The sequence below is a fragment of the Pseudomonas sp. C321 genome, assembly GCF_055407105.1.
Map to the genome: position 1 here is coordinate 624,516 of NZ_JBUZRB010000001.1, position 455,989 is coordinate 1,080,504.

Here is a 455,989-nt window from a genome sequence, read left to right on the forward strand (position 1 = left end):
CGGGTCGCCAGTACTACGCTTGGGTCAATCTTCAGCTCGATATTGGCCGAACTGCTGACGATCAGGTTCATGCGAATGACCTGGGTTCGCCCAGAACCCTGACTCAACAGCGGCTTGAAGGTTGGCGCGCTGTTGGCAATGGCGACCAGGTCACCGGCAGCATCGTACAAGCCAATCTCACGAATCCACCAACCGCCAATGTCTTCAGGGATGATCTGTTCCGCGACGATCACGCTGGCATTTTTTGGATCGACCTTGACCTGATTAAGTGGAGCGCGTCGGCGTTCATTGATCAGTCGAGTTTGCAGGCGGTCGGGAATGGGGTCGGTGCCGCTGGCATCCCCGACGCCCATTTGCGCAAAGGTCCAGGGCACGCCTAGGGCGTCTGCGTTGGCCTGTTTGGCTTCACCTATGGCGGTGAGGATGGCAAAAAACTGGCTATTCTGGTCGGTCATGAGTAGATGTCCATTGTATCGATCTGATGTTCGCGTCCGCCCTGGCGCAAGGAGCCACTGACTTCGATATCGCGTTGCATGGGTGGGTAAACACTGAGTTCATCGCCTTCATAAAGAGCAGCGCCGACATAAACGGTGCCTGTGGTTTCCAGGCTGATTGCCAGGCCCGTCAGGTGACGAGTGACCGGTTTGGCGTCGTCGACCAGGCGTTCCAGTTCGAGGTACATTTCTTCGGTGATGCCGGTTTCCAGAACGCCAACCTTCAGGGCAAAGGTGGCCGGCGGCCCCTCAGGCACCGTCTGCCACCACTCCACAACTTCAAGCAGGTAGCCCAGCGGCTCGACCACCCGACGCAGTGCACCGATGGTTCCCTTGCGAGAGTGGATGTAAAAAGACGCCCGGATCGCATTGCGCTTAACCGTTTCTGTCCACCGGTAATCCCAACGGTCAACCGACCATTCCCACGCCAGGTGCGGCAACAAATGCGCCGGGCAGGTCGAAGGGTTGTAGAGGGATCGCAACGGGATAACGGTGTGGTCCGCATTCGCCGCTTCAATGGCGCGCTCTAGCTGGGTGCTGTTCAGCGGTAGCAAGCTGTTCATGTCAGCTCCCCAGCGTGACGCTGTAACCGGTGCAGAACGCCGCCTGTTCCTTGGTCGGGGCCAGGTCATGCCATCCAGGCAGGTCAACCCGGGAAACACCCGCGACATGAACCTGAGCGTCGACGGCAGATCGAGCCACCTCGACGCCCAACCGCTTACGGGGGTTGATCCAAGCCACTAAACGCCGACGAGCTTCGGCAAGAGCCACGTCACTCTCAGGGCCCGGACCATTCATGTGCAGCACCGCGTCAATGCGGTAATGCAGCACCTGGGCGCTTTGGACCGTCAACCGATCCCCCAGCGGCCGGACATCCTCATCATTGAGCCTGTCCTCGACCGTCGCCAGCAGTTCCGGCCCCGCCACACCGTCACCCTCTAGGCTCAACACCGTGACTGTGACGCAGGCCGGTGACGGGCTTTCCGCCGAGGCATCGGCCACCAACGCCGAGGCGTTGCGAGCGTGAAGGATGTAGCTGTTACGCGGCCCAGCCGTGGTCAAGCCTTCATAGGTCATCTGGATGCGCTCGCGGTAAGCATCATCCTGCTCTTTGATTTCCTCGACCGGCGGCACTGCGAGTAGGTCAGCCTTGCGGATCACCAGACGCAGTGTGTTGACGTTGGCCCCAAGCTGATCGAGATCTCCATTAATCGCATGGGCCAGCAACAAGGCTTTGGCTGCGTCGTTGACCCGGGCGCGGTTACCGACTTTGTTATAGGCCCCGACCTCCAGCAGTTTGACCACCGGATCGCTCTCAAGGGGTGCGCTCCAGTTGTCGCCCATGCTCATACGAAACGTGCCCAGCCCCTCTTGATAGGTCGCCTCAAAGTCCAGGGGTTCAAGCACGTCCGGCGCCGGCAACAACGACAGATCAACAATACTCATGCACTTACCTCCAGAATGGCGCTATCACCGTGATACGTCCCCGATAGCTGGATGTTGATCACGCCACCCAACACAGAAAGCACCCTTACCCGCTCAAGCTTGAGACGCGGTTCCCAGCGCCCCAAGGCCCGGCTGACTTCAGCCTGAACCGCCCCTTTCCAACCCTCGTTAACCGGCAGGTCCACGTAGCGTCGCAGCTTGCTGCCGTACTCGGGCCGGTGCCGGCGACTGCCCAACGGGGTGTTCAAAATGTCTTCAATGGATTGCCGTAAATGCTCAAGGCCGGAGATAGGCAGCCCGGTACGGCGATCCATTCCGATCATTGGGGGCTACTCCATGGAGGGTTCGAGGTCAGGGTGGTTGCGCAGGAATTCGTATTGATCGTCACCGCATGCGGCCACCAGGCCTTTGGCGACCGATATGGTTTGTCCGTCCGGCATCACTAGGGTGCGCGAGGTGTAGAGCGTGTCGCGAAAAACACGGGCCGGGCCTATCTCCGTGGGCTTGAGGTCTGTTTTGTCGAGGCCCTGCATCGGGTCAAAACGCGCCACCGGTACAGTCTCAGCCGAGGGGATTTGTTCGAGGTCCTGCCTGGATTTTCTCACAAATGCATACTCCAAAAATGAAGAAACCCGCACGCAGCGGGTTGTGGATAAGGGCTCTGTCAGTGCTTGTGGTTCGGGGTGTTGCCCGTGGTGTCGATGATCGAAGCGCCGCTGCTGATGTTGCCAGTGGCGTGCAACGTGCTGCTGACCGTGGCAGTCCCGTCGATGATCACTTCACCCGTCAAGTAGATCTGGCTCGACACCAAGCGAATGCTGGCCGGCGTCACCTCAAACACGGAGTCACCCACCTTGACCGTTGCAGTGCCGGCGGGCAGGTCGATGGTGTAGCTGTTGGCCTGCCAGTCGTAAACCAGCGAGCCACCGTCCGGGAAGCGCCACACCTCAACATGATCACGGTTGTCCGGCGGTGGGCCAGCGGCGCCATACAGCCCGGGAACGAAAGTCCCCATTCCCGCCTGGCCGCTCGGGTTGAACAACACGCCCTGCTCGCCAATGCTGGGTGCCCGCCAGTGACGGGCCTCACCAGCTGCCAGGCCATGCCAGCGCACCCAGGCGCTGACCCAGTCGCCGGACTGGACCCGAACAGCCGGCGCCGCCAGGTCCACCCCTACCACCACGCACGGCATCAGCATGGCCGCGATCATCCGGTCATGCTCTGCGGACGCATAGCTCATTACAGATTCTCCGGCCGGACTTCACCGACACCCGGCCCCAAGTCAAAGACCAGCGTCCCCGGCGGTTCATCCGGCCACGGCCATTCCTCTGCGCCGAGGTAGATCGTTTGATCCCACTCCACCAGCCAGACGATGTAACCGTCTAGCTCGGGCTTGGTCCAGTCCTGCACCGCCCGAACGAACGCGGCACATTCAACCTCCAGCCCCCAGGTCTGGGCACGCAACAGCACGGCCAGTTGGGTCGCCAGTTGAACCGCCTGCCGCTCAGGATCGGTGAGGATCGAGTCGACGATGATCCGCGCTTCGAACTTGCAGACCAGAGTGGTTTCGCCGGTACCGATGTCGGTACCCGGTTCAAACTCGGACATCTCCAGGAACACCGCTGGCAAGGGGATGTGATCCTTGATGTCCGGCCAGGCGGCCACGGTCTGGACACCCAACAGATGCACTTGCAGGTGCCGCTCAATGGCTCCGTAGAGCTGGTCGAGGGTCATCGGCTCATCAGACACGGGGCGTCCCCTTCAGGTATTTCTGCAATTCAAAGTTGAGTTCCTGCTCGAGGATCTCCAGCAGGCGTTCATCAGCACGTTTGACCCAAGCATCGAAGTGCGGGCGCGCCTGCTCCAGCGAAACCTTGGCTTTAGCCAGGGGGAAACGATTGTCGTTTTCCTCAACAAAGCCAGAGCGCCGCCGACCCTGAGTTGCCTCGGGGTAGTCCTCGGTGTTGAAGTGTTTGCTAGCGGTGCGTATCCAGACATCGGCGCTGTTGCCGTAGACCTTTTTGTAAAACGCGCCCTGGTAACGCCGCCCCGCCACCGAAACACCGGTGCCGGTTTGACGTGCCCGACCGATGCGACTGGCTTCGATGGCGTTGAGGCCAAACCACAACTTGCCGCGCATGGTTCCGCCACTGGTGGGGTACGCCCGCAAACGTTGCCGGACGGCGCCGATGGCGATGCGTTCCTGCTTGCCCACGGCCCGGGCGATATGGGTGCGCAACCAACCCAGTGTTTTGTTGATGGCCCGACGCTGGGCGGCGGCGGCAGCCTTGGGCACCAACTGCGCAAAGCCCTGGAACGCTTTGAGGTCACTCAATGACGGCTGGATGTTAATCATCCCTCCGTCACGTTTTTGGTGCACGTAGCTGCCAACACTCATGGGCGCTTCCTCAGGATCAAGGCCACCAGGCCATCACCACTAGGTTCCAATTGCAGTAAGTCGTAGTTACCACCGCCATCCAAGGCCGGCAGATCAATGACCACTAGCAAGCCCTTGCTCAGTCCATCCGAATCCCTGACGCGGATCTCAAAGCGCGGCTCCCGCAGGCCGGTGTTGAGCTTGCCGAACTTCGGTTGCGTCCAGGGCGCGCTGAACATTCCCAGCACCGGCTCGCTAAGGCCCTCAATCTGGGCGGTGTCGCCCAGGGTTTCGAACACCGTGTCGTCGATGTCATCGACCAGATCGCGGAAAGCCACGGTCAGAGTTCCAGCAGAATCTGCGCCAGAGGTCGCGTGCACAGATGCAACGGGTTGGACTGGGCTTCGCCGGCCATGCCCTTGTTGAACGGCAGCGGCTCGATCTTGCTGTAGTACGGGATGCCCTGGGTGTTGACCGTTTCCATGTAGTCGGCCGGAGCGAACACCGAGATGTACAGGTCGGGCACGCCCTCAGGGATCAGCAGGGCCTTGTCGTCGTGAACGAACGAAACGCCCGCGACCTTGCCGCGATAGCGCTCCCAGACGATGCCACCGAACTCGAAGCTTTCACGGGCGTCACCGCGCAGGGCGGCGGCTTGCTGGCTGTTGAGGTAAGTCTCCTTGACCGACTTGTGGACGATCAGCTTGTTCCAGAAGTTCTTACCGCAGAAGGCGCGGGAGCCGGTACTGGTGATGCTGCCCAGCGCATCCTCTTGCAGGTCGAGGGCTTCGCCTGCGCGAACACGCAATTCGGTATCGGCGTTGCCCAAGCCCATGGACAGCTTTTTGCGAACCACACCAAAGGACTTGTAAAGGTCCAGCAGAACCGTGGTGCCATCCGCATCCAGAATCTGCCCGTTCAGGGCGCCCATACGCTGGAATTCGTGGGTGACATCCAATTGGCGTCGAGCCTTTGCCAGGCGTTTGTTGACCACATCCTGAACGGCCTGCAATTCGGAGCGAGTACCGAAAGCCCGAATACCCTGGATCTCATCAGCCTTGATGGTGAAGCGCTCCGGCAGATGCACGGTGTTGAACGGGATCATCTGGCGTCGGGTTCCCGCGACCACCAGGCCCGAAGTGCCACGCTCACCCGCGGGGACCAGGGCCAGGGTATCGCCGTCCTTCTCGATCTGAACGGTCAGGGTGGTGATGCCCTCTTCACGGAACAAGCCGAGACCGCTGATGCGGCCCGGCAGGTATTCCTGGTCATTGATTGCAGCAGTCAGCGTGGCGACGCTGAATGCGTCATCCTCAAAAATGCCAATATCGGCCATGGGTACTCTCCAGAAACGAAAAATCCCGCACTCGGCGGGATGGATAAACAGGGGTGAACGCCTTAGCGGACGATCAAGAAATGGGCTGCCAAAGCTTTTTCGGCGGCAGGGTCGAGGCCGGTCAGGCTGGCTTCACTGACCTCGGCCAAGCGCACAACAGCACGACCGCGACGCACCACGTCCGACTCGCCCAACGGGCCATAAAGAATGGCGACGGGGTTCTCGCTGCCGTCTTCGGCGGCCGGGTTGTACGGTGCAAACTCGCCGGACAAGGTCACCAGGCCGAGGATCTGCCCAGGCTCCAGGGCGGAGCCAGCAGCCACGTTGATGGCTTCACGGGAGATATTCCCGGCGCCCTCGGACAGGAGGAACTCGCCAGCGTGTCGCTGTTCGTGATGGATCGTCATGTTCTAACTCCTTTTGCGGGTTGGGTTTGCCCACTCTGCGCCACCTGACGAGCAGCCCAGATCGAGGGTGGATCGGGTTGTTTTGCCTGCACCTTCAGGGGCAGGTCATCGTCGAGCGGCAGGCTGTTGTCGATTTCGAAGCCCTTGCCGCTCACCAGTTTGTCAAACAGGCGGGCTCTCACCGCTGGCACGTCCAGACTGGCCGAGACGAAGCCAACCGCCAGTTCGGGGAGCCGAGCCGCCACGCACAGATCATGCACGGCCTTGGCCTGGGTTAAGGCCGCTTGCACAATGGACTCACTTTCCAGTTTGGTGGCACTCAGCAGCGGCTCCACCAGGTTACTGATGCCCGCCGCTGCACAGCCTTGCGTGACCATCAGGGCCAACTTAGCCGCGTCGACGACAGCGGGCTGTGCCGGTGGATCCTTGGGATCTGGCAGATCAACCTCGGGTTCTTCGTCGAGCTGGGCCAGCAGTTCAGCCGGAGCATGTTGGAAACGCTGCAACACGCTGCCCTGCCCCAGGCACGCCTTGACCTTGAGGCCATCACCTATCTCGTCGGCCAGCCCCAGCGCGACCGCTTCACTGGCAGTGAGCCAGGTTTCAGCGTCGACCATGCGCCGCAGCTCAGCCTCGTCGATGTCCGGCGCTTTGGACTTGTAGGCCGCGATGATCGCTTCGAGTGTCTGGTCCAGCACATCGGCGACTCTGCGGAAGTCCTCGGCATCACCACCGGCATAGGTGTAGGGGTTATGGATCATCAGCATGGCGTTGGCTGCGATCACCACCCGGTAAGCACCGCAGACCGCGACACTGGCCGCGCTGGCGGCCAAGGCATCAATGCGACCGGTACAGCGCTCGCCCAAGCGCGACAGCGCGTTGTGGATGGCCAAACCGTCGAACAAATCACCGCCAATGCTGTTGAACGCAACAATTACTGGCGAAACTCCGTCATCCATAGCCCGCAGGTCCTGGACGAATTGGTTGGCCGTGACGCCCCAGGTACCAATTTCGCCGTACACAAACACTTCGATAGTGCCTTGCCCGGCTTCGCCGCTGGCCTGGAAGGTGTACCAGCTTTTGTCTTTGATCTTCACCTGCTTGCCGGCTTTGTCGTAAATGCGCGTTTGCGCTTTTTTGCTCATGGTTGCTCCTTGTCGTCGAGCAGTTCGACGGCATCCAGGGTGGTGTAGTTGAGGCCAAGGGCCGTGGACCGGGCGAGGTCGGCGGCGTTTTCCGCGTCCACCGTTTCAGCGTCGTAGCCGGTGCGCAGGACCATCTCACTGCGTGAAGCAAAGCCCGCCTGCACTTCCATGCGTCGAGCCTGAACGTCTTGCACCGGCTGGATGTAGGCCCAGCCTTGCGGCACCCAGCGCGTGCGCAGGTATTCGCGGCGACGTTGTGCATAGTCTGGCAACACCAGGGCGCCGGACAGCACGGCCATGTCCATCCAGGCGGCCCGCACAGGGCGGCAGAGCTGGTGCACGTAGACGCTGAATTGCAGTTGCTCCAAACGGCGGCGGAACTCGTTGAGCACCACCCGCAGCGCCCGGTCGTTGATCCCGCGCATGTCACCGGTAAGGATCTCGTAAGGCGTGCCCGCCCCCGCTGCCGCTGCCATCAGTTGCTGCCGCATAAAGTCCGGGTAGTTGTTACCGGCGTCGGGTGGTTTGGAAAACTCCACCTCTTCGCCCGGCCCCAGCTCCTGCATGGTGCCGGGCTCCAGCGCGACCATGGGCGTGAACCCGTCACGGTCGGTGGTCAACGGTTGCCCGGTGACCGGATCGCGAGGCGTTTGCCCTGAATCAGGGGCCGGACGACTGATGAAGCCGGCGAACAGGTTGGCGACCTCTTGCCGGAACAACACAGCATCGTCGTAGTTGTCCAAGCTGCGCAGGCGTTTCAGCACAGGCGAGAGACGCGGAACGCCGCGCAACTGACCCGGCTCCACCGGCTCAAAAATGTGCAGCACCTGGCTAGCTGGCACCCGCACCAGTTGGTTGTAGCCACCGTTGAGCGACGATGCATCACCGGGGTGTGAGCGGTACATCCAATAGGCCACGCGCTTGCCGGCCGGGCTGAATTCGATCCCGGCGCGGATGACGTTACCGTTTTTGGCGGTCTCAAATTTGTCGTGTGGGACAAATTCAGGGGCCAGGGTTTGCAGTTGCAGGGGCACCGCCAGGCCTTCGTCCAGGCTGCGAGGACGCAACCGGATAAAGCACTCGCCGGAGACTTCAACGGTACGCGCCACCAACGCCTGCTGGCCGTAGAAGTCGGTCAGTTCATCGGCGTCCGACTCATCAACCCAATCCTCCCACAGGTTCTGAAACAGCCGACGCAGGTCATCGTCTTCGATCTTTGGCCGGGGGTTAATGCCGGTGCCGATCAGGTTGCTGACGCGCTTGTCGATGACGTTGAAGGCATATGGATCATTGCGCACCGCCGCACGGGATCGAGCGCGCAGGTTGCGGAGCGCTGGGGTGTTGATGCTGTTGATGCCGTTGTCGGTCGCTTCCCAACTGGCCGAGCGACGGCCCTCCCCGGCGGCTTCGTAACTGGCCTTGATGTTCGACGGCAGCAAGAATCCGCTACGGGACAGCGTTGGAAAATGACGGGCCATTAGACTCCCTTGCCTCCGTGGTAAAGCCGAACCACGCGAGAGCGCGGCCCGGCGGCATTGATCAACGAAGTGCGGATCTCGTCGCGAGCCTTGAGCAACTCGTCGATGGACCGGAACTCCACCGTGCGGTCGCTGTAGCGCACGGTCTTTTCACCGCGTGCAATGGCGCGCTCGACGGCGTCGAGATGCTTCTGGGTAAAGGACATATCAGCGTCTCTTCAGGTAACCGCTGGTGGAGCTGCGGCGTGGGGGGGGTGCAGCGGGTCGCGATTGGGCGACCGGGGCAACAGGTTGCGACTGCCTCGCTGCAACTGGTTCAGGTGTTTCGTTGTCGTCGAGGCGCTCACCCTGCACAGGCTTGATGCCCAGCGCTTCGTCAAACAAGCCGGACTGAGCCAGCGACTGCCGCACCCGTTCCCAGTCGTGTTCCTGGTAACGGTTGATTCCCAGGTAATGGGCCATTGCCAGGCAGTACACCATCAGGTCGAGCGCTTCGTTGCGCTCGGCCTTACCCTTGACCCACTCAATGCGCTTGTGGCCTCGGACGTAGCGGGCGACCTTGCGCTCTGCCACGCACTGGGCGAAAAACTCGTCCGGCAGGTCGTTGGCAAAGTGCAGCGCGCCCGGTCCGGACTCGAACGGGTAACGGTTGTAGATCCAGTCCTTCGCGGTGTCGGTACCGACAAACCATAGCTCGGCGCCACCGCGCTCGGTCTGGCCCTTCCATGTCACGTCGACCATGGATGGCCGCTGAGCAATCACCGGTTTGCCGGGCTTGCTCGCGCCCTTGATGGCGAAGACGTTGCGCCAGCGACGGACGCGGCAGAACTGGTAGACCTCGTCGGTGTGGTGGCCGCCGGAGTCGACGCCCGTCGCGAGAATCGCCAGCCCAACACCACACGGATGCCGGTAACGAACCTTGAGCTTTTCGTCGAGCACGGCCCATGTGCGCTCATCGGCAGGGTCGCCCCAGATCACCTGGTGGTCGACCACCCAACGTTCCATGCCGACGCCGAAGCCCATGACCATCAGTTCCAGGCGGTTGGCCTGCACGTCGACGGCTCCCGTCAGCATCAGCACAAAGGGCGGCATGGTACCGAGGGTGTACGGTTCCAACCGCGCCCGAGCGATCAGCACCTCGGCCTTGGTTTGCTCTTGCGCGCTGTCCCAGACCTTGGCTAGACGGGTGTTGTAGAACACCTGCATGGGCTCAAGATCGCCTTTAGCCTTGGCTTTTTGGGCCTTCTCAAACTGCTTGGCGAGTGACTTCCAGTCCATCCAACCTAGCGGCGAATACAATGCGTTGAGATGGAAACCAACCGTTTCGCCATCGCCCTCGGCATGGGCGCGCCATTCGCCTTTGGCGAGCATCTCACCCTTGTGGTACTCCTCGATCAGCACATCACAATCCGGGCCAGCGCACTGGTAATGCACGACGCTGTAATCTTTCGAGTAGTGCAGCCGCTCCCATTCCAAGGTTTGCATGTGCCCGCAGCTCGGGCACGGCACGTAGTAATAACGCTGGTCACTGCCCTCGAACAGATCGTCGATCCGTGACGCGCCCTTGATCGTCGGCGAGCTGGAGAAGTAAAACTTGGCGTTGCGGCCAAAGGTACTGCCCCGCGTTTCTGCCAGTTCAATGGGGTCGCCCTCCTCACCGATGTCCACTTCCCAACGGTCAATCTCATCACCATAAACATACCGCGCAGACAGTTCCGAAAGGTTGGCAGCAGAGCCGGCGGTGGTGACGTACAGCGATCCTCCTTCAAACTCTTTGGTGTCCATGGTGTTGCGTGAGTCTCGCGACCGGCTGGAGGCGACACGCTCACGCAACACGGGCGTGGCCTTGATGGTCTTGTTGATTCGAGATGACACCCGTTTAGCCAAGCCGAGGCTGGGTAGCAGCGCGAGGATGTTAGACGGCGCCATATGGATCAGGCCGCCGATCCAGTTCAAACCGATCTGCGTTTTCATCAACTGCGAGGCAACCATCGTGATCACGCGCTTGCAGGGGTGAGCCGGCGACAGGCAGCGCATTGGCTCGCGGGCATACGGCGTGCGCGAGGTACGGTACTGGCCTGGCTCAGCGGCACCAGTATCACGCGGGATCCGCATGTACTCGTCGGCCCACTGGTCAATCCAAACATCCGGATCGGGCCGCAGCCCACGGAAATACGCCTCACGGTACACCTCTGCACCGTCAGGAATTTCCGTAGGCATGGGCTTAACTCGTGGTCAGTGCATGTTCAAGATCAGAGGAAGACATACGTTCAGCGTCCTCCAGCGAGCGCCGGATGGCTGCCGTCAGGTGCCTTTCGATTTGCCAAGGATCGGTCATCGCGGCCAGCTCCGGTGCAAGTTGCGGGGACATCCCCAGCAGTTGGTCCCGCAACAGGCGGCCCGCGTTGTAAGCACCGGTTCCCACGGCCTCGCGATCCACCAGAGAGCCTTGCTGTTTGCGAAAGTTGGCTTGTTCTTGCAGGGCAAGGTAGTGCTCTCGCAGAGCGCGAGACTTCTGAAAATCTGCCGCCTGCCCGACTTGCGGCACCGCAGGTTCTTCGACGGCTGTTTGAGCCTCTCGTTGAAGGCGAAGCCGGTTGTGGCGGTCGGCGACGGCGGCTTTGCTTGGGTCAGCAGACTCGGCCAGCAAAGCTTCGGTGGCTTCCAGCTCGACCTTGCCGTCCTCAGTCAGCACCAGCCGATCCTGATTCGCCAACTTGGAAACATAAGATTTAGCCCAACCACGTCGTGCCGCAAACTCCGTTTTGCTGATTACGGTCATGTTGGAATGTCCTGTTCACCCAATGAATACTGGAGGTTCACCTGTTCACCTCAGTTCACTAAGCTGGTGAACTGTCCGCTAACGCTTTCCCGCGAGTCCCATGCCCCGTGTCCTTCAAATACCGCCAGGGTCCCCGGCAGTTTTCGGCGCACCATTTTGATACTCACCTTTACAGGCCCCGTATTCCGTGACCTCTAGCACATTAAGCTTGGCCGCCGCCCGAGGGCGGCACATCGCACACGCCCAACCGCTTGGCAGCCCAGCGTTCGTACAAGCCAATCGCGACATCAGCACCGGCCATCGCGGTGAGGCAGCCGATGCTGCCCGCCGCCAGGACCGACACCCCCGAAGCGTGGAGCAACATCATCGTGGAGAGTCCGCAGACCACACAGGCACCGGACCGAAGGAGCAACCGGCGAACCAATGACCAACCACTCACCCCCGCCTTGTCGGCCCGCCATGCCTCGCCCGATATGCCGCCGACCAGGGATAGCATGATCACCATCCAGATCGGCATCTCAATAAGCGCTTGCTGCTCGTTCGTCATCGCCCTACCCCATAAACGCGAAAACCCGGCGCAATGGCCGGGTTCAGTGTGGTGGTGCGTGCCGCTCTCTGCGGTCGCACCTATCGAAGATGGGTACTTTTTACAGGTGGATTATCATGGCAGCAAGCTAGTTTTAATGCCATGGAGCAATACGGGTGCAACACAGGTATGACGCAGGTGTGACGGAGGTACAACACATTTAATCGGCTATCGCTTCTAATGCCATGTCCTACCTGTCCCACTGTTCAAAGTCGAAGTAGGACAGCTACAGGCGCCTAAATTCGGGGCTCTGCCCTACTGTCCTACCTTATTTACTTTTCTCTTGTGTATAGAGAGAAAGCTAAAAGCACGCATGCGCGACACGGGCGCGACTACGTGCCCGCTATGCTTACATGTGCATGAGGTGGGTAAAGGCTGGACAGTAGGACAGCCCAGCAACGACGCGGCCTGCACCTGTCCAACCGCACTAAATAGCAGTCGGACAAGGCCGGACAGTAGGACAGTGGCAAGCGGAGTGATGCCAGGGTTCATGCAGCCTTCCCCATCAACATACCCTCGATACTCACATGGGCATCATGCAGCCGACGGTAATAGGTCGGCGCGCTGCAACCGCAGTGCAACATCTTCTGCGAGAGGAAGCTTTCGTAGTTGCAGTAGTGCTCCAACACCACCAGAGCCAGTTCAGGCTCCAAGTGTTTGTTGACGATCAGCTCTATATCCGCCGATTCATCCAGCAGCACCCTACTACCGCGAGTCCCGCGTATCAGCTCGCCCTTGCACTCCATCAGCATGGCGATCATGTTGCCGCCAGTTGATCCGCTGTAGGTTGTTGTCACCGGCGAATGCAGACCCTGCGCCCAGAGTTTGAGCATCTCATCGATTCGCTTAATCAAAGCAAGGCTCCTCTACCAGCTCCGTCTGCAAGGCAGAAGGACGTCCCCAGGCCGTAGGCTTCTGGTAGGCCCACTGCCGTATACCGCTTTTAGCCAGAGCGGGCATTCGCTTCTTCCGCCAGCCGAGACGGTGCATGATTGCGCCCACTCGCATCTGCTCGGGCTTACCCCAATGGCCGAAGTCCAACTTGAGCGCCTGGGTCAAGATCTCGTTGCCGGTGGCGGTTTCTCCAAGCTGCGACTCCTCCAGCCAATTGAGAATCAGCCCTTCCCACTCATCCACCACGAACCGTTCGTCCTGTGCCTCGGCGAACATCCAGGATTCGTCCTTGGTCACCCACCAGATATCGCCGGCCTCAAAACAGAACAATGCCTCGGCCCACAGCTGGTCGCGGATCTCGCGCAGTTTTTCCAGATCGACCTTGTTGCAGAAGACCGGCCAGTAACGCCGGTTGCCGGTGGCGTCCTTGAGGTATTCCTCTTGGTTGGTGGTACCCACGAACACACACTGGCGTGGCACGTCATTCGTTCTGCGGCCGTAGCTCTCCCGATAAGTGTCGGTGGACGCCGAGAAGAACTGCTTTGCCTTGGTGCTCTCGGCCTTGTTGAAGCTATCCAGCTCCCCCAGCTCGACGATCCACTTGCCGCGAATAGCCTGGAAGCTGTCCTTGTCACCGAGGGCAAAGGGTGTGTCCATAAACCACTCGCCACCGAGAATGCCCATGGCCGTGGACTTACCTTCACCCTGCCCTCCTTCGAGGATCATTACCGAGTCGGCCTTGCAGCCTGGGCGCATCACCCGAGCCACCGCCGAGATAGGCCAGCGCTTGCCGACCTTCGCCGAGTATTCACTGGCCTGGACGCCAAGCACATCAGCCAACCAGCTTTCCAACCGAGGCACGCGGTCCCATTCAAGTCTCTCCAGGTACTCGCGCACCGGATGAAACGCATGGTCGTGGGCAACCACGCTCACCGCCTCGATCACATGCGAAGCCTTGACCCGCAGGTTGTACTGCTGCGCGAGCCACTTCATCACCCGCATGTCATCGATATCAGCCCAGTCGCCGGCACCGCCGCCAAAAGGGGCAGATCGCAGCTTGATGATCTTGGAGCTGAATACGCTGTAACCGATCACGCCGGCCCAGCGTTCGTCGTTGCCTAGAATTAGCTCGACGTTTTGCATGTGCGCAATCAGCGAGCCGTTTTCGGTGCGGGCCAGTTGATCCTTCCAACCACCTGCTGCCGGCGGCTTGACCACCGCCAACACCTGGCGGCGAACCGCCTCCAACCCTTCGGCAACATGCAGGTCGTTGAAGTCAGTCCACTTGATCTCGCGCTCACTGGAAAAAACTGGTGCGACCACCTGACCGCCGACAATCAACGCAGCGTTGTCGGCCTTATCTTGACCTGGGTTCCATGGTTCGCCGTTAGGGCGTGTAGTTTTCCAGTCATCGTCGCGACAAATAATCACCGGACAGCCAGGAAACTGCTCGCGCATGGCCTTGGACACCGAGAGCAGGTTGCCCGCATCGAAGGCGATAGCCACCGCCATCGAGGTTGCCATGTGCAGGCTGGCGCCCGTGGCGTAACCCTCACAGATCAACACCGGCTCACCCGGTTCAGGATGTCCGCCGATCAAATGAAAGGCGCCTTCCTTCGACATACCGGCAGGCCAATAGGTCTTGTCACGCCCCGTGTCTTCCTGCTTAGCCGGGAAGATCACCTGTAGACCAACGATCTGATGCCGCACGTTGCTCATCGGCACCAATACCGCGCCAGTGCGCGGTGCGTAACGAACCTTGAACCCAACGATCTGCTTTCGATCCAGATAGGCGCTCTTGCCCTTCTCCGGCATGCGCTTGAACAGGCCGGCTGCACGGTTGGCCGCTCGGCGTGCCGCGTTGGCCGCAACCTCAGCGGCCTTGCGCTTGGCCTCTTCCTGGCGGGCGCGCATGACTTCACGCTCTTCCGGGCTCATGCGCCCGGCCTTCACCTTGATCTTTTGCGACTCACCCGATCGCCAGTCACCGAAACTGCCGAAAATCAGCGTTTCGTTTTTCTCGGTGCGATGTTCGTGGACCACATACCAGCCGTTCTTTTCCTTGCCCTTGTCCTGGGAGGTCTTACAGCGGGTTAGCTTGCCGAACACCAGAGGCTGCTCGGGCTCAAGGCCGTAATCTGCGAACTGATTGATGACTTCATCGAGCATAACGAGCCCTCTTCAAGTCATCCACAGACTGGCACTCAATGCAGAAGGCGCAGCCCGGCTGCGCTAACCGCCGAGCCTCTGGAATCGGTACGTCGCAACTCTCGCAGAACATAAGGGAGTGCAGCACCGTGACTGATTTGAGGGCACTACGAGCAGCAAGTGCTTGGTCCAGGCGCTCTTGCAGCAGGTCATTAGCAAAGTCAGCAATATCAGCCACGGTCATTCCCCCGGGTAGACTGGTTGACGTACGTGGCGCGGTTAAACATCCCCAGCAACCCCCGAATACCGCGAAACACCTGTAGGCGGATCTCGGCCAGCTCCTGATCGCTGACCACTCCATCACCAATGCTCTTGGCCCAGGTGTCAGCTAGATCAGCCACCTGCCGAAAATAAACAGCAATGCCGGTGGTCAAGGTCTCGGGCATGTCGTTGGTGTAGGCCTCTGCCAGCTCCTGCCAGGTCGTGTCGCCAACCAACGCATGCACCGCATCGAGGATGCGACGGTCCTTGGTCAGTTCAAGGATCTCGCCGAACTCCTGAATATTCACGGAGTGGCTGGGATGGGTAGGAGAAAGCTTGTGCTGGAGTGTGGTGGGATTGCGGCCGGTGGTGACGGCGATTGCAGCAGCGCCACCGGGATAGTCCCGAGCAGCGTGGTAGAGCGCCAAATCGAGCGGCAGGACTTCCCGCGTTGCTCGATCAACGCAACTCAAAGCGATTCGGCTCATGGCATTAATCCTTATAAGTTGCCAGTGCCGCGCGACGTGCAGTGGTGATACATTTGCCGCGTGGCTTGAAGAGGCCCAAACGCCGGCTAGATCCTCAAGATCGAAACCGGCACCGTGCCGAGGCGAACAATCCGTTGCTCACCTCTGGCGCAACAGCTGCCTAATCTGTGGTGGAGAAGGCAGCAACCCAAGGCATCCGTGCCTTGGTAGCGCGATTAAGGGAGGTGGTTTGCATGTGGTGTGCCCGCCCCCCTTTATCGCGACCCGACAGCACTGTGGTGGTGTGTGCCGGGAGGAACTGGGCGGCCCTTGGGCCGCCTTTTTTCTATCTACGCTGCAGCTTTCTGCGGGGCCGATGCCGTGAGCAACCAGGTAGCGTCAAACGCGTTGCCCTTCTGCTTTGCAGCGGTAGCCAAAAGCGTGGCGTATTGGGTTTCACCGGTGTAATCGGTGCGTGGAAGGCTGGCAGCCAAGCGCCACTTATTGAGCGCCTGATAGCTCCTTTCACACACCTTGGCGGCGGCACCGATGCCGCCTACTGCTTCAAATGCGAACGCGATGGCGTTCGGAAAATCTGCGGGGTCCAACATGGCAACCTCCAATTATCAACTCGCGGTTGATATTAACATCAACTGACTATTGCGCAACCCCTGTGAGAGTATCAACTCATGGTTGATAAGAACGAATTACGGGCAGCCTTCACGGCGCGCCTACACGAAGCGCTCGACGATGCGGGTGTACGCACCCGAGGTCGTGGTGTGGATATCCATAAGCATCTGAAAAGCGTTGGAGTGGACAAGAGCCCCCAGGCCGTCAGCAAATGGCTGAATGGCGACGCCATCGCTGAAGCTGACAGCATGGTTGCGCTGTGCTCTTGGTTGAAGGTGCGGCGCGAATGGCTGGAGTACGGAGTACTGCCTAAAGAGCAGACCGGTGATAGCAATGTCCAACAACTCGCTTCTGGGCACGAAACTAATGTGAGGGAAGTCACCGGGCGTTTTGGTAAGGTCCCCCTGATCTCTTGGGTACAAGCAGGTGCATGGTGCGAAGCGAACTTTGAGCACCACGATGGTGAGACGTGGCTCTCTTGCCCCGTAGCTATCAGCGGAAGCGGCTACGCCTTGAAGGTAATGGGCGACTCTATGACGAATCCGGGACCAGGACGTAGCTATCCTACCGGCTGCATAATTTTTGTTGATCCAGAAGCAGAAACTAAAACTGGAGACCGTGTAATTGCTCGAGTGCCGCGCACCAATGAAGCAACCTTTAAAATATTGGTAGAGGATGCCGGACGTCAGTTTTTGCGGCCCATTAACCCGCAATACCCAATCATTGATATCACAGAAGAGACACATATTTGTGGAAAGGTTGTTGGATCTTTCATACCAGAATAATCATTTCGCTATGCGCACCAAGCACAAGTTAAATTTCATTTTTCCTAGCTTCTGACACACACCACTCCACTCCATTTTCTTCATACTTAACCAATGCAGATTCGAAGTCATCAGCGCTTAGAGGATTAAAAGCATTCATAATTATTACGTACATCTGTTGCGCACAAAAAATGCAATTTTTTGCTAATTCCTCGGCTTCATTTATCGGCCACTGCTCGTCACCTAGTCGCTGCGATACCGCTCCATGAACGAGCGTAGACCTAACGTCATAAACTCTATTCGCACTCTCCAGTGCGTTGTTAGCTCCGCCGCACTCAAAATCTTTTAATATTTTTGACACCCTGGCCGAAAACCTACTCTTCATACCCTGATATTGAGAGCCGAAATAAAGGCGTTCAATTGAGGTAACATACTTAACTATCGCCGCCGCCGGAGACTTTTCTAGGCAAGCATCTCCAAACCAATTTACTGCATCCAACAGACGACTACTCAACTCAGAGTGGGGCATGAAAACTCGTGAATACTCCAAGACATGTCCGAGAAACATCTTTATATCGTGTCCCTCTCCATGATTTAGATATTCGAACCAGTTCGATGGCCCTGGGGGCGACGTAACTCTAAAAGATAGTGCGCACTGAATGCCTTGCTGATCTACTGACCACATTCTTGCAGTTCGCAGCGCCTCACCTTGGCTGGTGCCAAGTCGAATCCACTTTGTTTGACTTCTGCCAAAAAAAACCCTCACTATATTAAGAGCGGTATCACAATTAAATATCGCATTTTCTAACGATATAGCAAAATCACATTGCTCTACTATTACGCTTGCCACCCATGGAAACTCTTTATAATAAGATACAGACTGCTTAAAATGAGATTCAGCTCTATCCACAAAATCTTTGCCCTCCGTATCATACTTCCGAAGCCTTTCTCTCGACTCATTTAAAAACACGTCCACCTTAGTAAACCTTACTGGCCCTATATTAAAAAAATCCGGACTATCCTCTATAAAAAAAACACAAGGAATGTGATGCTCAAAGCTCTGAAATTTAGACTTTATTCTAGTTACTGCACTTTCCAACATTGCTTTGGCGCTGTGCTTATTCACCTCATCACCCTTCAATACAAACTGCTCACAGAAGGCAGACTTTATACACTCACTGGTAATTGCGTAGCTAACCTTGCCATCTATTTCCGGGGAAAAACTAACAATAATATTACATAATTCGCCAAACCTATCTTCACCCTCTGGGCCATACAGTAGTTCTCTGCCAAATGGCATCTTAAGAGTACAAAAACTCGCCATACGGTGACTTTGGAAATACTTAATTTTTTCCGGCGGAGCCATTCTATGAAATCTAACAATTTGATTTTCTATTTTCTTAATTATTTTCGATGCATGACCAAGCAATTTATCTGTCGCTGTCGATGCGTTCTCATGCTTTTTTCCCGGAAAATTCGAATCTGAATTAGGCATTTTTCCCTCCTGGAGTCTGAATGAGACCAGCAATATCAAAGTACTGGCCGATTGGAAAGCCCAATACCACTCAAAAATCAACCGATGGTTGTTGACTATAAACAACCAATGGTTGATATTCGACTCACTCTTCCACCACAGAGCGAGGCGACACCATGCACACCACAGCTACCCTGCACATCCATCCAACCGCTGATGAGCCGTTCCGCATCCTTGAGGTCCGCCGCATAGCACTTCATTACGGCTGCCGATTCATCGCGTCCAAACCCAAGCTGAAACAACGCCCTGCGTCTGCTCCGTTTGATCCGAATGGCGGAGGGCATGCGGCATGAGCAAGCTCAAACTCGACAACCGCACCCTGATTCTGCTCAAAGCCCAGGTCAACCTGACCGATACCTTCAACCACGTCCTGCGAACCGAACCACAACGCCCGGCCCTGGCCTTTCGCCTGAAAGTTGAGCGCCGCAAAGCCGACACGCACTTCACCGTTGAGCTGGGCGTAGAACGCCACACGCTGACCCTGCCCAACAGCAAGAAGATGCATCTCAGCCTCGCGGACTTCATTGAAGAGATCGTCAACGGACCAGCAGATCCAAGCAGCCAGGTCGAATCAGCGTCCCGGCCACACGCAGACCGCCGCTACGGTGTGTTTGAGATCGAACACAAGCAGCAGGTATTCGAACTGGTACGCACCGGCGGAGCGCTCAGCCTCGACCTGGGTTTCGAGTTGCCAATCAACCTGGTGATTCACCGCAACAAAACCCGCGCAGGCATCACCACCATCATGAGCATCGGCGTCAAAAAACCGCGTACGAAGTGCTTCACGGTGTACGGCAGTGATGCGGAGATCTACTCCATGGTCGCCGAATCCATAAACCACTTGGCTACCGTGGCGACACCCGCCGCGCATGCAGCCTAGGAGGTCAAGATGGAACGTAGCCTGGAAAAAGCCGCGAAATACTTCAGCCTCACCCGCCCCAAGTTGATCGCGCTCATGCGTACGAAAGGTCTGCTCAACGACCGCAACCTGCCGTCTTTCCCCGTGCGAGATCGCGAGTACTTAAGGGTCAAGGAAAGCAACTGGTATCACGAGACCGCCGGCATGCAATACAGCCAGTCGACCAAGGTCCGGCAAGCAGGCATCCGTTGGCTTGCCGAGCAATTGGGGCTCGACCTACTCGCCATCCCGGCACACAACCGTGACGTGGCCTAGGGAGTACGCCCGCCAGATCGTCGCCATGCACACACGCGAGGAGCGCAACGCCGCGCTCCTCGAAGTGCCGGAACATCTGCGCGAGCTGACCAAACGCCATTGCCTGAATGCCTGGAAACATCCTTCACGACTCAAACACAAGGAGGCCGAAGCACATGAGCAACACCAGCCAGACACCGCTACGACTGCTACCAGCGCCGGATAGCTCCACCGTCGAGATGCTGCACCACCTTTTCGGTGATGTGCTTATCCCCTTGGAAAAGCTGCGCGTGCACTACTTCAAAAACCTCAATGAAAAGACCTTCACCGAGGCGATCAATAGTGGCCGGATTCAGCTGCCGGTGACCACCCTGGACCACAGCGTCAAGGCTTTGAGGTATGCACATATCAGGCACGTCGCAGCGCTGATCGACATCCGCGCTTACAGGGCGGATGAAGACATGCCGCGACCACAAACTGATTCAACCAAGCAGGACCAGTAACCCCAACGGCTGCCACCACCAGCCAACGAAACCACTAGGAGCACACCACATGACTGCAATTCAAGTCTGCGCACTAATCAGCATCGTTATCGCGCTCGCGATCCTCTATTGGGTTGGCTACAAAGGCGGCTTGAGTGATGGCCGAGAAGAAGGCATCGATAAAGGAAAGAGCATTCAACAAGCCGACAGTTCAGAAGCGATCCGCAACCTGAACCTCTTGCTCGATCAGTCCAGAGAACACCATCAGTCGCTCTATCGGCGTTACACCCGCGCCGTGGACGCGACGAAGCTCGGCGTGGCTGATCGTCAGCACCTTCTGGCAATAGCCGAAAAACTCAAACTTGCCGCCAATACTTTCTGCGCCGTGAATTCGAAGAACCAGGCTACCCAAGCACTGGCCTTGCGTGATCAAGCCCTGAGCATGGCTGCCCTCCTGGAGCCCGTTGCACAGGATCAAGCCGCATGAACTGGATCCTTACTTACTCCGGCAAACGCTTTGACCTGCTCGAACCCGACGCCGACATGATCGACCCACGGGACATCTCGCACTCACTGGCCCATCTGTGCCGCTTCAACGGCCACACCCGCGAGTTTTACAGCGTGGCTCAGCACAGCTGCATCGTCGCCGAACTGGTACCGGAAGAACACAAACTCGCAGCCTTGCTCCATGACGCACTCGAGGCGTACCTGGGCGACATGACACGACCACTCAAGCAGTGGATTAGCGCCTACCAACACTTCGAGGACTGTATTTGGTGGCGCGTTTGTGAGCGGTTCGACATTGCCCCAGAACTCCCCACCTGCATTCACCAGGCCGACCTGATAGCGCTGGCTACCGAACGCCGCGACCTCATGCCAACCGATCCGGCTATCTGGGATTGCTTGGTCGGCATCGAGCCCATGGTTGAAACCATCCGCCCCTGGTCGGCCACAGAAGCCCGCAACACCTACCACCAGCGACTGATGGACCAACTCGCTATCGAACACCGGAGGAAAGCGGCATGAGGAATAACCAGGACAACACCGGAACCCTATCCGCTTTGCTCCGCACCGCTGATGGTGTCAACACGCTAGAAACAAACAGTCTCTGCTGCGCAGCAGCAGGCATTATTGCCCCTTCCAGCGCCACTGCCGAAGCACTTATACCCCACGAAAAGCTGCGCGGGGCAGCGCTCGCTGATGCAACGCTAAACGCTCAAAAACGCCCGCTCGCGCAGCCTGTTGTGGGATATAAGCACGTTTTTGGACTCATTGAGGCTTATCACCAAGACCAGGCCGAGCGCTCAGGAGGTGACGCATGACCTCCTTCACCCCACACCCCATCATATCTGCCGTCAAAACTCAGTTCGGTCTCGACTTCGCCGGCGAGATCCGCGTGGACCTCTTCGCCGGCGGTGGCGGTGCGACCATGGGCCAGGAGATGGGCACCGGCATGCCCGTTGATATCGCCATCAACCACAATCCCGACGCCATCAGCATGCACAAGCGCAATCACCCTAGCGCCGAGCACTACATCACCGACGCCTACGATGTGTGCCCCCGCCTGGCGACTCGCGGCCGCCCAGTTGCCCACCTGCATGCCAGCCCTGAATGCACCCACCACAGCCTTGCTGCCGGCGGGCAGGCGCGCAGCACAACCAGCCGCTCGCAATCTTGGGTCATCCTGAAATGGGGCGGCCAGGTCAGCCCCCGCATGGTCACAATGGAGAACGTCGTGCAGATCCTCCAGTGGGGCCCGCTGATCGCAAAGCGCTGCAGCAAGACTGGCCGAGTGTTGCGCCGGGACATGACCGTCGCCGCAGCAGGCGAGCGAGTGCCGGTGCAAGAGCAGTACCTGGTGCCCGACCCCAAGCGCAAAGGACAAACCTGGCGCCGCTTCGAGAGTATCTTGCAGTCCATGGGCTACGACCTAATGTACGGCAAACTCAAGGCCTGCGACTTTGGTGCCGCGACGACCCGCGAGCGTTTGTTCCTGATTGCTCGGCGGGACGGCCAGCCACTGCGCTGGCCGGAACCGACGCACTTCAAGAAACCAGCCAAGGGACAGTCAGCCTACCGAACTGCCGCCAACTGCATCGATTGGTCAATCCCATGCCCGAGCATTTTCCTCACCAAGGAAGAAGGCCGTGCTGCAGGCGTCAAACGACCACTGGTGAACAACACTATGGAGCGCCTGCGCAAAGGCGCCAAGCGCTATGTCCTCGAGCACAAGAACCCGTTCATCGTCAGTGTTAACCACAGCGGCAACGACTTGGCTCGATGCCAGTCCGTGGAGGGCCCGGCGAAGACCATCACCGGAGCACAGGGATTCGCCCTTGTCACGTCACAGCTCGCGCCCTTCATCACCGAGCATGCCAATGGCAGCAGCCAGCGCAATATGCCGGGTGATGATCCTCTCCGAACCATCTGCAGCGGTGTTAAGGGCGGGCACTTCGCCCTGGCCGTGGCCTATGTTGCCCAGCACAACGGTGGGTACAACGAAACGCCCGGGCACCACCCAGCGAAACCGCTGACAGCAATCACCACCACGGGCAGCCAGCAGCAGATCGTCACAGCGCACTTGTCGACGCTCCGCAGGAATTGCGTCGGCCGGGGCATGGACGAACTGGTGCCGACCATCACGGCCGGCGCCGAGCATCACGCGCTGGTCGAGTACAAGCTTGCTCAAGAGGTCGAGGCCGGCGCCATGCGTGTCTCTGCCTTCCTGATGGGTTACTACGGCAGCGACAACACCTACGACCTACGCGATCCGGCCGCGACCATCACCACGCGGGACCGCCTGGCACTTGTCACGGTGACGATCAAGGGCACGCCGTATGTCATCGTCGATATCGGCATGCGCATGCTCACCCCTCGCGAGCTTTACCGCGCACAGGGCTTCCCCGATAACTACGTCATTGATCGCGGGCACGACGACCGTAAGTTCAGCAAAAAGACCCAGGTGCTTATGGTGGGCAACTCGGTGTCGCCTTGGCCGATGATGGCACTGGTCAGTGCCAACAAGGACATGGATGAAAGTGAGCTGATGGGAGAAGCAGCATGAGCCTACCTCGCTGGGTAATGATCAGCCGCGCTTCAGAACTCACTGGCTACAGCGAAGATGCTATCCGCCACAAAGTGAAGAACGGCACCTGGGCCCAAGGCCGTGTCTGGCGCAAGACGCCGGACGGCCGCATTGCAATCAACATGACGGAGTATGACAAGTGGGCCGAGAGCGCACCTCAGGAAGCGGCCTAGAAACCGAGCTGGCAAAGCACAAGGGGATTGAGATACACGGCGGTAACTTGCGCGTCGTGTTCATGTGGCGGCGTATACGCTGCCGAGAATCCCTCGGCCTTCCGATCACCAAAGCCAACATCAAACACGCCGCCCTATTAAGGGCGGCAATTCTTCACGAGATTAAAACAGGCCACTTTGACTATGGCCGGCACTTCCCAAACTCGAAGCATGCGACCAACTACACGAGCGCCAAAGACGAAAAGCTCGGGGCGCTGGTGGAGCGATACAAGCCGCTTAAGGCCGTCGACATCACGCCGATGACCGAGGAGAAATACGGTTACGCCCTGGACATCTGCGTTGGTTTGGTCGGTATAGATCGCCTCGCTGGCATTTTGCTGCCTGAAGACATCCAGTTGCTGCGGACTTTGCTGATCGCAGATCGAGCGCCGTCCACCGTCAACCACTACCTGGCGACGTTCGCAGGGTTCCTGGGCTGGTGCGAGACCAACGGATACTGCCGCAAGGGGTTATCGGAGGCCTGCAATCGGTTCGCCATGCAAGGCCAAGAGCCGAATCCGCTCACTCGTGACGAATTCGAATTGCTGATAACTAAAGGCTGCCTCCACCGACAGGACTCGGCGGCGATTACATTGGCAGTCTATACCGGGCTTCGACCAGGTGAACTATGCGCGCTGGCCGTTGAGGACATTGACCTGGATGGCGGGCAAATCAACATCACCCGAGCTATTACCGCCAACGGTACGTTCAAGGTTCCCAAAACTGGGAAACCGCGCTCCGTACTACTGATGCCTCCAGCGCTCGAAGCCTGCCGGGTACTGATGTCGCTGGTTGCCGATCACCCCCAACGACCTATCGAAGTGTTCCAAAATAGGCACGAGAGCCGGCAGGAAAAGGTAACCCCACTGCTGTCTCCGACCACCCAGGCACGCAAGAAGATTATCAACTTCTGGTATGTGCCTACCGCTTGGAATACTAAATGGGCAGCGGTCCAGAAGCGATCAGGCATCCGTCCGCGCCGACCATACCAGACCCGTCATACCTACGCCTGCTGGTGCCTAACAGCTCACGGCAATCTTGCTTTTATTGCCAAACAGATGGGGCACAAAGATTTCACAATGCTAGTAGATGTGTATGCCAAGTGGATGGAGGATGAATCTGAAACTGAGCTGCAGCGCATTTGGTCAGGAATTCAGAAAAAGGAAGGAAGCAACAAAGCGGATCAGAATCTTGAGCCTTGCGAAAAACAAGAAGTAACTTATTGATATTTAATGATTTTTTAAGAAATCAAAAAAAGACGACCTGCTCACCAGGTAAACCGATCGGCTGCGCCGATCGGTTTACCTGGTGAGCATATAGGACGCGAAGGGCCACAATCTTTAAATCTTAGCACCTTGTCAACCAGAACATCAATAAAAACTTAAAAAAAACCCTGCACAAATGCAGGGTTCTTTTCACAAAACCAGTATCACTGGTGAGCTACGATCACAGGTTCGACCCAACCATTGGTGGCGCAAATTTCCTGGATATCTTTAGCTGCACGCTTGTAGGACTCCAAACTCTGTCGAGTCTTAGAGGCGTTAGCTTGGCGTTGCTCATCAGTGATTGGCTTAAGGTCACGTAGCGATTTGATAGTCATCATCCCCACCCTTCGATTTCCTTTCAGATAGTTCTAGACCGGTATCAGGCAGTCTTGGTTCCCATAATAGGCTTCGCGCATTCGATCCATTGAATGGCGGTAGCTTAGCTTTTCATCCTCAACGACCAGGTTGAAAGCCAACGTTTCTTGCGACTCCTGCTGAGCGTAGATAGAGCACATACGCGCAAATAGTTCCTCAAACAGGTCGTCAAAAATCTTCAACTTTTCTTGCATTGGCGCTTTTAGGGGGTGGGCATCTTCCATTTCACTACAGAAGCAAAGATAGCCGCCTCTCTGCCGCCGTGGCCTGTGGTACATCACCACACCCTTCTTTTTCGGGTATAGGGACGTGACATTATGCGATTCGCGCAGAAAAAACCAGAGCCACAAGGTGGCTGCCGCACTCATCACATATCGGCTGAAGGTTATTTCTACTTTAGCAGAGGTTTTGTCGAGCGCCTCAATCAACGCTACCATTCGATCCACATTTCCACCTGCATTGTGGCGCAGATGTATCTCGATCAAGTCACCCTCAGATGCCTTGTTAAGAACGTCGATGATTGGATTGACTGTCTCAGCTGAAATTTGATCTTGAAGCTCAAGCTTCAGCTTCGCGCGAGTATCCTCAGCGCTCTGCAGTTCTACTCCAATATTGGCGTCCAATGCTATCCCTCGCTTGATCGATTTCGGCGCGAGATACTACCAGTCATACAACGCACTATCAATATGACATCAAAATGAACCGACGAACGCGTCACCGCGTTTTCTAGAAAAAACAAAGCCTAAGCTAGAGCGAGTCCTTTCACATGGTACGCTTCCCTGTAGATACGACTATGGCAAACCAAAGCTTTTAGTATTGCGAAATGCCCCAGAACTGCCCCACAACCCGAGCCAAATAGACCGCAAACCACTGATGAATAAAGCAATTTCCGATCTGTCCTCCCACACCCCGATGATGCAGCAGTACTGGCGCCTGAAAAACCAGCACCCTGATCAGTTAATGTTCTATCGCATGGGCGATTTCTACGAGATCTTCTACGAAGACGCGAAGAAGGCCGCCAAGTTGCTGGACATTACCCTGACGGCGCGCGGGCAGTCGGCAGGGCAAGCGATTCCGATGTGTGGGATTCCTTACCATGCCGCGGAAGGCTACCTGGCGAAGTTGGTCAAGCTGGGTGAGTCGGTGGTGATCTGTGAGCAGGTCGGCGACCCGGCGACCAGCAAGGGGCCGGTGGATCGTCAGGTGGTGCGCATCATTACACCGGGGACGGTGAGCGATGAGGCGCTGCTGGATGAGCGTCGGGACAACCTGATCGCAGCGGTGCTGGGGGACGAGCGGCTGTTCGGTCTGGCCGTACTGGATATCACCAGCGGCAACTTCACCGTGCTGGAGATCAAGGGCTGGGAAAACCTGCTGGCGGAGTTGGAGCGCGTCAACCCGGTAGAACTGATGATTCCGGATGACTGGCCCAAAGACCTGCCGGCGGAAAAACGCCGTGGGACCAAACGTCGTGCGCCGTGGGATTTCGAGCGCGACTCAGCGTTGAAAAGTCTGTGCCAGCAGTTCTCCGTGCAAGACCTCAAGGGCTTTGGTTGCGAAAACCTGACCCTGGCCATCGGTGCCGCAGGTTGCCTGCTCAGCTATGCCAAGGAAACCCAGCGTACCGCCTTGCCGCACCTGCGCAGGCTGCGCCATGAACGCCTGGACGAGACCGTTGTGCTCGATGGCGCCAGCCGTCGCAACCTGGAACTGGACACTAACCTGGCCGGTGGTCGTGATAACACGCTGCAATCGGTCGTCGACCGCTGCCAGACCGCCATGGGCAGCCGCCTGCTGACCCGCTGGTTGAACCGTCCGCTGCGGGATTTAACCGTGCTGCAAGCGCGCCAGTCCTCCATTACCTGCCTGCTGGACGGCTATCGCTTTGAAAAGCTGCAACCGCAGCTCAAGGAAATCGGCGATATCGAACGAATCCTGGCGCGGATTGGCTTGCGTAACGCCCGCCCTCGTGACTTGGCACGCCTGCGTGACGCCCTTGGCGCCCTGCCTGAGCTGCAAGTGGCGATGACAGACCTGGACGCGCCGCACCTCAAGCAACTGGCCGTGACCACCAGCACTTATCCGGAGCTGGCTGCACTGCTGGAAACCGCCATCAACGACAACCCGCCCGCAGTGATCCGCGACGGCGGAGTACTGAAAACCGGTTACGACAGCGAGTTGGACGAACTGCAATCGCTGAGCGAAAACGCCGGGCAGTTCCTGATCGACCTGGAAACGCGCGAAAAAGCCCGCACCGGCCTGGCCAATCTGAAGGTCGGCTACAACCGCATCCACGGCTATTTTATCGAGTTGCCCAGCAAGCAGGCCGAGCAGGCCCCGGCTGACTATATCCGGCGCCAGACCCTTAAAGGTGCAGAGCGCTTCATCACCCCGGAACTCAAGGCCTTTGAAGACAAGGCGCTGTCGGCCAAGAGCCGCGCCCTGGCCCGGGAAAAGATGCTCTATGAAGCCCTGCTCGAAGACCTGATTGGCCGGCTGCCACCGCTGCAGGATACCGCCGCCGCCCTGGCGGAACTGGATGTGCTGAGCAACCTGGCCGAGCGTGCGCTGAACCTAGACCTGAACTGCCCGCGTTTTGTCAGCGAGCCGTGCATGCGCATTGTCCAGGGGCGTCACCCGGTGGTTGAGCAAGTACTGACCACGCCGTTCGTCGCCAACGACCTGTCGCTGGACGACGATACCCGCATGCTGGTGATCACAGGTCCGAACATGGGCGGTAAATCCACCTACATGCGCCAGACCGCATTGATCATATTGCTGGCCCATATCGGCAGCTTCGTGCCGGCGGCCAGTTGCGAGTTGTCTCTGGTAGACCGGATCTTCACCCGGATCGGTTCCAGCGATGACCTGGCCGGTGGCCGTTCGACCTTTATGGTGGAAATGAGCGAAACCGCCAACATCCTGCACAACGCCACCGACCGCAGCCTGGTGCTGATGGACGAAGTGGGGCGCGGCACCAGCACCTTCGACGGCTTGTCCCTGGCGTGGGCAGCAGCCGAGCGGCTGGCGCATTTACGGGCCTATACGTTGTTTGCCACCCATTACTTCGAACTGACGGTGCTGCCGGAAAACGAACCACTGGTGGCCAACGTGCACCTCAATGCTACCGAGCACAACGAGCGCATCGTGTTCCTGCACCATGTATTGCCAGGGCCAGCGAGCCAGAGTTACGGCCTGGCGGTAGCTCAACTGGCCGGGGTGCCGAGCGAAGTCATCACCCGTGCCCGCGAGCACTTGAGCCGCCTGGAAGCCGCCGCCCTGCCCCACGAGGTTGCCGTGGCCAGTCCGACAAAGGCGGCGAACAAGCCTGGGATTCCGCAACAGAGCGACATGTTCGCCAGCCTGCCCCATCCGGTGTTGGATGAGCTGGCAAAGCTTGACCTAGACGACTTGAGTCCGCGAAAAGCGCTGGAAATGCTCTATGCACTGAAGACACGGGTCTAACGCAGACGCTTGCAAGCTGATAGAATCTCGCGCGGTTTGGGATGCTGCGGGTTTTTAGCCTGGCCCGCAGACTATCGCTCTCAAACCTCGCGAGCCCTGCTGCAAGGGGTTTCGCTGCCGCCGCCTGAGGAGAAAATTAGAAATGACCTTCGTCGTCACCGACAACTGCATCAAATGCAAGTACACCGACTGCGTAGAAGTCTGTCCGGTGGACTGCTTTTACGAAGGCCCGAACTTCCTGGTAATCCATCCGGATGAGTGCATTGACTGCGCCCTGTGTGAACCAGAATGCCCGGCCGTCGCGATTTTCTCCGAGGACGAAGTCCCGGAAGGCATGCAAGAATTTATTCAGTTGAACGTCGAGTTGGCGGAAATCTGGCCGAACATCACTGAAAAGAAAGAATCCCTGCCCGATGCAGAAGAGTGGGATGGCGTGAAAGGCAAGATCAAAGATCTCGAGCGCTGATAGCGTCGCCGCCCCCCAAAAGGCCCCTTGCGGGCCTTTTTGCATTTCAGGAACAGGCTGTTACTTTTCTGCGGGCAAAAAAAGGGGCGGTTTGACCCGCCCACATTTTTTCCCTAGTCCCTGTGTTCCTTTTCATCATCCTGATGAATCGCATCCTGCGATGTTCCTTGAATCATCATTCCTTGATGACCGTGTCAATCCGTGGACACAGGGCTGATATTAGAGAGTTCCCGATTAAGTTCAACGGTATGCAACCGGCTGGACTACCGGCCCGCCGGTCAAGATCAGAATAAATAGTTGTTATTTTTCAACAAGATAAAAACAAAACAAAATCATTAAAGCCGTCCATCCCTGGTAAAAAAACCAAACACTTACGAAAAAGTAAGCGAATGCTTACACCAGCAACTACGCAAACTCCACCCAGTGCATGACACAGGCAAGAAAAAGCCCCGACACAGTCGAGGCTTTTTTACCTTCAGGTGAATCAGTCGTCGCTGACAGTGATGGTCGGCATCGCTTGGGCGCCCGCTTCCTGCAAAACGATCCGCGCGCCCACGTGCCGGGCCAGTTCCTGATAAACCATGGCGATCGGGCCATCCGGTTCGGCAACCACGGTAGGCTTACCGCCATCCGCCTGCTCACGAATGTCCATGGACAGCGGCAGCGAGGCCAGTAGCTCAACACCATACTGGGTGGCGAGCTTTTCACCGCCGCCTTCACCGAACAGATGTTCGGCATGGCCGCAGTTGGAGCAGATGTGCACCGCCATGTTCTCCACAACGCCGAGCACCGGGATGTTGACCTTGCGGAACATTTCCACGCCTTTCCTGGCATCCAGCAACGCCAGGTCCTGGGGCGTGGTAACAATCACCGAACCGGCAACAGGCACCTTTTGCGCCAGGGTTAGCTGGATATCACCGGTACCCGGCGGCATGTCGACCACCAGGTAGTCCAGGTCGCCCCAGGCGGTCTGCGTGACCAGTTGCAACAGGGCGCCGGAGACCATCGGCCCGCGCCAGACCATCGGCGTGTTGTCGTCGGTCAAGAAAGCCATGGACATCACTTCCACGCCGTGGGACTCGATCGGCACGAACCACTTCTGGTCCTTGATCTTCGGCCGGGTGCCTTCGGCGATGCCGAACATCACGCCCTGGCTGGGCCCATAGATATCGGCGTCGAGAATCCCCACCCGTGCGCCTTCACGGGCCAGGGCCAGGGCCAGGTTGGCGGCCGTGGTGGATTTGCCCACACCCCCCTTGCCGGAAGCCACGGCCACCACGTTCTTGACGTTGGCCAGGCCCGGAATCTGCGCCTGGGCCTTATGCGCGGCGATCACGCACTGGATATCGACCCTGGCCGTGCGGACACCGTCCATGCCTTCAATAGCCATTTGCAGCATCTGCGCCCAGCCACTCTTGAATAGGCCTGCGGCGTAACCCAGCTCAAGCTGGACAGTGACCTGATCGCCCTGGACGTCGATGGCGCGGACACAGCCGGCGCTGACCGGGTCCTGGTTCAGGTAGGGGTCGGTGTACTGGCGAAGGACGGCTTCCACCGCTGCGCGATTGACGGCGCTCATGAGCTACTCCCGAAAAAGACAGACTAAAACAGGCGGTTATCCTAACCGTTCTGCCCCTTGAGCGGGTTGCTTTTGCGGTGATGGAAAACGCTGAAACACCACCACGGGGTGAAATAAATTGCCCGGCGCTTTATAGTGGCTGACCTCCGTTTCATCAAATAGCCGAGCCCCATGTCCGAGCCACGCAAGATCCTCGTCACCAGCGCCCTGCCCTATGCCAATGGTTCTATCCATCTTGGCCATATGCTTGAGTACATCCAGACCGATATGTGGGTGCGCTTCCAGAAGCATCGCGGTAATGAATGCATTTATGTCTGCGCGGACGACGCCCACGGCTCGGCCATCATGTTGCGCGCCGAGAAGGAAGGCATTACCCCGGAACAACTGATCGCCAATGTGCAGGCTGAACACAGCGCCGACTTTGCCGAGTTCCTGGTGGACTTCGATAACTTCCACTCGACCCACGCCGAAGAAAACCGTGAGTTGTCGAGCCAGATCTACCTGCGGTTGCGGGACGCCGGGCACATTGCCACGCGCTCGATCACCCAGTATTTCGACCCGGAAAAGAAAATGTTCCTGGCCGACCGTTTCATCAAGGGCACCTGCCCGAAATGCGGCACCGAAGACCAGTACGGCGACAACTGCGAAAAATGTGGCGCCACCTACGCGCCTACCGACCTGAAAGATCCGAAGTCGGCGATCTCTGGCGCCACTCCGGTGCTCAAGGATTCCCAGCACTTCTTCTTCAAGCTCCCGGATTTCCAGCAAATGCTGCAAACCTGGACCCGCAGCGGCACCTTGCAGGACGCCGTGGCCAACAAGATCGCCGAATGGCTGGATGCTGGTCTGCAACAGTGGGACATCTCCCGCGATGCGCCGTACTTCGGTTTCGAAATTCCCGATGAGCCCGGTAAATACTTCTACGTCTGGCTGGACGCACCCATCGGCTACATGGCTAGCTTCAAGAACCTCTGCGCCCGTCGTCCTGAACTGGATTTCGACGCGTTCTGGGGCAAGGACTCCACCGCCGAGCTGTACCACTTCATCGGCAAGGACATCATCAACTTCCACGCCCTGTTCTGGCCGGCGATGCTCGAAGGCTCGGGCTACCGCAAGCCGACCGCCATCAATGTCCACGGCTACCTGACGGTCAACGGCCAGAAGATGTCCAAGTCCCGTGGCACCTTTATCAAGGCACGGACCTACCTGGACCACCTGTCGCCTGAATACCTGCGCTATTACTACGCCTCCAAGCTGGGCCGTGGCGTCGATGACCTGGACCTGAACCTGGAAGACTTCGTACAGAAGGTCAACTCGGACCTGGTGGGCAAGGTTGTCAACATCGCCAGCCGTTGCGCCGGTTTTATCCACAAGGGCAACGCCGGTGTGCTGGTGGCAGAGAATGCCGCACCAGAACTGACCGATGCGTTCCTGGCCGCTGCACCGAGCATCGCTGAAGCCTATGAAGCCCGTGACTTTGCCCGCGCCATGCGCGAGATCATGGGCCTGGCCGACCGCGCCAACGCCTGGATCGCCGACAAGGCGCCGTGGTCGCTGAACAAACAGGAAGGCAAGCAGGCTGAAGTCCAGGCGATCTGTGCCACAGGCGTCAACCTGTTCCGCCAACTGGTGATCTTCCTCAAGCCGGTGCTGCCGTTGCTGGCTGCCGATGCCGAGGCGTTCCTCAACGTTGCGCCGCTGACCTGGAATGACCACGCCACCCTGCTCAGCGACCATCAGCTAAATGAGTTCAAGCCGCTGATGACCCGCATCGACCCGGTCAAGGTCCAGGCCATGTCCGACGCTTCGAAAGAAGACCTTGCGGCCAGCCAGACCGATACCGGCGAAACCGCCGCAAAAGGCAACGGTGAGCTGGCGAAAGATCCGCTGTCGGCAGAGATCGACTTCGACGCCTTTGCCGCCGTCGACCTGCGCGTCGCGCTGATCCTCAAGGCCGAAGCCGTTGAAGGCGCAGACAAGCTGCTGCGCCTGACCCTGGACATCGGTGACGAGCAGCGCAACGTATTCTCCGGAATCAAGAGCGCCTACCCTGACCCGGCCAAGCTGGAAGGTCGCCTGACCATGATGATCGCCAACCTCAAGCCACGGAAAATGCGCTTCGGCATTTCCGAAGGCATGGTGATGGCGGCCGGTCCTGGCGGTGAAGAGATCTACCTGCTCAGCCCGGACAGTGGCGCCAAGCCTGGCCAACGCATCAAGTAAAACCACCTGTGGCGAGCGGGCAAGCCCGCTCGTCACGGGGCTAGTGCCCCCTCCTCGCTTGCCGGATAATCGGATTCTGCTTGCTTAGCCCGGCATGACCATGACCGATATGCTTCTCACCCTTGTCAGCACGGCCCTGATCAGCAACTTCGTGTTGCAGATGCCGCTGGCTGTCGACCCGGTGCTGGCCTCCAACGCGGGCTCACTCAAGCGAGTGCATGCCCTGGGCGTGGCCACGACCCTGCTGATGCTGCTAAGTGGCATTCTGGGCTATCTGTTTGATCACTATCTTTTGCAGCCACTGGCGCTGACATCCCTGCGACTGTTTATTTTGTTACCGGTCACGGTGTTGTTGATCAAACCGCTGCTGAGCGTGCTATCCCACCAGCTACCCAAGCTGTCGTTCAATGGCCTGTGGCCTTTGCTGCTGGGGAATGCCGGGGTATTGGGCGTGGTGTTGCTGGGTACCGAGGACGATAAAGGCCTGGCGCACATGAGCGCCCTGAGCCTGGGCGCCGGCCTGGGTTTCTGGCTGGTGCTGAGCCTGTTCAATGACCTGCGCCAGCGCATAGCCAGCAACGATATCCCATTGCCCTTTCGGGGCTTGCCGGTCGAGCTGATCAGCGCGGGGCTGATGGCCGTGGCCTTTCTGGGTTTCAACGCAATGATCAAACCATGAGCCTGATTCAACGTATCGACGCTTTACTGCCGCAGACCCAGTGTGGCAAATGCGGACACCCCGGCTGCAAACCCTACGCCGAAGGCATCGCCCAGGGCGAAGCCATCAACAAGTGCCCGCCAGGTGGACAGGAAACCATCGCCGGGCTGGCACAGTTGTTAAACGTGGCTGTGCTGGAACTGGACAGTTCCCGAGGCCAAGCGCCGGCGCAGATCGCCTTTATCCGCGAAGCGGAGTGCATCGGCTGCACCAAGTGCATCCAGGCCTGCCCGATAGATGCCATCGTCGGCGCCGCCAAGCTGATGCATACGGTGATCATCGACGAGTGCACCGGCTGCGACCTGTGTGTCGCGCCCTGCCCGGTTGACTGTATCGAAATGCAGCCGCTGCACCTGGCCACGGTACTGCCGGTTGTCGGCGATCTGGCGACCACCGCCGAGGAGCGCCAGGCCCGCAGCACCAAGCGCGACCACGCCCGGCGCCGCTTCGAACAGCGCAATGCACGCCTGCAGCGCGAAGAAGAGCACAAGCTTGCTGAACGCCTGGCTCGTACCAAACGCCCTGCACCTGTGGATGAAGTGAGCAACAACCCTGTCCAGGCGGCCATTGAGCGGGTTCGCGCACAAAAAGCCGCGGCGATGGACGCGGCGGTGAAAAAGGCCAAGATCAACCTGGCCATGAGTCGGGCCCAGCTCAACAAGTCCCTGAAAGCCTTTGGTCATCCGCCGACATTTGAGCAGCAGTCGCAACTGATCATCCTGCAGCAGCAATTCGAAGTCGCCGAACAGGAATTGTCCTCGCTCGAAGTCAGTATCCCAGTCGTTGCGGCACCAGCAACGCATAAGGACCCAGACCTCAAACGCGCCAAAATCCAGCTGGCAATGCGCCGCTCGGAACTGAAAAAGGCCCAGGACAGCCACGTCGACGCCCAGCAGCTGGCCGCATTGAGTGCCGCGCTGACGGCCGCCGAACAAGCCTTGCACCACGCAGAGGAAGGCAGCGACCAGCCACGACCCGATTTGCAACGGATCGAAAAGCGCCCCATCGACAGCCAGCTTCGCCAGTTGAAAACCGCCCTGGCCTATGCCCGTGCGGACCTGAGCAAACTGGAGCGCCAACCCGCCACCCGCGAAACCGAGCTGGCAGTCGCCCGGCAACACCTCGACGAAGCCCAACGGCTGGTGGACGCCCATGTCAGCACTTGAAACCGTCGACGACCGCCAGCAACAAGCGATGAAACGCGTGCTGCTAGCAACGGTGCCCGGTTTGCTGGTGCTGTTCTGGCTGTACGGCTGGGGGGTGTTGATCAATCTACTGCTGGCCTGCATTTGTGCGTTGACGGTAGAAGCCTGTGTCCATCGCCTGCGCGGTCGCCGCCTCGGCATTCCCGTCAGCGATCTCAGCGGCTTGGTGAGCGCAACCTTGCTGGCCCTGGCGCTACCGCCTTATTGTCCGTGGTGGCTATGTGTAGCGGCTGTGAGCAGTGCATTACTGTTGGGCAAACACGTGTATGGCGCCAGCCAGAACCCTTTCAATCCAGCCATGGTCGGTTATGCGTTGATGCTGGTGGCCTTTCCTCAACCGATGACCCACTGGCCAGCCTCCCACGGCCTGGACCTGCTGGCCGGCCTGCAACAGGTGTTTGGTATGCAGGGGAATGCCCCCGATGCCTGGGCCCAGGCGACGGCGCTGGATGCCCTGCGCATCAATAAAAGCCTGACCATCGACGAACTGTTCGCCAGCAACCCGGCCTTCGGCCATATCGCCGGCAAAGGCAGTGAATGGGTGAACCTGGCATTTCTCATTGGGGGGCTTTTTCTGCTGCAGCGAAGGGTGTTCAGTTGGCACGCGCCAGTGGGAATGCTCGCCAGCCTGTTCGTGATCAGCCTGCTGTTCTGGAACGGCTCCGGGTCCGACTCCCATGGTTCGCCGCTGTTTCATCTGTTCTCTGGCGCAACCATGCTCGGGGCATTTTTTATCGTCACCGAGCCGGTATCGGGCGCCAAAAGCCCGCGATCGCGTTTACTGTTTGGTGCCGGGGTGGGGTTGCTGACGTATCTGATTCGTACGTGGGGCGGTTACCCTGATGGTGTGGCGTTTGCCGTGCTGCTGATGAATCTGGCGGTGCCAGCGCTGGAACGCCTGGCGACACCCAAACCGCAATCGGTGGACGTATGAAGTCCGCCAGAGGACTCATGATCGTGCTGTCGGTCGCCGTGACGGGGGCAGCCCTGACCCTGGCCGTGCAGCAACTGACCTCCGGTCGCATCGCCTCGCAGCAACGCGAGCTGCAAAGCCGAGTCTTTCTGGACGCCTTGCCCATCGCAAGCTACGACAACCAGCCACTGGAGCATCCGCTGGCAGTGAAGCCATTGGCACTGAACAACAGCCAACTGCTCAATGGATACCTCGCCACCTTGTCAGGGCAACCCAGCGCCGTGTTGCTGCGCTCTCAAACCACCGGCTACGGCGGTAGCATCGAACTGTTGATCGCCATCGCCAGCAACGGGAAACTGCTGGGCGTGAAAGTCCTGAAACAGTCGGAAACCCCAAGCCTGGGTGGGCATATCACTGAGGCCGGGAATCCCTGGCTCTCGGCGTTCCAGGGACTTTCGCGCAGCAACCCGCAGGATTCGTCCTGGGCCTTGAAGAAAGACAACGGGCAATTCGATCAAATGGCCGGCGCAACCATTACCTCCCGCGCAGTGATCAACGCGGTCCACGATGCCTTGCGTTACTTTGATGAACATCGTCAGCACCTGCTGGAGGTACCTGCCCGTGACTAAATCTGGCGGTCTGGCCGGCTCATTGATGCTTGCGCCGCTGATAGGTGTCAGCGACACACTGCCCAAGGCTCTGAGCTTCTGGGTGCTGGCGGTGTTGATTGTGACAATGTACGGCTTGAGCAGGGGGTTGGTGCGAAACCGCCTGAATGGCCGACTGCAACTAATCGCCAGTTTATTGCTGGCTGCGACCTGGGCCAGTTGCGTGCAGTTGGCCTTGCAGGCCTTTGCATTGAGCCTGTCTCGGGACCTGGGCATTTACCTGGCACTGATCAGCGTTCAGTGCGTGCTGCTTGAGTCCACCGGCTTTTTCCAGACCGACCAGGTCAAGGCGCGCCTTCAACTGTTCGGCATATTTGGCCTGCTGCTGGCAGCCCTGGGCCTATTACGCCCTTTATTGGGTGGCAGCTCCTTCGCCACACTCGCACCGGGAGGGTTTATCCTGCTCGGATTGCTGCTCGCCGGGTGGCAGGCCTGGGCCCAACACTCAAAACCACATTGACCGTTTGCAAGGAACCGCTCGCCCCATGAATGCCGCAAAACGCCTGGAAATTTTTCGTCGATTTCACGAAGACAATCCAGAACCGAAAACCGAACTGGCCTACTCCTCGCCGTTCGAGTTGCTGATTGCCGTGATTTTGTCGGCGCAGTCAACGGATGTCGGCGTCAATAAGGCCACCGCCAAATTATTTCCAGTGGCTAACACCCCGGCAGCAATCTACGCCCTTGGTGTTGAAGGATTGTCCGAGTACATCAAGACCATCGGTCTGTACAACAGCAAGGCGAAAAACGTCATAGAGACCTGCCGCATGCTGGTGGAGCTTCACGCCAGTGAAGTGCCGCAAACCCGCGAAGCCCTCGAAGCCCTGCCAGGAGTGGGACGCAAGACCGCCAACGTTGTGCTCAACACGGCGTTTCGCCAGCTGACTATGGCGGTGGACACCCATATCTTCCGCGTCAGCAACCGCACCGGGTTGGCACCCGGAAAGAATGTGGTGGAGGTAGAGAAACAGCTGATGAGGTTTATACCCAAGCCTTACTTGCTCGATTCCCACCACTGGCTGATTCTCCATGGGCGCTATGTCTGCCAAGCCCGCAAGCCCCGCTGCGGCAGCTGCCGTATCGAAGATCTGTGCGAATACAAGGAAAAGACTTCCGACGATTGAGTAACTATTGCTTTTATTGATCAGTCGATTGAAAAAATCTTTTTTACCCGGTCGACGTTTATCGTTATAAGGAGCGCCAACGGCAGTCTTAGCCTGGAGTTAACCTTATGAGCACTGGCAAGGAACAACTGGATGCAGAAGACGACTTTGTTGCCGCGGAATCTGATGAGGCAACGGAGGCGCCGGTAGAGGTGGCCAAGACCAATCTGAGCAAACGCCGCACCATCGATAACCTATTGGAAGAGCGACGCTTGCGAAAGCAACTGGCTGATTACGACTTCGATCTCTGATTACGACAGGTCATGAGCAGAAGCCTCCCTTGCGGAGGCTTTTTTCTGCCCATTTCAGGCCCGAGGCTTTGCTTCTGCTAGACCAGACCGTTGCGTTGAGCCAACTCGATCAGGTCAACCAGGGACCGCGCATTGAGCTTCATTAACAAGCGCGTTTTGTAGGTACTCACGGTTTTGTTACTCAGGAACACTCCATCGGCGATCTCCTTGTTGGTCTTGCCCCGGGCCAGTTGCTGCAGCACCATCATTTCCCGCCCGGAAAGACGCTCGACCATCTGCGCCTCACTGGCGTTACCCAACGTGGATCGCACGGAGTTGAGTGCCTGGTTGGGGAAATAGCTGTAGCCAGACAGCACGGCCTTGATAGCGCTCAAGAGCTCGGTCAGATCCTGCTGTTTACACACGTAACCCGCAGCGCCTGCCTGCATGCAACGCATGGAGAAGTGTCCTGGGGCCTGAGATGTCAGCACCAGCACCTTGAAGGGCTGAGTTTGTTTAGTGGAGGACAATCTGCAAATAACTTCCAGACCATCAAGTTTGGGAATACCAATATCAAGTATGACGATGTCAGGCATATGTTCGCGGGCAAGTTGTAAAGCATCGACACCGTTGTCGGTCTCGGCGACGACCTCGTAACCATGACGTTCCATTAGCATACGTACAGCAAGACGAATGACGGGATGATCATCCACGATCAGCACTTTATTCATGGGCAAGTCCAATTTCGCTGTTCGAGTTATTTAGAGCCAGCACAATAGCCTAGTCGTTTCGTCCTTGGCATAGCTCGCCCCCCCAAGCAACAGCAATCAGAGACCCACCCCACAAGGAGATAGGATTTAGCCTACAAAAAAACGTCAGCAAGGGTGTATCGCATGTTACTTGACCTTTCAGAATATTCCGCAGGCAAACATATTTTGAGTGAAACACTCCTACACAAAGGGGCTCAGCGTAAATATACCGCACACGAGCCCCAGGCAATGCCCCTTGCTTGCCTTTAACCTTACGCTGCTGACGCGCAGAGTATTAACGTTGTAAACGCTCTCAAGAGAAGTTAGCCGTTAATACTCCTGTAAATCTGACGTGTAAGCCAATACCACACACCGATTAATCCTTCCGACACCACAAGGAAGATATCTAAACTTCAACGCCTCAACATCCCCTACAGCAAGCCAGGCAAATTAAACGTAGCGACACATAAACAGAGTTGCCAAACCAGCGTTTAAAAAATTAAACCGATGCGACGCGCTGGCTCCCCTCCCTCAATAAAACACTATAAAAAAAGTTCGGGCTCCCCATAATTTCCAGTAAAAAAAAGGCCCCTTAAACAAGGGGCCTTTTCACAACAGCTCAGATATTTCAGAACAACTTACGGCCCTTGTTGGCCGCAATGCGCATGCGCAGTGCATTGAGCTTGATGAAGCCGGCCGCGTCCGCCTGGTTGTAGGCACCGCCATCTTCTTCAAAAGTAGCGATGTTGGCATCGAACAGCGACTCGTCCGACTTGCGCCCGGTGACGATGACGTTGCCCTTGTACAGTTTCAGGCGCACAACACCGCTCACGTGGGCCTGGGAAGCGTCGATCATCTGTTGCAGCATCAGACGCTCAGGGCTCCACCAGTAGCCGGTGTAGATCAGGCTGGCGTACTTGGGCATCAACTCGTCTTTGAGGTGAGCGACTTCACGGTCCAGGGTGATGGACTCAATGGCGCGGTGAGCACGCAGCATGATGGTGCCGCCCGGGGTTTCGTAGCAACCACGGGACTTCATGCCCACGTAACGGTTCTCGACGATGTCCAGACGGCCAATACCGTGCTCGCCACCGATACGGTTCAAGGTCGCCAATACGGTGGCCGGGGTCATTTCGACGCCGTCCAGCGCGACGATGTCGCCGTTGCGGTAGGTCAGCTCCAGGTACTGTGCAGTGTCAGGCGCGTTCTCCGGGGAGACGGTCCATTTCCACATGTCTTCTTCGTGCTCGGTCCAGGTGTCTTCCAGCACGCCGCCTTCATAGGAGATGTGCAGCAAGTTGGCGTCCATCGAGTACGGGGACTTCTTCTTGCCGTGGCGCTCGATCGGAATGTTGTGCTTTTCAGCGTAATCCATCAGCTTTTCACGAGACAGCAGGTCCCATTCGCGCCAAGGGGCAATCACTTTCACACCAGGCTTCAACGCATAGGCGCCCAGTTCGAAACGCACCTGGTCGTTGCCCTTGCCGGTGGCGCCATGGGAAATGGCATCAGCACCGGTTTCGTTGGCGATTTCGATCAGGCGCTTGGCAATCAGCGGACGTGCAATGGAGGTACCCAGCAGGTACTCGCCTTCGTAGACGGTGTTGGCGCGAAACATCGGGAAGACGAAATCGCGGACGAACTCTTCGCGCAGGTCGTCAATGTAGATCTCTTTCACGCCCATGGCTTGCGCCTTGGCACGTGCAGGTTCGACCTCTTCGCCCTGACCCAGGTCAGCGGTGAAGGTCACCACTTCACAGTTATAAGTATCCTGCAGCCACTTGAGGATCACCGAAGTGTCCAGGCCGCCGGAATACGCGAGAACGACCTTGTTTACGTCGGCCATGCCATCACTCCACGGGTTTTACGGAAAGGCGTCGATTCTACCGATCAAAACCGTGAATTTACAGGGGCGCGACAGCAAATGAAGATAAAGCGACAGATTCTGTCGGGCGGGCGACGAATAGCCGCACCTCAGGAGGTGGAGGCGGCGCTACTCGGGGCCTTCGCCTGGGGCGTAGGCTTCTCGGGGGCCGGCACCCGCTCCAGATGAATATTGACACGGCGATTCTTCGCCCGGTTGCCTGGATTGGTGTTCGGTGCCAGCGGGTAACGTTCGCCGTGAAAACGCAAGACAATCTGCGATTCAGGGATGCCGTTGGCCTTGAGAAAGTCCATCACCGCCAGGCCGCGACGCCTTGAAAGGTCACGATTGGCCAGGCGATTGCCGCTGTTGTCCGAGTGGCCGTCCAACTCGATATGATTGACGGTCGGATCGGCCTTGATGAATTCCAGCATCACCAACAGCTTGGCCTTGGCAGCGGCGTCCAGGTCGATGCCACCACCGGGAAAACCTACCTCGGCCTGTTTAACCTGCTCGAAATTCATCGGCAGCAATTTCGCGGTACACAACTGATAGTCGCTGTAGGCCTTGTTGAACTTCGCCGGCAATAGACGTATTTCGGAGTAACCCCCATCGCGGCCGTAGTGGCGCACCGTCGGGCTGCGGCCATCGAGCAAGCCATTGAATAAACGCCCGGCCTGGGCCTGGGAGCTGTTGAACAGCACATCACCGCTACCGGCACGCACTGCTCCCAGATTGATATCACCGCGCCCCGGCTGCCACGGCGCTGCTGCCGCCAATAGTGTCGCGGAACCTGCACCCAGAGAGCCGTTATAGGCTTTCAGGCGAAATGTTGCCTGCTCGCCCGCACGGCGCACGAACTCGCCAGAACCAAAATCGCTGATCGGCTGGCTCAAGCGACACTCGAATTTGTCGCCTTCTACCTTCCACTCAATATTCTCCAGACGGGTCTGGAACGTGAGGGCCATCGCGGGCAAGCTGGCGAACACACTGAGCAGGGCTAGATAATGCTGGCGCACGGGAGGCTCCATTGGTTTCTACAACACATCAAGGCGTCATACATCGTTAAGGCATACCCAGGGATATCGGTCGCATCCTGCAAAACTTGATAGCGAGTGCCTGCAAGAGTCTTTTCCGGTAGCATTCCCACCAGATTGACCCGCCTGGAATCCCCAATGTCCGACCGCCTGACCCTGCTGCGTCCCGACGACTGGCATATTCATCTTCGCGATGGTGCAGCGTTGCCCCAAACCGTGGCCGATGTAGCGCGCACGTTTGGCCGCGCCATCATCATGCCTAACCTGGTACCTCCGGTGCGTAACGCCGCGGAAGCCGACGCCTATCGCCAGCGCATTCTCGCTGCACGACCGGCCGGTAGCCGCTTCGAACCGTTGATGGTGCTGTACCTGACCGACCGTACCCAGCCCGAAGAAATTCGCGAGGCCAAGGCCAGCGGCTTTGTCCACGCCGCCAAGCTGTACCCGGCCGGCGCAACCACCAACTCAGATTCTGGCGTGACCAGCATAGATAAGATCCTGCCGGCTATCGAAGCCATGGCAGAGGTCGGCATGCCGTTGCTGATCCACGGCGAAGTCACCCGTGGCGATGTCGACGTATTCGATCGCGAGAAGATCTTTATCGACGAGCATATGCGTCGCGTGGTCGAGCTGTTCCCGACCCTTAAAGTCGTGTTCGAACACATCACCACTGCTGATGCCGTGCAGTTCGTCACCGAGGCCTCGGCCAACGTCGGCGCGACCATCACTGCGCATCACTTGCTGTACAACCGCAACCACATGCTGGTGGGCGGGATTCGGCCGCACTTCTACTGCCTGCCGATCCTCAAGCGAAACACCCATCAGGTCGCACTGCTCGATGCCGCCACCAGTGGCAGCGAGAAGTTCTTCCTCGGCACAGATTCCGCGCCCCACGCCCAGCACGCCAAGGAAGCTGCGTGTGGTTGTGCCGGCTGCTACACCGCCTATGCCGCAATCGAGCTGTACGCCGAGGCGTTCGAGCAACGCAACGCCCTGGACAAGCTTGAAGGTTTCGCCAGCCTCAATGGCCCGCGCTTCTACGGGCTGCCGGCGAATACCGACCGCATTACCCTGGTTCGTGAAGACTGGACCGCCCCAACCAGCCTGCCATTTGGCGAGCTGACCGTAATCCCGCTGCGCGCCGGTGAAACACTGCGCTGGCGCCTGCTGGAGGAACACCCGTGAGTGAAGACCATTTCGACGACGACCAGGAACACGGTGGTGGCGGTTCCCGTCACCCGATGGCCGAGCGTTTCCGTGGCTACCTGCCAGTGGTCATTGATGTAGAAACCGGCGGCTTCAACTGCGCCACCGACGCCTTGCTGGAAATTGCTGCCGTCACCATCGGCATGGATGAACAGGGTTTCGTGTTTCCGGAACACACCCACTTCTTTCGCGTCGAACCGTTCGAAGGCGCCAACATCGAGGCGGCCGCCCTGGAGTTCACTGGGATCAAGCTCGATCATCCACTGCGCATGGCCGTCAGCGAAGAAACCGCGCTGACCGACATTTTTCGCGGTGTGCGCAAGGCCTTGAAGGCCAATGGCTGCAAACGCGCCATCCTCGTAGGCCACAACAGCAGCTTCGACTTGGGCTTCCTCAACGCCGCCGTGACGCGCCTGGACATGAAACGCAACCCGTTTCATCCGTTCTCCAGTTTCGACACCGCGACGTTGGCAGGTCTGGCCTATGGCCAAACCGTGCTGGCAAAAGCCTGCCAGGCCGCCGGTATCGACTTCGACGGCCGTGAAGCCCACTCGGCCCGCTACGACACCGAGAAGACCGCCGACCTGTTCTGCGGCATCGTCAACCGCTGGAAACAGATGGGTGGCTGGGAAGACTTCAACGACTGAGGTTAAATCCTGCGCATAAAAAAACCGGCCTTCTCAGGCCGGTTTTTTTTGCCGCTAACGTGGCGATTACAGCTTGCTAGCGTTCTCGGTCAGGTAAGCCGCAACGCCTTCTGGCGAAGCGTTCATGCCCTTGTCGCCTTTTTTCCAGTTGGCAGGGCAGACTTCACCGTGCTCTTCGTGAAATTGCAGCGCGTCAACTAGGCGGATCAGCTCTTCCATGTTACGGCCTAGCGGCAGGTCGTTGATGATCTGCGAGCGGACAACGCCCTTGTCGTCGATCAGGAACGCACCACGGAACGCTACGCCGCCTTCGGACTCAACGTCGTAGGCCTTGGCGATGTCGTGCTTCATGTCGGCAGCCATGGTGTATTTGACTTTGCCGATGCCGCCATCATTGATGGCAGTGTTACGCCAGGCGTTGTGGGTGAAATGGGAGTCGATGGAAACGGCTACCACTTCAACATTACGCGCCTTGAAATCGTCCATGCGGTGATCCAGAGCGATCAGCTCCGATGGGCAGACGAAGGTGAAGTCCAGCGGGTAGAAGAACACCAGGCCGTATTTGCCTTTGATGGCTTCAGACAGCTTGTAGCTGTCAACGATTTCGCCATTGCCGAGGACGGCAGGTACATCGAAATCCGGGGCTAGTTTGCCGACGAGTACGCTCATTGGATATCTCCTGATGCAGTGCTGATAAAAGCATGATTGAAGTAAAAAAGGACCCGGCCCAGTCTGCCTTGGGTAAACGACAGGGCTGTGACGCGATCACACTTCGTGAAGACCGACCATCATACACGGCCACTTTGAGCTGTCCTTAGTGGATTTTTCAAATCCCCTGCGCGGGCCGAATGATGGCAAAACGCCCTGCGCACAAACCGTTCATCGGTAAGGGAGCGCTCTAGCCAGGAGCTGACAGAAACTACTTTGACAATCATTCTCGTTAACATTAAGATCCATCGCACTTAAGCCTCAAACCCGCGATGGTTCTCCCTTATGTATGTCTGCCTCTGCACTGGCGTCACCGACGGACAAATCCGCGAAGCAATCTACGAAGGTTGCTGCAGCTACAAAGAAGTGCGTGAAACCACCGGCGTTGCCAGCCAATGCGGCAAATGTGCCTGCCTGGCCAAGCAAGTGGTACGGGAAACCCTGACGAAGCTGCAAAGCGCCCAGGCTGCGATCCCCTACTCTGCAGAATTTACACACGCATAATTGGCGTGTTTTAAAGAACCGGACTTAGTGTCCGGTTTTTTTATGCCCGCAATTCAATCAGTTACCGTCAAGACGCGGAACAAAAACATTCTTATTCCGATTAATTTTCATATATTATTCAATACCTTAGGTTTGACAGTAATCATTGCGCCACTCAAACTCCTGCCTATATACAGCGAATACAGGGCAGAACCCCATCATGAAAGGCGACGTTACAGTCATCCAGCATCTCAACAAAATCCTTGCCAATGAACTGGTCGCGATCAATCAGTACTTCCTGCATGCGCGCATGTATGAAGATTGGGGCCTGGAAAAGCTGGGCAAGCACGAGTACAAAGAATCGATCCAGGCCATGAAGGACGCGGACAAGCTGATCAAGCGCATCCTGTTCCTGGAAGGCCTGCCGAACGTCCAGGACCTGGGCAAGCTGCACATCGGTGAGCACTCCCAGGAAATGATTACCTGTGATCTGAACTTCGAGCGCAAGAGCCACACCAACCTGAAGGCTGCCATCGCTCATTGCGAAACCAAGGGCGACTTCGGCAGCCGCGAGTTGCTGGAAGATATCCTTGAAGACCAGGAAGAGCACATCGACTGGCTGGAAACCCAAGTCGGCCTGATCGACAAAGTAACGATCGAGAATTATCTGCAATCGCAGATGGGTGAATAACCCAAGGAGCGAGCTTGCTCGCGAAGAGCGTTAACGATAACGCAGCGAATCTGGTGTTTCGCGGCGCCTATAAGTTCTTCGCGAGCAAGCTCGCTCCTACAAGTTAGCCACTAAAAAGCCCCGCTCTCTTATCGAGAAGCGGGGCTTTTTATTGCCGGCACCTAAAACAAATCAGGCTTCGGTCTTGTTTGCAGCAGCCGCTTCAACAGCCGCCTTGATAGTGGTCTGCAACGAACCGTCAGCCGCCATCTCGGTCATGATATCGCTACCGCCGACCAGCTCACCGCCGACCCACAGCTGCGGGAAGGTTGGCCAGTTGGCGTACTTCGGCAGGTTGGCGCGGATTTCCGGGTTCTGCAGGATATCCACGTAAGCAAACTTCTCACCGCAAGCCATCACGGACTGGGCGGCCTTCGCGGAAAAGCCACACTGGGGGGCATTCGGCGAGCCTTTCATGTAAAGCAGAACCGTGTTGCTGGCAATCTGCTCTTTAATCGTTTCGATGATATCCATGGAGCACCTCGGCTGGAACTTTGCGACTCACGGGTCGGCACGGTGGCGCATTGTAACGCAAAGCCTGGCGTGGTGCTCGGACTCCCCGACGGACAAGTCACCACCCCCTCCACTGTCACGCCGCAACCACCTGCACCGGCACGCCGTTCAACGCCGCATTGCCCGACAACTCATCCAACTGCCGCTCATCCGTCAGGTCATTAGCGCTCGCCCCTGGCTGCCCGCTGGCGATGGTCATCTGTACGCCGGGGCGACCATGACCCCAACCGTGGGGCAGGCTGACCACACCCGCCATCATGTCCAGGCTGGACACTACTTCCACTTCAATCATGCCAATGCGCGAACTCACGCGAACCCGCTGACCGTCACTCAACTGACGGCTGGCAAGGTCATCGGGATGCATCAGCAACTGATGCCTAGGCTTGCCCTTCACCAAGCGATGGTAGTTATGCATCCACGAATTATTACTGCGCACATGACGACGACCAATCAGCAGTAACTCATCAACCGCAGGCAGTGGCTGCGCGGCAAAGCGCACCAGGTCCGCGAGAATAACCGCTGGCGCCGCCTGCACCCGCAGATTGGCAGTTTTCAGTCGAGCAGCCAGGTTGGCTTTCAGCGGCCCCAGGTCAAGGCCATGGGGATGATCGGCCAACGCCGCTACCGACAACTTGTGGCTGGAAGCATCACCGTAGGCACCGGCCCTCAGGCCGAAGTCAATCATCTGCGCTGGCGCCATGGTCGGCTTGAGTACGTTGCCGGTTTTCGCTGCAAACGCCTGGGCCAAGCCCACAAAGATTTCCCAATCGTGCAGCGCGCCCTCGGGCTTGGGCAAAATCGCGCGATTGAACCGCGTGACATTGCGCACCGCGAACATATTGAAAGTGGTGTCGTAATGATCGTTTTCCAGGGCCGAGGTGGACGGCAGGATCAGGTCGGCATAGCGCGTGGTTTCGTTGATATAAAGGTCGACGCTGACCATGAACTCAAGACCATCCAAGGCCTGCTCCAGTTGCCGCCCGTTGGGTGTGGACAACACCGGATTGCCCGCTACCGTCACCAGTGCGCGGATTTGCCCTTCGCCTTCGGTGAGTATCTCTTCGGCCAGGGCCGACACCGGCAACTCGCCGCTGTACTCCGGACGCCCGGAAACGCGACTCTGCCAACGATTGAAATGCCCGCCAGAGGTCGCCGCCACCAGATCCACCGCAGGCTCGGTGCACAACGCACCACCTACGCGGTCAAGATTGCCGGTAACCAGGTTGATCAACTGCACGAGCCAATGGCACAACGTGCCGAACGCTTGGGTCGAGACGCCCATGCGGCCATAACAGACGGCCTTGTCCGCTGCCGCGAAATCCCGCGCCAACTGACGAATCCGCTCGGCTGGCACCGCGCACTGGCGGCTCATCGCCTCGGCCGTGAAGCCTGAAATGGCGCGGCGCACGTCATCCAGCCCGTCTATCGGCAGGTGGCTGTCACGGGTCAGGTTCTCGGCAAACAGCGTATTGAGCAGCCCAAACAACAACGCCGCATCGCCACCGGGACGAACGAACAGATGCTGGTCAGCCATCGCAGCTGTCTCGCTGCGGCGCGGGTCGACCACCACCACTTTACCGCCATGGGCCTGGATGGCTTTCAGGCGCTTTTCCACATCTGGCACGGTCATGATGCTGCCGTTGGACGCCAACGGGTTACCGCCGAGGATCAGCATGAAATCGGTGTGATCGATGTCTGGAATCGGCAGCAACAGGCCATGGCCGTACATCAGGTGACTGGTGAGATGATGAGGCAACTGGTCCACCGAGGTGGCGGAAAAGCGATTGCGTGTCTTCAACTGGCCAAGAAAATAGTTGCTGTGGGTCATCAAGCCATAGTTATGCACGCTGGGATTACCCTGGTACACCGCGACCGCATTCTGCCCATGACGGGCCTGAATCCCCGCCAGCCGCTCGGCCACCAGGGCAAAGGCCTCATCCCAGGGGATCGGCTGCCATTCGCTACCGACCCGCAGCATCGGTTGATGCAAGCGGTCCGGATCGTTCTGGATATCTTGCAGGGCCACGGCCTTGGGGCAGATATGACCGCGACTGAAACTGTCCAGTGGGTCGCCCTTGATTGAGGTGATGGTCATGCTGCCATCTTCTCCCTGAGTGGTTTCCAGGGTCAGGCCGCAGATGGCTTCGCACAGATGGCAGGCACGGTGATGGAGAGTCTTGGTCATAGCCAGTCTCTTTTATTGGGGGCAGCGTCGTCGAGGTGAGCGCTTTGGCTAAAACTATGGCCCGCCACTGACAACGGCGCCAGCAACGTTCGTCGCGTGAATCGAAGGGCATCAGGCCAGGCCATGGCGAAGCATTGGAAAACGTTTCAAAAACGTCCGACATATCCCTCTTCAGCCACTTAAACCGACGCAGCCTGGCCTGCGCCCGCCTTCGCGCATTGCAAAGTTGCGTGACGCCAGTGTACAAATGACCTGCTACTGTCAGGAAAAAGGCTTCAAAAGCGCTATCCCCGCTCCTTTGAACACCCCTAAAAAACCGTAGCCTATTGGTAAGGCGCGACATTTAGTGTCAATATCGCGCCTCCCCCTATTTCGTCGCCCCGTGCGGCTTTCGCCGCAGGTCTCGCCCGTTTTCAAAATAAACCAGGCTTTGAGCATCTGCGGTCTGTTGCAAAAAGGTAGTTAATGATGAGCGCAAGGCACTTTCTCTCCCTGATGGATTGCACGCCCGAAGAGCTGGTCAGTGTGATCCGTCGAGGCATTGAGCTTAAAGACCTGCGTAATCGCGGTGTACTGTTCGAGCCTTTGAAAAACCGCGTACTCGGGATGATCTTCGAGAAGTCGTCGACCCGCACCCGCTTGTCCTTCGAGGCCGGCATGATCCAGCTCGGCGGTCAGGCTATTTTTCTGTCGCCTCGGGACACCCAGTTGGGCCGTGGCGAGCCGATCAGCGATTGCGCCATTGTCATGTCACGCATGCTCGATGCAGTAATGATCCGCACCTTCGCCCACAGCACCCTCACCGAGTTTGCTGCCAACTCCCGGGTACCGGTGATCAACGGCCTGTCCGATGACTTGCACCCGTGCCAGTTGCTGGCCGACATGCAAACTTTCCTCGAACATCGTGGTTCGATCCAGGGCAAGACCGTGGCCTGGATCGGCGATGGCAACAACATGTGCAACAGCTACATAGAAGCGGCGATCCAGTTCGACTTCCACCTGCGCATCGCTTGCCCTGAAGGCTTTGAACCCGCTGCTGAATTCCTCGCCAAGGCCGACGGCCGTGTGCAGATCGTTCGCGATCCACAGGACGCCGTAGTCGGCGCGCACCTGGTCAGCACCGATGTCTGGACCTCCATGGGCCAGGAAGACGAAACCGCCAAGCGCCTGACTTTGTTCGCGCCGTTCCAGGTTACCCGCGCCCTGCTCGACCTCGCGGCACCGGACGTGCTGTTCATGCATTGCCTGCCCGCCCACCGTGGCGAAGAAATCAGCCTCGACCTGCTGGATGACCCACGCTCGGTGGCCTGGGACCAGGCGGAAAACCGTCTGCATGCCCAAAAGGCCTTGCTGGAACTCCTCGTCCCGCCTGCATACCACCACGCATGAGCCAGCCATTACTGCTGAATCTGCGCAACCTGGCCTGCGGTTATCAGGGCCAACGGGTGGTACAGAACCTCAATCTGCACCTCAACGCCGGCGACATTGGTTGCCTGCTGGGCTCCTCAGGGTGCGGCAAGACCACCACTCTGCGGGCGATTGCCGGCTTTGAGCCGGTGTACGAAGGGGAAATCAGCCTGGCCGGTGAAGTCATTTCCAGCGCCGGCTTTACCCTGGCGCCGGAGAAACGTCGCATCGGCATGGTTTTCCAGGACTACGCATTGTTTCCTCACCTCAGCGTGGCCGACAACATCGCCTTTGGCATTCGCAAGCACCCGCAAAAAACGCGAGTAGTTGAAGAACTGCTGGAGCTGGTCAACCTCAAGAGCCTGGGCAAGCGCTTCCCCCACGAGCTGTCCGGCGGCCAGCAACAGCGCGTAGCTCTGGCCCGGGCACTGGCCCCCGAACCGCAACTGCTGTTACTGGATGAACCGTTCTCCAACCTCGACGGCGAACTGCGGCGCAAGCTCAGCCATGAAGTGCGCGATATCCTCAAGGCTCGAGGCACCAGTGCGATTCTGGTGACCCATGATCAGGAAGAAGCCTTCGCGGTCAGCGACCATGTCGGTGTGTTCAAGGAAGGCCGCCTGGAACAATGGGATACGCCCTACAACCTCTACCATGAGCCGCTGACGCCCTTTGTCGCCAGCTTCATTGGCCAGGGTTACTTCATTCGTGGCCAGTTGAACACGCCGGAATCGGTGACCACCGAGCTGGGTGAACTGCAGGGCAACCGCGCCTATACCTGGCCGATTGGCGGCGCGGTGGATGTGCTGCTGCGCCCGGATGACATCGTCTATGCACCAGACAGCACATTAAAAGCGCTAATCGTCGGCAAGACCTTCCTCGGTGCGTCGACCTTGTATCGCCTGCAACTGCCAACCGGCGCACAGCTGGAGTCGATTTTCCCCAGCCATGCTGACCATCAAGTCGGTGCCGAGGTTGGCATTCGCGTGGCAGCCGAACATCTGGTGCTGTTCCAGGCGTCGGGCAGCACGGCGGCGCACATTCCTCAGGTTGACTCAGGTGTGCGGCGCTACAGCACCGTGTAGAAGCTCGCCCATACAGAAAGCATCAAGCCCGGCCAATTTCCGCGAACTTGGCCTGGGTATGCTCGGCCAACGCTGCCGCTGCCAACTCCACCTCAAGCCCCCTCCTCCCCGCACTGACAAAAATCGTCGCGAACGGCTGCGCCGTCACATCGATAAAAGTGCGCAAGCGCTTCTTCTGCCCCAATGGGCTGATCCCTCCCAGCAAATAACCAGTGGAGCGTTGCGCCGCTGCAGGATCGGCCATCTCGACTTTTTTCACCCCCGCTGCTTGAGCCAGGGCTTTTAAATCCAGACTTCCGACGACTGGCACCACCGCCACCAACAATTCACCTTTTTCGCTGCTGGCAAGCAGGGTCTTGAACACCTGTGCCGGATCAAGTCCCAATTTCTCTGCGGCCTCCAGGCCATAAGAGGCCGCCTTGGGGTCATGTTCGTAATTGTGAATGCGATGTTCGGCACGAACTTTTTTCAACAGGTCCAATGCAGGCGTCATGAGAGCTCCAGGCTTGGGACAAACGTGGAAAAACTGATGGCCAATTCTAGGCCATGCCACCGTAAAAGGCTCTAGTCCGAAGCGCTCTGCGGCTCATCCGCGCAAATCCTGACAGCACATTGGGCGAGCCTGACCACGTATTCGCCACGATCATTCACGAGACCAATAGTTAGAAAATGACTGACAGTTCACTTTCGACCTTTGACAGCCGTGTTTCTTGTCTATATTTTTTCGTTTACGAATGCTGTAGGAATAGCGCCTCAGTATCCAAGCAGTAAGCCGCGAATAGGATGGAGATCCTCGCCACGGTGAAAATCGCGCTTCTTTTGCAAAGAGCCTCCGTGAGGCAAAGCGCCAGACAACAACAAAAACAGAGGTTTTCAATGACAACTGCTCTTCAACAGCCTTCACTCTCAAGCCAATGCATGGCCGAATTCCTGGGGACTGCGCTGCTGATCTTCTTCGGTACCGGTTGTGTTGCCGCGCTCAAGGTCGCGGGTGCCAGTTTTGGCTTGTGGGAAATCAGCATCATCTGGGGGATCGGCGTCAGCATGGCGATCTACCTGAGCGCCGGCATTTCCGGGGCTCACCTCAATCCAGCCGTCAGTATTGCCCTGTGTATTTTTGCCGATTTTGAAAAGCGCAAACTGCCGTTCTACATCATCGCCCAAGTCGCTGGCGCCTTCTGTTCCGCCGCGTTGGTTTACACGCTCTACAGCAATCTGTTTTTCGATTACGAACAAGCCCACCATATGATCCGTGGCTCCCAGGCCAGCCTGGAGTTGGCGTCGGTGTTCTCCACCTACCCTCATCCACTGCTGACTACCGCTCAGGCCTTCCTGGTTGAAGTGGTCATCACCGCAATCCTGATGGGCGTGATCATGGCCCTGACTGATGACAACAACGGCTTGCCGCGCGGCGCTCTGGCCCCGCTGCTGATCGGTTTGCTAATCGCCGTGATTGGCAGCGCCATGGGCCCGCTGACCGGGTTTGCGATGAACCCGGCTCGTGACTTCGGCCCCAAGCTGATGACCTTTTTCGCCGGCTGGGGTGAAATGGCCTTCACCGGCGGGCGCGACATTCCCTATTTCCTGATTCCGATCTTTGCACCGATTGTCGGTGCCTGCCTCGGCGCTGCGGCTTATCGCGGGTTGATTGCCCGGCACCTGCCCAACGCCGCACCTGCTACAACTGATGCAACTGATACCGCCGCCGCTAGCGGTAAAACCCGAACGTCCTGAAAGCGCTAGCCTGAGTCTTACTGCCCTTTGCGTCCCAGGCTACTTACTCACTTCTTTTTTCCGTCCAAGGCAATCGACATGACCGACATTCAGAATAAGAACTACATCATTGCCCTCGATCAGGGCACGACCAGTTCCCGGGCGATCATTTTTGATCGTGACGCCAACGTGGTCTGCACCGCCCAGCGTGTATTCACCCAGCATTACCCCCAACCTGGCTGGGTCGAACATGACCCGATGGAAATCTTCGCCACCCAGAGCGCGGTAATGGTCGAAGCCTTGGCACAAGCCGGCCTGCACCATGACCAGGTTGCCGCCATCGGCATCACCAACCAACGTGAAACCACCGTGGTCTGGGACAAGGTCACCGGCCGCCCGATCTACAACGCCATTGTCTGGCAGTGCCGCCGCAGCACCGAAATTTGCCAACAGCTCAAGCGCGACGGCCATGAGCAATACATCAGCGACATCACCGGCCTGGTCACAGACCCGTACTTCTCCGGCACAAAACTCAAGTGGATCCTCGACAACGTCGAAGGCAGCCGCGAACGCGCGCGCAACGGCGAACTGCTGTTCGGCACCGTCGACAGCTGGCTGATCTGGAAATTTACCGGCGGCAAGACCCACGTCACCGACTACACCAACGCCTCGCGCACCATGCTCTTCAACATCCACACCCTTGAGTGGGATGCGAAGATGCTGGATATCCTCGATATCCCCCGCGAAATGCTGCCTGAAGTGAAATCCTCTTCAGAGATTTATGGTCACACCAAAAGCGGCATCGCTATCGGCGGTATCGCCGGCGACCAGCAAGCAGCACTGTTCGGCCAGATGTGCGTAGAACCAGGCCAGGCGAAAAACACCTACGGCACCGGCTGCTTCCTGCTGATGAACACCGGCGACAAAGCGGTCAAGTCCAAGCACGGCATGCTCACCACTATCGCTTGCGGCCCCCGTGGTGAAGTGGCCTACGCCCTGGAAGGCGCTGTGTTCAACGGCGGTTCCACGGTGCAATGGCTGCGGGACGAGCTGAAGATCATCAACGACGCCCATGACACCGAATACTTTGCCAGCAAAGTCAAAGACAGCAACGGCGTGTACCTGGTCCCGGCCTTCACCGGCCTGGGCGCACCGTACTGGGACCCCTATGCCCGTGGCGCGCTGTTCGGCCTGACCCGTGGCGTACGAGTGGATCACATCATTCGTGCAGCACTGGAGTCGATTGCCTACCAGACCCGCGACGTACTCGACGCCATGCAGCAGGATTCCGGCGAACGCCTCACATCCCTGCGGGTGGACGGCGGCGCAGTAGCGAACAACTTCCTGATGCAGTTCCAGGCCGATATTCTTGGCACTCAGGTGGAACGTCCGCAAATGCGCGAAACCACCGCACTGGGTGCCGCCTACCTGGCCGGCCTGGCTTGTGGCTTCTGGGGCAGCCTGGACGAGTTGCGCGGCAAGGCGGTGATTGAGCGCGAATTCGAACCGCAACTTGAAGACGCAGTGAAGGAAAAACTCTACGCCGGCTGGAAAAAAGCCGTCAGCCGCACCCGCGACTGGGAACCCCACGAAGGCGCTGAATAAGCCAAGCGCTGGACCCATATAGGGTTGTAACTGGCAGGGAGCAGATTCCTGCGTCATCATGGGCCACTTTTGTACGGCAGCCCAAAGGACGCCCCATGAATCTGCCTCCCCGCCAGCAGCAAATCCTCGAACTGGTCCGCGAACGCGGCTATGTGAGTATCGAGGAAATGGCGCAGCTGTTCGTTGTCACCCCGCAAACCATCCGCCGTGATATCAATCAACTGGCGGAAGCAAACCTGTTGCGCCGCTACCACGGCGGCGCGGCCTATGATTCCAGCGTTGAAAACACCGCGTACGCTATGCGTGCCGATCAGATGCGCGACGAGAAACAGCGCATCGGCGAAGCCATTGCCGCGCAAATCCCCGATCACGCCTCGCTGTTTATCAATATCGGCACCACCACCGAATCCATCGCCAAGGCGCTGCTCAACCACAGCCACCTGAAAATCATCACCAATAACCTCAACGTCGCCATGATGCTCAGCGCCAAGGACGACTTCGACGTGCTGCTGACCGGCGGCAACGTGCGCCGTGACGGCGGCGTGGTGGGCCAGGCCAGCGTCGATTTCATCAACCAGTTCAAGGTCGACTTTGCCTTGGTGGGCATCAGCGGCATTGATGAAGACGGCAGCCTGCTCGACTTCGACTACCAGGAAGTACGGGTTTCCCAAGCGATCATCGCCAATGCACGCAAGGTAATCCTCGCGGCTGACTCCAGCAAATTCGGGCGCAATGCCATGATTCGCCTGGGACCGATCAGTTTGATTGATTGTTTGGTCACCGATCAGCAGCCGGTACCGGCGTTGCTGCAATTGCTCAATCAGAACAAGATTCGCCTGGAAGTGGTTTAAGCAACAGCTCATACCTCATCTGTGGCGAGCGGGCTTGCCCGCTCGCCAATGCAGCACTCACACACCCATCGCAGTGTTCACAAATTTTCCTTTCCCCACCCTTCGATCAGTATTTTCAATCGAAGTTGGCTGGCTGTGCCCGCGTTTATGAGCTACCATTTTCGAAAATGAACATTAATGTTCGAATTCCAATATGAAAAAAAGATCGTGAGGCCAGCCGATGACCCCTTCTACCTTGCCTGCTCCACCGCTTGCCGAAGTCTATGACGTTGCCGTTATTGGCGGCGGGATCAATGGCGTCGGCATTGCAGCAGACGCAGCCGGTCGCGGTTTGTCAGTATTCCTTTGCGAAAAGGACGACCTGGCCAGCCACACCTCCTCCGCCAGCAGCAAGCTGATCCACGGTGGCCTGCGCTACCTTGAACATTACGAGTTCCGCCTGGTGCGTGAAGCCCTGGCTGAGCGGGAAGTGCTGCTGGCCAAGGCCCCGCACATCGTCAAGCAAATGCGCTTTGTCTTGCCGCACCGCCCGCACCTGCGTCCGGCGTGGATGATTCGGGCCGGTTTGTTCCTCTATGACCACCTCGGCAAACGGGAAAAACTCGAAGGCTCCAAAAGCCTCAAGTTCGGCCCGGACAGCCCGCTGAAAAGCGAAATCACCAAAGGCTTCGAATACTCCGACTGCTGGGTCGACGACGCACGCCTCGTGGTGCTCAACGCCATGGCCGCGCGGGAAAAAGGTGCCCACGTCCACACGCAAACCCGTTGTGTCAGCGCCCGTCGCAGCAAGGGCCTGTGGCACCTGCACCTGGAACGCGCCGATGGCAGCCTGTTCTCGATCCGCGCCAAGGCGCTGGTGAACGCTGCCGGCCCATGGGTCGCCAAGTTCATCAAGGATGACCTGAAGCTCGAATCGCCCTACGGTATCCGCCTGATCCAGGGCAGCCACCTGATCGTGCCGAAACTGTATGAAGGCGCCCATGCGCACATCCTGCAGAACGAAGACCAGCGCATCGTCTTCACCATTCCGTACCTGAGTCACTTCACCATCATCGGCACTACCGACCGCGAGTACACCGGCGATCCCGCGAAAGTGGCGATTACCGAGGGTGAAACCGACTACATGCTGAAAGTGGTCAACGCCCACTTCAAGAAACAACTGAGCCGCGACGACATCGTCCACACCTATTCCGGCGTGCGCCCGCTGTGCAACGACGAATCCGACAACCCATCGGCCGTGACCCGCGACTACACCTTGGCGCTGTCCGGCGGTGCCGATGAGGCGCCACTGCTGTCGGTGTTCGGCGGCAAGCTGACCACCTACCGCAAACTGGCAGAATCGGCGCTGGCGCAACTGGCCCCGTACTTCAAGGACATCTTGCCAAGCTGGACCGCCAAGGCGACCTTGCCCGGCGGCGAAGACATGACCACCCCAGAGGCCCTCGCCGAGGCTATCCGCAGCAAGTTCGACTGGATTCCCAGCGAGATCGCCCGACGCTGGTCCACCACCTATGGCAGCCGTACCTGGCGCCTGCTGGAAGGCGTGCAATCGCTGGCCGACCTGGGTGACCACCTCGGTGGCGGCCTGTACACCCGGGAAGTCGACTACCTGTGTGCCGAAGAGTGGGCCCTGCACCCACAGGACATCCTCTGGCGCCGCAGCAAGCTGGGCCTGTTCACCACCGCGCAAGAACAGGAAAGCGTGCAGCGCTACCTGACCAAGGTGGAGCAGAACCGCAGCAAGATTGAAGCGGCCTGATTGATCGACCGTCACCAAGCCCCTGCACTGAAAGGTTCAGGGGCTTTTTCATACACTTCCAAATATTCGGTTTCCCGAACGCCATAAGCCGAACCATTCGGTTTGCCGGATCAAGGCACTATAAAAATCCGTTCATATAAAATTAATCTACTTATAAATCAAATAGTTAACCTTTTATGCCAAGCCTGGCACGACTCATGCTCTACACTTCTGGTGCAATTGCCTGAGATACATCAGGAGCCGTCATAGGCATTCGCTGTAGCTGTGTATATAAAAATGGCCGTCTTAACCGGCTTCATAAAAAAAACAAATGTCGAGGAAGTATTGATGCGCATCGTTCCCCATCTTTTGGGCGCAGCTATCGCTGCAGCTCTGATTAGCACTCCAGTTTTCGCCGCCGAACTCACCGGCACACTGAAGAAAATCAAAGAGTCCGGCACCATCACTCTGGGCCACCGCGACGCTTCCATTCCGTTCTCCTACATCGCGGACGCATCCGGCAAGCCAGTGGGCTACTCCCACGACATCCAATTGGCAATCGTTGAGGCCATCAAGAAAGACCTCGACATGCCGGACCTCAAGGTCAAATACAACCTGGTCACCTCGCAAACCCGTATCCCGCTGGTGCAGAACGGCACCGTGGACGTCGAGTGCGGCTCCACCACCAACAACGTAGAGCGTCAGCAACAAGTCGACTTCTCAGTCGGCATCTTCGAAATCGGTACCCGTCTGCTGTCCAAAAAGGACTCGACCTACAAGGATTTCGCTGACCTCAAGGGCAAGAACGTCGTGACCACCGCCGGCACCACGTCCGAGCGCATCCTCAAGTCCATGAACGCCGACAAGCAAATGGGCATGAACGTCATCTCCGCCAAGGACCACGGTGAATCCTTCCAGATGCTGGAAAGTGGCCGTGCCGTTGCCTTCATGATGGACGATGCACTGCTGGCTGGCGAAATGGCCAAGGCCAAGAAGCCAACCGACTGGGAAGTGACCGGTACTGCGCAATCCTACGAAATCTACGGTTGCATGGTCCGCAAGGGCGACGCTCCGTTCAAGAAGGCTGTGGACGACGCAATCGTCGCAACCTACAAGTCGGGCGCGATCAACACTATCTACACCAAGTGGTTCAGCTCGCCGATCCCGCCAAAAGGCCTGAACCTGATGTTCCCGATGAGCGACGAGCTCAAGGCCCTGATCGCCAATCCGACCGACAAAGCGGCTGACGACAAGACGGCCGAAAAAAAGTCCTGATTCCGAACTAACCTTATCTCCTGAGGGGGCCAAACCTCCCTCAGGCGTCTGTTACTACCTGCTGGCTTTTTTTGGAACACTCGACCTGGTGGTTTTCGAGCCGATCGTGTGTGCCTGACGATCAACGTCGGGCGGGAATGGATTTTTCCCAAGCGGGTGCTTGTACATCGATCGAACTTGAGGGGAGACCCTAATGAATTACAACTGGGACTGGAGCGTGTTCTTCAAGTCCACCGGCGTGGGCAGCGAGACTTATCTCGACTGGTACATCTCCGGATTGGGCTGGACCATCGCCATCGCCATCGTCGCGTGGATCATCGCCTTGCTGCTGGGCTCCATACTCGGCGTCATGCGCACCGTGCCTAACCGCATCGTATCGGGCATCGCGACCTGCTACGTGGAACTGTTTCGTAACGTGCCGCTGCTGGTTCAGCTGTTCATCTGGTACTTCCTGGTGCCCGACCTGCTGCCGCAGAACCTGCAAGACTGGTACAAACAAGACCTCAACCCGACCACCTCGGCCTACCTGAGCGTTGTCGTGTGCCTGGGCCTGTTCACCGCCGCCCGTGTGTGCGAACAAGTGCGCACCGGCATCCAGGCGCTGCCACCAGGCCAGGAGTCCGCCGCCCGAGCCATGGGTTTCAAGCTGCCGCAAGTCTACTGGAACGTGCTGCTGCCCCAGGCTTACCGGATCATCATTCCACCGCTTACCTCGGAATTCCTCAACGTCTTCAAGAACTCCTCCGTGGCGTCCCTGATCGGCCTGATGGAACTGCTGGCGCAAACCAAGCAGACCGCCGAGTTCTCGGCCAACCTGTTTGAAGCCTTCACCCTGGCCACGCTGATCTACTTCACCCTGAACATGAGCCTGATGCTGCTGATGCGCGTGATCGAGAAGAAAGTCGCGGTGCCCGGCCTGATTTCCGTGGGGGGTAAATAATGGACTTCGATTTCAGCGGCATCATCCCGGCCATTCCAGGTTTGTGGAACGGCATGGTCATGACCCTGCAACTGATGGTCATGGGCGTGGTCGGCGGGATTATCCTTGGCACGATCCTGGCACTGATGCGCCTGTCCTCCAGCAAGCTGATGTCTCGCGTGGCCGGCGCCTATGTGAACTACTTTCGCTCGATCCCGCTGCTGCTGGTGATCACCTGGTTCTACCTGGCGGTACCGTTCGTGCTGCGCTGGATCACCGGCGAAGACACGCCAATCGGTGCGTTCACTTCCTGCGTCGTGGCTTTCATGATGTTCGAAGCGGCGTACTTCTGCGAAATCGTTCGGGCCGGCGTGCAGTCAATCGCCAAGGGCCAGATGGCCGCCGCGCAAGCCATGGGCATGACCTACAGCCAGACCATGCGCCTGATCATCCTGCCCCAGGCGTTTCGCAAGATGACGCCGCTGTTGCTGCAACAGAGCATCATCCTGTTCCAGGACACCTCGCTGGTGTACACCGTCGGCCTGGTGGACTTCCTCAATGCTTCGCGAGCCAATGGCGACATCATCGGTCGTTCCAATGAATTCCTGATTTTCGCCGGTGTCGTCTACTTCATCATCAGCTTTGCCGCCTCGCTGCTGGTCAAGCGTCTGCAAAAAAGGTTTGCCGTATGATCTCTATCAAGAACGTCAACAAGTGGTATGGCGACTTCCAGGTGCTGACCGATTGCAGCACCGAGGTCAAGAAAGGCGAAGTGATCGTGGTGTGCGGGCCGTCCGGCTCGGGCAAGTCCACCCTGATCAAGTGCGTCAACGCCCTGGAACCGTTCCAGAAGGGTGACGTGATCGTCGATGGCACCTCCATCGCCGATCCGAAGACCAACCTGCCGAAGCTGCGTTCGCGCGTGGGCATGGTGTTCCAGCACTTCGAACTGTTCCCGCACCTGACCATCACCGAAAACCTGACCATCGCGCAGATCAAGGTGCTGGGTCGCAGCAAGGAAGAAGCCACCCAGAAAGGCCTGCAACTGCTGGAGCGCGTCGGCCTGTCGGCCCATGCCCACAAGCACCCTGGCCAGCTCTCCGGCGGCCAGCAACAACGTGTGGCGATTGCCCGCGCCCTGGCCATGGACCCGATCGTCATGCTGTTCGACGAACCGACCTCGGCCCTGGACCCGGAAATGGTCAACGAAGTACTGGACGTGATGGTGCAACTGGCCCAGGAAGGCATGACCATGATGTGCGTGACCCACGAAATGGGCTTCGCCCGCAAGGTGGCCGACCGCGTGATCTTCATGGACCAGGGCAAGATCATCGAAGACTGCCAGAAAGAAGAGTTCTTCGGCGACATCAGCGCCCGCTCCGAACGTGCGCAGCACTTCCTTGAGAAAATCCTGCAGCACTAAAAAGCAAAGCCGCAACTCGCCCCATCCTGTAGGAGCAAGCTTGCTCGCGAAAGACCTCAACGATAACGCGTGCATCCTGGATAAACGCGGTGTCCTTGAGTTCTTCGCGAGCAAGCTCGCTCCTACAGTAGCCAGGCGAACGGTAGCTGACCCAAGGCATCTGTGATGAAATGCGACCCCACTCTTTATCGCGCCGCACCGCCATCCCTTGCCGTGAAGCCTCGTCTGATTCGCCAATTGTTCCTGCCACCGCTGATCATCCTGCTGATGATCGGCCTGGGTTATATCGGCTTCTGGACCAGCGAATACTATGGGATCCGCGCCCTGAGCGAGAACGGCGAGCGCCAGTTGGAACTGCACGCACGAACCGTCGAGAGTGAGATCAGCAAATACACCTACCTACCCAGCCTGCTGGAGCTGGAGTCCAGCGTCTCCAAGCTGCTGGCCGACCCGAATCCGGAACACCGGCAGAAGGTCAACGATTACCTCGAAGGCCTGAACCGGCGCAGTCGCAGTCGGGCCATTTATGTGATGGACACCACCGGCCGCGTGCTGGCCACCAGCAACTGGCGCGATGTCGACAGTTACCTGGGTGAAGACCTGTCCTTCCGCGCCTACTTCCAGAATGCCGTACGCGGCCAGCCCGGCCGCTTCTATGGCATCGGCAGCACCAATGGCGAACCCGGCTACTACCTGGCCCATGGGTTGGAAGAACACGGCAAGATCATCGGCGTGGCGGTGGTCAAGGTTCGCCTGGAAGCGTTGGAAGAACGCTGGCAGCGGGCGCGCCTGGAAGCCTTCGTCAGTGACGAGAACGGCATCATTATCCTGTCCAGCGACCCGGCCCGCCGTCTCAAGGCCCTACACCCTCTGAGCGAAGACACCAAGGAACGCCTGGCCCGCAGCCTGCAATATTACTGGGCGACCCTCAACGAACTGCAACCCCTGGCCCGCGAGCAACTGAATGAAGGTACGGAAAAACTGACCTTCCCGGCCAACAGCGAGGTGGTGGCCGACGACAAGGAAGTCAGCTACCTGGCCCAGACCCGGCCCCTGAGCGACACGCCCTGGAACTTCACCCTGCTCACGCCCCTGAAAGACCTGCGCCAGGCAGCAGTCAATCAAGGCATCCTGGTGGCCGTGGCCTTTGCCTTGGTGGCCTTCCTGTTGATCGCCTGGAATGAACGGCGCAAGGTTATCGCCACCCGCCTCGCCGCCCGGGAAGCCTTGCAGGAAGCCAACAACCAACTGGAGCGACGGATTGCCGAGCGCACCACCGACCTGCGCGCCAGCAACGAGCGTCTCAAGGCGCAGATTCGCGAACGGCGCCAGGCCGAAGAAACCCTGCGCCGAGCCCAGGACGAGCTGGTCCAGGCCGGAAAACTGGCAGCCATCGGCCAGATGTCCACCAGCATCGCCCATGAACTGAACCAGCCGCTGGCGGCCCTGCGAACCTTGTCCGGCAACACCGTGCGCTTTCTGGAGCGCGGAGCCCTGGATACCGCCAGCGCCAACCTCAAGACCATCAACGAACTGATCGACCGCATGGGTCGCATCACCGCCAGCCTGCGCTCCTTTGCTCGGCGCGGTGACGACCAGGGTGAAGCCAGCCTGGGCAAGGCGGTGGATGCCGCCTTCCAGGTGCTGGGCAGTCGCCTGGACAGCCTGCCGATAACCCTGCACCGCGACTTCGCCAGCGTGCAATTGCAGATCGACCAGACCCGTCTGGAACAGATTCTGGTCAACTTGATCGGCAACGCCCTGGACGCGATGCAGGCGCAACCGGCCCCGCAGCTGTGGCTGGAAGGCAAGGCCGTCGACGGTAAATACCGCCTGCAGGTACGCGACAACGGTCACGGTATCGACCCCGAGGCCCGCAAACATTTGTTCGAGCCATTCTTCACCACCAAACCCGGCGAGCTGGGCCTGGGCCTGGGCCTGACCCTTTCGGCCAGCCTCGCAGCGGCCACCGGCGGCAACCTCGCCGTCGAGCACCCGACCGGTGGCGGTACTGCCTTTGTCCTGAGTTTGCCCCTGGCGAGCCCTCATCAAACCGAGTCGAAATGAACACCGACCTAAACACCGACCTGACCGTCCTGATCGTCGAAGACGACCCCCATGTGTTGCTCGGCTGCCAGCAAGCCCTGGCCCTGGAGGACATTCCAAGCGTTGGCGTGGGCAGCGCCGAAGAGGCCCTGACCCGAGTCGGTGAAAATTTCGCTGGCATCGTCATCAGCGATATTCGCCTGCCCGGTATTGATGGGCTGGAGCTGTTGACCCGCCTCAAGGCCCTGGACAAAAGCCTGCCGGTGGTGCTGATTACCGGTCACGGCGATATCTCCATGGCTGTCGGCGCGATGCGCGATGGCGCTTATGACTTCATGGAGAAACCCTTCTCCCCCGAGCGCTTGGTGGACGTCGCCCGACGCGCCCTGGAGCAACGCAGGCTGGCACGGGAGGTCTGGTCGCTGCGTAGGCAACTGGCCGAGCGCGACTCGTTGGAAGGCCGGATCATCGGCCGCTCACCCGCCATGCAGAACCTGCGGGAGTTGATCGCCAACGTCGCCGATACCTCGGCCAACGTGCTGATCGAAGGTGAAACCGGAACCGGCAAGGAACTGGTCGCTCGCTGCCTGCATGATTTCAGCCGTCGCCATTCCCAACAGTTCGTCGCGTTGAACTGCGGTGGCCTGCCGGAGAACCTGTTCGAAAGCGAAATTTTCGGCCACGAAGCCAACGCCTTTACCGGCGCCGGCAAGCGCCGTATCGGCAAGATCGAACATGCCCACAACGGCACGTTGTTCCTCGATGAAGTGGAAAGCATGCCGCTGAACCTGCAGATCAAACTGCTGCGGGTCTTGCAGGAGCGCACCCTGGAACGCCTGGGTTCGAACCAGAGCGTGGCGGTGGATTGCCGAGTGATCGCCGCCACCAAGTCCGACCTCGATGAGCTGAGCCGCGCCAACCAGTTTCGCAGCGACCTGTATTACCGCCTGAATGTGGTGACCCTGGAACTGCCGCCTCTGCGTGAGCGCCGGGAAGACATCCTGCAACTGTTCGAGCATTTCCTGCAGCAGTCGTCCCTGCGTTTCGACCGTACCGTGCCGGACCTGGACAACCAGACCCTGTCCAACCTGATGAGCCACGACTGGCCGGGCAACGTACGCGAACTGCGCAACGTCGCCGAACGCTTCGCCCTGGGGCTGCCGGCCTTCAAGAAAAGCGGCGCCAGCAGCGACAACCACGGCCTGGCCTTTACCGAAGCGGTGGAAGCCTTTGAACGCAACCTGCTCAGCGACGCCTTGCAACGCAGCGGTGGCAACCTGACCCAGGCCAGCCAGGAACTGGGGATGGCCAAGACCACCCTGTTCGACAAGGTCAAGAAATACGGTCTGAGCCACTAGGAGCGCGCTGTGGATTTAGTATTTAAAGCCGCCTTGGGCGCTGGCGTGGTGCTGATCCTCGCAGCGCTGGCCAAGACCAAAAACTATTACATCGCAGGCCTGGTGCCGCTGTTTCCGACCTTTGCACTGATCGCTCATTACATCGTCGGCAAAGGCCGGTCGGTGGATGACTTGAAGACCACCATCGTGTTTGGGATGTGGTCGATCATTCCGTACTTTGTGTACCTGGCGACGTTGTATGTGATGGTGGACCGGATGCGGCTGGAGGCATCGCTGGCTGTCGCGGCGGTAGCGTGGTTGATGGCGGCGACGGTGTTGGTGACGGTGTGGGTCCGCATTCACGCCTGACTTTGAAGATCGTTCCCACGCAAAGCATGGGAACGCTCTTCAGCGGACGATCTTGTCCACCTGAATCCCCAGTTTCTTCAACCGATACCAGAAGCTGCGTTCGGAGATGCCGATCTTCTGGGCCGCCGCTGCCTGCACGCCATTGCTCTCCTGCAATGCCGCCAGAATATAGGCCTTCTCCACTTGCGCCAGCGCCGCATCCAAGTCCTGGGGCACCCCTGGCCCGTCGCTGAGTATTGCGCCGACGCTGTTGTCCGAAGGCCTTGAGGCAAACAGATACGTCGGTAAGTCGATGTCTTCAATCACCGGGCTGGTCGCCACTATGGTCGCCCGTTCCACGCAGTTCTGCAGTTCACGGATATTACCCGGCCAGGCATAGGCGGCCATGGCCTGCAACGCTTCGGGGCTGAAGCCGGTGATGCGTTTGCCAGCAGTGGCGCTCAAGGTCTGGGCGAAATGCCGGGCCAGGGGCGCGATGTCTTCCACCCGCTCGCGCAGGGCTGGCAGGGGGATCGGAAACACATTGAGGCGGTAGTAGAGATCCTCGCGAAACTCCTTGTTGACCACCGCCTCCAGCAGATTTTTGTTGGTAGCGGCAATCACCCGTACATCGACCTTGCGCTCGCGCGGGTCGCCCACCGGTTCGATCACTCGCTCCTGCAAGGCCCGCAGGATCTTCGCCTGCAACGCCAGGGGCATGTCGCCCACTTCGTCGAGAAACAGCGTGCCCTTGTCGGCCTGCATGAAGCGCCCGACCCGATCCGCCACAGCGCCGGTAAAGGCGCCCTTGCGGTGGCCGAACATTTCGCTTTCCAGCAAGCCTTCGGGAATCGCCGCGCAGTTGACCGCCACAAACGGTTTGTCGGCGCGGTTGCCATGTTTGTGGATGGCCCGGGCGACCATTTCCTTGCCAGTGCCGCTTTCGCCAGTCAGTAAAATGGTCGCGTTGCTCTCGCGCACCGAATCCACCGCCTGCAACACACGGCGAAAGGCCGGACTGTCGCCCACCAGACTATCGAATTGTTGATGTTCATCCAGCTCGGCACGCATCCGCGCGTTGTCGCGCATGATGTCGCGAAACTGCAGGGCCTTGGCCACGGTGATGTCCAGCTCGTCGATATCGAAGGGCTTGGCGATGTAGTCGTAGGCACCGTTGCGCATCGATTGCACGGCGTTTTTCACGGTGCTGTAGGCGGTCATGACGATCACCGGCAACTGCGGGTAGCGCACTTTGATCTCAGCCAGCAGCGCCGGCCCGTCCATGCCGGGCATGCGCCAGTCGCTGATCACCAGGTCGATGTCTTCCTGCTCCAGCACCTTGAGGGCGTGCAGGCCGTTGCCGGCAGTGAATACCTGGATGCCGTTCTGGCTCAGGGCCGAGGACAGCAGGTCGCAGAGTTTGGGCTCGTCGTCGACCACTAATACGTTATGCGTCATGACTGTCCTCATCATCGCCTTCGTCTTCACCGTTAGCCGGAATGTACAGACTGAAGGTGGCTCCGGCATCTTTCTCGCTCACGCATTCGATGCTGGCGTCATGACTTTCCATGATCGAGAACACTTTCGCCAGACCCAGTCCGGTGCCCGACGCCTTGGTGGTGACGAATGGAGTAAATATCCGTTCGACCATTTCGGCGGGGATGCCCTGGCCGGTATCGGCGATGCTGATCACCGTATTGTCGCCCACAGAGCTGATGCCCACAGTCAAGCGCCCGCCTTCGGGCATGGCATCGATGGCGTTGAGGATCAGGTTAAGGCAGGCCTGCTTGAGTTGCTTGGCATCAACGTAGATCGTCGCGCCAGGGGCCTGGTCGTCGATGTGGGCGTCGATGGTGTGGGTGGACAACTCTGGGGCACAAAAGCCGAGGATTTCTTCCACCAACGGACGGGCCAACTGCACGCTGCGCAACGGCTCGCTGGGTTTAGCGAAGTCGAGGAAGTCGGTGATCAAGTCGTTGATCCGGCTGACTTCGCTGATCACGTATTCCAGGTGACGCTTGTCGGTGTCTGCCAGATCGGCGCGACGGTGCAGCAACTGCGTGGCGGTCTTGATAATCCCCAATGGGTTACGAATTTCATGGGCCAGACCCATCGCCACTTCACCCAGGGCATGCAGGCGATCACGTCGGCGCAGCTGGGCTTCCAGGTGATGCAGTTCACCGAGGCGTTCAGTCATGTGGTTGAAGGTGCTGCTCAACTGGGCCAATTCGTCACCGCCACTGACGGCGACGCGATGTCGATAATCGCCGCAAATCACCGCGCTGACCCCTTGGGATAAATCCCGTAACGGGCGGGTCAGGCGCTGGGAGACCAGCCAGCCTGTGCCCAGGGACAGCGCCGAGCTAAGCAGGAAGATCAGCACGAACAGGTTGCTCTGGTTGACCAGTCCTACCAGGCTGGTGTGGCGCAGCAGGCCGCTGAAGATCACGCCTTGCAACTCGCCGGTGTCGTTGAAGATCGGCCAGTACAGGCCGCTGTAGTTGCTGGTGAACTGCTCGCTGGGCTGCCTGGTGCTGCGCAGCAGGGCTTCGATGGTTTTCGGGATCTGGGTCGGGTGGTCTTCGAAGCGCTGGGTGGAAAAGATTTCCGAGAAGCCAGCGGTGTTGCCCAGGTACAGCCGCAAGTCCAGGGAATGCACCTCGGCGACGCTGGTGAGAAAACTGCTGTCCAGATAGGTACCGACCAACAGTTTGTAATCAACCCCGTCCTGAGTGGTTTCAAACGTGGAGATCACCGCGCCGATGGGCACACCGCCGACCTGAACCGTCTGCAATACCGCATTCGGCGCCAGGCTGATCTGGCTGATCACATCGTCGGGGGCGGTGCTGTACACCACTTTGTGATCGCTGCTGCGGATCAGCGCCACCACGTCGATGTCGGTGGCGCTGGCGATGTCGGCGGTGAGCTTGTCGTGGCGCTGGTCCTGATGGGTCGACGGCGGGCGGATGTAGCGCAGGAACAACTGCGCAACCCGTGCGTTGTCGTGAAGGATGTCGCCGATCTCATCCTTGACGATACGGGTCGACTCCTGCAGCCAGATGCGCACGTTGCTGTCGAAAATCTGCGACAGGGTGGTGGCGGCCAGCTCGGCGGCAATCATGGTCGGAATAACGCTGACCAGCCAGAACGCCAGGACCAGCTTGCGCTGGACGCTCCAGCGCGAGATGGCAAAGGGGCGGGCTTTTCGGCGGGTCTTGTTGATCATCAGGTTTCGCTTATCGCAGCAGCCATGGCAGGGTCGGAACGGTCCGGACGAATAAACACTTTTACGACGTTGAGCAAGGTGTTGAGCAGCCAGTTGCGATGACGGAAGAACACGCTATTGCCCTGGAACTCACAGCCCAGCCGCAGCTTACTGGCATAACCGGCCTGCCCGCACTCATACACCGCAATATTGTGGGCAATGCAGTAGTCGACGTTGGTCAGCCAACTGCGAAAGTACAGGTTGTGCTCACGGCTACGGGCCAGGTCATGGGCAAAGAACTTGTCGATCAGGCGATGCTGGTCCAGCAGGATCAGGTTGAATGCCACCAGTTGCTCGTCCACCCAGTAAAGTACACAGACCGCCCGCTCTTCAAGCTGTTCGAGGATCGCGGTGAAATAGCCCGCAGGTAAACGCTCGAACTGCAGGTCGGCGCGGGCCAGGGTGGCTTCGTACAGGCGCATGATTTCGGGCAACACATCATCGATATTGCGCCGCCACTCGACCCGTGGCCCAGGTACCCGCAGTTTGCGGCGCAGGTCCTTGCGGGTGGATTTCCCCAAGGAGCCGAGATAGGCATCCACCGAGCCGTAGGGCACCGGCAACGAGGCCGACGGCAAGCTTGGCATCCGTTGAAAGCCTGCCGCCTTGCAGCTGTTGGACCAGTGTTCATCCTTGGTCGGGGCATCCTTGACCGCCAGCAGGCCAATGTCGAAATCATCGGCATCCCGCCGAGCGGTTACCAGCAACTGCTCCAGTAACGCCTGGCGCCGCGACTCAGGGATATGACTGGCAATGCCGGCATTGCACTGCTCGGCCACGGGCGAACCAATGGCGTACAGGCCCAGCCGCAAGACGCCCGGCCACAGTCGCTCCAGGCGCTGGGTAAAGCGCTTGCCGATTCCCGACACGGTGGTGTCGAGGCGGTAATGGGTGATGAACGCTGGGGCGACTGCTACCAGCGTCCCGGTCTCGAACACCGCCAGGTAACGCCACTGAAAATCATCAATGGCGGCGTTTTCCACGGCGACGTAGTAATCCCAATCCTCCAGGCCACCGGGAAAGCAGTCATTCCAGGCACTGCGCTCGATGGCCCGAATAGTCGAAAAGGCTTGGGCGCTAATCACGGGTTTTCCTTGTGTAGCGAGGGGGACGCCTAGTTCTTGCTCGCGATGGACTTGAAGGCACCGCGTCAAACCAGGCAGCCTGCGTTATCGTTAACGACCTTCGCGGGCAAGCTCGCGACTACAGGGGCGGCATGCTGTTGGATAAAGTCAGCACTCAACTCGATCACCCGACGGTATTGCAGGTCGACGGTGATCATGTGGTAGCAGTTGTCCAGCAGGATCTTGGTCACCGGCCCGCCCAGATGGCGCTCCACATAATCGGCGTTCCAGCGGCTGGTGATGTCGTCCTCGACAGAATGCAGCACCAGCGCCGGCGTCTTGATCGATGGCATACGTTTTTTGACCACGGCATTCATCCGGTGCAACTCGCGCACCGTCACCCCTTCCATGGTCAACAAACCAGCCTGGCTGCTCTCCCCCGCCTTCATCTGCCGCTCGACGATGGCCCGCAGGCGTTCGTTCTTGATGCCGTAGGGCGGTTTCTCTTCGAAGCTGCAAAGGTGCACGCCGAATGGAATCTTCATCAGCAACGGCGTGAGGAACGCCAGCTTGTTGATGCTCCAGCCGTCGTACTTCAACGTCGTGGAGTACATCAACAACCCCGTCACCTGGCCCGCAAATTCCGAGGCCAGGTACATCGACATCACCGCGCCCATGGACAGGCCGCCGACGAACATCTGGTCGTGGTGCTGCCGCACACCGACGAAGGTTTTGCGCACGCCTTCGTACCAGTCCAGCCAGCCGGTGGCCTGCAGGTCGCTGTTGTCCCCGCAATGCCCGGCCAGGGTCGGCACGTACACCGTGCACGTCCCGTCCTTGGCCAGGCCCTGGGCCACCCGACGCAGTTCCGTCGGGGTGCCGGTCAGGCCGTGAATCAACAGAACCCCGACCGGACCGTTGCCGAGAACGAAGCCTGAGTCACCTTCGCCCAGATCGATCTCAGCGCGGTTCACCGCTTCATTACCCGATTCAGCAACTGCTCAAGCAACTGCAGGCCCAGGTCGATTTCCGGGTAGCTGATTTCCAGGGACGGCGCCAGGGTAATCACGTTTTTGTAGTAGCCACCCACGTCGAGGATCAAGCCCAAACGCTGACCGTCAACCACCATGTCACCCTTCATGCCTTCGTCGACCATGTAGTCCAGCGCCGCCTTGTCCGGCGTGAAACCGTCCGGGCCGCAGATTTCGCAGCGCAGGGCCAGGCCCAGACCGTCGACATCGCCGATGATCGGGAAGCGCTTCTGCAACTCTTGCAGGCCTTCGAGGAAGTATTTGCCCTTGGCCATGACCATCGCGCCGTAGTCAACTTCGCTGGTCATCTTGAACATTTCCAGGCCCACCGCCGTGCCCAACGGGTTGGAGGCGAACGTGGAATGTGTCGAGCCTGGTGGGAAGATTTTCGGGTTGATCAACGCTTCCTTGGCCCAGATGCCGCCCAGTGGGTTGAGGCCATTGGTCAAGGCCTTACCGAACACAATGACGTCCGGTTTGACGTCGAAGTGCTCGATAGACCACAGCTTGCCGGTGCGCCAGAAACCCATCTGGATTTCGTCGACCACCATCAGAATGCCGTGCTGATCCAGCACATGTTTGAGTTCGCTGTAGAAGTTCATCGGTGGGATCACGTAGCCACCGGTGCCCTGAATCGGTTCGACGTAGAAAGCTGCGTATTCGCACTGGCCGACTTTCGGGTCCCATACACCGTTGTATTCGGTCTCGAACAGACGGGCGAACTGTTGCACGCAGTGGCTGCCGTATTCTTCCTTGGTCATGCCTTTGGGGCCACGGAAGTGGTACGGGAACGGAATGAAATTGGCGCGCTCGCCGAAGTGGCCGTAGCGGCGACGGTAGCGGTAGCTGGAGGTGATCGACGAAGCGCCGAGGGTACGGCCGTGGTAGCCGCCTTCGAAGGCGAACATCAGGCTCTTGCCGTTGGTGGCGTTACGCACCACTTTCAGCGAGTCCTCGATGGACTGCGAGCCGCCGACGTTGAAGTGCACGCGCCCGTCCAGGCCGAATTTTTTCTTGGCATCGACGGCGATCATTTCCGACAGCTCGATCTTGCCCTTGTGCAGGTACTGGCTGGCGATCTGCGGCAGGGTGTCGATCTGCTGTTTCAGCGCGTTGTTCAGGCGTGGGTTGGCGTAACCGAAGTTGACCGCCGAGTACCACATTTGCAGGTCGAGGTAGGCCTGGTCTTCGGTGTCCCAGACATAGGAGCCTTCGCAACGACTAAAAATACGCGGCGGGTCGATGTAGTGAACGGTGTCGCCGTAGGAGCAGTACTTGGCTTCTTTATCCAGAAGCACCTGGTCTTCGGCGGTAGCGATGCGGATATCAGACATGATGGAAGAGTTCCTGATTGTCGGAAGACGAGTTGAAGGAAGTAGCGTTGGCGGCGATGCCCTGGGGCAGCTTGGCCAGCAATGCAGGCAGCTCGGCAAAGGTGTCGAAGCGTGCGTAAGGAATCTGGTTGCGCTGGCAATACTCGGCCAGACGGCCCTTGGCGAAGACGAAGTCGGCAGTGGAAGCCACGCACATGTCGGACTGGCCGTCGCCGATCACCAGCACCCGCTTGTTGCGCGGCGTGGATTTGCACTTGCAGTTGCCGGAGGCGGCGCGACAGGCATCGCTGGAATACGGGAAGTCGATGCGCCAGCTGTTCTGGTCGACCTGGCGCAAGCGGTTGGCGAGGATCGGCAGCAAGGTCACGTAGTTACGCGACAGAATCCGCGCGATGCCTTGTTCGATACCGTCGCTGACTACTTCGAGGGAGGCGCCCAGGCCGATGACGTGGTCGACGAAGTCGGGGAAGTCCGGGTCGATCTCGACGCTGTCGAAGTACGCCAGCAACTCGGCAGGCGTCGCCTTGATCAGCGCCAGTTGGAGGCTCAGGCATTCGCGGGAGCCGATATGACCGTCCAGCCATTGCTGCTCGATGGTTTCCCACGAAGGATCAGCGAAGCGTTGGAGGACGTTGTCGATGACATCGGTGGGCGTGATGGTCCCGTCGAAGTCACACACGATATGCCAGTCAATCATCTGCATTTACCTATGAAGTAGGAGCGCGCTGTTGCGCTTGCAGAGGGATAGAGCAGGGAGTGTGCCAACTGATTAAAGCCCAGCGGGGCTGGGCTCTTGCGGCATTCGAGGCAGAAAATGTATCTACCTGGCTACAATTTTTGTAGGTTGCTACAAACAACATGAGTGCTTGCGCAACCCCTCGCGCCTGCGCGTTCATGCGCGCATGTTCAGAGAAGGGAAAGGCATCATGCTCAGGGTTACTTCAGCTGTACTCGCAAGCGTGCTCAGTCTGTGCGCCTGTTCGGCATTGGCCGACGGGATCACCGGCGAAGCCGGCCTGGGCGTCAGCTATCAACCGCACGAACCCAGCGGCAGCCGCCATGAAACGGTACCCGTTCCCTACTTCGACCTGGACTGGGGGAATGTCAGCCTGGGCACCGACGACGGCCTGACCTGGAGCGCCTTCAACCGCAACGGTTTAAGCGCCGGCCCTTACCTCAATTACCTGCCGGGGCGTACCGCCAATGGTTCGTTGCAGGGCTTGCGGGATGTGTCGGACATGGCCGAAGTGGGAGGATTTATCCAGTACGCGCCGGCCGATTTCTGGCGGGTCTATGCCCAGCTGGGCCGAGCCGTGGGCGGCGCTCGCGAGCAGAGCGGCGTGTTGGGCAAGGTCGGCGGTGAGCTGGGTTATCCGCTGGGCGGCGGGATCATTGGCAGCAGCGGCCTGATGGCGCGCTTTGCCGATGATCGCCAGGCCCAGACGTTTTTCGGCGTTGATAACCATGAAGCGGCGGCGTCGGGAATTAGGCCTTATAACGCCAGCGGCGGTTTCCAGAACCTGACATTGACCCAGAGCTTCGAGTTTCCCCTGGCGCCAAAATGGTCATTGCTGACCAGCGCCAGTTGGGTACATCTGGTGGGCTCGGCGGCGGACAGCAGTATCGTCAGGCAGACCGGCGAGGTGAACCAGGGGCAGGTGCAGACGGCGATCAGCTACACATTTGATTGACCACACCTCTGTGGCGAGCGGGCTTGCCCGCTCGCCACAGGGTTCGCGTCAACCAAAGGATTGCTCAGTTCTCTTTGCCCTCGGCCAACAAGGCTATCCCGCCAATAATCACCACCACGCCCACCCAGTGCAGCACGCTGATGTGCTCGCCCAGGCCCAGCCACGAGCCGAGTAGCACCACCACAAACACCAGCGAACTCAGCGGAAAAGCCAGGGACAGGCTGCTGCGCCGCAGAATCAGCATCCACACGAAAAACGCGCCGATGTAGCAGGCAATCGCCGCGAGGATTCCCGGATTGCCGGCCACGGCCAACAGCCATTGCACGGTGAAATCCATCTGCCCCAGTTGATCACCAGCGACTTTGGTAAACAGCTGCCCGGCGCTTTCGGTGCAAATCAGCAACGCCCACAGCACCACGGTGCCCAAGCGCCCATGCAGCCAGCCGACCGGGCTTATGGAAATATTTTCTGAGTTCATGATTGAGTTCCTGCAATAGCCACCAGCATCACACCGGCTGTAATGACCAACGTGCCCATCCAACGACGGCGGCTGACGGTCTCGCCGAGGATCATTTTCCCGGCGCACACCACCCCGCAATAAGCCAGCGCCGCCGCCGGAAACAACAGGCTCAACGGCGCACGGGACAAGGCCTCAAGCCAGACGAAAAATTCGATGACATAGGCGCCGATCCCGGTCCACAGCAACGGCGCGTTAAACACCTGCCCCCAGAAGGCATTCAGGCGAAAACCACCGTCCAGTTCTGGCAAACGGTCCAGGCCCAGTTTGAAACACAATTGGCCGATCACATCGAGGACGATGGAAAAGGCCACCAGCAACACTACGGTCAGGGTCACGGGAACAGCTCCTCGAACAGGTTAATCAACGCTTCATTGGTGGCCGAGTTGCGCAGCAAATCCTCCTCGCTCCAGCGCTCGGCTGGCGGTTGGTCGGACTTGGCTTCCCAGCGCTTGAAAGCGTTGCTGAAGGCTGGCTGAGCAAACTCGCCGCAGACATCGATGCCACTGATCCGCTTGCTCGCCGCCAACGCCCGTAAGGCTTGCAGCAGGTGAGTCAGGCGCATGCCGCCCTGGTCCCAGTTGGTGGCGGCGTCTTCGCAGGCCAGCACATCCTTGTCGATGGTGATCCAGATCGCCTCGGTGGGCAGGCTGGCGATCATCTGCTCGAGGAACTGCGCCCAATCCAACTCGGCCAGGTTGCGCCAGTGCAGATGATTTTCCTGTTGCTGGTGACCGGCGCCATCGCCCACCCGGCCCCAGACTTTCGAGGGCGCGTGCTGCCAGGGAAACAGCTGCAAATCCCCGCGTTTGAGGGCGCCAAGGTTGCCGCCGCGCAGTTGCGGGTTATGCAGGTCGTCGCTGCACGGGCCGAGGGTGACGATGCGTTTGATCGCCGGCATCTTCAGCGCCCGGTTAACCCAGGAACCGCAGTGCCGACGCGGGGCCAAGCGGACCCAATCGGGATGGTTGTCGAAGTGGATCAGGCTGACGGGCTCTTTCAAGTCGGCGAGCAACGCGGGGGTCAGATGGTGATAATCGCCGGAGCCGACAAAGAAAATTTCCGGCCGCGCATCGATGGGCCGGGGCCGTTTGGCCAGGCGTTCGGCGAAGCGCTTATAGGTTTTTTCGGTGGACCACAGGCGCAGTTTCGGGCCAAGGTCGAGCAGGTCCATGCGTGTCGCCTGGCCGCTGGAAAGACGCCGGGCAATCGGTGCCTGGGCCGTAAGGCTGTGGTCGAGGTCAAGAATGTTCAAGGTAATGTTTCACCCATGGCAGTGCCCATTCAGACACTGGGCTCATCACTCATGAACACCAGCCGAATGGGCTTTGCAGGGTGAATGCAAGTGACGGGCCAGGGGTTAGCCTTTGGCCTCGCTGAGAATCCGCCTAATCGCGCCGACAAAGGCTTCGGCCGGTTGCCCACCGCTGACCGCGTACTGATCGTTGAAGACAATGGTCGGCACCGAACTCACGCCACGGGACACCCACAACTGCTCCTGTTCGCGAACCTCGGCGGCGTATTCATCCGACGCCAGAATCTGTGCCGCACGTTGCAGGTCCAGGCCAACACTTTCGGCAATCAGCGCCAGGGTGGCGTGATCGGAAGGGTTCTGCTGGTCGGTGAAGTAAGCTTTGAAGAGCGCTTCCTTGAGGTTGTACTGCAACCCTTCAAGCCCGGCCCAATGCAGCAGGCGATGGGCGTCGAAGGTGTTGTAGATGCGACTTTGGCCGTCGGTGCGGAAGGCAAAGCCAACCTCTGCTCCACGGTCGCGGATCATCGCCCGATTGGCCTGGGACTGTTCGGCGGTGGAGCCGTATTTCTCGGTGATGTGCTCGGTGATGTTCTGCCCTTCGGCAGGCATGTTCGGGTTCAGCTCGAAGGGCTGGAAGTGGATCTCGGCTTGCACCTCAACGCCCAACTGGTCCAGGGCTTCGGTCAAGCCGCGCAGGCCAATGATGCACCAGGGGCAGGACACGTCGCTGACGAAATCGATTTTCAGGGGAGTACTCATAACGCAACCTCGCTGGCTAAAACGCGCCGCAAAAGTCGCACCATACACCCCGCGCCAGCCTCACAAAAGCTTCGAAGGCGCCACCGGCTCGATCTGGGCCCAATGCGCCGCGTCTTCGCGATGGGCTTGCAAGTACGGCAACACCGCCCCCAGTAACGGCGCCTTGAACGCCTCCTGGAAACGGTGGGCCAAACCGGGAATCAGCCGCAACTGGCTGCCCTGAATGTGCGCCGCCAGGTGCACGCCGTGCATCACTGGCAGTAACGGGTCAGCGGTGCCGTGGACCACCAGGGTCGGCACACGCAGTTGGTTGAGCAGCGGCACCCGGCTCGGCTCCGCGAGGATCGCCATGATCTGACGCTTCACGCCTTCCGGGTTGAACGCCCGGTCGTAGGACAGCGCCGCCTGGTGCAGCAAGGCCTGGCGATCATCCTTCACAGATGGACTGCCCAGCGCCGCCAGTAAATCGGCCTGCTGTTCCAGGGCAGCTTCGCGATTGGGCGCGCCACGTCGCGAAAGCAATTGCACCAGCGCCGCATTGGGCGCCGGCAGGCCTTCGGCGCCGGAGCTGGTCATGATCAGCGTCAGGCTTTCCACCCGCTCAGGCGCCATGGCCGCCAGGTGCTGGGCGATCATCCCGCCCATGCTCGCGCCCAGCACGTGAAATTGCTGGACCTGCAATGCATCCATCAAGCCCAGCGCATCGTCGGCCATGTCTGTCAGGGTGTAGGGCGCCGCCACCGGCAGGCCCAATTTGTAGCGCAGCACTTCAAAGGTCAGGTTGGCACTGGCAGGCGCCTGGCGCCAGGTGGACAGGCCAACGTCGCGGTTGTCGTAGCGAATCACCCGAAAGCCTTGCTGACACAGGGCAACCACCACTTCGTCCGGCCAGTGGATCAATTGCCCGCCCAGGCCCATCACCAGCAACAACGCCGGATCGGAGGCACGACCGATGCTCTGGTAGGCCAGGCTGACCTGTTCCAGATCGACGTGTTCCGTCGGGACATTGACATCACATCGAGAAGCCGCAAAAGACGGCAGGCCGAACAAGAGAGCGGCCAGAAATAGCAACACGCGCATGAAAAACACCGAAACGCAGAACCCCAGTAGAGCGCGAGTCTGATGAAGTTTGTTCAAACGCGCTGCCACAGTTACGTGACAGTTTGATGAAGAGTGCCCAACGGTCGGTGTCGACAGCCAACGCAACATGAGACAAACTCAACCAATCCGAACTTTTCACAAGTTATCTTCATGGAGAGCCCGTGCTCGAAATCCGTCATCTCAAGACCCTGCACGCCTTGCGCGAGGCCGAAAGCCTGGTGGAAGCCGCTGAACGCCTGCACCTGACCCAGTCCGCGCTGTCCCACCAGTTCAAGGAACTGGAGGAGCGCATGGGCATGCAGTTGTTTGTGCGCAAGACCAAGCCGGTGCGCTTCACCAGCGCCGGCCTGCGTCTGCTGCAACTGGCGGACGCCACCCTGCCCTTGCTGCGTGGCGCCGAGCGCGATATCGCGCGCCTGGCCGGCGGCACTGCCGGGCGCTTGCACATGGCCATCGAATGCCACAGCTGCTTCCAATGGCTGATGCCGACCATCGACCAGTTCCGCGATGCCTGGCCGGAAGTCGAGCTGGACCTGGCCTCCGGTTTCGCCTTCGCGCCGCTGCCGGCCCTGGCCCGTGGCGACCTGGACCTGGTGGTGACCTCCGACCCGCTGGAGCTGGCGGGCATTACCTATGTGCCGCTGTTCACCTACGAAGCCATGCTCGCGGTGGCCAACCAGCACCCACTGGCGAACAAGCCTTACATCGTGCCCGAGGACTTGCTTAACGAAACCCTGATCACCTACCCGGTGGAACGGGATCGGCTGGACATCTTCACCCGCTTCCTGGAGCCGGCCGATGTGGAACCGGCCCAGGTCCGTACGTCGGAGCTGACGGTGATGATGATGCAACTGGTGGCCAGCGGTCGCGGCGTGTGCGGCATGCCCCATTGGGCGCTGCATGAATACAGCTCACGGGGTTATGTGAAGGCCAAGCGGCTGGGGGAAAAAGGGTTGTTTGCTACGCTGTACGCGGGTATCCGAGCCGACATGCTGGATGCGCCGTATATGCGCGACTTCTTGCTGACGGCCAAGGACACGTCGTTTTCGACATTGGATGGGGTGAGCGCGGTTCGCTGAAACTCAGTCGCCGTACAGTTCGCGCCACAGGTGAATCTTGTCGAAATACTCGATCCCCACCCGCACCGCCAACGGCTCCAGCCCGTACTGCACGAAACCGCACCGCTGATAAAGCGCAAACGCCGCGTCATTGCCGGCGGTGACGGTCAGTTGGATCAACTTTACCCCGGCATGATGACGCGCCTCAACGAGCGCTGCTTCCACCAATTGCCGGCCCAGCCCACGCCGCTGGAAACCTTCGGCGACATACATGCCAAATAGCGTCACCTTGTGCCGGGCTTTTTCCCTGGGTTCGAACGCCAGGCCAACAATGCCCGCCAACTGATCCCCTGCAAACCCGCCAAGCACCCGATCCAGCGGACTCTCCAAACGCTTCTGCCACCAGCTCAACGGCAATACCGCACGCTCAGCGACGCTGGAGGTAAACGCCTGTGGATAAGTTTCATAGGCCTGGAGCATCAACGCCCGATAGGCCTGCGCGTGGCTGGCATCCAGCGGCTGGATGATCATGCGCCGCGACGCTGCTCAAGCATTAGGCGAATCGCCAGGGCCGCGAGGACAAAGCCCATAAAATAACGCTGCACCGACAGCCAGGTCGGGTTGTTGATAAACCAGCCGGCGATGGTCGCGGCGAACAACGAGATCAGCAGGTTGACCGTGAAACTGACGCTGATCTGGGTGATCCCCAGCACCAGGCTCTGGGTGAACACCGAGCCGTGCTCCGGGGAGATGAACTGCGGGAACACCGACAGGTAGAACACGGCGATTTTCGGGTTCAGTGCACTGGTCAGAAAACCCATCGTCACCAGCTTGCGTGACGAGTCCGGCGGCAGTTGCTGGGCCTCGAACGGTGAGCGAGCGCCCGGCTTGACCGCCTGCCAGGCCAGCCACAGCAGGTACAGGGCGCCGGCCCATTTCAGCGCCTCATAGGCCATTGGCACCGCCAGAAACACTGCCGTCAAACCGACTGCCGCCGCAAACAGATGAACAAAAAATCCGGCCACCACCCCCAGCAGCGAAGTGACCCCGGCCTTGCGGCCCTGGCAGATCGAACGGGAGATCAGATAAATCATGTTCGGGCCGGGCGTCAGCACCAGCAGCAAGGAGGCAGCAGCGAAAATCAGCAATTCGTTGAGGGGAATCACGGTTCAGTCCTTTGAGCCTGGCGCTTCAGGCCGTTGTGGTCAGCGATGAGCGATAAAACGGCAGGATAAGGTCACGTGTCAAGGGGGCCAACAGCAGGTCACCGTCGCCAGCCGGGTCGATCCAGCGTACTTCCTCAATCTCGGCAGCGGGGGTTACGGCCACATCAATGTTGACCTGAAACAGCTCGGCTTCCACGACGAAACCCGGCTCATTGGCCGCCGGTGCCGAGAAGTGGCCAAGGTACACAGCCTCGGCCGGATCGATGCGCAGCCCCAACTCTTCGTGCAGCTCACGAGCCAGGGCCTCGGCCGGCTGCTCCCCGGCGTCGATCTTGCCGCCCGGCTGCATGAAGGCCAGGGTGCCGCGCTTGCGCACCAGCAGGGTTTGCCCGTCGCTGCCGATCAATAGGGCGGCGGCGATGCGGATGGTGGTGGAGGTCATGAGAGGTGAGCCTTGAAAGCAAAGGCGCAAGGATCACATGAGTGTCCGGCGTACTGCAATCCAATGTGGGAGATGGCTTGCCTGCTATACGCAGAGGTATCTACCTATCTTTTGAGGTTGCTGAAGGTTGGGTTCTCGGGGGCTATTGAGTACATATCCGTTGCTGCGGTAACGGATATCCCCCCCAGCCCACACTCGATCCCACTTATCCCAGGATCACTTCCTCTTCGGGTTCCTTGATAAACACACTGTACTTGGCCCCCTCCATCGCCTCGAAGGCAATCAGCTTGTCCACCAGCGGCAGGTTCAGCACCTTGCCTGCGTTGAGCAGCAGCATGCCGTTATCGGCGTTGAGGTTACGCGCCAGGACCATGCCTTCGGCCAGCTCACGGGTAGTGAGCACTTTGACCGTTGGATCGCCCAATGTCACATCACTGAGGAACGCCGCGCAGGCCTGGACGAAATCTTCCACCAGGTCCGGGTCATAGAGTCGACCCGCGTATTTGCGGATGTACAACAGTGCTTCGTCGCTGTTCATCTGCCGTTCGAGGATCAACCCGCGCTGCAACTCGATAAAGTCCACTGCCAGTTTCAGCAGCCGAGAGCCAAATGGAATCGCCTCGCCCTTAAGATGATCGGGGAAGCCGGTGCCGTCCCAGCGCTCCTGGTGATGACGGATCAGCCGCGCTGCATCCTTCATCGGCTCCAGGGTCATCAGCAGCGACTCACTTTGCGTGGGGTAGGCCCGATAACGCTCGCGGTCGGTGCTGTGCAGCAGGTCGGCCGGGGCGATCATCATGCTGTCGCTCCAGCTCAGTTTGCCGATGTTGTACAGCGCTGCCGCCATGGTCAGGTCGCGAACACTGGCCTCGTCCATCGGTTGGGCTTTGCAATAGACCCGGATCAACTCGATCAACTGGCGGTTGGTCTGTTTCTCCTTGGGCAGGCGCAGGTTGGCCAGCAGGGAAAACACCTCGGTGCCGGTGACATAGCTGCGCTTGAGCTCATCGTAGGCCAGGTCAAGCATGTCGGCGGTCTGCTGCAATTCGGACGTACGGGCCACCACGCGTTTTTCCAGGGTGGCGTTGAGGCCCTTCAACTGGTTGTTTTGCTCGCGGGTCAGTTGCTCCAGGCGCAGCCTTTCACGCTCGGAGTGCTGATGATCGAGGGACTGACGCAGGGTCAGGAGCATTTCCTCATCATTCCAGGGTTTGCTGATGTAGCGGTGGATCTGCCCTTCGTTGATCGCCTTGATGATCATCGTCAGGTCGGCATAGCCCGTCAGCAGGATGCGGGTGGTGGTCGGATAGAGCCGGTGGGTTTCGGCCAGCAGCATCGCGCCGTCCATCGCCGGCATGCGGGCGTCGGTCATCACCAGGTCGACAGCCTGGGCGGCCATGATCTCCAGGGCCTGGGCACCGCTGCCGGCCAGCAACACATCGTAGGGTTGGCCGCGCAACAGGCGGCGCAGGCTATTGAGGATCGACTCTTCATCGTCAACCAGCAAAACGGTAGGTCTGTAAGGGGACGTCGTAGCGAGTTGCTCATCCATGGCGACACCTCCTTTCAATAATACCAATTTGAACCATTGTGACCCTGCGTTGATCAACCGCTGTACTTGCGGGCGCAATGGGCGCTAGATGGCTCACAGGGGAAACTGACGTCGATTTGACGCCAACTTGCCGACTTATTCAAGGAGCCTACTACGCTTAGGACAAGAAGCCGATAAGCGCCCGCACACAGCCATGTAGTCATTAAGGTAAGGAAGCCACATGCGCCAGAATATGCAGTCGCGCGCCTCCGGGTACCACCCATGAACCCGCGTTCAGGGCGGGCCAATCGACGAATCCTGATCGTCGATGACACAGCATCGATCCACGAAGACTTTCGCAAGATCCTCTGTGCCGACGCCAACGGCGGACAATCTCTGGACAGCATCGAGGAAACGCTGTTTGGCACCCCACCTGCGTTGCGCCAGACCTACCTGCTGGACTCCGCCTACCAGGGTCAGGAAGCCCTCGGCCTGGTAATCCAAGCCCTGGCCGACGTCTCACCCTACGCCCTGGTGTTCATCGACATGCGCATGCCGCCGGGTTGGGATGGCCTGGAAACCATCGAACAGCTGTGGAACGTCGACCCCAACCTGCAAATCGCCCTGTGTACCGCCTATTCCGACTATTCCTTCGAAGCCATCGAAGCGCGCCTGAAGTTCGACGATCAGTTGCTGATCTTGAAAAAACCCTTCGATAACCTGGAAATCCGCCAGATGGCCAGTGCCCTGACCTGGAAATGGCAGTTGGCGCAGGACGCTGCTCTCAAGCTGTTGAGCCTTGAACGCACCATCGAGGAACGGGTTCAGGAACTGCTCAAGGTCTCGCACTTGCTGCAATACGACAGCCTCACCGGCCTGCCCAACAGCACCCTGCTGGGTGACCGGCTGACCCAGGCCATCGCCCTGTGCCGGCGTCACGATACCCAGTTGGCGGTGATGTTTATCGGCCTGGATCGCTTCAAGCGCATCAATAACGCCCTCGGTCATCCGGTGGGTGATGAGGTGCTGCAGCAGGTCAGCCGGGACCTGGTGGCGACGGTGCGCGAGTCCGACTCGGTGTTCCGCTATGGTTCCGACGAGTTCGTGATGATCCTCAATGACGTTCATCACCCCCAGCAGACCCAGATCATTGCCGAGAAAGTGCTCAAGGCTATCAGCAGCACTCGCCATGTGGCCGGCCATGACTTGAGCATCACGGCCAGCCTGGGCATCAGTGTGTACCCCAATGACAGTTTCAGCGCCGTGGAGTTGATCAAGAAAGCCGAAACCGCCATGCGTAACATCAAGGATCACGGCCCCAACGATTTCAGCTTCTTCATCGACGACATGAACCTGATCGCCCGCCAGCAACAAACCCTGGAAGCCGCGATCCGGCTGGCCCTGGAACGCAACGAGTTTGTCTTGCACTACCAGCCAAAACTGGATTTGAAGACTGGCCGGATCGTCGGCGCCGAAGCCTTGATTCGCTGGCATCAACCCGACCATGGCTGGATCTACCCGTCGGCGTTCATTCCGGTGGCAGAAGACAGCGGCCTGATCGTACCCTTGAGCCAATGGGTGCTGCGCCACGCCTGCGAACAGGCGCAACGCTGGCAAGACCAGGGACTGGCGCCGATCTGTATTTCGGTAAATATCTCGGCCATTGATTTCCGCCAGCGGGATTTTGTCGCCAACCTCGCCGCCATCCTCGAACAGACCGGCCTGGCGCCCGCCCTGCTGGAACTGGAGATTACCGAGAACGTGTTGATGCAAAACGTCGACGACACCGTGAACACCCTGCGGGCGATCAAGACCATCGGCGTGCGCCTGGCTATCGATGATTTCGGCACCGGCTACTCCAGCCTCAGTTACCTGCGTCGTTTCCCCATTGATGTGCTAAAAATCGATCAATCGTTTATTCGCGGTCTGGGGGAAAACAACCAGGACTTGCAGTTGATAAGCGCCATTATCAGCCTGGGCAAGAGCCTGGACCTGACCGTCATCGCCGAAGGGGTGGAGACTGTCGAACAACTGAACGTCCTGCAGGCCAAACACTGCGAAGAAGGCCAGGGCCACCTGTTCAGCAAAGCCGTCGCCGCGGAGGACTTTGCCCGGCTGCTGGAAACCGGTAAACGTTCCCTCATGCCCAATCAATAACCCCCTGCTCACAAGGAATTCACGTTGAGCGAAGCACTACACCCTCATTGTGATCGGCCGTCACACAGGATGAGCCTTGCCTTGGGCCTATGGCTGGGCAGTTGCGGGCCAGCGGTTGCGGCGCCCTTGGACGAGGCTCTGAAACCGCTGCCCGCCATACCCATTCTGGATGCGGCGCGAGTCGAACTGGGGCGACAACTGTTCAACGAAAACCGCTTGTCGGTTAACAACACCCTGTCCTGCGCCAGCTGTCATCACCTGGAAACGGGTGGCGCCGACAACAAGGCGTTCTCCCTGGGTTACGACGGCAAGCCGGTGATGCTCAACACGCCGACCGTGTTTAACGCGAGCCTGAACTTCAAACAGTTCTGGAACGCTCGGGTGGACACCCTGGAGAAGCAGATCGAACAGGTGGTCACCAGCCCCATGGAGATGGGCAGCGACTGGGAGAAGGTGGTCGAAACCCTGGCCGCCCTGCCCACTTACCAGAGCGCATTTACCCATTCCTACCCCGATGGCATCACGGCGGCCAACGTGCAAAATGCCCTGGCCACCTATGAGCGCACCCTGCTCACACCCAATTCGCGCTTCGACCAGTACCTGCTCGGCAACACCGAGATCCTCACCCGCGAGGAAAAATACGGCTACCAGCGCTTCAAGGACTACGGCTGCATCGCCTGCCATCAGGGGATCAACATCGGCGGCAACATGTACCAGAAGTTCGGCGTGATGGGCGACTACTTCAAGGCCCGGGGCACCCCCACCGAAACCGACCTGGGGCGCTACCTGCTGACCAAGGACGACGAGGACCGCAACGTATTCAAGGTGCCGAGCCTGCGCAACGTAGCCATCACCGCCCCGTACTTTCACGATGCCTCGGCCAGGACCCTGGAAGAGGCGGTCGACGTGATGTTCAAGTACCAGTTGGGACGTACGCCTTCGACTGAGGACAAAACCCTTATCATCCAGTTTCTCAAGACACTGACCGGCGAATGGGCGGGTAAACCGTTATGAACAGGCCTTTATGAAAATATCCCGCCGCGCCAGCCAGTTTCTGCTCAGCGCCATCACCCTGGTGCTGGTCTCGGCCCTGGTGTTTTTGTACGTCAAAACCTCGATGGACCAGACCACCAGCTACACCCAGTCCCGGGACCTGATTCGCCATATCAAGCAACTGAACGCGCAATGGGACAGTGAGGTGCTCAAGGCGCGAATTGCCATGACCCACAACTATGACCCGCTGGTGGCGCCCCTCACCGAGATGACCAGCCTGTGGGCCAACCTTGAGGCGAGAGAGTCGCAACACAATCATGCGGACCTCGCCCGCTGGAATGCAATCGAGGATGCCTATCGCCAGGCGATCCAGGAAAAGGCCCGGCTGGTCGACCAGTTCAAGTCCCACAATGCGCTGCTGCGCAACTCACTGGCGTTTCTGCCGACCGCCGAGGACGACATCCAGGAGCAGTTTGCCCGCCTGGATGACAGCGACAAACTGGAACTGCAAAACGTCGCCACCGACACCTATGACCTGCTGCTCAGCAGCCTGGAATTCGCCCAGGTGACCAGCGATGACAAGGCGGCCGATATCCTCGTCGGGCTGAACAAGCTGGTGCTTAACAAGGAGCGACTGCCCGAGGAGTTCCAGGCACCGGTGGAGATACTCAGCAACCACATCTCTCTGATTTTGCGCGAGCAACCGCGGGTTAACGACTTGCTGGAGCGCATCGCCGCGATTCCGCTGTCCGTGCACCTGGACGACCTGACCAACCTGCTCAACCAGGACCAGCAGGCCGCCGACCTGATCGACCAGAAATACCAGCGCTACCTGATGGTATTCTCGACCTTACTGGTGGTGTTGCTGCTCTACCTGGCGGTTCGCCTGTTGCGCAGTTTCGCCGAGATCAACCGGGTCAATCGCGCCTTGCACTCGGTCAACGAAAGCCTCGAACAACGGGTCGAAGAACGTACCCAGGAACTCAAGGACGCCCAAAGCGAACTGCTGGACAGCGCTCGCCAGGCCGGCATGGCGGAAATCGCCACCAACGTGCTGCACAACGTCGGCAATGTGCTCAACAGCGTAAACATCTCCGCCGAACTGGTGGCCCGCAAGCTGCGCACCAGCAAAGCGTTGGGGCTGGGCAAGGCCATGCAACTGATCAACGAGCACCGCCATGACTTGGGCACCTTCATCACCGAGGATGAAAAAGGCAAGCTGTTACCCGGCTACCTGAACCAGTTGGTGGACGCCATCGCCGTCGAACAGCAAGGCATCGCCGACGAACTGGCGCAGTTGAGCAAGAGCGTCGATCACATCAAGGACATCGTTTCCACCCAGCAGTCCTATGCCGGCGCCTCCAGCCTGCTGGAGCCGGTGCACATCAGCGCGTTGATGGAAGACGCCCTGCGCATGAATTCAGGGGCCCTGAGCCGCCACCATGTGACGGTGGTCAAGGACTACCACGAAGTGCCGGAGATCATGGCCGACAAGCATCGTCTGCTGCTGATCCTGGTCAACCTGATCAGCAACGCCAAGTACGCCATGTCCAACCTCGCCGACCGACCACGGCAGATGACCCTGTCGATCCTCCCCCTGGATGACGGCACCTTGCAGATCAGCGTCAAGGACGAAGGCGAAGGTATCCCGGCCGAGAACATGACGCGGATCTTCACCCACGGCTTCACCACCCGCAAGGAAGGCCACGGCTTCGGCCTGCACAGCTGCGCACTGGCCGCCCTGGAAATGAAAGGTCGCCTGAGCGCCCACAGCGATGGGCCCGGCAAAGGCGCGCTGTTCACCTTGCACATCCCCCTTGACCGCGCAGAGACCTGACCATGAATCAACTGCCGAACCGGCGCATTCTGCTGATCGACGACACACCGTCGATTCACGAGGATTTTCGCAAGATTCTCACCCCGCCCGTGGAGCAGAACCTGGAACTGGATGAGATGGAAGCCACACTATTCGGCGGCACCGTCAAACCCCAGGTCCAGGCCTTTGAGCTGGACTCGGCTTACGGCGGGCAGGAGGGCCTGCAACAGCTGTGCGCGGCCATGGAGCAGGATCACCCCTATGCCCTGGCGTTTGTCGACATGCGTATGCCCCAGGGTTGGGACGGTGCACAAACCATCGAAGAACTGTGGAAAGTCGATCCGGACCTGCAAGTAGTGGTGTGTACCGCGTATTCGGATTATTCCTGGGAAGAGCTGCTGTTTCGCCTGCAGGCCCACGACCGCCTGCTGATCCTGAAAAAACCCTTCGACAACATCGAAGTCCAACAAATGGCCAACACCCTGTCCGCCAAATGGGAAATGGCCCGTCGTGCCAGCCTGCAAACCAGTCACCTGGAGCAGTTGGTGGAGCAACGCAGCCATGCACTGCAACTGGAAATCGACGAGCGCAAGCAGCTGGAAAGCCAACTGGTGCAGTCAGAGAAGTTGGCGTCCCTGGGGCAGTTGGCAGCGGGCGTGGCCCATGAAATCAACAACCCGGTGGGGTTTATCTCCTCCAACCTAGGCACCCTGGACGGCTATTTCAAGCAGCTGCAACAAATGTTCGACGCCTATCAACAGGCTGAAGAAGCCCTGGCGCCAGGGGAATGCCTTGAGCACTTGCAAACCCTGCGCAAAGGCATGGACCTGGAATTTCTCAAGGAAGATATCCCGATTCTGATCCGCGAAACCAAGGAAGGTATCGGTCGTGTGGCGCAAATCGTCAAGGACCTGAAGGATTTCTCCCGAGTCGATAACGACGACAAATGGCAATGGGCAAACCTGCAGCAGGGCATCGACTCGACCCTCAACATCGTCGCCAGCGAACTCAAGTACAAGGCGGATGTGGTCAAACACTACCAGTCGTTGCCGGACATCGAATGCCTGGCTTCGCAGATCAATCAGGTGGTGATGAACCTGGTGATCAACGCCGCCCAGGCCATGGGCCCGGAGCGCGGCACCATCACCATCAGCAATGGCATCGAGGGCGATCGGGTCTGGCTGGAAGTCGCGGACAACGGCTGCGGGATTGCGCCAGAAAGTGTGCAGAAAATCTTTGATCCATTCTTCACTACCAAGCCGGTGGGGAAAGGGACAGGGCTGGGGCTGTCGCTGTCCTATGGCATCGTCAAGAAACACCACGGCGATATTTCGGTGACCAGCGAAGTGGGCAAGGGCACGACGTTTCGGGTGACGTTGCCGATCAGGCAGACGGCGGTGGAGCAATACCCCCTCTCTACAAGCTGATGAAGATCTAGCGATGGGCATAGGTATGGATTCCCTGTGGCGAGCGGGCTTGCCACAGGTATCAGCGCTCACAAAAAGAGATGTAGGGTCATGCTTGGCAGTTGCTCGCGCAAGGAAATCACTCGTAAGCTGGAAGTCTGTGTTGAAACCGTGAAAGTCCATAAAAGGCATCTGTACAGCAAGCCTGGGATCAAATCCCGGTCCGAGCTGTTATCGATTTTTCTCCAGGCACAGAACGCCTGAAAAACCGTGCCTGATGAGTCCGAACCAAGGAAAACCGAATGAGCCTGTCGTTGCTAAGCCGTTACGCCTTTTTTGCTGTCTGTGTCATTTTCACCCTCGCCAGCATCCCCTTTATCCAACACGAATGGTTGTGGCCCATCACCCTGATCACCGGCGTGCTCAGCCTGATTGGCATCTTCGATCTGCTGCAAAGCCCCCACGCGGTGCGCCGCAACTATCCGATCCTGGGCAATATCCGTTACCTGGTGGAAGGCATTCGCCCGGAAATTCGCCAATACCTGCTGGAATCCGACAGCGATGCCCTGCCCTTCTCCCGGGCCCAGCGCTCGCTGGTGTATTCGCGGGCCAAGAATGAAAGCGCCGACAAACCCTTCGGCACGCTGATCGACGTGTACCAGTCCGGTTTCGAATTTATCGGCCACTCCATGCGCCCGGCGCCGTTGAGCGACCCCAGTGCCTTTCGCGTGATAGTCGGCGGCCCGCAATGCAAGCAGCCGTATTCGGCATCGGTGTTCAATATTTCGGCCATGAGTTTCGGCTCCCTGAGCGCCAATGCCATTCGCGCGCTGAACCAGGGCGCCAAGCTGGGCAACTTTGCCCATGACACTGGCGAAGGCAGCATCAGCGCCTATCACCGGGAAAACGGCGGCGACCTGACGTGGGAACTGGGCAGCGGTTACTTCGGTTGCCGCACCAGCGACGGCCGCTTCGACCCGGAACGCTTCGCCGTGCAAGCACAGAGCCCGCAAGTGCGGATGATCGAAATCAAGATGAGCCAGGGCGCCAAGCCTGGTCACGGCGGGATTCTGCCCAAGCACAAGGTCACCCGGGAAATCGCCGAAACCCGCGGCATCATGATGGGCGAGGACTGCATATCACCATCGCGCCACAGCGCGTTTTCCACCCCCATCGAGCTGATGCAGTTCATCGCGCAGCTGCGTGAACTGTCCGGCGGCAAACCGGTGGGGTTCAAGTTTTGCCTGGGCCACCCATGGGAATTCATGGGCATAGCCAAGGCCATGCTGGAAACCGGCATCCTGCCGGACTTTATCGTGGTCGACGGCAAGGAAGGCGGCACAGGTGCTGCGCCCGTGGAGTTCACCGACCACATCGGCGTGCCGCTGCGTGAAGGCTTGCTGTTCGTACACAACACCTTGGTGGGCCTGAACCTGCGGGACAAGATCAAGCTCGGCGCCAGCGGCAAGATCGTCAGCGCCTTCGACATCGCCAGCGTCCTGGCCATCGGCGCCGACTGGGCCAACTCGGCGCGGGGCTTCATGTTCGCCATCGGCTGCATCCAGTCGCAAAGCTGCCACACCAACAAATGCCCCACCGGCGTCGCCACCCAGGACCCACTGCGCCAACGGGCGCTGGTGGTGCCGGACAAGGCCCAGCGGGTGTTCAACTTCCACCGCAACACCCTCAAGGCCCTGGCGGAAATGCTTGCCGCCGCGGGGCTGGATCATCCGTCGCAACTGTCAGCCAAGCATTTGGTGCGACGCATGTCGGCCACCGAGATCAAGCTGTTCTCGCAACTGCACGTGTTCCTCAAACCCGGTGAGTTGCTCACCGGGGAAGTGAATGGCGAGTTTTATTCACGGATGTGGCAGATGGCACGTGCCGACAGCTTCGAACCTCATGAAGTGGCTGCCGCTTAAAAATGATCCAGGCGCCGGAAACGGCGCCTCCCAAAGAACTGACCCATGTTGAAAGTGATTGCCGAAGACTTCATCAAACTCGAACACCTCGACACCGTGCGCCCCTGGTACCTGGAGCTAGTGGAAAAAACCCGCCTGGAACCGCTGTGCATTGCCTACGATCTGTTCGTCGACCAGAAAGATCCGGGGCACTTTATCTTTATCGAGCAATGGCCCGACCAGGCCGCGCTGGACGCCCACTGCCAGACTGAGCATTTCACCCGACTGGTGCCGCAGATCAATACCTATCAGGCCAAGCCCTGCCGAGTGCTGCTGATGGACGCTTTCTAACAACACCCACTTCCCGCTGAACCCGGTTATTGCACGTCCCGATTATTCCTAGCGGGCAGCCACAGTACGCGGGTGATCATCGATGTTTAGTCGGAGCAATGAGACATCCCGTAAAACCTAAGCTTTGCAATTGCTTACAAATAGCGCCAACCTGCGCCCGACGTGCGGTGTGAGCGATCGCCGCCGTCCGTTTGTCATTACTAAACCATTTATTCAAGAGCCCGCTGCCATGCTTAACGGACGCGACCCGCGCATCGACTTTTTTCGGGGCCTGGCGTTGATCTTCATTTTCTGGGATCACGTCCCCCACAACCCCCTCGGTCAAATCACCCTGCGTAACTTCGGTTTCAGCGATGCGGCGGAAATCTTCGTGTTCCTCGCCGGCTACGCGGCAGTGCTGGCCTACGGCAAGATCCTGCAGCGCGAAGGCTATTGGATCGCCTGCGTGAAAATTCTTCGGCGCGCCTGGGTGCTGTACGTGGTGCACATCTTCCTGCTGGCGATGCTGATGGGCATCGTGTTCTTTGCCAACAGCCATGTAGAAACCCGCGACCTGGTCCAGGAAATGGGCCTGACCCACTTCATCACCAACCCTCAGCAAGCCCTGACGGATGAGTTGCTGCTGCGTTTCAAACCCAACCTCATGGACCCGTTACCGCTCTATATCGTGCTGCTGGCTGGCCTGCCACTGGTGTTGCCATTGCTGGTGCGCAAGACCTGGGCGGTGGTGGCGGTGTCGCTGGCGGTGTACCTGCTGGCGCCACGGCTTGGCTGGAACCTGGCGGCGATTGCCGACGGCGTGTGGTACTTCAACCCGGTCACCTGGCAGTTGCTGTTTGTGCTCGGCGGCGCTGCGGCGATTCACGGGCAGCGGCCGCGCTTGCCGCAAAGCCGCCCGCTGTCGCGCCAGCCATTGTTTATCACTGCGGCCAGCTACGTAGTGGTGGCCGGGATCATCACTGTCTCCTGGCGCTGGCCGCACATTCACGACGCACTCATGCCAAGCGTGTTGAGCGACGTGTTGTATCCCATCAGCAAGACCGATCTGTCGCCAGTGCGCCTGCTGCACTTCCTGGCCCTGGCCTACGTCACCGCCAAGCTGCTGCCCGGTCGCGAGTGGACGCAAAACTGGCTGGCGCAACAAACCAGCCGGATGGGACGCTACTCTCTGGAAGTGTTTTGCCTGGGTGTGTTGCTGGCGCCTTTGGCAGATATGGTCAACGCCATGACCGGCGATGCCTTCGCCATGCAGATATTCACCGCGCTGGTAGGTGCCGGTTTGATGGCCTTGCTCGGCGCCTGGTTGGACTTGAACAAGCGTTTGACGCAACCGGCACGGGCCACAACGGCCTGATCATCGCCGTAAAAACAAAAGCCCCGATCATCTGACCGGGGCTTTTTTGTGACTCGCGTGTGGGTCAGGACGCTGAACGCACCGCGCCTTGGGTGGCGTTGATCGGTTGCAGCTTGAACGCGTAGAACAACACCGTCAGCAGCACCAGGAACGCCGGGCCCACATACAGCGCAACACGGGTGTCCGGGAAGTACGCCATCAGGCCCACCACCAATACCAGAAACGCCAGCGCCAGCCAGGAGCTGAACGGGTACAGCCACATGCGGTACTTCAAGGCAGCTCGTTCAGCCGGGCTCAGGCCTTGGCGGAACTTGAGCTGGGCCAGGAGGATCATCGCCCAAGTCCAGATCGCGCCAAAAGTAGCGATGGCGGTGACCCAGACGAAAACTTTTTCCGGTACCAGGTAGTTGAGCAGCACGCCCAGCAACAAGGCCGCAATCGACAACAGCAGCGCACGGCGCGGTACGCCATTGCTGGAAGTGGTGCCGAACGTTGCTGGAGCCTGGCCGTTCTGCGCCAGGCTGTAGAGCATGCGCCCGGTGCTGAAGATCCCGCCATTGCAGGACGACAGCGCGGCAGTGATCACCACGAAGTTGATGATGCCTGCGGCGGTCTTGATGCCCAGGCGCTCGAACGTCATCACGAACGGACTGCCCTGGGTGCCGATTTCATTCCACGGGTAGATCGACAGAATCACGAACAACGCACCCACGTAGAACAACAGGATGCGCCAGAACACCGAGCCGATGGCATTGGGAATGGTCTTCTGTGGGTTCTTCGCTTCACCGGCGGTCAGGCCGATCATCTCTACGCCCAGATAGGCAAACATCACCATTTGCAGGGACATCAGCACGCCCTGCACACCATTGGGCATGAAGCCGCCGTGGGCCCACAGGTTGGAAATCCCCAGCGCCACGCCATCGTTGCCGAAGCCGAAGGCGATCACCCCAATGCCGCCGATGACCATGGCAATGATGGTGACGATCTTGATCAGGGCGAACCAGAATTCGAACTCACCAAAGGCCTTGACCGCGATCAGGTTGATGGTGCCCATACTGATCAGAGCCGCCAGGGCCCAGATCCAGCGCGGCACATCGGGGAACCAGACGCCCATGTACACGGCCACCGCAGTGATCTCCGCGACACAGGTCACCAGCCACAGGAACCAGTAGTTCCAGCCGGTGAGAAAGCCCGCCAGCGGGCCGAGGTAATCCTGGGCATAACGACTGAACGAGCCGGCGACCGGGTTATGCACGGCCATCTCGCCGAGAGCGCGCATGATCACCAGGATGGCCAGGCCACCAATGATGTAAGACAGCATGATCGCCGGGCCGGCCATTTCGATGGCCTTGGCCGATCCGAGAAACAGGCCGACACCGATACAGGCGCCGAGCGCCATCAGGCGAATATGCCGTTCGCCCAATTCGCGTTTAAGCGGGCCGCCCGAAGCGGTCTCGCCGTGGGGCAGATGATTGCCAGCGGGCATAGGAGTACAACCTCATTTTGTTATTGGATATGAATCACCGAGCGTTCGACGTCACAGCAGGTCGCCATGACGCCTTCCTGCCAGGCTCACCTTTTGGGCGAACTTGCCTGGCCGAGTAAACCGGCCAGCTCAGCGGGCGTGCAGTATAAAAAGCCATGAGCAGGGCTTTTCACTCTATAAATAGTAAAATTCAGCTAGAACTCTCGGCAAAATCCCCTTATGCGAAGGGTCATCGCCTTAAGGATGCAGGAATCACCCTCAATAAACGGCGGCGAGTATTGCACAGCAATGGTGCACCGTCATGCCCCTACCATCGATGTATTTACCTGAAAGAAGGCTCTAGGACGGACTTTCTGTAGCCAGTCACCGAGTTGTTGTGGCGAGCCGGCTTGCCCGCTCGCCACAAAATCTCACTCACTACACAAATCCTTCCTACATGCCCACCACCGTCTAAGCTTCAGGCAAGTCCGATCAATCTGCGTGAATGGATCAATCGACTATGGGCGCTTTATGGCAAACCGGTTCGACCAAGACTGCGGTGCCAACCGACAGCAAGGATGAACAGCCATTGCCACAAAGCCCCCGCAAGTGGCGGCTTGGGTGGCGACTGGTATGGCTGTTGCTGGTGATCGGGTTGATCGCCCTCGGTTTCGCTGCCTCTCGGGAAATGCGTACGTCCAAGTGGCAAGCCCGTGAGTTCAGTCGTGTCGCGGCGAACTTGACGCACGACCTGCAACCCGGCCCCAGCGATGCCATTATCTACCCCGGTGCCGGCCCCTTCGACCAGCGCCTGGGCTACAGCGCGCTAGGTGATTTTTTGCCGCGCCTGCTCAAGCGCGACTATGTGATACAGAGCCAGGCCCGCTTTTCCGAGGCCCTGATGGACTACACCCGTCACGGCCTGTTTGTGCCCTACCCCGAAAAAATCCAGGCCGGCCTGTCGATCACCGACTGCCGCGCTGAACCGCTGTACCGTTTCAATTATCCCCAACAGTTTTACCCGACCTTCACGGCCATTCCGCAGGTGGTAGTCAACAGCCTGCTGTTTATCGAAAACCGTGACCTGCTAGACCCCGCCCAGCCCCAGGCCAACCCCGCCGTGGATTGGCCTCGCTTTGCCAGGGCGGCCTGGTCACAGGTGGCCAAGCTGCTGCACCTGCCGGGCCAAACGGCGGGCGGCAGTACCCTGGCCACACAATTGGAAAAGTACCGCCACTCCCCTAATGGCCTGACCCTGTCCGGTGGCGAGAAAATTCGCCAGATGATTTCCGCCAGCGTGCGCACCTACCAGGACGGCCCGGACACCTTGCAGGCGCGGCAGAACATCGTGCGCGACTACCTCAATAGCGTGCCGCTGTCCGCTGTTCCGGGCCACGGCGAGGTCCATGGCATGGCCGAAGGGCTACGTGTCTGGTACGGCGCCGACTTCAACCAGAGCAATGCCCTCCTGACCAGCACAGACCCAAAAAACCTGGCGCAAAAAGCCCTGGCCCTGCGTGAAGTGTTATCGCTGATGATCGCCCAGCGCCGGCCCTCCCACTATTTGTCCAAGGGCCGCGCGGAGCTGGCCGACCTCACCGACAGCCATATCCGCCTGTTGACGCAAAACAGCGTGATCGACCCGGCTCTGTCCGCTGCCGCCCTGGCCAGCAAAGTAAGTTACCGCGACTGGCAGCAACAGCCCACGATCCAACCCATCGAAACCAACAAGGGCATCAGCGTCGCCCGCAGCCGCCTGGCCGCGCTGCTCAAGCGGCCTCTGTACGACCTGGACCGCCTTGACCTGTCCGCCACCAGCACCCTGCAAAGTGACCTGCAAACCCAGGCCACCGCCTACCTCAAGCACCTGGCCGACCCGGCCTTCGCTGGCCAACTGGGCCTGCTCGGCCCGCGCCTGCTGACCCCCGCCAGCACCGCCCAGGTACGCTATAGCTTCACCTTGTACGAGATGACAGCCGACGGCGCCCGTGTACGGGTGCAGACCGACAGCACCGACCAGCCCTTTGACATCAACGAAGGCAGCAAGCTGGAGTTGGGCTCCACCGCCAAGCTGCGGGTGCTGACTACCTACCTGCAAATCATCAGCGAACTGCACGACCGCTATGCCGGCCAAACGCCTGCCGAGTTGCAGAAAGTCGAGGTCGGCGACCAGGATCGCCTGTCCCGCTGGGCCCTGGATTACCTGGCGCAAAACACCGATCAAAGCCTGCCGCTAATGCTCGACGCGGCACTCAACCGGCAATATTCAGCCAGCCCCGGCGAAAGCTTTTTCACCGGTGGCGGCTTGCATCGCTTCCATAACTTTCGCAACGAAGACAACGGCCGTAACCCTACCCTGCGTGAAGCACTGCGCGAATCGATCAACCTGCCCTTCATTCGCCTGATGCGCGACCTGGTGCGCTACAGCACCTACCAGGCACCGGGCAGCAGCGCCCAACTGCTCAAGGACGACAGCGACCCGCGCCGTCAGGAATACCTGGCGAAATTTGCCGACCGTGAAGGCACCTCGTTCCTGCTGCGCTTCTGGAAAAAGTACCGCAACAAGGATACCCAGGCCCGGCTCGACACCTTCCTCGACAGCCTGCACCCCACCGCCATCCGCCTGGCCGCCGTGCACCGCTACCTGCTGCCCCAGGCCAGTCAAAAGAGTTTCAACAGTTTTGTCCGTGCCCATTTGACCAGCACCAAGGCCCCGGAAAAACTCACCGATGAGCGCCTGGAAAAACTCTATCAAAACTACGGCCCCGGTGCCTACGACCTGCCGGACCAAGGCTACATCGCCAAGGTCCATCCCCTGGATTTGTGGCTACTCGGCTACTTGTTGAACAACCCCGACGCCACCTTCACCCAGGCCGTCGCCGCCAGCGAGTATGAGCGTCAGGAAGTCTATGGCTGGCTGTTCAAGAGTCGGCACAAAAGCGCCCGGGACAGTCGTATCCGCACCATGCTGGAGATCGAAGCGTTTCTCGATATTCATCAACGCTGGCAGGCCGTCGGCTACCCCTTCGACCACCTGGTGCCGTCCCTCGCCACCGCGATTGGCAGCTCGGGTGATCGCCCGGCCGCCCTGGCGGAACTGGTGGGAGTTATCCTCAACGATGGCGTGCGCGAGCCGACACTGCGCATCGACAGCCTGCATTTTGCTGCAGGCACTCCCTATGAAACGCGCTTGATCAATGACCCCAATCGCAGTAAACGGGTGATGCCCAGCGAAGTCGCCAGCGCCTTGCGCGCAGCGCTATCGCAAGTGGTGGACGCCGGTACCGCGAAACGGGTTTCCGGCAGTTTCAAACTGGCGGATGGCACGCCCCTGACCATGGGCGGTAAAACCGGCACAGGTGACAACCGCATCGAAGCCATCGGTGCCGGTGGACGCATTCTCAGTTCCAAGTCCATCAATCGCACCGCCACCTTCGTGTTCTACATCGGCGAGCAGCACTTCGGCACCCTGACGGCGTTTGTGCCAGGCAGCTCGGCACAAACCTTCACGTTCACCTCGGCACTGCCTGTACAGGTACTCAAGGGCATGGCGCCCCTCCTGATGCCTTACCTGCAACCTGGCGAGCACACCGCGTGTCAGGCGCCTTGAACATAACAAAAGTGAAGGCACTCTCGTCCTGGAACAATAGTTACTCTATTCAATAGTTATTGGCGTTTGCGGACAATCTAATCACCGTACCTGGCTCGACACTGTTGGAAAACCGTTCGTCGGAATGGATCTTGCTCAGCCTATAAGATATATCTTAAGTTATGTCTAACTAATGCGCAGAGAGCATGACCATGAGAGACCCTCATTCCCACCGTGAACCCGGTGACGGCCGCGACGGCTTCGAGAAACGCCCCGGCCGCGAACGCGGTGGCCGTGGCCCACGGGTCTTCGCACCGGGGGATTTGAAACTACTGTTGCTAGCGCTGATCGCCGAGCAGCCGTGCCACGGCTACGACCTGATCCGCCAGATTGAAGGTTTGTTCGACGGCGCCTACAGCCCTAGCCCAGGGGTGATCTACCCAACCCTGACGTTCCTGGAAGAAAGCGAATTGATCACCGGCGACGTCGATGGCGGGAAAAAACGCTACACAATCACCGACGCCGGACGTCTTTCTTTAAGTGAACAAGCCGTTGCACTGGACGGCGTACGCATGCGCATTGATGTCAGCAAGCGTTCGCTACGCGGCCATGACCGGCCGCCGGAAATTCACGAGGCGGTACACAACCTGCGCCATGCCCTGCAACTGCATCACGGGCGCTGGAGCGCGCAAGAAATCACCCGCGTCGCGGGCCTGCTCAACGGCACCGCCCACGCCATCGTCGACGGCCCGGCCGTCCAACCTGTACAGGGGGAAAATACATGAGCACGCCCGTCATTCACCGCGTCACCCACGAGATAAAACGCCGTCGCCTGGACGTGCTGCGGGTGGTCGACATCACCCCGCGCATGCGCAGGATTACCCTCGGCGGTGAGCAACTGGCAGGATTTGTCAGCCTGGGCAGTGATGATCACATCAAGCTGCTGTTCCCGCAGACCGCCGCCGAGTACGCGGCGCTGCAAAGCCCGACCTTCAGTATCAAGGGCGACGGGCCACAACCGGCCATGCGCGACTACACCCCGCGACGGTTCGACCTGGCCATTGGCGAACTGGACATCGACTTCGTCTTGCACGGTGATGGCCCCGCATCGACCTGGGCCGAACAGGCAGCGGTCGGCCAACACCTGTACATCGGCGGGCCCCGAGGCTCGATGATCATGCCGGACATCTTCGACAGCTACCTGCTGATCGGCGATGAAACCGCACTGCCGGCCATTGCCCGGCGCCTGGAGGAATTACCGGCTGGGCGTAACGTGTTGGCGGTAATTGAAGTGGCCAATGCGGCTGAACGACAAACACTGGAGAGTGCTGCGGATGTGGAGGTGATCTGGGTTCTACGCGGTGTGGACAACTTGCTCGCCACCGTCCAGCAATTGCGCGTACCGGACGGATCGTTGTATGCCTGGGTGGCGACCGAAACCAAGCTGTCGCGGCAAGTTCGCCGGGTGCTGCTCGATGAGCACAAGCTCGATGACTCGTTCGTCAAGGCCGTCGGGTACTGGCGTGCCGACAGCAGCCAAGACGGATAAAGCGTAACCCGGACTCAACCACAATGAAGATCAAATAGAGGTGGCAACTGGCAAGCCTGCCACATTAGCCCTGCGGTGATTTGACGACCCTGTCCAGCCCGACTATCGCCAAGGCAATCACCACAAACCCCAGCAATATCGCCCCGGCATTCACAACCACCTGTGGATAACCCAGGGTATCCACATCAATGAACGGGTACTGATACTGCCCCAGCAAATGCCCGCGCAGTAGCGCGTAAGCAAAGTACACCAGGGGGTAGATCACCCACAGGCCAATGTGTTTGAGGCGCAAGGTGCCTTTGGGCACGCCGAACCACCAATAGCCAAGAAACAGTAGGGGCATCACGTCGTGCAGCAACTCGTCGGCGATGAACTGAAAACCCTGCGGGTGCCACAAGTGTCGCAGCAACAGGTTGTAGGCCAAACCCACCACAACGATGCTCACTGCTATCGCGCTGCTCACCACAGGCTGCAGGAAAAACCGTCGACCGGCTGAAGGATGATTCACCCGTGCATAACTCAAGACCACCACCGCCAGGATGTTGGTCAGCACAGTGAAGAAGCTGAAGAAGTTGACCAGGCCGCCCAGCAAGCTGGCGTCTGAAGTCCAACGGGAATAAAAAATCAGGTACTGCTGAATCACCAGGCCCGTCCAGCCGGTGAGTGCCGCCACTGTCACATAGCCAGACAACCTGCCACTCATGCTATCAATCCTGCGGACGTTTGGTGCGCATCAGCTTGACGTACAGCCCTTCGACCTTCTCCCGCGCCCATGGCGTCTTGCGCAAAAACGACAGGCTCGACTTGATGCTCGGGTCGCTGGAAAAACAGCGGATGTTGATACGCTCGGCCAGCCCTTCCCATTGATAGTGAGTCACCAGTGCGGTGAGAACCTGTTCCAGGGTGACGCCGTGCAGGGGGTCGTTATTTTGCGCAGTCATGCCGGGCCTTTGCCAAGAATTCAAGAATGAAGCCGCGCACCTTAGCCGAGGGGCGATGCCGGTGGAAGCGATGCCTTCACTATAGCCCTTGAAAAAAGTTCCCCTTCCCAGAGAAAAAAGTAATGTTATATTGTAACTACAACTATCAAGATTACCGTCTTCAGCCTTCTCTTTTCGACTCAGGGCGTGCGTATGTGCGCCGCTTGCCAAGGAATAACCGATGTCTCGCTCATCTCCCCGTCCATTGCTGTGGCGCCTTACCCCCGTAGCTGCCGCGCTGTTGATCAGCAGCGAAGCCCACGCCTTGGAGCTGCAACCTCAAGTCATCACCGGCAACCCGCTGGGCAGCGAACAACTCGCCTCGCCCACCACCGTGCTGGAAGGCGACGACCTGGCCCTGCAACAAAAAGGCAGCCTCGGTGAAACCCTGAACAAGCAGCCCGGCGTGTCGTCGTCCTACTTCGGCCCGGGCGCCAGCCGTCCGATCATTCGGGGCCAGGACGGTGACCGCATTCGCATCCTGCGCAACGGCGTTGGCGCGCTGGATGCCTCGTCGCTGTCCTATGACCACGCTGTACCGCTGGACCCGGTCAACGTCGAGCGCATCGAAATTGTCCGTGGCCCGGCCGCTCTGCTCTACGGTGGCAGTGCCATCGGTGGCGTGGTCAACACCTTCGACAACCGAATCCCCACCGAAGCCATCGAAGGCATCCACGGCGCCGGTGAATTGCGCTACGGCGGCGCCGACACCACCCGCAGCAGCGCCGGCAAACTGGAAGCCGGCAACGGCAGCTTCGCCTTGCACCTGGACGCCAACTCCCGGCAATTCAACGACCTGAAAATCCCAGGCTACGCCCGCAGCCGCCACGCAGCGCCAAGTGATGATGGTGATGGCAAGCGCGGCCGGCTGGGCAACAGCGACGGGCGTCAGGACGGCGGTGCGCTCGGCGGTTCCTACACGTGGGACGATGGTTACGCTGGGCTTTCCTACAGCAACTACGACAGCAACTACGGCTCGCCCGCCGAACAAGACGTGCGCATCCGCATGAAGCAGGATCACTACGCCTTCGCGTCCGAGATCCGTAACCTGCAAGGCCCCTTCACCTCGGTGAAACTCGATGCCGGTTACACCGACTACGAACATCGGGAAATCGAGGGCGGCGAAACCGGCACCACCTTCAAGAACAAGGGTTATGAGGCGCGGATCGAGGCGCGGCACCTGCCAATCGGACCATTCAACGGGGTGATTGGCGCCCAGGTCACTCGCAATGAGTTTTCCGCGCTGGGCGAAGAAGCCTTCGTACCGCAAACCGACACCAATGCCGGCGCGCTGTTTATCCTCGAAGAAATGCAGGCCACCGAACGTCTGAAACTGAGCCTGGGTGGGCGGCTGGAACACACCACAGTCGACCCGGACGGCAAAGGCAACGAGCGCTTCGCCAATGCCGACAGTTCCAACAGTTTCACCGCCGGCAGCCTGTCGTCCGGCGCGGTGTATACCCTAACGCCAATCTGGTCCCTGGCCGCCACCCTGAGCTACACCGAACGCGCCCCGACCTTCTACGAGCTGTATGCCAACGGTGCCCACGTCGCCACCGGCACGTATGAAGTGGGCGACGCCAACCTGTCGAAAGAAAAAGCCGTCTCCAGCGACCTGGCCCTGCGCTTTGACAACGGCACCCACAAGGGCAGCTTCGGGGTGTTCTATAGCCGCTTCTCCAACTACATCGGCTTGCTGGGCAGTGGGCGGACCTTGAACGACGAAGGCGAGGAAGACGCTGGCGGCATCCCTGAGTACAAATACTCCGGCGTGCGCGCCCGTTTCGCCGGTTTTGAAGCCCAGGATCACTGGAAGCTGGGCGAAGATGCCTACGGCAAGTTCGCCCTGGAACTGTCAGGTGACTACACCCGCGCCACCAACCTCGATACCGGCGAAGCCTTGCCGCGCATTGCGCCATTGCGCTTGAACAGCGGCCTGCTATGGGAACTGGACCGCTGGCAGGCACGGATCGACATCGAACACGCCGCAGGTCAAGGCCGGGTGCCCGACAACGAAAGCGGCACCGACGGCTACACCACCCTGGGTGCCAGCGCCGGCTATCGCTTCAATGTCGGTGGTAGCCAGTGGCTGGCCTTCGTCAACGGCGAAAACCTGACCAACCAGACCGTGCGTTATGCCAGCTCAATCCTGCGCGATATTGCGCCAGCGCCAGGACGTAGTGTCGAGTTCGGTGTGCGGACTACCTTCTAAATCCATTGTGGCGAGCGGGCTTGCCCGCTCGCCACAAAGTCAACCTTTCACCTCACTGTTACCAAATCCGAAACGATCCATCTTGCGAATGCCCCTTTCTCTCCCAGAGCAGGCGCTTTATCCTTGCCGGCAACAAACTGAAACGTTTCATCACCCTTCTCCACCTTTCTGAACGCGGTTTATCCCTTTCGATGTCGCCCCCTGAGCGATGTATCCAGCCCCCTGGACAGCGCTGTCTTTCAAAGACAGAGCGCCATCGAATAACCCGCGAGCAGTGTTTTGCGCGCTTTTTCGAGAAAAAAAGCCGAACAGAGCTTTTAAAGCTGAACCAAGCCCGTGCTGAATCGTCATCTACAGTGAACATGCACGAGACTACAAAACTTGAAACATTTGAATGTCACGGAGAACAAATATATGAGCGCTGATGGTGCTTCGAGTCCAAGCCGCCTGCTACCCAGGCTGCTGGGGATCTTGCTGCTGATAATGGGCTTGGCCATGCTGGCCGGGGGTATCAAGCTGAGTCTGCTCGGCGGGTCGCTGTACTACCTGCTGGCCGGTATCGGCCTCACCCTGACCGGCATCCTGCTGCTGGCCACCCGTCGCGCCGCCCTGGGCCTGTACGCGCTGGTGCTGTTTGCCAGCACCGTCTGGGCGCTATGGGAAGTCGGCCTGGACTGGTGGCAATTGGTACCGCGCCTGGCCCTGTTGTTTGCACTGGGCATCGTCATGCTGCTGCCGTGGTTCCGTCGCCCATTGCTGCGTGGCCAAACGGCCCCGCTGGGCACCGCCGCGCTGAGCGTGGCCGTGGTGTTGGCCGGCGCCACCGCCTTGGCCAGCCAATTCACCAACCCAGGTGAAATCAAAGGCCAACTGGACCGTGATGCGGTACCGGGCATGGCCAACGCCGCGCCGACCCAACCCGATGGCGACTGGAACTCCTACGGCCGCTCGGCCTTCGGTGACCGTTACTCGCCGCTGGCGCAGATCACCCCGCAAAACGCCCACAAGCTGGTACCAGCCTGGACCTATCGCACCGGCGATCTTCCTGGCCCTGGCGATCCCGGTGAAACCACCGCGGAAAACACCCCGCTGAAAGTCAACGGCATGCTCTACGTGTGCACGCCCCACAGCCAAGTGATTGCCCTTGATCCGGACACCGGCAAGGAAATCTGGCGTTTCGATCCGAAGCTCTCGACGCAAAAAGCTGAGAACTTCAAGGGTTGGGCGCACATGACCTGCCGTGGCGTGTCGTATCACGATGACGCCGCCTACGCCGCCACCGAGCAAAGCCCGGCTACCGACGCTGCTGCGCCGACCGCCAACGCTTGCCCGCGCCGCATCTTCCTGCCGACCGCCGACACCCGCCTGATCGCCCTGAACGCCGACACCGGCAAGATGTGCGAAGACTTCGGCGACAAGGGCCAGGTCGACCTGGGCGCCAACATCGGCACCTTCGCACCCGGTGGTTACTACTCCACCTCGCCACCTGCGGTCACCAAAAACCTGGTGGTGATTGGCGGTCACGTCACCGACAACGTTTCCATCGACGAGCCAAGCGGCGTGATCCGCGCGTTTGACGTACACACCGGCAAGCTGGTGTGGAACTGGGACAGCGGCAACCCGGACGACACCACGCCGATTGCCGAAGGCAAAACCTACACCCGCAACTCGCCCAACATGTGGTCGATGTTCGCAGTCGATGAAAAGCTCGGCATGCTCTACCTGCCAATGGGCAACCAGACCCCGGATCAGTTCGGTGGCTATCGCACTCCAGCCTCGGAACTGCATGCCGCGGGCCTCACCGCCCTGGACATCGACACCGGCCACGTGCGCTGGCACTACCAGTTCACGCACCATGACCTGTGGGACATGGACGTGGGTGGCCAGCCAAGCCTGATCGACATCAAGACCGCAGCGGGCGTGAAACAAGCCGTCATGACCTCGACCAAGCAAGGCAGCATCTACGTGCTGGACCGTGCGACCGGCGAGCCAGTGGTGCCGATCAATGAAATCCCTGTGCCACAAGGCGCGGTGGCTGGCGATCACACCTCACCGACCCAACCCAAGTCGGACCTGAACTTCATGCCACCGCCCCTCAAGGAACGTGACATGTGGGGCGTGACCCCGTTCGACCAAATGCTCTGCCGGATCGACTTCAAGTCCCTGCGCTACGATGGCCCGTTTACTCCGCCGTCGCTGCAAGGCTCGATCGTTTATCCAGGCAACTTTGGCGTGTTCGACTGGGGCGGCATCTCGGTTGACCCCGTGCGTCAGATCGCCTTCGTCAACCCAAGCTACATGGCGTTCAAGTCGACCATGATCCCGGCGGAAAAAATCGCCGCCCAGGGTCCACGGGTCAGCGAAACCGAAGGCGTACAGCCAAACAAAGGCACTCCGTATGGTGTAGTTCTGGAAGCGATGCTGTCGCCGATGGGCCTGCCGTGCCAAGCGCCGGCCTGGGGTTATGTGGCGGCGGTCGACCTGACCACTCACAAAACCATCTGGATGCACAAGAACGGCACCGTGCGTGACAGCTCGCCGGTTCCGATCCCGTTGAGCATGGGCGTGCCAAGCCTGGGCGGGCCTTTCACCACTGCCGGTGGCGTAGCCTTCCTCAGCGGTACCCTCGACCAGTACCTGCGTGCCTATGACGTGAAGAACGGCAAGCAGTTGTGGGAAGGTCGCCTGCCAGCAGGCGCCCAAACCACACCGATGACCTACACCGGCAAGGACGGCAAGCAATACGTGCTGGTCATGGCCGGCGGTCACGGCTCCCTGGGCACCAAGCAGGGTGACTATGTGATGGCGTTTAAACTGCCGGATTAAGCGTGACAGGCGGTAAAACAAAGGTGGCTACCTCAGGGTAGCCGCCTTTTTTTGTGCTTGCCCTACCCCCTAGGTCGATTGTGTGCCGTTACACCTGCATGTGCTCGCGGCGCATCCACATCTCAAACGCCATGGCATTCAACGGCCGGCTGATCAAGTAGCCCTGGGCGGTGTCGCACTTCCATTGCCTGAGCAGTTTCAGGCTGGGCTCGAACTCCACCCCTTCGGCCACCACCTTGAGCCCCAGGTTATGGCTCATCTCGATGGTCGAGCGCACGATTACCCCATCACCGCTGGTGCTGTCCAGGTTACGCACGAAGGACTGGTCGATTTTCAGTTCCTGCACCGGCAAGCGTTGCAGTTGAGCCAGGGACGAGTAGCCGGTGCCGAAGTCGTCCACCGACAGGCTGATACCACAACCACGCAGTTGCTCCAGAACCCGCAGCGCCTGCTCCGGGTTGTGCATGATCGCGCTTTCGGTAATTTCGAAAATCAGTTGCTCGGCCAATACCGAGTACTGCCCTAGCAAATCGGTGACGCGCAGCGCCAGGCCGTCATCCGCCAGGTCATCCACCGAGATATTCACCGACAACTGCACCTGCAGGCCCCGATGGTCCCACTCGGCCAGTTGGCGAATGGCCTCTTCGATCACCCAGTGGGTCAGGCTGGACATGCTGCCGGTGCGCTCAGCGAGGGGAATGAACTCAGCGGGCGAGACCAGGCCCAGGGTCGGGTGTTGCCAGCGCAATAACGCTTCGGCCTGGCGCACATGGCCGTGGTTCAAGTCGAGCTTGGGCTGATAACACAGGAACAGTTCGCGCTCGACCACCGCCCGGCGCAGGTCGCGGATCAGGCTGATCTGGCGCTGATGGGCCAAGTCGCGGTCCTGTTGGTAGATCTGCAAGTGGCCAGGCAATGCCGCCGCATCGTGGCGAGCAATGGCCGCGCGGCTGATTAGTTCCTCGACCTGCTGGCCATCAGCAGGATAAGCGGCGATGCCGATACTCACTTCATGACTGAGCTCATCGTCACCAATGCGCTGCGGCTCCGTCAACAGGCCGTACAACCGGTCGGCCCGAGCCACGGCGCGGTCGATCTCGGTGTTTTCCAGCAACAGCAAGAATTCGCTGCTGGTGATCCGCGCCGCCGTATCGCTGGCCGACAGGCTCGACAGCAGGCAGCGGCTGGCTTCGCGCATCATTTCTTCGACACCCTGTGGGCCAAATCCCTCGTTGATCACCCGATAGTTTTCAATGCCCAGGTACAGCAACACCACCGGCCGCCGGGCGCTGATGGCGCTGCCCAGGCGCTCCATGGCCAGCGTGCGGTTGGGCAGGCCGGTCAGCGGGTCGTGCAAGGCGTTGTGGGCCAACTGTCGTTCGCGCACGGAGATGCCACTTTGCATGGCGTTGAAGGCCCGGGCCAGCAGGCCAAACTCATCGTTACTGCGCACTGCCACTGGCGAATGATAGTCGCCAGCGCCGATGCGTTCGGCAGCTTGTACCAGCGCATTGAGCGGGCGCGACACCCGCCGCGCCATGAACAGCGCCCACGCCAGTGACACCAGCAACGCCGCCAGCGCGATGCCGAGAAATTGCCGATCAAGGGGTGCGAAGGATTGCAACGCGTGGTCCAGGGGGCTTTGCAGCAGTACCATCACCTGCCCGCCGTCACCGGTATTGGCCAATGACAAGGTTTGGCTGAGAAAGCGCTGGCCGTGAAACAGGCTCATCTGCGCCATCGGGTTGCTCCGTGAACCTTGCAGCGTGCTGATGATCCTTGCCCGGTCGGCCGCTGGCTGAGTACTGAACAGCCTACCGGGCTGGTCGTTCTGCATGGCCATGAACGACACTTCCAGATTGCTCATGGAGCGCAGTTCACTGGCAAAAATCTCGTCCATGGCAAAGCCCATGACTACGCGGGCGATGGGCAGTGAATCGACGACTTCTTCCTGGACCAGCAGATAAGGTTGATCGGCCAGGGCAACGATCAACATTTGCAGGGAGCTGCGCCGCGCCCGGCGCAACGCATCGGTAAAGGGAAAGGCCTGCCCCTGGGGAACGCCTTGCAGGGTACTGACGATGACTTGCCCATCGAGCCCAAGCACAAACACCTCGCTGGCGTGGATGCCGGGGCCATGGCGCTGCAGTGCAGCAACGATGTCAGCCGTACGGCCCTCGGCGACAGCCTGGCGAAATTGCGCATCTACCGTGAGCCAGTCCAGGCCGTATTGAAGACGGCGCCCGCGCAGGTCCAGCAGGCGTTCGAACACTCGGCTGCCGGTTTCCAGTTGCACCTGAGCCTGGTTTTCCACGGCGCTAGTGGTGGCCGCCATCACCGCGAAATACACCGCACCCACCACCACCAACAGCAGCAAGGCCAACACCGCGGCAAGTCGTGTCTGAAACGAGTGGCGCCACCTCATCCGCTTCTCCTCTGGCAGCGCCCATCCCCTCCAGCCGAAACGTCCCTTCGTCATACGCGTCCCTCGCGAATTCAGACCTGCCGCCAAGTAAATGTCTTTTCATTAAGAACATTGGGTCGGTCCAGATTAGCTATCAGCGAGCAGAAGTAAACCTAATAAACACGGGAGTTTTACTGTCATTAATTTGGCGACAGATCGCTGTCTGCTTACATCCACACCCGCATGAAATCGCCCCAGCACCGCACCAGGTAGTTGTGTTTATCCATCACCGAGTTCCACAACGCGATATGCCCCATGCGCTGTTCGTAGGAACCCCCGTCACGCACATCACCGACGTCGATCAGCGGCAAACCATCGCTGCCCAGTAGCCCCATTCAGCGCTGCTCAATTCATGCAATTTGTTGCTAACAAAGCCCCACCATTGAAACCACTGCTGACCTGCCCCATCTAACCTGCATACTTCCCCATGCAGGTGCCCCATGAGCGACCAGCAAGAATTCCCTGATATCGACCTCAACGACTACGCCGATCCGGAAAACGCCGAACACGCCTCCACCAACACCGGCCTGGCCCTGCCTGGGCAAAACCTGCCGGACAAGGTCTACATCATCCCGATCCACAATCGGCCCTTCTTCCCGGCGCAAGTGCTGCCAGTGATCGTCAATGAAGAGCCATGGGCCGAAACCCTGGAGCTGGTGAGCAAATCCGATCACCATTCCCTTGCCCTGTTTTTCATGGACACGCCCCCTGACGATCCGCGGCACTTCGACACCTCCAGCCTGCCGCTGTACGGCACTCTGGTGAAGGTCCACCACGCCAGCCGCGAAAACGGCAAGCTGCAATTCGTCGCCCAGGGCCTGACCCGCGTGAGGATTCGCACCTGGCTCAAGCACCACCGCCCACCGTACCTGGTGGAAGTCGAATACCCGCACCAGCCGAGCGAGCCGACCGACGAGGTCAAGGCCTATGGCATGGCGCTGATCAACGCGATCAAGGAACTGCTGCCACTCAACCCGCTGTACAGCGAAGAGTTGAAGAACTACCTCAACCGCTTCAGCCCCAACGATCCGTCGCCGCTGACCGATTTCGCCGCCGCGTTGACCTCGGCCACCGGTAACGAATTGCAGGAAGTGCTGGACTGCGTGCCCATGCTCAAACGCATGGAAAAAGTCTTGCCAATGCTGCGCAAGGAAGTCGAAGTCGCGCGCCTGCAAAAAGAAATCTCCGCCGAAGTGAATCGCAAGATCGGCGAGCACCAGCGCGAGTTCTTCCTCAAGGAACAGCTCAAGGTCATCCAGCAGGAGCTTGGTCTTACAAAGGATGATCGCAGTGCCGATGTCGAGCAGTTCCAGCAGCGCCTGGAAGGCAAGGTGTTGCCGGCCCAGGCGCAAAAGCGCATCGATGAAGAACTGAACAAATTGTCGATCCTGGAAACCGGCTCGCCGGAGTACGCGGTCACCCGCAACTACCTGGACTGGGCCACCTCGGTGCCGTGGGGCGTGTATGGCAAGGACAAACTCGACCTCAAGCACGCTCGCAAGGTGTTGGATAAACACCACGCCGGCCTGGGCGACATCAAGAGCCGCATCCTCGAATTTCTTGCCGTCGGCGCCTATAAAGGCGAAGTCGCCGGCTCCATCGTATTGCTGGTTGGGCCGCCGGGCGTGGGCAAGACCAGCGTCGGCAAGTCCATCGCCGAATCACTGGGTCGGCCGTTCTACCGTTTCAGCGTCGGCGGCATGCGTGACGAGGCCGAGATCAAGGGCCATCGCCGCACCTACATCGGCGCCATGCCCGGCAAGCTGGTGCAGGCGCTTAAAGATGTGGAAGTGATGAATCCGGTGATCATGCTCGACGAGATCGACAAGATGGGCCAGAGCTACCAGGGCGACCCGGCCTCGGCCCTGCTGGAAACCCTCGACCCGGAACAGAACGTCGAATTCCTCGACCACTACCTGGACCTGCGCCTGGACCTGTCGAAAGTGCTGTTCGTCTGCACCGCCAACACCCTGGACTCAATCCCTGGCCCGTTGCTGGACCGGATGGAAGTGATTCGCCTGTCGGGGTATATCACCGAAGAAAAAATCGCCATCGCCAAGCGTCACCTGTGGCCCAAGCAGCTGGAAAAAGCCGGTGTGGCGAAGACCAGCCTGTCTATCAGCGACGGCGCCCTGCGTGCAGTAATCGATGGCTATGCCCGGGAAGCCGGAGTGCGCCAGTTGGAAAAACAGCTGGGCAAACTGGTGCGCAAGGCGGTGGTCAAGCTGCTGGATGAACCCACGTTAGTGATCAAGATCGGCAACAAGGATCTGGAAACCTCGCTGGGCATGCCGGTGTTCCGCAACGAGCAAGTGCTGTCAGGCACCGGTGTGATCACCGGCCTGGCCTGGACCAGCATGGGCGGCGCCACCTTGCCGATCGAGGCGACGCGCATTCATACCCTCAATCGCGGTTTCAAACTCACCGGGCAACTGGGTGACGTAATGAAGGAATCCGCCGAGATCGCCTACAGCTACATCAGCGCCAATCTCAAGTCGTTTGGTGGTGATCCGAAGTTCTTTGACGAGGCTTTCGTCCATCTTCACGTACCGGAAGGCGCCACGCCGAAAGACGGCCCGAGCGCCGGAGTGACCATGGCGAGTGCGCTGCTGTCCCTAGCCCGCAACCAGCCGCCGAAAAAAGGCGTTGCCATGACTGGCGAGTTGACGCTCACCGGGCATGTGCTGCCAATTGGTGGGGTTCGGGAGAAGGTGATTGCAGCGCGGCGCCAGAAGATTCATGAGCTGATCTTGCCGGAGCCCAATCGCGGCAGTTTTGAAGAGTTGCCGGAGTACCTGAAGGAAGGCATGACGGTGCACTTTGCCAAGCGGTTTGCGGATGTGGCGAAGGTGTTGTTCTAAGCAACCCGTAGCAGCTGTCGAGCCCCAGCGAGGCTGCGTTGGCAGCACCACCGACTCCGAGCCAGGCACGACAACGCGTCGCGCCTGACGCAGCCTCGCTGGGGCTCGACAGCTGCTACAGGAAAGCGGCCTGTCGGACCTCCCTCTTGTCACACCTTGTCTCATCTTCGGTTATGCTCGCCCTTCGTCGTGAATGAATGGAGCCCCCATGACCGCTGCCCGTCTGCTGCTTCCCCTGAGCCTCGCCTTGCTCGCCGCGTGCGCCAGTGCACCGAAGCAAAACGTCACCCTGGAAAAACAAAGCGCCTGCCCACTCCAACTCAAAACCGGGCAAACCCTGATTCTCACCTTACCCAGCAACCCCTCCACCGGTTACCGCTGGGCCATCCAGGATTCGGCTGGCGGCGTGCTGCGCAGCCTCAGTCCCGAGGTCTACAGCAACTCCGAAAACGCCGGAGTGGTGGGCGCAGCCGGGCAATCCACCTGGCGCTTCCAGGCCGTTGCCGCAGGCGAAGGCCGCTTACGCCTGACCTCCCAGCAACCCTGGGCCCCGGAAGTAAACCCGGTGGACACCTTCGACTGCGCCATTACGGTGAACTGATATGCCTTGGCTGATTCTCGCGCTGATGGGTGCTGCCACTTTCATGTACGGCCTGAGCACCCACGCCACCCTGCTCTGTCTGTTGGTCAAACCCTTGCCGGTGCTGGCGTTGCTGGGCTGGCTGCATGACGCGCCGCCCAGCGACTATCGACGCTGGATCAGCCTGGGCCTGATTTTTTCCCTGGTGGGTGATGTGCTGCTGGCGTGGCCCGGCGACCTGTTCATCTTTGGCCTCGGGGCCTTCCTGTTCGCCCACCTGGCGTATTTGAAAGCCTACTTGAGCGATTGCCGCCGCCCGGCGCTGTTGCCGTTGGTGTTGGCGCTGGTAGTGGGCGCGATCCTGCTGAGTATCCTGATTTCCCATGGCCTGGGACCATTGCTGGTGCCGGTGGTGATTTACGCCTTGGTAATCAGCGCCATGCTCTGGCGGGCGCTGGCACGCTTGGGCAGCGACGTGCCCAAGCGCTCGGCGCAACTGGCGGCGGTGGGCGCGGCGGCGTTTGTGTTTTCTGACACGCTGATCGGGATCAATCGCTTTGTGGTGACGTTTGAAGCCGCGCCGTATTTGCTGATCATCAGCTACTGGCTGGGGCAGTGGGGAATCACAGCCTCAGCCTTTCATCAGAAACAACCCGCCCCCCTGTAGGAGCGAGCTTGCTCGCGAAGAACGCAGCAACACCGCGTTAATCCAGATTCCCGCGTTATCGTTGGCGTTTTTCGCGAGCAAGCTCGCTCCTACAGAGGCAGTGGGGGATTACCGCGTCGGCGTTCCATCAGACAACCCGCGCATCCCAAAGCCAACTTGGCTAAAATGCCAGCTTTTCCCCCTTCGTCGCCGGAACAGCCGTGAGCAAAGAACCCGATCGTCTATTCGCCCAGCCCTTGCCCCAAGTGCCGGACTTCGCCTTCAACGAAGACGTGGTGCGGGTGTTCCCGGACATGATCAAGCGTTCGGTGCCCGGTTACCCGACCATTGTCGAGAACCTTGGCGTGCTGGCAGCGCAGTTCGCCCAGCCGGGTAGCGTGCTCTACGACCTGGGTTCGTCCCTCGGCGCGGTGACCCAGGCGCTGCGCCGTCACGTGCGCACCGACGGTTGCCGGGTGATCGCTGTGGATAACTCAGCGGCGATGGTCGAACGGTGCCGGGAATACCTCAACGGCCAGGACTCGATGTTCCAGGAACTGCTGCCGGTGGAGGTGATCGAGGGCGATATCCTCGCGCTACAATTCCAGCCGGCCTCGGTGGTGGCGCTGAACTTCACCCTGCAATTTATCGCCCCCGAAGAACGCCTGGCATTGCTCGGGCGGATTCGTCAGTCATTGCTGCCTGGTGGTGCGCTGATCCTCTCGGAAAAGCTGCGTTTCAACGACCTTGAAGAGCACGCACTGCTGACCGACCTGCACATCGCCTTCAAACGCGCCAACGGCTACAGCGAACTGGAAATCGCCCAGAAGCGCAGCGCCATCGAAAACATCATGAAGCCCGACAGCCTCGAAGAACACCGCGAACGTCTGCTGGCGGCCGGGTTCTCGAAAGTCGTGCCGTGGTTCCAGTGTCTTAACTTTGCCTCGTTGATTGCCCTGCCATGATTGATCTGTCTCCCCTCGCCCGCCACCTGGTCGGCACTCCCCTGGCTGTATGGGCCCAAGGCCTGCAAGCGCAACTCGATAGCAAGATGGAAAAGGGTCATGGCGACCTGGAGCGCTGGCAAGGTGCGCTGGACGCGTTGCCGAAGATCATGCCCAGCGAAATCGACCTGCTGAACGGCCTGACCCTAGACACTGATTGCGACGACGAAACCCGCGTACAAATGCGTACCGCGTTGATGGGCCTATGCCCTTGGCGCAAAGGGCCTTTCGACCTGTTTGGCGTGCATGTCGACACCGAATGGCGCTCGGACTGGAAGTGGTCGCGAGTGGCCCCGCACCTGGACCTCAAGGGCAAGCGCATCCTCGATGTCGGTTGCGGCAACGGCTATTACATGTGGCGCATGCTGGGTGCCGGCGCCGACAGCGTGATTGGTGTCGACCCGAACTGGCTGTTCTTCTGCCAGTTCCAGGCGGTGCAGCGTTACCTATGCGCGCCGAATGCCTGGCACTTGCCGTTTCCCTTCGAAGACCTGCCGCCGAACATGGAAGGCTTCGACACAGTATTTTCCATGGGCGTGTTTTACCACCGCCGTTCACCCATCGAGCATTTGCTGGCGCTCAAGGATTGCCTGGTCAAGGGCGGCGAGTTGGTGCTGGAAACCCTGGTGATTGAAGGCGATCAGCAGCAAGTGTTGGTGCCGGAAGACCGTTATGCGCAGATGCGCAATGTGTGGTTCCTGCCGTCGGTGCCGGCGCTGATGCTGTGGCTGCGCCGTGCCGGCTTCAGTGATGTGCGCTGTGTGGATGTGAGCGTGACCACAGTCGAGGAACAACGTGGCACTCAGTGGATGAAGTTTCAGTCCCTGAGCGACTTCCTCGACCCCGAAGATCACAGCAAGACCATCGAAGGGCTGCCAGCGCCAATGCGCGCAGTTATCGTCGCCAAAAAATAACACCTGCTGCTGTTGTGCGAGGGTAGGTTGCTCCCTCGTCGCAGGTTCGCGTCAGCTTTTGGCTCTTCGCGCCTTAAAGAACTCACTCAACACCGTCCCGCATTCCTCGGCCAGCACCCCGCCTTCAAACAGCACCCGATGATTGAGAAAACCCAGGGTAAAGAACTGCCCCTGGCTTTGCACAATCCCGGCTTTTGGCTCCAGCGCACCGTAGACCACCCGGGCAATGCGCGAATGGACGATCAAGCCGGCGCACATGCTGCACGGTTCCAGCGTCACGTAGAGGGTGCTGCCCGGCAGACGGTAATTGCTCGCCGCCTGGGCGGCCGCGCGGATGGCGACCATCTCGGCATGCGCACTGGGGTCGTTGCCGCTGATAGGGCAATTGAAGCCTCGGCCAATGATTTCACCGTCCTGTACCAACACCGCGCCCACTGGCACTTCGCCGAGAGCCGCGCCTTGGGCGGCGAGAGTCAGCGCTTCGCGCATGAAGTCCTGGTCGCGGCTACGATCAATAATCGCCATTGGGCGAATCTGGCGCATCACGCCACCTCAATGGCGGCCATCAGGCCGGTTTCCATGTGGTCGATCACATGGCAGTGAAACATCCACACACCAGGGTTATCCGCCACCAGGGCCACGCGGGCGCGTTCGTTCTTGCCCAGCAGGTAGGTGTCGGTGAAGTACGGGATGACCTTGTGCCGGTTCGAGGCGATGACCTTGAAGCTCATGCCGTGCAAGTGGATCGGGTGTTGGTATTGGGTCATATTCTTCAATTCGAAAATGTAGCTCTTGCCCTTTTCAAGCTTGGCAATCGGGCGGTCGGCGCAGGTCTTGTCGGTGATATCCCAGGCCTGCCCGTTGATCTGCCAAAGGCTTGGCGGTTTATTGTCGACATTCACCGACACTGAACCCACCCATTCGAAATTGAAGTTGAGATTCTCGGCATTGGCCAGGTCCGGCTCGGCAATCGGGTTGGCCGGCAGCGCGGGCGGCCACTCGGTGGGCGCTTCAGTGTTGACCACCGAACGGAACGTGCCAAGGCGCACCGGGCCATTACGGATCGACAATTCTTCTCCAGCAGCCGGTGCCTTGATTGCCAGACAAATGCGCATACCCGGCCCCAGCCAGTATTCTTTGCCCAAGGGCCGGGGCTCGATGGGGTTGCCGTCCAGCGCATAGATCTGCGCTTCAACACCGGGGATGTTGAGGCGATAGGTCAGGGTATTGTCGAGGTTGAGCAGCCGCACACGGGTGATCTGCCCGGCCGGGAGGTCGATCACTGCCTGGGATACACCATTGATGGTCGACAAACGCCCGGCGGTGCCACCCCGGGCTGCTTCACGGGGAATGCTGAAGGCGACAAAGGCGCCCTCTTCGTCCACGTGCCAGCTTTTCAGGCTCAGGGTGCATTCGTGCTTGAAACCGGTGGGCTCGCGCTCTTCGATGATCAGCGGGCCCACCAGGCCACGGCCCAGTTCTTCACTGCTGTTCACATGGGGGTGATACCAGTAGCTGCCGGCGTCGGGCACGCGAAATTGATAGTCGAAATACTCGCCCGGCAACACCGGCAGTTGCGAGACGTAGGGCACGCCATCCATTTCCAGCGGCAGGCGAATACCGTGCCAGTGGATGGTGGTAGCAACCGGCAGGTGGTTGATAAAACGCACCCGCAGCCATTCGCCCTGACGCACCCGCAACTCGGTGCCCGGCGCCGATGGGCCAAAGGCCCAGGCTTCAGTCTTGTGCCCGGGTACCAATTCCACATCCAGGGGTGCTGCGATCAGCTCGTAATCGTGACCCGCCTCGGCGTCTGCCATTTTCCCCAGCCAGTAGCGGTAGGCGCCACCGGCACCGACGCCAACCACTGCACAACCTGCAAGACCACCGAGGATTTGTCGACGGGAAAAGGATAGGGACACAACAACCTCACGTATCTACCGCGGGTCCGAGACCCGCAAAGGGCAAATACGATACACCCGCAAATGCGAAACAGTAAGGGCGCGGGTTGCCGCAGTGGTGTTTTCAGGCCTTGGCAGCAGCCAGAATCAGGGCTTTCATCTCGGCGACCGCGCCTTTGAAACCGACGAACAGCGCGTGGGCCACCAGGGCATGGCCGATGTTCAGCTCGTTGATGCCCTTGATCGCAGCCACCGCTTCGACGTTGTGGTAGTGCAGGCCATGGCCAGCGTTAACGATCAGACCCTGGGCCAGACCACAGGCCACGCCGTCGACGATGCGCTGCAACTCATCTGCGACTTCGGTCGGTGTAGTGGCGTCGGCGTAACGGCCCGTGTGCAGCTCAATGGCCGGGGCGCCGACACGTTTGGAGGCTTCGATCTGCCGCTCATCAGCGTCGATGAACAACGAGACTTCACAACCGATCGTCGCCAGGCGCTCAACCGCCGCCTTGATCCGTGCTTCCTGGCCGGCAACGTCCAGGCCGCCTTCGGTGGTCAATTCCTGACGGGTTTCCGGGACCAGGCAGATATGCGCCGGACGGATACGCTCAGCGAACACCATCATTGCTTCGGTGACGCCCATTTCGAAGTTCATGCGGGTTTGCAGCACGTCCTTGAGCAGCAGCACGTCGCGCTCCTGGATGTGCCGGCGGTCTTCGCGCAGGTGCACGGTGATGCCGTCGGCGCCCGCTTCCTCGGCATCCAGCGCGGCCTTGACCGGATCAGGGTAACGGGTGCCCCGGGCCTGGCGCAGGGTGGCTACGTGGTCGATGTTCACGCCGAGAAGAATGCGATTGCTGGTGGTCACGAAAAGCGCTCCTGAAGAGGGAAGGAATCGCTGCACAGCATACACGGGGATGTCAGGGCTTTCGAAACAACTCGCGACTGACCAGCGGCCGACCACCCAAGTGCACGGCCAGGGCCTGGCGCATCAGACGCTTGGCGGCAGACAGGGCGCCGGGAGCGGTCCAGTCGGCCTCGGCCATGGCCAGCAGCTCAGTGCCCTGAAAAAGGCCGGGTTGCAGCAGGTAGACCCGCTCCAGACCCGCGTCCACCTGCAAGCGGTACATACCATCGGCGGCGATGGGGTCGCCGTGCAGGTCCTGGCTCAGTTCGAAACCGTAGCCCAAGTCGTCCAGCAGGCGCCACTCGAAAGCCCGCAACAACGGCTCCAGGGGGCGGCCTTCGGCCAGGGCCAATAAGGTGGCGGCGTAGTGATCGAAAACGGCGGGGTGCGGGTCTTCAGCGGGCAGTAGGCGAATCAGCAGTTCGTTGAGGTAGAGGCCGCTGAACAGCGCTTCGCCATTGAGCCAGTTGGAAGCCCCGGCGCTTTCCATGCGGCCGACGTTTTTCAGCTCGCCGCGTCCGCGAAACTCCACTTCCAGGGCCACGAATGGTCGCGCCAGCGTCCCCGCCTTGCCCCGCGCACTGCGCAACACCGCCCGCAGGCGACCTTGTGGCGTGAGGAAGTCCACCAAGGCGCTGCTTTCACGGTAGGCACGGCTGTGCAAGACGTAAGCGGGCTGGCCGGTGGGTGGGGATTGAGACATGGGGGCTCGCTGAGGGAACACGGTCGTCAAAGCGATGGGTATCACTGTAGAAGCGAGCTTGCTCGCGAAGAACCTGAGAACGACGCGCCTATTCAGAAAGAACGCGTCATCGTTAACGTTTTTCGCGAGCAAGCTCGCTCCACAGGGGGAAGCAGCGTATTACAGGTCGCCGTAACCCAGGGAGCGCAATGCCCGCTCATCATCGGACCAACCACCCTTAACCTTGACCCACAGGTTGAGCATGATCTTGGAATCAAACAGCAATTCCATGTCCTTGCGCGCTTCGGTGCCAATGCGCTTGATGCGCTCGCCCTTGTCGCCAATGATGATTTTCTTCTGGCCGTCACGTTCGACGAGGATCAGCGCGTGGATATGCAGGGTCTTGCCCTGCTGCTTGAACTCTTCGATTTCCACTGTGATCTGGTACGGCAGCTCAGCGCCCATCTGGCGCATGATTTTCTCGCGCACAAGTTCTGCGGCGAGGAAACGGCTGCTGCGGTCGGTGATCTGGTCTTCCGGGAAGAAGTGCTCGTTCTCCGGCAGGTATCCAGCAATCACCCGCTCCAGGGCTTCGAGGTTGTGCCCATGCTGGGCCGAGATCGGCATGATCTGGGCGTTCGGCAGTTGTTCCTGCAGCCAGCTCAGGTGCGGCATCAGCTCGGCCTTGTCTTCGATGCGGTCGGTCTTGTTCAACGCGACGATCAAGGGGCCGGTAACGTACTGCACGCGCTCAAGGACCATCTGGTCTTCGTCGGTCCACTTGGTGCGGTCGACCACGAAGATCACCACGTCGACGTCTTTCAACGCCGCCGAAGCGGTCTTGTTCATGTAGCGGTTTAGGGCTTTCTCGCCGCCTTTGTGCATGCCAGGGGTATCAACATAGACCGCCTGGATGTTGCCTTCGGTCTTGATTCCCAGCATGTTGTGGCGGGTGGTCTGGGGCTTGCGCGAAGTGATCGCCAGCTTTTGCCCGAGGATGTGGTTCAGCAACGTGGACTTGCCCACGTTGGGGCGGCCGACGATGGCAACATAGCCACAGCGAGTTGCGATTGAATCAGTCATGGCCATTCTCCACGCCCAGGGCTATCAGTGCTGCGGCGGCCGCTACCTGTTCGGCAATACGACGACTCACACCCTGACCTCGGCTTTTTTCATTCAGTAAGGTGATTTCACATTCGACGAAGAAAACTCGGCAATGAGGCTCACCCTGGATATCCACCACTTCGTAACGTGGCAGCTCACACCCGCGCGACTGCAGGAACTCTTGCAGGCGGGTCTTGGGATCTTTGTTGGTGTCCACCAGCGTCAGGCTGTCGAACTCCGAGGTCAGCCAGGCCAGTACCCGCTCGCGGGCCATGTCCATGCCTGCATCGAGGTAGATCGCCCCGATCAGCGCTTCAAGGGCGTCGGCCAGAATCGACTCGCGACGGAAACCGCCGCTTTTCAACTCGCCGGAGCCCAGGCGCAGGTATTCGCCTAGGTCGAAACCCCGGGCCAGCACGGCCAGGGTTTCCCCTTTCACCAGGCGCGCGCGCAGGCGCGACAGCTGGCCTTCGCGGGCCAGAGGGAAGCGAACAAACAGGGCTTCACCGGCAACAAAGTTAAGGATGGCATCACCGAGGAATTCCAGGCGCTCGTTGTTACGCCCGGCAAAACTGCGGTGTGTCAGGGCAAGGACCATCAATTCCTGGTCCTTGAAGGTGTAACCGAGCTGACGCTCGAGACTGCTTAAAGAAACGCTCACGGTTTACCCACATTCAGTTCGTGGCCGAACTTCACCACTTGAAGGGCGAGGCACCGGCGGCCATCGACGATTAACGCTGTGTTCAAATTTACATCCTGGCTATTGTTGTGTGCAGCACCGCGTAGGTGCTGCACGGGACCGGACGATTTGTCCAAGGCCCAGAAAAGCATTCGGCGCTGTGTTCACAGCGCCGCATGGATTACTTGATCAGCCCCACCCGCGAGAAGTTCGGCAGGTGGCTGAGCTTGGGTTCCGGCCAACTCATCCAGACCGCAAAGGCCTTGCCGACGATATTCTGGTCGGGGACCATGCCCAGTAGCTCCTTGGGAATGTTCGGATCGTCCCAGTAGCGGCTGTCATTGGAGTTGTCACGGTTGTCGCCCATCATGAAATAATGCCCAGCAGGCACTGTCCATTGATTGTCGGGCGGGGAACGGTAGCGGCTCATTTCCTTGCGGATCTCGTGCTCTACCGCTCCGAGTTTTTCCTGGTACAGCTCGGCGCTGCCCAAGGTGTTCGGTTCGGAACCGATCAGTTTTTCCGCCACCGACTCGCCGTTGACGAACAGGCGCTTGTCGCTGGTGTAGCGAATCACATCACCCGGCAGGCCCACCACACGCTTGATGTAGTTGACGTTCGGGTCGCTTGGGTAGCGGAACACCATCACATCGCCGCGTTGCGGATCACCGATCTCGATCACTTTCTTGTCGAGCACCGGCAAGCGAATCCCGTAGGAAAACTTGTTCACCAGGATGAAGTCACCCACATCCAGGGTCGGCTTCATCGATCCCGAAGGAATCTGAAACGGCTCCACCAGAAACGAACGCAACACCAGCACGATGAACAACACCGGGAAGAACGACTTGCCGTATTCAACCAGCAGCGGCTCTTTGTTGAGTTTCTCGATGACCACGCCATCGGGCTGGCTGACGCTGCCCTGATAGGACGCGATAGCCGCCCGCCGACGCGGAGCGAAGAAAAGCAGATCGAGCAACGCCAATAGACCGCAAACGGCAACGGCGATGACCAGCAACAGCGGGAAATTTAGTGACATAGGACCTAACTATCCAACCTGAGCACCGCAAGGAAGGCTTCTTGTGGAATTTCCACGTTGCCCACTTGCTTCATGCGTTTTTTACCGGCCTTTTGCTTTTCAAGCAGCTTGCGCTTGCGGCTGACGTCGCCGCCATAGCATTTGGCCAGTACGTTTTTTCTGAGAGCTTTGACGGAGGTCCGTGCAATGATCTGCCCGCCAATGGCGGCCTGGATCGCGACATCGAACATCTGGCGCGGAATCAGTTCTTTCATCTTCTCGGTCAACTGGCGACCTTTGTAGTGCGCGTTTTCCTTGTGCACGATCAGCGCCAGGGCATCGACCTTGTCACCATTGATCAGCACGTCCAGCTTCACCAGATTAGCTGACTGATAACGATCAAAATGGTAATCCAGCGAAGCATAGCCGCGACTGGTGGATTTGAGACGGTCGAAGAAGTCCAGGACCACTTCGTTCATCGGCAAATCGTAGGTCACTTGCACCTGGGTACCGAGGAACAGCATGTCGTGCTGCACGCCACGCTTTTCGATACACAGGGTAATGACGTTGCCCAGGTGTTCCTGCGGCACAAGAATATTGGCCCGCACGATCGGCTCGCGCATGTCTTCGATGGCAGACAGATCCGGAAGCTTGGACGGGTTATCGACGTAAATCGTTTCACCGGTTTTGAGCAACAGCTCAAAAATAACCGTTGGCGCCGTGGTAATCAGGTCCAGGTCGTACTCGCGCTCCAGGCGTTCCTGGATGATTTCCATGTGCAGCATGCCGAGGAAGCCGCAACGGAAGCCAAAGCCCAGGGCATCGGAGCTTTCCGGGGTGTACTGCAACGACGAGTCGTTGAGGGTCAGCTTTTGCAGCGCTTCGCGAAAGTCTTCGAAGTCGTCGGAGCTGACCGGAAACAGGCCGGCGTAGACCTGCGGCTGGATGCGCTTGAAACCCGGCAGCACGTCGACATCAGGGGTGGAGCTCAAGGTCAGGGTGTCGCCGACCGGCGCACCGTGGATGTCCTTGATGCCGGCGATGATGAAGCCTACTTCACCGGCTTTCAGATCAACGGTCGCGGTGTGTTTCGGGTTGAATACACCAACGCTGTCCACCAGGTGGATCTTGCCGGTGGATTTGACCAGGATCTTGTCGCCCTTCTTCACACGGCCGTGGCGCACGCGTACCAGGGAAACAACGCCCAGGTAGTTGTCGAACCAGGAGTCGATGATCAACGCTTGCAGCGGATCGTCGTAATTACCGGTAGGCGCGGGAATGGTGTGAACCAGGCGTTCGAGCACTTCGTCGACGCCCTGGCCGGTCTTGGCGCTGCACTCGACGGCATCGGTGGCATCGATACCGATGATCTTCTCGATTTCTTCTTTCACGCGGTCTGGATCGGCCTGTGGCAGGTCGATCTTGTTCAGCACCGGCATGACTTCCAGGCCTTGCTCGATGGCGGTGTAGCAGTTGGCCACGGACTGGGCTTCCACGCCCTGCCCCGCGTCTACAACCAGCAACGCGCCTTCACAGGCCGCCAGCGACCGGCTGACTTCGTAGGTGAAGTCAACGTGGCCTGGGGTGTCAATGAAGTTCAGTTGGTACTTGATGCCATCGCGGGCGGTGTAATACAGAGTAACGCTGTGGGCCTTGATGGTGATCCCGCGCTCGCGTTCGAGGTCCATGGAGTCCAGTACCTGGGCTTCCATTTCACGCTCGGCAAGGCCGCCGCACATCTGGATGAATCGATCGGCCAGCGTCGACTTGCCATGGTCAATGTGGGCGATGATGGAGAAATTGCGGATATGACTCAAATCACTCACGGATCAACACTCAAAAAGGCTGCAGGCAGACTGCCCGCTGAAAAATAGCCGGGAATTGTACCTGATGCCCGGGCGTGACGTCACCAACAGTGACCAAGAACAAAAATGCCCCGATCTCGCAATCGGGGCATTTTTTGTTCATAAGCGCAGGATCAACCGGCTCGACGTAACAGCCAGAACCCGGCCAGGGCGCAGATAGTGGTCGGCACCAGCACCGCGAATAACGGTGAGAAACCGAAAACCAGGCTCGACGGTCCCAGCAAATCCTGGGCGATACGGAAGGTAAAGCCCACCAGTACGCCTGTAAATACACGCTGACCGAGGGTTACCGAACGCAGCGGGCCGAAGATAAAGGAGATCGCCATCAGCACCAGGGCGGCCGTCACTACCGGTTGCAATACCTTGACCCAGAACGCCAGCCAGTAGCGGCCGTTGTTCAGGCCCTGATCCTTGAGGTAGTGGATATAGCCCCACAAACCGGTGATCGGCAGGCTTTCCGGGATCATGATCACGGTATTGAGCAGTTGCGGGCTCAAGGCGATGTCCCAACGCTCTGTCGGCACATTGATCACTTCAGTGCTGGCCTGGGTGCCCATGCCGACATTACGGAAGTAAGTGGTGGTCACGTCGGTCAACTGCCAGTGATCCTGGCCGAACTGCGCGCGCTTGGCGAAGCTGGACGACAACATGTGCCGTTCTTTATCGAAGTGATAACGGGTGACACCAATCAGCAAGCCGCCAGGCTGTACGGCGTTGATGTGGATAAATTCATCACCCTGGCGGTGCCAGAGGCCGTGCCTGGAGCTCTGGGCATCACCCGAGCCCTGGGCCAGGGCGCGATTGGCCTGGCCCAGCGCTTCAGCAGGTGGCGCCACATACTCACCGACCAGGACGCTGGCCAGCACCAGCACCAGCATCGGCTTCATGACCGCCCAGACGATGCGACCGATGGAAACACCCGCCGCGCGCATGATGGTCAGCTCGCTGTTACTGGCCAGGCCACCGAGGCCGATCAGGCAACCGATCAGCGCGGCCATCGGCATCATGTCGTAGAGACGACGAGGCGCCGTCAGCGCCACATAACTCAGCACGTCAGTCACGGTGTAGGTGTCGCTGACACTGCCAACTTCGTCGATAAAGGCAAACAACGACGCCAGGCCCAGAATAATCCCCAGTACCGCAAGGATTGCGATCAGTACGCTGCTACCTATGTAGCGGTCGAGCTTAACCACGAGCCATCTCCTTCATGCTGCGACGACTCGCCATCTTCAAGCGCAACGGTTCCCAATAAAGCAGCAACAGCCCAATCGCCAGGAAGATTCCGTGAACCCACCACAAACCCAGGGTCGGCGACAGCTTGCCTTTCTCCAGGGAGCCACGGGCGGAAATCAGGATCGTCAGGTAAGCCATGTACAGCAGGATCGCCGGCAACAGCTTGAGGAAGCGCCCTTGTCGCGGATTGACGCGCGACAGCGGCACGGCCATCAGGGTCACGATAAACACCAGTAGCGGCAACGACAGGCGCCATTGCAGCTCGGCGTTGGCCCGCAGCTCCTTGTTGCCGATCAGGTCGAGGGTCGGGATGGCGTCGCGGTCGGTGACTTCGCTGCTGATATCCGGCTTGGCCAGCATCACGCCGTAGGTGTCGTACTTGATGGCGCGATAACTCGCCTGACCTGGGTTACCGTCGTAGCGATAGCCGTTTTCCAGAATCAAGTAACGGCTGCCGTCCGGGCGCACTTCCTGGCGGCCCGAATCAGCTACCAGCACAGAAATACCACGGTCTTTCTTGTCCTGGCTCAGGCGCTTCTCGGAAATGAATACGCCACCCAGGTTCGCGCGATCGTCGCTCAACGTCTCGGTATAGGTCACCCGAGTACCGTCGTTGAGCGCCTGAAAGCGACCCGGCACCAAGGTGTCGAACTCGGTCATGGCGTCCTGTTTATTGAGCAGCAACTGGAACTGCATGGCGCCCTGGGGGGCCAGGCTCAGGCTCAGCCAGGCCACCACCAAAGCGACGCCGGTGGCCGGGACCATGGTCATTGCCAGCAGGCGCTGTTGGCTCATGCCGGTGGCCGAGAGCACGGTCATCTCGCTTTCCAGATACAGCCGGCCATAGGCCAGCAAAATCCCGAGAAACAGGCCCAACGGCAAAATCAGTTGCAGGAAACCCGGCAAGCGAAAGCCCATGATCAGGAACAGCGAGCCCGGGTCAAGGGCGCCCGAGGCAGCCTGGGCCAGGTATTTAACGAAGCGACCACTCATGATGATGACCAGCAATACCGCGCTTACGGCACTCAGGGTCAACATGACTTCGCGGGACAGATAACGGAAGACGATCAAACCAGACACTCCAGGGTTGTCAGGCTAAGGCGGCCAAACAAGCACGCATAACGAGTCGACCCATTGACACGGGCCGGCTAAAAAGATGACGCATTATCATGGGATTGTCCGCGCCTGTCACTGCACATGCTCAAGCAGGCGCACAAAGCTGCCGGCAAGGGTTGTCAGGCGAAGACCACGGGGTTCAAACTGCGGCCTTTGTCGCAGGCGGTCTACAGGCCGCCAAGCTTATAAGCCGGAGTACAGACTCCAGGCTCACTGACCTTTATAAGGGACCCGAAAATGGAACTGGTTGTAAAAAGCGTTAGCCCCGAAACGTTGAAAACCGCCACCCTCGTGGTCGCCATCGGCGAAGGCCGCAAGCTTGGCGCTGCCGGCAAACAACTGGACGAACTGAGCGGTGGCGCCATCAGTGCCGTGCTCAAGCGCGGCGACCTAGCCGGCAAGGTCGGCCAGAGTCTGCTGCTGCAGAGCATGCCTAACCTCAAAGCCGACCGCGTATTGCTGGTAGGCGTGGGCAAGGATGCCGAACTGGGCGACCGGCCGTTCCGCAAGATCATCAGCACCATCCTCAATACCCTCAAGGGCCTGGGCGGCAGCGACGCAGCATTGGCACTGGACGAAATCGTGGTCAAGGGCCGCGACAGCTACGGCAAGACCCGTCTGCTGGCAGAAACCCTGCTGGACGGCGAATACGTCTTCGATCAGTTCAAGAGCCAGAAAACCGAACCCCGCGCCCTGAAGAAAGTCACCCTGCTGACCATCAAGGCCGCCCAGGCGGAAGTTGAACGCGCCGTGACCCACGCCCAGGCCATCGCCGGCGGCATGGCGTTTACCCGTGACCTGGGCAACCTGCCACCGAACATCTGCCACCCAACCTTCCTCGGCGAACAAGCCAAAGCGTTGGGCAAGGAATTCAAGGGCCTGAAAGTCGAAGTCCTGGATGAGAAGAAGATCAAGGAACTGGGCATGGGCTCGTTCTACGCCGTGGGCCAGGGCAGCGACCAGCCGCCACGCCTGATCGTGATGCAATACAACGGCGGCAAGAAATCCGAGAAACCGTACGCCCTGGTGGGTAAAGGCATCACCTTCGACACCGGTGGCATCAGCCTCAAGCCTGGCTTGGGCATGGACGAGATGAAGTACGACATGGGCGGCGCCGCCAGTGTCTTCGGTACCCTGCGCGCCGTGCTGGAACTCAAGCTGCCGATCAACCTGGTGTGCATCCTGGCCTGCGCCGAGAACATGCCAAGCGGCGGCGCAGCGCGTCCGGGCGACATCGTCACCACCTTGAGCGGCCAGACCGTGGAAATCCTCAACACCGACGCCGAAGGCCGCCTGGTGCTGTGCGACGCCCTGACCTACGCCGAACGCTTCAAGCCGCAAGCGGTGATCGACATCGCCACCCTGACCGGTGCGTGCATCGTTGCCCTGGGTTCCCACACTTCGGGCCTGCTGGGCAATAGCGACGAATTGATCGAGCAACTGCTCAGCGCCGGCAAGCAAGCCGACGACCGCGCCTGGCAGTTGCCGCTGTTCGATGAGTACCAGGAACAGCTGGACAGCCCGTTCGCCGACATCGCCAACATCGGCGGCCCGAAAGCCGGCACCATCACTGCAGCCTGCTTCCTGTCGCGCTTTGCCAAGAACTTCAACTGGGCCCACCTGGACATAGCTGGCACGGCCTGGACAAGCGGCGGCAAGGACAAGGGCGCCACTGGCCGTCCGGTACCCCTGCTGACCCAATACCTGCTGGATCGCGCCAAGGCCTAAACCCTGTGGAGCGAGTTCGCTCCTACAATTCCCGGGTCGGCTCCATATAGCCGGCCAGGGTTCAGGAACCGCAATGACCCAAGTCGACTTCTATATCCTGCCCAGCGCCGATCCTTCGGCACGCCTGGACTTTGCCTGCAAACTCACCGAAAAAGCCTGGCGCATGGGCCACCGCATTTACCTGCATTGCAGCGATGCCGCCCAGCGTGATGACCTTGACGCCCGCCTGTGGCGCTTCAAGGGCGAAAGCTTCGTGCCTCATGGGCCCGCCGAATCAGAGCCCGATGGCCTGGTAGTACTTGGCTTGGGAGATAGCTGCGGCGATCATCATGACCTGCTGGTCAACCTGGACCTGAAAGTACCGGCCTTCGCCAAGGGTTTCGCCCGCGTGGCAGAAGTGGTGGTGGAAGACCCAGCTATTCGTCAGGCCGCGCGGGAGAGTTTCCGTTTCTACCGCGAACAGGGCTATTCTCTGCAAGATCACCGGTTACAGCGACTCTGAGCACACGATGGACACTCCAAACCCGCTAAAAACGTCTGACCATCTGCTGGATGACCTTGAGTCGATCCGCCAGTTGCTCGGTGAAGACAATCTGCAGCCGCCGCTTTTGACTGATGCCGTCACTGGCGACGTACAAATCCCCCTACTGTTCGATATGGTCGGTAGCAAGCCTGTCGCGCCAGAGCCTGTCGAAATGCCTGCTGTACAAGCGGCGCCCGAACCTGCTGCCGAAAAAGCGCCCGACGCCCTTCTGCTGCACCTGGACAACGAACTGCGCGCCGCAGCGCAGTTGATCATGCAGGACGTGATCGACGACTTCGCCCCGCATATCGAAACCGAGATCAAGCGTCGGATGGATGCGCGGATGGAGCGGTTGCTCAGCCAATACCAATCCTAAGCCATACAAAGACCCCTGTGGGAGGGAGCTTGCTCCCGATGACGGTGTGCCAGACCCACCGCTATCGGGAGCAAGCCCCTCCCACATTTGATTGCATACACCTTAAGCCCTGTCTTCGCCTCGCCCTGCGCCCTATCCCCCGTTATACTTGCCGGCTTTCCTGAATAAATGCCAACTAGGGTCCCGCCGCGCATGGATAAGACCTACCAGCCGCACGCTATTGAAACTTCCTGGTACAAGACCTGGGAGTCCGAGAACTATTTCGCTCCGCAAGGCGCGGGCGATGCCTACACCATCATGATTCCGCCACCGAACGTCACTGGCAGCCTGCACATGGGCCATGGCTTCAACAATGCGATCATGGATGCGTTGATCCGTTTCCGCCGTATGCAGGGGCGCAACACCCTGTGGCAACCGGGCACCGACCACGCCGGCATCGCCACCCAGATGCTGGTGGAACGCCAACTGGAAGCCACCGGCCAGAGCCGTCACGACCTGGGCCGCGAAAAATTCCTGGAAAAAGTCTGGGAATGGAAAGATCAATCCGGCGGCAACATCAGCCGTCAGATTCGTCGCTTGGGTTCGTCCGTCGACTGGAGCCGCGAGCGCTTCACCATGGACGACGGCCTGTCGGAATCTGTGAAAGAAGCCTTCGTGCGCCTGCATGAAGACGGCCTGATCTACCGCGGCAAGCGCCTGGTCAACTGGGACACCAAGCTGCACACGGCGATTTCCGACCTTGAAGTGGAAAACCACGACGAGAAAGGTTTCCTGTGGAACCTCAAGTATCCGCTGGCCGACGGCGCCAAGACTGCCGAAGGCAACGACTACCTGATCGTCGCTACCACTCGTCCGGAAACCATGCTCGGCGACGCCGCCGTGGCCGTGAACCCGCAAGACGAACGCTATAAAGCACTGATCGGCAAGTTCATCGACCTGCCTTTGGTTGGCCGTCGCATCCCGATCATTGCTGACGACTACTGCGACCCGGAATTCGGCACCGGCTGCGTGAAAATCACCCCGGCCCACGATTTCAACGACTATGAAGTCGGCAAGCGCCACAACCTGCCGCTGCTGAACATCTTCGACAAAAACGCCGCCGTACTACCGGCCTGTCAAGTGTTCAACCTCGACGGCAAACTGAACGAAAGCATCGACGGCAAGATCCCGGCCCAATACGCCGGCCTCGACCGTTTTGAAGCGCGCAAGCAGATCGTTGCAGCGTTCGACGCAGCGGGCCTGCTGGTCAGCGTCGACGACCACGGCCTGAAAGTGCCGAAAGGCGACCGCTCCGGCACCATCATCGAGCCTTGGCTGACCGACCAGTGGTATGTCTCCACCAAGCCTCTGGCTGAACCCGCGATTGCGGCAGTGGAAGACGGCCGTATTGTGTTCGTGCCTAAACAGTACGAAAACATGTACTTCTCGTGGATGCGTGACATCCAGGATTGGTGCATCAGCCGCCAGCTGTGGTGGGGCCACCGCATTCCGGCCTGGTACGACGAGTCGGGCAAGGTCTACGTCGGCCGCGACGAAGCCGAAGTGCGGGCCAAGCACAACCTCGGCCCGGACGTGGCGCTGCAACAGGACAACGACGTACTGGACACCTGGTTCAGTGCAGGCTTGTGGACCTTCTCCACCCTGGGCTGGCCGCAGCAGACCGAGTTCCTGAAGAAATTCCACTCCACCGACGTGCTGGTTACCGGCTTCGACATCATTTTCTTCTGGGTCGCCCGGATGATCATGCTCACCATGCACCTGGTGAAGAACGAAGACGGCACGCCGCAAGTACCGTTCAAGACCGTGTACGTCCATGGCCTGGTACGCGACGGCCAGGGCCAGAAGATGTCCAAGTCCAAGGGCAACGTCCTTGACCCACTGGACATCATCGACGGCATCGAGCTGGAAACCCTGGTGCAAAAACGCACCTCGGGCCTGATGCAGCCAAAACTGGCGAAAAAGATCGAGAAGCAGACCCGCGACGAGTTCGCCGACGGCATTGCCAGCTACGGCACCGACGCTCTGCGCTTTACCTTCTGCTCGCTGGCGTCCACCGGTCGCGACATCAAGTTCGATATGGGCCGCGTCGAAGGCTATCGCAACTTCTGCAACAAGATCTGGAACGCCGCCCGCTACGTACTGGATAAAGGCGAAGACTGCGGACAGAACGGCGAAGAAGTCGAGCTGTCCCTGGCGGATCGCTGGATCATCTCCCAGCTGCAGCGCACCGAAGCCGAAGTGACCCGCCAACTCGACCAGTTCCGCTTCGACCTGGCCGCCCAGACCTTGTACGAGTTTATCTGGAACCAGTATTGCGACTGGTACCTGGAGCTGTCCAAGCCAGTGCTGTGGGACGAGAACGCGCCAATCGAACGTCAGCGTGGCACCCGTCGTACCCTGGTGCGCGTGCTGGAAGTGGCACTGCGCCTGGCCCATCCGTTCATGCCGTTCATCACCGAAGAAATCTGGCAGCGCCTGGCGCCGTTGGCTGGCATCGAAGGCAAGACCATCATGTTGCAACCTTGGCCGGTGGCCAACGAAGCGCGCATTGATCAGGCGGCTGAAGACGATATCGAATGGCTCAAGGCGCTGATGCTCGGCACCCGCAACATTCGCGCCGAGATGAACATTGGTCCTGGCAAGCCGCTGACCTTGTTCCTGAAGAACGTCAGTGCCGAAGATCAGCGTCGTCTCACCGAGAACGATGCACTGCTCAAGAAACTGGCCAAGCTGGAATCGATCACCGTATTGGCGGCTGGCGTCGAAGCACCGCTGTCGGCTACCGCACTGGTAGGCGAGATGGAAGTGCTGGTGCCCATGGCCGGTCTGATCGACAAAGCGGCTGAGCTGGCGCGTCTGGACAAGGAAATCCTGCGTCTGCAAGGCGAAGTGCAGCGGGTTGGCGGCAAGCTGTCCAATGCTGCATTCGTTGACAAGGCTCCGGCTGAAGTCATCGACAAGGAACGCGCCAAGCTGGCCGAAGCCGAACAGGCGTTGGGCAAGTTGGCGGAACAACATGCGCGAATTTCCAGCCTGTAAGGTGGAGCCCGTGTAAAAAAGAGACCTTCGGGTCTCTTTTTTTTGGCCAGGCAGAACACCGATATTTCCTGTTGAAAACCCGATCAATGTGGGAGCTGGCTCCCACATTTGACCGAAATCGACTCTGGAATGTGTGACAATACCCGCCACTCTTGAAACAAACCCAGAATCGACGCAGCCATGACCGCCCCCAGCACACCCAAAGCACCGCGCAAGAAGCCTAAACCCGCAACCCCGGCCAAGGCCGTCGTTCCACGGGAAAAGGCCAGCCTGCACCCGCGTAACCGCCACCAGGGCCGTTACGACTTCCCGGCGCTGATCAAGACCACGCCAGAACTGGCCAAGTTCGTGATCCTCAACCCCTACGGCAAGGAAAGCATCGACTTCGCCAGCCCGGATGCGGTGCGGGTGTTCAACCGGGCGCTGCTCAAGTCCTTCTATGGCGTCAATCACTGGGATATCCCGGCTGATTACCTGTGCCCACCGGTTCCTGGGCGTGCCGACTACGTACACTTCCTGGCCGACCTGCTGGCCAGCGTCAACGAAGGTGTGATCCCCCGTGGCGCGCCGGTCAAGGTGCTGGACATCGGCATGGGCGCCAACTGTGTCTACCCGTTGATCGGCTATAGCGATTACCGCTGGCACTTCCTCGGTTCGGAAGTCGACCCGACAGCCGTGGCCGCTGCCAAGGCCATTGTGCAGTCCAACGGGCTGAACAAGTCCATCCAGCTGCGCCTGCAAAGCAACCCCAAGCACATCCTGCTGGGCCTGCTGGAGCCGGGCGAACGCTTTGACCTGACCATGTGCAACCCGCCGTTCCATGCCTCCATGGATGAAGCGACCAAAGGCAGCGAGCGCAAATGGCGCGCCCTGGGCCGGGCCGACCCGAAACGCAAACTGCCTGTGCTCAATTTCGGCGGCCAATCGGCCGAATTGTGGTGTGAAGGCGGCGAAGCACGGTTTGTCACGCAGTTGATCGCCGAGAGCGCGAATTTCCAGCAAAAGGTGTTGTGGTTCAGCACCCTGGTATCAAAAGCGTCCAACCTGCCAGCAATCCAGACCGCGCTGAAAAAGGCGGGCGTATTGGAAAGCCAGGTGGTGGAAATGTCTCAGGGGCAGAAACAGAGCCGCTTCGTTGCCTGGACCTTCCAGACCAAATCCGAGCAGCAGACCTGGCGTCAGCGCTGGGCCCGTAAAGACTAAACCCAAGGAGCGAGGGCACCGCGGTTCTCCGGAGTGCCCACGTTATCTTGGCGTTTTTCGCGAGCAAGAACTAGGCGCCCCCTCGCTCCTACCGTTAAAACAAAATCGCAGGCAACAAAAAACCGTGCCCAGATCGCTCCGGAGCACGGTTTTTTTTTGCTGCGTCTTACTTGTTGATCGAGTCGGTCAGGCCTTTGGCCACAACCAGCTTGATAACTTTCTTGGCAGCGATTTCGATGGCAGCGCCAGTCGAAGGGTTACGGCCAGTACGGGCAGGACGCTCGGTCACTTTCAATTTGCCAACGCCTGGCAGAGTGATTTCGCCGCCGTTTTCCAGCTGGTCAGCAACGATCTGGCTCAGTTGGTCCAGAAGTGCGCGCACGGTAGTTTTCGGTGCGTCTACAGCTTCAGCCAGATCAGCGATCAGTTGGTCTTTAGTAATAGCCATTGTGGTGTTCCTTCCCTATCAAATTCATTTGGATTGCAGAGTGCAGTGTCAGCCATCGAGCCCGACCGTAAGGCCTGGCACCCGAGGCTATAACCACGAAGATCGGGGTTATAGATGCCTGAAACGGGGTTTGGTTCGACCTGACAAATGCTGAATGCACGCTTAACGCCGAGACATCGCGTAAGACGGGGCAAAACTAGCACAGAGACGGGGAAATATCCGCCTCTACCTACCCATTTGGTCAGCTTTATCGCTCTAAATCGTGAAAAAAACACATCTGGGTCGTCGGATGACTCCCGAAGTACCCTTCGGACACCGCCGCGACCAGCGGGTGCGGTACACTGGCGACTTTTTCCGGGAGGCCAACCACTCCCACTCAACCAGCCGAGAAGCCTATGCCGATCCGTCATTGCATCGTCCACCTGATCGACAAAAAACCCGACGGCACCCCTGCAATTCTCCATGCCCGCGACTCCGAGCTTGCCGAGTCGGCCGCCATCGAGAACATGCTTGCCGACCTCAACGAGAGCTATAACGCCAAACAAGGCAAGGCCTGGGGGTTTTTCCATGCCGAGTCGGGCGCGCACCCGTTCAGCGGCTGGTTGAAGGAATATTTCGACGGTGGCCTGGATTTCACTGCGTTCAGCCGGGTGGCGGTCGAGCATCTGCAAAAGCTGATGGAAGAGTCCAACCTCTCCGTCGGCGGCCATGTGCTGTTTGCCCACTATCAACAAGGCATGACCGACTACCTGGCCATCGCCCTGCTGCACCATAGTGAAGGCGTGGCGGTGACCGATGAGCTGGACGTGACGCCCTCGCGCCACCTGGACCTGGGCCAACTGCACCTCGCTGCACGGATCAACGTGTCCGAGTGGCAGAACAACAAGCAGTCCAAGCAATACATCTCCTTTATCAAGGGCAAGAACGGCAAAAAGGTCTCGGAGTACTTCCGCGACTTTATCGGCTGCCAGGAAGGTATCGACGGCCCGGGCGAGACCCGCACCCTGCTCAAGGCCTTCAGCGACTTCGTTGAAAGCGAAGACCTGCCGGACGAATCCGCCCGCGAGAAAACCAAGACCTTGGTGAATTACGCCAGCAGCCAGGCCAAACTTGGTGAGCCCATGGGCCTGGAAGAACTGTCGGGGCTGATTGACGAAGACCGGCCAAAAGCCTTCTACGATCACATCCGCAACAAGGATTACGGCTTGTCGCCGGAAATCCCGGCCGACAAACGCACCCTTAACCAGTTCCGTCGCTTCACCGGGCGCGCGGAAGGCCTGTCCATCAGCTTTGAAGCGCACCTGCTGGGCGACAAGATCGAATACGACGAAGCCGCTGGCACCCTGATCATCAAGGGCCTGCCGACCCAGTTGACTGACCAGCTCAAGCGCCGTAACTGATGCTGGGCGGGGTTCTGAAGAAAGTCCTGCTGGTGTTGCTGGTGGTGGTGGTTTTCCAGAACTGGGGCAAGATCGAGCGGGTATTCAACCCATCGCAGGTAGTGTCAGAGCAGGTCAGGGCCAACGCCAAGGTGGTGCTCTACACCACCGACTGGTGCGGCTACTGCAAGCAGACGCAACGTTTTCTCGATCAGAAGGGCATTCCCTATAAGGTCGTCGATATCGAAAAGGACGCCCAGGCGCGCAAGGCCTATGAGGCCTTGGGCGGTGGCGGGATTCCGTTTGTGGACGTGAACGGCACGCTGATTCGCGATTACAACCCGGATGCGATCATGGCGGCGCTCAAATAACCAGAGCCGATCACTTGTGGTGAGAGGGCTTGTCCCCTCACCACAAAAGCTCATTCACCTCAGATTTGGAAGCCTACATTAGACCGCTTGCCTACTGAGCCTGAATGCGAAACCCGAATCGTGGAAAGTGCACATGCACCGTGCCGCCACGCTCATCGGTACGGCGCAGGATCAACGCCTCGCGACCGGCGAACACCAACTCACCCGCCACAGGGTCGACGCCATAGTCGGTCGCAGCGATGGTTACCTGCTGGCCAGCCTTGAAGCCATTCGGCTCTTCGAACAGCTCATCCGGCAAGGCTGCAGGCGTGGCGTTTCGTGCCACCTCCAGGGCTTGCTCGGCGCTCATTTCAGTCGCCGAACCATGGCCAAACCCCATGACCCGCGCATGCCAGGTAGATACGGCGGGATAAACGTCGACCAGAGGCGATGTCACGGGCGTCGCTTTGAGAAACCACAACGGATGCGCCATGGCGAAGTCGGCAATCGACGGTTCGCCAAACAGGAAATCCCCTTGCTCACGCTGCAACTGTTGCTCCAGACGCGCCATGATAACTGGCCATTGATGGCGCGCCTGCTCGGCAGGCACACGGACGGCCGCGCCACCGGAGAACAACGCGGTCCGGTCGGCGACAAACGCCTTGACCGCTTCCGGCGATAACTTGGCAAAGCGCACCGCTACCGATTCAGGTTGGAACACCAGGCTGACGGCATGGGCGAACACCACCGAATCAACCCAGGCGGCAAAGGTCTGGGTAATCATCTCCTGGCCTTCAGGAAAGAGCGCCGGGGTGGCTTTTGCCTGTTCCAGGCGTTGGGCAATCATCGCGGTATCGCAGTAAATATCGGCCCCAACCTGCAACACCGGGGTTTTGCGGTAGCCACCGGTCAGGGCGGTCAAATCGGGCTTGGGCATCACTGGCGAGATATGCACCGAACGCCAGGAAAGGCCTTTGAAGCCCAGCATCAGACGAGTTTTTTCCGCGAATGGGGATGCCGGGTAATGGTGAAGAATCAACTCAGACATGCTGGAATCCGCTAAACGAGTGGACTTGCAGCTTAACGTGTGAAGACCAGACAGCCTACCCATCTGCTTGATGGGAACTTATCAGTCAAATTGATAAGCCACTGGCCGCCAGGCATTCCTTGGCGCTTTTTTTCAGCTTTTTGATCAGCCGCTCCTGACGCAGGGCTTCGCTTTTGCTGGAGCAAGCTTCGGTGTAGACCAGCGCCACCGCCGGGCTGGACAGGAAAAATCGTGCGCCCTTGCCGCTCTGGTGCGAGGCAAAGCGGCGCAGCGGATCATTGCTGATCCCGCAATACAGCGAGCCATTGGCTGCGCGCACCAAGTAGACGAACCACGTTTTGGGCGCTGCTGGCTCAACTTCAGCACAGGTAGAAGGACTATTCACAGACTGTTCTGGCAAACGAAAAGAGCGCCAATCTTATCAACGACTGGCCTGGAACGCCTTCAACCCTTTCAACGCCTGGGCACGCACCGCATTGCGTACCAGCGGCGTCCAACCCAACAGCAGTCCCTTGGTACCGAGAGCCTGGCGGGACCAGCGCCACAGGTCGAAGTGATCGTGGTGTTCGCAGATCTTGCCATCGCGAAAGACAAAGCGCGCCTGGATGTCGTTAACCACTGTATTACCGGTCTGGCTGAACAGATACGTCGCCACCCAATGGGCGCTACCGGTGATTTCATCACTGTGTACCCCGTCGAAGGTCAGGGAAAAATCCTTGGCCCGTGTGGTCAGCATGCGCCACATATCCCCTGCATCTCGCCCGCACAACTCGCCAAATGCCGGGTCGCTGAACACCACATCATCGGTGTAGCAAGCGCTCATGGCCTCCGCGTCCAACCGCTGGAAGGCGCTGTAGAACTCAGTGATCAGGGCGTTATGGGCGTCGCTCATGGGCAGGCTCCGAAAGGGTGGTGGCTACGTAAGGTAGTGCGCAAGCACCTGGAACACTATCGGCATTTATGGCGGGAATGCCACGGGTAAGGCCATAAGGCACCATGCCGCAACTTCGAGCATAGGCGCCACTGGAAGTGGTCTATCTGTAGGTTCAGAGCTTCTCGCTGGTGACTTGCACATACAACGCACGCCCGGCGCCAAGGCCCGCAATGATCGCGCCGAGACCGATCACCGCGAAAATCCAGCCCACGGCCGCCCAGCCGCCGGTCCAGTCATGCACCAGGCCGACCGCGAAGGGGCCGAGGGACGCCAGGGTGTAGCCAAAGCCCTGGGCCATGCTCGACAAATTGGCCGCCACGTGGGAGTCCCGCGAGCGCAGCACGATCAAGGTCAGCGCCAGGCTGAACGTACCACCCTGCCCCAGGCCCAGCAGAATCGCCCAGCCCCACAAACCGTCCAGCGGTGCATACAGGCAACCGAACAGGCCGCCAAGGGTCAGCAGCATCACCACCACGATAGCCAGGCGCTGGTCCTTGCCGCGCGTAGCCAACCAAGGCGCCGCCAGAGAGCTGGCCAGTTGCACGAGCACCGAACCTGAAAGCACCAGGCCTGCCTGGGTCGCCGTCAAGCCGCGACCGATCAGGATCGACGGCAACCAGCCAAATACGATGTAGGCCAGGGACGATTGCAGCCCCATGTACAACGTCACCTGCCAGGCCAGCGGGTCACGCAGCAAACCGCGCACGCGATAGGCCACGTGGTGGGCGCCGTGTTTCTGGCCAACCTGGGGCAGCCAGAACAGTGCAGCCACCAACGCCGGAAGAATCCAGAAACCCAGGCCGATGGCCCAGCTATCACCAAAATACTGGCTCAACGGCACAGTGGCACCGGCCGCCAGCGCCGCCCCCAGGCACAGGGCCATGGTGTAGACGCCAGTCATGGTGCCCGCCTGCTTGGCGAAGTCACGCTTGACGATACCGGGCAACAGTACGCCGATGATGCCGATGCTGGCGCCGGCCAGCAGGCTGCCAGCAAACAATCCGACTTCGCCGAAGGAACTGCGCAGGATGATGCCGCAAGCCAGGATCAGCAAAATCCCCAACACCACTCGCTCGGCACCAAAACGCCGGGCGAGGATTGGCGCCAGCGGCGCGAACAGCCCCAGACACAACACTGGCAGGGTGGTCAGCAGACCCGCCTTGGCTGCCGACAGGCCGAGGCTGCCGGACACTTCGCTGAGCAAGGGCGACATGCTCGACAACGCCGGACGCAGGTTCAGCGCCACCAGAATCAAGCCCAGCAGCAACAACCAGGGGCGACTCACCAGCGGATGACTGTGCTGAACCTCGTCATCATCGGCTTCGGCATCGATCAGCAGCTCTTCCAGCTCGGCCTTGCGCGGGGCATTTTCAGGCCGGAGCTTTTCTGTACGGCGCTTTTCTGTACTGAACATGATGTTCTCGGGTTCAAGGTTCATTGATCAACTGCCGGCAAAGGGCCTTGGCACGTTCCGGGTCCTGTTGCTCCACCGCATCGAGCAGCTCGGCATGCAAGTCGAACACCGCCTGGCGGCGAGGCTTGATATTGAGGGTTTGGCGCAACTGGGCGCCGACGATGCTGGAGAAGTACTGGTACAGCTCGCTCAAGGCGGGGTTGTGGGCGGCGTCCACCAGGCGTTTGTGGAACACCAGATCACAGCTGATGTAGTGTTCCAGATCGCCGTGGTAATGCTCACCGCTGGCGCTTAACGCCAGGCGCAGGGCGTGTAGGTCTTCATCGGTACGGCGCAGCGCAGCCAGTCCTATGGCTTCGACTTCAAGAATCTGCCGCGTCTCCTGGGCCTGGGCCAGGGAGCAGTGAGACAAGGCTTTCATCGCCCCCAGCGGGTCGATCATTGAGCGCAGGTAACTGCCGTCGCCCTGGCGAATCTCGATCAACCCGCAAAACGCCAGCACGCGCATGGCCTCGCGCACGGTATTGCGGCTGATGCCCAGTTCGGCAGACAGCTCAGGCTCGGTAGGCAGGCGCTCGCCGAGCGCCCATTTGCCCTGATTGATACGCTGGCGCAGTTGCTCCAGAGCCTGATCAACCAGGGAGCGTTTTATCAGTGGAGCAATGTCTGTCATGGGATTCGCCCTTTCATCCAATCATAGGATGAATTTTCCTACATGGTAGTCAGACTTGCCTACAAGGGCAACGCACTAGGGTTGTTTGCGTGACAACGCCATGACGCGTTTCAAGGGTCGCTGCGCAACCATTAGCGTCAAAGGCATGGAGCGGCGTGTCGATGATCTTTCTGGCTGGGAATACCAGAAGTGCGGGGAGCCTTCAAATACACCGAGCACAAGGAACATGAAAACCTCACGATTTCCTGAGCCCCAAACAATAAACCCGGCACTAGGCCGGGCTTACTTTTAAGCATCATCCACAGATCAATGCAGAATCTGGCTCAAGAACAACTTGGTTCGATCATTCTGCGGATTATCGAAGAAGTCATTCGGCGCCGCCTGTTCAACGATCTCACCCTTGTCCATGAAGATCACCCGGTTCGCCACAGTACGGGCAAAGCCCATTTCGTGGGTTACGCAGAGCATGGTCATGCCGTCTTCAGCCAGGCCGATCATGGTGTCCAGCACCTCTTTCACCATTTCCGGATCGAGTGCCGACGTCGGCTCATCGAACAGCATGATTTTCGGCTTCATGCATAGCGCCCGGGCAATCGCCACGCGTTGTTGCTGGCCGCCGGACAGTTGCCCCGGAAACTTGTGGGCCTGCTCCGGAATGCGCACGCGCTCCAGGTAATGCATGGCAATTTCTTCAGCCTTGCGCTTGGGCATCTTGCGCACCCACATCGGCGCCAGCGTGCAGTTTTGCAGGATGGTCAGGTGCGGGAACAGGTTGAAGTGCTGGAACACCATGCCGACTTCACGGCGGACCGTTTCGATCTGCTTGAGGTCGTTGGTCAGCTCCACGCCATCGACCACGATACGGCCTTGCTGGTGTTCTTCCAGGCGGTTAAGGCAGCGGATGGTGGTGGACTTGCCGGAACCCGACGGGCCACACAGCACGATACGCTCGCCCTGCTTGACGTTGAGGTTGATGTCTTTCAACACATGGAACTGGCCGTACCACTTGTTGACGCCCTGCATCTGGATAATGCCTTCAGGGCTTGCAGGCTGTTTGATCGCTTCGCTCATCACTTAATTCCTAAATTAGGTACAGCCTTAGCGCTTGTGGCCTGTGTCCAGCTTGTGTTCCAAATGAATGGAATAGCGGGACATACCAAAACAGAAAATCCAGAACACCAAGGCCGCAAACACATAGCCTTCGGTGGCCATACCCAACCATTTCGGGTCGGCGGCAGCTTGCTTGACGCTGTTGAGCAAGTCGAACAGGCCGATGATGATCACCAGGCTCGTGTCCTTGAACAGCGCAATGAAGGTGTTGACGATGCCCGGAATCACCATCTTCAACGCCTGGGGCAAGATCACCAGGCCCATACTGCGCCAGTAGCCCAGGCCCATCGCCGCAGCCGCTTCGTACTGGCCCTTGGGGATCGCCTGTAAACCACCGCGCACCACTTCAGCGACATAGGCCGACTGGAACAGGATCACGCCGATCAAGGCCCGCAGCAACTTGTCGATGCCCATGCCTTCAGGCAGGAACAACGGCAACATCACCGAAGACATGAACAGCACGGTGATCAACGGCACGCCGCGCCAGAACTCGATGAAGGTCACGCAGACAACCCGAATCGCCGGCATGTTCGAGCGTCGCCCCAGCGCCAGCAGGATGCCCAACGGCAAGGCCCCGGCGATACCGACCGTGGCGATCACCAGAGTCAGCATCAGGCCGCCCCATTGGCTGGTCGCTACATTGGTCAGGCCGAAGATCCCGCCGTGTAGCAGGAAGTAGGCAATGATCGGATACAGCACCAAAAAACTCAGGCCGTAGACTGCCTTGCGTTGAAAGCGCGAGATGAACAATGGCGCCACGCCAACAATGGCCAGCCACACGGTCATGTCCACACGCCAGCGCAGCTCGCTGGGGTAGTAGCCGTACATGAACTGCCCGAAGCGCTGTTGGATAAACACCCAGCAGGCGCCCTCCTTGGTGCAGTCGGCGCGGGTAGTACCGACCCAGTTGGCGTCGATGATTGCCCAACTGAGGATCGGTGGCACCACCAGGTAGATCAGGTAGAACGCCAACAGCGTCAGCAGGGTATTGAGCCAGCTGGAAAACATGTTGGCGCGCATCCACGCCATCGGCCCGAAAACTTTGCTCGGTGGCGGCATATCAGGTTTGAAAGTATGCGTACTCATGGGCGTTTCCTCACCGCTCGATCAGCGCAATGCGCTTGTTGTACCAGTTCATCAGCAGGGAAATGCTGATGCTGATCGCCAGGTACACGCTCATGGTGATGGCAATGACTTCGATGGCCTGGCCGGTCTGGTTGAGCACCGTGCCGGCAAACAACGAAACCATTTCCGGGTAACCGATACCGGCCGCCAGAGACGAGTTTTTCGCCAGGTTCAGGTATTGGCTGGTCAGCGGCGGAATGATCACCCGCAACGCTTGCGGAATGATGACCTTGCGCAACGTTGGGCCAGGGCGCAGCCCCAGGGAGCGGGCTGCTTCGGTCTGGCCGTGGCTGACCGACTTGATCCCGGAGCGCACGATCTCGGCGATAAACGCCGCGGTGTACACCGTCAGGGCCAGGGTCAGCGCCAGCAGTTCTGGAATCAACACCCAGCCGCCAACGAAGTTGAAGCCCTTGAGTTCCGGCATTTCCCAATGCACTGGTGCACCGAACAACAACGCGCACAATGCAGGGATCATCAGGATCAGGCCCAGGCCCACCCAAAACTTGTGGAACGGCACGCCAGTGGCTTCAAAGCGCTTGTTGGCCCAGCGGGTCATCAGCACGATGGCGATGATCGCCACCACAACGCTGACCACGAACGCCCAGAATCCGTCCGCCGCAATGGCGGCCGGCATGTTCAGGCCACGACTGCTGACAAAGAAGGTGTCACCGAAGTTATGACTGTTACGCGGCCCCGGCATGGTCAGGAACACCGCGAAGTACCAGAACAGGATTTGCAGCAGCGGCGGGATGTTGCGGAACACTTCCACATACACGGTCGCCAGTTTGCTGATGATCCAGTTCGGCGACAGCCGCGCCACACCAATAATGAAACCGAGGAGGGTCGCCAGGACCACGCCGATCACGGTCACCAGCAAGGTGTTGAGCAGGCCGATCACAAAGACCCGGGCGTAGCTGTCCGATTCCGTGTAGTCGATCAGATGCTGAGCGATGCCGAAGCCGGCACTGCGCTCAAGGAAGTCAAAACCCGAGGTAATGCCCCGGTGCTGAAGGTTGGTTTGCGTGTTGTTGAACAGGTACCAGCCCAGCGAGACCACCGCGACAATGGTGATGATCTGAAATAGCCACGCACGCACTTTTGGATCGCTGAAGCTGAGCTTCTGCTTTGGTGCGCCGATTTGATTTTGCATGAAGTGCCCCAGAAATAATGGTACAGAACATCACCCGGCGGTTGGCCCACCGGGTGATAGAACCATCAGCGATCAGCGCACAGGTGGTGCGTATTGAATGCCGCCGTTGTTCCACAGCGCGTTCAAGCCACGGTCGATAGCCAGAGGGGTGCTCTTGCCCAGGTTCTTCTCGAACACTTCGCCGTAGTTACCCACTTGCTTGACGATCTGCACGACCCAGTCCTTGCGAACCTTCAGGTCCTTGCCGTATTCACCGTCGGCGCCCAGCAGACGAGCGACGTCAGGGTTCTTGGTGGATTTGGCTTCGGCTTCAACGTTTTTCGAAGTGATACCGGCTTCTTCGGCGTTGAGCATGGCGAACAGGGTCCACTTGACGATGCTGAACCACTCTTCGTCGCCTTTACGCACGACCGGGCCCAGAGGCTCCTTGGAGATGGTTTCCGGCAGAACCACGTAGTCACCAGGGGACGCCAGCTTGCTGCGTTGTGCGTAGAGCTGGGATTTGTCCGAGGTCAACACGTCGCAACGACCGGATTCCAGCGACTTGGCGCTTTCGTCGGAGGTGTCGAAGGTGATCGGGGTGTACTTGAGGTTGTTGCCACGAAAGTAGTCGGAAACGTTCAGCTCAGTAGTGGTACCGGCCTGGATGCAGATGGTCGCGCCATCCAGTTCCTTGGCACTTTTCACACCCAGCTTGTTGTTTACCAGGAAGCCGATGCCGTCGTAGTAAGTCACGCCAGCGAACACCAGGCCCATGCCCGAATCCCGGGAACTGGTCCAGGTGGTATTACGCGACAGCACGTCAACTTCGCCGGACTGAAGCGCGGTGAAACGCTCCTTGGCATTCAACTGGCTGAATTTGACCTTGGTTGCGTCGCCGAAAACGGCAGCGGCCACGGCACGGCAAATGTCAGCGTCGATCCCGAGGATCTTGCCGCTGGCATCCGGTACCGAGAAGCCCGGCAAACCGTCGCTCACGCCACATTGCACAAAGCCTTTCTTCTGCACGGCATCCAGGGTGGCGCCGGCCTGGGCGAAACCACTGACACCCAATACGGCGGCCGCGGTCACGATGGCCAGGGTGGATTTCAATACCTTCATTCAAACCTCCAGTTTTGCTCTTGTTGTGTCGGAGCTTGAGCCCTGCCGCACCCTTTTGAGGCGAAATCGACCCGTGTTGGCTTTTTTTGGGGTCAAACGGCATCAGGCTGTCGCTATAAGTCCAGTAGGAGAAAGTCCATCGATGGATCGTCTTGCCCTAACCAAACAGCCGAACGGGCGATAGCCCTTTCATGTTTGCGAAGCCCGTAACAGGCAGTGGCAAACGTCCATCAATGGTCTTGCTATCCCCCATACGGCTGTGACTGATAGTGTTACCGCCGTAAGAGAGAGCTGACTTCAGCTTCTGCATAGCAAGCGCCGTACCACAGTGACGGCCAAAGCGATTCAGCCGCAGGTCAAGAGCAAAAGATTCAACCTTGCGACATCTTCTTAACTGATTAACCGACTGCGCACCGTCCCGACGCACTCAATCGGAGCGAGCGCACATTAATGGAGCAGACATGACCGAACCCTTGATTCTTCAGCCCGCCAAGCCCGCAGACGCCTGCGTTATCTGGTTGCATGGCCTGGGTGCCGATCGCTACGACTTCCTCCCGGTAGCCGAAGCCCTGCAGGAAACATTGCTGACCACACGCGTCGTTTTGCCCCAGGCACCGACTCGCGCGGTGACCATCAACGGCGGCTATGAAATGCCCAGTTGGTACGACATTCTGGCCATGAGCCCGGCCCGGGCCATCAGCCGCGAACAGCTTGATGAGTCGGCGAAAATGGTCACCGACTTGATCGAGGAGCAAAAAACCAGCGGAATAGACCCTTCGCGAATTTTTCTCGCCGGCTTTTCCCAAGGCGGCGCAGTGGTATTACACGCAGCCTTCCTGAAATGGCAGGGTGCCTTGGGTGGCGTACTTGCCCTCTCCACTTACGCACCGACCTTCAGCGATGAGCTGGAATTATCCGCCAGCCAACAGCGTATTCCCGTGCTGTGCCTACATGGTCAGTACGACGACGTGGTACAGAACGCCATGGGCCGTAGCGCTTATGAGCATTTGAAGTCCCGTGGTGTCACCGCGACATGGCAGGAATACCCAATGGGCCACGAAGTGTTACCCGAGGAGATACGCGATATCGGTGCCTGGTTGACCACTCATTTGGGCTGAAAACCACACATTGTGTAGCCGTATGACCAACGCACTACGCCGCGCCCGATTCTTGCATTACACTGGCCGGCGTACATTCCTTAACCAATTGATGAGATGACCGTGCTCAAAGCACTCAAGAAAATGTTCGGTAAAAGCGAGGCTGAGCAGCTCGCGCCTGGTTCCAGTGCCCACGCCCACGTTCAAGGCAGCCGCAATGACGGTCAGCAGCCAGGCCGGACCGCACCTGTTGCCTCGCCAAAAAAAGAGCCGGTGACCACACCCGCCACGGTTGAAACCGCGCAAGAGCAGCCCGCTGAGAAGCCGCTCCAGGAGAAGCCTCGCCGCGAGCGAGCGCCCAAACCTGTGGTCATTCCCTGGAAGCTGGAAGACTTCGCAGTCGAACCCCAGGAAGGCAAAACCCGTTTCCACGACTTCAAACTCGCCCCAGAACTGATGCACGCCATCCAGGACCTGGGGTTCCCGTACTGCACGCCGATCCAGGCGCAAGTACTGGGTTTCACCCTGGCGGGTAAAGACGCCATCGGTCGCGCGCAGACCGGCACCGGCAAGACCGCCGCGTTCCTGATCTCGATCATCACTCAACTGCTGCAAACCCCGCCGCCCAAAGAGCGCTACATGGGCGAGCCCCGTGCGCTGATCATCGCTCCGACCCGGGAGCTGGTGGTGCAGATCGCCAAGGACGCCGCCGACCTGACCAAGTACACCGGCCTCAACGTCATGACGTTCGTGGGCGGTATGGACTTCGACAAACAGCTCAAGCACCTGGAAGCACGCCACTGCGACATCCTGGTAGCAACACCGGGCCGTTTGCTGGACTTCAACCAGCGCGGCGACGTGCACCTGGACATGGTCGAAGTGATGGTGCTGGACGAAGCCGACCGCATGCTCGACATGGGTTTCATCCCGCAAGTGCGTCAGATCATTCGCCAGACCCCGCCGAAAGACGAACGCCAGACCCTGCTGTTCTCCGCGACCTTCACTGAAGACGTGATGAACCTCGCCAAGCAGTGGACCACTGAGCCGTCCATCGTCGAGATCGAAGCGCTGAACGTTGCCAGCGAAAACGTCGAACAGCACATCTACGCCGTTGCCGGCGCCGACAAGTACAAGTTGCTCTACAACCTGATCAACGACAACGGCTGGGAACGGGTCATGGTCTTTGCCAACCGCAAGGACGAAGTGCGGCGCATCGAAGAACGCCTGGTGCGTGACGGCGTCAACGCTGCGCAATTGTCCGGCGACGTACCGCAGCACAAGCGTATCAAGACGCTGGAAGGTTTTCGCGAAGGCAAGATTCGCGTGCTGGTGGCCACCGACGTGGCCGGCCGTGGGATTCATATCGAAGGCATCAGCCACGTGATCAACTTCACCCTGCCGGAAGTACCGGACGACTACGTACACCGCATCGGCCGTACCGGTCGCGCAGGTGCCGCTGGCGTGTCCATCAGCTTTGCCGGTGAAGATGACTCCTATCAGTTGCCGTCGATCGAAACCCTGCTGGGCCGCAAGATCAGTTGCGAAACGCCGACCACGCATTTGTTGCGCCCGGTGGAGCGCAAACGGCCTTAAGGACTACGCCGCTTTCTGTAGGAGCGAGCTTGCTCGCGAAAAACGTTAACGATAACGCGTGCATCCTGGATAAACGCGGTGCCCTTGAGTTTTTCGCGAGCAAGCTCGCGCCTACAGAAGAACCCTCAAGGAGGAACACATGAACCAGGCCGACTACATCATTATCGGCGGTGGAATCGCTGGGGCGTCCGCCGGTTACTGGCTGTCGCAACATGCCCGCGTCATCGTACTGGAGCGCGAATCGCTGCCGGGTTACCACTCCACCGGCCGCTCAGCCGCCCTGTACATCGCTGCCTACGGTACGCCCCAAGTGCGTGCCCTCACCCTCGGCAGCCGCGCCTTCTTCGATCACCCGCCCACAGGTTTCGCCGAGCATCCACTGCTCACGCCTCGTGGTGAATTGCTGGTGGACTTGATTGACGATCCCGCTGAGCTGCAGCGCCAATACCTGAGTGCCAAGGCCCTGGTGCCCGAAACACGGCTGCTCAACGTCGAGGAGTCGATGGCCATGATGCCGATCCTGCGCCGGGAGAAAGTCCATGGAGGGATTTACGATCCGACGGTCTGTGACATCGATACCGACGCGCTGTATCAGGGTTACTTGCGTGGCATTCGGCGCAATGGCGGTGAAATCCGCACCGACAATGAGGTGCTGCAACTGACCCGCGACAGCCAGGGTCAGTGGCTGATCCGCACCTCACAACAACGCTTCAGCGCCCCGGTTATTATCAATGCCGCTGGCGCATGGGCCGATACTCTCGGCGAACTGGCCGGTGCCCGAAAAATCGGCCTGCAACCCAAGCGGCGTAGCGCATTCATCTTCGCGCCTCCTGCCGAACTAGACATCCACTCCTGGCCGGAGCTGGCAGCCCTCGACGGTTCGTTCTATATGAAACCCGACGCGGGCATGTTCCTCGGCTCACCGGCCAATGCCGACCCCGTCGAGCCCCATGATGTGCAGCCTGAAGAACTGGACATTGCCATGGGTATCTATCAGATCGAAGAAGCCACCACCCTGACTATCCGCCGCCCGACACGAACGTGGGCCGGGTTGCGCAGTTTTGTCAGTGATGGGGACCTGGTGTGCGGGTTTGATCCGCAGGTGGAGGGGTTGTTCTGGGTTGCCGCTCAGGGTGGTTATGGGATTCAAACATCGCCAGCCATGGGTCAGGCCAGTGCGGCGCTGGTGCGGGGTGAGAAGTTGCCGCAGGCACTGGCAGGGTTTGGGTTGACGGAGGCGATGTTGTCGCCACACAGACTGAAAACTTCAGAATAACCCTGTGGCGAGCGGGCTTGTCGGATCGCCACAACAAGCCCACTCACCACAAGTGCAGCACCCACTATTTATTTCCAGCGATCGGCCGCCGCATGATCGCTGTCGCGCCCTTCCACCCAGCGCGCCCCTTCGTTAGTGTTTTCCTTCTTCCAGAACGGCGCACGCGTCTTCAGGTAGTCCATCACAAACGCGCAGGCATCAAAGGCCGCCTGGCGATGAGCACTGGCAGCGGCGACGAAAACGATAGGTTCGCCGGGCTCCAAAGCGCCGATGCGGTGCAGCACTTCCAGCTTGAGCAACGGCCAGCGTTGTTCAGCCTCCACGGCGATCTTGCCGAGGGCCTTTTCGGTCATGCCTGGATAGTGCTCCAGGAACATTCCCGCCACATCGAGACCGTCGTTGAAGTCGCGCACGTAACCGACAAAACTCACCACCGCGCCAACACCAACGTTAGCCGCATGCATGGCGTTGACTTCCGCGCCTGGATCAAAGGGCTGGGCCTGCACACGAATCGCCATGCTTAGCCTCCGGTCACGGGGGGGAAAAAAGCCACTTCATCGCCGTCAGCCAGCGGCTCGTCGAGCGAACAAAGCTCTTCATTGCGGGCGCACATCAAGCCGGTTTCGTTGAGCACTTCAAATTCGGGATCTGCTGCCAACGCCTGGCGCACGGCCTCAACCGTGGCGAAATCGCCTTCGACCTCCAGCGAGTCCAGATCCACGGCTTCGCGATAGCGGGCAAAAAACAGCACTGTGATACTCATTGTTCATCCGCCTTGAAATGCCCACTTTTGCCGCCGAGTTTTTCCAGCAGGCGAATACTTTCGATGGTCATGCCACGGTCCACGGCCTTGCACATATCGTAGATGGTCAGGGCAGCAACACTGGCCGCGGTCAGCGCTTCCATCTCCACGCCAGTCTGGCCGGACAGCTTGCAGCGGGCGACGATATGTACCGCGTCGTCGCCTTCGGCACTGAGTTCGACCTTGACGCCGGTGAGCATCAGCGGATGGCACAGGGGGATCAAATCACTGGTCTTCTTCGCCGCCTGGATCCCGGCGATCCGCGCCACGGCAAACACGTCGCCCTTGGGGTGGGCGCCGTCGACGATCATTTTCAGGGTGCCGGGCAGCATACGCACCCGCGCTTCGGCCACCGCTTCACGGAACGTCACGGTTTTTTCAGTGACGTCGACCATGTGGGCGCGACCTTGGGAATCGAGATGAGTTAGCACAGGGATACTCCTGATCAGAAGCAGGGATTGTAAACCTGTGGGTCAATTTTGCGTACGCGCGTTTTATGTCGCAGTAGAAACCGGGCGACAGCATCGTCGCCCGGTTGCGGTTGGTGTTACAGGTGGGATTCGGCGTATTCCGCCAGAATCGAACGTGGAACCCCTTGCAGGGCGATGTGCACGCCGTTGGGGAAGTCCTTGAAGCGTTCCGTCAGGTAGGTCAGCCCGGAGCTGGTCGCGGACAGGTAAGGGGTGTCGATTTGTGCCAGGTTGCCCAGGCACACCACTTTAGAGCCGGCGCCTGCACGGGTGATGATGGTTTTCATCTGGTGCGGCGTGAGGTTCTGGCATTCATCGATCAAGATCAGGCTTTGCTGGAAGCTGCGACCCCGGATGTAGTTGAGGGATTTGAACTGCAACGGCACTTTGCTGAGGATGTAGTCGACGCTGCCATGGGTGTTTTCGTCATCCATGTGCAAGGCTTCGAGGTTGTCGGTGATCGCCCCCAGCCACGGCTCCATTTTTTCCGCCTCGGTGCCGGGCAGGAAACCGATTTCCTGGTCCAGGCCCTGCACGCTGCGGGTGGCGATGATGCGGCGATAACGTTTGGTGACCATGGTCTGCTCGATGGCGGCAGCCAGGGCGAGGATGGTTTTCCCCGAGCCTGCGGCACCGGTCAGGTTGACCAGGTGAATATCAGGATCGAGCAGGGCATACAGCGCCAGGCTCTGGTAAATATCACGCGGTTTCAGGCCCCAGGCTTCCTGGTGCAACAGGGGTTCCTGATGCAGGTCGAGGATCAGCAATTTATCGACCTGGATCTCCTTGATCCAGCCGACAAAGCCCTGTTCGTCGATGATGAATTCGTTGATGTGCACGGCCGGCAGGTTGTCGATCAGTTGTACCTGGTGCCAGGTGCGGCCATGGTCCTGACGGGTTTCGACCTTGCTTACGCGATCCCAGAACGAGCCGGTCATGTTGTGATAACCACGGGAAAGCATCGACACATCGTCGACCAGTTGGTCGGTACTGTAGTCCTCGGCAGCGATCCCACACGCTCGTGCCTTGAGGCGCATATTGATGTCTTTGGTCACCAGCACCAGGCGCAGGTCCTTGTCGCGTGTGTGCAGGTCGATCAATTGGTTGATGATTTTGTTGTCGTTCAGATTTTCCGGCAGCAGGCTGTTGGGCTCGCTGCGCTTGTTCATCAGAATCGACAGCAAGCCCTTGGGCCCGCTTTTACCGCGCTGGATCGGTACGCCCACCTCGACGTCGGCGGGTGACGCTTCGCCCAGGGTCTTGTCGATCAAGCGGATGGCCTGGCGACATTCGGCGGCAACGCTGTGAGGCCCGCTTTTAAGTTTGTCGAGTTCCTCAAGCACGATCATCGGGATGGCGACGTGGTGTTCTTCGAAATTGAGCAGCGCGTTTGGATCGTGGATCAATACGTTGGTATCAAGCACATAAAGGATTGGCTGGTTGGAAGAAGGGTTACGTCCATGATCATCCATACTCGGTCACCTTTGTGGGAGCCAGTCGACGCAATACCGTGACAGTGCTGCGCCTCGATTCGACCACCGAACACACCTGAGGGACGTCAAGTGCGTTGCACACAAGAGGAGTCTTGGAAGACGCCACCTGTGTTGCAGGTTTCGGCTGTCTGTCTTCGTAATACCGCAAAACCCATGACAGAAAAAAGCACTTTGACGCTTTTTTGAAGTTTATTTTTCAGGATGACGAATAGCACTAGGCGAGCGCCCGATGCACCGTTAGAGTCAGAAGTCCGCCTGTATCGAAATTCCTTCCGTTTTCGCCCCAAAAAACCCTCAACCCCAACAGGACCGGGCATCTCGTCGTTTCAGCGAAACGCTTCGCGACAATCCTGCCAGCCGAGTCCACTTTCAGCCGTCGCCTGCAACAGCCAGGGCAGCGCCACTCGTGCCTTGTCCTGAGTGTCATGGAACACAATCACCCCGCGGCGCCACAGCAGCATCAACGTCAGTACCCGCTGGGCGGACTCATCGGCCTTGAGTTTGCCCGCCTCATCCTCCGAATCGATGTCCCACAACGCCACTTGCAGCCCCTGAGACTGGAAAAACCCCTGGGCATCAGCGCGACGCTGGCCATACGGCGGCCGGAACAACGGCACATAGTTTTCCGGCAACAGGTTCTGCACCAGCGTGGCACTGCGGGTGATCGAACTTTGCCAGTCAACCCAATGACTGTGGGAGCGGTACTGCCAGCCCTGGATGCCGACACACTGGTCCTGATAAAGCGCCTGCACATCGGCAGGCGAACTTTTCTCCAGACGCATCTGCAGGCTGTTGCCGAGGGCGAAGAACGTGGCGTTCATTTTCTGTTTGCGCAGGTAGTCGGCGAGCCAATCGGTATTGCCGCTGGTCGGCGCCGGGCCGCCGTCGAAGGTCAACAAAAACAGGCGGTCGTTCAGCTCATTGCCGTTACGCTCATGGTCGCCGAAGCGCGCCACTTCGCTGCTGATTTGCGGGAACAGCGCGGCCTTACGCAGTTGTTCATCCAGATAACGCTCGTGGAAAGCCCGGCTTGGCGCGGCCCAGCCTATGTAGAAGGAGCTGTCGCTGACCTCGAACTTGCCGGCCTGCTCACGCAGGTCGTCCATGCTTTCCACCAGGTAGCAAAACGAGGCGTCCTGCTCACAGCTTTGCTGGGCGAACGTGTAGTTTTCCAACAGCCGTTGCCACAGCTGGCGGCGCAGGTCGTCGATGGACCCCAGGTTGATGATCTTCAGGCCCAGGCGCTGTTTGAGGGCAGGTTCATCAAGGGCTTCGCTGGCCAGCAAGGCACGGGCGAACATCAGGACTTCCGCCCGGGATGCCACATCGAACAGCGCCGGGCTGCTTAATTTCTCGGGCCAGGTGCTGCGGTCCAGGCTGGCCACATCCACCGGCGCCGCCTGAATATTCAAACACACCAGCCAGGCTGACAATAAAAGCGCAATTCGCACAGAGGGTCTCCATCTCCAGAGTCGTCGGGCACTATAGCCGATCACCCCCTATCAGCATCATAGGTGGAGTCAAACCGCCCCAGCCCCTAGAATCCCCCGACGATTACAGGAGACGACTTCATGCTGATGGTGATTTCCCCAGCCAAAACCCTCGATTTCGAGTCACCGCCGGTGACCCCGCGCTTTACCCAGCCGCAATATCTCGACCACTCCCAGGAGCTGATCGAGCAATTGCGCGAGCTGAGCCCAGCGCAGATCAGCGAGCTGATGCACGTCTCCGACAAGATCGGCGGCCTCAACGCGGCGCGCTTTGGCAGTTGGACCCCAGCCTTCACACCGGCCAACGCCAAACAGGCGTTGCTGGCGTTCAAGGGCGACGTCTACACCGGCCTGAATGCCGAGACCTTCAAGGACGCCGACTTCGCCTACGCCCAGGATCGCCTGCGCATGCTCTCCGGCCTGTACGGCCTGCTGCGCCCCCTGGACCTGATGATGCCTTACCGGCTGGAGATGGGCACCAAACTGGCCAACGCACGTGGCAAGGACCTGTACGCCTTCTGGGGAACCCGTATTAGCGAGTGGCTCAACGAAGCCCTGGTCGAACAGGGCGATGACGTTTTGCTCAACCTGGCCTCCACCGAGTACTTCTCGGCGGTCAAGCGCCCGGCCTTGAACGCACGGATCATCAACACCGAGTTCAAGGACCTGAAAAACGGCCAGTACAAGATCATCAGCTTCTACGCCAAGAAGGCCCGAGGCATGATGAGCCGCTTTGTGATTGAAGAACGCATCAACGACCCGACCTTGCTCAAGCAGTTTGATGCCCAGGGTTATCGCTTCAATGCCGAGCAGTCCAAGCCGGATAACCTGGTGTTTTTGCGCGACCACGCACCGGAATAAGGCTACCCCTGACAACGCACAACCTGTGGAGAGTGGGCGAGCCCCCCTCTCCACAAAAGCCTCTCCTCCTCCCTTTCCTTCGCGGAAAATCGTCATTTATTTGGCGTCAAAAATTATTCTTCAGAATTTATAACGATTCTTTCACTCGACATTCGTCAGTTTTTTTTGTAGTGGCACCACTTTTTTAAATCAGTAGTGGCACAAAACCATTTAAACCCCGCAACTCCCTGCAACTACTGACTAAAGCAGCAAGTGCTATCACTCCACTACCAGTGCCATCTTTCTCAATATTTCAAGAAATTTCCGGAAACAGGATGAGCGGCCAGGAACTATGTCCTAAAGCACCGCTCATACCACCGGTAACGATTATCTCTTTCCTTGTACGAGATTACTTACACAGCGACCAACGGAAGTAGCAAAGTTGTCACATACACTTTGGCTCGATGGTCAAACCATCAACTGATTAGTTGAGGACGGGCGATAAGGCTTCACAGCCATCCCCTACAAGGCCAAGGCTGAGCTTACCTATGCGGGCCAGTGAGACAACCCAAGGCATTGATATTAAAGACCTAAAAGTCAATATCGAATCCTTGCGGCACTGGCACCAGGCATTCCAAAAGGAAGCCTGGCTGCATTTTAGAGCAAGCCCCAATAACAAGGCCAAGTTGCGCACAACTTGAGTGCATTAGTTAGTCACTCGATTTTTAATATGCCTGTACATGGCAATGGGGCGTCTATTCGCTGCATATCCTAGTGCATGAGTGACGCTTTAAAACATGAACTCCGGCCATCTAATGGCATGATTAACACAGAGGTAAATGCGATGCGCATCAGCATATTTGGTTTGGGTTACGTTGGCGCAGTCTGTGCCGGTTGCCTGTCTGCACGGGGCCATGAGGTCATTGGCGTAGACATCTCCAAGGATAAGATCGACCTGATCAATGCGGGTAAATCCCCCATCGTTGAACCGGGTCTGGGCGAACTGTTGAGCCAGGGTATTAAAACCGGCCGACTGCGCGGCACCACCAACTTCGCCGACGCAATCCGCGATACCGACCTGTCGATGATTTGCGTCGGCACGCCGAGCAAGAAGAACGGCGACCTGGAACTCAACTACATCGAAGCGGTGTGCCGCGAGATCGGTTTTGTCCTGCGGGACAAGACCACCCGCCACACCATCGTGGTGCGCAGCACCGTATTGCCAGGCACCGTGGCCAATGTAGTGATCCCGATTCTCGAAGACTGCTCGGGCAAGAAAGCCGGCGTCGACTTCGGCGTCGCGGTCAACCCTGAATTCCTGCGTGAAAGCACCGCCATCGCCGACTACGACTTGCCACCGATGACCGTCATCGGCGAATTCGACAAAGCCTCCGGAGATGTCCTGCAGTCGCTGTACGAAGAGCTCGACGCGCCGATCATCCGCAAGGACATCGCCGTCGCCGAGATGATCAAGTACACCTGCAACGTCTGGCATGCGACCAAAGTGACCTTCGCCAACGAAATCGGCAACATCGCCAAGGCAGTGGGTGTCGATGGCCGCGAAGTGATGGAAGTGGTCTGCCAGGACAAGACCCTCAACCTGTCCCAGTACTACATGCGTCCGGGCTTTGCCTTCGGCGGTTCCTGCCTGCCCAAGGACGTGCGCGCCCTGACCTACCGCGCCAGTTCCCTGGACGTGGAAGCACCACTGCTCAACTCGCTGATGCGCAGCAACGAGTCCCAGGTGCAGAACGCCTTCGACATCATCTCCGGCCACGACAAGCGCAAGGTTGCCCTGCTGGGCCTGAGCTTCAAGGCCGGCACCGATGACCTGCGCGAAAGCCCCCTGGTGGAACTGGCGGAAATGCTGATCGGCAAGGGCTTCGACCTGAGCATCTACGACAGTAACGTCGAGTACGCCCGTGTCCACGGCGCCAACAAGGATTACATCGAGTCGAAGATCCCCCACGTGTCGTCCCTGCTCAACTCGGACTTCGACGACGTGATCAACAACTGCGACGTGATCGTCCTCGGCAACCGCGACGAGAAATTCCGCGCCCTGGCCCAGACCGCGCCCCACGGCAAGCAAGTGGTCGACCTGGTCGGTTTCATGTCCAAAGCCACCAGCGTGAGTGGCCGTACCGAAGGTATTTGCTGGTAAGAGCAGCAGCGAGCTGCAAGCTTCAAGCGGCAAGTTAAAAGCGCTTCACTTGCAGCTTGTAGCTTGCGGCTTGAAGCCTCCTTCACCTTCGGATGACGCTTATGTCCAAGCTAAAACACGTGCTACTTCAATCCGCTGGCTGGCTTTTGTTTTTAAGCCTGTTGATGGGCCTGGCCCTGGCATTGCCGGCGACCATCTTCGACTCCGAGTCCAAGGACTTCATATTCCTGATTGGCGCCGTCGGCATCTGGCGCTACTCCATGGGTGCCACACACTTTGTGCGCGGCATGCTGTTTCTCTACGTGGTCTACCCGCACCTGCGGCGCAAAGTGCGCAAATTGGGCAAGTCGGCAGACCCGTCTCACGTATTCCTGATGGTCACCAGCTTTCGTATCGATGCGCTGACCACTGCCCAGGTCTACCGCTCGGTGATCCGCGAAGCCATCGAATGCGGCTTCCCCACCACCGTGGTCTGCTCCCTGGTGGAAATGTCCGATGAGCTGCTGGTCAAGGGCCTTTGGGAAAAGATGAACCCACCGGCCCACGTTGACCTCGATTTCGTGCGCATCGCCGGCACCGGCAAGCGTGACGGCCTGGCCTACGGTTTCCGCGCCATCTCCCGCCACCTGCCGGACGACCGCGCCGTGGTTGCAGTGATCGACGGCGACACCGTGCTCGCCGAAGGCGTCGTGCGCAAGACCGTGCCGTGGTTCCAGCTATTCGGCAATGTCGGCGGCCTGACCACCAACGAGTTCTGCGAAGTACGCGGCGGCTACATCATGAGCGAGTGGCACAAACTGCGCTTCGCCCAGCGCCACATCAACATGTGCTCCATGGCGCTGTCCAAGCGCGTGCTGACCATGACCGGGCGCATGTCGGTGTTCCGCGCCAGCGTCGTCACCGACCCGAGCTTTATCGCCGACGTCGAAAGCGACTCGCTGCAACACTGGCGCCTGGGCCGCTTCAAGTTCTTGACCGGCGATGACAAGTCCAGCTGGTTCAGCCTGATGCGCCTAGGCTACGACACCTTCTACGTGCCGGATGCCGCGATCAACACCGTCGAGCATCCACCGGAAAAGAGCTTTATCAAGGCCAGCCGCAAACTGATGTTCCGTTGGTACGGCAACAACCTGCGGCAGAACTCCCGGGCCCTGGGCCTGGGTGTGAAACGCCTCGGGGCGTTCACCAGCGTGGTGCTGTTCGACCAGCGCGTGTCGATGTGGACATCCTTGCTGGGCCTGACCGTGGCGATCATCGCCAGCTTCAAATACGGCGGCGCGTTCATCCTCGCCTACCTGCTGTGGATCGGCATCACCCGCCTGATCCTGACCCTGCTGCTGTCGTGTTCCGGCCATAAGATCGGCCCGGCCTACCCGGTGATTCTCTATTACAACCAGATCGTCGGCGCGCTGGTAAAAATCTACGTGTTCTTCCGCCTCGATCAACAGTCCTGGACCCGCCAGGACACCAAACTGACCCGCGATTTGGCCAGCTTTCAACGTTGGTTCAACACCTGGTCGTCTCGGACCATGACCTTCTCCGCCGGCAGCATCTTCGTTGCCGTGTTGCTGATGATGGTTTGACCCTGCCAAGCCTGAATTAACTAGGAATTACACCGCCATGAATAGCCCAATGAATTCTCCAGTAAACGCCAATGTTGTTCACGAGTCCGAAGCCCAGCGCCAACACGCCCGGGTCAAAATCCCGGCCAAGCTGCGCTTCTTCGGCGCCGACCGCACGCCCATGGAAGTGCGGGTCATCGACCTGTCTGCTGGCGGCCTGGCCTTCAACGCCGCCCAGCAACCGCTGAAAGTCGGCGATGTGCATAAGGGTCGCTTGCAGTTCGTCATCGACAACCTCGGCCTGGCAATGGACGTCGAGCTGCTGGTACGTTCCCACGACCGCCAGAGCGGCCGCACCGGCTGCCAGTTCCAGAACCTGGAGCCGCAAGATATTTCCACCCTGCGCCACCTGATCACCTCGCACCTTTCCGGTGACATCGTGACCATGGGCGACGTGCTCGCCACCCTGCAGCGCGACAACTTCACCAAGGCGCGCAAGGTCAAGGACGGCGGCAGCGGCATGAGCGCCTTCGGTCGCCTACGGGCCGTGACTTTCAGCCTGGCGATCTTCCTCGTCGGCCTGGCCGCTTTCGGTTTCATCTTCAAGTCGGTGTACGGCATGTACTTCGTCAGCCACGCCCAGGCTGGCCTGGTCAGCGTGCCCGGCATGAATATCACGATGCCTCGCGACGGCACCGTGCAAAGCCTGATCAAAGGTGATGCAGTGGCGGCTAAAGGCGCGCCACTCGCCACCTTCAGCACCAGCATGCTCGACGTGCTCAAGGGCCATCTGGACGAAGACCAGTTGCAACCGGCCAAGGTTGAAGAGCTGTTCGGCAAGCAAATGACCGGCACCCTGACCTCCCCGTGCGATTGCGTGGTGTCTCAGCAACTGGTCGCGGATGGTCAATACGCCAGCAAGGGCGATGTGATCTTCCAACTGGTGCCGCGTGGCAGCCAGGCCAACGTCGAGGCACGTTTCTCCTATCGCCAGTTCGGTGATGTGCGTCCAGGTACGCCGGTGAGCTTCCAGGTCGCCGACGAAGAACAGACCCGCACCGGCACCATCGTCAGCAGCACCAGCCTCAACAGCGCCGACCTGTCCTCCGACATTCGCGTACAGATCAAGCCCGACGCTCCACTGGACAGCGCCTACGCCGGCCGCCCGGTGGAAGTGACCAGCGACCGTGGCCCATCCCTGAACTGGCTGATCGACAAAGCCATGGCCGCCGGTCTTTAAGCAGAGGACATGCCTGTGACTAGCCCACTTCGACTCCTGCCGGTACCACTGGCCCTGGCCATCGCGCTCGCCGGTTGCGCCGGCCTGCCCGACCAACGCCTGGCCAATGAAGCCCTCAAGCGTGGCGACACGGCGATGGCTGCGCAGAACTATCAGCAACTGGCCGACCTGGGCTACAGCGAAGCCCAAGTGGGCTTGGCTGATATCCAGGTAGGCACCCGCGACCCTGCGCAAATAAAACAGGCCGAAGCCACCTACCGCGCGGCGGCCGACATCTCGCCCCGCGCCCAGGCTCGTCTGGGTCGCCTGTTGGTAGCCAAGCCCGGCTCCACCGAGGCCGAGCAACACGAAGCTGAAGGTCTATTGAAAAAAGCCTTTGCCAATGGCGAAGGCAACACCCTGATCCCCCTGGCGATGCTGTACCTGCAATATCCCCACAGTTTCCCGAACATCAACGCCCAGCAGCAAATCAGCAAATGGCGCACCGCCGGTTACCCAGAGGCGGGTCTGGCCCAGGTGCTGCTGTACCGCACCCAGGGCACGTACGACCAGCACTTGGACGAAGTGGAAACCATCTGCAAGGCGGCACTGAACACCACCGACATCTGCTACGTCGAGCTGGCCACCGTCTACCAGAAACGCGGCCAGCCTGAACAACAAACTGAACTGCTCAAGCAGATGCAGGCAGGTTTCAGCTTTGGCACCGTCACCGCCCAACGAGTGGACAGCGTGGCCCGTGTGCTGGGTGATGCGAGCCTGGGCAAGACCGACGAAAAAACCGCGCAAGCGCTGCTGGAAAAAATCGCCCCTGCCTACCCGGCCTCCTGGGTCAGCCTGGCGCAATTGCTCTACGACTTCCCCGAACTGGGCGATGTCGACCAGATGATGAAGTACCTGGACAACGGCAGCGCCGCCGACCAGCCCCGCGCCGAACTGCTGCTGGGCAAGCTCTACTACGAAGGCAAATGGGTACCGGCCGATGCCAAGGCCGCCGAAGCACACTTCCAGAAAGCTGTCGGCCGCGAAGTCGCCGCTGATTACTACCTCGGCCAGATCTACCGCCGTGGCTACCTGGGCCAGGTCTATCCGCAAAAAGCTCTGGACCACCTGCTGACCGCTGCGCGCAACGGCCAGAACAGCGCCGACTTCGCTATTGCCCAGCTGTTTTCCCAGGGCAAGGGCACCAAGCCCGACCCCCTCAACGCCTGGGTCTTCAGCCAATTGGCCAAGGCACAGGACACACCGCAAGCCACTGAACTGGCCGCGCAGCTGGACACGCAACTGCCGCCAGCCCAGCGCGGCGAAGGCCAGCGCCTGCTGCAACAAGAACAGGCCGCCCGTGGCGCCTTGAGTCAAAACACGCTGCAACTGCACGCCCTGCAAGAAGAAGACGGCGAGGAATCCCTATGAAGCTCAATCCATTCGTCAAGGCCGGTATTGGCCTGACCTTCGCACTGCTGTGGTCGTGCCCGACCCTGGCCGCATTGACCGAAGAAAAGAACTTCGGCCTGGACGTCAAAGTCACCGGCCAGTCCGAAGACGACCGCGACCTGGGCACGCAGAAAGAGGGCGACGTCAACGGCATCGGCCTCGACCTGCGCCCGTGGGTCTACGGTGAAAGCGGCAACTGGAGCGCCTACGCCATGGGCCAGGCGGTAGCGGCCAGCGACATCATCGAGACCGATACCCTGCAACAGTCCGACGCCGACGCCACTGAGCAGTCGAGCAACGACGACCGCAAGACCAAGAAAAACTACCTGGCCCTGCGCGAGTTTTGGATCGGCTATAGCGGCTTTACGCCCTACCCCGGCGAGCAACTGAAACTCGGGCGCCAACGCCTGCGCAACGACGACGGCCAGTGGCGCGACACCAACATCGAAGCGCTGAACTGGACCTTCGACACCACCCTGCTGCGGGCCAATGTCGGCGCCGCCGAACGCTTCAGCGAATACCGCACCGACCTCAAGGAACTGGCCCCCAAGGACAAGGACCGCCAGCACCTCTACGCCGACGCGGCCTATCAATGGACGCCGGGGCAGTGGATCGGCCTGCGAGGCCATCACACCCATGACGACGGCAAGCTCGACTTCCCGGAACCGGGCGTGGCCGCTGACTCCCTGGACAAGCGCGAAAACGGCGACCTGACCTGGCTCGGCATCGAAGCCAACAGCGACGCCTACAACTGGCGCAACACCAACACCGTCAACTACTGGGCCAGCATCACCGGCATGAAGGGCGATCGCGACACCGTCAACGCCTTGAACGCCGACGGCACCCGCCCGGCCGCCGCCAAACGCAGCGACGACGTCGACGGCTGGGCAACCGACCTGGGTGTGCGCTTGCGCCTCGACCCGCAGTGGCAAGTCGGTGCGGCCTATGCCCGTGCCAGCGCCAACTACGAACAGAACGGCCTGCAGAGCAACCGCTCCAACTACACCGGCACCCAATCTCGCGTACACCGCTTCGGTGAGGCGTTTCGCGGCGAGATGAACAACATGCAGACCGCCACCCTGTTCGGCTCCTGGCAACTGCGCGACGACTACGACGCCAGCCTGGTCTACCACAAGTTCTGGCGCGTGGACGGCAACAAGCCAGTGGGCAGCAACGGCATCGACGCGGTGCAAAACAATACCGACGACGTCACCGGCGCCGTGCTCTCCACCTCGTCCCTACCATTGGAAGACGGCAAGAAAGACCTCGGCCAAGAGGTGGACCTGGTGGTCACCAAGTACTTCAAGAAAGGCCTGCTGCCGGCCGCGCTCAGCCAGTCGATCGACGAACCGTCGGCCCTGGTGCGCTTTCGTGGCGGTGTGTTCAAACCGGGCGATGCCTACGGCAAACAAGTCGACTCGTACATGCACCGCGCCTTTGTCGACGTGATCTGGCGCTTCTGATGGGAGCCTGCGCAATGAACCCTCAAGCCCTCAAAGGCTCGGTCAGCCTGCTGGTCGCAGCGATGCTGCTGGCCAGCGCTTCGGCCATGGCCAATGCAGAGCCGGCAGTCAAAGCGCCGACCATCGCCAAGGAACTGCAACAGGCCAAGACCTACACCATCACTAGCCCGCCGACTGCGCCGCTGGAGATGCCCAAGCCTGCGCTGCCGGACGTCTCGGGCTACACCGCCGAGGCGGTCGCGAAAAAAATCGTGCGCAGCAAGATCGGCAAGGTCAGCGTGCGCCGGATGATGCAGGAAGACGCCCTCAAGGACTTTATCGGCGGCGATAACAAGATGGCCGAATGGGTGGTGCGCCAGCACGGCATTCCCCAGGCGATCTTTATCGACGACGGCTATATGAACCTCAAGGACCTGCTCAAGAAAGTGCCCAAGCAGTACCTCAGCGAAACCTCGCCGGGGGTGTTCCTGGCCAGGTTGCCGATTGTGGTCGGGAACAAAGGCATCCTCGAAATCGACAAGCAGACTCAAGAGTTGCGCTTGTCCCAGGAAGCCGGCTCGTTCCTGGTCAACGACGGCAAGCTGTTTGTGCGCGACACCAAAATCACCGGCTGGCGCGAGAAAACCAACGGCCCGGCGACCTTCCAGTCGCCCGAGGAATTCCGCCCGTTCCTGCTGGCCTGGGGCGGCACCGAGACCTACATCGTCAACAGCAAGATGGCCAGCTTCGGCTATGCCAACAGCAAGTCCTACGGGGTGAGTATTTCCCAGTACACGCCGAACATGGCCAAGGTGCTCAAGCGTAAAGAGCCGACCGGCTGGATCATCGGCTCCGAGTTCTCGGACATGTGGTACGGCTTCTACTGCTACGAGACCGAAGGTTTTGTGGTCAAGGGAAATACCTACAAGGACAACATCGTCTACGGCATTGACCCCCACGACCGTTCCCACGGTCTGATCATCACCGACAACACCGTCTACGGCACCAAGAAGAAGCACGGCATCATCATTTCCCGGGAAGTGAATGACAGCTTCATCTTCAACAACCGCAGCTACGACAACAAGCTCTCGGGCCTGGTGATCGACCGTAACAGCGTCAACAACGTGATCGCCGATAACGAGATTTACCAAAACCACACCGACGGCATCACGCTCTATGAGAGCGGCGACAACCTGCTGTGGGGCAACAAGGTGATCAGTAACCGTCGCCACGGCATCCGGATTCGTAACAGCGTGAACATTCGTCTGTACGAAAACATCGCCATGGCCAATGGGTTGACTGGGGTCTACGGGCACATCAAGGACCTCACCAACACCGACCGCGACTTCGATCTCGACCCGTTCGACACCAAGGTCTCGCTGATCGTGGTCGGCGGTGAACTGGCCGCCAACGGCAGCGGACCGCTGTCCATCGACTCGCCGTTGAGCATCGAGCTGTTTCGCGTGTCCATGCTCGCCCCGACCAAATCCAGCGGCATCAGCTTCTCGGGGATTCTCGGCGAGCGCCAGGATGAAATTCTCGACCTGCTGGTACGCCAGCAGAAAGCCGTGCTGATCGACCCTGTCGAACGCCAGACCGAATTGCAGGAATGAGGATGCCCCTTATGCACCCACACATGATCAAACTGCTCAGCCTCTCGGGGTTGACCCTCGGCCTGCTGGCTGCCAGCCAAGGCGTGCGCGCCGATGAGGTCAAGGCACCGGCGTTCACCGCCGACCCGTGCTGCAACCTGTGCCCCGAAGCCCACGACGCCAAGAACTACACCACCCGCTATCAGCAGAACTTCACCACGCTGGTGCAAGCCCAGGGCGACTGGCTGTTCCGGACCCAGGAAGATTTGCGCACCGAGTTCAACACCAGCCCCGCCGGCTACAAACGCATGCAACTACTGCACGATGCGTTCAAGAGCAAAGGCGTGGAACTGGTGGTGGTCTACCAGCCAACCCGTGGCCTGGTAAACCGCAACAAGCTCAATGCCGAAGAGAAAGCCAAGTTCGATTTCGACAAGGCCCTGGGCAACTACAAAACCATGCTCGGCCGTTTTGCCAAGATGGGTTATGTGGTGCCGGACCTGTCGTCGCTGACCAATGAAGATTTATCACCAGGGCAGCCCGACGAACTGCCGGCCCACGATTTCTACTTCCGTGGCGACCAGCATTGGACCCCTTACGGCGCCCAGCGCACGGCAAAAATTGTCGGCGAACAAGTCAAGCAAATGGCCGCCTTTGCCGACATTCCCAAGCGTGAGTTCGAGACCAAGAAGTCCGGGCGCATGGGCAAGACCGGCACCCTGCACAACATGGCCGGGCAATTGTGCGGCACCAGCTACGCGATCCAGTACATGGACCAGTTCACCACCGAGCCCAAGGGCGAAGCGGGCGACGGCGATCTGTTCGGTGATTCCGGCAACCCGCAGATCACCTTGGTGGGCACCAGCCACAGCGGCAAGAACTACAACTTCGCCGGTTTCCTTGAAGAAGAAATCGGCGCCGACATCCTCAACGTCGCCTTCCCCGGCGGTGGCCTGGAAGGCTCGATGATCCAATACCTGGGCAGCGAAGAGTTCCAGAAGTCGCCACCGAAGATCCTCATTTGGGAATTCTCGCCGCTGTACCGCCTGGACCAGGAAACCACCTACCGCCAGATGATGTCGCTGCTGGACAACGGCTGTGAAGGCAAGACCGCGCAGATGAGCGCCAGCACCACGCTCAAGCCCGGCAAGAATGAATTGATGGTCAACAGCAAGAACATGGACCTGCGCAACAGCAACCACCAGGTCGACATCCGCTTCGCCGATCCGTCGGTGAAAACCCTGCAAGCCACCCTCTGGTACATGAACGGGCGCCACGAGGACATCAAAATCGACAAACCCGAAACATCCGATACAGACGGGCGTTTCGCCTTTGAACTGCGCACCGATGAAGACTGGGCCACGCAAACCCTGCTGGCCGTGGAAGTACAGGGCCCCGAAGCGGGCGCTGCTGCGCAGAAAGTCGAAGCGAAAATTTGCACACGCAACGTATTCCCTGGCGCCGGGCAAAACACCGCCCAGTTGCCCTTAGAGAAAGTCGTGCAATGAGGTTACTTATGCCAATTCGCAAACTACTGACGCCGACCTTGCTGGGCCTGGCGATCTTCGCCGGCTCCGTCAACGCCGCAGCCCCACTGCGCCCGCCTCAGGGCTACTTCGCGCCGGTGGAAAAATTCAAGACCGGTGACTTCAAGGACGGCTGCGATTCCATGCCGACGCCTTACACCGGCCCGTTGCAATTTCGCAGCAAATACGAAGGCTCCGACAAGGCCCGCTCGACCCTGAACGTGCAATCGGAAAAAGCCTTTCGCGACACCACCGCCGACATCACCACGCTGGAACGTGACACCAGCAAACGGGTGATGCAGTTCATGCGCGACGGCCGTCCGGAACAGCTGGAATGCACGCTCAACTGGCTGACCGGCTGGGCCAAGGCCGATGCGTTGATGTCCAAGGACTTCAACCACACCGGCAAGTCCATGCGCAAATGGGCACTGGGCAGCATGGCTTCGGCCTATATCCGCCTGAAGTTTTCCGACTCCCACCCGCTGGCAAACCGTCAGCAGGAGTCGCAGTTGATCGAAGCCTGGTTCAGCAAAATGGCCGATCAGGTGGTCAGCGACTGGGACAACCTGCCGCTTGAGAAAACCAACAACCACTCCTACTGGGCCGCCTGGTCGGTGATGGCAACGTCCATCGCCACCAACCGCCGCGACCTGTTTGATTGGGCGGTGAAGGAATACAAGGTCGGCGCCAATCAGGTGGACGACCAAGGTTTCCTGCCCAACGAATTGAAGCGTCAGCAACGGGCGTTGGCGTACCACAACTACGCCCTGCCACCGCTGTCGATGATTGCCAGTTTCGCCCTGGTCAACGGCGTAGATGTGCGGTCGGAAAACAACGGCGCACTCAAACGCCTGGGAGACAAGGTGCTGGCCGGGGTCAAGGACCCGGAGATTTTCGAGAAGAAGAACGGCGAGGAACAGGACATGAAAGACCTGAAGCAGGACATGAAATTTGCCTGGCTGGAACCGTTCTGCAGCCTCTACACCTGCCCGCCCGAAGTGCTTGAGCGCAAGCACGGCATGCAGCCGTTCAAGACGTTCCGCCTCGGGGGTGACCTGACCAAGGTCTACGACCCGGCGCATGAAAAAGGCGACAAAGGCAGCTGATACACCGGGCTGATCACGCATAAAACCGTCCGGTTTTTCACGGGGGGTCTGGGGGGGCCGTTGGCCCTTGACTGTTGGTTAAACATGGAGAGATCGGGATGGTTTTCTCGTCCAATGTGTTCCTGTTTTTGTTCTTGCCGATCTTTCTCGGCTTGTACTATTTGAGCGGGCAACGCTATCGCAATCTGCTGCTGCTGATTGCCAGTTATGTGTTCTACGCCTGGTGGCGAGTGGACTTCCTGGCGCTGTTTGCCGCCGTCACGCTGTGGAATTACTGGATCGGCCTCAAGGTCGGTGCGGCAGGCGTGCGCACCAAGCCGGCCCAGCGCTGGCTGTTGCTCGGCGTAGCGGTCGACCTGTGCATCCTCGGCTACTTCAAGTACGCCAACTTCGGGGTCGACAGCATCAACGCGATGATGACCTCAGTCGGTCTTTCGCCCTTCATCCTCACCCATGTGCTGTTGCCGATCGGGATCTCGTTCTACATTTTCGAGTCCATCAGCTACATCATCGACGTCTACCGTGGCGACACGCCGGCGACCCACAACCTCATCGACTTTGCGGCGTTCGTGGCGATCTTCCCGCACCTGATCGCCGGCCCCGTGTTGCGCTTTCGAGACCTTGCGGACCAGTTCAACAACCGTACCCATACCCTCGACAAGTTCTCCGAGGGGTGTACGCGGTTCATGCAGGGTTTCATCAAGAAGGTGTTTATCGCCGACACCCTGGCGGTGGTCGCCGACCATTGCTTCGCCCTGCAAAACCCCACCACCGGCGATGCCTGGCTCGGCGCGCTGGCGTACACCGCGCAGCTGTACTTCGACTTCTCCGGCTATAGCGACATGGCCATCGGCCTGGGTCTGATGATGGGTTTCCGCTTTATGGAAAACTTCAAGCAGCCCTACATCAGCCAGTCAATCACCGAGTTCTGGCGGCGCTGGCACATCAGCCTGTCCACCTGGCTGCGTGACTACCTGTACATCACCCTGGGCGGCAACCGCAAAGGCACGCTGACCACTTACCGCAACCTGTTCCTGACCATGTTGCTCGGCGGGCTGTGGCACGGTGCCAACATCACCTACATCGTTTGGGGCGCCTGGCACGGCATGTGGCTGGCGATTGAAAAAGCCATCGGCCTCGACACCTCGCCGCGCAGCTTCAACCCGATTCGCTGGGCGCTGACCTTCCTGCTGGTGGTGATGGGTTGGGTGATCTTCCGCTCGGAAAACCTGCACGTCGCCGGTCGCATGTACGGCGCCATGTTCAGCTTCGGCGAATGGTCGCTGTCGGAACTCAACCGCGCCAACCTCACCGGGCTGCAAGTGGCGACCATGGTGGTGGCCTATGCAACGCTGGCGTTCTTTGGCCTGCGGGACTTCTACAGCAACCGTCCGGCACAAAAAACCAAGCCTGCAGATCCAAGCCTGATCAAGGCCGTACCCGGCGAAAACCCCGGCAGCATCCAGGAACCCGGCTACACCGTCGGCAGTAATGCCCAGGTGCAACCGGCCTACTGGGCTGCCGCCTGGCCACGCTACGCAATGCGCGCCCTGGTGCTGCTGTTGTTCGTGGCGTCGATTCTCAAACTTTCGGCGCAGAGTTTCTCGCCGTTCCTTTACTTCCAGTTCTGAGGGAGCCGACCATGACCCGTTCATTACGCGTCCTCTATATCAGCCTGTTCATGGCCGTGCTGCTCGCATTGGGCGCCTGGTCGATGCGCAGTTTCCTGGGCTTCAGCACCAACGCCGATGCCACGGTGCTTAACGGCCGCTGGGCCAAGGCCGTCGAGACCCATTACGACGAAGAGTTCCCGATCAAGCGCCTGGGTACCAACCTATGGGCGGCGCTGGACTACAAACTGTTCAACGAAGGTCGTCCCGGCGTGGTGCTGGGTCGCGATCACTGGTTGTACAGCGACGAGGAATTCAACCCCGCGGTCAACGAAGAGCAGAACCTGCAAGGCAACTACGCCCTGGTGGAAGGCGTGCGCCAGACCCTCAAGGCCAAAGGCATTCAACTGGTGATGGCGATTGTGCCGGCCAAGGTGCGCCTGTACCCGGAACACCTGGGTGATGTGCGCCCGGCGAGCATTCATGAAGGTCTCTACAAGGATTTCCATGCTCGCGTCGCTGCCGACAAAATCATCGCTCCCGACCTGCTGGGCCCGCTGCAACAGGCCAAGCACAACGGCCATCAGGTGTTCTTGCGCACCGACACCCACTGGACGCCCGACGGCGCCCAGGTCGCCGCCCAACAACTGGCCAAGGCCATCACCGACAAGACCCCCCTCAGCGGCGAGCCCCAGCGCTTTGTCACCGAAGCCGAGAAAACCGAACCGCACAAGGGCGACCTGCGCCTGTTCCTGCCCCTGGACCCACTGTTCGAAAACTTGATGCCGCCCCAGGAGCCTCTGGAGAAACGCGTGACTCACGCCGTGCAAACCAAGGCCGATGGCGACGACGCCCTGTTCGCCGACAGTGAAATGCCGGTGGCCCTGGTGGGCACCAGCTACAGCGCCAACCCCAACTGGAACTTCGTTGGGGCCTTGAAACAAGCCCTGGGCAGCGACGTGGTGAATTACTCCGAAGACGGCCACGGCCCGATCCTGCCGATGCTCAGCTATTTGAAAAGCGACGACTTCAAGAACAGCCCGCCACAAGTGCTGATCTGGGAGTTTCCGGAACGTTATCTGCCTGTGAACAACGAAATCGGCGATGCCGACCCCAAGTGGGTCGCGCAGCTTAAAGAAGCCGGTACACGCCAACAGAACATGGCACTGAACACCCAACCAAACACCCAAAAATCCGAGACGCCCGACCGGGCGCAAAACTGAAAGAGGTAACTCACATGACTTTCACTACTACTCCTCGTCGTCTCGCCAAGTCCTTTGCACTGGTGGCCGGCATGAGCTTCTTGTCGATGACCGCCTTCGCTGGCGACGCCGCGCTCTACGGCCCTGTCGCACCGAAAGGCTCCAGCTTTGTGCGCTTGTTCAACGCCAGCAACCAGGAAGTCAGCGCCACCGTCGGCACCGCCAACCTGAGCGACATCGCCCCGCTGGGCAGCAGCGACTTCAGCTTCATGCCGGGCGGCGACTACAGCGCCAAGGTCGGCAGCGCGACCCTGCCGGTCAAGCTGGCCGCTGATCACTACTACACCTTGGTCAACAACGGCAGCGGCCAGCCGCAACTGATCGAAGAGCCGCCGTTCAAGAACAAACAGAAATCCCTGGTGCGCGTACAGAACCTCAGTGACAAGTCGCTGACCCTGAAAACTGCCGATGGCAAGACCGACGTGGTCAAGGCCGTAGCCGCCAAGAGCCGTGGCGAGCGCGAGATCAACCCGGTGAAGGTCAGCCTGGCGCTGTATGAAGGCGACAAGAAAGTCGGCGACGTCAAACCAGTAGCCCTGGAGCGCGGTGAAGCGGCGGTGCTGTACATCACCGGCAGCGGTTCCAGCCTGTCGCCAGTGTGGGTGAAACGCCCAGTGTCGACTCGCTAATTATATTTCCACATTGACGCTCCCCCTGTAGGAGCCGGGCTTGCCCGCGATGAACTCAAGGGCACCGCGTTTATTCTGGTGCCCCGCGTCATCGTTGACATCCACCGCGAGCAAGCTCGCTCCTACAGAGATAGCGATCAGCCTGGACCGAGACAAAAACAAGAGTGAAACGACAGAACGCAGTAGCTCTAACTCATATCGATTCAAGGAGAAACACCATGATTCCAGTCATCCTGTCCGGTGGTAGCGGCTCACGTCTTTGGCCGCTTTCGCGCAAACAGTTTCCCAAGCAATTCCTGGCCCTGACCGGTGAGCAAACGCTGTTCCAGCAAACCCTGGAACGCCTGGTATTCGACGGCATGGAGCAGCCCATCGTGGTCTGCAACAAGGACCATCGATTTATCGTCAACGAACAGTTGTCCGTTCGTAAGCTGGAAACCCAGCGCATCCTGATGGAGCCTTTCGGCCGCAACACCGCGCCGGCCGTGGCGCTCACCGCGATGATGCTGATCAACGAAGGCCGCGACGAGCTGATGCTGGTGTTGCCCGCCGACCATGTCCTGGACGACCAGAAAGCCCTGCAACGCGCCCTGGCCCTGGCTACCGTGGCGGCCGAGTGTGGCGAGATGGTGTTGTTCGGCGTACCGGCCACCCGTCCCGAAACCGGCTATGGCTACATCAAGTCCACCAACGATTCGCTGCTGCCCGAAGGCGTCAGCCGCGTGCAGCAGTTCGTCGAAAAGCCTGATGAAAAACGCGCCACCGAGTTCGTCAAAAGCGGTGGTTACTTCTGGAACAGCGGCATGTTCCTGTTCCGCGCCAGCCGCTTCCTCGAAGAACTGAAAAAGCACGACCCGGACATCTACGACACCTGCCTGCTGACCCTGGAGCGCAGCAACCAGACAGCCGACACCGTGGACATCGACGATGCCACCTTCGCCTGCTGCCCGGACAACTCCATCGACTACGCCGTAATGGAAAAAACCCAGCGCGCCTGCGTGGTGCCGCTGAGCGCCGGCTGGAGCGATGTAGGTTGCTGGGCGTCGTTGTGGGACGTGAATGAAAAAGACGCCAACGGCAACGTCAGCAAGGGCGATGTGGTTATCCAGGACAGCCGCAACTGCATGATCCACGGCAACGGCAAACTGGTGTCAGTGATCGGCCTGGAAAACATCGTGGTGGTGGAAACCAAGGACGCGATGATGATTGCCCACAAGGATAAGGTCCAGGGCGTCAAGCAGATGGTCAACACCCTCAACGAACAGGGCCGCAGCGAAACCCAGAACCACTGCGAGGTCTACCGTCCGTGGGGCTCCTACGACTCGGTGGACATGGGCGGGCGTTTCCAGGTCAAGCACATCTCGGTCAAGCCGGGTGCGTGCCTGTCGCTGCAGATGCACCACCACCGCGCCGAACACTGGATCGTGGTCAGCGGCACTGCCGAAGTCACCTGTGACGAGAACGTGTTCCTGCTCTGCGAAAACCAGTCCACCTACATCCCGATTGCCTCGGTACACCGTTTACGTAATCCGGGCAAAATCCCCTTGGAGATTATCGAGGTGCAGTCGGGTAGTTATTTGGGTGAAGACGATATCGAACGTTTTGAAGATATCTATGGTCGCTCGACACCGATTGAACGTGGCGTGTCGGTGAAAACCATCGCGCAGTAAAAAGCAGCACAAGAAGCCCCCGTCCAGCCGACTGCGTCCCCTATCCGCAGCCGGTTGGGTGGGGGCTTTTTCTTGGGATCGGTGGTGGCGGTGAGTCCGTCATCATCAGATAGGCAACTGCGCACATGCACGGGTAGGATGGTTTATCCGTTTGCGAGGTTGTCATCATGTTCTTTGGTGTTTTGCTTATCATCACCTGGCTAATCCTGCTGCTACGCTATCCGGCCAGAGCCTTGCCGGTGTCTTTGGCAGCAGCGGTCGGCCTGGGGTTGGTGGCGGTGTGGGTGGTGTGGCTGGACAACCGCGAGGCGCAGCAACTGGCGCGGCTGGAATTGCGCATCAGCTATGCGCCGCAAAACTGCCCGGCAGATCGTCCGTTGCAACTGATGCTGAACAACGGCAACGACGTGCCTCTCACCGAATTGCGCTGGCGCGTCGCCGCCTATGCACCAGGAGACACGGTGAACCTGGCGGACAACGTCTACGCCGCCCCACGTTATCGCGGCCCCGGCGAATTGCAGGCCGGCGCCACTTGGGACGATTGCCTGCCCGTGCCCCCACTGCGTCCCGGCTACCGCCCACAAACCCTGGAGTTTCGCGCCGAACACTTGCAAGGCAGCTTCTCTGACTAACAACGACAAAGGACTGATTCATGCCCAACGTGCTCATCACCGGTTGCTCCAGCGGCATCGGCCGTGCCCTGGCCGATGCCTTCAAATCAGCCGGTTATGACGTGTGGGCCAGCGCCCGCCGCCCTGAAGACGTCGACGTCCTTGCTGCCGCTGGCTTCAACGCAGTGCAACTGGACGTCAACGACAGTGCTGCCCTGCAGCAATTGGCCGGGCAAGTAGGCGAGCTTGATGTGTTGATCAACAACGCTGGCTACGGTGCCATGGGTCCGTTGCTCGACGGCGGCACCCAGGCAATACAGCAGCAATTTGAGACCAATGTCTTCTCAATCGTCGGCGTAACCCAGGCGCTATTCCCCGTGTTGCGCCGCAGCAAAGGGCTGGTGGTGAATATCGGCAGCGTGTCAGGCGTGTTGGTCACACCGTTTGCCGGCGCCTACTGCGCCTCCAAAGCCGCCGTCCACGCCTTGAGCGATGCCCTGCGCATGGAGCTTGCACCGTTTGGCGTGCGGGTGATGGAAGTCCAGCCCGGCGCCATCGACACCCGTTTTGCGAAAAACGCCGGTACTCAGGCCGAGCTGTTGATCAACGAACAATCGCCCTGGTGGCCGCTGCGCGAGAGTATTCGTGCGCGGGCAAAGGCGTCCCAGGATCGACCTACGCCCGCCAGCCAGTTTGCGGCGGATGTGCTCAAGGCGGTGCAACAGACTACACCGCCGCGCCTGTTACGCTCGGGCAATGGCTGCCGGGCATTGCCGTTGATGGCCGCCTTGTTACCTAAGGGGTTGCTGGAGACCGTCTTGAAAAAACGCTTCGGGCTGGGCGGAACGTTGTAACGGTGACCCCCGACCTGTCAGCCCTTCATGAAGTCAATAAACGCCCGCACCTTCAGCGGTAAATGCCGCGTGTCCGGATACAACGCATAAACCCCCTGCGGCGCAAAGCGATGGTCCGCCAGCAGATGCACCAACCTCCCGGCATCCAGATCCTCCTGCACCAACCACTGCGGCAAAATTGCCACACCATGCCCACGTACGGCGAAAGCCTGGAGGATGGCGGCGCTGTCAGCCACCAGTGAGGTCTTGCCTGGGCCGGGACGGTAGAGGTGTTCGGTGCCTGTCGGGTCAATGACTGATAATTCCGTCAATCGTCCATGGCCCAGCTTGGGCAGTTGTTCCAGTTCCTCCAGATTGCTCACGTTACTAAACGACGGTGCCGCTACCGCAAACACCTCGAAGCTCGACAACTGCACCGCGCGATGATTGGAGTCAAGGATGCGCCCCAGGCGGAGCGCTACGTCGAAGCGCTCGGAAATCAGGTCAGCGTGGGTCGAGGATGTGGATAAGTGGATGTTCAGCTCGGGGTGTAAACGGCGAAACGCTTCCAGCGCTGGCGCGACAACGGCCAAGGCGTACTCCACGGTGGTGGTAATGCGCAGGGTGCCCTTGAGTTGGCTATGTTCCGAGCGGGCTTCCTCGATCGCCAAGCGAGCCTCTTCCAGCATGCGGCTGCAGCGTAGGTAAAAACGCTCGCCAGCATCGGTCAGGGCCAGTTGCCGGGTATTGCGGGTCAGAAGAGTCACGCCCAATTCAGCTTCCAGGCGCTTGAGATTGAAGCTCACCACCGCACGTGTTTGCCCCAGCAAATCAGCCGCTGCGGTCAACGAGCCGGCCTCGACCACGGCCTTGAAGGTGTCGAATCGATCCAGGCTGACCATGAGCGGCGCCCTCCTTTGTCAAAATAATTTTGACAAACTAACAGTCAAAGCAGCGTTTCCCAAGCACCGCCAGAGGTCTACCCTGCCGGGACTGAAAGCAGGAACGCCCCGATGACCTACCGCTCGAAAGTCACCTGGATCTTTTTACTGGGCTTCGCCCTGGACCTTGTGAACATGTTTGTCGCCACCATCGCCTACCCGGATATCGCCCGTGAGTTGCAGGCGTCAGTCACGCAACTGGCGTGGATCGGCAACGCCTACATGCTCGGCCTGACGCTGGTGATTCCCCTGAGTGTGTGGCTGGCGGCGGTCCTTGGCGAACGGCGGCTGATCGCCGCTAGCCTGCTACTGTTCAGTGTCGCGTCGGTGCTGGTGGGCCAGGCCGAATCGATTGAAGCGCTGATCGGCTGGCGACTGCTGCAAGGGTTGGGCGGCGGGTTGCTGATTCCGGTGGGGCAAGCGTTGGCCTATCGGCACTTTCCGCCGGCAGAGCGCAGCCAGTTGACGGCGAGGGTCATGTCGGTGGCGCTGCTGGTTCCGGCGCTATCGCCAGCATTGGGTGGATGGGTGGTTGATAGCGTTTCCTGGCGCTGGATCTTTTACGCCAATGTGCCGCTGGCGCTGATGACCCTGCTACTGACCCTGGTATGGCTGAAAGCAGACACGCCCTCTCCTGCTCACCCGTCCCTGGATCTGGGGAACGTGTTCCGGCAAATCAGCAGCCCGATGCTGCGGGTAGCGATGCTGGTGTATCTGTTTATCCCCGGCGTGTTTATCGGCACCAGCCTGGTTGCCATTCTTTACCTGCGAGACCTGGGCTTTGACGCCACCCGCACTGGCGCATTGATGCTGCCCTGGGCCTTGGCCTCGGGGGTGGCGATTGTCTTGGGTAAAAGGCTGTTCAACCGCTGTGGCCCCAGGCTGTTGCTGCTGGCGGGCATGACCGTGCAGTGCGTCGGGATCTTGTTACTGATCAGCATCGAGCCGGCGCAACCATTACTCGCTATCGTCGCCTATGCACTGATGGGCCTGGGCGGTAGCCTGTGCAGCAGTACCGCACAGACACTGGCCTTTCTCGATATCCCCGCTGAGCGCATGGGCCATGCCAGCGCCCTGTGGAATATCAATCGGCAGTTGAGCTTTTGCCTGGGCGCGGCGCTGCTCAGTGCGCTGCTGGTGGCACTGGATTCCTTTACCGTGACCTTTATGATTGCGGCTGCCCTCACCCTGCTTCCGCTATTCGTCGTGCTGCGCCTGGACACGTCCAAGGTACGGGCATTACTCCACCCGCAACCCGAGTCCACCCGATGATTGATTACAGCGATTTTTTCGAAGAAGTGATCCAGACCCACGTCGAGATCGAACAATGGTTCGCAGGCGTTGCTCCTGAAGGAATACTGGGCAACTTGTTGGCGCGCTTCTCGCCCGACTTCAGCATGATTGCGCCGTCCACCGGCAACCGCATGGACGTTGCGGCCGTCAGCGAACTGTTCAGCCGCCTGGGCGGCCAGCGCCCTGGGCTGAAAATCACCCTCAGCGAACTGACCGGCATCGACCGCCATGCCCGGGGTGCCATCGTGTCCTATCGGGAACAGCAGATTGATGACAGCGGCACCCAGACGGATCGCCGCGCCACTGTGGTGCTTGAAAAGCAGGCAAGCGGCGCGCTGCTTTGGCGCCACCTGCACGAGACGTTTTGCTGACCTATGGCGAGCGGGCTTGTCCCGCTCGCCACAGAGCGCCACAGGGAGTTAGTTCTGTGCCTGGTTGACGATCACCGTACACGTAATCCCCGCCGCCAACAGCACACCCTCGGGCACCTCATCTATGTGAATCCGCACCGGCACCCGCTGGGCCAGGCGCACCCAGTTGAAGGTAGGGTTCACGTCGGCGATCAGCTCGCGGCTTTCCGGGTTGTCGCGGTCGTAGATGCCACGGGAAATGCTCTCCACGTGACCCTTGAGGGTTTCACCGCTCATTAATTGCATGTCGGCTTTGTCACCCACTTTCACGTGGGGCAGTTTGGTTTCCTCGAAAAAGCCGTAGACCCAGAACGAGTTCATGTCCACCACTGCCATCTTCGCTTCACCGATGCGCGCGTAGTCGCCGCGATGGACGTTGAGGTTGGTGACATAACCGTCCACCGCCGCCAGCACCTGGGTGCGTTTGAGGTTTAGTTCGGCCGCTTCGAGTTGCGCCTGGGCGTGTTGATAGTCGGCCAGGGCCGAATCGGCGATGTTGCTGGCGTCGTCGCGGTTTTCCCTGGAGATCACTAGGGCGTCAAGATCCGCGCGGCGGTGGGCGTTGACCTTGCGCATCTCCCAAGTGGCCTTGCGCGAGGCCACCAACGATTGCGCCTGTTTCACGGCGATCCGGTAGTGCTCGGGGTCGATCTGCATCAGCAGGTCGCCCTTTTTCACCAACTGGTTGTCGCGCACCGGGACGTTGACTACTTCGCCGGTGACGTCGGCGGCGACGTTGATGATGTCGGCGCGCACCCGGCCATCGCGGGTCCAGGGTGTCTCCATGTAGTTCACCCACAGCGTGCGGCCAATCCATATCGCCAGAGCCAGTACCAGCAGGGTCGCGAGCAGGCTGAAAAACTTTTTCATCGGGGCATTCTCAACGGTAGACGGTCAGCGCCAGGGCGCCGAAAAGACAAGCGAACAGGCTCAGGCGCAGCAGCGCCGGGTGCCAGAAAAAACGGTACAGATCGAACCCGGCCAGGAGGCGATCCAGGGCCCAGGCAAGTCCCGCCGCGATGAAAAACATCAGGGTCATGGTCGGCATGTAGATGCCGTGGAAGGCGATTTCACGAGGCATTAACGGGTCCTTCAGGCTTGAGGGCAGCCAGGGGAGATTGCGGGTCCAGCAGGGAGGTGCGGATAAAGTGCAGGTAGCTTTTCACCCGGCGCAGGGCCGAGGTGTCGAAGTGCGGGGCGAAGGGTTCGTCGGTAGCCTGGACGCGGCTGATGGCGTGGTCCACGGCGATCAAGCCACGCTCAAGATTGCTGTGGCTGGGTTGCAGGAACAACCGCATCAGCGAGCGCCCCATCACCCGGATCGCCTGGCGCCACGGCTGGGATTGGGCGTAGGCCGGGTGGATCGGTAAGATCGCCTGTTCCTTGCGCAACTCGATAATCGCGTGGCCAACTTCCAGCACCACGAACATCCAGCGCAGCAGGTCGCGCTGCACCTGAGGTTGGCCGGCGGCCAGGCCATAGGCCTGGTGCAGCAGGTCGCGGGTGCGGCTTTCGAAACTCGACGCCATCCCCTTGAGCTTGCCGCTGATGGCGTACACCACTTGCTCGCGCAGGTTCTGCTCCAGGCGGCGCCACAGCCAGCGGCTGTTGGGCGGCAGGATGATCGCCCCTGCGGCGGCACACACCAGCATGCCGATGATCATGGCGATGTAGTCGTTGATGAAGGTGTAGGGGTTATAGATCGTCACGTTGTCCGGCACCGAGCCGGTGCTGAAGAAGATCAACAATCCCAGGCCGACGCCGGCGTATTTCGGCCGCGATGACAGGAACGCGCCCAGCATGATCACCGGCGCGAGCATCACGCACAGCAACGGGAAGCCGTCGATCCTGGGAAACACGAAAAACATCTCGACGAATCCCACCAAGGCACCGATCAACGTACCGCAAGCCATTTGAAAGGCCATGCGTTTAGGGTTCGGCGTCGCAGCCGAAAGGCCCACGGTGGCCGCCGCGATCAGGGTCATGGTGGCGCCGCTGGGCCATGCTGTGGCCACCCAGTAACTGCCCAGCACCACCAGAATAAAGGCGGCGCGAATGCCCGATGCGGCACAGGCCAGCCAGTTGGTTTGCGGGGTGTAGGGTTCGTCCCAGTGTTCACGCACATGGCTGTGATCAGCCAGGGACGCGTGAGTCTGCGCATAACCGTGCAGGTCGTCGACAAAGCGGTACAGCAACTCATAGGCAGTATGAAAATCCAGCTGCTCGGCGTCGCTCGGTGCGCTTTCCTGGAAGGTCGTACGCAGGCTGCGCACCTTGGCTGGCAGGTCTGCCTTGTAGGCGCTCAATTGGCTGACCAGTCGTGCAGCGTCGGGGCTGGTGAGGGCGCGGCCGGAGAAGCCGTCGAGCAATTGCGCCAAATCCTGCAACCCAGGTTTGATGGCGGCCACCACATGATCAGCATCGTGGGCACGCAGGCGCTCCAGCAACTGATGCAGGGCATTGAAGCGGGTGGTGATGCCCATAAATTCGCTGTTCAAGCGACTGAGCCGACCGTTGCGCCGACGCATGTGCGGGTCTTCGAACACCGTGACGCTGCGCAACCCTTCCAGGCCCACGGCTTCGGCGATAAAGCGCACGTTGCTGCTTTCAAAACCCTCGCGCTGACTGCGCCCGCGCAAACCGTCGGTGACAAACAGCGCAAACACCCCGAAGCGCTGATACAACGCGTTGCGCATGGCGGCGCTGGCGGTTTGCGGCAGGATCGCGGCGCTGATCAACGTGGCACAGAGAATCCCCAGGGAGATTTCCAACACTCGCCAGACCGCTGCCATAAAGGCCCCGTCTGGATGAGCCAGCGCAGGCAAGCCAACCATTGCCGCCGTGTAGCCGGCGAGCACAAAACCATAGGCGCGAAAGTTGCGATAACGAGCTGCGCCGGCCGAGCAGATGCCGACCCAGATTGCCAGTGAACCGAGGAACAACTCAGTGTTTTGCGCAAACAAGGCGATCAACAACACCATCACCGCAGAGCCCGCAAGGGTGCCGAGAAAGCGATAGAAACTCTTGGCAAACACCTGGCCGCTTTGCGGCTGCATCACGATAAACACAGTGATCATCGCCGTGCGCGGTTGCGGCAACTCCAGGCGCATAGCCAGCCACAGGGTCAGGAACGCAGCGATCAACACTTTGAAGATATACACCCAGGTCACGCCATCGCTGCGTGCCCAGTCGAAAAAGCCACGTCGCCATTCCAGGGAATGCAGCCAGCGCAGCGGTGCAGGCAAGGGAGTCATGGGAACCTGATTAGTGATCAAAGACGGCCAGTGCCGCCGGGGTCTTGCTCGGTAAGGCCTTGCTCGGTTCAGGCACGTCGTTGCCCGCGCCCAGGCCACCGCCCAGTGCGGTCACCAGTTCGGCGTGTGCACTCAGGCGCGCGGCCTGGACCTGTTGCTGGATCTGCTGTTGACGGAACAACAGGCTCTGGGCGTTCAGCACGTTGAGGTAATCGGTGAGGCCGCGCTGGTAGGCGATCATGGCGATGTCGTAGGTTTTCTGCGCCGAAGCCACCGACTCGGCGGCAAAGCCTTGCTGCTTGTCCATGGATTCGCGGCGAATCAACTGGTCGGAGATGCCCTTGAGTGCGTTGACCAGGGTCTGGTTGTAACGCGCCACGGCGATGTCAAAACCGGCGCTGGCCTCTCCCAGTTGCGAGCGCAGGCGGCCGCCGTCGAAAATCGGCAAGGTGATGGCCGGGCCGACGCTGTAGTTGAGTTTCTTGCCGGTCAGGAACGCCAATGCCCCGCCACCCGTGGCGACGTAACCGAGGCTGCCCACCAGATCGACGTTGGGGTAGAAGCCGGCGTGAGCCACATCGATGCCCCGAGCCTGGGCTGCCACTTGCCAGCGGCTGGCGACCACGTCCGGACGTTGGCCGAGCAATTGGGCGGGCAGGCTCGAAGGCAATTTCAGCGGCGCGCCCAGCGATAAGGTCGGACGCTGCAACTGCGCGCCTTCACCTGGCCCTTTGCCGGCCAGCGCCGCCAATTGGTTGCGGCTCAAGGCGATTTCCTCATCAAGGGCATCCAGCTTCCGATGGGTTTCCGGCAACGGCGTCTCGGCCTGGCTGACTTCAAAATGGGTGCCTATACCGCCGACCAGGCGTTTTTGAGCAAGCTCCAGGATCTGTTGTTGCTGGGCCAGGGTTGCGGCGACGATATCGCGCTGGGCGTAGTGCAAGGACAACTGGATATAGGCGCGCACCACGTTGTTCTGCAATTCCAACTGGGCCTGTCGCGCTTGGGCGGCGCTCATGTGGGCCAAGTCAACGGCGCGTTCGCTGGCGTTGCTTTCCCGGCCCCATAGATCTAGCGCATAACTGAAGCCCAGGGCGGCGCTGTTGTCCCAGGTGGTGGAATTGTCCAGTTTACCGGGGCCGTAGAACTGATCGCTGGGCCAACTGTGGCGCTTGAGGGTAGCGTCGCCATTGATCTGCAGCGACTCGGCCGACTCGACAATCCCGGCCATCGCCCGCGCTTCACGAACCCGCGCTGCAGCCATGGCCATGCTCGGGCTGCCTTGCACTGCAAGGTCGATCCAACGATTGAGCTGGGGGTCGCCGTAGGCCTGCCACCATCGGGCGGTGGGCCAGTGGGCGTCCTGGGCAGCGCTGCGGATCGCTTCGTCGGTGACCAAGGTGTTGGCGGCGAGGGACGTGCCTTGGGGAGCAATGCCCCCGGTTCCGATGCAGCCGCTGATTGCTAACGATAAAACCCAAACACTGAGAGTCTTCAGCTCTCTGTTGATGCGACGCGGCACTGCTGCGAATTCCTGAGAGGGTGTTGCGGGGAAGGTGGTGCAATTCTAGGGGGCCATCTGGATGGCGATAAGGTGGGATTCCTGTGAATCTTTATTACCGTTAAGGCGATAATCCGTTAGTAGGGATCACTGGGTCCTGCAACTTCGTGTCACAATTTGCCATCTCCCTTGAGAGCACCCCATGGATACTTTGCAAAATATGCGCGCGTTCAGTAGCGTGGCCGAGGCCGGCAGCTTCACCGCCGCCGCCGTGCAACTGGACACCACCACTGCCAACGTCTCGCGCGCGGTCTCAAACCTTGAGGCCCATCTGCAAACCCGCCTGCTCAACCGTACGACCCGCCGCATCGCCCTGACAGAGGCTGGCAAACGCTATTTATTGCGCTGCGAGCAAATCCTGGCGTACGTCGAGGAAGCTGAAGCCGAAGCCAGCGATGCCCACGCGCGTCCCTGCGGACAGTTGAAAGTGCACACCATGACCGGCATCGGCCAGCACTTTGTGATCGATGCCATCGCCCGCTATCGCCGCACTCACCCGGACGTGACCTTCGACCTGACCCTGGCCAACCGCGTGCCAGACCTGCTGGACGAGGGCTATGACGTGTCCATCGTGCTCGCCAGCGAACTGGCGGATTCGGGTTTTGTGTCCCAGCGCCTGGGGATAACTTACAGCATCGCCTGTGCCTCGCCCGCCTACGTCAAAGCCAATGGCTGCGCGCAACGGCCCGGCGATTTGCTTAACCATTCCTGCCTGCGCCTGGTGAGCCCGGTGATCCAACTGGACAAATGGACCTTCAACGGCCCGGACGGCCAGGAGAGCGTCAACATCAACCGGTCACCCTTTCTGGTGAACTCCGCCGACGCGATGAAAACCGCCATCATCAGTGGCATGGGTGTAGGTCTGTTGCCGGTGTATGCGGCCATTGAAGGGCTGCGCAACGGCACATTGGTGCGGGTGATGCCCAACTACCGCTCCCAGGAGCTGAACCTGTACGCCATCTACCCGTCGCGCCAGTACCTGGATGCGAAGATCAAGACGTGGGTGGAATACCTGCGCGGTTCATTGCCGGAGATTCTGGCGGCCCACCAGGCAGAGTTGGCGGCGTATGAGTTGAGTGGGAGTTTGGGTGGGGCGCGGTTGAGTAACTGATCCCCCCCCCCTGTAGCAGCAACTGTCTTGGTGGTTTTGCAGTGCCCGGATACCGGATAAATGTTAGCGTGCTTGGCATTCTCAGCCGTATTGATGAGCCCGCCTCCCATGAAAAAGACCGTTCTCGCTTTCAGCCGTGTCACTCCCGAAATGATCGAGCGCCTGCAACAGGACTTCGAGGTTATCGCCCCCAATCCCAAGCTCGGCGATATCAATGCCCAGTTCAATGAAGCCCTACCCCACGCCCACGGGCTGATCGGGGTAGGCCGCAAGCTCGGGCGGGCACAGTTGGAGGGTGCGACAAAGCTGGAAGTGGTCTCCAGCGTCTCGGTGGGCTATGACAACTACGACGTCGCCTACTTCAACGAGCGCGGGATCATGCTCACCAACACCCCCGACGTGCTCACCGAAAGCACCGCCGACCTGGCCTTCGCCCTGCTGATGAGCAGCGCCCGCCGAGTGGCCGAGCTGGACGCCTGGACCAAGGCCGGCCAGTGGAAAGCCAGTGTCGGTGCGCCGTTGTTTGGTTGTGATGTGCACGGCAAGACCTTAGGAATAGTCGGCATGGGCAATATCGGCGCGGCCATCGCCCGTCGTGGCCGCCTGGGCTTCAATATGCCGATCCTCTACAGCGGCAACAGCCGCAAGACCGCGCTGGAGCAAGAGCTGGGAGCGCAACTTCGCAGCCTCGACCAGTTGCTGGCCGAGGCAGATTTTGTCTGCCTGGTGGTGCCGTTGAGCGAGAAGACCAAACACTTGATCAGCCATCGCGAGCTGGGGCTGATGAAGTCCAGCGCGATCCTGGTAAATATCTCCCGTGGCCCGGTGGTGGACGAACCGGCGCTGATCGAAGCTCTGCACAACCAACGGATTCGCGGCGCCGGGCTGGACGTCTACGAACGGGAGCCGCTGGCCGAGTCGCCGTTGTTCCAACTCAGCAACGCGGTGACTTTGCCGCATATCGGCTCGGCCACCCATGAAACCCGCGAAGCCATGGCCAACCGCGCCCTGGATAACCTGCGCAGCGCGCTGCTGGGCGAGCGTCCGCAAGATCTGGTCAACCCGCAGGTGTGGAAGGGCTAAGCGCCCTCGAAACGCTGCTACTCTCGTAGCAGCTTGCGTCGGGTGCAACTCGGTGTGGGGCTGAGCTGATTGCGGTGGTGCGTCCGTCGTAGCCTCGCTGGGGCTCGACAACTGCTGCAGGGTTCCAGTAGCTCCCGCTTTTAATGCTAAAGCATGGGCCACTCAAGTCGATAACCCCCTATAGATCGTCATCCCTGATCCACAGAAGGTTTCTATGTCCACCACCAAAGCCCGCGCAGACTCACTCTCACTTCTGCTTTTTACCTTGCGCAGCGGCAAGCTGATGGCCATAAACCTGCTGAAAGTCAGTGAAATCATCCCTTGCCCGCCGCTGACCAAGCTGCCGGAGTCTCACCCTCACGTCAAAGGCATTGCCACCCTGCGCGGCGCGGCGTTGTCGGTGATCGACCTGAGCAGGGCCCTTGGGGAAATGCCCCTGGAAGACCCGGATGGCGGCTGCCTGATCGTCACTGACGTCAGCCGCTCCAAACAAGGCCTGCACGTACAAGCGGTAAGCCGGATCGTCCACTGCCTGACCACCGACGTTCGTCCGCCGCCCTTTGGTTCCGGTGGCAGCCGTTCGTTCATTACCGGCGTGACCCAGGTCGACGGGGTATTGGTGCAGGTGCTGGACATCGAAAAAGTCATCCACGCCATTGCCCCGGTGCAGATTGAAGTAGCGCCCACCGACTTGAGCATGGAAGAGGCCGAAGTGCTGGGCCATGCACGAATCCTGGTAGTTGATGACAGCCAGGTGGCGTTGCAACAATCGGTACATACCCTGCGCAACCTCGGCCTGCATTGCCACACCGCCCGCAGTGCCAAGGAAGCCATTGATTGCCTGCTGGAGCTGCAAGGCACCGCCGAACAGATAAACGTGGTGGTATCGGACATCGAAATGTCCGAGATGGACGGTTATGCCTTAACCCGCACCCTGCGGGAAACCCCGGACTTCCAGGACCTCTATGTGCTGCTGCACACCTCCCTGGACAGCGCCATGAACAGCGAAAAAGCCAGACTGGCCGGGGCCAACGCGGTGTTGACCAAGTTTTCCTCGCCGGAGCTGACCAAATGCCTGGTGGTCGCCGCGCAGACCGTGGCGCAGCAGGGCCTCTGACCGATGGGCGAGTATTTCCAGTTGCTGCGCCGAGACTTGCGTGGCGCCCTGCCCGCGCCGCAATGGCCTGCAGATATTCGCCTGGAGCACTACCACGAAGAACTGGCCCCGGCGATCCACGCCGTGCTGCTCCTGGGTTATCAACAGGGCGGTGGTCGGGTTGCCCCCCTTGAGCAGTGGTGCCAACAGTTCGTCACCGACGCCGAGTTCGACCCGACCCTGTGCATCGTCGCCAGTAACGCCAGCGGCATCGTCGGCGTGGCGCAATGCTGGACCAGCGCCTATATCAAGAACCTGGTGATCCATCCCAACGCTCAAGGCCAGGGCCTGGGCCGGGCCTTGTTGCAGCAGGTGTTTCAGGTGTTTCAGCAGCGCCGCGAAGGCTTCGTCGATCTCAAGGTGCTGGAAACCAATGTGCGGGCCCGGCGCCTGTATGAAAGCGCGGGTATGGTGTTCGTGCTGCGAGACCTCGTCCCTGAGGAATAAAGGCCTGGCGCATAACTTGCTTCGGACAAGGCCTGGACGCTGGACAGAGGTGTAAACCCGTCACCGTCCAAGTGTGCCCCTGAACCTGGCCTGGTGACCGAACCCTCATGACCACCCACTTTTCCTGTGTCGGCTGCGGCAAATGCTGCACTGACCATCATGTGCCCCTGACCCTTGACGAAGCCAGGCAGTGGGCGGCGGACGGCGGTAACGTCATCGTTCTGGTGGAGGGTTTCCTCGGCAATGGCCTGGGCCTGCCGGAACAACAACGCGAACATGCCCAACGCCGTTCCTGTGTTGTCCCCAGCGGTAATGCCCTGGCGCATGTGGCGATTACCTTTGCTGCCTATAACGTCGGTCCCTGCCGGAATCTTGACGAAGACAAGCTGTGCCGCATCTATGAGCGCCGGCCACTGGTCTGTCGTATCTACCCCATGGAGATCAACCCGCACATCCCGCTCAACCCCGCCGCCAAGGACTGCCCGCCCGAATCCTGGGAACAGGGCCCGGCGCTGATTGTCGGTGGCGAGTTGGTGGACCAGGGACTGGCCGAGCTGATCCGCCGCTCACGCCAGGCCGACCGCGACGATATCCAGACCAAGGAAGCGGTGTGCGCCTTGCTGGGGATTCACACCACGGCGCTCAAGGGCGATGGTTTTACCGCTTACCTGCCGGACATGGGCGCGTTTGCCCAGGCGCTCGAGTTGGCGGCTGAACAGCCGTCCATGGCCAATGAGTGGGTATTCCATGTGTCCGGGTTGGATATTGCCGAGCAGTTGCTGGATGCCGGGGCTCGGATTGCGACTGAGGTACCAGTCAACTATGCGTTTATTTCGTTGCGGGCAGCTTAGGTCTTTCAGCAAGGCTGATGGTTTCATCGCGAATGCCGGTGATACACCGGTCGGGCAAACGCTAGCGATGCATTTAGTTACCCGGTGCTCCTGCGAAGGCAAAAAACCTTAGCGCTTGCCCATCGAGCGACGGGTGCCGGGCGGAGCCACGCCAGGGCTCTTGGTATGACCGTTCTTGGCGCCGTTCTTGTACCAGGGTTGGCTGGCTTTTTTCGCCTCGGCCAATTCGCCAGGTTTGAACGGGAACTTGAAGGCCGGGATCTCGGCCTTGGCTTCGCCATCAACGTTGTCAGGGTTGGCCTGTTCGTCGATGTCGACGCTTTCAACAGGAGGTTGTGTCGGGGAATTCATGGAAGCTCCGGGGAGTACAAAAGATGACGCGGGCCCGGCTTGCGGACCACACCGCCGGGCAGTATACCTGCGCGCCCAGGATCTTTAACCACTGCCTGTACGAATGGTCGCTCTTTACTGACAGCGCCGTCAGTTAGCAGTCACTTTGCTGACCCGGTTAGCGGGCTATAAAGAACCTTTATTCTTCCGATCTTCTGTCCGGGCGCCATCACCCCATGGGAATTCAACGAAAAACCGCCTTGATCGTCGGCGTCCTCGTAGTACTGGCTATCGTCGCCTGGGTGTTAACCCGACCAGCCAAGACCAGGCTGATCGCGCCCACGGCGATTCCGGTTCGAGTGATCAGCGTCGCGCAACAGGACATCCCGCGCTTCGTCAGCGGTATCGGTTCGGTGCTTTCGCTGCATAGCGTGGTCATTCGCCCGCAAATCGACGGCATTCTTACCAAACTCCTGGTCAAGGAAGGCCAACGGGTCAAGGCCGGCGATTTACTGGCGACCATTGATGATCGCTCGATCCGTGCCAGCCTCGACCAGGCCCGTGCGCAATTGGGTGAAAGCCAGGCGCAGTTGCAAGTGGCCCTGATCAACCTCAAGCGCTACAAGCTGCTGAGCGTCGACGACGGTGTGTCGAAACAGACTTACGATCAGCAGCAGGCTCTGGTCAACCAGTTGAAAGCCACCGCCCAGGGTAATCAGGCGGCGATTGATTCGGCTCAGGTGCAGTTGTCGTACACACAGATTCGCTCGCCGGTCAGCGGACGCGTCGGTATTCGTACGGTGGATGAAGGCAATTTCCTGCGCATGAGCGACACCCAAGGCCTGTTCTCGGTCACCCAGATCGACCCGATTGCCGTGGAGTTTTCCCTGCCACAACAGATGCTGCCGACCTTGCAAGGCTTGATCGCCGCGCAGCAGCCAGCCAGTGTCGACGCCTACATGGGCGCCGATACCGACGGCCCAACCTCCGACCTGCTGGGCGAAGGCCACCTGAGCCTGATCGACAACCAGATCAGCGCCACCACCGGCACTATTCGCGCCAAGGCCGAGTTCAACAACGCCACGCAAAAACTCTGGCCAGGGCAACTGGTGACTGTGAAGATCCAGACCGCCCTCGACAAGAACGCTCTAGTGGTGCCGCCGACCGTGGTCCAGCGCGGCCTGGATTCGCACTTCGTGTACCGGATCAACGGTGACAAGGTCGACGTCGTGCCGGTGCAGGTGGTCTATCAAAACAGCGAGCTCAACATCCTCAAGGGCGTGCAGGCCGGTGATGTGCTGGTCAGCGATGGCCAGTCGCGGCTCAAGGCCGGGGCCCAGGTGGAAGTTCTCAAGGAACCGCCGCAAGTGATCCAGACAGCCGACGCGCAGGCACAGCCATGAAGGGCCATGGTTCGGTGTCCGCCTGGTGCGTCGACCACCCGGTCGCCACCCTGCTGCTGACCTTCGCCCTGGTACTGCTGGGGTTGATTGCCTTCCCGCGCCTGCCCATCGCGCCACTGCCGGAAGCGGAATTTCCGACAATCCAGGTCAGCGCCCAACTGCCCGGCGCCAGCCCCGATACCATGGCGTCCTCGGTGGCCACACCACTGGAAGTGCAGTTCAGCGCCATCCCCGGCATGACCCAAATGACTTCCAGCAGTGCCTTGGGCTCAAGCCTGCTGACCCTGCAATTCACTCTCGACAAGAGCATCGACACGGCTGCGCAAGAAGTGCAGGCGGCGATCAATACCGCGTCCGGCAAGCTGCCCAGCGACATGCCGAACCTGCCGACCTGGAAGAAGGTCAATCCGGCGGACAGCCCGGTGCTGATCCTCAGCGTCAGTTCCAACAACATGCCCGGCACCGAACTGAGCGACTACGTGGAAACCCTGCTGGCGCGGCAGATCAGCCAGATCGATGGCGTCGGCCAGATCAACATTACCGGCCAGCAACGCCCGGCGATTCGCGTGCAGGCATCGCCGGACAAACTGGCGGCCATCGGCCTGACCCTGGCGGACATTCGCCTGGCGATCCAGCAATCAAGCCTGAACCTGGCCAAGGGCGCGTTGTACGGGCAGAACAGCGTGTCCACCCTGTCGACCAACGACCAATTGTTCCACCCCGAGGAATACGGCGAACTGATCGTCTCCTACAAAAACGGTGCACCGGTTCAGTTGCGCGATGTAGCAAAAGTCATCAACGGCTCGGAAAACGCCTACGTGCAGGCCTGGTCCGGCGATACGCCGGGGGTCAACCTGGTAATTTCCCGCCAGCCCGGCGCCAATATCGTCGAAACCGTGGACCGTATCCAATCGGAACTGCCGCGCCTGGAAGCCATGCTGCCGGCGTCGGTGGAGGTCAGTGTGCTGTCGGACCGCACCAAGACCATCCGCGCGTCCTTGCATGAAGTGGAAGTCACCCTGCTGATCGCCGTGTTGCTGGTGGTGGCGGTGATGGCGCTGTTCTTGCGCCAATGGTCGGCGACCATGATTGTTTCCAGTGTGCTCGGTGTATCGCTGATCGCCAGTTTCGCCTTGATGTACGTGATGGGGTTCAGCCTGAACAACCTGACCCTGGTGGCCATCGTCATCGCCGTGGGGTTTGTGGTGGACGATGCGATTGTGGTGGTGGAAAACATTCACCGGCATCTGGAGGCTGGCCTGGACAAACGCGAGGCGGCCATCAAGGGCGCCGGCGAGATTGGCTTTACGGTGGTGTCCATCAGCTTCTCGCTGGTGGCGGCGTTTATCCCGCTGCTGTTCATGGGCGGCGTGGTCGGGCGGTTGTTCAAAGAGTTTGCCCTGACCGCCACCTCGACCATTCTGATTTCGGTGGTGGTGTCCCTGACCCTGGCGCCCACCCTGGCGGCGCTGTTCATGCGCGCCCCCACTCATCACCCCCACGACAAACCCGGCTTCGGCGAACGCCTGCTGGCGGGTTACGCCAAAAACCTGCGCCGTGCCCTGGCCCATCAGCGGCTGATGCTGGGGATCTTCGTCGTGACGCTGGGCCTGGCCGTCGCCGGTTACGTGTTTATCCCCAAGGGCTTCTTCCCGGTGCAAGACACCGGTTTTGTCCTGGGCACCAGCGAAGCAGCGGCGGACGTGTCTTACCCGGACATGATCGCCAAGCACAAGGCCCTGGCCGAGATTGTCGAAGCGGACCCGGCGGTGCAGGCTTTCTCCCACTCCGTGGGCGTGACCGGCAGCAACCAGACCATCGCCAACGGCCGCTTCTGGATCGCCCTCAAAGACCGTGGTGACCGCGATGTGACCGCCAGCCAGTTCATCGACCGCATTCGCCCGAAGCTGGCGAAGATCCCGGGCATCGTCCTCTACCTGCGGGCCGGCCAGGACATCAACCTCAGCTCCGGCCCCAGCCGCAGCCAGTACCAATATGTGCTCAAGAGCAATGACGGCCCGACACTCAATACCTGGACCCAGCGCCTGACCGAAAAACTGCGGGCCAACCCGGCGTTCCGCGACCTATCCAACGACCTGCAACTGGGCGGCAGCATCACCCACATCAGTATCGACCGCCAGGCCGCCGCACGCTTCGGCCTGACCGCCACCGATGTCGACCAGGCGCTGTATGACGCCTTCGGCCAGCGCCAGGTCAATGAGTTCCAGACCGAGATCAACCAATATCAGGTGGTACTGGAACTGGACACCCAGCAACGAGGCAAGGCCGAAAGCCTTAATTACTTCTACCTGCGCTCACCACTCAGCGGCGAGATGGTGCCGCTGTCGGCGGTTGCCAAGGTCGATCCGCCGACTGTCGGGCCATTGTCCATCAGCCATGACGGCATGTTCCCGGCCGCCAACCTGTCGTTCAACCTGGCGCCCGGCGTGGCCTTGGGCGATGCGGTGATCATGCTTAACCAGGCGAAGAACGAGATCGGCATGCCGGCGAGCATCATCGGTAACTTCCAGGGCGCGGCCCAGGCATTCCAAAGCTCGCTGGCCAGCCAGCCGTGGCTGATCCTGGCGGCGCTGGTGGCGGTCTACATCATCCTGGGTGTGTTGTACGAAAGCTTTGTGCACCCGTTGACCATCATCTCCACCCTGCCCTCCGCCGGTTTGGGCGCGCTGATCATGCTCTGGCTGTTCGGCCAGGACTTTTCGATCATGGCGCTGATTGGCCTGGTGCTGCTGATCGGCATCGTCAAGAAGAACGGCATCCTGATGATCGACTTCGCCCTGGAAGCCCAGCGCGTGCGCGGGTTGCCGGCCGATGAGGCGATTTATGAAGCCTGTGTCACGCGGTTCCGGCCAATTATCATGACCACCCTCGCCGCGCTGTTGGGCGCCGTGCCGCTGATGCTGGGTTCCGGTCCCGGCGCCGAGTTGCGCCAGCCACTGGGGATCGCGGTGGTCGGCGGGCTGCTGGTGAGCCAGGCGCTGACGCTGTTCACCACGCCGGTCATATACTTGTACCTTGAGAAATTCTTTCATAGACCCAAACCGGCCCTCGGGCTGGCGACCACACACTGAGGCGGGGTCATGCGCGTCCTGATTATTGAAGACGAAGAAAAAACTGCCGATTACCTGCATCGCGGCCTGACCGAGCAAGGCTATACGGTCGATGTTGCCCGGGAGGGTGTCGAGGGTTTGCACATGGCCCTGGAAAGTGACTACGCAGTGATCGTGCTCGACGTGATGCTTCCGGGCCTGGACGGCTTCGGCGTATTGCGCGCGCTACGCGCCCGCAAGCAGACCCCGGTGATCATGCTCACCGCGCGCGAGCGGGTGGAAGACCGCATTCGCGGGTTGCGTGAAGGCGCCGATGATTACCTGGGCAAACCCTTCTCCTTCCTGGAACTGGTGGCACGCCTGCAAGCCCTGACCCGACGCAGTGGCGGCCATGAACCGGTGCAAGTAACCATCGCCGACCTGTGGATCGACCTGATCAGCCGCAAGGCCAGCCGCGCAGGCATTCGCCTGGACCTGACCGCCAAGGAGTTCTCGTTGCTCAGCGTGCTGGCGCGGCGTCAGGGCGAGATTCTGTCCAAGACCTCAATTGCGGAAATGGTCTGGGACATCAATTTCGACAGCGACGCCAACGTTGTCGAAGTGGCGATCAAGCGTCTGCGGGCCAAGCTCGACGGGCCGTTCGAACAGAAACTGCTGCACACCATTCGTGGCATGGGCTACGTGCTGGAGAACCGCGGTGCCGACTAACTCGATCGCCCTGCGCCTGAGCGGCATGTTCACCCTGGTGGCGCTGCTGATCTTCCTGTTGATCGGCGGTGCGCTGTATCAGCAGGTGGACAAGGGCCTGGACTTGTTGCCGGGCGCCGAGTTGGATGCGCGCTACAGCGTGCTGGAATCGTCCCTGGGGCGTTACGGTACGCCGGACCACTGGGTGAAGATCAACAGCAAGCTCAAGCTGTTGGGGGAGGAAGACAAGCGCATCCGTTTCTGGGTGGTGAGCAGTGATCCGGCCTACGAATATGGCAACGCTGATGCGCAGATTCGCACCTTCGCCGAGGGCCCGACCGGCAAACGCGACTTGTACCTGCCGGGCCATGATTACCCGTTCAAGGTGCTGGTGAGCCAGTTTCCCGCCAAGGACCAGCGCCCGCCGCTGCGCTTCATGATCGCCATCGACACCGAGAACTTCCGTGCCACCCAGCATCACTTGCTGACGGCCTTGGTCAGCCTGGCGTTTGTCGGGGTGGTGCTGGCTTCAGTATTCGGCTTCTGGGTGGCCCGCATCGGCCTCAAGCCGCTGATCAAACTCTCGGATGAAGCGCAAAAACTGGCGCCGCCGAAACTCTCCGGGCGTCTGCAACTGTCGCCGCTGCCGCCGGAACTCAAGCAGTTCGTCAACTCGTTCAACTCCACCCTGGAGCGGGTGGAACAGGCCTACTCACGCCTGGAATCCTTCAACGCCGACGTTGCCCATGAACTGCGCTCGCCGCTGACCAACCTGATTGGCCAGACCCAGGTCGCCCTGACCCGAGGGCGCTCGGCGGAGCATTACTTCGAAGTGCTGCAATCGAACCTGGAAGAGCTGGAACGCCTGCGTTCGATCATCAACGATATGCTGTTTTTGGCCAGCGCCGACCAGGGCAGCAAAGCCACCAAGCTGATCAGCAGCTCGTTGGCCGATGAAGTCGCCACCACCCTGGATTACCTGGACTTCATCCTTGAAGACGCCCAGGTGCAGGTGCAGGTGATCGGCGACGCCCAAGTGCATATCGAAAAGGCCCACTTGCGCCGGGCGCTGATTAACTTGCTGAGCAATGCTGTGCAGCACACGGCGCCGGGGCAGATGATTGAAGTGAAGATCGAGGTGCTGGAGCATCAGGTGGCGATTGGCGTGACCAACCCTGGCGAGGTGATTGCCAACGAGCATTTGCCTCGTTTGTTTGAGCGCTTTTATCGGGTGGATGCTTCGCGCAGCAACAGCGGCGCCAATCATGGGCTGGGGTTGGCCATCGTCAAGGCGATTGCGTTGATGCATGGCGGGGATGTGTTTGTGCGCAGTGACAGCAGCGGCAATACCTTCGGAATAACCTTGCCGGTCTAACGGTGGTGAGGAAGCTTGCCTGCTCACCACACAAGCTCTGCCCTCATTCAACTATTGCGATTTTGGCAATAGTAATTATCTTGTTACACTCTGTATCCCGCCACTCGCCTGCGCTAATTTAGCGCATCGACGAGCGCGACGGCAAAGACAGCTGACCCGCCCTCCCAAGATTTCCCTCGACTTATTTCCAGGGCTCTACACTGGGAATCTGTCCTAAAGCCGCTGACTTCAGCGGCTTTTTTTTGACCGTAAAAAAGGCCAGGCAAACCCAACAACATTGGCCGGTTTCGATTGACCCAAAGGAGCTCCAACCAGGTGAAAACCTCGCTGACGTTAACCCCGCTATTCCTCGCGATTGCTGCAACTATCGTCCCTTTCGCCCACGCGGCAGACACCACACCCACCGACGGTTTCGTCGAAGGCTCAAGCTTCAAAATCAACACTCGCAACTACTACATGAACCGCGACCGTCGCGACACTCACACCGATGACAGCAAGGAGTGGGGCCAGGGTTTTCTCGGCATCTTCGAATCCGGCTACACCCAAGGCACCGTCGGTTTCGGCCTTGATGCCCACGCTATGCTCGGCCTCAAGCTCGACGGCGGTGGCGGCACCGACGGCTCCAGCATCCTCCCTTACGGCAGCGGCAACGGCAAAGCACCCGGCTCGTTTTCCACTGCGGGCGGCACCCTGAAAATGCGCGCCTTCGACACCGAGTTGAAAGCCGGCGACCTGTTCCTCAACAACCCGGTGATCGCCGGCGGCATGACACGCATGCTGCCCCAGACCTTTCGTGGCCTGAGCCTGACCAACCACAGCGTCGACGGGCTGATGATCGAAGGCGGCCAGGCCAGCTTTACCAAGCTCTACAACCAGAGCGGCCACCAGCGCATCGGCACCAGCTATGGCGCATTGCAGGGCGGCGACGACAGCCAGCATCTGAACTGGGCCGGAGTGGCCTGGAGCGGCGTTCCTGGATTGACCAGCAGCCTCTACGCCTCCGAACTCAAGGACGTATGGAATCAGTACTACTACGACCTGGACTACACCTACGCGGTCAACGACCTGGTCAGCCTTAACCCCGGCTTGCACTACTACCATACGCAAGACACCGGCAACGCCCTGCTGGGCAATATCGACAACAACACCTACAGCCTGCATTTCACTGTCGGCGTCGGCAATCACAGCGTCACCGCTGCCTACCAGCGGGTCAACGGCAATACGCCGTTCGACTACATCACCCAGGGCGACAGCGTGTACCTGGACAACTCCCAGCAATACTCGGACTTCAACGGCCCTAACGAGCGCTCGTGGAAGCTCAAGTACGCCTACGATTTTGTCGGCCTTGGTTTGCCGGGCCTGACTTCGGCCGTGTCCTACTCCAGCGGCAAGACCGACCTGACCAAGGTTGACCCCAACAGCCGTGGCTATGCCTCCTGGTACAGCGCCGAGGGCAAGAACGCCAAGCATTGGGAGCGGGACATCGATTTGAAGTACGTGGTGCAAGGCGGTAAAGCCAAGGATCTGGCCGTGCGCCTGCAGTGGGCGACCAACCGTGGCAGCAACGGCTACTCGGCGGTGGACCGGGATGTGGATGAATACCGGATGATTGTGGATTACCCGATTGATGTGTTTTGAAACCACCGAAAGCGCCACCACGCTAATCTTTCTTTCACCGGTAATGACTTAATTCACACGGCTTCGAATTAGACTGCCAGCATCGTCGTCGCCGAAGTCAGTCTGATGAATCAACGCCCTACCTATAGCTGTCCTGCACGCCCGGAGCTTTTTCTGATTCTGGGCAGTGGCCTCACCGTCACGCTGATCATCGTCATCATCGCTGTGTTGTTGATTCGCGAGCATACCAGCGCCCTGCAGGCGGCCAAGCGCTCAGCCAGTAACATCACCCAACTGATCAACGCCGATGTGCTGCGTAATGTCGAACTCTATGACTTGGCCCTACAAGGCCTGATCGCGGCTACGTCGCGCAAGGATTTAGCGCAGGTGTCGGCGGACATCCGTCACTTGGTACTGTTCGACCAGTCAACAGCAGCCCCCTTCAAGGGCGAAATCCTCCTGCTGGACAAGGGCGGAGCAGTAACCGCCGACTCATCGACGCTCACCCCCACGCCCCGTAACCTCTCTAACCGCGATTATTTCCAGATCCATCAACAGAGCACCGATGACGGGCTGTTTATCAGCCGCCCGTTCAAGGTCCTCTGCGACTGCGAGCAGGTATGGCGCATCGCGTTCAGCCGCAAGGTGCAAGGAGTCAATGGCGAGTTTTCAGGGGTGGCGGTGGCCACCATGCGTCTGGCGTATTTTGATCAGCTGTTCAGCAGCCTCACGATTGGCAGTGGCAGCACCATCAACCTGCTAAACAGCAACGGCATTCTTCTCGCCCAGCAACCCTTGATGGAACGCGACATGATCGACAAAGACCTCAGCTCACGGTCAAACTTTAAAAGAATGCTGCGCGAAGGCAGCGGCAGTTTCAGTGGGGTCTCCAGCCTCGACGGCACACCTCGCCTGTACACCTTCACCAACGTCGGCCGGCTGCCGCTGATCGTCGTCGTGGCGTTGTCCAGCGAGGACGTGTTTGCCGCCTGGAAACGCGCGGCGCTGCTGGTCAGTGGCGCCACCGGAGTGTTGTGCGTAGGCCTCCTGTGGCTGACGTGGATGTTGCGCCTGGAGTTGCGCCGCCGTTACCGCGCCGAAAAAGTGCTGTCGGAACTGGCCGCCACCGATGCCCTGACGAGCCTGGCCAACCGCCGCACCCTGGACCAGCGCCTGCTTATGGAATGGGATCGCGCGCAACGTTCGGGGGAGCCGCTGGCGCTGTTGATGATCGATATCGATCATTTCAAATCCTTCAACGACCGCCATGGTCATCAGGGCGGCGATGAAGCGTTACGCAACGTTGCCCAGGCCATTGCCAGCAGTGTTCGGCGCCCCGCCGACCTGGCTACCCGTTATGGCGGTGAAGAATTTGCAGTGATCCTGCCTCATACCGACAGTAACGGCGCCGGGGTCATTGCTGAATATATACGCAGCGCCGTCGAACACCTGCCACGGGTGGCTGGGGATGCCCTGCCGATCACGGTGAGCATCGGCATCAGCGTCTCGGACAAAAACAGCCGTGGCTCGCTGGAAGAGCTACTACTCAGTGCCGACCGGGCGCTGTATGAGGCCAAGCGCACAGGGCGAAATCGCATCGTCGACGCCCAAGGCCTGTGATGACCGTTGCCATGCAGCAGGAACGATCACACAGAGGCCTGTATCAGGAACTACGCTAAAGGCATCCTCGAAGCAGAAGTACGCCTGATGAGCCCAAGCATTGCCCGTCTGCCACGTCCTAGCCGCCGCCCGGAGTTCCTGTTGATCCTGGGCAGCGGCCTCACGGTCCTGCTGATTGTGGCCATCGTCACCATCCTGCTGATTCGCGAACACGCCAACGCCCTGCAGGCGGCCAAGCGCACAGCGAGCAACATTACTCAACTGATCGACGCCGACGTGCTGCGTAACGTCGAACTCTACGACATGTCCCTCAAAGGCCTGATTGCCGCCACCGAACGCAGCGACTTGCAGGATGTGTCGGCGAACATCCGCCATTTGGTACTGTTCGACCGGTCAGCGGCAGCCCCGTACAAGGGCGACATCCTGTTGCTGGACAAGGCTGGCGAGGTGATCGCCGACTCTTCGTTGCTGGCACCCATGCCCGGCAACTTCGCCGACCGAGACTATTTCCAGACTCACCAGCAGAATCCCGACAGCGGGCTGTTTATCAGTCGCCCCTTTATGGCCTGCAGTGTGTGCGAGGACAAATGGCGCATCGCCTTCAGTCGCCGGGTGTCCGCCTCGGACGGGCGATTCCTCGGGGTGGCGGTAGCCTCCATGCGCCTGTCGTACTTCGCCCAGTTGTTCAACAGCCTCAATATTGGCAGCAACAGCACCATCAACCTGATCAATCATCAGGGCATTCTGTTGGCTCAACAGCCGTTGCTGGAACAGGACATGATCGACAAGGACCTCAGCGCGCGACCGAACGTTGCCCGCATATTGCGCGAACGTAACGGCAGCTTCACCGGCATCTCCAGCGTCGACCGCCACCCGCGCCTCTATACCTTCTCCAATGTCGGCACCTTGCCGCTGATCGTCGCCGTCGCGTTGTCGTCCGATGAAATCTTCGCCCCCTGGAAACGTGCCGCGCTGTTGATCAGCAGCGCAACTGGCGTGCTATGTCTCGGCTTGCTCTGGCTGACCTGGATGCTGTGCATGGAACTGCGTCGGCGATACCGCGCCGAAGGCGTACTGTCAGAACTGGCAGCCACCGATGCCCTCACCGGCCTGGCCAACCGCCGCACGCTTGACCAGCGCCTGCGCCTGGAATGGGAGCGCGCGCAACGCTCCAACGAACCCCTGGCGTTGCTGATGATCGACGTCGACCACTTCAAGGCGTTCAACGACCGTCATGGCCATCAAGGTGGCGATGAAGCCTTGCGCACCGTGGCACAGGTGATCGACAGCAACATCCGGCGCCCAGCCGACTTGGCCGCCCGCTATGGTGGTGAGGAATTTGCAGTGATTCTGCCCCACACCGACAGCAGTGGTGCAGGGGTGATCGCTGAGCATATCCGCAGCAGCATCGAGTATTTGCCACGGTTGGCCGCAGATACCCAGCCGATAACCGTGAGCATCGGCCTCAGCACTTGGAACAAAAGGAGCGCAGCGTCGCTGGAAGAACTGCTGCTCAGTGCCGACCGCGCCCTCTATGAGGCCAAGCACGGCGGTCGCAACCGTATCGTCGAGGCCGATTCGCAGGCGTAAAAAAAGGCCACCCGCAGGCAGCCTTTAAAAACAAAAGGAAAGAGAGTTGTTACTTACACCGCCGCAACGGGACGCATGTAAGAGATCGGTGCGGTGCTGGCATCTTCGAAGGTCACGACTTCCCAAGCGTCTTTCTGCTCAATCAACTTGCGCAGGAGCTGGTTGTTCAGTGCATGGCCCGACTTGAAGCCTTTGAACTCGCCTATCAGGCTATTGCCCAGCAGGTAGAGGTCACCGATTGCATCGAGGATCTTGTGCTTCACAAATTCGTCTTCATAACGAAGACCGTCTTCGTTCAGTACACCATCCGCGTCGACCACAATGGCGTTTTCAACGCTGCCGCCGAGTGCGAGGTTGTGCTTGCGCAGGTACTCGATGTCACTCATAAAACCAAAGGTACGGGCGCGGCTGACTTCTTTTACGAACGAAGTGCTGGAAAAATCCACGCTTGCACTTTGGGTGCGGTCACGGAATACCGGGTGATCGAAATCGATCTCAAAGCTCACTTTAAAGCCTTCGAACGGGACGAAGGTGGCGCGTTTGTCGCCGTCTTCTACTGTCACTTCCCGCAGAATGCGAATGAACTTCTTGGCTGCGTCCTGTTCTTCCAGGCCGGCAGATTGAATCAAGAATACGAAGGGTCCAGCGCTGCCATCCATGATTGGGACTTCGGACGCGGAGAGCTCGACGTAGGCGTTATCGATGCCCAGGCCAGCCATGGCCGAGAGCAAGTGCTCCACCGTGTCTACTTTGACGTCACCGTTGACCAATGTGGTCGACATAGTGGTTTCGCCAACGTTTTCCGCGCGAGCAGGAATCTGCACGACAGGGTCCAGGTCGGCACGAACAAACACGATGCCGGTGTCGACAGGCGCAGGCTTGAGGGTCAGGTATACCTTCTCCCCGGAGTGCAGACCTACACCTGTGGCACGGATAATATTTTTCAGGGTGCGTTGTTTAATCATGGCTTGGACCGCTTCAGCGCAAATTGCGAACTGGTATCAACAAAGGCTGGCGATAATAGCAGACCAGACCTTTGCTGAACACCAATCACCTTCATAGCCCTGATACATTCCATTAATCGGCCTGACGACGCAGGAAAGCCGGGATGTCCAGGTAGTCCAGATCATCTTGCGGATTCAAGCGAGTCGACGCCGCAGCCCCGGCCTGAGCCTGGTTGCGCATCACGGTCGGACGATCCAGGTCACGGTAGTTCACCGACGGCAGTTCCTGGCGCGAAGGCGCAGAAGCGGCAGCCGACTGGCTGTTGTGGCCGGTATGAACGGTATTGTCGATAACCTTCACAGGCTTCTCGATTTTTGCACCCAGGCCGGTAGCAACTACGGTCACGTGCAGTTCATCGCGCATGTCTGGATCGATAACGGTACCGACCTTGACCATGGCGTGCTCGGAAGCGAAGGCTTCGATGATGCTACCCACGTCGGAGTACTCACCCAGGGACAGGTCAGGACCGGCGGTGATGTTCACCAGGATGCCGCGTGCGCCTTGCAGGTTCACGTCTTCCAACAATGGGTTGCGGATGGCCGCTTCAGTAGCTTCACGTGCACGGTTCGGACCGCTGGCGCAGCCAGTGCCCATCATCGCCATGCCCATTTCGCTCATCACGGTACGTACGTCGGCAAAGTCGACGTTGATCATGCCCGGACGCTTGATGATGTCGGAGATACCGCGAACGGCACCCGCCAGTACGTCATCGGCCTTGGCGAAAGCCGACAGCAAGCTGGCGTCCTTACCGAGGATGGTCAGCAGCTTCTCGTTGGGGATAGTGATCAACGAGTCGACGCTTTCGGACAGCAGACGGATGCCTTCATCGGCGATCTGCATGCGTTTGCGACCTTCGAACGGGAACGGACGTGTCACAACTGCGACAGTCAGAATGCCCATTTCCTTGGCCACTTCGGCAATGATCGGTGCAGCACCGGTACCGGTACCGCCGCCCATGCCAGTGGTGATGAACACCATGTTGGTGCCCTGCAGCACTTCGGCAATACGCTCACGGTCTTCCAGGGCGGCTTGACGGCCGACTTCCGGATTAGCGCCAGCGCCCAGGCCCTTGGTCACGCCTGTGCCCAATTGCAGGATGGTGCGTGCGCCGATGCTTTTCAGCGCCTGGGCATCAGTGTTGGCGCAGATGAACTCGACGCCTTCAATGTTGCTCTTGACCATATGGTTGACTGCGTTGCCGCCGCCACCGCCAACACCGATCACTTTGATGACCGGGCTTTGCGGGATGTTGTCTACGAGTTCGAACATGTTCCCTCTCCTTTCATTTCTCTAGTTTTTTCGCCTACTGCTTGCATCGATGCATCTACAACAGTGAAACGGTGTCACGGTAAATCTAGAAGTTACCTTTCACCCAGGCTTGCAGGCGCTCGAACAACGGCGTTTTCGGCTCGTCGTTGCTGTAGCTTTCGCGGCTGCCAAGGCCCGACAGGGAAATGCCGTCGGTCTGCTTTTGCAGCCCGTACAACAGCAAGCCCACACCGGTGGAGTAAATAGGGTTGCGCACCACGTCGCCCAGGCCCTTGACGCCATGGGGAACGCCCAGGCGCACTGGCATATGGAAGATTTCTTCGGCAAGTTCCACCGCGCCTTCCATCTTCGAGGTGCCACCGGTCAGCACGATGCCGGCCGGGATCAAATCTTCATAGCCGCTGCGGCGCAGTTCAGCCTGAATCAAGGTGAACAGCTCGTCGTAGCGCGGCTCGACCACTTCGGCCAACGCCTGGCGCGACAGTTCGCGCGGCGGACGGTCGCCAACACTCGGCACCTTGATGGTTTCACCAGCGCCGGCCAGCTTGGCCAGGGCGCAGGCGTAACGGATCTTGATTTCTTCGGCGTACTGGGTCGGTGTGCGCAACGCCATGGCGATGTCGTTGGTCACCTGGTCACCGGCAATCGGGATCACGGCGGTGTGACGGATCGCACCCTCGGTAAAGATCGCGATGTCGGTGGTGCCGCCGCCGATGTCCACCAGACATACGCCCAGTTCTTTTTCGTCGTCAGTCAGGACCGAATACGCGGAGGCCAGTTGCTCGAGAATGATGTCGTCGATTTCCAGGCCGCAGCGGCGCACGCACTTTTCAATGTTCTGTGCAGCGTTTACGGCGCAGGTGACTACGTGGACCTTGGCTTCCAGACGTACGCCCGACATGCCCAGGGGCTCGCGAACACCTTCCTGGTTGTCGATCACATAGTCTTGCGGCAGGGTGTGCAGCACCCGCTGGTCGGCCGGGATCGCCACGGCCTGGGCCGCGTCAAGTACCCGTTCCAGGTCGGCAGCGCTGACTTCACGGTCGCGAATCGCCACGATGCCGTGGGAGTTCAGGCTGCGGATGTGGTTGCCGGCAACACCGACGAACGCCGAGTGAATTCGGCAGCCGGCCATCAACTGCGCTTCTTCGATGGCGCGCTGGATCGATTGCACGGTGGACTCGATGTTGACCACCACGCCCTTCTTCAGGCCACGGGACGGATGCGTGCCGATTCCGACGATTTCCAGCGTGCCGTCGTCCGCAACCTCGCCTACCAGCGCCACCACCTTGGAGGTGCCGATATCGAGACCGACGATCATTTTGCCGCTTTGCACGTTTGCCATGGGTCCTGCCTCTTCTTAATTCTTCGCGACAGCGGGCTGCGCTGACGTGGGCGCAGCCGGTTCACGCCAGCCAACGGCAAGGCCGTTGGCGTAACGCAGGTCGATGCTCGCAATGTTCGTAATCTGTTCTTTCAGCGTCTTGTCATAGATGGCGATAAAACGGCGCATCTTCTCCACCAAGTGGTCACGTCCCAGTAACAACTCGATGCCCGGGCCGGAACTGCCTGCCCCGGTGGTCAAAAACCAGCTGCCCCGCTCGCGCAATTCCAGTCGCGCAATGGAGAAACCCAGTGGCCGCAGCATCTGGCTCAAGGCCTGGTACTGCTGCATCACTTGTTGTTGCGCCCGTTGTGGCCCGAGCAGCTTCGGCAGGTGCTCGTAATTGGCCAGTTCGCGCGGATTAAAAGCCTGGCCCTGATTATTCAACAGCGCTTCTTCGCCCCAACGGGCCACCGGCAGTTGCTCTTCCAGGCGAATCGTCACTTGGTCCGGCCACACTCGACGCACTTCGGCGTGGGCAATCCAGGGCATTTGCTCTAGCTCCGCACGCATGCCAGCCAGGTCGATCGTGAAGAAACTCGCGCTCACATAGGGCGCAATCCGCTGCTGTACCGCCTGAGGGCTGATGTAGCTCAAGTCGCCCTGCACACTGATCTTGGTGATCGGCCGGTCGGCGTAAGGCAGCAGACGCTGGGCACCTTCATAAGTACCGAAACCCAACGCCACCAACAGCACCGGCCAGAACAGGGCCTTGAGAAAACCAAAGTTGGCTTTCGGCAGGCGCGCCGACATCGGCTCTTTAGCCACCATTCGGCTGGCACCACGCGGCACCGGCTTGCGGCCGGGAGCGGGTTGCTGATGTCGAAGCGATGCGCCTTGCATGGTCTTAATCTCTCGGCTCTTCGTTACTGGCGACACTGGCGGCCAGAATGGCCAGCACCAACTGCTGGAAATCCAATCCGGCCGCACGAGCTGCCATGGGTACCAGACTGTGATCGGTCATCCCTGGTGCGGTATTGACTTCGAGGAACCAGAAGTTCCCTTGGTCATCCTGCATCACGTCTGCCCGCGCCCAACCGGCGATACCCAGCGCCTCACAGGCTTTCGCCGTGAGGTCCATCAATTGCTGTTCCTTGGTTGCATCGAGGCCACACGGAATCCGGTACTGGGTATCGGAAGCCAGGTACTTGGCGTCGTAGTCATAAAAGGTGTGGGGCGTGCCCAATGCGATAGGCGGCAATACCTGGTCACGAAGAGTCGCGATGGTGAATTCGGGACCGCAGATCCACTGTTCCACCAACACTTGCGAGTCGTAGGTACTGGCCGCTTTCCATGCGTCAATCAATTCGGCGGCTGAGTTCACTTTAGCCATGCCGATACTGGAGCCTTCATGGGCTGGTTTGACGATCAAAGGCAAGCCCAGTTCCTTGGCTGCACAAATACAATCTTCTTCACTACGCAGAACACTGTGACGCGGCGTCGGAATGCCCAGGCTGTGCCACACCTGCTTGGTGCGCAGCTTGTCCATGGCCAGCGCCGAAGCAAGGATACCGCTGCCGGTATAAGGAATACCCAGGCACTCCAGCAGGCCCTGCATGCTGCCGTCTTCACCGCCACGGCCGTGAAGAATGATGAAGGCGCGGTCGATCTTTTCGGCTTGCAGGCGCGACAGGAAGTCGTCGCCCACGTCGATACCGAACGCGTTCACGCCAGCACTGAGCAGCGCCTCCAGCACAGCATTGCCAGACTTGAGGGACACTTCACGCTCAGCGCTCTTGCCGCCGAACAGCACAGCCACACGACCAAAGTCCGCAGGTTTGATGGTGGAGAACAGGGAGCCGTAGTCAGTGGTCATTTCGACTTCCCCTGTGGCGCGGCCACGGCACCGGCAAACAGCGGACTGGCAAGCAATTTAGGGGCAAGGCCGCCGATATCACCGGCGCCCTGGCACAGCAGGATGTCGCCAGCACGCAGCAACGGCTTGACGATAGGCGCCAGGTCGACACCGCGCTCAATGTAGATCGGGTCCAGTTGTCCGCGCTGACGAATGCTGTTGCACAGCTTGCGGCTGTCGGCACCAGGGATCGGTTCTTCACCGGCCGGATAGACTTCCATCAGCAGCAGTACGTTGGCATCGGCCAATACATTGACGAAGTCGTCGTACAGGTCGCGGGTACGGCTGTAACGGTGCGGCTGGTAGACCATCACCAGGCGACGTTCCGGCCAGCCACCACGCACGGCCTTGATCACAGCGGCGACTTCGGTTGGGTGGTGACCGTAGTCGTCCACCAGCATCACGTTGCCGCCTTCCACAGGCAGCTCGCCGTAGACCTGGAAGCGCCGGCCCACACCCTCAAAGCGCGACAGACCTTCAACGATGGCTTCATCGCTGACACCCTCGTCGCTAGCAATACAGATGGTTGCCAGGGAGTTGAGCACGTTGTGGTTACCGGGCATGTTCACCGACACGTCCAGCGGCTCGCGATCAGGGCGCAGCACGGTGAAGAAGGTCTGCATGCCTTGCTGGCGAACATTGATGGCGCGCACGTCGGCGTCTTCGCTGAAGCCGTAGGTCAAGGTCGGACGCTTGACCAGCGGCAGGATCTCGCGCACCACCGGATCGTCCAGGCACACAACCGCCAAACCGTAGAACGGCAGGTTGTGGAGAAATTCAACGAAGGTTTTCTTCAGCTTGTTGAAGTCGCCGTCGTAAGTCGCCATGTGATCGGCGTCGATGTTGGTGACCACGGCTACCAGCGGCTGCAGGTGCAGGAAGCTGGCGTCGCTTTCATCGGCTTCGGCAATCAGGTAGCGACTGGTACCCAACTGTGCATTGGTGCCTGCTGCATTCAGCCGGCCACCGATCACGAAAGTCGGGTCCAGGCCGCCAGCGGCGAACACCGAGGCCATCAAGCTGGTGGTGGTGGTCTTGCCGTGAGTACCGGCGACGGCGATGCCGTGGCGGTAGCGCATCAGCTCGGCCAGCATCTCGGCGCGAGGCACCACGGGAATGCGGCGCTCAAGGGCGGCGGCCACTTCCGGGTTGGAAGTATTCACTGCGCTGGACACCACCAGCACATCAGCATTGGTGGCGTTTTCGGCACGGTGACCGATAAAAATCTGCGCACCGAAAGACTCCAGGCGCTCAGTGACCGGCGAAGTTTTCAGGTCGGAACCGGACACCTGATAGCCAAGGTTCAACAGCACCTCGGCAATCCCGCACATGCCCACGCCGCCGATGCCGACGAAGTGGATGCGACGGATGCGGCGCATTTCCGGTTGCGGCATGGCTTTTTGATTCTCAACCATGGGCCACCTCCAGGCAGATATCGACCACGTTGCGGGTTGCGTCAGGTTTGGCCAGGCGGCTTGCGGTGCTCGCCATGCTATTGAGTCGTTCCGGTTGCATCAAAACCTCGGTCAGGCGTGCGGCCAATTCGGCGGCGCCAGTCGTTCTTTGCGGCAGCAGGAAGGCAGCGCCCTCCCCGGCCAAATATTCGGCGTTGCGGGTCTGGTGATCATCGATGGCGTGGGGCAAAGGCACCAGCAAGGACGGCAGACCGGCGGCAGCCAGTTCACTGACGGTCAACGCACCTGCGCGACAGACCACCAGGTCGGCCCAGCCATAGGCTTGGGCCATGTCTTTGATGAAAGGCTGTACGTTGGCCTCGACACCTGCATCGCGGTAACGCCCGGCGGTCACTTCATCGTGATTCTTGCCCGCCTGATGGAAGACCTCGGGACGCAGTTCCACCGGGAGCTGCGACAGGGCTTCAGGCAGCAATTTATTCAGCGGCTCGGCCCCCAGGCTTCCGCCCAGGATCAGCAGATGTACCTTGCGTCCGGCCAGGGCCTGACGGGAGATTTCCATAAACAGTTCGGTACGTACTGGGTTGCCGGTGGTGCGACGTTTGTCCGATGCAGCAAAGGTATTGGGGAACGCTTCGCAGACCCGAGCAGCCAACGGCACCAACAGACGGTTTGCAGTCCCGGCGACGGCGTTCTGTTCGTGGACGATCACCGGCACGCCAGCGAGCTTGGCCGCGACACCACCAGGCCCCGTCACATAACCACCAAAGCCCAACACGCAGACCGGTTTCAACTCACGGATCACCTTGCGTGCTTGCCATACGGCCTTGAGCAACACAAACGGCGCCTTGAGCAGGGACAATTTGCCCTTGCCCCGCAGGCCGGTGACGTTGATCAAATGCAGCGGTAACCCAGCATTGGGTACCAATTCATTTTCAATCCCGCGCGGGGTCCCCAACCAATGCACGCTGTAACCGCGCGACTGGAATTCACGGGCACAGGCCAGCGCCGGAAACACGTGGCCGCCGGTGCCGCCCGCCATGATCAGCACGTTAGCGCCCATGGGTCGGCTCCTCGGCAAAGTCGCTTTCGCTGAACTCCATCTCCTCACTGCCTAAATGGGTTCGACTCTCCCACTCGATACGCAGCAGCAAGCCCAGACAGGCGCAGCAAATTACCAGCGAACTACCTCCGTAACTGAGGAACGGCAGCGTCAAACCTTTGGTTGGCAACAGGCCGACGTTCACGCCGATGTTGATCAGGAACTGGCCGATCCACAGGAACGCCAGCCCGTACGCCACATAAGCGGCGAAATACTGTTTGGCTTTCTCGGCCCACAGACCGATGTACATGGCCCGCACGCAGACGAAGACGAACAGTGCGACGGTAGCCAGGGAGCCAACCACGCCCAGCTCTTCGGCCAAGACCGAGAACACGAAGTCGGTGTGGGCTTCCGGCAGGTAGAACTGCTTCTGCACGCTGTTGCCCAGGCCCACGCCCAGCCACTCGCCGCGACCGAAGGCGATCAAGGCCTGGGTCAACTGGTAGCCGGAGCCGAACTGGTCGGACCAGGGGTCGGTAAAGGTGATCAGACGGGCCATCCGGTAGGGTTGCGCCTGAACCAGGATCGTCACCGCCGCTACTGCCAGCCCGACCATCAAGGCAAAGCGGAACAAGCCCACTCCACCCAGGAACAGCATCGCCGCCGCCGCGCCCATCATCACCACGGTGGCACCGAAGTCCGGTTCCATCAGCAACAGGCCGGCCATGGGCAGCAGCACGATGAAGGGCTTGAAGAAGCCCATCCAGCTTTCGCGCACTTCCTTCTGTCGCCGCACCAGGTAGCCGGCAAGGTAGATCACCACGAACACCTTGGCGATTTCCGACGGCTGCACGTTAAACGCACCGAAGCCGATCCAGCGCATCGAACCGTTCACTTCGCGGCCAATGCCGGGGACGATCACCATCACCAACAAGCCGAAGGCACCGATCAGCATCAGCCAGCCCAGGCGTTGCCAGGTGGCGATGGGGATCATCATGGTGACGATGCACGCGCCCAAACCGATCACCAGGTAAATCAGGTGGCGGAGCATGTGGTACAGGGTGTTGCCCGACTGAACGGCGGCCACTTCCGAGGACGCCGAAGTGATCATCACCAGGCCCAGGCCCAGCAATGCCAGGCACCCGACGAGCATTGGGAAGTCGAGATCAATGCCACGCCCGGTAATGAGCGGCGATGGGTATGGCTTGATGATGTTGCGCAGATCGAGCGTCATGCCAAGGCCTCCACGGCGCCGGCGAACAACTGGCCGCGCTCTTCGTAGTTCTTGAACATGTCGAAACTGGCGCACGCTGGCGACAGCAACACAGCATCACCCGGCTGAGCAAGGGCTCGGCATTGGGCGATGGCGTCATCCAGGGATTGCGCGCGAACCTGTGGCACCGCGTCGCCCAGCGCAGTGGCGATCAGGTCCGAATCACGGCCCATCAGGACGACGGCGCGGCAATGAGCAGCCACCGGAGCCTTGAGGTCCTTGAAGTCAGCACCCTTGCCGTCGCCGCCGGCGATCAGCACCAGCTTGCCTTCGATATCGGCACCCAGGCCTTCGATGGCGGCCAGTGCGGCACCGACGTTGGTGGCCTTGGAATCGTTGTAGTAGCTCACGCCATCCAGGTCGCGAACCCACTGGCAGCGGTGTTCGAGACCGGTGAAGGTGCGCAGGCTTTCGAGCATGGCATCGAACGGCAAACCGACGGCATGGCCCAGGGCCAGCGCCGCCAGGGCATTGGACTGGTTATGGGCGCCACGGATTTTCAATTCACGCACCGGCATCAGGTTCTGAAATTCGAAGGCCAGGTATTTCTCGCCATTCTCTTCCCGCAGGCCGAAAGCCTTGAAGTCCGGCTTGCTCAAACCAAAGGTCCAGCACGGCAAACCTTCGCCAATCAGCGGACGGCTCAGGGCATCCTGGCGGTTGACCACCACTTGCCGCGCACCACGGAAGATCCGGTGCTTGGCCAGGTGATACGCCGGCAGGCCGCTGTAGCGGTCCATGTGGTCTTCGCTGACGTTCAACACGGTGGCCACTTCGGCGCCCAGTTGGTCGGTGGTTTCCAGCTGGAAGCTCGACAACTCCATCACGTACAGCTCAACGTCGTCGCTGAGCAGATCCAGCGCCGGGGTGCCGAGGTTGCCGCCCACGGCCACACGCTTGCCGGCCGCAGCCGCCATTTCGCCGACGAGGGTGGTAACAGTGCTCTTGGCGTTGGAACCGCTGATGGCCACGATCGGTGCCTTCGCGTTACGCGCGAACAACTCGATATCGCCGGACAGCTTCACGCCACGGGCCGCTGCCGCTTGTAGGGCTGGAGTCGCCAACGCCAGGCCGGGGCTCACGTAGAGTTCGTCGGCACGGCAGAGAAACTCGACATCCAGTTCGCCACAACGCACTTCCACGTGCGGGTAGTCACGGCGCAGCGTGACCAGCTCCGGTGGATTTTCCCGCGTATCGGCCACGGCAAACGACGTGCCCCGGTTCGCCAGGAAGCGAACCAGGGACATGCCGCTCTTGCCGAGGCCGACAACGATGCGGAAGTGGTCAGAAGCGATCAGAGACACTCGTTCTACCTCAGTTTCAGGGTGGCAAGGCCGACCAGTACGAGAATCACGGTAATAATCCAGAAACGGACAATCACACGCGGCTCAGGCCAGCCCTTGAGTTCAAAATGGTGGTGAATCGGCGCCATGCGAAATACGCGGCGGCCGGTCAACTTGAAGGAGGCCACCTGGATCACTACCGACAAGGTTTCCATTACGAAGACACCGCCCATGATGAACAGGACGATTTCCTGACGGACGATCACAGCGATGGTGCCCAGTGCAGCGCCCAGCGCCAGTGCGCCGACGTCACCCATGAACACTTGTGCCGGGTACGTGTTGAACCACAGGAAGCCCAGGCCGGCGCCGATCAGCGCGCCGCAGAACACGATCAGTTCACCGGCACCCGGGACATATGGGATCAGCAGGTATTCAGCAAATTTCACGTTACCCGACAGGTAGCAGAAGATGCCCAGGGCGCCGCCCACCATCACCGTCGGCATGATCGCCAGGCCGTCGAGGCCGTCAGTCAGGTTGACTGCGTTGCTGGAGCCGACGATCACAAAGTAGGTCAGCACCACGAAGCCTGCACCCAAGGGAATGCTGATGTCCTTGAGCATCGGCAGGATCAGTGTGGTTTCCACCGCGCTTGGCGCGGTCATGTAAAGGAAGATCGCCGCGCCGAGACCGAACACCGATTGCCAGAAATACTTCCAGCGGCTTGGCAGCCCCTTGGAGTTCTTCTCGATCACCTTACGATAGTCATCGACCCAGCCGATGGCGCCAAACAGCAGGGTCACCAGCAGCACCACCCAGACGTAGCGGTTATGCAGGTCAGCCCACAGCAGGGTGCTGATGCCAATGGACGAGAGGATCAGCGCGCCACCCATGGTCGGAGTACCGGACTTGGCCAGGTGCGACTGAGGACCATCGCTACGGACCGACTGGCCAATCTGCAGGCTTTGCAGGGTGCGAATCATCCAGGGGCCCAGGCACAGCGACAGCGACAGCGCGGTCAGCACCCCGAGAATCCCGCGCAGGGTCAGGTACTGAAAGACCGCGAAGCCTTTATGAAACTGTTGCAGATACTCAGCCAGCAGCAGCAGCATTAATGTTTCTCCATACTTGAGCCACACAAGGCCGCGACGACGTTTTCCATCACCGCGCTGCGCGATCCCTTGATCAAAATAGTGGTGTGTTTGTCTTGTTCTGCGCCGTTCAGCGCCTGGATCAGCTCGGCCTGGGTGGCGAAGTGCTGCGCGCCCGGCCCGAAGGCGTTCACGGCGTAGGCCATGTTCGATCCCACGGCGTACAGGGCATCCACTTTGCCTGCGGCATAAGCGCCGACTTCGCGATGAGCTTGTTCAGCCCAGTCGCCCAGTTCGGCGATATCGCCAAGAACCAGCACCTTGCGACCCTCGAAACCAGTCAGCAGGTCGATGGCGGCACAGATCGAAGACTGGTTGGCGTTGTAGGTGTCATCAATGACGCGCATGCCGTTAGTTGCCAGTTGCGCAACGGTGCGACCCTTGACCGGTTGCACCGCGCCAAGGCCGGTAGCAATACCGAACAGCGAGACGCCCAATACGTAAGCGGCAGCAGCAGCAGCCAGAGCGTTGGCGACGTTGTGGTTGCCCAGCAGATTCAACTGCACATGTTCATCGCCTTGCGGGCTATGCAAGGTGAAAGCCGGGCAGCCCCGTGCGTCGACGGTGATACCTGATGCGTGGAAATCAGCTGCGGCGTTGCGCACCGAGAAGCTCAAGACCTTGCGACCGGCGGCGCGTACACGCCAGATCTCAAAAGCCTTGTCATCAAGGTTCAGTACCGCGGTGCCAGAAGCGTCCAGGCCTTCAAGAATTTCACCCTTGGCCTCGATGATTTTCTCCGGGCCGCCGAACTCGCCAACGTGGGCAGTGCCCGCATTGTTGATCACGGCGACATGGGGCCGGGTCATGGCCACGGTGTAGGCGATTTCGCCAAGGCGCGAAGCCCCTAGCTCGATCACCGCCGCCGTGTGTTCCGGGGCCAGTTCGAGCAGGGTCAGCGGGACGCCGAAATCATTGTTCAGGTTGCCACGAGTGGCCAGTACTGGCCCGCGCGTGCGCAGGATGCCGGCCAACAGTTCCTTGACGGTGGTCTTGCCGCTGGAGCCGGTAATGGCCGCAACAGGATTGCCGAAGGCGGCGCGGTTCAGGTCACCCAGTTGACCCAAGGCCAGACGGGTGTCGGCCACCAGCAACTGCGGCAGCACCGAATCAGCGACTTCGCGTTGTACCAGGGCACCGACAGCGCCTTTGGCAGCGACGTCATTCAAATAATCATGGCCGTCGAAGCGAGGACCGGCCAAGGCGACGAACAGTTGCCCAGGCTTGATCGCCCGGCTGTCGATGCTGACGCCGTCAAAGCTGCAATCGGCCGATAGCACACGAGCCGACAAAGTCTGGGTAAGTTCGCTGAATTTGAGCGCTTTAAGCATGGGCCACCTCCCACGCAGTCAAGGCATGATCGGCTTCTACCAGATCGGAGAAGGCATGGCGTTCGCCGTTGATTTCTTGGTAGTCCTCGTGGCCTTTACCGGCGAGCACCACCACATCGTCAGCGCTGGCGCTGGCAATCAGTTGGGCAATAGCGGCGCCGCGGCCGGCAACAAAGGTCACTTTCGCGACGTCGACAAATCCTTCGCGGATATCGTCGAAAATCTGGCTCGGGGCTTCGCTGCGCGGGTTATCGTCGGTGACGAGCACACCATCGGCCAAACGCTCCACCACTTCGGCCATCAATGGGCGCTTGCCGCGATCGCGGTCACCGCCACAGCCGAACAGGCACAGCAACTTGCCCTTGGCGTGGGGGCGCAGGGCCAGCAGGACTTTTTCCAGGGCATCTGGAGTGTGAGCGTAATCGACCACCACCAACGGCTGCGTGCCGCCACCGAGGCGCTGCATGCGACCAATCGGCCCTTCGAGCTTGGGCAGTACTCGCAGGATTTCGTCCAGGGCGTAATCCAGACCGAGCAAGGCGCCGATGGCAGCGAGGACATTGCTCAGGTTGAAGCGACCCAGCAAGGTGCTGCGCAAATGGTGCTCACCCTGAGGCGTCACCAGCGTGGCGCGCACACCTTCGTCGTCAAACCGGGCTTCGCGGCAATAAAGGTACGCGCTGGAATCTTCCAGGCTGTAGCTGATCAGGCGTGCTTCACTTTTTTGTGCTGCCAACTGCCGACCGAATTCATCATCCAGATTGACTACCCGGCACTTCAGGTCATTCCAGGTAAACAGCTTGGCCTTGGCATCAGCGTAAGCCTCCATGGTGCCGTGGTAATCCAGATGATCGCGAGACAGGTTCGTCATCACCGCCACGTCGAAGGCCAAGGCGGTGACCCGGCCCTGATCCAGGCCGTGGGACGATACTTCCATGGCGACCGCCTTGGCACCGGCCTTTTTCAGATCAGCGAGGGTCGCCTGGACGGCAATCGGGTTGGGCGTGGTGTGCAGGCCGCTTTGCAGCGCGCCATAAAAACCAGTGCCCAGGGTGCCGACAATGCCGCAGTGCTGGCCTAGCAGGTCTAGGGCCTGGGCGACCAATTGGGTCACGCTGGTCTTGCCGTTGGTACCGGTGACACCGATCAGGTTCAGGGTACGGCTCGGGTCGCCATAAAAGCGCCCGGCGATATCCGACAGCTGCGCCGCCAGGCCCTTGACCGGAATCATGGGCACATCGGTAATTGGCAGTACGGTAGCGCCATCGACTTCATAGGCCACTGCTGCCGCACCACGCTGCAAGGCGTCGGCGATATGGGCGCGTCCGTCGAGCTTGCCGCCTGGCACCGCCAGGAACAGGTCGCCGGCACGTACGTTACGGCTATCCAGAGTCAATTCGCGAATCAGCAGATCACGGCCAGCGTGGGCAAAAATTTTGTTCAGGCTAAGAGACATCAGCCGCGCCCTCCATTGGCTTTTACAGCAGCGGCCGGTGGTCCGGCGTTCGCTTGTTGAGTAGGCGGCAGGTTATCCGGCGTGATGTTCATCAGGCGCAGGGTGCCGGACATTACTTTGCTGAACACCGGTGCCGAGACCAGGCCACCGAAGTAGCCGGCTTTGCTCGGTTCGTCGATGACCACAACGATGGCGTAGCGCGGGTCGCTCATGGGACCGAAGCCGGCGAACAACGAGCGATAAGAATTTTCTGCGTAGCCCTTGATGCCGACCGAAGTTTTACGGGCGGTACCGGACTTGCCGGCCACGTGATACGCCGGTACCTGGGCGCGGAACACACCGCGCGGCGCCTCGATCACTTGTTGCAGCATGCCTTGTATGGTCTTGGCGACGTTTTCCGGGATGACCTGGGTCGCCTTCGGCGCTTCGTCGACATGGATCAGGCTCAGCGGCACCATGCGGCCGTTGTTGGCCAGCACGGCAAAGGCGTGGGCCAACTGGATCGCCGTCACTGACAATCCGTAGCCATAGGACAGCGTGGCGGTCTCTGCCTTGCGCCATTCGCGGTAGTTCGGCAGGTTACCAACACGCTCACCCGGGAAGTCCAGGCCGGTGGGTTGACCGAGGCCGACCTTCTGGGCCAGGTGGTAAATGGCTTCACCGCCGATATCGAAGGCGACCTTGCTCATGCCAACGTTACTGGAGTTGATCAGGATTCCGGTCAAGTCCAGTACCGGACCTTCGGTGCGGGACACGTCACGAATGGTGTACTTGCCCAACTGCAGGGTGCCCGGATAAACCTCGACCTTGTCGCTGGGTTTCCAGCGTCCGGTTTCCAGAGCGGCACTCATGGAGATGGCTTTCATGGTCGAACCCGGCTCAAACACGTCGATCATGGCGCGGTTGCGCATCATCGCCGGTTGCAGGTTGCGACGGTTGTTGGGGTTGTAGGTCGGCTGGTTAACCATGGCGAGGATCTCGCCGGTCTTCACGTCCATGATCACCAGGCTACCGGCCTTGGCGCCGTTCTCGATGATGGCGTTACGCAGCTCGCGGTTGGCCAGGTATTGCAGGCGCAGGTCAATCGACAACGCCAAGGGCTTACCGGCCTTGGCGTTTTTGGTGACCTGGACATCCTTGATCAGTCTGCCGCGCCGATCCTTGATGACCTGTCTTTTGCCCGGGACCCCGGCCAGCCATTCATCGTAGGCCAGTTCCACACCTTCGCGGCCGTGGTCATCGATGTCGGTGAAGCCAACCATATGGGCAGTGGTTTCACCGGCCGGGTAGAAACGCCGAAATTCCTCGATGCCATAGACACCGGGGATTTTCAGGTCGAGCACCTGCTGACCTTGCTCAGGGGTCAGCCCGCGAACAAGGTAGATGAATTCTTTATTGGCCTGGGCTTCCAGGCGTTCCTTCAGGGCTTTCGGGTCCTGGCCCAGGGCGATGGCCAGTTCCGGCCATTTGTCCTTGGCGACTTGCAGTTCCTTGGCGTTAGCCCACAGGGTGGTCACCGGCGTACTGACGGCCAGAGGCTCGCCGTTGCGGTCGGTAATCAGCCCGCGGTGCGCAGGAATCGGAATATGACGCAGGCTGCGGGCATCGCCCTGGCCGATCAGGAAGTCGCGATCCACCACTTGTAGATCGATAATGCGCCAGATAATCGCGCCGACCATCAGTGCCAGCAAACCCAACACCACACGGAAACGCCATGGGAAGAGTGCGCCTTCGAGTTTCATCATGGCGCCACCATGCGAACTTCTGCAGCGCCCGGAATGTGCATCTTCAGCTGTTCGGCGGCCAGCACTTCGATCCGGCTGTGGGCCGTCCAGGTGCTTTGCTCAAGAATCAGCCGACCCCACTCCGCCTGCGCCTTGTCGCGCACGCTCAACTCCCCGTACAGGGAGTTAAGCAATTGACGGTTCCAGTGGGCGCTATAGGACACCGCAATCGCGGACACCAGCACGCCGATAAACAGCAGCAACATAAAGAAGCTGCCGCCCGGAAGGGGCTTGGCGAAGAGCTTGCTCACCGCAGCTTCTCCGCGACGCGCATGACCGCGCTGCGAGCACGTGGGTTGGCCTTGAGTTCGGCTTCGGAGGCGAACTGCGCTTTGCCATGGATTTTTATTTTCGGCACAAAAGCTTCGAAACGTACCGGCAGGTTGCGCGGCAAGTTATCGCTTTCGCCCTTGACCAGACGACGCATGAACAGCTTGACGATACGGTCTTCCAGGGAGTGGAAGCTGATCACCACCAGGCGACCGCCCACTTCCAGGGATTCCAGAGCAGCTTCGAGGCCGGTCTCCAGATCGCCCAATTCGTTGTTGACGTGAATACGCAGCCCCTGGAAAGCGCGGGTGGCCGGGTTCTTGCCCTTTTCCCACGCAGGGTTGGCGACTTTCAGCACTTCGGCCAGGTCGGCGGTGCGTTCGAACGGTTGGATTACCCGGCGCTCGGCCACGGCGCGGGCCATGCGACCGGAGAAACGCTCTTCACCGTACTCCTTGAACACACGGGCGATTTCTTCCACTGGAGCGGTGGCGATGAACTGCGCGGCGCTGACACCACGGGTCGGGTCCATGCGCATGTCCAGCGGGCCGTCGTTCATGAAGCTGAAGCCGCGCTCAGGGTCGTCCAGCTGTGGAGAAGACACGCCCAGGTCCAGCAGAACCCCGGCCAGCTTACCTGCCATGCCACGCTCAGCGACTTCCGCACCGAGCTCGGCAAAACTGCGCTGCACAACGACAAAGCGGCCGTCTTCGGCCGCTAGCGCTTGCCCGGTGGCAATCGCTTGGGGGTCTTTGTCGAACCCGAGGAGTTTTCCGTCGGAACCGAGCTGGCTGAGTATCAAGCGGCTGTGCCCGCCACGCCCGAATGTGCCATCTAAATAGCAACCATCAGGGCGTACGGCGAGAGCCTGGACGGCTTCGTCAAGCAGTACGGTGATGTGGTTAAAGCCGCTATCAATAGTCACAGGATCAAATCACGCAGTTCATCAGGCATGGCGCCCGGTTGTTGAATAGCAGCCAGGTCCGCTGCAGAAACAGCATCCCAGGCATCTTCGTCCCACAATTGGAACTTGTTCAGTTGGCCTACCAGCATTGCGCGCTTATCCAGCTTGGCGTATTCGCGCAGACGCGGCGGAACCAGGAAACGACCACTGCCATCGAGCTCAAGGTCGACGGCATTACCAATCAGCAAACGCTGCAGACGGCGGTTTTCTTCACGCAACGAAGGCAGGGCACGCAACTTGGTTTCAATCAGTTCCCACTCGTCGAGTGGGTAAACGCATAAACAAGGGTCAACGGCATCGATAGTGATGATTAACTGTCCGGAACTTCGCGAAATGAGCTCGTCACGATACCGGCTCGGCATGGCGAGACGGCCTTTTGCATCGAGACTGATAGCGTTAGCTCCGCGAAACACAGATGCGTTTCTCCAAATTTTAGCGTTTTACGTTCAAAAAACCCACTTTGTGCCACTTTCCGCCACTTGCGCACACTATAGGAATGCGCCCACCACACCGTCAAGGCGCGGATTAAAGGAAAAGCCTTACAGAACGGAGATTTAGGAAGGTAAAAGGAGGAGAAACGAGAGTTCCAAGGTGGTTTTGACTCAACAACCACAAGTGACTCAAAGAGCTAGAGCTTGAAGTTAAAGTAATTTATTAAGAGTAAGATTTTTTCGGTATTACGAAGACGCATCTGCCAACGATTTGGCAGGGAGGGATTCTTGCGTTACTACCAGGTTTCTGCCCGAGATTCAGACAGAGGGGAAAAAGGTGGAGAGTCGATCTATAAGCCGGGTTCTGTCTTGAACAGTCATTCGTCTACGATGGCCATCACTGGACATCTTTAGCAACCTACCCGGTTCCAGCGCGGGCCACGCCTTGGAACCCTATTTGGTCTTGCTCCAAGTGGGGTTTACCTAGCCACGAACTGTTGCCAGTCGTGCGGTGCGCTCTTACCGCACCTTTTCACCCTTACCGGCACCGAAGTGCTTAGGCGGTTATTTTCTGTGGCACTTTCCGTAGGCTCACGCCTCCCAGGCATTACCTGGCACTTCGCCCTATGGAGCCCGGACTTTCCTCCCCCCCCTAATTTTCATAGAGGGCAGCGACTGTCCAATCGACTCTCCGCCGCAAAGATTAACGGCACGAGCCCTTCAGAACAAGCTTTAAAGCCAGCAGTGCCATCATCTTCCGACGTATCGCAGGTTAAACGGCGGAACTATTCACTCTTCTGCTTATCGAGCGCGGCCTGATAAAGCACATTCTTGCGCACGCCGGTAATTTCCGCCGCCAGGGCGGCTGCACGCTTGAGGGGCATCTCTTTAAGCAGCAAATCCAGGACCCGCATCGCCTCGCTACCGACAGCATCTTCGCTTTCCGGTGCTGACCAGCCCGCCACCAGCACCACGCATTCGCCGCGCTGCTGGTTACTGTCACCCTCGACAAACGCGCGCAACGCTTCCAACGGCAGGCCCTTGAGGGTTTCGAAAGTTTTGGTCAGCTCCCGTGCCAGCAACGCCAGGCGCTCACCACCAAACACCAGCTCCATGTCTTGCAGGCATTCAAGAATGCGGTGCGGGGCTTCATAGAAGATCAGGGTGCGCGGCTCTTCCTTCAACAATTCAAGACGCGCCCGACGCCCTACGGCCTTGGCCGGCAGAAAACCTTCGAAGATGAAGCGGTCCGACGGCAAACCGGCCGCAGACAATGCCGCAATCAGCGCGCACGCTCCCGGAACAGGCACTACATTGATACCAGCAGCCCGCGCCTGACGCACCAGGTGGTAGCCAGGATCGGAGATCAACGGCGTGCCGGCATCGGAGATCAGCGCCACATCATCGCCAGCCAGCAGTCGGGTGATAAAGCGGCTACCCTCCTCACGCTCGTTGTGCTCATGGCAAGCCGCAAGCGGTGTGGAAATACCGAAATGCTGCATTAAACGCAGGGAATGGCGAGTATCTTCAGCGGCAATCAGTTTGGCTTCACGCAACACTTTCAATGCCCGCGCACTGATGTCGTCCAGGTTGCCAATGGGCGTCGCCACCACAAAAAGCGAGCCAGCAGTGGAATTCAAAGGACCTGGAGCAGTCAAAGCGCACACCTCGATGATTGGCAAAAGCCACATTGTAGCGCGTAGACGTCAAAAAAAATGCGCCACCGGGATCGCTCGCGGCCTGCCTGTTTGTTGACTTTGGTAGTGCCCGGCAATATTTACACGATCTAAATAGACGGTTTCACGCCAGTAACATCGCGCCCCGGCCAGTGCTTGGGTACAATTCCACGCTTATTTGATCGGTATCAGGAACACTTACATGATCGCTTGTCTGCGGCTGTTCTCTGCCCTCTGCCTCGCTGCCCTGTTGGCGGCTTGCGCAAGCTCGCCCTCGTCCAGCCTTGGCGACCTCCCACGGACTCCGGATGCCAGTATCGAGCAGCTGCTCGAACAGGCCGCTTCGGCCAAGACGCCTGAAAAAGCCTCGCTGCTGCGTCTGAGCGCGGCGGACCTGGCTTTCCACCAGAACAATCCCGGACGTTCCGCGCAGATACTTGCGCAAGTGCCACTGGATAGCCTCAAGCCTGCGGGACAGGTATTCGCCAGCACCCTGGCGGCAGAACTGGCCATGACCCGCAACCAGCCCAAGGCGGCGTTGACGGCCCTGAACCATCCAAGCCTGCAAAACCTCAAGGAGCTGCCGCCGGAACAGCAGATCCGTACGGGCACCGTGCATGCACGCGCTTATGAAGCTGATGGCCAGACCCTGGCCGCCGCTCGCGAGCGTGTCGACATGGCCCCGCTGCTCAGCGGCGACGCGGCCAGCAGCAACCATGAAGCCATCTGGACCTTGATTGCTGCCTTGCCTGCAGAGCAACTGCAAGCGACCAATAACCCAACGCTCGACGGCTGGATCAGCCTCGCCCTGGCAGTCAAGAGCGCCGGCACCCTGGAACAACAGCAAGCCGCCATCGACACATGGCGCGCCCAGAACCCTGGCCACCCTGCTGCAACCCAACTGCCGCTGCCGCTGATCAAGCTCAAGGAGCTGGCCAGCCAGCCCTTGAACAAGATCGCCCTGCTGCTGCCCCAGGAAGGTCCGCTGGCCGCAGTGGCCAAGGCTCTGCGCGAAGGCTTCATGGCTGCGCACTACCAGGCTGAGCAAGCCGGGCAAAAACCACCGATCATCGAGTTCTACGACAGCTCGCGCCTGACCTCCATTGATGATTTCTACAACAAGGCCCAGGCTGCCGGTGTGCAACTGGTGATCGGCCCGCTGGAGAAACCGCTGGTCAAGCAACTCAATGCTCGCCCGCAATTACCTATCACTACCCTCGCCCTGAACTACAGCGAGGGTGACCAAGGTCCTGCGCAACTGTTCCAGTTCGGTCTGGCTGCCGAGGACGAAGCCCGCGAAGTCTCCCGCCGTGCCCGCGCCGACGGCCTGCACCGCGCAGCCGCCATGGTGCCGAAAGGCGAATGGGGTGACCGCGTATTCAAGGCCTTCCGCCAGGACTGGGAAGCCAATGGCGGCACCGTGATCGGTGTCGAACACGTTGACCAGCCGGTCGCCTTGGCCCAGCAGATTGCCGATCTGTTCCAGTTGCGCCAAAGCGAAGGTCGCGCCAAGAGCCTGCAAAGCACCGTCGGCACCGATGTTTCCGCGCAGCCATCGCGCCGCCAGGACATCGAGTTCATCTTCCTGGCCGTAACACCGCAGCAAGCCCAGCAGATCAAGCCGACCCTGAACTTCCAGTACGCAGGTGATGTGCCGGTGTATGCCACCTCCCACGTATTTAGCGCCAGTGGCGACAAGAACCAGTACCTCGACATGAACGGCATTCTGTTCTGCGAAACGCCATGGCTGCTCAATACCACTGATCCGTTGCGCAATCAGGTCGCCGCACAATGGCCACAGGCTAACGGCAGCCTGGGCCGGCTCTACGCAATGGGCGTTGACGCCTACCGCCTGGCCCCACGCCTGGGTCAGCTCAAGGCACTGCCGGACACTCGCATTGACGGCCTCTCCGGCAGCCTGGGCATGACCCCGACTCAGCGGGTCGAACGCCAGATGCCATGGGCACAGTTCGTCAGTGGCCAGGTTCAACGCCTGCCCGATACCCCGCGCTGATGCCCCAGCGGTCAAGCGCACAAAGCGGCAAGGACGCCGAACTTCAAGCTCTCAAACACTTGCAACAACAGGGCCTGCGGCTGGTGGCGCAGAACTGGTTGTGCAAACGCGGCGAGCTTGATCTGGTCATGCTTGACGGCGATACAGTAGTATTCGTCGAAGTCCGCTACAGAAAACACGCACAATGGGGTGGCGCGCTCGCCAGTATCGACGGGCGCAAGCGTCAAAAGCTGATACTCGCCGCGCAGTTTTTCCTGCTGAGCGAGCGTCGCTGGGCCGATTACCCCTGCCGTTTCGATGTGGTCGCCATAGAAAGCACCCCGCACGGAACCGCCGATCTGAACTGGCTGCGCAACGCGTTTGACGGCTGACCAGCACTCAGGCCAGGCCGGACATATTCACCGCACACTTTTGCTCTTTGCTTTGCGGGCTGCACATTCTTGTGCCAAACAGCCGCGCTACTTAAGGTCACACAGATGGACATGCAATCCCGAATTCGCCAGCTTTTCCAGGCCAGTATCGATACCAAGCAACAGGCGATGGACGTACTTGCACCGCACATCGAGCAAGCCAGCCAAGTCATGGTCAACGCCCTGCTCAACGAAGGCAAAATGCTTTCGTGCGGCAACGGCGGTTCGGCCGGCGACGCCCAGCACTTCTCCTCCGAGCTGCTCAACCGCTTTGAGCGTGAGCGCCCGAGCCTGCCGGCCATCGCCCTGACCACCGACACCTCGACGATCACTTCGATCGCCAACGACTACAGCTACAACGAAATCTTCTCCAAGCAAATTCGCGCCCTCGGCCAACCGGGCGATGTACTGCTGGCGATTTCCACCAGTGGTAACTCGGCGAACATTATTCAAGCGATCCAGGCCGCACATGATCGTGAAATGATTGTCGTAGCATTGACCGGCCGTGATGGCGGCGGCATGGCCTCGCTGCTGTTGCCCGAAGACGTGGAGATCCGCGTCCCGGCCAATGTCACCGCACGTATTCAGGAAGTCCACCTGCTGACGATCCACTGCCTGTGCGATCTGATCGACAGCCAACTGTTTGGGAGTGAAGAATGACCGTTAACCGTCTCAGCCTATTGGCCCTTACGCTGTGCCTCGGCATCAGCGGCTGCAGCTCGGTAATCACCGCGAGCCGCGACACACCGATCAACGATGACAAGGGCACCCGTACGTTCGGCAGCAAGATCGATGACTCGTTGATCGAAACCAAGGTCGCCGTCAACGTCGCCAAGGCCAGCCCGGATCTGGGCAACGGCGCGTCGCGCATTGTCGTGACCAGCTTCAACGGTGTGGTGCTGCTCGCCGGACAAACTCCGCGCACTGACCTCAAGGCCCAGGCTGAGCAAGCGGCCTCCACCGTGCAACGGGTCAAAAAGGTCCACAACGAGCTGCAGGTACTGCAACCCATCACGCTCCTGGCAATCAGCAGCGATGCGCTGCTGACCACCAAGATCAAGACGCAGATGCTGACCGATAGTGCGATTCCCGGCTCACGGATCAAGGTCGTCACCGATAACGGCATCGTTTACCTGATGGGCCTGCTGACTCAGCAGGAAGCCACCCGCGCCACCAACCTGGTGCAGGGCGTATCCGGGGTTCAGAAAATTGTGAAGCTGTTCGAGTACATCGATTGATGTAACCGGGCCGCAACAAAAAAGGGCGCCGTGCATTGATTGCACGGCGCCCTTTTTATTGGCTTGCGGTTACTGGTACTGCTGGTAGGGATTGCCCTGGAACTGGTTGTTCTGCTGCGGCGCTTGTTGCTGCTGTGCAGGTTGGCCGTACTGCTGGCCAGGAATCGCCTTGAGGTTGACCTCGACACGGCGGTTCTGCGCGCGGCCATTGACGTCGGCGTTGCTGGCAATCGGGTTATCCGGGCCAGCACCACGTGCCGACAGGTTGGCACCACTGACACCCTGGGAGGTCAGGTAGGTCGCCACGCTTTGCGCACGACGTTGGGACAGGTCCATGTTGAGCTGACGAGTGCCGGTGCTGTCGGTGTAGCCGACAATTTCGATCTGGTTCTGATTGAACTCCTTCAAGGAGTTCGCCAGGTTATTCAGGGGCTGGTAGAAGCTGGGAGCAATGTCGGCGCGGTTGGTGGCAAAGGTGATATTACCCGGCATGATCAGCTTGATCTGATCGCCCTGGCGCTGAACCTCGACACCGGTATTGGCCATGCTTTCGCGCAGTTTCTTTTCCTGCTGGTCAGCGTAGTAGCCATAACCTGCAGCGCCGATACCGGCGACGGCGGCGCCGATCAGCGCACCCTTGCCACGGTTGTTATGGTCAATGGCCGCACCGGCCAACGCACCAGCCAGTGCGCCAAGCCCGCCGTACTTGGCGGTTTTGCTCATGCCTTGCGACCCCTCGTTCGCCTGTCCCTGGCTACCATCATAAGGATTGGGTGAAGCACAGCCCGACAACAAGGCTACAGCCGTAGCAACAACAAGCAGACGACGCGAAGTGAACATGGAGAAGCTCCTACTTTTGCATTCTATGATGCAGAGGACATTGGCAATGGACCTGTGTCGAGGTTTGAACACGACAAACGGTAAAAATTCCGTGTTCGGCCCCGGTCCTGTAACAAAAAATCAGGGCAAGCGTGGCTACAGAAACCGTAGCAGAAGCTCATAAAATCGGACCTGCCTTTTTGCTACAACGCTTCTCAACATCAAGCCCTGACAAAGGGGTTCTCACGCATTTCATCCCCCAGCCGCGTGTCCGAGCCATGGCCGGTTACCACCGTCGCGTCCTCATCCAGGGTGTAAAGCCGTTGTTTGATGGACCGCACAATGGTCGCCTGATCCCCACCCCACAGATCCGTGCGCCCGACGCCGCGCCGAAACAGCGTGTCCCCGGCGATCAGCAACTTGGCATCGGCAAACCAGAAACTCATGGACCCCGGTGTATGCCCAGGCGTGTGCAAGGCCACACCGCAGCCACAGGCCAACTCCTCATCGTCGGCCAACCAGCGGTCCGGCGAAGGTACCGGCGTGTAGGGCACACCAAACATCTGGCATTGCATTTCCAGGTTGTCCCAGAGGAATTGATCCTCCTTGTGCAGGTGCAGCGTGGCGCCGGTCTTTTCCTTCAACTGGCCGGAAGCCAGGAAGTGATCAAGATGAGCATGGGTATGGATGATGCTCACCACTTTCAGGCCCAAGGCATCGAGCCGCGCCAGGATCAGCTCATGGTTGCCACCTGGGTCAACCACGATGGCCTTTTTAGTGATGGGGTCGCCGATGATGGTGCAGTTGCACTGCAACGGGCCGACGGGGAAGGTTTCGCGGATCAGGGCGGGCACTTGGGACATCGGGTTGGCTCGGTATGCTGTGATGAGGCGATTCTGGCACAAAATGCACGACACCTACCCCAACAACCCCATCTCCTGCGCCCTCGCTACCGCCTGTGTGCGGCGCTCAACCCCCAGCTTGCTGTTGATATGGCTGGCGTGGGTCTTGACCGTGTGCAGGGAAATAAACAGCTGATTGCTGATTTCCTGGTTCGAGCACCCTTGTGCGATCAGGTGCAGCACCGCCAGCTCTCGCACACTCAGGGTTTCGCAGGTGTGCGCAGCCTCGACGGGTTCGCGAGGGACGATGGCCGGCAATAACGCCAACAGGCTTTGGTTCAGCAGGTCATGGGGGGCGTGGCCGAGTTGTTCCCGCGCCCAGTCGGGATAACGCTTCAACAGTGGCTGGAAGGGCTGCAATGCGCCTCCAGCGGACGCTTCAAGTGCCTGGGCAAACACCGGGCGGGCCAGGGACTCCTGACCACACTCCAGCAACAACAGCGCCTGCTGGGTCAGCGCCATGAGAGCGATCATCTGTCGGCCGTCCTGTCGAGCCCGCTGTGCCAGTTCGTCAAGCCTTTGGAGCGAGGCTGCGGGCTGATGACGAATCGCGTCCAGTGCAGCTTGTTGCAGCTCGATATGTTGTGGCAGGTGTGGATGAAACTCCGGCGCCGCCGCAGCCTGTCCACCGTTATAGGTTTGCCCCAGGCGTGTCAGCCAGGCTTCGGCCAGGTCGGTGCGGCCCTGGGCCAGCCACAATTCGCATTTGATCAGGGTGATCATCGCCAGGTAGTAGATCGGCGGCACATCCCAGATATGCATCAGCCGTTCAGCCTCGGCCAGTTCGGCAAAGGCCTTGGGGAAATCCCCGCGACGGCCTTCAAGATTGGCGATTACGCAATAGCCGATCAGCACGCTGATATCCCGGCAGGCACGGGCCTCGGCCAGACCAGCGCGTAGGCGCAACAGGCCAGCCTCAGGCTGGCAGCGCATCAGCAACAGATATCCCTCGTACAACGCCAGACGCGCGCGCGCTGCATACAGGCGCTGGGGAGCCAAGCCTTGCAGACGTTGCAGGCCCTGGCGCACCTCATCCAAAGAGCGCAGGATTTCGCCGCGTGCCTGCAGCACGCGCGCACGGTCGTAGTGGGCCAAGGCCTCAAACAGCGGATTACCAACCCGTTGCGCCAGCTCCAGGGACTCGCGATTCAGGCCACGGGCGCGCCATAGGTCGGCGTCGACGATGGCCAGGTTGGACAGCGTCGACAGGCACATCAGCCGCTGGCCATAACGCTTCTGCGGCAGGCTTTCCAATGCCTCGTTGCAATACAGCTGGGTCAACTCGCGGTTACCGCGCCCACGGGCGATGATCCCGCTAAGCGCCAACCACTGGGCAAGCATCGACTTCTGCGCGGTGGCCGACGGTGCTGGCAGGAATCGGCTGAGGTGGCTGGATAACTCTTGCGCCGCATCCAACTGGCAAGCAAGCCCCAGGGCCCAGCTATAAAGCACGATCAAGCGCGGCGTGCTGATCAGCAAGCTGTCGGGCAAGTCCATCTTCCAGCGCAGAAGCATGCCGACGTTCTGTTCGGCCAACAGCTGTTCTTCGGAAAGATTTTGTACCAGGTTCGCCGCCACATCCAGATGGCCGGCGCGCAACGCTTGCTCCACGGCCTCATCGAGCAAGCCCTGGGTATTGAACCAGCGACATGCCCGCAGGTGCAGAGTGGCGGCCGGCAATACCGCATTGGTCGCACGCCGGGTACGCAACAGATCGGAGAACAGGTGGTGATAACGGAACCAGTGGCCCTGCTCATCCAGCGGCACCAGGAATACCTGATGAGCTTGCAGGTAACGCAGGATCTCGGCGCTATCGTGGGCTTCACGCACAGCGTCACACAGTTCGCTGCAAAAGCGTTCCTGGGACGCAGTGTCGTAGAGAAACCCCTGCACCTCCGGCGGCAGACAGTCGATCACCTCTTCAAGCAGGTAATCACGTATCAGCCCTTCCCCGCCGTGCAAGCCTTGGGGCAAGGCGCCGTCGCTACCGGCTTCGGAAGCCGCCAGCAACCAGAAGCGCAGGCCGGCAACCCAGCCTTCGCTGCGGCGGATCAGGTTGTCCAGCGCCTCGCCGCGCAATGAACTGCTGTGCCGGTCGAGTAAGGCCAGGGACTCATCGTTGGTCAGGCGCAGGTCTTGCTCATGCAGCTCCAGCAAATGCCGGGACAGGCGCAAGCGCGCCAGGTGCCAATCCGGACGCTGGCGACTGGTAACCAGCACCAGCAGGCCATCGGGCAAATGATTGAGGAAAAATTGCAGGCAACGGTCGAGCACCGGGCCCTGGGCCAGATGGTAGTCATCCAGCACCAGCAACAGGGGTTTACGGGTGGACAAGTGGACCGTCAGCTCATCGAGCAGGCCATCGAGCCATTCTTCAAAGGCGAACGGTTGATGGCGCTGACGCATTTTCAGCAGGCCCAGGGCCTGGGCGCCCAATTGCGGGAAATACTGTTGCAAGCCATCGAGCAGACGCTCAAGGAAACGCCCCGGATCACTGTCACGCGAGCTGAGCCCCAGCCACAGGCTTTGCCAGTGGGGCGCCAGGCTCTGGCAGAACTCCACCGCCAGCGAACTCTTGCCGAACCCGGCCGGTGCGCTGACCAGCAACAAGCGCCCATGCAGGCCAGCGCTCAGCCGTTCGCACAGGCGTGGTCGCAACACGTAGCCATCCGGCAGTGGGGGTCGATAGAAGCGCGCTTCCAGGGACGGGATTACCGCGCTGGCAGGCCCTTGAATTCGGGACAGATCAGTCATCGCCGGGCTCTTGTAATAGGCTGTGGTCGGCATTGCAGATGTCCGCAGACTAGCGGTAAAAGCTGCAGCTTTGTAGATCTTTGCAACAATTGTCTGAAAAAGACTACAACAAGAAATATTTGGAGCCGCAAAAAAAACGCCCCGAACCAGTCGGGGCGTTTTACGAGGATGCGGCCTCGTTTAGAGCACGTTAGCGAACACCCTCTTGGCGCAATGCCGCAGGGGTGAAGTCGCTGGTGGTGGCGGTGAAGCCGAAATCATAGGCCTGCTTCTCTTCGTTCTTCATACCCAGAGCCAGGTAGCGCCCAGACTGCAGGTCGTAGAGGGTTTCCAGGGCGTACCACGGCACTTGCTTGTCGTAGTAGTTCTCACCATGAGCTTCAGCCACACGCCACAGTTGGCCACGACCGTCGTAGTGATCGATCACGGCTGCCTGCCAGGTGTCTTCGTCGATGTAGAAGTCACGCTTGGCGTAGATGTGACGCTGGCCTTCCTTCAGGGTAGCGACCACATGCCAGACCCGGCGCAGCTCGTAACGAGCCAGGTCCTGGTTGATATGGCCGGCCTTGATGATGTCGGCGTACTTGAGCTTCGGATCGTCGAGCTTGTAGCTGTTGGAGGCGATGTAGATTTCCTTCTTGCCTTCCAGTTTCCAGTCGTAGCGATCCGGGGCACCGTTGTACATATCGAGGTTATCGGAAGTACGCAGGCCATCGGCAGCAGTACCCGGCCCGTCATACGACACTTGCGGCGCCCGACGTACACGACGCTGACCGGCGTTGTAGACCCACGCCGAACGCGGCTCCTTCACTTGGTCGAGGGTCTCGTGCACCAGCAGCACACCACCAGCCAGTCGAGCCGGCGCGGTCACTTTCTGCTTGAAGTAGAACAGGATGTTGCCCGGGTTCTTCGGATCGTAGTCCTTCATCTTGTCGCGGAACACGAACTGGTCCTGGAAGTACACCAGGCTGTAGGAGCCGTTGGCTTGTGGCGTGGCCTGGGTCACCAGGCGCGTCACGCTGCCGCCGCGGTAGCGGGTAATGTGGTTCCAGATCACCTCGACGCCGGTTTTTGGAATCGGGAATGGCACGGCGGTTTCGAAGTTTTCCAGACCATTGCCGCCGGACACCAGGTTGGTGCTGGTGGCGTTTTTCTTGATGGAGGCGAACACCTCCGCCGGCACGGTCGCGCCACGATGGGACGGATAGACCGGCATCTTGAAGGATTCCGGGTAGCGCTTGAACATCGCGTACTGCCCCGGCGCCAGCTTATCCTTGTACTGCTCGACGTTCTGCGCGGTGATGGTGAACTGCGCTTGCTCACTGGCGTAAGGGTTGGCCAGGAATCCCTTGGCATCCACGGCGCCGGCATTGGTCGCCAACGGCTTCCAGGCCGGGATGGTACCCGCCGCATTACCGGCCATTTCCGCACCCATCGGGGTCAGGCTGGTGCCCAGCTTGGCGGCTTCATCCGCCGACACCGCCGCCATGACGCTGCCGGCCATTATCGACAGCCCCAGCACACCCACGTGCAACAGACTTTTGGTTATTTTCATGTTCTGGTCTTCCTGAAAATACATGCTGCTTGAAAGAGTGTGCTTAGAAGTTCACGCCGGCGCTGAGTGCGACAAAGTCGCGGTCATCCACAGTGCTGAAGTCGCCACCGAAGAAGTTGGTGTAGTTCAGGCTGACGGTGTAGGTGTTCTGGTACTCGGCATCGACACCCAGGCTGACAGCCTTGCGGCCCTCTTCGAAGTTGGCGCCAGGGCCAGGGGAGTAACCCTTGACGTCATGGGACCAGGCCACGCTTGGCTTGAGGTTGACCCCAGCGACCACGTCCGGGTATTCCCAGATGGCCCGAGCGCGGTAGCCCCAGGAGGTGGCGGTGGTGAAGCCGTCGTTGTTGCAGTTGGTGTTCAGGCCCGCTGCGTTCGGCAGCCCTGCGCCCGCGGCGGTGGAGTTATTGAGGGCATTACAGAAACCACCGGGCAAGGTGCCGGGGCCGAACACCGGGTCGCGGCCATAACGGGCCTCGGATTTGCTTTCCAAGCCACCCACATGCGTTACACCGATTTCGCCGACGGTGGTCAGGCGGCTCGCGCCCATGACCTGGTCAAAGAAATGCGTGAACGTGGTCTGGAACTGGGTGACTTCCTTGCGGTTGTAACCGTGCAGGTCCTGGCCTGGACTGCCTTTCAATACCGAGGCATTGCCAAAACCCGGGATCGGTGTGACGCCGGCGAAGAGGATGTCGGTAGTACTCAGTTGGACCGGCGCGTTTGGCCGATAGCTCAACTCACCACTCCAGGCAGTGCCGGTAGGCAGCGTGGTGGAGAAGCTCAAGCCATAGAGACGAATATCTTCCGGGTACTCGATGAAGTAGTTGGAGCTGCCCGCGACAATCAACGGCCGCAATCCAGCCAAAGGTCCCAGTGGCCGGGTGAAGGCCGATGATGGAGCACCTTGTGCACTGAAGATCGGCGCACGGCTGTGGTAGTTCATGAAGTACGCGCCGAACTCGGTGTCCAGCGGTTCGAAGTTGTAGTGCATGGCCACGCCGAACTGGCCGCTATCGCGCGCATCACGGTCAGGACCACGACGCACCAGGACACCTTCGTTATTCACGTCCACGCCGAGAGCGTTGAGGGTCGGAAAAGCAGCGCCGGGTATGGTCGAACGCTTGTTCAGCACCCGCAGATTATTGTCGCAACCATCGGACACCACGTCCGGCTGGGAGAAGAACGTCCCGCAGTTATCGGTAACCGTCTGGTCCCATTCCAACTGATAGAAGGCTTCCGCCGACAGGTTATCGGTCAGGGTTTGCGACACGTAGAACATGTTGACCGGGATCAGGCCTTCCTTGATCTCGGCTCCCGGACGACGGAACGCGGACACGTCGATCGGGTTGATGGAGTTGATGCCGCCGCCGATGAAAGTACTCTCACCCCAGCTCACCACTTGCTTACCAAAACGCACGGAACCCGGCTGATCGGCAATCGCATAGTTGTGATAAACGAACGCATCGAGAATCTGTCCGCCAGAAGACTTGGCGCCCTCTTTGCGGTTGTTGTCGCTGATGTCCTTGAACAGACGACTTTCATCCTTGAGTTCAAAGTCGTACCAGTACTTGCCACGCACAAACACACCGGTGTCGCCGTATTTCAGTTCCAGGTCATGAATGCCCTTGAAGATCTTCGAGAACGTTTCACCGCGCTTGAAGTTCAAGTGGCCGTCATCGGAGGTTTGCGACAACCCCTTGCCACCGTTGTTGGCACCGATCAGGTCTTTGTTGGCGTTGGCCGTGGACCAACTGGCCCCCACGGAAAGGGACGAATCGAAGCTGCCTTCGATTTCACCGATGTTGAAACTGACGCCGAATGCGGGCCCGGCGAGGGTCGAGGCAAGACTGACCGCCAGGGGCAATCTCGCCCGGCGCCAGAACTGGTTTACTGAGATCATCGACGCTACTCCATGTGCATTATTGTTATGGCAGTGAGCCCTTTCAAAACATGCTTGTAACGGCCGGAATACAATGATTCCAATGCCGGACGACCGTCGAACCTCCATGGCCCGCAGCGCCGCACCCTTGAAAAACTCTGGGAAGGACTATAGCTAGCAGGGGGTACCGCTTGATCCCTCTAAAGTGTGATTTGCATCACCAACCCGTCTGCCACAGTCCTTTCACCATGTCAGCGAGGGCTGACGTGAGAGAGGATGGCTGAAAATCGGCAAATGACAAGGCGAAGGCTTGTGATAGAGCTTTGCCGTGCTCCGAAGAGCACGGCGAAGGTCATCAAAGGGTGGAGAGGAAGGTGCTGTTATTGGCTTGCCATTCAATAATGTCAATGCGGATACGTTTCTTGTCGAGCTTGCCAACACTGGTCTTGGGAATTTCCGTAACAATGGCAATCTGACTCGGGATCGCCCACTTGCTCAGATGGCCCTGCTCGACAAACGGTTTGAGGTGTTCCTTGAGTTCACGTGCGCCAATTCCATGCCCCTCACGCACCACCAGCAAGGCAAACGGGCGCTCGCCCCACTGCGGATCGGCAATCCCCACCACCGCTACTTCACGTACCGCCGGGTGGCGACTGACCAAGTCTTCAAGAGCCAGCGAAGAGATCCATTCGCCGCCGGTTTTGATCACGTCCTTGATGCGGTCACGAATGTCGATCACGCCAAAGGCGTCGAGGGTTGCCACGTCGCCGGTGTGCATCCAGCCGCCGGCCCACAGCTCGGCGCCCTTCTCCGGTTCTTTGAAATAGCCTTCGCTGAGCCACGGCGCCCGTAGCACCAGTTCGCCCTGGGATTCGCCGTCAGCCGGCAGGAAGTTACCGTCGCCGTCGATGATCGCCGCCTCCACCAACGGCCCTGGCACACCGGCCTTGATGCGGTAAGTAGTGCGCTCGTCTTCGGTGCCGGCGATCAACTCATCGTTGAGGTGCGCGCACGACACCAGCGGCCCGGTCTCGGACATGCCGTAAGCGGCGGTCAACTGAATGCCGCGAGCCTTGGCCGCTTCATACAGCGAGTGGTTGAGAGAGCTGCCGCCGATGACGATTTTCCAGCCGCCAAAATCCACGCCCTGGGCGGCCTTGGCGTTGAGCAGCATTTGCAGGATGGTCGGCACGCAATGGGAGAACGTGACATTCTCCTTGCGCCACAGCTCCACAAGGTATTCCGGGTCGTAACGACCGGGATAGACCTGTTTCAGACCGAGCATGGTGGCAACGTACGGCAGGCCCCAGGCATGCACATGGAACATCGGCGTGATGGGCATGTAGACGTCGTTGGTGCCCAGCAGGCGCACGCTGTCGACGCTGCCCATGATGGTCGCCACACCGATGGTGTGCAGGACCAGTTGACGATGGGTGAAATACACCCCTTTCGGGTTGCCGGTGGTACCGGTGGTGTAGAAGGTGGTAGCGACCGAGTGCTCGTCGAAGTCTTCGAAGGTGTATTGCGGGCTGGCGGCGGCCAGCAATTGCTCGTATTCGCCCACAAGGTTGGGCAGGTCGGCGGTTTTTTCCGTGCCATCAGTCAGCAACAGGGTTTTATCGACGGTGGTCAACTGCCCGGCGATGGCCTGGTAGAGGCCGACGAACTCGCTGTTGACCAGCACAAAGCGGTCCTCGGCGTGATTCATGGTGTAGAGAATCTGTTCCGGCGACAGGCGCACGTTGATGGTGTGGATCACCGCGCCAATCATCGGGATGGCGAACATGCATTCCAGGTAACGATGGCTGTCCCAGTCCATCACCGCCACGGTGTCACCGGCCTTGACCCCGGCTTCGGTCAGTACGTTGGCCAGGCGGGCAACCCGTTCGATAAGGGTTGGGTAGGTGTAGCGAAGCTTGTCGCGGTAGACGATTTCCCGGGTTTTCTCGTAGCGGGCGCCGGACATCAACAGGCGCTTGATCAACAGCGGGTATTGGTAGGCGCCTTCGGCGGGCGGGATAATACGAGTCTGCAACATACGAATCCCTTTTCTGACTGCACGGTCTGGGCTAAAGGATTTGCACTTTAGAGACCTTGCGCGCCGCTCAAATCAGCCAAAGGAATGATTTGCAGAACCCTGTGAATACTAGCCTTGCGCCAGCAACCGCCTCATTTCATCTCGGTAAACGCCAGCTTCACGCCAATGGCAATCAGCACTACGCCCATGGTCCGGTCGAACCAATGGCCCATGCGGGCAAACCCGGCGCGCACCCGCTGCTGGCTGAACAGCATTGCCACCAGGCAAAACCAGATCGCCGTCGCCACTGCCAGATAAACCCCATAACCGGCCTGAATCGCCAACGGCGTGTGGGGATTGATGACCACGGTGAACAGCGACAGGAAAAACAGCGTGGCCTTGGGGTTCAGGCCATTGGTGACAAATCCCGAGGTAAACGCCCCGCGCGCAGTGCGCTCGCCCGCTTCACGGTGTAGATCGTCTTCGCTCGCAGGCTTGGCCGGTTGGGCACGCAAGGCTTTGAAACCGATGTACAGCAAGTAAGCTGCCGCCGCCCATTTCAGCGCATTGAACAGCACGATGGACTGGGACACGATCAAGCCAATACCGAGCAACGAGTAGCCTACATGCAGGAAAATCGCCGAACCAACGCCCAACGCCGTCCACGTCCCGGCACGCCGGCCATGGGTCACGCTCTCGCGCACCACCACGGCAAAATCCGGCCCAGGGCTGGCCACCGCCAGCAGGTGAATCAGGGCGACGGTCAAGAACTCGGTGAGGTACATGCACACTCCAGGAAGTAACTGATTATTTCATCTGATAGGCTCGGCAGATTACGCCTTTGAATCCTGCCGCAAAAGGTACAGTTGATGACGAACAATCGCCGCGCCGTCTTCCTCGATTACACCTCCCTGGACCTTGGAGACCTTGACCTGAGCGGGTTGCGAAAAACCTTCAGCGACTTGCAACTCTGTGAACAGACCTCGCCTGCGCAAGTTGTCGAACGCCTGCAAGGCGCTCAGGTGGCGATCAGTAACAAGATCCTGCTCAACGCCGAGACTCTGGCAGCGTGCCCCAATCTGAAGCTGATCCTGATCGCCGCCACCGGCACCAATAACGTCGACCTCGCCGCTGCCCGCGCCCAGGGCATTACCGTGAGCAATTGCCAGGGTTACGGCACACCTTCGGTGGCGCAACACACGATCATGCTGTTGCTCAACCTCGCCACGCGCTTGCAGGACTATCAAAAGGACGTCAACGCCGGTCTCTGGCAGCAGGCCAAACAGTTCTGCCTGCTGGACCACCCGATCGTCGAACTGGAAGGCAAAACCCTCGGCTTGCTCGGTCACGGTGAGTTGGGCGGTGCCGTGGCGCGCCTGGCCGAAGCCTTCGGCATGCGCGTGGTGCTGGGAGCAATACCGGGGCGCCCGGCCCGCACCGACCGGATGCCTCTGGATGAGCTGCTGTCCCACGTCGACGCCCTGACGCTGCACTGCCCCCTCAACGAACATACCCACCATTTCATCGGCGCTCGAGAGTTGGCGCTGCTCAAGCCCGGCGCGTTCGTGGTCAATACCGCGCGCGGTGGCTTGATCGACGAGCAAGCCCTGGCCGATGCCCTGCGCAATGGTCATCTGGGCGGTGCGGCTACCGATGTACTGAGCGTGGAGCCGCCGACGGCGGGCAATCCATTGCTGGCGGGCGACATTCCACGGCTGATCGTCACGCCCCACTGCGCGTGGGGCAGCCGTGAAGCACGGCAGCGAATCGTTGGCCAATTGACGGAAAACGCCCAGGGCTTTTTCAGTGGTGCACCGCAGCGCGTCGTCAGTTGATAAACTGAGCCCCTTTTCAAGGAGCAGACCATGGATCCGCGCAGTGAAGTACTGCTTCGTCAGGCCAAACTTTTTCAGGGTGACTTGCTGCTGGCCGGCTTGCCCGCCGACGACTTGCTCGGTCGCCTGCCCAATGCCCATGGCTGGTGCTGGCATGCCGGTGATCAGGCCGCACTGGATGCGCGCTTCGCCGAGCGCAGCCATTTCGGCGTGAATGTGCCCCAGCGTTCATTCGACTCGGTAGTGGTGTTCCTGCCCAAGTCCAAGGACCTGACCGATTACATCCTTAACGCCGTGGCTGCGCGCCTGCCCGGCGCCGAGGTGTATCTGGTGGGGGAAAAACGCGGCGGTATTGAGAGCGCCGCCAAGCAATTGAGCCCGTTCGGCAAACCCCGCAAGCTCGACAACGCGCGGCACTGCCAGCTGTGGCAAGTCACGGTGGCCAACGCCCCGCAAGCGGTTGAGCTGGAGAGCCTGGCCCAGGTGTTTGAGGTGCCGCTGGCCGAAGGGCCGCTCAAGGTGGTCAGCTTGCCGGGCGTGTTCAGCCATGGTCGTCTGGATCGCGGCACCGCGCTGCTGCTGGAGCACCTGGATAAATTGCCGAGCGGCCATTTGCTGGACTTCGGCTGTGGCGCGGGGGTGCTTGGGGCTGCGGTCAAGCGCCGCTATCCTCACAACACCGTCACGCTGCTGGACGTCGACGCCTTCGCCGCCGCCAGCAGTCGCCTGACCCTGGCCGCCAATGGCCTGGAAGCCGAGGTATTGACCGGCGATGGCATCGACGCAGCACCGATGGGCTTGAACGCGATTTTGAGCAACCCGCCGTTCCATGTCGGCGTGCACACCGACTATCACGCCACCGAGAATCTGCTGCAAAAAGCAGCCAAACATCTGGTAAAAGGCGGCGAACTTCGGTTAGTCGCCAACAGTTTCCTGAAGTACCAACCGCTGATCGAAGAGCATCTTGGCGTGTGTGCGATCAAGGCCGAAGGCCAGGGTTTTCGTATCTACCGCGCCAAGCGCGGCTAACGGTCTTTGAAAAAGAAGGCTTGCCGAATGGATTTTGCCGAGGCAGAATCCGTTCCGTCCTAGGGGAGTAGTCTCCCACGAGCGCCACGCTCGTCCGGCATACGTCAACATACTTGGTCAACAGGCCATGGCGTATGCGACCCAGGAGTCCGCACAGACGGACCGGGGTTTGACAAGACCTATGACACGAACACCTTACCCGGGGCGGGAAGGCTGTACGTGTCATAGCCGTGTCGACCCGCCCCTGGAAGCCTACCTGATGCTGGATTCACTTCTCGTTCCTACCGCAATCGTTGCCTTGGCCGAAATTGGCGACAAGACGCAACTGCTCGCCCTCATTCTTGCCGCACGCTTTCGCAAGCCCTGGCCGATCATCGCCGGCATCGTCGCCGCGACCCTGGCCAACCATGCGGCCGCCGGTGCCGTGGGCGCCTGGTTCAGCACTTTCTTCTCGGATGCAATGTTGCACTGGATCCTCGCCGCGAGCTTTTGCGCCACAGCCTTGTGGACCTTGGTGCCGGACAAGCTCGACGATGACGAAGCCAGTACCTCCCGCAAGTTCGGACCGTTCCTGACCACACTGATTGCGTTCTTCCTGGCGGAAATGGGCGACAAGACACAAATCGCCACGGTGATGCTGGCGGCCCAATACCCTGAGCTGTGGCTGGTGATTATCGGTACCACCCTGGGCATGTTGATTGCCAACGTACCGGTGGTTCTGGCGGGGAATTTTGCGGCAGAGAAACTGCCGTTGACCTTGATTCGGCGCCTGGCAGCTTCGGCATTTTTCATTCTGGCAATTGTGGCGGTTTACAAGGCCATGCAAAGCAGTGGGTGGATCTAGCTGCAAGCTGTTTGCTTCTGACTTGCAGCTTGCAGCTTGAAACTTACTGCGGCTTGTAAAGCGGCATCACCTTGGGGATCGCCGCCTGCAACGAGGCGATCCGGCTTTCGGAGGCGGGGTGAGTGCTCATGAACTCAGGTGACGAGCCTTGCGAAGCCTTGGCCATTTTGTTCCACAGGGTGATGGCGGCGTTCGGGTTGTAACCGGCACGGGCGGCCAGTTCCAGGCCGATCAGGTCAGCTTCGTTTTCATTGCCGCGACTGTTAGGCAAGGTCATGCCGTAGTTGGCCACGGTATCGGCCAGCGCCAGGCTGTCCTGACCCAAACCAAACAACGCGCCCGCGCCCTGCTTGGCCATTTCAATGCCGTAGGCCTTGGACATGGCTTCGCGGCCGTGCTCGCGCAAGGCGTGGGCAATTTCATGGCCCATCACCGCCGCCAGTTCGTCATCGGTCAGCTTGAGGCTGTCGATCAAGCCACTGTAGACAAAGATCTTCCCGCCAGGTCCGCAGTTGGCGTTCACCTCGTCGCTCTTGATCAGGTTCACCTCCCACTTCCACTGGGCCGCATCGGGCCGGAAGGTGGGCGCCTGGGCAATCAGGCGAGTGGCGATAGCCTGTACGCGCTTGGCGTTGGCACTAGTCTTGTCCACCATGCCCTTGCCGCTCGCCTCACCCAGCGTCTGCTGGTAAGACTGGGCATACATCTGGTCGACTTCCTGGCTCGACAACATGCTGAACATGTACTGCTTGCGCTCCACACCCACGGCGCCGCCGCTGGTGGTGTTAACCGACTGACAACCAGCGAGCAGCAACGCTGCACTCAATGTACATACCACCAATGATTTCTTCATGAACACGCTCCCTGAAAACATGGCGCGTATCGTAGGCGGGGAATTGTATCGGCGCCAGATACACCAGACGTTTAACCGTTAAATTTCGGATACTTCCCACAACGTCGCAAAAAAATCATACCCGGCCAGCCCCATGACAGCACAGGTATCTACACATCGTGCAGCCCTGCTATTTCCCGTAGCAGCCGTCGAGCGCCTGCGATGAAGCGGGTGCTTGCCCCACAAAAATCCAGGCTCAACCCGGCGTCAGACACTCCGGCCCATTAAGCTTGGGATCATTCACCATATTGGCCAGTACCCGCTCGCGCAGCGCAGCGGGTTCGCTGGCCAGTAAAGCCTGCAAAACGTGCAGCGGGGTCTCGGGGTTGAGCCACGCGTCTTGCCCCGCCGCATCGAGAATCAACGGCCGACGCTGATTCGACGCTGCCTGCGTCACCACCGCCGCGCTCAGCCACACCTGTTCCTGCACCGGATAAGCTTCCCAGATAGCGGCGAAAAACAGCGTCGAGCCCTCTCCCGGCGTCAGCCAGTACGGTCGTTTACGCTGGGTACCACGCCATTCGTAGAAACCATTGGCCGGCAACAGGCAGCGGCGCTGGCGAAAGGCCTCGCGAAACATTGGCTGCTCCGCCAGGGTTTCCGCGCGGGCATGGGCCGGTGTGCGGGACAAGTCGGTCAGCCACGGCGGAGTCAGGCCCCAGCGCGCCCGCGCCAGCTCGTGTTGACCGTTGGTCGCGCGCTGGATCAGCACCGAATCATTGGGGGAAATGTTCCACTGGGCCTTTTGATCGGCCGGGAAGCCCGGCAAGGCAGCAAAGGCGGGGTTCCAGCGAAACAGGGCATAACGTCCACACATGGGGCAACACGACTCTTGGGTAAACCAGCCAACAGCCTAACAGACCAGCACGTCGGGGAAGCTGTCGGCTTCATCGCCGGGAATCGGCAGCGCGCCGTTGTAGGCGGTGATCAACTCCCGGGCGTAAGCGGCCTGTTCGTCCTCCACTGCGAGGGCCAGCAGGCCATAGATCGGCAACTCGCCGGTGCCACCCAGCAAGTCACGCCCCACCAGGTGGGCCTTGATGCCTTCACTGGCGAGCATGCCCTGGAGCAATTCGCCTTCCATCAGGTTTTCCGGTTCGTAGATTCGCTGCATGGCGTACCTTTTTATTCCTTCTCGCGACGCATTATTCGTTTTCGCTGCGCACTTCGAGCATCCATTCACCATCGTGAATCTGCAGCACGAAAGTAATGGGCCGGCAGCACACTGGACAGTCTTCAATATAGGTCTGATCGCCACCGGACAAATCCAGTATCGCCTCGACCGCTTCACCACAATAAGGACAATCGTAGACTTCAGTTTCCAGCATCACGGTCTCCCAAGTGACTTGTGCGTATAATCGCCGGTCTATTTGCAGGGCTATTGTCGTTTGATCCCATTGTTCAGACCGCGCCCTGTCACTTATCGATCCAAACCTTTTACTTACCCTAGCCGTTTCTAACAAGAGAGCATGATGGGCGAATTCGATACCATCCGACCTTACAACGACAGCGAAGTCCCGGCAGTGCTGGCACGGCTGTTCAGTGACAAGGCCTTTCTGGACATCCTGACCCACTTTCGCTTCCCGCGCTTTGCCGGCGCCTTGGGCTGGCTGCTCAAGCCGATAATCGCTTACAAACTGCGCCGTGAGTTCGCCAGCGTGACCACCGTCGCCACACTGCAGGACAAAGTCGAACTCTACGTCGACCACACTATAGATCGCGCGACCGACGGCGTGACCTATAGCGGTGTCGAGCAGTTCAAGTCTGGCAGCGCCTACCTGTTTTTGACCAACCATCGCGATATCGTAATGGACCCGGCCTTCGTCAACTACGCGATATACCACGCAGGCCTGCCGACGCCGCGCATTGCCATTGGCGACAACCTGCTGCAAAAGCCGTTTGTCAGCGACCTGATGCGCCTGAACAAGAGCTTTATCGTGCACCGCTCAATCGCTGGGCGGCGCGAGAAGATGGCGGCGTATCAGTTGCTGTCGGCCTATATCAACCACTCGATCCGCAACGACTGCGAGTCGATTTGGATCGCCCAGGCCGAAGGTCGCGCCAAGGATGGGGATGATCGCACCGAGTCAGCGATCCTCAAGATGTTCCACATGAGCCGCAAGGACGAGCCGTTTGCCGAGGTCATTCAGTCGCTGAACCTGACGCCGGTGTCCATCAGCTACGAATACGACCCGTGCGATTCGGCCAAGGCTCGCGAACTGTACATCCGCGCCACCACCGGCACCTACAGCAAGGCGCCGGGTGAGGACGATGGGAGCATCGCCTTGGGCATTACCGGCTACAAGGGCCGGGTCCACGTCAACTTCGCCTCGCCGATCACCGAACGCTTCGAAGACACCAAACTGCTGGCTATCGAGATGGACCGGCAGATTCTGGGCGGTTATCGGTTGTTTCCGGTGCATTACCTGGCGTATGCCCAGTGGTGCGATACCGACCCGCAATTACAGGTGCCGGCAGCTGCCGAGATGTTCCCGGTAGATGAGCTGACCAAGGCGAAAGCGGAGTGGGAGCGTCGATTGAATGCGTGCCCGAGCGAGCATCGGCCGTATCTAGTGCTGCAGTACGCGACACCAGTACGTAATCAATACCGAGTCAAAGCCGGCATCCCCCTGTAAACCCGACCCACTGTAGGAGCGAGGGGACGCCCGCTCCTACAGGCGGGTGCTGAACCAGGAAACCAGCAGCGCAAGCCCGAGGCCGGCAAAACCGAGTCGGTAGGAAAGACGGTGGACACGCTCGGTCCTCACGTCCAGAAACAGCATCGGCTGGTCGATAGCCCGCTCCTCGCTCTGCGCGGCGAGACTGGCCATCGCTCGTTGCTCCCGCAGGCGGGTGATGAACAGCAGACATGCACCGGGGCAAGCCAGCAACAGGGCAAACGCATTGATCAGTATTGCAGGCAGCGCCATCACAAGCCTCGGTGTAACAGTGTATTGGTATCCATTCAGATACAAACCTGAACGATATGCGCAGCCTGCGCCTGCCAACTCCCTCCTCCATTGACGGCTAATGTATCGAGTAATTTACACCGTCACCTGAACGTCACCTTAACAAGCCACGCTGTTGCCCTTCGAACGCCCGGGAGCTTGTCATGTTGCACGCGCAAAACCAGGATCGGCTGTATCTGATGCCTCAAAACGACGAGCAAGAGGCGCTGGTCGGCGGCCTGGCGTTCAATGTGCAGGATCGGCATTGGCTGGTGTATTGCGCCCTCGGCGGGCATCAGCATGCCGACCTGCCGGAGTTGGATTTGCTGACTGGGGTGAGTGTGCTCGACTTTTATGTCGAAACAGCTGCGTGACAGTTACAGGCATAAAAAACCGGGCTCATCACTGAGCCCGGTTTTTTTTGAAGCGATTACTGCGAGCTGAGGATCTGCCCGATGCTCGGGTCCTTGAACAGGCGCGTCAGGGCATCGCTCAACACATCGCTGACTAGCTTGGTGTTGGTGTCCTGGTTCGGCGCCATGCCGAAGCGCTGATCCAGGGACGCGCCATAACGGCCGCTGTAACGACGGCTGCCGGCGGACACGTCGGAGCGGAAGGTCGCGGCAATCGTGGCTTCGGTCACATACAACCCCTCTTTAGGCGACTGGTATTTCAGCTCAGCCAGGGTCACGGTCAATTGCGGCGCGCCAGGGGAGTTGCTGGTGGGGGTGAACCCCAGCAGGCGTACCGCGGCTTCAGCCTGGGCTTGCAGCTTGGGCAGTACATCGGCACCGGTCACCGTAATGGCGCTGGTTTCCGGGTACAGACCGCCACGAGTGCCCAGGGTAGGCGACGGACGACCATCGACCACACGCACCGACACCGGCTGGCCATGGCCGACAGCTGCCAGCTGGCTGGTGATTTTCGGCTGTGGGCTCAGTTGTTGCGGGCTGTGGGCGCAGCCAACCAGGGTCAAACTGGTCACAGTGATCAAACCGAACAACAGGCGTTGCAACATGCGTTTCTCTCCAGAAATCAGGTACCGACAGGCGGGCAGTATAGCGGTGCGCCATGTCCTTGAACTAGCGCCAGTTACAACTCAGACCCGACGGGCTTGTAGCGGTTCGGTGTCACTGATATGTCACAGCGGTTACACGCTGGTGTCATGCCTTGCAGGCAACCTTGGCCTCAACTCACAGGAGGTTGATCGCCATGCACTTTTTCTGGTCGTTGTTCATGCGCAAACCCGCTCACCGGCACTTTGCCCTGCTCGATCAACAAGGCCACTGCCAGGCTTTCAAGCAGTGCGGCCTGCCCCCCGTGGGCAATGGCTGGGTCGAAGTCGAAGAAATTCGCTTGAGCTGGATGCATCACCCCTTGCCCGCACGAGCACGTTTGAGCCCACGCATTTCAAGGTCATTGCAGCGCCAGCCGTTGACCGCCTGACCGAACGGCTAATAAAAGTCATAAAACACGACCATTTACCCGCATTTCTTCGCTACAATCTCCCCCCGATTATAAGGACGTCTCCTGATCGGGCCTCGCAGCATCGCTAATGCTCCTGTATTAGCTCCCCCGCACCGCCCACAGAGAGCCGCCCACACAGATTAAGTGAAGCTGGCGTGCTTGCTGTTTTTCTGCAAAACCACCTCCTTTACCCAATCTGCCAGAGCTGCCATTGCGCTCGGCCACTTGAGTTGTTTGCCCGTTATGCCGCTTGTCGGCAGTGATTTCGGGCCAGGTGCCAGACTGGGGCAGCCCTTTTTTGAGGTTCACGTCTTCAAAAGAGCGTGAAAAAAACGGGTTTTCACAACTTCACAAGAGTGTGGCGAGCAAATGAATAGTTTTGCGTTTGTACAAGCACCATCAGCGTCTGGCACTGCCCAACCACACAGGACCGAGTACTCCTCAATAACTGGAGCTTGAAGCCTGTCCGCTACGGATTTGGTTGCACGATCGGACGTACTTGACCATAAGTCGAATTGCCACAGGCGCCCTTAAATGCGTTCATATGCAGATAAGGCCCGATAGGCAGTGTGCGCCGATGTTGTAAAGAGATGCGAAAAATTGCGAAGCGGACATGGCGATCCTGGCCATGGGTAACCTGGGGCATCAATGAACCGCCCCGTCACTCCTGGCAGCCATGCCGTCAATTTGGTGCTGCAGATTTTGGAGACGCGTTAAATGGCGCATAACGAAGCAGTCGACGTAGTACTGGTAGGGGCAGGCATCATGAGTGCCACCCTCGCCGTACTGCTCAAAGAGCTCGACCCCGGCCTCAAGCTGGAAGTCGTTGAGCTGATGGATTCGGGTGCCGCGGAAAGTTCCAACCCGTGGAACAACGCCGGGACCGGCCACGCCGGGCTGTGTGAGTTGAACTACACACCCCAGGCTCAAGACGGTTCTATCGACATCAAGAAGGCCGTGCACATCAACACCCAGTTCGAGGTATCGAAGCAGTTCTGGGCGTACCTGACCAAAAAAGGCACCTTTGGCTCGTCCAAGTCCTTTATCAGTGCAGTTCCGCACCTGAGTTTCGTGCAGGGCGAAAAAGGCGTGTCGTTCCTCAAGAAGCGCTTTGAAACCCTCAGCCAGCACCACGCCTTCGTGGACATGCATTACACCGAAGACCGTGGGCAGATGGCCGAGTGGATGCCGCTGATGATGCCCGGCCGCCCGCTTGACGAAAAAATCGCCGCTACCCGCGTACTGAACGGCACCGACGTCAACTTTGGCGCCCTGACCAATCAGTTGCTGGCGCACCTGACCAGCTCGGCCGATGCCCAGGTCAAGTACAGCAAACGTGTCACCGGCCTCAAGCGCAACAGCGCCGGCTGGACCGTGAGCATCAAGGACGTCAACAGCGGCAACTCCCGTGACGTCGACGCCAAGTTCGTATTCCTTGGTGCCGGTGGCGCGGCACTGCCGCTGTTGCAAGCCTCAGGCATCGAAGAAAGCAAAGGCTTCGGTGGCTTTCCGGTCAGTGGCCAGTGGCTGCGTTGCGACAACCCGGAAGTGGTCAAGCACCACCAGGCCAAGGTCTACAGCCAAGCCGCAGTAGGCTCGCCACCGATGTCGGTGCCGCACCTGGACACCCGCGTGGTCGACGGCAAGAAATCCCTGCTGTTCGGGCCATACGCCGGTTTCACCACCAAGTTCCTCAAGCACGGCTCCTTCCTCGACCTGCCAATGTCGGTTCGCGCTGGCAACATCGGTCCGATGCTGGCCGTGGCCCGGGACAACATGGACCTGACCAAGTACCTGGTCAGCGAAGTCATGCAATCCATGGAACAGCGCCTGGAATCCCTGCGCCGCTTCTACCCTGAAGCGAAAGCCGAAGACTGGCGCCTGGAAGTAGCAGGCCAACGGGTACAGATCATCAAGAAAGACCCGAAAAAAGGCGGCGTGCTGCAATTTGGCACCGAGCTGGTAGCGGCCAAGGATGGCTCACTGGCGGCACTGCTGGGCGCTTCTCCAGGCGCGTCGGTCACCGTTTCGATCATGCTCGACCTGATCGAACGCTGCTTCCCGGACAAGGCGTCCGGTGAGTGGGCCACCAAACTTTCGGAAATCTTCCCGGCCCGGGAGAAAATCCTGGAAACCGATGCTGCGCTGTATCGCAAGATCAACACGCAGAACAACATCAGCCTGGAACTGGTTGAGCAAAGCAGCGAGACCGAAAGCTACGCTTAAAGCCCGCTCATAAAAAACGCCCCGTTCTCCATGGTGAGAACGGGGCGTTTTTTTTCGCCAGGAGTAATCAGCCGCGAGCTTTGTCGATCAATTCAATGTACTCGGCAGCGTTGCGCTGGTCCTTGATCACTTCAACGAAGGTCAAGCCGTGCTCATCCTTACCGTCCAGGTCCAGGCTCGCCTCTTTGAAAAAAACCAGGAACCGCTCGAAGTCGTCGATGCGCAGGCCACGGTAGGCTTTGATCAGTTTGTGGTGGGAAGGCGAAGTGGCGTCGACCGGTTCAAAATCCAGGAACAGCTTGATCTGCTCATCGCCGATTTCATCACCAATCAATTGCTTCTTATCTTTACGCATTGCCGACTCCAGCTTGCAGACATTTACACGGGGTGAGCAGTTTACCTGCGCTCTTACCTTGAGCGCACCGCCCCGGTGTGCAAATCCGCCCAGATATGGCCGTTGGCATAGCTTAAAAACTGCACATACAGGGTTTCATTACGCAGCAAGTCGATGATCACCCGGTACTGAGCCAATGGGTAATACAGGGTCAGAGTTTTGCTTTTATCGTCAAAGGCCGGCTTTTTCAGGCTCTTGCTTTCGCCGTCAAAGTTAAGGATCACCTGGCTGATGCTCGCGCCCTTGTTCAGGGATTTGCCCTTAAGGCGGACCAACAACGGTGATGTCACCGGAATCGGCTGCTGATTGGATTGACGCTGGTTGCCCACCACCACCGAATACTCGGTAACTTGCAGCAGTTGCTGCTGCTCGGGACTCTCGCCGCGCAGCATCAGGTCATCAGGTGGCAGGAATTGGCTGTGCATCGGCGCAGGAGCCGCGGCCAGAGGCAGACTGACGATCAGCGCCAGGATGGCGCAACTGCGGATCAAAAGGCTCATGGGCCGCTCCGTGGAAGATGGCCCAGCACTGTAGCTCAATCGAACTGGGCAAGCATCCAGCGCTGATAGGCAGCCACTTCGGGATCGCCTTCACGGGGTGCCCAGGTCGCCAGCTCGCCTTCGCCCACCGGCCGATAAGGCCCGGCCTTGCATTCGAACATCAGCGAGTCAGGCTCCAGCACCACTAGCCCATGGAACACCCCCGGCGGCAAATCGACGCCCTGGCACTCACCGCCTGCCCGCATGACACGCTTGGCCAGCACCTCGCCGGCCTCGCTGAAAATCAACAAACCCAGGCAGCCCTTGAGCACCAGCAGGGTTTCCGCCTTGTCGGCGCTCAAGTGACGATGCGGTGGCACGTAGGTGCTTGGCTGCATACCCACCGCCATGCGGTGGCACGGCTCGTCCATCTTGTGGAAGTTGTGATGGTGCCGGCCACGGGGGCTGGCGGATGCGTTCTCGGCCAACTCGGCAAACAGCGATTGATCGAGAAAGCTGACCATCGATTACATCCCCTTGACGGCGTAGATGCCCGCAGCATTGCGCCAGTAACCCTTGTAGTCCATGCCGTAACCGAAGAGGTAACGGTCGATGCACGGCAGGCCCATGTAATCGGCTTTCAGGTCTGGACGAGCCTTGCGGTCGTGGTCCTTGTCGATCAGCACGGCGGTGTGAACAGCGCGGGCGCCAGCGTGCTTGCAGAAGTCGATGATCGCGCCCAGGGTGTGGCCTTCATCAAGGATATCGTCAACGATCAGCACGTCGCGGTCGACCAGCGAGACTTCCGGCTTGGCCTTCCAGAACAGGTCGCCACCGGTGGTTTCATTGCGATAGCGGGTGGCGTGCAGGTAGGACGCTTCCAGGGGGAATTTCAGATGCGTGAGCAATTTTCCGGCAAAAATCAGACCGCCGTTCATTACACAGAACACCACCGGGTTGGTGTCGGCCATTTCCCGAGTGATCTTTTCGCCGACCTTGGCGATCGCCTCTTCGACTTGCGACTCGGTGTACAGGCAGTCAGCCTCTCGCATGATTTGACGGATATGCTCGAGATCAGCGGACATGGCGCTCTCCAAGGGTACTGTGGCAAGAAAAGCGGGCGAAGGTACGCTTCTGGGACGCAACGTTCAAGCCTTTATGGACTAATGTGCCAGATGTCTATAGGACAACACCCTCAGATAGATTAATCTAATCCGGTTTTTTTGCCCGCCGCCGGAGCCCTTCCCCATGCCCATCCGTGAGATCCGCCATCCGCTGATCCGACACAAACTCGGCCTTATGCGCCGTGCCGACATTAGCACGAAGAACTTCCGTGAGCTTGCTCAGGAAGTCGGAGCGTTGCTCACCTACGAAGCGACTAAAGATTTGCCCCTGGAAACCTACGAGGTTGACGGTTGGTGCGGTGCCGTCCAGGTCGAGAAGATCGCCGGCAAGAAAATTACCGTGGTCCCGATCCTGCGCGCCGGCATCGGCATGCTTGAAGGCGTGCTGAGCCTGATCCCGGGCGCCAAGGTCAGCGCCGTAGGCGTGGCCCGCAATGAAGAAACCCTGCAGGCCCACACCTACCTGGAAAAACTGGTGCCGGAAATCGACGAACGCCTGGCGATGATCATCGACCCGATGCTCGCCACCGGCAGTTCCATGGTTGCCACCATCAACCTGCTGAAGAAAGCCGGCTGCAAAGACATTCGCGCCATGGTGCTGGTTGCTGCTCCCGAAGGCATCGCCGCCGTCGAGAAAGCGCACCCTGACGTGGTGATCTACACCGCCTCCATCGATGAACGCCTGAACGAGCACGGCTACATCATTCCGGGCCTGGGCGATGCCGGCGACAAGATTTTCGGTACCAAGCAGAAGGACGCGTGACCATGCAGGATGAATTCAACGACCCGCTTTGGCGCCAGATCCTGTCTGGCGCACAGATGCTCTTCGTGGCATTTGGTGCGTTGGTGTTGATGCCACTGATCACAGGTCTTGATCCAAACGTCGCGCTGTTTACCGCAGGCCTTGGCACGTTGCTGTTCCAGGTAGTCACAGGACGGCAAGTGCCGGTGTTCCTGGCGTCGAGCTTTGCCTTTATCACCCCGATCATTCTCGCCAAGGAGCAGTTCGGCCTAGCGGCAACCATGGGCGGGGTGATGGCCGCCGGCTTCGTTTATACCTTCCTGGGCGCTGCGGTGAAGATCAAGGGCACCGGTTTCATCGACCGTCTGCTGCCGCCGGTGGTGATCGGGCCGGTGATCATTTCCATCGGACTGGCCATGGCGCCGATTGCCGCGAACATGGCGATGGGTAAAGGCAGTGATGGTGCCGAGCTGATTCATTACCAGACGGCGATGCTGATCTCGATGCCGGCGCTACTGACCACGTTGATCGTGGCGGTCTTTGGCAAAGGCATTTTCCGCCTGGTGCCGATCATCTCCGGCGTGCTGGTGGGTTTTGCCATGGCGTTCTACTTTGGCGTGGTCGACACGGCCAAGATTGCCGCCGCACCCTGGTTCGCCCTGCCCCACTTCACGGCGCCAGAGTTCAATTGGCAGGCGATTCTATTTATCGTCCCCGTGGCGTTGGCGCCTGCCATTGAGCACATCGGCGGCGTGATTGCCGTGGGCAGCGTCACCGGTCGCGACTACCTGAAAAAGCCCGGCCTGCATCGCACGCTGCTGGGCGACGGTATCGCCACCACCGCTGCCGGCATGCTCGGCGGCCCGCCCAACACCACCTACGCCGAAGTAACGGGCGCAGTGATGCTGACCAAGAACTACAACCCGAAAATCATGACCTGGGCGGCGGTGTTTGCCATCACCCTGGCTTTTGTCGGCAAGTTCGGCGCGCTGCTGCAAAGCATCCCGGTACCGGTGATGGGTGGGATTCTATGCCTGCTGTTCGGCTCGATTGCCGCAGTGGGGATGAACACCCTGATTCGTCACAAGATCGACCTAGGGGAAGCGCGCAATCTGGTGATTGTTTCGGTGACCCTGGTGTTCGGGATTGGTGGCGTGTTGATCGGCACCGGGACTGGCCCGGACGACTTCGGCCTCAAGGGCATCGCCCTGTGTGCGGTGGTGGCGATTGGGTTGAATCTGCTGCTGCCGGGCAATGATGGCTGGAAGAACAAAAAGCCGGATGAGCCGCTGATTTAACGGCTCAGCAATAACAATGTGGGAGCTGTCGAGACTCGCTCGAGTTCGACAGCTCCCACATTTGATTTCAGTATCAGTTAAAGCTCGCCCAGCCCGTCGATCAACGCCTGGTTCTGCTCGGGCGTACCGATGCTAATGCGCAGGAACTGGGCAATCCGCTCCTGCTTGAAGTGCCGCACGATCACACCTTGCTCGCGCAACTTCGCAGCCAAACCAGCCGCGTCGTGTTGTGGGTGTCTGGCAAAGATGAAGTTCGCTGCCGACGGCAACACCTCAAAACCTTTCGCCTGCAACTGCCCGACCACCTTGTCACGGCTGTCGATTACCAAACGGCACGTCTTCTCGAAGTACTCTCGATCCTCGAATGCCGCCGCCGCCCCGACAATCGCCAAGCGATCCAGCGGGTAGGAGTTGAAGCTGTTCTTGACTCGTTCCAGCGCCTCGATCAGGTCCGGATGGCCCACCGCCAGGCCCACGCGCAATCCTGCCAGGGAGCGCGACTTGGACAGGGTCTGGGTCACCAGCAGATTGGGGTAACGGTCCACCAGGCTGATGGCGGTTTCGCCGCCAAAGTCGATATAGGCTTCATCGACCACCACCACTGAGTCCGGGCTCGCCTTGAGGATCTGCTCCACAGCGTCCAGCGCCATCACGCAACCGGTGGGCGCGTTCGGGTTGGGGAAGATGATTCCGCCGTTAGGCTTGGCATAGTCCGCAGCACGGATCTGGAACTGTTCATCCAGTGGCACCGCGTCGAAGGTGATGCCGTAGAGACCGCAATACACCGGGTAGAAGCTGTAGCTGATGTCCGGGAATAGCAGCGGCTGATCGTGCTGGAACAAACCGTGAAAGATATGGGCCAGAACTTCATCGGAACCATTACCCAGGAACACCTGTGCCGTTTGCACACCGTAATACTGCGCAACAGCCTGCTTGAGCAGATCGCCATTGGGGTCCGGGTACAAACGCAGGTTGTCGTTCAGCTCGCCTTGCATGGCCGCCAGCGCCTTGGGCGATGGACCATAAGGATTTTCATTGGTATTGAGCTTGACCAGCTTGGCCAGCTTCGGTTGTTCACCTGGCACATAGGGCACCAGGTTCTTGACGAATGGGCTCCAAAATCTGCTCATTTCTCAGCTCCCTTTCTTGTCGTCAACTATGCGGTATTCAGCACTGCGGGCGTGGGCCGTCAGCGACTCGCCGCGCGCCAGCACCGAGGCAGTCTTGCCCAGTTCAGAGGCGCCTTGGGGCGAACAGAAGATGATCGACGAACGCTTCTGGAAGTCATACACACCCAGCGGCGACGAGAACCGCGCGGTACCGGACGTCGGCAACACATGGTTGGGACCGGCGCAGTAGTCGCCCAGGGCTTCGCTCGTGTGGCGACCCATGAAGATCGCGCCGGCGTGGCGAATCAACGGCAGCCAGGCTTGTGGGTCGGCTACGGATAGCTCCAGGTGTTCCGGGGCGATACGATTGGCCACTTCGATGGCCTGCTCCATATCACGAACCAGGATCAGCGCACCACGGCCATTGATCGATTTTTCGATGATCTCGGCACGTTCCATGGTCGGCAGCAACTTGGCAATGCTGGCGGCGACCTTGTCGAGGAATTCGGCATCGGGGCTGACCAGGATCGCCTGGGCGTCTTCGTCGTGCTCGGCCTGGGAGAACAAGTCCATGGCGATCCAGTCCGGATCAGTCTGGCCGTCGCACACCACGAGGATTTCCGAAGGGCCGGCGATCATGTCGATGCCGACCTGGCCAAACACGTGGCGCTTGGCAGTGGCGACATAGATGTTGCCGGGGCCGACCACCTTGTCGACCTTCGGCACGCTTTCGGTGCCGTACGCCAGCGCTGCAACCGCTTGGGCGCCGCCGATGGTGAACACTCGGTCAACGCCGGCGATGCAGGCCGCGGCCAGCACCAGTTCGTTGATTTCACCACGAGGGGTTGGCACCACCATGACCACTTCAATCACGCCAGCGACCTTGGCCGGAATGGCGTTCATCAGCACCGATGACGGATAGGATGCTTTACCGCCCGGCACGTACAGGCCGGCACGGTCCAGGGGTGTGACCTTCTGGCCCAGCACCGTGCCGTCGGCCTCGGTGTAACTCCAGGAGTCCTGCTTCTGTTTTTCGTGATAGCTGCGCACCCGCGCCGCTGCCACTTCCAGAGCTTCGCGCTGGGGTTCGGTGATGCGGGTCAAGGCCAGTTCCAAGCGTTCGCGGGGCAGGATCAGGTCGGCCATGGAGGCGACGTCCAAACCATCGAACTGACGAGTGAAATCCACCAGCGCCGCGTCACCGCGTTCGCGCACAGCCTTGATGATGTCGAGCACCCGCTGGTTGACCGATTCGTCGGACACACTTTCCCAGCTCAGCAGATGATCCAGATGATGGGCGAAATCCGGATCGGCAGCGTTGAGTCGGGCAATTGCAGTGGACGTGGTCATAGCGAGGGCCTCATAGGATTGACAAAAGTGCTCAGGCGCCGAAAGTTAGCAGTCGATCCGCTTGGGCACCTGAGAATTCTGGCTATGAGGCGGATAGACGGGCGTAGCTTTTCAGCTACGCGGGTGAGTCAACCGCAGTGTCGAGACTCCACTGCCTTGCGCAGGGTGTCGATCAACGCCTGGATACGGGCGTGCTGCATTTTCATCGAGGCTTTGTTGACGATCAGCCGGGAGCTGATATCGGCGATGAAGTCCTGGGGCTCCAGGCCATTGGCACGAAGGGTGTTACCGGTGTCGACCACATCGATGATCTTGTCCGCCAGACCAATCAGCGGCGCCAGTTCCATCGAGCCGTAGAGCTTGATGATGTCGACCTGACGGCCTTGTTCGGCGTAGTAGCGCTTGGCAACGTTGACGAACTTGGTCGCCACCCGCAGGCGGCCCTTGGGCTCGACGTCGCCAACACGGCCAGCGGTCATCAGTTTGCACAAGGCAATACGCAGGTCCAGTGGCTCGTACAGGCCCTGGCCACCGTATTCCATAAGCACGTCTTTACCGGCCACGCCAAGATCAGCGGCGCCATGCTCAACGTAGGTCGGTACGTCAGTGGCGCGCACGATCAGCAGGCGTACGTCAGCCTGGGTCGTGGGGATGATCAACTTGCGGCTTTTGTCCGGATTCTCGGTCGGCACGATGCCCGCTTCAGCCAGAAGCGGCAAAGTGTCGTCAAGGATGCGGCCCTTGGACAGTGCGATGGTCAACATGGGAAACGTCAGTCCTTCATCAGGCAATTGCTGTCCGGTCGCAAGCGGCGCCAGACACAGATCGAGGCCTTTACAGACCTCGACTTAAAACAAAACCGTGGGCACCTCCCTGTGCCCCGTGCAGCGACTAGCCCGGTACGCGGCGGATCTTCGCGCCGAGCATCTGCAGCTTCTCTTCGATGCACTCGTAACCACGGTCGATGTGGTAGATGCGATCGATCAGGGTGTCACCTTCAGCGCACAGCGCCGAGATCACCAGGCTGGCGGAAGCGCGCAGGTCGGTGGCCATTACTGGCGCGCCCTTGAGCTTCTCGATACCGGTGACGATGGCAGTGTTGCCTTCGACCTGGATCTTGGCGCCCATGCGGTGCAGTTCATACACGTGCATGAAACGGTTTTCGAAGATGGTCTCGATAACCGCACCGGTGCCTTCAGCAATTGCGTTCAGGGAAACGAACTGCGCCTGCATGTCGGTCGGGAACGCCGGGTACGGAGCGGTTCGCACGTTGACGGCCTTAGGCCGCTTGCCGTGCATGTTCAGCTCAATCCAGTCGTCGCCGGTGGTGATTTCAGCGCCCGCTTCCTTGAGTTTTTCCAGGACAGCTTCAAGGATGGTCGGATCAGTGTCCTTGACCTTGACGCGACCACCGGTAACAGCGGCAGCAACCAGGTAGGTACCGGTCTCGATGCGGTCCGGCATGACCTTGTAGGTGGCCGAGTGCAGGCGCTTCACGCCTTCGATGGTGATGGTGTCGGTGCCGGCGCCGGTGATGTTGGCGCCCATGGCGATCAGGAAGTTGGCCAAGTCGACCACTTCCGGCTCGCGCGCGGCGTTTTGCAGCACGCTGCGGCCAGTGGCCAGTGCGGCGGCCATCATAATGTTCTCGGTACCGGTCACACTGACGGTATCGAAGAAGAAGTTGGCACCACGCAGGCCGCCTTCCGGCGCCTTGGCCTTGATGTAGCCGCCTTCGACGTCAATGGTTGCGCCCATGGCTTCAAGGCCACGGATGTGCAGGTCCACCGGACGCGAGCCGATGGCGCAACCGCCAGGCAGGGCCACTTCGGCTTCGCCGAAACGGGCAACCATAGGACCCAGTACCAGGATCGAGGCGCGCATGGTTTTCACCAGCTCGTACGGGGCGATCAGGGTCTTGATGGTACGCGGGTCGATTTCGACCGACAGTTTCTCGTCGATCACCGGCTCGATGCCCATGCGACCGAACAGCTCGATCATGGTGGTGATGTCGTGCAGGTGCGGCAGGTTGGCCACGGTGACCGGACCATCGCACAGCAACGTAGCTGCAAGGATTGGCAAGGCAGAGTTTTTTGCCCCGGAGATACGGATTTCGCCATCAAGACGAATACCACCGGTAATAATCAATTTATCCATAAGAATCTCGACGCCTAGGGGCTCAGGTGCGCTCGGCCCAGGCCGCGCGGCTGAAAAATTTCATAGTGACCGCATGGATGCTGCCATCGGTGATCCATGGGTTCAAATGGGCATAGATCTGCTGCTGACGCTTGACCGGGCTCAATGCCGCCAGTTCATCGCTAATTACGTTCAGCTGGAAGTTGCAGCCTTCGCCTTCAACTTCCACCTTCGTATCTGGCAGCTTTCCTTCAAGGAAGCTCTTCACTTCTACGGCCTGCATGCTCAACCTCTATCGGCGCCCAGTGCGCGCGGGTCGGACATCATACAAAAAAGCCCCGCGCCTGCGAACCCCGCATAGCAGGACTCTGACGGGGGGCTTCTTTAATAATGTGTATTAAGGATGCGCCAACAGCTCGGTCAAACCCGAAACCTGAGCAATTTCACGCATATCTTCGGGCAATGCACGAATACTGACAGCTTTGTTGACCGCGGCGGCATCACGCATGAAGCACAGCAGCAACGACAGACCGACGCTGCTGGACTTCACCACTGATGAGCAATCCAGCACCAATGCAGGCGCGGTGCTGGCATTAATCAGCGCCTGGCCCTGCTTACGCAGGCCAGGCCCACTGAGGTAATCCAGTACGCCGCTCAAGAGCAGCTCGCCGGCCTCGCCGAGACGGACAGCCGACTCGCTCATTGGGCCTTCTCTTCAGAGGCTTTTTCGGTCACTTCCTTGGCCTTGGCCACTTCACCGGCCCAACCATTGATGGTTTTGTCCAGATCGTTGCCATTGCGCTGCATCGCGTCCGCGAACTGGTCACGGAACAGTTTGCCGATGTTGATGCCGTTGATGATCACGTTGCGCACTTTCCACTCACCGTTGATCTTCTCAAGAGTGTAGGAAACCGGGTAGACCGAACCGTTGTTGCCCTTGACCTGCATGTCCACGCTGGTGCGGTTACCGGACTCATCCTTGGCCGGGGAAACAACGATGCCCTGGTTGTTATATTCCAGCAATGCGTTGCCGTAGAACTGCATCAGGCTGCGCTTGAAGTTGTCCTGGAAGGTCTGCATTTGCGCGGGCGTAGCCTTGCGCGAGTACTTGACAGTCATGATGCTGCGGGAGATGCCGTCGGCGTCCACCACCGGGCCGACAATGCCGTTGAGGGCGTCGTAGAACTCGCTTGGGCTTTGTTTGTACTTTTCTTTGTTGGTGGCAAGGTCTGCCAGCAAACGGGTCGTGGTGTCCTGGACGATGTCGTGCGCGGAAGGCGCAGCCACCGCGGCGCCAGCCATCAAGGGCAAGGCTGTCAGCAGCACCAACAGGCCACGTCGCAAGGTAGAGATCATGAACAAACTCCTCATTTGGCGTCTTTGCTAACGGTATTGAGCAGGAATTTACCGATCAAGTCCTCCAGCACCAGCGACGACTGCGTGTCGTGAATGGTCGAACCATTCTTGAGCAAGGCTTCTTCCCCGCCCACGCTGATACCGATGTACTTTTCGCCTAGCAGACCCGCCGTGAGAATAGAGGCAGTGGAGTCAGTTGGTAGATTATCTACGCGTTTTTCCAGTTGCATCGTCACGCGGCCGGTGAAGCTGTCGCGGTCCAGATCGATAGCCGTGACTTTGCCGATGGTCACCCCGGCCATGGTCACTTTAGATCTGACAGTCAAACCGGCGATATTGTCGAAGTAGGCGTAAAGTTTATAGGTGTCGGCAGCAGGGCTGGCCGAAAGGCCGCTGACTCGCAGGGCGAGCAGCAGTAAAGCCAGGATGCCAGCCAGCAAGAAAAGGCCGACACCGATCTCCACAGTGCGGTTTTGCATCAGAAATCTCCAAACATCAAAGCAGTCAAAATGAAGTCAAGGCCCAGTACTGCCAGCGAGGCGTACACAACGGTCTTGGTGGTGGCGCGACTGATCCCTTCTGAAGTGGGCTCACAGTCGTAGCCTTGGAATACGGCGATCCAGGTCACAACAAAGGCGAAGACGATGCTCTTGATTAGCCCGTTGAGCACGTCACCGCTGAAGGTCACGCTGTTTTGCATGTTGGCCCAGTAGGAGCCCTCATAGACCCCCAGCCAGTCCACCGCCACCCACGAACCGCCCCAGATCCCGACCACGCTGAAAATCATCGCCAGCAGGGGTAGGGAAATGAAGCCAGCCCACAGGCGCGGGGCAACAATGTATTTGAGGGGGTCCACGCCGATCATTTCCAGGCTGGACAGCTGCTCGGTGGCTTTCATGTTGCCGATTTCTGCGGTCAGCGCAGAACCGGCGCGACCGGCAAACAGCAGCGCGGTGACCACCGGCCCCAGCTCACGCAACAATGTCAGGGCAACCATCTGCCCCACCGCCTGTTCGGAACCGTAGCTGGAAAGAATGCTGAAGCCTTGCAACGCCAGCACCATGCCGATGAACATGCCGGAGACCACAATGATCACCAGGGACATCACGCCCACGGAGTGCAGTTGTTTGATCAACAGAGCAAAGCCGCCGCCGATACCGCCGCGACCGAGCAAGGAGTGAAACAGAAAAATCGTCGAACGGCCGAGTACTTCGACAATGTCGATGCCGGAACGGCCGAAAAGGCGAACTTTTTCGGTTAAAGATGTCTTGCGCATCAGCGCTTCCCCAGAAGATCTGAGCGGTAGTCCGCTGCCGGAAAATGAAAAGCCACCGGGCCATCGGGATCGCCGGTCATGAATTGGCGAATACGCGGGTTGTCAGCGTTCATCAGCTCTTCAGGCGTGCCCTGCCCCAGCACCTGGCCATCGCCCACTAAATAGAGGTAGTCGGCAATGCTCGCGGTTTCGGCCAGATCGTGGGACACCACGATGCTGGTGATCCCCAGGGCATCGTTAAGCAAGCGGATCAGGCGTACCAGCACACCCATGGCAATCGGGTCCTGGCCGACGAATGGTTCATCGTACATGAGAATCTGCGGGTCCAGCGCAATGGCGCGAGCCAGCGCGACACGACGCTTCATGCCGCCGGAGAGTTCGTCGGGCATCAGGTCGATAGCACCGCGCAGCCCAACGGCCTGCAGTTTCAGCAACACAATGTCACGAATCATTTCATCGGACAGCTGAGTATGCACCCGCAGCGGGAACGCGACGTTTTCGAATACATCCAGGTCGGTGAATAACGCGCCGCTCTGAAACAACACGCCCATGTGCTTGCGGGCATCGAACAGATCGCTGCGCGACAATGTCGGCAGGTTCTGGCCATTGACCCAGACCTCGCCTGCACTGGGGCGCAATTGCATACCCATCAGGCGCAGCAAGGTGGTCTTGCCGCAACCGGAAGGCCCCATGATGCCCGTGACTTTGCCGCGGGGAATGCGAATATCAACGTTATTGAAGATGCTGCGCGTACCGCGCTTGAAGGAAAGGCCCTTCAGCTCGACCGCGTAGGCGTTATCGGCACTCATCTAAACTCCTTGGAATGCAGCCTCTCACTCAGACGCCATGTTTGGGACAACTGTTTGCGACAGATAGACACATGGGCTGTGCGGACCGAACTGGCGGCGAACTATATCACTGCTGACACAGAGCGCCCAAGGCCGGAACAGAGCTTGTTCAGAAACAGGACAGCTAAAAAAAAGTATTTGAGAGCGGCCACACATCCCGGCCGGAACAAAGCCTAACGAACTTGCGTGAGGGAATTGCGCATTCCCGCTATAATCGCCGACTTTTCGTCAGGCTATACGACTTCAGACATGAGCCAATCCAGCGACCTTATTCAATCGGCACAACGCACCATCCGTCTCGAACTGGAAGCCGTAGAAGGCTTGCTGACCCATATCGACGCAGATTTCGTACGCGCCTGCGAGATGATTCTGGCCAGCAAAGGCCGCGTTGTCGTGGTTGGCATGGGCAAGTCAGGCCACGTCGGCAACAAGATCGCCGCGACCCTGGCGAGTACCGGGACCACCTCATTTTTCGTGCACCCGGCCGAAGCCAGCCATGGCGACATGGGCATGATCACCCGGGACGACATCATCCTGGCCCTGTCCAATTCCGGCACCACCAACGAAATCGTCACCTTGCTGCCGCTGATCAAGCGTCTGGGTATCAAGCTGATCAGCGTTACCGGCAACCCGGATTCGACGCTGGCCAAGGCTGCCGAGGTAAACCTAAACGTACACGTCACCCACGAAGCCTGCCCGCTGAACCTGGCGCCGACGTCGTCCACCACCGCCGCCCTGGTCATGGGTGATGCACTGGCCGTGGCACTGTTGGAAGCGCGCGGCTTTACCGCCGAAGACTTCGCATTTTCCCATCCAGGTGGTGCGCTGGGCCGTCGGCTGCTGCTGAAAGTGGAAAACGTCATGCACGCCGGCGACGAGTTGCCAAATGTGCCGCGCGGTACCTTGCTCAAGGACGCGCTGATGGAAATGACCCGCAAGGGCCTGGGCATGACCGTCATCCTGGAAGCCGATGGGCGCCTGGCCGGGATTTTCACCGACGGCGACCTGCGCCGCACCCTGGACCGCACCATTGATATCCACACTGCGACCATCGACGAGGTAATGACCCCTCATGGCAAGACCGCCCGCGCCGAAATGCTCGCAGCCGAAGCCCTGAAGATCATGGAAGACCACAAGATTGGCGCCCTGGTGGTGGTCGATGGCGACGATCACCCGGTTGGCGCCTTGAACATGCATGATTTGCTGCGCGCAGGAGTGATGTAAATGAGCACCGACCTTTTGCAACGGGGCAAAGCCATCAAGTTGGCAATTTTCGACGTCGACGGCGTGCTGACCGATGGCCGCCTTTATTTCCTCGAAGACGGCAGCGAATTCAAGACGTTCAACACCCTCGACGGCCAGGGCATCAAAATGCTGATGGCAGCAGGCGTGCAAACAGCCATTATTAGCGGTCGCAAGACGCCCGTTGTGGAACGCCGCGCACAAAACCTGGGTATTCCTCACCTCTATCAAGGCCGTGAGGATAAACTGGTGGTCTTGGACGAACTTCTTGGCCAACTCAACCTAAGCTATGAGCAGGTTGCCTACCTGGGCGACGACTTGCCTGACCTGCCGGTAATTCGTCGGGTTGGCCTGGGCATGGCGGTGGCCAATGCCGCAGCATTTGTTCGCGAGCATGCCCATGGCGTCACTCAGGCCCGCGGTGGCGAAGGCGCCGCACGCGAGTTCTGCGAGTTGATCCTGCGCGCCCAGGGCAGCCTTGAAGCGGCCCACGCCGCCTACCTATAGAGCTATCTATGCTGAGCAAAAAGATTCGAAATTTCCTGGTATTCGGGGCCATCGCCGCGCTGTTTCTGGCGGTCGGTTACTGGAATATCAGCCCGGAGCGCTTCCTCGACCAGCCTGTAGCACAGGTCGACGAGGGCGCTATCGACTATTACGCCATCAACGCCCACAGCGTGCAGTTCCTGCCCGATGGCAAGGTGCAGTACGAGATGACCTCGGACAAGGTCGAACACCTGAAGGCCACCGAGGTCACATTGTTGACCAACCCGGACTTGAACCTGTATCGCGGCACCGAATTCCCCTGGCACGTCACCAGCAAGCGCGGCGAAGTCAATCCTGACGGTACCGAAGTCGAACTGATCGACTCGGTGCGCGTAGCTCGCACCGACGCCAAGGACCGCGAGACCATTATTACCAGCAGTCGCATGACCGTATTCCCTCAGAAGCAATATGCGCAGACCGAGCAAGACGTTAGAATCGACGGCGCTGGCGGTGTATCGACTGGCAAGGGAATGAAAGCGTATTTGAAAGAAAGCAGGATACACCTGCTATCGAACGTAAGAGGACAGTATGAGGCTCGTTAAAACCCTCCCTATTTTGCTCGGTCTGGGCGCAGCACTGGGAAGCGTGAGCGCCTGGGCTCTGCCGAACGATAGCGAACAGCCAATCCACATTCAGGCTGACGACGCTCAGTTGGATGACAAGCAAGGTGTCGCAACCTACAAGGGTGATGTGATCATCACTCAAGGCTCGATGAAAATCACCGGCAACACCGTGACTCTGACCCGCAACCCTGCTGGTGAGATAGACGTAGTGACTTCGGTGGGCAACCTGGCCTATTTCGAGCAACAACAGAAAGCTACAGATCCGGCCCCCATCAAGGGCTACGGCGTGACGATCCAATATCACGCCCAACAAAATCGCATCGTATTGATCGACCGCGCCAAGGTTCTGAGCAGCGACGGCAACTCTACCGAAGGCGAGAAAATCATCTACGATACCAAGACCCAGATCGCTCAAGCTGGTCGCGCCAATGGCAGCAAGGTCACTACGCCACGTCCACGCATCGACATGGTTATCCAGCCGAAGAAGAAGGCCGAGTAATGGCAACCCTGAAAGCCCAGCATCTGGCCAAGGCCTATAAAGGCCGTCAGGTCGTGCGCGATGTCAGCCTATCGATCGACAGCGGCCAGATCGTCGGCCTGCTTGGCCCCAACGGTGCCGGCAAGACCACCTGTTTCTACATGATTGTCGGACTGGTCCAGGCGGATCAGGGTCGCGTACTGATCGACGACCTGGACGTCAGCCACCAACCTATGCACGGCCGTGCCCAGGCTGGTATTGGCTATCTCCCCCAGGAGGCGTCGATCTTCCGCAAACTGTCGGTAGCCGACAACATCATGGCGATTCTCGAAACCCGCAAGGAACTCGACCGCGCCGCACGCAAGAAAGAGCTGGAAAGCCTGCTGCAGGAATTCCACATCAACCACATTCGCGACAACCTCGGCATGAGCCTGTCCGGTGGCGAACGTCGTCGTGTGGAAATCGCCCGCGCCCTGGCCACTGCGCCGAAGTTCATCCTGCTGGACGAACCCTTCGCCGGTGTCGACCCGATCTCGGTCGGCGACATCAAGCAGATCATCCACCACCTCAAGGCCAAAGGGATCGGTGTATTGATCACCGACCACAACGTGCGCGAAACCCTCGATATCTGCGAAACCGCCTATATTGTCAACGACGGGCAGCTGATTGCCGAAGGTGACTCGGCAACTATCCTGGCCAACGAACTGGTCAAGGAAGTTTACCTGGGCCACGAATTCCGCTTGTAAGTACTGTGATACCTGGCCATTCGCCAAGGAGCGCGAGCGTCAATAAAAACCTCAATATTTTTATTGTTACCGCGCTCTAGGCAAAGCCCCCGATATCAGGCATATAATTTGCTTATGTTTGGCGCTCACGCGCCCTGTCGTGGATGGCGCATTGCGCCGGCGAATAAGGTGTTAAGCCCCTGCCATGAAACCATCGCTAGTTCTGAGAATGGGCCAGCAGCTGACGATGACACCGCAGCTGCAACAGGCCATCCGCCTGCTCCAATTGTCGACCCTGGACCTGCAACAGGAAATCCAGGAGGCACTGGAGTCCAATCCGATGCTCGAACGCCAGGAAGAAGGCGACGACTTCGATAATGCCGACCCGCTGGCCGACAACACCGAGCAAAAACCCAACACCGATGTCCAGGAACCGTCCTACCAGGAAACCGCCCCTACGGTGGATAACCTTGAGGAAGGCGAGTGGAACGAGCGCATTCCCAATGAACTGCCGGTGGACACCGCCTGGGAAGACGTCTATCAGACCAGCACCAGCAGCCTGCCCAGCAATGACGATGACGAGTGGGACTTCACCACCCGCACCTCCGTCGGCGAGAGCCTGCAGAGCCACTTGCTGTGGCAACTGAACCTGGCGCCGATGTCCGACACCGATCGACTGATCGCCGTGACCCTGATCGACTGCATCAACAATCAGGGCTACCTGGACGAGACACTTGAGGAAATCCTCGAGGCCTTCGACCCGGAACTGGATATCGAACTAGACGAAATCGAAGCCGTCCTGCACCGCATCCAGCAATTCGAACCGGCCGGTATCGGCGCCCGCACCCTCAGCGAATGCCTGCTGCTGCAACTGCGCCAGTTGCCCACCAAGACGCCGTGGCTGACCGAGGCACAACGCCTGGTCACCGACTACATAGACCTGCTGGGCAGCCGCGACTACAGCCAACTGATGCGGCGCATGAAGCTCAAGGAAGATGACCTGCGCCAGATCATCGAGCTGGTGCAAAGCCTCAACCCTCGCCCCGGCTCGCAAATCGAGTCCGGCGAAGCCGAATACGTCGTTCCCGATGTGATCGTGCGCAAGGACAACGAGCGCTGGCTGGTGGAGCTGAACCAGGAATCGGTGCCACGCCTGCGGGTCAACCCGCAATACGCAGGTTTTGTCCGTCGGGCCGACACCAGCGCCGATAACACCTTCATGCGCAACCAGTTACAGGAGGCCCGCTGGTTCATCAAGAGCCTGCAAAGCCGTAATGAAACCCTGATGAAAGTCGCCACCCAGATCGTCGAGCACCAGCGCGGCTTCCTGGAATATGGCGATGAGGCGATGAAACCGCTGGTCCTGCATGACATTGCCGAGGCAGTAGGCATGCATGAATCGACGATTTCCCGGGTGACTACACAGAAATTCATGCATACCCCACGGGGTATTTATGAGCTGAAATACTTTTTCTCCAGTCATGTAAGCACTTCCGAAGGTGGCGAATGCTCGTCCACGGCGATCCGCGCGATCATCAAAAAACTGGTTGCCGCGGAAAATCAGAAAAAGCCGTTGAGTGACAGCAAGATCGCTGGTTTACTGGAGGCACAAGGCATTCAGGTAGCCCGTCGAACCGTCGCCAAGTACCGCGAGTCCCTTGGGATCGCGCCTTCCAGCGAGCGTAAGCGTTTGATGTGACGGGCTAGCCACAGCGTTCCAGTGGCAGGCATTTCTGCCTGCCGCTTTATGCACTGGCAACGAAGGAGAAGCTGTATGCAAGTCAACATCAGTGGACACCAACTGGAAGTGACCGACCCCCTGCGCACCTACATCGGCGAAAAACTCGACCGATTGGAACGGCATTTCGACAAGATAACCAACGTGCAAGTCACGATGACAGTCGAGAAGCTGCTGCAGAAAATCGAAGCCACCCTGCATATCCCCGGCGGGGAAGTCGTCGCCAATGCCGAGCATTCAGACATGTATGCCGCCATTGACCTGCTGACTGACAAGCTGGATCGCCAACTCAAAAAGCATAAGGAAAAGACCCAGAGCCTCCTTCAGGGCGCAACCGGTCGTTAACACTCCCAACCCATGATCCGACTCGAAAATATCCTGACCCCCGGCCGTTCCCTCATGAACGTGCCGGGCGGCAGTAAAAAGCGCGCCCTCGAACAAATTGCCAATCTGATCGGCCGCGAAGTGCCTAATCTGAAGACGCAAGATGTCTTTGAGGCTCTAATTGCCCGTGAAAAACTTGGCTCGACCGGTTTTGGCAACGGCATCGCCATCCCCCATTGCCGCCTTAAAGGTTGCGAGTCTCCAGTCAGCGCCTTGCTGCACCTGGACGCTCCTATCGATTTCGACGCCATCGACGGTGCCCCGGTAGACCTGCTGTTCGTTCTGCTGGTCCCGGAAGCGGCCACCGATGCGCACCTGGAACTGCTCCGGCAGATCGCCAGCATGCTCGACCGCAAAGAAGTACGCGAAAAACTGCGTAGCGCCTCCAGTAATGAAGCGCTGTATCAGGTCGTCCTGGAAGAGCAGAACGGGCAGTAATCATGCGTTTGATCATCGTCAGCGGCCGCTCCGGCTCAGGTAAAAGTACTGCCCTCAATGTGCTTGAGGACAATGGCTTCTATTGCATCGACAACCTGCCGGCCGGCTTGCTGCCCGAACTGGCTGAGCGCGCGTTGATCCACACCGAACTGGCACAGCCGCTAGTCGCTGTATCCATCGACGCCCGCAACCTGCCCAGCCACCTAACGCGCTTCCCGGAATTGCTTGAGGAGGTGCGCGGCAAACACATTCATTGCGACGTGCTGTACCTGGATGCAGACGAAGAAACCCTGCTCAAGCGTTTTTCAGAAACTCGTCGTCGTCACCCTCTGAGCAGCGCCAACCGCTCGCTGGCAGAAGCCATCGAAGACGAAACCAAGCTACTGGGGCCAATCATTGACCTGGCCGACCTGAAGATCAACACCACCAGCCTGAACCTGTATCAACTGCGCGATACCATCAAGTTGCGCCTGTTGAACCAGCCAGAACCTGGCACGGCGTTCCTGGTGGAGTCTTTTGGCTTCAAGCGGGGCATGCCGGTGGACGCCGACCTGGTGTTCGACGTGCGCTGCCTGCCCAACCCGTACTGGAAGCCGGAACTACGTGATCAGTCGGGGCTCGACCAACCCGTAGCCGAGTACCTGGCGGCGCAACCGGATGTCGAGGAGATGTTCCAGGACATTTCCAGCTACCTGCTCAAATGGCTGCCACGCTTTGCCGCCAGCAACCGAGCCTATGTCACCATCGCCATTGGCTGCACCGGCGGGCACCACCGCTCCGTGTACCTGACCGAGCGCCTCGGCCAGGTTTTGCAGCAAACCCTCAAGAACGTCCAGGTTCGCCACCGCGACCTTAGCTGAAAGGAACACCCCCGCGATGCCCGCTCTGGAAATTGAAATCATCAACAAACTGGGCTTACACGCCCGGGCCTCGGCCAAGTTCGTCGGCGTCGCGGGGCAGTTTCCCTGCCAGATCAGGGTTGGGCGCACCCCGGAATCCACGGTCGACGGCAAAAGCATCATGGCGATGATGATGTTGGCTGCGGGCAAAGGCACCATGATTCATCTGAAGACGCAAGGCGAGCAGGAGCAAGAAGCTCTGGATGCGCTGGCAAAGCTGATCAATAACTACTTTGACGAGGGCGAGTAAGCCCCACTGGCGAGGGGGCAAGCTCTCTCGCCATAGATTCTCACTTCACCCCAACGCTGTATCCATCACCATCATCAAACAAAACCCGATACACAGCCCCAAACTGGCGAGCTTGTCATGGCCATTGCGCCGCGATTCGGGAATCACTTCGTGAGTCACCACCAATAGCATCGCCCCCGCTGCCAGCGCCAAGCCCAACGGCAATAGCACCTCAGCCAGGCTCACCAGCCAAGCGCAGAGCACCGCGAATACCGGCTCTACCAACCCGGATGCAGCACCAATCAAGAACGCCTTGACCCGCGACATCCCTGCCCCGGCCAGCACCAGCGCAATCACCAGTCCCTCCGGTACGTCCTGCAGGGCGATGCCCATGGCCAGGCTGTCGGCGTCTGGCATACCGCCACCTGCCGAGACCCCAACCGCCATGCCTTCGGGAATGTTATGGGCGATGATGGCGAATACGAACAGCCAGATACGCGGCGCGATTACCGGTTTTTCCGGCGTGCCCACCAGCGTTTCCGGGCTGGCACCGGAAACCTTGCGATCCACCAGAAACAGCCCGAAAGCGCCCAGCATGATGCCAAAGCTGATCAGACCACTGGCGGCCCAAGGTGTCAGTCCGAGGTTTTCGGCAGCAGCGATGCCGGGCACGATCAGCGAGAACGCCGTCGCGGCCAACATCACGCCGGCGCCGAAACCCAGCAACGTATCACTCACCGCCAGCGGCATCCGTCGGATCACCAATACCGGCACCGCGCCCAGCGCCGTGCCCAGGGCACAGATGGCCCCGCCTTGCAGGGCGCGCAGGATACGCGGTTCCAGATCCAGCCAGGCCAGCCCTTGAGCCACCAGCAATGCAATTCCCGCCAACAGCAACAGCGAGCCAAACGCATAACGGAACATTCGCACGCTGCTGATCGCCAGTGTTTCAGTGCCCATAGTCGGCCTTAGATCTAGATCCTGTTATGAAAAGAGCGTTAAGCAAGCGCAGCCTGGTAACGCTCAGCGACTTCCGGCCAGTTGATAACACTATAGAAGGCGTTGATATATTCGGGACGGCGGTTCTGGTACAGCAAGTAGTAAGCGTGCTCCCAGACGTCCAGGCCGAGGATCGGCGTATTGCCATTCATCAGCGGGCTGTCCTGGTTGCCGCTGCTTTCCACTACCAGGGCCTTTTGCGGAGTCACGCTCAACCAGGCCCAGCCACTGCCGAAACGGGTCAACGCAGCCTTGGTAAACGCCTCCTTGAAACTGTCAAAACCACCCAACTGCTCATCGATGGCCTTGCCCAGCGCGCCGCCTGGCTTCCCGCCGCCCTTGGGCGACATCACCGCCCAGAACAGCGAGTGGTTAGCATGTCCCCCGCCCTGGTTAATCACGGCAGCGCGCAATTTTTCCGGCAATTGCTGGACGCTTGAGACCAGTTTTTCCACCGGCCAGCCCGCCCACTCAGTGCCCTCAACGGCGGCATTGAGATTATTGATGTAGGTCTGGTGGTGTTTGGTGTAGTGAATCTCCATGGTTTGCGCATCGATATGCGGCTCCAGGGCATCGTAGGCGTAAGGCAAGGCAGGCAAGGTGTAGGACATATCAATGAGCTCCATAAAAAGGGCTGTTGCGGGTCGACGCATCCGGTTGCGCCGCATTGCTGCCCAGCAAACGATGGGTACGTGGGTACTCGCCGTGATCGCTGATGAAATTCAACAGCTCGACGTAAGTCTTGCTGCTCTGACGCAGCGCCGCTTCCCGCAACTGCGGGGTCAGGCGAGTGTCCTGCAGGGTCTGCAACAGGCACTGATGGATCGCGCAGAGGTACTCCGCGCTCTCCTCCGGCTGGTTCAGGCGCAGGTGCAGATCCGCCAGGTTGTGATGGGAAATGACACAAGCCGCCACCGCTTCGTCGGCATCGCCCCAGCGCTCGAACAACACTTGGGCCAAGGCCAGGGCTTGCAGGTAATGCTCGCGAGCATCCACCAGTTCGCCTTGCATAAAGCAGCGATTAGCCCTTTCGATCGTGCGTTTCCAGTGCTCCATGGTGAGCCTCCAAAGCAGAGTCGGTGATTACACGCCACCGGCCGTGAGCTTTTCCGGATCCAGGAGGATTTCCAGTTGGCTGCGAGGCAAATCGGTGTATTCGAGCGCCACGTCAATCACCGGCCGGCCTTGTTGATAGGCCTTCTTGGCGATTTCAGCGGCCTTTTGGTAACCAATGATCGGGTTGAGTGCCGTGACCAGAATCGGGTTGCGCGACAGCGCTTCCTTGAGCTTGGCCTCGTTGACCTTGAAGCTGGCGATTGCCTTGTCCGCTAGCAGACGGCTGGAGTTGGCCAACAGCTCAAGGCTGCTGAGCAGGTTCTGGGCGATGACCGGCAACATCACGTTCAGTTCGAAATTTCCGGACTGGCCGGCGACCGTAATGACCATGTCGTTACCGATCACTTGGGCGGCAACCATTGCCGTGGCCTCAGGGATCACCGGGTTGACCTTGCCCGGCATGATCGAGGAGCCCGGCTGCAGGCCTTCCAGTTCGATTTCGCCGAGGCCGGCCAAGGGGCCTGAGTTCATCCAGCGCAGGTCATTGGCGATCTTCATCAGCGACACGGCGGTGGCTTTCAGTTGTCCGGAGACGGCGACGGCGGTGTCTTGGGAGCCAATCAAGGCAAACAAGTTCTTGCCGGGAGTGAACTGGACTTCGGTCAAACGGCTGAGTTGCAGGCTGAAGCGTGCAGCAAACTCAGGGTGCGCGTTGATCCCGGTGCCCACTGCGGTGCCGCCTTGGGCCAGCGCCTGCAAACTCGGCAGCAAATCCTGCAAGTGGCCGACATTGGCCTTGAGCTGCTGCGCCCAACCATTGAGCACCTGGCTCATGCGCACCGGCATGGCGTCCATCAGGTGGGTACGACCGGTCTTGACGAAGGGATGGACCTCTTGGGCCTTGTGCTCGATCACTTGCACCAGATGCAGCAGCGCCGGCAGCGTTTGTTCATGCAACACCAGTGCTGCGCTGACGTGAATGGTAGTTGGGATGATGTCGTTGCTGCTTTGCCCGCAGTTGACGTGATCATTGGGATTGACCGGCTCGCCGAGCAGGCGGCTGGCAAGGGTCGCAATCACTTCGTTGGCATTCATGTTGGAGCTGGTGCCGGAGCCGGTCTGAAAAATATCCACCGGGAAGTGCTGCATGAAGTCGACTTCGAGCAAGCCAAGGGCAGCATCGACGATGGCCTTGCCTTGGGCTTCGCTTATCTGCTTGAGATCAACGTTGGCCCTGGCGGCAGCAGCCTTGGCCAGGATAAGCGCGCGAATAAACTGCGCAGGCATGCGTTGGTGGCTGATAGGGAAGTTGTTCACCGCACGCTGGGTTTGCGCGCCATACAACGCCTCGGCCGGGACTTGCAGTTCGCCCATGCTGTCACGTTCGATACGGGTGTTACTCATCGGAAGATCCTTGCACCAAGTCAGAGTGAGAAATAGACGGCAGCAACTCGCAGGTCGCCAATTGCCAGGCAAAGGTCTGCCAGCGCTTGAGGCGGCAGGCACAGTGAGAAAGGTTTTCCAGGTCACGCAGCGGGCGCCAGGCCTGATCCAGACACATGGATCGCCAGTGCCAGGGCAAGGCGATGTCGGCGGCGGTGTCCAGTAGCAGGCGCAATGAGGTTTCAGCGATGGTCCAGGGATGAGTAGCCGTACAACAGGCCAGGTATCGGCCTTCGTTCAGATAGTGTTCGATCAGGCGCGGCTCATCAGGATCGAGGCCGCAGCGAATCTGACGACTCATCCAGCGCCAGCTTTCCAGGTAGGGATCCTCATGCAGGACAGAACTCATGATCCACGCTCATTCGGTAATGATATTTATTATTAAATGATATTGAGAATCAAAACAAGCGCAGTATCTAATCCTTCCATATTGCAGGCACAAAAAAAGCGCGCCTCCCAATGGGGGCGCGCTTTTTTCAAGCGTCGCAGGCTTAGCTGCCGGCGACCGTCATCCGCTCGATCAACACCGAGCCCGTGCGAATGTTGCTGCGCAGTTCCAGATCATTTCCCACCGCGACAATCTGCTTGAACATGTCGCGCATATTGCCGGCAATGGTCACTTCCTGGACGGCGAATTGAATTTCGCCGTTTTCTACCCAGAAACCCGCTGCGCCACGGGAGTAATCGCCAGTGACCATATTCAAACCATGGCCCATCAATTCAGTAACCAACAGTCCACGCCCCATACGCCGCAACAGCGCCGCCTGGTCTTCGTCGCCATGGGTCACAAACAGATTGTGAACTCCTCCGGAGTTGGCCGTGCTTGGCAGGCCAAGCTTGCGCCCGCCGTAAGTACCCAACACGTAGGAGACCAACTCACCTTTCTCGACGAATGGCTTGGCATAGGTGGCCAGGCCATCGCCATCGAACGCTGAACTGCCCATGGCGCCCATCAAATGAGGACGCTCATCCAGGGTCAACCATTCCGGGAACAGCTTCTGGCCAATCGCGCCTTCAAGAAACGACGACTTGCGATACAGGTTGCCACCGGAAATCGCCCCCAGAAAGCTGCCGAACAAACCGCCAGCCAATTCTGCGGAAAACAGCACCGGCACTTCGCAAGTCGGCACCGGACGTGCGCCCAGACGACTCGCGGCCCGCTGTGCAGCACGCTGGCCGATGCTTGCCGGATCAGCCAGCAACTCGCCCCGACGGTTCACGTCGTACCAGTAGTCGCGCTGCATCTGACCATCGGCTTCTGCGATCATCACGCAGCTAAGACTATGGCGCGTGGACGCATAACCACCGATAAAACCATGACTATTGCCATACACACGGCAGCCTTGGTGGGTACTCAAGGTAGTACCGTCGGCGTTCTTGATCCGGCTGTCGGTATCAAACGCCGCCGCTTCGCAGGTCAACGCCTGCTCAATGGCCTGCTCCGGGGTGATGTCCCAGGCGTGAAACAGATCGAAATCTTTCAGGTCCCGAGCCATCAAGGCAGCATCGGCCAGGCCCGAGGCTTCGTCTTCCGAAGTGTGTTTGGCGATGGCCAGGGCAGCCGCAACGGTTTCGCGAATCGCCTCAGGACCGCTGGCGGATGTACTGGCCGAGCCTTTGCGCTGGCCCACATACAAGGTGATGCCAAACCCTTGGTCGCGATTGAATTCAACGGTTTCCACTTCCCGCTGACGCACCGACGTCGACAGCCCCTGCTCCAGGGACACCGCCACTTCACAGGCACTGGCACCCTGGCGCTTGGCCTCGGCAATGATCTGCTCGACTTGTTCCTGCAGTGCCGGTAATGCTTGTGGACCGACGCTTTGGGCTGCACTCATGGTTTTCTCCACTCAAATTCTGCTTTCGGTTAAGGCCTTCGAGCGACCGGGCCGGACAAGCGGCCCCCGACTGGTTATCATGGCGGCGTTTCTTTGCGGACTGCCACCATGGTTGATTCTTACGACGACTCCCTCGATGGGGAGAAAAGCAAAACCCAGGTCAAACGTGAGCTGCATGCTCTGGTTGGCCTCGGCGAGCGCCTTACAACACTCAAGCCTGACTTGCTGGCAAAACTGCCATTGACCGACGCTCTGCGCCGGGCTCTGACCGATGCGCCCAAGCACACCGCGAATATCGCGCGTAAACGGCACCTTATGTTCATCGGCAAACTGATGCGCGACCAGGACACTGACGCCATTCTGAGCTTGCTCGATCAACTGGATAACTCCACTCGCCAGTACAACGAACGCTTCCACAACCTGGAGCGCTGGCGTGATCGCCTGATCGCAGGCGATGACGGTGTCCTGGAGAAGTTCGTCATCGAGTATCCCGATGCGGACCGTCAGCAACTGCGCTCCCTGATCCGTCAGGCCCAGCACGAACTGGCGCAAAGCAAGCCACCGGCTTCCGGCCGTAAAATCTTCAAGTACATCCGTGAGCTGGACGAGACTCAACGCGGCCTGCGCTGATCCTCTTCCCCGGGTGGCGGCCTTCGCCACCCGAAGCTCCCTTCTTACGACCCCGTGCCACCCACGGTGATCGCATCAATCTTCAGGGTTGGCTGGCCAACACCCACCGGCACCGACTGCCCATCCTTGCCGCACGTCCCTACCCCGCTGTCCAGCGCCAGGTCATTACCGACCATCGACACCTTGCTCATGGCTTCCGGACCGTTACCAATCAACGTTGCACCCTTGACCGGCGCGGTGATCTTGCCGTCCTCGATCAAGTACGCCTCGCTGGTGGAGAACACAAACTTGCCGCTGGTGATGTCCACCTGACCGCCGCCGAGGTTAGCGCAGTAAATACCGCGCTTCACCGAGGCGATGATTTCCGCCGGGTCGCTTTCGCCAGCGAGCATGTAGGTATTGGTCATGCGCGGCATTGGCAAGTGCGCGTAGGACTCGCGACGGCCGTTGCCGGTGCGGGCCACGCCCATCAGGCGGGCATTGAGCTTGTCTTGCATATAGCCCTTGAGCACACCGTTTTCGATCAACGTGGTGCATTGGGTAGGCGTGCCTTCGTCGTCGATGCTCAGCGAACCGCGACGCCCGGCCAGTGTGCCGTCATCGACGATAGTGCAAAGCTTGGACGCAACCATCTCGCCCATACGCCCGCTGTAGGCCGAGCTGCCCTTGCGGTTGAAGTCACCTTCCAGGCCGTGGCCCACCGCTTCGTGAAGCAACACTCCCGACCAGCCGGAACCCAGTACCACCGGCAAGGTGCCGGCGGGTGCTGGAATAGCTTCCAGATTGACCAGTGCCTGGCGCAGCGCCTCACGGGCATAGCCCATGGCGCGGTCTTCAGTGAGGAAATAACGATAATCCGTACGCCCGCCGCCACCATGTCCGCCGCGCTCGCGACGACCGTTCTGCTCGACGATCACACTGACGTTGAAACGCACCAGCGGCCGCACATCCGCCGCCAGGCTGCCGTCGGTGGAAGCCACCAGAATCCGCTCCCAGACACCGGCCATGCTCACGGTCACTTGCTGGATACGCGGGTCCAGGGCACGGGTCGCGGCATCTACACGCTTGAGCAACTCAACCTTTTCTGCGCGGCTGATCACTTCCAGCGGGTTATCCGGGCCATACAGTTGCGTCACGTCTTGGGTGCTGAATGCCTGAACGGTCCCGTTCTGGCCGGCACGAGAGATCGAACGCGCAGCGCGGGCGGCAAGGCCGAGGGCTTCAAGGGTGATAGCGTTGCTGTAGGCAAACCCGGTCTTCTCGCCCGATTGCGCACGCACGCCCACACCTTGGTCGAGGCTGAAGCTGCCGTCCTTGACGATGCCATCTTCCAGGGCCCAGGACTCGGAGATCTGGCCCTGGAAATACAGGTCGGCGGCATCGATACCAGGACCTGCCAGGTCGCCGAGCACGGTTTGCAAGCTTTCGATGGTCACGCCACCGGGCGCCAGGAGGTGTTCACTGACTGAGGACAACAACTCGCTCATAGGTTTGGCCTTAAATTCATCGTTCTGAAGCAGGTCGCTGCGCGCCCTGCGAGAAAAAGCGCCGGTGGCCCGCCACCGGCATGCGCGTCCGTATCGACGCCTGTTCACTGCTATCGCGTTCGGCCAGCAACACCGCTTCGCCTTGATCCTGTTGCGTCAGCACTCGCCCCCAAGGGTCGACAATTGCTGCGTGGCCAAAGGTTTCCCGTGGCCCTGGATGTACGCCGCCCTGCGCCGCCGCCAGCAGGTAGCACTGGGTTTCAATGGCTCGGGCGCGAATCAGCACATCCCAGTGTGCCGCACCGGTCACCGCAGTAAATGCCGACGGTGCAGTAATCAACTCAGCGCCCGCTGCACGCAATTCGCTGTACAGCTCCGGGAAACGCAAGTCATAGCAAACCGTCAATCCCAGGCGCCCCACTGGCGTATCCGCCACCACCACCTGGCCACCGTAAGCATAGTCATCGGATTCGCGATAACGACCACGGGCATCCGCCACGTCAACATCGAACAGGTGCAGCTTGTCGTAGCGGGCAACGATCTCGCCGTGATCATCGATCAGCAACGAGCAGGCATTGGACTTGGCGCCCGGTTGATCCAGCGGCGGCAACGGTAAAGTGCCAGCCACTATCCATAAGGTGAGGTCGCGGGCGGTCTGTTTCAACCATGGCAGGATAGGACCTTCGCCCAAGGCTTCGGCGCGGCCGATATCGGCGACATCGCGACGGCCCATGGCGGCAAAGTTCTCCGGCAACACCGCGAGCCGTGCACCGCCAGCCGCCGCCTGCTCCAGCAGACGCCGGGCCTGGGCCAGGTTGGCCAGTATGTCGCTCTGGCTGACCATTTGAATTACCGCAAGGGACATGGACCGACACTCCATAAAAAGCATGGGGCCATGCTACTCCACGGGTACTCAGTTTGGTTTTTCAAATGGCTTGTCGAAGCTGATTTTCGGGTCCTTCCAAGGGCCTTCGACCTTGTATTGCACACTGGCAAAACGCGATACCCGATCACCGATCAGCTTGTCGATCAGGAACAGCGCACCACCAATGGCCGGCGCGCCGACGATCAATGCAGCAATCGGCAGGTTGTTGGTCACCGGCAAGGTCACCAGCAGCTTGGCATCGACGCGATCCGACACCAGGTCCAGGGTACCGTTGAGCTCCAGGTTGCTTGAAGGGCCGGTCAGGATAATCGGCTCACGGGTGACAAAAACACCGTCACTGGCGGCCAACAAACCTTTGACCCGGTCGTAGCTCAGGCCTTTGCCGAGCAAGTCCGAGAAGTCCAGGCGCAAACGCCGGCCAATCGAGTTGAAGTTCAGCAGACCAAACACTCGCAGCGCCTGCGCGCCGCCCTCCACTTCAACGAACTGGCCTTTACGAAAGCTCGCGTCCAGGCTGCCGGAGAAACGCTTGGGGCCGACCCAGGCGGGTGAGCCTGGCCAGCGGCCATCGACGTCCAGATGGAAATCTTCGCTGGTCACGGTCGGCGCAAAGCCCCACCCCTTGAGTACATCGGCAATGTTCTTGCCGTCCAGCCGGCCCTTGTACCAACTGCTGCTGGCGCCAGCCGCGCCTTCCCAACCACCGGCACCTTTGAGCTGCATGCCCTTGAGGCCAAGGTCCAGGCTGTTGAACGCCATGCCTTTGGCGGTCGGGCGAACCTTCAACGACCAGGCACCAATCAAATCCGGGCCCTGGAACAACTGATCGATGGCGATATCCAGCGCCGGGATGTCCTTGGGATCAACGTCCGCCAGCGGATCTGGTGCGTTTTCATCGGCCTGTACTGAGGGATCGACCGCAGGCAAGCGCACGTACTGCAGATTAATCGCAATCGGCGCACCCTTGGCATCCGGTAGACCCACGGTGCCTTTGGCTTGCTGGCTGTCGAACCGCATGGCCCAGGTGGCTGGATTGCGGTCCAACTGTAAATTGACCTGGTCGAACTGGGTGCCAAAACCGGTCAACTTGCCGATCTTGAAGTCTGCCCCGTTCAACAACTGCTTGGCGCTGCCGCCTGGATCATTACCGGCGTAGCGGTCCACCAGCTTTTTCCAGGGGTCGATATCCAGCTCCGACAACACTCCCCGAATGCGCAAGCCCTTGCCGCCTGGCAACAGCGCATCGCCATCGCCGAGGAACAATTCGCCACGACCTTCGACAAACTTGTCGGCCGGTGCGGCAAAGGTAAAGTTCGCCAGCTCGCCATAATCAAACCAGTAACGACGCTCCGCCCCCTGCAAAGTCATGCGAAACACACTGTCACGGCCCTGGCTGGCGGGCATGCCGAACGGTGCCGGCAATTCCACCACCACCCCCTTGAGATTGGAGCTGACCATCAGTTGACTGTCAGCACCGTCCAGGTTGAGTTGCAGTTGATAAGGGATATCGCCGGAAACCGGCAGCGGCTGACTGACCTTTAGCCAGTCGGTGAGCTTCTTCACCGTCACCTGGCCCTTGGCTGTTACCCGGGTGCTGATGTTCCCCGGTTTGCCATCGGCAAAAATTTGCGCAGTGATCGGCCGGTCGAAGGCTTGAGCCGTGATGTTCTGGCCGCTCAAACCCTTCGCGCTGTCAAAGCGGAAATCCCCCTTGAGTTGGCTCAGCTCCAGGGCTGGCTCGGCCAGTTGCAGGCGCGCCTTGTCAGTTTTGAAGTCCACTATGATTTTCGGCTCTGCCCCCTTGGCCAGGGGAATATCCAGGTCCAGCTTGCCCTGCAAGTCACCGTCACCTTTCCAGCCAGCAAAAGTCGAAGCCGTGCCGATTGGCGCTTCCTGGAGGATTTTCAGGCCATCGCCCAAGCCACCGGCAAACCCGCCAGTGAGCAGCAGATGACTGTCCTGGCCGCTGGGGGCATGGGGAATATTGACGTAGATATCCTTGACCTTGGTGTCGAGCAACTGGCCCTTGCTGGCCAGGATGCGAACACCGGTCTCCTCGACAAACACTTCGCCAGCAACCTTGCCAACCTGGGGCCAGCCCGGCTGGAACGCCAGTTCGGCGTCGTGCACCTTGAAGAACAAACTGATATTGCGCGAGGCGGCCAAGGCATCGTGGTCCAGCGAGCCTTGATACTGGAAGAAACCTTCGTCCACCGCGCCCTTGAGAATCGCCGTACGCAGCCATTCATCCAGGGCCGGACTCAACACGGCTGGCAAGTACTTGGGTGTGAAACGCCCGTCGCCATCGACCATGCCGACCCGCAGGTCCATATAGTCTTCCTGGCTGTGGTCGAAATGCAGGCGAATCAGGAAGTCGGCGGCGACCTTGCCTTCTTCCCCCAGCACCTTGATGTACGGCGCGATCAGGGTGAAGCCGTCTTTATCCAGCGTCCAGGTAAGGCGAGCGTTGGCCTGAATGTACTGCCAGGGCTTGGCGAAAATCGGAAACAGGTGCAGGGAAAAGTCCTTGCTGTCCATGCGTAACTCGCCCTTCCCCAAATCGCCGCTGATGCTACCTGTGACGTTGCGGGCAGCCGGCGCGCCGAAATAGGCATCGAAACCGACTCGATCAAGGTTGGCGGCAAAACTGACCCGCTGATCAGTGGTGTCCTGGGGTCGATAATCTGCAAGGACATTGCGCAGCATCCCGGTAGCCTTCAGGTGCTCGACCGCTGTGGCCACACCCTCCGGTAACGGTACCAGGGCATTGAGCAAGGGCGTAATAGGCGTAAGGTCCAGGCGATCGGCCTGCAGGTTCCAGACTTCCTGGGCGCCGCCGGAGGCCAATGTCTGCTGCAACTTCAGGCGGGTTTCCCAGCGGGTGTCCCCCAGGTTCATCGCCAGCGAATCGAAGACCACCTTGAGGCCGCTGTCACTACGCTGCAGGTAAGCAGTGAGCGCAAGGTTCTCAATATGGGCGGGCTTGCGCTCGGCGTAACGGCCCTTTAGTTGCGGAGCGTTGAGGCGCGCGACTGCGCTTTGTATGGTGCCTTTGTTCCAGGTCAGCCAGAACTCGCCACCTGCCTTCAACTCACTGAGTTTCCATTGCTGGGTCAGTTTGGCCGGAATCCAGCGAGCCCAATCACTTTGCGGCAAACTCAGGTAAGCCTGGACTTCACCGTCCTTCCATTGGCTGGCCCGGATTCGGGTACGCAAACTTAGCGCCAGAGGCTGACCGTCCGGTAACGTCAGGCGGGCGTCCAAGCGTTGTCGCGCAACGCCAGTTTTCAGGCTCACACCAACGTAAGTCAGGGTCAACGGCGCCTGATCGAAGGGCTGCAAGGTCACCTGGCTGTCGAGCAGTGACACTTGCGATACCACCTGCATACGCTTGAGCAACTGCTCTGGATCCAGAGGCTGACCGTCCTGCATCGGCAAGCCTTGCAGTGCCCAGCGGCCGTCCTTGCCCTCTTTCACGCTGACCTGCAGGCCGCTGACTTCCAGGTTGGCGATGCGCACTTCCCGCGACAACAGGCTGGCCCAGAGGTCGGGGACCACTTGCACCTGATCCAGACGCAAGGCACTACTGCCTTCGCCGATCATCACGTCATGGGCGAACAATACCGGCGCAAAGCCGCTCCAGCGCCCCTCCAGGCTGCCGATGCTCAAGGGCATATCAACGGCGGCACGGGCCTTGGCTTCGATTTCGCCACGGTATTCGGCCACCAGGGGCGTCAATTCACGGCCCAGGCTGACGTAGACCGCCGCCAGTACCAGCAGCAAGGCGCACAGGCCGAGGCCCAAGCGGGTCAATGCGGCAAAAAAGCGTATCAGACGCTCCATGTCAGGCGACCCTCAAGACAATAGTCGGACGACAGATCAAGGTCTGTCGGTCTCGTAAAAAACGATCAAATGGAAAAGCAGCACAGCGGATCAGAGCAACACCACGTCGTATTGTTCCTGGGAGTACATGGTTTCAACCTGAAAGCGAATCGTGCGGCCAATAAAACCTTCCAGCTCCGCAACGTTGCCTGACTCTTCGTCCAGCAGCCGATCAACCACCTTCTGGTTAGCCAGAACTCTATAGCCTTCGGCCTGATAGGCCCGCGCCTCTCGTAAGATTTCCCGAAAAATCTCGTAGCAAACCGTTTCCGGGGTTTTCAACTTGCCGCGCCCCTGGCAACTGCTGCACGGTTCACACAGCACTTGTTCAAGGCTTTCGCGGGTGCGCTTGCGGGTCATCTGCACCAGGCCCAACTCGGTGATACCAATGATGTTGGTCTTGGCGTGGTCGCGCTCCAGCTGTTTTTCCAGGGTGCGCAATACTTGGCGCTGATGCTCTTCATCTTCCATGTCAATGAAGTCGATGATGATGATCCCGCCAAGATTGCGCAGACGCAGTTGGCGGGCGATGGCGGTGGCCGCTTCGAGGTTGGTCTTGAAGATGGTTTCTTCAAGGTTGCGATGGCCGACAAAAGCCCCAGTGTTGACGTCGATGGTGCTCATGGCTTCCGCCGGGTCCACCACCAGGTAGCCCCCAGACTTGAGCGGCACCTTGCGCTCCAGGGCTTTCTGGATTTCGTCCTCGACGCCATACAGGTCGAAAATCGGCCGCTCACCAGGGTAATGCTCCAGGCGGTCGGCAATTTCCGGCATCAACTCGGCGACAAATTGCGTGGTGCGCTGGAAGGTTTCCCGCGAATCGATCCGAATTTTCTCGATCTTTGGGCTGACCAAATCTCGCAGAGTACGCAGCGCCAGGCCGAGGTCTTCATAGATGACACTCGGCGCGCCAATCGTCTTGATCTGGGCAGCGATCTGATCCCAAAGACGGCGCAGGTAGCGGATATCCATGAGAATTTCATCAGCACCGGCACCCTCCGCGGCGGTACGCAGGATAAAGCCGCCAGCCTCCTTGATACCTTCCAGGGCAACGCAGTCGCTGACGACCCTTTTCAGACGCTCACGCTCGCCTTCATCTTCGATTTTCAGGGAGATTCCCACGTGGGCAGTGCGTGGCATGTACACCAGATAACGTGAGGGAATCGACAGCTGGGTGGTCAGGCGCGCGCCCTTGGAGCCGATCGGGTCCTTGGTGACTTGTACCACCAGGCTTTGCCCTTCATGCACCAAGGCGCTGATGCTTTCAACAGCCGGGCCTTCGCGCAGAGAGATTTCCGAGGCATGGATAAACGCCGCACGGTCCAGGCCGATGTCGACGAACGCCGCCTGCATGCCCGGCAACACCCGCACGACCTTGCCTTTATAGATATTGCCAACGATCCCGCGCTTCTGGGTGCGCTCAACATGCACTTCTTGCAGAACACCGTTTTCTACCACCGCCACGCGCGATTCCATCGGCGTGATATTGATCAGAATCTCTTCACTCATGGCTGGGTCTCGTTCAGGCGTTTTCACAATAGTGGCCGATCGCTTGGGTTTGGCGCTGGGGTAGGCGTTTAGCACGCGCTAAGATTTTGCCAACAGGGTATGCCGAAATGGCCCAGCACCTCGAAGGTTTCGCATACGGGCAAACCGACGACGGCGGAATAACTGCCATTGAGTCCAGCCACAAACACGGCTGCCAACCCTTGGATAGCATAGCCGCCCGCCTTGTCCTGAGGTTCACCGCTGTGCCAGTAAGTGGTGGCTTCCTGCGCTGAGATCTGGCGAAAGCGCACGCGACTGCTGACCAGCCGCGTTTCGCAACACTGATCATCCAGCAGGGCGATGGCGGTGAGGACTTCATGTTCACGATCAGAAAGAGCCAGCAACATGGCCAGGGCATCGGCCTGATCCAGCGGTTTGCCGAGTATCCGGCCGTCGAGGACCACTGCCGTATCGGCACCCAGTACACAGGCGCCCGAAGCATTCGCCAACGCAGCCAAGCCCGCCGCAGCCTTGCCACGAGCCAAGCGTTCGACGTAGGACGCAGGCAATTCATCTGTCAGGGGAGTTTCATCAATAGCGGCACTGACTACAGTGAAAGGCACACCGATTTGTGTCAGCAGCTCACGCCGCCGAGGTGAGCCTGATGCCAGATAAAGCGAATTCATTCCAGACTCTCCCTGTAGGGTTCGATAACCAGGCAGAGCCTCGCGATCCGTTCAATTGATTTTATAGCGACGACTCAAGCCACGCAGGCCAAAGCTGATCCAGGGCCAGAGCAAGGCACTGACCAAGGCCGGCAGCACCAGCGCCAGCGTTGGTTGGCGGTTGCCGGTCAGGGCGCTGAGCCACAATTGCACCAGTTGGGCCAGGCCGAAGATCACCAGGATCACCAGGCACTGCTGCCACATCGGGAACATGCGCAAGCGCTGCTGCAACGACAACACCAGGAAGGTAATCAGGGTCAGGATCAGAGCGTTCTGGCCGAGTAGCGTGCCATACAGTACGTCTTCCGCCAGCCCCAGGCACATTGCCGTGACCATGCCGACCTTGTGAGGCATCGCCAGCGACCAGAATGCCAGCAGCAATGCCAACCATAGCGGGCGCAGGATTTCCATGAATTGCGGCAGCGGTGAAACGCTGAGCAACAGGCCAATGGCGAAGGTCAGCCAGACGATCCAGCCATTACTAGAGTGAGTGCCGGCCATTATTGTGCCCTCTGCCGAGTGGTTGCAGGAGCCGCAGCCGGTGGTTTGGCAGCGGGGGTTGTCACAGGTGGCTTGGCGGGACGCGAACCGGGAACCACGGGGTTGGCCGGGGTTGCCACTGGCGCGGCAGCAGCCGGTATCGCCGCAGGCGTGACAGGCGCAACCGGCACAGCCGGTTTAGGCACCGTCGCAGGAATGATCGGCGTGACAGCATTTTGCTTGTCTTGCGCTTCCTGAGCCTGGGCGGCTTCGTTAGCGCGCTCTTCCACGGTGCGGTTATCGCTGAACACCAGCAGCAGGTAGCGGCTGCGGTTCAACGCGGCTGTGGGCACGGCGCGGACAATGGCGAACGGCTGGCCGGAGTCGTGGATCACTTCCTTGACCGTCGCCACGGGATAGCCCGCAGGGAAACGCTGACCCAGGCCGGAACTGACCAACAGGTCGCCTTCCTTGATATCGGCGGTATCCGCTACATGACGCAATTCCAGGCGCTCCGGGTTACCGGTACCGCTGGCAATCGCCCGCAGGCCATTGCGGTTCACTTGTACCGGAATACTGTGGGTCGTATCTGTGAGCAAAAGTACCCGGGAGGTGTACGGCATCAACTCCACCACCTGGCCCATCAAACCACGGGCATCGAGCACCGGCTGGCCAAGAACCACGCCGTCGCGCTCACCCTTGTTGATGATGATGCGATGGGTGAAGGGGTTGGGGTCCATGCCGATCAACTCGGCCACTTCGACCTTCTCGTTGACCAGCGCGGAAGAATTGAGCAACTCGCGCAGCCGAACGTTCTGCTCGGTCAGGGCCGCGAGCTTTTGCATGCGCCCCTGCAGCAGCAGGTTTTCAGTCTTGAGTTTTTCGTTCTCGGCGACCAGTTCGGTCCGGCTGCCAAACTGGCTGGCCACACCTTGCCATAGCCGTTGCGGCAGGTCAGTGATCCAGTAGGACTGCATCAAAACCAGCGACATCTGGCTACGCACTGGCTTGAGCAGTGTGAAGCGGGCATCGACCACCATCAGCGCGACCGATAGCACGACCAGCACCAACAGGCGCACGCCCAACGAGGGACCCTTGGCGAAAAGCGGTTTAATAGGCCGCTCCTCCCAGGCAAATCTTTATTTTATTCATACGGCATCAAACCGGCCTGGATGCAGATTGAAGAAGATAAACGCCAACAGGCAGCACTGCAAAGTGCTGCCTGCGGGCGAAGCATGAACGACCCAGGGAATCTTATTCGCTGGAGAGCAGGTCCATGGTGTGTTTATCCATCATTTCCAGTGCACGGCCACCGCCACGGGCGACGCAGGTCAACGGGTCTTCGGCGACGATCACCGGCAAACCGGTTTCCTGGGCCAGCAACTTGTCGAGGTCGCGCAACAAGGCGCCACCACCGGTCAGTACCAGGCCACGCTCGGCGATATCGGAAGCCAGTTCCGGCGGCGACTGCTCCAGGGCGCTCTTCACAGCCTGAACGATGGTAGCCAGGGACTCTTGCAAAGCCTCCAGCACTTCATTGGAGTTCAGGGTGAAGGCACGTGGAACGCCTTCGGCCAGGTTGCGACCGCGAACATCGACTTCGCGAACTTCGCCGCCCGGATAAGCGGTGCCGATTTCCTGTTTGATGCGCTCGGCGGTCGATTCGCCGATCAGGCTGCCGTAGTTGCGACGCACGTAGGTGATGATCGCTTCGTCGAAGCGGTCGCCGCCAACCCGCACGGATTCGGCATACACCACACCATTGAGGGAAATCAGGGCGATTTCAGTGGTACCACCACCGATATCCACCACCATCGAACCGCGAGCTTCTTCAACCGGCAGGCCGGCACCGATCGCAGCAGCCATAGGCTCTTCGATCAAGAACACTTCACGAGCACCGGCACCAAGGGCCGATTCACGGATGGCACGACGCTCCACCTGGGTGGATTTGCACGGAACGCAGATCAGCACACGAGGGCTGGGCTGCAGAAAGCTGTTTTCGTGAACCTTGTTAATGAAGTACTGCAGCATCTTCTCGCAGACGCTGAAGTCGGCAATCACACCATCCTTCATAGGACGAATGGCAGCAATATTGCCTGGTGTACGGCCGAGCATGCGCTTGGCCTCGGTGCCGACGGCAACGACACTTTTCTGATTACCATGGGTCCGAATGGCCACAACCGATGGCTCATTCAGAACGATACCGCGCTCGCGCACGTAAATAAGGGTGTTGGCAGTGCCCAGGTCGATGGAAAGATCGCTGGAAAACATGCCACGCAGTTTCTTGAACATGGGAAAGGGACCCTAGGCAACGCGTGGGTAAAAAAGTGCGGCAAACTCTAACAACGACAGGGATTTTGGGCAAGGCGCCAATATGTTAAATTAGCCGACTTTCTGTGCACCAACCCCCACAATCGCGGCCATATGACCGTAGAAATGCGGTAGTGTTCCGACAATCTAACACACGGATAGCTTCCGTTCTGTTTTCCACTGGAGAATCCCATGGCGCTTGAACGCTCCGACGTGGAAAAAATCGCTCATTTGGCCTGCCTGGGCCTTAATGAAGCCGATCTTCCACAGACCACCGCAGCCCTGAACAGCATTCTCGGGCTGGTTGACCAAATGCAGGCCGTCAATACCGACGGCATCGAGCCCCTGGCTCACCCGCTGGAAGCCAGCCAGCGCCTGCGCGCTGACGTCGTGACCGAATGCAATCATCGCGAGGCCTACCAGTCCATCGCACCAGCGGTCGAAAACGGCCTGTACCTGGTTCCGAAAGTCATCGACTAAAGGGAAAGAGCCTGCAATGCATCAATTGACTCTGGCCGAGATCGCCCGCGGTCTCGCCGATAAAAAGTTTTCATCCGAAGAGCTGACCAAGACCCTACTGGCGCGTATCGCCGAGCTCGATCCGAAGGTCAACAGCTTCATCAGCCTCACCGAAGAACTGGCCCTGAGCCAGGCCAAGGCCGCCGACGCCCGTCGCGCCAACGGTGAAAATGGCGCGCTGCTGGGTGCACCGATTGCCCACAAGGACTTGTTCTGCACCTTGGGCATTCGCACCAGCTGCGGCTCCAAGATGCTCGACAACTTCAAGGCGCCCTACGACGCCACCGTGGTCGCCAAGCTGGCCGCTGCCGGGGCTGTGACCCTGGGCAAGACCAACATGGACGAATTCGCCATGGGTTCGGCCAACGAGTCGAGCTACTACGGCGCGGTGAAAAACCCGTGGAATCTGGAACACGTACCCGGTGGTTCGTCCGGTGGTTCGGCCGCCGCGGTTGCCGCTCGTCTGATACCTGCCGCCACGGCCACCGACACCGGCGGGTCGATCCGCCAGCCGGCAGCGTTCACCAACCTCACCGGACTGAAACCGACCTACGGTCGTGTTTCCCGCTGGGGCATGATTGCCTACGCCTCCAGTCTCGATCAGGGCGGTCCTTTGGCGCGCACTGCCGAAGACTGCGCAATATTGTTACAAGGCATGGCAGGCTTCGATGCGCAGGACTCCACCAGCATCGATGAACCGGTGCCGGACTACAGTGCCAGCCTCAATACCTCAATCAAAGGCCTGCGCATTGGCGTGCCGAAAGAGTATTTCAGCGCCGGCCTCGACCCGCGCATCGCTGAACTGGTGCACAACAGCGTCAAGGAGCTGGAAAAGCTCGGCGCAGTGATCAAGGAAATCAGCCTGCCTAACAACCAGCATGCGATTCCTGCTTATTACGTGATCGCCCCGGCAGAAGCTTCCTCCAACCTGTCGCGGTTCGACGGTGTGCGCTTCGGTTATCGCTGCGAAGACCCGAAAGACCTCACCGACCTTTATAAGCGCTCCCGTGGCGAAGGTTTCGGCGCCGAAGTACAGCGCCGGATCATGGTCGGTGCCTACGCCCTGTCAGCCGGCTACTACGACGCGTACTACCTCAAGGCGCAAAAAATCCGCCGCCTGGTCAAGAACGACTTCATGGCTGCGTTTGAAGAAGTCGATGTGATCCTCGGCCCAACCACGCCCAACCCGGCCTGGAAGATCGGCGCCAAGAACGACGACCCAATCGCCGCGTATCTGGAAGACTTCTACACCATCACTGCCAACCTCGCGGGTCTGCCCGGCTTGTCCATGCCAGCAGGTTTCGTCGACGGTCTGCCGGTCGGCGTGCAATTGCTCGCCCCGTATTTCCAGGAAGGCCGCCTGCTCAATGTGGCGCACCAGTACCAGTTGAACACTGACTGGCACACTCGCACCCCTACCGGCTTCTGAGGAGAACACTATGCAATGGGAAGTCGTGATCGGGCTGGAGATTCATACCCAGCTCGCCACCCAATCAAAGATTTTCTCCGGCAGCGCCACCACGTTCGGCTCCGAGCCGAACACCCAGGCCAGCCTGGTAGACCTGGGCATGCCCGGCGTGTTGCCGGTGCTGAACCAGGAAGCGGTGCGCATGGCGGTGATGTTCGGCCTGGCAATTGATGCCGAGATCGGTCAGCACAACGTATTCGCCCGCAAGAACTACTTCTACCCGGACCTGCCCAAGGGCTACCAGATCAGCCAGATGGAATTGCCGATTGTCGGCAAGGGCCACCTGGACATCCCGATGGAAGACGGCACGGTCAAACGCATCGGCATCACACGCGCGCACCTGGAAGAAGATGCCGGCAAGAGCCTGCATGAAGAGTTCAATGGCGCCACCGGCATCGACCTGAACCGTGCTGGCACGCCGCTGCTGGAAATCGTCTCCGAGCCGGACATGCGCAGCGCCAAGGAAGCCGTGGCATACGTCAAGGCGGTCCACGCACTGGTGCGCTACCTGGGCATCTGCGACGGCAACATGGCCGAAGGCTCGTTGCGTTGTGACTGCAACGTGTCGATCCGTCCAAAAGGTCAGGCCGAGTACGGCACCCGCTGCGAGATCAAGAACGTCAACTCGTTCCGTTTCATCGAGAAGGCGATCAACACCGAAGTACGTCGTCAGATCGAGCTGATCGAAGACGGCGGCAAGGTGATCCAGCAGACACGCCTGTACGACCCGAACAAAGACGAAACCCGCTCCATGCGCAGCAAGGAGGAAGCCAACGACTACCGTTACTTCCCCGATCCGGACCTGTTGCCGGTGATCATCGAGGATTCATTCCTCACGGACATCCGCGCGACCCTGCCGGAATTGCCACCGCAAAAACGCGAGCGCTTCCAGGAACAGTTCGGCCTGTCGGTCTACGACGCCAGCGTGCTGGCTTCAAGCCGCGAGCAAGCGAACTACTTCGAGAAAGTGGTAAGCATCGCCAGCGACGCCAAGCTGGCGGCTAACTGGGTGATGGTTGAACTGGGCAGCCTGTTGAACAAACAGGGCCTGGAAATCGACGAAGCTCCAGTCTCAGCCGAGCAACTGGGCGGCATGTTGCTGCGGATAAAGGACAACACCATCTCCGGCAAAATCGCCAAGACCGTGTTTGAAGCCATGGCCGCAGGCGAAGGCAGCGCTGACGAGATCATCGATAAGCGCGGCCTCAAGCAAGTGACTGACAGCGGCGCGATCTCGGCGGTGCTCGACGAGATGCTGGCAGCCAACGCCGAACAGGTCGAACAATACCGTGCGGCGGATGAAGCCAAGCGCGGCAAGATGTTCGGCTTCTTTGTCGGCCAGGCGATGAAAGCCTCCAAAGGCAAGGCCAACCCGCAACAGGTCAACGAACTGCTGAAAAGCAAACTCGAAGGCTGATAGCGGCAGCCTCTCTGTAGGAACCGGCTTGTGCGGGAGCTGGCTTGCCCGCGATGCAAACGCCTCGGTCTGTCAAAGACACTGAGGTGATGCTATCGCAGGCAAGCCAGCTCCCACACAAGTCGGTTCCTACATTAATTTCGGGGACATCTTGAATGAAGCGTCTACTCGGCCTCTGGGCCCTGTTCTCTCTGCTCACCGGTTGCGCCAGCGGCCTCATCGACCCCAACGGCTACGACGAAACCGGCACCGCCTCCTATTACGGCGCCAAACACCACGGCAAACGCACCGCCAGCGGTGAACCCTTCAACCAGAATGCCCTGACTGCTGCCCATCCTCGCCTGCCCTTTGGCACGCGGGTGCAGGTCACCAACCTCAGTAACGATAAAAGCGTCGTGGTCCGCATCAACGACCGTGGCCCACACACCCGTGGCCGCCTGATTGATCTTTCACGCAAAGCCGCCGAGCAGTTGGGTATGCTGCGCAGCGGGACCGCGCGTGTTCGCGTGCAAGCCCTGAGCGACTGACCGAGGGAGCCCTGACCATTTTCGGATTAACCGCCCTCTCGTCCTTGAGCGTGATCGAACTCATCAGCGGCCTGGTGCTGCTGATTGCCGGCGCCGAAGTCCTGGTGCGCACCTCCGTGCGGCTGGCCGCCGGCCTCAAGGTACGACCGCTGATCATCGGCTTGAGCATCGTCGCTTTCGGCAGCAGCGCGCCGCAAATGGCCGTCAGCCTGCAGGCCACCCTGGCTGGCAACACCGACATCGCCGTGGGCAGTGTGATCGGCAGCAGCATCTTCAATATCCTCGTCACCCTCGGCCTCTCGGCGCTGATCATTCCCCTACGAGTGTCCCGGCAACTGGTGCGCCTGGACATCCCGGTGATGATCTTTGCCGGACTGCTGGTGTTCGTCCTCGCCGCCAATAAAGAGCTGACACCTGTTGATGGCCTGATGCTGCTGACGGCGCTGGTGGCCTACCTTGGCCTGTTGCTGTACCAGACCCGCCATTCACGCCGCCCTCGCACCCGCGACACAGTGGTACAGGCACCGTGGCTGAGCAGCTTGCTGTGGATGATCGGCGGGCTCGTGTTGCTGGTGTTCGCCGGGCACCTTCTGCTGGGCGCGGCAGTAGATGTGGCCAGCGACCTTGGCCTCTCCGAGCGGGTCATCGGCCTGACCATCGTCGGCGTCAGCACCTCGCTGCCCTGCCTGGCAACTTCGCTGATTGCCGCCCTGCGCGGTGAACGTGAAATTGCGGTGGGCAACGTGATCGGCAGCAACCTGTTCAACCTGCTGGGCGTGCTGGGCTTTACCGCCCTCGTCGCGCCCTCTGCCCTATCGGTCTCACCCAATGCCCTGGACTTCGACCTGCCAGTGATGCTCGGCGTCGTCGTATTGTGCCTTCCAGTATTCTATTCCGGCTACCGGATCACCCGGGCCGAAGGTTTGCTGCTACTCGCGCTGTACCTGGCGTATGGGCTGCATATGGTGTCGTTCACTACCGGCATGCCCCTGGCCAATAAGCTGGAACAACTGATGCTGTATTACGTCCTGCCGGCGCTGGTGGCCTTTGTGTTTTTCACCTCGCTGCGAGCCTGGCGCCGCCAACACAAGAGGGAATCGTAATGACCGATCAAAAAAAACCAGGCGTGGAAATCCGCCGTCAGGTGATGGGCGATGCCTTCGTCGACCGCGCCCTGGGCAATGCCACCGATTTCACTCAGCCGCTGCAGGACTTCGTCAACGAACACGCCTGGGGCAGCGTCTGGAATCGCGAAGGCTTGCCGCTGAAAACCCGCAGCCTGATCACCCTCGCCGCCCTGACTGCCCTCAAGTGCCCGCAAGAACTCAAAGGCCACGTACGTGGCGCGCTGAACAATGGCTGCACGGTAGAAGAGATTCGCGAGGCGCTGCTGCATTGCGCAGTGTATGCCGGCGTACCGGCGGCGATTGATGCGTTTCGGGCGGCGCAGGAAGTGATCGATAGTTACCAGCAAAATCCAGTGTAGGGCCGCGCAAGCTCGCTCTTACACCCAGCCACCCGCCTGCAACACGAAGATTCCGATATTGGTGGTCACCGCCGCCATCAAGGTGGTGATCACAATAATCGCCGCTGCCAGTTCATGATTGCCCTGCGCCGCGCGGGCCATGACAAAGCTGGCTGCCGCCGTCGGGGCACCGAAGTACAGGAACAGAATCCCCAACTCCGGCCCACGGAACCCGCACAGCCAGGCACCGAAGGTTGCCAGCACTGGTAGGACGATCATCTTCAGCAGGCTGGCGCTCAACGCCATGTCACCGCTTTTGCGCAGAGCCGCCAACGACAAGGTACCGCCGATGCAGATCAATGCCAGAGGCAAGGTCATGTCTGCCAGGTATTGCCCAGAGGTTTCCAGCCAGCCGGGCAAGCCAATCTGGAAATAGGCAAAGGGTGCCGCGACGATCACGCTGATGATCAAGGGATTGGCCACCACGCTCTTGCAGATACTCCAAGGGTCGGATTTGATCACCGGGCTGTAGACCGCCAGGACGATGGTGGACAAGGTGTTGTAGAACAGGATCACCAGTGCCGCGAGGATCGCTCCGAGGGAAATCCCGTAGTCACCGTACATGCTGGCTGCCAGTGCCAGGCCAATTACTCCGTTGTTGCCACGAAACGCGCCCTGGGCATAAATGCCACGGTCTTCCCGTGGGCAACGAAAGATCGCCCAGCCCCAGGCCAAGGCAAAACTCAACACGGTGGCGATGGCGAAGTAAATCAACAATCCAGGTTTAAGCGCCGAGTGCAGGTCGGCATGGAGAATACCGAGGAACAGCAACGCAGGCATGGTGACGTTGAACACCAGGGACGAGGCCGTGTGGATAAAATTGTCGTTGATCCAGTTAATGCGTTTGAGCAGCACACCGAGGAACAGCATGGCAAACACCGGCGCGGTGATGGCGAGGGTTGCGAAGAAGATAGCCAGCATGCCGGGGAGAACCTTAAGCGAGCGTCAGTAGGTGGCTAATGATAAGCCACTTTCACCCTGATGTTCCCACGCCCTGCGTGGGAACAATCGTCAGGTAATAGGCGCTGGATTGAACAAGGTAATGTCGTTATGCAGCTTGTGCCGCTCGGCCCAGGTCTGCTTCTTGCCGCTGGCCACGTCCAGATAGAAGTGGAACAACTCCCAACCCAATTCCTCAATCGTCGCGCGACCTGTAGCAATCCGCCCCGCATCGATATCGATCAAGTCCGGCCAGCGCTGAGCCAGCTCGGTACGGGTCGAAACCTTCACCACCGGCGCCATCGCCAGCCCATAGGGAGTGCCGCGACCGGTAGTAAACACATGCAGGTTCATCCCCGCCGCCAGTTGCAAGGTGCCACAGACAAAGTCACTGGCCGGTGTCGCGCAAAAGATCAGCCCGCGGCGCTTGAAGCGCTCCCCCGGGCCGAGCACGCCGTTGATGGCGCTGCTGCCGGACTTGACGATGGAGCCCAAAGACTTCTCGACAATATTCGACAACCCGCCCTTCTTGTTGCCCGGCGTGGTGTTGGCACTGCGGTCGGCCTCGCCTTTGGCCAGGTAACGGTCGTACCAGTCCATTTCCCGCACCAACTCCAGGGCCACGTCCTGGCTTTCGGCGCGGGAGGTCAACAAGTAGATGGCATCGCGCACTTCGGTGACTTCGGAAAACATCACCGTCGCCCCCGCCCGCAAAAGCAGGTCCGAGGCGTAGCCCAAGGCCGGGTTGGCGGTGATACCGGAAAACGCATCGCTGCCGCCGCACTGCATGCCGAGGATCAACTCCGACGCCGGCACGGTTACCCGGCGGCGCAGGTCGAGCTTCTTCAAGCGGGTTTCGGCCAGTTGCATGATCTGTTCGATCATCTCGGTAAAGCCGTGGCTGGAATCCTGCAGCCGGTACAACCATGGCTCACTGAGGTCGACCGAGCGGTCGTTGTCGTGCATCACCTGCCCGGCCTGTAGTTTCTCGCAGCCCAGGCTGATGACCAGGGCTTCGCCCCCCAGGTTCGGGTTGCGCGCCAGATTGCGCACGGTGCGGATCGGGATGTAAGCATCCGTCGCGGTGATTGCCACGCCACAGCCGTAGCTGTGGGTCAGCGCCACTACATCATCGACATTCGGGTACTTGGGCAGCAACTCGTCCTTGATACGCTTGACCGCATGGTCCAGCACGCCCGTCACACACTGCACCGTGGTGGTGATACCAAGGATATTGCGCGTGCCGACAGTACCATCGGCGTTGCGATAGCCCTCGAAGCTAAAACCTTCCAGCGGCGCCTGGGCTTCAGGCACTTCGGTGGACAGCGGCAAGCTGTCCAGGGGCGGTGCCGTCGGCATGCGCAACTGACCTTCCTGGACCCAACTGCCCCGTGGAATCGGCTGCAAGGCGTAACCGATGGTCTGGCCGTAGCGAATGATCTGACCGCCCACGGGGATGTCTTCCAGGGTCACCTTGTGGCTTTGGGGGATGAAATCGATGGTCACCAGGCCGTCCGGGAACTCAGTCCCGGCCGGCACGCCCTGGTCGTTGACCACAATCACCACGTTATCGCGCTCGTGCAAACGAATGGAGCGCGGCGAGTCGGCATGTTCAATCAACTGCATGACGCGAGCCCCTTCAGGAATGCGCTTGGGAAAGTTTAGTCAGCTCAGGGCCTTTGCTCGGCGGCTCTTTAAGCACCACACGCTTGATCGGGCCGACGATTACCAGGTAGCTGAACACCGCCACCAGCGCATTGGCCCCAACAAACACCAGAGCCCATTTGAACGAGCCAGTGGTGCTGATGATGTAGCCAATCACAATCGGCGTGGTGATCGAAGCCAGGTTGCCGAAGGTATTGAACAACCCACCGCTCAAGCCCGCGATCTGTTTCGGCGAGGTGTCAGACACCACCGCCCAACCCAGTGCGCCAACGCCTTTACCGAAGAAGGCCAGGGCCATGAAGCCCACCACCATCCATTCAACGTCCACGTAGTTACAAGCAATGATGCTGCTGGAGATCAGCAGGCCAGCGATGATCGGCGCCTTGCGGGCGAAGGTCAGCGAATGGCCCTTGCGCAACAGGTAATCGGAAATCACCCCGCCCAACACGCCACCGATAAAACCGCAGATCGCCGGCAGCGAGGCGATGAAGCCGGCCTTGAGGATGGTCATGCCACGGTCCTGGACCAGATACACGGGGAACCAGGTGAGGAAGAAGTAAGTGATGCCGTTGATGCAGTATTGGCCCAGATACACGCCGACCATCATGCGGTTGGTCAGCAGTTGGCGGATGTAATCCCACTTCGGACCGTCGGTTTTCTTGTCTTTGCCCTTGTCCTGGTCCATGTCGACCATGGCACCGTTTTCAGCGATGTACTTGAGCTCAGCCTCGTTGATCAGCGGGTGCTGGCGCGGGCTGTGGATAACTTTCAGCCAGATCAGCGAGAACACGATGCCGATCACGCCCATCACGATAAACACGTGCTGCCAGCCGAAGCTGTAGACGATCCAGCCCATCAGCGGTGCAAACAATACGGTGGCGAAGTATTGCGCCGAATTGAAGATCGCCGAGGCCGTACCACGCTCTGCGGTGGGAAACCAGGCGGCGACAATGCGCGCGTTACCGGGAAAGGATGGCGCTTCAGCCAGGCCCACCAGAAAGCGCAGCATGAACAGCGCAACCACGGCAGTCGAGATCCCGAATTCACCGACATAGCCTTGCAGCACGGTGAACAGCGACCAGGTGAAGATACTCAAGGCGTAAATTTTTTTCGAGCCAAAACGGTCCAGCAGCCAGCCGCCGGGAATTTGCCCAGCCACGTAGGCCCAACCGAATGCGGAGAAGATATAACCGAGGGTGACCGCGTCGATGCCGAGGTCTTTTTGCAGGCTGGAGCCCGCGATGGCGATAGTGGCGCGGTCGGCATAGTTGATCGTGGTCACCAGAAACAGCATGAGCAGGATCAAATAGCGGACATGGGTCGGCTTGGTCGTTTGCATGTAGAAGTACTCCCACTAATTATTTTTTTTTGCGGGTGATTGTCTTGGCTTTGTTTTCTGTAGGAGCGAGCTTGCTCGCTCCTACAGAGGTATTGCGTTTACGAACCGATGTAGCTGGTTTTCACCACGGTGTAGAACTCTTGCGCATAGCGACCCTGCTCACGCGAACCGTAGGATGAGCCCTTACGGCCACCGAAAGGAACGTGATAATCCACACCAGCGGTCGGCAGATTGACCATTACCATCCCGGCCTGGGAGTGGCGCTTGAAGTGGTTGGCGTACTTCAGCGACGTGGTGGCGATACCGGCCGACAGGCCAAACTCGGTGTCGTTGGCCATGGCCAGCGCTGCTTCGTAATCCGCGACACGAACCACGTTGGCCACCGGACCAAAAATCTCTTCACGACTGATGCGCATGGCAGCTTCGCTGTCGGCAAACAGTGTCGGCGCCAGGTAGTAGCCTTCGGTGTCACAGGTCACCAGGCCGCCACCGCTCACCAGTCGCGCGCCTTCGCGTTGACCGATGTCGATGTATTTCAAGTCCTGGTCCAACTGGGCCTGGGAAATCACAGGGCCGATATCGGTACCGCTTTTCAGGGCATGGCCGACCTTGATCGACTTCATGCGCTCAGCCATCGCCACGACAAACTGGTCGTGGATCCCGGCGGTAACAATAAAGCGGCTGGACGCGGTGCAACGCTGGCCAGTGGAGTAGAACGCGCTCTGCACCGACAGCTCGACGGCCTGCTTGAGATCGGCATCGTCGAGGATGATCTGCGGGTTCTTGCCGCCCATCTCTAGCTGTACTTTGGCCTGGCGCGATACACAACTGACAGCGATCTGCCGACCGACACCCACGGAACCGGTAAAGCTGATGCCATCGACTTTCGGGCTGTTGACCAATACATCGCCTACAACACGGCCGCTGCCCATCACCAGGTTGAACACGCCAGCAGGGAAACCGGCGCGGGAGATGATTTCTGCCAGGGCCCAGGCACAACCCGGCACCAGTTCGGCCGGTTTGAGCACGACGCAGTTGCCGTAGGCCAGGGCCGGAGCGATTTTCCAGGCAGGGATGGCAATCGGGAAGTTCCACGGGGTGATCAAGCCGACCACACCCAAGGCTTCGCGGGTCACTTCGACGTTGACACCCGGGCGCACCGACGGCAGGTAATCGCCGGACAGGCGCAGGCATTCGCCGGCGAAGAACTTGAAGATATTACCGGCGCGGGTCACTTCACCGATGGCTTCGGGCAAGGTCTTGCCCTCTTCCCGGGCCAACAATGTGCCGAGTTCTTCACGACGGGCGAGGATTTCGCTGCCGACTTTATCCAGGGAGTCATGACGAGCCTGGATGCCGGAGGTCGACCAGGCCGGGAAAGCAGCTCGGGCGGCGTCGATGGCGGCATTGACCTGAGCCAGGTCGGCCTTGGCAAACTCACCAATGACATCAGACAACTCTGACGGATTGATATTGGCCGAGTAGTCGGCGCCGGCCACCCATTGGCCGTCGATGTAATTTTCAAAACGCTTGGCTTGGGACACAAATCTTCTCCTGACGCAAAAGGCCGCTGATTACTCAGCGGCCTTGGTGATGGGTTATTGCGCGCCTTGCTTGTCGATCAGCGCGGCCAGGGCTTCGTATTCTTCCGGCAGCAGATCGGTCAGCGGCGTACGCACAGGACCTGCGTCGAAACCGACAATTTTTGCCCCTGCCTTGACGATGCTCACGGCGTAACCGGCCTTGCGGTTACGGATATCCAGATACGGCAGGAAGAAGTCGTCGATGATTTTGTCGACGGTGGCGTGATCTTCGCGCGCAACGGCGTGATAAAAATCCATCGCGGTTTTCGGAATGAAGTTGAACACCGCCGAGGAATACACCGGCACACCCAGGGCCTTGTAGGCCGCTGCGTAGACTTCTGCAGTCGGCAGGCCGCCGAGGTAGCTGAAACGATCACCGAGGCGACGTCGGATCGACACCATCAGTTCAATGTCACCCAGGCCGTCCTTGTAGCCGATCAGGTTAGGGCAGCGTTCGGCCAAGCGTTCCAGCAGCGGCGCGGTCAGGCGGCAGACGTTGCGGTTGTAAACCACCACGCCGATTTTTACCGACTTGCACACGGCTTCAACGTGGGCGGCGACGCCGTCCTGGCTGGCTTCGGTCAGGTAGTGCGGCAGCAGCAACAAACCTTTTGCACCAAGACGCTCGGCTTCCTGGGCATATTCGATGGCCTGGCGGGTCGAACCGCCGACACCAGCAAGGATCGGCACGCTGTTAACGCAGGTATCGACGGCGGTTTTTACTACTTGTGAATATTCGCTGGCCGCCAGGGAGAAAAACTCACCAGTGCCACCAGCGGCGAACAAGGCAGTGGCGCCATAAGGAGCCAGCCATTCCAGGCGTTTGATGTAGCCGGCCTGGTGGAAATCACCTTGGGCGTTGAAGTCGGTCACAGGAAAAGACAGCAGACCGGACGAAAGGATGGACTTCAGTTCTTGTGGATTCATTATTCGAACACCCTGGGTAAAGACTTTCTGTTGAGAGGTTGCTGAAGATTATCTTGATGTCGTACGTCATCGTACAACTATAAAAAGATTCGTCAACTGCAATTCATCAGCCCTGTGAAAGGGTTGAGGGTTGAGAACGCTCTTCTTGACGTAGGCAATTATTCCGCTATTATCGCAATGGCTGTATATGCATACAGCTAAAAGGAAGATTCCCACGACATAGCAAGGAGCTAACATGTCAGATCTTGAACTCGCTATTACTGAAAAAAAACCGCCAACCCTGCGTTTCGAAGGGGGTGAACACACGGCCATCGGCGATGACACACTGCTGCGTTTCGTCAAGGATGCCCCGGCGATTCCTGCCCGACAGGTCGAGTTGCACCTGCCCAACGGCCTGGCACTGACCTACGGCCAGATCATTTCCTTGGGCGGTGACTTCTATGGCATCCCCGGTCAGCCCATCAACGATGGCGCGTCGCCCGGTGATCGGGTGCGACGCTTTACTGCTGCCTTCAACTCGCTGGCGGTATTGCCGGCGTCACGAGATGAGGCGGGCAAGATCCTCGCGGTGATGCAAAAGGAGATCAACGCGGTCAACCAGGCGATCAGGGATGGCAAGCAACCCCATGAAGCCTACGATGCCCTGGGTGATACGTTGTCCGAGGAATGGAACCGCATCACCGGCGGCGGCAGTGCCGTGTCGGCGCTGATTCCGCTGGGGCGCTATTTGCTACTGGCTGCGGACAATGCCGATCACTTCGGCGAGTGGGCATTGTCGGCCTATCAGGCGGGCCATACGGCGGCGCTGCAACAAGCCGTCGTGGCGCATCAAAGTGGCACCGACCAGGCACTGGAACTGGCTTACGCCATGAACAGCTTTGCTGATCACTTTTTGACCGATCTGTTTTCAGCCGGCCACCTGCGGGTACCACGCAAGCAACTGGCAGCAGTGGTTACGCCGGGTGAACTGGGCTCATTGATCAGCCGATTCATGCACGACGAGGACAGCAAGTTCGGGCTCAATGTGCGTAATGCCTTGGGCGATCAATGGCACGCCTACGGTGACAAACGCTATTTCGATGCAAACGACGCGGCCAACCGTGCGCAGGTCAAACGCGCCGTACAGGCCTCGGCGGACGAAGTATTCGAAACGTTTATCAGCGGCATCGCACCCTCCCCGGCCAACTTCAAGGCGCTGCTTTATGTGCCGGACCTGAATGCCGCGCAAAACCCGGCCAATAACTTCTCTGCGCTGTTCAAGGCTGAAGGCGACAAGGTGCTGCGACGCAAGGACGTCAACAACCTGAACGACAAGCAGTGGACCAATGATTGGTGGGGCTGGAGTACGTATCTGTTGCTCAAGGACTACAAGCCGAATCAGCCTGCCAGTTAAGCGCGCCGCCGCAAAGGTAAACCCGTAGGAGCTGTCGAGCACCAGCGAGGCTGCGATGCATTCGTAGCCTCGCTAAAGTTCAACAGCTCCACATTGATACTTTTAACCGCGCTGCGCCTCTGCCTCTTCATGGGCATGGCGCAGCCGCTCACGGCTATTGGTCAAGTGCAGGCGCATCGCCGCCCGCGCCGCATCCGAATCCTGGCGAGCGATCGCCTCATAAATCTCTTCGTGTTCGCGACTCAGGCGACTCATATAGTGCTGCTGGTCATCATGGGCCAGGCGCGCCGAATTCAAACGGGTACGCGGGATAATGCTGGTACCCAGGTGGGTCATGATATCGGTGAAGTAGCGGTTGCCAGTAGACAGGGCAATCTGCAGGTGAAACTGGAAGTCCGACGCCACTGCATCACCCGCGTGGGCCGCGCTTTCATTCAGGGCGTCGAGGGCCGCGCGCATGCCTGCCAGTTGCTCGTCGTTACGACGCTGGGCGGCGAGGCCGGCAGATTCCACTTCCAGGCTAATACGCAGTTCCAGAATAGCCAGCACATCGCGCAAGGTCACCACAGTGGCCGGGTCGATACGAAAACCGCTGGGGCTTGGCGTATCCAGCACGAAGGTGCCGATACCGTGGCGGGTTTCCACCTGCCCTGCAGCCTGCAACCGGGAGATAGCTTCGCGCACCACGGTACGGCTGACGCCATGGGCATTCATGATTGCCGACTCGGTGGGCAACTTGTCGCCACGCTTGAGCTGACCGTCACGGATTTGCTCGGACAGCACCGTGACCAATTCCTGGGCAAGGCTGCGGCGCTTGCGGGGAAGACGAGGGGCGGTGTTGGAGTTTTCCATGATCAATCATCTATCTCGACGAACTAAAGGGGCATCATAGCCCATGCCAGTTGTACGATCACTGTCCAGCCACGACTTTCATGTGCATCCCGCGGCCTGTTGTGTCGGACAAAAAAATGCCCCGGCAAAGCCGAGGCATTTTTAAACACTCGCCCGAAGGCTCGCGCTCTGTTACTTCACCACTTTCAGACTCGGCCGGCCAGTAGGGCGTGGCGGCTCGGAATCCGGCGGCGGCAGATTATCATCGCCATCAAGTTCGATCGCTTCGTCATCGTCGAGAGACGACTCCAGATCAAACACCATGCCCTGGCCATTCTCCCGGGCATAAATCCCCAGGATAGCGCCGATGGGCACGTACAGCGTATGCGGCACACCGCCGAAACGCCCTTCGAAGCTGACCGCTTCATTGTCCATGTGCAGCTGTCGCACGGCACTGGGTGAAACGTTCAGGACGATCTGTCCGTCACTGGCAAAACCTTGCGGTACCTGAACCGCAGGAAACTCGGAATTAACCAGCATGTGCGGGGTGCAATCGTTGTCCACTATCCACTCGTAGAGCGCGCGGACCAGGTACGGTCGACTGGAGTTCATCAGCGGCTCCTTAAGCCTTAGCGCATATCGCGTTCGACACCAGACAGACTCGCCTGGAAAGCCTCACGCGCAAACTGGCGCTCCATGTAATCAAGCAGCGGCTTGGCAGGCCGCGGCAGCTCAATGCCCAGAATCGGCAAACGCCAGAGTATGGGTAATAGGCAGCAATCCACCAGACTTTGTTCCTCGCTGAGGAAAAAAGGTTTGTCCGCGAATAACGGCGAAACACCGGTCAGGCTCTCGCGCAATTCCTTGCGCGCCTGAACACGGGCGGCTTCTTTACTGCGCGAATCCAGAATCAGGTCCACCAGGCCACACCAGTCACGCTGGATCCGATGGATCAGCAGGCGGCTGTTGGCACGCGCCACCGGATATACCGGCAGCAACGGCGGATGGGGGTAACGCTCATCCAGATATTCCATCACCACGGTTGACTCCCACAACGCCAGGTCACGATCGACCAGGGTGGGCAAGCTGCCGTAAGGGTTCACTTCGATCAGTTTCGGCGGGTGACGACCTGCCTCCACAGTAATGATCTCGGCGCTGACACCCTTCTCTGCGAGCACGATGCGTACTCGGTGGGAATATTGGTCAGCGGGGTCGGAGTAACAGGCCAACCGATTGGTCACGCCCATGGCGGTCCTCCTCGCTTGTTGAAATTATCGGAAGCTCAAAAACGAGCGCGCCCAAAGGGTGTCTCACGTAACGTCCGGATGAAACCCGGACCCGCTACCAGAGACGCCCTTGGGCGCGCACGATTAACAGCAATTGCTTACAGTTTGATCAATGCACATCCTTCCAGTATTCGCGCTTCAGTAGATAAGCGAATACGAAGAAGAAGGCCAGGTACAGCAATACATAGGTACCAATGCGCTGATGCTGCAGCTTCACTGGGTTGGCCGAGTAGGCCAGGAAGGTCACCAGATTCTTGACCTTCTCGTCGAACTGCTCTTCGTTCAGCGTACCGGACTTCGGCACTATGGTCAGCTGATCGCACGCTTCATGAGTCAAAGGCGTACCGGTAAGCGGATCATACTGCTTCTTGCCGTTCTCGACGATTTGAACTTGCTTACATCCTACCACTTGGCGACCCTGCAGGCCGACCAGAACGTTAGGCATACCGACATTCGGGAACACCTTGTTATTCACACCCCAAGGACGCGTCGGGTCTTCATAGAAGGATTTCAGGTAGCCATAGAGCCAGTCGGTGCCACGAACACGGGCCACCAGGGTCAAATCGGGCGGTGCCGCACCGAACCAGGCCTTGGCGTCGGCAGGTTGCATGCCGATGTTCATGTGGTCGCCGATCTTGGCGCCGGTGAGCACCAGGTTGCTGAGCATCAGGTCATGGGGGATACCCAAGTCGTCGGCCACGCGCTCGTAACGCTGGAACTTGGCGCTGTGACAGCCCATGCAGTAGTTGGCGAAGGTACGTGCGCCATCTTGCATTGCAGCCTTGTCAGAGACGTCGATGTCGACTTTTTCCAGTTCCGCGCCGAGTCCAGCCGCGAAGGACAGCACCGGCAGGGCAGCAAGAATCAATGCAGCGAATAATTTTTTCATCAGCCAGTCACCCTTTCCGGAACCGGTTTGGTCTTCTCTAGCCGGGTGTAGAACGGCATCAGAATGAAGTAGGCGAAATACAGGAAGGTGCAGATCTGCGACAGCAACGTACGGCCCGGAGTCGGTGCCAATACACCCAGCACGCCCAGGATCACGAACGAAATGCAGAACACCCACAGCCAGATTTTGCTCAGCCAGCCCTTGTAGCGCATGGACTTGACCGGACTACGGTCGAGCCACGGCAGCACGAACAACACAGCAATGGCCGCACCCATGGCGATAACACCCATGAGCTTGTCGGGGATCGCCCGCAAAATCGCGTAGAACGGGGTGAAGTACCAGACCGGGGCAATGTGTTCCGGGGTCTTGAAGGCGTTCGCCTGTTCGAAGTTCGGCTTCTCAAGGAAGTAGCCGCCCATCTCAGGGAAGAAGAACACGATCGAGCAGAAGACGAACAGGAACACGACTACGCCGACGATATCTTTCACGGTGTAGTACGGGTGGAAAGGAATGCCATCCAGCGGGATGCCGTTCTCGTCCTTGTGCTTCTTGATGTCCACGCCGTCGGGGTTGTTGGAGCCGACTTCGTGCAGCGCCAGGATGTGCAGCACCACCAGGCCGAGAATAACAATCGGCAAGGCCACCACGTGCAGGGCAAAGAAGCGGTTCAGGGTGATCCCGGAAATCAGGTAGTCACCACGAATCCACTGGGTCAGGTCGTTGCCGATGACCGGGATCGCACCGAACAGCGAGATGATCACCTGGGCGCCCCAGTAGGACATCTGGCCCCACGGCAGCAGGTAGCCCATGAAGGCCTCTGCCATCAGCGCCAGGTAGATCAGCATGCCAAACACCCACACCAGCTCACGAGGCTTCTGGTACGAGCCGTAGAGCAGGCCACGGAACATGTGCAGGTAGACCACGATGAAGAACATCGAAGCGCCGACCGCGTGAAGCAAGCGCAAGATGGAGCCGTGGTTGACGTCCCTCATAATACCTTCAACGGAAGCAAAGGCTTCTTCCGCCGACGGGGTGTAGCTCATGGTCAGCCAGACACCGGTAACGATCTGGTTGACCAGCACCAGCAGTGCCAGGGAGCCAAAGAAGTAGAAGAAGTTGAAGTTCTTCGGGGCGTAGTACTTGCTGAGATGGTCTTCCCACATTTTGGTGGCGGGAAAGCGCGCATCAACCCAATCCATGAACTTGCTCATCACGCGCTCTCCTTATCGACACCAATGACAATGACGTCGTCAGACTCGTAGTTATGCGGTGGAACCGGCAGGTTCAATGGCGCAGGTTGCGATTTGTAGACACGTCCGGCCAAATCGTAGTGAGAGCCGTGGCACGGGCAAAAATAACCCCCGACCCAGTCCTTGCCCAGATCCACGGGCGCAACTTCCGGGCGGAAGGTAGGCGAGCAACCCAGGTGAGTGCACAGACCGACCAGCAGCAGAATCTCTGGCTTGATCGAGCGCGCTTCGTTCTTGGCGTAGGCGGGTTGGTCGGAACTTTCGGATGTGGGGTCAGACAACTGGCCTTCGATCTTCTTCAGGTTCCCCAGGATTTCCTCGGTACGACGAACGATGAACACTGGCTGACCGCGCCACTCAGCAATCATCTGCTGGCCTGGCTCGATCTTGCCAACATTCACTTTCACCGGTGCACCTGCGGCTTTCGCCTTGGCACTGGGAAACCATGACCCCACGAACGGGACCGCAGCCCCCACCGCTCCTGCAGCACCCACCACGGACGTGGCTGCTACCAAGAAGCGACGCCGGCCTGCATTCACGCCGTCATTGCTCATTCAGTCCTCTCCCATCAGCTTTTTGGCCTGTTAAATCAGGCGTCTACTAAGTATTAAATCTGAACTTATAAAAATTTTGCCGAATGGTAATGAAAAGCCCCACCCCTGACAAGGTAATTACCCCAGACCCAAACTCCAGGCCTTGTAGTATAGGGCGTCTACGGATGTGGCAAGTTGTCACAGTGAAAAAACGCACATAAAACGCAAGCCATAAAAAACGCCCAGCTCCGCGAGGAGGCTGGGCGTTTTCTGGAACGTAAAGCGAATTAACGCTTCGAGTACTGCGGACGCTTACGCGCTTTACGCAGACCGACTTTCTTACGTTCAACTTCACGAGCATCGCGAGTAACGAAGCCAGCTTTGCGCAGAGCGCCACGCAGGGTTTCGTCGTACTGCATCAGAGCGCGAGTGATACCGTGGCGGATTGCGCCAGCTTGACCACTTACACCGCCACCGATAACGGTGACGTAGATGTCGAACTTCTCAGCAGTCTCGGTCAATTCCAGCGGCTGACGAACTACCATACGGGCAGTTTCGCGACCGAAGAAATTTTCCAGAGTGCGGTTGTTGATCGAGATGGTACCAGTGCCCGGACGCAGGAAAACGCGTGCGGTTGCGGTTTTGCGACGGCCAGTGCCGTAATTTTGAGTCGCCGACATAATGAACTATTCCGTTAAAACTTCAGTTCTTGGGGCTGCTGAGCAGCATGAGGGTGAGCAGCGCCCGCATAGACTTTCAGCTTGCGATACATGTCGCGACCCAGTGGGCCCTTAGGCAGCATACCTTTGACCGCGAGTTCAATCGGGGCTTCAGGCTTACGAGCGATCAGGCCTTCGAAATTGGCAGACTTGATACCGCCCGGGAAACCGGAGTGACGGTAGTACATTTTGTCTTGGGCTTTCTTGCCGGTCACACGAACCTGCTCAGCGTTGATGATGACAATGTAGTCACCGGTATCAACGTGAGGGGTGTACTCAGGCTTGTGCTTGCCACGCAGACGGCTGGCGACTTCAGTGGCCAGACGACCCAGGGTCTGACCAGCAGCGTCGACGACAAACCAGTCGCGCTGAACTGTTTCCGGTTTTGCAGTAAAAGTTGTCATTCTTTAATAGCCTCAGGGGCCGCCCTGTAAATTAGACGGCGGATCTTACTGAATAGTGCGTACTTTGACAAGTCAAAGGCAGCCGGATACAGACGCTATCGGGGGCTCGGGTCAGCGCGTCCGTTCAACGGCAAGATTCTTCGGCAGGCGGCGCATCACTTCCACTGCAGAAAGAGGTGGGCAATTATGCAGATTGCGAAAAAAATTTCAACCTGCTTTTATGATTGTTTTCCTCGAAGGAGCACCCGATGGATTATCGACAGCTGGGCCGAACCGATCTGAACGTGAGCGCGATCTGCCTCGGGACCATGACCTGGGGCGAGCAAAACAGCGAGGCAGAGGCCTTTGCACAGATTGAACGGGCCAAGAGCGCGGGGATAAATTTTCTCGATACCGCGGAAATGTACCCGGTACCGCCCAAGGCTGAGACCTACGCCAGCACCGAACGCTATATCGGTAATTACTTCAAAAGCCGCGGCGACCGTGCCGACTGGATCCTGGCCAGCAAGATCGCCGGCCCCGGCAACACTATCGACTACATCCGCGACGGCAAGCTCAAGCATAACCGCAAGCACATCGTCGATGCCCTGGACGCCAGCCTCAAGCGCTTGCAGACCGACTGGATCGACCTGTATCAGTTGCATTGGCCAGAGCGAAGCACCAACTTCTTCGGGCAACTGAGCTACAAGCACAAGGAAGAAGACGACCTGACGCCGCTGGAAGAAACCCTCGAAGCCCTGGACGAGCAGGTCAAGGCCGGCAAGATCCGCCACATCGGCCTGTCCAACGAAACGCCGTGGGGCACCATGAAGTTCCTGGCCCTGGCCGAGGCCCGTGGCTGGACCCGAGCCGTGTCAATCCAGAACCCCTACAACCTGCTCAACCGCAGCTTTGAAGTGGGCATGGCGGAAATCGCCATCCGCGAACAGTGCGGCCTGCTGGCCTACTCGCCCCTGGCATTCGGCATGCTCAGCGGCAAATACGAAGGTGGCGCGCGCCCGGCAAACGGTCGCCTGAGCCTGTACAGCCGCTTCAGTCGCTACTTCAATGCCCAGTCGGAAGCGGCGTGCAGTCGTTATGTCGCACTGGCCCGGGAACACGACCTGGACCCGGCGCAAATGGCGCTGGCCTTTGTGACACAGCAACCGTTCGTGACCAGCAACATCATTGGCGCCACGACGCTGGAGCAACTGGACAGCAACATTGCCAGCTTCGATCTGAAGCTGTCGGATGACGTCCTGACAGGAATCGAGGCGATTCAGAAGGATCATCCAAATCCTGCACCTTGATACATAGGTAGATCGCCATCGCGAGCAGGCCCGACGCCCACAGTTGAAATGCATTCCAAATGTGGGAGCCGGGCTTGCCCGCGATGAGGCCCTCAGAGACACCGCAAGATCAAAGCGCCCGCGCAATAATCTCCTTCATGATTTCATTGGTCCCCGCATAAATCCGCTGCACCCGCGCATCTGCCCAGGCTCGGGCAATCGGGTATTCCCACATGTAGCCGTAGCCGCCGTGGAGCTGCACACACTCGTCGAGCACCTTGCACTGCAGGTCAGTGGTCCAGTATTTGGCCATCGCCGCTGTAGGCACGTCGAGCTTGCCTTGCAGGTGCAGTTCCAGGCACTTGTCGACAAACACCCGGCCGATCTGCACCTCAGTGGCAATCTCTGCCAGCTTGAAGCGGGTGTTCTGGAAATCGGCAATTGCCTTGCCAAACGCCTTGCGCTCGCGGGTGTACTCCAGAGTCCATTGCAATGCCGCTTCGGCCGATGACAAGGCGCCAATGGCGACCGTCAACCGTTCCTGGGGCAACTCCTGCATCAGGTAAGCGAAGCCCGCCCCTGCCTGGCCCAGTAGATTTTCCTTGGGCACGCGCACATCTTGAAAGAACAGCTCGCTAGTGTCCTGGGCCTTCATACCGACCTTCTCCAGGCGTTTGCCCTTGTCGAAGCCCGGCGTATTGGCCTCCACCAGAAACAGACTGGTGCCCTTGGCGCCGGCCTTGGGATCAGTCTTGGCGACGACAATCACCAGGTCCGCCAGGAAACCATTGGTTATAAAGGTCTTGGAGCCGTTGATCACGTACTCATCGCCATCCAGCATCGCCGTGGTCTTCACCCCTTGCAGGTCGGACCCAGCACCTGGCTCGGTCATGGCGATGGCCGTGACCATCTCCCCAGAGATCAGCTTGGGCAGGTACTTGTGTTTCAGCGCCTCACTGCCGTAATGCAGGATATACGGCGCGACAATGTCCGAATGCAGCGAGAAACCAATCCCGGTCAACCCCAGGCGACCGATCTCTTCGATCACCACCGTGCTGTAGAGAAAGTCCGCCCCCAGCCCACCGTACTCTTCCGGCAGATGCGAGCAGAGCATCCCCGCCTCCCCCGCCTTGTTCCACAGGCTGCGATCAATGTGCCCCTGCTTTTCCCATTGCCCATGGAAAGGCGCAGCGTCTTTTTCGAGGAAGGTTCGCACGCTCTGGCGAAAGAGTTCGTGTTCCGAACTGAACAAGGTTCTGGGGATCATGGGTCACCTGTGTGGATTGTCAGACAAGAACAAGATCACAGAGCCTAAGCTGCGCGGACGTCACAGGACACTGGACACATGCGACAAAAAATAAGACGATCCAGCCGTCTGGTGACCACTTTCCCCTATAAGAATAAATGAAATTATGTCTAACCAAATCTCCACGCCCTTACGGCGCGTCAGTATTTTGGCCATTGATCGGGTATTCGCTTCAACCCTCATGCAAGCCAAGGATTTCTTCCACCTCGCCAGCCTGCGCTACGGCAAACAGCTGGGCCAGGGCCTTACACCGGCATTTGAAACCCGCCTGGTCAGCCCCGACGGGTTGCCTGTGTGCAGCTTCAGCGATGTAATTATGCCGGTGGACGGCGGCCTGGAAAACGCTGACATCATCGTCCTCCCGGCCTTCTGGGACGATTTTGACTCGCTGTGCAAGCGCTACCCGCAAGTGCTGCCATGGCTGCGTGAACAACACGCCCGCGGCGCCGTGCTCTGTGGCGAAGCCACCGGGGTGTTCTGGCTCGCTGAAGCCGGGCTGTTGGACGGCAAGGAAGCGACCACCTACTGGCGCTTTTTCAACGCCTTCAGCGAACGCTTTCCCAAGGTCCAGCTCAATCAGGACAAACACCTGACCGACGCCGACAACCTGTACTGCGCCGGCGGCACCACCTCAGCATGCGATCTCTACATCTACCTGATCGAACGCTTCTGCGGCGCCAACATCGCCCAGGCCGTGGCCCGCGATATTCTCTACGAAGTACAACGTAGCTACGCACCGGGGCGCATCGGCTTCGGTGGCCAGAAACTGCACCAGGACGTGATCATCCTGCAGATCCAGCACTGGCTCGAAGAGCACTTCTGCGACAAGTTCCGCTTCGAAGACGTCTCCCGCGAACACGGCATGAGCATCCGCAACTTCATGCGCCGCTTCCAGACCGCCACCGGCGACAAGCCTCTGCACTACCTGCAACGCCTGCGCATCGAAACCGCCAAGGGTTTGCTTTCGGGCAGCCGCAAAAGCATCAAGACCATCAGCTACGAGGTGGGTTATGACGATGCGAGCTTCTTTGCGCGGTTGTTCAGGCAGCACACGGAGCTGTCGCCGAACCAGTATCGGCAGCAGTTTCAGCAGGCTGCATAACTAAACCCGAGCCCGGCTCTCACATTGCTCAGCAATGTTTTCTGGAGCGCATTAAAAAGGCCCGCATCGCTGCAGGCCTTTTGGTGTTTCGCTCACACGCCCTAAGGCTTATGCGCCCGCGACAGGAACTCGTGGGATTGCATTTCCAGCAAGCGGCTCAACGTCCGCTGGAATTCGAAGTTCAAGCGACCACCGGTGTAGAGGTCCTTGAGTTCGACTTCGGCCGAGATGATCAGCTTGACGTTACGGTCGTAGAATTCGTCGACCATGTTGATAAAGCGTCGGGCAATGTCGTCGGTGGTGACGCTCATTTGCTCGACACCGCTCAAGATCACGGCGTGGAAGATCTTGCCCAACTCGATGTAGTCGTTTTGGCTACGGGGGCCGTCGCACAGTTCGCGGAAGTCGAACCAGGCCACATCTTCGCATGTGCGCAGGGCACGAATTTCGCGATTTTCAATCATCAGTACGTCGTTCTCGACCGCCAGGGTGCATTCCGGCGTCAGGGCACGGAAGCTTTTGCGCAGGCTTTCCTGGGCGGTATCGTCAAGCGGAGAATGGAACAGCTCCGCTTGTTCGAGGTGGCGCAAACGATAGTCAACGCCACTGTCGACGTTGACGATGTCGGTGTTCTGCTTGATCAGCGCAATTGCCGGCAAGAAGCGCGCACGCTGCAGACCGTCCTTGTACAGGCCGTCAGGCACGATGTTCGAAGTGGCAACCAGGGTCACGCCGTTCTTGAACAGCTCTTCCATCAGCGTGCCGAGGATCATGGCGTCGGTGATATCAGAAACGAAAAACTCATCAAAACAGATCACCCGCGCCTCGTCGGAGAAGCGTTTGGCGATGATAGTCAGCGGGTTTTTCTCGCCCGGCAGGGTCCTCATCTCTTCGTGCACGCGCTTCATGAAGCGGTGGAAGTGAGTCCGAACCTTTTCCTTGAAGGGCAGCGCTTCGAAGAAAGTATCCACCAGGTAGGTCTTGCCACGGCCTACGCCGCCCCAGAAGTACAGGCCCTTGACCGGCGTGTGGTCTTTCTTGCCAAACAGCTTGCTGAACATCCCCGGCTTGTTCTGCGAGGCCTGGACCAGATCGTCGTACAAGCGCTGCAAATGACGCACCGCCGTTTCCTGGGAGGCGTCATGGAAGAATTCGGGGCGTTTCAGATCAGCTTGATATCGTTCTAGAGGCGTCATAATTCGTTAGCAAGGCAACAAAAACGGGCCGTCACTGTAACGACGGCCCCGGAGAATGGCAATCAACCCTTGGTCGGGGTCAATCCTCGATAGGGGTCAACGCGATGCGCAAGGCTTCGATGGCGGCATCCCGCGACGCGGTATCGGGGAAGGCCGGACTGTCAGCCACGCAGGCATCTTCGAGCCACACGCTGAAGCTGGTGGCTTCGCTGCGCACGTCCAACGCCTCACCCGACTGCAGTTGCTTGGTCACCGCACCCGCAGCCTTGCCATCGGCAAAGTTGCGCGACAGCAACAGTTGCTCGCCATCGGCCGCCAGCAGACGGAAGCGAAAGCTACCGTCTTCGCGAAAACTGACGAAGCGTGCAGCTTTCACGGTTTTCTTCTTGGTGGTGGCGGCAACCGCCGTCTGAGCGACAAACGAACGCAGGCCTACAGCTTCACGCAGCTCACTGAGGAATGGCGCGGCCACGGCGCGGGCTTTCTTGGCGCCGATCAGCAGCAGGTCTTCCATGTCAGCAGGGCGGGACATCAACAGGTGGTAGCGCTCACGGGCTTCGCCCAACTGGCCGTCCAATAGCTGGAACAGACGGCTCTTCGCCTCGCCCCAGCCCAGGCCGTTGACCAACTCGTCACGGAACTCGCTTTCCTGGGCCTTGGTGGCAAACGCCTGATACAAGGTAAACAGGTGCGAATTGTCCGGGTCCTTGGCTTCGCCCGGAGCACGGGAGTCGGTGACAATCCGCGAGATGGCGTCCTTCATGTCCTTGGCGCTGGTGAACAACGGGATGGTGTTGTCGTAGCTTTTCGACATTTTTCGGCCATCCAGGCCCGGTAAGGTGGCGACGCTTTCTTCGATCAGCGCCTCCGGCATGGTGAAGAACTCCTTGCCATTGCCAAACAGGTGGTTGAAGCGCTGGCCAATATCACGGGCCATTTCCACGTGCTGGATCTGGTCACGACCCACCGGCACCTTGTGGGCGTTGAACATCAGGATGTCCGCAGCCATCAGCACCGGGTAGCTATACAAACCCATGGTGATCCCCGCATCCGGGTCTTCACCGTTTTCCAGGTTCTTGTCCACCGAGGCCTTGTAGGCGTGGGCGCGGTTGAGCAGGCCCTTGGCCGCGACGCAGGTCAGCAGCCAGGTCAGCTCGGGAATTTCCGGGATGTCGGACTGACGGTAGAAAGTCACCCGATTTACATCCAGGCCACCCGCCAGCCAGGTCGCGGCGATTTCCATACGCGAGCGTTGGATACGCTGCGGGTCATCGCATTTGATCAGGGCGTGGTAGTCGGCCAGGAAGTAGAAGGAGTCGGCGTTGGCGTCCTGGCTGGCAAGGATCGCCGGGCGGATGGCGCCGGCGTAGTTGCCCAGGTGTGGCGTGCCGGTGGTGGTAATGCCGGTGAGGATACGGGTACGAGTCGTCATGGGTAATCGCTTATCAGACTGCTATCAATTCGAAAGGCGCGGCAGGACCAGATCCTTGAGATCGGTCAGCTTGCCATGAAAAAAGTGTCCGCATTCTGCCACTTTCAGCAGCTCATGGGGGCGATTCAAGGCTGCTGACCAGTCGTAGACGGCCTGTGGGTCGACCACTTCGTCGGTTTCCGGCTGGATCAGGGTCAATGGGCAGTTCTGTGGCAACACGTCCTGATCGCGCAGGCGCATGACCGCTGCCGCCACCATGAACAAGTGCGCAAGTTTTTCGCCCTTGGCTTCCAGGCGGCCACCGAGACTTGCTGCAACAAATCCGCCAAAGGAAAACCCCAGCAGGGTGATGGGCAGGTCGGGATGCTTTTCACGCAGCCAGGCGGCGGCCGCTTCGGCATCGTCCACTTCACCAGTGGCCATGTCGTGAGTCCCGGCGCTGGCGCCGACACCGCGGTAATTGAAGCGCAAGGTGATCAAACCGGCATCGCGGGCGGTGCGTTGCAGGGTCGAAACCACTTTATTGAGCATGGTGCCGCCCTGCACCGGGTTAGGGTGGCAGATCAGCGCCAGGCCACGTGGCTCGGGGTGATCCAGATACAAGGCTTCCAATTGGCCTACCGGACCATCGATCAAAACGGGGGTTTCACGCATCAGCAAGGAAGGAACTCCGTGACCTCTCAAAGGGTCGACTCGTCTAGCTAAAAGTCTGTGCATGGCATCATTGCGAGCTTAATCGCGGTATACAGCGCAGGTCCGAGCCGTTAACGTAAAGCAAAGCCGTTTATAGAGGAAGGACTCGTGGAACACTCGCTCTTAGTTTGGTTGTTGCCGACTCTTGCCCTGGTTGCCGGTGTCGCCATTGGATTCCTGGTTGCTCGCCTGCTGCCCAATGCGGCGCCTAACCGCACGCAGCGGCAGTTGGATGACATTCAGGAACGTTTTGACAGTTATCAGAATGAGGTGGTTACCCACTTCAATAGCACCGCGACCCTGGTAAACAAGCTCACTCAGAGCTATCAGGAAGTGCAAGATCACCTCGCCGAGGGCGCCAACCGCCTGGCCCTGGACGACATCACTCGTCAGCGTCTGCTGGCCGCACTGCATCCCGATGCGGCGCAAGCACCACGGGAACGCCTGACCCCTCCACGGGAAAATCAGGAACCACCTCGGGACTACGCGCCAAAAACGCCGAATGCCCCAGGCATGCTGGATGAGCATTACGGCTTGAAGAAGTAAGTCAGCTTTCAAGCAACACTGAAAAGCCCGACTGATCGATGATCAGCCGGGCTTTTTGTTGGGCGTCTCAGACCGCCTGTTCTTGCAACTGCCCGCCTTCGATCCGCACATGCCGCCCATGGAAGCGCTTGAGGCTGCTGCGGTGGCCGACACTGACGATGCTCAACCCCGGTAACTGGTCGATCAACGCCTGATACAGCGTCGCCTCATCTTCCTCGTCCATCGCCGAAGTGGCCTCGTCCATGTATAGCCATTGCGGCTCAAACAACAACGCCCGAGCAAACGCCAAACGCTGCTGCTCACCCGGCGAAAGCATGCGCTGCCAATGGTTGGCCTCCTCCAGGCGAGGAATCAAATGCCCCAGGCGGCAGGTTTCCAGGACCTGTGTATAACGTTCAGCAGGATAGGCGCCGTCAGGCTGTGGATAACTCAACACCTCGCGCAAGGTGCCAATCGGCAGATACGGCTTTTGCGGCAGGAACAGGTAGCGTTCGGCCGGCAGGCGAATATTGCCATGGCCGTTTGGCCACAGGTTGCCCATGGCGCGAAGCAAGGTACTTTTACCGCTGCCAGAACGACCGCTGAGCATCAGTCGATCGCCTGCCGTGACCGTCAGGTTGGCACCATCAAGCAGATGACGACCATCCGCCAGATCCAGGCTCAAACTATTCATCTGCAAATCGCCGCCCTGGCGCTGTAACTCGATACCCATCACGCGCTCTTCGTTATCGTCCATGGCCTGGCCGAAACTGAGCAGACGATCACACGTGGCACGCCAACTGGCCAGCACGGTGTACGCGTCGACAAACCAGCTCAGGCTGCCCTGCACACTGCCAAACGCCTGGGCGACTTGCATCAGCACGCCCAACTCGATTTTGCCGGCGAAGTAACGCGGCGCTGCCACCACGAAGGGAAAGATAATGGCGATCTGCGAATAACCGCTGGTGAAAAAATTCAGGCGTTTCTTGAGCTGCATGATGCTCCAGAAGTTGCTCCAGACCCGCCCGAAACGCGCGCTCAGTTGCTGGTGCTCATTGGGCTCGCCATTGAACAGGGCAATGCTTTCGGCGTTCTCGCGCACACGTACCAAACTGAAACGCAGGTCAGCCTCAAAGCGCTGTTGCCGGTTGCTCAAGCCGATCAGCCGTCGACCGATCAGGTGGGTCAACCAACTGCCCACCACCGCGTACACCAATGCCGCCCAAAACATGTAGCCGGGAATGGTGATACCCCACACCTCGATGCTGCCGGACACGCCCCACAAAATCACCGAAAACGACACCAGGCTCACCAGGTTGCTGATAAAACCCAGCCCCAGGCTCAGGGTGCTGCTGGTAAAGGCGTTGAGGTCTTCGGAGATACGCTGGTCGGGGTTATCGGTGTAACCGCCGTATTCCAGGTGATAGTAATTCTTCTGGTTCAACCATTTGGCGAAATAGGCTTCGGTAAGCCAGCGCCGCCAGCGGATGGTGAGCATTTGCTGCAGATAGGACGTAAATACACCGGTGACGATTGCCACTACAGCGATCACGCTGAAGTACATCAGCAGATGGGTGAAGGCGTCGTAGTCTTTCTTTTCCAGGGCGTTGTAGAAGTCGCGGTTCCAACTGTTGAACCACACTGAGACGGCCACGCTGAACAGCGATAACCCCAACACCACCAGCAACAAGAGCCAGGCCTTGCCCTTCTCCTCACTGCGCCAGTAAGGGGTGATCAGTCGCCATACCCGCCGCAAGAATTGCCCACGCACCGCATCGTTGACCGCAGAATACTCAGCGTTCTGATTCATCGTTCAGGCTCGACTGGAGAGAGGACAGGCGTTGAACCGATCATAGAGGATCGGCCCAGGACTCCGTGCTGCCTGAAGCGAGTTGTTCAGCCGCCGTTCAGCGTCGTACCGGACGCTTTTGCAGTTTGCGTTGCAAGGTGCGCCGATGCATGCCCAAGGCGCGGGCCGTGGCGGAGATATTGCCTTCGTGCTCGGTCAGTACCCGCTGGATGTGTTCCCACTGCAAGCGGTCCACCGACATCGGATTTTCCGGCACCAACGTGTCGAGGTCGGCGTGCTCGGAAAGCAAGGCGGCCAGCACGTCGTCAGCATCCGCCGGCTTGCACAGGTAATTGCAGGCGCCGCGCTTGATGGCCTCCACGGCGGTGGCGATGCTGGAATACCCGGTGAGTATCAGCACGCGCATTTCCGGGTCCAGTTCCAGCAGCTTGGGCAACAGCACCAAGCCGGAGTCACCGTCCATTTTCAGGTCCAGGGCGGCATAGTCCGGCAGGTCCGCCGCGGCGATGGCCAGGCCTTCTTCGGCCGACCCCGCGGTGCTGACGCGAAAACCGCGCCGGCTCATGGCGCGGGCCATCACGCGGGTAAAGGTAGCGTCATCATCTACCAGCAACAGATGCGGCAGTTCTTCGCCTTCGACTTGAATCTCGTCACTCATTGGTGTCTCCTCGTGCGACACGGGGCAGGCGCAGCTCGGTGAGCGTGCCACCTTCCTCATGACTGTAGAGTTTCACTGAGCCACCAGCGCGGGTCACGCTGGCCTTGCTCAAAAACAGGCCCAGGCCGAAACCTTTGCCCTTGGTGGTAAAGAATGGCTTGCCAATCTGCTCGGCAATGGCCAGCGGCACACCGGCGCCGTGATCGCGAATGCTGATGGTGAGGTTTTCATAATCCCAGTCCAACTGCACTTCCAGCCCTTCCGGGCAGGCGTCGGCGGCATTGTTCAGCAAGTTCAATAACGCTTGGGTCAGGTCTGGCGGTGGCGCCATGCGTGGCACCGTGCCCTGCCCCAGCAAGTAGAAGCGATAACTGGCTTCGGGACGCATCAAGTGCCAGCGGTTCAGCGCTTCGTCCAACCATTGGGTGACGTCTTGCATCTCCACTGCCAGGCGACGATTGGCTTCGGCAGCGCGCACCAACTGCTGCAAGGTTTGCTTGCACAGTTTGACCTGGTCCTGCAGCACGCTCAGATCATCCTGCAACGCCGGGTCGTGATGATCCTGGCGCATCTCCTTGATCAACACACTCATGGTGGCCAACGGCGTGCCCAACTCATGGGCCGCGCCGGCCGCCTGGGTGGCGACGGCCAGTAACTGCTGGTCGCGCAGGCCTTCTTCGCGGCGAATAGCCCGCAGTTCTTCCTGACGGCGCAACTCTTCGGCCATGCGCGCGGCGAAGAACGTAATCACCGCCGCCGCCAAGGCAAAGCTCAGCCACATGCCGTAGACCTGCAGGTTTTCCCGGGCAATGGGGAACGTCTGCAACGGGTAGAACCGCGCCAGCAACAAGGTGTAAAGCGTCAACGCAATGCCAGACAGGACTACCGAATAACGCCACGGCAAGGTCACCGCGGCGATGGTCAGCGGCACCAGGTAATAAGAGACAAAGGGGTTGGTGGAACCGCCGGAGAAATACAGCAGCACGCTGTGGATAAACAGATCACACGCCAGTTGCAGGGCGTATTCCAGCTCGGTCACCGGCCACGTGGTGCGCAGGCGAATAGCGGTAAAGACGCACAGCACCGTGGAGACACCCAAGGTCACTGCCAGTTGCAGCCAAGGCAGCACCAGTAAGTCGAACCAATAGGCGAGCCCCACCGAACCGGCCTGTGCGGCCAGCACCAGGGTGCGGATAAACGTCAGGCGCCAGAGGTTCTGGCGAGTGGCGGAAGTTAGTTGTACGGGGGCGAGCATGAGCTCTCCTGATGAGCGCTCCAGGCGGATCGGATCGAGTATAAACGAAGCGACAGTACAGTCAGCGAGCGTGTGGCCCTTTGACGCAGGTCATCTTTAAGGAACGAGCTGGGTGAGTTGACCGTTCGTCGACGCCCCTGAAAGTTGTAGAGAATGTGTAACCCGCTGAACCCGAACAGACCGTCTACAGTCTTACCGAATACGATCACCCCCAAGGAGCTTCCATGTCACGTTTCACTCGCAGTGCCGCCGTTATTACCCTCAGCGCCAGCACCCTTGCCAGCCTGCCCGTACTGGCCGCCGATGAGCTGCATTACAACCAGATTTCCCTGCGTGCCGAAGTCAGCCAGGAAGTGGCCCGTGACCAGATGATCGTCACGCTCTACACCGAGTCGCAGAACACCGACCCGGGCAAGTTGGCCGCCGAAATCACCACTACCATGAACAAGGCGCTGGCCCAGGCGCGCGAAGTCAAAGGCGTCACCCTGCGTCAGGGCAGCCGCAACAGCTACCCGATCTACGACAACAAGAACCAGAAGATCACCGGCTGGCGTGAACGCGCCGAACTGCGCATGGAAAGTTCGGACTTTGCTGCCTTGTCGAAGCTAACCGGCGAGATGCTGACCAACCTGAAAATGGACAGCATGGACTTCGCCATCGCTAACCCGACCCGCAAGGCCAGCGAAGACGCCCTTCTGAAAGAAGCCGTTGCCGCGTTCAAGGCCCGCGCCCAACTGGCCACCGACGCACTGGGTGGCAAGGGCTACAAAATCGTCAACCTGAACTTCAACACCAATGGTTATCCACAACCGTATGCGCGTGGCGGCATGATGATGAAAGCAGCGGCCATGGATTCGGCGCCTACACCTGAAGTCGAGGCCGGCACCAGCCAGGTCAGCATGAGCGCGGATGGTGTGATCGAAGTCTCGATGCCTTGACCCCTACCTGATGAACCTGAACGGCGGCAACCTCGGTGACCGCCGTTTTCGTTTGGGCAGTTTGTACCTGCCACTTCAGGGGGCTCCATGGAAAGAATCGCCTTTAAATCGCGGCTCCTCGCTGCCGGCCTGCTGGCGCTTATGCCAATGGCCCAAGCCGCAACCACCCTGGTGTACTGCTCCGAAGCCAGCCCCGCCGGCTTCGACCCCAGCCAATACACCAGCGGCACCGATTTCGATGCCTCCGCCGAAACCGTGTTCAACCGGCTCACCCAGTTCAAGGTGCGCCAGGCACTGGACATGGCCATCGATAAACCAGCGATTATCAAGGCCGTCTACCAAAGCGCCGGACAATTGGCGCAGAACGCCCTGCCGCGTGCCCAGTGGTCTTATGACCCGTCTATCAAGGACGCGCCCTACGACCCAGCCAAGGCTCGCGCGCTACTAAAAGAAGCAGGGGTTGCACCTGGCACCACCATCAACTTGTGGGCGATGACCGTACAGAGAGCCTCCAACCCGAATGCGCGGATGTCGGCACAGATGATTCAACAGGATTGGGCCAAGGTCGGGATCACCGCCAATATCGTCAGCTATGAATGGGGCGAGTACATCAAACGGGCGAAAAACGGCGAGCACGACGTGATGATCTACGGCTGGACCGGCGACAACGGTGACCCGGATAACTGGCTCGGTGTGCTCTACAGTTGTGCTGCGGTCAAGGGCAGCAACTACGCAAAATGGTGTAACCCGCAGTACGACAAACTGGTGCAAAAGGCCAAGGTCAGCAGTGACCGTGATGAACGTATAAAGTGGTATCAACGAGCGTAGAAAATACTTAAAGAACAAGTACCTATAACGCCTATAGCAAACTCGACGGTTTTCCAGCCCCTTCGAAAGGAAGTCCTGGATTTCAAGATCAGTCCGTTTGGCCTGACGCCTTTCTACGGCGTGGGTTTGAATAAGTAACAGCCACGCTCCAATCGGGTGCGCCAGACGCCTAGATTGGGCCTATTTGGTGCGCCTAACGCACCGAAAAAACCCCTCCAATATGCCGAAACGTGTCAATACTTACATTAATGCGACATTCCTGTACGTTCGTACCACTGTTTAGCGCTTGTAGCCTCTCTGCATCTTGCATTGGGTATGGGCCCTGCATAAGTATCCGCAGGTCGACTCACGAGGTCGCCCTCACTACCAAAAATGACAACAAATCATGAGGCCAACATGCTTAAACACGCAGTCATTCCGTTTTTAGTCAGCGCCGGTTTAATGGCCGCTGCACCTTTCGCCCAGGCGGCGACTAACCTGGTGTTCTGCTCCGAAGGGAGCCCGGCCGGTTTTGATCCAGGCCAGTACACCACCGGAACAGACTTCGATGCCTCGGCCGAAACCATGTTCAACCGCCTGACCCAGTTTGAGCGCGGCGGCACCGCCGTTGTTCCTGGTCTGGCCACCACTTGGGACGTTTCCCCGGATGGTCTGACTTATACCTTCCACCTTCGCGAAGGCGTCAAGTTCCATACCACCCCGTACTTCAAGCCAACTCGTGAATTCACGGCTGACGACGTACTGTTCACGTTCAACCGGATGATCAACAAAGATGATCCGTTCCGTAAAGCCTACCCCACCGAGTTCCCGTACTTCACGGACATGGGGATGGACACCAACATCAAGAACATCGAGAAAGTCGATGACCACACCGTCAAGTTCACCCTTGGCACCGTGGACGCGGCTTTCATCCAGAACCTGGCCATGAGCTTCGCCTCCGTACAGTCGGCAGAATACGCCGCCCAGCTGTTGAAGGAAGGCAAGGCCCAGGACATCAACCAGAAGCCAGTCGGCACTGGTCCGTTCGTGTTCAAGAGCTACCAGAAAGACTCCAACATCCGTTACACCGGCAACAAGGACTACTGGAAGCCTGAAGACGTCAAGATCGACAACCTGATCTTCGCCATCACCACCGACCCGTCGGTGCGTATCCAGAAGCTCAAGAAAAACGAATGCCAGGTCACCCTTTTCCCGCGTCCGGCCGACCTCAAGGCTCTGGGCGAAGACAAATCCTTGAAATTGCCGCACCAGGCCGGTTTCAACCTGGGCTACATCGCCTACAACGTCATGCCGGTGCTCAAGGGCCAGACTGACCAGAACCCACTGGCCAACCTGAAAGTCCGTCAGGCCATGGACATGTCGGTCAACAAGCAGCAAATCATCGACTCCGTGTACCAGGGCGCAGGCCAACTGGCGGTCAACGCCATGCCGCCAACCCAATGGTCCTATGACGACACCATCAAGGACGCCAAGTACGACCCTGAGAAAGCCAAGGCGCTGCTCAAGGAAGCCGGCGTCAAGGAAGGCACCGCCATTACCCTGTGGGCCATGCCGGTCCAGCGTCCGTACAACCCGAACGCCAAGCTGATGGCTGAAATGCTACAGAGCGACTGGGCCAAGATCGGCCTGAAGGTCAACATCGTCAGCTACGAATGGGGCGAGTACATCAAGCGTTCCAAAGGCGGTGAGAACCAGGCCATGATCATTGGCTGGAGCGGCGACAATGGTGACCCGGACAACTGGCTGAACGTGCTGTTCGGCTGCGATTCCCTGTCCGGCAACAACTTCTCCAAATGGTGCGACAAGAAATTTGACGGCATCGTCAAGGAAGCCAAGTCCACTTCCGATGTCGCCAAGCGCACCGAACTGTACAAGCAGGCGCAGCACATCCTCAAAGATGCAGTCCCGATGACACCTATCGCGCACTCGACGGTGTATCAACCCATGCGCACCACCGTGCAGGATTTCAAGATCAGCCCATTTGGCTTGAATTCCTTCTACGGGGTGAGCATCAGCAAGTAAGGAGCTCTGACGGCGACGTTGCATAACGTCGCCGTTATTGCATCCGCCAAGACCGCTGGAATGGAACTACAAACGCACTCACCGCCGTCCTACGGCATCGAACTGCGAATGTACCGTCCCATCCCTACAAGGTCTGTCAGGTTTGCCGCATTTACTGCTCAACTGCCGACCCATAACGTCGCGCAAGGGCAGAGGCGTACGACCTGTAGGGCAACTGCTGAACGGGGATCAGTGTTGCTTCCATGTCCTGACGGGCACGGCAATTGCTCACTGACGACAACAATAAACAAGGATTAGGGACCGTCATGCGCCATACAACCGTTCTATCCGCAATATTGGGTACCAGCCTGTTGGCCATCGCCTCGATGGGCCAGGCCGCCGACAAGAAGAGCCTGGTGTTTTGCTCCGAAGGCAGCCCGGCCGGGTTTGATACCGCGCAATACACCACCGCCACTGACAACGATGCCGCCGAACCGCTTTACAACCGCTTGGCCGAATTCGAGAAAGGCGCCACCAACGTAGTACCGGGGCTGGCAACCAAGTGGGACATTTCACCGGACGGCCTGACCTACACCTTCCATCTGCGTGAAGGGGTGAAATTCCACAGCAACAAGGACTTCAAGCCGACGCGTGACTTCAACGCCGACGACGTGCTGTTCACCTTCAATCGCATGCTTGACCCCGAATACCCGTTCCGCAAGGCCTACCCCACCGAGTTTCCGTACTTCAACGGGATGAGCCTGAACAAAAACATCGCCAAGGTCGAGAAAACCGACCCGCTGACCGTGGTCATGACCCTGAACACGGTAGATGCTGCGTTTATCCAGAACATCGCCATGAGTTTCGCCTCGATCCTGTCGGCCGAATACGCCGACCATTTGCTCAAGATCGGCAAGCCCAGCGAGATCAACCAGAAGCCGATCGGCACCGGGCCGTTCGTGTTCCAGCGCTATCAAAAAGACTCGCAGATCCGCTACACCGGCAACAAACAGTACTGGGACCCGAGCCGGGTCAAGCTCGACCAACTGATTTTCGCCATCAACACCGATGCGTCGGTGCGGGTGCAGAAACTCAAGGCCAACGAATGCCAGATCACTCTGCATCCGCGACCAGCCGACGTAGACGCCCTCAAGGCCGACCCGAAACTGCAACTGCTGACCAAGCCTGGTTTCAACCTCGGCTACATCGCCTATAACGTGCAGCACAAGCCCTTCGACCAACTCGAAGTACGCCAGGCCATGGACATGGCGGTGAACAAGCAGAGCATTCTCAATGCGGTGTACCAGGGCGCAGGCCAACTGGCCGTCAATGCCATGCCGCCGACCCAATGGTCCTACGACGACACCATCAAGGACGCCGTCTACAACCCGGAAAAAGCCAAGGAGTTGCTCAAGGCCGCCGGCGTCAAGGAAGGCACCGAGATCACCCTGTGGGCGATGCCAGTGCAACGGCCGTACAACCCCAACGCCAAGCTGATGGCAGAAATGCTGCAGAGTGACTGGGCGAAGATCGGCCTCAAGGTCAAGATCGTCAGCTATGAATGGGGCGAGTACATCAAGCGCACCAAGAATGGCGAACACGATGTCAGCCTGATTGGCTGGACCGGCGACAACGGTGACCCGGACAACTGGCTGGGCACCCTCTACAGCTGTGACGCCATCGGCGGGAACAACTACTCCATGTGGTGTGACCCGGCGTACGACAAGCTGATCAAGCAAGCCAAGGTCGTTACCGACCGCGAACAAAGGACTGTTCTGTACAAACAGGCGCAGCAACTGCTTAAAGCACAGGTGCCGATCACGCCAGTCGCCCACTCGACGGTCAACCAGCCGTTAAGCGCCAAAGTCGAAGGTTTCAAGGTGAGCCCCTTCGGCCGCAACGTGTTCTCGGGCGTCAGCATTACCCCATAAGAAACTAACCGGATTGCGGAGAGCGAAAGAGGCTCTCCAGCAAACGTGCAGCCTGAATTCGGGATTTCCCCTTAGGCAAACGTTTGCAAGGCTTGAACGAGTTCCACACCCAATAGCCGGTTCACCTAAAAAGACCGGCATCAAAAAAAGAGAACCAAAGGAGCTTCACCCATGAAACTGAGCAGCACCGCGCTACTGGCCCTGGCCATCAGCAGCATCACGGCCACGGCCTACGCTGAACCTGTAAGTCAGGACTTCGTTCCAACCACACTGGCCGGCACTAGCGCCCAAAGCGAGGCCAAAGGCTTTGTCGAAGATTTCAGCCTGGGCGGCAGTACGCGCAACTGGTACTCCAATGAACACCTGTACCGCGGGGGCAGCTTCAAATACAAAGAGCACGGTGTAACGAAGACCGACCGCAACCGTACCAACTGGATCCAGGGCACCATCATCAACGCCAGCTCGGGTTTCACCCAGGGCACTGTGGGTGTCAAGACCGAAGTAGCGGTGTACAACGCTCTGGTTCTGGACCGCAGCAAACGCGATATCAAGGGCGGCTCCAACCGTACCTTGGCTGACTCTGACGGCAATGCCGTAGACCAATGGAGCAAACTGGGCTTGGCTAACGTGCAGTTCCGCGTGTCCAACACCACCTTGACCGCCGGTCGTCAGAACTTCAGCAGCGGCATCGTCGACACCATCGGCAACCGTCCCCTGCCATCGAGCTTCCAAGGTGTGAGCTTCAACAGCGAAGAGTTCAGCAACCTGTCGTTCCAGGGCGGCGTGTTTGACCGCGTGTCCCCACGTTCCGAGCAGAGCCTGTCGAAGTTCCGTAGCGAGTACAGCCAACAAGGCGCGAACAGCGCGACAACGGACAAGGTCTACACCCTAGGCGCCAACTACCAGCCGTTCAAAAGCCTGAAAACCAGCTTCTTCGGCGCCAACGTCAAGGACTTCTGGAACCAGTACTACTTCGGCGCGACCCACGAGTTGGGTGATAGCCAGCAACTGGCCCTGACCACTGGCTTCAACTACTACAAGACCGTCGACGAAGGCAAAAAGCTGATGGGGGAAATCGACAACGATACCTTCTCCCTGTCCCTTGGCCTGGCGCATCAGGCTCACAGCCTGACCTTCTCCTACCAGCAAGTGAACGGTAACGAGTACTTCGACTACCTGCACGAAACCAACGGCATCTACCTGGCCAACTCCCTGACGTCGGACTTCAACGGCCCGAACGAGAAATCCTTCCAGATTGCCTACGCCATCAACATGGCTGAATACGGTGTGCCGGGCCTGAAGTTCAACGTCTACTCCGCACGCGGCTGGGGCATCGACGGTACTCACTACACGGGTAACCGCAACGGCGCTTTCGCCTACACCGGCATCGAAACTCAGGACGGCGAAAAACACCAGGAATACGGCGTGGGCGCGGCCTACGCGGTCCAGAGCGGCCCGCTCAAGGCCACCGCGATTCGTGCCACCTACGTCGAACACCGTGGCAGCGCCAACCAATTCGACGGCAGCGTGAAAGAATTCCGTCTGGTTACCACCATCCCATTCAACATTCTTTAATTAGCACCAGGTAGACGGGGGGCTCAGGACGAGCCCGCCGTACACATTTGTGTGGTTGAATCGTTTGCAGAGGGCTCTTCGATGAAAATGCTCCCGTTACAAGCCGCCATGACCGCTGCACTGTTGAGTGTGGCCCTAGGCGTTTCGGCCAAACCGCTGGTGGTCTGCACCGAAGCCAGTCCGGAAGGTTTTGACCCGGTCCTGTACACCACGGCAGTCACCGCTGACGCCGCGGCAGAAACCATCTTCAACCGCCTGGTGGACTTCAAGCCCGGCACCACCGAAGTGGTCTCGGCCCTCGCCAGTTCCTGGGACATCAGCGAGGATGGGCTGCAGTACACCTTCCACCTGCGCAACGACATCAAGTTCCACACCACCGACTACTTCAAACCCACGCGCAACATGAATGCCGACGACGTGCTTTGGAGTTTCCAGCGTCAGCTGGACCCGAAACACCCGTGGCATAACAAGTCCAACGTGGGTTATCCGTACTTCGAAAGCATGGGTTTCAAGGATCTGCTCAAAAGCGTAGAGAAGACTGACGACCATACCGTGGTCTTCACCCTGACCCGCCGCGAAGCACCGTTCCTGGCTGACATTGCCATGGCCTTCTCTTCGATTCACTCCGCCGAATACGCCGACCAGTTGCTCAAGGCCGACAAGACCGCCGACCTCAATAGCAAGCCCATCGGCACCGGCCCATTCATCTTCACCCGCTACGCCAAGGACGCCCAGGTGCGCTTCAAGGCCAACCCGGAGTACTTCCGTGGCAAGCCACCAGCCGACCCGTTGATCCTGGCCATCACCACCGACAGCAACGTACGCCTGCAAAAACTCAAGGCCAACGAGTGCCAGATCGCGCTGTACCCCAAGCCCGATGACGTGCCAAACGCCAAGGCAGACCCAAACCTGAAAGTCGCGGAACTGGCGGCCATGACCACCAGCTACACCGCCATGAACACCACCCACAAATACCTGAGCGACGCACGGGTGCGTCACGCGATCAACATCGCGTTCGACAAAGAGGCCTACACCGACGCGCTGTATGGCAAAGGCAACGCTGTGGTCGGCACGGGGCCTTACCCGAACACGTTGCTGGGCTTCAGCGACAAACTGAAAAACCCTCCCCGCACGCCCGCAGAGCTGGACAAGGCCCGCGCCCTGCTCAAGGAAGCTGGCGTGCCTGAAGGCACCGTGCTGACGCTGTTTACCCGCAACGGCGGCGGCCCTACCAACCCCAACCCATTGCTCGGCGCGCAAATGATGCAGTCGGACCTGGCGCGTATCGGCCTGAAGATCGATATCCGCGTCTTTGAGTGGGGCGAGATGCTCAAACGCTCCAAAGCAGGCGAACATGACCTGATGTCGGCCGGCTGGGCAGGTGATAACGGCGACCCGGACAACTTCCTCACCCCAAACCTGAGTTGCGAAGCAGCGAAAAACGGCGAAAACTACGCACGCTGGTGTAACCAGGAGTTTCAAGACTTGATCGACAAGGCCCGCGCAGGCACTGAACCGGCGGCACGGGCTGAACTCTATGAACAAGCACTGGACGTTTTCGCCAAGGACCAACCATGGATTCCCATGGCTTACCCGAAAATGTTCACCGCCATGCGCAAGAACGTCGAAGGTTTTATTCAAAGCCCTCTGACTACAAATAACTTCGCCACCACCCAGGTGAAGTAGATAAGAAACGCTCGGCACCGTCGACCTGGACGGTGCCGAACCTGCCTAACCGGCTGATTGAGGTGCACAACAAGATGTTTAGTTTTATTGCCCGCCGATTGGGGTTGTTGATCCCCACGTTCTTCGGCATCACTTTGCTGACTTTCGCGTTGATTCGCATGATTCCTGGCGATCCCGTAGAGGTCATGATGGGCGAACGCCGCGTCGACCCCGAGATGCACGCACAGGCAATGGAACGCCTTGGTTTGAATAAACCGTTGTATGCGCAATACCTGGACTACGTTGGCAAACTCGCCCAAGGCGACCTTGGCGAATCCCTGCGCACCCGTACCAGCGTGTGGACCGAGTTCACCGCCCTATTCCCTGCGACCCTGGAACTGTCCCTGGCCGCCCTGTTGTTCGCCGGCATCCTTGGGCTTTTAGCCGGGGTGATCGCGGCCTTGAAGCGAGGGTCCCTGTTCGACCACGGGGTGATGGGCATCTCCCTGGCGGGATATTCGATGCCAATCTTCTGGTGGGGCCTGATCCTGATCATGTTCTTCTCCGTGAGCCTGGGCTGGACCCCGGTGTCCGGACGTATCGACCTGCTCTACGACATCGAGCCGCGCACCGGTTTCATGCTGATCGATACCCTGTTGGCTGACGAGCCGGATGCGTTCTGGGATGCCCTCCACCACCTGATCCTGCCGGCCATCGTGCTCGGCACTATCCCGCTGGCGGTGATCGCGCGGATGACTCGCTCCTCGATGCTCGAAGTGCTGCGCGAAGACTACATCCGTACCGCCAGGGCCAAAGGCCTGTCGCCGGCACGCGTAGTGTTCGTCCACGGCCTGCGCAACGCGCTGATCCCGGTACTGACGGTGGTCGGCCTGCAAGTCGGCACCCTGCTGGCCGGTGCGGTCCTGACCGAAACCATCTTTTCCTGGCCCGGCATCGGCAAATGGCTGATCGAAGCCATTGGCGCACGGGACTATCCCGTGGTGCAAAACGGCATCCTGTTAATCGCCTGCCTGGTGATTATGGTGAACTTCGTAGTGGACATCCTCTACGGCTTCGCCAACCCACGCATCCGTCACCAGCGCTGAGATCATGACCATGAGCACACCAACTCCATCGGTAGCAGTCGATCAAAGCCTGCTGTATCCGTCCCCGTACAAAGAATTCTGGCAAGCCTTCTCCCAGAACAAGGGCGCTGTCGCCGGCCTGATGTTCATGATCGTGATCGTGTTCTGCGCGCTGTTCGCCCCTTGGGTCGCACCGCACAACCCGAGCGAGCAGTACCGTGACTTCCTGCTGACCCCGCCATCGTGGCTCGAAGGTGGGCAGATCCAGTTCCTGCTGGGCACCGACGAACTGGGCCGTGACTTGCTGTCCCGCTTGATCCAGGGTTCGCGCCTGTCCTTGCTGATCGGTTTGTCGTCGGTCGTGATGTCGCTGATCCCAGGGATCCTGATGGGCCTGTTCGCCGGGTTCTTCCCGCGTCTGCTGGGCCCGACCATCATGCGTTTGATGGACATCATGCTCGCCCTGCCGTCGCTGCTGCTGGCCGTAGCCATTGTCGCCATCCTTGGCCCTGGCCTGATCAACACCGTGATCGCCATTGCCATCGTGTCCCTACCGTCCTATGTCCGCCTGACCCGCGCCGCAGTGATGGGCGAACTGCATCGTGACTACGTGACTGCCGCCCGCCTCGCCGGCGCTGGCCTGCCGCGTCTGATGTTCATCACCGTGCTGCCTAACTGCATGGCACCGTTGATCGTCCAGGCGACCTTGAGCTTTTCCTCGGCGATTCTCGATGCCGCAGCGTTAGGCTTCCTCGGCCTTGGCGTACAACCGCCAACCCCTGAGTGGGGCACCATGCTGGCTTCGGCTCGCGACTACATCGAACGCGCCTGGTGGGTCGTGAGCCTGCCTGGCTTGACCATTTTGCTCAGCGTGCTGGCAATCAACCTGATGGGCGACGGCCTGCGCGATGCGCTGGACCCGAAACTCAAGAATGCCGCCTGAGGAGATTCCCATGTCACTGCTAGAAATCAAGAATCTCAATGTCCGCTTCGGCGACAAGACCGCAGTCCCAGTGGTCGACGGCCTCGATATTAGCGTCGACAAAGGTGAAGTATTGGCCATCGTTGGCGAGTCGGGTTCGGGTAAATCCGTGACCATGATGGCGCTGATGGGCCTGATCGAGCACCCCGGCATCGTCACCGCCGACGCCCTGAACTTCGACGGCAAGGACATGCTCAAGCTGAGCAACCGCCAGCGCCGGCAAATCGTCGGCAAAGACCTGGCCATGGTGTTCCAGGACCCGATGACCGCCCTGAACCCCAGCTACACCGTGGGTTTCCAGATCGAAGAAGTGCTGCGCCTGCACCTCAAGATGTCCAGTAAACAAGCCCGCAAGCGCGCCATCGAACTGCTGGAAAAGGTGGAAATCCCTGGCGCCGCCAGCCGTATGAACGCCTACCCGCACCAACTGTCCGGCGGCATGAGCCAGCGTGTGGCGATTGCCATGGCCATTGCCGGCGAGCCGAAACTGCTGATCGCCGATGAGCCAACCACCGCGCTGGACGTGACTATCCAGGCGCAGATCATGGAGCTGCTGCTGGCCCTGCAAAAAGAACGGAACATGGGCCTGGTGCTGATCACCCACGACCTCGCAGTCGTGGCTGAAACCGCCCAGCGCGTGTGTGTGATGTACGCCGGCCAAGCCGTGGAAGTCGGGCAAGTGCCTGGCCTGTTCGACGTACCCGGCCACCCGTACAGCGAAGCATTGCTGGCGGCGATTCCGGAACACAGCATGGGCGCCGCCCGGCTGTCGACCTTGCCGGGCATCGTGCCCGGTCGTTATGACCGTCCACAAGGTTGCCTGCTGTCGCCGCGCTGCCCTTACGTTCAGGACAGCTGCCGTCAGACTCGTCCAGGTCTGGACCCTAAAGCCCACAGCCTTGCGCGCTGCTTCTACCCCTTGAACCAGGAGGTGGCGTAATGGCCGTCGTTCTTACCGCCCGCGACCTGACCCGTCACTACGAAGTGTCCCGTGGCCTGTTCAAGGGCCACGCCCTGGTGCGCGCCCTTAATGGTGTGTCGTTTGAGCTGGAAGCCGGCAAGACTCTCGCCGTGGTGGGCGAATCCGGTTGCGGCAAATCCACCCTCGCTCGCGCCCTAACGCTGATTGAAGAACCATCCTCCGGCTCCTTGAAAATCGCCGGCCAGGAAGTCACTGGCGCCGACAAGGCCCAACGCAAGCAGCTGCGTAAAGACGTGCAGATGGTGTTCCAGAGCCCTTACGCCTCGTTGAACCCACGCCAGAAGGTCGGTGATCAGCTCGGCGAGCCGCTGCTGATCAACACCAACCTATCGGCCGCCGAGCGTCGGGAAAAAGTCCAGGCGATGATGAAGCAAGTGGGCCTGCGCCCTGAGCATTATCAGCGCTACCCGCACATGTTCTCTGGTGGCCAGCGCCAGCGGATCGCCCTGGCCCGGGCGATGATGCTGCAACCCAAGGTGCTGGTGGCGGATGAACCGACCTCGGCACTGGACGTGTCGATCCAGGCCCAGGTGCTCAACCTGTTCATGGACCTGCAGCAGGAATTCAACACCGCCTACGTGTTCATCTCCCACAACCTGGCCGTCGTACAGCACGTCGCCGACCATGTGATGGTGATGTACCTCGGTCGGCCGGTGGAAATGGGCGCGAAGAACGACATCTATGAGCGCCCGCTGCACCCCTACACCCAGGCGCTGTTGTCGGCCACACCGACCATCCACCCGGACCCGAACAAGCCGAAGATCAAGATCGTCGGCGAGTTGCCCAACCCGCTCAACCCGCCGTCCGGCTGCGCGTTTCACAAGCGCTGCCCGTACGCCACCGAACTGTGCAGCACCGACGAGCCCGCCTTGCGCGAACTCGATAATCGCCAGGTGGCTTGCCACTACGCGGAGCAGTTTGTGGCCTAACCGGTAGATGTTGATCGTTGCCACGCTCCGGCGTGGGAACGATCATGCCCTGGGGTTCAGTCCAGAGCATTGCTTGAATTTTACAGCCCTTCTCGTCGGATTGCGCATCGGCCCGGCGAGAGGGGCTTTCTTTTGCCTGCCGTCTACGTCTGGCTATCGCCCTCATAACCGTCATCGGTATCCGGCTCTTCGGTGGTGGTGTCATCATCGTCGGCACTGCCACCTTGGCCCTGATCTCCGCCTTCAGACTCCGATTTGGCCAGCTGCAAGCCACTGCCCTGCTCATTCTGCACCGCTGAGAAGCCTCCATTGCCTCCATGCACCGGGTTGTGCGCCCAAGCCGTCGACATCCCGAGACACAACAACACCAGCACTTTGATCAACAACACGAATCGTTGAAAAATACTCATGGTCGATTCCGTCCAGTCAGTAGGTAAATCCCGCACGACAGTCGTTTACCGCCGCAAGCTTTGACGCTAGTCCCGATATGAGGTTTTCGCCAGATAATTGAGCCCCCCGCGGAGCGCAAAAAAAGGGCGAAGCCATAACAGCTTCGCCCTTTCATTTACCGTTCAGCCCTTAATGGTGTTCGCGGGTCGCACGGAATTTCACATCCGGCCAGCGCTCTTCCATCAGCGCCAGGTTAACCCGGGTCGGGGCCAGGTAGGTCAGGTGACCGCCGCCATCGATGGCGAGGTTTTCCACAGCCTTGATCCTGAACTCTTCGAGTTTCTTCTTATCGCTGCAATCGATCCAGCGCGCCGAGTACACGGTGATTGGCTCGTAGGAGCACTCGACCTTGTATTCCTCTTTCAAGCGGCTGGCGACCACATCGAACTGCAGCACACCGACGGCGCCGAGGATGATGTCGTTGCTGCGCTCGGGGAAGAACACCTGGGTCGCGCCCTCTTCCGCCAATTGCTGCAAGCCCTGACGCAGTTGCTTGGACTTGAGCGGGTCACGCAGGCGCACGCGGCGGAACAGTTCCGGCGCAAAGTGCGGGATGCCGGTAAAGCTCAGCGCTTCGCCTTCGGTGAAGGTGTCGCCGATCTGGATAGTGCCGTGGTTGTGCAAGCCAATGATGTCGCCGGCGAAGGCTTCTTCCAGTTGCTCACGCTCGGAGGAGAAGAAGGTCAGGGCGTCGCCGATGCGCACGTCCTTGCCGGTGCGCACATGGCGCATCTTCATGCCTTTTTCGTATTTGCCGGAGCAGATGCGCATAAAGGCAATACGGTCGCGGTGTTTTGGGTCCATGTTCGCCTGGATCTTGAACACGAAGCCGGCGAATTTCTCCTCCACCGGTTCCACGGTGCGCTCGTTGGCCACTCGGGCCAGCGGCAGCGGCGCCCAGTTGACCACGGCGTCGAGCACGTGGTCGACACCGAAGTTACCCAAGGCGGTGCCGAAGAACACCGGGGTCAGCTGACCGTCGAGGAATTCCTGCTGGTTGAACTCATGGCAGGCGCCCTGCACCAGTTCCAACTGATCGACAAAGCGGTCGTACTCGTCACCTAGGTGGGCGCGGGCTTCGTCGGAGTCGAGCTTCTCGATGATTTTCACATCGGTGCGCTCGTGGCCGTGGCCGGCGGTGTAGACAAGGATGTAGTCGTCCGCCAGGTGGTACACGCCCTTGAAGTCGCGGTAGCAACCAATCGGCCAGGTGATCGGCGCAGCCTTGATCTTCAGGACGGCTTCGATCTCGTCCAGCAGCTCGATGGGGTCGCGGATGTCGCGGTCGAGTTTGTTGATAAAGCTGATAATCGGCGTATCACGCAGACGGCAGACATCCATCAGGGCGATCGTCCGTGGCTCGACGCCTTTACCGCCGTCGAGGACCATCAGTGCCGAGTCGACCGCGGTCAGGGTGCGGTAGGTGTCTTCGGAGAAGTCTTCGTGGCCCGGGGTGTCGAGCAGGTTGATCATGTGGTCGCGATACGGGAACTGCATGACCGAGGTGGTAATGGAAATACCACGCTGCTTCTCCATTTCCATCCAGTCTGAGGTGGCATGGCGGTCGGATTTGCGGGATTTCACCGTGCCGGCCACTGCGATTGCCTTGCCCATCAGCAACAGCTTCTCGGTGATGGTGGTTTTACCGGCATCGGGGTGGGAAATAATAGCGAAAGTGCGGCGTTTCGCGACTTCGGCGGCCTGGTGGGTCATGGGAAATCGCCTGGCAGGTGAGTCAAAAAAGGGCGGCGAGTATAGCGCAAACCTAGGCCCACGGACCACCGCTCACCCGGTTGCAGTGACTTCAAGGGTGGCTAATTACTGCTAAATATGGAACCTTTTAAAAGGTAGAGACGTCCACTCCCCGGTACCGCACTCGTTACCAGGGGCTGAAAAATCAGCAAGTTAGCCTGACGAGGCTGCGCTCATGGCTTGACCTCACGCCGTTTTGCCGGCGTTGGCGAGCTGCTTTTCGCACACACATTACCGGCAGCCAGGAATGGCATTGCCGCACGGTAGTGTGCGTGCCGACTGAAATAAAGGAGTCCGCCTGTGGCTATTCGCTATGGCAAAGGGCTGATAGGAGGAGCGGTTGTCGTCGCTCTCCTGGCCCTGCTGGTCCACTGGATTGGCATCAACACGATCGAACTGTACCGCGACGATTTGTTGTTTTACCTGCAAGCTCACCTGATTCTCGTCCTTGTTTCCATGCTGGCCGCCCTGATTGTAGGGATTCCCGCCGGTATCCTGCTCAGCCGACCGAACATGGTCGGGCGCGCAGAACGCTTCATGCAGATCTTCAACATCGGCAACACCGTCCCTCCCCTCGCCGTACTGGCCATTGCCCTGGGCGTGCTGGGCATCGGCAGCGGTCCTGCGATCTTCGCCCTGTTCCTCGCCTCATTGCTGCCCATTGTGCGCAACACCTATGAAGGCCTGAAAAACGTTCAGGGCTCCCTGAAAGAAGCCGCCGTCGGCATTGGCATGACCCCGCGCCAGGTGCTGTTTCGCGTCGAGTTGCCCAACGCCGTGCCGATCATCATCGGCGGCGTGCGCGTAGCGCTGGCGATCAACGTCGGTACCGCGCCCCTGGCCTTCCTGATTGGTGCCAACAGCCTGGGTAGCCTGATTTTCCCCGGCATTGCCTTGAACAATCAGCCGCAACTGCTGCTCGGCGCCGCCTGCACCGCGCTACTGGCATTACTGCTCGACGGTCTGGTGACCATGGCCAGCCGCCTCTGGCTGGAACGCGGGTTGCGTGCGTCTTAAGGCTTGGCAAAGGAACCAACATGAAAAAACTGACTTTGATATTGAGCTGCGTCCTGCTGTTCGCAGGGATTGCGCAAGCCGCTGAAAAACCAGTGATCCGCATCGGCGCCCGGGTGTTCACCGAACAGACCTTGCTGGCCGAAATCACTGCCCAGTACCTGCGCACCAAGGGTTACGACACCCGTGTGACCGGCGGCCTGGGCAGCAACCTGGCGCGCAGTGCCCAGGAAAGTGGGCAACTGGACCTGATCTGGGAATACACCGGCGTGTCGCTGGTAGCCTACAACCACGTTGACGAGAAACTCGACAGCGAACAGTCCTACGCCAGAGTGAAAGAACTCGATGCGAAAAAAGGCCTGGTGTGGCTATCGCCGACGAAATTCAGCAACACCTATGCGCTGTCGCTGCCAGAGAACGTGGCCAAGCAATACCCGCAGATCAACACCATCAGCGACCTGACCAAAGCCCTCGCCGAAAAAACCAGGGAAAACCGCCTGGTGGCCCTGGACACCGAGTTCACCAACCGTTCCGACGGCATGGCCGGCATGGTCAAGCTGTACGGCATGAACCTGACCCGCAAAAACACCCGGCAAATGGACGCGGGCCTGGTTTACACCGCCCTGCGTAACGGCCAGGTGTTTGCCGGTTTGGTCTACACCACTGATGGTCGCCTCAATGCCTTCAAATTGAAGCTGTTGGAAGACGACCTGCATTACTTCCCGGACTACACCGCAGCGCCCGTGGTGCGTGAGGTTTATCTCGATGCCCACCCGCAACTGGCCGCAGACCTCAAGCCGCTGGCAGCGCTGTTCGACGACCAGACCATGCGCCAGTTGAATGCGCGGGTCGACGTCGATCATGAAAGCCCGTCCGCCGTCGCCGCAGATTTCCTGCGCCAACATCCCATCAACTGAGGAGAAGATATGGAATTTCTGAACGCCTTTTCCCATCTTGATTGGACACAGGTCCTGCACCTGACCTGGCAGCACATCACCCTGGTCGGCATCGCGGTCATTCTCGCGATCGTCGTGGGCGTGCCCCTGGGCGTGCTGATGACCCGTTTCCCGAGTTTGGCCGGCCCGCTGCAAGCCAGCGCCACGGTGCTGCTGACCGTGCCGTCCATCGCCCTGTTCGGCCTGCTGCTGCCGTTCTACTCCAAGTTCGGCCAGGGCCTGGGGCCGATGCCGGCGATCACCGCCGTGTTCCTCTATTCCCTGCTGCCGATCATGCGTAACACCTACCTGGCCCTGACCGGCGTCGAGCCAGGCATCCGCGAGGCGGCCAAAGGCATCGGCATGACCTTCAGCCAGCGCCTGCGCATGGTCGAACTGCCCATCGCCGTGCCGGTGATCCTCGCCGGTGTGCGCACCGCCGTGGTGATGAACATTGGCGTCATGACCATTGCCGCCACCATCGGCGCCGGTGGCCTGGGTGTACTTATTCTGGCTTCCATCAGCCGCAGCGACATGTCGATGCTGATCGTTGGCGCCGTACTGGTCAGTCTCCTGGCCATCTTCGCCGACCTGCTTCTGCAATGGCTGCAACGCACGCTGACTCCAAAAGGACTGCTCAAATGATCGAACTTCAAAACCTGACCAAGACCTTTCAAAGCAACGGCAAGACCATCACCGCCGTTGATTCCGTGAGCCTGACCGTCAACGAAGGCGAAATTTGCGTATTCCTCGGCCCCTCGGGCTGCGGCAAGAGCACCACGTTGAAGATGATCAACCGCCTGATCAAACCCACGTCCGGCAAGATTTTTATCAACGGCGAAGACACCACCGACCTGGACGAAGTGACCCTTCGTCGCAACATCGGCTATGTGATCCAGCAGATCGGCTTGTTCCCCAACATGACCATCGAAGAAAACATCGTGGTGGTGCCCAAGCTCCTGGGTTGGGACAAGCAGAAATGCCATGACCGCGCCCGTGAGTTGATGAGCATGATCAAGCTCGAACCCAAGCAGTATCTGCACCGCTACCCACGTGAATTGTCCGGTGGCCAGCAGCAGCGAATCGGCGTGATCCGCGCCCTGGCGGCCGATGCGCCGTTGCTGCTGATGGATGAGCCGTTCGGCGCGGTCGACCCGATCAACCGCGAGATGATCCAGAACGAATTCTTCGAAATGCAACGGGCGCTGAACAAAACCGTAATCATGGTCAGCCACGACATCGACGAAGCCATCAAGCTGGGTGACAAGATCGCCATCTTCCGCGCTGGCAAGCTGTTACAGATTGATCACCCGGACACCCTGCTGGCCCACCCTGCCGACGAATTCGTCAGCAGCTTTGTCGGCCAGGACAGCACCCTCAAGCGCCTGTTGCTGGTGAAGGCCGAGGATGCGGCGGATAACGCACCGTCGGTAAGCCCGGAAACGCCAGTGGCCGACGCCCTGGAATTGATGGACGAACACGACCGTCGCTACGTGGTGGTGACCGATGGCGAGAATAAAGCCCTGGGCTTTGTGCGTCGTCGCGACCTGCACCGCAAGACCGGCACCTGCGCGCAATTCCTGCAGGAATTCAACGCCACCGCAGCGTACGACGAGCATTTGCGCATCCTGCTATCGCGCATGTACGAGTTCAACCGCTCGTGGTTGCCGGTGATGGATGCCGAGCGGGTGTTCCTCGGTGAGGTGACTCAGGAGTCGATTGCCGAGTACCTGAGCTCCGGCAAGTCGCGTGGCGGCAAGACCAGCATTGTTTCGCCAGCCGAGACTGCGTTGGCCTGATCCTCCCTTTGTGTAAAAGCCCTACCTGTGGCGAGGGAGCTTGCTCCCTCGCCACAAAAGCCCTTCAAATCTCCCTTCCCGGGGAACATCAATCCGTCATGCCTGTCGGTTACATAAGTAGCTGCACATGCCCACACGACGAGCGCGTGTAAAAACGCGACATTTTTAGTTGATCTCAAGCCCCTCAAGTCCTAAAGTTCGCGCCGAACGTCCATGCTGGAAACGATCCATCCGGCTCAAGTACTGACGACGAGACAGCAAGGCCAAGGGAAGCGGTTGATCTCATGGCCTTTTTTGCTTTCGGCGACATGCCTTGGGAAGTAGGCGAACCAAAGTGGGGATACGGAGGACGTTCATTTGCACCCATTGATCAATCTAGTTTGCCAGTAGGAGTTCCCAGCATGTCGATTAAGGTCGAAGACTATTACGCGCGCGAAACCTTCCAGAAAATGAAGGCCTTCGCCGATACGCAAGAAACCCCGTTCGTGGTGATCGACACCGCGATGATCAGCCAGGCCTACGATGACCTGCGCGCCGGCTTCGAGTTCGCCAAGATCTACTATGCAGTCAAGGCCAACCCGGCTGTCGAAATCATCGACCTGCTGAAAGAGAAAGGCTCCAGCTTCGACATCGCTTCGATCTACGAGCTGGATAAAGTGCTGGCCCGTGGCGTCAGCGCCGACCGTATCAGCTATGGCAACACCATCAAGAAATCCAAGGACATCCGCTACTTCTACGAGAAGGGCGTGCGCCTGTTTTCCACCGATTCCGAAGCCGACCTGCGCAACATCGCCAAAGCCGCGCCGGGTTCGAAAGTCTATGTACGTATCCTTACCGAAGGCTCGACCACCGCTGACTGGCCGTTGTCGCGCAAGTTCGGCTGCCAGACCGACATGGCCATGGACCTGCTGATCCTGGCCCGCGACCTGGGCCTGGTGCCGTACGGCATCTCCTTCCACGTTGGCTCACAGCAGCGCGACATCAGCGTGTGGGACGCGGCGATCGCCAAGGTCAAAGTGATCTTCGAACGTCTGAAGGAAGAAGACGGCATCCACCTGAAGCTGATCAACATGGGCGGTGGCTTCCCGGCCAACTACATCACCCGCACCAACAGCCTGGAAACCTACGCAGAAGAAATCATCCGCTTCCTCAAGGAAGACTTCGGTGATGAACTCCCGGAAATCATCCTGGAACCGGGCCGTTCGTTGATCGCCAACGCCGGGATCCTGGTCAGTGAAGTGGTACTGGTCGCCCGTAAATCCCGTACCGCCGTCGAGCGTTGGGTGTACACGGACGTGGGCAAGTTCTCCGGCCTGATCGAAACCATGGACGAATCCATCAAGTTCCCGATCTGGACCGAGAAGAACGGCGAGATGGAAGAAGTGGTCATCGCCGGGCCTACCTGCGACAGCGCCGACATCATGTACGAAAACTATAAGTACGGTTTACCGCTGAACCTGGCGATTGGTGATCGGATGTACTGGTTGTCGACCGGTGCGTACACCACCAGCTACAGCGCAGTGGAATTCAATGGGTTTCCGCCGTTGAAGTCGTTCTACCTGTAAGAGAAGCAGCGGCAAGTTTTAAGCTGCAAGAGGAAGCCCATGCGTGTCATGGGCTTTTTTGTGGGCCTAGGAAAGCTCTGTCGAGCGTCGCTGGTAATCCACAGCCATTGCCCGAATCTGCGGATCATTGGCGGCAGACAATGCGTTGTAAGCCACCCGCAAAAATTTCAGATTCCCGCCCGCCAGAGCCTTGCGCAACCATTCCAGCGCTGCATCGATCTGGCCTCGGTCAGCCAACACCGCCGCGTAACTGAACTGCCCACGAAAATCCCCGCCTTGCGCTGATCGTCGATACCACTCAACCGCCGCATCCAAATCTCGGGGGCAGAACTGCCCTTCTTCCAGATAACGCCCAAGCAGGTTCATCGATTTGGCATGACCCAACTGCGCGGCCTGTCGATAACACGCCAGTGCTTGCTGCTGATCCTCGGCCTCACCGCGCCCCGTCGCCAGCAGGTTGGCATAGTTATACAAACCCCAATCAAGCCCGGCATCTGCGGCCTGGCGATACTCCCGCGCAGCCGCCACGGCATCAGCCGTGCAGCCCCAGCCATGCTCAAAACAGCGACCGAGCATATTGTGCGCCATCAAATGCCCACCTTGGGCCGCGATCTGAAACCAGCGCAACGCCAGTGCCTCATCGCGCTCAATGCCGCGTCCCTCCAGGAGAATCTGCCCCAGCAACGCCTGGGCATCCACCACGCCCTCCTTCGCCGCCATCAAAATCGCCTGGGCGGCGCGCACCGGGGATTCGTAGAGCATGGCCCGCAGTTGTTTACCATCGAGGACCTCTTCACGGCGCAATTGAAAACCCATAGTCAGACCTCAACCCAGCGGCGCAACAGATTGTGATAGGTACCGGTGAGTTGTATCAGCGCCGGGTGGTCGGGCACATCCGTGGTCAGTTGCTGGATTGCACCGTCCATTTCGAACAGCAAGGTGCGCTGGCTGTCTTCGCGCACCAGGCTTTGGGTCCAGAAAAACGAGGCGTAGCGGGCGCCACGGGTCACGGCGTTGACCTTGTGCAGGCTGGAGCCAGGGTACAACACCATGTCTCCGGCTGGCAGCTTGACCCGCTGTAGGCCGAAGGTGTCCTGGATTTCCAACTCACCGCCGTCGTATTCGTCGGGGTCGCTGAAAAACACTGTGGAGGACAGGTCGGTACGCACCCGCTCATGGCTGCCCTTGGGCTGGCGCACGGCGTTGTCGATATGAAAGTCGAAACTGCCGCCAGCGGTGTAGCAGTTGAGCAACGGGGGGAAGACTTTGTGAGGTAACGCCGCAGACATAAACAGCGGATTTTTCCACAGGCGATCAAGCATCGCCGCGCCGATTTCCTGCGCCAGTGGATGGCCTTCCGGCAGTTGCAGGTTGTGTTTGGCCTTGGCCGACTGATGCCCGGCAGTGATTTTTCCATCGGCCCAATCGGCCTGCAACAGGGCTTCGCGGATGCGCAGCACTTCCTCGCGAGAGAACAGGCCGGGAATGTGCAGCAGCATGGGGCAATACCTGAAAGCATAAGGTTGCTAATGGTAGTAATTCTTATTGCTTGTGTACAACCCCACTCCAGCCCAAAGGACGAACGAGATCGAAAAAACCGTAAGAAAAAAGTGCAAAGAATGAAAATTAAATGCAAATAGTAATGTATCGCAATTGATAGAAAGACTTTTTCAGCCTATATTCCGCGCCCTCACATCCTTGGGGAAAGGACACGTCATGTCGCGCACACCTATAAAAATACCTGCCAGTTCACCGCGTTTGCTGGCCTCGGCCATCGGCGTCGCCATCAGTGCCAGCTCTGCCGCCCATCTGGCGCAAGCGGCTGAAAACACCGAGCAGAAAGGCGAGCGCAACAGCATCTCCCTGGGCGCAACCAGCATCACCGGGCAGGAACAGGACGCGACGTCCTATCAGGTAGAAAAAGCCTCTTCGCAAAAGTACACCGCACCGCTGGTGGACACCCCACGCTCGGTCACCGTAGTGCCGCAGCAAGTGCTAAAGGACACCGCCGCCACCTCGTTGCAGGACGCGTTGCGCACCGTACCGGGGATTACTTTTGGCGCCGGTGAAGGCGGTAATCCCCAGGGCGACCGTCCGTTCATTCGCGGCTTTGACGCCCAGGGCGACACCTACCTCGACGGCGTGCGCGATACCGGCGGCCAGAGCCGCGAGATCTTCGACATCGAGTCCATCGAAGTCAGTAAGGGCCCCAACTCGTCCTTTGGGGGACGCGGTTCGGCTGGTGGCAGCCTCAATCTGGTGAGCAAGACCCCACAGGCGCGGGACTTCACCAACGGCGGCTTCACCTACGGCTCCGACCAGACACGCCGCTATGTACTCGACGTCAACCGCCAGTTCCTCGACAACGCCGCGTTCCGCCTGAACCTGCTGAGCCACGAACAGAACGTAGCCGGTCGCGACACCATCAACTACGACCGCTGGGGCGTGGCTCCGTCGCTGACCTTCGGCCTGGGCACGCCAACCCGCGTCAACTTCAGCTACTACCACCTGGAAAGCAACGATTTGCCGGATTCGGGGATTCCATATGGCTACAGCTCGCCCACGGCAACCGCCCACGGCCATGACAAGCCCACCGACGGCGGTGACAGCAACAATTTCTACGGTTTGAAGGATCGCGACTTCCGCAAAACCCGCGCCGACATCAGCACGTTCTCCATCGAGCACGACCTGAACGACAACATGACGCTGAAAAACACCCTGCGTCATGGCAACACCGGGCAGGATTACATCCTCACGCAACCGGACGACAGCAAGCGCAACGTCAGCCAGTTCGGCACCGTGTGGCGTCGCGCCAACGCACGAGTGTCCACTACCGAAACCACCACCAACCAGACTGATCTGTTTGGCAGCTTCCAGGCCCTGGGTTTCAAGCACTCTTACTCCACCGGTCTTGAATTCACCGGCGAAGAAACCCGCGTCAGCGGCTATAACTTCGGCAACTCCAACAGCGCGCAAGTGTGTAACCCCGGGACCACGCCCAGCTGTACGTCGTTGAGCAACCCAAACCCAAGTGATCCGTGGAACAGCAGCATCGCGCGCAACTACAACGGGACCAATACCAAGGCCACCAGCCGCGCCGCCTACGTGTTCGATACCATCGAACTGGACCCGAAATGGCTGCTCAACGTCGGCCTGCGCTACGACACCTTTGACACCGTGGCCAACACCAACGCCGTGCCGACCGCCACCGTCAAGGCCCGCAACAAGATCAAGGACGACAGCCAGTTCTTCAACTGGCAGGCCGGCCTGGTCTGGAAGCCCCTGGAAAACGGCAGCATTTATACCTCTTACGCCACCTCGGCATCGCCTGCCGGCGGCCTGGTGGGTGAAGGCTCAGACGGCAACCCGCTGTCCGCCGGTGCCGCGGCCAGCGACCTGAAACCGGAAGAAACCGTCAACTACGAGCTGGGCACCAAGTGGGACGTGTTCCACGACCGCCTGTCCCTGACTGCGGCCGTATTCCGCACCGAGAAGAAAAACACCCGAATCCTGGTGGATTCCATGACCTACCAAAACGCCGGTGAGTCCCGCGTTGATGGTCTGGAGTTGTCGGCCAGCGGCAAGATCACCGACAAATGGCAGATGTTTGCCGGCTACAGCTACCTGAAAAGCGAGCTGGTAGACGCAGGCCTCAACGGTCGTAACGGCGTGGTCAGCGCTGGCTCCAGCAAAGGCAACCAGATGCCCAACACGCCGAAGAATACCTTCAGCCTGTGGACCACTTATGACCTGACGCCAAAGCTGACCGTCGGCGGCGGCGCGTTCTATGTCGACGAAGTCTACGGCGACGCGGGCAACACCGTGTACGTGCCGTCCTACACCCGCTACGACGCCATGGCCAGCTACAAGCTGACCAAGAACGTCGACCTGCAGTTGAACGTGCAGAACCTGACCGACAAGACCTACTACGACAAGGCCTTCGCAGCGCACTTCGCCAACCAGGCGGCTGGTCGTACGGCGATGTTGACCACCAGCTTCCACTTCTAAACCGGTAGAGCTATCTGCACAGAGCCCCACGCATCGAATGCGTGGGGCTTTTGCGTATGAAACAGAATGTTTCTCGACAACCCACGGCATAATGCGCGCCGTGATGAACCTATTCAGATGAACGAGGCAGTCCCACGTGTTGAAGAAAACCCTGTTCCAGTTGCATTGGTTCTTCGGCATTACCGCCGGGCTGGTGTTGGCGTTGATGGGGATCACCGGCGCTACGGTGTCGTTCCAGGATGAAATCCTGCGGGCGCTCAACCCGACCGTGCTGACCGTGGAGAAGCGTCCAGCCGGGGTGCTACCACCGGCCGAACTGGTGCGCACGCTGGAAGCCACTGAAAACAAGACCGTGTCCATGCTCTGGGTAGAAAGCGAAAGCGGCAATGCCGCCCGCGTGTTCTTCACCCCTCCGCCGGGCGAACGCCGTGGCCAAATGCGCTACTTCGACCCGTACACCGGCGACTACATGGGTGACGCCGTCGGCCAGGACTTCTTCGGCTTTGTGCTGCAACTGCACCGTTTCCTGGCTATCGGCGACACCGGTCGGCAAATCACCGGTGCCTGCACCCTGATCCTGATTTTCTTCTGCCTTTCAGGCCTGTACTTGCGCTGGCCCCGTCAGGTGGCCAGTTGGCGCGCCTGGTTGACCCTGGACTGGCGAAAAAAGGGCCGCAGTTTTAACTGGGACCTGCACTCGGTGTTCGGCACCTGGTGCTTGCTGTTCTATTTATTGGCGGCGCTGACCGGCTTGTCATGGTCCTACGAGTGGTACAGCCAGGGCCTGAACAAACTGCTGTCCGACGCCCCGCAAAACGAGCGGGTGCGCAATCGTGGCCCAGCGCCGGCAGGTCCCGCACCAACGGCCAACTACGAGGCCATGTGGAGCAGCATCTACAGCAACGCTGGCCCCGCCTTGAGCGCCTACAACATCCGCATGCCAGCCGTTGCTGGCCAACCGGCCACTGTCTACTACCTGTTAAACACATCGCCCCATGACCGCGCGCTGAACCAAATCACCCTGAACCCGGCCACCGGCGAGGTCCAGCGCCACGAACGCTACGCCAGCAAAAGCTTCAAGGCTCAATTGCTGACCAGCATTTATGCGCTGCACGTCGGCAGTTACTTTGGCCTGGTGGGGCGGATCATCCTGACCATTACCGCATTGTGCATGCCGCTGTTCTTTATCACTGGCTGGCTGTTGTACCTGGACCGTCGCCGCAAAAAGCGCCAAGTGCGCGATGCCCGCCAAGGCCTGGGAGAAAACCGCAGTGACGCGCCGACCTGGCTGATCGGCTTTGCCAGCCAGAGTGGCTTTGCCGAGCAACTGGCCTGGCAAACCGCCAGCCAACTGCAAGCCGCCGGATTGCCGGTGAAGGTCCAGGCCCTTGGCAGCGTCAGCGAAGACGACTTGCGCCAGTCAGAGCATGCGCTGTTTGTCGTCAGCACCTTCGGCGACGGCGAAGCGCCCGACAGCGCCCGTGGTTTTGAACGTAGCGTGCTGGGCCAAGACCTGCCCCTCAACGGCTTGAAATACTCGGTCCTGGCCCTTGGGGACCGCCAATATGAACACTTCTGTGGCTTTGCCCGACGCCTGCACTTCTGGCTGACCAACCAGGGCGGCACCCCGATGTTCGCGCCGATTGAAGTCGACAGCGGCGACCAGGACGCCTTGCTGCGCTGGCAACACCAATTGGGTGAACTGACCGGCCATGCACCAACAGCAGCTTGGCCCACCGCCAGCTATGAAAACTGGAGCTTGAGCGATCGCACACTGCTCAATCCTGACAGCAGCGGCGCGGGTGTCTATTTGCTGGAACTGACCCCACCGCAGCCAAGGGACTGGCGGGCAGGCGATCTGGTAGAGGTGCTGCCGCGCAACGGCCCATGGGCCATCGAACATTTCCTTGAGGGCTTGGGGCTTGCCGGTAGCAACAGCGTGTTGGTGGACGGTCTGGCGCAACCTCTCGACCACGCCCTGGCCAGCCGTCAATTACCGGACAATCGTGCCCATCTGGTGGGCATGCATGCCCAGGCTCTGGTGGATGCGCTGGTGCCACTGGGCATGCGTGAGTATTCCATTGCCTCGATTGCCAGCGACGGCGTGCTGGAGCTGATCGTGCGTCAGGAATACCATCCCAATGGCCGCCTGAGCCTGGGTTCCGGCTGGCTCACGGAGCACGCGCCGCTGGGGTCGGCCATCTGCCTGCGTCTACGGCGCAACAGTGGGTTTCACCTGCCGAGCGAACCTGTGCCGCTAATTCTGTTGGGCAACGGCACCGGCCTGGCCGGGCTGCGCAGCCTGCTCAAGGCTCGGATCGCCGACGGCCAACAGCGCAACTGGCTGCTATTCGGCGAACGCAATATCGCCCACGACTACCTCTGCCAGAAAGAGCTGCAAGGCTGGCTGGCCAACGGCGACCTGGCCTTGCTGGACCTGGCGTTTAGCCGGGACCAGGCAGAGAAGATCTACGTTCAGGATCGCCTGCGGGAATCGGCGAATGTATTACGCCAGTGGCTGGCGGACGGCGCGGCGATTTATGTGTGTGGGAGTTTGCAGGGGATGACGGCCGGGGTGGATCAGGTGTTGGTAGACGTGTTGGGCAGTGAGGCAGTAGAGCGGCTCATTGAACAGGGCCGCTATCGCCGGGATGTCTACTAGCTGAAGGCTCCCACGTGGGAACGTGGGAGCAATCCGCTAAACCGGCTGCAACTTCTGCTCAAATACCGACACCCCATCCAGGTCACGCAAGATGACCGTCAGCTCCGCCGTCTGCCCATCAATCTGCACTTCACCGAAGAACTGAAACCCGGCGAACGGTGAGGTGTTTTGCGCCGGCGGCGCCTTTTCGAACACCACTTCGGGACCAAAGGTTTTATCCAGCGGGTTGGGACCAAAACTGCCGGCATTCAGGGGGCCGGCGACAAACTCCCAGAACGGCTCGAAATCCTGAAACGCCGCCCGGTCCGGGTGGTAATGGTGCGCCGCGCAGTAATGCACATCCGCCGTCAGCCACACATAGTTGCGCACCTGCTGCGCGCGCAGAAACGCCAGCAGTTCGGCGATTTCCAACTCGCGGCCCTGGGCCGGCCCCGGATCACCGTTGGCGATAGCTTCCCAGCGCGGTACGCCGGGGCTGACTTCGCCATCTGGCACGCCGAGACCGATGGGCATGTCGGCGGCGATGACTTTCCATTGGGCTTTCGAGGCCTTGAGTTCACGTTTGAGCCAGTCCAGTTGCTCACGCCCAAGGAAGGGTTTCTCGCCTCCCAGGTTGTCATCGTTGGCCTCGCGGTAGCTGCGCATGTCGAGCACAAATACATCCAGCAGCGGCCCGTAGCTGAGCTTGCGATAGATGCGCCCGCCCTGGTCGGCGCCTTGCAGGCGCATCGGCGCATATTCCAGCCAGGCCTGGCGCGCACGGCCGACGAGAGTGTTGATGTCTTTGGTTTTATAGCGTTCGTCCAGTAGCTTGCCTGGCGACCAGTTGTTGACCACTTCGTGATCGTCCCACTGCCAGATCTGCGGCACCTCGGCGTTGAAGCGACGGATGTTTTCGTCCATCAAGTTGTAGCGGTAGTTGCCACGATATTCATCCAGGGTTTCAGCGACTTTGCTTTTTGCTTCGGTGGTGAGGTTGCGCCAGATGCGCCCGCCTTCGGTGGGTAATTGCGCCGGTACCGGGCCGTCGGCGTAGATGGTGTCGCCGCTGTGGATAAAGAAGTCCGGCAAACGCAGACGCATGGCTTCGTAGATGCGCATGCCGCCAATGTCCGGGTTGATGCCGAAGCCCTGGCCGACGGTGTCACCGCTCCAGACGAAGCGAATATCGCGACGCTGTTGCGGCACGCTGCGCAGGTGGCCAAACCAGGGTTCGCTGGCGACACCGGTCTGGGCATCTTCGAAGTACACGCGGTAGAAAATCGCCTGGTCGGCAGGTAAACCGCTTAGCTCGACGCGGGCAGTGAAGTCAGTGCGGCTGTCAGCCAGGGGCGAGACGAAGCGGCGCGGGTTACTGAACAGGCTGCGGGTGTCCCACTCCACCACCATCCGCGCCGGGCGGTCGCTGCGGCTCCAGATCATCGCCCGGTCGCCCAGCAAGTCGCCGGACTGCACGCCGTCGGTCAACTGCGGACGGTCCTTGACCGACGCAATTACCGCAGGTGCCAGGCCGGGGAGCAACAGACCGGCACCGACAGCCTGCATCACACGACGGCGACCGAGATTGAAGTGGCTCATGCAGGTTCCCTCGAAGATCAAAAGGGAAACTTAAGCACGGTGCCATGAAAGGGATGTGACAGTTCAAATGTGAACCGTCTTAGGCTTTAGCTGCTGCGACTGTCAGTTCCACCGTCTCAGGACGTTTGATCAGCGCATACACCAGCCCCGTCACCAAGCTCCCGGCAATAATCGCCAGCAAATACAGCAACGCATGATTGATCGCATTGGGGATCAACATCACAAACAACCCGCCATGGGGCGCCATCAGCTTGCAACCGAAGTACATCGACAAGGCACCTGTCAGCGCACCACCGGCGATGCTCGCCGGGATCACCCGCATCGGGTCCTTGGCGGCAAACGGAATCGCACCTTCGGAGATAAAGCACATTCCCAGGATCAACGCGGCCTTGCCCGCCTCGCGCTCGGTCTGGGCAAACTTGCGCCGCGCCAGGAGGGTGGCGATGCCCATGCCAATCGGCGGCACCATGCCAGCGGCCATGGTCGCAGCCATTGGTGCGCCGCTTTGCGCGGCCAGCAGTCCGACCGAAAAGGCGTAGGCCGCCTTGTTGATCGGCCCGCCGAGGTCAACACACATCATGGCGCCTAGCAGGATGCCCAGCATCACGGCATTGGCGGTGCCCATGTTGCTGAGGAAATCAGTCAGGCCCGTGAGCATTTGCGCCACTGGCGGACCCACCAGGTAAATCATCGCAAGGCCGGTAAACAGGCTCGCCAGCAAGGGAATGATCAAGATCGGCTTGAGGGCTTCAAGGCTTTGCGGCAAACGCACTGCATTGCTGATCAGCTTCACGCAATAACCGGCCAGGAAACCAGCAAGTATCCCGCCGATAAAGCCCGCGCCCAAGGTGCTGGCCAGCAGGCCGCCGATCATGCCGGGGGCAAGGCCAGGACGGTCGGCAATCGAGTAGGCGATGTAGCCCGCCAACAGCGGCACCATCAGCATGAATGCCTGGTCGCCGACGGTTTTCAGCGCCGCCGCCAGGGTGCCCTTTTCCTCGAAGGCATGGATGCCGAAGACGAACGACAAGGCGATCAACAAACCACCTGCCACCACCATCGGCAACATGAACGACACGCCGGTCAGCAGATGCTTGTAGACCCCGGTTTTCTCGGACTTGGCCGTTGCGCCGCTGGCCGCGCTTTCCTGCTTGCCTTCGGCCAGCGCCTTGTTGAGGGTCGCTTCGGCCTGCTTCAAGGCGATGCCGGTGCCGCAGCGGTAGATTTTCTTGCCAGCGAAACGCTCGGTGGCCACTTCGATATCCGCCGCCAGCAGCACCACGTCGGCATCGGCAATGGCCGCAGGGTTCAGTGGCGTACGGGCGCCCACCGAGCCCTGGGTTTCAACGTGCAGGTCATAACCCAGGCGCTTGGCTGCCTGTTGCAAAGCCTCGGCGGCCATAAAGGTATGAGCCACGCCGGTCGGGCACGCGGTGATGGCGACGATGCGTGGCACCTTGTTGGCCGCCACTGGCACGTCGGTCGCGACATACACTTCGGCCTCTTCAGCGCCCCGGCGCAACACCGCTTCGACATCCTGCAACGCCTGGGCCGGAGTGCTCTGGAACACCCGCTTGCCGACGAAGCGCTGCATGTCCACGGCCGTGCTGCTGACCAGCAATACCCATTCGGCGGCTTCAATGGTCGACTGCGACAACTGGCGCTCCGGGTGTTGCTTATCCACCACCTCGACGCTGGTGCTCCAGCCCTGGCGCTGCGCGGCGGCGTCCAACAACCGGGCGCACAGCACACTGGTGACCATGCCATTCGGGCAGGCGGTAACAATGGCTAACTTCATGACAAACCCTCTTATTCTTCTGTCAGCGTGCGTACATGGACGCCGCTTTGCAGGCGCGCCAATTGCGCGTCATCGCTGATACCGAAACCGATCTGCGTCACCGCCATCGCCGCAATGGCAGTGGCCCGGCGCAGGGTTTGCTCGGGTGTATCGAAACTGAGCAAGCCGTGGAGCATCCCGGCCAGCAGCGAATCCCCGGCACCGACCGTGCTGGCGACGCTGACCTTGGGCGGCATGGCGTGCAGCGCCGTGCCGGGGCTGAACCAGTTAACGCCGTCAGCACCGTGGGAAATCACCACATGCTCGACACCTTGCGCGTGCAGCCGGGTGGCCACTTGCACCTGTTGAGCGACAGAGTCTGTCGGGCAATCCAGGGCATCGGCCAGCTCTTCGGTATTGGGCTTGATCAACCACGGCCCGGCGTTGAGCCCGGCACGCAAAGCGTCGCCGCTGGTGTCGAGGGCGACTTTCAAACCGAGCGTTTTCAGCTGCACCAACAGACCCTGCAACCACTGCGGGCTGATGCCACGGGGCAGGCTACCGGCCACCACCACGGCATCATGACCGGGGGCAATTCGCTGCAGTTGATCGAGCAACGTCTGTTGCGCCTGCTCGCAGACTAGCGGCCCCGGCCCATTGACGTCGGTGACGCGCCCGTCCTGTTCGGCAATCTTGATATTGCTGCGGGTCTCCCCCGGCACACGGATAAACGCGTCGACAAAACCACGTCGGGCGATCAGCGCCTCGAAGGCCTGGGGATTGTCCTCCCCGAGAAAACCGCCCACCGTCACCTGATGCCCCAGATCCGCCAGCACCTGGGCGACATTGACGCCCTTGCCCGCCGCATGGGTAATCATGGCTTCGCTGCGATTGACCTCGCCCGGTTCCAGGCGCGCCAATTGCACCGTCAGGTCCAACGCCGGGTTCAGCGTCAGGCTTAAAATTCTTGCCATTTACACGGCCTCCACGAGGGCTCGCACCTGCGCGGGAGAACCCACCGCCAGCGCCTTTTGCGCGAGGACTCGGGCCTCGCTCATGCTGAATTCTCGTACCCGCGCCTTGACCTCGGGGATGCTGCGGGCCGAGACGCTCAGCTCATCGACACCCAGGCCGATCAACACCGGCACCGCCAACGGGTCGGCGGCCAGTTCACCGCACACACCTACCCATTTGCCGTGGGCATGGGCTGCACGCACGGTGATGTCGATCAGTTGCAACACCGCCGGATGCATGCCATCGGCCTGGGCCGAAAGGGTCGGATGACCACGGTCGATGGCCAGGGTGTATTGGGTCAGGTCGTTGGTGCCGACGCTGAAAAAGTCCACTTCCTTGGCCAACACTGGCGCCAGCAAGGCAGCCGATGGCACTTCGATCATGATGCCCAGTTGCAAGTCGGCCACCGGGATTTCCAGGCGCAGGCGCTCGGTCATATCCCGAGCCTGGTGCCACTCATCAACGCTGCCGACCATGGGGAACATGATGCGCAGCGGCCGGTTATCTGCCGAACGCAGCAACGCGCGCAATTGCGCTTCCATGATCTGCGGGCGTTGCAGGGTCAGGCGAATGCCACGTACACCGAGGAACGGGTTTTCTTCCTTGGCGATCGGCCAGTACGGCAGCGGTTTGTCGCCGCCGACATCGAGGGTGCGCACCACCAGTGGCCGACCCGCCAGGCCATCGAGTACGCGACGGTATTCAGCCTCTTGGGTGGCTTCGTCCGGCGCTTGCTGATGGGCCATGAAAATCAGTTCGGTCCGCAAAAGACCAATGCCTTCGGCGCCCTGCTCCACCGCTGCTGCGACACCGGCACTTTCACCGATGTTGGCGAACACTTCGACGCCATGGCCATCTTTGGTCAGGGCCGGCTCGTGGCGCTGGGCGGCTGCAGCTTGCAGGCGTTGCTCGCGGGTGTCGCGCTCTTGGGTGGCGCGCTGCAAAGTGGCGGCATCGGCGTCGACATGCAAACGGCCGCGCTGGCCGTCGAGCAACAAGGGCGTACCCGAGGTCAGCAGCAACACCGCCGCGCCTGCGCCCACCAACGCCGGAATCCCCAAGGCGCGGGCGACGATAGCGCTGTGGGCGGTGGCGCCGCCGCGAGCGGTGAGAATTCCGGCAACTCGTGCAGGATCGAGGCGGGCCACGTCCGAGGGGCCGACTTCGTCCATCACCAGGATGTAGGGTTCGTCCGGCTCCTGTGGAGTTTCAACGCCGCACAGTTGCGCCAGGACCCGGCGACCGATATCTCGCAGGTCGGCGGCGCGTTCAGCGAGCAAGGCGTCCTGCAACGATTCCTGCTGTTTGGCCGCCGCTTCGATCACGCTCATCCACGCGGCTTCGGCGCTTTCGCCTTGCTTGAGACGCGTGTCGACTTCGTCGGTCAGTTCCGGGTCGTCGAGCATTTCCTGGTGGGTGATGAAAATCTCGCGAATGGCCTTGGACTTGCTGCGCTCGATCAGGCCCTGAATATCACGGCGCACGTCCGTCAGCGCCGCTTGCAGGCGTACCCGCTCGATGGCGGCAGACTCGCCGCGCAACGGGTAGTCGAAGGGCTGCAGCACTTGGATGTGCGCCGGGCCGATGGCGATACCAGGCGCGGCGGCGATGGCCTGGATCAGGCTGCCGGACAAGGGCGCGCTGATCAGCGGTTCGACCTCTACGACTTCACGCAGGGCGCTCACGGCAGGCAACGGTTCGACTTCTTCGCCAAGACCTTCTTCCACCGCAGCCAACAAGGCGGGCAAGGCATCGGACGCGATACCGGGTTCGGCGACAAATTCCAGCATTTGCCCACGACGGGCGCCGAGGCTGAGCAGTTTGCTCAGGCTTTTTACCGACACGGCGCCGCCCTGCCCGTCGACAATACGTACGCGGATTTCGCCGTCAAAACTTTTGGCCAGTTGCGCAAGAATCTTTGCCGGCCGCGCGTGCAGACCGTGGGCATTAGCCAGGGCGATGCGCGCACTCGGCCAATCGGCCGGCAGCTCTCCGCCGAGCACTTCCAGCACTGCACGGCTGCTGGTGGCGCGACCCAGTTCCTGGCCACGACCCTCGATCAGTAAGGCGCACAGGCGTTCGAGCAAGGCTTGATGAGCTTCGCCGAGGCTAGCCAGGCAAAACAGCCCGCTCAACGGTTGGCCGAGGTAACGCATGGGTTTGTCCGGGGTGACAAAGGCCAGGCCCGGACGCTTGACCGTCTGCTCGCTGTGCAGCCACCACAGGCCATCGCCCAGGGGCAGTGCATCGACCTGCTGCAGCACGGCGGCAAAGCCGTTGCTCACGCAATCAGCCTGGCGCAACAGACGGGCGCCTCTCCAGACCAGCTCTTCAAAATCGTCGGCAGACACGCCGAGGCCGATCATTTGCGCGTCCAAGGCCAGTTCCTGCGGCGCGCCTTGCAGCAGCTTCAGCAAGGCCTCAGCGGAACTGGCGCGGCACAGAGCCTGGCCCAGATCGGTTTCACCGAGGGCGCGGGTCAGCAGTTGCAGCAGGCGCAGATGTTCATCGGACTTGGCGGCAATGCCAATCGCCAGGTAGACGATCTGGCCATCACCCCAATCCACGCCATCGGGAAACTGCAGCAGACGCACACCAGTGGCGAACACCAGGTCGCGGGTTTCGGGAGTACCGTGGGGGATCGCAATACCTTGGCCGAGAAAGGTCGAGCCCTGAGCTTCGCGGGCCTGCAAACCGCTCAGATAACCCTCGGCAACCAGGCCGTCGGCCACCAGTTTGTCGGCGAGCAGTTGCAAGGCAGCAGACTTATCCACAGCCCTCTGGCCCATGGATATCTGCTCTACGGTGAGCTCAAGCATGCCTTTCTCCTATTTAGTGCATCAGGCGCACTAGGTATTGTTTTGAATAAATCAGCGAAAAAGCGTTCGAAAAAATTGACTGAGTGGTCAGTTGGCAGAGACAACCCAGAGGCGAACATCGTAAAAATACGCTTGCTGAAACGTTTAATCTATAATTTATGGCAGGTTACGCGTTAATTCTGCATCCTTGAAGCGCCACTCGGCGCATGAGCTGCAACAATGGTCGCCTGCGCCGAATCGGTTACGATTGGACAAAGTGTCGGGGCAAGCTCTAAAAAACAAGGAAATCCCGGTTTGAAACTCAGTGATATTGCTCGCCTGGCCGGTGTGTCAGTCACCACCGCCAGCTACGTCATCAACGGCAAGGCCGCACAGCAACGGATCAGCAGCGCAACCGTCGAACGGGTGCGCGCTGTGGTTGAAGAACACGGCTTTACACCCAACCCTCAGGCCGCCGGACTGCGCAGCCGGCACACCCGCACCCTGGGCTTTATCCTGCCGGACCTGGAAAACCCCAGTTACGCGCGGATCGCCAAGCTGCTGGAACAAGGCGCGCGGGCTCGCGGCTACCAACTGCTGATCGCCAGCTCCGACGACGACGCCAACAGCGAGCGCCAGTTGCTGAAACTATTTCGCGCCCGGCGCTGTGATGCGTTGTTCGTCGCCAGTTGCCTGCCGGCCAGCGACGACAGTTACCGTGAACTGCAAGCCAAGGGCCTGCCGGTCATTGCCATCGACCGGGTAATGGAGTCTACGCAGTTTTGCTCGGTGGTCAGCGACGACCACCAGGCTTGCCAGCAATTGACCAGCAGCCTGCTGCAACCCGTGCCTCGGCAAATCGTGCTGATTGGCGCCCGGCCGGAGCTGAGCATCAGCCAGGAGCGAGCTGCCGGCTTCAAGCAAGCGCTGAAAGGATTCGACGGTGAAGTACTCATCGAACACGGCGAAGCCTTCAGTCGGGACTGTGGCCGACAACTGATGGAAGAATTGCTGCAGCGCCTGGGGCATTTGCCTGACGCGCTGGTGACAACGTCCTACGTTCTGCTGCAAGGGGTGTTCGACGCACTGCATGACTTTCCGCTCAAATCCCGCCCACTGCGCCTTGGCACCTTTGGCGACACCCAGTTGCTGGACTTCCTGCCGTTGCCGGTAAACGCCATGGCTCAACAACACCAACTGATTGCCGACACCGCCCTGCGCCTGGCACTGGCGGCCATTGAGGAGCAGCAGTATCAGCCGGGCGTCCACGCCATTGGCCGGACCTTCAAGCAGCGCATTCACGAGGCCTGAGCGTGGAGCTGATCGACAGCCATACCCACCTCGACTTTGCGGACTTCGACGCCGACCGCGTTGAGGTCCTGAACCGCTGCCGCCAATTGGGCGTGCGGCGAATGGTGGTGTTGGGGGTCTATCAGCAGAATTGGCAGCGGGTGTGGGATCTGGTGCAACAGGATTCGCAGTTGTACGCAGCCTTCGGGCTGCACCCGGTTTACCTGGACGAGCATCGCCCCGCTGACCTGACCGAGATGGGCGACTGGCTGACTCGCTTGAAGGGCCACCGCCAGCTGTGTGCCGTCGGCGAAATCGGTCTGGATTATTTCCTTGAACAACTGGACCGTGAACGCCAGCAATCGCTGTTTGAAGGCCAATTGCAACTGGCGGCAGACTTCCAACTCCCGGCGCTGCTGCATGTAAGGCGCAGCCATGCCATGGTGATTGCCACCCTCAAACGTATTCGCTTGCCACGGGGCGGCATCATCCACGCCTTCGCGGGTAGCCTGGAAGAAGCCCGCGAGTACATCAAGCTCGGTTTCAAGCTGGGCCTGGGTGGCGCGGCGACCTGGCCCCAGGCGTTGCGCATGCACAAGGTGATCGTCCAACTGCCGCTGGATTCGGTCGTACTGGAAACCGACTCACCGGACATGGCTCCCGTCATGTATCCCGGCCAGCGCAACAGCCCAGAACATCTGCCCGATATCTGCGCAGCCCTGGCCGAGCGAATGGCCATCAGCCCGTCAACACTGGCGCAAGCGAGCACCCGCAATGCCTGCGAACTCTTCAATTGGTAACACCCTGACGGGATTGACCGCCTGAAACTTCAGGGTCATGCGATGCCGGTGACGGGCGTGGCGCAAGACATACGCCACACTTACAACGGACAGCTCCTACAGCCTCATCTCACACCCGAAACGCACCGATCAACTGCTTCAACTCGATCACCTGCAATGACAAGTGCCGGCTGGCCTCTTCGGTCTGATACGCCCCCTGCGCCGCATGCTCACCGGCACGGTTAATTTCGACGATGTTCTGGTCGATATCATGGGCCACGGCGGTCTGCTGCTCCACGGCGGCGGCGATCTGTTGGTTTTGATCGACAATCATGCCCACGGCACCCAGGATATTTTCCAGGGCCTGCTGGACCTTTTCCGACTGCCCGACCGTGCCATTGGCCATCTGATGACTGCTGCCCATAGCCTTCACCGCCGCGCCGACGCCGCTGTGCAGCTTGGCAATCATCTGTTCGATTTCTTCGGTAGAGTGCTGGGTGCGCTTTGCCAGGGTGCGCACTTCATCGGCCACCACCGCGAAGCCGCGGCCTTGCTCACCTGCCCGCGCCGCTTCGATGGCCGCGTTCAGTGCCAGCAGGTTGGTTTGTTCGGCAATGCTTTTGATCACTTCCAGCACGCGGCTGATGGATTGGCTGTCGATGGCCAATTGATTGATCACCAGCACTGACTGGTCGATCTCGGACGCCAATAGCGCAATGCTGCCCTGCTGGGATTGCACCAGGCCACGCCCGCTGAGAGTCTCATCGTTGACGCTGTGGGCGCTGCTGACCGCAGCCGCTGCGCTGCGGGCCACTTCCTGGGCGGTGGCGGACATCTGGTTCATGGCCGTCGCCACCTGTTCGATCTGGCTGCGTTGGCCGGAAACGGCCTGGTTGCTGCGGGCCGATACCGATTCCACTTGCCCGGCCTGGCGCTCAACTTCGCTGACGGTCTGCCCTACCCGTTCGATCAGGTCATGGATTTTCGCTACCGTGCCATTGAACACTTGGCCCAGATCCCCCAACTCATCGCGGCTTTGGGCGACAAACGTGACCGTCATGTCGCCAGCCGCGACCTTGTCCATCATCGCCCCAAGGCGGCGCAATGTAGTGCGGGTGGAAGCGTAGAAACCTCCATACAAATAGACGATCAGCAAAAACACCGCCGCCAGGGCTGACACCAGCACCACCATGTGCGTGCGGTTCTGCGAAAGACGCGCCTGCAACTGCTGGTCGAGGAAGGTCAGGGTTGCTTCATCGAACTGGTAAGTCTTGGCCATCAGGCTGCTGACCTCGTCATAAAAGCCCTGCCATGGCGCGTCGAGGGTTTCGGCCATCACTACCTGCTCTTCGAACAGCTCGCTGCCTTGCTTGAGGCTGGCCTGGCTGGCATTAGCCAAGGCATCCAGCGCACCGTGGGCAGCCTTGCTCGAACCCAGGGCGTCTTGCAGCTTCAAACCGTATTCGGCCTGGAGCTTTTCCAACTGCTGCAACAACTCGTCAAAGCGGGTGCTGGAAGAGGAATTGAGAAAACCCTGGCCCAGGGAATAAGCGCCCATCGCCCGACCTTCGCCCAGGGTCTGGGTGACTTGCGGGGTAACGCTGGTGATCAATTCGCTGAGTTGGCGCAGGTCGCTTTGCGGATCACGACTCAAGCCTGACTGGCTGGCAATGATCTGGCTGAGCATCTGCGCCTTATTGAGGAGTTTGCCGATCAGCGCACTTTTGTTCAGCAGAGAGGATTCCGCTTGCTGGGCCTTGAAAGCGGCGATCATCTCGTCGCGCTTGCCTTCAAACACCGCGATTTGCTCGGGATCGGCCGCCATCGCCTTAAAGCCTTGCAGGCGTTCCAGCACGCTCTGTTCCAGGGCGCTGATTTTGCCTTCGATATCACCGGCCTTGCCTGATTGACCCAGCGTCGCGTTGATCTGCACTTGGTTATTCAGGGTTTCCAGGTCACGGCGCAGGGTCAGGCTGCTGCCCAACAGGTCCAGGCTTTGCAGCTCAATCTGCGTGCCCTGAAACTCGCGCCAGGAATCGCGCACCAGGTAATAGTTGGTCACCAGCATGGGCAGGAAAAACAGCACGCTGATCAAGCTGAACTTCATGCCGAAGCTCAAACGGTTCATCAACGCGATGGCGGGATAGAGCAAGCTATTCACAGGTGAACTCCCTTTTCTTTTATTTTTATTGAGGCGCAGGGCCGCGGCAGATAGCCACTATTTGGCGCTCTATCTGTATAGCTCAATTTGAAGGGGAGTTTTGTAACTTAAGGTTAACGACCATCGCAGGCAAGCCAGCTCTCACACTGACCGTGCCTGCTTCAATATCAACTCAAGGCAACACGGTCCAGATGGCAAACCCGGCATACCACAGCACTGCAGCCCGTAGCAGCAGCTCCCAGATACGGTCCAGGCTGTTGATACCGTCAGCGCCCACCATCGGCGGCGGGATTTCGCCAGCTACCAGGCCGACCTTTTCCACCAATTGAGCGGCACTGATGTCCCAGTTCAGCAGCTCATGGAGCATGACCCTGCTGACCGCGACAAAATTGCCTACCAGAGCGAAACTCGCCGCCAGCAAGCGCACCGGCAACCAGTCGAAGGCATGACGCAACTGCCCAGCACGCTCCACGACCAGGGGGTTTTTCCCGTGCTCAGTCGTCAGCGCCAACAAACGATAGGCCAGCGCCGCCACTGGGCCGAGAAGGAAGTACCAGAAAATAACAGCAAAGAAACTCTGATAGGCCTGCCACAACAAATGGCCCTGGACCCGCTCCAGCAGCTGTTCGCCACTGTCCGCGCCAACACCCAGGTCACGCTCGGCAACATGTTCAGCCGCTTGCAGGTCGCTACGGCGCCAGGCATCGCGAAACGGCCCCAGCCCGGCGAGCAAGTCGCCCCGCCCCAGGCTGTAGATCACCACCAGCAGGTGTACCGGCAACGCCAGCAAACCATAGGCCACCGGCTCCAGCATCAGCAGCAACAAACCCAGCAGCGCTACGGGTAACAGCACCAACAACACCAGGATCAACCAAGGCTGTTTGCCCAATCGCGCACTGGATTCCAGCCTGGCCAACTCTCGCAACCAACCGCCGTCACGCTGTACCCGCTGGCGCAAGGCCGAGAACTTCTCAATCCATACAGCCAACACCAACACCAGAAAACTCATTGTGCTTGTCCTCCATCCTGCAAGGCGCTGCGAAAACGCGCCCAATCAAAAGCCGGTCCTGGATCTGTCTTGCGTCCCGGGGCGATATCACTGTGACCACAAATGCGCTGGCGCGTAATGCCCGTGTAGGCAACCAGCAATTGACGGCTCAGCTCGATCAAGGATTGGTACTGGGCATCGCTAAAGGGCAGATCGTCCGTCCCCTCCAGTTCAATTCCCAGGGAAAAATCATTGCAAATCTCGCGCCCCTCGAAGCTCGACACCCCCGCATGCCAGGCGCGGTCCAGACACGAGACAAACTGCGTCACCGCACCATCGCGCTCAATCAGAAAGTGCGCAGAAACCCGTAGGTCGGCGATTCCTTCAAAGTAGGGATGTTCCGTGACATCTAGGCGATTCTGGAAAAACTCCTGCACTTTACCGGTGGCAAACTGCGCCGGCGGCAAGCTGATGTTATGCACCACCAACAGGGAAATCTCGCCGCTGGGGCGCTCATTAAAGTTGGGCGATGGGCAATGACGAATGCCCTGGCACCAACCACTGGAGGGGTCCAACTGCATACAGGTTCCTTGAGCAAGGCTGGGATGGCCCAGTATGCCGCGATCCACCCTGTGGTTGCGATCACTTGGCGCGATTGAGTTGGCGCAGGTTGCCAATCACCGAGGCGAGTGCCCGGTCGAACAACAGCGCGTCGTCAAGGGTCCGCACCCCACCACGCTTGAACTCCAGGGCCAACTGCGTGCAGGTTTTCTCCAACACTTTGAGCCCCGTGCGATTGACAAAAATGTAGCTGTTGGCAGGCGCAATAATCGCCGTCAGCTTGCAACGCAGGGTGTTTTCTTCATCTTCCTGGAACTCGACCCAACTGCCGATGCGCAATTGGCGAACCTTGAGCATGTCGGGATCATCATCCGGCAGGCTCACCGTATCGATCGGCAAGACAGGGCTCAGCACAATTTTTTCGCGTACCTCGACCAGGGCCCCAATCGGCTGTGGCGATTGCCCCGCCCCGACGCCCTGGGACGACTGCACATGCAGCGCTTGCAACTGGGTGAAGAATTCACGGGTAATAAAGGAATCGAACGCCGCCCCGCTCAAGCCATCGCGCAGGGCCTTGAGCAGCGCCGGCAGTTGCTCCAGCAGATGGCGCCCGGCCTCGGTGTCTTCGCTAAGGCCGGCACTCCAGATCAATTCGTCCATGGTCTGCAACCCGGCCTGCCATTGCGGCGACTGTTCACCGTGCTTGAGGCACGCCAGCAACAGGACCTGGCTCCAGGCCTGTTGCAGGAACTGCACCACTACTTGCGGCAAGACTTTGCCCAGCAGCCTGCGGTTGAGGGCATAGGCCACCCGCTGGCGGGCCTGTTCGGTGCGGGCCCGGCCTTCTTCGGCGTCGCAGGTACGCTGCTCGAGCAATTCGCTGCGACGTCGCTCATCGCTGGTAAAGGTGGTGAACTCCAGCAACAACTCGGAAAAAATCGCTGGGTCATCGACAAAATCATTCAACAGCCGCTGCACCACTTGTTCGATGCGCAGGTACAGGCTGTCGCGTTGATAGTCGTCGCGCTTGCCCCAGCCCATGGCGGCCGTACCGATTTCATTGAGTAGCCGTCGCGCCGGGTGGCTGCCACGACTGAAAAAACTCTTGTCCAGCACCGCCACTTTCAGCATGGGAATCTGCAAGCGGGCAATCAATGCCTTGAGGGAGTCGGGCAAGGTACGGTCGTCGAGAATGAACTCGAAGAGCATCGCGATCAGGTTGATCACGTCCTCGTCGGCGACGTCGACCACTCGCGATTTGCCACTTTTGACGCTGACGCGGGTCAGCAACTCTTCCAACTGGCTGCGCAGGTCGAAATCGTCCTCGACCGCCGGCTCCGGAACGTATTGCTGCAAATGGGAGAGCAGGCGCAGCAAATCACGGGTTGAAATCGGTTGGGCCTGGGCGCTGGCTTCAAGGGTCGGGGCGACGCTGCCGCGCACGGCGAACAGCAATTTTTGCAGCGCAGCGAAGGCCTGCTGCTCGCCTTCGTCGGCCTGGGAATCGCAAGCAGGCGTTGCGTCCGCTGGCGGGAAGACCCGAGCGGTGCCCTCACCAATACGCCGGGATGGCACCGTCTTGAGTTCGGGCAGCACACCCGTTGCCACCAGCAGTTGATTGGCTTCGCCATACAACTGATCGGCATCACTGAGTACGTACTTTTCAAACAGCTTGAGAATGATCAGCTTGACTCGAATTTCCACCCCCATACTACGCCCGGCCTGCAGGAAGTACTCGCAGAGCATCGCCGGGCCGAGGGGGTTTTCACGATCATCCAGATGTTTGCCCAGCAGCTCCCCCAGGCGTGCAGTCAATTGGCCAAGGGCCAAACCATCACGGCGCTGGACCCTGCCGAGCATGGCCTCCAGGGCCACGGCTTTCTCCAGATCGTCCGCAGACACACCGGGCACCGCATCGTAGGAAACCGTCGGCAGCAATTGCAACTCGCCCCGCCCGGCTTGCCCTAGGCTGATGAATGCTGCAAAGAGCTGCTCCACAAAGCCACGCTCGAAGTTCTTGCGTTTGAGGCGTAGGTCTCGCATGGCTTCAAAGAAAATGTTCTGGTCAACATTGTTGCGGGCCTTGTCGGCCATTTCGAACAGGGTGTCGTCGGCGTTATCGAACAGCTCCTGCAAACCCTGCTTGAGTTGCTGGACCGCCTTGTCACGAACCTGAAGCAAAATCACTGGCAGGTGGGCAAGCGGCGAAGGCTTCGCCTGCGCGGCGATCTTGTTGATTGGCACCACCTTTCCGTCATTGTGCATCCTGGCCTCCTGAAACGGTGGGTTCGGTTTTATGAAAAATCGGTGCAGCCAAGGGCATTAAGACCCATGGGCACTACGATTATCGGGATACCACCGAGACGTCAAAGCTATGACGCCAATTGCAAGGCGCAAGATTATCTTGCAAATGGGGACTATTGCGCCAGCGAACTCTGTACTTGCTTTGTAATAAGGTAGAGACAGCAACGGTGGTACAGCGGTTTGGCACCTTGGGTTAGGCGCTGCCATACCCCTATAATCGAGCCACTTTGTTTGTGGAGCCCGTTATGCCCAATCTTCGTCTTGCCGACCTGACCGCCGAAATCGAAGCCAACGTGCGCCGCGCATTGCTGGAAGATATCGGCAGCGGCGACATCACCGCGCAACTGATCCCGGCCGAACGGCTGGCCAAGGCTACGATCATCACCCGCGATGCCGCAGTCATCAGCGGCACGGCCTGGGTCGATGCAGTGTTCCGCCAGTTGGACCCACGTGTCGCCGTGCATTGGCAGGTGCGCGACGGTGAGCGCGTGAGCCCCAACCAGGCACTGTTTCACCTTGAAGGCCCGGCCCGTTCACTGCTCAGCGGTGAACGCTGCGCACTGAATTTCCTGCAACTGCTGTCAGGTGTTGCCACCCGTGCGCAATACCTGGCGGACTTTGTCGCCACCACCCAGGTCAAGCTGCTGGATACCCGCAAGACCCTGCCGGGGCTGCGCCTGGCGCAAAAATATGCCGTGACCTGCGGCGGTTGCCACAATCACCGCATCGGTTTGTATGACGCCTTCCTGATCAAGGAAAACCATATCGCCGCCTGCGGTGGCATTGCCCAGGCCATCAGCGCCGCCCACAAGATCGCCCCGGGCAAACAGGTGGAAATCGAAGTGGAAAGCCTGGAGGAGTTGCGCGAAGCACTGGCGGCGGGCGCCGATATCATCATGCTTGATGAATTGAGCCTCGACGACATGCGCGAAGCGGTGCGCCTGAATGGCGCAAAGGCGAAACTGGAAGCCAGCGGCGGGATCAACGAAAGCACATTGCTGCCCATCGCCGAAACCGGGGTGGACTACATTTCCATTGGCGCAATGACCAAGGATGTGAAGGCCGTGGATCTGTCGATGCGCCTCAGTCTCTGAGGAGCTTTAACATGTAGGAGCGAGCTTGCTCACGATGGGCATTAACGATGACGCGGGAAGCCTGGCACCCCGCGTGGCGCTCAGGTTTCTCGCGAGCAAGCGCGCTCCTACCACGGCGTCTCAAATCGCCAGGTTATTCATCCCGCAGTACTCGTTCCAGTCGACGCCCAGCACTTCGGCAGCCTCTTTGTGCAGGGCCAGGCGCGCCACTTCGAACTCTTCAGGAGTGGAGGTGTACTTGAGGGTCAACTCCCACGGTTGGAGCCCCTGGGCCTCGGCCTCATCCTCAAATGACCATTGGATCTGGTCCTTCTGATCATCGGCACTCAGGTCCTTGATCTCATCAAGGAGTTCCGGCGACTCTGCGACGTACTTTTTGAGAGCTTGTTCGTGCCGCGCTTCCTGGGTCACTTCTTTTATGGTCATGTCGTTCTCTTTGATCTAGGAATGGGGATGCATCTGGGTCATCAAGGTTGCGCAGATACAAAAGAACAGGCATGAATACCGGTTCGTCTGGCCTTCAGAACCATTCTGGGATCATCTGAAAACTGTGTTGCCTTTTTGCCCGAGACAGGAGTCGAACCTGCGACCTTCGCGTTACGAGTGCGCTGCTCTACCAACTGAGCTACACGGGCGGTGGGCTAAAGCTAGCACTGCCTTGAGCGTCCGGCAACTCACTGCTTTGGGAGTGCAATAACCCCTTGGGCCCAGAAGCGTGGCTGCAGATGTACTTTGCTCGCGCCCACGTAATGCTGGTTACGCTCATTGATGTGAGGCACGTCTCTAATTGCGACGAACACCAGCAATGCAACAGACAGGACAATCAGCACCGTCCACGTCCAGTACAGCAGCGGTATCGTGGCGCTTGGGCAAGCTCGCCACGGGTGCAAGGCCATCAGCCAACCAACCACCAGCGCCAGCCACAGTTGCGAGTTTGGCATCACTATCACGCCGTCAACCATGGCTTGGGTCAATGCACCGATCAACGCGGCAAATAGACACAGGCGCAGCAGGTCTACGGGGGCGATAACGTTGCGCTGCTGACGCAGCACATTCAAGGTCGGCCAGATCCCCCGCAAAGCCAACCCGGCCACGCACAAGGTCGACGGCACGCCCCACTCGCTGGCCCATTGCAGAATCGCCTGGTGCGGGTGAGCGGCAATGTCGTTGGCGATATCGGCAAAATGCATCGGCCCGAAGCCCAGTAACGGGCGCTCGCGGATCATGTCCCAGGCCTGCCACCAGATGGGGGCACGCCCGGAAAGAGAGGTGGTCAGGCGGTCGCCGGCGATATTGTCTACTTCAATCCCCAGATACCCCGTCAGTGCGACGAACAACAACCAGTACAGCAGCAATGCGCAACACAGGGCAGTCAATTGCCAAGCCAGCCAGCGACGCCCCCAAGGGCCCAAAAACGCCAGGACTATCCCGGCAGTTCCCAAGCCGAGCCAGGTTCCGCGGGAGCCGCCACTAATCGCGATCAGCCACCAGACACACAACAAGGCGAACACCCAACCTCGTACCGCACGACGGGTAGCCGAGGCCAGCAGAGGAAGTGCCAGCAACGGCAAGGTAAACGTCTGGAACTGGCCATAAAAGCGCTTGTTGGAGAACCCTGTCAGCAGCAGGTCCGTGTTCAACACCGGTTCGCCGCTGGTAAAGGCGATAGCGCCGGCATACAGATACTGACTGCTTTTGATCAGGCACAGCAGCAACACGAAAAGGACCAATGCCCGATCAAGGGACTCGTCGCCATTGCGCCTAAGCGTGGCGAGAGCAGCAGCAATGGCACCACAGGTGATTACCAGCGCCAGCTCAGTCAGCGCCCAGGACGGCTGATGGGCCAACAACGACGAGACCAGGCCTAGCCCGACAATCACGGCCAGACCGATAGCTGCGGGCCTGTCGACCAGTCGTTGCCTGCAAGCCAGCGAGGAAACCGACAGCCCATAAATCAACGCGCAAAAGCCCACGACAATTTGTATCGTACGCTGCAAGTCATGGGTGCTGAACGAGGGATAGATGCCCAGCGCCAGAAGACACAGCGCCACCACCAGAAAAACGCTTCCTCGTTGCTGCACGGATAACGTCATGGGCAACCTCTACGTCCTTGTGGATTGTGTGGGAGCCGGGCTCCCGCACTGGATCTATATTGCCGTGTAAATGGTGCCCGGCTTGATGGTCACGCCCCGCCAGCCATGCAACCTTTTGCAGCGTATTGATCATCGGACGTAGTGGAACATTTCCAACCGGTAGTGGCACCACGGGTCAAGGTGATGGTCTTGCCCAGGACTGGCGCGGGGGCATTGATAATTTCACAGGCAATCGAGCCGGCGCCCGTGGCGACGTCACCCGTTACGGTGATCGTGCAATTGGCCGTCGGGCTGGTGCCGCCGATCAATGCCAAGGTCGGAGCCGTCCCCTGGTTGAGAGTGTCCTCAAAGCCTGCTTTCAATGCGGAAATTTCCGCCAGGCCCGCCGTGAACTTGGCCTTGGCCTGGTGCTTGGTATAAATGGGCAGCCCGATAGTGGCCAAGATGCCGATGATCGCCACGACGATCAACAACTCGATCAAGGTAAAGCCTTTCTGACGTATCACACTCACTCTCCAGAATAAGACGGGGCTCACGCCCCCATAGCAAAGCACATCCTGCGCCCTGTCCTCAGCAACCGCGCCAGTGTACTCACCCGCGTCCGGCCAATCGCGCACAAGACGCACAATCTGACATTTTTTCAGTTACCGCCCTCCTGACGGACACACACTGGTGACTAAGCTGTAGATCTTCACCTGTCCGAGTGCGGTAGTGCGAAATGAATGATGTATCCGTGATCTACGCTTGGGAAGGCACCCACCAGAACGGCCGCAAGGTGTCCGGCGAAACCAGTGGCCACAATCGCGCCCTGATCAAGGCGCAGCTGCGCCGGCAAGGAATCCGCCCCGGCCGGGTATGGAAAAGGTCCAGCATTCTTGCGAACATCCGACACCCCATCAGCCCCGCCGACATCGCCCTGTTCACTCGCCAACTGGCGACTCTGTTGAGAGCAGGCATTCCAATGTTGCAGGCCTTCGACATCATCTGCGAAGGCTTCGACAACCGGCACATGCGCTCGCTGGTGCATGGACTTAAGCAAGAGATCGCCGCCGGCAGCAGCCTGGCTGTCGCCCTCTTTAAAAAACCGCAGTATTTCGACGAGCTGTACTGCAACCTGATCGCAGCAGGTGAACAGGCTGGCGCCCTGGAATCCCTGCTGGAGCGCGTCGCGATCCATCTGGAAAAAAGCCAACAACTCAAGGCCAGGATCAAGAAGGCAATGACTTACCCGCTGGCAGTGCTGGTTGTCGCCACTGTCGTCAGCGCCATCCTGTTGATCCATGTCGTGCCACAGTTCCAGGGGCTTTTTGCCGGGGTGGATGCACAGTTGCCGGCTTTTACCTTGATGGTCATTGCGCTGTCCGAATTCATGCAACAAGCCTGGTGGATGCTCGTACTGGCCTTGGGTACCAGTGTTTTCGGCCTGCGCCACATCCATCGCCGATCACCCGGCTTTCGCCACTGGCTGGATGCCAGTTTGTTGAAAATCCCACTGACAGGCACACTGTTGAAAAAGTCGGCCGTCGCCCGCTACGCCCGTACGCTCTCCACTACTTTCGCGGCTGGGGTACCGCTGGCGCAGGCATTGGACTCGGTGGCAGGGGCCGCCGGCAACGGACTATTCAGACAGGCAATCAATCGTATGCGCCAGGATGTATCAACAGGGATGCAGTTGAACCAGACCATGGCCTGCAGTGGCCTGTTTCCGGGTATGGCTATTCAGATGACCGCCATCGGTGAAGAGTCGGGAACCTTGGACAGCATGCTGGAAAAAGTTGCCAACCATTACGAAGCGGACGTCGACAACCTGGTGGACAGCCTCACCAGCCTCATGGAACCGCTGATAATGGTAGTGCTCGGCGGCATTGTCGGGGCTCTGGTGGTGGCCATGTACCTGCCAATCTTCCAACTCGGCGCGGCGTTTTGAGCATGCCACTGAACGAAGTGCTGACCGGCCAGCCGTGGGTGTTCGTATGGGTCGCGCTGGTGCTTGGCCTGATCATCGGAAGTTTCCTCAACGTGCTGGTGTGGCGCCTGCCAAAGATGCTGGAGCGGGAATGGCGGGGGCAGGCCCATGAAGTACTAGGCCTGCCCCCGGAGCCAAGCGGCCCAACCTACAACCTGCTGCACCCCAACTCCTGTTGCCCGCACTGCTCGCGGCCAATTCGCCCCTGGGAAAACATTCCATTGCTCAGTTACCTGCTGCTCAGAGGTCGCTGCGCGGGGTGCCATCATCCCATTAGTGCACGCTATCCCCTCGTCGAGTTGGCATGCGGGCTGATCTCGGCGTTCATTGCCTGGCATTACGGCTTCGGTTGGCAGGCCGGTGGGGTATTGCTGTTGAGCTGGGGCCTGATTGCGATGACCTTGATCGATGCCGATCATCAATTGTTGCCAGATGTGCTGGTATTGCCCCTGCTCTGGCTCGGGTTGATCGTCAATCAGTTTGGCCTGCTTGTGTCGCCGCCTGACGCGCTATGGGGCGCGGTCGCTGGCTACATGAGCCTGTGGTCGGTGTTCTGGCTGTTCAAACTGATCACCGGCAAGGACGGCATGGGCCATGGCGATTTCAAACTGCTGGCCATGCTCGGCGCCTGGGGCGGCTGGCAAATCCTGCCGATGACGCTGTTGCTCGCCTCGTTGGTCGGGGCGATAACGGGCCTGATCCTGCTACGGCTACGTAACGCCAAGACGTCGACACCTATGCCTTTTGGTCCTTATCTGGCCATTGCCGGCTGGATTGCATTGCTCTGGGGTGGTCAAATAACCGACTTCTATTTGCAGTTTGTCGGTTTCAGATGACCACTCCTGTTGCAACACCCTGGATTCTTGGCCTCACCGGCGGCATCGGCAGTGGCAAAAGCGCGGCGGCCCAGCACTTTGTCGATCTTGGCGTGGACCTGATTGACGCCGACCACGCTGCCCGCTGGGTGGTCGAACCCGGAAGGCCGGCACTGGCGAGTATTGCCGAGCATTTTGGCGCAGATGTTCTGCTGCCCGATGGCCAACTGGACCGTGCAGCCCTGCGCAAGCGGATCTTCGAAGTCCCCGCAGAACGCCGCTGGCTGGAAGCTTTGTTGCATCCGCTGATTGACGAAGAGATTCGCAGCCATTTGGCGCGAGCCCAATCGCCTTATGCGATTCTGGTGTCGCCGCTGCTGATCGAATCCGGCCAGTACACCATGACTCAGCGAGTCCTGGTGATCGACGTGCCGCAATCGCTGCAGATTCAGCGTACCCTTCAGCGCGACGGCATCAGCGAAGAACAGGTGCAGGCGATTCTCAAGGCCCAGGCCACTCGGGAAGACCGCTTGCGCCATGCCGACGATGTGCTGGTCAATGACCAAGACCTGGCCTGGCTGCACAGCGAGGTCGAGCGACTGCACCACTTTTACCTTACTTTGCGTGGAGGCCGATCATGAGCCAACCCTTGACCGTCGAATGCCCAACCTGCGGCGCCCCCGTGGAATGGAAAGAGACCAACACCAACCGGCCGTTCTGCTCGGACCGCTGCAAACTGATCGACCTGGGTGCCTGGGCGTCGGAAGAACACAAGATTGCGCTCAGCCCGGACGCCGAGGACGAGCTGTTCTCTGAAGACCTTCAACCAAAACACTAAGGCCGCATAAAGCCGTAATCCTGCTGATCGTCGAGGTTCTCCGCGAGAAATTGCAACTCGTCGGCCAGGTCCTCGACGCTACGCACGCCCTTGCTCTGCTGCACCACCGCACTGAGCAGGGCGCGCAGGCTCAAACCCGGTTCAAAACCGATTTCCTGTGCCGCATCCTGGCTTCTGCGCAACTCCTGCCGTGCCCACTCGTACACACTCATGATCGTGCTCCTGGAAGTTCCGCAGAGCATGAGACCACTTGCCTGCCCAGGATTTGACCTGGATCAAGACCGCGAATCGTCATCCTTCCAGGGCGCCGAGAGGTACCGTGTGCGGTTGAAGGTTTCCAGCCATTCTGGGCGAAACACCACCAGCGCACTGATTACCATGCCGTTGATAAAGGCTTCGGGGAAAATGATCAGCCACAGGTAACCGACGAAATCCTCCAGCCATTCAGGCATCGCAAAGCGCCCGTCAAACCACAACAGCCCCAACCCTACCAACAGGCACAGCAACGCTGACAGAGCCGCCGCAAAAAAGCCGGAACAGAATATGTACACAAATGGATTGCGCGGCCGGGCTCGCTCCACCAGCAACGCGCAGGCTTCGGTGACCAACACCGGCAACAGGACCAGCAACATGCCGTTGACCCCGACCGCCGCCAAGTCTTGGCGGCCAAGCAGCACCAGGCCGACTTGCGCGATCAGCCCTGCGACGATTGCCAGGGGCCAGTCGAGCAACAGGGTCACGGCGGTCATGCCGATAAAGTGGTAAGACACGCCAGTGTCGAAATCCCGCCGCACCAGCCACAACATGAATAGCGCGAACACCGTGCCAAACAGCAGGTGCTGACGTCGCCGGTCAGCAAACAGCTCGACCCAGGGCGCACGCAGGACCGCCCACATCACCACAGGGGCGTACAGCAGCCAGCCGATGATGAGGGTTTCTGGCGCAAGCACGGCTGCGCTGATCACGGTTTCACCTGCTCCAGGGCTTGGCGCAGTTCGGAGGCAGAGCTGTATTCGTGTCGCGCCACCAGCTTGCCGTTGTCCAGTTGCAGCCACAGCACTTTATCCACAGGCGCCGGATAACGGGGAACGATCCGCGCGTCGCGATCGAGCATGACGCGGTAGTTGTAAGCCTGCATCGCCGGAACCGCGAACAACTTGGCGACCAGCCTGGGCATACGCTGAATGTCGGCAACAAACACCACATGCCGCGCCTCCAGATAGCCTTGGGGCCGGCCTTGCAGCGCCGCATCTACCCGTTTGGCGGCGTCCATACTGCGCGCCACTAGCAAGATTTCCGCTTGGTTATCGAGGGTGTAGGCCATGTCGAATTGATCGAGCAGAGTCCAGGGCGCCACTTGCTCGCCCACTTCGACGGCCTGGGCCCAAAGGGGCAAAAGGCTCAAGAACACCACGACAAAAAACTTCACCACATACTCCTCATGCCAGGGATAGCTATCAAGTGGCCAGTCTACACCGACCTTTTGACGCGGGACTTCCTGCGGTCATCATTTGAACGCTAAGCTTTAGCCATGGATGACTCAGATTATTTGCGCCTGCTCACCATAGCAGCCGAACAAGCCAACGCGTTCCTGTCCAATGCCCGCAAATGGGAGCGTGAGCGTTGGGTCTGCCAGCGCCTGCTGCAAGGCTTGAACGTGCCCTACCGTGCCGAAGAGTTTCATGCCGCCGGGCAAGAGCCCCCAGACGTGCTGTTTCGCGACGCCAGTTTTGAAGTGTTTTTTGTCCTCGACGAGGGCCGGCGCCTCAATGACGAATGGCGCGACGAGCTGTTGCGCCGGCGCAGCGCATTCTCCCTGAGCCAATTGGTGCGGCGCGAGGCCAAGCCCAAACGTATTCCCGCCCATGAGTTCCTGCTGCGGCTGGCACCGACCCTGCGCAAGAAAGCCCATAACTACAAGGAGCGCGGGATGGACCTGGGGGAGCTGGATATCATCGCCTTCGCCAGCCTCAAGCGTGAAGTGCTGGACCTCAACAGCCACTTCCCCCCACCCACCGAATACCTGCGCCAGGGTTGGCGCTCCTTGTCATTGGTGGGGCCAACGTTTGCCAGGGTGCTGTTCGCCCACCCCGAAGCCCCGGATTTCTTGCGCAACAACCTGGGGCGCAGCATAGTGTTTGATGTCGGCATCAGCCTGTGAACCGATCAACGACTATGCTGCAGGCAATGCCGCCAATCGCACGGCTGTAATGTGGCGCCCTTTCGCAACGTCTACCTGACGAGGCTCTTATGACCAGCCGCTTGAACCCCGACGACCAACAACATGTCGAAGAGTACCTGCAACTATCCCAGAACCAGGTCGAGCGCAAGCCTTTCCGGCCGTGGCTGCTCCTTGGTGTGGTACTGGTGATAGTGATCGGGCTGGGGCTGCTGAGCCGCCTTTTGAGTTACCTGACGCTATGAGCTGCCTGGCGCTCGCTCGGGTAACTGCACTGATTTCTTTTAGCCTTGCGAGATATCCCCATGACCCATCGTATTATTATCGTCGGCGGCGGCGCCGGCGGCCTGGAGTTGGCTACCCGCCTGGGTAAGACTCTGGGCAAGCGCGGCACAGCCAGCATCACGCTGGTGGACGCCAACCTCACCCACATCTGGAAACCATTGCTGCACGAGGTGGCAGCTGGCTCGCTGAACTCTTCGGAAGATGAACTCAACTATGTCGCCCAGGCAAAATGGAACCACTTCGAGTTCCAGCTGGGGCGCATGAGTGGGCTTGATCGCGAGCAGAAAAAAATCCAACTGGCCGCCACCCTCGACGAACAAGGCCTGGAACTGGTGCCCGCCCGTGAGCTGAGCTATGACAGCCTGGTCATCGCCGTCGGCAGCACGACCAATGACTTCGGCACCGAGGGCGCAGCGCAACACTGCCTGTTCCTCGACACCCGCAAACAGGCCGAGCGCTTCCATCAGCAACTGCTCAATCACTATTTGCGCGCCCACGCCGGGCAGACCGATGCAGTGGAACAGATCAGCGTGGCTATCGTCGGCGCCGGCGCGACCGGTGTTGAACTGGCTGCCGAGCTACATAACGCCGCCCACGAACTGGCAGCCTATGGCCTGGGCCGGATCAAACCGGAAAACATGCACATCACCCTGATTGAAGCCGGGCCACGGGTGTTGCCTGCCCTGCCAGAGCGCATTGGCGGGCCGGTGCATAAAACCCTGGAGAAACTCGGGGTTACGGTGCTGACCAATGCAGCAGTCAGTGAAGTGACCGCCGACAGCCTGATCACCAGCAGCGGCCAGGTAATTCCTGCCAGCCTGAAGGTCTGGGCTGCAGGGATTCGCGCACCAGGTTTTCTCAAGGACATCGCCGGGCTGGAAACCAACCGCATCAACCAACTGCAGGTCTTGCCGACCCTGCAAACCACCCGTGACGAAAACATCTTCGCCTTCGGTGATTGCGCGGCCTGCCCACAACCGGGTACCGACCGCAACGTGCCACCACGGGCGCAGGCGGCTCACCAGCAGGCGTCGTTGCTGGCAAAATCGCTTAAATTGCGCATTGAAGGCAAGACGTTGCCCACCTACAAGTACACCGACTATGGATCGCTGATCTCGTTGTCGCGCTTTTCAGCGGTGGGTAACTTGATGGGCAACCTGACCGGCAGCGTGATGCTGGAAGGCTGGTTGGCGCGGATGTTTTATGTGTCGCTGTATCGCATGCACCAGATGGCGCTGTATGGCTTCTTCCGCACAATGATGTTGATGCTGGGCAGCAAGATTGGGCGCGGTACGGAGCCTAGGCTCAAGTTGCACTAACAGCGCAGTTCGATGTGGAGTGCCCGGCTTCTGTGGGAGCCGGGCTTGTCGAATCGCCGCACCGCCGTGCTGGGCTGCGCAGCAGCCCTAAAACCAATCACTGCGGTCTTTCTGATAGACCACCGCGACCGACCAGGAGTGCTCCGCACTCCAACGGGAGCAAGCTCCCTCGCCACAGGGTATTCGCCAGCTGCCTTACCGCTATCGCAGGCAAAAAAAATCCCCGTATCTTTCGATACGAGGATTTTTAATATGGTCGGGGTAAGGGGATTCGAACTCCTGACATCCTGCTCCCAAAGCAGGCGCGCTACCGGACTGCGCTATACCCCGGTAAAAAAAAGGCGACCTTTGCAAGTCGCCTTCTACGATCAGTGCTTTTGGCCTCTGATCTTAAGATTCGATTCCAGCGTTAACTGGGTTCAAAAATGGTGGGTCGTGTGGGATTCGAACCTACGACCAATTGGTTAAAAGCCAACTGCTCTACCAACTGAGCTAACGACCCAAATATGGTCGGGGTAAGGGGATTCGAACTCCTGACATCCTGCTCCCAAAGCAGGCGCGCTACCGGACTGCGCTATACCCCGGTTTGAAATTGGCTCCGTGACCAGGACTCGAACCTGGGACCCAATGATTAACAGTCATTTGCTCTACCAACTGAGCTATCACGGAACTACATATTTCAAAGTGAAACTTTGCTGCTTACTACCTTCTCTTCGACCCGATTGCATCGCTGCGTTCGTGCCTCCGAGGCGCGCTATTCTACAATCTTAAAAACCCCTGTCAACCCTTTAAATTGCTTTTAAGACAATGATTTGCGACTTGTTTCAGATTTCTCCTTGGGGAGAAGAAACCGTTGGGCTGACATACTGCGGGGCGCACTTTACAAGCCTTTGCCTTACAGTTCAACGCCCTATCGAAAAAAAAGGCCCCGCAGTGCGGGGCCTCTTCTTATTAGCCATACAGTCCGGGCTTAGTGAAAGACGATTTCGTCGTGTTCCACAGTTGCCGTGACGCTGGTACCCGGCATAAAGCTGCCCGACAAGATCAACTGCGCCAGCGGGTTCTCGATCCAGCGCTGGATTGCACGCTTCAACGGCCGTGCGCCATACACCGGGTCGTAGCCCACAGCGATCAGCTTGTCCAACGCCTCGCCACTCAGGTCCAACGCCAGTTCGCGCTCCGCCAGACGACTGCGCAGGCGACCCAACTGGATCTCGGCGATACCGGCAATCTGATCTCGGGCCAATGGCTCGAAGATCACCACTTCATCGATCCGGTTGATGAACTCCGGCCGGAAGTGCGTCGATACCGCATCCATCACTGCTGCGCGCTGCGCTTCGCGATCGCCCACCAGCTCCTGAATCTGCGCCGAGCCCAGGTTGGAGGTCATCACGATCACCGTATTGCGAAAATCCACGGTACGTCCGTGGCTGTCCGTCAGACGGCCGTCTTCCAGCACTTGCAGCAACACGTTGAACACATCCGGATGGGCCTTCTCGACCTCGTCCAGGAGGATCACCGAGTAAGGCTTACGCCGTACCGCTTCTGTCAGGTAACCGCCTTCTTCGTATCCCACGTAGCCTGGTGGTGCCCCGATCAGGCGCGCCACAGAATGTTTCTCCATGAACTCGGACATATCGATCCGCACCATGGCCTCTTCTGTATCAAAGAGAAACTCGGCCAAGGCCTTGCACAGTTCGGTTTTACCGACACCGGTAGGGCCGAGGAACATGAACGAGCCGCTCGGACGGTCCGGATCGGACAACCCGGCTCGGGAACGCCGTACCGCGTTGGACACCGCGACCACCGCCTCTTCCTGGCCGATGACACGCTGGTGCAACAGGCTTTCCATTTTCATCAATTTGTCGCGCTCGCCTTCGAGCATTTTCGACACAGGAATACCCGTCCACTTGGAGACGACTTCGGCAATTTCTTCCTCGGTCACCTTGCTGCGCAGCAACTGGTTCTCGCTTTTGCCATGCTGGTCGACCATTTGCAGGCTGCGTTCTAGGTCCGGGATCACCCCGTACTGCAACTCGGCCATGCGATTCAGATCGCCCTTGCGGCGGGCGGACTCCAGTTCCTGGCGGGACTGCTCGATCTTTTGCTGAATCTGAGCAGAACCCTGGACTTCGGCTTTTTCCGAGGTCCAGATTTCTTCGAGATCCGAATACTCACGTTCCAGACGGGCAATTTCTTCCTGGAGTTTTTCCAGGCGCTTGATCGCCGCCTCGTCCTTTTCTTTTTTCAGGGCCTGGGATTCAACCTTAAGTTGAATCAGGCGCCGCTCCAGGCGATCCAGCACTTCCGGCTTGGAGTCGATTTCCATGCGAATGCGGCTGGCCGCTTCGTCGATCAAGTCGATGGCCTTGTCGGGCAACTGACGATCGGTGATGTAGCGATGGCTCAACTTGGCCGCCGCGATGATCGCGCCGTCAGTGATCGCTACCCTGTGGTGAACCTCATAACGCTCTTTCAGGCCCCGCAGGATTGCGATGGTGTCCTCTTCGCTCGGCTCTTCCACCAACACTTTCTGGAAGCGGCGCTCAAGCGCGGCATCCTTTTCAATGTACTGACGGTATTCGTTGAGCGTGGTAGCGCCGACGCAATGCAACTCGCCCCGTGCCAAGGCTGGCTTGAGCATGTTGCCAGCATCCATGGCGCCTTCGCCTTTACCGGCGCCGACCATGGTGTGCAGTTCGTCGATAAACAGAATGATCTGCCCTTCCTGCTTCGTCAGCTCGTTAAGCAGAGATTTCAAACGCTCTTCGAACTCGCCACGGAACTTGGCGCCAGCAATCAGCGAACCCATGTCCAGGGACAACAGGCGCTTACCCTTCAGGCCATCAGGCACTTCACCATTGATGATGCGCTGGGCTAGACCTTCGGCAATGGCGGTTTTACCCACGCCAGGCTCACCGATCAGCACCGGGTTGTTCTTGGTGCGACGCTGCAGGACCTGGATGGTGCGGCGAATTTCGTCGTCACGGCCAATCACCGGGTCGAGCTTGCCTTCTTCAGCGAGCTTGGTCAGGTCGACAGTGTATTTGTCCAGGGCTTGGCGGGACTCCTCATGATTGGGGTCATTCACCGCCTCGCCACCGCGCAGGTTGTTGATGGCGTTTTCCAGCGCCTTCTTGCTCACGCCCTGGCCCAGCAACAATTTACCGAGTTTGCTGTTCTCGTCCATGGCGGCAAGCAACACCAGCTCGCTGGAGATGAACTGGTCGCCCTTCTGCTGGGCCAGGCGATCTGCCTGGTTGAGCAGGCGCGCCAAGTCCTGGGACATATTCACGTCGCCGGTAGGATTTTGGATTTTTGGCAGTTGGTCGAGCTCTTTGCTCAACTCCTTGCGCAGGCTGTTGATGTCAAAGCCTACCTGCATCAGCAACGGCTTGATGGAGCCGCCTTGCTGTTCCAGAAGCGCCTGCATCAAGTGCGCAGGTTCGATGGCCGGATGGTCAAGGCCAACCGCCAGGGATTGAGAGTCCGATAATGCCAACTGCAATTTGCTGGTTAAACGATCAATACGCATTAGTCACCTTCCTTTTGAGCAGGCCGGAGCTATAAACACATCCTGAATGAAGAAACCTGCCAGACACCCCTATAGATGCGGTCGATTCTGGAAGATTCAAGCTGCCCGGGATTGATGTAGCGCAGAAGAGTCTAGCGTTCGAGCCAGATAAGGGAGGCAAACCGACCGGTGCGAGGGCTGCGGCGGTAGGAATAGAAGCGAGGGTCGGTCACGGTGCAAAAACCGCCACCGTATACCGCGCTGATGCCGCGTGCGGCCAAGCGCAGACGAGCTAACTGGTAGATGTCGGCCATGAACTTGCCCGAATTTTGGCTGGGAACGAAAGCCTCAGCCGTTATAGGCAATTGCTGCATGAAGGCCTCGCGAACTTCCGGACCAACTTCAAAAGCCTGTGGACCAATGGCCGGCCCCAACCAGACCAGTACTTCGGCAGGAGCAACCTCCAGGCTTTCGAAGGCCGCTTCCAGCACACCAGCCGCCAGGCCACGCCAACCGGCATGGGCTGCGGCGACACGAGTACCGGCGCGATTGCAAAACAAGGCAGGCAAACAGTCAGCCGTCATCGCCGTGCAGGCGATGCCGGGGGTGCTGGTCCAACTGCCATCGGCCTCGGCAATCCGGCCAGGATCGGCTTCGACCACAGCCACACCGTGGACTTGGCGCAGCCAGGCCGGCTGAATAGAGAAGACATCGGTCAAGCGTCGACGATTTTCGCTGACAGCCTCGGGGCTGTCTTCGACATGATCGCCAAGGTTGAGGCTGTCAAACGGCGCCAGACTGACGCCGCCTGAACGAGTGGTGACGCAGGCTTTCACCCCGGCCGGCGCGGGCCAGTCAGGAATCAGCCAGTCACTCATCCGATAAACGCCTCACGATCCTGCTTGAGCAGCGACAACAACCAGACAAAGTCGTCCGGAAGTGGCGATTCCCAGCTCATCCGCTTACCGCTCGTCGGATGATCCAGCTCCAGGAAGCGCGCATGCAGCGCCTGACGCGGGAAGGTTTTCAGGGAATCAATCATGGTCGCACTGGCCGCCGGCGGAATACGGAAGCGGCCGCCATAGGCCGGATCTCCGACCAACGGGAAGTTGATGTGGGCCATGTGCACCCGAATCTGGTGAGTACGACCGGTTTCCAGCTTGACCCGCACATGAGTGTGGGAACGGAAACGCTCCAGCACGCGATAGTGGCTGACGGCCTGCTTGCCGCCCTCCATCACCGCCATGCGCTGGCGCTGCTGGCCGTGGCGACCGATAGGGGCGTTGATCTTGCCACCTGCCGTTACCACACCGATCACAATGCACTCATAGATCCGGCTAACGCTGCGGCTCTGCAATTGTATAACCAACCGCGTCTGCGCCTGAATGGTCTTGGCCACCACCATAAGACCGGTGGTGTCCTTGTCCAGTCGATGCACGATGCCGCAGCGCGGGACATTGATGATGTCCGGCACATGGTGCAACAAAGCATTGAGCAGGGTGCCGTCAGCGTGCCCGGCAGCCGGGTGAACCACCAGGCCCGCGGGTTTGTTGATCACCAGGATGTCGTCGTCTTCATAGACGATGTCCAGTTCAATGTCCTGGGCGATCCATTCTCCCTGGGCTTCCTGCTCGGCAGTCAGCTCAAGAATCGCACCGCCATGGACTATGTCTCGCGGGCGGATAACCGCTCCATCCACAGTCAGGCGGCCGTCTTTGATCCAGGCGGAAAGGCGCGAGCGCGAGTGCTCAGCGAATAATTGTGCGGCGACTTGATCGAGGCGTTGGCCGCCCAATTCGGACGGCACCTCTGCGCTAAGTTCAATTTTATCGGACATGCTCAGACTAGGCGTGGCACAGCCTTTGGTTTCGGCTGCGCGCTTGTGGTTAAATACGGCGTCTTTTGCCCCGAGGCTTTCAACGGGGCGCTCATCATAACAGGACGGCCCCGCCCAAGACAGCGGCCGTCATAGGGACGCAAGCCGCCATGCAAGTGAAACACCTGCTGCTGATCGCCATCCTCGCCATGACTGCTGCTTGCTCGTCAACAAAGGACGTCGTCGACGAAAACCTCAGCGAAGTCGAGCTGTACCAGCAAGCTCAGGCCGACCTGGACAACAACAGTTACACCAGCGCCACGGCCAAGCTCAAGGCACTGGAGTCGCGGTATCCGTTCGGCCGCTACGCCGACCAGGCCCAGCTCGAACTGATCTACGCCAACTACAAGAACGCCGAGCCGGAAGCTGCCAAGTCCGCCGCCGAGCGTTTTATCCGCCTGCACCCGCAGCATCCAAACGTGGATTACGCCTACTACCTCAAGGGCCTGACCTCGTTTGACCAGGACGTTGGCCTGCTGGCGCGCTTCCTGCCGCTGGACATGACCAAGCGTGACCCGGGTGCCGCGCGCGACTCCTACAACGAGTTCGCCCAGCTGACCAGCCGCTACCCCAACAGCCGCTACGCGCCGGACGCCAAGCAGCGCATGATCTACCTGCGCAACCTGCTGGCTTCCTACGAGATCCACGTGGCCCACTACTACCTGACCCGTCAGGCTTATGTAGCTGCCGCTAACCGTGGTCGCTATGTAGTGGAGAATTTCCAGGAAACCCCAGCCGTGGGTGATGGCCTGGCAGTGATGACCGAGGCTTACCAGCGCCTGCACCTGGACGCACTGGCGACCACTAGCCTGGAAACCTTGAAGCTCAACTACCCGGACCACCCAAGCCTGAAAGACGGTCAGTTCGTGCCGCTAGTGGCTGAAGCTGACAACCGTTCGTGGTTGAGCAAGTACACCTTGGGCCTGATCGAATCCCGTCCGCCGCTGCCGCCGGGCGAAACCCGCGCCAACCAGGACGTGATCAAGCAGTACCAGGATGCCAAGGATTCTATTCCTTCGGACTTGAAGCCTCATGACGAGAACGGCGACGTGATCGAAGAAGAGGCCCCTGAAGCCCTGGGCAATAACGAAGACCGCTCGTGGTTCAGCTACATGACGCTTGGCGTATTTGACTAACGGTCGATGCGATGCAAAAAGGAGCCCTCAGGGGCTCCTTTTTTATGGCGCGACTTTATTCCCCTGTGCGCCGCTCACGTCCTTGGCTAAACTGCCGCATTCCTTGTCGAGAAGCTGCTGACCATGGTTCGTTTACTGTTCTGGATTGCTCTGATTGCTGCCGCGGTGTGGTTATGGCGCAAGTTCAAGCGCCCCGTGCCGACGCAACAACGGCCCCACGAGCAAGGTGCGGCGCCCATGGTCCGTTGCGCTCACTGTGGCGTGCATTTGCCGCAAGATCACGCCCTAAGCTCGCGCCAGGAGTGGTATTGCACTCAGGGGCACTTGGAGCAGGGGCCGAAGTCTATCGGGCGTTGATTGAGCCGCAATAATCCAGGAGCAGGCTTGCACGCTCCTGGATTGCATCTAGATCCGCCCTGCCGGCGCATACGGCGCGGGGTCAATGATCGGCTCGCGCTCCAGCAACAAATCGACAAACAACTGACAGGATGCCGGCGCCAGCACCAGCCCATTACGGTAATGCCCGCAATTTAGCCAAAGCCCATCAAACCCTGGCACCTTGCCAATATAGGGAATGCCTTCCGGCGACCCTGGCCGCAATCCGGCCCAATGCCCCACGACCTCAGCATCCGCCAGCGCCGGTATCAGCTCCACAGCTGAGGCTTTCAGGCTCTGTAGCGCCTTGTCAGTCGTTGTTTTATTGAAGCCGTCATGCTCCAGGGTGCTACCAATCAGAATATGCCCATCTCGCCGTGGGATCGCATAGCGACGCTTGGCCAGCACCATACACGGCAAGAAGTCTGACGCGCACTTGTACAAAATCATCTGTCCCTTGATCGGCTCCACCGGCAACTCCAGCCCCAGGCTACCCAGCAACTCGCCACTCCAGGCACCGGCGGCGAGTACCACGTGGTCACCCCGGAACTCACCAAGCGCCGTGTTCACACCAACAATTTTGCCACCCTCACAAATAAATCCCTCCACCGCGCAGTGCTCATGCACGGTGACACCAGGCAACGCCAGCAGGGCAGCCCTGAGGGACTTTACCAAGCGAGGGTTACGCACGTTGGCCACGCCTGCCATGTAGATAGCTTGTGAGAACCCAGGCCCCAACACCGGTACAGCATCACGGGCAGCCGAAATATCTACCTTGCTCAGTGGTCGTCCTTCACGGGCCGCCCAAGCCAGTGCCTCAGCCTCATCGCCCAGGTCCAACCAATACAAGCCAGTGGTATGAACCTCAGGGTCCACTCCGGTGGCTGCAAAAAGACGCTCGGCCAACCGAGGATAAAAATCCTGAGACCAATGCGCCAGGGCGGTCACTGCAGGACTGTAGCGCCACGGGTAAAGCGGCGAAACAATGCCACCACCCGCCCAGGAAGCCTCCTGCCCCACCGCCGAACGGTCCAGCAGTACCACCGCCTGTCCCTGGGTTGCCAGGTTGAACGCCGTCAACAGGCCGATAACGCCACCACCGACCACCACTACTTGCTGTTGCTTAGCCATCTTTCGATCCAGCCGATAAAAAGAAAAGAGCGCACCTGGCACCCCATCGCCCATCTACCTCATCGCCCCCAGCACTCTTTGCGAGTCATGTTGGGCGCAGCACCCGGATTGCTCCGCGCGCCGGTACTGGTCAAGCTGAAGTCACCACAGGGGTCTCCCATCATCACCGAGCCGGCGAGGGGCGTGGCTATCAAGCTGAAATCCTGCGGATTCAACGTCACCGTGATTCTATAGCGATCATTACCAGCGCTGACGCCGCTGGCGTCAATAAAAATGCCATTTCTCACGTAATAACGCTCGAGATACTGGGCTTGCTCGGTGAGCAGCCCGACAATTTCCGTGCGATAGACCTTTTTCAGGTGAGCGGTATAACCGGGATAGGCAATGCCGGCCAGGATGGCGATGATCGCAACAGCGATCAGTAACTCGATCAGTGTAAAACCGTTGATATCTCTGCTCATCGTGCTTCTTACCTAGTGAAGTTGTCGCCACATGACTCGTCGAAACCTGGGCCCTGCAGAGTCGCCCACGGATACCCGTGCATACACGGCCTCCAGTACGGTGCGCGAATGGCCGCTGATACCTGCGGCAGTTACCCGATAAACGGTCGCCGGAGTTCCGCTCGGCAAATGAGCCAACCCCACGCCATGCCCCAGATTTTGAATGCCATAGACGCCACCCTTTAGACCCACCCAAGTGACGGCCGAGACTGGATCTGTTCCTGGCCCACTCACCGAAGTCGACTCTTTCGGCGGTGCGCAGGTGGCTAGCGAGGGACATGGCCGCAAAGCAAATTCAGGAGCCTGCACAGCTGACTCCCCAAGCCTTAACCCGCTTTCGGCGGCCTGAAAGGATTGGTTGCGGTGCCTGATGCTGCCGGCGATCTTTTCCTGCAAAGTGGCCGCTTGCATCGAGGACAGACCGATGACTGTCAACAACAGCAGAAACACCAGACTGATCAGCAGGACCATACCGCTCTGCCGCGACATGCCACGGCTACTCAAGGCGATTACGCAGGGCTGCGACGACGCTATAGGTCTGGTCCCGTACGCGACCGCCAGGATCCTGGAGAGTCAGAAGGATACGTATGCTACGCACCAGGGACTCATCGGCCGGATTACTGTCATACCGCGTCACAACACTAGACCCTGGCGCGCCGGCCATCCCGAAGCTGAGCTCGAATGCTCGCACGCTATCCACCAGAACTGCCTTGGCCGGTGTCGAAGAGGTACTGAGTTTCAACTGGCCGGACTCAAAGGTGTAAGTCAGTTTGCGAATGGGAAAGCTGATCTGTCCGGGGCCAGGCTTGGGTGACACGCCAGCATAGGCCCGGGCACTCTCGACGCAATTGGAGAGCACCGTCCAATCTGGATTGCTGCCTTCACTCCCCACATCGCCCGTGACCAACGTCAGAACCTTTGAGCTGCCAGTAGCGGCCCAACCGACAGGCCTGGAAAACTCAGCCGGGGCATCACTGATCGACGCAGTGGGCAGGCAGCCGAACATACCTGCCAGACGAATCTCCTGAATCATCTTGCTCAGGACAAATCGTGCATCGTCCTGCAATAACGTCGACGCATGTTGGCTGGCGTAGGTGTTTCGCGTGGCAAGGGACACCTGGACAACGGTCATCACCACTACCAATCCAAGGGTCAGCGCCAGCAGCAGTTCAATCAGCCCAAAACCACCGCAGTGCCGACTCATTGCAAGGCTCGCGGATCGACGGCAACTCGACTGGCCAGAGTGAAGGTTTCACGGGGATTGCCAACATTGGCAGCGCGAGAATCATCCCAACTGATGCTGATGGTCACCTCCCGCTGATTGATGGCAACCGAACCTTTGGCGCTCTCCCCGGCAAAGCGGATGATATTGGCCTCAAAGTCATGCAGGTCCAAATCACGAACGCTGGCCCCCGAGGGCCTGGAGGAACCGCTCTGCGTTTGCGACCATGAGTAATCTGCGCCTGAGTTGGCGCGAATCCGGTCCAGCATGTCGTAGGCGATAAAACTGGCCTGGCTGGTCATCCGCGAACTGTCGGTGTACTTGAGCGCGTTAAGCTGGATCACCACCGCACCCAGCAGGCCGACGCTGAGAATAAGCACCGAAACCAGCACCTCGATCAGGGTCATGCCGGTTTGCCTGGTACTGATCGGCTGGGAGCAAGGCGTTATTGGGCAAGCATTCATTACCGTCGTCATCCATGTCGAAGGTCATCAAAGGGCAGGGGTAAATCTCCTGTGCGCCCAAGATTAGCGTCGCTCCACGAGTAGCGATGCCTCTGGGAACAAAGCGAAATACTTTGGACAGGAAGGCCACCATTCGGCACACCGACGTCGACGCTATAACTATGTCTGCCATCTGGCAGCCCGTCTCCCCGGCGCTGACAAGGAATGGGCAAACTGAGAACGTCCATGGAGGGACGAGACATGAAACAACGAGGCTTCACGTTGTTCGAACTGCTGGTCGGTTTGATATTGAGTGGCGTCCTGGCTCAACTGGCGGCGCCCAGCTTCAAGGACCTGCTTGAGTCACAACGGCGCCAGAGCGCCGCCGAAACCCTGGCCGCGGGCCTGCGCTACGCACGTACCGAGGCCATCGCACGCAATCGGACAGTAGTCATTCATGCCCTGGACAATGACTGGAGCCTGGGCTGGAGAGTTGTGCTCGACCTGAACGGCCGTGGACATCTGGACGAAGACAACCCGGTGCTGCTGGAGCGCCAGGACAGCGGGCGCATACCCATTGTGGGCAATACACCGGTCCGGACCCAGATACGCTTCAGCGGCTTGGGCGAACCGTTATTGTCGGCGGCGGGAGGCTTTCGTGCTGGTACCGTGCATGTATGTGCCACGGACCAGCAACTGAGCCTGTATCAAGTGGTGTTGGCGCCCACCGGCCGCATCAGCCTGCGCAATAACAAGACCGAGCAGCCGCTGTGCCGTGGCTACGTGGGCAGCACGGGACTCAGAGCAGCGAACGAACCCGCAGTTCCTTGGGCATGGAGAAGGTGATGTTCTCTTCACGTCCGGCCAATTCGTCTGCACCCGTAGCGCCCCAGGCCTGCAGTTGCTGAATCACGCCGCGCACCAGGACTTCCGGGGCCGAGGCACCGGCAGTTATGCCAATACGCTCGACTCCATCGAACCAGCTGCGCTGCATGTCTTCGGCACCATCGATCAGGTAGGCCGGCGTTGCCATGCGCTCGGCCAGCTCCCGCAGGCGGTTGGAGTTGGAGCTGTTGGGGCTGCCAACGACCAGCACCACGTCGCACTCGTCGGCCAACTGCTTGACGGCATCCTGGCGGTTTTGCGTGGCGTAGCAGATATCGTCCTTGCGCGGCCCGCCAATGGCAGGGAAACGCGTGCGCAGGGCATCAATGACGCGGCTGGTGTCATCCATGGACAAGGTGGTCTGGGTCACGAAAGCCAGCTTGTTAGGGTTATGCACTTGCAGCTCGGCGACGTCTTTTTCGTCTTCCACCAAGTAGATGGCACCACCATTGCTGGCGTCATACTGACCCATGGTGCCTTCGACTTCCGGGTGGCCGGCATGGCCGATCAGGATGCATTCACGACCGTCGCGGCTGTAGCGCGCGACTTCGATGTGCACCTTGGTCACCAACGGGCAGGTGGCATCGAACACTTTCAGGCCGCGGCCTGCAGCTTCGGTACGCACCGCCTGGGAAACACCGTGGGCACTGAAGATCACGATGACGTCATCCGGCACCTGGTCCAGCTCTTCGACAAAAATGGCGCCGCGAGCACGCAGGTCTTCGACCACGAATTTGTTGTGGACCACTTCATGGCGCACGTAAATCGGCGGCCCGAAGACTTCCAGGGCACGGTTGACGATTTCGATCGCCCGGTCCACGCCGGCGCAAAAGCCACGGGGGTTGGCGAGTTTGATTTGCATGCTGTGCCTCGTGTCTTGCAGCGCAAGAGATTGGAACATTGCGGTCCCCGCTGGAACCGGCTTCGTCAGTTACAGAGCCTTAACGTCGATGATTTCGACATCAAAGGTCAAGGTTTTACCGGCCAACGGGTGATTGAAGTCGATAGTCACCTCGGCGTCATCGAATGCTTTGACCACACCCGGCAATTCGGTATTCGCCGCATCGTTGAAGATCACCAACAAGCCTTCCGACAGTTCCATGTCCTTGAATTGCGAGCGCGGGATGATTTGCACGTTTTGCGGATTCGGTTGGCCAAAGGCGTTTTCCGGCAGGATCTGCAGGTTGCGCTTGTCGCCGGCCTTGAAGCCGAACAGCGCCGCTTCAAAACCCGGAAGCAGGTTGCCATCGCCGACCTTGAAGGTCGCCGGGGCCTTGTCGAAAGTGCTGTCGACCGTGTCGCCGTTCTCCAGGCGCAGTGCGAAATGCAAGGTGACTTCCGTGTTCTGGCTGATGCGTTGCTCAGCCAATACCTGTTCAGTCATGAACGGTTTCTCCGGTTTTCTTACTTTTGAACATGTCCAGTGCCAGCATCACGGCACCGACAGTAATAGCGCTGTCGGCAAAGTTGAACGCCGGGAAATACCAGCGGTTCTGCCAATGCACCAGAATGAAGTCGATTACATGGCCCAGGGCAATACGGTCGTACAGGTTACCCAGCGCCCCGCCCAACACCAGGGCCAGCGCAACGGCCAGCCAAGTGTCATCGCGCCCCAGGCGCTTGAGCCAAACCACCAGCACCGCACTGACTACGATGGCAATCAGCGCGAACAGCCAGCGCTGCCAGCCGGAGCTGTCGGCCAGGAAGCTGAACGCTGCACCGGTGTTGTAGGCCAGGGTCCAACTGAAATAGTCAGGAATAACCACGATCTGCTGGAACATCTCCAGGGTGCCCTCGAAGTGAGCCTTGCTGACCTGGTCAATGACCAGTACCAGCAAGCTCAATACGAGCCAGCCCAGACGTCCGAAACGACTGGCTGTATTAGGCCCGGTTTGATTAGGCATAGTGACGAACCTCACCCGCGCCGCTGATGTTGTCGACACAACGACCGCAGATTTCCGGATGCTCCGGGTTCACGCCGACGTCTTCACGGCAGTGCCAGCAACGAGCGCACTTGGTGAAGGCTGACTTGACCACCTTGAGTTTGAGGCCCGGCACGTCAGTGGCCACTGCATCGGCCGGAGCCTGGACGAACGGCGCCAGGCTGGCAGTCGAGGTGATCAGCACGAAACGCAGCTCATTGCTCAGCTTGGCCAGGTCGGCGGTCAGGCCTTCCTCGGCAAACAGCGTTACTTCGGCCTGCAGATTGCCACCGACGGCCTTGGCCGCGCGCTGAACCTCCAGCTCCTTGTTCACGGCAACCTTGACCGCCATCACCCCTTCCCAGTAATCGCGGCCCAGCTCGAAATCGGCCGGCAGCTCGGTCAGGCCTTCGTACCAAGTGTTGAGCATCACCGATTCGTTACGCTCGCCCGGCAGGTACTCCCACAGTTCGTCGGCGGTGAACGCCAGGATCGGCGCGATCCAACGCACCAGCGCTTCAGAGATGTGATACAGCGCGGTCTGCGCTGAGCGGCGCGCCTTGCTGTTGGCGCCGGTGGTGTACTGGCGGTCCTTGATGATATCGAGGTAGAAGCCACCCAATTCCTGGACGCAGAAGTTGTGAATTTTCGAGTAGACGTTCCAGAAGCGATATTCGCCGTAGTTTTCCTGCAGCTCGCGCTGCAGCAACAGGGTACGGTCCACAGCCCAACGGTCCAGGGCGAGCATTTCCTCGGCCGGCAGGATGTCGGTGGCCGGATTGAAACCGGTCAGGTTCGACAACATGAAGCGTGCGGTATTGCGAATACGGCGGTAGGCGTCGGCGCTGCGTGCAAGTATCTGCTCGGACACGGCTATCTCGCCCGAGTAATCGGTCGAGGCGACCCAAAGGCGCATGATGTCGGCGCCCAGGGTGTCGTTGACCTTCTGCGGCGCGATCACGTTGCCCAGGGACTTGGACATCTTGCGGCCGTTCTCGTCGACGGTGAAGCCGTGGGTCAGCAGCTCGCGGTACGGCGCGTGGTTGTCGATGGCGCAACCGGTCAGCAGCGACGAGTGGAACCAGCCGCGATGCTGGTCCGAGCCTTCCAGGTACAGGTCGGCGCGCGGGCCGCTCTCATGGCCCATCGGGTGCGAACCGCGAAGGACGTGCCAATGGGTGGTACCCGAATCGAACCAGACATCGAGGGTATCGCTGATCTTGTCGTACAGCGGCGCCTCGTCACCCAGCAACTCGGCGGCGTCCAGCTTGAACCAGGCTTCAATGCCGTCTTCTTCAACACGCTGGGCCACGACTTCCATCAGCTCGACGGTGCGCGGGTGCAGTTCGCCGCTTTCCTTATTCAGGAAGAACGGGATCGGCACGCCCCAGTTACGCTGGCGGGAAATGCACCAATCTGGACGGTTGGCGATCATCGAATGCAGGCGTGCCTGGCCCCAGGCCGGGACGAACTGAGTCTCTTCGATGGCCTTGAGCGCACGCTTGCGCAGGGTTTCGCCGCTGGTAGGCTCTTTGTCCATGCCGATGAACCATTGCGCGGTAGCGCGATAGATCAGCGGGGTCTTGTGGCGCCAGCAGTGCATGTAGCTGTGGCTGATGGTTTCGGTGTGCAACAGCGCACCAACTTCCGCCAGCTTGTCGATGATCGCCGGGTTGGCCTTGAAGATGAACTGGCCGCCGAAGAACTCCAGGGACGGCGAGTACACACCGTTGCTTTGCACTGGACTGATGATGTCGTCGTTGACCAGGCCATATTGCTTGCAGATCACGAAGTCGTCCACGCCATAGGCGGGCGAACAGTGAACCACGCCGGTACCGGCACCCAACTCGACGTAGTCAGCCAGGTAGATTGGCGACAGGCGGTCATAGAACGGGTGACGGAAGTTGATCAGTTCCAGAGCGGAGCCGGTAGTGGTGGCAATCACCGAACCTTGCAGGTTGTAGCGGGTCAGGCACGACTCGACCAGTTCTTCGGCCAACACCAACAGCTTGTCACCGACGTCCACCAGGGCGTAGGTGAATTCCGAGTGCACGTTGAGCGCCTGGTTGGCCGGGATGGTCCACGGGGTGGTGGTCCAGATCACGATGGAGGCTGGCTTGGCCAGGCTCGCCAGCCCGAAGGCTTCGGCCAGCTTGGCTTCGTCGGCAATCGGGAAGGCAACGTCGATGGTCGAAGACTTCTTGTCTTCATACTCGACTTCCGCTTCAGCCAGGGCAGAGCCGCAGTCGAAGCACCAATTCACCGGCTTAAGGCCCTTGAACACGAAACCGCCCTTGACGATTTCAGCCAAGGCACGGATTTCACCGGCCTCGTTCTTGAAGTCCATGGTCTTGTACGGGTTGGCCCAGTCGCCCAACACACCCAGGCGGATGAACTCGGACTTCTGCCCTTCGATCTGCTCGGTGGCGTAGGCACGGCACAGTTCGCGGGTCTTGTCGGCGCCCAGGTTCTTGCCGTGGGTCACTTCGACTTTGTGTTCGATTGGCAGGCCGTGGCAATCCCAGCCTGGGACATAAGGCGCGTCGAAACCCGAAAGGGTTTTCGAACGGATGATCATGTCCTTGAGAATCTTGTTCAGCGCATGACCGATGTGAATCGTGCCGTTGGCATAAGGAGGGCCGTCGTGCAGGACGAACTTCGGGCGATCCTTGCCAATCTCGCGCAACTTTCCGTACAGGCCAATACTGTCCCAGCGCTGCAGTATCTGCGGTTCGCGCTGTGGCAGGCCGGCCTTCATTGGGAAGGCGGTGTCCGGAAGGTTTAGCGTGGCTTTATAGTCGGTCATTTAAGGCTCTTCATTAGCGATTGGCGCTAGGTGCGGCTAGTGCACGGGCGGCGGCGACATCCGCATTGATCGCCGTTTTCAGCGCCTCCAGAGAGGCGAAACGCTGCTCTTCACGCAGCTTTTGGTGGAAAGCCACCGTCAAACGCCGGTCATATAAATCCCCGGAAAAATCCAAAAGGTGTACCTCCAGGTGGGCCTTGCCATCACCTGCAACCGTGGGCCTGACGCCTATGTTGGCGACTCCGGGCCACGATTGGCCGTCGATATCGACACTGACCAGGTAAACCCCGGTCAGTGGCACACGACGGCGCTTGAGTTGCACGTTGGCGGTTGGCGTGCCCAATTGGCGCGCCAGCTTCTGGCCGTGCAAGACCCGCCCGGCAATCCGGAACGGGCGACCGAGCAAACGCTCGGCCAAGGCGAAGTCGGCAGCGGCCAGGGCATTACGCACCTGGGTACTGCTCACACGCAGGCCGTCCAGTTCGACGGTTTGCGCGGCTTCCACGGTAAACCCCTGAGTGACGCCAGCTTGTTGCAGGAAATCAAAATCCCCAACCCGGTCGCAACCAAAGCGGAAGTCGTCACCGACTTCCAGGTGCTGCACGCCCAGGCCATCCACCAGGATTCGGTCGACGAACTCGGCGGCGCTGAGCTTGCGCAAGCGCTGGTTGAAGGCCAGGCAGAGGACGCGGTCCACACCTTCTTCGGCCAACAGTTGCAATTTGTCCCGCAGACGGGCCAAACGCGCCGGCGCCGTCTCTGGGGTGAAAAATTCGCGGGGTTGTGGTTCAAAAATCACCACGCAGCTGGGCACGCCCAACTCAACCGCACGCTCACGCAGACGTGCCAGGATAGCCTGGTGGCCACGGTGAACACCGTCAAAGTTGCCAATAGTGGCGACACAGCCCCGATGCTGGGGGCGCAGGTTGTGGAGACCTCGAACCAGCTGCATAACGCGCTTCTTGCTCATAAAGTGGTCGATTATAACCACACCCGGCCCCGGACGACAGGCAACAGCGCAGGCCAAATGGATCGAATCGAGAAAACAGGCGCCTTATTGTTGATTGCGATCAACTCAGCGACTTGCGATTGAAATCCCGCAAGCGGAATCCCATCAACAGCAGCATGCCAAAATACGCTACCACACCGGCGACCACCAACATGCCCAGACGCAGGAAACGTTCCAGCATGTGCCCCTGGTCCCAGGCAGGCATCAACTGCATCAGCCCCAGCAATACGGCCGACATCACCGCCACGGCCACCAGCAGCTTGAGGGAAAACATGCCCCACCCTGGCTGCGGCTGAAACATTTGCTGCTTGCGCAGCTGATAAAAAAGCAAGCCGGCATTGATGCAGGCACCAACGCTGATAGCCAGGGCCAGGCCAGCGTGAGCCAGCGGGCCGATGAATACCAGGTTGAGCAGTTGCGTGACCACCAAGGTAAAGATCGCAATCTTTACCGGGGTACGAATGTTTTGCTGGGCGTAAAAGCCGGGGGCCAGAACCTTGATCACGATGATACCCAGCAGGCCGACGGAGTAGGCAATCAGGGCGCGCTGGGTCATTGAGGCATCAAAAGCGCTGAACTGGCCGTACTGGAACAAAGAAACGGTCAGCGGCTCAGCGAGAATCCCCAGGGCCAGCGAGCACGGTAGCACCAGCACAAAGCACAGGCGCAAACCCCAGTCGAGTATTCGCGAGTATTCGTGGCGGTCCTTGCTGGCATAGGTGCGCGCGAGGGTCGGCAGCAAAATGGTGCCCAATGCCACGCCCAGTACGCCCGACGGCAGCTCCATCAGACGATCGGCGTAGTACATCCACGACACCGAACCCGAGACCAGCAACGAAGCAAAGGCGGTGTTGATGATCAGGGAGATCTGACTGACCGAGACGCCAAGGATTGCTGGCAGCATGTTTTTCATCACCCGCCAGACTCCGGTGTCCTTGAGGTTCAGGCGTGGCAACACGAGCATGCCGATTTTTTTCAGGTGCGGCAGTTGATACAACAATTGCGCCAGGCCGCCGGCCAACACCGCCCAACCCAGAGCCATGACGGGCGGGTCGAAATACGGTGTCAGAAACAGAACGAAAATAATCATGCTGACGTTAAGCAGGGTCGGCACGAAGGCTGGCACCGAGAAACGGTTCCACGTGTTAAGGACTGCACCCGCCAGGGACGACAGGGAAATCAGCAATATATAAGGAAATGTCACCCGCAGCAGATCGGTAGTGAGGGCGAATTTTTCCGGGGTATTGGCAAAACCGGGCGCTGTGGCCCAGATAATCCAGGGTGCAGCAAGCATTCCTGCAATCGTTACCAGCATCAGCACCAGGGTCAGCAAGCCCGAGACATAGGCAATAAATGTTCGGGTCGCCTCTTCGCCTTGCTGGGTCTTGTATTCCGCCAGAATCGGCACGAATGCTTGGGAAAACGCACCCTCGGCGAAGATCCGCCGCAGTAGATTGGGTAGCTTGAAGGCAATAAAGAACGCATCCGTGGCCATGCTCGCGCCAAAAAAACGCGCCACAAGGGTGTCACGCACAAACCCCAAAACCCGGGAGATCATTGTGATAGAGCTGACGGCGGCCAACGACTTGAGCAGATTCATTGAAAGAGTTTTTGCCTATAGATAAAGAGCAGGCGAACAATGCGCCCACATATGCGATACTCCGCGCCTGCAACAAGCACAGAGCCAAAGCTCGCGAGTTTACAGGTCAAGCGCCGGAAATAAATCACCCGCCTCTTCAGATCGACCACTCAGCAGTTCGCATCAGCCGCCCTTGACAAGACTTCAACTCATCGGCATGATTCGCGGCCTATTTTGTTTGCTATTTCCTAAAAAGTCTTTCGAGGAGCTCGACGGTGGCCAACACACCTTCCGCCAAAAAACGTGCAAAACAGGCTGAGAAGCGTCGCAGCCACAACGCCAGCCTGCGTTCCATGGTTCGTACCTACATCAAGAATGTAGTTAAGGCCATCGACGCAAAAGACGCTGAAAAAGCTCAAGCTGCTTACGTTCTGGCTGTGCCAATTATCGACCGTATGGCCGATAAAGGCATCATCCACAAGAACAAAGCTGCTCGCCATAAAGGTCGTCTGAATGGCCACATCAAGGCTCTGAACCTTGCTGCTGCAGCCTAAGCGATAAGCTTGTTAAAAAACCGACCCTAGGGTCGGTTTTTTATTGCCTCGGATTTGAGCAAGCCGTGAATTACCAGATACCACAAACAAATGTGGGAGCTGGCTTGCCGACGATAGCGGCGCAACAGTCAACATCATCATTGAATGTTAGCCAGTCATCGCAGGCAAGCCAGCTCCCACATAAAGCAAAACAGCGTCATCCAATTTATTGCGCCGTCGACCACGGCAGGATCGGAATTGCCGTCACCGCATTCTGCGGGCTGCCTTCGATCAAACGGTCGCTATAGACCAGATACACCAGGGTATTGCGCCTCTTGTCGAGGAAGCGCACCACCTGCATGGTCTTGAACACCAGGGACGTGCGCTCCTTGAACACCTCGTCACCATCCTTCAACTCACCCTTGAAGCGAATCGGCCCCACCTGACGACACGCTATCGACGCCTCAGCGCGATCTTCAGCCAGGCCAAGACCACCCTTCACCCCGCCCGTCTTGGCCCGAGACAAATAGCACGTCACACCATCGACCTTCGGATCATCAAAAGCCTCGACCACAATCCGATCATTGGGGCCGACGAACTTGAACACCGTCGACACGCGACCAATTTCTTCAGCCGACGCCAGCAACGGCATAGCCAACAACAGACCGAGCAATCCCTTCATTACGCGCATCGAGACTTCCTTCACTTAAACCAGAATCAGGTTATCCCGGTGAACCAGCTCCGGCTCAGCCATATAACCCAGCAACCCAACAATCGCTTCAGACGACTGCCCAATGATTTTCTGCGCCTCAAGGGCGCTGTAGTTGGCCAGTCCGCGAGCAATCTCACGACCGTCCGGCGCCACACACACCACCATCTCGCCACGACGGAAGCTGCCCTGGACCAATTTGACGCCCACCGGCAGCAGGCTTTTATTGCCCTGGGACAGCGCCGATACCGCACCGGCGTCCAGCACCAGGGTGCCACGAGTCTGCAGATGCCCCGCCAACCACTGCTTGCGCGCCGCCAGCAGGCCGCGCTCGGGCGACAGCAACGTACCAATGCGCTCGCCCGCCTTGAGACGATCCAGTACCCGCTCCAGGCGCCCACCCACGATAACCGTATGAGCACCAGAACGCGCCGCCAGCCGGGCCGCACGAAGCTTGGTCTGCATGCCACCACGCCCCAGCGCGCCACCGACACTGCCGGCCACCGCATCCAGTGCCGGATCATCGGCGCGAGCCTCATAAATCAGCTGAGCTTCGGGATTGTTGCGCGGATCAGCATCGAACATGCCGTCGCGATCCGTGAGGATCACCAGCAAGTCTGCCTCCACCAGGTTGGCCACCAGCGCAGCCAAGGTGTCGTTGTCGCCGAAACGAATTTCGTCAGTGACCACCGTGTCGTTCTCGTTGATCACCGGGATCACCTTGAGCTCGACCAGGGCACGCAGAGTGCTGCGGGCATTGAGATAGCGCTTGCGGTCGGACAAGTCGTCGTGAGTCAGCAGAATCTGCGCCGTATGGCGACCGTGCTCGGCGAAGCTGGATTCCCAGGCCTGCACCAAACCCATCTGACCGATGGCGGCAGCGGCTTGCAGCTCATGCATCGCACTCGGTCGCACGGTCCAGCCGAGGCGGCTCATCCCGGCAGCAACCGCCCCGGACGACACCAGCACCAACTCAACACCCGCCTCATGCAAGGCCACCATCTGCTCAACCCAGACGCTCATGGCTGCACGATCCAGCCCCTTGCCATCCGCCGTCAGCAGCGCACTACCGATCTTTACGACCCAGCGCTGCGCACCCGCCACTTTACTCCGCATCATCTTCAACCTTAGATTGAGGACAGCACGAGCCAGTGCTGCCCATAACGTTATTCGTGACTACCGATTTCCAGATACCAAAACGCCGCTCGATTGAGCGGCGCTTAAGTTTACTGCAACGAATCAGTCGCGCACGTAAATGATTTCCGGACCATCCTCATCATCTACATCTTCCTCGTCCCAATCATCATCACCGATGTCATGGACCGACTTGACGCCGCTGCGACGCAGGGCACGCTGATCATCCAGGGCCTGCAACTGGGCACGCGCCTCGTCCTCGATGCGCTGATCGAGGTCAACCAACCCCGCCTTGAACACAGGGTCATTGGCCAAGCGATCAGCACGATCTTCCAGGTAACGCATGATGTCACGGGTCAGACGCTCAGTGCCTTCTTTGGCAATGGCCGAGATCACGTAGACCGGACCGGTCCACTCCAGGCGATCAACGATCTCCTTGACGCGCTCTTCGTGCTCCTCCTCAAGGATTTGGTCGCACTTGTTCAGCACCAGCCAGCGATCACGCTCAGCCAGGGACGGGCTGAACTTGGTCAGCTCACTGACGATCACTTCGGCGGCATCCGGCGCACTGGTGTCATCCAGCGGCGCCATGTCGACGAGGTGCAGCAGCAGGCGAGTACGGGACAAATGCTTGAGGAAACGAATCCCCAGGCCGGCGCCATCGGAGGCACCCTCGATCAGACCCGGAATGTCCGCAACCACGAAGCTTTTCCAGCGATCGACACTGACCACACCCAGGTTTGGCACCAGGGTAGTGAACGGGTAATCAGCCACTTTCGGCTTGGCGGCAGACACCGAGCGAATGAGAGTACTTTTACCGGCGTTTGGCAGACCCAGCAGGCCGACATCAGCCAAAACCTTCATTTCCAGTTTGAGGTCACGCTGCTCGCCTAGCTTGCCCGGCGTGGTCTGGCGTGGCGCGCGGTTGGTACTGGATTTAAAACGGGTGTTACCCAGACCGTGCCAGCCGCCATGAGCCACCAGCAGACGCTGACCAGCCTTGGTCAGGTCGCCGATAACTTCCTGCGTCGCGGAGTCGATCACGGTGGTGCCGACCGGAACCCGCAGGACCATCTCCTCGCCTTTTTTACCGGTGCAATCGGTGCTGCCACCGTTGGAGCCACGCTCGGCATCGAAGTGCCGGGTGTAACGGTAATCCACCAGGGTGTTGAGGTTTTCGTCGGCGATCATGTAGACCGAGCCGCCATCACCACCATCACCACCGTTAGGACCACCGTTTTCGATGAATTTTTCCCGACGGAAACTCATGCAACCATTACCGCCGTCGCCAGCTTTTACTCGGATCGAAACTTCATCAACGAACTTCATAACAAAACGCCTCTCGTCGCACGGACGAGCTTAAGAAACCAAGACATAAGACTCTTGCAAAAATGAGCGCAGCGACCTCAATCAACAACCGCAAATCCGCGCTGGAGCCCATTACAAACAGCTTTGCAAGAGACTCACCCCACAAACGAAAAAGCCCCGTCGCAAGACAGGGCTTTTCCAGCAACTACGTAATTATGCCGCGACGACTTCAGTCTTCGGGACAATGCTCACGTAACGGCGATTGAAAGCGCCTTTTACTTCGAACTTGATCACGCCGTTGATTTTAGCAAACAGAGTGTGATCTTTACCCATGCCAACACCGTAACCGGCGTGGAATTGGGTGCCGCGCTGACGCACGATGATGTTGCCCGGAATGATAACCTGGCCGCCATACATCTTCACGCCAAGGCGTTTGGCTTCTGAGTCGCGACCGTTACGGGTACTACCACCAGCTTTTTTATGTGCCATGAGTCAATTCTCCTAGTGAGGAATTAGGCTGAAATTAAGCCTGAATACCGGTGATTTTGATCTCGGTGTACCACTGGCGGTGGCCCATACGCTTCATGTGGTGCTTACGACGACGGAACTTGATGATGCGGATTTTATCGTGACGACCTTGGGAAATCACTTCAGCCACAACGGTAGCGCCAACAACAACTGGAGCGCCGATGTTCACGTCATCGCCATTGGCGACCAACAGAACGCGATCAAAAGTAACGGATTCGCCGGTAGCGATTTCCAGTTTTTCGATCTTCAGGTATTCACCTGGGGCGACCTTGTATTGCTTGCCACCAGTAACAATTACTGCGTACGACATGGTATTTCTCCGATAATCCTGCTCACCCAGCGCTTTATAGGTAAAGGTATTGGCTGGCATGGCTGCATGGGATGGAACGCCCCAAATGCAATTGCGTAAGGCAGGTGCTGCCCAGGAAGTTCAGGGTGCGCGATTGTACGCAAGCTATAGAAGGCTTGCAAGTAGCCGTCTATCGCGTCTTGACACTAGGGGACGTGGGTCCTAGCATGCCGCGCAACCCTTCTGGAGCGACTGTCGCTGATGCAACCCCAAGCTTTCTACCGCGCGGTAGCGGACGATTTTAGCGCCGTCGACGACATCATCAAGAAGCAGCTGACTTCTAAAGTGCCGCTGGTCTCCAAAATTGGCGACTACATTACGTCGGCGGGCGGCAAACGCCTGCGACCTTTATTAGTGTTGCTGTGTGGCAAGGCGCTGGGCCGCGAAGGCGATGACCTGCGCCTGCTGGCTGCCACCATCGAATTCCTGCACACCGCCACCCTGCTGCACGACGATGTGGTCGACATGTCCGGGATGCGCCGTGGTCGCGAGACCGCCAACGCCATGTGGGGCAATGCACCAAGCGTGCTGGTGGGCGACTTCCTGTACTCACGCTCGTTCGAAATGATGGTCGAACTGGGCTCGATGCCAGTGATGAAGATTCTTTCACAAGCCACACGCATCATCGCCGAAGGCGAAGTGTTGCAGCTGTCGAAAGTACGTGACGCCAGCACCACCGAAGAAACCTATATGGAAGTCATTCGCGGCAAGACTGCCATGCTCTTCGAAGCCTCGACCCACAGCGCCGCCGCCCTATGCGAAGCGACGCCGGAACAACGCGAAGCCCTGCGCACCTTCGGTGATCATCTGGGCGTGGCCTTCCAGCTGGTGGATGATCTGCTCGATTATCGCGGCGACGCCGAGACCCTGGGCAAGAACGTCGGTGATGATCTGGCCGAGGGTAAACCGACCTTGCCGCTGATCTACACCATGCGCGAAGGCACCCCCGAACAGGCCGCCCTGGTGCGCAAGGCGATCCAGAAAGGCGGAATTGAAGACCTGGAAAGCATCCGCGCTGCCGTGGAAGCTTCGGGCTCACTCGATTACACCGCGCAACTGGCCCGTGACTACGTGGCTCGCGCCATCAAATGCCTGGAAGCCCTTCCAGCCAGCGAATACCGGGACGCCCTGGTAGAGCTGAGTGAGTTCGCGGTCGCGCGGACCCACTGATTGATTGCTGTGCAGGAGCCCCCGCGGCTCCTGCAAATAGCCGCATCCCCCGCCTCGCCCTAAAACCCTATATAATGTGCGCTTTTTAGCCATCCTGAAACTCAAGGAGCCTTAGTGAGCACGTTGCCACCCTGCCCGAAATGCAACTCCGAATACACCTACGAAGACGGCGCCCAGCTGATCTGCCCGGAATGCGCCCATGAGTGGGCCGTCGGTGGCGAAGTCGAGGCCGCCAGTGATGACGCCGTGAAAAAAGACTCCGTCGGCAACGTCCTGCAGGACGGCGACACCATCACCGTGATCAAGGACCTCAAGGTCAAAGGCACGTCGCTGGTGGTCAAGGTCGGCACCAAGGTCAAGAACATCCGCCTGTGCGACGGCGACCACGATATCGACTGCAAGATCGACGGCATCGGCCCGATGAAGCTCAAGTCCGAGTTTGTCCGCAAGGTTTGATTTTGCTGTCTCCATCTCGTGCCCAGCACGGGATGGTGCTTCACCCTCCCCGCCTCAACGCCCCGCAAGTAGCAAAAGGCCAGTCCTTTTGATCGAGCACAATGCCCACACAGAAAAACCAGTGAATCGCCAATAGGGACTTGCTATTCAACGAATAAGAATTATTCTCATTGAAACCCATCAAGGAGATGCAACACATGACTTATTTGATTGATGCCTGGCTGGACCGCCCACACCCCTACCTGCGGATACTCCATCGGGAAACCGGGGAAGTCTGCGCCGTACTGGAAGAAGAAGCCTTGAATGAACTGCAGGATCAGGGCGACCTGGACGTCAATGGCTTGAGTTCCAGTGAACCTGGCGTGCTGAAGGAGGTGGTGCGTAACCTGTTTCTGTTCTGCTATGCCAGAGCATTGCGCCCAGCGACGGAGCTTAATGGCAAGTTTCATCCATGAGACACCTGCAAAACCGTGTAGGAGCGAGCCTGGTTCTTGCTCGCGAAGAACTCAAAGACACTGCGTTCATCCAGGATGCCCGCGTTATCATTGACGTCCATCGCGAGCAAGAACTAGGCGTCCCCCTCGCTCCAACAACTTAGCCAGCGGGCCTTACAGAACGTCGAGCAGCTCGACGTCGAACACCAGAACGCTATGCGGCGCGATGCTGCCAACGCCTTGTGCGCCGTAAGCCAGTTCACTTGGCACGTACAGACGCCATTTACTACCGGCGTTCATCAGTTGCAGCGCTTCGGTCCAGCCGGCAATCACGCCACCGACCGGGAATTCTGCAGGCTGGCCACGCTCGTAGGAGCTGTCGAACACAGTGCCGTCGATCAGGGTGCCGTGGTAGTGGGTACGCACTTGATCTTCACGGGTTGGCTTGGCGCCGTCACCCGCAGTCAATACTTCAAACTGCAGACCGGAAGCCAGAGTGGTGATGCCATCACGCTTGGCATTTTCCGCCAGGAAGGCCAGGCCTTCGCCCGCTGCAGCTTCAGCCTTGGCGGCCGCTTCGGCTTGCATGATGTCGCGGATGACCTTGAAGCTGTCAGCCATTTGCTCTTGGTCCACACGGCTTGGTTTGCCAGCGAACGCATCGGTCAGGCCAGCCAGGATCGCGTCCAGGCTCACGCCCGGCGGCGGGTTGTCGCGCAGTTGGTCGCCCAACTGACGGCCAATGCCGTAGCTCACGCGGGTTTCGTCGGTGGACAGATTGACTTCAGACATGGAACTGCTCCGCTGTAGGAAGGCACTGGAAACACTACAGAACTGCAGCGTTTCCCGTGTCATCCGAACTAAAAGGGCGAGCAGACTAGCATAGAAAACCGGGGTTTGATGAGCCCCAGGCCCTGCCTGCTGCTCATCACGCTATCAGTCAGCCAATCAGTGCTTGGTCACCTTATCCAGGTAGCCCATGGCACACGCCGAGACCACAAAGGTCATGTGAATGATCACGTACCACTTCAGATGCTCGGGATCGATATTCTTGGCGTCCATGAACACCCGCAGCAAGTGAATCGACGAAATCGCCACGATGGAAGCGGCCACTTTCATCTTCAGCGAGGAGGAGTCCATGGTGCCCAACCAGTTGAGCTTGCCCTTGTCGTCGTCGATGTCCAGCTGGGCGACGAAGTTCTCGTAGCCGGAGATCATCACCATCACCAGCAAGCCGCCAACCAGTGCCATGTCGATCAACGACAGCAGCACCAGGATCAAATCGGACTCGGTCATGGCGAAGACGCTGGGGAGAACGTGAACCACTTCCTGGAAAAATTTCAGCGCCAGCGCCAGCAACCCAAGGGACAAGCCGAAATAGATCGGTGCCAACAGCCAGCGTGAGGCGTACATTGCATTTCCGATAAAACGTTCCATTGAATCTCACACAGCTTGGCTAAAAATGGCGGCGAGTATATCAGCCACATGCAAAGGCCAGAACCACTGAGAAAACTGACCGGCACGGCATCTGTCAAAGAGTTTTTCTGCTAGTGTCGGGCTCATCAACTCGGCTCGATGATGTCGGACAGGAAAACTGAAGATAATGGATGTGCGATCCCCTTTGGCCAGCCTTGGCCTATGTGTGGCGTTGCTGGCTGGCAGCGGCTGTTCCCCCAGCGACGAACACAAGCAAACCAGCCTCGAAGAGAAAACCGCCAAGTTCGAGCAATCCCTGGACACCATCCAAGACCCCAGGCTCAAGGATGCCGTGGCCGACCTTGGTGGCTCCCTGCTACTGCTGGAGCGCGCCAGCATCAAGCTCAGCACCAAGCCCATCGAAGCCGAGTACGTCGAAGACACCCTGGCGCTGCTCAAGCACTACCCAACGCCACAAGCCTTGGTGGACACCTACATCAACGGTCTGTTTGTTCTGCGCAAAAACTCCCACTCGGACTATCTGACGGACCTGCAGCCGGTGTTCCCGTTCAACTTCAACGGCACCGACCAGTTCCCCTTTCCCCATGGCCTGGAATGGCAGTCGGTGACGCTGAGCAACAACAAGACCGTCCCCTTCCAGCCGGAATGGTCGGAAACCGACCCCGGTATCCAGTTGAGCCCCTCCAGCTCCAACCTGACCAACCCGGACGACTTGACGGTCACGTACCCCTTCATCGAAGGCATCGAGACCGAGAACAAAATCCAGCCGCAACCCGTCACCCTCAAAGGCCAGGTTGAAGTCATCGCACCACGCAAGGTCTTCACCTTTGACTTGACTAAACAAGACGTCGGCCACAAACGCAGTGAAGAAAACGTCACCGTCACGCTGCTGACCCTGGAAAAGAACTACGCCGAAATCGAACTGACCAACAATGCCCCCCTGGCGCCACAAGTCGCTGACACGTCTCCCAACGCGCTGCTGGTGCAGGCCAGGGATACCACGGGGCAATTTCTATCCCGCGCAGGCTCGATCAACGAGAGCGCCGCTCAACTGGCGTTCTACGAGAAACAATTGGCCGAGATGCAGAAGCAGAAAGGCTGGTCCGACGCCTTTGAAAAGCAGTTGGAAGACGAGCAAAAAGCTTTCGAACACAAGCAGGCCAACCATTACACCAAGGTGTACTTCAACGGCCTGATCGATAACCTGCAAGTCAGTGTCCTCGACTTTTCCGCCGCCACAGTGACCCGCAAAGACCTGGACCTGCCGATTCGGCGCTTCGACAAGAACAGCCTGGAAAAAACCGTACAACCCCTGCCGATGCCAGTGACGGTGTACGACGACCAGGCCGCGGAGTGGCTCAAGGGCGCCACACTTTCCGAAGACCAGCTCAAAAACAGCATCAGCATCAACCAGTCAGTCGACGATGCCAGTGCCGCACACATCGTGTTTGACCACCCCTACACCTTCAACGACGACATGCTGGGCGAAGCCCGCAGTGGCGCCAATGCACCCGTGACATTCTTTACCGCCAATGAGGACGGCCAGCGCGGTGAGCCCATCGAGCTGCCTACCGAGGCATTTGAAGTTGACCCTGGGCGAGGCGTCATCACCTACGATCTGAACCTGTTCCCCGAGAACCCAACGTTTGTCGTGGGTTCGATTCCGCTGTTCCTGGCAAACGTCGAAAAAGCCACCGTCACCGCCAGCCAGCTTCCAAAGGGTCTGGTAATGCAGGGCAACGCCTTGATTGTCGACCAGCAGCTGTTTCCCTCCGACAGCTGGCGCTTCTTCGCCAAGGACGCCAGCGAAAACTACTTGAAGGAAGTTCTCGGCGTCAGCCACCGCGCTGAGGAATACGGCACGGCGCTCTTTGATGTCCACTATTTTTATGGCCAGCCTACGCAGTTTGAAACCTACCAGCGCACCGAACTGAACACCGTGCAGTATGGGTTTGAGGTCAAGCTGAACAAGCCTGAGGCTGCGGTGCCTGCCAAGCCGTAAGCTCAGCTCAGTGCTCAGGATGAAGTTGTATGTCTGTGAGCGCCCGCGACCGCCCGCCATTGAGCTGTCGCAGGTGGGCCTGCAGGTGCAGACACCAGATCTGCGGGTCATCGGCCAGTTGATAGCCGTGCAGCGTCAGGCTTTCAACAATCGACTCAAGGATGGTTTCGGCCACGAACGGCCCATGAAACGGGCCCTGGGCCTTGATCGTTGTGGGCTGCTCACCGGTCATTCCAGCGGCAAATAGTAAGGTCCACATCCCGGTATCCCCCGCAAGAGGGCGAATGCTGCATTCGATTCGTGTGACCAGGCCCAGGTACTGGCGGGTGAGGCAAAGGCTGCGCGGCATGGCGGCGACCCTCGGTAGATCCTGTGTTCAGCCTCCAGAAGACGAGACTGTCTCTATCCAGCGACTCCTGTGGATATCCCTTGAGCTGAGAATAGAAGAAAACCCGTACAAACCAAGGCCGTCGAGACCAACGGGCAATCAGCCCTGATTCAACGAGTCAAAATTGTGGCGGGGAAGCCGGCTCCCCCGCCACAAACACAATCAGCTCGGCTTGGTTTCAACCAACGCCTGCTGCGCCAATTCCTTCTCTGCTTCCTTGAGATCTTCCTCACTGATCATCTCGGCAATCGCCCGCAAACGCTCGACCACTCGCGCATTGACGCTGCCTTCAGGGAATTGCCCCTCCGCATCCGGCTCACCGGCCGGCTCGCCCACCAGCAGGCTCAAGGCCTCGTCAGCCTGACGCACCGCGTAGACATGGAACTGCCCCGCCCGCACAGCCTGCAATACCTTCTCGTCCAGCATCAGCGTCGCGACGTTGGCCTGGGGAATGATCGCCCCTTGCTCGCCAGTCAAGCCACGGGCTTCGCATAGACGGAAGAAACCTTCGATCTTCTCGTTGACCCCGCCCACCGCCTGCACTTCACCAAACTGGTTGATCGAGCCGGTGATGGCAAAGCACTGCTTGAGCGGCGTCTTCGACAGCGCCGAGATCAAGGTGCAGGCCTCGCCCAGGGAGGCACTGTCGCCGTCGACATAACCGTAGGACTGCTCCAGGGCGATGCTCGCGGAGATCGCCAACGGGAATTCCTGGGCATAACGGCTGCCCAGGTAACCGGTGAGGATCATCACGCCCTTGGAGTGAATCGGCTGACCGAGGTTGACCTCGCGCTCGATATCGACAATGCCACTGCCGCCCGGGTACACCGTCGCCGAGATCCGTGCCGGCACACCAAAGGCCGAATCACCGACTTCCAGCACGGTCAAGCCGTTGCACTTGCCGACAGAAGCACCGGCGGTATCGATCAGAATAACTCCCGCCAGCATGTCGTCGAGAATCCGCGCCGAGACCCGCCCGGTGCGCGTGGCCTTGGCCTTTAGTGCGCGCTCAATATGGCCGGCATCGGTCATTTCATCGCCCGCCAGGTGACGAATGAAATCCGCCTCGCTGACCAACTGGAACAGATCGCCGATCCGCGCCGACAAACGCCCCTGATGTTCCGCCAGTCGCGCACTATGGGTAGCCAGACGCGCCACCGCATCCGACGTCAACGGCGCCATACCTTCTTCCGAGGTGCGGGTTTTCAGCAGCTGGGCGAACTGCTCCAGGCTTTCGTCGACCATCGGGATGTCTTCATCGAAGTCCACCAGCACCCGGAATATCTCCTGGAAGTCCGGGTCCAGGTCTTGCAGCGTGTAGTACAACTGCCGGGAGCCAATGATGACGACCTTGACTTGCAACGGGATCACTTGCGGGTTCAGGGTCACCGTGGCCAAGCGGCCCAACTCGCCCAGTGGCGATTCCATTTTCAACTTGCGCGATTGCAGGGCACGCTTGAGGGCGTCCCAGACAAACGGTTCGCTGAGCATTTTCTCCGCTTCCAGGATCAGAAAACCGCCATTGGCGCGATGCAGTGCACCCGGCCTTAACTGCCGGTAGGTGGTGTACAGCGCGCCCTGATCGGTGCTGTATTCAATGCGGCCGAACAGGTTGTCGTAGGTCGGATGGGGCTCGAACACCACCGGCGCACCACCGTTGGCCGGATGGCCGACCACCAGGCTCGGGCAGTATTGCTCTTCCAGCAGCTTGCGGGCCTGGGCGTCGGTCTTCGCATCGTCCACCAATTGCTCGACCACGGTTTTCAGCAGGTAGACCTGCATCGCTTGCAGGTAACCGCAGACGCCGGCGTTTTCCGCGTACTTCTCGGACAAAGGCGCCAACAATGGCTGCAAGGCCAGGGTGATGGTTTCTTCGTTGAAGTGGCGCATCTGGTTATTGGACTCGCGCTTCCACTGGGGCAGGCTGGCGAGTTCTTCGTTGAGGCGTTCTTCCAGTTCGGAAATATCAGTGTGGAAACGCTCACGATCGGCTTCCGGCAACTGCGAGAACTCGGCCTCATCCAGGGCCTTGCCTTCGGCCATCGGCGTAAAGGCAATGTTGGTGCTGTCGCGGTACAGCGCCACGTCCTTTTCCAGGGCCAGACGCTCGATCACGTCCAGTGCGCGGTCATAGCGCTGGTTGAAGGCCCGGTCGATAGCGCTTTTACGCTGTTGATAAGTCGGGTGCTCAAAGACCGCCGGGAAGGTCGCCACCAGATTATCAATCAGGCCGTTGATATCAATGATGAACGCCGCCGCGCCACCCGCAGGCAGCTCCAACGCGCGAGGTTCGCGGGGCTCGTCGAAGTTATTGACGTAGACCCAGTCTGCCGGGGTCTGCAGGCGCTTGCCTTCAGCCTTGAGGTAGCGTTTGACGAACGAAAAGCGGCCGGTTCCAGGCTCGCCCATGACAAATACGTTGTAACCGGGGCGTGGCATGGCCACGCCAAACTGCAAGGCTTCGACCGCACGCTCCTGGCCTAGCACTCCGCGAAAGGGCTCCAAATCATTGGTGGTCGAGAAGCTGAACTGTTCAGCGGAGAAAGGGCGAGTCAGCGCTTCGGGCGCTAGACGCAAGCTGGCAGCAACAGGATCAGGCATCGGGCTTCCTTACATCAGGCAGGGCAATGGCGGCATTCTGGCGCCGTGCGTGGCTGGCTGGCAAGGCACGACTTAAGGAAAGCATAGACACAAGATCGGCCTTGCCAAAAAACCTCGGTGTTCTCAATTGTTTTACAAAAAGCCACGGAACCCTTGGATCGTGCCTAAACTCCAAACTGCGCGGGTTGGACTAATAACCGACCCCTAGGGTGCTGTGAGGCACCTGAAACCCTTGTCCATTGGTTTGCACACTAAGAGAATAAAGCTATGAAACGGATCCTTCTCGGTACTCTCTTCACCGTCGTCTCCCTCAATGCAATGGCTGAAGCGCCAGGTGGCCCGAACTGCGGCTGGGGTAACCTGCTGTTCGAAGGCCAACGCGGTACTCCCGCTCACTTCCTGGCTTCCACCACCAACGGTACCTCCGGTAACGCCACCTTCGGCATGACCTCGGGCACCAACGGTTGCGCCACCAACAGCGCCCTGACTTACGGCGGCAAATCGTGGATTGCCATGAATGGCATGATGAACGAGCTGTCCGAAGACATGGCCAAAGGCAATGGCGAAGCGCTGACCACCTACGCCGTGGTACTGGGTGTTGCTCCAGAAGATCGTGAGCACTTTGCAGCTGTAACTCACGAACACTTCCAGCAGATCTTCAGCAAGGCTGACGTGACCGCAGAAGACGTGCACTCCAACACCATCGCGGTACTGAAAAGCGACACCCGTCTGGCGAAATACGCGACCCAGGCTTAATCTCGACCCACCCGCGCCTTTCGAGGCGCGGGTTTTATATTTTTGGACCTGCCCCTACTTTGGGTCTTTTTTATTTCGACTTAAGTTGCCCCTATGCTCAAACGCCTTGTTTGCCTGGCACTCTTCGCCTGCACCCCGCTGCATGCGGCACCGCACCTTGATGATCAACGTTTGCAGCAACTGGCCAACGACCCATTCTGGCTATCGCTGGGGCATTACGAAGCGGGCAAGCTAAAAGGCTGGCGCAGTTATGTCAGCGATCAGAAGTTTTTCCTCGCCGCCGACGGCGCCCATCACCCGGATGCAGAACTCAAGGCCACCGTACAGGCGCTCTACGCCCCGGCGACGGCAGGCGAAAAACACGCCCAATGCGTTTACCCGGCACGTACCCGCTGGCTCAAGGACCAGTTGCAGCTGACTGACTTGCCAACCATGGACTGCACAGAATTCAAGCAATGGTTCAAGGACGTCGCCCCCCACAGCGCGGTGATGATCTTCCCGGCAGCCTACCTCAACAGCCCGTCGTCAATGTTCGGCCACACCCTGCTGCGCATCGACCAAGCTGACGTACAAAGTAACAACACCGCCCTGCTCAGCTACGCGATCAACTTCGGCGCCTATATCGAAGGCTCGGACAACAGCATCCTCTATGCCTGGAAAGGCTTGATGGGCGGCTATCCTGGCCTCTTTGCCCTGGTGCCCTATCAGGAAAAACTCTCGGAATACCGTAGCCTTGAGAACCGCGACCTGTGGGAATACCGGCTGAACCTGACCCAGGTCGAGACCGAGCGCATGGTCGAGCACGTCTGGGAACTCAAACAGATTCAGTTCGACTATTTCTTCTTCGACGAAAACTGCTCCTACCGCCTGCTGGAACTGCTGCAAGTGGCACGGCCGGGCCTGCGGCTGACCGAACAGTTCCCGCTGACAGCCATTCCCACCGACACGGTTAAAGCCGTGAAGGACGCCGGACTGGTGGAGAAAATCGACTACCGGCCCTCCCGCGAACGTGAACTGCTGGAGCGCGCCAAGCCCCTGGACGGCGATGAACAGCAGTGGGTGCTGAAAATCAGCGACGACCAGAAACAATTGCAGGACCCGACCTTCAAGGCCATCACCAAGGATCGCCAGGCGCTGATCATCGACGCAGCCTATCGTCTGGGCCGCTACCGCGCCAATGGCCTGGAGCGCGATACCGAGCGCTCCCAGCGCAGCTTCGAATTGCTGCGGGCAATCAACCAGAACCCGGCGCCGGACCTTAAAATCGAACGCCCCGGCCTGCCCGAAAACGGCCACGAATCCCGCACCTGGCAAGCCGGCATCGGCACCCGTGGCGACAAGGCCTTCGGCGAATACGGCCTGCGCATGGCCTACCACGACCTCAACGACAACGCCGAAGGCTTCCCCCTGGGCGCGCAGATTGAAATCCTGCAAATGAAACTGCGTCAGTACGAAGGCAATCACTGGCAGCTGCAGCAACTGGACCTGGCAACCATTCGCTCACTGACCCCGCGCAACGAGCTGCTACAACCCTGGTCCTGGCAAGTCACCGGAGGCCTTGAGCGCGTGCCGGGCAAACATGACGACGAAACCCTGGTCAGCCACGTCAACGGCGGCGCCGGCGGCACCTGGCAACTGCGCGACGACATGCTCGGCTTCGCCCTCGGCACCGTGCGCGTGGAGCACAACAACGACTTCGACGAATTCATCTCTCCGGCTGCCGGATTCAATACCGGCGTACTCTGGAAAAATCCGCTGGGCAACCTCAGCCTGGAAGCCAAGGGCGACTTCTTCACCAACGGCGAAGTGCGGCGCAGTATCAGCCTGAATCAGCAGTGGGAATTATCCCGTAATCTGGGTTTGCGCTTAAGCGCGCAGCGGGAGTTCAGTCATCTGGCGACGCCAGTCAATGAGGTGATGCTTGAGGTGAAGTGGTATCACTATTGAGTGACGCCCGGCAGAACAATACTGCCCAAGTGTGGGGCTTGTGTGGGAGCCGGGCTTGCCCGCGATGCAGACGACTCGGTCTTTCAGTTAGACCACGGTGATGCTATCGCATCATAGGTATCTACACATTTTGAAGGCAGGAACCGCCGCAGTTGTCGAGCCCGAGCGAGGCTACGTCGGCCGCACCACTGCTCTCAGATCAATTTCTCACAGTCCTTTCACATCCTTCCAACGAATCCCCTTCTAAACTTCCCTCAACAGCCGTTCAACGGCCAGGGAGTATGAGATGTGGCGGTTCGCAGTAGCGCTGGGCCTGTTGGTGTTGATGACCGGTTGCCAGTCAACCCACGAGGATTTGCTGGCCAAGGGTTATCCACCCGCCTTTGCCGATGGTTTCGACGACGGTTGCAGCAGTGGCCGCCAGGCGGCTGGGGTGATCACCGGAGAGTTTCGCAAGAACGTCCCACGCTATCTGAAAGACCGGCCATACGCCGAAGGCTGGGACGACGGCTTCCGCCAGTGCAAGGCCATGCGCGAGAGCGAAGACCTCAATGACTATAAGGACCGCCACTGGAACGAGCGGGAACGGGCCTGGCAGCAGGAGAAGGACCGTGATGCGGCCAAGGCTTATCGCTCGCAATAGGTCGCTTTCAGACATCCATCGAAACTTAACCCCTGCGACCATGGCCCAAACTCCATAGCAGGAGAATCTCATGAGTCGAGCTTTCGTCAACGAAGACAGCGCCGCTGCCCAGGCCAGCCAACCGGTGGAACGCCAAGTCAGCGCGCAACCCAATCACCTCACTGCCCAGGGGCTGGCGCAGTTGCAGGCCAAGGTTGCCTATTTACAGCACCAGTACAGTGAAGAGTCTGCCAAGGGCGAGCAAGCCGACAAACAGCGCCAGGCTGACCTTGAGCGGGATTTGCGTTATTTCAACCAGCGTCTGCAAAGCGCCCAGGTGGTAGCACCGGCGACCTCTACCGATAAAGTGCAGATCGGCAGTTGGGTAACCTTTGCCAATGAACAGGGTGTGGAGCAACGCATTCAGTTGGTGGGTGAGGATCAGGCCGATGCCAGCGTGGGCCTGATCAACTGGGGGTCGCCTCTGGGCCGGGCGTTGCTGGGTGCCCAGGTAGGCGACGAGGTGCTGTGGAAGCGCCCCGCCGGCGATCAGTTGATCGAGATCCTGCGCATCGAGCCCCAGGTTTAGACGATGCCCTGGGCCAGCATTGCATCGGCCACTTTGACAAAGCCGGCGATATTCGCGCCCTTGACGTAGTTGACCCGGCCATTCTCCTCGCCGTAGTGCACGCATGCGTGGTGGATCGACTGCATGATGTTGTGCAGCTTGCTGTCCACTTCGCCAGCGGTCCACAGCAGGCGCATGGCGTTCTGCGACATTTCCAGGCCGCTCACCGCTACGCCGCCAGCGTTGGAAGCCTTGCCTGGGGCGAACAGGACGCCTGCGTCGATAAAGATATCCACAGCTTCAAGAGTGGTGGGCATGTTGGCGCCTTCGGCCACGCACATGCAGCCATTGCGCAACAGTGCGCGCGCGGCGTCGGCATCCAGTTCGTTCTGGGTCGCGCATGGCAGGGCGATGTCGCAGGCCAGTTCCCACGGGGTCTTGCCCGCGCGAAATTCCAGGCCGAAGCGCCCGGCCAACTCGCTGATACGACCACGCTGGATGTTTTTCAACTCCAGCAGCGCCGACCATTGCTCCTCGGTCAACCCGCTTTCGCAGTACAAGGTGCCTTCAGAGTCGGACAGGGAAATCACCTTGCCGCCCAGATCCATGACCTTGCGTGCCGCGTACTGGGCGACGTTGCCGGAGCCGGAGACCGCCACACGCTTGCCTTCGACGCGCTGGCCGTTGCGCTTGAGCATTTCTTCAGCGAAGTACACGCAGCCAAAGCCGGTGGCTTCCGGGCGGATCAGACTGCCACCGTAGCTCATGCCCTTGCCGGTCAGCACAGAGGTGAACTGGTTGCTCAGGCGTTTGTATTGGCCGAACAAGAAACCGATTTCCCGGGCGCCGACACCGATGTCGCCGGCCGGAACGTCCACGTCCGAGCCGATATGGCGGTACAGTTCGCTCATGAAGGCCTGGCAGAAACGCATGACCTCGGCGTCGCTCTTGCCCTTGGGATCAAAATCCGACCCGCCCTTGCCGCCGCCCATGGGCAGCGAGGTCAGGGAGTTCTTGAAGGTCTGTTCGAAGGCGAGGAATTTCAGCACGCCAAGGTTTACCGAAGGATGGAAGCGCAGGCCGCCCTTGTAGGGGCCGATGGCGCTGTTCATCTGGATGCGGAACCCGCGATTGACCTGGACCTTGCCGTGATCGTCGACCCAAGACACCCGAAACGTAATGGCGCGCTCCGGCTCGCAAATGCGCTCCAGGATGCCCGAGGTCAGGTAGTGGGGATTGGCTTCAAGAAACGGCCACAGGCTGCGCAGGACTTCTTCCACGGCCTGGTGGAATTCCGGCTGGTCAGGGTCGCGTTTCTTTAGACGGGAAAGGAAGGATTCAACGGATTCGATCATGAAAATTCTCGGCAAATTTAGTGTCGTTAACGGAGACTTGAGCCGGACTTTAACAACTCATGTCGCACCGCAACAGCGCAAAATGTCGCCTTTTTGAATTTAAATGGTGCGCTTGGTATAAATAACCCAGCTTTACAGGTTTGTTTGCACCTTAAGGGGGAGCGCAGCTCCAAGCATCGCACCAACAGACACCACCTCGTAGTGCGCAAAAAAAAGCGGAGCCCGAAGGCTCCGCTTTTTCAAACCACCAGCCCGAATCAGACCAGTTTTTTGTGCCGTACACGATGCGGCTGGGCAGCCGCATCGCCGAGGCGTTTCTTGCGATCGGCTTCGTACTCGGTGTAGTTGCCTTCGAAGAATACGGCCTGGGAGTCGTCTTCGTACGCCAGGATATGAGTGGCCACGCGGTCAAGGAACCACCGATCGTGAGAGATCACAATGGCGGCGCCCGGGAAGTCCAGCAGGGCTTCCTCCAGGGAGCGCAGGGTTTCCACGTCGAGGTCGTTGGACGGTTCGTCGAGCAGCAGGACGTTGCCGCCCTCTTTCAAGGTCAGGGCCAGGTGCAAGCGACCGCGCTCACCACCGGACAGGTCCTTGACGAACTTCTGCTGGTCGCCGCCCTTGAAGTTGAAACGGCCCACATAGGTGCGCGACGGAATTTCATAGTTGCCGATGCGGATCTGGTCGGAACCGTCGGAAATCTGCTGGAACACAGTCTTGCTGCCGTCGAGGTCGTCGCGGCTCTGATCCACGCAGGCAAGCTGCACGGTTTCGCCGACTTCGATGGTGCCCGAATCCGGTTGCTCCTTGCCCATCAGCATGCGGAACAGGGTGGATTTACCCGCACCGTTACCGCCGATCACGCCGACGATGGCGCCCTTGGGCATGGAGAACGACAGGTTGTCGATCAGCACGCGATCGCCGTAGCCCTTGGAAACGTTCTTGAATTCGATAACCTTGTCACCCAGGCGCGGGCCGGCCGGGATGTAGATTTCGTTGGTTTCGCTGCGCTTCTGGAATTCCTGGGATTGCATTTCCTCGAAGCGTTGCAGACGGGCCTTGGATTTGGACTGACGCGCCTTGGCACCTTTTCGTACCCACTCCAGCTCGTCTTTCATGGCCTTTTCATGGGCCGACTGCTGCTTGGATTCGGCGGCCAGACGGTCGGACTTGGCTTCCAGCCAACCGGAGTAGTTGCCCTCGTAAGGGATACCGGCGCCACGGTCGAGTTCCAGAATCCAACCGGCGACGTTGTCCAGGAAGTACCGGTCGTGCGTGATCGCAACCACAGTGCCCGGGAAGTCGTGGAGGAAGTGCTCCAGCCAGGCGACGGAATCGGCGTCCAAGTGGTTGGTGGGTTCGTCGAGCAGCAACATGTCGGGAGCCGACAGCAGCAAACGGCACAGGGCCACACGGCGTTTTTCACCACCGGACAGATGTTCGACCTTGGCGTCCCACGCCGGTAGGCGTAGCGCATCGGCGGCGACTTCCAGCTGGCGCTCCAGGTTGTGACCGTCACTGGCTTGCAGGATGGCTTCGAGCTTGGCCTGTTCGGCGGCCAGCTTGTCGAAGTCGGCATCCGGTTCAGCGTAGGCGGCGTAGACCTCGTCCAGGCGAGCCTGGGCGTTCTTGATCACACTGACCGCTTCCTCGACCACTTCACGCACGGTCTTGGTAGGGTCCAGGATGGGTTCCTGCGGCAGGTAGCCGATGTTCAGCTCGGGCATCGGACGGGCTTCACCGTCGAACTCGGTGTCGACGCCAGCCATGATTTTCAACAGCGTGGATTTACCCGAACCGTTGAGGCCGAGCACGCCGATCTTGGCGCCAGGGAAGAAGGACAGAGAAATGTTTTTCAGGATTTCCCGCTTCGGCGGAACAACTTTGCTCAGCCGATGCATGGTGAAGACGTATTGAGCCATGGTGAACCTAGCGTCAGTAACTGATGAATTAAGCGGGCGAAGCCCGTGCCAGGCCATGCGCGACGCGGGCCGTTGATGTTGATCAATGCCTGCGTACGGAAAAAGCCTGATTGTCTGGGGCTGGGACGCCCTCGCGTAACCGGCAAAGCTACCTGAATGCGGGTGGGCAGTCCAGCCAAGCGGGGCTGGCACTTTGCCACAACACAAGGCATGCTAGCCGCCCTCCGGGCGTCCGGCTTATAGTGCACGTCGCGCGCCAGTCCAGCCAAACCGCAGGATCACAGTTTGTCCAACGTCACGCCGCCAACTCCCCTGCGCGCCGCTCATATAGCGCCGGGAGCGCCCCTGCACGGAACCCTCAAAGGCGCATTGGCGACGCTGGTCCTCGTGCTGCTCGCATTATTGTTCTGGCAACTGCTGGATCAATTGCAGCAGAACCAGAAGGACCAACAGCAGTACACCATCGACTACAGCGCGGACCTCGCCGAACAGATCAGCCTGAACATGGCCTTGAGCGCACAGATCGCCCTGAATCTGCTGCCGATCGTCGAGCCACCGCGCAACGATGAACAGCAACAAGCCTTGATGCGCACCCTGCAACGCTCGTTGCCGGAACTGCGCAGCGTCGCCCTGCTCGCCCCCAGCGGAGCGGTGGTCAGTGACAGCGCCAAAGACAGCCAGGACAGCGCCTGGCTGATAGAACTGGTCAAGCGCAGCCATTCCCAGTCTTATTACTTGAGCAATAACAACGACGGCACAGTCATTTACCTGCTGCTGCATCAGCCCAGCGGCGGCGCCAAGATGCACTGGGCGTTGCGCCTGGCGCCTAACTACCTGGCCAACCTGACCCGCCAGGATGGCCAGGGCCAGCGGCCGATGTGGGTCATTGAAAACCGCCTGAACCACCGGGTGGTCAGCCGCGACAGCGGCATGACCGCCCGATGGGCGGCAGCGCTGACCCCGGACGAGCTGAACAAAAGCGTGCTGGTCACACCCTTGAGCAAAAGTGACTGGCAACTGCGCGGTCTGTTTGATCGCGTCGCCGTGCTGGAGCAACTGCTGCCGGCGTTTATCGGCAAATGTCTGCTGGGCCTGGCCTTCTCGCTGGTCCCGGTGATTGTCCTGCTGAACATGCGCCGCCGCCAGCGCCAGGTCAATGAAGGCCGCCGGCGCTACCAGGATATTTTCGAAGGCACTGGCGTGGCCTTGTGCGTTCTTGATCTGTCCGGCTTGCGCGCATTTTTCGACAAGGCCCACTTGCAGACCCGTGAACACCTGCAGGACTGGCTGCAAAACAGCCCGGAGCAACGCCAGCAACTGCTCAAGGAACTGCGCATCACCGAGGTCAACCAGGTTGCCGTGCGCCTGCTCAATGTGGCGTCCTGCGAACAAGCCTGGGAGCGCCTGATCGACGGTTGCCCGCAGAACACCACTGCCATCGGCTATCAAGTGCTCGAAGCGGTGCTCACCCAGCAAAAGCAGCTTGAGCTAGAGATTCAGCTCAACGACGTCGAAGGTAACGAACAATATCTGTGGCTGGTCATGCGCCTGCCAGAAGAGCAGCACGACTATAAGGCGGTGATCCTCAGCATCAGCGACATCACCAGCCGCAAGCTGATCGAGTTGTCCCTGGTGGAGCGCGAAGGCTTCTGGTCGGACGTGGTGCGTACCGTGCCCGATCACCTCTATGTACAGGACGTGATCAGCCAGCGGATGATTTTCAGCAACCACCATCTGGGGCACACCCTGGGCTACAACAAGCCCGAGTTGCAGCAAATGGGCGAGTACTTCTGGGAGATCCTGTTGCACCCCGAAGACGCCGAGCGCTATCACGAACTACGCCAACAGCAGCGTGCCACAGGCTACCTGGCCCAACTGCAATGCCAGTTGCGCTTTCGCCACCGTAACAATCAATGGCGTCGGTTCGATATCCGCGAACAGGCCCTGGCGCGGGACAAGTCCGACCAGGTCACGCGGATCATCGGCGTGGCCAAGGACATTACCGATCAGATCGAAGCCAGCGAGTCCCTGCGTGACAGCGAACAGCGCTACCGCATGCTGGCGGAAAGCATCAGCGATGTGATTTTTTCCACCGACAGCAAACTGGCCCTCAACTACGTCAGCCCCTCGGTGAATGCGGTGCTGGGTTATGAGGTCGACTGGATCTTCAAGAACGGCTGGCAATCGACCATTGCCAACCCGCAACAGCTGACCGGCATCTACACCCTGGTGGAGAGGGTCAGCCGCGCCCTGGACAATCCCGAGACCCTGGCCCTGCTGCGCAACGAAGTGCAGACCCAACTGTTCCTGTTCGATTGCCTGCGGGCCGATGGGCGCAAGGTGCCAATCGAACTGCGGCTGGTACTGGTGTGGGATGAGCACGGCGCGTTCGAAGGCATTCTCGGTGTCGGTCGCGACATCAGCCAGCAACGCCGCGCCGAGAAAGACCTGCGCATGGCGGCCACGGTCTTTGAACACTCCACCTCCGCGATTCTGATTACCGACCCAGCCGGTTACATCGTGCAGGCCAACGAGGCGTTCAGCCGGGTCAGCGGTTATGCCGTGGCGGATGTCCTCGACCAGTTGCCGAACATGCTCACCGTCGACGAACAACAGGAAGCGCACCTGCGTTACATACTCAAGCAGTTGCACCAGAACAGTACCTGGGAAGGTGAAGTGTGGCTCAAGCGCCGCAGCGGCGAGCACTACCCGGCATGGGTCGGCATCACCGCCGTGCTCGATGACGAGGGTGACCTGGCCAGCTACGTGTGTTTCTTCAGCGACATCAGTGAGCGCAAGGCCAGCGAACAGCGCATCCACCGCCTGGCCTACTACGACGCCCTGACACACCTGCCTAACCGCACGCTGTTCCAGGATCGCCTGCACACCGCGCTGCAGTCGGCAGAACGGCAGAAGTCGTGGGTGGTGCTGATGTTCCTCGACCTTGACCGCTTCAAACCGATCAACGATTCCCTGGGCCACGCCGCCGGCGACCGCATGCTCAAGGAAATGGCCACCCGCCTGCTGGGCTGCGTGGCTGAAGACGACACAGTCGCGCGCATGGGCGGCGACGAGTTCACCCTGTTGCTACAACCGCGAGTCAGTCGCGAGCTGGCGCTGAACCGGGCAATCCATGTGGCCGAGCAGATCCTCGCCAGCCTGGTGAAGCCGTTCGTGCTGGAGGGCCGCGAGTTTTTCGTCACGGCCAGTATCGGCATCGCGTTGAGCCCTCAGGACGGCAATGAACTGAGCCAACTGATGAAAAACGCCGACACGGCGATGTATCACGCCAAGGAACGGGGCAAGAACAACTTCCAGTTCTACCAGGCAGATATGAACGCCAGTGCCCTGGAACGCCTGGAACTGGAAAGCGATTTGCGCCACGCTCTGGAGCAAGATGAATTCGTGCTCTATTACCAACCGCAGTTCAGCGGCGATGGCAAACGTTTGACCGGCGCCGAAGCCCTGCTGCGCTGGCGCCATCCGCGACGCGGGCTGGTACCACCAGGGGATTTCATTCCGGTGCTGGAGGAGTTGGGGTTGGTGGTGGATGTGGGCGACTGGGTGATCAGCGAAGCCTGTCGCCAACTCAAGACTTGGCACCAGAACAAGGTGCGGGTACCCAAGGTCTCGGTGAATATTTCCGCCCGGCAGTTCTCCGACGGCCAGTTGGGCACGCGTATCGCCACCATCCTCAAGGACACCGGCCTTCCGCCAGCGTGCCTGGAGCTGGAGTTGACCGAAAGTATCCTGATGCGTGAAGTCAACGAAGCCATGCAGATCCTCGCCAGCCTGAAAAATCTGGGCCTGAGTATCGCGGTGGATGACTTCGGCACCGGTTACTCTTCGTTGAACTACCTCAAACAATTCCCTATCGACGTGCTGAAAATCGACCGCACCTTCGTCGATGGCCTACCGTCGGGCGAGCAGGACGCACAGATCGCCCGAGCCATTATTGCCATGGCCCACAGCCTGAACCTGGCGGTGATCGCCGAGGGCGTGGAAACCCATGAGCAGCTGGACTTCCTGCGTGAGCATGGTTGCGATGAGGTGCAGGGTTATCTGTTCGGCCGGCCGATGCCGGCGAATCGGTTCGAGGCGCAATTCAGCAATGATGCGCTGTTTGTGTTCGATTGATCTGAGGGGCCGAGTGGCCGGAAAAGAGAGAGTCGTACATCCCCAGATGAACACCACTTGTCCGCGACATGATGTCCTTTCATATGCCATCTAAAACCCATTGGGTTAGAATGCTCTCCTTTTCTGCCCCCCGATCCATGAGGACCGCCATGTTCAGCCGTGATTTGACTATTGCCAAGTACGACGCCGATCTCTTTGCCGCCATGGAGCAAGAAGCTGTGCGCCAGGAAGAGCACATTGAGCTGATCGCTTCGGAAAACTACACCAGCCCCGCGGTCATGGAGGCTCAAGGTTCGGTTCTGACCAACAAGTACGCCGAAGGTTATCCGGGCAAGCGTTACTACGGCGGCTGCGAATTCGTCGACGTGGTTGAGCAACTGGCCATCGACCGCGCCAAGGAACTGTTCGGCGCCGATTACGCCAACGTCCAGCCCCACGCTGGTTCCCAAGCCAACAGCGCCGTTTACCTGGCCCTGCTGCAAGCCGGCGACACCATCCTGGGCATGAGCCTGGCCCACGGCGGTCACCTGACCCACGGCGCCAGCGTTTCCTCCTCTGGCAAGCTGTACAACGCCGTTCAATATGGCATCGACACCAACGGCCTGATCGACTACGACGAAGTCGAGCGCCTGGCAGTCGAGCACAAGCCAAAAATGATCGTGGCCGGTTTCTCTGCCTACTCGCAGATCCTCGATTTCCCACGTTTCCGTGCAATCGCCGACAAGGTTGGCGCTTACCTGTTCGTCGACATGGCCCACGTGGCCGGCCTGGTCGCCGCTGGCGTCTACCCGAACCCGGTACCTTTCGCTGACGTGGTGACCACCACCACCCACAAGACCCTGCGCGGTCCACGTGGCGGCCTGATTCTGGCTCGCGCCAACGCCGACATCGAGAAGAAGCTGAACTCCGCCGTCTTCCCGGGCTCCCAGGGCGGCCCGCTGGAACACGTGATCGCGGCCAAGGCGATCTGCTTCAAGGAAGCACTGCAGCCTGAGTTCAAGACCTACCAGCAACAAGTGGTGAAAAACGCCAAGGCCATGGCTGGCGTGTTCATCGAGCGTGGTTTTGACGTGGTCTCCGGCGGTACTGAGAACCACCTGTTCCTGCTGTCGCTGATCAAGCAGGACATCTCTGGTAAAGACGCTGACGCAGCGCTGGGCAAGGCGTTCATCACCGTGAACAAGAACTCGGTGCCAAACGACCCACGTTCGCCGTTCGTCACCTCGGGCCTGCGCTTCGGCACCCCAGCGGTGACCACTCGTGGCTTCAAAGAGGCTGAGTGCAAGGAACTGGCTGGCTGGATCTGCGACATCCTGGCGGACCTTTCCAACGCAGCAGTGATTGATTCTGTTCGTGAGAAGGTCAAGGCCATCTGCAAGAAGCTGCCGGTATACGGCGCTTGATTGCAGTTGCTTGATTGAAAAGCCCACTGTAGGAGCGAGCTTGCTCGCGAAAAACGTCAACGATAACGCGTGCATCCTGGATGCACGCGGTGCCTATGAGTTCTTCGCGAGCAAGCTCGCTCCTACAAGTGGGCTTTTTTATGCCTGATAGATTCGCTGGAAACCCGCGCGAATCTTCTCTTCCGGCAATTCGTCAGCAATAAACACAATCACACTTTCTCGCGCTTCGCCTTCGGCCCACTCGGTGTCCCAGTCGAACCCGTAGAGCTTCAGCACGCCCTGAAAGACCATGCGGCGCTCTTCCCCGGCGATGTTCAACACGCCCTTGTAGCGTAGCAACTGCTTGCCGTGGTCTTCCAACAGCTCGTTCATGAACTCGCTGAGCTTATCGATATCCAGCGGCTGGTCGGTGCGTAGCACCAGGCTGGAGATTCGATCGATAGAGGGTGCCTTGCTCACTGGCCGCAAACTCATGCCGGCGTTGAGATTGAAACCGCGCACATCCAACAATTCAGCCAGGTCGATCTTGCCGTGTTCCACGACGCGGATTGGCGCGCGGCGGTTGATGCGAGTCAGACGTTCGCTGAGGGCCTCGAAGGTAGCGTCGTCCACCAGGTCGCGCTTGCTCACCAGTAGGCGATCAGCAAAACCGATCTGCGCCTGGGCGATGGTTTGGGTGAGATGGTGCTCGGCGTGGGCCGCGTCCACCAGGGTGATGATGCCGTCGAGGATGTAGCGCTCGCGCAGTTCTTCATCGATGAAAAAGGTCTGGGCCACGGGTGCCGGATCGGCCAGGCCGGTGCATTCGATCACCAGCCGATCGAAGGCGATCTCGCCGCTGTCCAGGCGTTCGAGCAACAGGTAGAGGGCCTTGGTCAGGTCGGTGTGGATGGTGCAGCACACGCAGCCGTTGGACAGGGTCATGACTTGCACCGGCTCGCTGCCCAATAGCTGGGTGTCGATACCGGCGTCACTGAATTCGTTTTCGATCACGGCGATTTTCAAGCCGTGTTCGGCCTTGAGCAGGTGGCGCAACAAGGTGGTTTTGCCAGCGCCGAGAAAGCCGCTGAGGATAGTGACGGGGATGGGAGAGGACAAAACGCGATTCTCCTTCAATACACAGAAATAAAAATGGGAGCCCATTTACAGGGGCTCCCACCGGAACCTGGCTAGCAGGTCAACAGCACTTTGGCCCACCCTTGCCGCCGTAACGGGCTTCCTGGCGTTCCCGGAAGAACGCCTCGTAGTCCATCATCGGCTTATCCGGGTGTTTGGTTTGCATATGCTCGACATAGTTGTCGTAGTCGGGCATACCGACCATCAGGCGCGCGGCCTGACCGAGGTACTTACCGAGGCGACTCAGGTCATTGAACATGATTGCAATCCTCTATCACGCGTCCGGTACGGCCTGGAATGGCGATTCTTTGTCCGTACGTTCCTTATTGCCCCAGGCGGCGATACCGACCTTGAGCGCATAGAACAGGATGCTGAACACCACGAACAGGAACAGCACTGTCAGCGTTGCGTTGGTGTAAGCGTTCCAGATTACGTGTTGCATCTGGTCGATGTTCTTGGCCGGAGCCAGGATTTGACCGTTTGCCAACGCATCACTGTACTTCTTGGCCAGCGACAGGAAGCCAATCGCCGGGTTGGCGTCGAACAGCTTGATGAAGCCCGCGGCGGTGGTGCAAATCAGCAACCAGATCGCTGGCAACATGGTCACCCAGATGTAGCGCTGGCGCTTCATTTTGATCAGCACAACGGTGGCGAGCATCAGCGCGATACCGGCGAGCATCTGGTTGGAGATGCCGAACAGCGGCCACAAGGTGTTGATGCCACCCAGCGGATCGATTACGCCCTGATACAGCAAGTAACCCCACATCGCCACGCAGCCTGCGGTGGCGATCAGGTTGGCAGTCCAGGACTCGGTACGCTTGAGGGCCGGCACGAAGGAGCCGAGCAAATCCTGGAGCATGAAGCGCCCGGCACGGGTGCCGGCGTCTACAGCGGTAAGGATGAACAGCGCTTCGAACAGGATTGCAAAGTGGTACCAGAACGCCATGGTGTTTTCACCCGGCAGGACACTGTGCAGGATCTGCGCAATACCGACCGCCAGGGTCGGCGCACCGCCGGCACGGGCCAGGATGGTGGTTTCACCGATGTCCTTGGCCACCGCCTGCAGCGCTTCCGGAGTAATTGCAAAACCCCAGCTGCTGACGGTTTGCGCAACGGTTACCACGTCAGAGCCGACAATCGCAGCCGGGCTGTTCATGGCGAAGTACACGCCTGGCTCGATCACCGAAGCGGCAACCATGGCCATAATGGCCACGAACGACTCCATCAACATGCCGCCGTAACCGATGTAGCGGGAATGAGCTTCATTTGCCAGCAACTTGGGCGTGGTGCCCGAGGAGATCAGCGCGTGGAAACCCGAGACCGCGCCACAGGCGATGGTGATGAACAGGAACGGGAACAGACCGCCCTTCCACACCGGGCCAGTGCCATCGATGAACTGGGTCAGTGCCGGCATTTTCAGGTCAGGCATGGTGACCAGGATGCCAATCGCCAGGGCGATGATGGTACCGATCTTCAGGAAGGTAGAAAGGTAGTCACGCGGCGCGAGGATCAGCCATACCGGCAGTACCGCTGCGACGAAGCCGTAGCCGATCAGCATCCCGGTAATCTGAATCCCGCTGAAAGTGAAGGCCTTGGCCCACACTGGATCAGCAGCAATCTGCCCGCCCAGCCAAATCGAACCCAGCAGCAACAGCACGCCGATGATCGAAATTTCGCCGATGCGGCCCGGGCGGATGTAGCGCATGTAAATGCCCATGAACATCGCGATCGGGATGGTCGCCATTACCGTGAAGATGCCCCACGGGCTTTCGGCCAGGGCCTTGACCACGATCAGCGCCAGCACCGCGAGGATGATGATCATGATCAGGAAGCAGCCAAACAGCGCGATGGTCCCGGGAATGCGGCCCATTTCTTCGCGGACCATGTCCCCCAGGGAACGGCCGTTGCGACGCGTGGAAAGGAACAGGATCATGAAATCCTGTACCGCACCCGCTAGCACTACGCCAGCAATCAGCCATAGCGTACCGGGCAGATAGCCCATCTGCGCCGCCAATACCGGGCCGACCAAAGGCCCTGCGCCGGCAATAGCCGCGAAGTGGTGACCGAAAAGAATGTGTTTGTTGGTCGGCACATAGTCCAAACCGTCGTTGTTGACCACGGCGGGGGTGGCCCGCAGTGGATCGAGCTGCATCACGTGGTTAGCGATGAACAAACTGTAGTAACGATAAGCCACCAGATAAATGGCCACAGCAGCGACCACAATCCACAAGGCGTTGATCGCCTCGCCACGGCGTAAGGCCACTACGCCTAGGGCGCATGCTCCTACAACTGCCAGCACCAGCCAGGGTAGATGGCGTAGCAGGCCATTATTATTTTTCATTTATATATTCCAGCCAGGTTGGACAGAAAGAAAGCCATCGCGAGTTTAGCGCGCCCGGCTCTAAAGACCACCCCCCTTACGTTGCTCTAGAGCCCTGTAGGCGCGAAAAAAACAGAAATATCCGCGCCATAATGGCGCAGGGCTACAATCCCCTTATATCCAGAGGGTTTCACCATGAGCGACCAGCCGTCAGATCGACGCCGTTTCCGGCGAATTGCCTTCGATGCCAGAACCGAGCTTGGGCAGAACGGACGGGTTTGGTCGGTGCAGTTAGTGGATTTATCGCTCAAGGGCCTGCTGGTGCAGCGGCCTGAACCCTGGCTTGGCCATGGCGACGAACCATTCGATGTCGATATTCATCTGGACAAGGATACCGATGTGAAAATGCAGGTGCGCCTGACCCATGACAATCATGGGCAGTTGGGGTTCGTCTGCGAACACATCGACCTCGACTCGATCAGCCACCTGAGGCGACTGATCGAGCTGAACCTCGGCGACCAGGAAGAGCTTGAGCGGGAGTTGGCCGCGTTGCTGGATCCGTTGTAGGAGCGAGGATTTTGTGGTGTTGCGGGTTACTCAAATAACGCATCCAGCGCTTGTTCCAGGCGCGTTACCCCAATCACCTGCAACCCCGGCGGCGATTCCTTTGGCGCATTGCCCTTGGGCACGATGGCCCGCTTGAAGCCGTGCTTGGCGGCTTCTTTCAAGCGCTCCTGGCCACTGGGTACCGGGCGCACTTCACCCGACAAACCGATCTCACCAAATACCAGCAAATCATGGGGCAAAGGTCGATTGCGCAGGCTGGACATCACCGCCGCCATCAATGCCAGGTCGGACGCGGTTTCCAATACCTTGACCCCGCCCACCACGTTGAGGAACACATCCTGGTCATGGGTCGGAATGCCGCCATGGCGGTGCAGCACCGCCAGTAACATGGCCAGACGATTTTGATCCAGCCCCAACGTGACACGGCGCGGATTGGCCAAGTGGCTGTCATCCACCAAGGCCTGGACTTCCACCAGCATCGGCCGGGTGCCTTCCCACGTTGCCATCACCACACTGCCCGGTACTTCTTCCTGAGCCCGCGTAAGAAAGATCGCCGAAGGATTGGAGACTTCTTTTAGCCCCCTGTCGGTCATGGCGAAGACACCCAGTTCGTTGACCGCACCAAAACGGTTTTTCACTGCCCGTAGCAGACGTAAACGACCGTCGGATTCACCCTCGAAATACAGCACGGTATCCACCATGTGTTCCAGCACCCGTGGGCCGGCCAGTGCGCCCTCTTTGGTCACATGCCCCACCAGGAAAATCGCCGTGCCGCTCTGTTTCGCGTAACGCACCAACAGCGCAGCACTTTCCCGAACCTGGGACACGCCACCCGGCGCCGATTGCAGTTGCTCAGTGAAAATCGTCTGGATCGAGTCGATCACCATGACCTTGGGCTTTTCCAGGCGGGCGGTGGCGATGATGCTTTCGATGCAGGTTTCGGTCATCACCCGCAATTTGTCCTGAGGCAAGCCCAGGCGACGGGCGCGCATGGCCACTTGTTGCTGAGATTCTTCGCCGGTGACGTACAGCGCCGACATGCGGCTGGCGATGCTGCACAGGGTTTGCAGCAGAATGGTGGATTTGCCGATCCCCGGATCACCGCCAATCAGCACCACCGAGCCGTCCACCAGGCCGCCACCGAGCACCCGGTCCAGCTCGCCGGAGGCGGTGGAGAAGCGCGGGATCTCTTCGACGCTGACTTCGGCCAGGGTCTTGATCTGGGTTTGCTGCCCGGTCCAGCCGGAACGGCGGCTGGGAGGCGCAGCACCACCGCTTTCCACCATGGTTTCGGTGAGGGTGTTCCACGCGCCGCATTCACCGCACTGGCCGGCCCACTTGGGAAAGGTCGCGCCGCACTCTGTGCAGCCGTACATGCGCTTGGCCTTTGCCATCCGAGAACCTCCACCGAAAAAACGCGATGATAGCTCAGCGCGGCTCGGCGGTACGGATTTCACCACTGGCCAACCGTGAAGCGCTGTTACCGACCGGGTCTTCGGCGTTCAGGTCGGCGCCCTTGGCCTTCAGTTCATCCAGCAGTTCAACCCGCTTGAACAGTCCCGCATACATGGCCGCCGTCTGTCCGGCGCCGTTGCGCTGGTCGGGGTTACAGTCGGTGGCCAGCAAACGCTGGGCAATTTTCAGTTCACCCTTGAAAATCGCCCCCATTAGCGCGGTGTTGCCACGCTTGTCCTGGGCGCAGGCATCGGCGCCGACCGCCAATAGTCGGTCCACCGCAGGGCCTTGTCCGTGGTAGGCGGCAAGAATCAGCGCGGTGTAGCCCTTTTCGTCGACCGTATTCAGGGAATAGCCGGCGTCAATAAAGGTATCGAGCATTTCCACGTCGCCCCGGCGGGCGGCATCGAAGTAGTAATCCTGCAGTTGCGCCTTGACCGCCGCCGGGCCTGACGGCTCGGCATGTGCGGCAAATGCCAGCAATATCATCAGCAAACCGATGAAGATACGCATGGAGTCTCTCCTCGTAACGTAATGCCCCCCGTAGCAGTTGCCGAGTAGAACGAGGCTACGGGGGAGCAAAACAACGGGTTAGTCGGTCAGCTTCTCAGCCAATGTCTTAACGCGAGCCAGATCACCCTTGGCGACCTTGGCCACGCCGGTGCCGTACTCGGGGTCAGCCTTGTAGAGGAACGACAAGATGATGTGCTTGCTCACGTCATCAGTGGTGGCCAGGGAGCCGCCGAAATTGTCGATCAAGTCCTGACGCTCTTTCTTGCTGAAGGAACGGTACAAGTCACCGGCCTGCTTGAAGTTCTGCTCACGCTGGATCTTCGCCTGCTGGGCCGTCCCCGACAGCGCCATCTGGCTATAGCGCGCACTTTGCGGCTCTTCCCGTGGCAGCAGGCGGCTTGGCTGGTAGTTCACGCCGCTGGTGCTTTTGCCAAAGTTCATCGCGCCATCCTGGTTACCGTTGTTGACGGTGACCCGTGGAGCATTGATCGGCAGTTGCAGGGCATTGGCGCCCAGACGGTACATTTGCGTATCGGCGTAGGAGAATACCCGGCCTTGCAGCAGACGATCTTCCGACGGCTCGATGCCCGGCACCAGATTGGCCGGGGCCATGGCTACTTGTTCGGTTTCCTGGAAGACATTGGCCGGGTTACGATTCAAGACCATTTGCCCAACTTTGCGCTCAGGAACATTCGGCCAGATCTTGGTGGCGTCCAATGGATCGAAGTCAAACTTGGCGAGGTCTTGCGGCTTGAGCACTTGCACGTACAAATCCCACTTGGGGAAGTCGCCTTTATTGATATGCGTGACCAAGTCATTGGTCATATGGCTGTAGTCACGACCCTGAACTTCGCCAACCTGCTTGGGCTCAAGGTTCTTGATACCCTGCTGGCTCTTCCAGTGGAACTTGACGTAGTGCACTTCGCCCTTGGCATTGATCAACTTGTAGGCGTGTACACCGTTACCGTCCATTTCCCGGTAACTGGCCGGGGTTCCGGAGTTGGAGTACAACTCGGTCAGGGTGCGGGTGGACTCTGGAACATGGGAGAAGAAGTCGAAACGACGGGAGTCATCGTCGAGGTTAGTGCGTGGGTCTGGTTTGAAGGCGTGAACCATGTCCGGGAACTTGATGGCATCGCGGATAAAAAACGTCGGGAAGTTGTTGCCGACCAAGTCCCAGTTACCTTCGGCGGTATAGAACTTGGTGGCGAAACCGCGAGGGTCGCGCAAGGTTTCCGGGGAATGGTTGCCGTGTACTACAGCCGAGAAGCGCACGAATACCGGGGTGGCTTCACCAACGGCAAAAACTTTGGCCTTGGTCAGGTCGCTGAGGTTATCGGTGACTGTGAAAGTACCGTGGGCGCCAGTGCCACGGGCATGGACGACACGCTCGGGAATACGCTCACGGTCAAAACGCTGCAGCTTCTGGATCAGTTGCACGTCTTGCAGCAGCACCGGGCCAGTGGCGCCAGCGGTTTGCGAGTTCTGGTTGTCGCCTACTGCAGCACCATTATCGCGGGTCAGGTTGGCAGCTTGTACGGATAGCGAAAGCAGGCTGGCGGTCACCATGAACAGCACGTAACGTGCAGTAATAGGCCCGCGATTAATAGGGTTTTTCATCAAGGTTTCCTCTGGTTTTTTTAATGCACATTCAGTTGTGCTTACCAGAGGCTAGTGACCGTAGAGTCAGAAGATAAATAGAAAAACCATACCAGGTCGATTGAAAAAATAGCGTGGTAAGGCACTGAAATTATGGGTAATTCGCGCGCGAATGATGGCACTTTGCAAACTATTTACGATTTAATGTGTCGATTACAACGAACACTGTTAACAGTTGTGTCGCGCACGCCGTGCAGGACTGACTTACACTGGGTTCTACCCTCCTCATCTGTAACAAGGAATAACCTATGGGCGTGATAAATGAGTTCAAGGCCTTCGCGGTCAAAGGTAATGTGGTCGACATGGCCGTCGGTATTATCATCGGCGCCGCCTTCGGCAAAATTGTTTCCTCCTTTGTAGGCGACGTGGTGATGCCCCCTATCGGTCTGTTGATCGGTGGCGTGGACTTCGGTGATCTGGCCGTGACACTCAAGGCCGCGCAGGGCGACATCCCGGCAGTGGTCCTGGCCTATGGCAAGTTTATCCAGAGCATGATCGACTTCGTGATTGTGGCGTTTGCGATCTTCATGGGCGTTAAGGCCATCAACCGCCTCAAACGCGAGGAGGCCGTGGCACCTAGCCTGCCGCCGGTACCAACCAAGGAAGAAAAGCTGCTGGAGGAGATCCGCGATCTGCTCAAGGCACAGAACAGCAAGCCCGAGTAATCGGCGGGCAAAAAAACGGCGCCTTTATCAGGCGCCGTTTTTTTACCAGTAGTTTTCCACCGCCACCTGCCCCGGCCGCCGGGTCAGGCTCAACTGCATGTCCCGCTGTTTAAGCAACTGGCGTGTGTCATCGATCATCTGCGGGTTGCCACAAATCATTACCCGCGAATGCTCCGGTGTCAGCTCGACGCCGGCCGCACGCTCCAGCTCACCATTCTCGATCAGCGCAGTGATCCGCCCATTCAGCGCCCCCGCATGCTGCTCACGAGTGACGATGGGAATATAGGTGAGCTTATGGGCATGCTCCACCAGGTACTCGCGCTCGCCCAGCGCATTGATCAGTGACTGATAGGCCAGCTCCCTGGCCTCCCGGGCACTGTAGACCAAGATGATCCGCTCGAACTTCTCCCAGACTTCAAAGTCCTGCAGGATCGACAGGAACGGCGCGACCCCGGTGCCGGTACCCAGCAACCACAGGTCGCGGCCATCAGCAAAGCGGTCCAGAGTCAGGAAACCGGTAGCCTGGCGCTCCACCAGCAAGATATCGCCCTCGCGCAGTCGGCTCAGTTCGCTGGTGAACTCGCCACCGGGCACCACAATAGAGAAGAAATCGAGGTGTTCGTCAAAGGGCGAAGACGCCACAGAGTAGGCACGCCACACGATACTGCCATCGGCCTTGGTCACGCCCAGGCGGACGAACTGACCAGCCCGAAAGCGAAAGCCTGGGTCTCGGGTGGTACGCAGGGTAAACAGGCTGGGGGTCAGCGACTGCACATCGAGAAGGGTCTGGCGTGTGTATTTTTCAGCACTGGCCGTCATGAGGGACTCCGTTTCACAGATGGCCCTAGTGTCCCTCAAAGTGACGCGTGGAAACACTGGTGGTTTGTAATGGCATCGCCCAGAGACAGCAGTAGCTGTGCTGTCATTTTCACCAACCGCAGAAACCCTTAGTAGTGGCAATTTAGTGTCGCATCAATCATTTAGCTATTGAGCAAGTTACAAGAGCGCCATTACACGGAACTTGCCATTCTAATGAGCACAACGGCAACTCATTGAAAATCAAAAAAATCGCCATTTCCTGACGACTACTTGTAACGCCTACTAACGCACCGCATTTAGAAAATGCATAAGCCTGCACTTGAAGATAGCGAATCTTTTATTTCGCTTCGCAGGATATGCCCTACACTCATTTGCGTGCCGCATTGGGGTCCAGGACGTACCCAAGCTACAGCAATACTCAAGGAGAGTTACCGATGCTCAATTGGCGCAACACCCGTCTCCCCAAACTGAAAGGTGAGAACGAAATAACCAGCATGTTTGAAGCAGCCCTTAACATTACCTTTGAACTCGGCTTCCAATACTGTGCTTTTAGCATGAGTTCTCAACTACCACAGATTCAAAAAAAACCTATTTTTATCAATAACTATCCAAGTGAATGGAATCAGCTTTATAAACAACAAAACTACTTCGACATGGACCCTGTTGTTTCCCACTGTAAACGCTGCGTGCTACCTGTTGTCTGGGAAGAAAAAACTTTCTCCAGCGCTCCCGACTTGTGGGTTCATGCGCAGTCCTACGGTCTGAATTTCGGGTGGACCCAACCCGTCCATGACTTTCAGGGGGTTTTCAGCATGCTGAGCCTGGGGCGCAGCGAATGCCCTGTGAGCCCGGAGGAGCTTTACGAAAAAGCCGGACAAGTCCTCTGGCTTTGTCATGCCTTGCATGCGGTGGTGGCGCAAAAATACTCGACCAACCCCCTCGTTCCTCCACCCACCAAGCTGACATCACGGGAAACCGAAGTCCTGCAATGGTCAGCGCTGGGCAAGACCGCAGCGGATATCGCTACTATTTTGTGCCTATCCGAACGTACCGTCGGTTTTCATATCAGCAGTTCGATAAAAAAACTGGGAGTCAGTAACAAGATTGCTGCCGTGATGACGGCAGTGAAAACCGGCCTGTTTTAACCCGCACGCCCAAGACGCTCTGAACGCCTGCAGCGTGACGCAAAACACCGAATGTAATCCCCAGGAAAAAAAAGTAACATTTACGGCCAGTTCTGAGTGATGAAGCAGCCTCCAACACCGTGCGTCGAAGTCCACTCAGAAGGTTCCTCACGTCAGGCCCCACAGCCAAACTACGGAACACCCGTCGATTACCCAGAGTCTCCCCGCCATGCCCCTGCTCGACAGCCCCTTCGCCCAACTCGACCTGATCCGCCAGCCAGAGCAGCAAAACGAACCGCTGCAAGCCTTCGATGCCGCCGACGATTATTTGCTCAGCCACCTGGCCGAACAACAACCGACACACGCAACCCGCGTTCTGGTGCTCAATGACAGCTTTGGCGCTCTGGCGGCCAGTCTTGAAGGGCATGTACAAGTGACGTCCAGCGGCGATTCGTTCCTCGGTGCCCTGGCACTGGAGAAAAACCTGGTGCGCAATGGCAAGCCATTCGATGCGGTGTCGAGCGTGCCCGCCAGCCAGGCGCTGATCGGACCTTTTGATCGAGTGCTGATCCGCGTGCCGAAAACCCTGGCGCTGCTCGAAGAGCAATTGATCCGCCTGCAGGGCCAACTGGCGCCCGGCGCCGAGGTGATTGCCGGGGCGATGGTCAAGCACCTGCCTCGGGCGGCCGGAGAGTTACTGGAGCGCTACATCGGGCCGATGCATGCGTCCCTGGCAGTGAAAAAAGCCCGTTTGCTGATCGCCACCCTGGCCGACCGGCCACAGGCCGTTTCGCCTTATCCCACTCGCTATCGCCTGGAAACGCCGTCCATCGAACTGCTCAACCATGCCAACGTGTTTTGCCGCGAAGACCTGGATATCGGCACCCGGGCATTTCTACCGCACCTGCCACAGAACCTGGGCAACGCCCGGGTCGCAGATCTGGGCTGCGGCAATGGCGTACTAGCGATTGCGAGCGCCCTGCAAAACCCACTGGCGCAGTACACCTTGGTGGACGAGTCGTACATGGCCGTGCAATCGGCGGCCGAGAATTGGCGAGCGGCGCTGGGCGAGCGGGATGTGGTGATTCGTCCTGGCGATGGCCTGGCCGATCAGGAACCGCAATCCCTGGACGTGGTGCTGTGCAATCCGCCGTTCCACCAGCAGCAGGTGGTGGGGGACTTCCTCGCCTGGCGTATGTTCCAGCAGGCTCGCGAAGCGCTGGTGGTGGGCGGTGCCCTCTATATCGTCGGCAACCGCCATTTGGGTTATCACAGTAAGTTGGCGCGGTTGTTTCGGGGTGTCGAGCAAGTCGCCGCCACGCCGAAGTTCGTGATTCTGAAAGCACGAAAATAAATTAAAAAAACCCTCCGTGAGGAGGGTCATAAACCGTGCTGCAAGGCAACGGGATGGATGTCAGTGAGTGGTCAAGCCCGCAGCGTTCATGAACATGCGCATCAGGCTGGCCACTACAAACAGGGCCAGGACGCTGCCGGTCCAAATCATCGCCAGCCAGCCCAGGCGTTGCCAGAGCGGCTTTTTCTCGGCCTGTTCGATGTCGTGCAACGAAGGTTTGCCGGACATTGATCGATCCTCCTAGTGATAACCGTCTTCGTGGGTGACCTTGCCGCGGAACACGTAATAGCTCCAGAAGGTGTAGCCCAGAATGAACGGGATGATAAACAGCGTGCCCACCAGCATGAAGCCCTGGCTTTGCGGCGGCGCAGCGGCGTCCCAGATCGAGATCGACGGGGGCACGATGTTCGGCCACAGGCTGATGCCCAGGCCGCTGTAGCCAAGGAAGATCAGCACCAGGGTCAGCAGGAACGGCGTGTAGTGAGCGTTGCGAGCTACGGCACGCACCAGGCCGTACATGGTCACCAGCACCAGGATCGGTACCGGCAGGAACCAGAACAGGTTCGGCAGGGTGAACCAGCGCGAAGCAATGTCCGGGTGTGCCAGCGGCGTCCAGATGCTGACAATACCAATCACCGCCAACACCACGAATGCCAGGGGCCGCGCCAGGTTATGCATCTGTTCCTGCAACTTGCCTTCAGTCTTCATGATCAGCCAAGTGCAGCCCAGCAGCGCATAAGCAATGATCAGTGCCACGCCACAGAACATCGTAAACGGCGTGAACCAGTCCAGCGAACCTCCGGCGAACTGACGATCAACCACGGGAAAGCCATCGATAAACGCCCCCAAGGCCACGCCCTGGAAGAAGGTCGCCGTCAGCGAACCGCCGATAAAGGCCTTATCCCACAGGTGGCGCTTGTCATCCTTGGCCTTGAAGCGAAACTCAAAGGCCACACCGCGGAAGATCAAGCCGATCAGCATCAGGATCAACGGTAGGTACAGCGCCGAGAGCACCACCGAGTAAGCCAGCGGAAACGCGCCGAACAGCGCCGCGCCCCCCAGTACCAGCCAGGTTTCGTTGCCGTCCCAGACAGGGGCGACGGTGTTCATCATCACGTCGCGGTCGGTCTTGCCCTTGATAAAGGGGAAGAGAATGCCAATGCCCAAGTCAAACCCGTCCATGACCACGTACATCATGATGCCGAATATGATGATCACGGCCCAGATCAGCGGAAGATCAATACCCATGACTCAATTCCCCTTCTTCTGACTATCGGCCAGGCTGTCGCCATGATCGGCGTCGGAGCTGTCATCGGCCGCCGACAACGGCCGGGCCGGTGTGCGTTGTTGCCCGGGCCCACCGTGGGCCGGCTCGGTACTGTCGTCGGTGACCGGGCCTTTGCGCACCAGGCGCATCATGTAGCCAAGACCGGCACCGAACAGGGCGAAATACACCACCACAAACAGCGCCAGGGTGATGCTCATCTGCACGAAGCTATGCCCGGAAGAAGCATCCGCCGTGCGCATCAGCCCGTAGACCACCCACGGCTGGCGACCAATTTCCGTGGTGAACCAGCCCGCCAGAATCGCGATCAGGCCGGACGGCCCCATCCACAGCGCCAGGTAAAGGAACGGCCTGGAGGTATAAATCTTGCCGCCCCTGCGCAGCCAGAGACTGAACAGGCCAGTGAAGATCATCAACAAACCAAGCCCGACCATGACCCGGAACGACCAGAACACGATAGTCGAGTTGGGACGGTCCTCAGGCGGAAAGTCCTTGAGGGCCGGCACCTGCTTGTCCAGGGAGTGGGTCAGGATCAGGCTGCCCAGGTAAGGGATTTCTACCGCGTATTTGGTTTTTTCGGCCTTCATGTCGGGCCAGCCGAACAGGATCAGCGGCGTAGGCTCGTCACCGATATTTTCCCAGTGACCTTCGATGGCAGCGATTTTCGCCGGCTGGTGCTTCAAGGTGTTGAGGCCGTGGAAGTCACCGATAACCGCCTGGATCGGCGCCACGATCAGCGCCATCCACATGGCCATCGAGAGCATGGTGCGGATCGCCGGGCTGTCTTTGCCCCGCAGCAGGTGCCAGGCCGCCGAAGAACCGACAAAGAACGCCGTGGCAACAAAGGCAGCGGTAGCCATGTGCATCAAGCGGTAAGGGAATGACGGGTTGAAGATCACCGCAAACCAGTCCGTGGGGATCACCCGGCCGTCAATGATTTCAAAGCCCTGGGGCGTCTGCATCCAGCTGTTGGAGGCAAGAATCCAGAACGTCGAGATCAGCGTGCCGACCGCCACCATCACCGTGGCGAAGAAGTGCAGTTTGCGCCCGACCTTGTTCCAGCCAAACAGCATTACCCCAAGGAAACCGGCTTCGAGGAAGAAGGCGGTGAGCACCTCATAGGTCAGCAGCGGCCCGGTGACTGCACCAGCGAAGTCCGAGAATCGACTCCAGTTGGTACCGAACTGATAGGCCATGACCAAACCCGAGACCACGCCCATGCCGAAGTTGACGGCAAAGATCTTCGACCAGAAATGGTAGAGGTCACGGTAGGTGTCGTTGTGGGTCTTGAGCCATAAGCCTTCCAGCACCGCGAGGTAACTGGCCAGGCCGATGGTGATGGCCGGGAACAGGATGTGGAACGAGATGGTGAACGCGAATTGGATTCGGGCGAGGTCTAGCGCCTCCAAACCAAACATAAGTCTTCCTCTGTCAGGTAATACCGGCTGCTGGCTGGGGCCTGCACCCACTGCCCCCACGGATATGGAGTGTGGCGAATTGCAATTCGTTCTTTTTATAACTGACCACGTAGGGATTCTGGCCTGAAGGCCGCCAGATCAACGCCTGAAAAGGCATTGATCTGGATCAAGCATCGCTGAAAGAGTAGTCCCATTTTCGGCGCTGGACTGTGTGGCCTTTTGCCGCGTGACAGGTTGCCTCACTGAAATAGATGTCTTGCTAAGGACATTTCCACTCCTGCAACTATTTGTTACAGCTTGATGCTAATCTTGCCTGTCCCCCGAGCCCAGACCTGTCTTCCCGATGCCCAGTGAGCCCGCGTTGCTATTACGTCATCATCGCCCTTTCATCGCGTTCTGGCTGGCGCGGATCTTTACCGCCAGCGGCTTCCAGATGCTCACCGTGGCCATCGGCTGGAACCTCTACCAACTGACTGGCAATGTGCTGGACCTGGGGTTGGTGGGCTTGGTCGAGTTCATCCCCCGCGTGCTGTTCATGCTGCACACCGGCCATGTTGCCGACCGCTATGAACGGCGCAAGGTCGCCGCCATCTGCCAGACGCTGCAGGCGCTGATCGCCCTGTCCCTGGCCATCGCCAGCCTGAACGGCAGTGTCACCCGCGAGATGATCTTTATCCTCGCCTTCCTGCTCGGTGCGGCACGCTCCTTTGAGATGCCCACCACCCAGGCGCTGCTACCGAGCATCGTGCCCAGCGCGTTATTTCCCCGTGCGGTGGCGGCGTCGCAGTCGGCGCAGCAATCAGCCACCATCGTCGCCCCGGCCCTCGGTGGTCTGCTGTATGCCTTCGGCAGCGCCTGGGTGTATGGCCCAACGGTGTTGCTGTACCTGATTGCCTGCGTGCTGACCCTCAACCTGCCGGCCCGGCAGACGCCGCTCAACAAAGCCAAGGCGACCATGGACTCGTTGCTGGCCGGGATTCGCTTTATCCGCAGTCGCCCGGACATTCTCGGGGCGATATCCCTGGATCTGTTCGCCGTGCTGCTGGGCGGCGCGACCGCGTTACTGCCGGTGTTCGCCAAGGACATCCTGCTGACCGGAGCCTGGGGCCTTGGGCTACTGCGTTCGGCGCCAGCGGTGGGAGCACTGCTGATGTCATTGTGGCTGGCGCGGTTTGCAGTGGACCGCCACGTCGGTCGTATCATGTTTACCGCCGTCGGCGTGTTTGGCGTGGCGACCATTGCCTTCGGCCTGTCCACCTCGTTCTGGTTCTCCATGGCGGTGCTGGTGGTACTGGGCGCGGCGGACATGATCAGCATGGTGATCCGCGCCTCCTTCGTACAACTGGAAACCCCCGATGAAATGCGCGGCCGGGTCAGCGCCGTCAACGGGCTGTTTATCGGCGCCTCCAATCAGTTGGGCGAGTTTGAGTCCGGCGTCACCGCCCACTGGCTGGGCACAGTGCCCGCCGTGGTCATGGGCGGGATCGGCACGCTGGTGGTGACCGGGGTCTGGATCAAATTGTTCCCAACCCTGGCCAACCGCGACCGCATGCACACGCCGGCACCGGTAGAAGACACCAAGGTTTAAAGCACCTTGTCGAGGGTGATGGGGAAGTCCCGCACCCGCTTGCCGGTGGCGTGATAGATGGCATTGGCCACCGCCGCCGCTACGCCGACAATGCCAATCTCACCCACGCCCTTGGAACCCAGGGCGTTGACGATCTCGTCATGCTCTTCGACAAACAGCACGTCAATCTCGCCGATATCAGCGTTTACCGGAATGAGGTACTCGGCCAGGCTGTGGTTCATGTAGCGCCCCAGTTGATGGTCGATCTGGGTTTCTTCGTGCAAGGCCATGCCGATGCCCCAGACCACACCGCCGAGGATCTGGCTGCGGGCCATTTTCGGATTGACCACACGCCCGGCAGCGATTGCGCTGACCACGCGACTGACCTTGATGGTGCCCAGGTCCTCGTCCACCCGCACCTCGACGAAAACCGCCGAATGGGTGGCCGTGGCATAGCCCTCGCGCTTTTTATCCGGCTCGCTGTCGACCTGCACTTCCAGCGCCTGCTCACCACTGTCGCGCACCAGTTGCGCCAGGGAAACACGTTGCTCGCCAGCATATAATTGACCGTTTTCAAAGCGGACGGACTCGGCATCCTTGAACACCGGATAGGTCTTGCGGGCAATATTGAGCAGCTTTTCATTCAGCGCCTCACAGGCTTGCTGCACGGCAGTGCCCACCGAAGACACGGTAAACGAACCGCCCTGCAACGGCGCCGGCGGCAGTGACGAGTCGCCAAGAATAAAACTTACGTTCTCCATGGCAACGCCGCTGGCCTGGGCGGCAATTTGCGTCATGACCGTGTAGGTGCCGGTGCCGATATCGGTGGTGGCGCTACTGACGGTGAGCTTGCCGTCATGATCGATCCGCGCCTTGGCGCTCGCTTTCATTTGCAGGGCCTCCCAGACGCCGCCAGCCATGCCCCAGCCGATCAGTTGGCGACCGTCACGCATGCTGCGCGGTTCGGGGTTGCGCCGGCTCCAGCCGAAGCGCTCGGCGCCTTCGCGGTAGCACTCGCGCAAGGCTTTGCTGGACCAGGGCTTGTCTTCATTCTGGTTGCGCTCGGCGTAGTTGATCAGGCGCAGTTGCACCGGGTCGATGGCCAGGGCGCAGGCCACTTCGTCCATGGCGCATTCCAGGCCGATCACACCAAGAGCCGCGCCGGGAGCACGCATGTCCAGCGGGGTGAAGACGTCCAGCGGCACCAGCTTGTAGGTCAGTTGCACGTTGTCGCAGTGATAGAGCATGCCGCTCCATTCCACCACGTGCTCGCTGAAATCCTCGAACCGTGAGGTCTGGCCGATGGCCGTGTGACCGAGGGCGAGCAGCCGACCATTGGCAGCTGCGCCCATTTGCAGACGCTGCAAGGTGCATGGGCGATAGCCGAAGGTGAACATCTGTTGGCGGGTCAGGGTTACCCGCACCGAACGCTTGAGGGCCAGCGCCGCCATCACCGCCAGGGGCAGTTGATACTGCGGGCGCAAGCCGGAACCGAACGCACCGCCGACGAACGCAGCAAAGATCCGCACCTGGCTTTTGTCCAGGCCGAAGACTTTTTGCACATAGGCCTGGCAGTTCTGCGGGCCTTGGGTCTTGTCGTGGATATGCAGCGTGCCGTCCGGCTGGTACAGCACGGTGCTGGCGTGGGGTTCCATCGGGTTGTGGTGTTCGATCGGGGTGCTGTAATGCAAGTCCAGACTGATGGCGGCACCGGCCCATTCGGCCTGGAAGTTACCCCGTGGCTTGGGCGGTGTTTGCGGGGACGGGTGTGCCTGCTCTTGCACGGCGAGCAGGTCAGTCTCGGCGGCTTCGGCTTGATACTCGATGGTCACGAGGGAGCCGGCATATCGCGCCAGTTCCAGATTATCGGCGATCACCAGGGCCAACGGTTGGCCGCTGTACAGCACACGGTCGTTGTACAGCGGGCGAAATGGCGAGCCGTCGGCAGCATCGGCGTCGGCGTAGCTGTCGTCGTAGCTGGCCAGCTTCGGGCGGTTGAGGTGATCGAGCACCATCACCACTCCCGGCAGCGCCAAGGCCTTTGAGACGTCGATGCGCAGCACCCGGCCCCTGGCGACAGTGCTGGAGACTACGCTGGCGTGAAGCAGGCCATCTTCGCGGAACTCACCGGCATAACGCGCCTGGCCGGTGACCTTGAGTAGACCGTCGACCCGGTCCAACGGTTTGCCGATAGCACTCATGGGCGAGCTCCTGCGACGGCGGCATCGCTCAAGGCGCGGATAATCGCGCGGCGTGCCAGTTTGATCTTGAAGCCGTTGTGCTCCAAAGGCTCGGCGTCCTGGAGCATGGTGTCGGCGGCGGCGCTGAAGGTTTCACGGCTTACCGACTGGCCGATCAACGTGGCCTCCACCGCACGGTCACGCCAGGGTTTGTGGGCGACACCGCCCAGGGACAGGCGCGCATCGCGGATCACTTCGCCATCCAGTTCCAGCGCGGCGGCCACAGACACCAGGGCAAAGGCGTAAGAAGCGCGGTCGCGAATTTTCAGGTAGTGGCTGTGGGCGGCCAGGTTATCGGCGGGTAACTCAATGGCGGTGATCAATTCGTCGTCGGCCAGTTGGTTGTCGCGCTGAGGCGCATCGCCAGGCAACCGGTGGAAATCAGCGAACTCGATGATTCGCGCCCCGCCGCGCCCTTGCACATGCACCCTGGCTTCAAGGGCGGCCAGGGCCACGCACATGTCCGAAGGATGGGTGGCCACGCACTGGTCGCTGGCGCCGAGGATCGCGTGAATGCGGTTCAAGCCCTCCCGCGCCGGGCAGCCGCTGCCGGGTTTGCGCTTGTTGCAGGGCACGGCGACGTCATAGAAGTAGTAGCAACGGGTGCGCTGCAGCAGGTTGCCGCCGGTGCTCGCCATATTGCGCAATTGCGGTGACGCTCCAGCGAGGATCGCTTGGGATAACAGCGGGTAGCGCTGTTCGATCAAGGGGTGCCAGGCCAGGTCGGCGTTGCTCACCAAGGCGCCGATCATCACCCCGCCTTCGGCTGTTTCTTCGACCTGGCGTAATGGCAGGCCGGTGATGTCGATCAGATGTTCGGGATGGCTGATGTTCTCCTTCATCAAGTCCAGCAGGTTGGTGCCACCGGCAATGAACCGCGACGTTGCGCTGCCCAGAGCTACGGCGGCCTGCACGTCGGCCGGCTTGCTGTAGTGGAAGGGATTCATTGCTCACCTCCCTGCTGGCGACAGGCCGGCAAGGCCTCTTCGATGGCGTCACGGATATTGTTGTAGGCGCCGCAGCGGCACAGGTTGCCACTCATTAATTCCTGGATCTGCGCGGTGTCGTGAGCCCGCCCTTCCCGGGCCAGGCCCACTGCCGAACAGATCTGGCCGGGTGTGCAGTAGCCACACTGGAAGGCATCGTGCTTGATGAAGGCCCGTTGCATCGGGTGCAGCTCTTCGTCGTCGGCCAGGCCTTCAATGGTGGTCAACTCGGCACCGTCGCACATCACCGCCAGCGTCAAGCAGGCGTTGACCCGCTTGCCGTTGAGCAACACGGTGCAGGCGCCGCACTGGCCGTGGTCGCAACCCTTTTTGCTGCCGGTCAGGTCCAGTTGCTCGCGCAAAAGATCCAGCAGGGTGGTCCAGGGCAAGACGTCCAATTGCCGGACTTGGCGGTTGAGAGTCAGGTGTATCGGATGACTGACGAACGGCTTGGCCGCAGCAAAGATAGGAGTCGCGCTCATAAACACCTCACGGTTGGTGTGCATTCGCGGCGTTCTGGGAAGTCGCCGTCTTAGCGGTACGACTTCGGGGAGTTATGAGCGTTCAAGGGAAGTGATGGGTGGATCAGCGAATAGAGAGCACGGTACTCAAGGTATTGCGCGGCACGTTAATCGACGTGTTGCTGTACTGGAACGAGCCCTGGGCCCGGACGTCCAGATCAAACACATACACATAACCCATCAGCACACCCGCCCCGCCGCAGGCCTGGCTGATGGAACCGACCTGGCACACTGCCGTGCTTTGGCCCGAAAGCCGTGCGCCATCGAAAGACGCCACGGCGTTGTTGCCAATACCCACTTCCATCACATACACCTTGGTAGGCCCACGATGAGCACACTGTCGCGTGCTGTCAGCCTGTTCGGGGATGACTTCCGTGCAATTGGCCGACTCGACCTTGAACACCCGCACCTCGCTCAAGGCCGGTGCAGGCGCGCCCCATGCAGGTGCCGAACCCAGCCACAAGCTGATACAAGCGAACAGGGCTAGACTCCAGGCGTTGGTTTTTTTCATGCTGTCGATGACTCTCTACTAAACGTCGGCGCAGTATGCCTCAGGCCTATAACAAGCAAAACCATACCCGAGCGCCACTGAGCCTCCGCGGCTGGTATGATGCGCCGCTTTTTCCGATCCTCTGTAGAAAACACGCGGCGCCTGGCGCAGTTTGTGCTTTGACTTTGAGGTCAATAAATTACGGCGCCGAATGCGCCACAGGGAGCAGGCATGCTGGAAAAGCTGTTTCAACTCAAGGCACACAACACCAACGTGCGCACCGAGATTCTCGCGGGCATCACGACCTTTCTGGCCATGGCCTACATTCTGTTCGTCAACCCGAGCATTCTCGGCGAGACCGGCATGGACAAGGGCGCGGTGTTTGTCGCCACCTGCCTGGCGGCGGCCATCGGTTCGACCGTGATGGGCCTGATCGCCAACTACCCGATTGCCTTGGCACCGGGCATGGGCCTGAACGCCTTCTTTACCTACACCGTGGTCATCCACCAGGGCCACACCTGGCAAGTGGCGCTGGGGGCGGTGTTCATTTCGGCGGTGCTGTTTTTCCTGCTGTCGATCTTCCGCATCCGCGAGTGGATCATCAACGCCATCCCTCTGCCCCTACGTTCGGCGATTGCCGCTGGCATCGGCCTGTTCCTGGCGCTGATTGCCCTGCACAACGCCGAAATCGTCGTGAGCAACCAGGCAACCATGGTGGGCCTGGGTGATCTGTCAAAACCGGCACCGATTCTCGCCGCTCTCGGTTTCGCGCTTATCGTCGCGCTGGAAGCCCTGAAAGTGCGCGGCGCCGTACTGATCGGCATTCTGGTGGTGACTGTCGCCTCTATCCTGCTGGGCGTCACCCCGTTTGGCGGCGTAACTTCGATGCCACCGTCCCTGGCCCCGACCTTCCTGCAACTGGACATCGCCGGTGCCCTGGATGTCGCCCTGATAAGCGTGATCTTTGCCTTCCTGTTCGTCGACCTGTTCGACAACTCCGGCACCCTGATCGGCGTCGCCAAGCGCGCAGGACTCATGGGCAAGGACGGCCACATGCCGAAAATGGGCCGCGCGTTGATCGCTGACAGCACCGCGGCCATGGCCGGCTCCCTGCTGGGCACCTCGACCACCACCAGTTATATCGAATCGGCAGCGGGCGTCAGCGCTGGTGGCCGGACCGGTTTGACCGCCGTTGTGGTCGCGATTCTGTTCCTGCTGGCGCTGTTCTTCTCGCCACTGGCGGCCAGCGTACCGGCCTTCGCCACCGCGCCAGCATTGCTGTTCGTCGCGGTGCTGATGACCTCAGGCCTGGCGGAAATCGACTGGGACGACATCACCGTCGCCGCACCCGTGGTGATCACTGCCCTGGCGATGCCTTTCACTTACTCCATCGCCAACGGCATCGCCTTCGGTTTCATCGCCTGGACTGTCATCAAGCTGCTCTCGGGCCGCTACCGTGAGCTGAACCCGGCGCTGGTGATTCTGTCGATTCTGTTCGTGATCAAGCTAGGCTGGTTCCCCGCATGACTTTTGACGCCGCAAGCTACGCCCTGCAACTGGACGAAAAGGTCGCGCGCCTGCGTGACCTGCTCGCGCCTTTTGATGCGCCAGAGCCGCAGGTTTTCGACTCGCCATTGCAGAACTTCCGCCTGCGCGCCGAATTCCGCCTGTGGCGCGAAGAAGGTGAGCGCCACTACGCGATGTTCTCCCAGGACGACAAGCGCACGCCGATCCTCATCGAACAATTTCCCATCGCCAGCCTGCGCATCAACCAGTTGATGCCGCAACTCAAGGCTGCCTGGCAAGCCAGCGCCGCCTTGAGTCACAAGCTGTTCCAAGTGGAGTTCCTCACCACACTGGCGGGCGATGCGATGATCACCCTGTGCTATCACCGCCCGCTGGACGAGCATTGGCACACCGCTGCCAACAAGCTGGCCGCTGAACTGAATGTCAGCATCATCGGTCGTTCCAAGGGCAAGCGCGATGTGATCGGTCGTGATTACGTGGTGGAAAAACTGGACGTCGGCGGTCGCACCTTCAGCTACCGTCAACCGGAAGGCGCCTTCACCCAGCCCAACGGCACAGTGAACCAGAAAATGCTCAACTGGGCGTATGAAGCCCTGGGCGATCGCAGCGATGACCTGCTGGAGTTGTACTGCGGCAACGGCAACTTCACCCTGCCGCTGGCAACCCGCGTGCGCAAGGTGCTGGCCACCGAGATCAGCAAAGCCTCGGTCAATGCCGCGCTGAGCAACCTCGACGAGAACGCAGTGGGTAACGTCACCCTGGTGCGTTTGTCCGCCGAAGAACTGACCGAAGCGTTGAACGAAGTGCGGCCGTTTCGCCGTCTGCACGGCATCGACCTCAAGAGCTACGAATTCGGCAGCGTATTCGTCGACCCGCCGCGCGCCGGCATGGACCCGGACACCTGCGAACTGACCCGGCGCTTCGAGAACATCCTGTATATCTCGTGCAACCCCGAAACGCTGGCGGCAAACATCGCGCAATTGCACGACACGCACCGCATTACCCGCTGTGCATTGTTTGACCAGTTCCCGTGGACGCACCATATGGAATCGGGTGTGCTGTTGACCCGGCGGTAAGCCCGCCTGTGGCGAGGACGCCACGCAAGATCCCTGTCGTCGACGCCTGACTCGACCTACCTGCGCCGCTGCTGCCATGCAGCGGCCAGGCCACTCAAGCAGATCACTCCGATGCCGACCACCGTGGTCAGGGTTGGGGTATGTTCGAACACCAGCCAGCCCAACAATCCTGCAAAGACGATCTGGCAATAGCCGAACGGCGCCAGCAAGGCCGGTGCCGCCACGCGGAAAGCCTTGGTCAGCATCAGGTGCGCAGTCATCCCGCAGGTTCCCAGCGCCAACATCAATACACCGTGCCACCAGGTCGGGATCTGCCAGAAGAACGGCACCAATGCGCTCATCACCAGGGTGTTGCACAGACCGGCGAAGAAGTTACTGGTGGTCGGGCTGTCGTACTGGCTGAGGATGCGGGTGAGCAGTTGATAGAAGCAGAAAAACAGCGCAGAGCACAGCGGCAGCAACACCGCAGGGGTGAACAGATCACCGCCCGGGTGAACGATGATCAGCACCCCGACAAAACCGCAAATCACCGCCAGCCACTGGCCGCGAGTCACGTGCTCGCCCAGCAGGGGCACCGACAAGGCAGTCACCAGGATCGGCGCCAGGAAGTTGACCGCCGTTGCCTCGGCCAAGGGAATGAAATGCAGGGCCGAGGTGAAAAACAAACTGGTGCCCAATAAGCACAACGCGCGCGCCACCTGCAGCCACGGCCTTTTGCTGCGCAGTACCCGCAAGCCCGATTGTGGCAGGAAGATCCCGGCCATCAGCAAGGTATGCACCATGTAGCGGGCCCACACCACCATCACGATCGGATAAAACCCCGCCAGGTATTTGGACAGGGCGTCGTGGCTGGAGAACAGAAAAGTCGCCACCACAATCAGCAAAATGCCTTTGAGGGGATGGTTGACGCCGGAAAGTGGAGTACTGAGGGTCATTGAGTTCCCTTGAATGACAGGCTGAGATGACCGCCGCACACCGCGGCACTCAACCCGGTAATCTAGAGCCTGGCGTGCATCTGCTCCAAGAGCATAACCAAACACTGTTCGAACAGCGCACTAAATTGCCGGAATCAAGTCCAACGCTCCACGCCAACCCACCATTGCGCGTTTTTTAACCAAGGCCCTCTAAAATGAAAAAAACACTCTTCATCCTCTCGACACTTATCTTGCTCAGCGCCTGCGACAAAGAAGCCCCTGACACAAAAGTCGCCAATAAAACCCCTCCGGCGTCCGTGCAAGCCACGCTGGTGCCGGAAACGTTGCCCACCGATAAATGGGTCGGCAAATGGGTTGGCGTAGAAGGCCTGAGCCTGACCATCACCAAGGACGATAGCATCGGTCGCGGACATTACGTGCTGACCATGAAATACGGGCTAGACGCCGATTCCTCCGGGACCTTCAAGGGCGAGGCGGCCGATGATGGCATCACCTTTGCCCGCCCGGACGGCCCACAGATCCTGCGTGCCGGCGACGGTGCAGCCACTGGCATGAAATGGCTGGCCGATAAAAAGGACTGCCTGGTGGTCAATACCGGCGAAGGCTATTGCCGCCAGTAACACCTTTGGGCTTTGATAGCGTCAGACCGCCGGACTGGCGCCAACCCGACTCACCAACAACACTGATCTGCACGCTCATCAAGAGGATTGCCACATGCTATGGAAAAAAGGCCGACGCAGCGACAACGTGGTGGATGCCCGCGATGGCAGCGGCGGCGGTGGGGGCATGCGTTTTGGTGGCGGCAAGGGCTTGAGCCTCACGGCCATTGTGCTGATCGTCGGCATCGGCTGGCTGACCGGCCAGGACCCGATGCAGATCCTCGGCCAACTCAGCGGCCAGCTCACCGAGCAAGCGCCCTCAGTCAGCCCGCAAACGCGCCAGGCTCCACCGGCCAATGACGAACAGGCCGACTTCGTCCGCGCCGTATTGGGCGATACCGAAGACACCTGGGCCCAGGTGTTCCAGGAAAACGGCCTGGCCTACAAGAATCCCAAATTGATCCTGTTTCGTGGCCGGGTGAATTCCGCCTGCGGTGGCGCCACGTCTGCCAGCGGCCCGTTCTATTGCCCGGCCGACCAGCAGGTCTACCTGGACCTGGACTTCTTCCGGGAAATGTCCCAGCGCTTCAAGGCTGCCGGCGACTTCGCCCAAGCCTACGTGATCGCTCACGAAATCGGACACCATGTGCAGACCTTGCTGGGCATCTCGTCGAAGATCCAGGCCGCGCGACAACAAGGCCGGCAGATGGAAGGCGACGGCGGCCTGCTGGTGCGCCAGGAGCTGCAAGCCGACTGCTTTGCTGGCGTGTGGGCCAACCACGCGCAGAAGCGCCTGAACTGGCTGGAACCCGGCGACATCGAAGAAGCGCTGAACGCGGCCAATGCCATCGGCGATGACCGTTTGCAACAACAGGGCCAAGGCCGTGTAGTCCCTGACTCCTTCACCCACGGCACCTCGGCACAACGGGTCCGCTGGTTCAAGACCGGCTTTGCCCAGGGCCAGATCACTCAATGCGACACCTTCACCGCCAAGAGTCTTTAAATGAATAAACGATTGGGGTTGCTGCTGGGTTTGTTGATGACATGCACCTCCACCTGGGCCGCCGAACATGGGGTCAAGGTGATCAGCCCCGATCGGTTTCACCTGGATGCTGGCGACCTCAGTGTTGGCCTGAGCCAGGACTGGCGCCAGCCGCTACCGCAGGTGACTCGCGCACTGATCATCGTCCATGGTCGGCTGCGCAACGCCCAGACGTACCTGCAAAGCGCTGAAAAGGCCGCTGAGCATGCAGGACAAAGCGCCAACACCCTGGTGCTTGCACCGCAGTTTCTCAATGAGTCCGACGTCAAGCGCAACCAACTGGACAACCAGGTCCTGCGCTGGCACGGCAATGACTGGATGGCCGGAGAGCCGTCGGTTGGCCCCCGCCACATCAGCTCCTACGGGGTGTTGGACCAGATCATCAAGCACTTGGGCAACCGCAAGCTGTTCCCGGCCCTGAAGGAAATCGTAGTGGCCGGGCATTCCGGCGGCGGCCAGGTAGTGCAGCGCTTTGCCTTGACCGGTCACGATCATCCGGCCCTGCAAAGCACCGGAATCAGCCTGCGTTATGTGATCGCCAACCCATCGTCCTACGCCTACTTCACGGCGCAACGCCCAGTGAAGTTCGACCCGGCCAGTTGCCCCGGTTTCAATGACTGGAAATACGGCATGCAAAACCTGCCGGCCTACGCCAAAGGGCAACGTGCCAAGCAGTTGGAGCAGGCTTACGTGAAACGCAATATCACCTATCTGTTGGGCCAGAACGATACCGACCCCAACCACCCGGCGCTGGACAAGAGCTGCGCCGCCGAGACCCAGGGCGCGTACCGCCTGATTCGCGGGCACAATTATTTCGACTACCTCAAGCAGCGCCATCCACAGTTGGGTCACACGCTGATTGAAGTGCCTGGGGTGGGGCATAACGGGGATGGGATGTTTACGTCGCCTGAGGGGCAGGCGGTGTTGTTCAGGTAGGAGCGGTCAGGCCTTAATCATCCGGCGCAAAACCCCACAATCCTCGGCATGCCAATCCGCCAACTCTGGCCACGGATTATCCGGCAGGTTGACCAGCACGGTCCTGGTCCCTGCCGCACGACCGCAATCCAGGTCGAAGCGGTAATCGCCCACCATCACCATCTCGCCGGGAGATACGTCCCAGGCCTCGGCCAGTTTCAACAAGCCGCCTGGATCGGGCTTGGGCGGTGCATCATCACGGCCCAGCACATCTTCCACGGCAAAGCAGTCCGCCAAGCCGATGGCTTGCAACGTCACATGGGCCAACTCACGGGCATTGCGAGTCAGGATGCCCAGACGACAACCCCGTTCAGCCAATTCCCGTACCAGCGCCACCGCACCCTCGGCCGCCACGGAACCGAGCGCCAACTCCCGCTCGTGCTCCAGCAACCAGGCGTGCTTGGCGGCCGCGATATCAGCCGGCAACGCCGTCAGGTGAGTAAGGATGTCTTCGGTCGCAGGAATACCCAGCGCCACACGGATCGCAGCAAAGTCATGCACCGCAACCGTAAGGGTGCCGTCCATGTCGAACACCCAATGCTTAATCTCAGCCAGGCTCATGCCCAATCCTTGCGATGACGAATCAGACCTTCCTGTGTCACCGACGCCACCAACTGGCCGGCGCGGTTGTACACGCTGCCACGGGAGAAACCTCGAGAATTGCCGGCCCACGGGCTATCCATGGCGTAAAGCAACCAGTCATCAGCACGCAGGTCGGCGTGGAACCACAGCGCATGGTCGAGACTGGCGACTTGCATGTCTTTCTGCCACACCGTTTTACCGTGGGGCAGCAACGAAGTGGTCAGCAGGCCAAAGTCCGAGGCATAGGCCAGCAGGTATTTGTGCAGCGCCGGCGAATCGGCCAGGGCGCCGTCGGCGCGAAACCACACGTACTTGATCGGGTCGCAGGGCTGCGGGTTATAGGGGTCTTTCTCGGTCACCGGCCGCACTTCGATGGGCTTGGGGCACAGCAACTTCTCGCGCATGTGTTCGGGGATCAGGTGCGCGCGCTGCTGGGTCAACTCCAGCTCCGAGGGCAAATTTTCCGGGCCAACCACCACGGGCATCGACGTCTGGTGCTCGAAGCCTTCCTCGTCGTACTGGAACGAGGCGCTGGCAGTGAAGATCGGGTTGCCCTTCTGGATCGCCGTCACCCGCCGCGTACTGAAGCTGCCGCCATCACGCACCCGGTCGACCTGGTAGACCACCGGTAACGAGGCATCTCCAGGACGCAGGAAATAGCCGTGCAGGGAATGCACATGCCGCGTTTCTTCAACAGTTTGGCTGGCGGCCGACAGCGATTGGCCCAGCACTTGGCCGCCGAACAGCTGGCGAAAGCCCAGGTCCTGGCTGCGGCCGCGAAAGAGGTTCTCCTCGATCTGCTCCAGGGTCAGCAAGTCGACCAGATCTTCCAACACTTGGCTCATTCAAACTCTCCTCACACAGAGCAATGCCGCGCAGTCTTGGCTGCGGCGGTCGATAACATTCAGCATCGGGCGGCCTGCTTATCCATGCAGCGTATCCAACCATTGGGTGCGGGTGATGCGGTACAACACATGATGACGCAGTGGATCATCCCCTGCGACCTTGGGGTGCTCAAAATCCGCCGAGCGATCGTACTGCATGCCGATGGCCTGCATGACTTTCTGCGACGGCAAATTGGCCTGGGTGGTGAAAGCGACAATCTCATCGAGATTCAGCCGGTCGAAACCACAACGCAACGCCGTCCAGGCTGCTTCGCTGGCATAGCCCAAGCCCCAATGTTCGCGGGCCAGGCGCCAGCCGATCTCCACTGCTGGGGTGAAGTTGGCGTCAAAGCCGACATTCAACAACCCGGTAAGGCCGATAAATTCGCCACTGTCCTTGCGCTGCAACGCCCACAGGCCAAAGCCGTATTCGGCAAAATGGCCACGAATGCGCCCGATCAGCGCGGCGCTTTCCAGGCGGCTCAAGGTGGCCGGAAAATAGCGCATCACCTGCGGGTCGGCGCACATGCGCGCAAACTCCGGCAAATCGGCGTCGCTCCATTGGCGCAACACCAGCCGTGCACTTTCCAACGCCAGTATCGGCTCCATCGCTCCCCTCCCCTGCCATGTGCGTAAGTGTAACGCGCTGGTAAGATCCGTCGCTGGTTCCCGTCAGAAAATGCCATGCCTTTGCCACTGATCTACCACGACGACTACAGCCCAGAGTTCCCGGCGGACCACCGCTTTCCCATGGATAAATTCCGCCTGCTGCGCGATCACTTGGTGGACAGCGGCCTGACCCTGGACAGCCAATTGCTGCGCCCCGAACTGTGCCCTCCCGAGATCCTCGCCCTGGCCCATGAACCTGGGTATATCGAACGTTACATGAGCGGCGAACTGTCCCGCGAAGACCAACGACGCCTCGGTCTACCCTGGAGCGAAGCCCTGGCCCGGCGTACCGTGCGCGCGGTGGGCGGCTCGCTGCTGGCCGCCGAACAAGCCCTGGAACACGGGCTGGCCTGTCATCTGGCGGGTGGCACTCACCACGCCCACTACGATTACCCGGCAGGCTTTTGCATCTTCAATGACCTGGCGGTAATCAGCCGTTACCTACTGGAAAGTGGTCGGGTGAGCCGGGTATTGATCTTCGACTGCGACGTGCACCAGGGCGACGGCACCGCCCGCATCCTGCACGACACTCCAGACGCAATCACCGTGTCCCTACACTGTGAAAAAAACTTCCCGGCGCGCAAGGCCCATAGCGATTGGGATATCCCGCTGCCCATGGGCATGGGCGATAGCGACTACCTCAAAGTGGTCGACGATGCCCTCAACTACCTGCTGCCCCTCTACCAACCCGACCTTGTTCTGTACGACGCCGGCGTCGATGTGCACAAGGACGACGCCCTCGGTTACCTCAAGCTGACAGACCAAGGCGTGGCTGCCCGCGATGAAAGCGTGATGCGCCATTGCCTTGGCCGCGACATCCCGGTGGTCGGCGTAATCGGCGGTGGCTACAGCAAGGATCGCCCTGCCCTGGCCCGCCGCCACGGCATTTTGCACCACAGTGCCCAGCGGGTGTGGACGTCATCAGGCTGTCATTGAGATGTGCGCGTTACCCACAATGCCTGTGGAACTGCCTGTGGATAACCTGAGTGAAAGCGTCTGTAAGCGAGAAAACCCATAGCCTGCAGGGAACTGTACGTTTTTTGATCAGGCAGTATTGCTGTCCTCGGGTAGAATGCTCGGCTTACTTCGCCGAACCGTAGTCACTCCCATGCCTCAGACCCAAACCCAGTCTCCACACGTCATCATCATCGGCGGCGGCCCTGCCGGGCTGATGGCTGCCGAAGTGCTGAGCCAGGCCGGGGTCAAGGTCGATCTGTATGACGGTATGCCGTCGGTGGGCCGCAAGTTCCTGCTGGCGGGCGTGGGAGGCATGAACATCACCCATTCCGAGGCCTACCCGGCATTTTTGTCACGCTATGCCGAACGGGCACCGCATATGGCGCCATTGCTGCGTCAGTTCGGTGCCGAGGCGTTGTGTGAATGGATTCATGGGTTGGGCATTCAAACCTTTGTCGGCAGTTCTGGCAGGGTGTTTCCTACCGACATGAAAGCCGCCCCGCTGCTGCGGGCCTGGCTCAAGCGTTTGCGCGACAACGGGGTAGTTATCCACACCCGCCATCGCTGGTTGGGCTGGAACGCCGACGGCAGTTTGCTTATCCACAGCCCCGAGGGCGACCAAAACCTGCGCAGCGACGCGGTGCTGCTGGCCTTGGGCGGCGGCAGTTGGTCGCGGCTGGGCTCCGACGGTGCATGGCTCAAGCTGCTGGAAGATAAAGGCATCCCCTACGCCCCCTTGCAACCGAGCAACTGCGGTTTCGAGGTGTCCGCCTGGAGCGAGTTGATGGTCAGTAAATTCGCTGGTGCGCCGTTGAAAAACGTCGCCATCGGGCTGGCGGATGACAAGCCTCGCCTTGGGGAATGCGTGATCACCGCCACAGGTATCGAAGGCAGCCTGATCTACGCGCTGTCGGCACCAATTCGTGAGGCGATCAATCACGATGGCTCAGCCACGGTGCATATCGATCTGCTGCCGAGCAAGCCGTTGGACAAGGTCCAGGCGGCGCTGGCCAAGCCTCGCGGATCACGGTCGATGAGCAAGCATTTGCACAGCCAACTCGGGCTGGACGGGGTGAAAGCCGCGCTATTGCGCGAGCTGGCAGCCGCCGAGCAGTTTGCCGATCCAACGCAGTTGGCACTCGCCATCAAGGCGCTGCCCCTGACGCTGGTGAAAGCCCGGCCCATGGACGAAGCCATCAGCACCGCTGGCGGCGTGCCGTTTGAAGTGCTGGATGAACGGCTGATGCTCAAGCAACTGCCAGGGGTATTTTGCGCAGGGGAAATGCTGGACTGGGAAGCGCCGACGGGCGGCTATCTGCTGACGGGGTGTTTTGCCAGTGGGCGGGCGGCTGGGCGGGGTATTCTGGAGTGGTTGCAGGCTAGCTGATTACTTGTGGCGAGGGGGCTTGCCCCCTCGCCACAGTGACCTTTACTTCTTCTTACGCGGCCCGGTATTAAACACAGGCACCTTGCGCACCGGCTTGAGCGAAGGCGGCGCCACCGACACTTCCCCACTCTCCACCCACTTGCCCAGGTTGCGCTTGCTGCCACCGGACGTCTTGGGTTTCTTCGGCTTTTTCGGTTTCTTCACCACTTGGCCACTGGCATCGGTGTCCGGCACGCGGTGCTCTGGCTCGAAGTCTTGCTCCATGTGGCGAGTCAGGGTCTGGCGAGTCAACATCTCGATGGCCGACAGCATGTTCACTTCATCGGCACACACCAGGGAAATCGCCTCACCGGTGTTGCCCGCACGACCGGTACGGCCGATGCGGTGGATGTAATCCTCGGCAACGATTGGCAGGTCAAAGTTGACCACCATCGGCAAGTCTTCAATGTCCAGGCCTCGGGCCGCCACATCGGTGGCCACCAGGATCTGCACTTCGCTGGCCTTGAAGCGGTCCAGCGCACGCTGGCGGGTTGCCTGAGGCTTGTCGCCATGGATACCGTCGGCGTTGATGCCCAGGCCCTGGAGTTTTTCCACCAACTCGTCCACGCCTTTGCGGGTCTTGGCGAACACCAGCACCTGCTTCCACTTGCCCTTGCGCATCAAATGCACGAACAACTCGGCCTTGCGCTTCTTGTCCACCGGCACCACCCATTGCTTGACGGTGTTGGCGGCGACGTTGCGCGGGCTGACTTCGATGCTCAGCGGGTCGTTGAGCATCTGCCCAGCCAGCAGGCGGATATCATCGGAGAAGGTCGCGGAAAACAGCAGGGTCTGGCGCTTTTTCGGCAGCACGCGGTAGATGTTCGACAGTTCTTCGGAGAAGCCCAGGTCGAGCATGCGGTCGGCTTCATCCAGCACCAGGGTTTGCAGCTGGCTGAACTTCAGCGCTTTCTGGCGGAACAAATCCAGCAAGCGGCCCGGCGTGGCCACCAGTACGTCGACACCTTTGCGCAGCTTCATCATCTGCGGGTTGATGCTGACGCCGCCGTACACCGCGTAAGTGCTCAGCGGCAGGTTTTCTGCGTACTGTGCAACGCTTGCGTGAACCTGCTCGGCCAGCTCGCGCGTTGGCACCAGGATCAGCGCGCGCACCGAGTTGGCGCTGACTTTTGGCCCTTCCATCGTCAGCAGCTGCAACAGCGGCACGGCGAAACCGGCAGTCTTGCCGGTGCCGGTCTGGGCTGCGGCCATCAGGTCGCGTCCGGCCAGCACCGCCGGAATGGCTTGCGCCTGCACCGGCGTCGGGGTCTGGTAGCCAAGCGTCTCAAGGGCGCGCAGCAAGGGTTCGATCAGGCCAAGGGTGGCGAAAGTCATGGAGGTACCGTAGGAAAAAGTCAGAGCAAGGTCGCAATGCGCCGCAGTTTACCCTAAATCCAGTTTGGGCTTACGCCACTGTGGCAGGCTGATCAGCAGCACGGCGCTGATGATCACCAACATTGCCAGAGCCTCTTCCATACCGATGGTCTCGCCGACAAACACAATCCCCAGCAACACCGCTACCGCAGGGTTGACGTAGGCATAGCTGGTGGCGGCAGCCGGACGCACGTTTTTCAGCAAATACATATAGGCGTTGAAGGCGATGATCGAGCCAAACACGGTCAAGTAAGCCAAGGCCAGCCAACCTTCCACCGGCGGCATCGCTTCCAGGTGTTCACCCTTGAGCGCGCTACCGATCAACAGCACCACCCCGGCGATCAGCATTTCCGCCGCGCTGGCCATGCCGCCCTGGGGCAGCGGCAAGTGCTTGCTCCACACCGAACCGAAAGCCCAGGCGGCCGCAGCGAAAATCAACAAGGCGGCGCCGCTCGGGCTCGATTGCAGGTTCGAGCCCATGTTGAGCATGGCGATGCCGATAATCCCCAGCGCCACCCCGGCCCACTCCAGACGGGTATTACGCGCGCCCCAGAAATAACCGCAGAGCAGAGTAAACAAAGGCACCGTCGCCACCGCCAGCGCCGCGACCCCGGAGGCCACGCCCGTGTGCTCGGCGACACTGACCGCGCCGTTGCCGAAGGTCAGCAGCAAGATGCCGATCTTGCCGGCAGCCTTCCACTGTACCCAGGTCGGTGCTGGCACCCCACGCCAGCGCAAAAAGCCATACATCAAGGCGCCCGCCGTGACGAAACGAATCCCGGCCAGCAACAGCGGCGGCCAGTACTCAACACCGATACGAATCACCAGGTAGGTGGAACCCCAGATCACATACAGCGCAAAAAAAGCGGCAATCAACGGTAAGGGAAAGCGACGTGGGCCAGGCATGGGGTAGCTCTAACGCAGGGCAAGGGAGGTTTATTCTAAAAAAGCCGGGAATTAAACATAAGTTACAAAACCTGTTTAAAGCGCCCATACACTTTTCAAAGCATGGTTATCAGCGCTATAAACCATGCTTTCGAAAGCCACGCCTTACCAGAGCCTTATCATGGATAGATACGACCGCATGCTCCTCAGCGCTCTGCTGGAGGATGGCCGCGCCACCTACGCGCAACTGGCCCGCACCGTAAACCTCTCCGCCCCCGCCGTCGCCGAGCGCGTGGCCAAGCTGGAAGCCAGTGGCGTGATCACCGGCTACCAGGCCAAGGTCGACCTGTCCAAGGTGGGCCTGCCGATCCAATGCGTGATCGAACTGCGCCTGACCAACCACGGCAGCCAAAAGGTCTACGACGCCCTGGGCAAAATCCCCGAACTGACCGAATGCCACCGCGTCACCGGCGACCCGTGCGTGATCATGCAAGCGGCGGTGGGCTCGATGCCGGAGCTGGAAAACCTGATCAACCGCATCGCCCAATTCGGCTTCAGCAAGACGTCGATCATCCTGTCCAGCGCGATAGAGCGGCGGGTACCGTTGGGGCAGTTGGAAGGGAATGGGAAGAATGGGGGCTGAGCAGTAAAGATCGCCAGTGTGGCCGACGTAGCCTCACCAAGGCTCGACAACTGCGGCCAACTCCTGCCCTCGAAGGTGGCCAGTAACCTCACCGCAGGGTTTAAAACCCGCGATGCTTCTTCAAATGCTCACCAATCTTCGCCGCTGGCACTTTCTGCAGGCTGCACAGCAAGTCATGGGACAGCTCCCGCAACCCGTGCTTGCCGCGCAGTTCCTCGGCCAGGTAAGCGGTGAGGTTCGCCGCCATTTCCGCATCGGCCATGGCCCGGTGAGCCTTGCCGGTGTGGGGCAATTGGGCGAAGGAGGTCAAGGTGCCGAGCTTGTGGTTCGGCGCCGCCGGCATCAGGCGGCGGGCCAGCAGCAGGGAGCAGGCGAAATTTTGCAGGCGGGTGCGCTTGATCAAACCCAGTTCGTAGTCCCAGAACCGTTTGTCGAACGAGGCGTTGTGAGCCAGCAACGGCGTGGTGCCGACGAACTCATTGACCTCGTTCATCACCTGCTCGGCCGATGGCGCAGTGCGCAGCATGGCGTTGCTTATGCCGGTCAGTTGCTCGATAAAGCCTGGCACGCGCACGCCGGCGTTCATCAGGCTCTGGTAGCGGTCCACGATCTGGCCCCGCTCCAGGATGACCACGGCAATTTCCGTGGCCCGGCAGTAGCTGCTTGGGGTAATGCCGGTGGTTTCAAAGTCGATGACCGCTATACGTTCCAAACCTGTTCCAACTCCGTCAAAAAATCAGTTTCAGCTATTTGAGCAACAACGCGCCTTCAATCGGCACGTAGCGGCTGGCGGCGCGTATCAATGAGTTGGCCGTCAGCCCCGGCACGCCGTAGGCCACGGCTTCGACGCCATGCTTGTTGATGATGCGGTCCAGCAGCATATCGAAATCGCCATCGCCGGAGGCCAGCACCACTTCGTCGACATGGGCGGCGGCGTCCATGATATCGATGGTGATGCCCACATCCCAATCGCCTTTGGCCGAGCCATCGCTGCGTTGGATGTAGGGCTTGAGCTTCACGGTGAAACCGAGGTTGCGCAGGATCTGCTGGAATTGCTGCTGTTTGCTGTCGCCACGATCGATGGCATAGGCGTACGCCTCGACGATCTGGCCGCGCTGGCTGATGTCAGCCCACAGGGCGGCGTAGTTGAAGTGACAGCCGTACGCTTGGCGCACGGTGTAATAGAGGTTTTGCACATCGGCGAACACTGCAATTTTTTTCACCGAAAATCCTCATGACACCAACATGGACCCCAGACTCAAAGGCCCGGAAAGGCGGTCAGTATGCCAGTCAGCAGGAAGTTTCCGAGAAAAATCAGTCCGGGGCGACGAAGCGCCCCGGATTAGTGTGCGTCAGACGAAAGAGTCGTCGTCGCCAAAGGAGGAAGAATCGTCGGAATAACCGCTGTCGGCGAAACCATCCGAATCGTTGCCATCGCTGTCGTTGCCAGCGAAGCGCTGTTCATCATTGCCGCTGTCGCTCGCGGGCGCGGGCTCTTCACGAACAATTTCTTCCACCACCTGCGGTTGCTGGTTGTGGCCGAACAGACTGCTGATGCCTTGGGCCAGCATCACACCACCGGCCACGCCGGCGGCGGTTTTCAGTGCGCCGCCGAGAAAACCACCGCCCATGGGCGCCGCTTGCTGGGGCTGTTGGTAGTTCTGCTGCGCGGTGGCGAAGTTCTGTTGTGGCGCCGGTTGGCTGTTAAATCCCGGGCGCGTCGGTTCACGCCAGCCGCCGCCCGAAGATGCGGGAGCACTCTGTGCCGGTTGCGGGTCACGGTAACCGCTACCGAAGATGCTCGACAGGAAGCCGCCGCTGCTCTCTGCCGTCTGGGCCTTGGCCCGCTGCAGTTCGTCCTGTAATTGCTGGATCTGTTGCGCCTGCTGCTTGTTCTGCGCGTCGAGGCTCTTGATGGCCGCCTCTTGCACCAGAATCGCCTGGGTCATGAAATACCCGGCGGCGGGTTGGCGAGTGATGTGTTCCTTGATCCGCGCTTCTGCCTGGGCGTCGCGGGGGGCTGAGTCCGTTTCGGCTTGCTGCAACCGTGAAAACAGTCCATCAATCAGGGTTTGCTCTTCGCTGTTCATGGCGACCTCGTTAGATTGCCGGTAGAAATCTTCGCCCTACCCGATGGGGCATGGCACTGCCTAGTAATGGAGCTGCCTGGGAAGGTTTCAATGGTCTTTACTCAAGGTTTACGTTTGCCGGTGATCGGTTAAAGTGTCCCCCTGCTTTTTCGGCCTGTGATGACCCTGATGAATCCGTTAAACGTGCTGCGCGACTCTTTCTTTTTTTTCCAGCGCAACCTGGGCGCCATCGTTCAGTTGTGCCTACCGCTGGTGATTCTGGAGGCCCTGCTGCAACAGGTGCTCGACCACTCGCTGGGGCCTGACGCATTCCCCGGCTACAGCGTGGTGGTGGGGTTGCTGGTGTATCCGCTGTACACGGCGGCACTGATTTTGTTCCTCGACGCCCGCAGCCGTGGCGAATCGCCGCGAACCCTGGACGTGCTGGCCATGGCCCTGTCCCTGTGGCCGCGCTTTGCGCTGTTGACGGCCTTGAGTACGCTGCTGATTCTGCTGGGCCTGTCCATGTACTTCCTGCCAGGGTTGTGGCTGATGGTCACCCTGGCCTTCGCCGAATACTTGCTGGTGCTGCGCGGGATGCCGGCGCTGGCGGCGATGAAGGAAAGCTTTCGCCTGACCCGTGGGCATTTCCTGCTCATTCTGGTCTGCCTGCTGTGTGTGATGACCCCGCTGTGGCTGCTCAAGGGCGCCAGCGTGGCGGCCTACCCAGACCCGCAAAACCCGATGCTGGCGGTGCTGATCGACAGCGCCCACAGCTTCCTGCAGTTGTTTACCAGCGTGGTGCTGTTTCGCTTGTTCATGTTGATCGGTGGCGACGCCGACGCGCAATGACATGAGCCCTTGGGCTCTCGTGCGGCTCTCGGTTATGCTCCGTGCCTGTCCTGGAACGCCATAAGCTGAGCCGATGACCCGTTTACTGCGTATCACCCTGCTGGGCCTGCTGATCCTGGCGGGCCTGCTGACAGCCTTGATTTACAGCCTGACCTGGCGCCCCGGCGACAAGGAAACATTGCCCGTTCGCTGCGTCGCACCCCGCGCGCCAACGCTGCTACCGGGCCAGGCAATCAAGGTAATGACCTGGAACGTGCAATACCTGGCCGGCAAGCGCTATGTGTTTTGGTATGACACTCCAGACGGCAGCGGCCCGGACGACCGCCCCACCGTCGAAGACATGGCGTTCAGCCTCGACGAAGTGGCGCGGGTGATCCGTGACGAACAACCGGACATCCTGCTGTTGCAGGAGCTGGACGAAGGCGCCAAGCCCTCTCACTATCAAGACCAGTTGGCCCTGCTCCAGGAACGCCTCGTCGACCTCTATCCCTGCAGCGTCCAGGCCTTCGACTGGAAGGCCGACTTTGTCCCGGACCTGCATATTTTCGGCAGCGTCGGCCGCAAACTGGTGACCCTCAGTCGCTACCAGATCGAACACGCCGAACGCCTGCAATTACCCGTGGCATCAGCCAACCTGATCAGCCGTCAATTCCAGCCCAAGCCGGCGCTGCTGTTGAGCTATCTGCCGTTGAGCGACGGTGGCCAGTTGGCAGTGCTCAATACTCGGCTGGACAGCACCGCCCCTAGGCACAGCGTCGTGCAGGATCAAGTGCAGGTAACGGTCAAACTGCTGGATAAACTCGAAAGCCGCGGCACGTCGTGGTTGATTGGCGGCGACTTCAATTTACTGCCCCTGGGGCAATTCCTGCGTCTGGATGCGGGTAACCGTGGGCAATACTCACCGGACAGTGAGCTGCATCTGTTGTGGGACAAGTACCCAATGATCCCCAGCAACAGCGAATCCAGTGGCATTGATCGCGCCAAGTGGCTGACGCACGTTCCCAATGACCCAAGCGTGGATGGGCCGGATCGCACGCTCGACTATCTGTTCTACAGCTCGCGAATTAAACGGGTAAATGCCCAGGTGCGGCAGGGCGATACGTTGCGCATCTCCAATCATCTGCCGGTGATCGGGCGGTTTCTGTTGCCGGCGGCGCAGTAACATTACTTTCTCGGTTTTATCCGCGCCGTCGCCTCCGCCACCAGCGGGTCATCCGGCCAGTAATGCTTGGGATACCGCCCTTTCAAATCCTTCTTCACCTCGGCATAAGTACTACGCCAGAAGTTCGCCAGATCCTGAGTCACCTGCACCGGCCTTCGCGCTGGCGACAACAGGTGCAACTTAACCACTTGCCGCCCGCCCGCAATACGCGGGGTGTCGGCCAACCCGAACAACTCCTGCAACCGCACTGCCAGGATCGGTGGTTGCTCGCTGTAGTCCAAACGCACTGATGAGCCCGATGGCACTTTCAGATGATGGGGCGCAAGTTCGTCCAGGCGTTGCGGCAACGGCCAGGGCAGAAGATTGTGGAGGAAGCTGGAGACATCCAGATTGGCAAAATGGCTCAGGCGCGAGACCTTGCCCAGGTATGGCATCAGCCAATGCTCCAGGCTGGCAAGCAAGGCGCTGTCGCTGACATCGGGCCACTCACTGACCTTACCGTCGTCCAGGTGGCGCAGCAGCATCACCCGCGCCTGCCACTGGCGCAGCTCCGGGGTCCAGGGCAGTAGCTCCAGGCCCTTGCGCCGCACCAGGTTGACCAGCGCCTGGTTGCGGGCCGCTTCGTCCAGGCCGGTCAGCGGCTCACGGCTGAGCACCAGTTCGCCAACCTTGCGCTGGCGTTCGGCGCGCAGCACACCTTCGCGCTCATCCCAATCCAATTGATCGACGCAGCGCACCTGCTCGGCCAATACCGAATCGAACAACGCCGGATCAAAGTCCGCCGCCAGGTAAATCCGCTCTTCACGCTGGCCCTGGCGACTGCCCAGATCGGCAATCACCAGCCACGGCTGTTTCATCAGGCTGTCGGCTTCGGCAAACAGCGCGGCGCGGCCATTGGCCAGGCGGTATTCGGCACTACCGGCGCGACGTTGTTGAGCGACGCGATCCGGGTAAGCCAGGGCCAGCAAGGCGCCGAGCCAGCGCGGATGCTCGGGGTCGGCGACCGCTTGTTCGGCCTTGCCACGCAAGTAACCGCGATATTGCCGCGCCAACTGCTTGGCACGCTGCACGCCGCCTTGAGTGCCTCGGGCCCGTTCTTCGCCGGACAACAACGCCAGGCGACTGTGCAAGTCCGCCCCGGCACCGCGCAAGATATCGCGCTCGCCCAACAGTGCTGCCACATCACAGGCCATGTTTGCCAGCCCCAGATCCTGACCGCGCAACAGCAGATGAGCGATGCGTGGATGAGCCGGCAACCCGGCCATTTTCTGGCCATGGGCCGTCAACGTGTTTTCACTCAATGCCCCGAGGCGTTCCAGCAAATCCTGGGCCTGTGCATAAGCGGCAGTCGGTGGTACGTCGAGCCAAACCAACTGCGCGGGTATCACGCCCCAGCGCGCCAATTGCAGGGCCAATCCAGACAAGTCCGCCTGAAGGATTTCCGCACTGGCATACGCCGCCAACGCTTCGTGCTGATCCTGGGACCACAGCCGATAACACACGCCAGGTTCCAACCGCCCTGCCCGACCGGCCCGCTGGGTGGCGCTGGCACGGGAAATACGCTGGGTGTCCAGGCGCGTCATGCCGCTGCCCGGATCGAAGCGAGGCACCCGCGCCAGCCCCGCGTCGATCACTACCCGCACACCATTGATGGTCAGGCTGGTCTCGGCGATGTTGGTGGCCAGTACCACCTTGCGCTTGCCAGGTGGCGCCGGGTCGATGGCCGCCCGCTGCGCCGCCAGGTCCAGTTCGCCATGCAGCGGGCATAGCAACACGTCGCCGCGATCACCCAAGGCGTCGGCCAACTGTTGATTGACCCGCCGAATCTCCGCCTGCCCCGGCAGGAACACCAGAACACTGCCGGTTTCGTCATTCAGGGCTTCGAGGATGGTCTGCACCAGCCGCGGCTCGATAAATTCACCGGGCTGGAAGGGGCGACCCCAGCGCATTTGCACCGGGTACATGCGTCCTTCGCTGCGCAGGATGGGCGCGTCGTCCAGCAGAGCGGCCAGGCGTTCGCCTTCCAGGGTGGCAGACATCAGCAAAATTTTCAGCGGCTGCTCGTCGCGAAACAAGTCGCGGCCATTGAGGCTCAAGGCCAGCGCCAGGTCAGCGTCGAGACTGCGTTCGTGGAATTCATCGAAGATCAGCAGGCCTACGCCTTCCAGCGCCGGGTCGTCCTGCAAGCGGCGGGTGAGGATGCCTTCGGTGACCACTTCGATGCGAGTGTTGGGCCCGACTTTACTGTCCAGGCGGATGCGGTAGCCGACGGTTTCACCGACTTTTTCACCCAGCTCGCTGGCCAGCCGTTCGGCTGCCGCACGCGCCGCCAGGCGCCGCGGTTCAAGCATCAGGATGGTTTGCCCGGCCAGCCAGGTCTCATTTAACAGCGCCAACGGCACCCGCGTGGTTTTACCGGCGCCGGGTGGTGCTTCGAGCACAGCTTCATGGCGCGTCGCCAAGGCTTCACGCAGGGCGGGTAAAACATCATCGATTGGCAACGAATTCATACTGGCTCCAAAGCAGAGCGGCGAGTATAACGGCGAACGGCCGGGTGTCGGTGGCGGTCTCATCGACGCAGCCCCTTCACTTGGAGCGAGGGGGACGCCCAGTTCTTGCTCGCGAAAACGCGAGAGCGCCGCGCACATTCAGGCGGCACGCGTTATCGTTACGTCCAGCGTTTATTCAGGAGAGTCCCATGCGTATTGCTTCCCGTGTCATCGGCGGTGTTCTGGCCGCCACCCTGCTGAGCCAGTTGACGGCCTGCGGTTCGATTTTCTACCCGGACCGCCGTGGCCAGATCGACGGCAAGATCGACCCGGCGATTGCCGTGCTCGATGCAGTCGGCCTGTTGTTCTACGTGATCCCCGGCCTGATCGCCTTCGGTATCGACTTCGCCACCGGCGCCATCTACCTGGAACCGGGCAAGACCGCCCAAGTAGCGCCGGAAAAACTTCAGGAAGCCATTGGCGCCGACGGCAAAGTCGATAACGCCAAGCTGCAAACCATCATCCAGACTGAACTGGGCCGCCACCTGCCGCTGACCGACCCGCGCCTGATCCAGATCAAGGGCAGCGTTGAACAACTGGCCATGCTTGGCCTGCAACCCGCCGCCTGAAGGATTTGATCAACTTATGACCAGCAGTCCCGAACACGCCCGGCTGTTGCGCCTGGCCACCCGCGCTTCGGTAGGTGTGGCCTGTGTGCTGATTATCACCAAAGCCATCGCCTGGTGGCTGAGCGGTTCGGTGAGTATGCTCGCCGGGCTGACAGACTCACTGCTCGATGGCGTGACCTCGCTGCTCAACTTGCTCGCGGTGCATTACGCCTTGCGCCCAGCCGATGACGATCACCGTTATGGCCATGGCAAGGCCGAATCTCTTTCCGGCATGGCCCAGGCGCTGTTTATTGCGAGCAGTGCGGTGCTGATCGCCTTTCAGGCCGTCGCACGCTTGCAGCATCCGGAGCCGGTGGGCGCGCCGTGGCTGAGCATTGCGGTGATTCTTCTTTCCCTGGCGCTGACGGTAGCCTTGCTGATTCTGCAACACCGGGTGATTCGCGAAACCGGTTCGAATGCGGTGCGCGCCGATTCGCTGCACTACCGCTCCGACTTGCTGCTCAACGGCAGCATCCTCGTGGCGCTGGTACTGGCTGGGTTTGGCTTTCATCAAGTGGACGCCTGGTTTGGCCTGGGCATCGCCGCCTATATTTTGTGGAGCGCGATCCAGATCGCCCGGGAAAGCTTCGCGGTGCTGATGGATGAGGAACTGCCTGCGAACGTCAGCCAGCACATGCTGGAACTGGCCTGCAGTGTGCCAGGCGTACTCGGCGCCCATGACTTGCGCACGCGGATTTCCGGCAGCCACTGGTTTGTGCAGCTGCATCTGGAATTGCCGGGGGAGTTGACTCTGACAGTGGCCCACGGCATCAGCGACCAGGCCGCCGATGCCATCCATCAAGCCTACCCACGGGCCGAAGTGCTGGTGCACGCCGATCCGCAAGAAGTGGTGACGAGTACCAAGGCCTAGTAGGTCACCTGATAGCCGCGACTGCTCAGGCAGTTGCCCTGGGCCTGACGATAGGTTTGCACCACCGCAGGCGCCGGAGCATAGGTGACGGTACGAGGGTCGAATCCGCTCTGTTGCACAGCCCAGCGATAACAATCGTAGCCATCCTGTTGCACCTGTTCCGGCGTTTGGCCGTTGGCCGGATACGCAACCACATCATAACCGTTGCCCTGTGGCGCCGGCTGCGGTGGCAGGCTCGCCACTGGCGGTTGCACCACGACGTACTGCTGGCTGCTGGTTTCGTAGGTGTAATAGGCCCCGGCGGCAAGGAAAAACAGCGCACTGCCGACCCACACTTCCCGCGCATAGTCCGGCAGGTAATGCACCCGTATCCCGTACGGCGGCGTCACTATTACGTAGCGCGGGCCTTGCGGACGGTACCAGTAGCCACCGGAGAAAAAGTAATCCTGGCCACGATAGGGTACGCGGTAGTTGCGGTCGGGGAACCGATCCACCATATAGCCGGGGCGATGTTGCGGCCCAGGGCCCCAGCCGTTGCCATGCCCATCAGGACGGCCCGGCCAGCGGTTGTCATTGGAGTGGCCGTTGTAGCCTGGCCGTGAGCCGGGGCCGCCAGCTTCCCAATGCGGGTTACCGTCGTTGCGCCGGGGAATGTCACGGTCGTTGCCGGGCCGGGGTTGCTGGGTTTGGCGCACCGAGTCGGGACGCCCCTGGATAGGCAAGTTGTTGCCCGGCTGAGGTGCTGGCCGAGGCTGCTCGTTGCCTTGAGGACGGCCTTGCCCCTGACCATTCTGACCTCCACGGTCAAAATGCTGGTTCTGGGGGCGCGGCTGATTATTTTCCGGGCGAGGTGTGTTGTTCTCAGGACGTGGCTGATTGTTGCCCGGCCGCCCGCCTTCCTGGCCTCGCTCATGTTGCCCCCCGCCACCGCCCTGCGGGCCTTGCCCCTGGCGCGGTGAATTATCTCGCTCGTCGGCCATGACCTGCGCGCCAACGGTGACCATCAGCAAACCAACACCTGCCAAACGCCAGACGCGCTTCATGCTATTCCTCACTGCGGATTAGGGCCTGTAGATGAGACTGGAAAAGCACCGCCCGGTTCTGCAACAGGTTATCAGTCACGAGAACAATTTTCGCAGGCAATAAAAAGGGGCGACCCGTCGGTCGCCCCTTGAGAACTTCGTCCTGGCTCAACGCTTTTGACGTTGGCTCATCTCACGCCGTCTTGTGGACAGTGTGCAGCCCGGGGGCCGGGACAACCCTGTGGGGTTGGCGGCCGCAGCTGGCCTGATTCGGCGGGCTGCAGTGGACTCTATGTCCGGGCAGTGATTCTGTTGGTAATCATAGGCCTGAGACTCCGACAGATGATTGCGAAGATTGCGTCAATAAACATCGCTTGCGCAATTTTTAACCCTGGATAGATAATTCACCGCAATAGTTATGACAAAGGCCAGCCCCATGAGCAAACTTGACCGATACGACCTGAGTATTTTGGCGGAATTGCAGCGCGACGCGAGGATCTCCAACCAGGAGTTGGCCGAGCGTATCGGACTGTCACCTTCGCCCTGCTCACGGCGGGTCAAGCAGTTGGAAGACGATGGCTACATCGCCCGCCAGGTCGCCTTACTGGACCGCAAGATGCTCGGGCTGAGCCTGACGGCCTACGTACTGATCGGCATGGACCGACACACCCCCGAACGTTTCGAGAACTTCGAAGCGGCCATCCGCACCTTGCCGCAAGTGCTGGAATGCAGCCTGGTGACCGGAATGGATGCCGACTATCAGTTGAAGGTGGTGGTGCCGGACATGGATCATTATCAGAAGCTGCTGCTGGGGCATTTGACCCGAATTGAAGGCGTCACCAGCGTGCGCTCGAGCTTTGTGCTGAATCAGGTATTGAACAGCACCGAGTTGCCGCTGACCCACCTGCGCACCTAAGGCCACCACCGAACAAGTGTGGGAGCTGGCTCCCACATTGACCGCGTTTTAGCCTGCGGCAGACCGACGCAGGTCAACATTGAGCGTGTTGCCCTGGCGTATACTCGCCGCCCTGCCCCTGCTGGAGATGTTCGATGGACTCCATCGATCCTGTGCTGTTTGAAGAATGGATGATGACCGGCCTGGTCACGATCCTGATCATTTTCATGGGCTTTATCGTCTGGGACCTGGCGAAGAAATCCAAGGCCGGGCGCTTTGGTTCTTTCATCCTGTTCTTCGTGCTGGGCCTGGGTGTTGCCGCGTTCATCATCAAAAGCGTGGTGATCGGCCTGATCGAGTCCGGCGTTTTATAAGCGCGCAGGCACTTCTTTCCACTGGCCTTGATCAAGGCCTTCGATAGACCAGCCACCAATACGCACCCGGACCAGGCGCAAGGTCGGCAAACCGACCGCGGCCGTCATGCGCCGCACCTGACGGTTACGCCCCTCACGAATCACCAGCTCCAGCCAATGAGTCGGCACGCTCTTGCGAAAGCGCACGGGCGGGTTGCGTGGCCACAGTTGCGGCTCATCCAGTTGCCGGGCCTCAGCGGGCAAGGTCATGCCATCGTTAAGCTCAACACCGTCGCGCAGACGTTGCAGTTGTGCCTCTGTCGGCTCGCCCTCCACCTGCACCCAATAGGTTTTCGCCAGTTTGTGCCTGGGATCAGCAATTCGCGCCTGCAACTGGCCGTCATTGGTGAGTAACAACAGGCCTTCACTATCACGGTCCAGACGCCCGGCGGGGTAGATGCCGGGGATGTCGATGAAGTCCTTGAGGGTCGCCCGCCCTTCTGCGTCGCTGAACTGCGTCAGCACATCGAACGGTTTATTGAACAGGATCAACTTCGGCTCAGCCGGTGGCGCCTTGGCAACACGGCGCGGGGCTGACGAGGTTTGCGGGCTTTTCACGCCAGGGCGGCGGGAAACGGGACGGGCAGGACGGGACATGGCAAGGGGACATCTAACGGTCAGGACCGACAATGCTAGTGGCCTGACCGTTAAATAACCATCCCAACCGTTTAGCGGAACGGCGGCTCGTCGAAGCTGCGCAATTTGCGCGAGTGCAACGAGTTGAGTTCGGTGCGCAACAGATCCACCGCCTCGATGCCGATTTTCAAGTGCTGGCTGACCGCTCGCTCATAGAACGCGTTGGCCGAACCCGGCAACTTGATCTCACTGTGCAACGGTTTGTCCGAGACACACAGCAAGGTGCCGTAAGGCACCCGCAGACGATAGCCTTGCGCCGCAATAGTGCCGCTCTCCATGTCCACCGCTACGGCGCGAGACAGGTTGATCAGCGGCCGTTCCTGAGCCCAGCGCAACTCCCAGTTACGGTCGTCGTAGGTCAGCACGGTGCCGGTGCGCAGGCGTTTTTTCAGTTCTTCGCCCTTCTCGCCGGTCACGTTGGCCGCTGCTTGCTGCAAGGCCATCTGCACTTCGGCCAGGGCCGGGATCGGAATATTCGGCGGCACTACCCGGTCGAGAATCCCGTCGCGACGCATATAAGCGTGCGCCAGCACGTAGTCGCCGATGGTCTGGGATTGGCGCAAGCCGCCGCAGTGGCCGATCATCAGCCAACAATGAGGGCGCAACACCGCCAAGTGATCGGTGATGTTCTTGGCGTTGGACGGGCCGACACCGATGTTGACCAGGGTCACGCCGTGGCCGTCGCTGGCCATCAAGTGGTAGGCCGGCATCTGGTAACGGTGCCAGACCACGCCAGCGGCAATGGCCGACGCTTCGCCATGGTCCATGCTTTTTTCGATGATCACGTTACCCGGCAGTACCATGCGGATAAACCGTGGATCGCTGCGCAGCCTCTCCAGACCATGGACGATAAACTGGTCAACATAACGGTGGTAGTTGGTCAGCAGAATCCACGGCTGCACATGCCGCCAGTCGCTGCCGGTGTAATGCACCAGGCGACGCAGGGAGAAGTCGACACGGGCCGCGTCGAACAGTGCCAGAGGCAGCGGATCGGTATTTTCCCAGTCGTAAAGGCCATCAGCGATGCCATCGGTGGCCGCCGACAGGTCAGTGCTGGGGAATACCCGCGCCAGGGTGGCGGCGGTTACGCCGGAACCGGCCAGTTCATCGCCCTGCTCCACCACATACGGATACGGAATGTTCTGCTGGCTGACACCGACTTCCACCGTCACGGTGAAGTCATGCATCAGCGGCACCAGTTGCTCCAGCAAATACTTACGGAACGCCGCCGGATGGGTGACGGTAACGCTGTAGGTGCCAGGCAACTGGACCTTGGCATACGCCCGAGTAGTCTGTGGGACTTCGCCGTGGCAGTGGTAAGTCAGGCGCAGTTCCGGATAACGAAACATCGCGCGTTGTTCGGCGTCGGGTTCGACGCGGTCTTTGAGGTACTGTTTGAGGGCTTCATTGAGCGTACCGGTAGCACGCTCATGAAGAGCCGCCAGCCGATCCACGGCTTCTTCGGCGGTTTGAACGACAACAAAAGCTTCGGTCACGGTAAGCATCCTGTGTTCTGACTTGCAGACCTTCATCTTGCCTGCATCGCTGTCAGACGGGAACCTTGGATTGGAGTGCAGTCAACCTTGTGGCGTAGATCGCGCGACAATACCTTCCACATCCACGCCGCGTGGCAAGGTGCCGTACACCCGACCCGACGATTCCCCCAATCGACTGGCAATAAACCCGTCACTAACACTGGCATTGCCCGCCTCCAGCAGCAACTTGGCCTGCAACGCCACGGCGATATCCTCAGTCAGTTGCCGAGCACGGTACTGAATATCCTGGGTATCCATAAACGCTGACTTGAGTTGCTCAATATGCCGGGCCAAGCGCTTGTCGCCATGGCCATCCCCCAACTCGACAAACAACGCCTCCAGCACACCTGGTTCTTTCGACAGGGCTCGCAGCACGTCCAGGCACTGCACATTGCCAGAACCTTCCCACGTCGAGTTGACCGGTGCCTCACGGTACAGTCGTGGCAGGATGCTGTCCTCGACATACCCGGCACCGCCCATGCATTCGGCGGCTTCGTTGATCATTGCCGGTGCACGCTTGCAGATCCAATACTTGCCCACCGCCGTCACCAGCCGGGCGAACTTGGCTTCCTGTTCATTCTCCAGATGGTCCAGGGCCCGGCCCATGCGCATGCTCAGGGCCAGCGCCGCTTCGCTTTCCAGGGCCAGGTCGGCCAGCACGTTTTGCATCAGCGGTTGCTCACTAAGGACGCGGCCACCCACCAGCCGATGGGCACAATGATGGCTGGCCTGGGTCAGCGCCTGGCGCATCAACGCGCTGGAGCCGACCATGCAATCAAAGCGGGTCATGGCGACCATCTCGATAATGGTCGGCACGCCGCGCCCTTCCTCGCCGATCATCCACGCCAGCGCCCCGCGAAACTCCACTTCGCTGGAGGCATTGGAGCAGTTGCCGAGTTTGTTTTTCAGGCGCTGGATATACAACTGGTTGCGCGTGTCATCCGGGCGATGGCGCGGCAGCAGGAAACAGGTCAACCCTTTGTCAGTCTGGGCCAGGGTCAAAAAGGCGTCGCACATCGGCGCCGAACAAAACCACTTGTGACCCACCAGCTCATAGGCCTGGCCCGGGCCACCGGCACCCACCGGGTAAGCGCGGGTGGTGTTGGCGCGCACGTCGGTGCCGCCTTGTTTTTCGGTCATGGCCATGCCGATCGTGGCGCCAGCCTTGTGGGCGATGCCGACGTTACGCGGGTCGTATTGGGTGTTGAGGATTTTCGGCAGCCACGCGTCAGCCAAGTCCGGCTGCAAGCGCAGGGCCGGGACGCAGGCGAAGGTCATGGTCAGTGGGCAGCCAGTGCCGGCTTCGGCCTGGCTGTGCAGGTAAGTCATGGCGGCGCGGGCGACATGGGCGCCGGGCTGCGGATGGGCCCAGGGCAACGACGGCAGGCCATGTTCAACAGCCGTGCGCATCAGCTCATGGTAGGCCGGATGAAATTCCACCAGGTCCATACGATTGCCATAGCGGTCATGACTGCTAAAGACAGGCTTGTTCTGGTTGGCCAGAAACCCGGCCTCCATCAGCGGCCCACCCGCCAGCGCGCCGTAAGTATCGATCCGTTCTTGGGCCCAGCCCGCGCCGAAGCGCTGCGACCAGTCTTGCAGGGGCAAGTCGATACGATACAGGTTGGTACCGTCCAGGGACGGCGGCTGGTTGGTGACGTCGTGGGTTTCGGCGAACTGGTGCAGGTTCATGACGGGCCTCCTGGAAAAAGGCCGCGTCGATTGTTGCTGTTTGTAGGAGCTAGCTTGCTCGCGAAAAACCTGAGAGCAACGCGTTTATCCAGGATGCGCGCGTTATCGTTGAGGTTCTTCGCGAGCAAGCTCGCTCCGACAAGGGTGCATATCGATTGAGGCCGGAATTTCAGTTAAGCATCGTCTTGGCGCTTAAAAAAGTGGCATAAACGCCTAACTGCCGGCGCTTTCACCCTCTAAAGGACACAACAAGTAACGCTGCAATACCGCCTGCAACGCCTCGAAGCGCACCGGTTTGACCAACTGCTCGGTGATGCCAACGCCATGGCAATGCTCTCGCGCCAGGCTTTGCAGCGACGCACTCAAGGCAATCACCGGCAGCTCGCTGTATCCGGGCAACGCACGAACCTGACAGCACAGAGAGAAACCATCCACCGACACATCCAGCAGTACCGCGTCGAAGGTCTCGCCTTGCAACATTGCCAATGCCGCAGGCCCACTGTCGACCACCTTCACCCGGTAACCCAGCTTGAGCAACATGCCGCGCACCACCAATTGCGCCACGCTGTTGTCGTCCACCAGCAACACCGCGCAGTCCTGAGGCTCCCGATGCAGATCGGGCACACGGTTCGGCGAGGATGGTTCGGGCGGCACCGCAATGACCTCCAGCTCCAGTTGGAAACGGCTGCCGCGCCGAGGCTCGGAATGATGGGTCAGGCGCCCGCCAAGCAGTTCAATCAGTTGCCGGCAGATCGCCAGGCCGATGCCCAGGCCACCATATTCACGGGTCATCGAGCCGTCGAGCTGGAAGAAGCGCTGATACAGGGTGTCCTCGTCCAGATAAGCGAAGCCGATGCCGGTGTCGGTGACGATAAAGGTCAGGCGCAGTTTGCCCTCAGCATTGAGCCGCCCGACCACCCGCATGCGCACTGCACCTTCGCCGGTGAACTTGAAGGCATTGTCCAACAGGCATTCCAGGCATTGCGTCAGCTTGTCGGCGTCACCGTCCAGGCGATCGGGCAGTTCGTCCGCCACATCGATGGAAAACTCCAGGCCCTTGCTCTGGGCGTTAGCCAGGAATTGCTGGCGCAAGGTATCGATCAACCCTCGCAGGCTGAACACCTGGCGCTGGGCACTGAGGCGGCCAGCTTGCAACTCGGTGAGGGTGAGGATGCCGTTGACCATACGCATCATGTCTCGGGCAGAGCCGGCCGCGGTTTGCTGGTACTGCGCCAGCTCATCTTCCAGGGGCACGGTTTGCATCAATTCCAGGGAACCGATCACCCCGTTCATTGGTGTGCGCAGCTCGTGGGTCAGCGTGGCGAGGAATTCATCTTTCAACCGATTGCTGTGGGCCAGTTGCTGGTTGAGCACCTCCAGCTTCTGGCTGGCATCAAATAGAGTCTGTGACTGCTGCTCCCGCATCGAGTTGATGCGGTCTGCCAGGGCCAGGGATAGCAAGGCAACTTCAATCGCCGAACCGATCTGACTGGCGTACATGGTCAGGAACACATTGGGCAGGTAGCCCAGCACCATCATTGTGTTGACCACCCCGCCGATCAGGAACGCCGACCAGGCGATGATGAAGTAGCGTGCCACCCGCTGGCCGCAGCACCAGGCCTTGATCCCGGCGATAAAGATCGTCACGGTAAAAATCAACGCCAGCCCGGTGGCCAGGCGCAGGGCCAGGGCGTAACTGGTCATCAGCGACAGCAACATCACCACCGCGCCACTGGCCACCATCGCCAGCAACAGGCGGTTAAGCCAGCGGCTGTAGACGGCGGTGTGCAGGAAACTGCGAGCAAACAGGCTGCCAAACAGCGCAGACGCACCGATCATAAATGGCGTCGCGGCATTCGCCCACCACGGATTGTTTGGCCAGAAATACTCCACTGCCGCACCATTCACCGAGAGCTGGTACATGCCGAACGAGGCGATATAGAAGATGTAGTAGAGGTAGCTGGTGTCGCGCACGCTCAGATAGATAAACAGGTTGTAGACCAGCATCCCCAGGAGCACGCCGTAGATCAGGCCCAATACATAGAGACGCAGCGGCTGCTCTTCCAGGTACGCGGTGCTTGACCAGAGGGTCAGCGGGGCCTGGATCGAGCCTTCGCTTTGCAGGCGCAGGTAGAAGTTTTTCTGCTCGCCGGGGGCGAAGTCGACGTTGAACACGTAGTTGTTCTGGCGAATTTCGCGACTGCTGAAGGGCATGGCATCGCCGGTACGCCCTGCCAATCGATAGCCGCCAGCGCCGTCGGGCACGTACAGTTCAAGATGATCGAGGGGCGGATAAGCCAGCTCCAACAGCCAGGTGCGCTGTGCGTCCGGATCCTTGGGCAAGTAATGCAGGTTGACCTTGAGCCAGAACACCGAGCGCGAGTAGCCGGCATTGAGGGTGGCTTTGTCATGGGGTTTGAATCGACTGGCCATAGCCTGCGAGCTGACATCCGCAATGGCGACGGTGCCATTGGGGTCTTCAAGCACTTGCATGACTTGGCCCAGAGGAAGGCTTCGGGTGAGCTCATTGAACTCGACTGCGCCGGCCAGCATCGGCAGCCAGCTCAACAGTAACATCAGCAAATAGCGCATAGAGCCCCAGCGTGACCTGTCCGGTAGTCAAAAGCCCCCCATTCCTTTTGAGAAGACGTATACCGGCGATACAGTTATTGTTTGGATCCACTCTAGCATAGCCGGTAAAGGCCAAAAGACACCATTGAAATAAAATTTTGAAAGGCTCTAAACCGGCACTTTCAGGGTGTTTCTTCTAAGTATCGGGTGATAACTAACAGCCACTTACCGACACTTTCAAGCCTAAAATTCAGCCATCGCCCGAGAGCCACGCAAAAAGCGTTTGGTGGTAAGCTCGCGCACCATGAATATCTACAGTTCTCGCCCTGTTGTCCTCTGTCTCTCCGGCCATGATCCCAGTGGTGGCGCCGGCTTGCAGGCAGATATCGAAGCCCTGATTGCCCAGGGTTGTCATGCGGCCCCGGCCGTCACCGCGCTGACCGTGCAAAACACGGTCAATGTCAGCGATTTCCGTGTGCTGGACCGCGAATGGGTGCTGGCCCAGGCCAACGCAGTGCTCAGCGACTCCGAAGTCGCAGCGGTCAAGCTGGGTATGCTCGGCTCCACCGCAATGGTCGACACCGTGGTCGAACTGCTCAAGGAGCATCCACACCTGCCGGTGGTCTGCGACCCAGTCCTGCGGGCGGGCGGCGGCGGCAGCCTGGGCAAGGACGAAGTCGGCTACGCCATGCGCGAACGGCTTTTGCCACTGTCGCTGATCGCCACGCCCAACCTGCCAGAAGCACGCATCCTCGCTGAGTTGCCCGAAGGCAGCGCCGACGAATGCGCCGAGAAACTGCTGCCGTTTATCAAGTACCTGCTGATCACCGGCGGCCATGGCGACGAGCATGAAGTACACAATCGCCTGTACAGCCGCGACGGCAGCCACCGCACCTTTACCTGCCAGCGTTTACCCGGCAGCTATCACGGTTCCGGCTGCACCCTGGCCAGCGCCCTTGCCGGGCGCCTGGCCCAGGGCGAAGGGCTGGTCAGCGCCGTGGAATCAGCGCTCAATTACACATGGCGCACCCTGCGTGACGCCGAACAACTCGGCCAGGGGCAATTTGTGCCTCGTCGTCTGCCGCTGGATTTCTGCTCGTAACACCAAGAGGCCTGCCCGATGAAACTACGTGGCCTTTACGCCATTACCGACAGCCAACTGTTGGCCGGCAAGTTCCTGGCCTACGTCGAAGCGGCGTTGGACGGTGGCGTGACCCTGCTGCAGTACCGCGACAAAAGCAACGACGACGCGCGCCGCCTGCGTGAAGCGGAAAAACTGCGTGACCTGTGCTCACGTTACAAGACGCAGTTGATCATCAACGATGACGCCGAGCTGGCTGCGCGCCTGGGTGTCGGCGTGCATTTGGGCCAGACCGACGGCCCGCTGACACCAGCCCGTGCGCTGCTAGGTTCCAAGGCAATCATCGGCTCGACCTGCCACAGCCAGATCGAACTGGCCGAGCAGGCTGCCAAGGAAGGCGCCAGCTACGTCGCCTTCGGCCGTTTCTTCAATTCCAATACCAAACCCGGCGCCCCGGCCGCCACCGTTGAACTGCTGGCCCAGGCCCGCTCCCGGCTGCACCTGCCAATCTGCGTGATCGGCGGTATCACCCTGGAGAACGCCGAGCCGCTGGTGGCCCACGGTGCCGACCTGCTGGCGGTTGTCCACGGTCTGTTTGGCGCCGACAGCGCCCAGGAAGTGACGCGCCGCGCCCGCGCCTTCAACGAACTGCTCACGTCTAAATAATCGATTTCAGAGAGCCCAATCATGTCCCGTTCCGAAACCCTGTTTGCCAATGCCCAAAAACACATCCCCGGTGGCGTGAACTCGCCCGTGCGTGCCTTCAAAAGCGTTGGCGGCACACCGCTGTTCTTCAAGCACGCCGAAGGCGCCTACGTCACCGACGAAGATGACAAGCGTTATGTCGACTACGTGGGTTCCTGGGGCCCGATGATCCTCGGCCACAGCCATCCGGACGTACTGGACGCGGTGCGGAAACAGTTGGAGCACGGCTTGTCCTATGGCGCACCGACCGCCATGGAAACCGAGATGGCTGATCTGGTCTGCTCTATCGTGCCATCGATGGAGATGGTGCGGATGGTCAGTTCCGGTACCGAAGCCACCATGAGCGCTATTCGCCTGGCCCGTGGTTTTACCGGCCGCGACAGCATCATCAAGTTCGAAGGCTGCTACCACGGTCACTCCGACAGCCTGCTGGTCAAAGCAGGTTCCGGCGCGCTGACCCAGGGAGTACCGAGTTCCGCCGGGGTGCCAGCAGCGTTTGCCAAACACACATTGACCCTGCCGTTCAACGACATCACCGCCGTTGAGCAGATGCTCAATGACGTGGGCCAGGACGTGGCGTGCATCATCGTCGAGCCAGTAGCAGGCAACATGAATTGCGTACCGCCAGCGCCTGGCTTCCTTGAAGGCCTGCGTACCCAGTGCGACAAACACGGCGTAGTGCTGATTTTCGACGAAGTGATGACCGGCTTTCGCGTCGCCCTCGGCGGCGCCCAGGCCCACTACGGCGTGAAGCCGGACCTGAGCACCTTCGGCAAAATTATCGGTGGCGGCATGCCGGTGGGCTGCTTTGGCGGCAAGCGGGAAATCATGCAGCACATCGCACCGCTGGGTCCGGTCTACCAGGCGGGCACCCTGTCGGGTAACCCGCTGGCCATGGCCGCCGGCCTGACCACCCTGCGCCTGATCAGCCGCCCAGGCTTCCACGCCGAGTTGACCGACTACACAACGCGACTGCTGGACGGCCTGCAGCAGCGCGCCGATGCCGCCGGCATTCCGTTCGTCACCACCCAAGTAGGCGGCATGTTCGGCCTGTACTTCAGCGAGGCCGACGACATCGTCACCTTCGACGACGTGATGGGCAGCGATGCCGACCTGTTCAAGCGTTTCTTCCACCTGATGCTGGAAGGCGGTGTGTACCTGGCACCCAGCGCCTTCGAAGCCGGTTTCACCTCCATCGCCCACGGCGACGCCGAGCTGAAACTGACTCTCGATGCCGCCGAGCGCGCCTTCGCTGCCCTGAAATAAGCGGGTAAACACCTGACGTCGCCCATGGCGGCGTCAGATTTGTTACCGTGCTTATAGATTTTTCCTTCTTTTTTCGAGAAATAACCTGCAAACCGGCAGATAACTTGCCCACGTAGCAGAAAAACGAGTAAAGACTTTGTAAGCAGAGGCCTGCTTATTTCATAATGCGCGCTTATTGGATCCCCTGCGGGTCCACGCGCCCTGTCAGAGGTAAGTCGATTCCCATGAAACGCACCGGCCGCACCCTGGTTCTGGGCTGCCTGTTGCTCCTTCAGCCCCTGCTCGCGCACGCACAAGCAGGCGGCAACTCGTTGTTAATCCCAGCGATAGGTCGTTGCACCCTCAATACCCAGCCAGAAAGCCAGGCCGAAGCCATGAGCGCGTGCCAGCAATTGGCCGAGAGTGGGGATGCGCAGGCGCAATACGAGTTGGGCGAGTTTTTCTACGACAGCAAAAATCCCTCCCGCGACCTCAACAAAGCCTTGAGCTACTTCGAGAAAGCCTCGTTGCAGGGCCATGCCCAGGCGCAATTCCAGTTGGGCACCATGTTTTTCCATGGCGAAGGCGTGCCAGCCAATAACGTTCAGGCATATATCGTGCTGAAAATGGCGGCGGTCAACGGTGCTGAGGATGCGCTGGACACGGCCGACGAAGTGGCCGAACACATGCAGCGTGGTGAACTTGAAGTGGCGACGCAGGTACTGGGGCAGATTTTCCGTAACTATCTGCAGGAATTGCAGAGTGCGGATGGGCGCTCGCCGTTCTCGCCACTGCCTTGAGCCCAAGCGGCTTGTGTCAAGTCCACTCGCCACAAAGGTTCTGAACCCTATTTTTCAGGCATCGGCATCGGAAACGGCATGACATTGCTCATGCCCCGGGCCTCGCTGATTTTCGGCGTGCCCAGGCGCTCGACTTCGTCGATGCGCACAATCGAATGCATCGGCACAAAACTGCGCACCACGCCTTCGAACTGGGCCTTGAGCTTTTCCTCGCCCGGGTCGACGACCAGCTGTGTGCGCTCGCCAAAGACGAACTCTTCCACTTCCAGGAAGCCCCACAGATCACTTTGATAGATCTGCTTGGCGTACATTTCGAACACCTGGCCCTGGTTAAGGAAAATCACCTTGTAGATTGGAGCTTCACGTTTGGTCATGGTGGGCGGGTAACACATCGGGGATATAAAAGAGGGCGCGAACTATAGCATGGCACCCGACGCACAGTGCTAGGAACCTATCGGTATGCCCCCTATAATGCGCGGTTCTTTACCACCAGTTGACGATCCCCCATGGCCAAGAAGCTTTACATCGAAACCCACGGTTGCCAGATGAACGAGTACGACAGCTCGCGCATGGTCGATCTGCTGGGTGAACATCAGGCCCTGGAAGTCACCGCCCGCGCTGAAGATGCCGACGTGATCCTGCTCAATACCTGCTCGATCCGCGAACGGGCCCAGGACCGGGTCTACTCGCAACTGGGCCGCTGGCGCGAATTGAAACTGGCCAACCCGGACATGGTTATCGCTGTCGGCGGTTGCGTGGCCAGCCAGGAAGGCGCAGCGATCCGCGACCGCGCGCCCTATGTCGACGTGGTCTTCGGTCCACAGACCCTGCACCGCCTGCCGGAAATGATCAACGCCGCCCGCCTCACCAAGCTGCCCCAGGTTGACGTCTCGTTCCCGGAAATCGAAAAATTCGACCACCTGCCCGAGCCGCGCATCGACGGCCCGAGCGCCTACGTGTCGGTGATGGAAGGCTGCAGCAAGTACTGCACCTTCTGCGTGGTGCCGTATACCCGTGGCGAAGAAGTCAGCCGTCCGTTCGACGACGTGCTGGCAGAGATCATCCACCTGGCCGAAAACGGCGTACGCGAAGTCACCCTGCTGGGGCAGAACGTCAACGGCTATCGCGGCCAGACCCACGACGGGCGCATGGCAGACCTGGCGGAGTTGATCCGCGTGGTAGCCGCCGTCGACGGCATCGAGCGTATTCGCTACACCACCTCACACCCGCTGGAATTCTCCGACAGCCTGATCCAGGCCCACGCCGAAGTGCCGGAACTGGTCAAGCACCTGCACTTGCCGGTGCAATCGGGCTCGGACCGCATCCTTTCGGCGATGAAGCGCAACCACACCGCCCTGGAATACAAATCCAAACTGCGCAAGTTGCGCGCGGCGGTGCCGGGCATCTGCATCAGTTCGGACTTTATCGTCGGCTTCCCCGGCGAGACCGAGAAAGATTTCCAGCAGACCATGAAGCTGATTGAAGACGTCGGTTTCGACTTCTCCTACTCCTTCGTCTACAGCCAGCGCCCGGGCACACCGGCTGCCGACCTGGCGGATGAAACGCCGGAAGCGTTGAAAAAGGAACGCTTGAACGCCCTGCAACATCGGCTTAACCAGCAAGGTTTCGAAATCAGCCGACAGATGGTAGGTTCGACCCAGCGCATTCTGGTCACGGACTACTCGAAGAAAGACCCGGGCGAACTGCAAGGCCGGACCGAGAACAACCGGATCGTCAACTTCCGCTGCGATAACCCGACGCTGATCGGGCAATTTGCCGATGTGCACATCGATGCGGCGCAACCGCACTCGCTACGCGGCTCGTTGGTGCAGCAATAGTCCAGACGACGATAACCCAATGTGGGAGCGGGCTTGCTCGCTCCCACATTAGAACGGTGCCAGCTTCGGGACATATAAGTGCTTTCGCACACCGCTTGCTGGCGTTATCCTTGATTTCATCTTAATTGCCCCAGGGCGGCTAAAAACGACCTTGAACGCACCCATAGAACCACATCGTTTTCTCCTTGAGCCCTTTGAGGCTCGCCGTTTCGCCAATCTGTGCGGACAGTTCGACGAACACCTGCGCCTGATCGAACAGCGCATGAGCATCGAGATCCGCAACCGCGGCAATCAGTTCGAGCTCATTGGTGAACCCCAGCACACCACGTCTGCAGAAAACCTGATCCGTCGCCTCTACCGGGAAACCAAAGGTAGCGAGCTGTCGCCAGAAACGGTGCACCTGTACCTGCAGGAGTCGGCCGTGCAAGACCTGGCCAGTAACCCGGTGGCCGAAGCCAGCGTGGCGCTGCGTACCA

Annotated in this window: 428 protein-coding genes, 5 tRNA genes, 1 other RNA gene, 4 pseudogenes and 1 riboswitch (2 of these 439 only partly in view); of the genes and pseudogenes, 197 read left to right on the forward strand and 241 right to left on the reverse strand. The window is 59.5% G+C overall.

Features of this window, described 5'->3' with window-relative positions; genetic code table 11:
• The 22 genes from ACZRJ6_RS02930 to ACZRJ6_RS03035 all read right to left on the reverse strand — a co-directional run.
• Positions 1-455 carry the start of a phage tail protein gene (locus tag ACZRJ6_RS02930; protein ID WP_463966995.1) on the reverse strand. It extends 1,408 nt beyond the left edge of the window, so only the first 455 of its 1,863 coding nucleotides appear in the window; the start codon lies at positions 453-455; its stop codon lies beyond the left edge, outside the window.
• Entirely contained in the window at positions 452-1,057 is a 606-nt protein-coding gene (locus ACZRJ6_RS02935; protein WP_463966996.1) for a phage tail protein I, read from the reverse strand. The genes ACZRJ6_RS02930 and ACZRJ6_RS02935 overlap by 4 nt, the downstream gene beginning before the upstream one ends.
• A 1-nt stretch (position 1,058) precedes the next feature.
• Positions 1,059-1,940 (reverse strand): baseplate assembly protein, encoded by an 882-nt coding sequence (locus tag ACZRJ6_RS02940; protein WP_463966997.1) that lies wholly within the window; start codon positions 1,938-1,940, stop codon positions 1,059-1,061.
• Positions 1,937-2,263 carry a GPW/gp25 family protein gene (locus ACZRJ6_RS02945; RefSeq protein ID WP_463966998.1) on the reverse strand — a complete coding sequence of 109 codons (327 nt, stop codon included), beginning with the start codon at positions 2,261-2,263 and terminating at the stop codon, positions 1,937-1,939. The genes ACZRJ6_RS02940 and ACZRJ6_RS02945 overlap by 4 nt, the downstream gene beginning before the upstream one ends.
• 6 nt (positions 2,264-2,269) lie before the next feature.
• Positions 2,270-2,545 (reverse strand): hypothetical protein, encoded by a 276-nt coding sequence (locus ACZRJ6_RS02950; protein ID WP_463966999.1) that lies wholly within the window; start codon positions 2,543-2,545, stop codon positions 2,270-2,272.
• Between the two features lie 59 nt (positions 2,546-2,604).
• Positions 2,605-3,180, reverse strand: a complete 576-nt coding sequence (locus tag ACZRJ6_RS02955; protein ID WP_463967000.1) for a phage baseplate assembly protein V — start codon at positions 3,178-3,180, stop codon at positions 2,605-2,607.
• Positions 3,180-3,689, reverse strand: a complete 510-nt coding sequence (locus tag ACZRJ6_RS02960; RefSeq protein WP_463967001.1) for a hypothetical protein — start codon at positions 3,687-3,689, stop codon at positions 3,180-3,182. The genes ACZRJ6_RS02955 and ACZRJ6_RS02960 overlap by 1 nt, the downstream gene beginning before the upstream one ends.
• A complete protein-coding gene (locus tag ACZRJ6_RS02965; protein ID WP_463967002.1) occupies positions 3,682-4,338 on the reverse strand; it encodes a hypothetical protein in 657 nt (218 codons plus the stop codon). Before ACZRJ6_RS02965 ends, ACZRJ6_RS02960 begins: the two co-directional genes overlap by 8 nt.
• Positions 4,335-4,655 carry a head-tail joining protein gene (locus ACZRJ6_RS02970; protein WP_463967003.1) on the reverse strand — a complete coding sequence of 107 codons (321 nt, stop codon included), beginning with the start codon at positions 4,653-4,655 and terminating at the stop codon, positions 4,335-4,337. The genes ACZRJ6_RS02965 and ACZRJ6_RS02970 overlap by 4 nt, the downstream gene beginning before the upstream one ends.
• A 2-nt stretch (positions 4,656-4,657) precedes the next feature.
• The gene (locus tag ACZRJ6_RS02975) at positions 4,658-5,653 is read right to left on the reverse strand and encodes a major capsid protein (protein WP_463967004.1); all 996 of its coding nucleotides are present in this window, start codon (positions 5,651-5,653) and stop codon (positions 4,658-4,660) included.
• A 62-nt stretch (positions 5,654-5,715) separates the two neighbouring features.
• On the reverse strand, positions 5,716-6,060 hold the full coding sequence (locus ACZRJ6_RS02980; protein WP_463967005.1) for a head decoration protein: 345 nt from the start codon (positions 6,058-6,060) through the stop codon (positions 5,716-5,718).
• On the reverse strand, positions 6,057-7,205 hold the full coding sequence (locus ACZRJ6_RS02985) for a head maturation protease, ClpP-related (protein ID WP_463967006.1): 1,149 nt from the start codon (positions 7,203-7,205) through the stop codon (positions 6,057-6,059). The genes ACZRJ6_RS02980 and ACZRJ6_RS02985 overlap by 4 nt, the downstream gene beginning before the upstream one ends.
• Complete coding sequence (locus ACZRJ6_RS02990; protein WP_463967007.1) at positions 7,202-8,683, reverse strand: phage portal protein; 1,482 nt, start codon at positions 8,681-8,683, stop codon at positions 7,202-7,204. The genes ACZRJ6_RS02985 and ACZRJ6_RS02990 overlap by 4 nt, the downstream gene beginning before the upstream one ends.
• Entirely contained in the window at positions 8,683-8,889 is a 207-nt protein-coding gene (locus ACZRJ6_RS02995; RefSeq protein ID WP_463967008.1) for a phage head-tail joining protein, read from the reverse strand. The genes ACZRJ6_RS02990 and ACZRJ6_RS02995 overlap by 1 nt, the downstream gene beginning before the upstream one ends.
• 1 nt (position 8,890) lies before the next feature.
• Positions 8,891-10,903 carry a phage terminase large subunit family protein gene (locus tag ACZRJ6_RS03000; RefSeq protein ID WP_463967009.1) on the reverse strand — a complete coding sequence of 671 codons (2,013 nt, stop codon included), beginning with the start codon at positions 10,901-10,903 and terminating at the stop codon, positions 8,891-8,893.
• A gap of 4 nt (positions 10,904-10,907) precedes the next feature.
• Positions 10,908-11,465: a terminase small subunit gene (locus ACZRJ6_RS03005; protein WP_463967010.1), complete on the reverse strand. Its 558-nt coding sequence runs from the start codon at positions 11,463-11,465 to the stop codon at positions 10,908-10,910.
• Positions 11,466-11,667: 202 nt separating this feature from the next.
• A complete protein-coding gene (locus ACZRJ6_RS03010) occupies positions 11,668-12,012 on the reverse strand; it encodes a phage holin family protein (RefSeq protein WP_463967011.1) in 345 nt (114 codons plus the stop codon).
• A 527-nt stretch (positions 12,013-12,539) separates the two neighbouring features.
• Positions 12,540-12,905, reverse strand: a complete 366-nt coding sequence (locus ACZRJ6_RS03015) for a PA0613 family protein (protein WP_463967012.1) — start codon at positions 12,903-12,905, stop codon at positions 12,540-12,542.
• Positions 12,898-15,114 (reverse strand): VapE domain-containing protein, encoded by a 2,217-nt coding sequence (locus ACZRJ6_RS03020; protein WP_463967013.1) that lies wholly within the window; start codon positions 15,112-15,114, stop codon positions 12,898-12,900. The genes ACZRJ6_RS03015 and ACZRJ6_RS03020 overlap by 8 nt, the downstream gene beginning before the upstream one ends.
• Complete coding sequence (locus ACZRJ6_RS03025; protein WP_463967014.1) at positions 15,104-15,331, reverse strand: TraR/DksA family transcriptional regulator; 228 nt, start codon at positions 15,329-15,331, stop codon at positions 15,104-15,106. Before ACZRJ6_RS03025 ends, ACZRJ6_RS03020 begins: the two co-directional genes overlap by 11 nt.
• The gene (locus tag ACZRJ6_RS03030; protein WP_350614683.1) at positions 15,324-15,842 is read right to left on the reverse strand and encodes a phage regulatory CII family protein; all 519 of its coding nucleotides are present in this window, start codon (positions 15,840-15,842) and stop codon (positions 15,324-15,326) included. Before ACZRJ6_RS03030 ends, ACZRJ6_RS03025 begins: the two co-directional genes overlap by 8 nt.
• A 329-nt stretch (positions 15,843-16,171) precedes the next feature.
• Positions 16,172-16,432, reverse strand: a complete 261-nt coding sequence (locus ACZRJ6_RS03035) for a hypothetical protein (protein ID WP_463967015.1) — start codon at positions 16,430-16,432, stop codon at positions 16,172-16,174.
• 78 nt (positions 16,433-16,510) lie between these two features.
• Between ACZRJ6_RS03035 and ACZRJ6_RS03040 the strand changes: the two genes are divergently transcribed.
• Complete coding sequence (locus ACZRJ6_RS03040; RefSeq protein WP_463993531.1) at positions 16,511-17,236, forward strand: LexA family protein; 726 nt, start codon at positions 16,511-16,513, stop codon at positions 17,234-17,236.
• A gap of 28 nt (positions 17,237-17,264) precedes the next feature.
• On the opposite strand, the gene ACZRJ6_RS03045 is transcribed toward ACZRJ6_RS03040, so the two are convergent.
• Positions 17,265-18,710, reverse strand: a complete 1,446-nt coding sequence (locus tag ACZRJ6_RS03045; protein ID WP_463967017.1) for a hypothetical protein — start codon at positions 18,708-18,710, stop codon at positions 17,265-17,267.
• A 328-nt stretch (positions 18,711-19,038) separates the two neighbouring features.
• On the opposite strand from ACZRJ6_RS03045, the gene ACZRJ6_RS03050 reads away from it, so the two are divergent.
• Genes ACZRJ6_RS03050 through ACZRJ6_RS03095 form a run of 10 tightly spaced genes read left to right on the forward strand, consistent with a single transcriptional unit; the run spans position 19,039 to position 24,907 of the window.
• Positions 19,039-19,629: a hypothetical protein gene (locus ACZRJ6_RS03050; protein ID WP_463967018.1), complete on the forward strand. Its 591-nt coding sequence runs from the start codon at positions 19,039-19,041 to the stop codon at positions 19,627-19,629.
• 9 nt (positions 19,630-19,638) lie between these two features.
• Positions 19,639-19,923: a phage antirepressor KilAC domain-containing protein gene (locus ACZRJ6_RS03055; protein ID WP_463967019.1), complete on the forward strand. Its 285-nt coding sequence runs from the start codon at positions 19,639-19,641 to the stop codon at positions 19,921-19,923.
• Positions 19,924-19,948: 25 nt separating this feature from the next.
• Entirely contained in the window at positions 19,949-20,128 is a 180-nt protein-coding gene (locus tag ACZRJ6_RS03060) for a hypothetical protein (protein ID WP_463967020.1), read from the forward strand.
• Complete coding sequence (locus ACZRJ6_RS03065) at positions 20,079-20,405, forward strand: pyocin activator PrtN family protein (RefSeq protein ID WP_463967021.1); 327 nt, start codon at positions 20,079-20,081, stop codon at positions 20,403-20,405. Before ACZRJ6_RS03060 ends, ACZRJ6_RS03065 begins: the two co-directional genes overlap by 50 nt.
• Positions 20,406-20,454: 49 nt before the next feature.
• Complete coding sequence (locus ACZRJ6_RS03070) at positions 20,455-20,871, forward strand: hypothetical protein (RefSeq protein WP_463967022.1); 417 nt, start codon at positions 20,455-20,457, stop codon at positions 20,869-20,871.
• The gene (locus ACZRJ6_RS03075) at positions 20,868-21,410 is read left to right on the forward strand and encodes a phosphohydrolase (protein ID WP_463967023.1); all 543 of its coding nucleotides are present in this window, start codon (positions 20,868-20,870) and stop codon (positions 21,408-21,410) included. Before ACZRJ6_RS03070 ends, ACZRJ6_RS03075 begins: the two co-directional genes overlap by 4 nt.
• Entirely contained in the window at positions 21,407-21,706 is a 300-nt protein-coding gene (locus ACZRJ6_RS03080) for a hypothetical protein (RefSeq protein ID WP_463967024.1), read from the forward strand. Before ACZRJ6_RS03075 ends, ACZRJ6_RS03080 begins: the two co-directional genes overlap by 4 nt.
• The gene (locus ACZRJ6_RS03085) at positions 21,703-23,448 is read left to right on the forward strand and encodes a DNA cytosine methyltransferase (RefSeq protein ID WP_463967025.1); all 1,746 of its coding nucleotides are present in this window, start codon (positions 21,703-21,705) and stop codon (positions 23,446-23,448) included. The genes ACZRJ6_RS03080 and ACZRJ6_RS03085 overlap by 4 nt, the downstream gene beginning before the upstream one ends.
• Positions 23,445-23,642: an excisionase gene (locus ACZRJ6_RS03090; protein WP_099235973.1), complete on the forward strand. Its 198-nt coding sequence runs from the start codon at positions 23,445-23,447 to the stop codon at positions 23,640-23,642. The genes ACZRJ6_RS03085 and ACZRJ6_RS03090 overlap by 4 nt, the downstream gene beginning before the upstream one ends.
• Positions 23,609-24,907 (forward strand): Arm DNA-binding domain-containing protein, encoded by a 1,299-nt coding sequence (locus ACZRJ6_RS03095; protein ID WP_463967026.1) that lies wholly within the window; start codon positions 23,609-23,611, stop codon positions 24,905-24,907. Before ACZRJ6_RS03090 ends, ACZRJ6_RS03095 begins: the two co-directional genes overlap by 34 nt.
• 407 nt (positions 24,908-25,314) lie before the next feature.
• Here ACZRJ6_RS03095 and ACZRJ6_RS03100 read toward each other — a convergent pair whose 3' ends face one another.
• Positions 25,315-25,944 (reverse strand): hypothetical protein, encoded by a 630-nt coding sequence (locus ACZRJ6_RS03100; RefSeq protein WP_443696804.1) that lies wholly within the window; start codon positions 25,942-25,944, stop codon positions 25,315-25,317.
• A 262-nt stretch (positions 25,945-26,206) separates the two neighbouring features.
• Between ACZRJ6_RS03100 and mutS the strand changes: the two genes are divergently transcribed.
• Entirely contained in the window at positions 26,207-28,786 is a 2,580-nt protein-coding gene (gene mutS / locus ACZRJ6_RS03105; protein WP_463967413.1) for a DNA mismatch repair protein MutS, read from the forward strand.
• Between the two features lie 142 nt (positions 28,787-28,928).
• On the forward strand, positions 28,929-29,252 hold the full coding sequence (fdxA, locus tag ACZRJ6_RS03110) for a ferredoxin FdxA (protein WP_463967027.1): 324 nt from the start codon (positions 28,929-28,931) through the stop codon (positions 29,250-29,252).
• Between the two features lie 484 nt (positions 29,253-29,736).
• Here the strand turns inward: fdxA and apbC are convergent, their stop codons facing one another.
• Positions 29,737-30,831, reverse strand: coding sequence for an iron-sulfur cluster carrier protein ApbC (gene apbC, locus ACZRJ6_RS03115; RefSeq protein ID WP_463967028.1), 1,095 nt, complete (start codon positions 30,829-30,831; stop codon positions 29,737-29,739).
• 171 nt (positions 30,832-31,002) lie between these two features.
• Between apbC and metG the strand changes: the two genes are divergently transcribed.
• From metG to ACZRJ6_RS03155, 8 genes are all read left to right on the forward strand, one after another.
• Positions 31,003-33,054 carry a methionine--tRNA ligase gene (metG, locus tag ACZRJ6_RS03120; protein WP_463967029.1) on the forward strand — a complete coding sequence of 684 codons (2,052 nt, stop codon included), beginning with the start codon at positions 31,003-31,005 and terminating at the stop codon, positions 33,052-33,054.
• A gap of 100 nt (positions 33,055-33,154) precedes the next feature.
• Positions 33,155-33,733 (forward strand): Rnf-Nqr domain containing protein, encoded by a 579-nt coding sequence (locus ACZRJ6_RS03125; protein WP_463967030.1) that lies wholly within the window; start codon positions 33,155-33,157, stop codon positions 33,731-33,733.
• Positions 33,730-34,938 carry an electron transport complex subunit RsxB gene (gene rsxB, locus ACZRJ6_RS03130; RefSeq protein ID WP_463967031.1) on the forward strand — a complete coding sequence of 403 codons (1,209 nt, stop codon included), beginning with the start codon at positions 33,730-33,732 and terminating at the stop codon, positions 34,936-34,938. Before ACZRJ6_RS03125 ends, rsxB begins: the two co-directional genes overlap by 4 nt.
• Positions 34,925-35,911 carry an RnfABCDGE type electron transport complex subunit D gene (locus ACZRJ6_RS03135; protein WP_463967032.1) on the forward strand — a complete coding sequence of 329 codons (987 nt, stop codon included), beginning with the start codon at positions 34,925-34,927 and terminating at the stop codon, positions 35,909-35,911. The genes rsxB and ACZRJ6_RS03135 overlap by 14 nt, the downstream gene beginning before the upstream one ends.
• Positions 35,908-36,519, forward strand: a complete 612-nt coding sequence (locus tag ACZRJ6_RS03140) for an RnfABCDGE type electron transport complex subunit G (protein WP_463967033.1) — start codon at positions 35,908-35,910, stop codon at positions 36,517-36,519. The genes ACZRJ6_RS03135 and ACZRJ6_RS03140 overlap by 4 nt, the downstream gene beginning before the upstream one ends.
• Complete coding sequence (locus ACZRJ6_RS03145) at positions 36,512-37,018, forward strand: Rnf-Nqr domain containing protein (protein WP_463967034.1); 507 nt, start codon at positions 36,512-36,514, stop codon at positions 37,016-37,018. The genes ACZRJ6_RS03140 and ACZRJ6_RS03145 overlap by 8 nt, the downstream gene beginning before the upstream one ends.
• A gap of 25 nt (positions 37,019-37,043) precedes the next feature.
• Entirely contained in the window at positions 37,044-37,682 is a 639-nt protein-coding gene (nth, locus tag ACZRJ6_RS03150; protein WP_463967035.1) for an endonuclease III, read from the forward strand.
• A 107-nt stretch (positions 37,683-37,789) separates the two neighbouring features.
• Entirely contained in the window at positions 37,790-37,972 is a 183-nt protein-coding gene (locus tag ACZRJ6_RS03155; protein WP_463967036.1) for a PA3496 family putative envelope integrity protein, read from the forward strand.
• Positions 37,973-38,049: 77 nt separating this feature from the next.
• On the opposite strand, the gene ACZRJ6_RS03160 is transcribed toward ACZRJ6_RS03155, so the two are convergent.
• The 3 genes from ACZRJ6_RS03160 to ACZRJ6_RS03170 all read right to left on the reverse strand — a co-directional run bounded on the left by ACZRJ6_RS03160 (position 38,050) and on the right by ACZRJ6_RS03170 (position 41,583).
• Positions 38,050-38,682, reverse strand: a complete 633-nt coding sequence (locus tag ACZRJ6_RS03160; RefSeq protein WP_463967037.1) for a response regulator — start codon at positions 38,680-38,682, stop codon at positions 38,050-38,052.
• 646 nt (positions 38,683-39,328) lie between these two features.
• Positions 39,329-40,546, reverse strand: coding sequence for an argininosuccinate synthase (locus ACZRJ6_RS03165; RefSeq protein ID WP_133099687.1), 1,218 nt, complete (start codon positions 40,544-40,546; stop codon positions 39,329-39,331).
• A gap of 128 nt (positions 40,547-40,674) precedes the next feature.
• Positions 40,675-41,583, reverse strand: coding sequence for a flagellar protein MotY (locus ACZRJ6_RS03170; protein ID WP_463967038.1), 909 nt, complete (start codon positions 41,581-41,583; stop codon positions 40,675-40,677).
• 156 nt (positions 41,584-41,739) lie between these two features.
• On the opposite strand from ACZRJ6_RS03170, the gene pyrC reads away from it, so the two are divergent.
• Both pyrC and rnt read left to right on the forward strand, forming a co-directional pair.
• Positions 41,740-42,786, forward strand: coding sequence for a dihydroorotase (gene pyrC / locus ACZRJ6_RS03175; protein ID WP_463967039.1), 1,047 nt, complete (start codon positions 41,740-41,742; stop codon positions 42,784-42,786).
• Entirely contained in the window at positions 42,783-43,454 is a 672-nt protein-coding gene (gene rnt, locus ACZRJ6_RS03180; RefSeq protein WP_149411053.1) for a ribonuclease T, read from the forward strand. Before pyrC ends, rnt begins: the two co-directional genes overlap by 4 nt.
• Before the next feature lie 66 nt (positions 43,455-43,520).
• Here the strand turns inward: rnt and ACZRJ6_RS03185 are convergent, their stop codons facing one another.
• A complete protein-coding gene (locus tag ACZRJ6_RS03185; protein WP_463967040.1) occupies positions 43,521-44,123 on the reverse strand; it encodes a peroxiredoxin in 603 nt (200 codons plus the stop codon).
• A 324-nt stretch (positions 44,124-44,447) separates the two neighbouring features.
• Here ACZRJ6_RS03185 and ACZRJ6_RS03190 point away from each other — a divergent pair, with 324 nt between their 5' ends.
• Complete coding sequence (locus tag ACZRJ6_RS03190) at positions 44,448-44,666, forward strand: bacterioferritin-associated ferredoxin (RefSeq protein ID WP_133099692.1); 219 nt, start codon at positions 44,448-44,450, stop codon at positions 44,664-44,666.
• Between the two features lie 199 nt (positions 44,667-44,865).
• Positions 44,866-45,336, forward strand: coding sequence for a bacterioferritin (bfr, locus tag ACZRJ6_RS03195; protein ID WP_149411052.1), 471 nt, complete (start codon positions 44,866-44,868; stop codon positions 45,334-45,336).
• 171 nt (positions 45,337-45,507) lie between these two features.
• On the opposite strand, the gene grxD is transcribed toward bfr, so the two are convergent.
• Entirely contained in the window at positions 45,508-45,849 is a 342-nt protein-coding gene (gene grxD, locus ACZRJ6_RS03200; protein ID WP_133099694.1) for a Grx4 family monothiol glutaredoxin, read from the reverse strand.
• Positions 45,850-45,964: 115 nt separating this feature from the next.
• A complete protein-coding gene (locus ACZRJ6_RS03205) occupies positions 45,965-48,073 on the reverse strand; it encodes a molybdopterin oxidoreductase family protein (RefSeq protein WP_463967041.1) in 2,109 nt (702 codons plus the stop codon).
• A 468-nt stretch (positions 48,074-48,541) separates the two neighbouring features.
• On the opposite strand from ACZRJ6_RS03205, the gene argF reads away from it, so the two are divergent.
• Together argF and ACZRJ6_RS03215 are read left to right on the forward strand one after the other, a co-directional pair.
• Positions 48,542-49,462, forward strand: coding sequence for an ornithine carbamoyltransferase (gene argF, locus ACZRJ6_RS03210; RefSeq protein WP_350612382.1), 921 nt, complete (start codon positions 48,542-48,544; stop codon positions 49,460-49,462).
• Positions 49,459-50,565: an ABC transporter ATP-binding protein gene (locus ACZRJ6_RS03215; protein WP_463967042.1), complete on the forward strand. Its 1,107-nt coding sequence runs from the start codon at positions 49,459-49,461 to the stop codon at positions 50,563-50,565. The genes argF and ACZRJ6_RS03215 overlap by 4 nt, the downstream gene beginning before the upstream one ends.
• Before the next feature lie 22 nt (positions 50,566-50,587).
• On the opposite strand, the gene ybaK is transcribed toward ACZRJ6_RS03215, so the two are convergent.
• Positions 50,588-51,058, reverse strand: a complete 471-nt coding sequence (gene ybaK / locus ACZRJ6_RS03220; RefSeq protein ID WP_463967043.1) for a Cys-tRNA(Pro) deacylase — start codon at positions 51,056-51,058, stop codon at positions 50,588-50,590.
• 383 nt (positions 51,059-51,441) lie between these two features.
• Here ybaK and ACZRJ6_RS03225 point away from each other — a divergent pair, with 383 nt between their 5' ends.
• The 11 genes from ACZRJ6_RS03225 (at position 51,442) to ACZRJ6_RS03275 (ending at position 63,841) form a co-directional block, all read left to right on the forward strand.
• Positions 51,442-52,299: an MIP/aquaporin family protein gene (locus ACZRJ6_RS03225; protein ID WP_463967044.1), complete on the forward strand. Its 858-nt coding sequence runs from the start codon at positions 51,442-51,444 to the stop codon at positions 52,297-52,299.
• A 78-nt stretch (positions 52,300-52,377) separates the two neighbouring features.
• The gene (gene glpK, locus ACZRJ6_RS03230; protein WP_463967045.1) at positions 52,378-53,883 is read left to right on the forward strand and encodes a glycerol kinase GlpK; all 1,506 of its coding nucleotides are present in this window, start codon (positions 52,378-52,380) and stop codon (positions 53,881-53,883) included.
• Between the two features lie 95 nt (positions 53,884-53,978).
• Positions 53,979-54,734, forward strand: a complete 756-nt coding sequence (locus tag ACZRJ6_RS03235; RefSeq protein WP_133099701.1) for a DeoR/GlpR family transcriptional regulator — start codon at positions 53,979-53,981, stop codon at positions 54,732-54,734.
• 220 nt (positions 54,735-54,954) lie between these two features.
• Positions 54,955-56,493: a glycerol-3-phosphate dehydrogenase gene (gene glpD / locus ACZRJ6_RS03240; RefSeq protein WP_463967046.1), complete on the forward strand. Its 1,539-nt coding sequence runs from the start codon at positions 54,955-54,957 to the stop codon at positions 56,491-56,493.
• A 327-nt stretch (positions 56,494-56,820) separates the two neighbouring features.
• The gene (locus tag ACZRJ6_RS03245) at positions 56,821-57,747 is read left to right on the forward strand and encodes a glutamate/aspartate ABC transporter substrate-binding protein (RefSeq protein ID WP_463967047.1); all 927 of its coding nucleotides are present in this window, start codon (positions 56,821-56,823) and stop codon (positions 57,745-57,747) included.
• A 193-nt stretch (positions 57,748-57,940) separates the two neighbouring features.
• Complete coding sequence (locus ACZRJ6_RS03250; RefSeq protein WP_149411044.1) at positions 57,941-58,687, forward strand: amino acid ABC transporter permease; 747 nt, start codon at positions 57,941-57,943, stop codon at positions 58,685-58,687.
• Entirely contained in the window at positions 58,687-59,358 is a 672-nt protein-coding gene (locus tag ACZRJ6_RS03255) for an amino acid ABC transporter permease (protein ID WP_463967048.1), read from the forward strand. The genes ACZRJ6_RS03250 and ACZRJ6_RS03255 overlap by 1 nt, the downstream gene beginning before the upstream one ends.
• Positions 59,355-60,089 carry an amino acid ABC transporter ATP-binding protein gene (locus tag ACZRJ6_RS03260; RefSeq protein ID WP_133099706.1) on the forward strand — a complete coding sequence of 245 codons (735 nt, stop codon included), beginning with the start codon at positions 59,355-59,357 and terminating at the stop codon, positions 60,087-60,089. The genes ACZRJ6_RS03255 and ACZRJ6_RS03260 overlap by 4 nt, the downstream gene beginning before the upstream one ends.
• A 165-nt stretch (positions 60,090-60,254) precedes the next feature.
• Complete coding sequence (gene aauS, locus ACZRJ6_RS03265; RefSeq protein ID WP_463967049.1) at positions 60,255-62,156, forward strand: two-component sensor histidine kinase AauS; 1,902 nt, start codon at positions 60,255-60,257, stop codon at positions 62,154-62,156.
• Complete coding sequence (gene aauR / locus ACZRJ6_RS03270) at positions 62,153-63,493, forward strand: two-component response regulator AauR (RefSeq protein WP_463967050.1); 1,341 nt, start codon at positions 62,153-62,155, stop codon at positions 63,491-63,493. Before aauS ends, aauR begins: the two co-directional genes overlap by 4 nt.
• 9 nt (positions 63,494-63,502) lie before the next feature.
• A complete protein-coding gene (locus tag ACZRJ6_RS03275) occupies positions 63,503-63,841 on the forward strand; it encodes a GlpM family protein (RefSeq protein WP_149411041.1) in 339 nt (112 codons plus the stop codon).
• A gap of 39 nt (positions 63,842-63,880) precedes the next feature.
• Here the strand turns inward: ACZRJ6_RS03275 and ACZRJ6_RS03280 are convergent, their stop codons facing one another.
• The 6 genes from ACZRJ6_RS03280 to ACZRJ6_RS03305 all read right to left on the reverse strand — a co-directional run bounded on the left by ACZRJ6_RS03280 (position 63,881) and on the right by ACZRJ6_RS03305 (position 71,211).
• The gene (locus tag ACZRJ6_RS03280; RefSeq protein WP_463967051.1) at positions 63,881-65,278 is read right to left on the reverse strand and encodes a sigma-54-dependent transcriptional regulator; all 1,398 of its coding nucleotides are present in this window, start codon (positions 65,276-65,278) and stop codon (positions 63,881-63,883) included.
• Entirely contained in the window at positions 65,268-67,046 is a 1,779-nt protein-coding gene (locus tag ACZRJ6_RS03285) for a sensor histidine kinase (RefSeq protein WP_463967052.1), read from the reverse strand. The genes ACZRJ6_RS03280 and ACZRJ6_RS03285 overlap by 11 nt, the downstream gene beginning before the upstream one ends.
• Positions 67,046-68,170, reverse strand: coding sequence for a GNAT family N-acetyltransferase (locus ACZRJ6_RS03290; RefSeq protein WP_463967053.1), 1,125 nt, complete (start codon positions 68,168-68,170; stop codon positions 67,046-67,048). Before ACZRJ6_RS03290 ends, ACZRJ6_RS03285 begins: the two co-directional genes overlap by 1 nt.
• Before the next feature lie 65 nt (positions 68,171-68,235).
• Entirely contained in the window at positions 68,236-69,123 is an 888-nt protein-coding gene (locus ACZRJ6_RS03295) for an alpha/beta hydrolase (RefSeq protein ID WP_463967054.1), read from the reverse strand.
• The gene (locus ACZRJ6_RS03300; protein ID WP_463967055.1) at positions 69,120-70,514 is read right to left on the reverse strand and encodes an aspartate aminotransferase family protein; all 1,395 of its coding nucleotides are present in this window, start codon (positions 70,512-70,514) and stop codon (positions 69,120-69,122) included. The genes ACZRJ6_RS03295 and ACZRJ6_RS03300 overlap by 4 nt, the downstream gene beginning before the upstream one ends.
• Positions 70,507-71,211, reverse strand: coding sequence for an MtnX-like HAD-IB family phosphatase (locus ACZRJ6_RS03305; RefSeq protein ID WP_463967056.1), 705 nt, complete (start codon positions 71,209-71,211; stop codon positions 70,507-70,509). Before ACZRJ6_RS03305 ends, ACZRJ6_RS03300 begins: the two co-directional genes overlap by 8 nt.
• 229 nt (positions 71,212-71,440) lie before the next feature.
• Here ACZRJ6_RS03305 and ACZRJ6_RS03310 point away from each other — a divergent pair, with 229 nt between their 5' ends.
• Positions 71,441-72,205 (forward strand): MipA/OmpV family protein, encoded by a 765-nt coding sequence (locus tag ACZRJ6_RS03310; RefSeq protein WP_463967057.1) that lies wholly within the window; start codon positions 71,441-71,443, stop codon positions 72,203-72,205.
• A 64-nt stretch (positions 72,206-72,269) separates the two neighbouring features.
• On the opposite strand, the gene ACZRJ6_RS03315 is transcribed toward ACZRJ6_RS03310, so the two are convergent.
• The 5 genes from ACZRJ6_RS03315 to ACZRJ6_RS03335 form a co-directional block, all read right to left on the reverse strand.
• On the reverse strand, positions 72,270-72,683 hold the full coding sequence (locus ACZRJ6_RS03315) for a transporter (protein WP_463967058.1): 414 nt from the start codon (positions 72,681-72,683) through the stop codon (positions 72,270-72,272).
• Positions 72,680-73,060 (reverse strand): DMT family transporter, encoded by a 381-nt coding sequence (locus ACZRJ6_RS03320; RefSeq protein WP_463967059.1) that lies wholly within the window; start codon positions 73,058-73,060, stop codon positions 72,680-72,682. Before ACZRJ6_RS03320 ends, ACZRJ6_RS03315 begins: the two co-directional genes overlap by 4 nt.
• Positions 73,057-73,977: an arginase family protein gene (locus tag ACZRJ6_RS03325; RefSeq protein ID WP_463967060.1), complete on the reverse strand. Its 921-nt coding sequence runs from the start codon at positions 73,975-73,977 to the stop codon at positions 73,057-73,059. Before ACZRJ6_RS03325 ends, ACZRJ6_RS03320 begins: the two co-directional genes overlap by 4 nt.
• A gap of 105 nt (positions 73,978-74,082) precedes the next feature.
• Positions 74,083-74,736 carry a DsbA family oxidoreductase gene (locus ACZRJ6_RS03330; protein WP_463967061.1) on the reverse strand — a complete coding sequence of 218 codons (654 nt, stop codon included), beginning with the start codon at positions 74,734-74,736 and terminating at the stop codon, positions 74,083-74,085.
• Between the two features lie 60 nt (positions 74,737-74,796).
• The gene (locus ACZRJ6_RS03335; RefSeq protein ID WP_463967062.1) at positions 74,797-75,816 is read right to left on the reverse strand and encodes an alpha/beta fold hydrolase; all 1,020 of its coding nucleotides are present in this window, start codon (positions 75,814-75,816) and stop codon (positions 74,797-74,799) included.
• Positions 75,817-75,998: 182 nt separating this feature from the next.
• Here ACZRJ6_RS03335 and metR point away from each other — a divergent pair, with 182 nt between their 5' ends.
• Entirely contained in the window at positions 75,999-76,916 is a 918-nt protein-coding gene (gene metR, locus ACZRJ6_RS03340; RefSeq protein ID WP_133099722.1) for a transcriptional regulator MetR, read from the forward strand.
• Positions 76,917-76,919: 3 nt separating this feature from the next.
• Here the strand turns inward: metR and ACZRJ6_RS03345 are convergent, their stop codons facing one another.
• The 4 genes from ACZRJ6_RS03345 to nosR form a co-directional block, all read right to left on the reverse strand.
• Entirely contained in the window at positions 76,920-77,426 is a 507-nt protein-coding gene (locus ACZRJ6_RS03345) for an N-acetyltransferase family protein (RefSeq protein ID WP_463967063.1), read from the reverse strand.
• Positions 77,423-78,061, reverse strand: a complete 639-nt coding sequence (locus ACZRJ6_RS03350) for a LysE family translocator (protein ID WP_149411027.1) — start codon at positions 78,059-78,061, stop codon at positions 77,423-77,425. Before ACZRJ6_RS03350 ends, ACZRJ6_RS03345 begins: the two co-directional genes overlap by 4 nt.
• Before the next feature lie 25 nt (positions 78,062-78,086).
• Positions 78,087-78,503, reverse strand: a complete 417-nt coding sequence (locus ACZRJ6_RS03355; RefSeq protein WP_463967064.1) for an NUDIX hydrolase — start codon at positions 78,501-78,503, stop codon at positions 78,087-78,089.
• 205 nt (positions 78,504-78,708) lie between these two features.
• Positions 78,709-80,055, reverse strand: a complete 1,347-nt coding sequence (nosR, locus tag ACZRJ6_RS03360; RefSeq protein ID WP_463967065.1) for a response regulator c-di-GMP phosphodiesterase, NosR family — start codon at positions 80,053-80,055, stop codon at positions 78,709-78,711.
• Positions 80,056-80,316: 261 nt separating this feature from the next.
• Here nosR and ACZRJ6_RS03365 point away from each other — a divergent pair, with 261 nt between their 5' ends.
• The 8 genes and pseudogenes from ACZRJ6_RS03365 (at position 80,317) to ACZRJ6_RS03400 (ending at position 90,012) form a co-directional block, all read left to right on the forward strand.
• Positions 80,317-82,191, forward strand: coding sequence for a putative bifunctional diguanylate cyclase/phosphodiesterase (locus ACZRJ6_RS03365; protein WP_463967066.1), 1,875 nt, complete (start codon positions 80,317-80,319; stop codon positions 82,189-82,191).
• Positions 82,192-82,260: 69 nt separating this feature from the next.
• Positions 82,261-83,205, forward strand: a complete 945-nt coding sequence (locus ACZRJ6_RS03370; RefSeq protein ID WP_463967067.1) for a cytochrome-c peroxidase — start codon at positions 82,261-82,263, stop codon at positions 83,203-83,205.
• 10 nt (positions 83,206-83,215) lie between these two features.
• Positions 83,216-85,021, forward strand: a complete 1,806-nt coding sequence (locus tag ACZRJ6_RS03375; protein WP_463967068.1) for a DAHL domain-containing protein — start codon at positions 83,216-83,218, stop codon at positions 85,019-85,021.
• A 2-nt stretch (positions 85,022-85,023) separates the two neighbouring features.
• A complete protein-coding gene (locus ACZRJ6_RS03380; RefSeq protein WP_463967069.1) occupies positions 85,024-86,427 on the forward strand; it encodes an ATP-binding protein in 1,404 nt (467 codons plus the stop codon).
• 84 nt (positions 86,428-86,511) lie between these two features.
• Positions 86,512-86,670, forward strand: a pseudogene (locus tag ACZRJ6_RS03385) (LuxR C-terminal-related transcriptional regulator); the annotation flags it as partial.
• 38 nt (positions 86,671-86,708) lie between these two features.
• A complete protein-coding gene (locus ACZRJ6_RS03390; RefSeq protein WP_463967070.1) occupies positions 86,709-88,328 on the forward strand; it encodes an FMN-binding glutamate synthase family protein in 1,620 nt (539 codons plus the stop codon).
• Positions 88,329-88,373: 45 nt separating this feature from the next.
• Positions 88,374-88,658, forward strand: coding sequence for a putative quinol monooxygenase (locus ACZRJ6_RS03395; protein WP_463967071.1), 285 nt, complete (start codon positions 88,374-88,376; stop codon positions 88,656-88,658).
• Between the two features lie 229 nt (positions 88,659-88,887).
• Positions 88,888-90,012 (forward strand): OpgC family protein, encoded by a 1,125-nt coding sequence (locus ACZRJ6_RS03400; RefSeq protein WP_463967072.1) that lies wholly within the window; start codon positions 88,888-88,890, stop codon positions 90,010-90,012.
• A 64-nt stretch (positions 90,013-90,076) separates the two neighbouring features.
• Here ACZRJ6_RS03400 and ACZRJ6_RS03405 read toward each other — a convergent pair whose 3' ends face one another.
• Complete coding sequence (locus ACZRJ6_RS03405; RefSeq protein WP_463967073.1) at positions 90,077-91,498, reverse strand: amino acid permease; 1,422 nt, start codon at positions 91,496-91,498, stop codon at positions 90,077-90,079.
• A gap of 499 nt (positions 91,499-91,997) precedes the next feature.
• Between ACZRJ6_RS03405 and ACZRJ6_RS03410 the strand changes: the two genes are divergently transcribed.
• From ACZRJ6_RS03410 to ACZRJ6_RS03420, 3 genes are all read left to right on the forward strand, one after another.
• On the forward strand, positions 91,998-95,087 hold the full coding sequence (locus ACZRJ6_RS03410; protein WP_463967074.1) for a transglycosylase domain-containing protein: 3,090 nt from the start codon (positions 91,998-92,000) through the stop codon (positions 95,085-95,087).
• Positions 95,088-95,278: 191 nt separating this feature from the next.
• The gene (locus ACZRJ6_RS03415) at positions 95,279-95,851 is read left to right on the forward strand and encodes a PadR family transcriptional regulator (protein WP_463967075.1); all 573 of its coding nucleotides are present in this window, start codon (positions 95,279-95,281) and stop codon (positions 95,849-95,851) included.
• Positions 95,848-96,615, forward strand: coding sequence for a siderophore-interacting protein (locus ACZRJ6_RS03420; protein ID WP_463967076.1), 768 nt, complete (start codon positions 95,848-95,850; stop codon positions 96,613-96,615). The genes ACZRJ6_RS03415 and ACZRJ6_RS03420 overlap by 4 nt, the downstream gene beginning before the upstream one ends.
• Before the next feature lie 64 nt (positions 96,616-96,679).
• Here ACZRJ6_RS03420 and ACZRJ6_RS03425 read toward each other — a convergent pair whose 3' ends face one another.
• Positions 96,680-97,318 carry a Pr6Pr family membrane protein gene (locus tag ACZRJ6_RS03425; protein ID WP_463967077.1) on the reverse strand — a complete coding sequence of 213 codons (639 nt, stop codon included), beginning with the start codon at positions 97,316-97,318 and terminating at the stop codon, positions 96,680-96,682.
• Between the two features lie 4 nt (positions 97,319-97,322).
• On the reverse strand, positions 97,323-97,556 hold the full coding sequence (locus tag ACZRJ6_RS03430; protein WP_149411012.1) for a VF530 family protein: 234 nt from the start codon (positions 97,554-97,556) through the stop codon (positions 97,323-97,325).
• Positions 97,557-97,776: 220 nt separating this feature from the next.
• Here ACZRJ6_RS03430 and ACZRJ6_RS03435 point away from each other — a divergent pair, with 220 nt between their 5' ends.
• Positions 97,777-99,807: a TonB-dependent receptor gene (locus ACZRJ6_RS03435; RefSeq protein WP_463967078.1), complete on the forward strand. Its 2,031-nt coding sequence runs from the start codon at positions 97,777-97,779 to the stop codon at positions 99,805-99,807.
• A gap of 414 nt (positions 99,808-100,221) precedes the next feature.
• Positions 100,222-102,633, forward strand: coding sequence for a glucose/quinate/shikimate family membrane-bound PQQ-dependent dehydrogenase (locus tag ACZRJ6_RS03440; protein ID WP_463967079.1), 2,412 nt, complete (start codon positions 100,222-100,224; stop codon positions 102,631-102,633).
• An 88-nt stretch (positions 102,634-102,721) separates the two neighbouring features.
• Here the strand turns inward: ACZRJ6_RS03440 and ACZRJ6_RS03445 are convergent, their stop codons facing one another.
• Both ACZRJ6_RS03445 and ACZRJ6_RS03450 read right to left on the reverse strand, forming a co-directional pair.
• A complete protein-coding gene (locus ACZRJ6_RS03445; RefSeq protein WP_463967080.1) occupies positions 102,722-105,058 on the reverse strand; it encodes a putative bifunctional diguanylate cyclase/phosphodiesterase in 2,337 nt (778 codons plus the stop codon).
• Between the two features lie 206 nt (positions 105,059-105,264).
• A pseudogene (locus tag ACZRJ6_RS03450) lies at positions 105,265-105,426 on the reverse strand (signal peptide prediction); the annotation flags it as partial.
• Positions 105,427-105,537: 111 nt separating this feature from the next.
• On the opposite strand from ACZRJ6_RS03450, the gene lon reads away from it, so the two are divergent.
• From lon to cmoB, 5 genes are all read left to right on the forward strand, one after another.
• A complete protein-coding gene (gene lon / locus ACZRJ6_RS03455) occupies positions 105,538-107,958 on the forward strand; it encodes an endopeptidase La (protein WP_463967081.1) in 2,421 nt (806 codons plus the stop codon).
• A 208-nt stretch (positions 107,959-108,166) separates the two neighbouring features.
• Positions 108,167-108,559, forward strand: coding sequence for a protease inhibitor I42 family protein (locus tag ACZRJ6_RS03460; RefSeq protein WP_463967082.1), 393 nt, complete (start codon positions 108,167-108,169; stop codon positions 108,557-108,559).
• 1 nt (position 108,560) lies between these two features.
• The gene (locus tag ACZRJ6_RS03465) at positions 108,561-109,205 is read left to right on the forward strand and encodes a lysoplasmalogenase (RefSeq protein WP_463967083.1); all 645 of its coding nucleotides are present in this window, start codon (positions 108,561-108,563) and stop codon (positions 109,203-109,205) included.
• 200 nt (positions 109,206-109,405) lie between these two features.
• Positions 109,406-110,149, forward strand: coding sequence for a carboxy-S-adenosyl-L-methionine synthase CmoA (cmoA, locus tag ACZRJ6_RS03470; protein ID WP_149410998.1), 744 nt, complete (start codon positions 109,406-109,408; stop codon positions 110,147-110,149).
• Entirely contained in the window at positions 110,146-111,102 is a 957-nt protein-coding gene (cmoB, locus tag ACZRJ6_RS03475; protein ID WP_463967084.1) for a tRNA 5-methoxyuridine(34)/uridine 5-oxyacetic acid(34) synthase CmoB, read from the forward strand. Before cmoA ends, cmoB begins: the two co-directional genes overlap by 4 nt.
• Before the next feature lie 51 nt (positions 111,103-111,153).
• On the opposite strand, the gene tadA is transcribed toward cmoB, so the two are convergent.
• The 10 genes from tadA to lptF form a co-directional block, all read right to left on the reverse strand.
• Positions 111,154-111,645 carry a tRNA adenosine(34) deaminase TadA gene (gene tadA / locus ACZRJ6_RS03480; protein WP_463967085.1) on the reverse strand — a complete coding sequence of 164 codons (492 nt, stop codon included), beginning with the start codon at positions 111,643-111,645 and terminating at the stop codon, positions 111,154-111,156.
• Positions 111,645-113,024 (reverse strand): multicopper oxidase family protein, encoded by a 1,380-nt coding sequence (locus tag ACZRJ6_RS03485; protein WP_463967086.1) that lies wholly within the window; start codon positions 113,022-113,024, stop codon positions 111,645-111,647. Before ACZRJ6_RS03485 ends, tadA begins: the two co-directional genes overlap by 1 nt.
• A gap of 103 nt (positions 113,025-113,127) precedes the next feature.
• Positions 113,128-113,871 carry a pyridoxine 5'-phosphate synthase gene (pdxJ, locus tag ACZRJ6_RS03490; RefSeq protein WP_149410994.1) on the reverse strand — a complete coding sequence of 248 codons (744 nt, stop codon included), beginning with the start codon at positions 113,869-113,871 and terminating at the stop codon, positions 113,128-113,130.
• 52 nt (positions 113,872-113,923) lie between these two features.
• A complete protein-coding gene (recO, locus tag ACZRJ6_RS03495) occupies positions 113,924-114,613 on the reverse strand; it encodes a DNA repair protein RecO (RefSeq protein ID WP_463967087.1) in 690 nt (229 codons plus the stop codon).
• A 159-nt stretch (positions 114,614-114,772) separates the two neighbouring features.
• Positions 114,773-115,675 carry a GTPase Era gene (era, locus tag ACZRJ6_RS03500; protein WP_463967088.1) on the reverse strand — a complete coding sequence of 301 codons (903 nt, stop codon included), beginning with the start codon at positions 115,673-115,675 and terminating at the stop codon, positions 114,773-114,775.
• Entirely contained in the window at positions 115,668-116,357 is a 690-nt protein-coding gene (rnc, locus tag ACZRJ6_RS03505; protein ID WP_149410992.1) for a ribonuclease III, read from the reverse strand. Before rnc ends, era begins: the two co-directional genes overlap by 8 nt.
• A gap of 199 nt (positions 116,358-116,556) precedes the next feature.
• The gene (lepB, locus tag ACZRJ6_RS03510; protein WP_463967089.1) at positions 116,557-117,411 is read right to left on the reverse strand and encodes a signal peptidase I; all 855 of its coding nucleotides are present in this window, start codon (positions 117,409-117,411) and stop codon (positions 116,557-116,559) included.
• A gap of 5 nt (positions 117,412-117,416) precedes the next feature.
• Positions 117,417-119,216 (reverse strand): translation elongation factor 4, encoded by a 1,800-nt coding sequence (lepA, locus tag ACZRJ6_RS03515; protein WP_463967090.1) that lies wholly within the window; start codon positions 119,214-119,216, stop codon positions 117,417-117,419.
• 152 nt (positions 119,217-119,368) lie between these two features.
• Positions 119,369-120,448, reverse strand: coding sequence for an LPS export ABC transporter permease LptG (gene lptG / locus ACZRJ6_RS03520; RefSeq protein ID WP_463967091.1), 1,080 nt, complete (start codon positions 120,446-120,448; stop codon positions 119,369-119,371).
• Complete coding sequence (gene lptF, locus ACZRJ6_RS03525; RefSeq protein WP_463967092.1) at positions 120,441-121,559, reverse strand: LPS export ABC transporter permease LptF; 1,119 nt, start codon at positions 121,557-121,559, stop codon at positions 120,441-120,443. Before lptF ends, lptG begins: the two co-directional genes overlap by 8 nt.
• Positions 121,560-121,841: 282 nt before the next feature.
• Here lptF and ACZRJ6_RS03530 point away from each other — a divergent pair, with 282 nt between their 5' ends.
• The 5 genes from ACZRJ6_RS03530 to rlmF all read left to right on the forward strand — a co-directional run bounded on the left by ACZRJ6_RS03530 (position 121,842) and on the right by rlmF (position 128,473).
• Complete coding sequence (locus tag ACZRJ6_RS03530; protein WP_463967093.1) at positions 121,842-123,332, forward strand: leucyl aminopeptidase; 1,491 nt, start codon at positions 121,842-121,844, stop codon at positions 123,330-123,332.
• Positions 123,333-123,405: 73 nt separating this feature from the next.
• A complete protein-coding gene (locus tag ACZRJ6_RS03535; protein ID WP_463967094.1) occupies positions 123,406-123,834 on the forward strand; it encodes a DNA polymerase III subunit chi in 429 nt (142 codons plus the stop codon).
• Positions 123,835-123,841: 7 nt separating this feature from the next.
• Positions 123,842-124,231: a DNA polymerase III subunit chi gene (locus tag ACZRJ6_RS03540; protein ID WP_463967095.1), complete on the forward strand. Its 390-nt coding sequence runs from the start codon at positions 123,842-123,844 to the stop codon at positions 124,229-124,231.
• Between the two features lie 192 nt (positions 124,232-124,423).
• A complete protein-coding gene (locus ACZRJ6_RS03545) occupies positions 124,424-127,270 on the forward strand; it encodes a valine--tRNA ligase (RefSeq protein WP_463967096.1) in 2,847 nt (948 codons plus the stop codon).
• A 180-nt stretch (positions 127,271-127,450) separates the two neighbouring features.
• Positions 127,451-128,473: a 23S rRNA (adenine(1618)-N(6))-methyltransferase RlmF gene (gene rlmF, locus ACZRJ6_RS03550; RefSeq protein ID WP_463967097.1), complete on the forward strand. Its 1,023-nt coding sequence runs from the start codon at positions 127,451-127,453 to the stop codon at positions 128,471-128,473.
• A gap of 166 nt (positions 128,474-128,639) precedes the next feature.
• Here rlmF and ACZRJ6_RS03555 read toward each other — a convergent pair whose 3' ends face one another.
• The gene (locus tag ACZRJ6_RS03555) at positions 128,640-128,921 is read right to left on the reverse strand and encodes an HU family DNA-binding protein (RefSeq protein ID WP_133099761.1); all 282 of its coding nucleotides are present in this window, start codon (positions 128,919-128,921) and stop codon (positions 128,640-128,642) included.
• Between the two features lie 395 nt (positions 128,922-129,316).
• Here ACZRJ6_RS03555 and yejK point away from each other — a divergent pair, with 395 nt between their 5' ends.
• Complete coding sequence (gene yejK / locus ACZRJ6_RS03560) at positions 129,317-130,321, forward strand: nucleoid-associated protein YejK (protein ID WP_133099762.1); 1,005 nt, start codon at positions 129,317-129,319, stop codon at positions 130,319-130,321.
• Positions 130,321-130,671 (forward strand): glutaredoxin family protein, encoded by a 351-nt coding sequence (locus ACZRJ6_RS03565; protein WP_463967098.1) that lies wholly within the window; start codon positions 130,321-130,323, stop codon positions 130,669-130,671. The genes yejK and ACZRJ6_RS03565 overlap by 1 nt, the downstream gene beginning before the upstream one ends.
• Positions 130,672-130,762: 91 nt before the next feature.
• Here ACZRJ6_RS03565 and ACZRJ6_RS03570 read toward each other — a convergent pair whose 3' ends face one another.
• The 9 genes from ACZRJ6_RS03570 to ACZRJ6_RS03610 form a co-directional block, all read right to left on the reverse strand.
• Positions 130,763-131,698 carry a glutathione S-transferase family protein gene (locus tag ACZRJ6_RS03570; RefSeq protein WP_463967099.1) on the reverse strand — a complete coding sequence of 312 codons (936 nt, stop codon included), beginning with the start codon at positions 131,696-131,698 and terminating at the stop codon, positions 130,763-130,765.
• A gap of 85 nt (positions 131,699-131,783) precedes the next feature.
• Positions 131,784-132,083 carry a GIY-YIG nuclease family protein gene (locus ACZRJ6_RS03575; RefSeq protein WP_133099765.1) on the reverse strand — a complete coding sequence of 100 codons (300 nt, stop codon included), beginning with the start codon at positions 132,081-132,083 and terminating at the stop codon, positions 131,784-131,786.
• A 36-nt stretch (positions 132,084-132,119) separates the two neighbouring features.
• Positions 132,120-132,590: a nuclear transport factor 2 family protein gene (locus ACZRJ6_RS03580; RefSeq protein WP_463967100.1), complete on the reverse strand. Its 471-nt coding sequence runs from the start codon at positions 132,588-132,590 to the stop codon at positions 132,120-132,122.
• A 154-nt stretch (positions 132,591-132,744) separates the two neighbouring features.
• Entirely contained in the window at positions 132,745-134,070 is a 1,326-nt protein-coding gene (locus ACZRJ6_RS03585) for a CynX/NimT family MFS transporter (RefSeq protein ID WP_463967101.1), read from the reverse strand.
• Positions 134,060-134,719: a FadR/GntR family transcriptional regulator gene (locus tag ACZRJ6_RS03590; RefSeq protein ID WP_463967102.1), complete on the reverse strand. Its 660-nt coding sequence runs from the start codon at positions 134,717-134,719 to the stop codon at positions 134,060-134,062. The genes ACZRJ6_RS03585 and ACZRJ6_RS03590 overlap by 11 nt, the downstream gene beginning before the upstream one ends.
• 306 nt (positions 134,720-135,025) lie before the next feature.
• Positions 135,026-135,790, reverse strand: a complete 765-nt coding sequence (locus ACZRJ6_RS03595; RefSeq protein WP_017340656.1) for an amino acid ABC transporter ATP-binding protein — start codon at positions 135,788-135,790, stop codon at positions 135,026-135,028.
• Positions 135,791-135,817: 27 nt separating this feature from the next.
• Positions 135,818-136,915: an amino acid ABC transporter permease gene (locus ACZRJ6_RS03600; RefSeq protein WP_463967103.1), complete on the reverse strand. Its 1,098-nt coding sequence runs from the start codon at positions 136,913-136,915 to the stop codon at positions 135,818-135,820.
• Positions 136,916-136,925: 10 nt separating this feature from the next.
• Positions 136,926-138,107, reverse strand: coding sequence for an amino acid ABC transporter permease (locus ACZRJ6_RS03605; protein ID WP_463967104.1), 1,182 nt, complete (start codon positions 138,105-138,107; stop codon positions 136,926-136,928).
• Between the two features lie 72 nt (positions 138,108-138,179).
• A complete protein-coding gene (locus tag ACZRJ6_RS03610) occupies positions 138,180-139,208 on the reverse strand; it encodes an amino acid ABC transporter substrate-binding protein (protein ID WP_463967105.1) in 1,029 nt (342 codons plus the stop codon).
• 461 nt (positions 139,209-139,669) lie between these two features.
• On the opposite strand from ACZRJ6_RS03610, the gene ACZRJ6_RS03615 reads away from it, so the two are divergent.
• The 3 genes from ACZRJ6_RS03615 to ACZRJ6_RS03625 all read left to right on the forward strand — a co-directional run bounded on the left by ACZRJ6_RS03615 (position 139,670) and on the right by ACZRJ6_RS03625 (position 143,174).
• Complete coding sequence (locus tag ACZRJ6_RS03615) at positions 139,670-140,326, forward strand: alpha/beta hydrolase (RefSeq protein WP_463967106.1); 657 nt, start codon at positions 139,670-139,672, stop codon at positions 140,324-140,326.
• Positions 140,327-140,422: 96 nt separating this feature from the next.
• Positions 140,423-141,898, forward strand: a complete 1,476-nt coding sequence (gene rhlB, locus ACZRJ6_RS03620; protein ID WP_463967107.1) for an ATP-dependent RNA helicase RhlB — start codon at positions 140,423-140,425, stop codon at positions 141,896-141,898.
• A 139-nt stretch (positions 141,899-142,037) separates the two neighbouring features.
• Positions 142,038-143,174 (forward strand): NAD(P)/FAD-dependent oxidoreductase, encoded by a 1,137-nt coding sequence (locus ACZRJ6_RS03625; protein ID WP_463967108.1) that lies wholly within the window; start codon positions 142,038-142,040, stop codon positions 143,172-143,174.
• A gap of 68 nt (positions 143,175-143,242) precedes the next feature.
• Here ACZRJ6_RS03625 and moaE read toward each other — a convergent pair whose 3' ends face one another.
• The 5 genes from moaE to ACZRJ6_RS03650 all read right to left on the reverse strand — a co-directional run bounded on the left by moaE (position 143,243) and on the right by ACZRJ6_RS03650 (position 147,390).
• On the reverse strand, positions 143,243-143,692 hold the full coding sequence (gene moaE / locus ACZRJ6_RS03630) for a molybdopterin synthase catalytic subunit MoaE (protein ID WP_149410970.1): 450 nt from the start codon (positions 143,690-143,692) through the stop codon (positions 143,243-143,245).
• A 2-nt stretch (positions 143,693-143,694) separates the two neighbouring features.
• Entirely contained in the window at positions 143,695-143,937 is a 243-nt protein-coding gene (moaD, locus tag ACZRJ6_RS03635) for a molybdopterin converting factor subunit 1 (protein ID WP_149410969.1), read from the reverse strand.
• On the reverse strand, positions 143,934-144,407 hold the full coding sequence (gene moaC, locus ACZRJ6_RS03640) for a cyclic pyranopterin monophosphate synthase MoaC (RefSeq protein WP_350612463.1): 474 nt from the start codon (positions 144,405-144,407) through the stop codon (positions 143,934-143,936). The genes moaD and moaC overlap by 4 nt, the downstream gene beginning before the upstream one ends.
• A gap of 116 nt (positions 144,408-144,523) precedes the next feature.
• Entirely contained in the window at positions 144,524-145,918 is a 1,395-nt protein-coding gene (locus ACZRJ6_RS03645) for a PhoH family protein (RefSeq protein ID WP_463967109.1), read from the reverse strand.
• Between the two features lie 347 nt (positions 145,919-146,265).
• Positions 146,266-147,390 (reverse strand): polysaccharide deacetylase family protein, encoded by a 1,125-nt coding sequence (locus tag ACZRJ6_RS03650; RefSeq protein ID WP_463967110.1) that lies wholly within the window; start codon positions 147,388-147,390, stop codon positions 146,266-146,268.
• Between the two features lie 120 nt (positions 147,391-147,510).
• Here ACZRJ6_RS03650 and yaaA point away from each other — a divergent pair, with 120 nt between their 5' ends.
• The 15 genes from yaaA to ACZRJ6_RS03725 all read left to right on the forward strand — a co-directional run bounded on the left by yaaA (position 147,511) and on the right by ACZRJ6_RS03725 (position 166,965).
• Positions 147,511-148,290 (forward strand): peroxide stress protein YaaA, encoded by a 780-nt coding sequence (yaaA, locus tag ACZRJ6_RS03655; RefSeq protein ID WP_463967111.1) that lies wholly within the window; start codon positions 147,511-147,513, stop codon positions 148,288-148,290.
• 823 nt (positions 148,291-149,113) lie between these two features.
• Positions 149,114-150,430, forward strand: coding sequence for a nucleotide sugar dehydrogenase (locus ACZRJ6_RS03660; RefSeq protein ID WP_463967112.1), 1,317 nt, complete (start codon positions 149,114-149,116; stop codon positions 150,428-150,430).
• 101 nt (positions 150,431-150,531) lie between these two features.
• Complete coding sequence (alg8, locus tag ACZRJ6_RS03665) at positions 150,532-152,013, forward strand: mannuronan synthase (RefSeq protein WP_463967113.1); 1,482 nt, start codon at positions 150,532-150,534, stop codon at positions 152,011-152,013.
• A 49-nt stretch (positions 152,014-152,062) separates the two neighbouring features.
• On the forward strand, positions 152,063-153,232 hold the full coding sequence (locus ACZRJ6_RS03670; protein ID WP_463967114.1) for a PilZ domain-containing protein: 1,170 nt from the start codon (positions 152,063-152,065) through the stop codon (positions 153,230-153,232).
• A 9-nt stretch (positions 153,233-153,241) separates the two neighbouring features.
• Positions 153,242-154,642 carry an alginate biosynthesis TPR repeat lipoprotein AlgK gene (gene algK, locus ACZRJ6_RS03675; RefSeq protein WP_463967115.1) on the forward strand — a complete coding sequence of 467 codons (1,401 nt, stop codon included), beginning with the start codon at positions 153,242-153,244 and terminating at the stop codon, positions 154,640-154,642.
• Positions 154,639-156,126 (forward strand): alginate export family protein, encoded by a 1,488-nt coding sequence (locus ACZRJ6_RS03680; RefSeq protein ID WP_463967116.1) that lies wholly within the window; start codon positions 154,639-154,641, stop codon positions 156,124-156,126. Before algK ends, ACZRJ6_RS03680 begins: the two co-directional genes overlap by 4 nt.
• 14 nt (positions 156,127-156,140) lie before the next feature.
• Complete coding sequence (algG, locus tag ACZRJ6_RS03685; RefSeq protein ID WP_463967117.1) at positions 156,141-157,718, forward strand: mannuronan 5-epimerase AlgG; 1,578 nt, start codon at positions 156,141-156,143, stop codon at positions 157,716-157,718.
• Between the two features lie 11 nt (positions 157,719-157,729).
• The gene (locus ACZRJ6_RS03690; RefSeq protein WP_463967118.1) at positions 157,730-159,205 is read left to right on the forward strand and encodes an alginate O-acetyltransferase; all 1,476 of its coding nucleotides are present in this window, start codon (positions 157,730-157,732) and stop codon (positions 159,203-159,205) included.
• 14 nt (positions 159,206-159,219) lie between these two features.
• Positions 159,220-160,329, forward strand: coding sequence for a mannuronate-specific alginate lyase (locus tag ACZRJ6_RS03695; protein WP_463967414.1), 1,110 nt, complete (start codon positions 159,220-159,222; stop codon positions 160,327-160,329).
• Positions 160,330-160,427: 98 nt separating this feature from the next.
• Positions 160,428-161,960, forward strand: a complete 1,533-nt coding sequence (locus tag ACZRJ6_RS03700; protein ID WP_133099790.1) for an MBOAT family O-acyltransferase — start codon at positions 160,428-160,430, stop codon at positions 161,958-161,960.
• Between the two features lie 11 nt (positions 161,961-161,971).
• Positions 161,972-163,162, forward strand: a complete 1,191-nt coding sequence (locus ACZRJ6_RS03705; protein WP_149410956.1) for an alginate O-acetyltransferase — start codon at positions 161,972-161,974, stop codon at positions 163,160-163,162.
• Positions 163,163-163,176: 14 nt separating this feature from the next.
• Positions 163,177-163,830, forward strand: a complete 654-nt coding sequence (locus tag ACZRJ6_RS03710) for an alginate O-acetyltransferase AlgF (RefSeq protein WP_133099792.1) — start codon at positions 163,177-163,179, stop codon at positions 163,828-163,830.
• Between the two features lie 218 nt (positions 163,831-164,048).
• The gene (locus tag ACZRJ6_RS03715) at positions 164,049-165,500 is read left to right on the forward strand and encodes a mannose-1-phosphate guanylyltransferase/mannose-6-phosphate isomerase (protein ID WP_463967119.1); all 1,452 of its coding nucleotides are present in this window, start codon (positions 164,049-164,051) and stop codon (positions 165,498-165,500) included.
• A gap of 167 nt (positions 165,501-165,667) precedes the next feature.
• Positions 165,668-166,132 (forward strand): multidrug transporter, encoded by a 465-nt coding sequence (locus ACZRJ6_RS03720; protein ID WP_463967120.1) that lies wholly within the window; start codon positions 165,668-165,670, stop codon positions 166,130-166,132.
• Between the two features lie 20 nt (positions 166,133-166,152).
• Entirely contained in the window at positions 166,153-166,965 is an 813-nt protein-coding gene (locus ACZRJ6_RS03725; RefSeq protein WP_463967121.1) for an SDR family oxidoreductase, read from the forward strand.
• 17 nt (positions 166,966-166,982) lie between these two features.
• Here the strand turns inward: ACZRJ6_RS03725 and ACZRJ6_RS03730 are convergent, their stop codons facing one another.
• Positions 166,983-167,846, reverse strand: coding sequence for a LysR family transcriptional regulator (locus tag ACZRJ6_RS03730; protein WP_463967122.1), 864 nt, complete (start codon positions 167,844-167,846; stop codon positions 166,983-166,985).
• 111 nt (positions 167,847-167,957) lie between these two features.
• Here ACZRJ6_RS03730 and ACZRJ6_RS03735 point away from each other — a divergent pair, with 111 nt between their 5' ends.
• Positions 167,958-169,157 carry an MFS transporter gene (locus ACZRJ6_RS03735; RefSeq protein WP_463967123.1) on the forward strand — a complete coding sequence of 400 codons (1,200 nt, stop codon included), beginning with the start codon at positions 167,958-167,960 and terminating at the stop codon, positions 169,155-169,157.
• Positions 169,154-169,549, forward strand: coding sequence for a DUF4440 domain-containing protein (locus ACZRJ6_RS03740; RefSeq protein WP_463967124.1), 396 nt, complete (start codon positions 169,154-169,156; stop codon positions 169,547-169,549). The genes ACZRJ6_RS03735 and ACZRJ6_RS03740 overlap by 4 nt, the downstream gene beginning before the upstream one ends.
• A 48-nt stretch (positions 169,550-169,597) precedes the next feature.
• Here ACZRJ6_RS03740 and ACZRJ6_RS03745 read toward each other — a convergent pair whose 3' ends face one another.
• From ACZRJ6_RS03745 to ACZRJ6_RS03760, 4 genes are read right to left on the reverse strand one after another with little or no spacing between them, the layout of a single operon-like run.
• The gene (locus ACZRJ6_RS03745) at positions 169,598-170,458 is read right to left on the reverse strand and encodes an efflux RND transporter periplasmic adaptor subunit (protein ID WP_463967125.1); all 861 of its coding nucleotides are present in this window, start codon (positions 170,456-170,458) and stop codon (positions 169,598-169,600) included.
• A 10-nt stretch (positions 170,459-170,468) separates the two neighbouring features.
• Positions 170,469-170,669, reverse strand: a complete 201-nt coding sequence (locus tag ACZRJ6_RS03750; protein ID WP_463967126.1) for a DUF1656 domain-containing protein — start codon at positions 170,667-170,669, stop codon at positions 170,469-170,471.
• Positions 170,659-172,842 (reverse strand): FUSC family protein, encoded by a 2,184-nt coding sequence (locus ACZRJ6_RS03755; RefSeq protein ID WP_463967127.1) that lies wholly within the window; start codon positions 172,840-172,842, stop codon positions 170,659-170,661. Before ACZRJ6_RS03755 ends, ACZRJ6_RS03750 begins: the two co-directional genes overlap by 11 nt.
• 10 nt (positions 172,843-172,852) lie before the next feature.
• The gene (locus tag ACZRJ6_RS03760; protein WP_463967128.1) at positions 172,853-174,364 is read right to left on the reverse strand and encodes an efflux transporter outer membrane subunit; all 1,512 of its coding nucleotides are present in this window, start codon (positions 174,362-174,364) and stop codon (positions 172,853-172,855) included.
• 181 nt (positions 174,365-174,545) lie between these two features.
• Between ACZRJ6_RS03760 and ACZRJ6_RS03765 the strand changes: the two genes are divergently transcribed.
• From ACZRJ6_RS03765 to ACZRJ6_RS03785, 5 genes are all read left to right on the forward strand, one after another.
• Positions 174,546-175,514, forward strand: a complete 969-nt coding sequence (locus ACZRJ6_RS03765; protein WP_463967129.1) for a LysR family transcriptional regulator — start codon at positions 174,546-174,548, stop codon at positions 175,512-175,514.
• A gap of 108 nt (positions 175,515-175,622) precedes the next feature.
• Complete coding sequence (locus tag ACZRJ6_RS03770) at positions 175,623-176,597, forward strand: 2-hydroxyacid dehydrogenase (protein WP_463967130.1); 975 nt, start codon at positions 175,623-175,625, stop codon at positions 176,595-176,597.
• A 214-nt stretch (positions 176,598-176,811) separates the two neighbouring features.
• A complete protein-coding gene (locus ACZRJ6_RS03775) occupies positions 176,812-177,714 on the forward strand; it encodes a chemotaxis protein CheW (RefSeq protein ID WP_463967131.1) in 903 nt (300 codons plus the stop codon).
• 3 nt (positions 177,715-177,717) lie between these two features.
• Positions 177,718-178,200, forward strand: a complete 483-nt coding sequence (locus tag ACZRJ6_RS03780) for a GNAT family N-acetyltransferase (protein ID WP_463967132.1) — start codon at positions 177,718-177,720, stop codon at positions 178,198-178,200.
• Positions 178,201-178,307: 107 nt separating this feature from the next.
• On the forward strand, positions 178,308-179,051 hold the full coding sequence (locus ACZRJ6_RS03785; RefSeq protein ID WP_463967133.1) for a YkgJ family cysteine cluster protein: 744 nt from the start codon (positions 178,308-178,310) through the stop codon (positions 179,049-179,051).
• Between the two features lie 108 nt (positions 179,052-179,159).
• Here the strand turns inward: ACZRJ6_RS03785 and ACZRJ6_RS03790 are convergent, their stop codons facing one another.
• Entirely contained in the window at positions 179,160-179,402 is a 243-nt protein-coding gene (locus ACZRJ6_RS03790; protein ID WP_463967134.1) for a hypothetical protein, read from the reverse strand.
• A 215-nt stretch (positions 179,403-179,617) separates the two neighbouring features.
• Here ACZRJ6_RS03790 and ACZRJ6_RS03795 point away from each other — a divergent pair, with 215 nt between their 5' ends.
• The 7 genes from ACZRJ6_RS03795 to ACZRJ6_RS03825 all read left to right on the forward strand — a co-directional run bounded on the left by ACZRJ6_RS03795 (position 179,618) and on the right by ACZRJ6_RS03825 (position 190,744).
• Entirely contained in the window at positions 179,618-180,784 is a 1,167-nt protein-coding gene (locus ACZRJ6_RS03795; RefSeq protein ID WP_463967135.1) for an efflux RND transporter periplasmic adaptor subunit, read from the forward strand.
• Positions 180,781-183,876, forward strand: coding sequence for a multidrug efflux RND transporter permease subunit (locus ACZRJ6_RS03800; RefSeq protein WP_463967136.1), 3,096 nt, complete (start codon positions 180,781-180,783; stop codon positions 183,874-183,876). The genes ACZRJ6_RS03795 and ACZRJ6_RS03800 overlap by 4 nt, the downstream gene beginning before the upstream one ends.
• Positions 183,877-183,885: 9 nt before the next feature.
• Entirely contained in the window at positions 183,886-184,563 is a 678-nt protein-coding gene (locus ACZRJ6_RS03805) for a heavy metal response regulator transcription factor (protein ID WP_463967137.1), read from the forward strand.
• Positions 184,553-185,917, forward strand: a complete 1,365-nt coding sequence (locus ACZRJ6_RS03810; protein ID WP_463967138.1) for a heavy metal sensor histidine kinase — start codon at positions 184,553-184,555, stop codon at positions 185,915-185,917. The genes ACZRJ6_RS03805 and ACZRJ6_RS03810 overlap by 11 nt, the downstream gene beginning before the upstream one ends.
• Positions 185,918-186,232: 315 nt before the next feature.
• Entirely contained in the window at positions 186,233-187,555 is a 1,323-nt protein-coding gene (locus ACZRJ6_RS03815; protein WP_463967139.1) for an OprD family porin, read from the forward strand.
• A gap of 105 nt (positions 187,556-187,660) precedes the next feature.
• Positions 187,661-189,154: a sensor domain-containing diguanylate cyclase gene (locus ACZRJ6_RS03820; protein ID WP_463967140.1), complete on the forward strand. Its 1,494-nt coding sequence runs from the start codon at positions 187,661-187,663 to the stop codon at positions 189,152-189,154.
• Between the two features lie 87 nt (positions 189,155-189,241).
• Entirely contained in the window at positions 189,242-190,744 is a 1,503-nt protein-coding gene (locus ACZRJ6_RS03825) for a diguanylate cyclase (protein ID WP_463967141.1), read from the forward strand.
• Between the two features lie 53 nt (positions 190,745-190,797).
• On the opposite strand, the gene lpxC is transcribed toward ACZRJ6_RS03825, so the two are convergent.
• The 18 genes from lpxC to rsmI all read right to left on the reverse strand — a co-directional run bounded on the left by lpxC (position 190,798) and on the right by rsmI (position 210,345).
• The gene (gene lpxC, locus ACZRJ6_RS03830) at positions 190,798-191,709 is read right to left on the reverse strand and encodes a UDP-3-O-acyl-N-acetylglucosamine deacetylase (protein ID WP_029297841.1); all 912 of its coding nucleotides are present in this window, start codon (positions 191,707-191,709) and stop codon (positions 190,798-190,800) included.
• Between the two features lie 112 nt (positions 191,710-191,821).
• Positions 191,822-193,018: a cell division protein FtsZ gene (gene ftsZ, locus ACZRJ6_RS03835; protein ID WP_350612488.1), complete on the reverse strand. Its 1,197-nt coding sequence runs from the start codon at positions 193,016-193,018 to the stop codon at positions 191,822-191,824.
• Positions 193,019-193,103: 85 nt separating this feature from the next.
• A complete protein-coding gene (gene ftsA / locus ACZRJ6_RS03840) occupies positions 193,104-194,363 on the reverse strand; it encodes a cell division protein FtsA (protein ID WP_463967142.1) in 1,260 nt (419 codons plus the stop codon).
• A gap of 15 nt (positions 194,364-194,378) precedes the next feature.
• Positions 194,379-195,245, reverse strand: coding sequence for a cell division protein FtsQ/DivIB (locus ACZRJ6_RS03845; protein WP_463967143.1), 867 nt, complete (start codon positions 195,243-195,245; stop codon positions 194,379-194,381).
• Between the two features lie 4 nt (positions 195,246-195,249).
• Positions 195,250-196,218 (reverse strand): D-alanine--D-alanine ligase, encoded by a 969-nt coding sequence (locus ACZRJ6_RS03850; protein ID WP_463967144.1) that lies wholly within the window; start codon positions 196,216-196,218, stop codon positions 195,250-195,252.
• Positions 196,215-197,672 carry a UDP-N-acetylmuramate--L-alanine ligase gene (gene murC, locus ACZRJ6_RS03855; RefSeq protein ID WP_463967145.1) on the reverse strand — a complete coding sequence of 486 codons (1,458 nt, stop codon included), beginning with the start codon at positions 197,670-197,672 and terminating at the stop codon, positions 196,215-196,217. Before murC ends, ACZRJ6_RS03850 begins: the two co-directional genes overlap by 4 nt.
• Positions 197,665-198,735, reverse strand: coding sequence for an undecaprenyldiphospho-muramoylpentapeptide beta-N-acetylglucosaminyltransferase (gene murG / locus ACZRJ6_RS03860; protein ID WP_149410931.1), 1,071 nt, complete (start codon positions 198,733-198,735; stop codon positions 197,665-197,667). The genes murC and murG overlap by 8 nt, the downstream gene beginning before the upstream one ends.
• The gene (ftsW, locus tag ACZRJ6_RS03865) at positions 198,725-199,948 is read right to left on the reverse strand and encodes a putative lipid II flippase FtsW (protein WP_149410930.1); all 1,224 of its coding nucleotides are present in this window, start codon (positions 199,946-199,948) and stop codon (positions 198,725-198,727) included. Before ftsW ends, murG begins: the two co-directional genes overlap by 11 nt.
• Positions 199,945-201,291 carry a UDP-N-acetylmuramoyl-L-alanine--D-glutamate ligase gene (gene murD / locus ACZRJ6_RS03870; RefSeq protein ID WP_463967146.1) on the reverse strand — a complete coding sequence of 449 codons (1,347 nt, stop codon included), beginning with the start codon at positions 201,289-201,291 and terminating at the stop codon, positions 199,945-199,947. Before murD ends, ftsW begins: the two co-directional genes overlap by 4 nt.
• A gap of 5 nt (positions 201,292-201,296) precedes the next feature.
• Positions 201,297-202,379, reverse strand: coding sequence for a phospho-N-acetylmuramoyl-pentapeptide-transferase (mraY, locus tag ACZRJ6_RS03875; RefSeq protein ID WP_133099825.1), 1,083 nt, complete (start codon positions 202,377-202,379; stop codon positions 201,297-201,299).
• Positions 202,379-203,749, reverse strand: a complete 1,371-nt coding sequence (locus ACZRJ6_RS03880; RefSeq protein WP_463967147.1) for a UDP-N-acetylmuramoyl-tripeptide--D-alanyl-D-alanine ligase — start codon at positions 203,747-203,749, stop codon at positions 202,379-202,381. The genes mraY and ACZRJ6_RS03880 overlap by 1 nt, the downstream gene beginning before the upstream one ends.
• Positions 203,742-205,205, reverse strand: a complete 1,464-nt coding sequence (locus ACZRJ6_RS03885; protein WP_463967148.1) for a UDP-N-acetylmuramoyl-L-alanyl-D-glutamate--2,6-diaminopimelate ligase — start codon at positions 205,203-205,205, stop codon at positions 203,742-203,744. The genes ACZRJ6_RS03880 and ACZRJ6_RS03885 overlap by 8 nt, the downstream gene beginning before the upstream one ends.
• Positions 205,205-206,947: a peptidoglycan D,D-transpeptidase FtsI family protein gene (locus ACZRJ6_RS03890; protein WP_463967415.1), complete on the reverse strand. Its 1,743-nt coding sequence runs from the start codon at positions 206,945-206,947 to the stop codon at positions 205,205-205,207. Before ACZRJ6_RS03890 ends, ACZRJ6_RS03885 begins: the two co-directional genes overlap by 1 nt.
• The gene (gene ftsL / locus ACZRJ6_RS03895) at positions 206,947-207,240 is read right to left on the reverse strand and encodes a cell division protein FtsL (protein ID WP_463967149.1); all 294 of its coding nucleotides are present in this window, start codon (positions 207,238-207,240) and stop codon (positions 206,947-206,949) included. Before ftsL ends, ACZRJ6_RS03890 begins: the two co-directional genes overlap by 1 nt.
• Positions 207,237-208,184 carry a 16S rRNA (cytosine(1402)-N(4))-methyltransferase RsmH gene (gene rsmH, locus ACZRJ6_RS03900; protein WP_463967150.1) on the reverse strand — a complete coding sequence of 316 codons (948 nt, stop codon included), beginning with the start codon at positions 208,182-208,184 and terminating at the stop codon, positions 207,237-207,239. Before rsmH ends, ftsL begins: the two co-directional genes overlap by 4 nt.
• Entirely contained in the window at positions 208,181-208,636 is a 456-nt protein-coding gene (gene mraZ, locus ACZRJ6_RS03905) for a division/cell wall cluster transcriptional repressor MraZ (protein ID WP_003171868.1), read from the reverse strand. Before mraZ ends, rsmH begins: the two co-directional genes overlap by 4 nt.
• Before the next feature lie 355 nt (positions 208,637-208,991).
• Positions 208,992-209,345, reverse strand: an RNA gene (gene rnpB, locus ACZRJ6_RS03910) — RNase P RNA component class A.
• A 94-nt stretch (positions 209,346-209,439) separates the two neighbouring features.
• The gene (rsmI, locus tag ACZRJ6_RS03915) at positions 209,440-210,345 is read right to left on the reverse strand and encodes a 16S rRNA (cytidine(1402)-2'-O)-methyltransferase (protein WP_178114381.1); all 906 of its coding nucleotides are present in this window, start codon (positions 210,343-210,345) and stop codon (positions 209,440-209,442) included.
• Between the two features lie 187 nt (positions 210,346-210,532).
• On the opposite strand from rsmI, the gene ACZRJ6_RS03920 reads away from it, so the two are divergent.
• From ACZRJ6_RS03920 to ACZRJ6_RS03935, 4 genes are all read left to right on the forward strand, one after another.
• Entirely contained in the window at positions 210,533-212,344 is a 1,812-nt protein-coding gene (locus ACZRJ6_RS03920) for a penicillin-binding protein activator (protein WP_463967151.1), read from the forward strand.
• Entirely contained in the window at positions 212,344-212,715 is a 372-nt protein-coding gene (locus tag ACZRJ6_RS03925; RefSeq protein ID WP_133099832.1) for a YraN family protein, read from the forward strand. Before ACZRJ6_RS03920 ends, ACZRJ6_RS03925 begins: the two co-directional genes overlap by 1 nt.
• A 105-nt stretch (positions 212,716-212,820) precedes the next feature.
• Positions 212,821-213,414, forward strand: coding sequence for a phosphoheptose isomerase (locus ACZRJ6_RS03930; RefSeq protein WP_133099833.1), 594 nt, complete (start codon positions 212,821-212,823; stop codon positions 213,412-213,414).
• A complete protein-coding gene (locus ACZRJ6_RS03935) occupies positions 213,411-213,992 on the forward strand; it encodes a BON domain-containing protein (protein WP_149410924.1) in 582 nt (193 codons plus the stop codon). The genes ACZRJ6_RS03930 and ACZRJ6_RS03935 overlap by 4 nt, the downstream gene beginning before the upstream one ends.
• A 69-nt stretch (positions 213,993-214,061) precedes the next feature.
• Here ACZRJ6_RS03935 and ACZRJ6_RS03940 read toward each other — a convergent pair whose 3' ends face one another.
• The 7 genes from ACZRJ6_RS03940 to ACZRJ6_RS03970 all read right to left on the reverse strand — a co-directional run bounded on the left by ACZRJ6_RS03940 (position 214,062) and on the right by ACZRJ6_RS03970 (position 224,706).
• Positions 214,062-214,832 (reverse strand): YiaD family glycine zipper/OmpA-like lipoprotein, encoded by a 771-nt coding sequence (locus tag ACZRJ6_RS03940; protein ID WP_149410923.1) that lies wholly within the window; start codon positions 214,830-214,832, stop codon positions 214,062-214,064.
• A gap of 200 nt (positions 214,833-215,032) precedes the next feature.
• Positions 215,033-215,674, reverse strand: a complete 642-nt coding sequence (locus ACZRJ6_RS03945; protein ID WP_463967152.1) for an MBL fold metallo-hydrolase — start codon at positions 215,672-215,674, stop codon at positions 215,033-215,035.
• A gap of 54 nt (positions 215,675-215,728) precedes the next feature.
• The gene (locus ACZRJ6_RS03950) at positions 215,729-218,467 is read right to left on the reverse strand and encodes a LuxR C-terminal-related transcriptional regulator (RefSeq protein WP_463967153.1); all 2,739 of its coding nucleotides are present in this window, start codon (positions 218,465-218,467) and stop codon (positions 215,729-215,731) included.
• Between the two features lie 190 nt (positions 218,468-218,657).
• Entirely contained in the window at positions 218,658-220,022 is a 1,365-nt protein-coding gene (locus ACZRJ6_RS03955) for a DUF1329 domain-containing protein (protein WP_463967154.1), read from the reverse strand.
• A 43-nt stretch (positions 220,023-220,065) separates the two neighbouring features.
• Positions 220,066-221,925, reverse strand: coding sequence for a DUF1302 domain-containing protein (locus tag ACZRJ6_RS03960; protein WP_463967155.1), 1,860 nt, complete (start codon positions 221,923-221,925; stop codon positions 220,066-220,068).
• 334 nt (positions 221,926-222,259) lie between these two features.
• Complete coding sequence (locus ACZRJ6_RS03965; RefSeq protein WP_463967156.1) at positions 222,260-223,942, reverse strand: fatty acid--CoA ligase; 1,683 nt, start codon at positions 223,940-223,942, stop codon at positions 222,260-222,262.
• Between the two features lie 131 nt (positions 223,943-224,073).
• A complete protein-coding gene (locus ACZRJ6_RS03970) occupies positions 224,074-224,706 on the reverse strand; it encodes a LysE family translocator (protein WP_463967157.1) in 633 nt (210 codons plus the stop codon).
• 84 nt (positions 224,707-224,790) lie between these two features.
• Between ACZRJ6_RS03970 and ACZRJ6_RS03975 the strand changes: the two genes are divergently transcribed.
• The 3 genes from ACZRJ6_RS03975 (at position 224,791) to ACZRJ6_RS03985 (ending at position 227,629) form a co-directional block, all read left to right on the forward strand.
• Positions 224,791-225,756: a 2-hydroxyacid dehydrogenase gene (locus tag ACZRJ6_RS03975; RefSeq protein ID WP_463967158.1), complete on the forward strand. Its 966-nt coding sequence runs from the start codon at positions 224,791-224,793 to the stop codon at positions 225,754-225,756.
• Positions 225,757-225,786: 30 nt separating this feature from the next.
• Positions 225,787-226,785 (forward strand): methyltransferase, encoded by a 999-nt coding sequence (locus tag ACZRJ6_RS03980; RefSeq protein ID WP_463967159.1) that lies wholly within the window; start codon positions 225,787-225,789, stop codon positions 226,783-226,785.
• Positions 226,786-226,835: 50 nt separating this feature from the next.
• Positions 226,836-226,956: riboswitch (yybP-ykoY riboswitch) on the forward strand.
• Positions 226,957-227,044: 88 nt separating this feature from the next.
• Entirely contained in the window at positions 227,045-227,629 is a 585-nt protein-coding gene (locus ACZRJ6_RS03985; protein ID WP_463967160.1) for a TMEM165/GDT1 family protein, read from the forward strand.
• 43 nt (positions 227,630-227,672) lie between these two features.
• Here ACZRJ6_RS03985 and ACZRJ6_RS03990 read toward each other — a convergent pair whose 3' ends face one another.
• The 4 genes from ACZRJ6_RS03990 to ACZRJ6_RS04005 all read right to left on the reverse strand — a co-directional run bounded on the left by ACZRJ6_RS03990 (position 227,673) and on the right by ACZRJ6_RS04005 (position 229,849).
• Positions 227,673-228,482, reverse strand: coding sequence for a M48 family metallopeptidase (locus ACZRJ6_RS03990; protein ID WP_463967161.1), 810 nt, complete (start codon positions 228,480-228,482; stop codon positions 227,673-227,675).
• Between the two features lie 235 nt (positions 228,483-228,717).
• Positions 228,718-229,338: an SOS response-associated peptidase gene (locus tag ACZRJ6_RS03995; RefSeq protein ID WP_463967162.1), complete on the reverse strand. Its 621-nt coding sequence runs from the start codon at positions 229,336-229,338 to the stop codon at positions 228,718-228,720.
• Between the two features lie 36 nt (positions 229,339-229,374).
• On the reverse strand, positions 229,375-229,635 hold the full coding sequence (locus tag ACZRJ6_RS04000; protein ID WP_463967163.1) for a putative signal transducing protein: 261 nt from the start codon (positions 229,633-229,635) through the stop codon (positions 229,375-229,377).
• A gap of 31 nt (positions 229,636-229,666) precedes the next feature.
• Positions 229,667-229,849, reverse strand: coding sequence for a CPXCG motif-containing cysteine-rich protein (locus tag ACZRJ6_RS04005; RefSeq protein ID WP_149410910.1), 183 nt, complete (start codon positions 229,847-229,849; stop codon positions 229,667-229,669).
• A gap of 144 nt (positions 229,850-229,993) precedes the next feature.
• On the opposite strand from ACZRJ6_RS04005, the gene ACZRJ6_RS04010 reads away from it, so the two are divergent.
• On the forward strand, positions 229,994-231,157 hold the full coding sequence (locus ACZRJ6_RS04010; protein ID WP_463967164.1) for a 1-acyl-sn-glycerol-3-phosphate acyltransferase: 1,164 nt from the start codon (positions 229,994-229,996) through the stop codon (positions 231,155-231,157).
• 36 nt (positions 231,158-231,193) lie between these two features.
• On the opposite strand, the gene ACZRJ6_RS04015 is transcribed toward ACZRJ6_RS04010, so the two are convergent.
• Entirely contained in the window at positions 231,194-231,451 is a 258-nt protein-coding gene (locus ACZRJ6_RS04015; protein ID WP_463967165.1) for a hypothetical protein, read from the reverse strand.
• Between the two features lie 182 nt (positions 231,452-231,633).
• On the opposite strand from ACZRJ6_RS04015, the gene ACZRJ6_RS04020 reads away from it, so the two are divergent.
• On the forward strand, positions 231,634-231,843 hold the full coding sequence (locus tag ACZRJ6_RS04020; RefSeq protein ID WP_133099850.1) for a hypothetical protein: 210 nt from the start codon (positions 231,634-231,636) through the stop codon (positions 231,841-231,843).
• Between the two features lie 56 nt (positions 231,844-231,899).
• Here the strand turns inward: ACZRJ6_RS04020 and ACZRJ6_RS04025 are convergent, their stop codons facing one another.
• Positions 231,900-232,487, reverse strand: a complete 588-nt coding sequence (locus ACZRJ6_RS04025) for a YajG family lipoprotein (RefSeq protein ID WP_133099851.1) — start codon at positions 232,485-232,487, stop codon at positions 231,900-231,902.
• Positions 232,488-232,681: 194 nt separating this feature from the next.
• On the opposite strand from ACZRJ6_RS04025, the gene ACZRJ6_RS04030 reads away from it, so the two are divergent.
• Positions 232,682-232,915 (forward strand): hypothetical protein, encoded by a 234-nt coding sequence (locus ACZRJ6_RS04030; RefSeq protein ID WP_463967166.1) that lies wholly within the window; start codon positions 232,682-232,684, stop codon positions 232,913-232,915.
• 738 nt (positions 232,916-233,653) lie between these two features.
• Positions 233,654-235,162: a malate dehydrogenase (quinone) gene (mqo, locus tag ACZRJ6_RS04035; RefSeq protein WP_463967167.1), complete on the forward strand. Its 1,509-nt coding sequence runs from the start codon at positions 233,654-233,656 to the stop codon at positions 235,160-235,162.
• A gap of 67 nt (positions 235,163-235,229) precedes the next feature.
• Here the strand turns inward: mqo and ACZRJ6_RS04040 are convergent, their stop codons facing one another.
• Genes ACZRJ6_RS04040 through ACZRJ6_RS04055 form a run of 4 tightly spaced genes read right to left on the reverse strand, consistent with a single transcriptional unit; the run spans position 235,230 to position 237,120 of the window.
• On the reverse strand, positions 235,230-235,517 hold the full coding sequence (locus ACZRJ6_RS04040; RefSeq protein WP_463967168.1) for a PA4642 family protein: 288 nt from the start codon (positions 235,515-235,517) through the stop codon (positions 235,230-235,232).
• Between the two features lie 53 nt (positions 235,518-235,570).
• Positions 235,571-236,056, reverse strand: a complete 486-nt coding sequence (locus ACZRJ6_RS04045) for a hypothetical protein (protein WP_463967169.1) — start codon at positions 236,054-236,056, stop codon at positions 235,571-235,573.
• Between the two features lie 35 nt (positions 236,057-236,091).
• Entirely contained in the window at positions 236,092-236,559 is a 468-nt protein-coding gene (locus ACZRJ6_RS04050; RefSeq protein WP_463967170.1) for a WbuC family cupin fold metalloprotein, read from the reverse strand.
• 3 nt (positions 236,560-236,562) lie between these two features.
• Entirely contained in the window at positions 236,563-237,120 is a 558-nt protein-coding gene (locus ACZRJ6_RS04055) for a hypoxanthine-guanine phosphoribosyltransferase (RefSeq protein WP_149410901.1), read from the reverse strand.
• Between the two features lie 163 nt (positions 237,121-237,283).
• On the opposite strand from ACZRJ6_RS04055, the gene upp reads away from it, so the two are divergent.
• The gene (gene upp, locus ACZRJ6_RS04060) at positions 237,284-237,922 is read left to right on the forward strand and encodes a uracil phosphoribosyltransferase (RefSeq protein ID WP_463967171.1); all 639 of its coding nucleotides are present in this window, start codon (positions 237,284-237,286) and stop codon (positions 237,920-237,922) included.
• 2 nt (positions 237,923-237,924) lie between these two features.
• Positions 237,925-239,199, forward strand: coding sequence for a uracil-xanthine permease family protein (locus ACZRJ6_RS04065; RefSeq protein WP_463967172.1), 1,275 nt, complete (start codon positions 237,925-237,927; stop codon positions 239,197-239,199).
• Positions 239,200-239,276: 77 nt separating this feature from the next.
• Here the strand turns inward: ACZRJ6_RS04065 and hisC are convergent, their stop codons facing one another.
• The 10 genes from hisC to ACZRJ6_RS04115 all read right to left on the reverse strand — a co-directional run bounded on the left by hisC (position 239,277) and on the right by ACZRJ6_RS04115 (position 247,235).
• Positions 239,277-240,329, reverse strand: coding sequence for a histidinol-phosphate transaminase (hisC, locus tag ACZRJ6_RS04070; RefSeq protein WP_463967173.1), 1,053 nt, complete (start codon positions 240,327-240,329; stop codon positions 239,277-239,279).
• A gap of 3 nt (positions 240,330-240,332) precedes the next feature.
• The gene (gene hisD, locus ACZRJ6_RS04075) at positions 240,333-241,658 is read right to left on the reverse strand and encodes a histidinol dehydrogenase (protein ID WP_463967174.1); all 1,326 of its coding nucleotides are present in this window, start codon (positions 241,656-241,658) and stop codon (positions 240,333-240,335) included.
• 128 nt (positions 241,659-241,786) lie between these two features.
• Positions 241,787-242,422 (reverse strand): ATP phosphoribosyltransferase, encoded by a 636-nt coding sequence (hisG, locus tag ACZRJ6_RS04080; protein ID WP_463967175.1) that lies wholly within the window; start codon positions 242,420-242,422, stop codon positions 241,787-241,789.
• A 127-nt stretch (positions 242,423-242,549) separates the two neighbouring features.
• Positions 242,550-243,815, reverse strand: a complete 1,266-nt coding sequence (gene murA / locus ACZRJ6_RS04085) for a UDP-N-acetylglucosamine 1-carboxyvinyltransferase (protein WP_463967176.1) — start codon at positions 243,813-243,815, stop codon at positions 242,550-242,552.
• Between the two features lie 22 nt (positions 243,816-243,837).
• Complete coding sequence (locus ACZRJ6_RS04090; RefSeq protein ID WP_133099863.1) at positions 243,838-244,077, reverse strand: BolA family protein; 240 nt, start codon at positions 244,075-244,077, stop codon at positions 243,838-243,840.
• Positions 244,078-244,191: 114 nt separating this feature from the next.
• Positions 244,192-244,497, reverse strand: a complete 306-nt coding sequence (locus ACZRJ6_RS04095; RefSeq protein WP_463967177.1) for an STAS domain-containing protein — start codon at positions 244,495-244,497, stop codon at positions 244,192-244,194.
• Positions 244,494-245,150 carry an MlaC/ttg2D family ABC transporter substrate-binding protein gene (locus ACZRJ6_RS04100; protein ID WP_463967178.1) on the reverse strand — a complete coding sequence of 219 codons (657 nt, stop codon included), beginning with the start codon at positions 245,148-245,150 and terminating at the stop codon, positions 244,494-244,496. The genes ACZRJ6_RS04095 and ACZRJ6_RS04100 overlap by 4 nt, the downstream gene beginning before the upstream one ends.
• 11 nt (positions 245,151-245,161) lie before the next feature.
• Entirely contained in the window at positions 245,162-245,629 is a 468-nt protein-coding gene (mlaD, locus tag ACZRJ6_RS04105; protein WP_133099866.1) for an outer membrane lipid asymmetry maintenance protein MlaD, read from the reverse strand.
• On the reverse strand, positions 245,629-246,426 hold the full coding sequence (mlaE, locus tag ACZRJ6_RS04110) for a lipid asymmetry maintenance ABC transporter permease subunit MlaE (protein WP_463967179.1): 798 nt from the start codon (positions 246,424-246,426) through the stop codon (positions 245,629-245,631). The genes mlaD and mlaE overlap by 1 nt, the downstream gene beginning before the upstream one ends.
• A complete protein-coding gene (locus tag ACZRJ6_RS04115; protein WP_463967180.1) occupies positions 246,426-247,235 on the reverse strand; it encodes an ATP-binding cassette domain-containing protein in 810 nt (269 codons plus the stop codon). The genes mlaE and ACZRJ6_RS04115 overlap by 1 nt, the downstream gene beginning before the upstream one ends.
• 288 nt (positions 247,236-247,523) lie before the next feature.
• Between ACZRJ6_RS04115 and ACZRJ6_RS04120 the strand changes: the two genes are divergently transcribed.
• The 10 genes from ACZRJ6_RS04120 (at position 247,524) to ACZRJ6_RS04165 (ending at position 254,537) form a co-directional block, all read left to right on the forward strand.
• Positions 247,524-248,498: a KpsF/GutQ family sugar-phosphate isomerase gene (locus ACZRJ6_RS04120; protein WP_463967181.1), complete on the forward strand. Its 975-nt coding sequence runs from the start codon at positions 247,524-247,526 to the stop codon at positions 248,496-248,498.
• Positions 248,499-249,023: a KdsC family phosphatase gene (locus ACZRJ6_RS04125; RefSeq protein ID WP_149410890.1), complete on the forward strand. Its 525-nt coding sequence runs from the start codon at positions 248,499-248,501 to the stop codon at positions 249,021-249,023. It abuts the gene before it with no gap.
• A gap of 8 nt (positions 249,024-249,031) precedes the next feature.
• On the forward strand, positions 249,032-249,604 hold the full coding sequence (lptC, locus tag ACZRJ6_RS04130) for an LPS export ABC transporter periplasmic protein LptC (protein WP_463967182.1): 573 nt from the start codon (positions 249,032-249,034) through the stop codon (positions 249,602-249,604).
• Positions 249,591-250,124 (forward strand): lipopolysaccharide transport periplasmic protein LptA, encoded by a 534-nt coding sequence (gene lptA / locus ACZRJ6_RS04135; protein WP_133099872.1) that lies wholly within the window; start codon positions 249,591-249,593, stop codon positions 250,122-250,124. The genes lptC and lptA overlap by 14 nt, the downstream gene beginning before the upstream one ends.
• Entirely contained in the window at positions 250,124-250,849 is a 726-nt protein-coding gene (gene lptB / locus ACZRJ6_RS04140) for an LPS export ABC transporter ATP-binding protein (RefSeq protein ID WP_149410888.1), read from the forward strand. Before lptA ends, lptB begins: the two co-directional genes overlap by 1 nt.
• 184 nt (positions 250,850-251,033) lie before the next feature.
• Positions 251,034-252,527, forward strand: a complete 1,494-nt coding sequence (locus tag ACZRJ6_RS04145; RefSeq protein WP_463967183.1) for an RNA polymerase factor sigma-54 — start codon at positions 251,034-251,036, stop codon at positions 252,525-252,527.
• Positions 252,528-252,602: 75 nt separating this feature from the next.
• The gene (gene hpf / locus ACZRJ6_RS04150) at positions 252,603-252,911 is read left to right on the forward strand and encodes a ribosome hibernation-promoting factor, HPF/YfiA family (protein WP_133099875.1); all 309 of its coding nucleotides are present in this window, start codon (positions 252,603-252,605) and stop codon (positions 252,909-252,911) included.
• Between the two features lie 12 nt (positions 252,912-252,923).
• A complete protein-coding gene (gene ptsN / locus ACZRJ6_RS04155) occupies positions 252,924-253,388 on the forward strand; it encodes a PTS IIA-like nitrogen regulatory protein PtsN (protein WP_149410886.1) in 465 nt (154 codons plus the stop codon).
• A gap of 2 nt (positions 253,389-253,390) precedes the next feature.
• Positions 253,391-254,248 (forward strand): RNase adapter RapZ, encoded by an 858-nt coding sequence (rapZ, locus tag ACZRJ6_RS04160; protein WP_463967184.1) that lies wholly within the window; start codon positions 253,391-253,393, stop codon positions 254,246-254,248.
• Between the two features lie 16 nt (positions 254,249-254,264).
• Positions 254,265-254,537, forward strand: a complete 273-nt coding sequence (locus ACZRJ6_RS04165) for an HPr family phosphocarrier protein (protein WP_463967185.1) — start codon at positions 254,265-254,267, stop codon at positions 254,535-254,537.
• A 45-nt stretch (positions 254,538-254,582) separates the two neighbouring features.
• Here the strand turns inward: ACZRJ6_RS04165 and ACZRJ6_RS04170 are convergent, their stop codons facing one another.
• The 6 genes from ACZRJ6_RS04170 to pmbA form a co-directional block, all read right to left on the reverse strand.
• Positions 254,583-255,476: a ZIP family metal transporter gene (locus tag ACZRJ6_RS04170; RefSeq protein WP_463967186.1), complete on the reverse strand. Its 894-nt coding sequence runs from the start codon at positions 255,474-255,476 to the stop codon at positions 254,583-254,585.
• Between the two features lie 38 nt (positions 255,477-255,514).
• Positions 255,515-256,126 (reverse strand): superoxide dismutase, encoded by a 612-nt coding sequence (locus ACZRJ6_RS04175; RefSeq protein WP_463967187.1) that lies wholly within the window; start codon positions 256,124-256,126, stop codon positions 255,515-255,517.
• Position 256,127: 1 nt separating this feature from the next.
• Positions 256,128-256,571 (reverse strand): hypothetical protein, encoded by a 444-nt coding sequence (locus ACZRJ6_RS04180; protein WP_463967188.1) that lies wholly within the window; start codon positions 256,569-256,571, stop codon positions 256,128-256,130.
• 27 nt (positions 256,572-256,598) lie between these two features.
• The gene (locus ACZRJ6_RS04185; RefSeq protein WP_463967189.1) at positions 256,599-257,975 is read right to left on the reverse strand and encodes a class II fumarate hydratase; all 1,377 of its coding nucleotides are present in this window, start codon (positions 257,973-257,975) and stop codon (positions 256,599-256,601) included.
• On the reverse strand, positions 257,968-258,363 hold the full coding sequence (locus ACZRJ6_RS04190) for a FagA protein (protein WP_463967190.1): 396 nt from the start codon (positions 258,361-258,363) through the stop codon (positions 257,968-257,970). The genes ACZRJ6_RS04185 and ACZRJ6_RS04190 overlap by 8 nt, the downstream gene beginning before the upstream one ends.
• A 142-nt stretch (positions 258,364-258,505) precedes the next feature.
• The gene (gene pmbA, locus ACZRJ6_RS04195; protein WP_149410879.1) at positions 258,506-259,852 is read right to left on the reverse strand and encodes a metalloprotease PmbA; all 1,347 of its coding nucleotides are present in this window, start codon (positions 259,850-259,852) and stop codon (positions 258,506-258,508) included.
• A gap of 108 nt (positions 259,853-259,960) precedes the next feature.
• On the opposite strand from pmbA, the gene yjgA reads away from it, so the two are divergent.
• A complete protein-coding gene (yjgA, locus tag ACZRJ6_RS04200) occupies positions 259,961-260,482 on the forward strand; it encodes a ribosome biogenesis factor YjgA (protein ID WP_149410878.1) in 522 nt (173 codons plus the stop codon).
• Positions 260,483-260,526: 44 nt separating this feature from the next.
• Here yjgA and tldD read toward each other — a convergent pair whose 3' ends face one another.
• The 8 genes from tldD to mreB all read right to left on the reverse strand — a co-directional run bounded on the left by tldD (position 260,527) and on the right by mreB (position 271,722).
• Positions 260,527-261,969: a metalloprotease TldD gene (gene tldD / locus ACZRJ6_RS04205; RefSeq protein ID WP_463967191.1), complete on the reverse strand. Its 1,443-nt coding sequence runs from the start codon at positions 261,967-261,969 to the stop codon at positions 260,527-260,529.
• Between the two features lie 16 nt (positions 261,970-261,985).
• Positions 261,986-262,834, reverse strand: coding sequence for a carbon-nitrogen hydrolase family protein (locus tag ACZRJ6_RS04210; RefSeq protein WP_463967192.1), 849 nt, complete (start codon positions 262,832-262,834; stop codon positions 261,986-261,988).
• 48 nt (positions 262,835-262,882) lie between these two features.
• Positions 262,883-266,698 carry a YhdP family protein gene (locus ACZRJ6_RS04215; protein WP_463967193.1) on the reverse strand — a complete coding sequence of 1,272 codons (3,816 nt, stop codon included), beginning with the start codon at positions 266,696-266,698 and terminating at the stop codon, positions 262,883-262,885.
• Positions 266,699-266,788: 90 nt separating this feature from the next.
• A complete protein-coding gene (gene rng, locus ACZRJ6_RS04220; RefSeq protein ID WP_133099889.1) occupies positions 266,789-268,246 on the reverse strand; it encodes a ribonuclease G in 1,458 nt (485 codons plus the stop codon).
• A gap of 68 nt (positions 268,247-268,314) precedes the next feature.
• Positions 268,315-268,911: a Maf family protein gene (locus tag ACZRJ6_RS04225; protein WP_463967194.1), complete on the reverse strand. Its 597-nt coding sequence runs from the start codon at positions 268,909-268,911 to the stop codon at positions 268,315-268,317.
• A gap of 51 nt (positions 268,912-268,962) precedes the next feature.
• Positions 268,963-269,451 carry a rod shape-determining protein MreD gene (gene mreD / locus ACZRJ6_RS04230; protein ID WP_133099891.1) on the reverse strand — a complete coding sequence of 163 codons (489 nt, stop codon included), beginning with the start codon at positions 269,449-269,451 and terminating at the stop codon, positions 268,963-268,965.
• The gene (gene mreC, locus ACZRJ6_RS04235) at positions 269,451-270,545 is read right to left on the reverse strand and encodes a rod shape-determining protein MreC (RefSeq protein ID WP_463967416.1); all 1,095 of its coding nucleotides are present in this window, start codon (positions 270,543-270,545) and stop codon (positions 269,451-269,453) included. The genes mreD and mreC overlap by 1 nt, the downstream gene beginning before the upstream one ends.
• Positions 270,546-270,684: 139 nt before the next feature.
• Positions 270,685-271,722, reverse strand: coding sequence for a rod shape-determining protein MreB (mreB, locus tag ACZRJ6_RS04240; RefSeq protein WP_002555108.1), 1,038 nt, complete (start codon positions 271,720-271,722; stop codon positions 270,685-270,687).
• 210 nt (positions 271,723-271,932) lie between these two features.
• Here mreB and gatC point away from each other — a divergent pair, with 210 nt between their 5' ends.
• The 6 genes from gatC (at position 271,933) to ACZRJ6_RS04270 (ending at position 277,157) form a co-directional block, all read left to right on the forward strand.
• Positions 271,933-272,220 carry an Asp-tRNA(Asn)/Glu-tRNA(Gln) amidotransferase subunit GatC gene (gatC, locus tag ACZRJ6_RS04245; RefSeq protein WP_133099893.1) on the forward strand — a complete coding sequence of 96 codons (288 nt, stop codon included), beginning with the start codon at positions 271,933-271,935 and terminating at the stop codon, positions 272,218-272,220.
• Positions 272,221-272,236: 16 nt separating this feature from the next.
• On the forward strand, positions 272,237-273,688 hold the full coding sequence (gatA, locus tag ACZRJ6_RS04250) for an Asp-tRNA(Asn)/Glu-tRNA(Gln) amidotransferase subunit GatA (protein ID WP_463967195.1): 1,452 nt from the start codon (positions 272,237-272,239) through the stop codon (positions 273,686-273,688).
• Positions 273,689-273,698: 10 nt separating this feature from the next.
• Positions 273,699-275,144, forward strand: coding sequence for an Asp-tRNA(Asn)/Glu-tRNA(Gln) amidotransferase subunit GatB (gatB, locus tag ACZRJ6_RS04255; protein ID WP_463967196.1), 1,446 nt, complete (start codon positions 273,699-273,701; stop codon positions 275,142-275,144).
• A 155-nt stretch (positions 275,145-275,299) separates the two neighbouring features.
• Positions 275,300-275,671 (forward strand): septal ring lytic transglycosylase RlpA family protein, encoded by a 372-nt coding sequence (locus ACZRJ6_RS04260; protein ID WP_463967197.1) that lies wholly within the window; start codon positions 275,300-275,302, stop codon positions 275,669-275,671.
• 50 nt (positions 275,672-275,721) lie between these two features.
• Positions 275,722-276,774: a calcium/sodium antiporter gene (locus ACZRJ6_RS04265; protein ID WP_463967198.1), complete on the forward strand. Its 1,053-nt coding sequence runs from the start codon at positions 275,722-275,724 to the stop codon at positions 276,772-276,774.
• Positions 276,774-277,157: a carboxymuconolactone decarboxylase family protein gene (locus ACZRJ6_RS04270; protein ID WP_463967199.1), complete on the forward strand. Its 384-nt coding sequence runs from the start codon at positions 276,774-276,776 to the stop codon at positions 277,155-277,157. Before ACZRJ6_RS04265 ends, ACZRJ6_RS04270 begins: the two co-directional genes overlap by 1 nt.
• Positions 277,158-277,175: 18 nt before the next feature.
• Here ACZRJ6_RS04270 and ACZRJ6_RS04275 read toward each other — a convergent pair whose 3' ends face one another.
• The 5 genes from ACZRJ6_RS04275 to kdgD form a co-directional block, all read right to left on the reverse strand.
• A complete protein-coding gene (locus ACZRJ6_RS04275) occupies positions 277,176-278,117 on the reverse strand; it encodes an AEC family transporter (RefSeq protein WP_463967200.1) in 942 nt (313 codons plus the stop codon).
• Between the two features lie 90 nt (positions 278,118-278,207).
• The gene (gene garD, locus ACZRJ6_RS04280) at positions 278,208-279,761 is read right to left on the reverse strand and encodes a galactarate dehydratase (protein WP_463967201.1); all 1,554 of its coding nucleotides are present in this window, start codon (positions 279,759-279,761) and stop codon (positions 278,208-278,210) included.
• Positions 279,762-279,774: 13 nt separating this feature from the next.
• Positions 279,775-281,139 carry an MFS transporter gene (locus ACZRJ6_RS04285; RefSeq protein ID WP_463967202.1) on the reverse strand — a complete coding sequence of 455 codons (1,365 nt, stop codon included), beginning with the start codon at positions 281,137-281,139 and terminating at the stop codon, positions 279,775-279,777.
• A 98-nt stretch (positions 281,140-281,237) separates the two neighbouring features.
• Positions 281,238-282,683 carry an aldehyde dehydrogenase family protein gene (locus tag ACZRJ6_RS04290; protein ID WP_463967203.1) on the reverse strand — a complete coding sequence of 482 codons (1,446 nt, stop codon included), beginning with the start codon at positions 282,681-282,683 and terminating at the stop codon, positions 281,238-281,240.
• 54 nt (positions 282,684-282,737) lie between these two features.
• Positions 282,738-283,649: a 5-dehydro-4-deoxyglucarate dehydratase gene (kdgD, locus tag ACZRJ6_RS04295; protein WP_133099902.1), complete on the reverse strand. Its 912-nt coding sequence runs from the start codon at positions 283,647-283,649 to the stop codon at positions 282,738-282,740.
• Between the two features lie 235 nt (positions 283,650-283,884).
• Here kdgD and ACZRJ6_RS04300 point away from each other — a divergent pair, with 235 nt between their 5' ends.
• Positions 283,885-285,042 (forward strand): phospholipase, encoded by a 1,158-nt coding sequence (locus ACZRJ6_RS04300; protein ID WP_463967204.1) that lies wholly within the window; start codon positions 283,885-283,887, stop codon positions 285,040-285,042.
• A gap of 102 nt (positions 285,043-285,144) precedes the next feature.
• Here ACZRJ6_RS04300 and ACZRJ6_RS04305 read toward each other — a convergent pair whose 3' ends face one another.
• The 8 genes from ACZRJ6_RS04305 to rplM form a co-directional block, all read right to left on the reverse strand.
• Positions 285,145-285,894 (reverse strand): FadR/GntR family transcriptional regulator, encoded by a 750-nt coding sequence (locus ACZRJ6_RS04305; protein WP_463967205.1) that lies wholly within the window; start codon positions 285,892-285,894, stop codon positions 285,145-285,147.
• A gap of 171 nt (positions 285,895-286,065) precedes the next feature.
• Positions 286,066-286,485 carry a ClpXP protease specificity-enhancing factor gene (locus tag ACZRJ6_RS04310; protein ID WP_133099905.1) on the reverse strand — a complete coding sequence of 140 codons (420 nt, stop codon included), beginning with the start codon at positions 286,483-286,485 and terminating at the stop codon, positions 286,066-286,068.
• A 17-nt stretch (positions 286,486-286,502) separates the two neighbouring features.
• Positions 286,503-287,120 (reverse strand): glutathione S-transferase N-terminal domain-containing protein, encoded by a 618-nt coding sequence (locus tag ACZRJ6_RS04315; protein ID WP_133099906.1) that lies wholly within the window; start codon positions 287,118-287,120, stop codon positions 286,503-286,505.
• 148 nt (positions 287,121-287,268) lie between these two features.
• The gene (locus tag ACZRJ6_RS04320) at positions 287,269-288,048 is read right to left on the reverse strand and encodes a cytochrome c1 (RefSeq protein ID WP_463967206.1); all 780 of its coding nucleotides are present in this window, start codon (positions 288,046-288,048) and stop codon (positions 287,269-287,271) included.
• Positions 288,048-289,259 (reverse strand): cytochrome b, encoded by a 1,212-nt coding sequence (locus tag ACZRJ6_RS04325; RefSeq protein ID WP_463967207.1) that lies wholly within the window; start codon positions 289,257-289,259, stop codon positions 288,048-288,050. Before ACZRJ6_RS04325 ends, ACZRJ6_RS04320 begins: the two co-directional genes overlap by 1 nt.
• Entirely contained in the window at positions 289,259-289,852 is a 594-nt protein-coding gene (petA, locus tag ACZRJ6_RS04330; protein ID WP_463967208.1) for a ubiquinol-cytochrome c reductase iron-sulfur subunit, read from the reverse strand. Before petA ends, ACZRJ6_RS04325 begins: the two co-directional genes overlap by 1 nt.
• Positions 289,853-290,118: 266 nt before the next feature.
• The gene (gene rpsI, locus ACZRJ6_RS04335; protein WP_133099910.1) at positions 290,119-290,511 is read right to left on the reverse strand and encodes a 30S ribosomal protein S9; all 393 of its coding nucleotides are present in this window, start codon (positions 290,509-290,511) and stop codon (positions 290,119-290,121) included.
• Between the two features lie 14 nt (positions 290,512-290,525).
• Positions 290,526-290,954, reverse strand: coding sequence for a 50S ribosomal protein L13 (gene rplM, locus ACZRJ6_RS04340; protein ID WP_133099911.1), 429 nt, complete (start codon positions 290,952-290,954; stop codon positions 290,526-290,528).
• A 248-nt stretch (positions 290,955-291,202) separates the two neighbouring features.
• Between rplM and ACZRJ6_RS04345 the strand changes: the two genes are divergently transcribed.
• On the forward strand, positions 291,203-292,243 hold the full coding sequence (locus ACZRJ6_RS04345) for an NADP(H)-dependent aldo-keto reductase (protein WP_463967209.1): 1,041 nt from the start codon (positions 291,203-291,205) through the stop codon (positions 292,241-292,243).
• A gap of 109 nt (positions 292,244-292,352) precedes the next feature.
• Here the strand turns inward: ACZRJ6_RS04345 and ACZRJ6_RS04350 are convergent, their stop codons facing one another.
• On the reverse strand, positions 292,353-293,489 hold the full coding sequence (locus tag ACZRJ6_RS04350; RefSeq protein ID WP_463967210.1) for an acyl-CoA dehydrogenase family protein: 1,137 nt from the start codon (positions 293,487-293,489) through the stop codon (positions 292,353-292,355).
• Between the two features lie 220 nt (positions 293,490-293,709).
• Here ACZRJ6_RS04350 and ACZRJ6_RS04355 point away from each other — a divergent pair, with 220 nt between their 5' ends.
• Positions 293,710-294,630: a GlxA family transcriptional regulator gene (locus ACZRJ6_RS04355; RefSeq protein ID WP_463967417.1), complete on the forward strand. Its 921-nt coding sequence runs from the start codon at positions 293,710-293,712 to the stop codon at positions 294,628-294,630.
• Positions 294,631-294,731: 101 nt separating this feature from the next.
• Here the strand turns inward: ACZRJ6_RS04355 and zapE are convergent, their stop codons facing one another.
• From zapE to ACZRJ6_RS04370, 3 genes are all read right to left on the reverse strand, one after another.
• Complete coding sequence (gene zapE, locus ACZRJ6_RS04360; protein WP_463967211.1) at positions 294,732-295,826, reverse strand: cell division protein ZapE; 1,095 nt, start codon at positions 295,824-295,826, stop codon at positions 294,732-294,734.
• Between the two features lie 79 nt (positions 295,827-295,905).
• Positions 295,906-297,258 carry a tryptophan--tRNA ligase gene (locus ACZRJ6_RS04365; protein WP_463967212.1) on the reverse strand — a complete coding sequence of 451 codons (1,353 nt, stop codon included), beginning with the start codon at positions 297,256-297,258 and terminating at the stop codon, positions 295,906-295,908.
• A gap of 24 nt (positions 297,259-297,282) precedes the next feature.
• The gene (locus ACZRJ6_RS04370; protein ID WP_463967418.1) at positions 297,283-297,912 is read right to left on the reverse strand and encodes an alpha/beta hydrolase; all 630 of its coding nucleotides are present in this window, start codon (positions 297,910-297,912) and stop codon (positions 297,283-297,285) included.
• Positions 297,913-298,059: 147 nt separating this feature from the next.
• Between ACZRJ6_RS04370 and ACZRJ6_RS04375 the strand changes: the two genes are divergently transcribed.
• Positions 298,060-298,497 carry a Z-ring associated ZapG family protein gene (locus ACZRJ6_RS04375; RefSeq protein WP_463967213.1) on the forward strand — a complete coding sequence of 146 codons (438 nt, stop codon included), beginning with the start codon at positions 298,060-298,062 and terminating at the stop codon, positions 298,495-298,497.
• A gap of 67 nt (positions 298,498-298,564) precedes the next feature.
• On the opposite strand, the gene ACZRJ6_RS04380 is transcribed toward ACZRJ6_RS04375, so the two are convergent.
• From ACZRJ6_RS04380 to ACZRJ6_RS04390, 3 genes are all read right to left on the reverse strand, one after another.
• Positions 298,565-300,286, reverse strand: coding sequence for an ABC transporter ATP-binding protein/permease (locus ACZRJ6_RS04380; protein WP_463967214.1), 1,722 nt, complete (start codon positions 300,284-300,286; stop codon positions 298,565-298,567).
• 97 nt (positions 300,287-300,383) lie between these two features.
• Entirely contained in the window at positions 300,384-300,944 is a 561-nt protein-coding gene (locus ACZRJ6_RS04385) for a response regulator transcription factor (RefSeq protein ID WP_133099920.1), read from the reverse strand.
• Positions 300,937-302,199, reverse strand: coding sequence for an ATP-binding protein (locus ACZRJ6_RS04390; RefSeq protein ID WP_463967215.1), 1,263 nt, complete (start codon positions 302,197-302,199; stop codon positions 300,937-300,939). Before ACZRJ6_RS04390 ends, ACZRJ6_RS04385 begins: the two co-directional genes overlap by 8 nt.
• A gap of 224 nt (positions 302,200-302,423) precedes the next feature.
• Between ACZRJ6_RS04390 and ACZRJ6_RS04395 the strand changes: the two genes are divergently transcribed.
• The 10 genes and pseudogenes from ACZRJ6_RS04395 to ACZRJ6_RS04440 all read left to right on the forward strand — a co-directional run bounded on the left by ACZRJ6_RS04395 (position 302,424) and on the right by ACZRJ6_RS04440 (position 315,115).
• Entirely contained in the window at positions 302,424-303,137 is a 714-nt protein-coding gene (locus ACZRJ6_RS04395; RefSeq protein WP_463967216.1) for an SIMPL domain-containing protein, read from the forward strand.
• Between the two features lie 267 nt (positions 303,138-303,404).
• A pseudogene (locus ACZRJ6_RS04400) lies at positions 303,405-304,103 on the forward strand (ABC transporter substrate-binding protein); the annotation flags it as partial.
• Positions 304,104-304,361: 258 nt separating this feature from the next.
• The gene (locus tag ACZRJ6_RS04405) at positions 304,362-305,987 is read left to right on the forward strand and encodes an ABC transporter substrate-binding protein (RefSeq protein WP_463967217.1); all 1,626 of its coding nucleotides are present in this window, start codon (positions 304,362-304,364) and stop codon (positions 305,985-305,987) included.
• Positions 305,988-306,292: 305 nt separating this feature from the next.
• Positions 306,293-307,897, forward strand: a complete 1,605-nt coding sequence (locus tag ACZRJ6_RS04410; protein WP_463967218.1) for an ABC transporter substrate-binding protein — start codon at positions 306,293-306,295, stop codon at positions 307,895-307,897.
• Positions 307,898-308,068: 171 nt separating this feature from the next.
• Positions 308,069-309,472 carry an OprD family outer membrane porin gene (locus ACZRJ6_RS04415; RefSeq protein ID WP_463967219.1) on the forward strand — a complete coding sequence of 468 codons (1,404 nt, stop codon included), beginning with the start codon at positions 308,069-308,071 and terminating at the stop codon, positions 309,470-309,472.
• Positions 309,473-309,553: 81 nt separating this feature from the next.
• Positions 309,554-311,158 carry an ABC transporter substrate-binding protein gene (locus ACZRJ6_RS04420; protein WP_463967220.1) on the forward strand — a complete coding sequence of 535 codons (1,605 nt, stop codon included), beginning with the start codon at positions 309,554-309,556 and terminating at the stop codon, positions 311,156-311,158.
• Between the two features lie 74 nt (positions 311,159-311,232).
• On the forward strand, positions 311,233-312,243 hold the full coding sequence (locus ACZRJ6_RS04425) for an ABC transporter permease subunit (RefSeq protein ID WP_463967221.1): 1,011 nt from the start codon (positions 311,233-311,235) through the stop codon (positions 312,241-312,243).
• A gap of 10 nt (positions 312,244-312,253) precedes the next feature.
• Positions 312,254-313,165 (forward strand): ABC transporter permease subunit, encoded by a 912-nt coding sequence (locus ACZRJ6_RS04430; RefSeq protein ID WP_133099929.1) that lies wholly within the window; start codon positions 312,254-312,256, stop codon positions 313,163-313,165.
• A 10-nt stretch (positions 313,166-313,175) separates the two neighbouring features.
• Positions 313,176-314,144: an oligopeptide/dipeptide ABC transporter ATP-binding protein gene (locus tag ACZRJ6_RS04435; protein ID WP_133099930.1), complete on the forward strand. Its 969-nt coding sequence runs from the start codon at positions 313,176-313,178 to the stop codon at positions 314,142-314,144.
• Entirely contained in the window at positions 314,144-315,115 is a 972-nt protein-coding gene (locus tag ACZRJ6_RS04440) for a dipeptide ABC transporter ATP-binding protein (RefSeq protein ID WP_133099931.1), read from the forward strand. Before ACZRJ6_RS04435 ends, ACZRJ6_RS04440 begins: the two co-directional genes overlap by 1 nt.
• A gap of 143 nt (positions 315,116-315,258) precedes the next feature.
• On the opposite strand, the gene ACZRJ6_RS04445 is transcribed toward ACZRJ6_RS04440, so the two are convergent.
• Complete coding sequence (locus tag ACZRJ6_RS04445) at positions 315,259-315,525, reverse strand: hypothetical protein (RefSeq protein WP_463967222.1); 267 nt, start codon at positions 315,523-315,525, stop codon at positions 315,259-315,261.
• Between the two features lie 169 nt (positions 315,526-315,694).
• Positions 315,695-317,278, reverse strand: coding sequence for a peptide chain release factor 3 (locus ACZRJ6_RS04450; protein ID WP_463967223.1), 1,584 nt, complete (start codon positions 317,276-317,278; stop codon positions 315,695-315,697).
• 339 nt (positions 317,279-317,617) lie between these two features.
• Between ACZRJ6_RS04450 and ACZRJ6_RS04455 the strand changes: the two genes are divergently transcribed.
• From ACZRJ6_RS04455 to ACZRJ6_RS04475, 5 genes are all read left to right on the forward strand, one after another.
• Positions 317,618-318,334, forward strand: a complete 717-nt coding sequence (locus tag ACZRJ6_RS04455) for an ABC transporter permease (protein WP_463967224.1) — start codon at positions 317,618-317,620, stop codon at positions 318,332-318,334.
• A gap of 20 nt (positions 318,335-318,354) precedes the next feature.
• Positions 318,355-319,248, forward strand: coding sequence for a glycine betaine ABC transporter substrate-binding protein (locus tag ACZRJ6_RS04460; protein WP_463967225.1), 894 nt, complete (start codon positions 318,355-318,357; stop codon positions 319,246-319,248).
• 9 nt (positions 319,249-319,257) lie between these two features.
• The gene (locus ACZRJ6_RS04465) at positions 319,258-319,911 is read left to right on the forward strand and encodes an ABC transporter permease (RefSeq protein WP_463967226.1); all 654 of its coding nucleotides are present in this window, start codon (positions 319,258-319,260) and stop codon (positions 319,909-319,911) included.
• Positions 319,908-321,065, forward strand: coding sequence for an osmoprotectant ABC transporter ATP-binding protein OsmV (locus ACZRJ6_RS04470; RefSeq protein ID WP_463967227.1), 1,158 nt, complete (start codon positions 319,908-319,910; stop codon positions 321,063-321,065). Before ACZRJ6_RS04465 ends, ACZRJ6_RS04470 begins: the two co-directional genes overlap by 4 nt.
• Positions 321,066-321,466: 401 nt before the next feature.
• The gene (locus tag ACZRJ6_RS04475) at positions 321,467-322,630 is read left to right on the forward strand and encodes a type III PLP-dependent enzyme (protein WP_463967228.1); all 1,164 of its coding nucleotides are present in this window, start codon (positions 321,467-321,469) and stop codon (positions 322,628-322,630) included.
• Positions 322,631-322,696: 66 nt separating this feature from the next.
• Here ACZRJ6_RS04475 and ACZRJ6_RS04480 read toward each other — a convergent pair whose 3' ends face one another.
• Both ACZRJ6_RS04480 and ACZRJ6_RS04485 read right to left on the reverse strand, forming a co-directional pair.
• Complete coding sequence (locus ACZRJ6_RS04480) at positions 322,697-323,446, reverse strand: tetratricopeptide repeat protein (RefSeq protein ID WP_463967229.1); 750 nt, start codon at positions 323,444-323,446, stop codon at positions 322,697-322,699.
• A gap of 2 nt (positions 323,447-323,448) precedes the next feature.
• Positions 323,449-324,129, reverse strand: coding sequence for a Fe2+-dependent dioxygenase (locus tag ACZRJ6_RS04485; RefSeq protein ID WP_463967230.1), 681 nt, complete (start codon positions 324,127-324,129; stop codon positions 323,449-323,451).
• A 217-nt stretch (positions 324,130-324,346) separates the two neighbouring features.
• Here ACZRJ6_RS04485 and ACZRJ6_RS04490 point away from each other — a divergent pair, with 217 nt between their 5' ends.
• Positions 324,347-326,638, forward strand: a complete 2,292-nt coding sequence (locus tag ACZRJ6_RS04490) for a TonB-dependent receptor (protein WP_463967231.1) — start codon at positions 324,347-324,349, stop codon at positions 326,636-326,638.
• Positions 326,639-326,774: 136 nt separating this feature from the next.
• A complete protein-coding gene (locus tag ACZRJ6_RS04495) occupies positions 326,775-329,300 on the forward strand; it encodes a PepSY domain-containing protein (protein ID WP_463967232.1) in 2,526 nt (841 codons plus the stop codon).
• Positions 329,301-329,336: 36 nt separating this feature from the next.
• Here ACZRJ6_RS04495 and ACZRJ6_RS04500 read toward each other — a convergent pair whose 3' ends face one another.
• The 4 genes from ACZRJ6_RS04500 to ptsP form a co-directional block, all read right to left on the reverse strand.
• Complete coding sequence (locus tag ACZRJ6_RS04500) at positions 329,337-330,878, reverse strand: alkaline phosphatase D family protein (protein WP_463967233.1); 1,542 nt, start codon at positions 330,876-330,878, stop codon at positions 329,337-329,339.
• A 79-nt stretch (positions 330,879-330,957) separates the two neighbouring features.
• Positions 330,958-332,676 carry a PTS fructose-like transporter subunit IIB gene (locus tag ACZRJ6_RS04505; protein WP_463967234.1) on the reverse strand — a complete coding sequence of 573 codons (1,719 nt, stop codon included), beginning with the start codon at positions 332,674-332,676 and terminating at the stop codon, positions 330,958-330,960.
• Between the two features lie 11 nt (positions 332,677-332,687).
• A complete protein-coding gene (pfkB, locus tag ACZRJ6_RS04510; protein WP_463967235.1) occupies positions 332,688-333,629 on the reverse strand; it encodes a 1-phosphofructokinase in 942 nt (313 codons plus the stop codon).
• Positions 333,630-336,488: a phosphoenolpyruvate--protein phosphotransferase gene (gene ptsP, locus ACZRJ6_RS04515; RefSeq protein ID WP_463967236.1), complete on the reverse strand. Its 2,859-nt coding sequence runs from the start codon at positions 336,486-336,488 to the stop codon at positions 333,630-333,632. It abuts the gene before it with no gap.
• A gap of 294 nt (positions 336,489-336,782) precedes the next feature.
• Here ptsP and cra point away from each other — a divergent pair, with 294 nt between their 5' ends.
• Together cra and ACZRJ6_RS04525 are read left to right on the forward strand one after the other, a co-directional pair.
• The gene (gene cra / locus ACZRJ6_RS04520) at positions 336,783-337,778 is read left to right on the forward strand and encodes a catabolite repressor/activator (RefSeq protein WP_463967237.1); all 996 of its coding nucleotides are present in this window, start codon (positions 336,783-336,785) and stop codon (positions 337,776-337,778) included.
• Positions 337,779-337,780: 2 nt separating this feature from the next.
• The gene (locus ACZRJ6_RS04525; RefSeq protein WP_463967238.1) at positions 337,781-338,557 is read left to right on the forward strand and encodes a TatD family hydrolase; all 777 of its coding nucleotides are present in this window, start codon (positions 337,781-337,783) and stop codon (positions 338,555-338,557) included.
• Positions 338,558-338,666: 109 nt separating this feature from the next.
• On the opposite strand, the gene ACZRJ6_RS04530 is transcribed toward ACZRJ6_RS04525, so the two are convergent.
• From ACZRJ6_RS04530 to ACZRJ6_RS04550, 5 genes and pseudogenes are all read right to left on the reverse strand, one after another.
• A complete protein-coding gene (locus tag ACZRJ6_RS04530) occupies positions 338,667-339,380 on the reverse strand; it encodes a methyl-accepting chemotaxis protein (protein ID WP_463967419.1) in 714 nt (237 codons plus the stop codon).
• A 144-nt stretch (positions 339,381-339,524) separates the two neighbouring features.
• A pseudogene (locus ACZRJ6_RS04535) lies at positions 339,525-340,664 on the reverse strand (HAMP domain-containing protein); the annotation flags it as partial.
• 205 nt (positions 340,665-340,869) lie between these two features.
• Positions 340,870-341,706, reverse strand: coding sequence for a regulatory signaling modulator protein AmpE (gene ampE, locus ACZRJ6_RS04540; RefSeq protein ID WP_463967239.1), 837 nt, complete (start codon positions 341,704-341,706; stop codon positions 340,870-340,872).
• Complete coding sequence (gene ampD, locus ACZRJ6_RS04545) at positions 341,703-342,266, reverse strand: 1,6-anhydro-N-acetylmuramyl-L-alanine amidase AmpD (protein ID WP_463967240.1); 564 nt, start codon at positions 342,264-342,266, stop codon at positions 341,703-341,705. The genes ampE and ampD overlap by 4 nt, the downstream gene beginning before the upstream one ends.
• A gap of 61 nt (positions 342,267-342,327) precedes the next feature.
• Complete coding sequence (locus tag ACZRJ6_RS04550) at positions 342,328-344,511, reverse strand: DUF1631 domain-containing protein (RefSeq protein WP_463967241.1); 2,184 nt, start codon at positions 344,509-344,511, stop codon at positions 342,328-342,330.
• Positions 344,512-344,795: 284 nt separating this feature from the next.
• On the opposite strand from ACZRJ6_RS04550, the gene nadC reads away from it, so the two are divergent.
• Complete coding sequence (gene nadC, locus ACZRJ6_RS04555) at positions 344,796-345,644, forward strand: carboxylating nicotinate-nucleotide diphosphorylase (protein ID WP_463967242.1); 849 nt, start codon at positions 344,796-344,798, stop codon at positions 345,642-345,644.
• A gap of 120 nt (positions 345,645-345,764) precedes the next feature.
• On the opposite strand, the gene ACZRJ6_RS04560 is transcribed toward nadC, so the two are convergent.
• The 4 genes from ACZRJ6_RS04560 to ACZRJ6_RS04575 all read right to left on the reverse strand — a co-directional run bounded on the left by ACZRJ6_RS04560 (position 345,765) and on the right by ACZRJ6_RS04575 (position 348,240).
• A complete protein-coding gene (locus ACZRJ6_RS04560) occupies positions 345,765-346,070 on the reverse strand; it encodes a DUF6388 family protein (RefSeq protein WP_133099954.1) in 306 nt (101 codons plus the stop codon).
• A 136-nt stretch (positions 346,071-346,206) separates the two neighbouring features.
• Positions 346,207-346,279: transfer RNA gene (locus ACZRJ6_RS04565), tRNA-Thr, on the reverse strand.
• 39 nt (positions 346,280-346,318) lie between these two features.
• Entirely contained in the window at positions 346,319-347,737 is a 1,419-nt protein-coding gene (locus ACZRJ6_RS04570) for an O-antigen ligase family protein (RefSeq protein WP_463967243.1), read from the reverse strand.
• Between the two features lie 89 nt (positions 347,738-347,826).
• Complete coding sequence (locus ACZRJ6_RS04575; RefSeq protein ID WP_463967420.1) at positions 347,827-348,240, reverse strand: pilin; 414 nt, start codon at positions 348,238-348,240, stop codon at positions 347,827-347,829.
• A gap of 215 nt (positions 348,241-348,455) precedes the next feature.
• On the opposite strand from ACZRJ6_RS04575, the gene ACZRJ6_RS04580 reads away from it, so the two are divergent.
• Genes ACZRJ6_RS04580 through yacG form a run of 4 tightly spaced genes read left to right on the forward strand, consistent with a single transcriptional unit; the run spans position 348,456 to position 351,356 of the window.
• Positions 348,456-349,664: a type II secretion system F family protein gene (locus tag ACZRJ6_RS04580; RefSeq protein ID WP_463967244.1), complete on the forward strand. Its 1,209-nt coding sequence runs from the start codon at positions 348,456-348,458 to the stop codon at positions 349,662-349,664.
• 2 nt (positions 349,665-349,666) lie between these two features.
• Positions 349,667-350,539, forward strand: a complete 873-nt coding sequence (locus ACZRJ6_RS04585; RefSeq protein WP_463967245.1) for a prepilin peptidase — start codon at positions 349,667-349,669, stop codon at positions 350,537-350,539.
• The gene (gene coaE, locus ACZRJ6_RS04590) at positions 350,536-351,159 is read left to right on the forward strand and encodes a dephospho-CoA kinase (protein ID WP_463967246.1); all 624 of its coding nucleotides are present in this window, start codon (positions 350,536-350,538) and stop codon (positions 351,157-351,159) included. Before ACZRJ6_RS04585 ends, coaE begins: the two co-directional genes overlap by 4 nt.
• A complete protein-coding gene (gene yacG / locus ACZRJ6_RS04595; RefSeq protein WP_149410819.1) occupies positions 351,156-351,356 on the forward strand; it encodes a DNA gyrase inhibitor YacG in 201 nt (66 codons plus the stop codon). Before coaE ends, yacG begins: the two co-directional genes overlap by 4 nt.
• Here yacG and ACZRJ6_RS04600 read toward each other — a convergent pair.
• From ACZRJ6_RS04600 to ACZRJ6_RS04610, 3 genes are all read right to left on the reverse strand, one after another.
• Positions 351,353-351,568, reverse strand: coding sequence for a hypothetical protein (locus ACZRJ6_RS04600; RefSeq protein ID WP_463967247.1), 216 nt, complete (start codon positions 351,566-351,568; stop codon positions 351,353-351,355). The genes yacG and ACZRJ6_RS04600 overlap by 4 nt on opposite strands.
• A gap of 63 nt (positions 351,569-351,631) precedes the next feature.
• Positions 351,632-352,321: an energy-coupling factor ABC transporter permease gene (locus tag ACZRJ6_RS04605; protein WP_463967248.1), complete on the reverse strand. Its 690-nt coding sequence runs from the start codon at positions 352,319-352,321 to the stop codon at positions 351,632-351,634.
• On the reverse strand, positions 352,318-352,785 hold the full coding sequence (locus ACZRJ6_RS04610; RefSeq protein ID WP_463967249.1) for an FAD/FMN-containing dehydrogenase: 468 nt from the start codon (positions 352,783-352,785) through the stop codon (positions 352,318-352,320). Before ACZRJ6_RS04610 ends, ACZRJ6_RS04605 begins: the two co-directional genes overlap by 4 nt.
• A 102-nt stretch (positions 352,786-352,887) precedes the next feature.
• On the opposite strand from ACZRJ6_RS04610, the gene ACZRJ6_RS04615 reads away from it, so the two are divergent.
• From ACZRJ6_RS04615 to ACZRJ6_RS04625, 3 genes are all read left to right on the forward strand, one after another.
• Entirely contained in the window at positions 352,888-353,517 is a 630-nt protein-coding gene (locus ACZRJ6_RS04615; protein ID WP_149410816.1) for a DUF1780 domain-containing protein, read from the forward strand.
• Positions 353,518-353,606: 89 nt separating this feature from the next.
• On the forward strand, positions 353,607-353,780 hold the full coding sequence (locus tag ACZRJ6_RS04620) for a DUF3094 family protein (protein ID WP_149410815.1): 174 nt from the start codon (positions 353,607-353,609) through the stop codon (positions 353,778-353,780).
• Between the two features lie 60 nt (positions 353,781-353,840).
• Positions 353,841-355,139: an FAD-dependent oxidoreductase gene (locus ACZRJ6_RS04625; protein ID WP_133099964.1), complete on the forward strand. Its 1,299-nt coding sequence runs from the start codon at positions 353,841-353,843 to the stop codon at positions 355,137-355,139.
• 253 nt (positions 355,140-355,392) lie between these two features.
• Here the strand turns inward: ACZRJ6_RS04625 and ACZRJ6_RS04630 are convergent.
• The 7 genes from ACZRJ6_RS04630 to rluD form a co-directional block, all read right to left on the reverse strand.
• Positions 355,393-355,469, reverse strand: a tRNA-Pro gene (locus ACZRJ6_RS04630).
• 96 nt (positions 355,470-355,565) lie between these two features.
• Positions 355,566-355,641 (reverse strand) — tRNA-Lys (locus ACZRJ6_RS04635).
• Between the two features lie 5 nt (positions 355,642-355,646).
• Positions 355,647-355,723 (reverse strand) — tRNA-Pro (locus ACZRJ6_RS04640).
• A 9-nt stretch (positions 355,724-355,732) separates the two neighbouring features.
• A tRNA-Asn gene (locus ACZRJ6_RS04645) sits at positions 355,733-355,808 on the reverse strand.
• 301 nt (positions 355,809-356,109) lie between these two features.
• Positions 356,110-358,674, reverse strand: coding sequence for an ATP-dependent chaperone ClpB (clpB, locus tag ACZRJ6_RS04650; protein WP_463967250.1), 2,565 nt, complete (start codon positions 358,672-358,674; stop codon positions 356,110-356,112).
• Between the two features lie 131 nt (positions 358,675-358,805).
• Positions 358,806-359,531, reverse strand: a complete 726-nt coding sequence (pgeF, locus tag ACZRJ6_RS04655; RefSeq protein ID WP_463967251.1) for a peptidoglycan editing factor PgeF — start codon at positions 359,529-359,531, stop codon at positions 358,806-358,808.
• The gene (gene rluD, locus ACZRJ6_RS04660) at positions 359,528-360,490 is read right to left on the reverse strand and encodes a 23S rRNA pseudouridine(1911/1915/1917) synthase RluD (RefSeq protein ID WP_133099967.1); all 963 of its coding nucleotides are present in this window, start codon (positions 360,488-360,490) and stop codon (positions 359,528-359,530) included. Before rluD ends, pgeF begins: the two co-directional genes overlap by 4 nt.
• Positions 360,491-360,639: 149 nt before the next feature.
• Here rluD and ACZRJ6_RS04665 point away from each other — a divergent pair, with 149 nt between their 5' ends.
• Together ACZRJ6_RS04665 and ACZRJ6_RS04670 are read left to right on the forward strand one after the other, a co-directional pair.
• Complete coding sequence (locus ACZRJ6_RS04665; protein ID WP_463967252.1) at positions 360,640-361,665, forward strand: outer membrane protein assembly factor BamD; 1,026 nt, start codon at positions 360,640-360,642, stop codon at positions 361,663-361,665.
• Between the two features lie 123 nt (positions 361,666-361,788).
• A complete protein-coding gene (locus ACZRJ6_RS04670; protein WP_133099969.1) occupies positions 361,789-362,022 on the forward strand; it encodes a PP0621 family protein in 234 nt (77 codons plus the stop codon).
• A 48-nt stretch (positions 362,023-362,070) separates the two neighbouring features.
• On the opposite strand, the gene thiO is transcribed toward ACZRJ6_RS04670, so the two are convergent.
• From thiO to pilV, 5 genes are read right to left on the reverse strand one after another with little or no spacing between them, the layout of a single operon-like run.
• Positions 362,071-363,171 carry a glycine oxidase ThiO gene (gene thiO / locus ACZRJ6_RS04675; protein ID WP_463967253.1) on the reverse strand — a complete coding sequence of 367 codons (1,101 nt, stop codon included), beginning with the start codon at positions 363,169-363,171 and terminating at the stop codon, positions 362,071-362,073.
• A 59-nt stretch (positions 363,172-363,230) separates the two neighbouring features.
• Complete coding sequence (locus ACZRJ6_RS04680; RefSeq protein ID WP_463967254.1) at positions 363,231-363,632, reverse strand: type IV pilin protein; 402 nt, start codon at positions 363,630-363,632, stop codon at positions 363,231-363,233.
• A gap of 12 nt (positions 363,633-363,644) precedes the next feature.
• Complete coding sequence (locus ACZRJ6_RS04685; RefSeq protein ID WP_463967255.1) at positions 363,645-364,160, reverse strand: pilus assembly PilX family protein; 516 nt, start codon at positions 364,158-364,160, stop codon at positions 363,645-363,647.
• Between the two features lie 7 nt (positions 364,161-364,167).
• Positions 364,168-364,875 carry a pilus assembly protein PilW gene (locus ACZRJ6_RS04690; RefSeq protein ID WP_463967256.1) on the reverse strand — a complete coding sequence of 236 codons (708 nt, stop codon included), beginning with the start codon at positions 364,873-364,875 and terminating at the stop codon, positions 364,168-364,170.
• Entirely contained in the window at positions 364,872-365,357 is a 486-nt protein-coding gene (pilV, locus tag ACZRJ6_RS04695; RefSeq protein ID WP_463967257.1) for a type IV pilus modification protein PilV, read from the reverse strand. Before pilV ends, ACZRJ6_RS04690 begins: the two co-directional genes overlap by 4 nt.
• A 240-nt stretch (positions 365,358-365,597) precedes the next feature.
• Here pilV and ACZRJ6_RS04700 point away from each other — a divergent pair, with 240 nt between their 5' ends.
• Positions 365,598-366,182 (forward strand): GspH/FimT family pseudopilin, encoded by a 585-nt coding sequence (locus ACZRJ6_RS04700; protein WP_463967258.1) that lies wholly within the window; start codon positions 365,598-365,600, stop codon positions 366,180-366,182.
• On the opposite strand, the gene ispH is transcribed toward ACZRJ6_RS04700, so the two are convergent.
• The 6 genes from ispH to murJ all read right to left on the reverse strand — a co-directional run bounded on the left by ispH (position 366,136) and on the right by murJ (position 373,558).
• On the reverse strand, positions 366,136-367,083 hold the full coding sequence (gene ispH, locus ACZRJ6_RS04705) for a 4-hydroxy-3-methylbut-2-enyl diphosphate reductase (protein ID WP_463967259.1): 948 nt from the start codon (positions 367,081-367,083) through the stop codon (positions 366,136-366,138). The genes ACZRJ6_RS04700 and ispH overlap by 47 nt on opposite strands.
• Positions 367,084-367,152: 69 nt before the next feature.
• Entirely contained in the window at positions 367,153-367,590 is a 438-nt protein-coding gene (fkpB, locus tag ACZRJ6_RS04710; protein ID WP_178114384.1) for an FKBP-type peptidyl-prolyl cis-trans isomerase, read from the reverse strand.
• A 7-nt stretch (positions 367,591-367,597) separates the two neighbouring features.
• Positions 367,598-368,125 carry a signal peptidase II gene (gene lspA, locus ACZRJ6_RS04715; protein WP_463967260.1) on the reverse strand — a complete coding sequence of 176 codons (528 nt, stop codon included), beginning with the start codon at positions 368,123-368,125 and terminating at the stop codon, positions 367,598-367,600.
• Positions 368,118-370,949, reverse strand: coding sequence for an isoleucine--tRNA ligase (gene ileS, locus ACZRJ6_RS04720; RefSeq protein ID WP_463967261.1), 2,832 nt, complete (start codon positions 370,947-370,949; stop codon positions 368,118-368,120). The genes lspA and ileS overlap by 8 nt, the downstream gene beginning before the upstream one ends.
• A gap of 13 nt (positions 370,950-370,962) precedes the next feature.
• Positions 370,963-371,901 carry a bifunctional riboflavin kinase/FAD synthetase gene (ribF, locus tag ACZRJ6_RS04725; RefSeq protein ID WP_178114379.1) on the reverse strand — a complete coding sequence of 313 codons (939 nt, stop codon included), beginning with the start codon at positions 371,899-371,901 and terminating at the stop codon, positions 370,963-370,965.
• 118 nt (positions 371,902-372,019) lie between these two features.
• Positions 372,020-373,558 carry a murein biosynthesis integral membrane protein MurJ gene (murJ, locus tag ACZRJ6_RS04730; RefSeq protein ID WP_463967262.1) on the reverse strand — a complete coding sequence of 513 codons (1,539 nt, stop codon included), beginning with the start codon at positions 373,556-373,558 and terminating at the stop codon, positions 372,020-372,022.
• A gap of 254 nt (positions 373,559-373,812) precedes the next feature.
• Between murJ and rpsT the strand changes: the two genes are divergently transcribed.
• The gene (rpsT, locus tag ACZRJ6_RS04735) at positions 373,813-374,091 is read left to right on the forward strand and encodes a 30S ribosomal protein S20 (RefSeq protein WP_065836169.1); all 279 of its coding nucleotides are present in this window, start codon (positions 373,813-373,815) and stop codon (positions 374,089-374,091) included.
• Positions 374,092-374,296: 205 nt separating this feature from the next.
• Here rpsT and ACZRJ6_RS04740 read toward each other — a convergent pair whose 3' ends face one another.
• The 5 genes from ACZRJ6_RS04740 to rplU all read right to left on the reverse strand — a co-directional run bounded on the left by ACZRJ6_RS04740 (position 374,297) and on the right by rplU (position 378,059).
• Positions 374,297-374,761, reverse strand: coding sequence for a CreA family protein (locus ACZRJ6_RS04740; protein ID WP_463967263.1), 465 nt, complete (start codon positions 374,759-374,761; stop codon positions 374,297-374,299).
• Positions 374,762-374,776: 15 nt separating this feature from the next.
• Positions 374,777-375,895, reverse strand: a complete 1,119-nt coding sequence (gene proB / locus ACZRJ6_RS04745) for a glutamate 5-kinase (protein ID WP_463967421.1) — start codon at positions 375,893-375,895, stop codon at positions 374,777-374,779.
• 123 nt (positions 375,896-376,018) lie between these two features.
• Positions 376,019-377,242, reverse strand: a complete 1,224-nt coding sequence (gene cgtA, locus ACZRJ6_RS04750) for an Obg family GTPase CgtA (protein ID WP_463967264.1) — start codon at positions 377,240-377,242, stop codon at positions 376,019-376,021.
• Between the two features lie 192 nt (positions 377,243-377,434).
• The gene (gene rpmA / locus ACZRJ6_RS04755; protein WP_133099984.1) at positions 377,435-377,710 is read right to left on the reverse strand and encodes a 50S ribosomal protein L27; all 276 of its coding nucleotides are present in this window, start codon (positions 377,708-377,710) and stop codon (positions 377,435-377,437) included.
• Between the two features lie 34 nt (positions 377,711-377,744).
• A complete protein-coding gene (gene rplU, locus ACZRJ6_RS04760) occupies positions 377,745-378,059 on the reverse strand; it encodes a 50S ribosomal protein L21 (RefSeq protein WP_020291028.1) in 315 nt (104 codons plus the stop codon).
• Positions 378,060-378,299: 240 nt separating this feature from the next.
• Here rplU and ACZRJ6_RS04765 point away from each other — a divergent pair, with 240 nt between their 5' ends.
• The 3 genes from ACZRJ6_RS04765 to ACZRJ6_RS04775 all read left to right on the forward strand — a co-directional run bounded on the left by ACZRJ6_RS04765 (position 378,300) and on the right by ACZRJ6_RS04775 (position 380,179).
• Entirely contained in the window at positions 378,300-379,268 is a 969-nt protein-coding gene (locus ACZRJ6_RS04765; protein ID WP_133099986.1) for a polyprenyl synthetase family protein, read from the forward strand.
• A gap of 114 nt (positions 379,269-379,382) precedes the next feature.
• The gene (locus ACZRJ6_RS04770; protein ID WP_149410795.1) at positions 379,383-379,724 is read left to right on the forward strand and encodes a zinc ribbon domain-containing protein YjdM; all 342 of its coding nucleotides are present in this window, start codon (positions 379,383-379,385) and stop codon (positions 379,722-379,724) included.
• A gap of 197 nt (positions 379,725-379,921) precedes the next feature.
• A complete protein-coding gene (locus tag ACZRJ6_RS04775) occupies positions 379,922-380,179 on the forward strand; it encodes a PA4570 family protein (protein ID WP_003194088.1) in 258 nt (85 codons plus the stop codon).
• A gap of 153 nt (positions 380,180-380,332) precedes the next feature.
• Here the strand turns inward: ACZRJ6_RS04775 and ACZRJ6_RS04780 are convergent, their stop codons facing one another.
• Positions 380,333-380,950, reverse strand: a complete 618-nt coding sequence (locus tag ACZRJ6_RS04780; protein ID WP_463967265.1) for an FKBP-type peptidyl-prolyl cis-trans isomerase — start codon at positions 380,948-380,950, stop codon at positions 380,333-380,335.
• Between the two features lie 156 nt (positions 380,951-381,106).
• Entirely contained in the window at positions 381,107-381,595 is a 489-nt protein-coding gene (locus ACZRJ6_RS04785; RefSeq protein WP_133099989.1) for a TIGR00645 family protein, read from the reverse strand.
• A 166-nt stretch (positions 381,596-381,761) separates the two neighbouring features.
• On the opposite strand from ACZRJ6_RS04785, the gene ACZRJ6_RS04790 reads away from it, so the two are divergent.
• Positions 381,762-383,597 carry a hypothetical protein gene (locus ACZRJ6_RS04790; RefSeq protein ID WP_463967266.1) on the forward strand — a complete coding sequence of 612 codons (1,836 nt, stop codon included), beginning with the start codon at positions 381,762-381,764 and terminating at the stop codon, positions 383,595-383,597.
• Positions 383,598-383,604: 7 nt separating this feature from the next.
• On the opposite strand, the gene ACZRJ6_RS04795 is transcribed toward ACZRJ6_RS04790, so the two are convergent.
• Both ACZRJ6_RS04795 and ACZRJ6_RS04800 read right to left on the reverse strand, forming a co-directional pair.
• The gene (locus ACZRJ6_RS04795) at positions 383,605-383,946 is read right to left on the reverse strand and encodes a PA4575 family protein (protein ID WP_463967267.1); all 342 of its coding nucleotides are present in this window, start codon (positions 383,944-383,946) and stop codon (positions 383,605-383,607) included.
• Between the two features lie 201 nt (positions 383,947-384,147).
• Positions 384,148-386,586, reverse strand: coding sequence for a Lon protease family protein (locus ACZRJ6_RS04800; RefSeq protein WP_463967268.1), 2,439 nt, complete (start codon positions 386,584-386,586; stop codon positions 384,148-384,150).
• 267 nt (positions 386,587-386,853) lie between these two features.
• Here ACZRJ6_RS04800 and ACZRJ6_RS04805 point away from each other — a divergent pair, with 267 nt between their 5' ends.
• The 4 genes from ACZRJ6_RS04805 to ACZRJ6_RS04820 all read left to right on the forward strand — a co-directional run bounded on the left by ACZRJ6_RS04805 (position 386,854) and on the right by ACZRJ6_RS04820 (position 390,500).
• The gene (locus tag ACZRJ6_RS04805) at positions 386,854-387,342 is read left to right on the forward strand and encodes a DUF3015 domain-containing protein (RefSeq protein ID WP_133099993.1); all 489 of its coding nucleotides are present in this window, start codon (positions 386,854-386,856) and stop codon (positions 387,340-387,342) included.
• A 93-nt stretch (positions 387,343-387,435) separates the two neighbouring features.
• Positions 387,436-389,289 carry an Lnb N-terminal periplasmic domain-containing protein gene (locus ACZRJ6_RS04810; RefSeq protein ID WP_463967269.1) on the forward strand — a complete coding sequence of 618 codons (1,854 nt, stop codon included), beginning with the start codon at positions 387,436-387,438 and terminating at the stop codon, positions 389,287-389,289.
• Between the two features lie 286 nt (positions 389,290-389,575).
• Entirely contained in the window at positions 389,576-389,932 is a 357-nt protein-coding gene (locus ACZRJ6_RS04815; protein WP_463967270.1) for a hypothetical protein, read from the forward strand.
• Between the two features lie 70 nt (positions 389,933-390,002).
• Entirely contained in the window at positions 390,003-390,500 is a 498-nt protein-coding gene (locus tag ACZRJ6_RS04820) for a GreA/GreB family elongation factor (RefSeq protein WP_463967271.1), read from the forward strand.
• Here the strand turns inward: ACZRJ6_RS04820 and gdhA are convergent.
• Positions 390,497-391,834 (reverse strand): NADP-specific glutamate dehydrogenase, encoded by a 1,338-nt coding sequence (gene gdhA, locus ACZRJ6_RS04825; RefSeq protein WP_463967272.1) that lies wholly within the window; start codon positions 391,832-391,834, stop codon positions 390,497-390,499. The genes ACZRJ6_RS04820 and gdhA overlap by 4 nt on opposite strands.
• A gap of 257 nt (positions 391,835-392,091) precedes the next feature.
• On the reverse strand, positions 392,092-393,756 hold the full coding sequence (gene ettA / locus ACZRJ6_RS04830; RefSeq protein WP_463967273.1) for an energy-dependent translational throttle protein EttA: 1,665 nt from the start codon (positions 393,754-393,756) through the stop codon (positions 392,092-392,094).
• A gap of 285 nt (positions 393,757-394,041) precedes the next feature.
• On the opposite strand from ettA, the gene ACZRJ6_RS04835 reads away from it, so the two are divergent.
• Positions 394,042-397,893, forward strand: a complete 3,852-nt coding sequence (locus ACZRJ6_RS04835; protein ID WP_463967274.1) for a sensor domain-containing protein — start codon at positions 394,042-394,044, stop codon at positions 397,891-397,893.
• A gap of 149 nt (positions 397,894-398,042) precedes the next feature.
• A complete protein-coding gene (glyA, locus tag ACZRJ6_RS04840) occupies positions 398,043-399,296 on the forward strand; it encodes a serine hydroxymethyltransferase (RefSeq protein ID WP_463967275.1) in 1,254 nt (417 codons plus the stop codon).
• 138 nt (positions 399,297-399,434) lie between these two features.
• Here the strand turns inward: glyA and yjiA are convergent, their stop codons facing one another.
• Genes yjiA through ACZRJ6_RS04855 form a run of 3 tightly spaced genes read right to left on the reverse strand, consistent with a single transcriptional unit; the run spans position 399,435 to position 402,753 of the window.
• Positions 399,435-400,439, reverse strand: coding sequence for a GTPase (yjiA, locus tag ACZRJ6_RS04845; RefSeq protein WP_463967276.1), 1,005 nt, complete (start codon positions 400,437-400,439; stop codon positions 399,435-399,437).
• A gap of 34 nt (positions 400,440-400,473) precedes the next feature.
• Positions 400,474-400,671 carry a YbdD/YjiX family protein gene (locus ACZRJ6_RS04850; protein WP_003182142.1) on the reverse strand — a complete coding sequence of 66 codons (198 nt, stop codon included), beginning with the start codon at positions 400,669-400,671 and terminating at the stop codon, positions 400,474-400,476.
• Positions 400,672-400,686: 15 nt separating this feature from the next.
• The gene (locus ACZRJ6_RS04855; protein WP_463967277.1) at positions 400,687-402,753 is read right to left on the reverse strand and encodes a carbon starvation CstA family protein; all 2,067 of its coding nucleotides are present in this window, start codon (positions 402,751-402,753) and stop codon (positions 400,687-400,689) included.
• 174 nt (positions 402,754-402,927) lie between these two features.
• Between ACZRJ6_RS04855 and ACZRJ6_RS04860 the strand changes: the two genes are divergently transcribed.
• Positions 402,928-403,299 (forward strand): PilZ domain-containing protein, encoded by a 372-nt coding sequence (locus ACZRJ6_RS04860; RefSeq protein WP_463967278.1) that lies wholly within the window; start codon positions 402,928-402,930, stop codon positions 403,297-403,299.
• Between the two features lie 26 nt (positions 403,300-403,325).
• On the opposite strand, the gene radA is transcribed toward ACZRJ6_RS04860, so the two are convergent.
• The 3 genes from radA to katB all read right to left on the reverse strand — a co-directional run bounded on the left by radA (position 403,326) and on the right by katB (position 406,887).
• Positions 403,326-404,693, reverse strand: coding sequence for a DNA repair protein RadA (radA, locus tag ACZRJ6_RS04865; protein ID WP_463967279.1), 1,368 nt, complete (start codon positions 404,691-404,693; stop codon positions 403,326-403,328).
• A 34-nt stretch (positions 404,694-404,727) separates the two neighbouring features.
• Positions 404,728-405,267: an ankyrin repeat domain-containing protein gene (locus ACZRJ6_RS04870; protein ID WP_463967280.1), complete on the reverse strand. Its 540-nt coding sequence runs from the start codon at positions 405,265-405,267 to the stop codon at positions 404,728-404,730.
• Between the two features lie 78 nt (positions 405,268-405,345).
• Complete coding sequence (gene katB, locus ACZRJ6_RS04875) at positions 405,346-406,887, reverse strand: catalase KatB (RefSeq protein WP_463967281.1); 1,542 nt, start codon at positions 406,885-406,887, stop codon at positions 405,346-405,348.
• A gap of 287 nt (positions 406,888-407,174) precedes the next feature.
• On the opposite strand from katB, the gene mscL reads away from it, so the two are divergent.
• Positions 407,175-407,591, forward strand: a complete 417-nt coding sequence (gene mscL, locus ACZRJ6_RS04880) for a large-conductance mechanosensitive channel protein MscL (RefSeq protein ID WP_463967282.1) — start codon at positions 407,175-407,177, stop codon at positions 407,589-407,591.
• 42 nt (positions 407,592-407,633) lie between these two features.
• Here mscL and ACZRJ6_RS04885 read toward each other — a convergent pair whose 3' ends face one another.
• Positions 407,634-408,410 carry a ferredoxin--NADP reductase gene (locus ACZRJ6_RS04885; RefSeq protein WP_463967283.1) on the reverse strand — a complete coding sequence of 259 codons (777 nt, stop codon included), beginning with the start codon at positions 408,408-408,410 and terminating at the stop codon, positions 407,634-407,636.
• A 434-nt stretch (positions 408,411-408,844) separates the two neighbouring features.
• On the opposite strand from ACZRJ6_RS04885, the gene ACZRJ6_RS04890 reads away from it, so the two are divergent.
• Together ACZRJ6_RS04890 and ACZRJ6_RS04895 are read left to right on the forward strand one after the other, a co-directional pair.
• Positions 408,845-409,555, forward strand: coding sequence for a helix-turn-helix transcriptional regulator (locus tag ACZRJ6_RS04890; protein WP_463967284.1), 711 nt, complete (start codon positions 408,845-408,847; stop codon positions 409,553-409,555).
• A 208-nt stretch (positions 409,556-409,763) separates the two neighbouring features.
• Positions 409,764-410,888, forward strand: a complete 1,125-nt coding sequence (locus ACZRJ6_RS04895) for a methyltransferase (protein WP_463967285.1) — start codon at positions 409,764-409,766, stop codon at positions 410,886-410,888.
• A 60-nt stretch (positions 410,889-410,948) separates the two neighbouring features.
• Here ACZRJ6_RS04895 and ACZRJ6_RS04900 read toward each other — a convergent pair whose 3' ends face one another.
• Genes ACZRJ6_RS04900 through ACZRJ6_RS04910 form a run of 3 tightly spaced genes read right to left on the reverse strand, consistent with a single transcriptional unit; the run spans position 410,949 to position 413,591 of the window.
• The gene (locus ACZRJ6_RS04900; protein ID WP_003215809.1) at positions 410,949-411,116 is read right to left on the reverse strand and encodes a DUF2474 domain-containing protein; all 168 of its coding nucleotides are present in this window, start codon (positions 411,114-411,116) and stop codon (positions 410,949-410,951) included.
• Between the two features lie 12 nt (positions 411,117-411,128).
• Complete coding sequence (cydB, locus tag ACZRJ6_RS04905; RefSeq protein WP_149410773.1) at positions 411,129-412,136, reverse strand: cytochrome d ubiquinol oxidase subunit II; 1,008 nt, start codon at positions 412,134-412,136, stop codon at positions 411,129-411,131.
• Between the two features lie 3 nt (positions 412,137-412,139).
• A complete protein-coding gene (locus ACZRJ6_RS04910) occupies positions 412,140-413,591 on the reverse strand; it encodes a cytochrome ubiquinol oxidase subunit I (RefSeq protein WP_149410772.1) in 1,452 nt (483 codons plus the stop codon).
• Positions 413,592-413,934: 343 nt separating this feature from the next.
• Between ACZRJ6_RS04910 and ACZRJ6_RS04915 the strand changes: the two genes are divergently transcribed.
• Positions 413,935-415,179: an MFS transporter gene (locus ACZRJ6_RS04915; protein ID WP_149410771.1), complete on the forward strand. Its 1,245-nt coding sequence runs from the start codon at positions 413,935-413,937 to the stop codon at positions 415,177-415,179.
• On the opposite strand, the gene ACZRJ6_RS04920 is transcribed toward ACZRJ6_RS04915, so the two are convergent.
• The 4 genes from ACZRJ6_RS04920 to ACZRJ6_RS04935 all read right to left on the reverse strand — a co-directional run bounded on the left by ACZRJ6_RS04920 (position 415,176) and on the right by ACZRJ6_RS04935 (position 419,416).
• Positions 415,176-417,359, reverse strand: a complete 2,184-nt coding sequence (locus ACZRJ6_RS04920) for a xanthine dehydrogenase family protein molybdopterin-binding subunit (protein WP_463967286.1) — start codon at positions 417,357-417,359, stop codon at positions 415,176-415,178. The genes ACZRJ6_RS04915 and ACZRJ6_RS04920 overlap by 4 nt on opposite strands.
• Positions 417,356-418,345 (reverse strand): FAD binding domain-containing protein, encoded by a 990-nt coding sequence (locus ACZRJ6_RS04925; RefSeq protein WP_463967287.1) that lies wholly within the window; start codon positions 418,343-418,345, stop codon positions 417,356-417,358. Before ACZRJ6_RS04925 ends, ACZRJ6_RS04920 begins: the two co-directional genes overlap by 4 nt.
• On the reverse strand, positions 418,342-418,866 hold the full coding sequence (locus ACZRJ6_RS04930; protein ID WP_463967288.1) for a (2Fe-2S)-binding protein: 525 nt from the start codon (positions 418,864-418,866) through the stop codon (positions 418,342-418,344). Before ACZRJ6_RS04930 ends, ACZRJ6_RS04925 begins: the two co-directional genes overlap by 4 nt.
• Positions 418,867-418,969: 103 nt before the next feature.
• Complete coding sequence (locus ACZRJ6_RS04935; RefSeq protein WP_463967289.1) at positions 418,970-419,416, reverse strand: DUF4879 domain-containing protein; 447 nt, start codon at positions 419,414-419,416, stop codon at positions 418,970-418,972.
• A 210-nt stretch (positions 419,417-419,626) separates the two neighbouring features.
• On the opposite strand from ACZRJ6_RS04935, the gene ACZRJ6_RS04940 reads away from it, so the two are divergent.
• Positions 419,627-420,922, forward strand: a complete 1,296-nt coding sequence (locus ACZRJ6_RS04940) for an NCS2 family permease (RefSeq protein WP_149410766.1) — start codon at positions 419,627-419,629, stop codon at positions 420,920-420,922.
• Complete coding sequence (trmA, locus tag ACZRJ6_RS04945) at positions 420,919-421,998, forward strand: tRNA (uridine(54)-C5)-methyltransferase TrmA (protein ID WP_463967290.1); 1,080 nt, start codon at positions 420,919-420,921, stop codon at positions 421,996-421,998. Before ACZRJ6_RS04940 ends, trmA begins: the two co-directional genes overlap by 4 nt.
• 56 nt (positions 421,999-422,054) lie before the next feature.
• On the opposite strand, the gene ACZRJ6_RS04950 is transcribed toward trmA, so the two are convergent.
• Positions 422,055-422,933, reverse strand: coding sequence for a DMT family transporter (locus ACZRJ6_RS04950; RefSeq protein WP_463967291.1), 879 nt, complete (start codon positions 422,931-422,933; stop codon positions 422,055-422,057).
• Between the two features lie 194 nt (positions 422,934-423,127).
• Here ACZRJ6_RS04950 and ACZRJ6_RS04955 point away from each other — a divergent pair, with 194 nt between their 5' ends.
• The 3 genes from ACZRJ6_RS04955 (at position 423,128) to ACZRJ6_RS04965 (ending at position 425,510) form a co-directional block, all read left to right on the forward strand.
• Entirely contained in the window at positions 423,128-423,553 is a 426-nt protein-coding gene (locus ACZRJ6_RS04955; RefSeq protein ID WP_463967292.1) for a hypothetical protein, read from the forward strand.
• Between the two features lie 94 nt (positions 423,554-423,647).
• Positions 423,648-424,535: a KPN_02809 family neutral zinc metallopeptidase gene (ypfJ, locus tag ACZRJ6_RS04960; RefSeq protein WP_463967293.1), complete on the forward strand. Its 888-nt coding sequence runs from the start codon at positions 423,648-423,650 to the stop codon at positions 424,533-424,535.
• Entirely contained in the window at positions 424,536-425,510 is a 975-nt protein-coding gene (locus ACZRJ6_RS04965; RefSeq protein WP_463967294.1) for an alpha/beta hydrolase, read from the forward strand. It begins immediately after the preceding gene.
• 6 nt (positions 425,511-425,516) lie between these two features.
• On the opposite strand, the gene ACZRJ6_RS04970 is transcribed toward ACZRJ6_RS04965, so the two are convergent.
• The 3 genes from ACZRJ6_RS04970 to ACZRJ6_RS04980 form a co-directional block, all read right to left on the reverse strand.
• Positions 425,517-426,110 (reverse strand): HAD family hydrolase, encoded by a 594-nt coding sequence (locus ACZRJ6_RS04970; RefSeq protein ID WP_463967295.1) that lies wholly within the window; start codon positions 426,108-426,110, stop codon positions 425,517-425,519.
• Positions 426,107-426,976, reverse strand: coding sequence for an acyl-CoA thioesterase II (tesB, locus tag ACZRJ6_RS04975; protein WP_463967296.1), 870 nt, complete (start codon positions 426,974-426,976; stop codon positions 426,107-426,109). Before tesB ends, ACZRJ6_RS04970 begins: the two co-directional genes overlap by 4 nt.
• Positions 426,977-427,054: 78 nt before the next feature.
• Complete coding sequence (locus ACZRJ6_RS04980) at positions 427,055-427,624, reverse strand: GNAT family N-acetyltransferase (RefSeq protein ID WP_463967297.1); 570 nt, start codon at positions 427,622-427,624, stop codon at positions 427,055-427,057.
• 75 nt (positions 427,625-427,699) lie between these two features.
• On the opposite strand from ACZRJ6_RS04980, the gene ACZRJ6_RS04985 reads away from it, so the two are divergent.
• Entirely contained in the window at positions 427,700-428,620 is a 921-nt protein-coding gene (locus ACZRJ6_RS04985) for a histone deacetylase (protein WP_133100029.1), read from the forward strand.
• Positions 428,621-428,792: 172 nt separating this feature from the next.
• The gene (locus tag ACZRJ6_RS04990; RefSeq protein WP_463967298.1) at positions 428,793-430,028 is read left to right on the forward strand and encodes a TIGR03862 family flavoprotein; all 1,236 of its coding nucleotides are present in this window, start codon (positions 428,793-428,795) and stop codon (positions 430,026-430,028) included.
• 42 nt (positions 430,029-430,070) lie between these two features.
• On the opposite strand, the gene ACZRJ6_RS04995 is transcribed toward ACZRJ6_RS04990, so the two are convergent.
• Together ACZRJ6_RS04995 and yedA are read right to left on the reverse strand one after the other, a co-directional pair.
• Positions 430,071-431,402 carry a DEAD/DEAH box helicase gene (locus tag ACZRJ6_RS04995; RefSeq protein ID WP_463967299.1) on the reverse strand — a complete coding sequence of 444 codons (1,332 nt, stop codon included), beginning with the start codon at positions 431,400-431,402 and terminating at the stop codon, positions 430,071-430,073.
• 48 nt (positions 431,403-431,450) lie between these two features.
• Entirely contained in the window at positions 431,451-432,347 is an 897-nt protein-coding gene (gene yedA, locus ACZRJ6_RS05000; protein WP_463967300.1) for a drug/metabolite exporter YedA, read from the reverse strand.
• 160 nt (positions 432,348-432,507) lie between these two features.
• Here yedA and ACZRJ6_RS05005 point away from each other — a divergent pair, with 160 nt between their 5' ends.
• Complete coding sequence (locus ACZRJ6_RS05005; protein ID WP_133100033.1) at positions 432,508-432,969, forward strand: Lrp/AsnC family transcriptional regulator; 462 nt, start codon at positions 432,508-432,510, stop codon at positions 432,967-432,969.
• A 100-nt stretch (positions 432,970-433,069) separates the two neighbouring features.
• On the opposite strand, the gene ACZRJ6_RS05010 is transcribed toward ACZRJ6_RS05005, so the two are convergent.
• From ACZRJ6_RS05010 to ACZRJ6_RS05020, 3 genes are all read right to left on the reverse strand, one after another.
• A complete protein-coding gene (locus ACZRJ6_RS05010) occupies positions 433,070-433,681 on the reverse strand; it encodes a 3'-5' exonuclease (protein WP_463967301.1) in 612 nt (203 codons plus the stop codon).
• A 34-nt stretch (positions 433,682-433,715) separates the two neighbouring features.
• Positions 433,716-434,192 (reverse strand): NYN domain-containing protein, encoded by a 477-nt coding sequence (locus tag ACZRJ6_RS05015; protein WP_017476223.1) that lies wholly within the window; start codon positions 434,190-434,192, stop codon positions 433,716-433,718.
• A 129-nt stretch (positions 434,193-434,321) separates the two neighbouring features.
• On the reverse strand, positions 434,322-435,059 hold the full coding sequence (locus tag ACZRJ6_RS05020) for a DUF2076 domain-containing protein (protein WP_463967302.1): 738 nt from the start codon (positions 435,057-435,059) through the stop codon (positions 434,322-434,324).
• A 168-nt stretch (positions 435,060-435,227) separates the two neighbouring features.
• Between ACZRJ6_RS05020 and ACZRJ6_RS05025 the strand changes: the two genes are divergently transcribed.
• A complete protein-coding gene (locus ACZRJ6_RS05025; RefSeq protein WP_463967303.1) occupies positions 435,228-435,890 on the forward strand; it encodes a YciC family protein in 663 nt (220 codons plus the stop codon).
• Positions 435,891-435,963: 73 nt separating this feature from the next.
• A complete protein-coding gene (locus ACZRJ6_RS05030) occupies positions 435,964-437,052 on the forward strand; it encodes an endonuclease/exonuclease/phosphatase family protein (protein WP_463967304.1) in 1,089 nt (362 codons plus the stop codon).
• 2 nt (positions 437,053-437,054) lie between these two features.
• Here the strand turns inward: ACZRJ6_RS05030 and hrpB are convergent, their stop codons facing one another.
• The gene (gene hrpB / locus ACZRJ6_RS05035) at positions 437,055-439,562 is read right to left on the reverse strand and encodes an ATP-dependent helicase HrpB (RefSeq protein ID WP_463967305.1); all 2,508 of its coding nucleotides are present in this window, start codon (positions 439,560-439,562) and stop codon (positions 437,055-437,057) included.
• A gap of 188 nt (positions 439,563-439,750) precedes the next feature.
• On the opposite strand from hrpB, the gene ACZRJ6_RS05040 reads away from it, so the two are divergent.
• Entirely contained in the window at positions 439,751-440,170 is a 420-nt protein-coding gene (locus tag ACZRJ6_RS05040) for a polyribonucleotide nucleotidyltransferase (protein WP_463967306.1), read from the forward strand.
• A gap of 16 nt (positions 440,171-440,186) precedes the next feature.
• Positions 440,187-441,080, forward strand: a complete 894-nt coding sequence (locus ACZRJ6_RS05045) for a cation diffusion facilitator family transporter (protein ID WP_463967307.1) — start codon at positions 440,187-440,189, stop codon at positions 441,078-441,080.
• Here ACZRJ6_RS05045 and ACZRJ6_RS05050 read toward each other — a convergent pair.
• On the reverse strand, positions 441,077-442,123 hold the full coding sequence (locus tag ACZRJ6_RS05050; RefSeq protein WP_463967308.1) for a DUF6515 family protein: 1,047 nt from the start codon (positions 442,121-442,123) through the stop codon (positions 441,077-441,079). The two genes, ACZRJ6_RS05045 and ACZRJ6_RS05050, sit on opposite strands and share 4 nt — an antisense overlap.
• A gap of 415 nt (positions 442,124-442,538) precedes the next feature.
• Here ACZRJ6_RS05050 and ACZRJ6_RS05055 point away from each other — a divergent pair, with 415 nt between their 5' ends.
• On the forward strand, positions 442,539-443,018 hold the full coding sequence (locus ACZRJ6_RS05055; protein ID WP_003194418.1) for an Lrp/AsnC family transcriptional regulator: 480 nt from the start codon (positions 442,539-442,541) through the stop codon (positions 443,016-443,018).
• 143 nt (positions 443,019-443,161) lie between these two features.
• The gene (locus ACZRJ6_RS05060; protein WP_133100109.1) at positions 443,162-443,371 is read left to right on the forward strand and encodes a DUF2788 domain-containing protein; all 210 of its coding nucleotides are present in this window, start codon (positions 443,162-443,164) and stop codon (positions 443,369-443,371) included.
• Here ACZRJ6_RS05060 and ACZRJ6_RS05065 read toward each other — a convergent pair.
• From ACZRJ6_RS05065 to ACZRJ6_RS05080, 4 genes are all read right to left on the reverse strand, one after another.
• A complete protein-coding gene (locus ACZRJ6_RS05065) occupies positions 443,366-444,007 on the reverse strand; it encodes a pseudouridine synthase (protein WP_463967309.1) in 642 nt (213 codons plus the stop codon). The genes ACZRJ6_RS05060 and ACZRJ6_RS05065 overlap by 6 nt on opposite strands.
• A 71-nt stretch (positions 444,008-444,078) precedes the next feature.
• Positions 444,079-445,578, reverse strand: coding sequence for an AMP nucleosidase (amn, locus tag ACZRJ6_RS05070; protein WP_463967310.1), 1,500 nt, complete (start codon positions 445,576-445,578; stop codon positions 444,079-444,081).
• A gap of 45 nt (positions 445,579-445,623) precedes the next feature.
• Positions 445,624-447,273, reverse strand: coding sequence for an acyl-CoA dehydrogenase family protein (locus ACZRJ6_RS05075; RefSeq protein ID WP_463967311.1), 1,650 nt, complete (start codon positions 447,271-447,273; stop codon positions 445,624-445,626).
• A gap of 213 nt (positions 447,274-447,486) precedes the next feature.
• Complete coding sequence (locus ACZRJ6_RS05080) at positions 447,487-449,865, reverse strand: hybrid sensor histidine kinase/response regulator (RefSeq protein ID WP_463967312.1); 2,379 nt, start codon at positions 449,863-449,865, stop codon at positions 447,487-447,489.
• A 283-nt stretch (positions 449,866-450,148) separates the two neighbouring features.
• On the opposite strand from ACZRJ6_RS05080, the gene ACZRJ6_RS05085 reads away from it, so the two are divergent.
• The 4 genes from ACZRJ6_RS05085 to ACZRJ6_RS05100 all read left to right on the forward strand — a co-directional run bounded on the left by ACZRJ6_RS05085 (position 450,149) and on the right by ACZRJ6_RS05100 (position 453,675).
• Positions 450,149-450,946, forward strand: a complete 798-nt coding sequence (locus tag ACZRJ6_RS05085; RefSeq protein WP_463967313.1) for a hydroxymethylpyrimidine/phosphomethylpyrimidine kinase — start codon at positions 450,149-450,151, stop codon at positions 450,944-450,946.
• A gap of 18 nt (positions 450,947-450,964) precedes the next feature.
• A complete protein-coding gene (gene thiE / locus ACZRJ6_RS05090; RefSeq protein WP_463967314.1) occupies positions 450,965-451,591 on the forward strand; it encodes a thiamine phosphate synthase in 627 nt (208 codons plus the stop codon).
• Positions 451,592-451,612: 21 nt separating this feature from the next.
• Complete coding sequence (gene hemL / locus ACZRJ6_RS05095; RefSeq protein WP_149414735.1) at positions 451,613-452,896, forward strand: glutamate-1-semialdehyde 2,1-aminomutase; 1,284 nt, start codon at positions 451,613-451,615, stop codon at positions 452,894-452,896.
• A 224-nt stretch (positions 452,897-453,120) separates the two neighbouring features.
• A complete protein-coding gene (locus tag ACZRJ6_RS05100) occupies positions 453,121-453,675 on the forward strand; it encodes a tetratricopeptide repeat protein (protein ID WP_149414736.1) in 555 nt (184 codons plus the stop codon).
• A 47-nt stretch (positions 453,676-453,722) separates the two neighbouring features.
• Here the strand turns inward: ACZRJ6_RS05100 and ACZRJ6_RS05105 are convergent, their stop codons facing one another.
• The gene (locus tag ACZRJ6_RS05105) at positions 453,723-454,049 is read right to left on the reverse strand and encodes a DUF1820 family protein (protein WP_003215457.1); all 327 of its coding nucleotides are present in this window, start codon (positions 454,047-454,049) and stop codon (positions 453,723-453,725) included.
• 132 nt (positions 454,050-454,181) lie between these two features.
• On the opposite strand from ACZRJ6_RS05105, the gene miaB reads away from it, so the two are divergent.
• Together miaB and ACZRJ6_RS05115 are read left to right on the forward strand one after the other, a co-directional pair.
• Complete coding sequence (gene miaB, locus ACZRJ6_RS05110) at positions 454,182-455,513, forward strand: tRNA (N6-isopentenyl adenosine(37)-C2)-methylthiotransferase MiaB (RefSeq protein WP_463967315.1); 1,332 nt, start codon at positions 454,182-454,184, stop codon at positions 455,511-455,513.
• Between the two features lie 151 nt (positions 455,514-455,664).
• A protein-coding gene (locus ACZRJ6_RS05115) for a PhoH family protein (protein WP_463967316.1) crosses the window boundary here: on the forward strand, positions 455,665-455,989 show its 5' end (the start). The gene runs 677 nt beyond the window's last position; 325 of the gene's 1,002 nt are visible here — the first part of the coding sequence; the start codon lies at positions 455,665-455,667; the stop codon falls past the right edge of the window.

Coding starts and splice junctions, on each gene's coding strand:
- ACZRJ6_RS04465 (WP_463967226.1), top strand. CDS start 319,258: ATGGAATTTCTGAACGCCTTTTCCCATCTTGATTGGACACAGGTCCTG.
- ACZRJ6_RS03590 (WP_463967102.1), bottom strand. CDS start 134,719: ATGACAGACATTGCTCCACTGATAAAACGCTCCCTGGTTGATCAGGCT.
- ACZRJ6_RS04450 (WP_463967223.1), bottom strand. CDS start 317,278: ATGACCCACCAGGCCGCCGAAGTCGCGAAACGCCGCACTTTCGCTATT.
- clpB (WP_463967250.1), bottom strand. CDS start 358,674: ATGCGTATTGATCGTTTAACCAGCAAATTGCAGTTGGCATTATCGGAC.
- ACZRJ6_RS03005 (WP_463967010.1), bottom strand. CDS start 11,465: ATGACCGTAATCAGCAAAACGGAGTTTGCGGCACGACGTGGTTGGGCT.
- ACZRJ6_RS03040 (WP_463993531.1), top strand. CDS start 16,511: ATGGTTGATAAGAACGAATTACGGGCAGCCTTCACGGCGCGCCTACAC.
- ACZRJ6_RS03890 (WP_463967415.1), bottom strand. CDS start 206,947: ATGAAACTCGAAGGCGCACTCTTCCCATGGCGTTTCCGTGTGGTGTTG.
- lon (WP_463967081.1), top strand. CDS start 105,538: ATGAGCGACCAGCAAGAATTCCCTGATATCGACCTCAACGACTACGCC.
- ACZRJ6_RS04985 (WP_133100029.1), top strand. CDS start 427,700: ATGCCTTTGCCACTGATCTACCACGACGACTACAGCCCAGAGTTCCCG.
- rsxB (WP_463967031.1), top strand. CDS start 33,730: ATGAGCCTGATTCAACGTATCGACGCTTTACTGCCGCAGACCCAGTGT.
- ACZRJ6_RS03765 (WP_463967129.1), top strand. CDS start 174,546: ATGGATACTTTGCAAAATATGCGCGCGTTCAGTAGCGTGGCCGAGGCC.
- ACZRJ6_RS03530 (WP_463967093.1), top strand. CDS start 121,842: ATGGAACTGGTTGTAAAAAGCGTTAGCCCCGAAACGTTGAAAACCGCC.
- ACZRJ6_RS04165 (WP_463967185.1), top strand. CDS start 254,265: ATGCCCGCTCTGGAAATTGAAATCATCAACAAACTGGGCTTACACGCC.
- ACZRJ6_RS03960 (WP_463967155.1), bottom strand. CDS start 221,925: ATGATCTCAGTAAACCAGTTCTGGCGCCGGGCGAGATTGCCCCTGGCG.
- ACZRJ6_RS04115 (WP_463967180.1), bottom strand. CDS start 247,235: ATGAGTGCCGATAACGCCTACGCGGTCGAGCTGAAGGGCCTTTCCTTC.
- ACZRJ6_RS05085 (WP_463967313.1), top strand. CDS start 450,149: ATGAATATCTACAGTTCTCGCCCTGTTGTCCTCTGTCTCTCCGGCCAT.
- ACZRJ6_RS03570 (WP_463967099.1), bottom strand. CDS start 131,698: ATGTCTGAGTTGATTCTTCACCATTACCCGGCATCCCCATTCGCGGAA.
- ACZRJ6_RS03565 (WP_463967098.1), top strand. CDS start 130,321: ATGCTGGGCGGGGTTCTGAAGAAAGTCCTGCTGGTGTTGCTGGTGGTG.
- ACZRJ6_RS04930 (WP_463967288.1), bottom strand. CDS start 418,866: ATGAGCGCGACTCCTATCTTTGCTGCGGCCAAGCCGTTCGTCAGTCAT.
- ACZRJ6_RS05105 (WP_003215457.1), bottom strand. CDS start 454,049: ATGACCAAACGTGAAGCTCCAATCTACAAGGTGATTTTCCTTAACCAG.
- ACZRJ6_RS04300 (WP_463967204.1), top strand. CDS start 283,885: ATGTCAGATCTTGAACTCGCTATTACTGAAAAAAAACCGCCAACCCTG.
- ACZRJ6_RS02955 (WP_463967000.1), bottom strand. CDS start 3,180: ATGAGCTATGCGTCCGCAGAGCATGACCGGATGATCGCGGCCATGCTG.
- ACZRJ6_RS04815 (WP_463967270.1), top strand. CDS start 389,576: ATGTGGCGGTTCGCAGTAGCGCTGGGCCTGTTGGTGTTGATGACCGGT.
- ACZRJ6_RS03235 (WP_133099701.1), top strand. CDS start 53,979: ATGAATCTGCCTCCCCGCCAGCAGCAAATCCTCGAACTGGTCCGCGAA.
- ACZRJ6_RS04700 (WP_463967258.1), top strand. CDS start 365,598: ATGAAACAACGAGGCTTCACGTTGTTCGAACTGCTGGTCGGTTTGATA.
- ACZRJ6_RS03850 (WP_463967144.1), bottom strand. CDS start 196,218: ATGACCACTGACTACGGCTCCCTGTTCTCCACCATCAAACCTGCGGAC.
- ACZRJ6_RS03985 (WP_463967160.1), top strand. CDS start 227,045: ATGCTGGATTCACTTCTCGTTCCTACCGCAATCGTTGCCTTGGCCGAA.
- cmoB (WP_463967084.1), top strand. CDS start 110,146: ATGATTGATCTGTCTCCCCTCGCCCGCCACCTGGTCGGCACTCCCCTG.
- ACZRJ6_RS04855 (WP_463967277.1), bottom strand. CDS start 402,753: ATGAAAAATAATAATGGCCTGCTACGCCATCTACCCTGGCTGGTGCTG.
- ACZRJ6_RS03785 (WP_463967133.1), top strand. CDS start 178,308: ATGACCACCCACTTTTCCTGTGTCGGCTGCGGCAAATGCTGCACTGAC.
- ACZRJ6_RS03545 (WP_463967096.1), top strand. CDS start 124,424: ATGGATAAGACCTACCAGCCGCACGCTATTGAAACTTCCTGGTACAAG.
- ACZRJ6_RS03390 (WP_463967070.1), top strand. CDS start 86,709: ATGAGCCTGTCGTTGCTAAGCCGTTACGCCTTTTTTGCTGTCTGTGTC.
- cydB (WP_149410773.1), bottom strand. CDS start 412,136: ATGGGTATTGATCTTCCGCTGATCTGGGCCGTGATCATCATATTCGGC.
- ACZRJ6_RS03445 (WP_463967080.1), bottom strand. CDS start 105,058: ATGAGGTGGCGCCACTCGTTTCAGACACGACTTGCCGCGGTGTTGGCC.
- rhlB (WP_463967107.1), top strand. CDS start 140,423: ATGACCGTGCTCAAAGCACTCAAGAAAATGTTCGGTAAAAGCGAGGCT.
- ACZRJ6_RS04895 (WP_463967285.1), top strand. CDS start 409,764: ATGCCCCTGCTCGACAGCCCCTTCGCCCAACTCGACCTGATCCGCCAG.
- ACZRJ6_RS04005 (WP_149410910.1), bottom strand. CDS start 229,849: ATGCTGGAAACTGAAGTCTACGATTGTCCTTATTGTGGTGAAGCGGTC.
- ACZRJ6_RS03790 (WP_463967134.1), bottom strand. CDS start 179,402: ATGAATTCCCCGACACAACCTCCTGTTGAAAGCGTCGACATCGACGAA.
- ACZRJ6_RS02990 (WP_463967007.1), bottom strand. CDS start 8,683: ATGGCCCGTCATTTTCCAACGCTGTCCCGTAGCGGATTCTTGCTGCCG.
- gatA (WP_463967195.1), top strand. CDS start 272,237: ATGCATCAATTGACTCTGGCCGAGATCGCCCGCGGTCTCGCCGATAAA.
- petA (WP_463967208.1), bottom strand. CDS start 289,852: ATGAGCAATGACGGCGTGAATGCAGGCCGGCGTCGCTTCTTGGTAGCA.
- ACZRJ6_RS03420 (WP_463967076.1), top strand. CDS start 95,848: ATGAGCACGCCCGTCATTCACCGCGTCACCCACGAGATAAAACGCCGT.
- ACZRJ6_RS04395 (WP_463967216.1), top strand. CDS start 302,424: ATGTCACGTTTCACTCGCAGTGCCGCCGTTATTACCCTCAGCGCCAGC.
- ACZRJ6_RS03000 (WP_463967009.1), bottom strand. CDS start 10,903: ATGCCTACGGAAATTCCTGACGGTGCAGAGGTGTACCGTGAGGCGTAT.
- ACZRJ6_RS03710 (WP_133099792.1), top strand. CDS start 163,177: ATGACTTTCACTACTACTCCTCGTCGTCTCGCCAAGTCCTTTGCACTG.
- ACZRJ6_RS04000 (WP_463967163.1), bottom strand. CDS start 229,635: ATGCAGCGAATCTACGAACCGGAAAACCTGATGGAAGGCGAATTGCTC.
- ACZRJ6_RS02985 (WP_463967006.1), bottom strand. CDS start 7,205: ATGAGCAAAAAAGCGCAAACGCGCATTTACGACAAAGCCGGCAAGCAG.
- ACZRJ6_RS04285 (WP_463967202.1), bottom strand. CDS start 281,139: ATGCAAACGACCAAGCCGACCCATGTCCGCTATTTGATCCTGCTCATG.
- ACZRJ6_RS03950 (WP_463967153.1), bottom strand. CDS start 218,467: ATGACTGATCTGTCCCGAATTCAAGGGCCTGCCAGCGCGGTAATCCCG.
- recO (WP_463967087.1), bottom strand. CDS start 114,613: ATGTCTCAATCCCCACCCACCGGCCAGCCCGCTTACGTCTTGCACAGC.
- ACZRJ6_RS04765 (WP_133099986.1), top strand. CDS start 378,300: ATGCAACCCCAAGCTTTCTACCGCGCGGTAGCGGACGATTTTAGCGCC.
- algG (WP_463967117.1), top strand. CDS start 156,141: ATGAACCCTCAAGCCCTCAAAGGCTCGGTCAGCCTGCTGGTCGCAGCG.
- ACZRJ6_RS04210 (WP_463967192.1), bottom strand. CDS start 262,834: ATGTCCCTTGCGGTAATTCAAATGGTCAGCCAGAGCGACATACTGGCC.
- ACZRJ6_RS03010 (WP_463967011.1), bottom strand. CDS start 12,012: ATGACGAACGAGCAGCAAGCGCTTATTGAGATGCCGATCTGGATGGTG.
- ACZRJ6_RS03330 (WP_463967061.1), bottom strand. CDS start 74,736: ATGAGTACTCCCCTGAAAATCGATTTCGTCAGCGACGTGTCCTGCCCC.
- ACZRJ6_RS03595 (WP_017340656.1), bottom strand. CDS start 135,790: ATGAGCGAAGCGATCAAACAGCCTGCAAGCCCTGAAGGCATTATCCAG.
- ACZRJ6_RS03660 (WP_463967112.1), top strand. CDS start 149,114: ATGCGCATCAGCATATTTGGTTTGGGTTACGTTGGCGCAGTCTGTGCC.
- ribF (WP_178114379.1), bottom strand. CDS start 371,901: ATGCAGCTGGTTCGAGGTCTCCACAACCTGCGCCCCCAGCATCGGGGC.
- ACZRJ6_RS03750 (WP_463967126.1), bottom strand. CDS start 170,669: ATGCCTCGTGAAATCGCCTTCCACGGCATCTACATGCCGACCATGACC.
- mscL (WP_463967282.1), top strand. CDS start 407,175: ATGGGCGTGATAAATGAGTTCAAGGCCTTCGCGGTCAAAGGTAATGTG.
- ACZRJ6_RS04780 (WP_463967265.1), bottom strand. CDS start 380,950: ATGTCTGAAGTCAATCTGTCCACCGACGAAACCCGCGTGAGCTACGGC.
- mlaD (WP_133099866.1), bottom strand. CDS start 245,629: ATGCAAAACCGCACTGTGGAGATCGGTGTCGGCCTTTTCTTGCTGGCT.
- murC (WP_463967145.1), bottom strand. CDS start 197,672: ATGGTTGAGAATCAAAAAGCCATGCCGCAACCGGAAATGCGCCGCATC.
- rlmF (WP_463967097.1), top strand. CDS start 127,451: ATGACCGCCCCCAGCACACCCAAAGCACCGCGCAAGAAGCCTAAACCC.
- ACZRJ6_RS03225 (WP_463967044.1), top strand. CDS start 51,442: ATGACAACTGCTCTTCAACAGCCTTCACTCTCAAGCCAATGCATGGCC.
- glpK (WP_463967045.1), top strand. CDS start 52,378: ATGACCGACATTCAGAATAAGAACTACATCATTGCCCTCGATCAGGGC.
- ACZRJ6_RS04370 (WP_463967418.1), bottom strand. CDS start 297,912: ATGCGTGAAACCCCCGTTTTGATCGATGGTCCGGTAGGCCAATTGGAA.
- ACZRJ6_RS04430 (WP_133099929.1), top strand. CDS start 312,254: ATGAGCACACCAACTCCATCGGTAGCAGTCGATCAAAGCCTGCTGTAT.
- nth (WP_463967035.1), top strand. CDS start 37,044: ATGAATGCCGCAAAACGCCTGGAAATTTTTCGTCGATTTCACGAAGAC.
- ACZRJ6_RS03280 (WP_463967051.1), bottom strand. CDS start 65,278: ATGACGCATAACGTATTAGTGGTCGACGACGAGCCCAAACTCTGCGAC.
- ACZRJ6_RS03310 (WP_463967057.1), top strand. CDS start 71,441: ATGCTCAGGGTTACTTCAGCTGTACTCGCAAGCGTGCTCAGTCTGTGC.
- ACZRJ6_RS03460 (WP_463967082.1), top strand. CDS start 108,167: ATGACCGCTGCCCGTCTGCTGCTTCCCCTGAGCCTCGCCTTGCTCGCC.
- ACZRJ6_RS04355 (WP_463967417.1), top strand. CDS start 293,710: ATGCAAGCCAAGGATTTCTTCCACCTCGCCAGCCTGCGCTACGGCAAA.
- ACZRJ6_RS04410 (WP_463967218.1), top strand. CDS start 306,293: ATGCGCCATACAACCGTTCTATCCGCAATATTGGGTACCAGCCTGTTG.
- ACZRJ6_RS04275 (WP_463967200.1), bottom strand. CDS start 278,117: ATGCTGGCTATCTTCTTCGCAACCCTCGCCATCACCGCGCCGGTGTTT.
- aauR (WP_463967050.1), top strand. CDS start 62,153: ATGAACACCGACCTAAACACCGACCTGACCGTCCTGATCGTCGAAGAC.
- lptA (WP_133099872.1), top strand. CDS start 249,591: ATGAGGCTCGTTAAAACCCTCCCTATTTTGCTCGGTCTGGGCGCAGCA.
- ACZRJ6_RS04995 (WP_463967299.1), bottom strand. CDS start 431,402: ATGACTTTCGCCACCCTTGGCCTGATCGAACCCTTGCTGCGCGCCCTT.
- ACZRJ6_RS03955 (WP_463967154.1), bottom strand. CDS start 220,022: ATGAAAATAACCAAAAGTCTGTTGCACGTGGGTGTGCTGGGGCTGTCG.
- ACZRJ6_RS04805 (WP_133099993.1), top strand. CDS start 386,854: ATGAAACGGATCCTTCTCGGTACTCTCTTCACCGTCGTCTCCCTCAAT.
- ACZRJ6_RS04010 (WP_463967164.1), top strand. CDS start 229,994: ATGGGCGAATTCGATACCATCCGACCTTACAACGACAGCGAAGTCCCG.
- hisC (WP_463967173.1), bottom strand. CDS start 240,329: ATGAGCAGATTTTGGAGCCCATTCGTCAAGAACCTGGTGCCCTATGTG.
- ACZRJ6_RS03970 (WP_463967157.1), bottom strand. CDS start 224,706: ATGTACCTCACCGAGTTCTTGACCGTCGCCCTGATTCACCTGCTGGCG.
- ACZRJ6_RS05040 (WP_463967306.1), top strand. CDS start 439,751: ATGCGTATTGCTTCCCGTGTCATCGGCGGTGTTCTGGCCGCCACCCTG.
- murJ (WP_463967262.1), bottom strand. CDS start 373,558: ATGAATCTGCTCAAGTCGTTGGCCGCCGTCAGCTCTATCACAATGATC.
- ACZRJ6_RS04900 (WP_003215809.1), bottom strand. CDS start 411,116: ATGTCCGGCAAACCTTCGTTGCACGACATCGAACAGGCCGAGAAAAAG.
- ACZRJ6_RS04095 (WP_463967177.1), bottom strand. CDS start 244,497: ATGAGCGAGTCGGCTGTCCGTCTCGGCGAGGCCGGCGAGCTGCTCTTG.
- amn (WP_463967310.1), bottom strand. CDS start 445,578: ATGAAGGTCTGCAAGTCAGAACACAGGATGCTTACCGTGACCGAAGCT.
- ACZRJ6_RS04740 (WP_463967263.1), bottom strand. CDS start 374,761: ATGCGCGTAATGAAGGGATTGCTCGGTCTGTTGTTGGCTATGCCGTTG.
- ACZRJ6_RS03925 (WP_133099832.1), top strand. CDS start 212,344: ATGCCCCAGCGGTCAAGCGCACAAAGCGGCAAGGACGCCGAACTTCAA.
- ACZRJ6_RS04310 (WP_133099905.1), bottom strand. CDS start 286,485: ATGAACTCCAGTCGACCGTACCTGGTCCGCGCGCTCTACGAGTGGATA.
- ACZRJ6_RS05030 (WP_463967304.1), top strand. CDS start 435,964: ATGACCCGTTTACTGCGTATCACCCTGCTGGGCCTGCTGATCCTGGCG.
- yaaA (WP_463967111.1), top strand. CDS start 147,511: ATGCTGATGGTGATTTCCCCAGCCAAAACCCTCGATTTCGAGTCACCG.
- upp (WP_463967171.1), top strand. CDS start 237,284: ATGCCCATCCGTGAGATCCGCCATCCGCTGATCCGACACAAACTCGGC.
- ftsW (WP_149410930.1), bottom strand. CDS start 199,948: ATGACGCTCGATCTGCGCAACATCATCAAGCCATACCCATCGCCGCTC.
- ptsN (WP_149410886.1), top strand. CDS start 252,924: ATGATCCGACTCGAAAATATCCTGACCCCCGGCCGTTCCCTCATGAAC.
- ACZRJ6_RS04890 (WP_463967284.1), top strand. CDS start 408,845: ATGCTCAATTGGCGCAACACCCGTCTCCCCAAACTGAAAGGTGAGAAC.
- ACZRJ6_RS03245 (WP_463967047.1), top strand. CDS start 56,821: ATGCGCATCGTTCCCCATCTTTTGGGCGCAGCTATCGCTGCAGCTCTG.
- ACZRJ6_RS05025 (WP_463967303.1), top strand. CDS start 435,228: ATGAATCCGTTAAACGTGCTGCGCGACTCTTTCTTTTTTTTCCAGCGC.
- murG (WP_149410931.1), bottom strand. CDS start 198,735: ATGGGCGCTAACGTGCTGATCATGGCGGGCGGCACCGGCGGCCACGTG.
- ACZRJ6_RS03845 (WP_463967143.1), bottom strand. CDS start 195,245: ATGCAAGGCGCATCGCTTCGACATCAGCAACCCGCTCCCGGCCGCAAG.
- ACZRJ6_RS03370 (WP_463967067.1), top strand. CDS start 82,261: ATGAGCCTTGCCTTGGGCCTATGGCTGGGCAGTTGCGGGCCAGCGGTT.
- ACZRJ6_RS03625 (WP_463967108.1), top strand. CDS start 142,038: ATGAACCAGGCCGACTACATCATTATCGGCGGTGGAATCGCTGGGGCG.
- ACZRJ6_RS05055 (WP_003194418.1), top strand. CDS start 442,539: ATGAGCAAACTTGACCGATACGACCTGAGTATTTTGGCGGAATTGCAG.
- ACZRJ6_RS03980 (WP_463967159.1), top strand. CDS start 225,787: ATGGATCCGCGCAGTGAAGTACTGCTTCGTCAGGCCAAACTTTTTCAG.
- ACZRJ6_RS03400 (WP_463967072.1), top strand. CDS start 88,888: ATGCTTAACGGACGCGACCCGCGCATCGACTTTTTTCGGGGCCTGGCG.
- ACZRJ6_RS05100 (WP_149414736.1), top strand. CDS start 453,121: ATGAAACGCACCGGCCGCACCCTGGTTCTGGGCTGCCTGTTGCTCCTT.
- argF (WP_350612382.1), top strand. CDS start 48,542: ATGAGCGCAAGGCACTTTCTCTCCCTGATGGATTGCACGCCCGAAGAG.
- ACZRJ6_RS03030 (WP_350614683.1), bottom strand. CDS start 15,842: ATGAGCCGAATCGCTTTGAGTTGCGTTGATCGAGCAACGCGGGAAGTC.
- ACZRJ6_RS02945 (WP_463966998.1), bottom strand. CDS start 2,263: ATGATCGGAATGGATCGCCGTACCGGGCTGCCTATCTCCGGCCTTGAG.
- ACZRJ6_RS03080 (WP_463967024.1), top strand. CDS start 21,407: ATGAGGAATAACCAGGACAACACCGGAACCCTATCCGCTTTGCTCCGC.
- ACZRJ6_RS04785 (WP_133099989.1), bottom strand. CDS start 381,595: ATGGAACGTTTTATCGGAAATGCAATGTACGCCTCACGCTGGCTGTTG.
- yjiA (WP_463967276.1), bottom strand. CDS start 400,439: ATGGGCTCCCATTTTTATTTCTGTGTATTGAAGGAGAATCGCGTTTTG.
- ACZRJ6_RS03140 (WP_463967033.1), top strand. CDS start 35,908: ATGAAGTCCGCCAGAGGACTCATGATCGTGCTGTCGGTCGCCGTGACG.
- ACZRJ6_RS03055 (WP_463967019.1), top strand. CDS start 19,639: ATGGAACGTAGCCTGGAAAAAGCCGCGAAATACTTCAGCCTCACCCGC.
- ispH (WP_463967259.1), bottom strand. CDS start 367,083: ATGCAAATCAAACTCGCCAACCCCCGTGGCTTTTGCGCCGGCGTGGAC.
- ACZRJ6_RS04315 (WP_133099906.1), bottom strand. CDS start 287,120: ATGGGCGTGACCAATCGGTTGGCCTGTTACTCCGACCCCGCTGACCAA.
- ACZRJ6_RS04040 (WP_463967168.1), bottom strand. CDS start 235,517: ATGCGTAAAGATAAGAAGCAATTGATTGGTGATGAAATCGGCGATGAG.
- ACZRJ6_RS04125 (WP_149410890.1), top strand. CDS start 248,499: ATGAGCACCGACCTTTTGCAACGGGGCAAAGCCATCAAGTTGGCAATT.
- ACZRJ6_RS04345 (WP_463967209.1), top strand. CDS start 291,203: ATGGATTATCGACAGCTGGGCCGAACCGATCTGAACGTGAGCGCGATC.
- ACZRJ6_RS04615 (WP_149410816.1), top strand. CDS start 352,888: ATGGATGACTCAGATTATTTGCGCCTGCTCACCATAGCAGCCGAACAA.
- ACZRJ6_RS03020 (WP_463967013.1), bottom strand. CDS start 15,114: ATGCTCGATGAAGTCATCAATCAGTTCGCAGATTACGGCCTTGAGCCC.
- ACZRJ6_RS03670 (WP_463967114.1), top strand. CDS start 152,063: ATGAATTCTCCAGTAAACGCCAATGTTGTTCACGAGTCCGAAGCCCAG.
- aauS (WP_463967049.1), top strand. CDS start 60,255: ATGAAATGCGACCCCACTCTTTATCGCGCCGCACCGCCATCCCTTGCC.
- ACZRJ6_RS02965 (WP_463967002.1), bottom strand. CDS start 4,338: ATGAGTGTTGGCAGCTACGTGCACCAAAAACGTGACGGAGGGATGATT.
- ACZRJ6_RS04090 (WP_133099863.1), bottom strand. CDS start 244,077: ATGCAGGCCGTAGAAGTGAAGAGCTTCCTTGAAGGAAAGCTGCCAGAT.
- ACZRJ6_RS05050 (WP_463967308.1), bottom strand. CDS start 442,123: ATGAAGCGCGTCTGGCGTTTGGCAGGTGTTGGTTTGCTGATGGTCACC.
- ACZRJ6_RS03580 (WP_463967100.1), bottom strand. CDS start 132,590: ATGAGCGACGCCCATAACGCCCTGATCACTGAGTTCTACAGCGCCTTC.
- lptC (WP_463967182.1), top strand. CDS start 249,032: ATGCTGAGCAAAAAGATTCGAAATTTCCTGGTATTCGGGGCCATCGCC.
- ybaK (WP_463967043.1), bottom strand. CDS start 51,058: ATGACGCCTGCATTGGACCTGTTGAAAAAAGTTCGTGCCGAACATCGC.
- ACZRJ6_RS04215 (WP_463967193.1), bottom strand. CDS start 266,698: ATGGAGCGTCTGATACGCTTTTTTGCCGCATTGACCCGCTTGGGCCTC.
- bfr (WP_149411052.1), top strand. CDS start 44,866: ATGAAAGGCGACGTTACAGTCATCCAGCATCTCAACAAAATCCTTGCC.
- ACZRJ6_RS03555 (WP_133099761.1), bottom strand. CDS start 128,921: ATGGCTATTACTAAAGACCAACTGATCGCTGATCTGGCTGAAGCTGTA.
- ACZRJ6_RS04045 (WP_463967169.1), bottom strand. CDS start 236,056: ATGAGCCTTTTGATCCGCAGTTGCGCCATCCTGGCGCTGATCGTCAGT.
- ACZRJ6_RS04940 (WP_149410766.1), top strand. CDS start 419,627: ATGCTGGAAAAGCTGTTTCAACTCAAGGCACACAACACCAACGTGCGC.
- ACZRJ6_RS03770 (WP_463967130.1), top strand. CDS start 175,623: ATGAAAAAGACCGTTCTCGCTTTCAGCCGTGTCACTCCCGAAATGATC.
- ACZRJ6_RS05075 (WP_463967311.1), bottom strand. CDS start 447,273: ATGAACCTGCACCAGTTCGCCGAAACCCACGACGTCACCAACCAGCCG.
- ACZRJ6_RS03085 (WP_463967025.1), top strand. CDS start 21,703: ATGACCTCCTTCACCCCACACCCCATCATATCTGCCGTCAAAACTCAG.
- gdhA (WP_463967272.1), bottom strand. CDS start 391,834: ATGATCGAATCCGTTGAATCCTTCCTTTCCCGTCTAAAGAAACGCGAC.
- tldD (WP_463967191.1), bottom strand. CDS start 261,969: ATGAGCGAGTTGTTGTCCTCAGTCAGTGAACACCTCCTGGCGCCCGGT.
- ACZRJ6_RS04685 (WP_463967255.1), bottom strand. CDS start 364,160: ATGTCGCGGCAGAGCGGTATGGTCCTGCTGATCAGTCTGGTGTTTCTG.
- ACZRJ6_RS04935 (WP_463967289.1), bottom strand. CDS start 419,416: ATGAAAAAAACCAACGCCTGGAGTCTAGCCCTGTTCGCTTGTATCAGC.
- glpD (WP_463967046.1), top strand. CDS start 54,955: ATGACCCCTTCTACCTTGCCTGCTCCACCGCTTGCCGAAGTCTATGAC.
- proB (WP_463967421.1), bottom strand. CDS start 375,895: ATGCGGAGTAAAGTGGCGGGTGCGCAGCGCTGGGTCGTAAAGATCGGT.
- nadC (WP_463967242.1), top strand. CDS start 344,796: ATGCCCAATCTTCGTCTTGCCGACCTGACCGCCGAAATCGAAGCCAAC.
- ACZRJ6_RS02975 (WP_463967004.1), bottom strand. CDS start 5,653: ATGGCCGATATTGGCATTTTTGAGGATGACGCATTCAGCGTCGCCACG.
- ACZRJ6_RS04530 (WP_463967419.1), bottom strand. CDS start 339,380: ATGAACCAGATGTCCGCCACCGCCCAGGAAGTGGCCCGCAGCGCAGCG.
- radA (WP_463967279.1), bottom strand. CDS start 404,693: ATGGCAAAGGCCAAGCGCATGTACGGCTGCACAGAGTGCGGCGCGACC.
- ACZRJ6_RS04665 (WP_463967252.1), top strand. CDS start 360,640: ATGCAAGTGAAACACCTGCTGCTGATCGCCATCCTCGCCATGACTGCT.
- ACZRJ6_RS04380 (WP_463967214.1), bottom strand. CDS start 300,286: ATGAATCAGAACGCTGAGTATTCTGCGGTCAACGATGCGGTGCGTGGG.
- ACZRJ6_RS03185 (WP_463967040.1), bottom strand. CDS start 44,123: ATGAGCGTACTCGTCGGCAAACTAGCCCCGGATTTCGATGTACCTGCC.
- ACZRJ6_RS04425 (WP_463967221.1), top strand. CDS start 311,233: ATGTTTAGTTTTATTGCCCGCCGATTGGGGTTGTTGATCCCCACGTTC.
- ACZRJ6_RS04790 (WP_463967266.1), top strand. CDS start 381,762: ATGGATGTGCGATCCCCTTTGGCCAGCCTTGGCCTATGTGTGGCGTTG.
- glyA (WP_463967275.1), top strand. CDS start 398,043: ATGTTCAGCCGTGATTTGACTATTGCCAAGTACGACGCCGATCTCTTT.
- ACZRJ6_RS03215 (WP_463967042.1), top strand. CDS start 49,459: ATGAGCCAGCCATTACTGCTGAATCTGCGCAACCTGGCCTGCGGTTAT.
- ACZRJ6_RS03610 (WP_463967105.1), bottom strand. CDS start 139,208: ATGAAGGTATTGAAATCCACCCTGGCCATCGTGACCGCGGCCGCCGTA.
- ACZRJ6_RS04020 (WP_133099850.1), top strand. CDS start 231,634: ATGTTGCACGCGCAAAACCAGGATCGGCTGTATCTGATGCCTCAAAAC.
- ACZRJ6_RS04915 (WP_149410771.1), top strand. CDS start 413,935: ATGCCCAGTGAGCCCGCGTTGCTATTACGTCATCATCGCCCTTTCATC.
- ACZRJ6_RS04025 (WP_133099851.1), bottom strand. CDS start 232,487: ATGTTGCAACGCCTGTTGTTCGGTTTGATCACTGTGACCAGTTTGACC.
- rsmI (WP_178114381.1), bottom strand. CDS start 210,345: ATGTGGCTTTTGCCAATCATCGAGGTGTGCGCTTTGACTGCTCCAGGT.
- ACZRJ6_RS04270 (WP_463967199.1), top strand. CDS start 276,774: ATGACCGATCAAAAAAAACCAGGCGTGGAAATCCGCCGTCAGGTGATG.
- ACZRJ6_RS03050 (WP_463967018.1), top strand. CDS start 19,039: ATGAGCAAGCTCAAACTCGACAACCGCACCCTGATTCTGCTCAAAGCC.
- alg8 (WP_463967113.1), top strand. CDS start 150,532: ATGTCCAAGCTAAAACACGTGCTACTTCAATCCGCTGGCTGGCTTTTG.
- ACZRJ6_RS03465 (WP_463967083.1), top strand. CDS start 108,561: ATGCCTTGGCTGATTCTCGCGCTGATGGGTGCTGCCACTTTCATGTAC.
- ACZRJ6_RS04500 (WP_463967233.1), bottom strand. CDS start 330,878: ATGAGCCACTTCAATCTCGGTCGCCGTCGTGTGATGCAGGCTGTCGGT.
- ACZRJ6_RS04560 (WP_133099954.1), bottom strand. CDS start 346,070: ATGACCATAAAAGAAGTGACCCAGGAAGCGCGGCACGAACAAGCTCTC.
- ACZRJ6_RS03585 (WP_463967101.1), bottom strand. CDS start 134,070: ATGAACCTTGAACCCGAGAACATCATGTTCAGTACAGAAAAGCGCCGT.
- ACZRJ6_RS03205 (WP_463967041.1), bottom strand. CDS start 48,073: ATGACCAAGACTCTCCATCACCGTGCCTGCCATCTGTGCGAAGCCATC.
- ACZRJ6_RS03440 (WP_463967079.1), top strand. CDS start 100,222: ATGAGCGCTGATGGTGCTTCGAGTCCAAGCCGCCTGCTACCCAGGCTG.
- ACZRJ6_RS03075 (WP_463967023.1), top strand. CDS start 20,868: ATGAACTGGATCCTTACTTACTCCGGCAAACGCTTTGACCTGCTCGAA.
- ACZRJ6_RS03730 (WP_463967122.1), bottom strand. CDS start 167,846: ATGGTCAGCCTGGATCGATTCGACACCTTCAAGGCCGTGGTCGAGGCC.
- ACZRJ6_RS04185 (WP_463967189.1), bottom strand. CDS start 257,975: ATGAGTAACACCCGTATCGAACGTGACAGCATGGGCGAACTGCAAGTC.
- ACZRJ6_RS04810 (WP_463967269.1), top strand. CDS start 387,436: ATGCTCAAACGCCTTGTTTGCCTGGCACTCTTCGCCTGCACCCCGCTG.
- katB (WP_463967281.1), bottom strand. CDS start 406,887: ATGAAAAACCCTATTAATCGCGGGCCTATTACTGCACGTTACGTGCTG.
- apbC (WP_463967028.1), bottom strand. CDS start 30,831: ATGAGCGCCGTCAATCGCGCAGCGGTGGAAGCCGTCCTTCGCCAGTAC.
- ACZRJ6_RS03375 (WP_463967068.1), top strand. CDS start 83,216: ATGAAAATATCCCGCCGCGCCAGCCAGTTTCTGCTCAGCGCCATCACC.
- ACZRJ6_RS03690 (WP_463967118.1), top strand. CDS start 157,730: ATGCACCCACACATGATCAAACTGCTCAGCCTCTCGGGGTTGACCCTC.
- fdxA (WP_463967027.1), top strand. CDS start 28,929: ATGACCTTCGTCGTCACCGACAACTGCATCAAATGCAAGTACACCGAC.
- ACZRJ6_RS02940 (WP_463966997.1), bottom strand. CDS start 1,940: ATGAGTATTGTTGATCTGTCGTTGTTGCCGGCGCCGGACGTGCTTGAA.
- yejK (WP_133099762.1), top strand. CDS start 129,317: ATGCCGATCCGTCATTGCATCGTCCACCTGATCGACAAAAAACCCGAC.
- ACZRJ6_RS03540 (WP_463967095.1), top strand. CDS start 123,842: ATGGACACTCCAAACCCGCTAAAAACGTCTGACCATCTGCTGGATGAC.
- ACZRJ6_RS04600 (WP_463967247.1), bottom strand. CDS start 351,568: ATGAGTGTGTACGAGTGGGCACGGCAGGAGTTGCGCAGAAGCCAGGAT.
- ACZRJ6_RS04800 (WP_463967268.1), bottom strand. CDS start 386,586: ATGCCTGATCCTGTTGCTGCCAGCTTGCGTCTAGCGCCCGAAGCGCTG.
- ACZRJ6_RS03065 (WP_463967021.1), top strand. CDS start 20,079: ATGAGCAACACCAGCCAGACACCGCTACGACTGCTACCAGCGCCGGAT.
- murA (WP_463967176.1), bottom strand. CDS start 243,815: ATGGATAAATTGATTATTACCGGTGGTATTCGTCTTGATGGCGAAATC.
- ACZRJ6_RS04180 (WP_463967188.1), bottom strand. CDS start 256,571: ATGGAGCACTGGAAACGCACGATCGAAAGGGCTAATCGCTGCTTTATG.
- ACZRJ6_RS04625 (WP_133099964.1), top strand. CDS start 353,841: ATGACCCATCGTATTATTATCGTCGGCGGCGGCGCCGGCGGCCTGGAG.
- moaD (WP_149410969.1), bottom strand. CDS start 143,937: ATGAGTATCACAGTGCTGTTTTTTGCCCGCTATCGCGAAGCCGTGGAT.
- thiE (WP_463967314.1), top strand. CDS start 450,965: ATGAAACTACGTGGCCTTTACGCCATTACCGACAGCCAACTGTTGGCC.
- ACZRJ6_RS03990 (WP_463967161.1), bottom strand. CDS start 228,482: ATGAAGAAATCATTGGTGGTATGTACATTGAGTGCAGCGTTGCTGCTC.
- ACZRJ6_RS04775 (WP_003194088.1), top strand. CDS start 379,922: ATGACTTATTTGATTGATGCCTGGCTGGACCGCCCACACCCCTACCTG.
- ACZRJ6_RS05065 (WP_463967309.1), bottom strand. CDS start 444,007: ATGTCCCGTCCTGCCCGTCCCGTTTCCCGCCGCCCTGGCGTGAAAAGC.
- ACZRJ6_RS03795 (WP_463967135.1), top strand. CDS start 179,618: ATGGGAATTCAACGAAAAACCGCCTTGATCGTCGGCGTCCTCGTAGTA.
- ACZRJ6_RS04990 (WP_463967298.1), top strand. CDS start 428,793: ATGCCTCAGACCCAAACCCAGTCTCCACACGTCATCATCATCGGCGGC.
- ACZRJ6_RS03800 (WP_463967136.1), top strand. CDS start 180,781: ATGAAGGGCCATGGTTCGGTGTCCGCCTGGTGCGTCGACCACCCGGTC.
- hisD (WP_463967174.1), bottom strand. CDS start 241,658: ATGACCACGTCCACTGCAATTGCCCGACTCAACGCTGCCGATCCGGAT.
- rplM (WP_133099911.1), bottom strand. CDS start 290,954: ATGACAACTTTTACTGCAAAACCGGAAACAGTTCAGCGCGACTGGTTT.
- ACZRJ6_RS03880 (WP_463967147.1), bottom strand. CDS start 203,749: ATGCTTAAAGCGCTCAAATTCAGCGAACTTACCCAGACTTTGTCGGCT.
- ACZRJ6_RS03405 (WP_463967073.1), bottom strand. CDS start 91,498: ATGCCCGCTGGCAATCATCTGCCCCACGGCGAGACCGCTTCGGGCGGC.
- rpmA (WP_133099984.1), bottom strand. CDS start 377,710: ATGGCACATAAAAAAGCTGGTGGTAGTACCCGTAACGGTCGCGACTCA.
- ampD (WP_463967240.1), bottom strand. CDS start 342,266: ATGCAGTTGGACCCCTCCAGTGGTTGGTGCCAGGGCATTCGTCATTGC.
- ACZRJ6_RS03535 (WP_463967094.1), top strand. CDS start 123,406: ATGACCCAAGTCGACTTCTATATCCTGCCCAGCGCCGATCCTTCGGCA.
- lpxC (WP_029297841.1), bottom strand. CDS start 191,709: ATGATTAAACAACGCACCCTGAAAAATATTATCCGTGCCACAGGTGTA.
- ACZRJ6_RS04415 (WP_463967219.1), top strand. CDS start 308,069: ATGAAACTGAGCAGCACCGCGCTACTGGCCCTGGCCATCAGCAGCATC.
- ACZRJ6_RS04365 (WP_463967212.1), bottom strand. CDS start 297,258: ATGACGACTCGTACCCGTATCCTCACCGGCATTACCACCACCGGCACG.
- ACZRJ6_RS04100 (WP_463967178.1), bottom strand. CDS start 245,150: ATGATCTCTACCTTGCGACGTGGCCTGTTGGTGCTGCTGACAGCCTTG.
- ACZRJ6_RS03725 (WP_463967121.1), top strand. CDS start 166,153: ATGCCCAACGTGCTCATCACCGGTTGCTCCAGCGGCATCGGCCGTGCC.
- hisG (WP_463967175.1), bottom strand. CDS start 242,422: ATGTTGACCATCGCACTGTCCAAGGGCCGCATCCTTGACGACACTTTG.
- pgeF (WP_463967251.1), bottom strand. CDS start 359,531: ATGAGTGACTGGCTGATTCCTGACTGGCCCGCGCCGGCCGGGGTGAAA.
- ACZRJ6_RS04680 (WP_463967254.1), bottom strand. CDS start 363,632: ATGAGCAGAGATATCAACGGTTTTACACTGATCGAGTTACTGATCGCT.
- lspA (WP_463967260.1), bottom strand. CDS start 368,125: ATGCCTAATCAAACCGGGCCTAATACAGCCAGTCGTTTCGGACGTCTG.
- ACZRJ6_RS05045 (WP_463967307.1), top strand. CDS start 440,187: ATGACCAGCAGTCCCGAACACGCCCGGCTGTTGCGCCTGGCCACCCGC.
- grxD (WP_133099694.1), bottom strand. CDS start 45,849: ATGGATATCATCGAAACGATTAAAGAGCAGATTGCCAGCAACACGGTT.
- ACZRJ6_RS04170 (WP_463967186.1), bottom strand. CDS start 255,476: ATGGGCACTGAAACACTGGCGATCAGCAGCGTGCGAATGTTCCGTTAT.
- zapE (WP_463967211.1), bottom strand. CDS start 295,826: ATGACGCCTCTAGAACGATATCAAGCTGATCTGAAACGCCCCGAATTC.
- yedA (WP_463967300.1), bottom strand. CDS start 432,347: ATGCCTGGCCCACGTCGCTTTCCCTTACCGTTGATTGCCGCTTTTTTT.
- ACZRJ6_RS02995 (WP_463967008.1), bottom strand. CDS start 8,889: ATGTCCTTTACCCAGAAGCATCTCGACGCCGTCGAGCGCGCCATTGCA.
- ACZRJ6_RS03735 (WP_463967123.1), top strand. CDS start 167,958: ATGACCTACCGCTCGAAAGTCACCTGGATCTTTTTACTGGGCTTCGCC.
- ACZRJ6_RS04390 (WP_463967215.1), bottom strand. CDS start 302,199: ATGCTCGCCCCCGTACAACTAACTTCCGCCACTCGCCAGAACCTCTGG.
- ACZRJ6_RS03380 (WP_463967069.1), top strand. CDS start 85,024: ATGAATCAACTGCCGAACCGGCGCATTCTGCTGATCGACGACACACCG.
- mqo (WP_463967167.1), top strand. CDS start 233,654: ATGGCGCATAACGAAGCAGTCGACGTAGTACTGGTAGGGGCAGGCATC.
- ACZRJ6_RS03965 (WP_463967156.1), bottom strand. CDS start 223,942: ATGTTGCAGACTCGTATTATCCCGCCCGCCGAAGGCGCCTACCAATAC.
- ACZRJ6_RS04910 (WP_149410772.1), bottom strand. CDS start 413,591: ATGTTTGGTTTGGAGGCGCTAGACCTCGCCCGAATCCAATTCGCGTTC.
- ACZRJ6_RS03345 (WP_463967063.1), bottom strand. CDS start 77,426: ATGATCATCCAGCCGCTGGATGCCAGCCACGCGCAGGCCTATCGGGCG.
- ACZRJ6_RS04015 (WP_463967165.1), bottom strand. CDS start 231,451: ATGGCGCTGCCTGCAATACTGATCAATGCGTTTGCCCTGTTGCTGGCT.
- ACZRJ6_RS04065 (WP_463967172.1), top strand. CDS start 237,925: ATGCAGGATGAATTCAACGACCCGCTTTGGCGCCAGATCCTGTCTGGC.
- ACZRJ6_RS03745 (WP_463967125.1), bottom strand. CDS start 170,458: ATGAAAAAGTTTTTCAGCCTGCTCGCGACCCTGCTGGTACTGGCTCTG.
- pyrC (WP_463967039.1), top strand. CDS start 41,740: ATGTCCGACCGCCTGACCCTGCTGCGTCCCGACGACTGGCATATTCAT.
- ftsZ (WP_350612488.1), bottom strand. CDS start 193,018: ATGTTCGAACTCGTAGACAACATCCCGCAAAGCCCGGTCATCAAAGTG.
- mreD (WP_133099891.1), bottom strand. CDS start 269,451: ATGGCCGGCACTCACTCTAGTAATGGCTGGATCGTCTGGCTGACCTTC.
- trmA (WP_463967290.1), top strand. CDS start 420,919: ATGACTTTTGACGCCGCAAGCTACGCCCTGCAACTGGACGAAAAGGTC.
- ACZRJ6_RS03805 (WP_463967137.1), top strand. CDS start 183,886: ATGCGCGTCCTGATTATTGAAGACGAAGAAAAAACTGCCGATTACCTG.
- lptB (WP_149410888.1), top strand. CDS start 250,124: ATGGCAACCCTGAAAGCCCAGCATCTGGCCAAGGCCTATAAAGGCCGT.
- ACZRJ6_RS03395 (WP_463967071.1), top strand. CDS start 88,374: ATGTTGAAAGTGATTGCCGAAGACTTCATCAAACTCGAACACCTCGAC.
- ACZRJ6_RS03940 (WP_149410923.1), bottom strand. CDS start 214,832: ATGTTCACTTCGCGTCGTCTGCTTGTTGTTGCTACGGCTGTAGCCTTG.
- ACZRJ6_RS04385 (WP_133099920.1), bottom strand. CDS start 300,944: ATGAGTGACGAGATTCAAGTCGAAGGCGAAGAACTGCCGCATCTGTTG.
- ACZRJ6_RS04980 (WP_463967297.1), bottom strand. CDS start 427,624: ATGGAGCCGATACTGGCGTTGGAAAGTGCACGGCTGGTGTTGCGCCAA.
- ACZRJ6_RS03825 (WP_463967141.1), top strand. CDS start 189,242: ATGAGCCCAAGCATTGCCCGTCTGCCACGTCCTAGCCGCCGCCCGGAG.
- ACZRJ6_RS04820 (WP_463967271.1), top strand. CDS start 390,003: ATGAGTCGAGCTTTCGTCAACGAAGACAGCGCCGCTGCCCAGGCCAGC.
- ampE (WP_463967239.1), bottom strand. CDS start 341,706: ATGAGTTTTCTGGTGTTGGTGTTGGCTGTATGGATTGAGAAGTTCTCG.
- ACZRJ6_RS03755 (WP_463967127.1), bottom strand. CDS start 172,842: ATGACTCCCTTGCCTGCACCGCTGCGCTGGCTGCATTCCCTGGAATGG.
- ACZRJ6_RS04950 (WP_463967291.1), bottom strand. CDS start 422,933: ATGACCCTCAGTACTCCACTTTCCGGCGTCAACCATCCCCTCAAAGGC.
- ACZRJ6_RS02980 (WP_463967005.1), bottom strand. CDS start 6,060: ATGACGATCCATCACGAACAGCGACACGCTGGCGAGTTCCTCCTGTCC.
- ACZRJ6_RS03995 (WP_463967162.1), bottom strand. CDS start 229,338: ATGTGTGGACGTTATGCCCTGTTTCGCTGGAACCCCGCCTTTGCTGCC.
- ACZRJ6_RS03920 (WP_463967151.1), top strand. CDS start 210,533: ATGATCGCTTGTCTGCGGCTGTTCTCTGCCCTCTGCCTCGCTGCCCTG.
- ACZRJ6_RS03335 (WP_463967062.1), bottom strand. CDS start 75,816: ATGCGCGTGTTGCTATTTCTGGCCGCTCTCTTGTTCGGCCTGCCGTCT.
- ACZRJ6_RS03435 (WP_463967078.1), top strand. CDS start 97,777: ATGTCTCGCTCATCTCCCCGTCCATTGCTGTGGCGCCTTACCCCCGTA.
- ACZRJ6_RS04405 (WP_463967217.1), top strand. CDS start 304,362: ATGCTTAAACACGCAGTCATTCCGTTTTTAGTCAGCGCCGGTTTAATG.
- ACZRJ6_RS04570 (WP_463967243.1), bottom strand. CDS start 347,737: ATGACGTTATCCGTGCAGCAACGAGGAAGCGTTTTTCTGGTGGTGGCG.
- ACZRJ6_RS03045 (WP_463967017.1), bottom strand. CDS start 18,710: ATGCCTAATTCAGATTCGAATTTTCCGGGAAAAAAGCATGAGAACGCA.
- ptsP (WP_463967236.1), bottom strand. CDS start 336,488: ATGCTTGAGCTCACCGTAGAGCAGATATCCATGGGCCAGAGGGCTGTG.
- ACZRJ6_RS03415 (WP_463967075.1), top strand. CDS start 95,279: ATGAGAGACCCTCATTCCCACCGTGAACCCGGTGACGGCCGCGACGGC.
- ACZRJ6_RS04030 (WP_463967166.1), top strand. CDS start 232,682: ATGCACTTTTTCTGGTCGTTGTTCATGCGCAAACCCGCTCACCGGCAC.
- ACZRJ6_RS04925 (WP_463967287.1), bottom strand. CDS start 418,345: ATGAATCCCTTCCACTACAGCAAGCCGGCCGACGTGCAGGCCGCCGTA.
- ACZRJ6_RS03255 (WP_463967048.1), top strand. CDS start 58,687: ATGGACTTCGATTTCAGCGGCATCATCCCGGCCATTCCAGGTTTGTGG.
- ettA (WP_463967273.1), bottom strand. CDS start 393,756: ATGGCTCAATACGTCTTCACCATGCATCGGCTGAGCAAAGTTGTTCCG.
- ACZRJ6_RS03300 (WP_463967055.1), bottom strand. CDS start 70,514: ATGTCTGATATCCGCATCGCTACCGCCGAAGACCAGGTGCTTCTGGAT.
- ACZRJ6_RS04490 (WP_463967231.1), top strand. CDS start 324,347: ATGTCGCGCACACCTATAAAAATACCTGCCAGTTCACCGCGTTTGCTG.
- mreB (WP_002555108.1), bottom strand. CDS start 271,722: ATGTTCAAGAAACTGCGTGGCATGTTTTCCAGCGATCTTTCCATCGAC.
- ACZRJ6_RS04480 (WP_463967229.1), bottom strand. CDS start 323,446: ATGGGTTTTCAATTGCGCCGTGAAGAGGTCCTCGATGGTAAACAACTG.
- gatB (WP_463967196.1), top strand. CDS start 273,699: ATGCAATGGGAAGTCGTGATCGGGCTGGAGATTCATACCCAGCTCGCC.
- ACZRJ6_RS04260 (WP_463967197.1), top strand. CDS start 275,300: ATGAAGCGTCTACTCGGCCTCTGGGCCCTGTTCTCTCTGCTCACCGGT.
- mlaE (WP_463967179.1), bottom strand. CDS start 246,426: ATGCGCAAGACATCTTTAACCGAAAAAGTTCGCCTTTTCGGCCGTTCC.
- ACZRJ6_RS03885 (WP_463967148.1), bottom strand. CDS start 205,205: ATGTCTCTTAGCCTGAACAAAATTTTTGCCCACGCTGGCCGTGATCTG.
- ACZRJ6_RS04690 (WP_463967256.1), bottom strand. CDS start 364,875: ATGAGTCGGCACTGCGGTGGTTTTGGGCTGATTGAACTGCTGCTGGCG.
- ACZRJ6_RS04305 (WP_463967205.1), bottom strand. CDS start 285,894: ATGGAAAACTCCAACACCGCCCCTCGTCTTCCCCGCAAGCGCCGCAGC.
- ACZRJ6_RS04350 (WP_463967210.1), bottom strand. CDS start 293,489: ATGATCCCCAGAACCTTGTTCAGTTCGGAACACGAACTCTTTCGCCAG.
- ACZRJ6_RS03355 (WP_463967064.1), bottom strand. CDS start 78,503: ATGACCTCCACCACCATCCGCATCGCCGCCGCCCTATTGATCGGCAGC.
- ACZRJ6_RS03190 (WP_133099692.1), top strand. CDS start 44,448: ATGTATGTCTGCCTCTGCACTGGCGTCACCGACGGACAAATCCGCGAA.
- metG (WP_463967029.1), top strand. CDS start 31,003: ATGTCCGAGCCACGCAAGATCCTCGTCACCAGCGCCCTGCCCTATGCC.
- lepB (WP_463967089.1), bottom strand. CDS start 117,411: ATGTCACTAAATTTCCCGCTGTTGCTGGTCATCGCCGTTGCCGTTTGC.
- ACZRJ6_RS03260 (WP_133099706.1), top strand. CDS start 59,355: ATGATCTCTATCAAGAACGTCAACAAGTGGTATGGCGACTTCCAGGTG.
- ACZRJ6_RS04670 (WP_133099969.1), top strand. CDS start 361,789: ATGGTTCGTTTACTGTTCTGGATTGCTCTGATTGCTGCCGCGGTGTGG.
- hpf (WP_133099875.1), top strand. CDS start 252,603: ATGCAAGTCAACATCAGTGGACACCAACTGGAAGTGACCGACCCCCTG.
- ACZRJ6_RS04320 (WP_463967206.1), bottom strand. CDS start 288,048: ATGAAAAAATTATTCGCTGCATTGATTCTTGCTGCCCTGCCGGTGCTG.
- ACZRJ6_RS04445 (WP_463967222.1), bottom strand. CDS start 315,525: ATGAGTATTTTTCAACGATTCGTGTTGTTGATCAAAGTGCTGGTGTTG.
- algK (WP_463967115.1), top strand. CDS start 153,242: ATGCCTGTGACTAGCCCACTTCGACTCCTGCCGGTACCACTGGCCCTG.
- ACZRJ6_RS03975 (WP_463967158.1), top strand. CDS start 224,791: ATGACGAACAATCGCCGCGCCGTCTTCCTCGATTACACCTCCCTGGAC.
- ACZRJ6_RS05020 (WP_463967302.1), bottom strand. CDS start 435,059: ATGAACAGCGAAGAGCAAACCCTGATTGATGGACTGTTTTCACGGTTG.
- tesB (WP_463967296.1), bottom strand. CDS start 426,976: ATGAGCCAAGTGTTGGAAGATCTGGTCGACTTGCTGACCCTGGAGCAG.
- gatC (WP_133099893.1), top strand. CDS start 271,933: ATGGCGCTTGAACGCTCCGACGTGGAAAAAATCGCTCATTTGGCCTGC.
- ACZRJ6_RS04325 (WP_463967207.1), bottom strand. CDS start 289,259: ATGAGCAAGTTCATGGATTGGGTTGATGCGCGCTTTCCCGCCACCAAA.
- ACZRJ6_RS03155 (WP_463967036.1), top strand. CDS start 37,790: ATGAGCACTGGCAAGGAACAACTGGATGCAGAAGACGACTTTGTTGCC.
- ACZRJ6_RS04550 (WP_463967241.1), bottom strand. CDS start 344,511: ATGCACAATGACGGAAAGGTGGTGCCAATCAACAAGATCGCCGCGCAG.
- cgtA (WP_463967264.1), bottom strand. CDS start 377,242: ATGAAGTTCGTTGATGAAGTTTCGATCCGAGTAAAAGCTGGCGACGGC.
- ACZRJ6_RS03605 (WP_463967104.1), bottom strand. CDS start 138,107: ATGCAAAATCAAATCGGCGCACCAAAGCAGAAGCTCAGCTTCAGCGAT.
- ACZRJ6_RS03135 (WP_463967032.1), top strand. CDS start 34,925: ATGTCAGCACTTGAAACCGTCGACGACCGCCAGCAACAAGCGATGAAA.
- ACZRJ6_RS03430 (WP_149411012.1), bottom strand. CDS start 97,556: ATGACTGCGCAAAATAACGACCCCCTGCACGGCGTCACCCTGGAACAG.
- kdgD (WP_133099902.1), bottom strand. CDS start 283,649: ATGAATCCACAAGAACTGAAGTCCATCCTTTCGTCCGGTCTGCTGTCT.
- ACZRJ6_RS05080 (WP_463967312.1), bottom strand. CDS start 449,865: ATGCGCTATTTGCTGATGTTACTGTTGAGCTGGCTGCCGATGCTGGCC.
- pfkB (WP_463967235.1), bottom strand. CDS start 333,629: ATGGCAAGAATTTTAAGCCTGACGCTGAACCCGGCGTTGGACCTGACG.
- ACZRJ6_RS04475 (WP_463967228.1), top strand. CDS start 321,467: ATGTCGATTAAGGTCGAAGACTATTACGCGCGCGAAACCTTCCAGAAA.
- ACZRJ6_RS04585 (WP_463967245.1), top strand. CDS start 349,667: ATGCCACTGAACGAAGTGCTGACCGGCCAGCCGTGGGTGTTCGTATGG.
- ACZRJ6_RS04920 (WP_463967286.1), bottom strand. CDS start 417,359: ATGAGTGCTATCGGCAAACCGTTGGACCGGGTCGACGGTCTACTCAAG.
- ACZRJ6_RS03935 (WP_149410924.1), top strand. CDS start 213,411: ATGACCGTTAACCGTCTCAGCCTATTGGCCCTTACGCTGTGCCTCGGC.
- ACZRJ6_RS04190 (WP_463967190.1), bottom strand. CDS start 258,363: ATGAGTTCTGTCCTGCATGAGGATCCCTACCTGGAAAGCTGGCGCTGG.
- ACZRJ6_RS04175 (WP_463967187.1), bottom strand. CDS start 256,126: ATGTCCTACACCTTGCCTGCCTTGCCTTACGCCTACGATGCCCTGGAG.
- ACZRJ6_RS03285 (WP_463967052.1), bottom strand. CDS start 67,046: ATGATCAACAAGACCCGCCGAAAAGCCCGCCCCTTTGCCATCTCGCGC.
- ACZRJ6_RS03820 (WP_463967140.1), top strand. CDS start 187,661: ATGAATCAACGCCCTACCTATAGCTGTCCTGCACGCCCGGAGCTTTTT.
- era (WP_463967088.1), bottom strand. CDS start 115,675: ATGACTGATTCAATCGCAACTCGCTGTGGCTATGTTGCCATCGTCGGC.
- ACZRJ6_RS03125 (WP_463967030.1), top strand. CDS start 33,155: ATGACCGATATGCTTCTCACCCTTGTCAGCACGGCCCTGATCAGCAAC.
- ACZRJ6_RS03165 (WP_133099687.1), bottom strand. CDS start 40,546: ATGGCCGACGTAAACAAGGTCGTTCTCGCGTATTCCGGCGGCCTGGAC.
- yjgA (WP_149410878.1), top strand. CDS start 259,961: ATGGTTGATTCTTACGACGACTCCCTCGATGGGGAGAAAAGCAAAACC.
- ACZRJ6_RS04795 (WP_463967267.1), bottom strand. CDS start 383,946: ATGCCGCGCAGCCTTTGCCTCACCCGCCAGTACCTGGGCCTGGTCACA.
- ACZRJ6_RS03780 (WP_463967132.1), top strand. CDS start 177,718: ATGGGCGAGTATTTCCAGTTGCTGCGCCGAGACTTGCGTGGCGCCCTG.
- pmbA (WP_149410879.1), bottom strand. CDS start 259,852: ATGAGTGCAGCCCAAAGCGTCGGTCCACAAGCATTACCGGCACTGCAG.
- ACZRJ6_RS03160 (WP_463967037.1), bottom strand. CDS start 38,682: ATGAATAAAGTGCTGATCGTGGATGATCATCCCGTCATTCGTCTTGCT.
- ACZRJ6_RS04420 (WP_463967220.1), top strand. CDS start 309,554: ATGAAAATGCTCCCGTTACAAGCCGCCATGACCGCTGCACTGTTGAGT.
- ACZRJ6_RS03720 (WP_463967120.1), top strand. CDS start 165,668: ATGTTCTTTGGTGTTTTGCTTATCATCACCTGGCTAATCCTGCTGCTA.
- ACZRJ6_RS03775 (WP_463967131.1), top strand. CDS start 176,812: ATGTCCACCACCAAAGCCCGCGCAGACTCACTCTCACTTCTGCTTTTT.
- ACZRJ6_RS04485 (WP_463967230.1), bottom strand. CDS start 324,129: ATGCTGCTGCACATTCCCGGCCTGTTCTCTCGCGAGGAAGTGCTGCGC.
- ACZRJ6_RS04955 (WP_463967292.1), top strand. CDS start 423,128: ATGAAAAAAACACTCTTCATCCTCTCGACACTTATCTTGCTCAGCGCC.
- ACZRJ6_RS04850 (WP_003182142.1), bottom strand. CDS start 400,671: ATGTTCAATGACCTGAGTCGCCTCGGTAAGTACCTCGGTCAGGCCGCG.
- ACZRJ6_RS03740 (WP_463967124.1), top strand. CDS start 169,154: ATGATTGATTACAGCGATTTTTTCGAAGAAGTGATCCAGACCCACGTC.
- ACZRJ6_RS03060 (WP_463967020.1), top strand. CDS start 19,949: ATGCACACACGCGAGGAGCGCAACGCCGCGCTCCTCGAAGTGCCGGAA.
- moaE (WP_149410970.1), bottom strand. CDS start 143,692: ATGGCGATTCGTGTGCAGGCCCAGCCCTTTGATCCAGGCGCGGAAGTC.
- ACZRJ6_RS03705 (WP_149410956.1), top strand. CDS start 161,972: ATGACCCGTTCATTACGCGTCCTCTATATCAGCCTGTTCATGGCCGTG.
- ACZRJ6_RS05005 (WP_133100033.1), top strand. CDS start 432,508: ATGGATAGATACGACCGCATGCTCCTCAGCGCTCTGCTGGAGGATGGC.
- rng (WP_133099889.1), bottom strand. CDS start 268,246: ATGAGTGAAGAGATTCTGATCAATATCACGCCGATGGAATCGCGCGTG.
- nosR (WP_463967065.1), bottom strand. CDS start 80,055: ATGGATGAGCAACTCGCTACGACGTCCCCTTACAGACCTACCGTTTTG.
- ACZRJ6_RS03715 (WP_463967119.1), top strand. CDS start 164,049: ATGATTCCAGTCATCCTGTCCGGTGGTAGCGGCTCACGTCTTTGGCCG.
- miaB (WP_463967315.1), top strand. CDS start 454,182: ATGGCCAAGAAGCTTTACATCGAAACCCACGGTTGCCAGATGAACGAG.
- garD (WP_463967201.1), bottom strand. CDS start 279,761: ATGCAGTTGATTGAACATGCCGACTCGCCGCGCTCCATTCGTTTGCAC.
- coaE (WP_463967246.1), top strand. CDS start 350,536: ATGACCACTCCTGTTGCAACACCCTGGATTCTTGGCCTCACCGGCGGC.
- ftsA (WP_463967142.1), bottom strand. CDS start 194,363: ATGGCAAACGTGCAAAGCGGCAAAATGATCGTCGGTCTCGATATCGGC.
- ACZRJ6_RS04870 (WP_463967280.1), bottom strand. CDS start 405,267: ATGCGTATCTTCATCGGTTTGCTGATGATATTGCTGGCATTTGCCGCA.
- pilV (WP_463967257.1), bottom strand. CDS start 365,357: ATGAATGCTTGCCCAATAACGCCTTGCTCCCAGCCGATCAGTACCAGG.
- thiO (WP_463967253.1), bottom strand. CDS start 363,171: ATGGCTAAGCAACAGCAAGTAGTGGTGGTCGGTGGTGGCGTTATCGGC.
- mraY (WP_133099825.1), bottom strand. CDS start 202,379: ATGCTGCTGCTGCTGGCTGAGTATCTGCAACAGTTTCATAAAGGCTTC.
- ACZRJ6_RS03250 (WP_149411044.1), top strand. CDS start 57,941: ATGAATTACAACTGGGACTGGAGCGTGTTCTTCAAGTCCACCGGCGTG.
- rplU (WP_020291028.1), bottom strand. CDS start 378,059: ATGTCGTACGCAGTAATTGTTACTGGTGGCAAGCAATACAAGGTCGCC.
- ACZRJ6_RS04470 (WP_463967227.1), top strand. CDS start 319,908: ATGATCGAACTTCAAAACCTGACCAAGACCTTTCAAAGCAACGGCAAG.
- hrpB (WP_463967305.1), bottom strand. CDS start 439,562: ATGAATTCGTTGCCAATCGATGATGTTTTACCCGCCCTGCGTGAAGCC.
- ACZRJ6_RS03090 (WP_099235973.1), top strand. CDS start 23,445: ATGAGCCTACCTCGCTGGGTAATGATCAGCCGCGCTTCAGAACTCACT.
- ACZRJ6_RS04460 (WP_463967225.1), top strand. CDS start 318,355: ATGAAAAAACTGACTTTGATATTGAGCTGCGTCCTGCTGTTCGCAGGG.
- ACZRJ6_RS03600 (WP_463967103.1), bottom strand. CDS start 136,915: ATGAGTACGCATACTTTCAAACCTGATATGCCGCCACCGAGCAAAGTT.
- ACZRJ6_RS04580 (WP_463967244.1), top strand. CDS start 348,456: ATGAATGATGTATCCGTGATCTACGCTTGGGAAGGCACCCACCAGAAC.
- ACZRJ6_RS04055 (WP_149410901.1), bottom strand. CDS start 237,120: ATGTCCGCTGATCTCGAGCATATCCGTCAAATCATGCGAGAGGCTGAC.
- hemL (WP_149414735.1), top strand. CDS start 451,613: ATGTCCCGTTCCGAAACCCTGTTTGCCAATGCCCAAAAACACATCCCC.
- ACZRJ6_RS04505 (WP_463967234.1), bottom strand. CDS start 332,676: ATGAAGTTAGCCATTGTTACCGCCTGCCCGAATGGCATGGTCACCAGT.
- ACZRJ6_RS04860 (WP_463967278.1), top strand. CDS start 402,928: ATGAGCGACCAGCCGTCAGATCGACGCCGTTTCCGGCGAATTGCCTTC.
- ACZRJ6_RS04435 (WP_133099930.1), top strand. CDS start 313,176: ATGTCACTGCTAGAAATCAAGAATCTCAATGTCCGCTTCGGCGACAAG.
- ACZRJ6_RS03680 (WP_463967116.1), top strand. CDS start 154,639: ATGAAGCTCAATCCATTCGTCAAGGCCGGTATTGGCCTGACCTTCGCA.
- rapZ (WP_463967184.1), top strand. CDS start 253,391: ATGCGTTTGATCATCGTCAGCGGCCGCTCCGGCTCAGGTAAAAGTACT.
- ACZRJ6_RS04970 (WP_463967295.1), bottom strand. CDS start 426,110: ATGAGCCTGGCTGAGATTAAGCATTGGGTGTTCGACATGGACGGCACC.
- ACZRJ6_RS03700 (WP_133099790.1), top strand. CDS start 160,428: ATGGTTTTCTCGTCCAATGTGTTCCTGTTTTTGTTCTTGCCGATCTTT.
- ACZRJ6_RS03425 (WP_463967077.1), bottom strand. CDS start 97,318: ATGAGTGGCAGGTTGTCTGGCTATGTGACAGTGGCGGCACTCACCGGC.
- ACZRJ6_RS04620 (WP_149410815.1), top strand. CDS start 353,607: ATGACCAGCCGCTTGAACCCCGACGACCAACAACATGTCGAAGAGTAC.
- ACZRJ6_RS03615 (WP_463967106.1), top strand. CDS start 139,670: ATGACCGAACCCTTGATTCTTCAGCCCGCCAAGCCCGCAGACGCCTGC.
- ACZRJ6_RS03070 (WP_463967022.1), top strand. CDS start 20,455: ATGACTGCAATTCAAGTCTGCGCACTAATCAGCATCGTTATCGCGCTC.
- ACZRJ6_RS03930 (WP_133099833.1), top strand. CDS start 212,821: ATGGACATGCAATCCCGAATTCGCCAGCTTTTCCAGGCCAGTATCGAT.
- ACZRJ6_RS03945 (WP_463967152.1), bottom strand. CDS start 215,674: ATGTCCCAAGTGCCCGCCCTGATCCGCGAAACCTTCCCCGTCGGCCCG.
- ACZRJ6_RS04145 (WP_463967183.1), top strand. CDS start 251,034: ATGAAACCATCGCTAGTTCTGAGAATGGGCCAGCAGCTGACGATGACA.
- ACZRJ6_RS03315 (WP_463967058.1), bottom strand. CDS start 72,683: ATGAACTCAGAAAATATTTCCATAAGCCCGGTCGGCTGGCTGCATGGG.
- tadA (WP_463967085.1), bottom strand. CDS start 111,645: ATGCGCCAGATTCGCCCAATGGCGATTATTGATCGTAGCCGCGACCAG.
- rluD (WP_133099967.1), bottom strand. CDS start 360,490: ATGTCCGATAAAATTGAACTTAGCGCAGAGGTGCCGTCCGAATTGGGC.
- ACZRJ6_RS04050 (WP_463967170.1), bottom strand. CDS start 236,559: ATGGTCAGCTTTCTCGATCAATCGCTGTTTGCCGAGTTGGCCGAGAAC.
- ypfJ (WP_463967293.1), top strand. CDS start 423,648: ATGCTATGGAAAAAAGGCCGACGCAGCGACAACGTGGTGGATGCCCGC.
- ACZRJ6_RS03410 (WP_463967074.1), top strand. CDS start 91,998: ATGGGCGCTTTATGGCAAACCGGTTCGACCAAGACTGCGGTGCCAACC.
- ileS (WP_463967261.1), bottom strand. CDS start 370,949: ATGACCGACTATAAAGCCACGCTAAACCTTCCGGACACCGCCTTCCCA.
- ACZRJ6_RS04965 (WP_463967294.1), top strand. CDS start 424,536: ATGAATAAACGATTGGGGTTGCTGCTGGGTTTGTTGATGACATGCACC.
- ACZRJ6_RS03035 (WP_463967015.1), bottom strand. CDS start 16,432: ATGTTGGACCCCGCAGATTTTCCGAACGCCATCGCGTTCGCATTTGAA.
- ACZRJ6_RS04440 (WP_133099931.1), top strand. CDS start 314,144: ATGGCCGTCGTTCTTACCGCCCGCGACCTGACCCGTCACTACGAAGTG.
- yacG (WP_149410819.1), top strand. CDS start 351,156: ATGAGCCAACCCTTGACCGTCGAATGCCCAACCTGCGGCGCCCCCGTG.
- ACZRJ6_RS04120 (WP_463967181.1), top strand. CDS start 247,524: ATGAGCCAATCCAGCGACCTTATTCAATCGGCACAACGCACCATCCGT.
- ACZRJ6_RS03305 (WP_463967056.1), bottom strand. CDS start 71,211: ATGATTGACTGGCATATCGTGTGTGACTTCGACGGGACCATCACGCCC.
- rpsI (WP_133099910.1), bottom strand. CDS start 290,511: ATGTCGGCGACTCAAAATTACGGCACTGGCCGTCGCAAAACCGCAACC.
- ACZRJ6_RS03645 (WP_463967109.1), bottom strand. CDS start 145,918: ATGGATGATCATGGACGTAACCCTTCTTCCAACCAGCCAATCCTTTAT.
- ACZRJ6_RS04225 (WP_463967194.1), bottom strand. CDS start 268,911: ATGAATTCGCTTTATCTGGCATCAGGCTCACCTCGGCGGCGTGAGCTG.
- ACZRJ6_RS02935 (WP_463966996.1), bottom strand. CDS start 1,057: ATGAACAGCTTGCTACCGCTGAACAGCACCCAGCTAGAGCGCGCCATT.
- ACZRJ6_RS03365 (WP_463967066.1), top strand. CDS start 80,317: ATGAACCCGCGTTCAGGGCGGGCCAATCGACGAATCCTGATCGTCGAT.
- ACZRJ6_RS04885 (WP_463967283.1), bottom strand. CDS start 408,410: ATGACGGCCAGTGCTGAAAAATACACACGCCAGACCCTTCTCGATGTG.